The 444,915-nt window shown below is 66.6% G+C and carries 443 protein-coding genes, 1 tRNA gene, 6 pseudogenes and 1 riboswitch; of the genes and pseudogenes, 179 read left to right on the top strand and 271 right to left on the bottom strand.

From position 1 onward, the window contains the following. Positions 1–68: 68 nt before the first annotated feature. Genes AC5Y2L_RS09980 through AC5Y2L_RS09960 form a run of 5 tightly spaced genes read right to left on the bottom strand, consistent with a single transcriptional unit; the run spans position 69 to position 4,262 of the window. Complete coding sequence (locus tag AC5Y2L_RS09980) at positions 69–518, bottom strand: hypothetical protein (protein WP_499940070.1); 450 nt, start codon at positions 516–518, stop codon at positions 69–71. A 5-nt stretch (positions 519–523) separates the two neighbouring features. Next, complete coding sequence (locus AC5Y2L_RS09975; RefSeq protein WP_499940071.1) at positions 524–1,807, bottom strand: DUF58 domain-containing protein; 1,284 nt, start codon at positions 1,805–1,807, stop codon at positions 524–526. Positions 1,808–1,826: 19 nt separating this feature from the next. Further along, positions 1,827–2,795 (bottom strand): AAA family ATPase, encoded by a 969-nt coding sequence (locus AC5Y2L_RS09970; protein WP_499940073.1) that lies wholly within the window; start codon positions 2,793–2,795, stop codon positions 1,827–1,829. A 19-nt stretch (positions 2,796–2,814) separates the two neighbouring features. Beyond that, the gene (locus AC5Y2L_RS09965; RefSeq protein ID WP_499940074.1) at positions 2,815–3,297 is read right to left on the bottom strand and encodes a hypothetical protein; all 483 of its coding nucleotides are present in this window, start codon (positions 3,295–3,297) and stop codon (positions 2,815–2,817) included. Beyond that, positions 3,294–4,262: a DUF4129 domain-containing protein gene (locus AC5Y2L_RS09960; protein ID WP_499940075.1), complete on the bottom strand. Its 969-nt coding sequence runs from the start codon at positions 4,260–4,262 to the stop codon at positions 3,294–3,296. The genes AC5Y2L_RS09965 and AC5Y2L_RS09960 overlap by 4 nt, the downstream gene beginning before the upstream one ends. 193 nt (positions 4,263–4,455) lie before the next feature. On the opposite strand from AC5Y2L_RS09960, the pseudogene AC5Y2L_RS09955 reads away from it, so the two are divergent. Continuing rightward, positions 4,456–5,737 (top strand): annotated as a pseudogene (locus AC5Y2L_RS09955) (HNH endonuclease). Positions 5,738–5,739: 2 nt separating this feature from the next. On the opposite strand, the gene AC5Y2L_RS09950 reads toward AC5Y2L_RS09955, so the two are convergent. Further along, positions 5,740–6,612 carry an SDR family NAD(P)-dependent oxidoreductase gene (locus AC5Y2L_RS09950; protein ID WP_499933233.1) on the bottom strand — a complete coding sequence of 291 codons (873 nt, stop codon included), beginning with the start codon at positions 6,610–6,612 and terminating at the stop codon, positions 5,740–5,742. Continuing rightward, positions 6,609–7,211, bottom strand: a complete 603-nt coding sequence (locus AC5Y2L_RS09945; RefSeq protein WP_499933234.1) for a TetR/AcrR family transcriptional regulator — start codon at positions 7,209–7,211, stop codon at positions 6,609–6,611. The genes AC5Y2L_RS09950 and AC5Y2L_RS09945 overlap by 4 nt, the downstream gene beginning before the upstream one ends. A gap of 44 nt (positions 7,212–7,255) precedes the next feature. On the opposite strand from AC5Y2L_RS09945, the gene AC5Y2L_RS09940 reads away from it, so the two are divergent. The 3 genes from AC5Y2L_RS09940 to AC5Y2L_RS09930 all read left to right on the top strand — a co-directional run bounded on the left by AC5Y2L_RS09940 (position 7,256) and on the right by AC5Y2L_RS09930 (position 10,944). Beyond that, positions 7,256–8,392 carry a phosphotransferase family protein gene (locus AC5Y2L_RS09940; RefSeq protein ID WP_499933235.1) on the top strand — a complete coding sequence of 379 codons (1,137 nt, stop codon included), beginning with the start codon at positions 7,256–7,258 and terminating at the stop codon, positions 8,390–8,392. Further along, entirely contained in the window at positions 8,392–9,507 is a 1,116-nt protein-coding gene (locus AC5Y2L_RS09935) for an Rv3169 family protein (protein ID WP_499933237.1), read from the top strand. Before AC5Y2L_RS09940 ends, AC5Y2L_RS09935 begins: the two co-directional genes overlap by 1 nt. A gap of 90 nt (positions 9,508–9,597) precedes the next feature. After that, a complete protein-coding gene (locus AC5Y2L_RS09930; RefSeq protein ID WP_499933238.1) occupies positions 9,598–10,944 on the top strand; it encodes a flavin monoamine oxidase family protein in 1,347 nt (448 codons plus the stop codon). Positions 10,945–10,950: 6 nt separating this feature from the next. Here the strand turns inward: AC5Y2L_RS09930 and AC5Y2L_RS09925 are convergent, their stop codons facing one another. Then, positions 10,951–11,934: an alpha/beta fold hydrolase gene (locus AC5Y2L_RS09925; RefSeq protein ID WP_499933239.1), complete on the bottom strand. Its 984-nt coding sequence runs from the start codon at positions 11,932–11,934 to the stop codon at positions 10,951–10,953. Positions 11,935–12,071: 137 nt separating this feature from the next. Between AC5Y2L_RS09925 and AC5Y2L_RS09920 the strand changes: the two genes are divergently transcribed. Further along, on the top strand, positions 12,072–13,436 hold the full coding sequence (locus AC5Y2L_RS09920; RefSeq protein WP_499933241.1) for a flavin monoamine oxidase family protein: 1,365 nt from the start codon (positions 12,072–12,074) through the stop codon (positions 13,434–13,436). On the opposite strand, the gene AC5Y2L_RS09915 is transcribed toward AC5Y2L_RS09920, so the two are convergent. Further along, positions 13,428–14,300, bottom strand: coding sequence for a helix-turn-helix domain-containing protein (locus tag AC5Y2L_RS09915; RefSeq protein WP_499933243.1), 873 nt, complete (start codon positions 14,298–14,300; stop codon positions 13,428–13,430). The genes AC5Y2L_RS09920 and AC5Y2L_RS09915 overlap by 9 nt on opposite strands. Before the next feature lie 146 nt (positions 14,301–14,446). Here AC5Y2L_RS09915 and AC5Y2L_RS09910 point away from each other — a divergent pair, with 146 nt between their 5' ends. Continuing rightward, the gene (locus AC5Y2L_RS09910; protein WP_499933244.1) at positions 14,447–15,367 is read left to right on the top strand and encodes an alpha/beta hydrolase family protein; all 921 of its coding nucleotides are present in this window, start codon (positions 14,447–14,449) and stop codon (positions 15,365–15,367) included. A gap of 34 nt (positions 15,368–15,401) precedes the next feature. Here AC5Y2L_RS09910 and AC5Y2L_RS09905 read toward each other — a convergent pair whose 3' ends face one another. Further along, positions 15,402–15,836 (bottom strand): SRPBCC family protein, encoded by a 435-nt coding sequence (locus AC5Y2L_RS09905; protein ID WP_499933245.1) that lies wholly within the window; start codon positions 15,834–15,836, stop codon positions 15,402–15,404. A 75-nt stretch (positions 15,837–15,911) separates the two neighbouring features. Further along, positions 15,912–16,256: a MerR family transcriptional regulator gene (locus AC5Y2L_RS09900; protein WP_499933246.1), complete on the bottom strand. Its 345-nt coding sequence runs from the start codon at positions 16,254–16,256 to the stop codon at positions 15,912–15,914. 140 nt (positions 16,257–16,396) lie between these two features. Between AC5Y2L_RS09900 and AC5Y2L_RS09895 the strand changes: the two genes are divergently transcribed. After that, complete coding sequence (locus tag AC5Y2L_RS09895; protein ID WP_499933248.1) at positions 16,397–16,846, top strand: Hsp20/alpha crystallin family protein; 450 nt, start codon at positions 16,397–16,399, stop codon at positions 16,844–16,846. A gap of 79 nt (positions 16,847–16,925) precedes the next feature. Beyond that, positions 16,926–17,633 (top strand): PAS and ANTAR domain-containing protein, encoded by a 708-nt coding sequence (locus tag AC5Y2L_RS09890; protein WP_499933249.1) that lies wholly within the window; start codon positions 16,926–16,928, stop codon positions 17,631–17,633. Here AC5Y2L_RS09890 and AC5Y2L_RS09885 read toward each other — a convergent pair. The 3 genes from AC5Y2L_RS09885 to AC5Y2L_RS09875 all read right to left on the bottom strand — a co-directional run bounded on the left by AC5Y2L_RS09885 (position 17,594) and on the right by AC5Y2L_RS09875 (position 20,826). Beyond that, the gene (locus tag AC5Y2L_RS09885) at positions 17,594–17,929 is read right to left on the bottom strand and encodes an STAS domain-containing protein (protein WP_499933251.1); all 336 of its coding nucleotides are present in this window, start codon (positions 17,927–17,929) and stop codon (positions 17,594–17,596) included. The two genes, AC5Y2L_RS09890 and AC5Y2L_RS09885, sit on opposite strands and share 40 nt — an antisense overlap. A gap of 612 nt (positions 17,930–18,541) precedes the next feature. After that, positions 18,542–19,609, bottom strand: coding sequence for a helix-turn-helix transcriptional regulator (locus AC5Y2L_RS09880; protein WP_499933252.1), 1,068 nt, complete (start codon positions 19,607–19,609; stop codon positions 18,542–18,544). Positions 19,610–19,644: 35 nt separating this feature from the next. Beyond that, the gene (locus AC5Y2L_RS09875) at positions 19,645–20,826 is read right to left on the bottom strand and encodes a glycosyltransferase (protein ID WP_499933254.1); all 1,182 of its coding nucleotides are present in this window, start codon (positions 20,824–20,826) and stop codon (positions 19,645–19,647) included. 208 nt (positions 20,827–21,034) lie between these two features. Between AC5Y2L_RS09875 and AC5Y2L_RS09870 the strand changes: the two genes are divergently transcribed. Then, a complete protein-coding gene (locus tag AC5Y2L_RS09870) occupies positions 21,035–21,994 on the top strand; it encodes a chemotaxis protein CheB (protein WP_499933255.1) in 960 nt (319 codons plus the stop codon). Positions 21,995–21,998: 4 nt separating this feature from the next. Here AC5Y2L_RS09870 and AC5Y2L_RS09865 read toward each other — a convergent pair whose 3' ends face one another. From AC5Y2L_RS09865 to AC5Y2L_RS09855, 3 genes are read right to left on the bottom strand one after another with little or no spacing between them, the layout of a single operon-like run. Next, entirely contained in the window at positions 21,999–23,846 is a 1,848-nt protein-coding gene (locus AC5Y2L_RS09865; RefSeq protein WP_499933257.1) for a CheR family methyltransferase, read from the bottom strand. Between the two features lie 54 nt (positions 23,847–23,900). After that, positions 23,901–24,659 (bottom strand): STAS domain-containing protein, encoded by a 759-nt coding sequence (locus tag AC5Y2L_RS09860; protein ID WP_499933258.1) that lies wholly within the window; start codon positions 24,657–24,659, stop codon positions 23,901–23,903. Beyond that, entirely contained in the window at positions 24,652–25,668 is a 1,017-nt protein-coding gene (locus tag AC5Y2L_RS09855; RefSeq protein WP_499933260.1) for a chemotaxis protein CheB, read from the bottom strand. Before AC5Y2L_RS09855 ends, AC5Y2L_RS09860 begins: the two co-directional genes overlap by 8 nt. A 165-nt stretch (positions 25,669–25,833) precedes the next feature. Here AC5Y2L_RS09855 and AC5Y2L_RS09850 point away from each other — a divergent pair, with 165 nt between their 5' ends. Then, positions 25,834–27,939: a catalase gene (locus AC5Y2L_RS09850; RefSeq protein ID WP_499933261.1), complete on the top strand. Its 2,106-nt coding sequence runs from the start codon at positions 25,834–25,836 to the stop codon at positions 27,937–27,939. 71 nt (positions 27,940–28,010) lie between these two features. Further along, the gene (locus tag AC5Y2L_RS09845; RefSeq protein WP_499933263.1) at positions 28,011–28,268 is read left to right on the top strand and encodes a DUF7218 family protein; all 258 of its coding nucleotides are present in this window, start codon (positions 28,011–28,013) and stop codon (positions 28,266–28,268) included. On the opposite strand, the gene AC5Y2L_RS09840 is transcribed toward AC5Y2L_RS09845, so the two are convergent. Then, a complete protein-coding gene (locus AC5Y2L_RS09840) occupies positions 28,262–28,840 on the bottom strand; it encodes a nucleotidyltransferase (RefSeq protein WP_499933264.1) in 579 nt (192 codons plus the stop codon). The genes AC5Y2L_RS09845 and AC5Y2L_RS09840 overlap by 7 nt on opposite strands. 284 nt (positions 28,841–29,124) lie before the next feature. Here AC5Y2L_RS09840 and AC5Y2L_RS09835 point away from each other — a divergent pair, with 284 nt between their 5' ends. From AC5Y2L_RS09835 to AC5Y2L_RS09825, 3 genes are all read left to right on the top strand, one after another. Further along, the gene (locus AC5Y2L_RS09835; protein ID WP_499933266.1) at positions 29,125–30,069 is read left to right on the top strand and encodes an acyl-CoA dehydrogenase family protein; all 945 of its coding nucleotides are present in this window, start codon (positions 29,125–29,127) and stop codon (positions 30,067–30,069) included. Between the two features lie 106 nt (positions 30,070–30,175). Then, on the top strand, positions 30,176–30,811 hold the full coding sequence (locus tag AC5Y2L_RS09830; RefSeq protein WP_499933268.1) for a class I SAM-dependent methyltransferase: 636 nt from the start codon (positions 30,176–30,178) through the stop codon (positions 30,809–30,811). 2 nt (positions 30,812–30,813) lie between these two features. Beyond that, positions 30,814–31,578: an endonuclease/exonuclease/phosphatase family protein gene (locus AC5Y2L_RS09825; protein WP_499933270.1), complete on the top strand. Its 765-nt coding sequence runs from the start codon at positions 30,814–30,816 to the stop codon at positions 31,576–31,578. A gap of 12 nt (positions 31,579–31,590) precedes the next feature. Here AC5Y2L_RS09825 and AC5Y2L_RS09820 read toward each other — a convergent pair whose 3' ends face one another. From AC5Y2L_RS09820 to mbp1 (AC5Y2L_RS09810), 3 genes are all read right to left on the bottom strand, one after another. After that, positions 31,591–32,310 (bottom strand): HAD family hydrolase, encoded by a 720-nt coding sequence (locus AC5Y2L_RS09820; protein WP_499933272.1) that lies wholly within the window; start codon positions 32,308–32,310, stop codon positions 31,591–31,593. A gap of 48 nt (positions 32,311–32,358) precedes the next feature. Continuing rightward, the gene (locus tag AC5Y2L_RS09815; RefSeq protein WP_499933274.1) at positions 32,359–32,496 is read right to left on the bottom strand and encodes a hypothetical protein; all 138 of its coding nucleotides are present in this window, start codon (positions 32,494–32,496) and stop codon (positions 32,359–32,361) included. Between the two features lie 112 nt (positions 32,497–32,608). Further along, a complete protein-coding gene (mbp1, locus tag AC5Y2L_RS09810; protein WP_499933276.1) occupies positions 32,609–32,845 on the bottom strand; it encodes a microaggregate-binding protein 1 in 237 nt (78 codons plus the stop codon). Between the two features lie 245 nt (positions 32,846–33,090). Here mbp1 (AC5Y2L_RS09810) and AC5Y2L_RS09805 point away from each other — a divergent pair, with 245 nt between their 5' ends. The 3 genes from AC5Y2L_RS09805 to AC5Y2L_RS09795 all read left to right on the top strand — a co-directional run bounded on the left by AC5Y2L_RS09805 (position 33,091) and on the right by AC5Y2L_RS09795 (position 36,878). After that, positions 33,091–33,906 (top strand): SDR family oxidoreductase, encoded by an 816-nt coding sequence (locus tag AC5Y2L_RS09805; RefSeq protein WP_499933277.1) that lies wholly within the window; start codon positions 33,091–33,093, stop codon positions 33,904–33,906. A gap of 82 nt (positions 33,907–33,988) precedes the next feature. After that, positions 33,989–35,035 carry an SDR family oxidoreductase gene (locus AC5Y2L_RS09800; RefSeq protein WP_499933279.1) on the top strand — a complete coding sequence of 349 codons (1,047 nt, stop codon included), beginning with the start codon at positions 33,989–33,991 and terminating at the stop codon, positions 35,033–35,035. A 49-nt stretch (positions 35,036–35,084) separates the two neighbouring features. Further along, on the top strand, positions 35,085–36,878 hold the full coding sequence (locus AC5Y2L_RS09795; RefSeq protein ID WP_499933280.1) for a thiamine pyrophosphate-requiring protein: 1,794 nt from the start codon (positions 35,085–35,087) through the stop codon (positions 36,876–36,878). Positions 36,879–36,881: 3 nt separating this feature from the next. Here AC5Y2L_RS09795 and AC5Y2L_RS09790 read toward each other — a convergent pair whose 3' ends face one another. After that, positions 36,882–37,538 (bottom strand): UdgX family uracil-DNA binding protein, encoded by a 657-nt coding sequence (locus AC5Y2L_RS09790; protein WP_499933281.1) that lies wholly within the window; start codon positions 37,536–37,538, stop codon positions 36,882–36,884. Between the two features lie 92 nt (positions 37,539–37,630). After that, positions 37,631–38,185 (bottom strand): hemerythrin domain-containing protein, encoded by a 555-nt coding sequence (locus AC5Y2L_RS09785; RefSeq protein ID WP_499933283.1) that lies wholly within the window; start codon positions 38,183–38,185, stop codon positions 37,631–37,633. Positions 38,186–38,408: 223 nt separating this feature from the next. On the opposite strand from AC5Y2L_RS09785, the gene AC5Y2L_RS09780 reads away from it, so the two are divergent. Both AC5Y2L_RS09780 and AC5Y2L_RS09775 read left to right on the top strand, forming a co-directional pair. After that, the gene (locus AC5Y2L_RS09780; RefSeq protein ID WP_499933285.1) at positions 38,409–39,404 is read left to right on the top strand and encodes a hypothetical protein; all 996 of its coding nucleotides are present in this window, start codon (positions 38,409–38,411) and stop codon (positions 39,402–39,404) included. A gap of 37 nt (positions 39,405–39,441) precedes the next feature. Continuing rightward, on the top strand, positions 39,442–39,867 hold the full coding sequence (locus tag AC5Y2L_RS09775) for a hypothetical protein (RefSeq protein ID WP_499933286.1): 426 nt from the start codon (positions 39,442–39,444) through the stop codon (positions 39,865–39,867). Here the strand turns inward: AC5Y2L_RS09775 and AC5Y2L_RS09770 are convergent. Then, entirely contained in the window at positions 39,782–40,105 is a 324-nt protein-coding gene (locus tag AC5Y2L_RS09770) for a hypothetical protein (RefSeq protein WP_499943796.1), read from the bottom strand. The genes AC5Y2L_RS09775 and AC5Y2L_RS09770 overlap by 86 nt on opposite strands. A 1-nt stretch (position 40,106) precedes the next feature. Further along, entirely contained in the window at positions 40,107–41,597 is a 1,491-nt protein-coding gene (locus AC5Y2L_RS09765; RefSeq protein ID WP_499933287.1) for a molybdopterin-dependent oxidoreductase, read from the bottom strand. Positions 41,598–41,758: 161 nt separating this feature from the next. Here AC5Y2L_RS09765 and AC5Y2L_RS09760 point away from each other — a divergent pair, with 161 nt between their 5' ends. Continuing rightward, the gene (locus AC5Y2L_RS09760; RefSeq protein ID WP_499933289.1) at positions 41,759–43,219 is read left to right on the top strand and encodes an aminotransferase class I/II-fold pyridoxal phosphate-dependent enzyme; all 1,461 of its coding nucleotides are present in this window, start codon (positions 41,759–41,761) and stop codon (positions 43,217–43,219) included. A gap of 97 nt (positions 43,220–43,316) precedes the next feature. On the opposite strand, the gene AC5Y2L_RS09755 is transcribed toward AC5Y2L_RS09760, so the two are convergent. Together AC5Y2L_RS09755 and AC5Y2L_RS09750 are read right to left on the bottom strand one after the other, a co-directional pair. After that, the gene (locus tag AC5Y2L_RS09755; protein WP_499933290.1) at positions 43,317–43,814 is read right to left on the bottom strand and encodes an oxidoreductase; all 498 of its coding nucleotides are present in this window, start codon (positions 43,812–43,814) and stop codon (positions 43,317–43,319) included. A 49-nt stretch (positions 43,815–43,863) separates the two neighbouring features. Next, on the bottom strand, positions 43,864–44,592 hold the full coding sequence (locus AC5Y2L_RS09750) for a SigB/SigF/SigG family RNA polymerase sigma factor (RefSeq protein WP_499933876.1): 729 nt from the start codon (positions 44,590–44,592) through the stop codon (positions 43,864–43,866). Between the two features lie 476 nt (positions 44,593–45,068). Here AC5Y2L_RS09750 and AC5Y2L_RS09745 point away from each other — a divergent pair, with 476 nt between their 5' ends. Then, complete coding sequence (locus AC5Y2L_RS09745) at positions 45,069–46,043, top strand: sensor domain-containing protein (RefSeq protein ID WP_499933292.1); 975 nt, start codon at positions 45,069–45,071, stop codon at positions 46,041–46,043. Positions 46,044–46,047: 4 nt separating this feature from the next. On the opposite strand, the gene glgX is transcribed toward AC5Y2L_RS09745, so the two are convergent. Then, complete coding sequence (glgX, locus tag AC5Y2L_RS09740; RefSeq protein ID WP_499933293.1) at positions 46,048–48,207, bottom strand: glycogen debranching protein GlgX; 2,160 nt, start codon at positions 48,205–48,207, stop codon at positions 46,048–46,050. Positions 48,208–48,327: 120 nt separating this feature from the next. After that, a complete protein-coding gene (locus AC5Y2L_RS09735) occupies positions 48,328–49,509 on the bottom strand; it encodes a zinc-dependent alcohol dehydrogenase (RefSeq protein ID WP_499933295.1) in 1,182 nt (393 codons plus the stop codon). A 136-nt stretch (positions 49,510–49,645) separates the two neighbouring features. On the opposite strand from AC5Y2L_RS09735, the gene AC5Y2L_RS09730 reads away from it, so the two are divergent. Both AC5Y2L_RS09730 and AC5Y2L_RS09725 read left to right on the top strand, forming a co-directional pair. Then, positions 49,646–49,963, top strand: coding sequence for a hypothetical protein (locus AC5Y2L_RS09730; RefSeq protein ID WP_499933878.1), 318 nt, complete (start codon positions 49,646–49,648; stop codon positions 49,961–49,963). A gap of 188 nt (positions 49,964–50,151) precedes the next feature. Next, complete coding sequence (locus AC5Y2L_RS09725) at positions 50,152–51,147, top strand: alpha/beta hydrolase (protein ID WP_499933297.1); 996 nt, start codon at positions 50,152–50,154, stop codon at positions 51,145–51,147. A 1-nt stretch (position 51,148) separates the two neighbouring features. Here the strand turns inward: AC5Y2L_RS09725 and AC5Y2L_RS09720 are convergent, their stop codons facing one another. After that, positions 51,149–52,204, bottom strand: coding sequence for a DNA topoisomerase IB (locus AC5Y2L_RS09720; protein WP_499933298.1), 1,056 nt, complete (start codon positions 52,202–52,204; stop codon positions 51,149–51,151). Between the two features lie 101 nt (positions 52,205–52,305). After that, the gene (locus tag AC5Y2L_RS09715) at positions 52,306–52,704 is read right to left on the bottom strand and encodes a heme-binding protein (protein WP_499933300.1); all 399 of its coding nucleotides are present in this window, start codon (positions 52,702–52,704) and stop codon (positions 52,306–52,308) included. Between the two features lie 476 nt (positions 52,705–53,180). On the opposite strand from AC5Y2L_RS09715, the gene mbp1 (AC5Y2L_RS09710) reads away from it, so the two are divergent. Continuing rightward, a complete protein-coding gene (gene mbp1, locus AC5Y2L_RS09710) occupies positions 53,181–53,414 on the top strand; it encodes a microaggregate-binding protein 1 (RefSeq protein WP_067233708.1) in 234 nt (77 codons plus the stop codon). Between the two features lie 72 nt (positions 53,415–53,486). Here mbp1 (AC5Y2L_RS09710) and AC5Y2L_RS09705 read toward each other — a convergent pair whose 3' ends face one another. From AC5Y2L_RS09705 to AC5Y2L_RS09665, 9 genes are all read right to left on the bottom strand, one after another. Continuing rightward, positions 53,487–53,873, bottom strand: coding sequence for a hypothetical protein (locus tag AC5Y2L_RS09705; RefSeq protein ID WP_499933302.1), 387 nt, complete (start codon positions 53,871–53,873; stop codon positions 53,487–53,489). Between the two features lie 78 nt (positions 53,874–53,951). Next, a complete protein-coding gene (locus AC5Y2L_RS09700) occupies positions 53,952–54,488 on the bottom strand; it encodes a DUF1360 domain-containing protein (RefSeq protein WP_499933304.1) in 537 nt (178 codons plus the stop codon). Next, positions 54,488–54,904, bottom strand: coding sequence for a flavodoxin family protein (locus tag AC5Y2L_RS09695; RefSeq protein WP_499933305.1), 417 nt, complete (start codon positions 54,902–54,904; stop codon positions 54,488–54,490). Before AC5Y2L_RS09695 ends, AC5Y2L_RS09700 begins: the two co-directional genes overlap by 1 nt. A gap of 96 nt (positions 54,905–55,000) precedes the next feature. Next, positions 55,001–55,615 carry a TetR/AcrR family transcriptional regulator gene (locus AC5Y2L_RS09690; protein WP_499933306.1) on the bottom strand — a complete coding sequence of 205 codons (615 nt, stop codon included), beginning with the start codon at positions 55,613–55,615 and terminating at the stop codon, positions 55,001–55,003. 36 nt (positions 55,616–55,651) lie between these two features. Next, the gene (locus tag AC5Y2L_RS09685; RefSeq protein WP_499933308.1) at positions 55,652–56,464 is read right to left on the bottom strand and encodes a lysophospholipid acyltransferase family protein; all 813 of its coding nucleotides are present in this window, start codon (positions 56,462–56,464) and stop codon (positions 55,652–55,654) included. A 17-nt stretch (positions 56,465–56,481) separates the two neighbouring features. Beyond that, positions 56,482–57,867 carry a WS/DGAT/MGAT family O-acyltransferase gene (locus AC5Y2L_RS09680; protein WP_499933309.1) on the bottom strand — a complete coding sequence of 462 codons (1,386 nt, stop codon included), beginning with the start codon at positions 57,865–57,867 and terminating at the stop codon, positions 56,482–56,484. Between the two features lie 217 nt (positions 57,868–58,084). Beyond that, positions 58,085–58,747, bottom strand: a complete 663-nt coding sequence (locus AC5Y2L_RS09675; RefSeq protein WP_499933311.1) for a DUF1345 domain-containing protein — start codon at positions 58,745–58,747, stop codon at positions 58,085–58,087. Between the two features lie 120 nt (positions 58,748–58,867). Next, the gene (locus AC5Y2L_RS09670; RefSeq protein WP_499933312.1) at positions 58,868–59,287 is read right to left on the bottom strand and encodes a PIN domain nuclease; all 420 of its coding nucleotides are present in this window, start codon (positions 59,285–59,287) and stop codon (positions 58,868–58,870) included. Further along, positions 59,287–59,541, bottom strand: coding sequence for a hypothetical protein (locus tag AC5Y2L_RS09665; protein ID WP_499933314.1), 255 nt, complete (start codon positions 59,539–59,541; stop codon positions 59,287–59,289). The genes AC5Y2L_RS09670 and AC5Y2L_RS09665 overlap by 1 nt, the downstream gene beginning before the upstream one ends. A 338-nt stretch (positions 59,542–59,879) precedes the next feature. Here AC5Y2L_RS09665 and AC5Y2L_RS09660 point away from each other — a divergent pair, with 338 nt between their 5' ends. Further along, positions 59,880–60,839 (top strand): TOTE conflict system archaeo-eukaryotic primase domain-containing protein, encoded by a 960-nt coding sequence (locus tag AC5Y2L_RS09660; protein WP_499933315.1) that lies wholly within the window; start codon positions 59,880–59,882, stop codon positions 60,837–60,839. 35 nt (positions 60,840–60,874) lie between these two features. Continuing rightward, positions 60,875–62,236, top strand: coding sequence for a DEAD/DEAH box helicase (locus tag AC5Y2L_RS09655; protein WP_499933317.1), 1,362 nt, complete (start codon positions 60,875–60,877; stop codon positions 62,234–62,236). 147 nt (positions 62,237–62,383) lie between these two features. Here the strand turns inward: AC5Y2L_RS09655 and AC5Y2L_RS09650 are convergent. The 5 genes from AC5Y2L_RS09650 to AC5Y2L_RS09630 form a co-directional block, all read right to left on the bottom strand. Beyond that, positions 62,384–62,460, bottom strand: a tRNA-Met gene (locus tag AC5Y2L_RS09650). Positions 62,461–62,537: 77 nt separating this feature from the next. Beyond that, entirely contained in the window at positions 62,538–63,074 is a 537-nt protein-coding gene (locus AC5Y2L_RS09645) for a cupin domain-containing protein (RefSeq protein WP_499933318.1), read from the bottom strand. Between the two features lie 35 nt (positions 63,075–63,109). After that, positions 63,110–63,814: a nitroreductase family protein gene (locus tag AC5Y2L_RS09640; RefSeq protein ID WP_499933320.1), complete on the bottom strand. Its 705-nt coding sequence runs from the start codon at positions 63,812–63,814 to the stop codon at positions 63,110–63,112. Between the two features lie 16 nt (positions 63,815–63,830). Beyond that, positions 63,831–64,481: an HD domain-containing protein gene (locus tag AC5Y2L_RS09635; protein ID WP_499933322.1), complete on the bottom strand. Its 651-nt coding sequence runs from the start codon at positions 64,479–64,481 to the stop codon at positions 63,831–63,833. Between the two features lie 44 nt (positions 64,482–64,525). Next, positions 64,526–65,176, bottom strand: a complete 651-nt coding sequence (locus AC5Y2L_RS09630) for an HD domain-containing protein (protein ID WP_499933323.1) — start codon at positions 65,174–65,176, stop codon at positions 64,526–64,528. A 212-nt stretch (positions 65,177–65,388) separates the two neighbouring features. On the opposite strand from AC5Y2L_RS09630, the gene AC5Y2L_RS09625 reads away from it, so the two are divergent. Then, on the top strand, positions 65,389–66,333 hold the full coding sequence (locus tag AC5Y2L_RS09625) for a GlxA family transcriptional regulator (RefSeq protein WP_499933879.1): 945 nt from the start codon (positions 65,389–65,391) through the stop codon (positions 66,331–66,333). Between the two features lie 91 nt (positions 66,334–66,424). Then, positions 66,425–67,438, top strand: a complete 1,014-nt coding sequence (locus AC5Y2L_RS09620) for a TIGR03617 family F420-dependent LLM class oxidoreductase (RefSeq protein WP_499933324.1) — start codon at positions 66,425–66,427, stop codon at positions 67,436–67,438. 73 nt (positions 67,439–67,511) lie between these two features. Here AC5Y2L_RS09620 and AC5Y2L_RS09615 read toward each other — a convergent pair whose 3' ends face one another. Together AC5Y2L_RS09615 and AC5Y2L_RS09610 are read right to left on the bottom strand one after the other, a co-directional pair. After that, positions 67,512–70,508, bottom strand: a complete 2,997-nt coding sequence (locus AC5Y2L_RS09615) for a UPF0182 family protein (protein ID WP_499933326.1) — start codon at positions 70,506–70,508, stop codon at positions 67,512–67,514. Between the two features lie 102 nt (positions 70,509–70,610). Continuing rightward, entirely contained in the window at positions 70,611–71,633 is a 1,023-nt protein-coding gene (locus AC5Y2L_RS09610; RefSeq protein WP_499933328.1) for a YlbL family protein, read from the bottom strand. Positions 71,634–71,729: 96 nt separating this feature from the next. Here AC5Y2L_RS09610 and AC5Y2L_RS09605 point away from each other — a divergent pair, with 96 nt between their 5' ends. Beyond that, a complete protein-coding gene (locus AC5Y2L_RS09605) occupies positions 71,730–73,115 on the top strand; it encodes a zinc-dependent metalloprotease (RefSeq protein ID WP_499933330.1) in 1,386 nt (461 codons plus the stop codon). Between the two features lie 37 nt (positions 73,116–73,152). After that, complete coding sequence (locus AC5Y2L_RS09600) at positions 73,153–74,019, top strand: cyclodehydratase (protein WP_499933332.1); 867 nt, start codon at positions 73,153–73,155, stop codon at positions 74,017–74,019. Between the two features lie 21 nt (positions 74,020–74,040). Here the strand turns inward: AC5Y2L_RS09600 and AC5Y2L_RS09595 are convergent, their stop codons facing one another. Further along, the gene (locus AC5Y2L_RS09595) at positions 74,041–74,214 is read right to left on the bottom strand and encodes a hypothetical protein (protein WP_499933334.1); all 174 of its coding nucleotides are present in this window, start codon (positions 74,212–74,214) and stop codon (positions 74,041–74,043) included. A gap of 137 nt (positions 74,215–74,351) precedes the next feature. Between AC5Y2L_RS09595 and AC5Y2L_RS09590 the strand changes: the two genes are divergently transcribed. Beyond that, on the top strand, positions 74,352–75,695 hold the full coding sequence (locus AC5Y2L_RS09590) for a macrolide-binding ATPase MABP-1 (protein WP_499933336.1): 1,344 nt from the start codon (positions 74,352–74,354) through the stop codon (positions 75,693–75,695). Positions 75,696–75,781: 86 nt separating this feature from the next. On the opposite strand, the gene AC5Y2L_RS09585 is transcribed toward AC5Y2L_RS09590, so the two are convergent. Both AC5Y2L_RS09585 and AC5Y2L_RS09580 read right to left on the bottom strand, forming a co-directional pair. Beyond that, complete coding sequence (locus AC5Y2L_RS09585) at positions 75,782–76,051, bottom strand: WhiB family transcriptional regulator (protein ID WP_499933880.1); 270 nt, start codon at positions 76,049–76,051, stop codon at positions 75,782–75,784. A 390-nt stretch (positions 76,052–76,441) separates the two neighbouring features. Beyond that, positions 76,442–78,538 carry an ATP-dependent DNA helicase UvrD2 gene (locus AC5Y2L_RS09580; protein WP_499933338.1) on the bottom strand — a complete coding sequence of 699 codons (2,097 nt, stop codon included), beginning with the start codon at positions 78,536–78,538 and terminating at the stop codon, positions 76,442–76,444. A 94-nt stretch (positions 78,539–78,632) separates the two neighbouring features. Between AC5Y2L_RS09580 and mrx1 the strand changes: the two genes are divergently transcribed. After that, positions 78,633–78,884 (top strand): mycoredoxin Mrx1, encoded by a 252-nt coding sequence (gene mrx1, locus AC5Y2L_RS09575; protein ID WP_499933340.1) that lies wholly within the window; start codon positions 78,633–78,635, stop codon positions 78,882–78,884. On the opposite strand, the gene nudC is transcribed toward mrx1, so the two are convergent. The 5 genes from nudC to AC5Y2L_RS09550 are packed head-to-tail and all read right to left on the bottom strand — an operon-like array spanning position 78,881 to position 88,197. After that, a complete protein-coding gene (gene nudC / locus AC5Y2L_RS09570) occupies positions 78,881–79,804 on the bottom strand; it encodes an NAD(+) diphosphatase (RefSeq protein ID WP_499933342.1) in 924 nt (307 codons plus the stop codon). The two genes, mrx1 and nudC, sit on opposite strands and share 4 nt — an antisense overlap. A 5-nt stretch (positions 79,805–79,809) precedes the next feature. Further along, positions 79,810–80,880, bottom strand: a complete 1,071-nt coding sequence (locus AC5Y2L_RS09565) for a potassium channel family protein (RefSeq protein ID WP_499933344.1) — start codon at positions 80,878–80,880, stop codon at positions 79,810–79,812. A gap of 50 nt (positions 80,881–80,930) precedes the next feature. Then, positions 80,931–84,215: an ATP-dependent helicase gene (locus AC5Y2L_RS09560; protein ID WP_499933881.1), complete on the bottom strand. Its 3,285-nt coding sequence runs from the start codon at positions 84,213–84,215 to the stop codon at positions 80,931–80,933. Next, the gene (locus tag AC5Y2L_RS09555) at positions 84,215–87,334 is read right to left on the bottom strand and encodes an ATP-dependent helicase (protein ID WP_499933346.1); all 3,120 of its coding nucleotides are present in this window, start codon (positions 87,332–87,334) and stop codon (positions 84,215–84,217) included. The genes AC5Y2L_RS09560 and AC5Y2L_RS09555 overlap by 1 nt, the downstream gene beginning before the upstream one ends. Before the next feature lie 44 nt (positions 87,335–87,378). Next, entirely contained in the window at positions 87,379–88,197 is an 819-nt protein-coding gene (locus AC5Y2L_RS09550) for a DUF6159 family protein (protein ID WP_499933348.1), read from the bottom strand. A 359-nt stretch (positions 88,198–88,556) separates the two neighbouring features. Between AC5Y2L_RS09550 and AC5Y2L_RS09545 the strand changes: the two genes are divergently transcribed. The 3 genes from AC5Y2L_RS09545 to AC5Y2L_RS09535 are packed head-to-tail and all read left to right on the top strand — an operon-like array spanning position 88,557 to position 89,894. Then, positions 88,557–88,742, top strand: a complete 186-nt coding sequence (locus tag AC5Y2L_RS09545) for an Rv3202a family protein (RefSeq protein WP_499933350.1) — start codon at positions 88,557–88,559, stop codon at positions 88,740–88,742. Positions 88,743–88,797: 55 nt separating this feature from the next. Beyond that, the gene (locus tag AC5Y2L_RS09540) at positions 88,798–89,583 is read left to right on the top strand and encodes an alpha/beta fold hydrolase (RefSeq protein ID WP_499933352.1); all 786 of its coding nucleotides are present in this window, start codon (positions 88,798–88,800) and stop codon (positions 89,581–89,583) included. A gap of 2 nt (positions 89,584–89,585) precedes the next feature. Then, positions 89,586–89,894: an MGMT family protein gene (locus AC5Y2L_RS09535; protein ID WP_499933354.1), complete on the top strand. Its 309-nt coding sequence runs from the start codon at positions 89,586–89,588 to the stop codon at positions 89,892–89,894. On the opposite strand, the gene AC5Y2L_RS09530 is transcribed toward AC5Y2L_RS09535, so the two are convergent. From AC5Y2L_RS09530 to AC5Y2L_RS09520, 3 genes are all read right to left on the bottom strand, one after another. Further along, a complete protein-coding gene (locus AC5Y2L_RS09530; protein WP_499933356.1) occupies positions 89,891–90,745 on the bottom strand; it encodes a TIGR02569 family protein in 855 nt (284 codons plus the stop codon). The genes AC5Y2L_RS09535 and AC5Y2L_RS09530 overlap by 4 nt on opposite strands. A gap of 93 nt (positions 90,746–90,838) precedes the next feature. Continuing rightward, positions 90,839–92,029 carry an adenylyltransferase/sulfurtransferase MoeZ gene (moeZ, locus tag AC5Y2L_RS09525; protein ID WP_499933883.1) on the bottom strand — a complete coding sequence of 397 codons (1,191 nt, stop codon included), beginning with the start codon at positions 92,027–92,029 and terminating at the stop codon, positions 90,839–90,841. A 109-nt stretch (positions 92,030–92,138) separates the two neighbouring features. After that, complete coding sequence (locus AC5Y2L_RS09520) at positions 92,139–93,161, bottom strand: DUF3152 domain-containing protein (RefSeq protein ID WP_499933358.1); 1,023 nt, start codon at positions 93,159–93,161, stop codon at positions 92,139–92,141. A 205-nt stretch (positions 93,162–93,366) separates the two neighbouring features. On the opposite strand from AC5Y2L_RS09520, the gene fasR reads away from it, so the two are divergent. Continuing rightward, positions 93,367–94,053, top strand: coding sequence for an HTH-type transcriptional activator FasR (fasR, locus tag AC5Y2L_RS09515; RefSeq protein ID WP_499933360.1), 687 nt, complete (start codon positions 93,367–93,369; stop codon positions 94,051–94,053). Here fasR and AC5Y2L_RS09510 read toward each other — a convergent pair. Further along, positions 94,050–94,301, bottom strand: a complete 252-nt coding sequence (locus AC5Y2L_RS09510) for a DUF3107 domain-containing protein (protein ID WP_499933361.1) — start codon at positions 94,299–94,301, stop codon at positions 94,050–94,052. The genes fasR and AC5Y2L_RS09510 overlap by 4 nt on opposite strands. 203 nt (positions 94,302–94,504) lie before the next feature. On the opposite strand from AC5Y2L_RS09510, the gene AC5Y2L_RS09505 reads away from it, so the two are divergent. Then, positions 94,505–95,218 carry an MmpS family transport accessory protein gene (locus AC5Y2L_RS09505; RefSeq protein WP_499933884.1) on the top strand — a complete coding sequence of 238 codons (714 nt, stop codon included), beginning with the start codon at positions 94,505–94,507 and terminating at the stop codon, positions 95,216–95,218. Here AC5Y2L_RS09505 and AC5Y2L_RS09500 read toward each other — a convergent pair. Beyond that, the gene (locus AC5Y2L_RS09500) at positions 95,215–95,910 is read right to left on the bottom strand and encodes a ferritin-like fold-containing protein (protein ID WP_499933362.1); all 696 of its coding nucleotides are present in this window, start codon (positions 95,908–95,910) and stop codon (positions 95,215–95,217) included. The two genes, AC5Y2L_RS09505 and AC5Y2L_RS09500, sit on opposite strands and share 4 nt — an antisense overlap. Positions 95,911–96,180: 270 nt before the next feature. Between AC5Y2L_RS09500 and AC5Y2L_RS09495 the strand changes: the two genes are divergently transcribed. Then, a complete protein-coding gene (locus AC5Y2L_RS09495; protein WP_499933364.1) occupies positions 96,181–97,719 on the top strand; it encodes a DEAD/DEAH box helicase in 1,539 nt (512 codons plus the stop codon). A 15-nt stretch (positions 97,720–97,734) separates the two neighbouring features. Then, positions 97,735–98,949, top strand: coding sequence for an Rv3212 family protein (locus tag AC5Y2L_RS09490; RefSeq protein WP_499933365.1), 1,215 nt, complete (start codon positions 97,735–97,737; stop codon positions 98,947–98,949). A 10-nt stretch (positions 98,950–98,959) separates the two neighbouring features. Here AC5Y2L_RS09490 and AC5Y2L_RS09485 read toward each other — a convergent pair whose 3' ends face one another. After that, positions 98,960–99,757, bottom strand: a complete 798-nt coding sequence (locus AC5Y2L_RS09485) for a ParA family protein (RefSeq protein ID WP_499933367.1) — start codon at positions 99,755–99,757, stop codon at positions 98,960–98,962. Between the two features lie 121 nt (positions 99,758–99,878). Between AC5Y2L_RS09485 and AC5Y2L_RS09480 the strand changes: the two genes are divergently transcribed. The 3 genes from AC5Y2L_RS09480 to AC5Y2L_RS09470 are packed head-to-tail and all read left to right on the top strand — an operon-like array spanning position 99,879 to position 102,056. Further along, complete coding sequence (locus tag AC5Y2L_RS09480) at positions 99,879–100,481, top strand: acid phosphatase (protein ID WP_499933369.1); 603 nt, start codon at positions 99,879–99,881, stop codon at positions 100,479–100,481. Next, a complete protein-coding gene (locus AC5Y2L_RS09475; protein ID WP_499933886.1) occupies positions 100,466–101,581 on the top strand; it encodes an isochorismate synthase in 1,116 nt (371 codons plus the stop codon). The genes AC5Y2L_RS09480 and AC5Y2L_RS09475 overlap by 16 nt, the downstream gene beginning before the upstream one ends. After that, entirely contained in the window at positions 101,574–102,056 is a 483-nt protein-coding gene (locus tag AC5Y2L_RS09470; RefSeq protein WP_499933371.1) for a GNAT family N-acetyltransferase, read from the top strand. Before AC5Y2L_RS09475 ends, AC5Y2L_RS09470 begins: the two co-directional genes overlap by 8 nt. On the opposite strand, the gene AC5Y2L_RS09465 is transcribed toward AC5Y2L_RS09470, so the two are convergent. After that, complete coding sequence (locus tag AC5Y2L_RS09465) at positions 102,008–102,451, bottom strand: hypothetical protein (protein WP_499933373.1); 444 nt, start codon at positions 102,449–102,451, stop codon at positions 102,008–102,010. The genes AC5Y2L_RS09470 and AC5Y2L_RS09465 overlap by 49 nt on opposite strands. A 70-nt stretch (positions 102,452–102,521) precedes the next feature. Between AC5Y2L_RS09465 and AC5Y2L_RS09460 the strand changes: the two genes are divergently transcribed. Together AC5Y2L_RS09460 and whiB1 are read left to right on the top strand one after the other, a co-directional pair. Next, entirely contained in the window at positions 102,522–103,487 is a 966-nt protein-coding gene (locus tag AC5Y2L_RS09460; protein WP_499933374.1) for a diacylglycerol/lipid kinase family protein, read from the top strand. 280 nt (positions 103,488–103,767) lie between these two features. Beyond that, positions 103,768–104,022: a transcriptional regulator WhiB1 gene (gene whiB1 / locus AC5Y2L_RS09455; protein WP_067237369.1), complete on the top strand. Its 255-nt coding sequence runs from the start codon at positions 103,768–103,770 to the stop codon at positions 104,020–104,022. Positions 104,023–104,081: 59 nt separating this feature from the next. Here whiB1 and AC5Y2L_RS09450 read toward each other — a convergent pair whose 3' ends face one another. Both AC5Y2L_RS09450 and AC5Y2L_RS09445 read right to left on the bottom strand, forming a co-directional pair. After that, entirely contained in the window at positions 104,082–105,584 is a 1,503-nt protein-coding gene (locus AC5Y2L_RS09450; protein ID WP_499933376.1) for a sensor histidine kinase, read from the bottom strand. Positions 105,585–105,642: 58 nt separating this feature from the next. Beyond that, positions 105,643–105,858, bottom strand: coding sequence for a biotin/lipoyl-binding carrier protein (locus AC5Y2L_RS09445; protein WP_067237694.1), 216 nt, complete (start codon positions 105,856–105,858; stop codon positions 105,643–105,645). Positions 105,859–106,042: 184 nt separating this feature from the next. On the opposite strand from AC5Y2L_RS09445, the gene AC5Y2L_RS09440 reads away from it, so the two are divergent. Then, on the top strand, positions 106,043–106,117 hold the full coding sequence (locus AC5Y2L_RS09440) for a 50S ribosomal protein bL37 (RefSeq protein WP_003416889.1): 75 nt from the start codon (positions 106,043–106,045) through the stop codon (positions 106,115–106,117). A gap of 54 nt (positions 106,118–106,171) precedes the next feature. Here AC5Y2L_RS09440 and rsrA read toward each other — a convergent pair whose 3' ends face one another. Both rsrA and AC5Y2L_RS09430 read right to left on the bottom strand, forming a co-directional pair. Further along, positions 106,172–106,486, bottom strand: a complete 315-nt coding sequence (gene rsrA, locus AC5Y2L_RS09435; RefSeq protein ID WP_499933378.1) for a mycothiol system anti-sigma-R factor — start codon at positions 106,484–106,486, stop codon at positions 106,172–106,174. Continuing rightward, positions 106,483–107,145 (bottom strand): sigma-70 family RNA polymerase sigma factor, encoded by a 663-nt coding sequence (locus AC5Y2L_RS09430; protein WP_499933887.1) that lies wholly within the window; start codon positions 107,143–107,145, stop codon positions 106,483–106,485. Before AC5Y2L_RS09430 ends, rsrA begins: the two co-directional genes overlap by 4 nt. 251 nt (positions 107,146–107,396) lie before the next feature. Between AC5Y2L_RS09430 and AC5Y2L_RS09425 the strand changes: the two genes are divergently transcribed. After that, the gene (locus AC5Y2L_RS09425; RefSeq protein ID WP_499933379.1) at positions 107,397–108,245 is read left to right on the top strand and encodes an SDR family oxidoreductase; all 849 of its coding nucleotides are present in this window, start codon (positions 107,397–107,399) and stop codon (positions 108,243–108,245) included. Between the two features lie 94 nt (positions 108,246–108,339). Here the strand turns inward: AC5Y2L_RS09425 and AC5Y2L_RS09420 are convergent, their stop codons facing one another. From AC5Y2L_RS09420 to AC5Y2L_RS09395, 6 genes are all read right to left on the bottom strand, one after another. Continuing rightward, positions 108,340–108,756, bottom strand: a complete 417-nt coding sequence (locus AC5Y2L_RS09420; protein ID WP_499933381.1) for a type II toxin-antitoxin system VapC family toxin — start codon at positions 108,754–108,756, stop codon at positions 108,340–108,342. Next, positions 108,753–109,001, bottom strand: a complete 249-nt coding sequence (locus tag AC5Y2L_RS09415; protein WP_499933383.1) for an AbrB/MazE/SpoVT family DNA-binding domain-containing protein — start codon at positions 108,999–109,001, stop codon at positions 108,753–108,755. Before AC5Y2L_RS09415 ends, AC5Y2L_RS09420 begins: the two co-directional genes overlap by 4 nt. Before the next feature lie 164 nt (positions 109,002–109,165). Beyond that, on the bottom strand, positions 109,166–110,428 hold the full coding sequence (locus AC5Y2L_RS09410; protein WP_499933385.1) for an acyl-CoA dehydrogenase family protein: 1,263 nt from the start codon (positions 110,426–110,428) through the stop codon (positions 109,166–109,168). Beyond that, positions 110,425–111,261, bottom strand: a complete 837-nt coding sequence (gene phaZ, locus AC5Y2L_RS09405) for a poly(3-hydroxyalkanoate) depolymerase (RefSeq protein ID WP_499933387.1) — start codon at positions 111,259–111,261, stop codon at positions 110,425–110,427. The genes AC5Y2L_RS09410 and phaZ overlap by 4 nt, the downstream gene beginning before the upstream one ends. Before the next feature lie 2 nt (positions 111,262–111,263). Next, a complete protein-coding gene (locus AC5Y2L_RS09400; RefSeq protein ID WP_499933388.1) occupies positions 111,264–112,952 on the bottom strand; it encodes a PHA/PHB synthase family protein in 1,689 nt (562 codons plus the stop codon). Between the two features lie 2 nt (positions 112,953–112,954). Further along, entirely contained in the window at positions 112,955–114,466 is a 1,512-nt protein-coding gene (locus tag AC5Y2L_RS09395) for a long-chain-fatty-acid--CoA ligase (protein WP_499933390.1), read from the bottom strand. 145 nt (positions 114,467–114,611) lie between these two features. Between AC5Y2L_RS09395 and AC5Y2L_RS09390 the strand changes: the two genes are divergently transcribed. Together AC5Y2L_RS09390 and AC5Y2L_RS09385 are read left to right on the top strand one after the other, a co-directional pair. Then, a complete protein-coding gene (locus AC5Y2L_RS09390; RefSeq protein ID WP_499933391.1) occupies positions 114,612–115,820 on the top strand; it encodes a PucR family transcriptional regulator in 1,209 nt (402 codons plus the stop codon). 203 nt (positions 115,821–116,023) lie between these two features. Then, positions 116,024–116,206 (top strand): hypothetical protein, encoded by a 183-nt coding sequence (locus AC5Y2L_RS09385; RefSeq protein WP_499933392.1) that lies wholly within the window; start codon positions 116,024–116,026, stop codon positions 116,204–116,206. A 49-nt stretch (positions 116,207–116,255) separates the two neighbouring features. Here AC5Y2L_RS09385 and AC5Y2L_RS09380 read toward each other — a convergent pair whose 3' ends face one another. Further along, positions 116,256–117,608 (bottom strand): RsbRD N-terminal domain-containing protein, encoded by a 1,353-nt coding sequence (locus AC5Y2L_RS09380; protein WP_499933393.1) that lies wholly within the window; start codon positions 117,606–117,608, stop codon positions 116,256–116,258. Between the two features lie 74 nt (positions 117,609–117,682). Between AC5Y2L_RS09380 and AC5Y2L_RS09375 the strand changes: the two genes are divergently transcribed. Both AC5Y2L_RS09375 and AC5Y2L_RS09370 read left to right on the top strand, forming a co-directional pair. Next, positions 117,683–119,485 (top strand): DUF3556 domain-containing protein, encoded by a 1,803-nt coding sequence (locus AC5Y2L_RS09375; protein WP_499933394.1) that lies wholly within the window; start codon positions 117,683–117,685, stop codon positions 119,483–119,485. Next, the gene (locus AC5Y2L_RS09370) at positions 119,482–120,897 is read left to right on the top strand and encodes a phytoene desaturase family protein (RefSeq protein ID WP_499933396.1); all 1,416 of its coding nucleotides are present in this window, start codon (positions 119,482–119,484) and stop codon (positions 120,895–120,897) included. The genes AC5Y2L_RS09375 and AC5Y2L_RS09370 overlap by 4 nt, the downstream gene beginning before the upstream one ends. A gap of 237 nt (positions 120,898–121,134) precedes the next feature. Here AC5Y2L_RS09370 and AC5Y2L_RS09365 read toward each other — a convergent pair whose 3' ends face one another. Next, entirely contained in the window at positions 121,135–121,896 is a 762-nt protein-coding gene (locus tag AC5Y2L_RS09365; RefSeq protein ID WP_499933398.1) for an SDR family NAD(P)-dependent oxidoreductase, read from the bottom strand. 580 nt (positions 121,897–122,476) lie between these two features. After that, positions 122,477–123,343 (bottom strand): 3-hydroxyacyl-CoA dehydrogenase family protein, encoded by an 867-nt coding sequence (locus AC5Y2L_RS09360; RefSeq protein WP_499933400.1) that lies wholly within the window; start codon positions 123,341–123,343, stop codon positions 122,477–122,479. A 156-nt stretch (positions 123,344–123,499) separates the two neighbouring features. On the opposite strand from AC5Y2L_RS09360, the gene AC5Y2L_RS09355 reads away from it, so the two are divergent. Further along, positions 123,500–123,931: a hypothetical protein gene (locus AC5Y2L_RS09355; RefSeq protein WP_499933401.1), complete on the top strand. Its 432-nt coding sequence runs from the start codon at positions 123,500–123,502 to the stop codon at positions 123,929–123,931. A gap of 99 nt (positions 123,932–124,030) precedes the next feature. Here AC5Y2L_RS09355 and AC5Y2L_RS09350 read toward each other — a convergent pair whose 3' ends face one another. Continuing rightward, positions 124,031–124,801 (bottom strand): SOS response-associated peptidase, encoded by a 771-nt coding sequence (locus tag AC5Y2L_RS09350; RefSeq protein WP_499933403.1) that lies wholly within the window; start codon positions 124,799–124,801, stop codon positions 124,031–124,033. A gap of 55 nt (positions 124,802–124,856) precedes the next feature. Here AC5Y2L_RS09350 and aroA point away from each other — a divergent pair, with 55 nt between their 5' ends. Both aroA and rsgA read left to right on the top strand, forming a co-directional pair. Next, positions 124,857–126,143: a 3-phosphoshikimate 1-carboxyvinyltransferase gene (gene aroA, locus AC5Y2L_RS09345; RefSeq protein ID WP_499933404.1), complete on the top strand. Its 1,287-nt coding sequence runs from the start codon at positions 124,857–124,859 to the stop codon at positions 126,141–126,143. Then, on the top strand, positions 126,140–127,120 hold the full coding sequence (rsgA, locus tag AC5Y2L_RS09340; RefSeq protein ID WP_499933406.1) for a ribosome small subunit-dependent GTPase A: 981 nt from the start codon (positions 126,140–126,142) through the stop codon (positions 127,118–127,120). The genes aroA and rsgA overlap by 4 nt, the downstream gene beginning before the upstream one ends. A gap of 5 nt (positions 127,121–127,125) precedes the next feature. On the opposite strand, the gene AC5Y2L_RS09335 is transcribed toward rsgA, so the two are convergent. Further along, a complete protein-coding gene (locus AC5Y2L_RS09335) occupies positions 127,126–127,593 on the bottom strand; it encodes a winged helix-turn-helix transcriptional regulator (RefSeq protein WP_499933408.1) in 468 nt (155 codons plus the stop codon). Positions 127,594–127,681: 88 nt separating this feature from the next. Here AC5Y2L_RS09335 and AC5Y2L_RS09330 point away from each other — a divergent pair, with 88 nt between their 5' ends. Genes AC5Y2L_RS09330 through AC5Y2L_RS09320 form a run of 3 tightly spaced genes read left to right on the top strand, consistent with a single transcriptional unit; the run spans position 127,682 to position 130,464 of the window. Further along, complete coding sequence (locus tag AC5Y2L_RS09330; protein ID WP_499933410.1) at positions 127,682–128,854, top strand: thiolase family protein; 1,173 nt, start codon at positions 127,682–127,684, stop codon at positions 128,852–128,854. Positions 128,855–128,862: 8 nt separating this feature from the next. Further along, on the top strand, positions 128,863–129,951 hold the full coding sequence (locus tag AC5Y2L_RS09325) for an NmrA family NAD(P)-binding protein (protein WP_499933411.1): 1,089 nt from the start codon (positions 128,863–128,865) through the stop codon (positions 129,949–129,951). A gap of 6 nt (positions 129,952–129,957) precedes the next feature. Next, positions 129,958–130,464, top strand: a complete 507-nt coding sequence (locus tag AC5Y2L_RS09320) for a DUF302 domain-containing protein (protein WP_499933413.1) — start codon at positions 129,958–129,960, stop codon at positions 130,462–130,464. 94 nt (positions 130,465–130,558) lie between these two features. Here AC5Y2L_RS09320 and AC5Y2L_RS09315 read toward each other — a convergent pair whose 3' ends face one another. The 5 genes from AC5Y2L_RS09315 to AC5Y2L_RS09295 form a co-directional block, all read right to left on the bottom strand. Next, positions 130,559–131,845: a fatty acid desaturase family protein gene (locus AC5Y2L_RS09315; protein ID WP_499933414.1), complete on the bottom strand. Its 1,287-nt coding sequence runs from the start codon at positions 131,843–131,845 to the stop codon at positions 130,559–130,561. Positions 131,846–131,923: 78 nt separating this feature from the next. Continuing rightward, positions 131,924–133,066: a ferredoxin reductase gene (locus tag AC5Y2L_RS09310; protein WP_499933416.1), complete on the bottom strand. Its 1,143-nt coding sequence runs from the start codon at positions 133,064–133,066 to the stop codon at positions 131,924–131,926. A gap of 232 nt (positions 133,067–133,298) precedes the next feature. After that, complete coding sequence (locus tag AC5Y2L_RS09305) at positions 133,299–133,799, bottom strand: DUF6912 family protein (protein ID WP_499933888.1); 501 nt, start codon at positions 133,797–133,799, stop codon at positions 133,299–133,301. Further along, positions 133,796–134,656: a polyphosphate kinase 2 gene (gene ppk2, locus AC5Y2L_RS09300; protein ID WP_499933417.1), complete on the bottom strand. Its 861-nt coding sequence runs from the start codon at positions 134,654–134,656 to the stop codon at positions 133,796–133,798. The genes AC5Y2L_RS09305 and ppk2 overlap by 4 nt, the downstream gene beginning before the upstream one ends. Before the next feature lie 44 nt (positions 134,657–134,700). Further along, the gene (locus AC5Y2L_RS09295; RefSeq protein ID WP_499933419.1) at positions 134,701–136,119 is read right to left on the bottom strand and encodes a WS/DGAT/MGAT family O-acyltransferase; all 1,419 of its coding nucleotides are present in this window, start codon (positions 136,117–136,119) and stop codon (positions 134,701–134,703) included. Between the two features lie 229 nt (positions 136,120–136,348). On the opposite strand from AC5Y2L_RS09295, the gene AC5Y2L_RS09290 reads away from it, so the two are divergent. After that, positions 136,349–136,882, top strand: coding sequence for an Rv3235 family protein (locus AC5Y2L_RS09290; protein WP_499933420.1), 534 nt, complete (start codon positions 136,349–136,351; stop codon positions 136,880–136,882). A gap of 178 nt (positions 136,883–137,060) precedes the next feature. On the opposite strand, the gene AC5Y2L_RS09285 is transcribed toward AC5Y2L_RS09290, so the two are convergent. From AC5Y2L_RS09285 to mddA, 4 genes are all read right to left on the bottom strand, one after another. Beyond that, entirely contained in the window at positions 137,061–138,218 is a 1,158-nt protein-coding gene (locus AC5Y2L_RS09285; RefSeq protein WP_499933421.1) for a cation:proton antiporter, read from the bottom strand. Between the two features lie 3 nt (positions 138,219–138,221). Beyond that, on the bottom strand, positions 138,222–138,704 hold the full coding sequence (locus AC5Y2L_RS09280; RefSeq protein ID WP_499933423.1) for a cation:proton antiporter regulatory subunit: 483 nt from the start codon (positions 138,702–138,704) through the stop codon (positions 138,222–138,224). Between the two features lie 75 nt (positions 138,705–138,779). Continuing rightward, complete coding sequence (locus AC5Y2L_RS09275; RefSeq protein ID WP_499933424.1) at positions 138,780–139,289, bottom strand: DUF3887 domain-containing protein; 510 nt, start codon at positions 139,287–139,289, stop codon at positions 138,780–138,782. 81 nt (positions 139,290–139,370) lie between these two features. Further along, on the bottom strand, positions 139,371–140,162 hold the full coding sequence (mddA, locus tag AC5Y2L_RS09270; RefSeq protein ID WP_499933425.1) for a methanethiol S-methyltransferase: 792 nt from the start codon (positions 140,160–140,162) through the stop codon (positions 139,371–139,373). Between the two features lie 172 nt (positions 140,163–140,334). On the opposite strand from mddA, the gene AC5Y2L_RS09265 reads away from it, so the two are divergent. Continuing rightward, positions 140,335–140,622, top strand: a complete 288-nt coding sequence (locus AC5Y2L_RS09265) for a hypothetical protein (protein ID WP_499933427.1) — start codon at positions 140,335–140,337, stop codon at positions 140,620–140,622. Between the two features lie 677 nt (positions 140,623–141,299). Here the strand turns inward: AC5Y2L_RS09265 and secA are convergent. The 14 genes from secA to AC5Y2L_RS09195 all read right to left on the bottom strand — a co-directional run bounded on the left by secA (position 141,300) and on the right by AC5Y2L_RS09195 (position 157,367). Further along, positions 141,300–144,146, bottom strand: coding sequence for a preprotein translocase subunit SecA (gene secA, locus AC5Y2L_RS09260; RefSeq protein WP_499933429.1), 2,847 nt, complete (start codon positions 144,144–144,146; stop codon positions 141,300–141,302). A gap of 152 nt (positions 144,147–144,298) precedes the next feature. Beyond that, positions 144,299–145,009 (bottom strand): ribosome hibernation-promoting factor, HPF/YfiA family, encoded by a 711-nt coding sequence (hpf, locus tag AC5Y2L_RS09255; RefSeq protein ID WP_499933431.1) that lies wholly within the window; start codon positions 145,007–145,009, stop codon positions 144,299–144,301. Positions 145,010–145,303: 294 nt separating this feature from the next. After that, on the bottom strand, positions 145,304–145,936 hold the full coding sequence (locus tag AC5Y2L_RS09250) for a ComF family protein (protein ID WP_499933433.1): 633 nt from the start codon (positions 145,934–145,936) through the stop codon (positions 145,304–145,306). 32 nt (positions 145,937–145,968) lie between these two features. Then, on the bottom strand, positions 145,969–146,808 hold the full coding sequence (locus AC5Y2L_RS09245) for a hypothetical protein (protein ID WP_499933435.1): 840 nt from the start codon (positions 146,806–146,808) through the stop codon (positions 145,969–145,971). Positions 146,809–146,863: 55 nt separating this feature from the next. Then, the gene (gene lpqB, locus AC5Y2L_RS09240) at positions 146,864–148,642 is read right to left on the bottom strand and encodes an MtrAB system accessory lipoprotein LpqB (RefSeq protein WP_499933437.1); all 1,779 of its coding nucleotides are present in this window, start codon (positions 148,640–148,642) and stop codon (positions 146,864–146,866) included. Next, on the bottom strand, positions 148,642–150,330 hold the full coding sequence (mtrB, locus tag AC5Y2L_RS09235; RefSeq protein ID WP_499933439.1) for an MtrAB system histidine kinase MtrB: 1,689 nt from the start codon (positions 150,328–150,330) through the stop codon (positions 148,642–148,644). Before mtrB ends, lpqB begins: the two co-directional genes overlap by 1 nt. Positions 150,331–150,382: 52 nt before the next feature. Then, positions 150,383–151,069, bottom strand: coding sequence for a two-component system response regulator MtrA (gene mtrA, locus AC5Y2L_RS09230; RefSeq protein WP_067237492.1), 687 nt, complete (start codon positions 151,067–151,069; stop codon positions 150,383–150,385). A 93-nt stretch (positions 151,070–151,162) separates the two neighbouring features. Next, positions 151,163–151,804 carry a dTMP kinase gene (locus AC5Y2L_RS09225; RefSeq protein WP_499933441.1) on the bottom strand — a complete coding sequence of 214 codons (642 nt, stop codon included), beginning with the start codon at positions 151,802–151,804 and terminating at the stop codon, positions 151,163–151,165. Positions 151,805–151,816: 12 nt separating this feature from the next. Then, complete coding sequence (gene ahcY, locus AC5Y2L_RS09220; protein WP_499933443.1) at positions 151,817–153,295, bottom strand: adenosylhomocysteinase; 1,479 nt, start codon at positions 153,293–153,295, stop codon at positions 151,817–151,819. 92 nt (positions 153,296–153,387) lie between these two features. Then, on the bottom strand, positions 153,388–153,993 hold the full coding sequence (alkX, locus tag AC5Y2L_RS09215; RefSeq protein WP_499933445.1) for a TetR family transcriptional regulator AlkX: 606 nt from the start codon (positions 153,991–153,993) through the stop codon (positions 153,388–153,390). A 41-nt stretch (positions 153,994–154,034) separates the two neighbouring features. Beyond that, on the bottom strand, positions 154,035–154,217 hold the full coding sequence (locus tag AC5Y2L_RS09210) for a rubredoxin (protein WP_499933446.1): 183 nt from the start codon (positions 154,215–154,217) through the stop codon (positions 154,035–154,037). Positions 154,218–154,231: 14 nt separating this feature from the next. Continuing rightward, a complete protein-coding gene (locus tag AC5Y2L_RS09205; RefSeq protein WP_499933890.1) occupies positions 154,232–154,393 on the bottom strand; it encodes a rubredoxin in 162 nt (53 codons plus the stop codon). Beyond that, positions 154,393–155,646 carry an alkane 1-monooxygenase gene (locus AC5Y2L_RS09200; RefSeq protein WP_499933447.1) on the bottom strand — a complete coding sequence of 418 codons (1,254 nt, stop codon included), beginning with the start codon at positions 155,644–155,646 and terminating at the stop codon, positions 154,393–154,395. Before AC5Y2L_RS09200 ends, AC5Y2L_RS09205 begins: the two co-directional genes overlap by 1 nt. Positions 155,647–155,855: 209 nt before the next feature. Then, complete coding sequence (locus tag AC5Y2L_RS09195; RefSeq protein ID WP_499933449.1) at positions 155,856–157,367, bottom strand: amino acid permease; 1,512 nt, start codon at positions 157,365–157,367, stop codon at positions 155,856–155,858. A gap of 78 nt (positions 157,368–157,445) precedes the next feature. On the opposite strand from AC5Y2L_RS09195, the gene AC5Y2L_RS09190 reads away from it, so the two are divergent. Next, positions 157,446–158,849, top strand: a complete 1,404-nt coding sequence (locus tag AC5Y2L_RS09190; RefSeq protein ID WP_499933891.1) for an FAD-dependent oxidoreductase — start codon at positions 157,446–157,448, stop codon at positions 158,847–158,849. A 9-nt stretch (positions 158,850–158,858) separates the two neighbouring features. Here AC5Y2L_RS09190 and manA read toward each other — a convergent pair whose 3' ends face one another. The 4 genes from manA to AC5Y2L_RS09170 form a co-directional block, all read right to left on the bottom strand. Then, the gene (gene manA, locus AC5Y2L_RS09185; protein WP_499933450.1) at positions 158,859–160,085 is read right to left on the bottom strand and encodes a mannose-6-phosphate isomerase, class I; all 1,227 of its coding nucleotides are present in this window, start codon (positions 160,083–160,085) and stop codon (positions 158,859–158,861) included. An 8-nt stretch (positions 160,086–160,093) separates the two neighbouring features. Then, positions 160,094–161,176: a TobH protein gene (locus AC5Y2L_RS09180; protein WP_499933451.1), complete on the bottom strand. Its 1,083-nt coding sequence runs from the start codon at positions 161,174–161,176 to the stop codon at positions 160,094–160,096. Beyond that, the gene (locus tag AC5Y2L_RS09175) at positions 161,173–162,570 is read right to left on the bottom strand and encodes a phosphomannomutase/phosphoglucomutase (protein ID WP_499933453.1); all 1,398 of its coding nucleotides are present in this window, start codon (positions 162,568–162,570) and stop codon (positions 161,173–161,175) included. Before AC5Y2L_RS09175 ends, AC5Y2L_RS09180 begins: the two co-directional genes overlap by 4 nt. Positions 162,571–162,707: 137 nt before the next feature. Further along, a complete protein-coding gene (locus tag AC5Y2L_RS09170; RefSeq protein WP_499933454.1) occupies positions 162,708–163,166 on the bottom strand; it encodes a DUF3499 domain-containing protein in 459 nt (152 codons plus the stop codon). A gap of 160 nt (positions 163,167–163,326) precedes the next feature. Here AC5Y2L_RS09170 and AC5Y2L_RS09165 point away from each other — a divergent pair, with 160 nt between their 5' ends. Further along, positions 163,327–163,749 (top strand): metallopeptidase family protein, encoded by a 423-nt coding sequence (locus AC5Y2L_RS09165; protein WP_499933455.1) that lies wholly within the window; start codon positions 163,327–163,329, stop codon positions 163,747–163,749. Between the two features lie 12 nt (positions 163,750–163,761). On the opposite strand, the gene AC5Y2L_RS09160 is transcribed toward AC5Y2L_RS09165, so the two are convergent. Beyond that, a complete protein-coding gene (locus AC5Y2L_RS09160; RefSeq protein WP_499933457.1) occupies positions 163,762–164,124 on the bottom strand; it encodes a WhiB family transcriptional regulator in 363 nt (120 codons plus the stop codon). Between the two features lie 469 nt (positions 164,125–164,593). On the opposite strand from AC5Y2L_RS09160, the gene cofD reads away from it, so the two are divergent. From cofD to AC5Y2L_RS09140, 4 genes are read left to right on the top strand one after another with little or no spacing between them, the layout of a single operon-like run. Next, positions 164,594–165,607: a 2-phospho-L-lactate transferase gene (cofD, locus tag AC5Y2L_RS09155; RefSeq protein ID WP_499933458.1), complete on the top strand. Its 1,014-nt coding sequence runs from the start codon at positions 164,594–164,596 to the stop codon at positions 165,605–165,607. Next, a complete protein-coding gene (locus AC5Y2L_RS09150; RefSeq protein ID WP_499933460.1) occupies positions 165,604–166,953 on the top strand; it encodes a coenzyme F420-0:L-glutamate ligase in 1,350 nt (449 codons plus the stop codon). The genes cofD and AC5Y2L_RS09150 overlap by 4 nt, the downstream gene beginning before the upstream one ends. Further along, positions 166,950–168,518: an Eco57I restriction-modification methylase domain-containing protein gene (locus AC5Y2L_RS09145; RefSeq protein ID WP_499933461.1), complete on the top strand. Its 1,569-nt coding sequence runs from the start codon at positions 166,950–166,952 to the stop codon at positions 168,516–168,518. Before AC5Y2L_RS09150 ends, AC5Y2L_RS09145 begins: the two co-directional genes overlap by 4 nt. Further along, positions 168,515–169,051: an NUDIX hydrolase gene (locus AC5Y2L_RS09140; RefSeq protein WP_499933463.1), complete on the top strand. Its 537-nt coding sequence runs from the start codon at positions 168,515–168,517 to the stop codon at positions 169,049–169,051. The genes AC5Y2L_RS09145 and AC5Y2L_RS09140 overlap by 4 nt, the downstream gene beginning before the upstream one ends. Before the next feature lie 235 nt (positions 169,052–169,286). On the opposite strand, the gene manB is transcribed toward AC5Y2L_RS09140, so the two are convergent. From manB to rfbD, 3 genes are read right to left on the bottom strand one after another with little or no spacing between them, the layout of a single operon-like run. Next, positions 169,287–170,360: a mannose-1-phosphate guanylyltransferase gene (gene manB, locus AC5Y2L_RS09135; RefSeq protein ID WP_499933464.1), complete on the bottom strand. Its 1,074-nt coding sequence runs from the start codon at positions 170,358–170,360 to the stop codon at positions 169,287–169,289. 1 nt (position 170,361) lies between these two features. Continuing rightward, positions 170,362–171,255, bottom strand: a complete 894-nt coding sequence (locus AC5Y2L_RS09130) for a glycosyltransferase family 2 protein (protein WP_499933466.1) — start codon at positions 171,253–171,255, stop codon at positions 170,362–170,364. Then, positions 171,248–172,150 carry a dTDP-4-dehydrorhamnose reductase gene (rfbD, locus tag AC5Y2L_RS09125; protein ID WP_499933467.1) on the bottom strand — a complete coding sequence of 301 codons (903 nt, stop codon included), beginning with the start codon at positions 172,148–172,150 and terminating at the stop codon, positions 171,248–171,250. Before rfbD ends, AC5Y2L_RS09130 begins: the two co-directional genes overlap by 8 nt. Positions 172,151–172,236: 86 nt before the next feature. Between rfbD and AC5Y2L_RS09120 the strand changes: the two genes are divergently transcribed. Both AC5Y2L_RS09120 and AC5Y2L_RS09115 read left to right on the top strand, forming a co-directional pair. Next, positions 172,237–173,700, top strand: coding sequence for an LCP family protein (locus AC5Y2L_RS09120; protein WP_499933469.1), 1,464 nt, complete (start codon positions 172,237–172,239; stop codon positions 173,698–173,700). Then, positions 173,688–174,413, top strand: a complete 726-nt coding sequence (locus tag AC5Y2L_RS09115) for a TIGR03089 family protein (protein WP_499933470.1) — start codon at positions 173,688–173,690, stop codon at positions 174,411–174,413. The genes AC5Y2L_RS09120 and AC5Y2L_RS09115 overlap by 13 nt, the downstream gene beginning before the upstream one ends. Before the next feature lie 69 nt (positions 174,414–174,482). Here the strand turns inward: AC5Y2L_RS09115 and AC5Y2L_RS09110 are convergent, their stop codons facing one another. Next, entirely contained in the window at positions 174,483–176,315 is a 1,833-nt protein-coding gene (locus AC5Y2L_RS09110) for a serine/threonine-protein kinase PknD (RefSeq protein ID WP_499933893.1), read from the bottom strand. Positions 176,316–176,486: 171 nt separating this feature from the next. Beyond that, positions 176,487–178,316, bottom strand: coding sequence for a serine/threonine-protein kinase PknD (locus AC5Y2L_RS09105; protein ID WP_499933895.1), 1,830 nt, complete (start codon positions 178,314–178,316; stop codon positions 176,487–176,489). A gap of 246 nt (positions 178,317–178,562) precedes the next feature. Between AC5Y2L_RS09105 and AC5Y2L_RS09100 the strand changes: the two genes are divergently transcribed. Together AC5Y2L_RS09100 and ctpC are read left to right on the top strand one after the other, a co-directional pair. Next, positions 178,563–178,844 (top strand): DUF1490 family protein, encoded by a 282-nt coding sequence (locus tag AC5Y2L_RS09100; protein WP_067237558.1) that lies wholly within the window; start codon positions 178,563–178,565, stop codon positions 178,842–178,844. A gap of 1 nt (position 178,845) precedes the next feature. Continuing rightward, positions 178,846–181,020, top strand: a complete 2,175-nt coding sequence (gene ctpC / locus AC5Y2L_RS09095; protein WP_499933472.1) for a manganese-exporting P-type ATPase CtpC — start codon at positions 178,846–178,848, stop codon at positions 181,018–181,020. A gap of 18 nt (positions 181,021–181,038) precedes the next feature. On the opposite strand, the gene AC5Y2L_RS09090 is transcribed toward ctpC, so the two are convergent. Next, the gene (locus AC5Y2L_RS09090) at positions 181,039–181,659 is read right to left on the bottom strand and encodes a cation efflux transmembrane domain-containing protein (RefSeq protein WP_499933897.1); all 621 of its coding nucleotides are present in this window, start codon (positions 181,657–181,659) and stop codon (positions 181,039–181,041) included. A 234-nt stretch (positions 181,660–181,893) separates the two neighbouring features. Here AC5Y2L_RS09090 and AC5Y2L_RS09085 point away from each other — a divergent pair, with 234 nt between their 5' ends. The 3 genes from AC5Y2L_RS09085 to AC5Y2L_RS09075 all read left to right on the top strand — a co-directional run bounded on the left by AC5Y2L_RS09085 (position 181,894) and on the right by AC5Y2L_RS09075 (position 186,515). Beyond that, the gene (locus tag AC5Y2L_RS09085) at positions 181,894–182,811 is read left to right on the top strand and encodes a class I SAM-dependent methyltransferase (protein ID WP_499933473.1); all 918 of its coding nucleotides are present in this window, start codon (positions 181,894–181,896) and stop codon (positions 182,809–182,811) included. A gap of 9 nt (positions 182,812–182,820) precedes the next feature. Continuing rightward, positions 182,821–184,011 (top strand): CoA transferase, encoded by a 1,191-nt coding sequence (locus AC5Y2L_RS09080; protein WP_499933475.1) that lies wholly within the window; start codon positions 182,821–182,823, stop codon positions 184,009–184,011. A 224-nt stretch (positions 184,012–184,235) separates the two neighbouring features. Then, entirely contained in the window at positions 184,236–186,515 is a 2,280-nt protein-coding gene (locus AC5Y2L_RS09075) for a SulP family inorganic anion transporter (protein WP_499933476.1), read from the top strand. 2 nt (positions 186,516–186,517) lie between these two features. Here AC5Y2L_RS09075 and AC5Y2L_RS09070 read toward each other — a convergent pair whose 3' ends face one another. The 3 genes from AC5Y2L_RS09070 to AC5Y2L_RS09060 all read right to left on the bottom strand — a co-directional run bounded on the left by AC5Y2L_RS09070 (position 186,518) and on the right by AC5Y2L_RS09060 (position 189,770). Next, a complete protein-coding gene (locus AC5Y2L_RS09070; protein ID WP_499933478.1) occupies positions 186,518–186,958 on the bottom strand; it encodes a response regulator in 441 nt (146 codons plus the stop codon). Continuing rightward, positions 186,955–188,484: a sensor histidine kinase gene (locus tag AC5Y2L_RS09065; protein WP_499933898.1), complete on the bottom strand. Its 1,530-nt coding sequence runs from the start codon at positions 188,482–188,484 to the stop codon at positions 186,955–186,957. Before AC5Y2L_RS09065 ends, AC5Y2L_RS09070 begins: the two co-directional genes overlap by 4 nt. A gap of 71 nt (positions 188,485–188,555) precedes the next feature. Further along, complete coding sequence (locus AC5Y2L_RS09060) at positions 188,556–189,770, bottom strand: PP2C family protein-serine/threonine phosphatase (RefSeq protein ID WP_499933480.1); 1,215 nt, start codon at positions 189,768–189,770, stop codon at positions 188,556–188,558. Between the two features lie 220 nt (positions 189,771–189,990). On the opposite strand from AC5Y2L_RS09060, the gene AC5Y2L_RS09055 reads away from it, so the two are divergent. Continuing rightward, on the top strand, positions 189,991–190,356 hold the full coding sequence (locus tag AC5Y2L_RS09055) for a hypothetical protein (protein WP_499933481.1): 366 nt from the start codon (positions 189,991–189,993) through the stop codon (positions 190,354–190,356). Between the two features lie 54 nt (positions 190,357–190,410). Here AC5Y2L_RS09055 and AC5Y2L_RS09050 read toward each other — a convergent pair whose 3' ends face one another. Genes AC5Y2L_RS09050 through AC5Y2L_RS09040 form a run of 3 tightly spaced genes read right to left on the bottom strand, consistent with a single transcriptional unit; the run spans position 190,411 to position 193,311 of the window. Further along, the gene (locus tag AC5Y2L_RS09050) at positions 190,411–191,580 is read right to left on the bottom strand and encodes an acyl-CoA dehydrogenase (RefSeq protein WP_499933482.1); all 1,170 of its coding nucleotides are present in this window, start codon (positions 191,578–191,580) and stop codon (positions 190,411–190,413) included. Between the two features lie 10 nt (positions 191,581–191,590). Next, positions 191,591–192,109 (bottom strand): 5-(carboxyamino)imidazole ribonucleotide mutase, encoded by a 519-nt coding sequence (purE, locus tag AC5Y2L_RS09045; protein ID WP_499933483.1) that lies wholly within the window; start codon positions 192,107–192,109, stop codon positions 191,591–191,593. A gap of 26 nt (positions 192,110–192,135) precedes the next feature. Beyond that, on the bottom strand, positions 192,136–193,311 hold the full coding sequence (locus AC5Y2L_RS09040; RefSeq protein ID WP_499933485.1) for a 5-(carboxyamino)imidazole ribonucleotide synthase: 1,176 nt from the start codon (positions 193,309–193,311) through the stop codon (positions 192,136–192,138). A gap of 98 nt (positions 193,312–193,409) precedes the next feature. On the opposite strand from AC5Y2L_RS09040, the gene AC5Y2L_RS09035 reads away from it, so the two are divergent. Continuing rightward, positions 193,410–194,069 carry a GtrA family protein gene (locus AC5Y2L_RS09035; protein WP_499933486.1) on the top strand — a complete coding sequence of 220 codons (660 nt, stop codon included), beginning with the start codon at positions 193,410–193,412 and terminating at the stop codon, positions 194,067–194,069. Here the strand turns inward: AC5Y2L_RS09035 and AC5Y2L_RS09030 are convergent. Both AC5Y2L_RS09030 and AC5Y2L_RS09025 read right to left on the bottom strand, forming a co-directional pair. Continuing rightward, a complete protein-coding gene (locus AC5Y2L_RS09030) occupies positions 194,027–194,542 on the bottom strand; it encodes a PH domain-containing protein (protein ID WP_499933487.1) in 516 nt (171 codons plus the stop codon). The two genes, AC5Y2L_RS09035 and AC5Y2L_RS09030, sit on opposite strands and share 43 nt — an antisense overlap. Before the next feature lie 9 nt (positions 194,543–194,551). After that, a complete protein-coding gene (locus AC5Y2L_RS09025; protein ID WP_499933488.1) occupies positions 194,552–195,358 on the bottom strand; it encodes a biotin--[acetyl-CoA-carboxylase] ligase in 807 nt (268 codons plus the stop codon). Positions 195,359–195,407: 49 nt separating this feature from the next. Here AC5Y2L_RS09025 and AC5Y2L_RS09020 point away from each other — a divergent pair, with 49 nt between their 5' ends. From AC5Y2L_RS09020 to AC5Y2L_RS08990, 7 genes are all read left to right on the top strand, one after another. Next, complete coding sequence (locus AC5Y2L_RS09020) at positions 195,408–197,057, top strand: acyl-CoA carboxylase subunit beta (protein WP_499933489.1); 1,650 nt, start codon at positions 195,408–195,410, stop codon at positions 197,055–197,057. A gap of 23 nt (positions 197,058–197,080) precedes the next feature. After that, positions 197,081–197,344, top strand: coding sequence for an acyl-CoA carboxylase subunit epsilon (locus AC5Y2L_RS09015; RefSeq protein WP_499933490.1), 264 nt, complete (start codon positions 197,081–197,083; stop codon positions 197,342–197,344). Beyond that, positions 197,341–197,979 (top strand): Maf family protein, encoded by a 639-nt coding sequence (locus AC5Y2L_RS09010; RefSeq protein ID WP_499933491.1) that lies wholly within the window; start codon positions 197,341–197,343, stop codon positions 197,977–197,979. The genes AC5Y2L_RS09015 and AC5Y2L_RS09010 overlap by 4 nt, the downstream gene beginning before the upstream one ends. A gap of 212 nt (positions 197,980–198,191) precedes the next feature. Further along, complete coding sequence (locus AC5Y2L_RS09005) at positions 198,192–199,097, top strand: sulfurtransferase (RefSeq protein ID WP_499933493.1); 906 nt, start codon at positions 198,192–198,194, stop codon at positions 199,095–199,097. Next, on the top strand, positions 199,094–199,522 hold the full coding sequence (locus AC5Y2L_RS09000) for a SufE family protein (protein ID WP_499933495.1): 429 nt from the start codon (positions 199,094–199,096) through the stop codon (positions 199,520–199,522). The genes AC5Y2L_RS09005 and AC5Y2L_RS09000 overlap by 4 nt, the downstream gene beginning before the upstream one ends. Before the next feature lie 107 nt (positions 199,523–199,629). Then, positions 199,630–201,423, top strand: a complete 1,794-nt coding sequence (locus AC5Y2L_RS08995) for an acetyl/propionyl/methylcrotonyl-CoA carboxylase subunit alpha (protein WP_499933496.1) — start codon at positions 199,630–199,632, stop codon at positions 201,421–201,423. 198 nt (positions 201,424–201,621) lie between these two features. Continuing rightward, positions 201,622–202,035 (top strand): STAS domain-containing protein, encoded by a 414-nt coding sequence (locus AC5Y2L_RS08990; RefSeq protein ID WP_499933498.1) that lies wholly within the window; start codon positions 201,622–201,624, stop codon positions 202,033–202,035. Here AC5Y2L_RS08990 and AC5Y2L_RS08985 read toward each other — a convergent pair. The 7 genes from AC5Y2L_RS08985 to AC5Y2L_RS08955 all read right to left on the bottom strand — a co-directional run bounded on the left by AC5Y2L_RS08985 (position 202,006) and on the right by AC5Y2L_RS08955 (position 206,884). Further along, a complete protein-coding gene (locus AC5Y2L_RS08985; protein WP_499933499.1) occupies positions 202,006–202,794 on the bottom strand; it encodes an RNA polymerase sigma factor SigF in 789 nt (262 codons plus the stop codon). The two genes, AC5Y2L_RS08990 and AC5Y2L_RS08985, sit on opposite strands and share 30 nt — an antisense overlap. A 7-nt stretch (positions 202,795–202,801) precedes the next feature. Beyond that, positions 202,802–203,239, bottom strand: coding sequence for an ATP-binding protein (locus tag AC5Y2L_RS08980; RefSeq protein ID WP_499933501.1), 438 nt, complete (start codon positions 203,237–203,239; stop codon positions 202,802–202,804). Positions 203,240–203,615: 376 nt separating this feature from the next. Further along, on the bottom strand, positions 203,616–203,954 hold the full coding sequence (gene usfY / locus AC5Y2L_RS08975) for a protein UsfY (RefSeq protein ID WP_499933502.1): 339 nt from the start codon (positions 203,952–203,954) through the stop codon (positions 203,616–203,618). Positions 203,955–204,132: 178 nt separating this feature from the next. After that, the gene (locus tag AC5Y2L_RS08970; RefSeq protein WP_499933503.1) at positions 204,133–204,513 is read right to left on the bottom strand and encodes a hypothetical protein; all 381 of its coding nucleotides are present in this window, start codon (positions 204,511–204,513) and stop codon (positions 204,133–204,135) included. Between the two features lie 16 nt (positions 204,514–204,529). After that, on the bottom strand, positions 204,530–204,913 hold the full coding sequence (locus tag AC5Y2L_RS08965; protein WP_499933505.1) for a hypothetical protein: 384 nt from the start codon (positions 204,911–204,913) through the stop codon (positions 204,530–204,532). Positions 204,914–205,040: 127 nt separating this feature from the next. After that, complete coding sequence (gene lat / locus AC5Y2L_RS08960) at positions 205,041–206,390, bottom strand: L-lysine 6-transaminase (protein ID WP_499933506.1); 1,350 nt, start codon at positions 206,388–206,390, stop codon at positions 205,041–205,043. Between the two features lie 44 nt (positions 206,391–206,434). Then, positions 206,435–206,884 (bottom strand): Lrp/AsnC family transcriptional regulator, encoded by a 450-nt coding sequence (locus AC5Y2L_RS08955; protein WP_499933507.1) that lies wholly within the window; start codon positions 206,882–206,884, stop codon positions 206,435–206,437. 63 nt (positions 206,885–206,947) lie between these two features. On the opposite strand from AC5Y2L_RS08955, the gene amaB reads away from it, so the two are divergent. Genes amaB through nei2 form a run of 4 tightly spaced genes read left to right on the top strand, consistent with a single transcriptional unit; the run spans position 206,948 to position 214,621 of the window. Then, positions 206,948–208,480: an L-piperidine-6-carboxylate dehydrogenase gene (gene amaB / locus AC5Y2L_RS08950; protein ID WP_499933509.1), complete on the top strand. Its 1,533-nt coding sequence runs from the start codon at positions 206,948–206,950 to the stop codon at positions 208,478–208,480. A 47-nt stretch (positions 208,481–208,527) separates the two neighbouring features. Then, on the top strand, positions 208,528–209,202 hold the full coding sequence (locus AC5Y2L_RS08945; protein ID WP_499933510.1) for a TetR/AcrR family transcriptional regulator: 675 nt from the start codon (positions 208,528–208,530) through the stop codon (positions 209,200–209,202). Between the two features lie 51 nt (positions 209,203–209,253). Then, positions 209,254–213,861, top strand: a complete 4,608-nt coding sequence (locus AC5Y2L_RS08940; protein ID WP_499933511.1) for an ATP-dependent helicase — start codon at positions 209,254–209,256, stop codon at positions 213,859–213,861. A gap of 4 nt (positions 213,862–213,865) precedes the next feature. Further along, positions 213,866–214,621 (top strand): endonuclease VIII Nei2, encoded by a 756-nt coding sequence (nei2, locus tag AC5Y2L_RS08935; protein ID WP_499933513.1) that lies wholly within the window; start codon positions 213,866–213,868, stop codon positions 214,619–214,621. Between the two features lie 8 nt (positions 214,622–214,629). Here nei2 and AC5Y2L_RS08930 read toward each other — a convergent pair whose 3' ends face one another. The 3 genes from AC5Y2L_RS08930 to pstS (AC5Y2L_RS08920) form a co-directional block, all read right to left on the bottom strand. Further along, positions 214,630–215,556: an extracellular catalytic domain type 1 short-chain-length polyhydroxyalkanoate depolymerase gene (locus AC5Y2L_RS08930; protein ID WP_499933515.1), complete on the bottom strand. Its 927-nt coding sequence runs from the start codon at positions 215,554–215,556 to the stop codon at positions 214,630–214,632. A 57-nt stretch (positions 215,557–215,613) separates the two neighbouring features. Beyond that, the gene (locus tag AC5Y2L_RS08925; RefSeq protein WP_499933516.1) at positions 215,614–216,720 is read right to left on the bottom strand and encodes a PPE family protein; all 1,107 of its coding nucleotides are present in this window, start codon (positions 216,718–216,720) and stop codon (positions 215,614–215,616) included. 100 nt (positions 216,721–216,820) lie between these two features. After that, positions 216,821–217,906: a phosphate ABC transporter substrate-binding protein PstS gene (pstS, locus tag AC5Y2L_RS08920; protein ID WP_499933517.1), complete on the bottom strand. Its 1,086-nt coding sequence runs from the start codon at positions 217,904–217,906 to the stop codon at positions 216,821–216,823. A gap of 165 nt (positions 217,907–218,071) precedes the next feature. Here pstS (AC5Y2L_RS08920) and AC5Y2L_RS08915 point away from each other — a divergent pair, with 165 nt between their 5' ends. Next, positions 218,072–218,410 carry a DUF732 domain-containing protein gene (locus tag AC5Y2L_RS08915; protein WP_499933519.1) on the top strand — a complete coding sequence of 113 codons (339 nt, stop codon included), beginning with the start codon at positions 218,072–218,074 and terminating at the stop codon, positions 218,408–218,410. Here the strand turns inward: AC5Y2L_RS08915 and AC5Y2L_RS08910 are convergent. From AC5Y2L_RS08910 to AC5Y2L_RS08900, 3 genes are read right to left on the bottom strand one after another with little or no spacing between them, the layout of a single operon-like run. Continuing rightward, positions 218,407–219,264: a pseudouridine synthase gene (locus AC5Y2L_RS08910; RefSeq protein WP_499933520.1), complete on the bottom strand. Its 858-nt coding sequence runs from the start codon at positions 219,262–219,264 to the stop codon at positions 218,407–218,409. The two genes, AC5Y2L_RS08915 and AC5Y2L_RS08910, sit on opposite strands and share 4 nt — an antisense overlap. A gap of 7 nt (positions 219,265–219,271) precedes the next feature. After that, on the bottom strand, positions 219,272–220,996 hold the full coding sequence (locus tag AC5Y2L_RS08905; protein WP_499933521.1) for a glycerol-3-phosphate dehydrogenase/oxidase: 1,725 nt from the start codon (positions 220,994–220,996) through the stop codon (positions 219,272–219,274). Positions 220,997–221,052: 56 nt separating this feature from the next. Then, positions 221,053–222,468: an NAD(P)H-quinone dehydrogenase gene (locus tag AC5Y2L_RS08900; protein WP_499933523.1), complete on the bottom strand. Its 1,416-nt coding sequence runs from the start codon at positions 222,466–222,468 to the stop codon at positions 221,053–221,055. Between the two features lie 60 nt (positions 222,469–222,528). Here AC5Y2L_RS08900 and AC5Y2L_RS08895 point away from each other — a divergent pair, with 60 nt between their 5' ends. After that, on the top strand, positions 222,529–223,008 hold the full coding sequence (locus AC5Y2L_RS08895; RefSeq protein WP_499933524.1) for a gamma-glutamylcyclotransferase family protein: 480 nt from the start codon (positions 222,529–222,531) through the stop codon (positions 223,006–223,008). Between the two features lie 74 nt (positions 223,009–223,082). On the opposite strand, the gene AC5Y2L_RS08890 is transcribed toward AC5Y2L_RS08895, so the two are convergent. The 3 genes from AC5Y2L_RS08890 to AC5Y2L_RS08880 form a co-directional block, all read right to left on the bottom strand. Then, positions 223,083–223,964, bottom strand: coding sequence for an endonuclease domain-containing protein (locus AC5Y2L_RS08890; RefSeq protein ID WP_499933526.1), 882 nt, complete (start codon positions 223,962–223,964; stop codon positions 223,083–223,085). Between the two features lie 117 nt (positions 223,965–224,081). Continuing rightward, positions 224,082–225,251 (bottom strand): M20 family metallopeptidase, encoded by a 1,170-nt coding sequence (locus AC5Y2L_RS08885; RefSeq protein ID WP_499933527.1) that lies wholly within the window; start codon positions 225,249–225,251, stop codon positions 224,082–224,084. Next, a complete protein-coding gene (locus tag AC5Y2L_RS08880; RefSeq protein ID WP_499933528.1) occupies positions 225,248–226,432 on the bottom strand; it encodes a M20 family metallopeptidase in 1,185 nt (394 codons plus the stop codon). The genes AC5Y2L_RS08885 and AC5Y2L_RS08880 overlap by 4 nt, the downstream gene beginning before the upstream one ends. Positions 226,433–226,547: 115 nt before the next feature. Here AC5Y2L_RS08880 and AC5Y2L_RS08875 point away from each other — a divergent pair, with 115 nt between their 5' ends. Together AC5Y2L_RS08875 and AC5Y2L_RS08870 are read left to right on the top strand one after the other, a co-directional pair. Next, positions 226,548–227,354 (top strand): purine-nucleoside phosphorylase, encoded by an 807-nt coding sequence (locus tag AC5Y2L_RS08875; RefSeq protein ID WP_499933530.1) that lies wholly within the window; start codon positions 226,548–226,550, stop codon positions 227,352–227,354. Continuing rightward, complete coding sequence (locus AC5Y2L_RS08870) at positions 227,351–228,919, top strand: phospho-sugar mutase (protein WP_499933531.1); 1,569 nt, start codon at positions 227,351–227,353, stop codon at positions 228,917–228,919. Before AC5Y2L_RS08875 ends, AC5Y2L_RS08870 begins: the two co-directional genes overlap by 4 nt. On the opposite strand, the gene upp is transcribed toward AC5Y2L_RS08870, so the two are convergent. Continuing rightward, on the bottom strand, positions 228,916–229,539 hold the full coding sequence (gene upp, locus AC5Y2L_RS08865; protein WP_499933533.1) for a uracil phosphoribosyltransferase: 624 nt from the start codon (positions 229,537–229,539) through the stop codon (positions 228,916–228,918). The two genes, AC5Y2L_RS08870 and upp, sit on opposite strands and share 4 nt — an antisense overlap. A gap of 101 nt (positions 229,540–229,640) precedes the next feature. Here upp and AC5Y2L_RS08860 point away from each other — a divergent pair, with 101 nt between their 5' ends. The 3 genes from AC5Y2L_RS08860 to AC5Y2L_RS08850 all read left to right on the top strand — a co-directional run bounded on the left by AC5Y2L_RS08860 (position 229,641) and on the right by AC5Y2L_RS08850 (position 233,013). Beyond that, the gene (locus tag AC5Y2L_RS08860) at positions 229,641–230,501 is read left to right on the top strand and encodes an alkaline phosphatase family protein (protein WP_499933534.1); all 861 of its coding nucleotides are present in this window, start codon (positions 229,641–229,643) and stop codon (positions 230,499–230,501) included. Positions 230,502–230,549: 48 nt separating this feature from the next. After that, positions 230,550–231,866 carry a protein export chaperone SatS gene (satS, locus tag AC5Y2L_RS08855; protein ID WP_499933535.1) on the top strand — a complete coding sequence of 439 codons (1,317 nt, stop codon included), beginning with the start codon at positions 230,550–230,552 and terminating at the stop codon, positions 231,864–231,866. A gap of 163 nt (positions 231,867–232,029) precedes the next feature. Beyond that, on the top strand, positions 232,030–233,013 hold the full coding sequence (locus AC5Y2L_RS08850) for a VWA domain-containing protein (RefSeq protein WP_499933537.1): 984 nt from the start codon (positions 232,030–232,032) through the stop codon (positions 233,011–233,013). Here AC5Y2L_RS08850 and AC5Y2L_RS08845 read toward each other — a convergent pair whose 3' ends face one another. Beyond that, positions 233,014–234,021, bottom strand: coding sequence for a VWA domain-containing protein (locus AC5Y2L_RS08845; protein ID WP_499933538.1), 1,008 nt, complete (start codon positions 234,019–234,021; stop codon positions 233,014–233,016). Positions 234,022–234,135: 114 nt separating this feature from the next. On the opposite strand from AC5Y2L_RS08845, the gene AC5Y2L_RS08840 reads away from it, so the two are divergent. Further along, positions 234,136–234,471, top strand: coding sequence for a DUF4190 domain-containing protein (locus tag AC5Y2L_RS08840; RefSeq protein ID WP_499933539.1), 336 nt, complete (start codon positions 234,136–234,138; stop codon positions 234,469–234,471). 52 nt (positions 234,472–234,523) lie between these two features. After that, entirely contained in the window at positions 234,524–236,056 is a 1,533-nt protein-coding gene (locus tag AC5Y2L_RS08835; protein ID WP_499933541.1) for an HNH endonuclease signature motif containing protein, read from the top strand. Here AC5Y2L_RS08835 and AC5Y2L_RS08830 read toward each other — a convergent pair. Further along, a complete protein-coding gene (locus AC5Y2L_RS08830) occupies positions 236,053–237,075 on the bottom strand; it encodes an alpha/beta fold hydrolase (RefSeq protein ID WP_499933542.1) in 1,023 nt (340 codons plus the stop codon). The two genes, AC5Y2L_RS08835 and AC5Y2L_RS08830, sit on opposite strands and share 4 nt — an antisense overlap. Before the next feature lie 131 nt (positions 237,076–237,206). Between AC5Y2L_RS08830 and AC5Y2L_RS08825 the strand changes: the two genes are divergently transcribed. Continuing rightward, on the top strand, positions 237,207–238,397 hold the full coding sequence (locus tag AC5Y2L_RS08825) for a cytochrome P450 (protein WP_499933543.1): 1,191 nt from the start codon (positions 237,207–237,209) through the stop codon (positions 238,395–238,397). Here the strand turns inward: AC5Y2L_RS08825 and AC5Y2L_RS08820 are convergent, their stop codons facing one another. Genes AC5Y2L_RS08820 through AC5Y2L_RS08810 form a run of 3 tightly spaced genes read right to left on the bottom strand, consistent with a single transcriptional unit; the run spans position 238,398 to position 241,155 of the window. Next, complete coding sequence (locus AC5Y2L_RS08820) at positions 238,398–239,483, bottom strand: adenosine deaminase (RefSeq protein WP_499933545.1); 1,086 nt, start codon at positions 239,481–239,483, stop codon at positions 238,398–238,400. Continuing rightward, positions 239,480–240,760, bottom strand: coding sequence for a thymidine phosphorylase (locus tag AC5Y2L_RS08815; protein ID WP_499933547.1), 1,281 nt, complete (start codon positions 240,758–240,760; stop codon positions 239,480–239,482). The genes AC5Y2L_RS08820 and AC5Y2L_RS08815 overlap by 4 nt, the downstream gene beginning before the upstream one ends. Then, the gene (locus AC5Y2L_RS08810) at positions 240,757–241,155 is read right to left on the bottom strand and encodes a cytidine deaminase (protein WP_499933548.1); all 399 of its coding nucleotides are present in this window, start codon (positions 241,153–241,155) and stop codon (positions 240,757–240,759) included. The genes AC5Y2L_RS08815 and AC5Y2L_RS08810 overlap by 4 nt, the downstream gene beginning before the upstream one ends. A gap of 233 nt (positions 241,156–241,388) precedes the next feature. On the opposite strand from AC5Y2L_RS08810, the gene sdhC reads away from it, so the two are divergent. Genes sdhC through AC5Y2L_RS08790 form a run of 4 tightly spaced genes read left to right on the top strand, consistent with a single transcriptional unit; the run spans position 241,389 to position 244,756 of the window. Next, positions 241,389–241,727 (top strand): succinate dehydrogenase, cytochrome b556 subunit, encoded by a 339-nt coding sequence (sdhC, locus tag AC5Y2L_RS08805; protein ID WP_499933550.1) that lies wholly within the window; start codon positions 241,389–241,391, stop codon positions 241,725–241,727. After that, positions 241,724–242,191: a succinate dehydrogenase hydrophobic membrane anchor subunit gene (locus AC5Y2L_RS08800; RefSeq protein ID WP_499933551.1), complete on the top strand. Its 468-nt coding sequence runs from the start codon at positions 241,724–241,726 to the stop codon at positions 242,189–242,191. The genes sdhC and AC5Y2L_RS08800 overlap by 4 nt, the downstream gene beginning before the upstream one ends. Positions 242,192–242,201: 10 nt before the next feature. Then, positions 242,202–243,956 carry a succinate dehydrogenase flavoprotein subunit gene (sdhA, locus tag AC5Y2L_RS08795; RefSeq protein ID WP_499933553.1) on the top strand — a complete coding sequence of 585 codons (1,755 nt, stop codon included), beginning with the start codon at positions 242,202–242,204 and terminating at the stop codon, positions 243,954–243,956. Then, on the top strand, positions 243,956–244,756 hold the full coding sequence (locus tag AC5Y2L_RS08790) for a succinate dehydrogenase iron-sulfur subunit (RefSeq protein WP_499933554.1): 801 nt from the start codon (positions 243,956–243,958) through the stop codon (positions 244,754–244,756). The genes sdhA and AC5Y2L_RS08790 overlap by 1 nt, the downstream gene beginning before the upstream one ends. A gap of 4 nt (positions 244,757–244,760) precedes the next feature. Here the strand turns inward: AC5Y2L_RS08790 and AC5Y2L_RS08785 are convergent, their stop codons facing one another. Next, positions 244,761–245,186, bottom strand: coding sequence for a condensation domain-containing protein (locus tag AC5Y2L_RS08785; RefSeq protein ID WP_499933556.1), 426 nt, complete (start codon positions 245,184–245,186; stop codon positions 244,761–244,763). A gap of 82 nt (positions 245,187–245,268) precedes the next feature. On the opposite strand from AC5Y2L_RS08785, the pseudogene AC5Y2L_RS08780 reads away from it, so the two are divergent. The 3 genes and pseudogenes from AC5Y2L_RS08780 to AC5Y2L_RS08770 form a co-directional block, all read left to right on the top strand. Continuing rightward, positions 245,269–245,874: pseudogene (locus AC5Y2L_RS08780) on the top strand (carboxymuconolactone decarboxylase family protein); the annotation flags it as partial. 18 nt (positions 245,875–245,892) lie between these two features. Further along, positions 245,893–246,651 carry a helix-turn-helix transcriptional regulator gene (locus AC5Y2L_RS08775; protein ID WP_499933558.1) on the top strand — a complete coding sequence of 253 codons (759 nt, stop codon included), beginning with the start codon at positions 245,893–245,895 and terminating at the stop codon, positions 246,649–246,651. Positions 246,652–246,725: 74 nt separating this feature from the next. After that, a complete protein-coding gene (locus AC5Y2L_RS08770; protein ID WP_499933559.1) occupies positions 246,726–247,811 on the top strand; it encodes an alpha/beta hydrolase in 1,086 nt (361 codons plus the stop codon). On the opposite strand, the gene AC5Y2L_RS08765 is transcribed toward AC5Y2L_RS08770, so the two are convergent. Continuing rightward, the gene (locus AC5Y2L_RS08765) at positions 247,783–248,685 is read right to left on the bottom strand and encodes a sigma-70 family RNA polymerase sigma factor (protein WP_499933561.1); all 903 of its coding nucleotides are present in this window, start codon (positions 248,683–248,685) and stop codon (positions 247,783–247,785) included. The genes AC5Y2L_RS08770 and AC5Y2L_RS08765 overlap by 29 nt on opposite strands. Positions 248,686–249,289: 604 nt before the next feature. Between AC5Y2L_RS08765 and AC5Y2L_RS08760 the strand changes: the two genes are divergently transcribed. The 4 genes and pseudogenes from AC5Y2L_RS08760 to AC5Y2L_RS08745 all read left to right on the top strand — a co-directional run bounded on the left by AC5Y2L_RS08760 (position 249,290) and on the right by AC5Y2L_RS08745 (position 253,164). Continuing rightward, positions 249,290–250,357, top strand: coding sequence for a hypothetical protein (locus AC5Y2L_RS08760; protein WP_499933562.1), 1,068 nt, complete (start codon positions 249,290–249,292; stop codon positions 250,355–250,357). After that, positions 250,341–250,832, top strand: a complete 492-nt coding sequence (locus tag AC5Y2L_RS08755) for a hypothetical protein (RefSeq protein ID WP_499933564.1) — start codon at positions 250,341–250,343, stop codon at positions 250,830–250,832. The genes AC5Y2L_RS08760 and AC5Y2L_RS08755 overlap by 17 nt, the downstream gene beginning before the upstream one ends. Before the next feature lie 43 nt (positions 250,833–250,875). Next, positions 250,876–252,195, top strand: a complete 1,320-nt coding sequence (locus AC5Y2L_RS08750; protein ID WP_499933565.1) for an aspartate aminotransferase family protein — start codon at positions 250,876–250,878, stop codon at positions 252,193–252,195. Positions 252,196–252,205: 10 nt separating this feature from the next. Then, positions 252,206–253,164, top strand: a pseudogene (locus AC5Y2L_RS08745) (SMP-30/gluconolactonase/LRE family protein). Between the two features lie 3 nt (positions 253,165–253,167). Here AC5Y2L_RS08745 and AC5Y2L_RS08740 read toward each other — a convergent pair. Both AC5Y2L_RS08740 and AC5Y2L_RS08735 read right to left on the bottom strand, forming a co-directional pair. Next, complete coding sequence (locus AC5Y2L_RS08740; RefSeq protein WP_499933567.1) at positions 253,168–255,429, bottom strand: VIT domain-containing protein; 2,262 nt, start codon at positions 255,427–255,429, stop codon at positions 253,168–253,170. Next, entirely contained in the window at positions 255,419–255,997 is a 579-nt protein-coding gene (locus tag AC5Y2L_RS08735) for a helix-turn-helix domain-containing protein (RefSeq protein WP_499933568.1), read from the bottom strand. Before AC5Y2L_RS08735 ends, AC5Y2L_RS08740 begins: the two co-directional genes overlap by 11 nt. Before the next feature lie 324 nt (positions 255,998–256,321). On the opposite strand from AC5Y2L_RS08735, the gene dacB1 reads away from it, so the two are divergent. From dacB1 to AC5Y2L_RS08705, 6 genes are read left to right on the top strand one after another with little or no spacing between them, the layout of a single operon-like run. Beyond that, the gene (dacB1, locus tag AC5Y2L_RS08730) at positions 256,322–257,560 is read left to right on the top strand and encodes a D-alanyl-D-alanine carboxypeptidase DacB1 (RefSeq protein ID WP_499933570.1); all 1,239 of its coding nucleotides are present in this window, start codon (positions 256,322–256,324) and stop codon (positions 257,558–257,560) included. A gap of 10 nt (positions 257,561–257,570) precedes the next feature. Next, positions 257,571–257,894 carry a hypothetical protein gene (locus AC5Y2L_RS08725; RefSeq protein WP_499933571.1) on the top strand — a complete coding sequence of 108 codons (324 nt, stop codon included), beginning with the start codon at positions 257,571–257,573 and terminating at the stop codon, positions 257,892–257,894. Positions 257,895–257,901: 7 nt separating this feature from the next. Next, complete coding sequence (locus tag AC5Y2L_RS08720; protein WP_499933573.1) at positions 257,902–259,245, top strand: sugar porter family MFS transporter; 1,344 nt, start codon at positions 257,902–257,904, stop codon at positions 259,243–259,245. Beyond that, positions 259,242–260,408: an N-acetylglucosamine-6-phosphate deacetylase gene (gene nagA, locus AC5Y2L_RS08715; RefSeq protein ID WP_499933900.1), complete on the top strand. Its 1,167-nt coding sequence runs from the start codon at positions 259,242–259,244 to the stop codon at positions 260,406–260,408. Before AC5Y2L_RS08720 ends, nagA begins: the two co-directional genes overlap by 4 nt. 27 nt (positions 260,409–260,435) lie before the next feature. Next, complete coding sequence (locus tag AC5Y2L_RS08710; RefSeq protein ID WP_499933574.1) at positions 260,436–260,780, top strand: helix-turn-helix transcriptional regulator; 345 nt, start codon at positions 260,436–260,438, stop codon at positions 260,778–260,780. Beyond that, complete coding sequence (locus AC5Y2L_RS08705) at positions 260,773–261,294, top strand: DUF6036 family nucleotidyltransferase (RefSeq protein ID WP_499933576.1); 522 nt, start codon at positions 260,773–260,775, stop codon at positions 261,292–261,294. Before AC5Y2L_RS08710 ends, AC5Y2L_RS08705 begins: the two co-directional genes overlap by 8 nt. 11 nt (positions 261,295–261,305) lie before the next feature. Here the strand turns inward: AC5Y2L_RS08705 and AC5Y2L_RS08700 are convergent. Together AC5Y2L_RS08700 and AC5Y2L_RS08695 are read right to left on the bottom strand one after the other, a co-directional pair. Then, positions 261,306–261,398 (bottom strand): annotated as a pseudogene (locus AC5Y2L_RS08700) (hypothetical protein); the annotation flags it as partial. A 21-nt stretch (positions 261,399–261,419) separates the two neighbouring features. Next, positions 261,420–262,580 (bottom strand): acyl-CoA dehydrogenase family protein, encoded by a 1,161-nt coding sequence (locus AC5Y2L_RS08695; RefSeq protein ID WP_499933577.1) that lies wholly within the window; start codon positions 262,578–262,580, stop codon positions 261,420–261,422. Between the two features lie 90 nt (positions 262,581–262,670). Between AC5Y2L_RS08695 and AC5Y2L_RS08690 the strand changes: the two genes are divergently transcribed. Beyond that, complete coding sequence (locus AC5Y2L_RS08690; protein ID WP_499933579.1) at positions 262,671–263,252, top strand: TetR/AcrR family transcriptional regulator; 582 nt, start codon at positions 262,671–262,673, stop codon at positions 263,250–263,252. A gap of 4 nt (positions 263,253–263,256) precedes the next feature. On the opposite strand, the gene yhjD is transcribed toward AC5Y2L_RS08690, so the two are convergent. Both yhjD and trpS read right to left on the bottom strand, forming a co-directional pair. After that, a complete protein-coding gene (yhjD, locus tag AC5Y2L_RS08685; RefSeq protein ID WP_499933581.1) occupies positions 263,257–264,297 on the bottom strand; it encodes an inner membrane protein YhjD in 1,041 nt (346 codons plus the stop codon). 7 nt (positions 264,298–264,304) lie between these two features. After that, the gene (gene trpS / locus AC5Y2L_RS08680; RefSeq protein ID WP_499933901.1) at positions 264,305–265,324 is read right to left on the bottom strand and encodes a tryptophan--tRNA ligase; all 1,020 of its coding nucleotides are present in this window, start codon (positions 265,322–265,324) and stop codon (positions 264,305–264,307) included. A 148-nt stretch (positions 265,325–265,472) separates the two neighbouring features. Between trpS and ephH the strand changes: the two genes are divergently transcribed. After that, the gene (ephH, locus tag AC5Y2L_RS08675) at positions 265,473–266,270 is read left to right on the top strand and encodes an epoxide hydrolase EphH (RefSeq protein WP_499933902.1); all 798 of its coding nucleotides are present in this window, start codon (positions 265,473–265,475) and stop codon (positions 266,268–266,270) included. Positions 266,271–266,303: 33 nt separating this feature from the next. Here the strand turns inward: ephH and AC5Y2L_RS08670 are convergent, their stop codons facing one another. Both AC5Y2L_RS08670 and AC5Y2L_RS08665 read right to left on the bottom strand, forming a co-directional pair. Beyond that, the gene (locus tag AC5Y2L_RS08670; RefSeq protein WP_499933582.1) at positions 266,304–267,278 is read right to left on the bottom strand and encodes a GGDEF domain-containing protein; all 975 of its coding nucleotides are present in this window, start codon (positions 267,276–267,278) and stop codon (positions 266,304–266,306) included. A 193-nt stretch (positions 267,279–267,471) separates the two neighbouring features. Continuing rightward, complete coding sequence (locus tag AC5Y2L_RS08665) at positions 267,472–268,704, bottom strand: NADP-dependent isocitrate dehydrogenase (protein WP_499933584.1); 1,233 nt, start codon at positions 268,702–268,704, stop codon at positions 267,472–267,474. Between the two features lie 153 nt (positions 268,705–268,857). Beyond that, positions 268,858–268,976, top strand: a riboswitch (SAM riboswitch). Positions 268,977–269,076: 100 nt separating this feature from the next. On the opposite strand from AC5Y2L_RS08665, the gene AC5Y2L_RS08660 reads away from it, so the two are divergent. The 4 genes from AC5Y2L_RS08660 (at position 269,077) to AC5Y2L_RS08645 (ending at position 273,012) form a co-directional block, all read left to right on the top strand. After that, positions 269,077–270,426 carry a bifunctional o-acetylhomoserine/o-acetylserine sulfhydrylase gene (locus tag AC5Y2L_RS08660; RefSeq protein ID WP_499933585.1) on the top strand — a complete coding sequence of 450 codons (1,350 nt, stop codon included), beginning with the start codon at positions 269,077–269,079 and terminating at the stop codon, positions 270,424–270,426. 11 nt (positions 270,427–270,437) lie between these two features. Beyond that, positions 270,438–271,568, top strand: a complete 1,131-nt coding sequence (metX, locus tag AC5Y2L_RS08655) for a homoserine O-acetyltransferase MetX (protein WP_499933586.1) — start codon at positions 270,438–270,440, stop codon at positions 271,566–271,568. After that, the gene (locus AC5Y2L_RS08650) at positions 271,565–272,302 is read left to right on the top strand and encodes a class I SAM-dependent methyltransferase (protein WP_499933587.1); all 738 of its coding nucleotides are present in this window, start codon (positions 271,565–271,567) and stop codon (positions 272,300–272,302) included. Before metX ends, AC5Y2L_RS08650 begins: the two co-directional genes overlap by 4 nt. A gap of 293 nt (positions 272,303–272,595) precedes the next feature. Further along, the gene (locus AC5Y2L_RS08645; protein ID WP_499933589.1) at positions 272,596–273,012 is read left to right on the top strand and encodes a DUF732 domain-containing protein; all 417 of its coding nucleotides are present in this window, start codon (positions 272,596–272,598) and stop codon (positions 273,010–273,012) included. A 4-nt stretch (positions 273,013–273,016) separates the two neighbouring features. On the opposite strand, the gene AC5Y2L_RS08640 is transcribed toward AC5Y2L_RS08645, so the two are convergent. Both AC5Y2L_RS08640 and AC5Y2L_RS08635 read right to left on the bottom strand, forming a co-directional pair. Beyond that, the gene (locus tag AC5Y2L_RS08640; protein ID WP_499933590.1) at positions 273,017–273,298 is read right to left on the bottom strand and encodes a DUF3017 domain-containing protein; all 282 of its coding nucleotides are present in this window, start codon (positions 273,296–273,298) and stop codon (positions 273,017–273,019) included. After that, complete coding sequence (locus tag AC5Y2L_RS08635) at positions 273,295–274,140, bottom strand: bifunctional methylenetetrahydrofolate dehydrogenase/methenyltetrahydrofolate cyclohydrolase (RefSeq protein ID WP_499933592.1); 846 nt, start codon at positions 274,138–274,140, stop codon at positions 273,295–273,297. The genes AC5Y2L_RS08640 and AC5Y2L_RS08635 overlap by 4 nt, the downstream gene beginning before the upstream one ends. A gap of 202 nt (positions 274,141–274,342) precedes the next feature. Here AC5Y2L_RS08635 and AC5Y2L_RS08630 point away from each other — a divergent pair, with 202 nt between their 5' ends. Genes AC5Y2L_RS08630 through AC5Y2L_RS08620 form a run of 3 tightly spaced genes read left to right on the top strand, consistent with a single transcriptional unit; the run spans position 274,343 to position 280,840 of the window. Beyond that, entirely contained in the window at positions 274,343–275,536 is a 1,194-nt protein-coding gene (locus tag AC5Y2L_RS08630; RefSeq protein ID WP_499933593.1) for an NADH:flavin oxidoreductase, read from the top strand. 55 nt (positions 275,537–275,591) lie between these two features. Then, complete coding sequence (locus AC5Y2L_RS08625) at positions 275,592–278,177, top strand: FHA domain-containing protein (protein ID WP_499933594.1); 2,586 nt, start codon at positions 275,592–275,594, stop codon at positions 278,175–278,177. Positions 278,178–278,236: 59 nt separating this feature from the next. After that, positions 278,237–280,840, top strand: coding sequence for an ATP-binding cassette domain-containing protein (locus AC5Y2L_RS08620; protein ID WP_499933596.1), 2,604 nt, complete (start codon positions 278,237–278,239; stop codon positions 280,838–280,840). Positions 280,841–281,010: 170 nt separating this feature from the next. On the opposite strand, the gene AC5Y2L_RS08615 is transcribed toward AC5Y2L_RS08620, so the two are convergent. From AC5Y2L_RS08615 to AC5Y2L_RS08595, 5 genes are read right to left on the bottom strand one after another with little or no spacing between them, the layout of a single operon-like run. Next, entirely contained in the window at positions 281,011–281,571 is a 561-nt protein-coding gene (locus AC5Y2L_RS08615; RefSeq protein WP_499933597.1) for a pentapeptide repeat-containing protein, read from the bottom strand. Beyond that, positions 281,571–282,155, bottom strand: coding sequence for a GTP-binding protein (locus AC5Y2L_RS08610; RefSeq protein ID WP_499933598.1), 585 nt, complete (start codon positions 282,153–282,155; stop codon positions 281,571–281,573). Before AC5Y2L_RS08610 ends, AC5Y2L_RS08615 begins: the two co-directional genes overlap by 1 nt. Continuing rightward, positions 282,136–282,513, bottom strand: a complete 378-nt coding sequence (locus AC5Y2L_RS08605; protein ID WP_499933600.1) for a DUF742 domain-containing protein — start codon at positions 282,511–282,513, stop codon at positions 282,136–282,138. Before AC5Y2L_RS08605 ends, AC5Y2L_RS08610 begins: the two co-directional genes overlap by 20 nt. 6 nt (positions 282,514–282,519) lie before the next feature. Then, positions 282,520–282,936: a serine protease inhibitor gene (locus tag AC5Y2L_RS08600; protein ID WP_499933602.1), complete on the bottom strand. Its 417-nt coding sequence runs from the start codon at positions 282,934–282,936 to the stop codon at positions 282,520–282,522. Further along, positions 282,933–285,707 carry a sensor histidine kinase gene (locus tag AC5Y2L_RS08595; protein ID WP_499933603.1) on the bottom strand — a complete coding sequence of 925 codons (2,775 nt, stop codon included), beginning with the start codon at positions 285,705–285,707 and terminating at the stop codon, positions 282,933–282,935. Before AC5Y2L_RS08595 ends, AC5Y2L_RS08600 begins: the two co-directional genes overlap by 4 nt. 296 nt (positions 285,708–286,003) lie before the next feature. Here AC5Y2L_RS08595 and AC5Y2L_RS08590 point away from each other — a divergent pair, with 296 nt between their 5' ends. Then, positions 286,004–286,468, top strand: a complete 465-nt coding sequence (locus AC5Y2L_RS08590; protein WP_499933605.1) for a tRNA (cytidine(34)-2'-O)-methyltransferase — start codon at positions 286,004–286,006, stop codon at positions 286,466–286,468. On the opposite strand, the gene AC5Y2L_RS08585 is transcribed toward AC5Y2L_RS08590, so the two are convergent. Further along, positions 286,469–287,113: a nitroreductase family protein gene (locus AC5Y2L_RS08585; protein ID WP_499933607.1), complete on the bottom strand. Its 645-nt coding sequence runs from the start codon at positions 287,111–287,113 to the stop codon at positions 286,469–286,471. Positions 287,114–287,136: 23 nt separating this feature from the next. Between AC5Y2L_RS08585 and AC5Y2L_RS08580 the strand changes: the two genes are divergently transcribed. Next, a complete protein-coding gene (locus AC5Y2L_RS08580; protein ID WP_499933609.1) occupies positions 287,137–287,547 on the top strand; it encodes a TIGR03667 family PPOX class F420-dependent oxidoreductase in 411 nt (136 codons plus the stop codon). Positions 287,548–287,738: 191 nt separating this feature from the next. Here the strand turns inward: AC5Y2L_RS08580 and AC5Y2L_RS08575 are convergent, their stop codons facing one another. After that, a complete protein-coding gene (locus AC5Y2L_RS08575) occupies positions 287,739–291,026 on the bottom strand; it encodes an error-prone DNA polymerase (protein ID WP_499933610.1) in 3,288 nt (1,095 codons plus the stop codon). A 77-nt stretch (positions 291,027–291,103) separates the two neighbouring features. Between AC5Y2L_RS08575 and otsB the strand changes: the two genes are divergently transcribed. Continuing rightward, positions 291,104–292,261, top strand: a complete 1,158-nt coding sequence (otsB, locus tag AC5Y2L_RS08570; RefSeq protein WP_499933612.1) for a trehalose-phosphatase — start codon at positions 291,104–291,106, stop codon at positions 292,259–292,261. Between the two features lie 100 nt (positions 292,262–292,361). On the opposite strand, the gene AC5Y2L_RS08565 is transcribed toward otsB, so the two are convergent. Further along, positions 292,362–293,225, bottom strand: a complete 864-nt coding sequence (locus tag AC5Y2L_RS08565) for a MaoC/PaaZ C-terminal domain-containing protein (RefSeq protein ID WP_499933613.1) — start codon at positions 293,223–293,225, stop codon at positions 292,362–292,364. A 95-nt stretch (positions 293,226–293,320) separates the two neighbouring features. Between AC5Y2L_RS08565 and AC5Y2L_RS08560 the strand changes: the two genes are divergently transcribed. From AC5Y2L_RS08560 to AC5Y2L_RS08540, 5 genes are all read left to right on the top strand, one after another. Beyond that, positions 293,321–294,028 (top strand): histidine phosphatase family protein, encoded by a 708-nt coding sequence (locus tag AC5Y2L_RS08560; RefSeq protein WP_499933615.1) that lies wholly within the window; start codon positions 293,321–293,323, stop codon positions 294,026–294,028. Positions 294,029–294,079: 51 nt separating this feature from the next. After that, entirely contained in the window at positions 294,080–296,086 is a 2,007-nt protein-coding gene (locus AC5Y2L_RS08555; protein WP_499933616.1) for an SDR family oxidoreductase, read from the top strand. 121 nt (positions 296,087–296,207) lie between these two features. Then, positions 296,208–296,858 carry a 2OG-Fe dioxygenase family protein gene (locus AC5Y2L_RS08550; protein ID WP_499933903.1) on the top strand — a complete coding sequence of 217 codons (651 nt, stop codon included), beginning with the start codon at positions 296,208–296,210 and terminating at the stop codon, positions 296,856–296,858. Between the two features lie 62 nt (positions 296,859–296,920). Next, a complete protein-coding gene (locus tag AC5Y2L_RS08545) occupies positions 296,921–297,172 on the top strand; it encodes a type II toxin-antitoxin system ParD family antitoxin (protein ID WP_499933618.1) in 252 nt (83 codons plus the stop codon). Continuing rightward, entirely contained in the window at positions 297,173–297,463 is a 291-nt protein-coding gene (locus tag AC5Y2L_RS08540) for a type II toxin-antitoxin system RelE/ParE family toxin (RefSeq protein ID WP_499933619.1), read from the top strand. Positions 297,464–297,604: 141 nt separating this feature from the next. Here AC5Y2L_RS08540 and AC5Y2L_RS08535 read toward each other — a convergent pair whose 3' ends face one another. The 3 genes from AC5Y2L_RS08535 to AC5Y2L_RS08525 all read right to left on the bottom strand — a co-directional run bounded on the left by AC5Y2L_RS08535 (position 297,605) and on the right by AC5Y2L_RS08525 (position 298,623). Then, positions 297,605–297,883: a CBU_0592 family membrane protein gene (locus tag AC5Y2L_RS08535; RefSeq protein ID WP_499933620.1), complete on the bottom strand. Its 279-nt coding sequence runs from the start codon at positions 297,881–297,883 to the stop codon at positions 297,605–297,607. Then, complete coding sequence (locus tag AC5Y2L_RS08530; RefSeq protein WP_499933622.1) at positions 297,883–298,134, bottom strand: CBU_0592 family membrane protein; 252 nt, start codon at positions 298,132–298,134, stop codon at positions 297,883–297,885. Before AC5Y2L_RS08530 ends, AC5Y2L_RS08535 begins: the two co-directional genes overlap by 1 nt. Positions 298,135–298,266: 132 nt before the next feature. Next, positions 298,267–298,623, bottom strand: coding sequence for a DUF308 domain-containing protein (locus AC5Y2L_RS08525; RefSeq protein WP_499933623.1), 357 nt, complete (start codon positions 298,621–298,623; stop codon positions 298,267–298,269). A 114-nt stretch (positions 298,624–298,737) separates the two neighbouring features. On the opposite strand from AC5Y2L_RS08525, the gene AC5Y2L_RS08520 reads away from it, so the two are divergent. Further along, positions 298,738–299,676: a nucleoside hydrolase gene (locus AC5Y2L_RS08520; protein WP_499933624.1), complete on the top strand. Its 939-nt coding sequence runs from the start codon at positions 298,738–298,740 to the stop codon at positions 299,674–299,676. Between the two features lie 74 nt (positions 299,677–299,750). On the opposite strand, the pseudogene AC5Y2L_RS08515 reads toward AC5Y2L_RS08520, so the two are convergent. Next, a pseudogene (locus AC5Y2L_RS08515) lies at positions 299,751–300,005 on the bottom strand (hypothetical protein); the annotation flags it as partial. Here AC5Y2L_RS08515 and AC5Y2L_RS08510 point away from each other — a divergent pair. Further along, the gene (locus AC5Y2L_RS08510; protein WP_499933626.1) at positions 299,910–300,362 is read left to right on the top strand and encodes a hypothetical protein; all 453 of its coding nucleotides are present in this window, start codon (positions 299,910–299,912) and stop codon (positions 300,360–300,362) included. The pseudogene AC5Y2L_RS08515 and the gene AC5Y2L_RS08510 overlap by 96 nt on opposite strands. Here AC5Y2L_RS08510 and AC5Y2L_RS08505 read toward each other — a convergent pair. Beyond that, positions 300,349–301,461, bottom strand: a complete 1,113-nt coding sequence (locus AC5Y2L_RS08505; protein ID WP_499933627.1) for an enolase C-terminal domain-like protein — start codon at positions 301,459–301,461, stop codon at positions 300,349–300,351. The genes AC5Y2L_RS08510 and AC5Y2L_RS08505 overlap by 14 nt on opposite strands. 45 nt (positions 301,462–301,506) lie before the next feature. Between AC5Y2L_RS08505 and AC5Y2L_RS08500 the strand changes: the two genes are divergently transcribed. From AC5Y2L_RS08500 to AC5Y2L_RS08480, 5 genes are all read left to right on the top strand, one after another. Further along, on the top strand, positions 301,507–303,291 hold the full coding sequence (locus AC5Y2L_RS08500; protein WP_499933629.1) for a glycoside hydrolase family 15 protein: 1,785 nt from the start codon (positions 301,507–301,509) through the stop codon (positions 303,289–303,291). 164 nt (positions 303,292–303,455) lie between these two features. After that, positions 303,456–306,614, top strand: a complete 3,159-nt coding sequence (locus AC5Y2L_RS08495; RefSeq protein WP_499943756.1) for an FAD-binding and (Fe-S)-binding domain-containing protein — start codon at positions 303,456–303,458, stop codon at positions 306,612–306,614. Between the two features lie 458 nt (positions 306,615–307,072). Beyond that, positions 307,073–307,366 carry a hypothetical protein gene (locus AC5Y2L_RS08490; RefSeq protein WP_499933631.1) on the top strand — a complete coding sequence of 98 codons (294 nt, stop codon included), beginning with the start codon at positions 307,073–307,075 and terminating at the stop codon, positions 307,364–307,366. Positions 307,367–307,593: 227 nt separating this feature from the next. Further along, complete coding sequence (locus AC5Y2L_RS08485) at positions 307,594–308,337, top strand: cutinase family protein (RefSeq protein WP_499933633.1); 744 nt, start codon at positions 307,594–307,596, stop codon at positions 308,335–308,337. Between the two features lie 78 nt (positions 308,338–308,415). After that, positions 308,416–309,582, top strand: coding sequence for an alpha-hydroxy-acid oxidizing protein (locus AC5Y2L_RS08480; RefSeq protein ID WP_499933634.1), 1,167 nt, complete (start codon positions 308,416–308,418; stop codon positions 309,580–309,582). A 2-nt stretch (positions 309,583–309,584) separates the two neighbouring features. Here AC5Y2L_RS08480 and AC5Y2L_RS08475 read toward each other — a convergent pair whose 3' ends face one another. From AC5Y2L_RS08475 to AC5Y2L_RS08460, 4 genes are all read right to left on the bottom strand, one after another. Next, positions 309,585–311,120, bottom strand: a complete 1,536-nt coding sequence (locus AC5Y2L_RS08475; RefSeq protein WP_499933905.1) for a DNA polymerase Y family protein — start codon at positions 311,118–311,120, stop codon at positions 309,585–309,587. A gap of 34 nt (positions 311,121–311,154) precedes the next feature. Next, complete coding sequence (gene imuA' / locus AC5Y2L_RS08470) at positions 311,155–311,778, bottom strand: DnaE2-dependent mutagenesis accessory factor ImuA' (protein WP_499933636.1); 624 nt, start codon at positions 311,776–311,778, stop codon at positions 311,155–311,157. A gap of 344 nt (positions 311,779–312,122) precedes the next feature. Continuing rightward, a complete protein-coding gene (gene guaA, locus AC5Y2L_RS08465; protein WP_499933638.1) occupies positions 312,123–313,712 on the bottom strand; it encodes a glutamine-hydrolyzing GMP synthase in 1,590 nt (529 codons plus the stop codon). Between the two features lie 46 nt (positions 313,713–313,758). Beyond that, positions 313,759–314,952 carry an acyl-CoA dehydrogenase family protein gene (locus AC5Y2L_RS08460; RefSeq protein WP_499933640.1) on the bottom strand — a complete coding sequence of 398 codons (1,194 nt, stop codon included), beginning with the start codon at positions 314,950–314,952 and terminating at the stop codon, positions 313,759–313,761. Positions 314,953–315,013: 61 nt separating this feature from the next. On the opposite strand from AC5Y2L_RS08460, the gene AC5Y2L_RS08455 reads away from it, so the two are divergent. After that, positions 315,014–315,667, top strand: coding sequence for a TetR/AcrR family transcriptional regulator (locus AC5Y2L_RS08455; RefSeq protein WP_499933642.1), 654 nt, complete (start codon positions 315,014–315,016; stop codon positions 315,665–315,667). Positions 315,668–315,677: 10 nt separating this feature from the next. On the opposite strand, the gene AC5Y2L_RS08450 is transcribed toward AC5Y2L_RS08455, so the two are convergent. Next, positions 315,678–316,313 carry a winged helix-turn-helix transcriptional regulator gene (locus tag AC5Y2L_RS08450; protein WP_499933644.1) on the bottom strand — a complete coding sequence of 212 codons (636 nt, stop codon included), beginning with the start codon at positions 316,311–316,313 and terminating at the stop codon, positions 315,678–315,680. A 79-nt stretch (positions 316,314–316,392) separates the two neighbouring features. Between AC5Y2L_RS08450 and AC5Y2L_RS08445 the strand changes: the two genes are divergently transcribed. From AC5Y2L_RS08445 to AC5Y2L_RS08430, 4 genes are read left to right on the top strand one after another with little or no spacing between them, the layout of a single operon-like run. Continuing rightward, entirely contained in the window at positions 316,393–317,919 is a 1,527-nt protein-coding gene (locus AC5Y2L_RS08445) for an MFS transporter (protein ID WP_499933646.1), read from the top strand. Further along, the gene (locus tag AC5Y2L_RS08440; protein ID WP_499933647.1) at positions 317,916–318,734 is read left to right on the top strand and encodes a class I SAM-dependent methyltransferase; all 819 of its coding nucleotides are present in this window, start codon (positions 317,916–317,918) and stop codon (positions 318,732–318,734) included. The genes AC5Y2L_RS08445 and AC5Y2L_RS08440 overlap by 4 nt, the downstream gene beginning before the upstream one ends. Positions 318,735–318,792: 58 nt before the next feature. Beyond that, on the top strand, positions 318,793–319,575 hold the full coding sequence (locus tag AC5Y2L_RS08435; protein ID WP_499933649.1) for a beta-phosphoglucomutase family hydrolase: 783 nt from the start codon (positions 318,793–318,795) through the stop codon (positions 319,573–319,575). A 13-nt stretch (positions 319,576–319,588) separates the two neighbouring features. After that, complete coding sequence (locus AC5Y2L_RS08430) at positions 319,589–321,949, top strand: glycoside hydrolase family 65 protein (protein WP_499933651.1); 2,361 nt, start codon at positions 319,589–319,591, stop codon at positions 321,947–321,949. A 1-nt stretch (position 321,950) separates the two neighbouring features. On the opposite strand, the gene AC5Y2L_RS08425 is transcribed toward AC5Y2L_RS08430, so the two are convergent. After that, on the bottom strand, positions 321,951–322,517 hold the full coding sequence (locus tag AC5Y2L_RS08425; RefSeq protein ID WP_499933653.1) for a TetR/AcrR family transcriptional regulator: 567 nt from the start codon (positions 322,515–322,517) through the stop codon (positions 321,951–321,953). 55 nt (positions 322,518–322,572) lie between these two features. Here AC5Y2L_RS08425 and AC5Y2L_RS08420 point away from each other — a divergent pair, with 55 nt between their 5' ends. Next, a complete protein-coding gene (locus tag AC5Y2L_RS08420; protein WP_499933654.1) occupies positions 322,573–323,475 on the top strand; it encodes a TauD/TfdA dioxygenase family protein in 903 nt (300 codons plus the stop codon). 3 nt (positions 323,476–323,478) lie between these two features. Here AC5Y2L_RS08420 and AC5Y2L_RS08415 read toward each other — a convergent pair whose 3' ends face one another. The 3 genes from AC5Y2L_RS08415 to guaB all read right to left on the bottom strand — a co-directional run bounded on the left by AC5Y2L_RS08415 (position 323,479) and on the right by guaB (position 328,033). Continuing rightward, on the bottom strand, positions 323,479–325,215 hold the full coding sequence (locus AC5Y2L_RS08415; RefSeq protein ID WP_499933655.1) for a GMC oxidoreductase: 1,737 nt from the start codon (positions 325,213–325,215) through the stop codon (positions 323,479–323,481). 88 nt (positions 325,216–325,303) lie between these two features. Continuing rightward, positions 325,304–326,431: a GuaB3 family IMP dehydrogenase-related protein gene (locus tag AC5Y2L_RS08410; RefSeq protein WP_499933657.1), complete on the bottom strand. Its 1,128-nt coding sequence runs from the start codon at positions 326,429–326,431 to the stop codon at positions 325,304–325,306. Between the two features lie 3 nt (positions 326,432–326,434). Then, the gene (gene guaB / locus AC5Y2L_RS08405) at positions 326,435–328,033 is read right to left on the bottom strand and encodes an IMP dehydrogenase (protein WP_499933906.1); all 1,599 of its coding nucleotides are present in this window, start codon (positions 328,031–328,033) and stop codon (positions 326,435–326,437) included. A 155-nt stretch (positions 328,034–328,188) separates the two neighbouring features. Here guaB and AC5Y2L_RS08400 point away from each other — a divergent pair, with 155 nt between their 5' ends. After that, a complete protein-coding gene (locus AC5Y2L_RS08400) occupies positions 328,189–328,599 on the top strand; it encodes a DUF5319 domain-containing protein (RefSeq protein WP_067241274.1) in 411 nt (136 codons plus the stop codon). Positions 328,600–328,608: 9 nt separating this feature from the next. On the opposite strand, the gene AC5Y2L_RS08395 is transcribed toward AC5Y2L_RS08400, so the two are convergent. From AC5Y2L_RS08395 to AC5Y2L_RS08385, 3 genes are all read right to left on the bottom strand, one after another. Further along, entirely contained in the window at positions 328,609–329,487 is an 879-nt protein-coding gene (locus AC5Y2L_RS08395; RefSeq protein ID WP_499933658.1) for an anti-sigma-D factor RsdA, read from the bottom strand. Continuing rightward, a complete protein-coding gene (gene sigD, locus AC5Y2L_RS08390) occupies positions 329,456–330,031 on the bottom strand; it encodes an ECF RNA polymerase sigma factor SigD (RefSeq protein WP_499933660.1) in 576 nt (191 codons plus the stop codon). The genes AC5Y2L_RS08395 and sigD overlap by 32 nt, the downstream gene beginning before the upstream one ends. An 82-nt stretch (positions 330,032–330,113) precedes the next feature. Then, entirely contained in the window at positions 330,114–330,905 is a 792-nt protein-coding gene (locus AC5Y2L_RS08385; protein WP_499933661.1) for a hypothetical protein, read from the bottom strand. 393 nt (positions 330,906–331,298) lie between these two features. Between AC5Y2L_RS08385 and AC5Y2L_RS08380 the strand changes: the two genes are divergently transcribed. Next, the gene (locus AC5Y2L_RS08380; RefSeq protein ID WP_499933663.1) at positions 331,299–331,595 is read left to right on the top strand and encodes a WhiB family transcriptional regulator; all 297 of its coding nucleotides are present in this window, start codon (positions 331,299–331,301) and stop codon (positions 331,593–331,595) included. Positions 331,596–331,707: 112 nt separating this feature from the next. Here AC5Y2L_RS08380 and AC5Y2L_RS08375 read toward each other — a convergent pair whose 3' ends face one another. Then, positions 331,708–332,331: a TetR/AcrR family transcriptional regulator gene (locus AC5Y2L_RS08375; RefSeq protein ID WP_499933664.1), complete on the bottom strand. Its 624-nt coding sequence runs from the start codon at positions 332,329–332,331 to the stop codon at positions 331,708–331,710. Between the two features lie 85 nt (positions 332,332–332,416). Here AC5Y2L_RS08375 and AC5Y2L_RS08370 point away from each other — a divergent pair, with 85 nt between their 5' ends. From AC5Y2L_RS08370 to AC5Y2L_RS08355, 4 genes are all read left to right on the top strand, one after another. Next, entirely contained in the window at positions 332,417–333,100 is a 684-nt protein-coding gene (locus AC5Y2L_RS08370; RefSeq protein ID WP_499933666.1) for a hypothetical protein, read from the top strand. Beyond that, on the top strand, positions 333,097–333,918 hold the full coding sequence (locus tag AC5Y2L_RS08365; RefSeq protein WP_499933668.1) for an SDR family oxidoreductase: 822 nt from the start codon (positions 333,097–333,099) through the stop codon (positions 333,916–333,918). Before AC5Y2L_RS08370 ends, AC5Y2L_RS08365 begins: the two co-directional genes overlap by 4 nt. Before the next feature lie 63 nt (positions 333,919–333,981). Next, the gene (locus tag AC5Y2L_RS08360) at positions 333,982–334,209 is read left to right on the top strand and encodes a ribbon-helix-helix domain-containing protein (RefSeq protein WP_499933670.1); all 228 of its coding nucleotides are present in this window, start codon (positions 333,982–333,984) and stop codon (positions 334,207–334,209) included. Next, positions 334,206–334,508, top strand: a complete 303-nt coding sequence (locus AC5Y2L_RS08355) for a toxin (RefSeq protein ID WP_499933672.1) — start codon at positions 334,206–334,208, stop codon at positions 334,506–334,508. Before AC5Y2L_RS08360 ends, AC5Y2L_RS08355 begins: the two co-directional genes overlap by 4 nt. 170 nt (positions 334,509–334,678) lie before the next feature. On the opposite strand, the gene AC5Y2L_RS08350 is transcribed toward AC5Y2L_RS08355, so the two are convergent. After that, positions 334,679–335,077 carry a nitroreductase family deazaflavin-dependent oxidoreductase gene (locus AC5Y2L_RS08350; RefSeq protein WP_499933674.1) on the bottom strand — a complete coding sequence of 133 codons (399 nt, stop codon included), beginning with the start codon at positions 335,075–335,077 and terminating at the stop codon, positions 334,679–334,681. An 88-nt stretch (positions 335,078–335,165) separates the two neighbouring features. On the opposite strand from AC5Y2L_RS08350, the gene AC5Y2L_RS08345 reads away from it, so the two are divergent. The 4 genes from AC5Y2L_RS08345 to AC5Y2L_RS08330 all read left to right on the top strand — a co-directional run bounded on the left by AC5Y2L_RS08345 (position 335,166) and on the right by AC5Y2L_RS08330 (position 338,557). Beyond that, on the top strand, positions 335,166–335,756 hold the full coding sequence (locus AC5Y2L_RS08345; RefSeq protein WP_499933676.1) for a TetR/AcrR family transcriptional regulator: 591 nt from the start codon (positions 335,166–335,168) through the stop codon (positions 335,754–335,756). A gap of 9 nt (positions 335,757–335,765) precedes the next feature. Continuing rightward, positions 335,766–336,761 carry an LLM class flavin-dependent oxidoreductase gene (locus tag AC5Y2L_RS08340; protein WP_499933678.1) on the top strand — a complete coding sequence of 332 codons (996 nt, stop codon included), beginning with the start codon at positions 335,766–335,768 and terminating at the stop codon, positions 336,759–336,761. Between the two features lie 157 nt (positions 336,762–336,918). Next, positions 336,919–337,752 (top strand): mycofactocin-coupled SDR family oxidoreductase, encoded by an 834-nt coding sequence (locus AC5Y2L_RS08335; RefSeq protein ID WP_499933680.1) that lies wholly within the window; start codon positions 336,919–336,921, stop codon positions 337,750–337,752. 37 nt (positions 337,753–337,789) lie between these two features. Next, entirely contained in the window at positions 337,790–338,557 is a 768-nt protein-coding gene (locus AC5Y2L_RS08330; RefSeq protein WP_499933681.1) for a superoxide dismutase family protein, read from the top strand. A 42-nt stretch (positions 338,558–338,599) separates the two neighbouring features. On the opposite strand, the gene AC5Y2L_RS08325 is transcribed toward AC5Y2L_RS08330, so the two are convergent. Then, a complete protein-coding gene (locus AC5Y2L_RS08325; RefSeq protein ID WP_499933683.1) occupies positions 338,600–339,316 on the bottom strand; it encodes a hypothetical protein in 717 nt (238 codons plus the stop codon). Then, positions 339,313–339,789: a PNPOx family protein gene (locus tag AC5Y2L_RS08320; RefSeq protein WP_499933685.1), complete on the bottom strand. Its 477-nt coding sequence runs from the start codon at positions 339,787–339,789 to the stop codon at positions 339,313–339,315. The genes AC5Y2L_RS08325 and AC5Y2L_RS08320 overlap by 4 nt, the downstream gene beginning before the upstream one ends. A gap of 287 nt (positions 339,790–340,076) precedes the next feature. On the opposite strand from AC5Y2L_RS08320, the gene AC5Y2L_RS08315 reads away from it, so the two are divergent. Beyond that, entirely contained in the window at positions 340,077–340,592 is a 516-nt protein-coding gene (locus AC5Y2L_RS08315) for an alpha/beta fold hydrolase (RefSeq protein ID WP_499933687.1), read from the top strand. Here the strand turns inward: AC5Y2L_RS08315 and groL are convergent, their stop codons facing one another. The 12 genes from groL to glmS form a co-directional block, all read right to left on the bottom strand. Then, entirely contained in the window at positions 340,593–342,209 is a 1,617-nt protein-coding gene (gene groL, locus AC5Y2L_RS08310; protein ID WP_499933689.1) for a chaperonin GroEL, read from the bottom strand. It lies immediately after the preceding gene. 244 nt (positions 342,210–342,453) lie between these two features. After that, positions 342,454–342,756: a co-chaperone GroES gene (gene groES, locus AC5Y2L_RS08305; protein WP_065156784.1), complete on the bottom strand. Its 303-nt coding sequence runs from the start codon at positions 342,754–342,756 to the stop codon at positions 342,454–342,456. A gap of 256 nt (positions 342,757–343,012) precedes the next feature. Further along, complete coding sequence (tsaD, locus tag AC5Y2L_RS08300; protein WP_499933691.1) at positions 343,013–344,047, bottom strand: tRNA (adenosine(37)-N6)-threonylcarbamoyltransferase complex transferase subunit TsaD; 1,035 nt, start codon at positions 344,045–344,047, stop codon at positions 343,013–343,015. Then, entirely contained in the window at positions 344,044–344,514 is a 471-nt protein-coding gene (gene rimI / locus AC5Y2L_RS08295) for a ribosomal protein S18-alanine N-acetyltransferase (RefSeq protein ID WP_499933692.1), read from the bottom strand. The genes tsaD and rimI overlap by 4 nt, the downstream gene beginning before the upstream one ends. Next, positions 344,511–345,134, bottom strand: a complete 624-nt coding sequence (tsaB, locus tag AC5Y2L_RS08290) for a tRNA (adenosine(37)-N6)-threonylcarbamoyltransferase complex dimerization subunit type 1 TsaB (RefSeq protein WP_499933694.1) — start codon at positions 345,132–345,134, stop codon at positions 344,511–344,513. The genes rimI and tsaB overlap by 4 nt, the downstream gene beginning before the upstream one ends. After that, positions 345,131–345,598, bottom strand: coding sequence for a tRNA (adenosine(37)-N6)-threonylcarbamoyltransferase complex ATPase subunit type 1 TsaE (tsaE, locus tag AC5Y2L_RS08285; protein ID WP_499933907.1), 468 nt, complete (start codon positions 345,596–345,598; stop codon positions 345,131–345,133). Before tsaE ends, tsaB begins: the two co-directional genes overlap by 4 nt. Before the next feature lie 80 nt (positions 345,599–345,678). Next, positions 345,679–346,848 carry an alanine racemase gene (gene alr / locus AC5Y2L_RS08280; RefSeq protein ID WP_499933696.1) on the bottom strand — a complete coding sequence of 390 codons (1,170 nt, stop codon included), beginning with the start codon at positions 346,846–346,848 and terminating at the stop codon, positions 345,679–345,681. 105 nt (positions 346,849–346,953) lie between these two features. Continuing rightward, positions 346,954–348,339, bottom strand: coding sequence for a glutamate decarboxylase (gad, locus tag AC5Y2L_RS08275; RefSeq protein WP_499933697.1), 1,386 nt, complete (start codon positions 348,337–348,339; stop codon positions 346,954–346,956). A 32-nt stretch (positions 348,340–348,371) separates the two neighbouring features. Continuing rightward, positions 348,372–349,793 carry an NAD(P)H-hydrate dehydratase gene (locus AC5Y2L_RS08270; protein WP_499933699.1) on the bottom strand — a complete coding sequence of 474 codons (1,422 nt, stop codon included), beginning with the start codon at positions 349,791–349,793 and terminating at the stop codon, positions 348,372–348,374. Positions 349,794–349,827: 34 nt separating this feature from the next. Then, positions 349,828–350,514 carry a rhomboid-like protein gene (locus AC5Y2L_RS08265; protein ID WP_499933909.1) on the bottom strand — a complete coding sequence of 229 codons (687 nt, stop codon included), beginning with the start codon at positions 350,512–350,514 and terminating at the stop codon, positions 349,828–349,830. A gap of 42 nt (positions 350,515–350,556) precedes the next feature. Continuing rightward, a complete protein-coding gene (locus AC5Y2L_RS08260) occupies positions 350,557–351,414 on the bottom strand; it encodes a DUF4436 domain-containing protein (protein WP_499933700.1) in 858 nt (285 codons plus the stop codon). A gap of 146 nt (positions 351,415–351,560) precedes the next feature. Beyond that, a complete protein-coding gene (glmS, locus tag AC5Y2L_RS08255; protein WP_499933702.1) occupies positions 351,561–353,429 on the bottom strand; it encodes a glutamine--fructose-6-phosphate transaminase (isomerizing) in 1,869 nt (622 codons plus the stop codon). A gap of 595 nt (positions 353,430–354,024) precedes the next feature. Between glmS and AC5Y2L_RS08250 the strand changes: the two genes are divergently transcribed. From AC5Y2L_RS08250 to AC5Y2L_RS08230, 5 genes are all read left to right on the top strand, one after another. Further along, a complete protein-coding gene (locus AC5Y2L_RS08250) occupies positions 354,025–354,231 on the top strand; it encodes an Rv1535 family protein (RefSeq protein WP_499933704.1) in 207 nt (68 codons plus the stop codon). A gap of 84 nt (positions 354,232–354,315) precedes the next feature. Continuing rightward, positions 354,316–354,765, top strand: a complete 450-nt coding sequence (locus AC5Y2L_RS08245) for a DUF2510 domain-containing protein (RefSeq protein WP_499933706.1) — start codon at positions 354,316–354,318, stop codon at positions 354,763–354,765. A 9-nt stretch (positions 354,766–354,774) separates the two neighbouring features. Continuing rightward, positions 354,775–355,626, top strand: a complete 852-nt coding sequence (locus tag AC5Y2L_RS08240) for a dienelactone hydrolase family protein (protein ID WP_499933707.1) — start codon at positions 354,775–354,777, stop codon at positions 355,624–355,626. A gap of 38 nt (positions 355,627–355,664) precedes the next feature. Then, positions 355,665–356,015, top strand: a complete 351-nt coding sequence (locus tag AC5Y2L_RS08235; protein WP_499933709.1) for a nuclear transport factor 2 family protein — start codon at positions 355,665–355,667, stop codon at positions 356,013–356,015. Between the two features lie 59 nt (positions 356,016–356,074). After that, complete coding sequence (locus AC5Y2L_RS08230; protein ID WP_499933711.1) at positions 356,075–357,118, top strand: LLM class F420-dependent oxidoreductase; 1,044 nt, start codon at positions 356,075–356,077, stop codon at positions 357,116–357,118. Between the two features lie 4 nt (positions 357,119–357,122). Here AC5Y2L_RS08230 and AC5Y2L_RS08225 read toward each other — a convergent pair whose 3' ends face one another. The 9 genes from AC5Y2L_RS08225 to eccCa form a co-directional block, all read right to left on the bottom strand. Further along, complete coding sequence (locus AC5Y2L_RS08225; protein WP_499933713.1) at positions 357,123–358,508, bottom strand: hypothetical protein; 1,386 nt, start codon at positions 358,506–358,508, stop codon at positions 357,123–357,125. A gap of 2 nt (positions 358,509–358,510) precedes the next feature. Beyond that, a complete protein-coding gene (locus AC5Y2L_RS08220; protein WP_499933715.1) occupies positions 358,511–358,828 on the bottom strand; it encodes a type VII secretion target in 318 nt (105 codons plus the stop codon). Positions 358,829–358,870: 42 nt separating this feature from the next. Beyond that, positions 358,871–360,208 carry a phosphoglucosamine mutase gene (gene glmM / locus AC5Y2L_RS08215; protein ID WP_499933716.1) on the bottom strand — a complete coding sequence of 446 codons (1,338 nt, stop codon included), beginning with the start codon at positions 360,206–360,208 and terminating at the stop codon, positions 358,871–358,873. A 135-nt stretch (positions 360,209–360,343) separates the two neighbouring features. Next, the gene (rpsI, locus tag AC5Y2L_RS08210) at positions 360,344–360,808 is read right to left on the bottom strand and encodes a 30S ribosomal protein S9 (protein WP_499933910.1); all 465 of its coding nucleotides are present in this window, start codon (positions 360,806–360,808) and stop codon (positions 360,344–360,346) included. Between the two features lie 11 nt (positions 360,809–360,819). Then, on the bottom strand, positions 360,820–361,263 hold the full coding sequence (gene rplM, locus AC5Y2L_RS08205; RefSeq protein WP_499933717.1) for a 50S ribosomal protein L13: 444 nt from the start codon (positions 361,261–361,263) through the stop codon (positions 360,820–360,822). Between the two features lie 247 nt (positions 361,264–361,510). Then, complete coding sequence (locus tag AC5Y2L_RS08200) at positions 361,511–361,807, bottom strand: WXG100 family type VII secretion target (RefSeq protein WP_499933719.1); 297 nt, start codon at positions 361,805–361,807, stop codon at positions 361,511–361,513. A gap of 15 nt (positions 361,808–361,822) precedes the next feature. Further along, positions 361,823–362,149, bottom strand: a complete 327-nt coding sequence (locus tag AC5Y2L_RS08195) for a WXG100 family type VII secretion target (RefSeq protein WP_499933721.1) — start codon at positions 362,147–362,149, stop codon at positions 361,823–361,825. A gap of 62 nt (positions 362,150–362,211) precedes the next feature. Further along, positions 362,212–363,456, bottom strand: a complete 1,245-nt coding sequence (locus AC5Y2L_RS08190; RefSeq protein WP_499933723.1) for a type VII secretion-associated protein — start codon at positions 363,454–363,456, stop codon at positions 362,212–362,214. Beyond that, entirely contained in the window at positions 363,453–367,127 is a 3,675-nt protein-coding gene (gene eccCa, locus AC5Y2L_RS08185) for a type VII secretion protein EccCa (RefSeq protein ID WP_499933725.1), read from the bottom strand. The genes AC5Y2L_RS08190 and eccCa overlap by 4 nt, the downstream gene beginning before the upstream one ends. A 144-nt stretch (positions 367,128–367,271) precedes the next feature. Here eccCa and eccD point away from each other — a divergent pair, with 144 nt between their 5' ends. Both eccD and mycP read left to right on the top strand, forming a co-directional pair. Next, the gene (eccD, locus tag AC5Y2L_RS08180; RefSeq protein WP_499933726.1) at positions 367,272–368,642 is read left to right on the top strand and encodes a type VII secretion integral membrane protein EccD; all 1,371 of its coding nucleotides are present in this window, start codon (positions 367,272–367,274) and stop codon (positions 368,640–368,642) included. Further along, complete coding sequence (gene mycP, locus AC5Y2L_RS08175; protein WP_499933727.1) at positions 368,642–369,964, top strand: type VII secretion-associated serine protease mycosin; 1,323 nt, start codon at positions 368,642–368,644, stop codon at positions 369,962–369,964. Before eccD ends, mycP begins: the two co-directional genes overlap by 1 nt. Here mycP and eccB read toward each other — a convergent pair. Further along, the gene (gene eccB, locus AC5Y2L_RS08170) at positions 369,926–371,305 is read right to left on the bottom strand and encodes a type VII secretion protein EccB (RefSeq protein ID WP_499933729.1); all 1,380 of its coding nucleotides are present in this window, start codon (positions 371,303–371,305) and stop codon (positions 369,926–369,928) included. The genes mycP and eccB overlap by 39 nt on opposite strands. Before the next feature lie 153 nt (positions 371,306–371,458). Between eccB and AC5Y2L_RS08165 the strand changes: the two genes are divergently transcribed. Then, complete coding sequence (locus AC5Y2L_RS08165) at positions 371,459–372,313, top strand: cutinase family protein (protein ID WP_499933911.1); 855 nt, start codon at positions 371,459–371,461, stop codon at positions 372,311–372,313. Positions 372,314–372,377: 64 nt separating this feature from the next. After that, positions 372,378–372,953, top strand: a complete 576-nt coding sequence (locus tag AC5Y2L_RS08160) for a cutinase family protein (RefSeq protein ID WP_499933730.1) — start codon at positions 372,378–372,380, stop codon at positions 372,951–372,953. Between the two features lie 225 nt (positions 372,954–373,178). On the opposite strand, the gene truA is transcribed toward AC5Y2L_RS08160, so the two are convergent. From truA to AC5Y2L_RS08115, 9 genes are all read right to left on the bottom strand, one after another. Beyond that, positions 373,179–374,057: a tRNA pseudouridine(38-40) synthase TruA gene (truA, locus tag AC5Y2L_RS08155; protein WP_499933731.1), complete on the bottom strand. Its 879-nt coding sequence runs from the start codon at positions 374,055–374,057 to the stop codon at positions 373,179–373,181. Further along, complete coding sequence (gene rplQ, locus AC5Y2L_RS08150; RefSeq protein WP_499933733.1) at positions 374,023–374,610, bottom strand: 50S ribosomal protein L17; 588 nt, start codon at positions 374,608–374,610, stop codon at positions 374,023–374,025. Before rplQ ends, truA begins: the two co-directional genes overlap by 35 nt. A 33-nt stretch (positions 374,611–374,643) precedes the next feature. Then, positions 374,644–375,687 (bottom strand): DNA-directed RNA polymerase subunit alpha, encoded by a 1,044-nt coding sequence (locus tag AC5Y2L_RS08145; protein WP_293315400.1) that lies wholly within the window; start codon positions 375,685–375,687, stop codon positions 374,644–374,646. A gap of 79 nt (positions 375,688–375,766) precedes the next feature. After that, positions 375,767–376,372: a 30S ribosomal protein S4 gene (rpsD, locus tag AC5Y2L_RS08140; RefSeq protein ID WP_499933734.1), complete on the bottom strand. Its 606-nt coding sequence runs from the start codon at positions 376,370–376,372 to the stop codon at positions 375,767–375,769. Between the two features lie 2 nt (positions 376,373–376,374). Then, the gene (gene rpsK, locus AC5Y2L_RS08135) at positions 376,375–376,791 is read right to left on the bottom strand and encodes a 30S ribosomal protein S11 (RefSeq protein ID WP_499933735.1); all 417 of its coding nucleotides are present in this window, start codon (positions 376,789–376,791) and stop codon (positions 376,375–376,377) included. Between the two features lie 6 nt (positions 376,792–376,797). After that, positions 376,798–377,172, bottom strand: coding sequence for a 30S ribosomal protein S13 (gene rpsM, locus AC5Y2L_RS08130; RefSeq protein WP_085079294.1), 375 nt, complete (start codon positions 377,170–377,172; stop codon positions 376,798–376,800). A 153-nt stretch (positions 377,173–377,325) separates the two neighbouring features. Further along, a complete protein-coding gene (gene rpmJ / locus AC5Y2L_RS08125) occupies positions 377,326–377,439 on the bottom strand; it encodes a 50S ribosomal protein L36 (RefSeq protein WP_003879483.1) in 114 nt (37 codons plus the stop codon). Between the two features lie 33 nt (positions 377,440–377,472). Then, positions 377,473–377,694, bottom strand: a complete 222-nt coding sequence (infA, locus tag AC5Y2L_RS08120) for a translation initiation factor IF-1 (protein WP_003418601.1) — start codon at positions 377,692–377,694, stop codon at positions 377,473–377,475. Between the two features lie 218 nt (positions 377,695–377,912). Further along, entirely contained in the window at positions 377,913–379,877 is a 1,965-nt protein-coding gene (locus AC5Y2L_RS08115) for a serine/threonine-protein kinase PknD (RefSeq protein ID WP_499933737.1), read from the bottom strand. Positions 379,878–380,284: 407 nt separating this feature from the next. Between AC5Y2L_RS08115 and AC5Y2L_RS08110 the strand changes: the two genes are divergently transcribed. From AC5Y2L_RS08110 to rfbC, 3 genes are read left to right on the top strand one after another with little or no spacing between them, the layout of a single operon-like run. Beyond that, the gene (locus tag AC5Y2L_RS08110; protein WP_499933738.1) at positions 380,285–381,163 is read left to right on the top strand and encodes an LLM class F420-dependent oxidoreductase; all 879 of its coding nucleotides are present in this window, start codon (positions 380,285–380,287) and stop codon (positions 381,161–381,163) included. Between the two features lie 49 nt (positions 381,164–381,212). Next, entirely contained in the window at positions 381,213–382,208 is a 996-nt protein-coding gene (gene rfbB, locus AC5Y2L_RS08105) for a dTDP-glucose 4,6-dehydratase (RefSeq protein WP_499933739.1), read from the top strand. Further along, positions 382,209–382,817, top strand: coding sequence for a dTDP-4-dehydrorhamnose 3,5-epimerase (gene rfbC, locus AC5Y2L_RS08100; RefSeq protein WP_499933741.1), 609 nt, complete (start codon positions 382,209–382,211; stop codon positions 382,815–382,817). A gap of 116 nt (positions 382,818–382,933) precedes the next feature. Here the strand turns inward: rfbC and AC5Y2L_RS08095 are convergent, their stop codons facing one another. From AC5Y2L_RS08095 to AC5Y2L_RS08065, 7 genes are all read right to left on the bottom strand, one after another. Then, positions 382,934–383,323: a type II toxin-antitoxin system VapC family toxin gene (locus AC5Y2L_RS08095; RefSeq protein ID WP_499933743.1), complete on the bottom strand. Its 390-nt coding sequence runs from the start codon at positions 383,321–383,323 to the stop codon at positions 382,934–382,936. Next, entirely contained in the window at positions 383,320–383,577 is a 258-nt protein-coding gene (locus AC5Y2L_RS08090; RefSeq protein WP_499933745.1) for a ribbon-helix-helix domain-containing protein, read from the bottom strand. Before AC5Y2L_RS08090 ends, AC5Y2L_RS08095 begins: the two co-directional genes overlap by 4 nt. 62 nt (positions 383,578–383,639) lie before the next feature. After that, positions 383,640–384,038, bottom strand: coding sequence for a hypothetical protein (locus tag AC5Y2L_RS08085; protein WP_499933747.1), 399 nt, complete (start codon positions 384,036–384,038; stop codon positions 383,640–383,642). Beyond that, positions 384,035–384,952, bottom strand: a complete 918-nt coding sequence (locus tag AC5Y2L_RS08080) for a metallophosphoesterase family protein (protein WP_499933749.1) — start codon at positions 384,950–384,952, stop codon at positions 384,035–384,037. Before AC5Y2L_RS08080 ends, AC5Y2L_RS08085 begins: the two co-directional genes overlap by 4 nt. Further along, a complete protein-coding gene (locus tag AC5Y2L_RS08075) occupies positions 384,949–385,332 on the bottom strand; it encodes a cupredoxin domain-containing protein (RefSeq protein WP_499933750.1) in 384 nt (127 codons plus the stop codon). The genes AC5Y2L_RS08080 and AC5Y2L_RS08075 overlap by 4 nt, the downstream gene beginning before the upstream one ends. Before the next feature lie 145 nt (positions 385,333–385,477). Continuing rightward, positions 385,478–386,167, bottom strand: coding sequence for a Rieske (2Fe-2S) protein (locus AC5Y2L_RS08070; protein ID WP_499933752.1), 690 nt, complete (start codon positions 386,165–386,167; stop codon positions 385,478–385,480). Beyond that, a complete protein-coding gene (locus tag AC5Y2L_RS08065) occupies positions 386,164–386,715 on the bottom strand; it encodes an RNA polymerase sigma factor (protein WP_499933753.1) in 552 nt (183 codons plus the stop codon). The genes AC5Y2L_RS08070 and AC5Y2L_RS08065 overlap by 4 nt, the downstream gene beginning before the upstream one ends. A 129-nt stretch (positions 386,716–386,844) precedes the next feature. Between AC5Y2L_RS08065 and AC5Y2L_RS08060 the strand changes: the two genes are divergently transcribed. Genes AC5Y2L_RS08060 through mmsB form a run of 3 tightly spaced genes read left to right on the top strand, consistent with a single transcriptional unit; the run spans position 386,845 to position 390,440 of the window. Beyond that, complete coding sequence (locus AC5Y2L_RS08060; RefSeq protein ID WP_499933754.1) at positions 386,845–388,365, top strand: CoA-acylating methylmalonate-semialdehyde dehydrogenase; 1,521 nt, start codon at positions 386,845–386,847, stop codon at positions 388,363–388,365. A gap of 4 nt (positions 388,366–388,369) precedes the next feature. Further along, entirely contained in the window at positions 388,370–389,536 is a 1,167-nt protein-coding gene (locus AC5Y2L_RS08055; RefSeq protein WP_499933756.1) for an isobutyryl-CoA dehydrogenase, read from the top strand. A gap of 10 nt (positions 389,537–389,546) precedes the next feature. Beyond that, the gene (mmsB, locus tag AC5Y2L_RS08050) at positions 389,547–390,440 is read left to right on the top strand and encodes a 3-hydroxyisobutyrate dehydrogenase (RefSeq protein ID WP_499933757.1); all 894 of its coding nucleotides are present in this window, start codon (positions 389,547–389,549) and stop codon (positions 390,438–390,440) included. 78 nt (positions 390,441–390,518) lie between these two features. On the opposite strand, the gene AC5Y2L_RS08045 is transcribed toward mmsB, so the two are convergent. The 11 genes from AC5Y2L_RS08045 to secY all read right to left on the bottom strand — a co-directional run bounded on the left by AC5Y2L_RS08045 (position 390,519) and on the right by secY (position 400,291). Then, positions 390,519–391,067: a TIGR03086 family metal-binding protein gene (locus AC5Y2L_RS08045; protein ID WP_499933759.1), complete on the bottom strand. Its 549-nt coding sequence runs from the start codon at positions 391,065–391,067 to the stop codon at positions 390,519–390,521. Between the two features lie 23 nt (positions 391,068–391,090). Next, positions 391,091–391,591 (bottom strand): MarR family transcriptional regulator, encoded by a 501-nt coding sequence (locus AC5Y2L_RS08040; protein ID WP_499933760.1) that lies wholly within the window; start codon positions 391,589–391,591, stop codon positions 391,091–391,093. A 71-nt stretch (positions 391,592–391,662) separates the two neighbouring features. Next, positions 391,663–392,718, bottom strand: coding sequence for a pyridoxal phosphate-dependent aminotransferase (locus tag AC5Y2L_RS08035; protein ID WP_499933762.1), 1,056 nt, complete (start codon positions 392,716–392,718; stop codon positions 391,663–391,665). Continuing rightward, positions 392,718–393,731: a 3-oxoacyl-ACP synthase III family protein gene (locus AC5Y2L_RS08030; RefSeq protein ID WP_499933763.1), complete on the bottom strand. Its 1,014-nt coding sequence runs from the start codon at positions 393,729–393,731 to the stop codon at positions 392,718–392,720. The genes AC5Y2L_RS08035 and AC5Y2L_RS08030 overlap by 1 nt, the downstream gene beginning before the upstream one ends. Before the next feature lie 8 nt (positions 393,732–393,739). Further along, the gene (locus tag AC5Y2L_RS08025; RefSeq protein ID WP_499933765.1) at positions 393,740–394,387 is read right to left on the bottom strand and encodes an SRPBCC family protein; all 648 of its coding nucleotides are present in this window, start codon (positions 394,385–394,387) and stop codon (positions 393,740–393,742) included. Then, positions 394,368–396,104 carry a thiamine pyrophosphate-binding protein gene (locus AC5Y2L_RS08020; RefSeq protein ID WP_499933766.1) on the bottom strand — a complete coding sequence of 579 codons (1,737 nt, stop codon included), beginning with the start codon at positions 396,102–396,104 and terminating at the stop codon, positions 394,368–394,370. The genes AC5Y2L_RS08025 and AC5Y2L_RS08020 overlap by 20 nt, the downstream gene beginning before the upstream one ends. Positions 396,105–396,152: 48 nt before the next feature. Beyond that, positions 396,153–396,929 carry an anti-sigma factor family protein gene (locus tag AC5Y2L_RS08015; RefSeq protein WP_499933767.1) on the bottom strand — a complete coding sequence of 259 codons (777 nt, stop codon included), beginning with the start codon at positions 396,927–396,929 and terminating at the stop codon, positions 396,153–396,155. Positions 396,930–397,008: 79 nt separating this feature from the next. Next, positions 397,009–397,554: a sigma-70 family RNA polymerase sigma factor gene (locus AC5Y2L_RS08010; RefSeq protein ID WP_499933769.1), complete on the bottom strand. Its 546-nt coding sequence runs from the start codon at positions 397,552–397,554 to the stop codon at positions 397,009–397,011. A 40-nt stretch (positions 397,555–397,594) separates the two neighbouring features. Then, the gene (gene map / locus AC5Y2L_RS08005) at positions 397,595–398,401 is read right to left on the bottom strand and encodes a type I methionyl aminopeptidase (RefSeq protein WP_499933770.1); all 807 of its coding nucleotides are present in this window, start codon (positions 398,399–398,401) and stop codon (positions 397,595–397,597) included. Positions 398,402–398,420: 19 nt separating this feature from the next. After that, the gene (locus AC5Y2L_RS08000; RefSeq protein WP_499933772.1) at positions 398,421–398,966 is read right to left on the bottom strand and encodes an adenylate kinase; all 546 of its coding nucleotides are present in this window, start codon (positions 398,964–398,966) and stop codon (positions 398,421–398,423) included. Then, a complete protein-coding gene (gene secY, locus AC5Y2L_RS07995; protein ID WP_499933773.1) occupies positions 398,963–400,291 on the bottom strand; it encodes a preprotein translocase subunit SecY in 1,329 nt (442 codons plus the stop codon). Before secY ends, AC5Y2L_RS08000 begins: the two co-directional genes overlap by 4 nt. Before the next feature lie 204 nt (positions 400,292–400,495). On the opposite strand from secY, the gene AC5Y2L_RS07990 reads away from it, so the two are divergent. Further along, positions 400,496–401,422 carry an SAM-dependent methyltransferase gene (locus AC5Y2L_RS07990; protein ID WP_499933774.1) on the top strand — a complete coding sequence of 309 codons (927 nt, stop codon included), beginning with the start codon at positions 400,496–400,498 and terminating at the stop codon, positions 401,420–401,422. Here AC5Y2L_RS07990 and AC5Y2L_RS07985 read toward each other — a convergent pair. The 4 genes from AC5Y2L_RS07985 to AC5Y2L_RS07970 are packed head-to-tail and all read right to left on the bottom strand — an operon-like array spanning position 401,419 to position 406,650. Further along, a complete protein-coding gene (locus AC5Y2L_RS07985; RefSeq protein ID WP_499933775.1) occupies positions 401,419–402,741 on the bottom strand; it encodes a cytochrome P450 in 1,323 nt (440 codons plus the stop codon). The genes AC5Y2L_RS07990 and AC5Y2L_RS07985 overlap by 4 nt on opposite strands. 4 nt (positions 402,742–402,745) lie before the next feature. Continuing rightward, positions 402,746–404,551: a peroxidase family protein gene (locus tag AC5Y2L_RS07980; protein WP_499933776.1), complete on the bottom strand. Its 1,806-nt coding sequence runs from the start codon at positions 404,549–404,551 to the stop codon at positions 402,746–402,748. A gap of 46 nt (positions 404,552–404,597) precedes the next feature. Then, positions 404,598–405,263 (bottom strand): GNAT family N-acetyltransferase, encoded by a 666-nt coding sequence (locus AC5Y2L_RS07975; protein ID WP_499933777.1) that lies wholly within the window; start codon positions 405,261–405,263, stop codon positions 404,598–404,600. Between the two features lie 34 nt (positions 405,264–405,297). Next, positions 405,298–406,650, bottom strand: coding sequence for a xylulokinase (locus tag AC5Y2L_RS07970; protein ID WP_499933778.1), 1,353 nt, complete (start codon positions 406,648–406,650; stop codon positions 405,298–405,300). Between the two features lie 30 nt (positions 406,651–406,680). Between AC5Y2L_RS07970 and AC5Y2L_RS07965 the strand changes: the two genes are divergently transcribed. Beyond that, positions 406,681–407,661: an NAD(P)-dependent oxidoreductase gene (locus AC5Y2L_RS07965; RefSeq protein ID WP_499933779.1), complete on the top strand. Its 981-nt coding sequence runs from the start codon at positions 406,681–406,683 to the stop codon at positions 407,659–407,661. Continuing rightward, positions 407,658–408,308, top strand: coding sequence for an L-fuculose-phosphate aldolase (locus AC5Y2L_RS07960; RefSeq protein WP_499933780.1), 651 nt, complete (start codon positions 407,658–407,660; stop codon positions 408,306–408,308). Before AC5Y2L_RS07965 ends, AC5Y2L_RS07960 begins: the two co-directional genes overlap by 4 nt. A 115-nt stretch (positions 408,309–408,423) precedes the next feature. On the opposite strand, the gene AC5Y2L_RS07955 is transcribed toward AC5Y2L_RS07960, so the two are convergent. Continuing rightward, positions 408,424–409,170 carry an NYN domain-containing protein gene (locus tag AC5Y2L_RS07955; RefSeq protein WP_499933781.1) on the bottom strand — a complete coding sequence of 249 codons (747 nt, stop codon included), beginning with the start codon at positions 409,168–409,170 and terminating at the stop codon, positions 408,424–408,426. A 70-nt stretch (positions 409,171–409,240) separates the two neighbouring features. Between AC5Y2L_RS07955 and AC5Y2L_RS07950 the strand changes: the two genes are divergently transcribed. After that, positions 409,241–409,585: an MBL fold metallo-hydrolase gene (locus AC5Y2L_RS07950; RefSeq protein WP_499933783.1), complete on the top strand. Its 345-nt coding sequence runs from the start codon at positions 409,241–409,243 to the stop codon at positions 409,583–409,585. Here the strand turns inward: AC5Y2L_RS07950 and AC5Y2L_RS07945 are convergent. Continuing rightward, entirely contained in the window at positions 409,565–410,806 is a 1,242-nt protein-coding gene (locus AC5Y2L_RS07945; RefSeq protein ID WP_499933784.1) for a cytochrome P450, read from the bottom strand. The genes AC5Y2L_RS07950 and AC5Y2L_RS07945 overlap by 21 nt on opposite strands. Beyond that, on the bottom strand, positions 410,803–411,366 hold the full coding sequence (locus tag AC5Y2L_RS07940) for a TetR/AcrR family transcriptional regulator (RefSeq protein WP_499933785.1): 564 nt from the start codon (positions 411,364–411,366) through the stop codon (positions 410,803–410,805). The genes AC5Y2L_RS07945 and AC5Y2L_RS07940 overlap by 4 nt, the downstream gene beginning before the upstream one ends. Positions 411,367–411,456: 90 nt before the next feature. Here AC5Y2L_RS07940 and AC5Y2L_RS07935 point away from each other — a divergent pair, with 90 nt between their 5' ends. Next, entirely contained in the window at positions 411,457–412,497 is a 1,041-nt protein-coding gene (locus tag AC5Y2L_RS07935) for an NAD(P)H-dependent amine dehydrogenase family protein (RefSeq protein WP_499933787.1), read from the top strand. Here AC5Y2L_RS07935 and AC5Y2L_RS07930 read toward each other — a convergent pair. Continuing rightward, positions 412,494–413,354 (bottom strand): helix-turn-helix transcriptional regulator, encoded by an 861-nt coding sequence (locus tag AC5Y2L_RS07930; RefSeq protein ID WP_499933789.1) that lies wholly within the window; start codon positions 413,352–413,354, stop codon positions 412,494–412,496. The genes AC5Y2L_RS07935 and AC5Y2L_RS07930 overlap by 4 nt on opposite strands. 79 nt (positions 413,355–413,433) lie before the next feature. Here AC5Y2L_RS07930 and AC5Y2L_RS07925 point away from each other — a divergent pair, with 79 nt between their 5' ends. Beyond that, complete coding sequence (locus AC5Y2L_RS07925) at positions 413,434–414,081, top strand: class I SAM-dependent methyltransferase (RefSeq protein ID WP_499933790.1); 648 nt, start codon at positions 413,434–413,436, stop codon at positions 414,079–414,081. On the opposite strand, the gene AC5Y2L_RS07920 is transcribed toward AC5Y2L_RS07925, so the two are convergent. The 3 genes from AC5Y2L_RS07920 to AC5Y2L_RS07910 are packed head-to-tail and all read right to left on the bottom strand — an operon-like array spanning position 414,078 to position 416,361. Then, positions 414,078–414,332: a ribbon-helix-helix protein, CopG family gene (locus AC5Y2L_RS07920; RefSeq protein WP_499933792.1), complete on the bottom strand. Its 255-nt coding sequence runs from the start codon at positions 414,330–414,332 to the stop codon at positions 414,078–414,080. The two genes, AC5Y2L_RS07925 and AC5Y2L_RS07920, sit on opposite strands and share 4 nt — an antisense overlap. A 23-nt stretch (positions 414,333–414,355) precedes the next feature. Continuing rightward, positions 414,356–415,588: a zinc-dependent alcohol dehydrogenase gene (locus AC5Y2L_RS07915; protein WP_499933793.1), complete on the bottom strand. Its 1,233-nt coding sequence runs from the start codon at positions 415,586–415,588 to the stop codon at positions 414,356–414,358. Beyond that, the gene (locus AC5Y2L_RS07910) at positions 415,585–416,361 is read right to left on the bottom strand and encodes an SDR family NAD(P)-dependent oxidoreductase (protein WP_499933795.1); all 777 of its coding nucleotides are present in this window, start codon (positions 416,359–416,361) and stop codon (positions 415,585–415,587) included. The genes AC5Y2L_RS07915 and AC5Y2L_RS07910 overlap by 4 nt, the downstream gene beginning before the upstream one ends. 99 nt (positions 416,362–416,460) lie before the next feature. On the opposite strand from AC5Y2L_RS07910, the pseudogene AC5Y2L_RS07905 reads away from it, so the two are divergent. The 3 genes and pseudogenes from AC5Y2L_RS07905 to AC5Y2L_RS07895 all read left to right on the top strand — a co-directional run. After that, a pseudogene (locus AC5Y2L_RS07905) lies at positions 416,461–417,402 on the top strand (class I SAM-dependent methyltransferase); the annotation flags it as partial. Next, complete coding sequence (locus tag AC5Y2L_RS07900) at positions 417,403–418,311, top strand: class I SAM-dependent methyltransferase (protein ID WP_499933913.1); 909 nt, start codon at positions 417,403–417,405, stop codon at positions 418,309–418,311. It abuts the pseudogene before it with no gap. A 9-nt stretch (positions 418,312–418,320) separates the two neighbouring features. Then, positions 418,321–419,232, top strand: coding sequence for a class I SAM-dependent methyltransferase (locus AC5Y2L_RS07895; RefSeq protein WP_499933796.1), 912 nt, complete (start codon positions 418,321–418,323; stop codon positions 419,230–419,232). Here AC5Y2L_RS07895 and sppA read toward each other — a convergent pair. Further along, entirely contained in the window at positions 419,229–420,950 is a 1,722-nt protein-coding gene (sppA, locus tag AC5Y2L_RS07890) for a signal peptide peptidase SppA (RefSeq protein ID WP_499933914.1), read from the bottom strand. The genes AC5Y2L_RS07895 and sppA overlap by 4 nt on opposite strands. A 93-nt stretch (positions 420,951–421,043) precedes the next feature. On the opposite strand from sppA, the gene AC5Y2L_RS07885 reads away from it, so the two are divergent. Then, positions 421,044–421,970, top strand: a complete 927-nt coding sequence (locus AC5Y2L_RS07885) for an LLM class flavin-dependent oxidoreductase (RefSeq protein WP_499933797.1) — start codon at positions 421,044–421,046, stop codon at positions 421,968–421,970. A gap of 4 nt (positions 421,971–421,974) precedes the next feature. Here AC5Y2L_RS07885 and rplO read toward each other — a convergent pair whose 3' ends face one another. The 10 genes from rplO to rplN are packed head-to-tail and all read right to left on the bottom strand — an operon-like array spanning position 421,975 to position 426,094. After that, positions 421,975–422,415: a 50S ribosomal protein L15 gene (gene rplO, locus AC5Y2L_RS07880; protein ID WP_499933799.1), complete on the bottom strand. Its 441-nt coding sequence runs from the start codon at positions 422,413–422,415 to the stop codon at positions 421,975–421,977. Continuing rightward, a complete protein-coding gene (gene rpmD, locus AC5Y2L_RS07875) occupies positions 422,412–422,606 on the bottom strand; it encodes a 50S ribosomal protein L30 (protein WP_499933800.1) in 195 nt (64 codons plus the stop codon). Before rpmD ends, rplO begins: the two co-directional genes overlap by 4 nt. Beyond that, positions 422,603–423,277 (bottom strand): 30S ribosomal protein S5, encoded by a 675-nt coding sequence (rpsE, locus tag AC5Y2L_RS07870; protein ID WP_499933802.1) that lies wholly within the window; start codon positions 423,275–423,277, stop codon positions 422,603–422,605. The genes rpmD and rpsE overlap by 4 nt, the downstream gene beginning before the upstream one ends. 37 nt (positions 423,278–423,314) lie before the next feature. Continuing rightward, positions 423,315–423,683, bottom strand: a complete 369-nt coding sequence (rplR, locus tag AC5Y2L_RS07865) for a 50S ribosomal protein L18 (protein WP_499933803.1) — start codon at positions 423,681–423,683, stop codon at positions 423,315–423,317. A gap of 2 nt (positions 423,684–423,685) precedes the next feature. Continuing rightward, the gene (gene rplF / locus AC5Y2L_RS07860; RefSeq protein WP_499933805.1) at positions 423,686–424,225 is read right to left on the bottom strand and encodes a 50S ribosomal protein L6; all 540 of its coding nucleotides are present in this window, start codon (positions 424,223–424,225) and stop codon (positions 423,686–423,688) included. 10 nt (positions 424,226–424,235) lie between these two features. Beyond that, positions 424,236–424,634: a 30S ribosomal protein S8 gene (gene rpsH / locus AC5Y2L_RS07855; RefSeq protein WP_085198153.1), complete on the bottom strand. Its 399-nt coding sequence runs from the start codon at positions 424,632–424,634 to the stop codon at positions 424,236–424,238. 21 nt (positions 424,635–424,655) lie between these two features. Beyond that, positions 424,656–424,841 carry a type Z 30S ribosomal protein S14 gene (locus AC5Y2L_RS07850; protein ID WP_067235436.1) on the bottom strand — a complete coding sequence of 62 codons (186 nt, stop codon included), beginning with the start codon at positions 424,839–424,841 and terminating at the stop codon, positions 424,656–424,658. A 3-nt stretch (positions 424,842–424,844) separates the two neighbouring features. Further along, positions 424,845–425,408: a 50S ribosomal protein L5 gene (gene rplE / locus AC5Y2L_RS07845; protein WP_499933807.1), complete on the bottom strand. Its 564-nt coding sequence runs from the start codon at positions 425,406–425,408 to the stop codon at positions 424,845–424,847. Next, positions 425,408–425,725: a 50S ribosomal protein L24 gene (gene rplX / locus AC5Y2L_RS07840; protein ID WP_325614890.1), complete on the bottom strand. Its 318-nt coding sequence runs from the start codon at positions 425,723–425,725 to the stop codon at positions 425,408–425,410. The genes rplE and rplX overlap by 1 nt, the downstream gene beginning before the upstream one ends. Continuing rightward, positions 425,726–426,094 carry a 50S ribosomal protein L14 gene (gene rplN / locus AC5Y2L_RS07835; RefSeq protein ID WP_003403649.1) on the bottom strand — a complete coding sequence of 123 codons (369 nt, stop codon included), beginning with the start codon at positions 426,092–426,094 and terminating at the stop codon, positions 425,726–425,728. It abuts the gene before it with no gap. 196 nt (positions 426,095–426,290) lie between these two features. On the opposite strand from rplN, the gene AC5Y2L_RS07830 reads away from it, so the two are divergent. Then, positions 426,291–427,598 (top strand): adenylate/guanylate cyclase domain-containing protein, encoded by a 1,308-nt coding sequence (locus tag AC5Y2L_RS07830; protein WP_499933809.1) that lies wholly within the window; start codon positions 426,291–426,293, stop codon positions 427,596–427,598. 16 nt (positions 427,599–427,614) lie between these two features. On the opposite strand, the gene AC5Y2L_RS07825 is transcribed toward AC5Y2L_RS07830, so the two are convergent. The 4 genes from AC5Y2L_RS07825 to AC5Y2L_RS07810 form a co-directional block, all read right to left on the bottom strand. Then, entirely contained in the window at positions 427,615–429,123 is a 1,509-nt protein-coding gene (locus AC5Y2L_RS07825; protein ID WP_499933810.1) for an HNH endonuclease signature motif containing protein, read from the bottom strand. A 45-nt stretch (positions 429,124–429,168) separates the two neighbouring features. Beyond that, complete coding sequence (locus tag AC5Y2L_RS07820; protein ID WP_499933812.1) at positions 429,169–430,071, bottom strand: DUF4436 domain-containing protein; 903 nt, start codon at positions 430,069–430,071, stop codon at positions 429,169–429,171. 230 nt (positions 430,072–430,301) lie between these two features. Next, a complete protein-coding gene (locus tag AC5Y2L_RS07815; RefSeq protein WP_499933813.1) occupies positions 430,302–431,189 on the bottom strand; it encodes a formylglycine-generating enzyme family protein in 888 nt (295 codons plus the stop codon). A 21-nt stretch (positions 431,190–431,210) separates the two neighbouring features. Next, entirely contained in the window at positions 431,211–432,155 is a 945-nt protein-coding gene (locus AC5Y2L_RS07810) for a DUF4436 domain-containing protein (protein ID WP_499933815.1), read from the bottom strand. Positions 432,156–432,393: 238 nt separating this feature from the next. On the opposite strand from AC5Y2L_RS07810, the gene pstS (AC5Y2L_RS07805) reads away from it, so the two are divergent. Continuing rightward, complete coding sequence (pstS, locus tag AC5Y2L_RS07805) at positions 432,394–433,524, top strand: phosphate ABC transporter substrate-binding protein PstS (RefSeq protein WP_499933816.1); 1,131 nt, start codon at positions 432,394–432,396, stop codon at positions 433,522–433,524. Positions 433,525–433,533: 9 nt separating this feature from the next. Here the strand turns inward: pstS (AC5Y2L_RS07805) and AC5Y2L_RS07800 are convergent, their stop codons facing one another. The 14 genes from AC5Y2L_RS07800 to mftG form a co-directional block, all read right to left on the bottom strand. Next, positions 433,534–434,454 carry a DUF4436 domain-containing protein gene (locus AC5Y2L_RS07800; RefSeq protein WP_499933817.1) on the bottom strand — a complete coding sequence of 307 codons (921 nt, stop codon included), beginning with the start codon at positions 434,452–434,454 and terminating at the stop codon, positions 433,534–433,536. Between the two features lie 90 nt (positions 434,455–434,544). Then, a complete protein-coding gene (locus AC5Y2L_RS07795; protein WP_499933819.1) occupies positions 434,545–436,902 on the bottom strand; it encodes an arylsulfatase in 2,358 nt (785 codons plus the stop codon). A gap of 241 nt (positions 436,903–437,143) precedes the next feature. After that, entirely contained in the window at positions 437,144–437,569 is a 426-nt protein-coding gene (gene rpsQ / locus AC5Y2L_RS07790) for a 30S ribosomal protein S17 (protein ID WP_499933820.1), read from the bottom strand. Continuing rightward, positions 437,566–437,817, bottom strand: coding sequence for a 50S ribosomal protein L29 (gene rpmC / locus AC5Y2L_RS07785; protein ID WP_499933821.1), 252 nt, complete (start codon positions 437,815–437,817; stop codon positions 437,566–437,568). Before rpmC ends, rpsQ begins: the two co-directional genes overlap by 4 nt. Continuing rightward, on the bottom strand, positions 437,817–438,233 hold the full coding sequence (gene rplP, locus AC5Y2L_RS07780; protein WP_067241947.1) for a 50S ribosomal protein L16: 417 nt from the start codon (positions 438,231–438,233) through the stop codon (positions 437,817–437,819). The genes rpmC and rplP overlap by 1 nt, the downstream gene beginning before the upstream one ends. Before the next feature lie 3 nt (positions 438,234–438,236). After that, on the bottom strand, positions 438,237–439,064 hold the full coding sequence (gene rpsC / locus AC5Y2L_RS07775; RefSeq protein WP_499933824.1) for a 30S ribosomal protein S3: 828 nt from the start codon (positions 439,062–439,064) through the stop codon (positions 438,237–438,239). Then, positions 439,064–439,633 carry a 50S ribosomal protein L22 gene (rplV, locus tag AC5Y2L_RS07770; RefSeq protein WP_499933826.1) on the bottom strand — a complete coding sequence of 190 codons (570 nt, stop codon included), beginning with the start codon at positions 439,631–439,633 and terminating at the stop codon, positions 439,064–439,066. The genes rpsC and rplV overlap by 1 nt, the downstream gene beginning before the upstream one ends. Further along, on the bottom strand, positions 439,630–439,911 hold the full coding sequence (gene rpsS, locus AC5Y2L_RS07765; protein WP_003925848.1) for a 30S ribosomal protein S19: 282 nt from the start codon (positions 439,909–439,911) through the stop codon (positions 439,630–439,632). The genes rplV and rpsS overlap by 4 nt, the downstream gene beginning before the upstream one ends. Positions 439,912–439,920: 9 nt before the next feature. After that, positions 439,921–440,763 (bottom strand): 50S ribosomal protein L2, encoded by an 843-nt coding sequence (gene rplB / locus AC5Y2L_RS07760; protein WP_499933827.1) that lies wholly within the window; start codon positions 440,761–440,763, stop codon positions 439,921–439,923. A gap of 25 nt (positions 440,764–440,788) precedes the next feature. Next, the gene (gene rplW, locus AC5Y2L_RS07755; protein ID WP_499933828.1) at positions 440,789–441,091 is read right to left on the bottom strand and encodes a 50S ribosomal protein L23; all 303 of its coding nucleotides are present in this window, start codon (positions 441,089–441,091) and stop codon (positions 440,789–440,791) included. Continuing rightward, positions 441,091–441,756 carry a 50S ribosomal protein L4 gene (rplD, locus tag AC5Y2L_RS07750; protein WP_499933830.1) on the bottom strand — a complete coding sequence of 222 codons (666 nt, stop codon included), beginning with the start codon at positions 441,754–441,756 and terminating at the stop codon, positions 441,091–441,093. The genes rplW and rplD overlap by 1 nt, the downstream gene beginning before the upstream one ends. Next, positions 441,756–442,406, bottom strand: a complete 651-nt coding sequence (gene rplC, locus AC5Y2L_RS07745) for a 50S ribosomal protein L3 (protein ID WP_499933831.1) — start codon at positions 442,404–442,406, stop codon at positions 441,756–441,758. The genes rplD and rplC overlap by 1 nt, the downstream gene beginning before the upstream one ends. A 15-nt stretch (positions 442,407–442,421) precedes the next feature. Next, positions 442,422–442,727 (bottom strand): 30S ribosomal protein S10, encoded by a 306-nt coding sequence (gene rpsJ, locus AC5Y2L_RS07740; protein WP_003873519.1) that lies wholly within the window; start codon positions 442,725–442,727, stop codon positions 442,422–442,424. A 760-nt stretch (positions 442,728–443,487) separates the two neighbouring features. After that, positions 443,488–444,915 (bottom strand): mycofactocin dehydrogenase MftG (mftG, locus tag AC5Y2L_RS07735; protein ID WP_499943738.1); only part of this gene is annotated, 1,428 nt, incomplete at its 5' end.

The following is a 444,915-nucleotide window of genomic DNA, read 5'->3' as shown; positions in this document are numbered from 1 at the left end:
CCACTTCGCCCGGCTGCGCCGCGCTCGTGATCGCCACTGAACCTGATGGTGGCGACCCACTTCCGCGATCAGCCCAGAAACGGGCGGGTGGCCAACGCGTAGATCGCCACCACCGCCAATGGCGCCACCAACGGCAACCACGGCAACTGCAACGGGAACGCCGTCGCCACTAACCCGGCGAACGTAAAGCCCACGGCCGCAACGGCTGTCGGCGCGCTGCCCAGGACAGTGCCGACGGGTGTGCCGATGGCGTACCGGCACACCAGGTAGGCTGCGGCGCAAAGTCCGGACATCGCGGCAAACAGCGCGGGTGGACCGGACAGCGCGACAGTGCACACCGTCAGCAGCACGGCAAGCGTTGCGGCCGGACGGTATGCCAGCCCGACACCCGCCGCAATCAGCGCTGCAATTCCCATGCCGAATGCCGCTCCGTGGGATGCGACCGCTGCCGAACTCACCATGAGCAGCCCGAATGCCGCTGCCAGAGCACGAGCTCCGGGTTGGGTCGGGGATGCCATGAGCGCTATCTCCGGATCCGGCGACGGCGGTCGGGTATGGCGCCCATCGACTGCTCCAAAGTGTCGTCGCCATGCCAGGCGATCACATCGACACCGATGGTGGCCATGTCGCGATACATCGCGGAGCGCTGCAGTCCCCACATCCGGATCACCAGGGGGTCATGCTCGTCCTCGAACGGCGAACTGTCCAGCACGTCGACGGCCACCACCACATGGCCTCGCTTGCGAAGGTCGATCAAGGCCAACGCGAATTCGGTGTCGAGCAGCGTGGAGAACGCGATGACGATCGCGCCCGCGGGAATCGCCGCACGCGGCGCCAGTGTCCCCGTTGTGCTTTCGAAGCGGTTCCCGGCGTCGAGCACGGTATCGAGGATCCGATAAAACTGGCGCTGCCCGATATCGGCGCCCAGCCATCTCGGCCGGTTGCCGCCGAGCGCCACGATGCCGGCCCGGTCGCCGTTACGCAACGCGGTCTGCACCACCTGGGCGGCGCCCCGCACTATTCGTTCGGTGGCCTCAGTCGCCGGGCCGGGCGGCTGCTGGTAGGTGTCGATCAGCACCACCACATCGGCGGCGCGGTCGGTCAACCGCTGCGTGACATGCAGGCGGCCACGGCGCGCGCTCACCGGCCAGTTCACCGCGCGCAGTTGGTCACCGGGGACGTAGGGACGGATGTCGGCGTATTCCACTCCCGGGCCGATGTAGCGGGTGAGATGGGTGCCCAGGCGGTCCAGTAACTCGGTCCGGGGGATCGCCGTCGACTGGGGCGGCGTCAAGGGAAACACCACGACCTGCGCGGCATCAACGGCCCCGGTGCCCGTCAGCAACCCACCGCGGGCGACCACGTCCACCCGCGCCCGGATCGGATACCGGCCCCAGCGTTGCGCCACTGCCACAACAGATTTCGCAAGCGAGCCGGGGGCCGGAGCGGCCATGTCGGCCAGCTCGAGCTGCATTCCCTCCACGGCAGCAATGGAGAGTTGGACACCCGGTACTGTCCGGGTTTGCGCCGAGGAGCCCTCGATTTCTGGGGCGGCCCAGACGGTCAGCCGCGCTGGCTCGGTTTCGAAGAGCCGCTGTGAGTCCGGCTCCCCATACACACGAACCTTCGGCACCGGGCGCTGCCAAGTGATCGAGCACAACACGCCGAGCAGTGGCGCAGCGAACGCAATCAGCTGCCAGCGGCCACCGATCACCGCTGCGGCCAAGGCGAATCCGGCGCAAGTGGCGATCGCCTGAGTCAGTTTCGATGCCCGCCAACGTAACTCGACTTCTTGGCTTTCGATCACGGCGTCACCGCCACGTGTCTCACTTCGTGCGCGGCACAGGCAGGCGCCGCAATAGTTCCCCGACCACGTCGGCGCCCTGGATCTTGCGCACCCACATCTCAGGCCGCAAGGTGATTCGGTGCGCCACCGCCGCCGTCGCGAGGGCCTTCACGTCTTCGGGGATCACATAGTCGCGGCCCAGCAGCAGGGCACGGGCACGCGCGAGTTGAACGAGGTCGAGTTCGGCTCTGGGACTGGCGCCTACGGCCACCTGCGGATGGTGCCGGGTCGCGTTAGCCAGCGAGACCACATAGTGCAACACGTCCTCGTGCACGCTCACCTGTTCGACCGATTCGCGCATCGCCATGAGATCGTGGGCGTCCACCACCTGGTTTACCGTCGCCTCGACCGAACCGCGTTCGAGGCGGCGGCGCAGCATCGCGGTTTCGTCGCTCTCCGAGAGGTAGCGCAATTCCAGCCGGATCGCGAAGCGGTCCAACTGTGCCTCCGGCAGCGGATAGGTGCCTTCGTACTCGATCGGGTTGTCGGTCGCTAGAACGATGAATGGCATTGGCAGCTTATGGGTTTGGCCGTCGATGCTCACTTGGCCTTCGGCCATCGCCTCCAGCAGCGCCGCCTGCGTCTTGGGCGGCGTGCGGTTGATTTCGTCGGCGAGCAGCAGGTTGGTGAAAATCGGGCCCGCGCGGAATTCGAAATGACCCGACTGCATGTCGTAGATGGTCGACCCGAGCAGATCCGCGGGCAGCAGATCGGGGGTGAACTGAACCCGGGTGAATTGCAGCCCCAACGCGGAAGCGAAGGATCGGGCAATCAAGGTCTTGCCGAGGCCGGGCAGATCTTCGATGAGGACGTGGCCGCGCGCGAGCACCGCGATAAGGATGAGGGTGAGGGCGGAACGCTTTCCCACCACGACACGTTCGATTTCGTCGAGCACCGCCTCGCAATGGGAGGTGGTTTTGCTTGGCGCCCAAGCAGCCGGCATCGTCATATCGTGGTGGCGCCTCTCATCACACTTGCTCCAACCTATGCAGAATTTCCTCTAGTGTCCCCCGGCCGGGGCCCGGCGCGCGGTCACCGGTACGCGAGACGTTGTTCGGGTTGACCCATTCCCACAATTCGGCGCCGAACAGCATTCGGCCGGTGGCGTGAAAAGCCGTGGGGTCCTTGGCCTGTCCGTGGCCGGTGGCGATTTCGAAGCGTCGGGCCAGCATGGGACGCAGGTGCCGGTCCCAGTCCGCCCGGGTGGACTCCGACCACCGAATCGTCGTCTCGGTGGTGGACAGCCAGCGGCGCAACCCCTCGCCGAGATCGTCGGGAGTCCGGTCGATCTCGGCCGCGGCCTGGTGACCCACCAGCCGGCGGATGTTCAGTAGCACCAGAGCTACCGCGGCACCGGCCCCGGCCAGCACGAACCGGCGGTCGTGCAGTATCAGCGCCAGCAGCTCGATACCGACAATCAGGCAAACCCCAAGCGCGATAAGTTTTTTCATGCGCCACCCCGGATACCGGTGCGCGGAGCCAGTTCATCGAGAACCAGCCTGAGCACCCGCACCGCCACCTCGCGGTGGTCCTCGTTCATCACATGTGAGCTGAACCGGGCCTCGGCAAACAGGTTTACCAACCGCGCTGCGTTATCGGCATGCAGGGCATGGTGTTCGACGGCTCGGGCCAACACTTCGGTGGGGGTGTCGAAGTCCTGAGGAACGGCATCGGGAACATTCGCGAGCTCACGTTCCATCGCGGCATAGCAGGCGATGATCGCCTCTCGCGGTTCGCGGCTGAGGTCGGCGATTTCGGCAAGGCCGATTTCGGCAGCTCGCACCAGCGATTCCGATTGCGGTGGGGCGGCCGCTGATTCTTGCGCGTCTTGATTGTCCATGGTCGTGGTCGGCGTGACCGTGCGCCAACGTCGTCGTGACATCAGGATCGCTCCGGCGACGATGATCACCAGCATCGGAATAGCGCCGGCAAGCAGGACCTTGAACATGTCACCCGAGCCCTGGGGCGGGTTTTGCGCCGGCGGCGGCGGAGGTGGTGCGGTACGGGCGCCCGTCGCCGTCGCTGTCGGATTCGTGCTTGCCACCTGCGAACTGCTGTCGTGCGGCACGGATAACCGGGCCAGCAGCCATGCAATCAACAACCAGGCGACGATCACCGCGAGTCCGATCAACAGCACGCGCCAATTGGCTCGTCTTCGGCCGGCGCCGAGCATTTCGGACAGATCGCGCGTGTGTGGCGCCACCGCCCGTGGATCTCGCAACCGCCCAATGACCGCTATAGCCAGCAGCGCCAGCGTCACGCTCAATATGGCCACGATGATCATCAGCGCCGCGCGGTTGCCGATCAGCTCGCGGGTCGAACGATTCTGGGCCGGAAGGTATCCACGCAAGGCAGCAGCAACAAGCAGCAACAGCACTATCAGGACGACGACGCGCCGCGTCGGCTTCTCAGTCACGAGGCGGCCAATACCGGCTTGCGCGCGACGACCACGCGCAGGGCCACGGTGGCTTGCAGCCGCGCCAGCGACGCATCGAGGCAGGCGATCGCCCCATAGCCGAAGGCTAGCGGCGCTGGCCTATTGCGGTCCAGTTCGCGTGGCGTCCGCCGGCCTCGGCGACTTGTCGTCGCCCTCGGGTATAGTCGAACACATGTGCGATTCCTTGGCGGTGGTGGATCCGGCGTCTGATGAAGCGGCGTTGATCGCGCGCATCGGTGAACTCGAGCGGATCAAGGCCGCCGCCGCCGCCGGGCAAGCCCGTGCGGCCGCGGCGCTGGACGCATCGCGCCGCGCCGCCGAGGCCGGCGCCGGGGTGCCGGCCGCGCGGCGCGGGCGGGGGGTGGCCAGTGAGATCGCCTTGGCCCGCCGCGACTCCCCGGCGCGGGGCAATCGGCACCTAGGCTTCGCCAAGGCGTTGGTGCACGAGATGCCGCACACCTTGGCCGCGCTGGAATCCGGGGCGCTCTCGGAATGGCGGGCCACCTTGATCGTGCGCGAATCAGCCTGCCTGGACGTCGATGACCGCCGGGCGCTGGATGCCGAGTTGTGCGCCGATGTGGCCAATCTGGACGGGATGGGCGATGCCCGCATCGCCGCGGCGGCCCAGGCGATTGCCTACCGGCTGGACCCGCACGCCGTGGTGGAACGGGCCGCCAAGGCCGACGCCGAGCGCACGGTCAGCATCCGGCCCGCCCCCGACACCATGACCTATTTGACCGCCCTGCTACCGGTCGCCCAGGGGGTGGCCGCCTACGCCGCGCTGCGCCGCGCCGCCGACACCACCTTCGACGGGCGCACCCGCGGGCAGGTGATGGCTGACACCCTGATCGAACGCCTCACCGGGCGCGCCGCAGCGATACCCACCCCGATCGCGGTGAACCTGGTGCTCTCCGATGCCACCTTGCTCGCCGGCGACACCACGCCGGCCCAGCTCAGTGGCTATGGGCCCATCCCCGCCGCGGTGGCACGGGCCATGGTGGCCGGCGCGGCCACCGACCGGCGCACCCGCGCCACCCTGCGCCGGCTCTATGTCCACCCGCGCAGCGGAGCACTGGTGGCCATGGAAAGCCGGGCCCGGCGCTTCCCGCGCGGCCTGGCCCACTTCATCGCCCTACGCGATCAACGCTGCCGCACCCCCCACTGCGATGCGCCCATCCGCCACACCGACCACGCCGACCCCTGGGCCCAAGGTGGACCCACCAGCGCCGGCAACGGGCTCGGGTTGTGCGAACGTTGCAACTACGCCAAAGAAGCCCCCGGGCTGGCAGGTCAACACGAGCATCGACGAAAACCATACGCACACCGCCGAATTCATCACCCCCACCGGCGCACACTACCGGTCCACCGCCCCACCACCACCCAGCCCACGAATCGACCTCAGCGAAGTCGAAACCGCCATCACCATCACCCTCATCGACCTACACGCCGCATGAAACTAATCCAGGGTGAAGGGGCGGAAGGTGCCGTCGAGAACTTGGTGATGGCCAATGGTGCGTCCGGTGACCTGGGCGGGGTCGACGAGCACCAGTGCCACGGCCGCCTGCGCGAACTCCTCTGCCGGAGCGGTGTCGACGAATTCGCGCGCATAGTAGGACAGGCCCGGCGTCATGATCGGTTTCGACGGCGAGAGCGCATTCACCGCGATGTTGTAGTCGGCGAGATCGAGTGCCGCGCATTGGGTGAGGTGCTCGAGTGCCGCCTTGGAGCCGCCATAACCCGGCAGCACACCGGCGCTGCGGTCCGGATAGGGCCCATTACCGGGCATGCGGGATGCCACCGAGGTGATGTTGACGATCGACCCGCCCCCCGCTGCGATCATGTCGGGACAGACGAGCTGCATCAGCTCGTAGGCCGCGAACACCCCAATGTCGAAATGCCGGCGGTAGGCGGCCAGCGGCGTGCTGACGAACCCCGGCCAGCCGGGTTTTTCGCTCTTGGGGTTTGTCGGCTTGGCGCGTGGCTGTGTGCCACGAGCCGGGCGGCCGGGCGCGGTGAATGCGGCGTTGTTGACCAGAATCGTGATGGGCCCCAATGCATCTCGAGCCGCCGCGACCAGACCGGCGACGTCGTCGCGGTCGGTCAGATCGGCTCGCACCGCCACCGCGCGCCCGCCCGTCGCCTCGATGTCCGCGACCGTCTCGCCAATGGTGCCGGGCAGTCGGTCGTCCCAGACCTGCTCGGTACGGCCGGCCACCGCCACCGCGGCGCCGTCGGCCGCCAGCGCCAGCGCGATCGCCCGGCCCAATCCGCGGCTGCCACCGGTGACGATCGCGGTCCGGCCCGCAAGCCGCGGGCGCGCGGCCGTCACCGGGTCACCCCGTGCACCAGGATGGCGGCGGTCTGCTCCACCCACGCCTCGTCCAGCTTTTCGTCGGGGCGCAACAGCATCCGCAGCATCGTCGTTCCCCCAATCAACTCGATCAACCGGTCCGGGTCCACATCGGGATGGGCTTCGCCGCGGTCGACGGCCTCGCGCAGCCGTACCCGCACCGCGGTGAACAGGTCCGCGAACCGCGCCATGACCCGGGCGTTGAGCTCGGCATCGGCCGTCATGTCGGCCACCAGGCCCGGTAGCGCGGCCCGCACCACCGGGGTGGTGAACACGTCACGCGTCGCCTCGATCATCATCCGGATGTCCGCGGCGATATCGCCCGCCGGAGCCTCCAGTGCGGTGGGCGCGACCGGGAACGCCGCCTCGTGCACCAACTCGGCCTTGCTCGACCAGCGCCGGTATAGCGCCGATTTCGTGGTACCGGCACGCTGGGCGACGGCCGCCAGACTCAGGTTCGAATATCCGATTTCCACAAGCAGTTCCGCGGTCGCAGCCAAGATGGCCGAGTCGATGCGCGGATCGCGCGGCCGCCCGGCGCCGGGGGCCTTGTCAAGGGAGGACGGGTCTGCTTTCATAACGCTACCTACCGTATCGTAATTACCCCGCGAAGGGACCACCCGTGGCCAACGAACCCGCGGTCGAAGATGTGGGCCGCTTGCAGCGCTCGAGCCGGGATACCACCGCGGTCCCGAGCCTGATGTCGCGATGGTTGTCGACGCTGTTGCCCGGCGGCGTGACACCCGAGCTGACCGTGGAAAGCGGTGTGGACTCCACCGGCATGTCGTCGGAGACGATCATCCTGACCGCTCGCTGGCCGGAGAACGGCCGGCCCGTCGAGCAGAAACTCGTCGCCCGCGTGGCGCCCACCAATGAAGACGTGCCGGTTTTCCCGACCTATCGCCTCGACCACCAATTCGAGGTCATCCGCAAGGTCAGCGAACTGACCGACGTGCCCGTGCCCCGGGTGCGCTGGATCGAGACCACCGGCGAGGTGCTGGGCACACCCTTTTTCCTGATGGACTACGTCGACGGGGTGGTGCCGCCGGACGTCATGCCGTACACGTTCGGCGGCAACTGGTTCGCCGACGCACCCGTCGAGCAACAGCGTAAGCTGCAGGACGCCTCGGTCGGAATACTGGCCGCATTGCATTCAATCCCCAACGCAGAGAATACATTTGGCTTCTTGACCGAACGACTGACCGGTGACACCGCGCTGCGCCGGCACTTCGGCTGGGTGCAGTCCTGGTACGACTTCGCAGTACCCGACATCGGCCGATCACCGTTGGTGGAGCGCAGTTTGCAGTGGCTACAAGACAATTGGCCCGACGAGGCCGCCGCCCGCGAACCAGTACTGCTGTGGGGTGACGCCAGAGTGGGCAACGTCTTGTATCGCGACTTCGAGCCGGTCGCCGTACTGGACTGGGAGATGGTCACGCTGGGCCCGCGCGAGCTGGACGTTGCCTGGATGATCTACGCGCACAAGGTCTTTCAAGAGCTCGCCGGATTGGCGGGACTACCCGGCCTACCCGATGTGATGCGCGAGGAGGACGTCCGTGCCACCTATCGGCGCCTTGCCGGCGTGGAAGTCGGTGACCTGCAGTGGTTTTACGTGTATGCCGGTGTCATGTGGGCGTGCGTGTTCATGCGGACCAGTGCGCGCCGCATTCACTTCGGCGAATTAGAGCAGCCTGAGGATGTCGAATCACTGTTCTATCACGCGACTTTGATGAAACGTCTTATCGGAGAGGAAAACTGATGCTAGGCCCACTTGACGAGTACCCGGTACATCAGCTTCCCCAGCCCATAGCCTGGCCCGGCTCGTCGGACCGCAACTTCTACGACCGCTCCTACTTCAACGCCCACGACCGCACCGGCGACATCTTCGTCATCAGCGGCATCGGCTACTACCCCAACCTCGGCGTGAAGGACGCGTTCTTTCTGATCCGGCGCGGCGATACTCAGACCTCGGTGCACCTTTCCGACGCCATCGACCAGGACCGGCTGAACCAAAACGTCAACGGCTACCGCGTCGAGGTCATCGAGCCACTGCACAAGGTACGGATAGTGCTCGACGAAACCGAGGGCATCGCGGCCGATCTCACCTGGGACGGGCTGTTCGACGTGGTCCGCGAGCAGCCGCACATCCTGCGCTCGGGCAACCGGGTGACGCTCGACGCGCAGCGGTTCGCCCAGCTCGGCAGTTGGAGCGGCCGGCTGGTAATCGACGGCGAGGAGATCGCCGTCGATCCCGCGACCTGGATCGGCAGCCGTGACCGGTCCTGGGGCATCCGGCCCATCGGCGAGCCGGAACCGGCGGGCCGGCCCGCCGACCCGCCGTTCGAGGGCATGTGGTGGCTGTATGTGCCGATCGCCTTCGACGAGTTCGCCATCGTGCTCATCATCCAGGAGGAGCCCGACGGGTTCCGTTCACTCAACGACTGCACCCGGGTATGGCGCGACGGCCGCGTCGAACAGCTGGGCTGGCCGCGGGTCAAGATCCACTACCGCTCCGGCACGCGCATCCCGACCGGGGCCACCATCGACGCGACCACTCCCGACGGCACACCCGTGCACTTCGACGTGGAGTCCAAGCTGCCCGTCCCGATCCACGTCGGCGGCGGCTACGGCGGCGACTCGGACTGGTTGCACGGGATGTGGAAGGGCGAGAAGTTCGTCGAGCGGCTGACCTACGACATGACCGACCCGGCGATCATCGCCCGATCCGGCTTCGGCGTCATCGACCACGTCGGCCGCGCGGTCTGCCGTGACGGCGACCAAGACCCGGTGGAGGGCTGGGGCCTGTACGAGCATGGCGCGCTGGGCCGGCACGACCCATCCGGTTTCACCGACTGGTTGACGGTCGCCCCCTGACCGCGCCCAACGTGCGGTTGATGCACGCGTATGTCGAAAAGGCGTGACATTCCGCCACACTCGGCGCGGATGTGCGGTTCACTATAGGGCGTGACGGACCCGCCACGGATTGTCGACGTTGTGGTAGTGGGCGCCGGGTTCGCCGGGTTAGCCGCGGCACGCGACCTGAAACAGCAAGGTTACGACGTGCTGGTCTTCGAGGGTCGTGACCGGGTGGGCGGACGCTCGTTCACCGGCAGCGTCGCCGGCCTGCCGGTCGATATGGGTGCCGCCTTCGTCGGGCCGACCCAGGACGCCGTCCTGGCGCTGGCGGCCGACCTGCAGGTTGACACCGCCCCGACCTACCACAACGGCAAGAACCTGATCCATTGGCGGGGCTGGGCCCGCCCGTACCGCGGCACCATCCCGAATCTGTCGCTGACCGGACTGCTCGATATCGCCCGGTTACGTTGGCAATTCGAAAGAATCGCCCGGGCCGTCCCCAGCGCCGCGCCCTGGGCTGCCCGACGCGCCCGCGTACTAGACGAGCTCTCGTTTGCCGAGTGGCTGCGCTCGGTACGGGCCACCGAGTCGTCGCGAGTCCTGATGGCCATCATGGCCCGGGTGACGTGGGGCTGCGAACCCGAAGAAGTGTCGATGCTGCACGCCGCCCGCTACGTGCACGCCGCCGGCGGCCTGGACCGGTTACTCGACGTGGAGAACGGTGCCCAGCAGGACCGCTTTCCGGGCGGCACGCAACAAATCGCCGAGGCGGCGGCGGCCGAACTCGGCGACGCTGTGCTGCTCAATGCCCCGGTCCGGCGCATCGACCGGCATGGTGCCGGTGTCACCGTCACCTCCGACCGCGGCCAGGCGGAAGCCGGGTTTGTCATCGTGGCGATTCCGCCGGCGCACCGAATGTCCATCGAGTTCACTCCCCCTTTGCCCCGCGAGTACGAGCAGCTCGCCACGCACTGGCCGCAGGGCAGGCTCAGCAAGGCCTACGCGGCCTACCCGACGCCGTTCTGGCGGGCCAACGGCTTCTCCGGCATGGCGCTGTCCGACGAAGGCCCGGTGTTCATCACTTTCGACGTCAGCCCGGATGACGACGGACCGGGCATCCTGATGGGCTTCGCCGATGCCCGCGCCTTCGACTCGCTTCCCGGCGAGCAGCGCCGCCGCGACTCGCTGCGCTGCTTCGCGTCGCTGTTCGGCGACGACGCGCTCAAACCCCTCGACTACGTCGATTACCGTTGGGGCGCAGAGGAATTCGCGCCGGGCGGCCCGACGGCCGCGGTGCCGCCGGGATCCTGGACCCGCTATGGGCAGTGGTTGCGGGAGCCCGTCGGGCCGATCCATTGGGCCGGCACCGAGACCGCCGAGGAATGGACCGGGTATCTGGACGGGGCCGTCAGGTCCGGCCACCGGGCGGCCGCCGAGGTCGCCGAACTGTTGTGAGGACTGCTACGAGCTGATCCGCCGCATGCGCGGGTGACCGCTCACCGATTCGGCCAGTGCCCGCAGCTGGTGGTTCACCTCGTCGTGTTGCTCCAGCATCGAGCAGTGGCCGCCGGGCAACTCGACCAGGCCGACGACGTTGGGTGCGGTGCGCGCGATCCGGCGGGACTGGCTGATCGGGGTCAACCGGTCGCATTCGCTGCCGATCACCAGCGTGGGGACGGTCAGCCCGTCCAGGCTGAGATACCGCCCGCCCAGGGACTCGACGAGCATCCTGGCGCAGCCGCCCCGTCCCGCCGGCGGCGTCTGCGCGAAAAGCTCGTAGATCAGCCGCGCCGCACTGGGATCCGCGTCGGCCGCGACGGCCAGCATGGCCACCACATAACGGCTGGGCAGCTGCGCCACGCCCGGAATCGGAAAGCCCGCGAACACGCTGACCAAACCACGTCCGGCCAGCGCCCGGGCCAGCGACAGCTCCCGGGGGACCGACAAGAATCGCACCTTGCGCAACAGATCACCGGTGGTGGTGTTGATCAGCGCGACGGCGTCGGCGCGCGCGCGTACCTTGTCGCGGAAGTGCTGCGACCAGGCGGCGATGGTGATGCCGCCCATCGAATGACCGGCCAGCACCGCCCGCTCACCCGGGGCCAGCGTCGCCTCCAGCACCGAATCCAGATCGGACGCAAGGAGTTCCAGGCTGTAGCCGCCCCGCTTCGGGATACCACTTCGACCGTGGCCGCGATGGTCGAAGGCGATCACACGGTAGTCGGGCGAAAGGTCGGCGATCTGATAGGCCCAGGCCCGGATCGCGCAGGTGATGCCGTGCGTGAGCACAATCGGGTAGCCATCCGGCGGTCCGTACACCTCGGTATGCAGGGAGGTGCCGTCCGTGGCTCGCACGGTCAGCGTTTCGGTGGGAATCAGGGGGTCTGGGAGCCGGACTCTGGGGCGGATAGCTACGTCACCCTGGACTGATTGTCGTGCACCCATCGTCGCTTCCCCCTTGAACACGGCCCCGTTGCCCGTTCTCCGGATGTCCGCGAGTTTAACCCCAAATCAACGAGAAACTCTGAGAATCGCCCCAGAGCGTGGTGCGGATTTTTGCACGCCCGTGCAACATGACATACGTGTCCCCGATTTCCCGTCGGGCGGTTTTGACGGCCATGGCAGGCGTGCTGGGCGGGGGCCTTGCGGCGGGCTGCGCGGCTGAAGATCGCACCTCGCCGGACACCAAATCGGTGCTCATCGTCGGGGCCGGGATGGCTGGCCTGGCCGCCGCTCGCAAGCTTTCCGACGCCGGCTGGCCGGTACGGCTGATCGAAGCGCGCGGCCGCATCGGAGGCAGGGTGCACACCGTCCGCGACTGGGGCGCGCCGATGGAAATGGGCGCGTCCTGGATTCACGGCGCGACAGACAATCCGCTGACCGAGTTGGCCCACCAAGCACGGGTCCAGACCGTGCCAACCGCCTACACCGATTCGGCAAGGCTGGTGGTCGATCCGGGCCTGCGGCCGATGGACTACGACGAAACCGGCTGGCGTCAGTTCGTGGCACGCGCCCGCGACCGGGTCGACGGCGGCAGCCTGGGCGCCGCCGTCGGCGCCGCGACGGAAACCGAACAGCTCTCCGACAACGAGCGCGCTCAGTTGGCCTTCTACCTCGCCACCGAAATCGCCGACGAGTACGCCGCCGACGCCGACCAGCTCTCGGCCACGACGTTCGACGACGGCACGTACACCCGCGGCGACCACGTCATCATCCCCAGCGGCTACGACGCCCTGGCCAAGCTGCTCGCCGACGGCCTGCGCATCACGCTCAACACGCCCGTGACCGCGATCGCGCAACGAGACGACGCGGTCGTGGTGCGGTCCGCCCACCAATCGTTCGAGGGCCCCGCCGCGATCGTCACGGTGCCCCTGGGCGTGCTGAAATCCGGTGCGATCGGCTTTGATCCGCCGCTTCCCGACCCACACGCCCGCGCGGTGCGGGCGCTCGGGTTCGGGGTGCTGTCCAAGACCTACTTCCGCTTCGAGCGTCAAACCTGGAACCTGACAAACAGCGCGAACAGCTTTTACCAATTCATCGGCCGCGAACCGGGATTGTGGGCGCAGTGGTTCACCATGCCGGCCGCTGCCGGGCCGATCGTGATGGCATTCCACGCCGGTGAACGGGGCCGCTCGGTGGAGTCGTCGTCGGCCAAGGATTTGATGGCCGGCGCGCTGCCTGTGGCTCGCCAGCTGTTCGGCGCCGACGTCGCCATGGTCGCGGTGTCCACGTCGAGTTGGACCGCGGACCCCTATGCGCGCGGTGCGTATTCGTTCCACGCAACCGGTTCGGGGCTCGGCGATCGGCGACGACTGCAGGAACCGATCAGCGACCGGCGGTATCTGGCCGGTGAGGCCGTGGGCGCCGACAATCCCGCCACGGTGCACGGCGCCGTGCTCAGCGGACGACACGCCGCAGAACAACTGATGCAGCGACTGTCATTGTGAAACATGCTGCGCTGCACCACTACTGGTGATCCAGCTGGCGAGCAGGCGCAGCGCTTCGTCGGATCGTGAATTCGGTTCGGCCGTATAGCCGATCAACGACAACCCACCCACACCGGTGATGTCGAAGACGTTGTAGATCAGGGCAAGTTCGCCCACCTCCGGATGGCGGAATCGCTTGATGCCGTGCCGATGCGCCTTGACGTTGTGGGCTGCCCAACGGGTGCGGAATTGCTCGCTGCGAGTGGCGAGTTCCCCGACGAGCCGAGTCACAGCGGGCGAATCGGGAGTCCGTGCCGCTTCCGAGCGCAGTAGCGCGACGGCATCGTCGGCGGCAGTGGCCCATTCGGGAAAGAGCTGATCGGCGGCGGCGTCGAAGAAGATGAACCGGGCCAGGTTCGGCGTCGTGTTCGCGCGGGCGAACACCGGTGCATACAGCTCGCGGCCCAGCGCGTTGGTCGCGACAACGTCGAGGTGGCCATTCAAGACCACCGCCGGCGCGGTGACCATGCTGTCGAGCAAGACTTGCACGCCGGTCGGCAGCGCCGGACCTGCGCGGCGCGGTGACCGGGTCCGGTCGGCCTTGGCGGTGGCCGCACGCACCAGGTCGAACAAGTGCGTCGACTCCGCCTCGGTGAACCGCAACGCCCGCGCGATTGCGTGCAGCACTTCGTCGGAAACGCCTGTGACATTCCCCCGTTCGATTTGCGTGTAGTACTCGATGCTCACCCCGGCCAATTGAGCGACTTCCTCACGGCGCAACCCGGGCACCCGCCGGCGCCGGCCCGGCGGCAGGCCCACCAGTTCGGGGGTGATCTTGGCGCGGCGGGTCATCAAGAACTCTTTGATGTCCTTCGCGACGTCCATATTCGTCAACTCTAGGGAGAGCTCTGTGCCTGCAGGGAGGGGTTGGCGGTACCTCCTATAACCGACACCTGCCTTGGGGCGGCGAACAAACCTAACCTCGGAAGGACAGGGCGTGTTCATTTCGATAGCCGAGGAGGTCACCGGTCATGGCGACGAACGACGAGCAGGGCCAAGCAGCCCTGGACAACTTCCTGGACATGTGGGTGACGGGTACGACGGGCGGTCTGCGGGCGCCGGTGTTGCGCCGGCCCGGAGAGGTCGGCTTGGAGTATGAAGATGTGTTTTTCCCGTCGATGGACGGGGTTGCGCTCGAAGGATGGTTCATCCCGGCCGATTCGGACAAGCTGATCATTCACAATCACTTCCTGCCCGGGAACAGGTACGGCTACCCGGGCCATTTGCCACAGTTCGGTGGTCTGGGCGGATTCGAGGTGAATCTCCTGCCCGAGTACCGAGCGCTCCATGACGCGGGCTTCAACATCTTGTGCTACGACATACGCAACCACGGGCTCAGCGGTTCAGGAAACGGCGGCACGGTCGGCATCGGCCTGCTCGAGTACCGCGACGTGATCGGTTCGGTCCGCTATGCCAAGTCGCGATCCGACACCGCGTCGATGACGACGTTCCTGCTCAGCGTCTGCCTGGGCGGCGACTCGACCTGTGTGGCCATGGCCAAGCACCCAGAAGAGTTCGAGCACATCAAGTCGTTGGTGCTGCTGCAGCCGGTGTCGGCTAACTACATCATCGAGGAATTCGTCAAAGCCAACGAGATCCCCGACGGCTACCGGCGTTTCGACACCGCGCTGGCCGAGCGGACCGGCTTCCACCTGCACGAGCAATCACCGCTGGAGTACGCCAAGTCGATCCACATTCCGACGCTGGTCGCTCAGGTGCACGACGACACCATGACCCGTCCCGAGGATGTGCAGTCGATTTATGACGCCATCCCGGCTGCGGAGAAAAAGCTCGTGTGGATCGAAGGCACGACCCGCCGCTTCGACGGCTACAACTATTTCGGCGAGCACCCCGAGATCCCGATCGGCTGGTTCAACTCGCACGCCTCCTAGCATCATATCGCCTGCGGCACAAGCTATTCAGTGCCTAGCGCTCCAGCGCCTTGGCGCAGGCATCGAGGATCGCAAGGAAGCTGGAGCGCAGCACCGGACGGCTCACGGCCTCCAGCAACTTGCCGCCCGCGAGCGCCGGATGGGTGTAGTTGGTCAGCCAGTCGACGTGCGTGCGGTCGCCCGACGCGGTGAAAGTCAGGGTGCCGCCCTCATGATTGAACGGGGGAAACGAGCGCACGATGAGGTATGAGTAGCTGTGCGGCCGGTCGTAGGCGGTGATGTTTTCCCGGAACCAGGTGCCGAACCCGGTCACTTCGCGCACCGCGCCCGCGCCGGGCCCCGGCGAGCCCTTCGCATAGCCGGCCTTCAGTACCAGGGGCGCGGCGGTCAGATTGGCCGGGTCGGCCAGCCAATCGAAGACCTGTTCCACGGGTGCGGCAATCGTGCGCTCCAAGTGAATCTCGACCATGCGTCTCCTGCCCGGGAACGGCGCGTACCACGCACATGCTAGCCGCCCGGCCGGATCGACAAACTGGCGCAAAGGCTAGCGTTCCGTCCGCCGCTGGGACCGAGCCGCCTTTGCCGCCGCGCGCAAACTGCGGTTGGTGGACCGCAAGTCGGCGTTGTCGTCTTCGAGGTCGAGGATGCGGGCGATGCCGGCCAGGTTGACTCCGGCGTCGACCAGCGCACTGATGCGTTGCAGGCGGGCCAGATCGTCCGCGCTGTAGCGGCGGGTGCCGCCGTCGCTTCGGGCCGGCGTGAGCAGTCCGTAACGTTCGTACAAGCGCAGCGATTGCACGGGGATTCCGGACAACTCGGCGGCCACCGAGATGCCGTACACCCCGCGGTCGGGCGCTGGCCCGCCGCTGGCGTCCATACGATCGGTCATCGGGTTTCTCCTGGAATGCCTACAGAAAACCTGTTTACCACACTTGCGTCGTTATGTCGATAGTGCTATAAAAAATCTATGTCATTAGACATAGGTAATGGCACCCACGAGACAGCAGATTGGAGTGAAAGGTGACCGCCATGTTGATGCGTACTGACCCGTTCCGTGAGCTGGACCGTTTCGCCCAACAGGTGCTGGGCACGGCCGCCCGCCCGGCCGGGATGCCGATGGACGCCTGGCGCGAAGGTGAAAAGTTCGTTGTCGAGTTCGACCTGCCCGGCATCAACGCCGACTCGCTGGACATCGACATCGAGCGCAACGTGGTGACCGTGCGGGCCGAGCGGCCCGGGCTCGACCCGAACCGCGAAATGCTGGCCACCGAACGGCCACGCGGAGTGTTCAGCCGCCAGCTGGTGCTCGGCGAAAACCTGGACACCGAGAAGATCCAGGCCGCCTACCACGAGGGCGTCCTGCGACTGACCATTCCGGTAGCCGAAAAGGCCAAGCCGCGCAAGATTTCCGTCGACCGCGGCAACGGGCACCAGGCGATCGGCGAACACGCCCAGAAGCGGGAGGTCATAGACGCCTGATCGCGGGGATGAGCAAGGCGGCGGCCGCGATCGGCAGGACAGTCGCGGCCGCCGCCGCATTCCGAGGAGGAACGCCGCGATGAGCTACGAATTCAACGGCCAATCGGCCACCACCGAGCAAGCCCTGGCCGGCGGTTCCGCACAGCGGGTCGGCTGGTTCCGCTTCTACTTCGCCGACCAGCGCTGGGAATGGTCCGAGCAGGTGCACCGAATGCACGGCTACGAGCCGGGCAGCGTAACCCCGACCACCGAGCTGGTACTGGCTCACAAGCACCCGCACGACCGAGCCCGAGTCGCCGCCGCCATCGACGAAATTCTGCACACCAAGCAAGCATTCAGCACGCGCCATCGCATCATCGACACCCGCGGCAATGTGCACCACGTCGTCGTGGTCGGTGACCAGCTCTATGAAGATCGCGGCCGTTCGGAAAACGACGACGGCAACCGCGGCGGATACCGGGAAGTCGCCGGGACGCAAGGCTTTTACATCGATATCTCCTCGTTCACCGAACAGGTGGACGAAGACCTGGTCACCGCACGACTGACCGATATCGCTGCCAACCGGGCGGGCATCGAACAGGCAAAGGGCATGCTGATGCTGATCTACGGCATCGACGAGGAATCAGCGTTCAATCTGCTGAGGCGGTTGTCCCAGGAGACGAACGTCAGATTGCGGCCGCTGGCCGAGCAGATCGCTGAAGACTTCCGCGCGGTCGGTGCGGACCATATCTCGCAGTCCGCTTTCGATCAACTACTGCTGACCGCCCATTTGCGCGCCAGACGGTGAAAGTCGTTGTCTTTAACCATTTCTTCGACGCGCTGGATGGCTTCGGGAACCGAATCGGCGACCGGTAAGCCGGTATCGGCGAAGATCCGCATCAGCCGACGCAGCGCGGTGCCGGTCACCGCGCAGACGGGCTGGGACTCCCGGGCAAGCGCAATCAGCGCTCGGAAACCGGCAACGCCCAAAAAATCTACGTGGCTGAGGTCGACGATCAGTGGCGCACTCAGCCGCGAGAAGTGGCCGATCGCCTGAGCGACGAGCTTCGCATTGGAGGCGTCGATTTCGCCGTCGACGCGCACTACGCTGATCGGACCGCATGCGTGGGCAGTCAATTCCGCTCCCCCGCAGTCGGCTACGCAGCGCCCACCCTGCCAGCGCTGCGGCGGATCCATCTCGGCACGAGCGATCATGTCATTACCAGTCCTGGGTAAAAGCCTAGCGCCACAACAGCGACGAGACACCGCCCGCAAATGTGGCCCGAGCACCGCAAAACCAGTCCTGTCTCTGCGCTGCAGCCGTTTTCGGCCACGACGTTCACATGTTTGGCCCGCACAGCTCTTCGTTTGGTGGACGTTGGCGGGCTGCCGATTTCGCTTATCGTCCCGCCGGGGAGCCGGGCTCGCGCAAACCGGCGGCTCAACACCTTCGCATCCAAAGCACTGTTGTCCGAATTGCGAAGTATCGCGCGCGGCGAGATCCGGCTTACCTTGGGTCGGTGCGCGATAAACCGCGGTCTCGGCCGCAGGAATGGTATCGGGTCGGGACCTTCCGCTATGTCGCCTGCGACGACCGCTGGGAATGGCCCGACGAGGTCGCACAACTGCACGGCTAGGAACCGGGCACGGTGGTTCCCACATAAGATGGCGCTGCAACGCATCTCAGCCTCATCGTGGCTGAACGTCGCGACTAGGTCACTGCTTGAGCGTGGTGTGTGGGCTCTGACCATAGGTCTGCCGGTAGAGGACGGCGAACCGGCCGGTGTGCACAAAGCCCCATCGCTGTGCGATCTCGGTGACGGTGACCTGAGACCGGTTGCCCGCCAACAAATCTTGATGGGCGCAGTGCAATCGGACGCGACGCACATATTCGGTAGGGGTGGTGTCGAGTTGCTGGCGAAAGAGGTACTGCACCGACCGTGGCGTGAGATGCACCGCTGCCGCGATGTCATTGACGCCCACCTCGTCGGCGGCATGGTCGTGGATGTATGCCACAGCGTCTTTCAACGTTTCCGGCACGGCCGGGTCGCTCAGCAGATCCCGCTCTGCGGTCACGGTGGACGGGTAACACTCGAGCAGCGCGGTGGCCAGCAACGGGGCCGCTGCCGCCGCGAGCAGCGGCTGCCCGACGGTGTCCGGGGACGCGAAAGTGGCGGTCACGTAATCGAGCGCCCGATGCCACCCACGCACGGCGGCGCGCGAGCGGGGGCGCCAGTCGCTGAACCGGATCTGCTGCGGCAACGGCGTGCGTCCCTCCGCGGCAACCCTGTGCAGCACCTCCCTCGCGACGGTCACCACTTCGAAACGCGCGCTGTTGATGTGCAGCCCGCAGGGCATCCCATGTGCGACGAGAACCGGACAGTCCGATGTCTGCGGTTTCTCGCCCGCCACGGTCAGCGACCCGGCACGGGGCTGGATCACCACGACCGAGTCCTCGGCGGAAACCTCACACTCGATTCGGCCCTGGATCAGTACCTCGTCGAGAGTCATCGAACGCGTTTCACAGCGCCGGTGCGTGACCGAAGCACCTTTGGCGGCGCCGGTGATTCGCCAGCCCGGCGTGTAGGCGCCGGCAAAGAAGCGACGCATGGCGCCGGGGTGGCCGGTACGGAATTGGGTGTATCCCACTGCGGCGGGAGCAGGCCGTTCCTCGGGCCGGCTGCGAGGGCGACGAGCAGCCGTGACCTCACCGTCCGGCGCGGCCAGCCAGTCGGCTCCCCCGATGAGCATGTCGGGCGCTGCGTTCACGGTGAGGCGTGTCATGGTCTTCGCGGTCGGTAACGGGGGTTACCACGAGATTACACAGCGGTCGCCGCACCCACATGGCCGCTGGAGCGCACGTACGGCGAACTGAGCCGCCGATAAATCGTCTGCGATTCCAGCGCCATCCGGTCCCAGGTGAATCGGGACGACGCGCGATTGCGGCCCGCCGCGCCCATGCTCTGACACTGAAACTGTTGTGCCGGAAGGCTTCGCAGGGCCCCGACGAGTTCGGCGGGACGCTGTGGGGATAGCACCACCCCGGTGACGGCCTGCACGACGATGTCGCTGAGCGCACCGACGGGCACCGTGACCACTGCCAGTCCGCTGGCCATGGCCTGCAACACCGGGGTCGCGCGCATGGGCACCCGCGGTGTGCACGCCAGCAGATCGACGGATCGCAACAGCTTGGGCATCTGGTCGCTGGTGACCGACCCGGCAAATTGCACCCGGTCGGACACGCCCAGGCTTGCGGCGAGCTGTTCTAGACCGCTTCTGGCCCGATCGTGACCGGGATCGGTGTCTTCGGTTTCGGCGACCACCAGCTCGGTGCCGGGGATCCGCGGCAATGCGCGAATCGTGATGTCGAATCCGTAGCGGGGCAACGGGTTTGGCGCGACGCACAGGATGCGGTGCAGATCGCTGCGGGCAAGCGAAGGCCCGACCGGAGAATACCGGTCGACGTCGACGCCCTCCACCAGCACGGACAACCGTGCCCGGCTGTGGCGCAACTTCGCCAGTGCGGCGACGTCGGCGCTGCTCTCCCCGGTGACCCACGCCGCGTTGCGCGCCAGGAGGGGCTCGATGCGTTCGCGCTCGGTGTCGTCCGGGCAATCGACGGCTGGATGCGATGTCGCGGCTAGTCCCCGGAAGCTCTGGACCACCGCAATACGTCGCCGTCGCGCAGCCAGTTGAGCCGCCAAGCCGCCCAGCCAGCCGAAGGCGTGCACGACGTCGGGTTGGTTTGCCGACCACGATCGCTCGAGGGTCGCTGCCCAGTCGGCGACGACGGGCAACAACTCGCGCTCTGCCCGCACTACCTCCGGCCCGGCGGACAACGGGATCACCCGGTAGTCGTGCTTGGCGCTCCTGCGGGTGCGGCGTCGGCCCGGCTGCCGGAGGTAGGCAGTGACATCTTGCCCTTGTGCGGCAAGCGCGGCGAACAGCTGCCCGAAGTCCTCGCCCAGCAGATCGTCGCCGCTGACGATGGAGATCCTCACCTACCACTCCCTTCATCCGCCACTGGCAACTGCTGGCCGCCGCGCGCGATATTGCGAGGGTGTTCAGGGTTTCGTCTACCCGGGCGGGCGCTCCGGCGAAACAGCCGCCACTTGGCTCTTCGCATGCCGTACGGGGGGCTTCGCATGCTGGATAACGTGCCCGCGCAGGCGTGCGCCCCAAAGCTGTAAATGGGTGGAAAATGGGGCAATGACCACCGCCGCGTCTGGTCCGCCAATCGAGCTGGTAGCACTGTTGGCGTCGGCGGGGGGATTGGCGTCGTTGTCCACGGTGCTCAGTGATCTGCCTACCGGGTTTCCCGCTGCCCTGGTCGTGCAACAACACCTCGGTGGTCACAGCAGTAGCGTGCTACCGAACATCCTGAGCCGCCGAACCGCTCATCAGGTGGTGTGGGCGCGCGACGGGCAGACGGTCGTCGCCGGACAAGTATTGGTCTGTCCACCGGGAACAAACATGGAACTGAACCCGGACGGATCGTGTTGCCTGAGCACGCTCAACGAGCGCGGAGAGCGACGTTTCGACGTGTTGTTGACCTCCCTGGCCCGCTCGTACGGGGCACGCGGTATCGCCGTGGTGTTGTCCGGGTCCGGCAGCGATGGTTTCGATGGCACCGTGGCGATGAAGGGCGCCGGCGCAGTCGTCATTGCAGAGAGCCCAGATACGGCCCAGTACCCGGCCATGCCCAGGGCGGCAGCGCAGGCAGGCGCGGACCTGGTATTGCCGGTATGCGATATCGGTCGGGTCTTGACCGACCTCGTCGGGGGTGCACGGTTATCCGCGCAACGTGGCGGATTGCACGGAATCGACACGGCGGCAACGCAACTGGACTCAGCAATGACACGGCAGGCCCGGGAAACCGGCCAAGAAACGAGTGCGGCACCAGAAGAACAGAGGCAGACAGGTCCCGCGACCACCGACCATGCCACCCGGTTATCGTCCTACGGCGCCGACTTCAGTCCGGCCGCTCGTGCGGAAGCCGCCCGGCTGCGTGTGGCCGAACTCCGGCGCAGACGCCACGATCTGGCCGCCGGACGCAACGCCACCCCACAGACGGTGGCCATGGCGCGCCGCCGAGCCGAAGAATCGCTGAATCGTGCGATCCGAGCCCAGCAGGCCGCAGAGCGTGCGGCCCGACGATCAACGGTCTGATCGGTCAAGCCCGGTCCACGACCTCCATCAACAGCAGCGCCCCGCCGACGGTCCCATCGTTGGCCCGGAACGGGGTGCAGGTGACCCGCACCCGCGCCGCCCGGCCGCGCCGGTTGATCGCGTCCACCACCGTCTCACCGGCGCCGTCCGCATCCACCAGCGCGTTGCCGATCAGGGGCCGCACGCCGTCCAGCGGCAGCCCGATGTCCAGTGAGGTGAAGCTCTGTCCCGTCGTCTCCTCCGAGCGCAGGCCCCAAAGTTCCTCGCTGCCTCGGTTCCACACCGCCACCGTCATCTCCCGATCCACCACCACCATGCCCAGCTGGACCGAGTTGACCAACGAGTCCAGGAAAGTTCTGGCGTTGTCCAATTCGAGGCTGCGTTCGCGCAGCGCGTCGTTGATGGTGTGCAATTCGTCGTTGGTGGACTGCAGCTCCTCGTTCATCGTCTCGAGTTCTTCGTTGGTGGACTGCAGCTCCTCGTTGGTGGTCTCCAGCTCTTCCACCGTGGACTGCAATTCTTCGTTGGTGGTTTCGAGTTCCTCGTTGGTGGATTGCAATTCCTCGTAGGCCGCCTCGAGCTGACTGTTGGTCTGGACCACCTTGTCGAGCAATGCGCGCGTCGCGGTGACGTCGAAGAACACGATCGACACTCCGACGAGGCCGTTTTCGGCGTCGATGAGCGGATTGATGTGGATCTCGAACCACACCGTCTCGGCGCCCGGCCGCAGCCACTTGACGTCCTGAATCCGGGCCGACCGCCGATCCACCTTGGCCTGCTCGAGATATGCCCGCAGCTCCACGGGCCGGTAGGAGACTTCGAGGTCGCGCAGCAGCCGGCCGATGTCGCGGGCCGACAAACCGAAGGTGGTCTCCGCCTGCTGGTTGATCATTGCCACCGTGTCCTCGCCAGTGACCACGATCTGGGCCACCGGACTGGCGCGAAAGGCCAACTCGCGCAGCGTGGTCAAGCCAGGCAGGTCGCCGTGGCGCTCGTAGAACGCCGCAGCCGGGTCGTAGCGTTCCGGGCCAGTGTGCGATCCGACAGCCTTGCGGAATATTCGGTTCTTCAGGTTCAGCGGGGTGAACCGGTCACTGTGACTGAGCAGCATCTCGGCATGCCCGAGAAACAGCGTGCCCTGCGGCCCAAGCGCAAAATGCAAGCGACCCAAGACATTTCGTTGGGTTTCGGCGTTGAGATACATCAAGGTGTTGCGGCACACCAGTAGGTCGACGCGCGAGATCGGCGCGTCCTTGACGAGGTCGTTGCGACCGAAAATGACTGCGCGGCGCAAGTCTTTGTGAAATACGTAGCGGCCGTTGACCTTTTCGAAATAGCGCGCCAAGAGATCCGCCGGTACCGATTCCACCGCCTTGGCCTCGTAGGACGCCATCCGCGCCTCGGTGAGGGCGTCCTCGTCGATGTCGGTGGCGTAGATCTTCACCCGCTGCCGGAAGGCGTCTGGCCCCAGCGCCTCGGCCAGCAGCATGGCCAGCGTGTAGGCCTCCTGGCCGGACGCGCATCCGGCGCTCCAAACCCGGATCGGATCGTTGGGAGCCCGCTCGGCCAGCAACCGTGGAATCACCTCGCTGCTGATGAATTCCCATGCCTCCGGATCCCTGAAGAACGCCGTGACGTTGATGAGGATGGTGTTGAACAGCGCGGCGAACTCATCCGAGCTGGCCTGCAGAACGTCGAGGTATTCCTCGAACGAGGTATAGCCGGCCTGGTCCATCCGGTGACGGACACGTCGCATCAGCGACGTGCGCTTGTAGCCGGTGAAGTCGAAGCCGCGAGAGTCCCGCATATAGCGCAATAAAGCCTCGAAGGACTCGTCGGTGGTGCCATCCATTGGAGGTCCTATTCGAATACCGTTTGCGGAAGGACTTGAACACTACTCGCGACGCTAAAGCTGGTTTTCGCGCCCGATCACCGCCCACACCGTCTTACCCGACAACGTCGGGGTGCTGCCCCACGCACGACACAGTGCGGCAACAATCGCCAGGCCGGACACCACATCGGCGCCGCGGACTGCATCTTCGTGCCGGGCGGCCGGCTGCTGACTGCCATCCTCGACCGCGACGGTGATCGCTCCGCGATAGCTCTCCACGATCAACACCGGCGCGCTCTCGGTGTGGACCAGCACATTCTCGACGAAAACCGTAGCCACGGTGGCGGCGACCGGAATCAACCGGGGCTGATCCCAAACGGTGAGCCAAGCGTCGATCAGGTCGCGGGCCTGATGGGCACTCGTCGAGAGCGCCGGCAGCCGGGCGCTGGCTCGCCGCCGTACATGCACGGACATGTCGCCGATCGCTGCGAGCGCCGTCTCGCGGGACGGATGTACCGAAACATACCGGGCCACACCGGCGCTGGCGATATCACGACGCGCCTGTGGGTGTTCGGAAACCAGCAATATCGGCACGTCCGGCCAGACGCTGACGTGCCAGCGGGCGCTGGTGAACACCGACCATGACGCCGTGGATGGCACTGCAAGCTCGGTGACGTCGACGACGACCGCGCGCGGCTCGTCCAACGCGGCCTTGATCACCGTGTCCCGCAGCCCGCGATAAGTCGAACTGTCCAGGATCCCGCTGGCTATCAGGATCGAGGCGTCATGCTGGCGCCGAGCATCGACCTGGATCGGCGCAGTCGGTTCAATCACCGGAGTCAGCGGCGGGCGGGCCGTGCGCGCCGAGCCGTTCGCTGAGCACGGCCAGCGCGTGTTCGGTTTCCTCGGCCATCGAGCTGTAACGCCGGCGCAACAGGCCAGGGCCGACGGTATCAGCCAACTGCCGGGCAAGTTTCGCCTTTTCTTGCAGGCTGCGCAGGGCTACCCACAGGGCGCCCTCGACTTCGTGATCGCGGGCCGCGAGCAGGGACTCGGCAGTCCAGGCGTGACCGACGTGGCAGCGAAAGTGGCCCTCTGCGACCGAAACAAGCGACCCGTTGCAATCCGGGCAGGTATAGCCCGACACCGGACCGAGTGACTGGGTATCGAAATCGGTGGAGAAGCGGGCAGTCATGGCAATGCGGTTCTCGAATTCCATCGCGGCGTCAGGCTCCATGTCCACCTCCTCTACTTCTCGTTGCGAGAGCTCTTTGAGCACTGCGCCGACATCGGTCGCGGGGACCAGGCGATCCAATACGCCCGCGTTTTGGGCGTTGACCGGCATTGCCGGGAACAACGCGTCGTCGGGCGACTGACCGACGGTGAAACCGCCGCGCGAGCGGATGGCCTGCAGACCCCGTACTCCGTCGTCGAGCACGCCGGACAGCAGCACCCCGATGGCGCGCGGCCCGAAATCCACTGCCGCGGAACGAAACAATGCATTGATAGCCGGCCGATGCCCGTTCTCGGTGGGGCCCTGCGACAACACCACGCGATGACCGGCGACCAGCAGATGATAATCCGGCCTGGCGACGTAGATGCGCGCCGGTTCCAGCTTTTCATCGTGGTCGGCGGTGGTCGCGCGCAGCGGCCCCTGACGATCGAGGATGTGCGCCAAGATGCTGGGGGCACCGGCGGGAATGTGCAGTGTCACCAAGTAGGCGAACGGCAAATCGGGCGAAAGTCCTGCGGCCACTTTCGACAACGCTTCTACACCGCCCGCCGAGGCGCCGATGGCCACCACGCCGCGAAGTTCGTTTTGTCCGTCGGTCCCCTTGTTCACCACACCCTCGGTTACCCCGTACCAGCTTAGGCAACCGCACGGTCAGTGGATAGCGCACGACGTGATCCGGTTTGGCTCGCGCGGATGGCGGCTACCCGAAGTGGTCGGACAACCGGCCCGGCCAGAAATCAGCGCAGACAAGACCGAAACAGAAGGGGACGAGCCATGGACGCCGACCGAGATGACCCGAAGCAGAGGAGCCTAGAGCCCAACCGGGTGCGCCGCGACACCGGATACCTGACCACCCAGCAGGGGGTGCGCGTCGACCACACCGACGATGCGTTGACGGTCGGCGAACGCGGACCAACGCTGCTCGAGGACTTCCACGCTCGCGAAAAGATCACCCACTTCGACCACGAACGGATTCCGGAGCGCGTGGTCCATGCCCGCGGCGCCGGCGCGTACGGATTCTTCGAGCCATACGACGATTGGCTGGCCGAGTACACCGCCGCCCGATTCCTGACCACGCCAGGCACCCGGACGCCGGTGTTCGTGCGGTTCTCCACCGTCGCGGGATCGCGCGGCTCGGCCGACACCGTGCGCGACGTCCGCGGATTTGCCACCAAGTTCTACACCGAGCAAGGCAATTACGACTTGGTGGGCAACAACTTTCCGGTCTTCTTCATCCAGGACGGCATCAAGTTTCCCGACTTCGTGCACGCGGTGAAACCCGAGCCGCACAACGAGATTCCGCAAGCACAATCCGCGCACGACACGTTGTGGGACTTCGTCTCGCTGCAACCGGAGACCTTGCACGCCATCATGTGGCTGATGTCGGACCGCTCATTGCCGCGCAGCTACCGGATGATGCAGGGCTTCGGCGTGCACACCTTCCGGCTGGTCAACGACCGCGGTGAAGGCACTTTCGTGAAGTTCCACTGGAAGCCGCGGCTGGGCACGCATTCGCTGATTTGGGATGAGGTGCAAAAGATCGCCGGCAAGGACCCCGACTACAACCGGCGCGACCTGTGGGAGGCCATCGAAGCCGGCCAGTATCCAGAATGGGAGCTCGGGGTGCAACTGGTGGCCGAGGCCGACGAGTTCAACTTCGACTTCGACCTGCTCGACGCAACGAAAATCATTCCCGAAGAACAGGTTCCGGTGCGGCCCGTCGGCAAGATGGTGCTGAACCGCAATCCGGACAACTTCTTCGCCGAGACCGAGCAGGTGGCGTTCCACACCGCCAATGTCGTCCCGGGCATCGACTTCACCAACGACCCGCTGCTGCAGTTCCGCAATTTCTCCTACCTCGACACTCAGCTGATCCGGTTGGGCGGCCCCAACTTTGCCCAGTTGCCGGTCAACCGGCCGGTGGCCGAGGTGCGCAACAACCAGCAGGACGGGTACGGGCAGCACGTCATCCCGCAGGGGCGGTCCAGCTACTTCAAGAACACGATCGGCAGCGGATGTCCGGCGCTGGCCAACGAGAACGTTTTCCGTCACTACACGCAGCGGCTCGACGGCGAAACCATGCGTAAGCGGGCCAAGTCTTTTGAGAATCACTACAGCCAGGCGCGCATGTTCTGGAAGAGCATGTCGGCGGTGGAAGCCGAACATATCGTCGCCGCCTTTGCGTTCGAGCTCGGCAAGGTCGAGGTGCCCGACATCCGGTCGGCGGTGGTGGCGCAACTCGTTCGCGTCGACCACGGGCTGGCGAGCCAGGTGGCCGCGAAGCTCGGGCTGCCCGAGCCGGCCGAGGAACCGGTCGACGACAGCGTGCCCGCCTCGCCGGCCTTGTCGCAGATCGGCGTCAGCGACACCATCGAGTCGCGCAAAATCGCCGTCCTGGCCGCCGATGGCGTGGATGTCGTTGGGGTGCAACGGTTCAAGGAAGCAATGGATCGGCGCGGCGCCATGGTCGAAGTGCTGGCGCCGGTGGCCGGTGGCAACCTGACCGGCGGCTCGGGCGGCGAGCTGCCGGTGGACCGCGCATTCACGACGATGGCCTCGGTGCTCTACGACGCGGTCGTGGTGGCCTGCGGGCCGCAATCGGTGTCCACGTTGGCCGCCGACGGCTACGCGGTGCACTTCGTGACCGAGGCCTACAAGCATCTCAAGCCGATCGGCGCGTTCGGCGCCGGCATCGACCTGCTGCGCGAGGCGCGCGTCGGCGCCCGCCTCGCGGATGGCACCGAGGTGGTCAGCGACCAATCCGTGGTCACCACCGGCGCCGCGGCGGACACCTTGCCGGACGAGTTCGTCGACAAGTTCACCGCCGCCCTGGCCGAGCACCGGTGCTGGGCGCGGCGCACGGATCCGGTACCGGCCTGACGATTGCAGTGGGTTTGGCACCCGTCGGGCCCGGGCATCCAGGCAGCGTTGTCCAGGCACAGGAGGTGACGATGCCGAACTCGTCGATCAAGAACGAGAAGATGTATCAGGATCTGCGCAAGAAGGGTGATTCGAAAGAGAAGGCCGCGCGGATTTCCAACGCGGCCGCGTCCCGGGGCAAGTCCTCGGTTGGCCGCAAGGGCGGCAAGGCCGGATCGTACGCGGACTGGACCGTGCCGCAACTCAAGAAGCGGGCCAAAGAGCTTGGTATTTCGGGTTATTCGTCGCTGACGAAAGACAAGCTGATCACCAAATTGCGCAATCACTGAGCCGTGATGCCGAGCCGTTGCGCCAGCACCAGGAAGGCGACGGCGTAGTCGTTGTCGGCGGTCTGGGCGCTGACCACATCCCAGTCCACCCGTTCGCGGATCGCCCGCACCGCCGGCAACAGCTGGGCGAAGTCGCAATGGTGTTCGCCCAGCGAACGCAGCTTCTGAATCAGGACCGTGGTCGGCGGCAGCACCGGCATGCCGATCGCGAGCACGTCGCGCTGTTCTGCGCTGTCCAGCACGGCCTGATCGACGGGCACGCCGTTGACCCGGTGCAGCACGTCGACAACGGTGTCACCGGTGCGGGCCTTGAAAAGCCAGTCCTCCGGCGGATGTTCGACGGCAAAGCCGGCGTCTCGCAGCGTCGCCTCGGCCTTCGCCACGTCGGACTCTGCGACCACCACATCGACGTCGTGGCAAGGTTCGGGTGCGCCGTAAGCCCATAGGGCGTAGCTGCCGGCCAGCGCGAAGCGCGGTCCGTGCTCTTTCAATGCCGACGCGGCACCTCGTAATGCCTCGCGCAACGGGGCGCAGTACGTCGGCGACTCGGTGGGCGTCTCGATCGTTGCCATTGTGGATTAGGTCATACCCCCGCGCAGCGCTGGGCAACCTGGCCGCCCCGATGCCGTTTTCTCGCTGTTCACGTCGTTTGCCCGCTGTTTAACTGGTTGCGGAACGGGCAATCCGCAGCTATGTCGGCCCCAGCCATCCGGATCTGCGAGCAGGTTGCCGTCGTGATTCGCACGCTGTCCTTTGGCGAGGGCTCTGACTTGTCGATCATCACCCAGGCGCGCCGCCCGGGTCGGTTCGCGCACCGCCTGGGCGCACTGCGGAGAATGGCGACGGGAGGGAGCGCGTGACGGCCGGTCTGGTACGGCACTGGCTGGAGTCGGGGCGACTGGAGTTGCCGCTGCCCGCGTCGGGACGCACCGCCGAACGCTGGCAACGCCTGGCGCTGCTGGCCGAGGAGGACATCGTGGCCGCCCGCATCGCCGAGGCCCACGTTGATGCCGTCGCGATCCTGGACGAACTGGGCGGTAAGCCGCCGGAGCCGGGTCAACTGTGGGCCGTCTGGGCTACCGAGTCTCCCGACGCGATCCTCAACGCCACCGAGATCGGCGGGGGCACTGTCGCGCTCAACGGCACCAAGGTCTGGTGCGCGGGGGCCGGCTTCTGCACCCATGCGCTGGTGACCGCCCGCATCGACGACGGGCGGCGCGGCCTGTTCGCTGTCACGGTCACCGATCCCGCCGTCAAGCCGTTGCCGAGCACCTGGTGGAACGCCGGCATGGCCGGCAGCGACACCCGGCCGGTCCAGTTCACCAATGCTCAGGCGGTTGCCGTCGGGGAACCCGGCGATTACCTGAACCGGCCCGGCTACTGGCACGGCGCCATCGGCGTGGCCGCCTGCTGGCTGGGCGGCGCGCGCCGGGTTGCCAACCCGCTCTACCGTTGCGCCGGCAGTGAATCGGCCGACGCGTACTCGCTCGCACACCTGGGCGCCGTGGACGCCGCGCTTGCCGCCGGCGAGGCGATCCTGGGCTCGGCGGCAGCGCAGATCGACTCCGATCCCTTCGACCGGGCCGGCATCGCCCAACTGGTGGCCCGCCGCGCGCGCACCGTCGTGGAACACGCGGTCGACGAAGCCATCACCCGCACCGGCCGGGCGCTGGGGCCGGGACCGCTGTGTCAGGACGGCCGGCACGCTCAGCGGGTGGCCGACCTCACCATCTACGTACGCCAAAGCCACGCGGAGCGGGATTTGGCCGAGCTGGGGCGGCTGGCCGGGCGCCCGTGCTGAGGTCGCAGTCCGTCCCAGTGGCGCGACATCCGGCCGACCCGCGCAATCCCGCATAGACACGTGCTTGCGCAGCCCGGTAACGACTGCTCGTGAGGAGAGGAGTGAGATGTCAAGAAGCAGCCGACTACCCGACACGTACTTCGACCGGATATATGCCGGCGACGCCGATCCATGGCACTCGACATCCCGCTGGTACGAAAAGCGCAAATACGCGATCACCATGGCCCTGCTGCCGAATCGCCGGTATCGGCACGCGTTCGAGCCCGGCTGCTCGATCGGGACACTGACCGCCATGCTGGCGTTGCGCTGCGATCACATCACAGCGGTGGATGTAGCCGGTGCTGCGGTGAGCGTCGCCAATGAGCGGCTGCGCGCGGCCAGGTTGCGCGGGCAAGTGACCCTGGCGCGCGCGTCGCTGGACGCCCCATGGCCGCCCGGGCCGTTCGACCTGGTGGTGCTCAGCGAAGTCGCCTACTACCTGGAGGCCGACACCTTGGCCGCGGTGTTGCGCCGGGAGTGCCCCCGGCTGCTGCCCGGCGCCACCGTCATCGCCGCGCACTGGCGGCATCCCGTGCCCGACTATCCACTTACCGGAGACAAGGCCCACACCATCATCGCGGCCACGCCCGGTCTGACGCCGCTGGGCAGCTACCGCGACAGCGACGTCCTCATCGATGTCTTCGACACCGGTGACGGGCTATCGGTGGCCGCCCGCGACGGGGTGCCGGGGGCCGCCGGTTAGCGATGCGGGTGGCCACCTTCAACATCCTGCACGGCCGCACCGTCGGCGACGGGGTCGACCCGGCGCGACTACGCGACTGTGTGCGCCGCCTCGATCCCGACATTCTCGCCCTGCAAGAGGTGGACCGTGAGCAACCGCGCTCGGACCGGGCCGATCTGACCGCGCTCGCGGCCGACGCCATGGGTGCGGTGGCTCACCGGTTCGTGGCCGCGATCTCCGGGACGCCCGGGGCCACCTGGATGGCCGCCACCGGCGACGAGCAGCCGGGCACGGCGGCCTACGGCATCGCGCTGCTGTCCCGGTATCCGGTGGACAGTTGGCAGGTGCTGCGCCTGCCGCGGATCCCGCTCCGCTTTCCCATGTACTTGCCCGGGCCAAGCCGGGTGATGATCGTCGACGAGGAGCCGCGGGCGGCGGTCATCGCGCGGCTGCAGACCCCGCTGGGCGCGATGACGGTGGCGAACACCCATTTGTCGTTCGTGCCCGGTTGGAATCGCCGCCAGCTGCGACGGTTGGTCCACGACCTCCGCGGCTTCCCCGGACCGCGACTGCTCACCGGGGATCTGAACCTCACCCTTCCGGCGGTGCGCCGCTGGTCGGGCATGCGACCGCTGGCCGTCGCAGCGACCTTTCCCGCGGCCAATCCCGACCGGCAGCTCGACCACATCCTGACCGACGACCGTCGCCTGCGTGGCAGTGCCGCCGAGTCCGAGCCGATGTCGATCTCCGACCACCGACCGCTCGCGGTCGACCTAGACCGGGTGTGAGCCGATCAGCGCTCACTTCCCCGACGCCAACCCGACCACAGGCGTGCAGTCCAGGTTGTCGAGCAGATCCTGCGGGTCGGCGAAAATCGCTGCGGCACCGGCTGTTTGCAATTCCGCGCCGGAAATGCCGCCGCTCAACAAGCCGATGCACCGCAGGTCCGCGGCCAGCGCTGCCCGCACATCCCAGACGGCGTCGCCGACGAACACCGCTTGCGCTGCGGTCACGCCGGCCCGGTCCAATGCGACGTTCAGGATGCCGGGTTGGGGCTTGGCGGTGTCGACGTCATGCGACGACGTCGTCACCGAGACGACCTCCTCGCAGTCGAGCACCTTGCGCAGCACCTCCAACTCGTCTTCGGGAGCCGAGCTGGCCAGCACCACCTGCAAGCCGAGATCGGCGACGGCGCCCAGCAATTCGCGCGCCCCCGGCAGGGGCGCCAACAGTGGGATCAGCTCGCGGTAATACCGGCTGTGCGCCTCGCTGAGCCGGTCCTGCACGTCGTCGGGCGCGTCGTTGGACAGGCTGCGAACCAGCTTCGAACCGTCCATGCCGATGCTGCGGTGGATGCGCCAAGCCGCGACGGGTATGCCTTCGTCGTCGAAGGCTCGCTGCCAGGCATGGACGTGCAGGTAGTTGGAATCCACCAGCGTTCCGTCCACGTCGAACAGGACGGCCGGCACACCGTGGCGAGGGTTCTGCGTCGGCGCAGCGTCCGCGGCGGGATTATTCATCGAATTGCTCGTTTCTGGGTCTGCCACGCCGGGTGGACGCACCGGCCACTAGCCCGAACCGGCGAGGCGCCGGCGGATGCGCTCGACGTCGCCCGGCGCGGGCATCTCCTGGGTGATGCGGGTGATCTCCACACCGACACCGGCGATGCCGATACGCCGGCGTCCGGTGGCGATGAGTTGCCACACGACCGATCGACCAGGCTCATCGCACACCCCCGATATCGGTTGCGGCGCAGTCAGTTTCGCTAACGGGTCCGGTCCTCGGCCCCGAAGGGCGAGGACCGGACCCGTCGGTGAACTACTGGTTTTCTTTCTGGCGCTGTTCGGCGGCCTCCGCGCCCCCGCGGGCAGACGCCGCTTCGGCCTCTTTCTTGGCCGCATCGCGCTGCGCGTCCGCCTTGTCCTGCTGCGCCTGTCCTTCCTTGCGGAGGTCGTCGCTGCCCGTCACGGCTCCGCCGACCTCCTTGACCTTGCCCTTGACGCCCTCGACGACTCCCGAGACGCCCTCGGCCGGTCCGCTCTTTTCATCCCCCATGGGGTTTGTCCTTCCTCGTGTATCGAGCTTGTACTCATTGGCCGCGAACTGGGTTGCGGCACGACGCGTCCGATGCTGATCCGGACGCAGATACGGACTTCCCGCGCCGGGGTGCGTCAAACACTTTCCGCCCAACGAGACACGTTCGGCCAGGTCAGTGGGCTGGCCTGAGCGCATTGCGATTGATCGGCAGTTCCTCGTTTGGACGGTGTTTCCCCGGGTATCTGCACTTTTCGGCGGGCTTGGTGGCCAGAGAAGGGGGCACTCTCACGATCACGATCGCTGTCATCGGAGCCAGCGGCACAGCCGGAACACGCGTCGTTGCCAGGCTGAAGGGCCGCGATGTGGCCATCGTCGAGATTGCCCGCGCCTATGGCGTGGACCTGGTCAGCGGCGACGGCTTGAACGAGGCCCTGGCGGGTGTCGACGTCGCCATCGATGTCTCCGACCCGCGGCCGCCCGACGGCCATTGCGACCTCGTCGAGACCGTCACCACGGCCGCCCGCAACCTGGTCGGAGCCTGCGCGGCGCAGGGCATCCAGCGGGTGGTCGCGCTGACCATCGCCGGTATCGACGATCCGGCCTTCGACGCGTTCCCCTACTACGTGGCCAAACGCGCAGCCAAGGAGATAGCGCTGACCAGCCCGGTGCCGGCGACCATGGTGTCGTCCACCCAGTGGTTCGAATTCGCCACCAACCCGGCCGCGGTGACGTTCAACGGACGCGACGTTCTGGTCGAGGACTGGCTGATTCAGCCGATTGCCGCCGATACCGTGGCCGATGTTTTGGTCGAGACGGCGCTGGGCCAGACCCCCACCCCGATTACCATCACCGGTCCGCGCGACATCCGGTTACCGGAGCTGACGTCGAAACTGCTGAGCCACAACGGCGATGACCGTCGCGTGCGTGCTGTGCCGCCCGCGCTCCCCGCGCTCGGCACCGGGGCGCTGCGGGCTCCCGAGCACGCGGTAGTCCTCGGTCCTGATGTCGACGGGTGGCTCGGCGCTTCGCCTCCTGACGGCAACGCGAGTCGCACCGCCCGGGAGGGGGGTGAGCACTGAAATCACGTGATTTCACAATCGTGCCGTAGGAAATTGTTGCCGGCGCGAATAACGACCGAATATTGGGGGTATCACGACCTTCGTGACTGGGAAAGATCTGCGTTCGGGCCAAACTGTTGTCGTCACCGGTGCCAGCGGCGGAATCGGGCGGGCAACTGCCCGAGCGTTCGGCGCGCGCGGCGCGCAAGTCGGCTTGGTCGCCCGCGGCGAGAAAGGACTGGCCGCGGCGGCCCGCGAGATCGAGGCGGCGGGCGGCAAAGCGGTGGTCATACCGACCGACGTGGCCGACCCGGAGCAGTGCGAAGCGGCCGCCGAGGAAACCGAACGGGCCTTCGGTCCCATCGACGTGTGGGTCAATGTTGCTTTTACTTCGGTCTTTTCGCCGTTCAGCGAGATCACTCCGGCGGAATTCCGGCGCGTCACCGAGGTGAGCTACCTCGGCTACGTGTACTCGACGATGGCGGCCTTGCGCCGCATGAAGTCCCGAAACGCGGGCACCATTGTGCAGGTCGGCTCCGCGCTGGCCTACCGGGGAATTCCGTTGCAAAGCGCCTACTGCGGCGCCAAGCATGCGATTCAGGGATTCAACGAAGCTCTCCGCTGCGAACTGCTGCATGAGGGCAGCAAGGTTCGCGTCACGATGGTTCAGATGCCGGCGGTCAACACACCGCAGTTCTCCTGGGTACTGTCCCGGCTGCCGCGCCAAGCCCAACCGGTTCCCCCCATCTACCAGCCCGAGATCGCTGCCCGCGCAGTGCTGTATGCAGCGGACCACCCGCGGCGGCGTGAGTATTGGGTGGGCGGCAGCACAGTAGGGACGTTGGCCGCCAATGCCATTGCGCCGGGCCTGCTCGACCGCTACCTCGCCCGGACCGGCTTCGACTCGCAGCAGACCGAAGATCCTCGCCCACCCGATCAGCCGGCCAACCTGTGGGAGCCCGCCGACGGCAGCGAGGGCCGCGATTTCGGTGCGCACGGCATCTTCGACGACCAGTCCACCAGCCGCAGTGTCCAGCTGTGGGCCTCCCAACACCACGGCCTGCTCGGCGGCGCGGCTGTCCCGGTGGTGGCGGCCGTTGCCGGTGCGGCCGGAATGACCGCGCGCCAGTTGCGCCGCTGGCGCCGATGACTGCGCGCACTCGCCGCCGCGTGAACTGCTCTGCCTAGGAGGGAAATCAATGTCCAAACAAGAAGTCAGCGACTACCTGCTGGAGCGGTTGCGCGCCTGGGATGTCCAGCACGTCTTCGCCTATCCCGGTGACGGAATCAACGGCATCCTCGCCGCCTGGGGGCGGGCCGACAATCAGCCGATGTTCATCCAGTCGCGGCACGAGGAGATGAGCGCGTTCGAAGCGGTCGGCTACGCGAAGTTCACCAACCGGGTCGGCGTGTGCATGGCTACGTCGGGACCCGGCGCGGTGCACCTGCTCAACGGTCTGTACGACGCCAAACTCGACCACGTGCCGGTAGTCGCCATCGTCGGGCAGACTAACCGCAGCGCCATGGGCGGGTCCTACCAGCAAGAGATCGACCTGATGAGCCTGTACAAGGACGTCGCCAGCGACTACGTCCAAATGGTCACCGTCCCAGAGCAATTGCCCAACGTCTTGGACCGCGCCATTCGGGTGGCGCTGACCCAGCGCGCCCCGACCGCGCTGATCATTCCCGCCGACGTTCAGGAGCTGCCGTACTCGGCTCCCACCCACGCCTTCAAGATGGTGCCGTCCAGTTTGGGCGTGGAATGGCCGGCCATCGCGCCCGACGACGCCGCGATCGCGCGCGCGGCCGAGGTTCTCAACGAAGGCAAAAAGGTCGCGATGCTGGTGGGCACCGGCGGGCGCGAAGCACGCGACGAACTCGTCGAGGTCGCCGAGCTGCTGGGCGCCGGCGCCGCCAAGGCGCTGTTGGGCAAGGACGTGTTGTCCGACGAATTGCCTTGGGTCACCGGCTCAATCGGCTTGCTGGGGACCAGGCCGAGCTATGAGATGATGCGCGACTGCGACACCCTGCTGACGGTGGGATCCAGCTTCCCCTACACCCAGTTCCTCCCCGAGTTCGGGCAGTGCAAAGCGGTGCAGATCGACATCGACGCCCGGATGATCGGAATGCGCTACCCGTACGCGATCAACGTGGTGGCCGATGCGAAGGCGGCACTGCGTGCCCTGATCCCGCATCTGCGCCGCAAAGAAGACCGGTCGTGGCGCGAGACCATCGAGGCCAATGTGGCGCGCTGGTGGGAAACCATGGAGATGGAGGCGGGTGTCAGCGCCCACCCGGTCAACCCGCTGCGGCTGTTCTCCGAGTTGTCCCCCCAGCTGCCCGACAACGCGATCATCACCGCAGACTCCGGGTCGGCAGCCAACTGGTACGCGCGAATCTTGCGGTTCCGCGGCAATATTCGCGGTTCGCTGTCGGGGAACCTGGCGACGATGGGGCCCGGTGTACCGTACGCGATCGGTGCGAAATTCGCTCACCCGCAACGGCCTGTCATCGCGTTCGCCGGCGATGGCGCCATGCAGATGAACGGCATGGCCGAGCTGATCACGATCAAACGCTATTGGCAGCAGTGGGACGATCCACGCCTCATTGTGGCCATCCTGCACAACAACGACCTCAACCAGGTCACCTGGGAGATGCGAGCCATGGCGGGCGCGCCGAAATTCGTGGAATCCCAAGCACTTCCGGACGTCGACTTCGCCGGGTTCGCCGCAGGCCTTGGGCTCAATGCGTTGTCCGTCAAGGATCCCGAGGAACTCGGCAATGCCTGGCGCGAGGCGCTGTCGGCGGACCGGCCGACCGTGCTGGACGTCTACACCGACCCCGACATGCCGCCGATCCCCCCGCACGCCACCTGGGAACAGTTCAAGGCGGCCACCGCCGCGGTGCTCGCCGGCGATGAGAACACGGCAGGCTTCGTCAAGGTGGGCCTGAAGACCAAGGCGCAGGAGTTCCTGCCGCACAAGAAGAAATAATCGTCAGCGGCGCTGGAGGTCTGCGCTGCGCAGGTCCTCGACGAAGGACTTGTACACTTCGTCGCGATTATCGCTGCGATCGCGCAGCACCGCGGACGGGTGCACGGTGGTCACCACAACCGGTTCCGACGGGACTTGCACGCCGATGTCCGGGGGCAGCCGCGTGGCCTCGCCGCGGTGGGCGGACACCCGAAACGCCGTCCCCAACAGCGACTGCGCGGCGGTGGCGCCCAGGCACAGGATCACCTGCGGCTGCACCGCCTCGATCTCGGCGAGCAGCCACGGCTGACACGCAACGACTTCGATACGGCCGGGTTTTTCGTGTATCCGCCGTTTACCGCCCTTACGGGTGAACTTGAAGTGCTTGACCGCGTTGGTTTGGTACGTCGAGGCGGGATCGATTCCCGCGTCTTCGAGGGCGCGAGCCAGCAGCCGACCCGCAGGCCCGACGAACGGCATGCCCGCGCGGTCCTCCTGATCGCCCGGCTGCTCGCCGACCAACATGATGTCCGCCCCGGGCTTTCCGTGCCCGAAGACAGTTTGGGTGGCGTTCTCGAAAAGTGCGCAGCCCCGGCATGATTGAGCTGCCGCCTGCAACGCGTCCAGCGAGTGTTCTTCGGGTAGGTAGCTTCGCGCACCGGTGGGCTTGGTCGTGCTCATGGGAGTCAGGCAGCGAGCTCGGGCGCAATCTCTTCGCACGACAGTGACGTCATGGCCCCTGGGCATACCCCTGCCCGTCGACCCGAAACCGGTCAGCCCTTTCCGACGATCGCGTCGCGGGCGCGGTCCAGCATCGCGGCGAACGGGCCCGCGACCAGGTTGGCTAGTTGCGATTCCACCCCCGGATGCGGCCTGGTGGGCGCGATCGCTTCGGCAAGCTTGGCCGCGCGGCCCATCTTTTCCAGCTCGTCCCTGCTCAATTCGCCTGCCAGCCGGGAGAACTCGTCGGTTTCCTCATGCTCGGCGTGGTCCAGGACGGCGTCGCGCAGCTCAGTGAGCACGCGGGTGAACTCCGGACTGTCGACGTCGAGCTTCTCCAGCTGCTGCAGCTTTGTCTTGGCTTCGTGCTCTTCTCCGAGCCGCTTGTCCACCACCACTTCGCCGTTGGCGATCTTGCGCTTGGCGCGCGGGTGGACGATCTCTTCCTCGACGGTTTCGTGTACCGCGAGCAGTCGCCGCAGTTGGACGAAAGCACGCTCCCGATCTTTGCCGTTGGCCGACAGTGTCTCGGCGAACAGCGTCTTGATTTGCTCATGTTGGCTGACCAAGAAGTCGACCACATCGGTGGGCGATGAAGCTGCGGCCATGGTGTCCTCCTCAATAGTGCTCTCGATAGTGCTCAGCGGTCGGATTCCGGCGCGCGGGCGCTGTGGCGCACCGCGGGGTCGGCTACCCGACCAACCGGACGCCCAAACGTTGTGTAGCAGCCCCCGGCCCCGGGTACTGCATCCAAATACGGCATCGCGGAAGGACGGTGAGATCGTGGGCCGTTGGCCATGGCTGCTGCGCGTGGGAGCGTGCGGCGCAGTCATGGTTGCTAGTGCGTGTTCTGCCCCGGGGACGTCGCTGGAAGCCGCCCCGGCAGTCGTCACGTGGTCGGTCGGCACTCCCCTGCACAACCCGGTGTGGTCCTACCGCCTGCACTCCCTCGTCGCGCTCACCGACGACCACCGGCTGGCCGAGATCACCCCGGGTGACAGTCCTCAAGCCGCCAAAACCCGGGTGTCGGGCCCGCTGGCGGCCGGACGCAACCTGCAGATCAGCCAGAAGGACGACCGAATCGTTTATGTGCCGCAGCCGGATCGGGGCAGGGTGGCCGGGGTGGACCTGGAAAACCTGCGGCAGGTGGACGATTTCGACGCCGGCCCGGCCCCCGACTATCTGTCCGAAGATGCCGGAATGCGCATACTGCTCGCATTGTCCGCGGACGGCATGTCGGTGACGCCGGTGGAGCAGTATGGCCTGCGGAAGCTGCCGACCGCCAAAGTCGGCGATGATCCTGCCGATACCATCGACGGCGCCAACCGGGGTCGCGACATCGATTACCACCTCTTCGGACCGTCGGGCATCCGGCACTACAAAGGTCCCTCGTCGCCGCCGGAGGAACGAGGTTCACTGGGCATCGATGTCGCGGTGGCCGCCGGTGACGGCACCGCGGTGGGCCGCAGCTACGTTGCCGGACACGACGACAACGTGCTTTATGCGGTCGACGCCGGTCGCGGCGGTCACGGCCTGACGGTGCTCGCCAGCACCCGGCTGCCGGCGCCGATTCGCGCGCTGGGAACCGATGACACCCGGATCTACGCCGCCACCGACCGCGAGTTGGTGGTGCTCGAAACCGCCAGTTTCACCGGCTTTCCGCAGCAGACGATTCCGGTCATCCGTGTCATCGACTACCGGGCAGCGCTGCCCGCTGGGGCGGTCAAATCCGCGCGTGTGTCCGGCATGGCCATCGGCCCGCACCGGGTCTATCTCACGCTGGCCGAAACCGGGAATGTGGTCGGCGTCGCCAAACCACAGCTATGACCCGACCAGACCTACGACGAGGCGCGAGGAGAAACCGATGAGTGTGACGCAACACCGCAGTGGCGCAGAGCACGCCAACGCGACGGTCGACATCGACGCCGACGTCGAATTGCTCACCGAACAGATCAATGCGCTCAAAGAGCTTGGCGGCCAAGGCCAGGTCAGCGAAGGGCAGCGCTACGACTTCAGCATCAGATGGGGAACGATACAGGCGGGGCGGCTACGCCGGCTGGTGCATTACAGCGCGTTGGGCATGCTCACCGACGCCGACGAACGCAGATTTCAGGAGCTGTGCGCCGAGTTGCGCTCGCTGTCCGGGTTGATCGACCGGTTCCGGCTCGCTCAGCCGGTTTTCACCGAGGGCAAGCCCGCCAGGGCTAAGCGCCACCGGGCGCCGAAGCAGTCCAAGTCTTCGCCCGGCACTCCTGCCCGTCGTCCAGAAATTCGCTCTCCGGCAGTCTGATTGCAGTTCTCGGCTTGGCGCAGTCCGGGTTGCGGCAGCTGAGCGCGACCAGGTAGGCGTCGACATCCTCGTCGAGAAACAGGAAGCCCAGGTACAACGCCGATCCGACGTCGAATTCCTTTCCGCCACAGGATTCGCAGTAGCCGCCCTGCGCTGAAACACGGCTGAGCACGCGTTCGCGCGCGGCATGATCGAGAGCGACCAGCTCGGGACGCAACATCACATCGTCGGCGTTCATCTCAGATCTCTACGTCTTTGTCGTAGTGGACATTGTCCTCACGCCAGCCGCCCAGCCCGTAGCCGATGCCCCGGTAGTCGTCGATGAACTCGATCTGGTTGATCCACTTGACCATCTTGAAACCGACCTGAGTCTCCACCCGTAACCGCAACGGCGCACCGTGCTTGATAGGCAACGGCTTTCCGTTCATCTCGTACGCCAGAATGGTTTGCGGCTTATAGGCCAGCTGGAGATCCATCACCTCGTAGAACTGTCCCTCCCCCTCTGCACTCGGTTCGTCACGTCCACTATCCTGCATGCTCAGACAGCACACGTACCGTGCCTGGGGCAGCGGTCCCACCAGCTCGGCGAGCCGCGCCAGCGGCAATCCCGTCCACTCCCCGATGCTCGACCAGCCCTGCACGCAGTTATGCAGCACCCGTTGGGTTTCCGGTTGCGCGAGCGCCCGCAGCGCGGCCAGATCCAGGGTCACCGGCCGTTCGACCAGCCCGCCGACCCGCAACCGCCAGTCGACGAAATTGTGTACCGCCATCACCTTGTACTCGTTCGAACACGGCGGCTTACCGTTGACCCGATGTTCCTCGGACAGCATCTCTTTCGGATAGTTCTGTCGCGAGTTCAGCGGCCGCAGCACGATCAGCCGGGCCCGCGTCACCACCGCGCCCAGCAGCCGGCGCACCTGGACCGGCCGGCGAAGGCTCCACACCGTGGCCGCGACGTGGATGGCGACAATCACGCCGATGATCACGAACGACAATGCCGTGGCCCAATTGATGTTTCGGACCGAGCCGAAGATCATCGTCGCGTTGAGTTGCCCCCAGCTCCAGAAGAACACCATCGACAGGTGGATGACGATGAAGACCACGAACGCCAGCAGCCCCAGGAAATGCAGGCTGCGTGCACCCTGCCGACCACCGAATAACCGCACAAACCAAGGGAATCGGGCCTCGAACGCCGGTGCTTGCGCCGCGCCGGTGAGAATCTGAAACGGAGCGAGCAGGAAGATGACGGCGGCGTAGGTGAGCTTCTGGATCGCGTCCAGCGGTTCGCCGGGCAGCAACGGCGGTAGGTTGAACGACATGTAGGTGACGATGTCGTTGTAGGCCTCGCCGAAGATCGACCACGAATACGGCCAGTAGCGGTGCCATTGGCCGGTGGCGAACAGCAGCACGTAGTACGAGAGGCCGACCGCAATCCAGCCGATCACCGAAATGAAGTGCCAGTGCCGGCCCATGCCGAGCTTCTTGTGACCCGGCAGTGCCACCAGTGAGCTGTAATCCTCCTCTTCGTCGAGGGTGTCGAAGAGCTTGTCGGTCGGCATTTGCTTGGTGGTGAAGCGTGCCCACTCGGTGCCGGGCTTGCTGTCCTCACGCCAATACAACTTGGGGTGGGTGGAGAGGATCTCAATTCCGCTGCGCAGCAACAAAGTCAGGAACAGCACGTTGAGCCAGTGGTCGACGCGCAGCCATGCCGGGTAGTCGAGCACAGTCATATCTTGGGCAACCTGAGCCGAAAGATCATCGGCCATAACCCCGCTAGGCCCATTTCTGATGCTTACCCGCAGGTGTTCGGTTCAAACCGGATACCGGGCACCACGCTAAGGGTGTCAGCCGGCCCGGATTGACGCCTTGGGCACGGGGTACCCGCCTGGTCATGGATCAGTCACAGACACCCCTGTTGGACGCGCTGGCCGACTATCACCGCAGTAACCGCTACGGCTTCACCCCGCCGGGGCATCGGCAGGGTGTCGGCGTGGACGAGCGTGTCCTTGCCGTATTGGGCAAGGAGCCGTTCCGCAACGACATTCTGGCCACCAGCGGGCTCGACGATCGGCTGTCTCGCGGGAAGTTTCTGGCGCGCGCCGAGGAACTCATGGCGGACGCCGTCGGCGCGGATACGGCCTTCTTTTCCACATGCGGCAGCTCGCTGTCGGTGAAGGCCGCAATGATGGCCGTGGCCGGTGGCGCCGAAGGGGGATTGTTGGTCGCCCGCGACAGCCACAAGTCGGTCGTGGCAGGCCTGGTCTTCTCCGGCGTGCAGCCGAAGTGGATTGCGCCGCGCTGGGACTCCGAACGGCATTTCTCTCATCCGCCCTCGCCCGAACAGGTGGAGGCCGCGTGGGACCAGAATCCTGACGCCGCCGGAGCTCTCATCGTCAGCCCGAGCCCCTACGGCACCTGCGCCGACATCGAGGGCATCGCGGAGGTCTGCCACGATCGCAACAAACCGTTGATCGTCGACGAGGCGTGGGGCGCACACCTTCCGTTCCACGAGGACCTGCCGACGTGGGCGATGGACGCCGACGCCGACGTATGCGTCGTCAGCGTCCACAAGATGGGCGCGGGATTCGAACAGGGTTCGGTGTTTCATCTCCAGGGTGAGCTGGTTGACCCGGACCGGCTGTCGGCATGCGCGGACCTGCTGATGACGACCAGCCCGAACGTCATGGTGTATGCGGCCCTTGACGGTTGGCGACGTCAGATGGTCGAGCACGGGCACGACCTGCTGGCGGCCGAGCTCGACCTGGCCGGGGAGTTGCGTTCCCGTCTTGGCGAGATCCCGGATCTGCACGTGCTCGAAGACGAGCTGCTCGGCGAGGAGGCGTCCTGCGACCTGGATGTGACGCAGGTGCTGATGGACGTCTCGGACACGGGAACATCTGGATACCAGGCCTCAGACTGGCTACGCGAACACTGCCAGCTCGACCTCGGCCTGAGCGATCACCGCCGCATCCTGGCCACCATGTCATTCGCCGACGACAAGCGCACCGCAGACCGGCTCGTCACCGCGATGACCCAGTGGCGCAGCGCGGCAAAGGAATTCGACAAGCCGCCGCAAATAGCGCTGCTCTCCCCCGAAGAGTTGCAACTGGAGACCGCCCTGCTGCCCCGCGACGCGTTCTTCGGGCCGACCGAGATGGTGCCCGCGGAGAAGGCCGCCGGTCGCATTGCCGCAGAACAGATCACGCCGTATCCGCCGGGCATCCCCGCCGTCGTGCCCGGCGAGCGCCTGAACGACGCCGTCATCGACTATCTGCGTTCCGGTGTCGAGGCCGGCATGGCCCTGCCGGACCCGGCGGATCAAAGCGCGCGGCACTTCCGCGTGGTCGCCTGACGGCCCGCGCCTGCTATCGCGAAAGTGCAACTGCCGACCCATTTCCCGAGAGCGAACGTCGGTAGTCGTACTTTCGCGGCGGCTAGTTGTCCCGGGCTCAGTCGTTCCACTGCTGCCGCTGCGGATAGGCCACGTTGATGCCCAGCAACACCGACCCGTGCACCCCGATGAAGGCCGCCGCGAACGCCAGCGCAAACGTGACGGGCACGAAGTCCCATCGTCCGGTCAGCGTGGCCAGACCGGGCAGACTCACGATCCGGGTGCCCACGGCGACCGCGAGGAAGACCAGCGCCAGCAGGTCACCGAAATACCAACCGGCCTGTGCCACACGGGGATTCCTGCCATAGCCGATACTTGCGGCGACCGCGAGGCATCCGGCGATCATCGCGATGGCATACACGACGAAGTAGGCGGGCAGTGCCGGTTCGCCGGCCACCATGTACCCGTGGGCCGTCGCGATGCCCAACAGCAGCGCCGCGCCCAACCCGGTTACCAGCCGGGGCAGGTCGAACGCAACGTAGCCACCCAGACTGAGGATGCGAAACAGGCGACTGCGATGCCAGCTCTCTGGCCACGTCTCGACGAGAAGGCCCACGGTGGCTAGGTACCCGACGACGCGGGGCTCAAACCAGAGCGCCCGGCGCCTACTCGAGCTGGTCGCGCAGGCGTTGCAAGGTGTTGGCCAGGATGCGCGAGATTTGCATCTGCGAGCAGCCGATTCGCTGGGCGATTTGGCTTTGGGTCATCGACTCGAAGAAGCGCATCTGCAGGATCTCCCGCTCGCGCTGCGGCAGAACGGCGACAAAGGCGCGCACCGCCTCACGGTTGGTGATGTGGTCGATCTGCGGGTCGAGCTCGCCGACCGACTCGGCGACCATCCGGCTGCTGCCCGAATTGACGGCACCGACGGGTGCGTCCAGCGACTCGAGCCGATAGCTCTCCCCCGCGACCAGGCATTCCACCACCTCCTCGCGCGAGATGCCGAGCATCTCCGATATCTCGGTGGCGGTGGGCGCGCGTCCCAGATTCTGGACCAAAGCCGGGGTGGCCTTGCCGATCTGGACGTGCAGCTCACGCAGCCGCCGGGGCACTCGCATGCTCCAGGTATGGTCGCGGAAATGCCGCCTGACCTCGCCCATCATGGTGGGGACCGCGAACCCGATGAAGCTGGGCCCCTTGTCCGGGTCGAATCGGTTGATGGCGTTCATCAGGCCTACCCGCGCGACCTGCACCAAGTCATCCAGGTTTTCCCCACGACGCGCGTAGCGACGGGCTACGTGGTCCGCCAACGGTAGGCACCGCACGACGATGCATTCGCGCTGCCGCGCGTATTCGCGCGATTCGGGCGGCATCGTGCGAAGCGCCAAGAACATGTCGACGACATCGTCATAGGAATCCCCGGACGATGCTGCGTCGGCCCGCCGCCGGGGCCGGTCGGCGGCGATCACGTCGCTGATCGGGTTGATCGCCGTAAGGGCCAGGTCTTGCGTCACCGGCACACTTCCTGTCAGTCCTACGCGGCAGCCATCCCCGCACATGAACCGTGGGCGTTGTCCTCCCACGGTCCTCCCACTGCACTGGGATCCGTCGGTACGGATCGACTACCTGCGGCGCACGGCCTACTGGGTCCGGGGTGACCGGGAATGTTGCTGCCGCAGCCACGCAGCCCGGCAACCGTGCGGATACCGACCGCTTTGGGCTAAACGGCGAAGAGAGTCCGAACGGACTTAATCGGTAAGTGTACGCCACGACAACAAACCGGCGCCCGCGATCGCGACCGGACCGATCACGTCGCGACTATTGTCGAGGCCATGCTCCCCACGATGCGGGGTCATGAAGGACCGCTCGCGTGAGCAACCCTCAGGATCCCTTCGGGCGCAACCCGTTTAACTACGATCCGTTCGGCAGCCTGCCATACGGACCGCCGGTAGAACCGCTGGAGGACTACCCCGAGCCGGTCGAACCGCCGGTGAACGCATTGGCGACGTTGTCGGTGGTGTTCGCGTTCGTGTTCGCGCCGGCCGGAGCGATCCTGGGGCATCTGGGGCTTGCTCAAATCCGTCGCACCGGCGAAGGCGGCCGTCAGCGGGCCCTGGTGGGGGTGGCGGTGTCGTACGCATTCATCACCCTTGCCGTCATCGCACTGGTCTGCTGGGCCGCCGTGGCCACCATCAGGTCGAACCAACACCCAGCACCCAGCGTCGCGGGCGCCCGTCCGCCCGCGCCGACGGTGGCGCCGGTCGACCTGGGCGGGTTGCTGCCCGGCCTGCCCGACGTCAGAAGGATCACCGGTGACCAGAGCCTGACGCCCGGCAAGACCTGGGACCGGATCGCCGCCAACAGCCGGGAGGGACGCATCGACCGCCCCGAGTGTTGGGGCAGCATCGGCCCGGCCAGTTCGGACGCCTATCAGGTCGAAGCCGTATTCGGTTATCGCGCAGCAGAATTCACCGACACCAGCAACGCGGGAAATGCCCAGCAGGTGGTTGCGGCGGTGGCCGCTTTCCGCGAGCCCGCTGCGGCCGCAAAGCAGCTGACGCAGTTGCTGGCCGGATGGCGTCAATGCGGCGGGGACGTGCAGGTGACCCTTCCGTCTGGGCAGATCCTGACGTTCGCCGTGGGCGTTCCCACCGAGGCCGGCAACGGCATCACCACGCTCGAAGTGGAGACCAAGGGCCTGCGGCGCTCCGTCCGGGCCATCGCGGCCAAGGCCAACGTGGTCGTCGACGTGAACGTGTCCTACGCCGCCACCGGCACTGGCACGGATCGCGCGAAACCGGCGGTGGGCATCGCCAACTACGTCCTGGGCAAAATACCGGGCTGAAGCACTAAGGTGTGGCCGAGTCGTCGCGGGCCTGCAACACCACCGCGGTGTGCGCGTCGACGGTGAATGTCTCCGCCGCGCTCAGTTCCTCAGGGGGCGCCGCTTGCTCGCTACCGGTGAACACCACGGTCCTCCAGCCGGTGCCGAACTCCTTCGGCGGAACGGCGAACTCGATCGGCTCGTAGTGGGCGTTGAAGCACAGCAGGAACGAGTCGTCGATGACTCGTTGACCGCGCTGATCGCGGTCGAGAATGCCGTGGCCGTTGAGGAACACCGCGACCGATTTCGCGAAGCCGGTCCCCCAATCGTCTTCGGTCATCTCGGTGCCGTCCGGGGCGAACCACGCGATGTCGGGCAGACCGTCCTGGCCGCGCCGGCCCACCGGTTTGCCGCTGAAGAAGCGGCGGCGGCGGAACACCGGGTGGTTGCCGCGCAGTGCGGACACCGCGGCGGTGAACTCGAGCAGTCCGGTGTCCGCTTTGTCCCAGTCGATCCAGGTGAGCTCGTTGTCCTGGCAGTAGCCGTTGTTGTTGCCGTTCTGGGTGCGGCCGAGCTCGTCGCCGTGACTGATCATCGGCACGCCCTGCGACAACAGCAGCGTGGTGATGAAGTTTCGCTGTTGGCGCGCGCGCAGCTCGTTGACACCGGCGTCGTCGGTAGGCCCTTCGACCCCGCAGTTCCAGGACCGGTTGTGGCTCTCGCCGTCGTTGTTGTCCTCGCCGTTGGCCTCGTTGTGCTTCTCGTTGTAGGACACCAGGTCGCGCAGCGTGAAGCCGTCGTGGGCGGTGACGAAGTTGATCGAGGCCACCGGCCGGCGACCGGTGTGCTCGTAGAGATCGGACGATCCGGTCAGCCGGTAGGCGAACTCGTCGAGCATGGCCGGCTCACCGCGCCAGAAGTCGCGCACGGTGTCGCGGTACTTGCCGTTCCACTCCGTCCACTGCGGCGGGAAGTTGCCCACTTGGTAACCACCCGGCCCGACGTCCCACGGCTCGGCGATCAACTTGACCTGGCTGACCGTCGGATCCTGTTGCACCAGTTCGAAAAACGTCGCCAGCCGATCCACGTCGTAGAACTCCCGGGCCAGGGTGGACGCCAGGTCGAACCGGAAGCCGTCGACATGCATCTCGGTCACCCAATAGCGCAGCGAGTCCATGATCAGCTGCAGCGCATGCGGGTGCCCGACATTGAGGCTGTTGCCGGTTCCCGTGTAGTCCATGTAGTAGCGCTTGTCGTCGTCGACCAGTCGGTAGTAGGCGGCGTTGTCGATACCGCGCATCGACAGCGTCGGGCCCAGGTGATTGCCCTCGGCGGTGTGGTTGTAGACCACGTCGAGGATCACCTCCATGCCCGCCTCGTGCAGGGTGCGCACCATCGCCTTGAACTCCTGGACCTGACCTCCCGGTGAAGTGGCGCTGGAATATTTGGGGTCCGGCGCGAAGAACGAAATGGTATTGTATCCCCAGTAATTCGTCAGGTTCTTTTCCACCAGCGTCGAGTCGTTGGCAAAGTGGTGCACCGGCATCAGCTCGATCGCGGTGATGCCGAGGCTCTTGAGGTGCTCGACGATCACCGGGTGACCGACGGCGGCGTAGGTGCCCCGAATCGGTTCCGGGATGTCGGGATGTGTCATGGTCAGGCCCTTGACGTGGGCCTCGTAGACGACGGTGTCGGCGTACTCGTGGTTCGGTGGCCGGTCGATCGCCCAGTCGAAGTAGGGGTTGATCACCACCGACTTGGGCATGCTGGCCGCCGAATCGTCGTCGTTGCGGCTGTCCGGGTCGCCGAAGTTGTAGCTGAACAGCGACTGATTCCAGTCGAACGTCCCGTCGATGGCCTTCGAGTACGGGTCGAGCAACAGCTTGTTGGGGTTGCACCGCAGCCCGGCCTCGGGCTCGTAGGGGCCGTAGACCCGGTAGCCGTAGCGCTGACCGGGCTCGATGGCCGGCACGAAACCGTGCCAGACGAAGCTGTCCACCTCGGGCAGCGTTATCCGGCTTTCGGCGCCGTCGGCGTCGAACAGGCACAGCTCGACGCGCTCGGCCACCTCGCTGAACACTGCGAAGTTGGTACCTGCTCCGTCGTATGTCGCGCCCAGTGGGTATGCCTTGCCCGGCCACGCTTCATCGCTGGGTGTGGGGGCGGGGCCGGCTGCGCTGGTCATGGCGCACTTCATACCCGAGCAGCGGGGTTGTCAAACCGCGCACTATCCTTCCCGGCGACCAGTCGATGCGCTAAATACCATGTCGCCCATTACTTTTGACGTGCCTGCCGGGTTCAGATTTCAGGGCTTCAGCATCACCTTCACGGCGCCGTCCTGCTTTTTCTGGAAGATCTCGTAGGCGTGCGGGGCCTGGTCCAGGGGCAGCACGTGGCTGGCGAAGGAGTCCACGCCCAGCGGATCGCCGTCGATGAGCAGCGGCATAATGTCGTCCACCCACTTCTTGACGTTGGCCTGCCCCATCCGCAGGGTGATCTGCTTGTCGAAGAGGGTGAGCATCGGCAGCGGATCGGCCATGCCCCCGTAGACGCCGGCCAGCGAGATGGTCCCGCCGCGCCGCACCACGTCGATAGCGGAGTACAGCGCGCTGAGCCGGTCCACGCCGGCGGTCTGCATCATCCGCTTGGCCAGCGCATCCGGCAGCAGGGCGGTGGCCTGCTGGGCCAGCCGCGCGGCGGGAGACCCGTGCGCCTCCATCCCGACCGCGTCGATCACCGAATCCGTGCCGCGCCCGTCGGTCAGATCCCGGATCTGCTCGCCCAGGGCGACGTCGAGCCGGCTCAGGTCGATGGTGTGGATGCCGCGCTGCGCGGCACGGGCCAACCGCTCGGGCACTAGGTCGACGGCGAACACCCGGTAGCCGAGATGATCGGCGATGCGGGCGGCCATGTCGCCGATGGGGCCCAGGCCGAGTACGGCGACCGTACCGCCGGGTGGGATGTCGGCGTACGCTACCGCCTGCCAGGCGGTCGGTAGCACGTCCGACAAGTAGACGAATCGCGAATCCGGCTGTCCCACCGGAACTTTGATGTGCGTGAATTGGGCTTGGGGCACGCGCAGCAGTTCGGCCTGGCCGCCGGGAACTTCGCCGTAGAGCTCCGAATAGCCGAACAGTGCGGCCCCCATCCCCTGGTCGCGGACCTGGGTGGTTTCACATTGGGTGTAGAGCTGCTTGCCGCACATGTGACAGCTGCCGCACGAGATCTGGAACGGGATCACGACCCGGTCACCGACCCGCAGGTTATCCACCTCTTTACCGACCTCCCGCACGATGCCCATGGCTTCGTGGCCGAGGATGTCGCCCGGGTTCATGAAGGCGCCGAGGACCTCGTACAGATGAAGGTCTGAGCCGCAGATGTTCGTCGAGGTGACCTCGATGACGGCGTCGTTGGGTTGCTCGATCGCAGCGTCGGGAACCGTCTCGACGCGCACATCACGCTTACCCTGCCAGGTAACGGCTTTCATAGAAACTCCTGCTCTGACGCTGTGGCGGATACCCTCCTGGCGGCGGTCAAAACGCGGGCGCCGATCCAGCGGTAGCGGTTTAACATCTGCCGATGACGGGCAACCGGGCGTCGTGGAAACCGACAACTCCGATGACATGTTGGAGCAGTCAGAGAGCCTGGACTCCGACGAGGTGCGCAACGACGACGGCGACGAGGTCGTCGATCCGCCCGACGAGTGGATCAAGGCCGAGGAGAACGAGACGCTCGACGAAAAGCTGGCCGCTGAGACGCCCGACGACTCAGATGTCAGCACCCCCTCGAGTGAGGCTCACGACGCGCGGGCCGGTGGCGCATTCAACGTAGTCGGCGACGACGACCTGGACCGGATCGATCCAGATCGGCACGGCCGCGAGCGCGGCCAGATCGACGGAACGCCGGAGGACGGCGAATCCTTCTACAACATCGAACGTTAGCGCGACTGCCTGGCGAAATTTGCCGCCTCCCAGCCTCACTCAATGCTGTAGGCGATTCCTTATGAAGCCGGAAGTTGGTCAAACCGTGACGTTTGCGGCGTATTCGGCCGGGTATACGCCTTAACAACGTTAAGAAAGTTGACCTAATGTACCGAAAAGCCGCAGCGCATACGGGATTGAGAGGCTCAATGCGTCGGACCATCCATAGGCGTCGCAGCGTGCAGTCCACTGCGGTAGCCGTAGCTTGCCGGGCTTTTGTGAAGAACAGTATCCGGATTTGGGCACTGAGCCCAAACCTCAACTGGCCGTTCGCCGCAATCGACTATTTGGCCGGTCTGGCGCCGCGGCGCGGGCACGCGACGATCCGGCCCGTCCAACTCCCGAATTGCAAAGCCGAGTTGGTCACTGGCCGAGGCGTTTCCGGGTCGCGAGCGGTGCTGTACCTGCACGGCGGTGCGTTCATGGTTTGTGGACTCAATACCCACCGATCGCTGGTGGCGCGTCTGTCCAAGGCGGCCGACGCCGTCGTTCTCAATGTCGGCTATCGAATGCTGCCCAGGCATGCTGTCACAGACGCGCTTTCGGACAGTGTCGACGCCTGGCGATGGCTACGGCGCCAGGGGTATCCACCAAGCAGCATCGTGGTCGCGGGCGACTCCGCGGGAGGCATGTTGGCATTCATGCTCACGCTGAACATGATTGAGTGCGGCCCTGATCACGACGAGGCCCTGCCGGCAGGCATCGCGACCATATCGCCCCTGACTGATTTGGGCTCGTCGCGTAGGTTGACTCATCGCAACGCCCGCCGCTGCGCGATGTTCAGCGGCCGGGTCTTGCCGGCATTCGCCAAATACGTTGAGCGCTGCCACAAGCGGCTTTCCGCGGACGGCTCACCTCTGGTACCCCCGGTGGATGCCGACTTGTCCCAGCTGCCCCCGGTGGCAATTCACGCCGGCGGCGACGAATTGCTGCTGCATGATGCGGAATTGATGGCGCGTCGGCTGGCGCAAGCCGGGGTCCGGTGCGACTTGCACGTGTGGCGCGGACAGATCCACGACTTCCCTTTGGCCGCCGACATTTTGCCGGAAGGCCGCCGCGCGATAACTTACCTCGGCAACTTCATCAATGAAGTGACCGTCCCGGCAGAGACTCTCGCGGTCTCGACCAACACGCCGGCGGCCTGACTCACGCCGTCTTGGCCAGTGCCGACGCGCCAGACATGTTCCCGCCCTTGGCTATTCGGCGAATCATCGACGCGGTCGCCTTTTCCAGCATCTCCTGCGCCGCGCCGGGGCGACGGATCCGCGCCGCGCGTTGCGTTGCCGCGGCGATCGTTATCCCCTGTTCGTAGCCGGTGACAACGCGCGGATCGACGTAGGAGCCGCGCGCAACTGCCGGAGTATTCCCCAGTTCCTCGGCGACCTCACGCATCACAGCCGCTTCGACGCGTTTGGCGACCCGCCGCGACACGGCGGGATCGGCCTCGGCGAACGCCGCGGCGGCCAGCACCGTGCCATGCCAAGTGCGGAGGTCTTTGACGGAGTATTCGTCGCCGACAAGTTCTTTGAACCGCGTATTGAGGTCTTCGGCCCGGACTTCCACCAACTCAGATCCCGTCCGGCACACCAGTAGTCGTCGCGAGCGCTCGGCTTGGCGCTGCAGTGACCGCACCGCACGTACGACCTGGACGTCCTCGATCTCGAGCGTGCGCCGCACCCCGCTTTTGGCGGGATAGTCGAATCGCACTGCGCCGCCGCGGACGGTCACATGCTGACACTGCAGCGTGGCAATGCCGTAGGACTCGTTCTCCTCTGCGTATCGGTCACCGCCCGCCCGAAAGTAGCCTCGGTCAAGCAAATACAGCGCCAACGCCAGCACCCGGTCGCGGGACAACCCGCGGCCCGCCAGATCTCGGGCGATGTGCTGTCGCCACGCGGGCAATTCCTTGGACAACTCCAGCACGCGATCGAACTTCTCTTCCGAACGCTCTTGCTGCCACGCGACGTGGTAGAGGTACTGACGCCGTCCGGCCGCATCCGTGCCGACGGCCTGGATGTGGCCGTTGGGGTAAGGGCTGATCCACACCTTTTTCCAGGCCGGCGGGATGACCAGATCCTTTATCCGCTGCAGAGTCTGCGGATCGGAGATCTGATCACCGTCGGGGTCGTAGTAGGCGAAACCCTTTCCCCGGCGCTTCCGGGCGATTCCTGGCTTGCTCACCACGCTACGACGCAGGCGCATGAGGATACTCCACTTCCGTTGGCTGATCAGAAGTTACCCACGCGACCGGCAGTTCATGCCTGCGCGCCACATCCGGCGCGCAGACATGAACCCTGCCCCAATCAGCCGGCCATGAATTCGTGGTAGGCCGACTCCAGATTCGGTGACAGCGCCGTCACGTTGCACTGGCGCTCGGTCTCCCCGATCGGCGCCAGAATGCCGCGCAGGTCGTAGTACTCCTGCGGGTGCGCGGTGAAGTAGCTGCGCAAGTTCGCAGCCGCCTCCGAACGCGGCTGCCCGTAAGCGGCCATCACTACCTGGTTGGCTCCCGGGTGGCTGCCCAGGTACTGCTCCGCGGCGCCGGTGACCGACGACACGGTGGCGTTGACCCCCTCCGGGCTGCAGTCGGGCGCTGCGGCCGCCGAGGGGGCGCCGACGATGCCGACGGCAAATCCCCCGAGCAGACACCCAGCGCTGATGCCGGCCAGCCGCCGGCGTGCGGGCACACTGCTGAATTTCATGATTTGTTCCTTCAGATGATGCGACTTGATCGTTGAGGTTCCCGATGTCCCGAAATTCAAAGTAGCCGAAGCGAAACCGCGTCGATCGGGCATTGATACCCGACGAACGGCGCCGCACCGGGGCGAGCGCGCAACTGGGTGGCCTCGACCACAAAAACGACGCGAATTCACTAAGCGGGCAACCAGACTGAGCGTCCAAAGTTGAGAACTCTCAGAGTTGTGGCCTCATTCTTAGGGAATCGTGACTTCTTATCGTGATCAAACCGTTATTCGCCAGGCCTTTAGGGAGGTCGACGTGGACCCGGTGAGCCACGCCACATGTTTCAGATTGCGGCCATCCGGAAACACTGCGCCAAGCGGGAAATCCTGGACACCACGACGCGGTTGGTCAGCGTCCTGGCCAGGCCCGCCGGATGCGCAAAGTCGAAACCGGGCAGCGCGCAGCCACCGAACGAAGCGATGACAGGGAGGAATGCATGGGCGAGAAGAGTGGCCCCCAGGAAGCTGTCGAGGGTGTCGTCGAAGGCGTCAAGGGCAAGGCGAAGGAAGTCATCGGTGCCGTGACGGGCCGCGATGACGTCAAGCGCGAGGGCCAGGCTCAGCAGGACAAGGCCGACGCCCAGCGCAACGCGGCCAAGAAAGAGGCCGAGGCGGAAGCTGCCCGCGGTGCGGCCAGCGCGGCCGAAGAGCGTGAGCGGGCCAACCAGTAGCTCATAGCGAGAATGGCCCCAGCCCGATCCCGGGCTGGGGCCATTTGCTTTGCACCGCAGACGAACTGCTCGTCAGGTGCGGAACAAGCTGACCATGACGGCGACGTCGGCGAGCAGCAGAGCCAGCCCGCACAGCGGAACGATGACGCCCCAACGACGTGTCGCGGTCACAAAGGAGATTGCGATGGTCAATGCGGCCACGGCGGGAGCCCCGTACAGCAATATGCCGTAGAGCAGGCCGCTGGGCCCGAGCTTTGGGCATTGGCCGCTACTGCAGGCAGCCACGCTCATCGCTGCACCGATGCCGAAGATCATCACCAGCGCCGCCGAAGGCACCGTCAGCAACGCCAGCACCCAGTTGACCCAGCCACGCCGCCGACGGCTGCGATCGTCACCTTCGGGCGGGTGGGCATGCTCGTCGGTCACCAGCTGCCCGGTCTGGTTGTCCTGCAGGCTCATGAGTTTCCCTCTCGATACAGACTTGCCATCCAGGACGGCTACCCGCACCGGGTCGGGGAAAACCTCAGCCAGAGCTTGTCAACCTTCGGTTGACTGCTGGGCCATCGCATAGCCGAGCTGCAGGAAGTCCGCCCCGGCCAAGGCGGTGAAGGTGCCGGCGACCAGGCGCGTGAGCCTTGGCGCGAAAATCAGGCCGATGGCGAATCCGGTGGCAACCCACATATCGAGACAGAAGGGGCAGGTCAACAGCTCACCCAAGCTGTGCCGCAGTTGACCTGATTCCCTGGCCTCTTCGTTCACCTCGGCCGGGCCGCCGGTACCGGCATATTGGGTGAACGCGGCTCGCAGCGGACTCGTCACGGCGTCCTTGGTCAACGTTCGGGAAAGCTTGTGGGTGCCCAGCGTGACGGTGACCAGGTCTTGGATGGTCCAGCGATCCGGCAGCCTACGGCCGGTGAGCGCCGCGATCACCGTCGTTGCGGTTACCAAGAGCCCATAGACAGCCAACACCACCAGATAGCCGACCAGCGGACGCGGATTGTCGCCGCGATACACCTGTGCTTCCTGCCGTGCGCCGTCGACCATTTGAGTGCCGGTGTCTGTGACTTCTCCCATCACAACTCCTTCGTGGGATGAAATAGCTTGGTGCGCAATGGCTTACGCGCCATACGGAGGATATTGTCGTTGCCGCAGAAGCCGCGCCAAGTGCGCCGCGTTGCGCGCCGCAGTCGCGGTGGTGGACGCAATCTGCTCCGGCACTTCGTCCAGATCGGGGTGCTGATCAGCAGGATGTCGGCGCTCAGCACCTTCTCCCGGATCTGCGGCCAGGCATCCCCTTGACCCATGTCGTTTTCCACACCCGGGGCAATGGCATGGTCGACGCAACGAATCAGCTCGCATTCGACGTCGTTGCTTTTCAGCTCGCTTGCCACCTGCTCGGCCATCAGGACGCTGCTGGACGGCGCCGAACTGGGTTTCAGGCTGCACACCAGTCCGACCGCATGCAGGGACTGCTTTGTCTCATCGGCCATTTCGGATTCATACCCGCCGGTCGGGCAACGAAAACCACAGCTCAGCGATGGCCTGGGAGCCGTTGGGGCCCAAGGCGATTCGAGCGAGCGCGCCGCCTAGCGGTTGCGGCGAGCCTTATTTGGCCGACTCGAATTCGGGGCAGTGGAAAGGATGCGCCGCACGGCGCTGTCCAGCTGATCGGCGACCTCGCGATAGGACATCGTCCCACTGGCAGCGCGGACCATCACGCCGATGTAGATCAGCTCGAGCAGCACCACGGCTTCTGGATCCCCGTCGTCGCCGACGGCCGAGATGAGTAGGTCGTGGACGAAGCGGCCCATCTGCAGGCGAAGCAGTTCCACGTCCGGATCACCACTGTTCATGGTGACCGCGACGGCGTGGGCCAACGCCGGCTCGTCACCGACGATGAACGCCAGTTCGCGCAGCACGCCCGCCACCCGCTCCACCACGTCGGCTTCGTCCCCGGCCGGCTCGATGCTCGACATCCGCCGCCAGAAGACCTCGGCGATCAGGTGCTCTTTGGAGGAGAAATACGTGTAGGCGGTCGCGCGCGCCAGTCCGGCCTGAGCCGCCACCGCCTGCAGGGTGAGCTCCTGGTAGCCGACGTCGCGCAGTACCTCGAGGGTGGCCCGCCCGAGTTTCAAGACGGTGTCAGCGCGTTTACCGGTGAACCGGCGTCGCGCCGACTCGACCGACATACCGTTGGACATGTGTCTAGACGCTACTACATCGGCGTCGTACCGGCGTCAGCCCAGTATCGGGAATCGGCGGGCGGCGGCGAGCTCGTCGAGTCCGGCCTGCATGACCTCACGCACGTGGGCGTCGACGTCAGCGACGTCGGGGTTTTTGCCGAATTTCTTGCGGATGTTGATCGGTTCGAGCACGCGGGTGACGATTTTGGCGGGCAGCGGGAGGTTCGGCGGAAATACGAAAAGGCTGACGCCGAACGGGAAGCCCACCGTGATTGGCGCGATCTTGGCGCGCGCCCACCGCGCGAGCGGGCCCAAGCGCTGAGCCAACGAGGTGCCGCGGGTGAGGAAGAACTGGGTCTCCTGTCCGCCGATAGAAACCATCGGGACGATGGGTACCCCGGCCTCGATCGCGGCCCGAACGTATCCGGTGCGGCCGTCGAAGTCGATGACGTTCTGGGCGGTCGTCGGCCGGTAGGCGTCGTAGTCGCCACCCGGGAAGACCACGACGATGCCGTCGCTGCGGAGCGCGCGGGCGGCGTTGTCGTGATTGGCCCGGATGAACCCGATCTTTTGCAGGAAGTTTCCCACCGGCCCGACCATGATCATGTCATGGCTGAGCGTGTAGATCGGGCGGTCGTAGCCGTGCTCGGTATACCAGTCGATCGCGAAGATCGGCACGTCGAACGCCAGCTGGCCGCCGGAGTGGTTGGACACCACCAGCGCTCCGCCGGCGGGGATGTTGTCGAGTCCGTACACCTCGGATCGGAAGTAGCGCTTGAGAATTGGCCGGATGGCGCCGATGACGCGCGCGGTGAGAAGCGGGTCCCATTTCGCGATCTCGGGTTCGGCGATATCGGTGGTAGTCACGGTGTCCTTTCGGTTGTTCAGGCCACGACGGCCTGGTACTCGTGCTGGCCGGCTTCGGTGTAACAGCCTGCGGCAGAGGCGATCTGGGTGAATTCGCGAATCATCGCGTCGGTGACCTCGTGTGCGTCGTCGAGCGTCGCGGCGTCGGCCAGAACCGAGATGTTGAGCTGATTCGCATAGCTCCACACGGTGATGTTCAGACCGCTTCCTGCCACAAGCGGTCCTACCGAATAGAACTCGGCGACCGTCGCGCCGGCGACCGTGACGAGTTCGCGCGGACCGGGCACATTGGAAACCACGAGATTCTGCATGGCGTTGTGGGCATCCCTGCGTGCCATCCAGCCGCTGAGCATCCGCGCCAACCCGGGCGGCATGTAGTCGAACCACCGCGTCCAAAGCTCCGGCCCTTGTAGAACATGCCGCTGCTTGGCGGCAATGGCCGCATCGTGGCTGTGTTTGATCCGATGCAGCGGGTCGGCAACGTGCGCCGGTAGTGCGACCGCGATCTGGGTGAAGTTGTTGCCGGCCACTCTCCCCGGCGACGAGTCGAGGCATACCGGCACCATGGCTACCAGCGGGGTGTCCGAGCGGCCGTCGTAACGCAGCCGCAGCTCCCGGGCCGCGCCCGCGCTCATGGCGAGGATCAGATCGTTTATCGTGCAATCCAATTGACGGGTCACTCGCTTGGCATCGGCGAACGGCACACTAGCCGTGGCGAACTGGCGTCGGGTGCCGAGCCGGTGATTCAGGAAGCACTTCGGGGCTTTGAGGCGTTCTTCGCGTTTGCTGCGCCGGACTCGACGGGCGCCGGCCGCGGTGTAGCGCAAAAGGCTTGGCAATTGGGCGATTTGCCGCACATGGTCGCGGGTGGCATCCCATAGCAACCGGGTCCTGCTCGGAACCAGGTCGAGCTCAGCGGAGTCGACGGCTTCCGGTCGGTCTAGCGCACCGGCAAGGAGATTGGCCGATGCGACACCATCGGCAAGCGCGTGATGAATCTTGGTGACGACGGCGACCCGTCCGTCGGCCAGGCCGTCGACGACGTAAATCTCCCACAGCGGCCGGGTGCGGTCCAACGGCTCCTCGATCAATCGGGCAATGGCCGCATCGAGTTCCCGCCGTCCACCGGGGGCCGGTAGCCGCAGTGGCCGAACGTGATATGCGAGGTCGACCGGACAATGCTCCCGCCACACCGGGCGGTGAAACGCATAGGGCGTCTCGACGAGGATGCGCCGCATGGGTTCGAATCGGTGTAGTCGCCGTTGCAGAACTTTGCGGACGGTGTCCACCGAAAAGCTGCCGGTGTTGGGCGCATCGACGATCGCGACCTTGACCGTGTGCATCGGCACGTTGGGCGCTTCGCTGTAGAGCATCATCGCGTCCGCACCGCTAAGTCGTTTCACTGCTTGCCCTTCGTACCAAGGATTTTCGATTTCGCCACCGCTGCCGCGCTTCGTCGATGCCGACGCTTACGTCTTGTCACCGCGTGCACAGCGGAATATCCGGCAGGGTGAAGGGAACGTTACCGGGGAAAATGGACTGCTGTCTAGACGTGGCAGCAGACAGAGGTGTGGAATATGTCACAGCCCGGCGGGCCGGCCGAGAGGGAGTGCTGCGTTGTCAACTTGCCGAATTATTAAGCCCGACAACCAAATTGATCGTTACCGCGAGGATGACCGCCCCGAAGAGGTAAGACAGCAGCGCCTGGCACAGTACGAGCGCACGGAACTGTCCGGTCTCCAGACTGGTATCGGAGACCTGGTACGTCATGCCGACGGTGAACGCGAGGTAGAAGAAATCCACGAATCGTGGCTTCTCTTTGCCGTTGAAATTGATGCCGGTGCCCTCGCTCGAGTAGTAGACGTCGGCATAGCGGACGCTGAAGACGGTGTGGACCACGCACCACGCCGCGATGATGCTGACCACTCCGACCGCCGCGGCGACCTGTCGCTCGACTCCCGACTTCGACCCGGCGGTGAGCAGATGCGCCACACCCGCCAGGCTGGCCACGCTCGCCGCGAGAATGATGCCGTCGGTGATCCAGCCCCTTGGCGGATCCTCAGGACGAACATGTGCGCGCGTCTGTTCGGCGTCCATCGGCAAGACGACGATCCAGGTCCAGGCAAGGTAGACACCTGCCGCGGCGATCCACCCGACGGCGGGTGCGTACCGCCATGCCGTCGTGAAGCCGAGCGCCAGCGCAACGACCAGGCCGACCAATAGGGCCACGATCAGGCGGATCACCACGCGCTTTTGCCAGTGCGACCGAGCTTGGTATTCCATAACGCAAGCTAAACACCGAAATCTTCGTCCTGTGCGGCACAATGCGGCGAGTCGCCGGGTGACTGCGTACGGAACGGCGCAGCAAAATCGTCGGTGAACCCGACGTGATCGCAACCCCGGTTACAGCGAGCCCTTGGCGGCCACCCACTCTGTGGCCTGGCCGGTCACGGCGGCGATGCGGTCGTAATCGGCGTCGTAATGTAGGACGGTCGCTCCGTTGAGTTCGGCTGTGGCAGCGATGATCAAGTCGGGTAGACGGAAGTGTCGGTGCTGGCTGGTCTTGGCGAGTTCTCGGTGCACGGCCAGTGCTCGGTTCATGGCCTCCGAGGTCACGTCCATCCAGCGGTGTCCATGCAAGGCGCCCCAGACAATCTCGTAGCCTTTCGGATCCGGGGCACCGTTGAGGTACTCCAGAGCCGACATCTGGCATCCTGCGAGTCGCCCCTCTGCCAAGAGCGTTTCGAATCGGCGGCGCACGACGTCGTGGCGACCCTGTAAGACGTAGACGGTTGTGTCTGCCAAGTACACGATGCTGGCCATTAAGGGGCTTTGGGCTCTCGCGCCTCTTGTTCGAGTCGAGTGAGGTCGCGGCCAGCACCGTAGCGCCACGAGGCATCGGAATCGGTGAAATCCATCGGGACACTGCCCAGCGCGGCGACGATCTTGCCGGCTTGTGTGCGCAGCGCGAAAGACCGCAACGCTGCGTTGATGGTCGCGACCTTGGTGTCGGTTCCAAGGGCCTCTTTGGCGGCGTCAAGCCATTCGTCATTCACGTCGACCGTGATGCGTGTCATGGGCGCAAATATACACCAAACCAGGCGGTTTATATGCACCAAAAATCTAGCAGAGTCATACACCATTCTGATTCTGAAGTCAGCATATCGACGACAGGCTCTAACGCTGTGCAGGCTCTAACGCTGTACGTAAGGTGCTGCAGGGGCTGATGCGTCGTGCCTTGAAGCAGTAATTAATTCGCGGTACTGCGCGTCGGAACGATCTAGGTGTCGAGCGTTTGGCTTGGCCCGGTTGGCCGGCTCCCCTCACGCCGAGCAGTTCCTGCAACGGCGCGGGATCCTCTTGCTGGTCGATCGGCATTCCCAGCGCAGTGCAGCAAGCGAGGCAGACTGTGGTTGTGGAGGAGCGTTTTCCGGGTGAGCTCGAGACGTTGCGCGCTGACAATCTCCGCCTGCGTCGCCTACTGAAATTGAGTGAAGAGCAGGCCCGAGCGGCGGATCCGGATCAAGCTACTCTCTCCGGTGCACCGGAATTGCCAATCAGCATGAGATCGGCGCCCGAAGACAAGGTCCGTTTCTTCCTCGATCTGTTTCGTTGTCGCTCAGATGTTTACGCGGTGCGTTGGGAGAACCGGCGCGACGGGCGATCCGGTTGGATGCCGGCCATTCGCGGCTACTGGCGCAAGGGCATGAACCGTGCCGAGATCCCCTATCTTGCTTTGACTCCCGACATCATCGGACAACACCTACGCGGCGAGGTTCATATCGGCCTCTATCCGCTTGGCGACGATGACACATGTTGGTGGGTCGCGGCCGACTTCGACAAAGAGGCCGCGATGCTTGACGCACTGGCCTATTTGAAAGCAGCCCGGGCCCATAAGGTTCCGGCTGCTTTGGAAGTATCGCAGTCGGGGCGAGGTGCGCACGTTTGGATCTTCTTCGCACAGGCGATGTTGGCCGCAACAGCCCGCAGTATCGCGACCAGCCTACTCGGCGAGGCCTTCCAACTCCGCGGCAGCATGCACCTCAGTAGCTACGACAGACTATTTCCGTCCCAGGACATCCACACCGGCCGCGGCATGGGCAACCTCATCGCCGCACCCCTCAACGGCAAGCGCCGCCAGCACGGCACAACCCTGTTCCTCGACCCCGCCACGCTGGAACCCTTCGACGACCAATGGGCGTACCTGTCCAGCATCGCACGCCTCTCGCATAAGGACGTGGCCGCGCTCGCTCGCACGCTGCCCGATCCGCAATTCGGTCATCGCGTGCGCCGGCTGCAATTACCACCTCATCGAAAATCGTGCCGAGGCCAGCAGCGATCATCCGGGCAACCTTTACTGCTCGAATCACGCTGACCGCCAACGATCTTGGTCCAGCCATGATCGCGGCCGTGAAACACGCAGCCTCTATCCGAAATCCGGAATTCGATGCCCGCCAACGTGCTCGACGCAGCACCTGGAACATACCGCGCTTCCTATACAGCTACGACGAGACAGTCGAAGGCGATCTCGTGCTGCCCCGCGGACTTTACGAGCTCCTAACAGATTTGGCCGACTCAGCGGGGAGTACTTTAGGCATCGACGACAAACGCTCGGCCGGTGACCGTCACGAATTCAGTTGCTCAACCACACTTCGGCCCGAACAAGCCGAGGCCGCCCGACAACTCGTTGAGGAAGACACCAGTGTCCTGATCGCGCCTCCTGGCTTGGGCAAAACCGTGATTGCCTGCGCCTCCATCGCCTCTCGCGCCACCTCGACCCTGATACTGGTCGACCGCAAAGCGCTGGCGGACCAGTGGCGTGACCGGTTGCAGAAACACCTCGGATTCAAGTGCGGACAGATCGGCGGCGGGCGATCCAAGACCACCGGCATCGTCGACATTGCGCTGCTACCCACACTCACCCGCCGCGGCAACATCGAAGATCTCACGGCCAGTTACGGTTTCGTCATAGTCGACGAATGCCATCACATCGCGGCCAGCGCGTTCTTTCACGTCCTAAATCGGATCGCCGCCAAATACTGGCTCGGGCTCACCGCCACACCCGAACGCCGCGACGGGCTCGAAGACCTCATCTACCACCAACTCGGATCACATCACGTCCTCCTCGAAGCCCCTACCGCGGGCCAACTCCCTTCGGCGAGCACCGACCTGCTCGCACCGCACCCAGTCCTACACGTCCATCCCACCCAGTTCCGCTATACCGGACAAGCCGATCCCAGTGCGCCAGGCGGAATGGCCGAGATCTACCGAGCCCTCATCGCCGACGAAGCACGCCTCGAGCAGATCATCGCTGACGTCCTCTCGGCTCACGCCGACGGCGCCAACATCCTCGTCCTCACCACATGGATTGATCACCTCAATGCCATCGCCGAAAGACTCCGGAATGACGAGAAGGATGTCGTCGTGCTGAGCGGCCGGATGAAGGCGCGCCAACGCCGCGAGATCTCTCAACAACTCGCCAACCACACCGCCGACGACGGACCGTTGCTGATCGTCGGCACCAGCTCATTCATCGGCGAGGGATTCGACTGCCCCGCCCTGGACACCCTGTTCCTCGCCGCCCCGATCACCTTCAAGAACCGGCTCGTCCAATACGTCGGGCGCATCACCCGACCCCACGCCACCAAGACCACCGCGACGGTGCACGACTACCACGACGAACTCACCCCTGTAATCGCCTCTTCACTACGGAAACGCGCGCCCGGCTACACCAAACTGGGCTTCCCCGATCCCCGAAAACTGGTCCGTTGAGCGCTCGGTGTCCATAACGACATTGCCGGCTCACCCCCGGTCGGCCGGGCCCACCGCGCCAGGGCAGCGAGGACTCCTTCAGCTCGCTTGAATCCACCGCATGCATGAAAACGGCCCCCGGAGTCTCCTTCCGAGGGCCATTTCCGCTGGTAGCGGGGACAGGATTCGAACCTGCGACCTCTGGGTTATGAGCCCAGCGAGCTACCGAGCTGCTCCACCCCGCGTCGGTAAACGCAAGGTTACCCAACGCTTGGCGGGGCTACCAAATCGCGCACGCCGCGCTCCCAGCTCTCCGCCCGCTTCAGTGCGACGGCGGGTTGAGCCGATAGCGGCGGACAATGTCGCCCATCCATTCCGGGTCGCCGTAGGTCAGCCCGTACTTGTCGGCAAGTTCGCCGAACTCGGGCAGCTCATGCAGTGGCGTGCCGACCGGGCTGTTGATGTGGTCACCGAGCAATTCGCTGAGTTCCCGGAAGTAGTTCTCGAATCCTCCCGGGGTGATGATCTCGACGATGCGACCGGGTTCGTTGCCCGCGTTCCACATTGCGTGCATTTGCCCGCGGGGCTTGGTGATGTAGCCGCCCGGGCCGAGGACCACTTCGCTGTCGTCGGAGCGAAACCCGATCTCACCGGCCAGCACGAAGGAATGTTCGTCTTCGCGGGTATGCCGATGCGCCGCGGTGATGAAGCCCACTTCGAATGGGTGCTCGACGATGGACACCTCGCCCCCGTTGGTCTTACTGGACAACTTGAAGAATGCGCCGAAGCCGGGAAGGGCGGCATAGTCGCCCTCGCCGGGCGGAACGACGGTGACTCCGATGCCTGTCGGATCTGCCATGTCACATACCTCCTGTACCGGTTACCTGCGACAGATCAACCCGCCGCGGGCAGGCCAATGGTCATGTTGTCGTGAGGCGGCCACAGCGGTTCCGATACCTCGACCCCGAATGGCGAGTCCCAGTGGTTTCGGGATGAAACCTCATGCACTGGGCGGCGATTGGCGGCGACACCCCACTTCCCCCGCGGGTAGCCGAGCGTCAGCATGGCCGACATCCGCCAGCCTTCCTCGACCGGCACACCCAGCAACTCGTTCACCCGGTCCCGGAAATTATTGAGCACCAGCGTCATGACGCCGCCGACGCCCTCGGCACGGGCGGCCAACAACGCGCTCCAGATCGCCGGGTAGATGTTGGCGCCGCCGAGATCGTCGATGGCGAAGACGAAGAGCAGCAGGGGAACTTCTTCGAAATGCTCGGCCAGGTAGTCCCCCGACCCTTTGATCCGGCGCATGGTCTCGGCGTGAGCGGCCGGGTCCGCACCGGGCGCGGGCGCCACCATGGGCCCCTGACCGGTGCTGAATTTCTCGTATTCGAGGGCGCGTGCCCGCCGGAACAGCTGAGCGAACTCACGTATGAGTTCTGGATCGTCAACGGCCACAAAGTGCCAGCGTTGGGTGTTGCCCCCGTTGGGCGCGCGAACGGCCGCGTCGAGGATGCGCGCCTGCACGTCCAGCGGAACCGGATCCGGCCGCAACCGCCGCATCATCCTGGTGGTGTAGAGCGCCTCATGGATGTCCATTTTCTGCTCCTCTTCGCTACTCGGGCCAATTGCTGCTGAGAATGGCGTCGACCATGTCGCCCTTCTGAAATGTGGGGTCGAAGTGCGCCAGCACATCGGCGTTCATGGTGCCGTAGGTGGTCCACGGACGGTGCTTCATACCGTCGTTGAAGGCCGCCAGGATGCGGTTCTTGAAATCGGGACGCGGATGCGCTGACGTCACCGCGCCGATGGCTTCCGGGTTGAGATCCTCCCGGCCCAACCCGACCACGTCCGTCTTGACTCCCGCTGCGAGCAAAGCGATTTCGGGGTCAAGGCGACCGGGGACCTCGGGTGTCGTGTGCAACGCGATGCCCAGCCATACCTTGTCGGCGTCGGATCGGTCGACGCCGTGCTCGAGCAGGAAGTCGCGCGCCGCGTCGGCACCATCGGTCTCGAAACGCTGCGTCGACGCGCCGTAACGGGCGGTGAGTCCGAGATCGTGAAACATGGCTGCCACATAGAGCAGGTCCAGATCCGCCTGAAGGCCGAGGCGGCGGCCATGCAACGCGCCGAAGAAGAATACCCGTCGGGAATGATGAAAGAGCACATCGTCTTCGGCGTCCCGGATGAACTCGGTTGCCTCGCGGATCAGCGCGGTGTCCGGTACGACGATACCGGCCACGGTTTCCATTGATTGAGTGGGCATTACCGCTTCTCCTGCAATAGCTTTCACTTACCTTGCGACGGTGCCTATTCAGGCCAGGTGTTGGTCAGGATGATGTCGACGAAGTCGTCGCGGCGGAAATCGGGGTCGAAGTACGCCAGCACATCGGCATTGACCGTGCCGAAGGTGCTGTGCGGGCGGTGCTTCATGCCGTCGTTGAACGCATCCAGGATGCGCCGCTTGAAATCCGGTCGTGGATGGGCGGCGGTGACCGCGGCGAGTGCCTCCGGTGAAAGGTCGTCTCGGCCGATACCGAGCACATCGGTCTCGACACCCGCTGTGACCAAAGCGATTTCGGGTCCGCAGTACTCGGGTATACCAGGCGTGGTGTGCATCGCGATGCTCAGCCATACTTTGTCGGCGTCGGCTTTGTCCACGCCACGCTGCAACAGGAAGTCGCGTGCGGCATTCGCGCCGTCCACCTCGAAGCGTAGGGCGGAGGTGCGATACCGCTGGGTGAGGCCGAGGTCGTGGAACATCGCCCCGGTGTAGAGCAGCTCCAGGTCCGGTTGCAGGCCCCGCCGACGGCCCTGCAGCACCCCGAACAGAAAGACCCGCCGGGAATGGTCGAAGAGCAAGTCGTCTTCGGCGTCGCGGATGAACTCGGTGACCTCGCGCACCAGCGGGGTGTCCGGTATCGCGATGTCAGCGATGGTTTCGATCGGCGCAGCGACCATGATTCCTCTCCTGGCTCGGGCTAACACAAATCAGTGTGCGAGCACCGAAGTCCGTCCACCCACGACGATTGAGCCGTCTTCGCCACAGAATGCGACGTGATTGGCAGCCGACCGGCTGGTGCTCGCAAGGACGGAACCGGCTGACGCGACAGCTTTCCCACGATTTGCGACACAATGAGTCCGTGACGCAAGCCGGTGAGCGATCGCGCGTGATGGTCATCGTCGTCTTCGACGACGTGACGATGCTGGACGTCGCAGGAGCGGGCGAGGTGTTCGCCGAGGCCAACCGGTTCGGCGCCGACTACCGACTCAGGATCGCATCCGTGGATGGGCGCGATGTCACCACCTCGCTCGGCACCAGGTTGGGTGTCACCGATGCCATCTCGGCGATCCAGTGTGCCGACACGGTCATGGTCGCCGGCAGCGACAACCTGCCGCGCCGAGCGATTGATCCCGAGCTCGTCGATGCAGTCAAGTCGATTGCCCAACGGACCAAACGCCTGGCCTCGATCTGCACGGGATCGTTCATCCTGGCCCAAGCGGGCCTGCTCAACGGCCGGCGCGCCACCACGCACTGGCATGATGCCCGGTTATTCGCCCGGGCCTTCCCGGACATCACCGTCGAGCCCGACGCGATCTTCGTGCGCGACGGAGATGTATTCACCTCGGCCGGGGTCTCCTCGGGGATAGACCTGGCGCTGGCGTTGGTCGAAATGGACCACGGCACCGATCTCACCCGAGAGGTGGCTCGATGGCTTGTGGTCTACCTCAAGCGCGCCGGTGGTCAATCCCAATTCTCGGTGCTGGTCGAAGCCGACCCGCCGCCGCAGTCTGCGCTGCGCAAGGTCACGGATGCAATCTCGGCCGATCCGGCAGCCAACCACAGCGTCAAGGCCCTTGCCGCGCGGGCGTCGTTGAGCACACGGCAGCTGACCCGGCTTTTCCAGGCCGAACTCGGGACGACACCGGCCCGGTATGTCGAGATGGTGCGCATTGATGCCGCCCGCGCCGCGCTCGATGCCGGCCGCACCGTCGCCGACACCGCGCGCGTCGCTGGGTTCGGCAGCCCCGAAAGCCTCCGCCGGGTTTTCGTCGACCACCTCGGTGTCTCACCCAAGGCCTACCGGCAGAGGTTTCGCACCGCATCAGGCGGATAGACCGACGTAACCTAGTGCCGCCCAAGGTCTTTCGTTTCCGATTCAGGATCTCCGCGTCGGCCCGGAACCGCATCAGGCATACTGTTCCCCCGTGCACATCGACGTGATGACCGTTCCGCAGCCGCTGAGCAAGATCGGCGACCTGGCCCGTCGGACACAGGCGGCCGGTTTCTCCGGCCTGCTGTTCACCGAGACCGGTCGCACGGCGTATCTGAATGCCGCCGTCGCATCGCAAGCCGCGCCGGGCCTCGAGCTGTCCACCGGGGTTGCGGTTGCATTTCCGCGCAGCCCGTTCGTCACCGCGGCCGCGGCGTGGGAGCTGCAGGAAGCCACGGGCGGAAAGTTCCGGCTCGGTCTCGGCACCCAGGTGCGCACCCACGTGGTGCGCCGCTACGGCATGCCCTTCGAGCCCCCCGGTCCGCGATTGCGCGACTACGTCCGTGCCGTGAAGGCATGTTTCGCCGCTTTCCGAACCGGGACGCTCGATCACCACGGCGAGTTCTACGAGCTCGACTTCATCACTCCGCAATGGAGCGCGGGCCCCATCGACGCGCCAGACCCCAAAGTCGATGTTGCAGCGGTGAATTCGTGGATGCTGCGGATGGCGGGCGCGGTAGCCGACGGCGTGCACGTCCACCCGCTTGGCGAGCCCGGCTATCTCACCCGGCATGTCGTGCCCGAGGTCGCCGAGGGGGCGGCCAAGGCGGGGCGCTCGCCGTCGGACATCGCGGTGATCGTTCCGGTGATGACAATCGTCGGCGACAGCGACGAAGAGCGCGCCAACCAACGAGAGTTGGTGCGGGCCAGCATGAGCTTCTACGGCAGCACCCCCAACTACGCGTTCATTTGGGACGAAGCGGGTTTCGAGGGCACTACCGCCCGGATTCGGGAAAAGCAGAAGGCCGGTGACTTCGCCGGCATGGCCGCGCAGATTACCGACGAACACATCGCCGTCTTCGCCACCGAGTCGACCTGGGACGGCTTGGCCGACGCGCTCACCGACAAATACGCCGGGATCGCAACCCGTCTGGTGCTGTACAACGCGGTGGGCGACCCCGAGCGCTTCGAGCGCTACGGCGAGGTCGCCCGTCGGCTGCAGCGCTAGCACCCGCGAGCGGGCGCAAATTGCCGGGATTTATGGCATATCGGTGTACATTTGCGCGCGCTCGCGACGGCAGCTACTTGGTGTTGTTGTACTTGTTGATCGCGTCATCGAGGCGCTGCAGCGCGGCCCCGTAGGCACCGAAGTCGCCCTTCTTCTGGGCCTCCCGCGCCGCACCGAGCGCGGCCTCAATCTCTTGTAGCGCAGCGGCTTTGGCCGCCGACAGAGTCACCGTTCCCTCGGGCGGCGGCGGCACTGCCGTCGGAGGCGCGGGTGGTGCCGGCCCGACCGCCGGCGCCGGGGCATTCGGCGGCGGCTTCGGCGGTCCGCCGCCCTCGGTGGGTTCGATGCCGGTTGCGGCAGCGCCGGCCCCCGGCCCGAACAATCTGTCCAGGGCCTCGCCGACCGTCGGGCCGTATCCGATCTTGTCGTTGTACATCATCGCCACCCGGATCAGCCGCGGGTACGACGAGGCGGCGTCGCTGCTGCCCGGGGAGGCATAGACCGGTTCCACATACAACAGGCCGCCCTGGGCCACCGGCAGTGTGAGCAGATTGCCCCACTTGATCCGGTTCTGGTTGTCCCGCCCGATCACACCGAGATCCTGCGACACCGCCGTATCGGTGGTGATCGCGTTGTTCGCCAACTTCGGGCCGTTGACATTACCCGGGATCGTGAGCACCGTGATCTTGCCGTACGTCGCGGGATCGCAGCTGGCGCTGATGTAGGCGGACAGGAATTCCGCCCTTAACTTGTTCATCGCACTGGTCAGCTGATAGGACGGCGAATTGTCGTTCTTCAGAATGTTTTTCGCGACGATGTAATAGGGCGGCTGAAAACTGCTGGCGGTCGGATTCGGGTCCAGCGGCACGTCCCAGAAATCCGACGAGTTGAAGAAGGTCCCCGGGCGGTCCGGCGGCACGTGGTACTTGGCCAGGATCTTGCGCTGCACCTTGAACAGGTCTTCGGGATAACGCAGGTGATCTCGAAGCTCGGGCGTGATCTCGCTCTTCGGCTTGACCGTTCCTGGGAAGACCCGCATCCAGGCTTTGAGGACCGGGTCTTGTTCGTCTTGTTGGTAGAGCGTGACCGTCCCGTCGTAGGCGTCCACCGTGGCCTTGACCGAATTGCGGATGTAGGACACCTGCTTGTCGGGGGCCAGCCGGTTAAACGCCACCTCGGTGGAATCCGCGGTCGCCGTCGACAGTGAGGTGAGTTCGGAATACGGGTAGTTGTCCAGCGTGGTGTACCCGTCGATGATCCACACCAGCCGCTTGTTGACGATCGCCGGGTACACCGCACTGTCAGCCGTCAGCCATGGCGCCACAGCCTCCACCCGCTGCGCGGGGTCGCGGTTGAACAATATCCTGCTGTTGGAGCCAATCACGCTGGAAAACAAGAAGTTTCGTTCGGCGAACTTGGCGGCGAACACACTGCGGGATATCCAGCTGCCGATAGGGACCCCACCGGCGCCGCTGTAGGTGTTCCGCTTGGTGTCGGTATTGGTCTCGTAGTCGTATTCGCGGTCGTCACCGTTCTTGCCGACGATCGCGTAGTCGGCGGCGGTGTTGGATATCACCGGGCCGAAGTAGATCCGCGGCTGATCCAGCGGCGCAGGGCCGGTCGGCGCCGCATTCGGCCCGACCACGTTGACGAGGAACTGAGGGTAGCCGCCGTTCTGATTCGGGTCGCTGGCGATACCGCGCACCGTGTTGGCCGGCGACGCCACGAATCCGTTGCCGTGCGTGTACACGGTGTGCCGGTTGATCCAGTCCCGCTGATTGTCGATCAACCGGTCCGGGTTGAGTTCCCGTGCCGCCACGACGTAGTCGCGCAGGGCGCCGTTGCGGTCCAGGTAGCGGTCGATGGACAACTGCTCGGGGAAGTAATAGAAGTTCTTGCCCCGCTGGAATTGGGTGAATGCCGGGCTGATGATCGTCGGGTCGAGCAGCCGGATGTTCGAGGTGGTAGCCCGGTCGGCGGCCACCTGCTGCGCCGTTGCCGGAGCGTCGCCGCTGTAGTTCCGGTAACTGACGATGTCGTCGGTCAGTCCGTAGGCCTGCCGGGTGGCGGTGATGCTTCGGCTGATGTACTCGCTTTCCTTGCGCACCGCGTCGGGTCTGGCGATGAGCTGCTCGACCACCACTGGCCAGCCGACACCCACAATCAACGACGACAGCAGCAACAACACCAGCCCGATCGCGGGGATTCGCAAGTCCCGCAACGTAATCGCGGAGAAAACCGCGGCCGCGCAGATCAGCGCGATCGTCATCAGGATCAGCTTGGCCGGCAACACGGCGTTGATGTCGGTGTACCCGGCGATCTTGGTGTATCCGCTACCACCGGTGGACCGCTCGCGGACGTGCCACAGCAGCTCATAGCGGTCCAGCCAATAGGCGACCGCCTTGAGCAGCACCAGCACGCCGACCAGGCTGACCAGCTGGATACGCGCAGAGCGGCTCAGTGCGCCGGTGCGCCCGGCCAACCGGATACCGCCGAAGATGTAGTGCGCCAGCAGGTTCGCCAGGAAGGCCAGGAAAACGGCGACGAACAGATAGGTCAGCACCAGTCGATAGAACGGCAATTCGAAGGCGTAGAAGCCGAGGTCCTTGCCGAACTGCGGATCCCGGATGCCGAAGTCGCCGCCATGCAGGAACAGCTGGACGCGAACCCAGTAGCTTTGCGCGATGATTCCGGCGACCAGGCCGATCGCCGCCGGGATCCCGATGCCCACCAGGCGCAGCCGGGACAGCACGAAGGTGCGGTAGCGCGCCACCGGATCGTTCTCGTTGCTCGGGACGAAGACCGGACGGGTGCGGTACGCCAGCATCAGACCGGCCGAGACGATGCCGCCCACCAACAGACCCGCCACCAGAAACACCACCAGGCGAGTCACCAGCACGGTGGTGAACACCGAGCGGTAGCCGAGTTCACCGAACCAGAGCCAGTCCACGTAGGCGTCGATCAATCGTGGCCCCGCGAGCAGCAGCACGATCACACCGAGCGCGATCACGATCAGGATCCGGCTACGCCGGGTCAGTTTCGGCATCCGTGCGGCGGGCCGCATTCCCACTAGCTACGCTCCCTGCTCTTCCCCGGCCGGTTGCTAGAGACCGGTTGCTAGAGATTTGTCAGACCGTCACAACTCTACGCACCGCCGCGCCACCCTGATCGGCTAGCAACTCGGGGGCTGATGGCCCGAGGTCATCGCGTGCAACGCGTCCACCGCCTGAGTCAGGGTTTCCACCTTGACCAGGCGTAGGCCGGTCCGGTTGTCGGAGGCGGCTTCGTAGCAGTTTTTGGCGGGCACCAGAAAAACCGTGGCACCGGCGGCACGGGCCGCGACCATCTTGTGGGTGATGCCGCCGATTTGGCCGACCTTGCCGTCGACGGAGATGGTGCCGGTCCCCGCGACGAACATGGAGCCGGCCAGGTCACCGTTGGTGAGCTTGTCGACGACGGCCAGGCTGAACATCAGTCCGGCCGAGGGACCGCCGATGTTGGCGAGGTTGAAGTCCACCACGAACGGCGCCCATGGCGCGTCGAGCACCGAGACACCCAAAAAGCCATAGTCGCGATCTTTGTTGGAGCCCAGCTTGATCTGGACGACACCGGCCGGTTCGTTCTTGCGCCGGTAGTCGATCGTCACCGTCTGCCCGGGCTTGGTGTTCTTCAGCAACGCGGTGAACTGTTCGACGTTGGCGACCGGGGTGCCGTCGACCATGTCGATGGCATCACCGGTTTTCAGCTTGCCCGCCGACGGACTGGAATCGGTGATCTTGGCGACGGTGACCGCGGGCGGGTACTTCAGATACCCCAGGGCGGCGTAGGCGGCGCTGTCCTCGGACTGCTTGAAATCGGCGTTGTTCGCCTTGTCGACCTCGTCACGCGACTTGCCCGGAGGGTAGATCAGATCGCGCGGCACCAGCTGTTCGTCCCCCGAGAGCCATAAGGTCAGGGCTTCCCCGAGGGTCAGATCGTCACGCTGGGACACCGTCGTCATGTTGAGGTGCCCCGAGGTGGGGTGGGTTTGGGTGCCTTCGATGTGGACTATCTGCTTGCCGTCGTACTCGCCGAGCGTGTCGAAGGTGGGGCCGGGACCCAGCGATACGAAGGGCACCGTCACCGCCGCGAGCAAGACGCCGAAGACCACAATCGGCACCAGCGCGACGATCAAGGTCAAAATCCGCCTGTTCACGCCGCCAAGACTAGACGCCGGCCCAGCACGCCCGTTCAGCTACGAGCGTGACCTGTGACCGCGCTTTCCGGGCGGCCCTTGAGTACCGTTGACGGTATGGCTGACCCGCCTTTCGGCTTCTCCTCGGGAGACGACTCGTCAAAGGACGATTCGGGAGAACACCGGAAGAAAAATCCCGATTCCGGTTCTGCAGGTCAGGACCCGCTGGCCGCGTTCGGCATCAGTGGCGACTTCGGCATCGGCGACCTCGGCCAAATCTTCACCCAGCTGGGCCAGATGTTCAGCAACGCCGGCACCGTAATGGCCGGGGGCCAGGCGTCGGGACCGGTCAACTACGACCTTGCGCGACGAGTCGCCACCAGCTCGATCGGGTTCGTCGCCCCCATTCCGGCCACCACGAACTCGGCGATCGCCGACGCGGTACACCTCGCCGAAACCTGGTTGGACGGGGCCACTGCCCTGCCCGCAGGCACCACGACGGCGGTGGGATGGAGCCCGAGCGACTGGGTGGACAACACCCTGGAGACCTGGAAACGGCTGTGCGATCCGATGGCCGAACAGATCTCCACCGTGTGGGCGTCGTCGTTGCCCGAGGAAGCCAAGAGCATGGCCGGGCCGCTGCTGTCGATGATGTCGCAGATGGGCGGCATGGCCTTCGGCTCGCAACTGGGCCAAGCGCTGGCCCGGTTGTCGCGCGAGGTGTTGACCTCGACCGAAATCGGTTTACCTCTGGGCCCCAAAGGTGTGGCGGGCATACTGCCGGACGCCGTCGAATCGTTCGCCTCGGGTCTGGAGCGGCCGCGCAGCGAGGTGCTGACCTTCCTGGCCGCCCGCGAGGCGGCGCATCACCGGTTGTTCAGCCACGTGCCCTGGCTATCAAGCCAGTTGCTGGGAGCGGTAGAGGCCTATGCCAAGGGCATGCAGATCGACATGAGCGGGATCGAAGAGCTGGCCCGCGACTTCGATCCGTCGTCGCTGACCGATCCCGCGGCAATAGAGCAGCTGCTCGGTGAGGGAGTGTTCGAGCCCAAAGCCACGCCGGCGCAGACGCAGGCCCTGGAACGACTCGAGACGCTGCTCGCGCTGATCGAGGGGTGGGTCCAGGTGGTGGTGACGGCAGCACTGGGCGACCGGATCCCGGGGGCCGCCGCGCTCAGCGAGACGCTGCGCCGGCGCCGGGCCAGCGGCGGCCCGGCCGAGCAGACGTTCGCGACGCTGGTGGGGCTGGAGCTGCGGCCACGCAAGCTGCGCGAGGCCGCCGAGTTGTGGGATCGGCTGACGCAGGCCGTCGGCGCGGACGCCCGCGACGCCGTCTGGCAACACCCGGATCTGCTGCCCACCGCGGCGGACCTCGACGAACCGGCCGGGTTCATCGACCACATCATCGGCGGGGACACCAGCGGTATCGACGAGGCGATAGCAGAACTGGAACGAGAAGGCGACCGGGACAACCCCGAGGCCGGCGGTCCTGTGGATAGCTGAGGCGGCGTAAGCCCCCGTCCTGGCACAGTCTCAATTCATGCCGCCATCGGTGCCCTCGCTGTATGCGCTGGACCCCGCGATGCCGGTGCTGCTGCGGCCGGACGGCGCCGTACAGGTCGGCTGGGATCCCCGCCGCGCCGTGCTGGTTCGTCCGCCCTGCGGCCTGACAGCGCCGGAGTTGGCCACGCTGCTGAGGTCGATGCGTTCCCCGACAGCGATCTCCGAGTTGCGGCGGCGGATCGGGGGCCGCAGCCCGGTGGACACCGCCGGCCTGGCGAACCTGGTCGCGCAGCTGGTCGGCGCCGGCGTCGCCACCCGGGGACACCCCAGCCGGCAGGCCCGGGGCCGGGCCGCGTCGATCCGGGTGCACGGCCGCGGCCCGTTGTCGGACCTGTTAGTGGAGGCGCTGCGCTGCTCCGGGGCCCGGATCAGGCACACCCGTCAGCCTCATGCCGCCGTGACGCCCGCCGAAGCGGATCTGGTGGTGTTGACGGACAACCTCGTCGCCGACCCGCGCATGATCCGTGATTTGCACAGCCACGGCGTCGCGCATCTGCCCGTCCGGGTACGTGACGGCACCGGACTGGTGGGGCCGCTGGTCATCCCCGGCGAAACCAGCTGCCTGGGCTGCGCGGATCTGCATCGCAGCGATCGCGACGCCGCGTGGCCGGCCATCGCCGCCCAATTGCGCGACACCGTAGGGGTGGCGGATCGCGCCACGCTGCTGGCCACCGCGGCGCTGGCCCTCAGCCAGGTGAACCGCGTGATCGCCGCGGTGCGTGGACAGCGCGAGGTGCCCGATCCCGGGCCGCCGGCGGCTCTCAACGCCACCTTGGAGTTCGACCTCAACGCCGGCTCGATCGTCGCGCGACGCTGGACCAAACATCCGTTGTGCTCGTGCTGACGCGGGCTTGCGTCCGCCCGGTCAACCCTGGCGTCCCTGCTCCGGGACATTGCTGGAAATCGAGGCATACGCCCTGGCCAGGTCGTCCAGAACGGTCTCGGTCAGGGTGTGCTCGTTGCGGTGTCTGTCTAGCGTCTCGATGATCGCCCTGAACAGCGCGTCGGCGGCGTCGTGCTGAGTTTGCTTGGCTGACATGGTTTTCTGCCGTACCACCCTTTCGATTGAGTCGCAGAATTGTATGCCGGGCAGAACCGGAAGCGCCCGACGAAGCCGGGCCTGCAGGTGCTTTTGCGTCTGCCGGCCGTACTTGCGGTCATTCCGAGCCAGCCGTCATGGATGATGGGTGTGTGTCAGACATCAAACGTGGCGGCGCTGCCCGCAATGCGAAGCTGGCCAGCATCCCGGTCGGCATGGCCGGCCGGGCGGCCCTGGGATTCGGAAAGCGGCTGACCGGCAAGTCGAAAGACGAGGTCAACGCCGAGCTGATGGAGAAGGCCGCCAACCAGCTGTTCACCGTGCTGGGTGAGCTCAAGGGCGGGGCCATGAAGGTCGGCCAGGCGCTGTCGGTGATGGAAGCCGCCATTCCCGAGCAGTTCGGCGAGCCCTACCGCGAAGCGCTGACCAAGCTGCAGAAGGATGCCCCGCCGCTGCCGGCCCACAAGGTGCATCGGGTGCTCGACGGACAGTTGGGCACCAAGTGGCGGGACCGGTTCAGCTCGTTCGACGACACCCCGGTGGCTTCGGCCAGCATCGGACAGGTGCACAAGGCGGTGTGGTCAGATGGCCGCCAAGTGGCCGTCAAAATTCAATACCCGGGTGCCGACGAGGCGCTGCGTGCCGACCTGAAAACGATGCAGCGGTTGGTCGGGGTGTTCAAGCAGCTCGCCCCGGGCGCCGACGTGCAAGGCGTGGTCGACGAGCTGATCGAGCGCACCGAGATGGAACTCGATTACCGGCTCGAGGCCGACAACCAGCGTGCTTTCGCCAAGGCCTACGAAGGCCATCCCCACTTCCTGGTGCCGCACATCGTGGCGAGCGCGCCCAAGGTGGTGATCCAGGAATGGATCGACGGCATACCGATGGCGCACATCATCCGCGACGGGACACCCGAGCAGCGCGACCGCGTCGGCACCCTGCTGCTCGAGCTCACCTTCGACGCGCCGCGCCGGCTGGAGATGCTGCACGGCGATGCCCACCCCGGAAACTTCATGCTGCTGCCCGACGGCCGGATGGGCGTCATCGACTTCGGCGCCGTGGCGCCGTTGCCCGGCGGCTACCCCATCGAGCTGGGGATGACCATTCGGTTGGCCCGGGACAAGAATTACGACCTGCTGTTGCCGACCATGGAGAAGGTCGGGTTCATCCAGCGCGGCCAGCAGGTGTCGGTTCGCGACATCGACGAGATGCTGCGCCAGTACGTCGAACCCATCGAAGTCGAGGTGTTCCACTACACCCGCAAGTGGCTGCAGAGGATGACGGTGAGCCAGCTGGACCGCTCGGTGAGTCAGATCAAGACGGCCCGGCAGATGGACCTGCCGCCCAAGCTGGCGATACCGATGCGGGTGATCGCCTCGGTGGCCGCCATCCTGTGCCAGCTGGACGCGCATGTCCCGATCAAGCGGCTGTCCGAGGAGCTGATTCCGGGTTTCGTCGAGCCCGACACCGCCGTCGTTTAGCTTTCGGTCGCCCGCTCGGGTTTCGCGAGACTGCAACTACCGACGTCCGCTCTCGGAGAATGCGTCGGTAGTTGCATTTTCGCGGGTCAGGCGGCGACAGAGTGCTTACGGGGTCGGCCGCGCGGACGCTTGCGGCTCACGATCGCGCCTCGCTCGAAGATCTCACCGCCCCACACACCCCAGGGCTCCGCACGGTCCAGCGCTGCCGCCAGACATTGGCGGCGGATCGGGCAGCTGGCGCAGAGCGCCTTGGCACGCTCCAGGTCGGACGGGGTCTCGGCGAACCACAGGTCGGGATCGCCGGCGTGACATGGCAACTCTGGCAGTGTCCTTCTGGGGACTGTCGGTGCCGACATGTCCTCTTCACCTGCTTCCTGGTCTGATTCGGTGATCCGGACCAGGTCGGGAAGTTTCCCGGAAACTGTGGCCACGGATCCTGGTGACTTCGGGTCCGTGGCCATCTGGCGAAAATCGGGTTCTTACATAACGCCTAGGTATGGCCCCGATTCACGGACGCGTCGGTCGCGGCTGCGGCGCGGTGCTTGCCCGCGGCCGCGGCGCTGGCGGCATGGGAGGCTTTCGCGGCCCAGGGAGCATAGGCCGGGGCAGCCACGGCTACGCCGAACGCGTTCATGGTGATCATCGGGGCCGCCCTCCTCTCCAGCTCGGCCGGAAAAATCCGGTTTCGAGGCTAACCGGTACCGGACGCTGGTGACAACCGATTTTCTGACCAGCGTGTTCGGCCTTCACCGGGCTTGGCGAACCAGCTCTAGTACATGCGGTCCGTACTGTTCGAGCTTGCGGGCGCCGATGCCGGGGATGGCAATCAGGGCGGCGTCGTCGTCGGGCAGCATTTCGGCTATCGCGATCAGAGTGTTGTCGGTGAAGACGACGTAGGGCGGCACCTTCTGCTCCTTGGCGATGTCCAGCCGCCAGGCCTTGAGTCGCAGCAACAAGTCCTCGTTGACGTTGCCGGCGCAGGATTCGCAGCGTCGCAGCAGGACGGCGGCGGGCGTGCTCAGAACGTTGTTGCAGATTCGGCACCGCGAAGGGCTGCCGCGGGCGCGCCGGGATTTGGTCGGCGCCGGATCGGACCTGGTCTGCGGCGCAATCCCATTCAGGAACCGCGACGGCTTGCGGCTCTGGCGCGCGCCCGGCGTCCTCGCCAGTGCCCAGCTGAGCGCCAAATGAATTCGGGCCCTGGTGATTCCGACGTAGAGGAGTCGGCGCTCCTCTTCGACAGGTTCGCTGTCGGCGCCGTGCGCCAAGGCGTGCGAAATGGGCAGTGTGCCGTCGGCCAGCCCGACCAGGAACACCGCATCCCACTCGAGGCCCTTCGCGGCGTGCAGTGACGCCAACGTGACGCCTTGCACAACGGGGGCATGCCGCGCGTCGGCCCGCATTCGCAGCTCGGCAAGCAGGCCCGGGAGGTCCAGCTGCGGACGCTGCGCCACCTCGCCGTCGACCAATTCGGCCAGGGCGCTCAACGCTTCCCAGCGATCCCGGGCACGGGTGCCGACGGGCTGCTCGGCGGTCAGCCCCAGTGGCTCGAGGATCATGCGGACCGCCTCCGGCAACGGGCCCGCCGTCCCGCGTTCGGCGGCGCGTTGCAGCGCCAGCAGTGCCTGCTTGATCTCCTGACGGTTGAAAAAGCCCTCGCCGCCGCGGACTTGATAGGCGATACCCGCCTCGGTCAGGGCCTCCTCGTAGACCTCGGATTGCGCGTTGACGCGGTAAAGGATGGCGATCTCGGACGGCGCAGTCCCGGATTCGATCAGCCGGGCGACCGACTTCGCCACGGCGGCGGCTTCGGCCGGTTCGTCCGGGTGCTCGTGAAACGACGGGCGGGGCCCGGCTTCGCGCTGGCCGGACAGCTGAAGCTTGCTCCCGGAAACTCGGCCCCGGGCGGCGGCGATCACCTGGTTGGCCAGCGACACCACCTGCGGTGTGGAGCGGTAGTCGCGCTCGAGCCGCACCACCGTGGCGTCTGGGAATCGCCGCGAGAAGTCGAGCAGGAACCGTGGTGATGCCCCGGTGAACGAGTAGATGGTCTGGTTGGCGTCGCCGACGACGGTCAGGTCATCGCGATCGCCCAGCCACGCCGAAAGCACCCGCTGCTGCAGCGGCGTGACGTCTTGATACTCGTCGACGACGAAGCAGCGGTAGCGGTCCCGGAACTCCTCGGCGACCGCGGCGTCGTTCTCGATGGCTGCCGCGGTGTGCAGCAGCAGGTCGTCGAAATCGAGCAGGCTGACCGTTTCGTCGCGGACTTTGAGAGCCTCGTACGCGGAGTAGACGGCGGCGATCTTCTCGGCGTCCATCGGGGTGTCGCGGCCGGCGGAGGCCACGGCCGTGACGTACTGCTCCGGGCCGATGAGCGACGCCTTGGCCCACTCGATCTCGCCGGCGAGATCCCGGACGTCGTCTGTGCTGGTGTTCAGCCTGGCGCGACTGGCCGCCCGGGCGACCACGGCGAACTTGGTGTCCAGCAGCTCCCACCGGGTGTCGCCGACCACCCGTGGCCAGAAGTAGCGCAGCTGGCGTCGGGCCGCCGCGTGGAACGTCAGCGCCTGCACCGCGCCGATATCGGTCTGCGCGGCCGAATCGAGCGCGCGCAGCCGAGAGCGCATCTCCCCCGCCGCGCGCTGGGTGAACGTCACCGCAAGAACCTGGCCGGCGGCGACGTGACCACTGGCGACGAGCTGGGCAATGCGGTGGGTGATCGTGCGGGTCTTGCCGGTTCCGGCGCCGGCAAGTACGCAGACCGGTCCGCGCGGAGCCAGCACTGCTTCGCGCTGCTCGTCGTCCAGCCCGGCGGTCAAGCGTTCGGCGACCATAGGCATGGGGTCCATCTTGGCAGTGGCAACCGACAAGGTGCGTGCACCGCCACGCCTTCGTACCCGGAATGCGTCGTCGCCGCGGTATGTTTAACCGGCCATGACCAATGCTGCGCTCACCATCTACACGACATCGTGGTGTGGCTTCTGCCATCGGCTCAAGACCGTCCTCAAGGCTGACGGGATCGCCTACAACGAGGTCGACATCGAAGACGACGCGGCGGCGGCCGAGTTCGTCGGTTCCGTCAACGGCGGCAACCGGACGGTTCCCACGGTGAAGTTTGCCGACGGCTCCACGCTGACCAACCCCAGCGCCGCCGAGGTCAAAGCGAGGCTGGCTGAGGTCGGCTAGTCCAGCGCCGCCCAGGATTCGATGATCACCCGGGCAATCGAAATCGACCCGGGCAGAAGGAGTTTCGACTCCGACGCGGTGGTCCAGTCGCCGGCGTCAAGGGCGGCCCGGACCTCGTCGCGGGTGAACCATGCCGCCTCGACGATCTCGCCGTCGTTGAACGAAAACGCCTGGTCCGGGTCTGCCACCGCGTGGAAGCCAACCATGAGCGAGCGCGGGAACGGCCAGGGCTGACTGCCCAGGTATCGCACGTCGCGAACGATGAGGCCGATTTCCTCGCGGATCTCCCGGGCGACACAGACCTCGAACGACTCGCCGGCCTCGACGAAACCGGCCAGCAGCGAGAACATCCGCTCCGGCCACATCGCCTGGCGCGCCAGCACGGCGCGGTCGGCGCCGTCATGGACCAGGCAGATGACCGCCGGGTCGATCCGCGGGAACTCCTCGTGCCCGGTGATCGGATTGATGCGCGACCAGCCCGCCCTCGCCGGCTTGGTCGGAGAACCGTCCACCGAGCTGAACCGTGCGCTGTCATGCCAATTCAGCAGCGCGGTGGCCGACGACACGAGTTGGCTACTGGTGTCGTCGAAGATCTTGCCGAGGCTGCGAAGGTTCACCACCTCGGTTCGAACTTCGGGATCCCTTGGCGCTTCCAGCGCACCCCGGATGGCCCAAACGTGCCGGCCGCCCTCGATGCGGCCCAGGAACACCGCTTCCGGCGGCGGCTTGTCGCCCAGCGCAGCGGCCTCGCCGAGGACCACCCGGCCGTTGGCGACGAGCACCTGGCTGCGCGAATCCACCCGCAACAGCGCCGCGTCCGGCCACCCCGCGGCGGCCGCCTCGACATCGGTGCGCAGTTGATCGGCGCGGTCGGCGCCGACGCGAGAGAGTAAAGGAATGCTGCTCAGCTGAAAGTCCACGATCACTAGTGCCCGACGTTTCGGATGTAGAGCAACCGGTCACTGGCCTCGATGGCATCCACCTCGGGCGCACCGATGCGGAGCAGATGGCCGTCGCGAACCACACCGAGCACGATGTCGCTCAGATGCCGCGGGGAGCCGCCGACCTCACTCTGCTCCACTTCCCGTTCGGCGATGGCCAAACCCTCGTCCGGGGTCAGCAGATCCTCGATCATGTCCACCACACTGGGCGTGGTGGTAGCCAGGCCGAGCAACCGGCCCGCCGTCTCGGAGGAGACGACTACCGAGTTCGCGCCCGATTGCCGTAGCAGGTGCTGATTCTCGGCCTCCCGGATCGCCGCCACGATCTTGGCGTTGGGCGCAATCTCCCGCGCGGTCAAGGTGACTAGCACCGCGGTGTCGTCACGACTGGTCGCGACGATGATCGCGGCCGCATGCTGGACGCCGGCCAGGCGCAACACGTCGGACTTGGTGGCGTCACCGTGCACGGTCACCAGACCTGCGGCCGCCGCGCGGTCCAGCGCAGCCCGATCGGTGTCGACGACGACTATTTCGCCTGGGACCATCTCGTCCCCGAGCATCGCGCCGATCGCCGTTTTGCCCTTGGTGCCGTACCCGATGACGACGGTGTGGTTGCGCACTCTGCTCCTCCAACGCTGGATCTTGAATGCCTGCCGGGACGTTTCGGTGACGACCTCCAGCGTCGTGCCGACCAACAAGATCAGGAAGGCGATCCGCAGCGGCGTGATGATCAAAACGTTCGTCAGGCGAGCGAACTCGGAAATGGGCGTTATGTCGCCGTAGCCGGTCGTCGACAGCGTCACCGCGGAGTAGTACAGGCAATCCAGGAACGTGAGTGGATCGCCCTGCGCGTCGTGGTAGCCAGCTCGATCGAGATAGACGGTGATGGCGCCGATCAGCAACGCCCCGAGGGCGATGGCTATCCGGCGGGAGATGATGCGAGCAGGGCCGACCTGCCCCTGAGGAATGCGCAGCACGCCGACAAGCGCGTAGCTGGGCTGGACGGTCAAACTCTCGTCGAGACGTCTCAGCCGCCGCCAGCTACCCTTCGGCACGGAAATCCGTCATCGCCTGGCTCCAGCGCACGACAAACATGTAACCACGATCAGGCGGTGGAAGGGCGACCGGAGTCGGCCAGCAGCCTGGCGAGCTCATCGACATCGGGCAGCTCATCGGGCACGACGGTGGTTCCGCTACGCACGTAGTGAAACGCGGTGCGCACCGACGCTTCCGGGCACCCAGTCAAGGCAGCCCACGCCAACCGGTAGACGGCCAGTTGGACGGCGGCCTGCCGCGTGGCCTCGCCGCCGCGCGGCGGCTCTCCGGTCTTCCAGTCGACCACGGTGGTCCCGCCGTCGGGGTCGGAAAACACCGCGTCGATGCGGCCACGCACGAGGGTGTCGCCGACAGTTATCTCGAACGGCACCTCGACGGCCACCGGGGTGCGCGCCGCCCACTGCGATGCGGCGAATGCCGCCTGCAATGCGGCGAGCTCCGCGTTGTCGCCGATGTCGGAATCCACCGCTCCGGGCAGGTCGCCCAGGTCGAACAGCAACTCGCCACCGTAGAACTGTTGGACCCAGGAGTGAAAGGAGTTGCCCAGCAACGCATGTGGGTCCGGCCGGGCCGGCAGCCGATAGATGAGGCGCTGTGCGGCGCCCGCGGGGTCGCGGGCCAGGTCCACCAGAGCACTGACCGACACCTGGCTGGGCAGCAGTTGGGTGTCCGGCGGTGTGGTGCTTGCGCGCTCGGCCAGTAGCGCATCGACGTCGGCGGCCCACCCTTCGAGGTCGGCACCGATCGAGTCGCCCTCGTCGACCGACGGCTCCGACATGGCCCGGGTGACCAGCGCGGCTCCTCGTTCGATATCGGCACGGCGCCCGGCCAGCGGATCGGCGGGCCAAATCGCCTCGACGACGCTGTCGCGCAGCGGATTTCGTTCCCCGTCCGCGGGCGCCGGCGTCCACTGCTCGACGACTCCGCAGGGCTCGCCGGCCGCAGCCGACCGGTCGATGATTTCCTTGATTTCGCACAGGAAATCCGACGGGCCGCGAGGCTTGATCCCGGTGGCACCCCAGTGATGCCCCGAGAGCAGCAAGGTGTCCTCGGCCCGGGTGACGCCGACGTACAGGAGGCGACGCTCTTCGTCGAGACGCCGTTGGTCGAGCTGGCGGCGATGCGCGAATATCTTGTCGGACAGTTGCTTTCGATTGGTGACATCGGAGGTGTCCAGCACCGGAATGCCAAGCGCACCGTGCTGGGCTCGATCGCCACGCAACAGAGGTGGGAGCTCCGCGGCATCGGTGAGCCAGGTGCTCCTGGACGCGGTCGACGGGAACGTTCCACCGGAAAGGTGCGCCAAGGCCACCACCTGCCACTCCAGACCTTTTGCGGCGTGCACGGTGAGAACCTGGACCCGGTCGGTGGCGACCACCGGCTGGGCGGGCGGCAACCCGTTTTCGACCGCTTCGGCCGCATCCAGATAGCCCAGCAGACCCGCGACCGAGGGGCTGCCCACCCGCTCCGCGTAGCTGGCGACCACATCGGCGAAGGCATCGAGATGAGCTGTGCCGCAATGATTTTCGGCGGAAGCCAGCGCCAAGACTTCGCAGTCGACACCCAGCACTCGGCGCACCTCGGTAACCAGATCGGGCAGGGAGCGGCCGAGGTGAGCGCGCAGGGCGCTCAACTCGCCGGCCAGTGCCCGGATGCGCCGGTATCCCGCGGGCGAATAATCGGCGGGCGGCCCGGGGTCGCTGATGGCGTCGGCCAGACACGCGGTATCCAGGTCGGAACCGGCCGCCAGCGCAATGGTCTCGGGCGAGAAGGCCACATCGGACGGTTCGTCGCCGAGCTTCCGCGCGCGCCGCCACAGTGCGGCGATGTCGCGCGCGGCCAGCCGCCAGCGTGGGCCGGCCAGCACCCGCATCGCCGCCGCGCCGGCGGTGGGATCGGCAACCAGGCGCAACATGGCGACCAGGTCGGCAACCTCGGGGACCGCCAGCAGGCCGGCCAGTCCGACCACCTCGACCGGTATTCCGCGGGCACGCAGGGCTTCGGCGATGGGCGCGGCGTCGGCGTTGCGCCGCACCAACACTGCGGCGGTCGGCGGGCTGACGCCGTCGGCCCGGGCTTGCCGGTATCGCTGGTCCAGATGTTCGGCGATCCATTCCCGTTCGGCTTGCACATCGGGCAGCAACGCACAGCGGACGCTGCCTGGTGGGGCGTCGGGGCGCGAGCGTAATGCCCGCACCGCCACCGATCGTCGCCGCGCCTCCGCCGATATGGCGTTGGCCAAATGCAGGGCCCGCGGCGGATTGCGCCAGCTGGTGCGCAGTTCCAGGACCGGGGCGGGAGTGCCGTCGGGCAAGGGGAAGTCGGTGGTGAACCGCGGCAGGTTGGTGGCCGATGCGCCTCGCCATCCGTAAATGGACTGGATCGGGTCGCCGACGGCGGTCAGCGCCAACCCATCGGCGTCAGCGTTCGAGCCGGCTCCGAACAGCGACGACAACGCGACGCGCTGGGCATGCCCGGTGTCTTGGTACTCGTCGAGCAGTACCACCCGGTACCGCTTCCGCAGGTCGGCGCCAACCTGGGGAAATGCCGCCGCCAGCCGTGCGGCACAGGCCATTTGCGCACCGAAGTCCATCACCTTCGCGGCGCGCATCCGGTCCTGCAGCGCGTCCAGCAGCGGCACCAACTCGGCGCGCTCCGTCTGGGCCGACAGCAATCGAAGCAGCCATTGGTTGGGGCCGCGGTCGCGCTGATACCGTCCGGCCGGCAGATGATGCACGAGCCGTTGCAGCTCCAGGTGGGTATCGCGCAACTGACGGGTGTCCACCAGGTGCTCGGCAAGCTGATTCCATAGCCGCAAGACGATCGAGGTCACGGCGGCCGGGCTTTTGTCGGTGCGCAGTTCGCCGCGGTAGCCGGTGACCACGTCGAATGCCAGCTGCCACAACTCTGTCTCGCCCAGCAGGCGGGTGTCGGGCTCGACGGGCAGCAGCAGCCCGTAGTCACGCAGCAGCGACCCGGCGAACGCGTGGTAGGTGCAGACCGTCGGCGATCCGCTGAAACTTGGCCCGGCGCCGGCTGCCGCAGGGCCCAGGCCGATGCCGGCCAACCGGTCCAGCCGGGACCGCACCCGGCGCTGCAGCTGACCGGCTGCCTTGCGGGTGAACGTCAAGCCCAACACTTGGCCCGGTTCGGCGTAGCCGTTGGCGACCAGCCACACCACCCGCGCGGCCATCGTCTCGGTTTTGCCGGCCCCGGCCCCCGCGATGACGACGAGCGGGCCGGGCGGCGCCGCGATGACTGCGGCCTGCTCGGCCGTGGGCGCGAAAAGCCCTAAGGCATGGGCTAATTCATCGGGGCTGTAGCGGGGCGTCATCATGGCGCTGACCCTTCGTGGGCCGGGCAAGAAGGTCGTATCGGGCAGTGCGTGCAACCGTCGTTGCGGCGGGCCACGAAATGCGGCCCGGCCGTCGCAGCCGCGGCCATTTCGATGAGGCTGCGCCAATGCTCGAGCGCCGCCGGCGTGAGCGGATCCTGTTCGCGTTCGACGACGCCATTGGCGCCGGTTTTGCCGAGATAGACCAAACGGGCACCGCCGGGCTCCGCACCGGCGGGCTGGGGGCACCTCCCGCTTGCGGGGGACATGCCCTCGGCCACCGCGAGCTGATACATGGCCATCTGCGCGTGTTGTTGCGCGTCGTCCTTGCTGACCGGCGCTTTTCCGGTCTTGAGGTCGACGACCACCAGCCGGCCGGCGCCGTCGCGCTCGAGCCGGTCGACCCGGCCCCGCAATCGCAAGTTCGTCAGGGCTCCATCGAGGTCCACCTCGACGCCGACCTCGGTCAAGTCGCGGCGGGTCTGGGCGCGCCACTCGACGAATGCGTGGATCATGGCCCGGTGCCGGGCCAGCTCGTTGGCCGAATACCACTGGGCGTCGAAGGGCAAATGCGGCCAGATCCGGTCAAGCTCGTCCAGCAGTTGTGCTTCCGTCTTGCCCGGTTCGGCGATCAGCGCGTGCACCAGCGACCCGACGGCGGAGCGCAGCTCGCGCGGATTGGTGCCGCCGTGGCGTTCGGCAAGCCAGCGCAGCGGGCAGTCGATGAGGGTCTGCAATGTCGACGGCGTCAGGGTTACCGACCCGTCGTCGCGGCGCAACGGTTCGCCGGTGCTGAGTGGGATCAGGCCATGCCAGCCGGCCGGGTCGGCGCCCGGCACACCGGCTTTGGCCAGCCGGCCCAATTGCCTTGCCGCACAACGACGCACCGCTACGTCCACCGCCCCGTCCGGAGCGCACACCACCCCGCGCAACCGGCCGACCAGCGCTGTCGCCGACAATATGCGCGGCGCTGCGATCGGTTGCGCCGCAACGGGATCACTACCTTCGGCCAGTTGCGCGAGCTCGGAGAAGAACACCGACGGCAGCGCGGCCTCTGACCCGGGTCCGTCCGCGTCGCTGACTACGGCCGTCACCAGCAACCGCCGCCGCGCCCGGCCCATCGCCGCCACCAGCAGCCGGCGCTCCTCAGCGATCAGCGGCGCCCACATCGAGGCGTCCGCGGTGACACCGTCGAGTTCGTCGACCAGCCGCTGGGTCCCCAGCACACCGCCACGCGGAGTCGTGTTGGGCCACAGGCCATCTTGTAGCCCGGCGATCACCACCAGATCCCATTCCTGCCCCAGCGCCGCGTGCGCGCTGAGCACTCGGACCTGCTCGCCGCGCGACTCCCGGTCGGGATCGACGCCGGGCAGCTGCAGCGCCGCTACGTGGTCGACGAGCCCACGCAAGGTGGCACCGGACGTGCGCGAGACGTAGTGATCGGTGATGTCGAACAGCGCAGTCACGGCGCTGAGGTCCCTGATGGCCTGCGCGCCCGCCGGGCCGCCGCGCTCGGCGGCCGCCAGCCAACGTCGCTGCAGACCCGACCGGTGCCACGCCGCCCACAGCGTGTAACGCGGGTCTTGCCCGTCCCGGTGGCAACGCGCGGCCGCGTCCAGCACCGCACGCACCCGCCGCAACGGGGCCGGCAGCGGCTCTTCTCCGGTGAGGGATTCGACCAGCAGATCACCGAGTTTTTCCGGCGGTCGGTCGGCCCTGCCGCGCCGAAGCGTGCGGCGTATCCGGCGAAGCGAGACCGGATCGACGCGGCCGATGGGCCCGGTCACCAATGCCAGTGCACCGTCACCGTCGAGGCCGTCTGCGGTCGCTGCCAAGACGGTGATCAGCGCTTGTGCCGCGGGTTGCGACGAAACCGGCCCGCCGTCCGCGGGGATTGCCACCGGCACCCCGGCAGCGGCCAACGCGCGCGGCAACCGTGCGGCGGCTCGCGGCACCGACCTGACGATTACCGCCATCTGCGACCAGGGCACCCCGTCGATCAGGTGCGCTCTGCGCAGCGCATCCGCGATTATCGCCGCCTCGGCCTGCGCGGAGGCCGCGAGGCGCACGATGACCGATCCGTCCTCGCTGCCAGTCCCGTCAATCTGCCGGCCGGCACTGGCGCCGGGCAGTCTGCGCGCTATGCCGCTGACGGCTCGCGCGACCGCCGGCGTGCAGCGATGCGACACCGTCAGCGTGATCGCGGGACTGTCGATGGCGAGTAAGCCCGCGGGTTCGCCGCCCCGGAACCCGAACACCGCCTGATTGGGATCGCCTGCCGCCAAAGACAATTCGGCGCCCGAGGCCAACACCCGAATCAGGCGCGCGGCCTGCGGGTCGAGTTGCTGCGCGTCATCGACCAACAGAACCCGCACCCTGGCGCGCTCGGCGGCCAGCAGCTCCGGGTCGAGCGCGAACGCCTCGAGCGCCGCGCCCACAAGTTCGGCGGCGCTCAGTGCCGGCGCCGTTGCCTGCGGCGCCGCCGTACCGACCGCTGCCCGCAGCAACATCACCTGCTCGTACTGGCGGGCGAACTGGCCGGCGGCGGTCCATTCTGGACGAGCACAACGTCGACCCAGCCGCTGCAACTCCAGCGGGTCCACGCCGCGTTCGGCGCAGCGCGCCATCAGGTTTCGCAGTTCGGTGGCGAAGCCCGCGGTGCTCAGGGCAGGCCGCAGATGCACCGGCCAGGCGGTCGCGGCGGCTGATCCGTCGGCGATGTCTCCGGCCAGCAGCTCCCGGATGATCGCGTCTTGTTCGGCGCTGGTGATCAGCCGCGGGGGCGCCCCGCCGGCGCGCTCGGCGGCACGCCGCAACACGGCGTAGGCGTAGCTGTGCACGGTACGGACCAACGGCTCGCGGACCGCAGCACGACCGGGGCGCCCGTCGCGTGCTTGCAGCAGGGCCGCCGTCAGGGTGCTGCGGGCACGTGTCCCGATGCGGCCCGAACCGGTAAGCAGCAGAACCGATTCCGGGTCGACGCCGGCGTTGACTCGAGCAACCGCAACGTCAACCAGCAGGCTGGTTTTACCGGTCCCGGGTCCGCCGAGCACCCGGATCAGACCGCGCGCCCCCGGTTCCAGGGCGGCGGCCGCCTCGGCATCCCACGTGTATGGCATGGCGCCATGACATCACGGGGGTCCGACAGGTATCGTTCGCCCGCTTAGAGCGGTCGTCCGGTTACCGCATCGTTCCAGCGGTTGGGCGGGGCGTCGCCTCGCTTGAATGCGGCCTGCAAGAGCTGGCCGTCGAACCCCTGCGGAGCGGTGCCGGTAACGGCGTACTGGTACACCGCGACGCGGAAAATCTGGCTGAGTGCACTCGAGACGAACGACACGATCAGAACGGCAACGACCGTCGCAGCCAAGATGGCCGCACCGACGGGCCACAATCCGCTAGCCAGCAGCGCGGCACCACCGGCGCCGCCGACGAGCACGATGAACAGGGTGACCAGAAAGCTCACCACGCCTATCGTGGCCGCTCCCGTCGCGCCCTCGCCCCATCTCGCCTTGACGACGGCCACCGAGCGTTTCAGCGAGTCAATCGGGCCGGTACCTTCCAGAGCCAGCACCGGGATCACAAAAAACGTTGCGATCGCCCATGCGGCGCCGACGATATCGGCCACAATCCTGCCGACGAACCCGAAGCGCTCCTCGACCGCGCGCAGGATCAGCCCCACCGTGGTCGTCACCAGTGTCCAGCCCAGAATCGGGCCGACCCGCTGCCAGGCTGCGCTGAACCCCTCACTGATCTTGGTGTCCTCCCCGCGCATCGAGCGCATCGCGCAGGCAGCCAGCGCGACGTTGAAAAAGATCACAATGAACGTCGACACGTATGCCGTCGCAACCCCGGCGGCGTAAAGGACGGGATCGTGCCTATTCAGGTGATTGCCCTCGAACAGGCCCCGCGCTGCCGCAGCAGGCAGACATATCGCGGCCATGGCGACCAACGCGAAAATGGTTGACAGAATTGGAAATATCACCAGCGAACGGTCATTCTTCAGAACGACCCAGCTTTGGACTGTCAGCTCCCAACCACGCTGGATCCTGCCCATCTCACGCTCCCGATGCGTCGTCGCCGCTGTGCACGAAATTCGCCGGCGCGGCGTTGTGAGCGGATATCCTAGCCCGCGGCGTCGGCTACGGATAGTTCTCGGCGCGAGCGGCGGAAAATGGCGAGAGCAGGCTCTTTGGGGCGTGCACTCGGGCGTCGCCGTCCGGATACTAAAAGCTCGGGTGTCGAAACGGCCGAATGGAGGTACACCACCCTGTGCCGAGCCCTGTGCTAACGCACGCCGACGAACAAGGGAGGGTTTCCAACGTGAACAACGTGGGAGGTTTCATGCCGTCTGACGAAGTGCCCGAAGCCGATGCGGTCGAACAGCAGCGGCCGGCAGAGTTCGCCGACGATACGGACCTCGACACCTCCTACCTGACGACGACGAATCGCGAAGCCAACGAAGCCGACCTGATCGAGCAGGCTTTAGAGGTTCCCGTTGCGGACGACGAAAGGGATATCGACTACTGATAATGGCGCCAGACCTCCTTTTCGCACGCGGGGCTGAAGCTGGCACCATCGACGCGTGACCGCCGACCTTCATGTGCATCGCTTCGGTCCGCCCGGCCCGGCGCGGATGTTGGCCCTACACGGACTGACCGGCCACGGGGGGCGATGGCGGCACCTGGCCGGTTATGTGCCCGAAATCGCCGTTGCCGCACCGGATCTGCTCGGCCACGGCAGATCGTCGTGGGCGGCGCCGTGGAGTATCGACGCTAATATCGCCGCGCTGTCTGCCCTGCTCGACGAGGAAGCCGGCAGCCCGGTGCTGGTGGTTGGGCACTCGTTCGGCGGGGCTCTCGCCATGCATCTGGCCGCGGTCCGTCCGGAGCGAGTGGCCGCGCTGTTGCTCCTTGACCCGGCCGTCGGCCTGGACGGTAAGTGGATGAGCGAGATCGCCACCGCAATGTTCTCGTCGCCCGACTACGCCGACCCGGCCGAGGCCCGTCGGGAGAAGGCGGCCGGATCCTGGGCGGACGTGGACCCCGCGGTGCTCGATGCCGACCTCGACGAACACCTGGTCGCTCTGCCGAACGGACGGCACAGCTGGCGCATCAGCCTGCCGGCGATGATGTCCTATTGGAGTGAGCTGGCCCGGGACGTGGTGCTACCCCCCGCGGGAACGCCGACGGTCCTGGTCCGCGCCGCGTGGACGTCGCCGCCCTATGTCAGCAACGAACTCATCGCAAGCCTGCGGGAACGGTTGGACGGCGACTTCGAGCTGCTGGATTTCGAGTGCGACCACATGGTGCCGCATGCCAAGCCCCTGGACGTCGCCGCGCTGATCCGCAAGCAGTTGGCAGAGCGCTAGCCATGGCGCCGGTCACCGACGAGCAGGTCGAGCGGGTGCGTTTCCTGGTCGCTGCCATACCGCCCGGCCGGGTCGCCACATACGGCGATATTGCCGCCGTCGCAGGGCTTTCCAGTCCGCGCATCGTGGGCTGGATCATGCGGACCGACTCCTCGGACCTACCTTGGCACCGGGTGATCACTGCTTCGGGCCGTCCGGCGCGGCATCTGTCCACCCGGCAGCTGGAGCTGCTGCGCGCCGAGGGAGTGCTCAGCGTCGACGGCAGAGTCGCGCTGAGCGAAGTCCGCCACGACTTCCCGCGCGGGATCTAGAGCACCAGCCGGACCAGGGCTGCGGTGCGGGCGAGACCGGGAAACGCCTCGGCGGTGGACCGTGGGTGCAACGCATGGACGGCGAGCCGAAACATTAACGCCCGCAACAACATCTGTGGCCACTCCGGCAGCGCGTTCCAGCGCTCGATGAGTCCGTCGTCGGCTTCGCCCCAGGACAACGCGTCGATGACGACGACGGCCGCCGCCCATGACGCGGGCCGCCAGTATGGCGTGATATCGGTGATACCCGGCGCCGCGCTGCCGATGAAAAGCACTGTGCCGTAAAGATCTCCGTGCACCAGCTGGTTGGGACTCTTGGTCGGCTTGCGCAGGCCGGCGAGCTGCTTGATCATGTCGATCGATTGCTCGGCGTCGGCGGTTGCGGGTGCGGTAATTGCCCCCGGCGGCACCGACTGCAACGGCCGCTCTTCCCACGCCGCCCGGTCCGCGGCGATGAAGACGTCGACCTCACCCCATGGCACCGAGGGTCCTTGAGTCAGGAATCGAGGGCGTTCCAGTTTGCCTGTCGCCTCGTGCAGGCGCACCGCCGCGGAGACGACCTCATCGTGCCTAGGTTCCGGCTTGCCGGCGACGAATGTGTCTGCCCGCCAGCCGGAAACGACGTATCGCCCGTCGGTCGAACGGACCGGCCGGGCTAACCGCACGCCGTCGACGAACAACGTCTCGCGCACCCGGGCCGACCACGCCGCACGGGCGTTGTCGGCCACCAGCGACAGGACGACTTCCCCGCATCGCCAGCCGTCTTCCCATCCAGCACCCAAGCGAATCGGCTGAACGCCGCTCAAACCGAATGCCACCAGCACGTGTTCGGGCGGTGGCTCGACATTCACACCGGCCAGCCTAGTAGAGGGCGCCTGTGGCGATCGCGAGCGCGGCGAAGCCGGGCGCGGCGGGTCGCCACCATGCAGCCGGGCCGGCCTGGCTCAGTACATCGCCATGTCGGGCTGTATCTGTTTGGCCCACGCGACGATCCCGCCCTGCAAATGGACCGCGTCGGAGAAACCGGCCTTCTTCACCGCGGCGAGCGCCTCGGCCGAGCGCACTCCCGTCTTGCAGTAGAGCACCGGCATGCGGTCGTGGGGCAGCTTGGCCAGGCCTTCTCCCGAGTTGAGCGACGACTTCGGGATCAGCTGGGCTCCTTCGATGTGGTTGATTTCCCATTCGGCGGGCTCGCGGACGTCGATCAGGGCCAGCTTTTTGCCGGAGTCCAGCAAATCCCGCAACTCCTGCGGTGTGATGGTGGATTCGGCGGCGGCAGCAGCGCCTTCCGAGGACACCGCGCCGCAGAAGTTCTCGTAGTCGATGAGGTCGGTGATCTTGGGTCTCGAGGTCTCGGACGGATCCTTGCGGATCTTGACGGTGCGGTAGCTCATCTCGAGCGCGTCGTAGATCATCAAGCGGCCCAGCAGTGACTCGCCGATCCCGGTGATCAGCTTGATCGCCTCGGTGCCCATGACCGATGCGATCGAGGCGCAGATGATGCCCAGCACGCCGCCTTCGGCACAGGACGGCACCATCCCGGGTGGCGGCGGCGCCGGATACAGGTCGCGGTAGTTGAGGCCGCGCCCGTCGGGAGCGTCCTCCCAGAACACCGAGACCTGGCCTTCGAAGCGGTAGATCGACCCCCACACGTATGGCTTGTGCGCCAGCACCGCCGCGTCGTTGACCAGGTAGCGGGTGGCGAAATTGTCGGTGCCGTCCATGATCAGGTCGTATTGCCGGAACAGGTCCACGGCGTTGCTGCGGTCCAACTTGAATTCGTGCAACCGCACCTCGACCAGTGGGTTGATGGCGTGGATCGAGTCGCGCGCCGACTGAGCCTTGGGGCGTCCGACATCGGCCACCCCGTGGATGATCTGACGCTGCAGGTTCGACTCGTCGACGACGTCGAAATCCACGATGCCGATGGTGCCGACGCCGGCCGCGGCCAAGTAGAGCAACGCCGGAGCGCCGAGTCCGCCGGCGCCGATGACCAGGACCCGCGCGTTCTTGAGCCGCTTCTGCCCGTCGACGCCCAAGTCAGGGATGATCAGGTGACGGCTATAGCGGGCCACCTCTTCGCGACTCAGCTCGTCCGCCGGCTCCACCAGTGGCGGCAGTGACCTCTGGGACATCTGCGATGTCGACACCGAAAATCTCCTCGGCTTGCGATTCAAATTCCATCACAGCAGTTGCCCCGATCGACGGCAAACAACGTCGTCCCCGAGCAGCCGCTCGCCACGGTTAAGCGATCGGATACGGCCAGGGATTGAACCGGCAGGTCTTACCGTCCGGCTTGACGAACTCCGGGTCGAACTTGGCACCGTCGTCGTTGGACGTGGAGAACGTCTGCTGCATCATCACCGGGGCCAGGCCGCCCTGTTTGTCACACGGCTCGTGTCGGACGTAGCCGATGGCGTGGCCGACCTCGTGGTTGACCACATACTGCCGATAGGAACCGATGTCGCCTTCGAAGGGAACGGCTCCGCGCACCCAGCGTGCCTCGTTGATGAACACCCGCGATTGGCGGTCTGCCCCATATGCAGGGTTGTAACAGGACGTCTCCAACCGGAATTCGTAGCCGCATCCCTCTCGCACGGTCACCGGCGACGCCAGCGAGATCCGGAAGTCGGGTTTTCCGTTATCGATCCGGACGAAAGCGAACTGCGGGTTGTGCGTCCAGCCCTTCGGATTGGCCAGGGTCTGATCGACCATCTGGGCAAAGGCGTTGTCCCCGCCGTACATCGCGGGGTCCAGGCCGTTCTCGATCTCGACGGTATATCTGAACACCTTCGCGGTGCCCTGACCGACCTGCGGCGACATGCCCGGAACGACATGCCACGCCTTTTCGCCCGCTTCGGTGAACGGACCGCCGTCCGGCAGCGTGCCGGCAGGCAGGTTGTCGTCGAAGGCGGCCAGGCCGCGAGGCGGCGCGTCCAGAATCGCCGTGCCCACCGCTCCGATGGCGGGCGGCCCCTGCAAAGACTCGCTGGCCGCGGGCCTGGGCGCGCTGGTACCGGTGACCGTTTGGTACACCACCAGCACGGTCAGCGCCGTCAGCACCGGCAGCGCGTACGCGCGCCAGCCATAGGTCGACACGAACCGCCCCAGCCAGGTTTGCTTACGCCATTGCCGTGGTCGCTGGCGTTCCGCGCGAACACGTCCGGCCTCGGCGAGCGGGTCGCGCTGCGCGCGCAGCGGTTCGCGCCATTCGTCACGCAGCACCGGCGCCCGACCGGTGCTGCGCACAGGCCGCGGTGAAGTCATTTCCCCAGGATGGCACAGCCTGAGCGGACTGCGACCGCTGGCGCGCCCGAGAGGCCTCCAACACTCCCAGCGGCCAGCGCCAACGTCGCCATGCGGTCGATGGGCCGTCCTGAAGCAACCATGGGTAGTAATGTCGTTCCGACGAGCCAGGAGGCTGGGCCGCCCGCGCGATACCGGGACGGCGAAGGAATCAGATGAGGACCCGATGAGCGATCTCGCCAAGACAGCGCAACATCGTGCCGTCAAGGCGGCCGACCGGGGGCGGTCCGCAAACAGCATGACCGCGTCCAACCGGCGGGGCAACCGGTTGCCCCGCGACGAGCGCCGCGGTCAACTGCTGGTCGTCGCCAGCGACGTCTTTGTCGACCACGGCTTCCACGCGACCGGGATGGACGAGATCGCCGACCGCGCAGGGGTCAGCAAACCCGTTCTGTATCAACATTTTTCGAGCAAACTCGAGCTGTATCTGGCGGTGCTCCAGCGACACGTGGAGAACCTGGTCTCCGGGGTGCAAGAGGCGTTGCGCACCACCACCGACAACCGGCAGCGGCTGCACGCGGCGGTCCAGGCTTTTTTCGACTTCATCGAGCACGACAGCCAGGGCTACCGACTGATCTTCGAGAACGACTACGTCACCGAACCCGAGGTGGCGGCGCAGGTACGAGCGGCCACCGAATCATGCATCGACGCGGTGTTCGCGCTGATCGCCGAGGATTCCGGACTGGAGCCGCATCGCGCGCGGATGATCGCGGTGGGCCTGGTCGGCATGAGTGTCGACGCCGCCCGGTATTGGCTGGACGCAGACCGCCCGATCTCCAAGTCGGACGCCGTGGAGGGCACCGTGCAGTTCGCCTGGGGCGGACTGTCGCACGTGCCGCTCACCCGCTCTTAGTGCCCTTTCTGAACAGAGTCCAGCCCAATTCCGAAGCCGACCCGGCGGGCGTCGGCGACGCCGATTTCGACGTACGCGATCTTGGCGGTGTGGATCAGGAAACGACGCCCCTTCTCGTCGCTCAGGCTGAGCAGGCCAGAGCCTTCACGCAACGCCGCGTTGACGAGCTCTTCGACCTCGTCGGGAGTCTGCGCACTGGAAAAGACCAGCTCCCGCGGGCTGTCTGTGATCCCGACTTTGACCTCCACGTTCGCCCCTTCCAGCCGTTCGCTCGCTAACGTCTCAGCAGCAGGCTAGTTGACGCCGCGGGTCGATTTCGCGCCCTGGTCCGCGGCCCGGGTTCGCGGTGAGCGAAACGAAGCTCGCGAGGCGGTAACGAATTCGCCTGCAACCGGTCACAACCGGCCTCGGCGGCGGCCACCTGCGCTTTCACATCGATAACATCGGCACCATCAGTACCACCCTGCACCATCTCGACGACGAGGTAGAGGACTACCCGGACGACGAGTACGACGAGACCGGAGCCGACTACGACGGCTACGGCGGATCACGCTGGCCGCGTCGTCGCCGGTGGCACCCGGCCACGGCGGTCGTCGGCGCGGTGATAGCCATCGGCGCCATTGCCACCGCGGTCATCATCAACAGCGGCGACAGCGCGTCGACCAAGGCGACCATCGGGCCGCCCACCCCACGCACCCCGGTGCTTTCCACCACCCCGCGGGCAAGCGCTCCACCCAGCGAAACGACCACGGCCAGCCCGTCTTTGCGGCCGGCGCTACCGCCGGAGACGGTCACCAGGGTGCCGCCGTCCGCACGAGTGCCCAGCACGACGCTGCCGAGGACACCGACCGCCGCCCCGGTGCCCACCGCGCTGCCGCCGTCGCCGGCGCTCAATCCGCGCACCGTGGTCTACACCGTCACCGGCACCAAGCAGGCGTTCGACCTGGTGAACATCGTCTACACCGATGCCCACGGCTATCCGAGGACCGAGTTCAACGTGGCGCTGCCATGGACCAAGATCGTGGTGCTGAATCCCGGTGTGCAGACCGAATCGGTGATCGCGACCAGTATCTACAGCCAGCTGAACTGCGCGGTGGTCAACGCCGCGGGTCAAACCGTGGTGGCGTCGGCGAAAAATGGGAACCTGGCGACCTGCACCCGTTAGCTCAGCCCGAGATCACGCATGCGCTGGTCGTGCGTTTCCTGTAAGCGGTCGAAGAACGCACCCAGCTGACTGAGGCCCTGAGTCCCGGAAACCACCAGGTCGACCAGTTCGTCGTGGTCGGCCAGCAGGTACTGAGCCTGGGTGATCGTCTCGCCGAAAAGCCGGCGAGACCACAGGGCCAGCCGGCTGCGCTGTTTGCTACTGGCGGTCACCGCCTTGCGCACCTCCGCGACGACGAACTGGGAGTGCGCGGTCTCTGCCAGGGTTTCCCGCACCACCTCGGCAATTTCCTCGGGCAAACCGCCGGCGATCTCGAGATACAAGGTGGACGCCAACGCGTCCGCGACGTACGTCTTCACCAGGGCTTCCAGCCACGTACTGGGGGTGGTCAGCCGGTGGTAGTTATCCAGCGCGGAGACGTATTTCGACATGGCCGACACCACGTCGACGCCACGCCTCTCCAGGGCGTCGCGCAGCAGCTCATAGTGGCCCATCTCAGCGGCCGCGATGCTGGCCATCGAGATCCGGCCGCGCAGGTCCGGTGCCATCCGGGCTTCCTCGGTCAGCCGGTAAAACGCGGCGACCTCGGCGTATGCCAGCAGCGCAAAGAATTCGTTGACGGCCGGATGATCCGCTGGGATCCGTGGGGTCGCTGAATCTGCCAGCTGGTCCGCGGACGAGGGCGAGGTCATGGCAACACTCTAGTCGGCAATCTCGCCGGCAAAGATAGGCGCAAGTCGGCGCCCGCCAGGCCACCGGCTATGATGCTGATAGGTAATGGCTGTATCCGTTACCGGCGCAATGTGCGCGCACAGCCGCCGCTTTCGGTCCGAAAATCCCGGAATCGAGCATCCGGCGGCGACCCGGAGACGTCTTTCGGAGTCGGAACTCAGTGCGCGCGTGACCGCAGAGACAAACCGACAACACCGAATACCGTTCCCCGGAAGGCTTATCCATCTCGTATGACCGCGCTTAAGAGCACAACTGAACCAACCTTTGCCAAACTCGGAGTCCGCGACGAAATCGTGCGCGCACTGTCGGAAAAGGGCATCGACCATCCCTTTGCTATCCAAGAACTGACGCTGCCGCTCGCGCTGGCCGGTGAGGACGTGATCGGCCAGGCCCGCACCGGCATGGGGAAGACCTTCGCCTTCGGCGTACCGCTGCTGCAGCGGATCACAGCCGGTGACGCCGCCCGTCCGCTCACCGGAGCGCCGCGTGCGCTGGTCGTGGTGCCCACCCGCGAGCTCTGCCTGCAGGTGACCGGCGACTTGGCCACCGCGGCGAAATACCTGACCGCCGGCGACAGCGCGCCCAGACCCCTGTCGGTGGTGTCCATCTACGGCGGACGGGCCTACGAACCGCAGATCGAGGCGTTACAGAGCGGCGCCGACGTCGTGGTGGGCACACCTGGCCGGCTGCTCGACCTCTGCCAGCAGGGTCACCTGCAGCTGGGCGGGCTGTCGATGCTGGTGCTCGACGAGGCCGACGAGATGCTCGACCTGGGCTTTCTGCCCGACATCGAGCGCATCCTGCGTCAGATCCCCGCCGACCGCCAGTCGATGCTGTTCTCGGCAACCATGCCAGACCCGATCATCACGCTGGCCCGCACCTTCATGGACCAGCCCACCCACATCCGGGCCGAGTCGCCGCACTCGCTGGCCGTGCACGACACCACCGAGCAGTTCGTCTACCGCGCCCACGCGCTTGACAAGGTGGAGCTGGTCAGCCGGATCCTGCAGGCCCGCGACCGGGGCGCCAGCATGGTGTTCACCCGCACCAAGCGCACCGCCCAGAAGGTCGCCGACGAGCTGGCCGAACGCGGCTTCGCTGTCGGCGCCGTGCACGGTGATCTCGGGCAGATCGCGCGCGAGAAGGCTCTCAAGGCGTTTCGTGCCGGGGACATCGACGTGCTGGTGGCCACCGACGTGGCCGCACGTGGCATCGACATCGACGACATCACCCACGTCATCAACTACCAGTGCCCCGAGGACGACAAGATGTACGTCCACCGCATCGGGCGCACCGGCCGGGCCGGACGCACCGGCATCGCGGTCACCCTGGTGGATTGGGACGAGCTGGAACGCTGGGCGATGATCGACAAGGCGCTGGGCCTGGGCTCCCCGGATCCGGCCGAGACCTATTCGAGTTCGCCACACCTTTATGCCGAACTGGCCATTCCGGCCGAGGCTGGTGGCACCGTGGGCGCGGCACGCAAGTCGCCGGTCAAGCGCCGGGACACCGGCCCCGCCAAAACCGGCCCCAAGCCGCGTACCCGCGGAGGCAATGCCCGGCGCCGGCGCACGCGGGGCGGGCAACCGGTCACCGGACATCCCGCTGCCGCGAACAAGGGCGCCAACGTCGAGGCGCCTACCGACACCGCGACCAACTCGGGTGAGGCCGGGACCGCCCGGCGCCGTCGCCGCCGCCGGCGCAGTGAGGTCGTTGACGTCAAGGACGCCCAAGACCGCGGAGCAAAGCTCGCCGCGCACACCAACTGACGCCGCGGTGGCGTGATGGTGCGACCCGAACGCCGAACCAAAGGCGACATGGCGGCCGCCGCGGCGATTGCGCTCGTCGTCGCCGCGGTCGCGGCGCTGATCTGGTGGACCAGCGACGCCCGGGCGACCGTCAGCCGGCCGGCGGCTTCACCCGCGCCCAATCCCACCCCGGCCAAACACGTGCCGACCGAGCTGAAGCAGCTGTGGAGCGCGGCCAGCCCTGCCACCACGGTTCCGATCGTGGTCGGCGGATCGGTGACCACCGGCGACGGGCGAGGGGTGCAAGGACGCGACCCCGCCACGGGCGAAACCCGCTGGAGCTACTCGCGCGACACCGGCCTGTGTGGGGTGTCCTGGGTCTACCACTACGCCGTCGCTGTCTATCGAGACGACCGTGGCTGCGGACAGGTCAGCACCATCGATGGGTCCACCGGTCGTCGCGGGCCCGCGCGCAGCAGTTACGCCGATCCGCGCGTGCGGCTGTCCGCCGACGGCACCACCGTGTTGTCAGCCGGCGAAACTCGCCTGGAGCTGTGGCGCTCGGACATGGTTCGGATGCTGGTCTACGGCGAGACCGACGCACGGGTGAAGCCGTCGGCGCGGGGCCTGCACTCCGGCTGCAGGCTGGAGTCGGCGGCTGCCAGTTCGTCTGCGGTATCGGTTTTGGAAGCCTGCACAAACCAGGCCGATCTGCGGCTGGTGCTGTTGCGGCCCGGCAAAGACGACGACGAACCTCAACAACACCTGGTTTCCGAACCCGGTATCCGGCCGGGCTCGGGTGCTCGGGTGGTGGCCGTCTCGGATACCAGCACCGCCGTGTATGTGCCGCTGCCGCAACCCCGGGTCGACGTCATCGACGAGACGGGCGCGACGGTCGCGAGCACGATGCTGCCCAAGCCGCCGTCGAGTTCAGCCGTCGCGTCCCCGGCGGGAAATCTGGTGACCTGGTGGACCGGCGATTCGTTGATGGTCTTCGATACGGGCAAGCTGATGCTTCGCTACACGATCGCCCCCGGCGAGACGGCAACTCCGCTGGGCCCCGGCGTGATGATGGCGGGCCAGTTGCTGGTGCCCATCACCGGCGGCATCGGGGTGTACGACCCGCTCAGCGGCGAGAACACCGGATTCATCCCGGTGAGCCGGCAGCCGAGCACGTCAGCGGTGGTCCCGGCCGTTCTGGGTTCCAGGGTCTTCGAGCAGCGCGGCGACACGGTGGTGGCGCTGGGCTGACGGCCGAGCGCTACACCTCGACGGTGAAACTGGGCAGCGGTTTGCCCGACTTCCAGTGCTTGACCAGCGCCTCGGCCAGCTCGCGGTAGGCCACCGCTCCCTTGTTCTTCCGCCCGGCCATTACCGACGAGCCCGACGCGCTGGCCTCGGCGAAGCGGACCGTGCGCGGGATCGGTGGCGCCAGCACCGGCAGGTCGTAGCGGTCGGCGACGTCGACCAGCACGTCGCGGGTGTGCGTGGTTCGCGAATCGTACAGCGTCGGCAACGCGCCCAGCAGGCGCAGCTCAGGATTGGTGATCTGCTGCACGTCGGCGACGGTGCGCAGGAACTGGCCGACACCGCGATGCGCCAGCGTCTCGCACTGCAGCGGCACGATCACCTCGTCGGCGGCCGTCAACCCGTTGAGCGTGAGCACTCCCAACGAGGGCGGACAGTCCACGACCACCACGTCGAAGTCGGAGAGTTTCGCCAGCGCCCGCTTGAGCGCGTACTCACGGCCGGCCCGCATCAGCAGCATCGCCTCGGCCCCGGCCAGGTCGATGTTGGCCGGTAGCAAAGTCATTCCCTCGTTGGTGGTGACCAGCGCGGCATTAGGTTCGACCTCACCGAGCAGCACCTCGTGCACGGACACCGGCAGCTTGTCCGGGTCTTGGCCGAGCGAGAAGGTCAAACAGCCCTGCGGGTCCAGATCGACAAGCAGCACGCGCTTTCCGATGTCCGCCATTGCCGCACCCAGCGAGGCGACCGTGGTCGTCTTGGCCACGCCCCCTTTCTGGTTGGCTACTGCCAATACCCGAGCTTTAGTCAAAGCGCCGCTCCTCCTCATCGCCGCGCGGACACTGTGCCCATCCTGGCATGTTCCCCGGCCGAAGGTTCGGACGGTGGCTCCGGCAGGGCTCTGGCATGTCGGTCCGGCAGAATCGGTCGTCATGGGCTTCACAAAAGGAGTGGAAAACCACCGGTTGCTGCTGCTCCGCCACGGCGAGACCGAGTGGTCGAAATCGGGCCAGCACACCGGCAGTACGGAGCTCGAACTGACCGAGGCCGGACGAGCCCAGGCCAAATCGGCCGGCCGGGCGCTGGATGAGCTGGACCTGACCAACCCGCTGGTGATCAGCAGCCCACGGCAACGCGCCCTGGTCACCGCCCAATTGGCGGGCCTTTCCGTCGACGAGGTTTCGCCGCTGCTTGCCGAATGGGATTACGGCGCCTACGAGGGGCTGACCACGGCGCAAATCCGGGAATCCGAACCTGATTGGCTGGTGTGGACCCATGGCTGCCCCGGCGGTGAAAGCGTCGCACAGGTCAGCGATCGCGCCGACCGGGCGGTGGCGATGGCGCTGGACCACATGGCGACGCGTGACGTGGTGTTCGTCGGCCATAGCCACTTCTCCCGGTCGGTGATCACCCGCTGGGTCGAGTTGCCCCTGATCGAGGGCAGCCGCTTCGGGATGCCCACCGCGTCGGTTGCGGTGTGCGGGTTCGAGCACGGGGTGCGCCAGCTCGTCGCACTCGGATTGACGGGGCCGTGACGGCCGCCGAACCGCCGTTTGCGCTATGCGGGCCGACCGGGATCCTGATAGCCGACGGAGTGCGCGAGCACTATCGCGAGGTGACCACCGCCCAAGCGGCGCTCCGCTCGGGAGCGGTGCCAATTGTGTTGGGCGCGTTACCTTTCGACGTGAGCAGGCCGGCCGCATTGCTGGCGCCGGAGGCGGTGTGGCGTCCCGACACGCTGCCCGACTGGCCGACGGGACCGCTGCCCCCGGTGCGCGTCACGGCCACGTTGCCGCCCCTCGCAGACCACCGCGATCGGATCGCGCGGGCCGGGGCTCAGCTCACCGCACCCGACAACCCCCTGCGCAAAGTGGTGCTCGCCCGTGCCCTGCAACTGGCCGCCGACGAGGCGTTGGACGCCCGCATCATCCTGCGCCGCCTGATCGACGCCGACCCGACCGCATACGGCTACCTGGTCGATCTCACCGCCGCCGGCGACGACTACGTGGGTGCGGCCCTGGTGGGCGCCAGCCCGGAACTTCTGGTCGCTCGCTTCGGGAATCGCGTGGTGTGCCAACCATTTGCCGGTTCGGCACCCCGCGCTGCCGACCCCGACGTCGACGCCGCCCGTGGCGCCGCGCTGGCCGCCTCCGCCAAGGACCGACACGAGCATCGACTCGTCATCGACACCATGCGTGCGGTGCTGGAACCGCTGTGCGATGACTTGACCATCGCATCGGAGCCCCAATTGAGCCGCACTGCGGCGGTCTGGCACCTGTGCACGCCGATCAACGGCCGGCTGCGCGATTCCTCAACCACCGCAATCGATTTGGCGCTGGCACTGCACCCCACCCCTGCGGTCGGAGGAGTACCGACCAAGCTCGCCTGCGAGCTCATCCGCGAGCTGGAAGGCGACCGCGGTTTCTACGCCGGCGCCGTGGGGTGGTGCGACGCCCGGGGCGACGGTCGCTGGGTGGTGTCCATCCGGTGCGCTCAACTTTCGCCCGACCGACGCACCGCGCTGGCACGCGCCGGCGGAGGCATCGTCGCCGAATCCGACCCAGACGACGAAGTCGAGGAGACCACAACGAAATTCGGCACAATACTGAACGCATTGGGGATTGCGCATGGCTGAGATCATTCGCCGCGCCATCCCGCAAGACGTCACTGACATCACCGACATGATTCACGGCCTGGCCGAGTTCGAGCGCGCCCCCGATCAATGCACGGTGACCGAAACACAAGTCTTGTCAGCACTATTCGGCGATTCCCCAACGGTGCACGGCCATGTCGCGGTGGTGGACGGCGAAGTCGCCGCGATGGCGCTGTGGTTCCTCAGCTTCTCCACCTGGGACGGGGTCGCGGGGATCTATCTGGAGGATCTGTTCGTACGGGCCAGGTTTCGCCGCCGCGGGCTGGCTCGTGGACTGCTCTCCGAGCTGGCGCGCGAGTGCCAAGCCAATGGCTACACGCGGTTGTCGTGGGCGGTGCTGAACTGGAACTCCGATGCCATCGCCCTGTACGACCAGATCGGTGCCCAGCCACAGCGCGAATGGACCACCTACCGGCTGTCCGGCTCCGGCTTGGCCGAGCTGGCACGATCACGCTGATAGCCGCTCGCGGCCCAGCGCACCGCCGACGGACTGAAAAGCAACACCAGCGCGGTAAGCGCCACCAGCCCCAGCGGGGCCCCGAATGCCGGCCGATGTGAGCCGACCGCGACGTACCACGCGATCGGCAGCAGCAGCAACTGCGTGAACACCCCCAGGCCACGGCCCCAGCGCTTGCCGGCCACCAGGGCCCATCCGGCGCCCGCTACGCCAGCGCCGACCAGCGCGAACCACAGTGCGGTGCCCAGCCCGTTGACCACATGCTGATCGGCTCCGGCAAGCCCGCGGACCACCAGCACCGCGGCCACCACCAATGCGGCCGCGCCCTGCAACCCGACGATGACACCGGCGCCGCGCACGGCACGCGGCGCTAGGTCACGGGGTGGATTCGCCACAGCGCCAGCGTAGTCACGCTCGGCGGTCGGTCAGTGGGACCGGCATCGACAAGCCTTAAGCTCGTGCATCATGCGCGCCGTGCTGATCGTCAACCCCGCTGCCACTTCCACCACACCGGCCGCACGTGACCTGCTGGCAAGCGCACTCAAGAGCCGCCTCGAACTCACCGTTGAGCACACCACACACGCAGGCCACGGGGCCGAACTCGCGCACATCGCCGCCGAGGATGAAGTCGACCTGATCGTCGTGCACGGCGGAGACGGAACGATCAGCAGAGTGGTCAACGGCCTGCTGGGTCGCCCCGGTACCGCACCGAAACGATCCCTGCCGGCGGTAGCGGTGGTACCAGGCGGCTCGGCGAATGTGCTGACCAGGTCGCTGGGCCTGTCGCGGGATCCGGTGGCCGCCACCAACCAGCTCATCCAACTGCTCGACGACTACCGGCGGCACCGGACCTGGCGCCGAATCAGCCTGATCGACTGTGGTGAGACCTGGGCCGTCATCAACGCGGGGATGGGCGTCGACGCGGAAGTGGTGGCCGGAGTGGAAGCCCAACGCCGCAAGGGCGCCAAGGTGACCCCAATGCGCTATTGGCGAGTGGCGGTGCCCGTCGCCATCGGCTTTAGCCGCCGCGAACCGACCATGACGCTGGAACTGCCGGAGCGCGAGGCCATCTCGGGCGTGCACTTCGCGTGGGTGTCGAACACCACGCCCTGGACCTACAGCAACGAGCGGCCGATGGTGACAAACCCGGACTGCAGCTTTGAGACGGGCCTCGGCGTGTTCGCGCTCACCAGCATGAAGGTTTTCCCCACTTTGCGACTGGTGCGCCAGATGCTCTCAAAACGGCCTAACCCGCAGGCGAAGCAACTCATCCGCGATGACGACGCCGCGTGGCTGCGAGTCACCACCAACGGCGAACCGGCGGCCACTCAATTCGACGGTGAATACCTCGGACTGCGCGAGAGCATGACGTTCCGAACCGTCCCCGACGCACTGGCAGTGGTCGCTCCGCCGGCCAAAAGACAGTCCTGACCTGGGCGGGCGAGCTGTCAGACCCGGCGGTGAGACGAAAATCTCTAGGGAAGTGGAGCGGAGTGTAGTACAACGGTGTAAGGGCTTTGGTAAGAGTTCGTCAAAGTGAGATAGCCCACGAGCTAACTGACGCTATTGACATCTCTTGAGCCTGTGAAACGATCAAAAGGTTGCATGCAGAAATTTTGTAGGGGTACGGATACCTTTCTTGTGCACGCGCTAACTGCGGAAGAAAAATGCCCGTGCGCCTTGCTGCGCACTCAGTGAGGAGTAACTACTTATGGATTGGCGCCACAAGGCGGTCTGTCGCGACGAAGATCCCGAGCTGTTTTTCCCGGTAGGGAACAGCGGCCCGGCGCTCGCGCAGATCGCTGACGCGAAACTGGTCTGCAATCGGTGCCCGGTGACCACGGAATGCCTCGCCTGGGCCCTGAACACCGGCCAGGACTCGGGCGTATGGGGCGGCATGAGCGAAGACGAGCGGCGAGCACTCAAGCGTCGCAGCGCCCGGACGAAGGCCCGTAGCGGAGTCTGACGCGGTTTGAAAACGGTGCGGCCTCGACAATCGTCGGGGCCGCACTGTTGCGTGCCCGTTTACAGCAGCAACCGGGCCCGGCGGCCGATCGGCACCCGGAGCACCACGTCGGTGCCCTTGCCGCCGCCCTCGTGCATGCTCAGCGTGCCGTCCAGCTCGGCGGAGACCAAAGTCCGCACAATCTGCAGACCGAGGCTGTCCGACTTCTCCAGGCTGAATCCCTCCGGCAGGCCGCGCCCGTCGTCGTGCACCACGACATCCAGCCAGCGTGCCGAGCGCTCGGCCCGAATCGTCACCGAGCCCTCGGGAGCCGCCGGGTCGAAGGCATGCTCGATAGCGTTCTGCACGAGTTCGGTGATAACCATGATCAGCGCCGTGGCCCGGTCGGAGTCCAGCACACCGAGATCGCCGACGCGGTTGATGCGGATCGGCCGGTCCACCGACGCCACGTCGTTCATGATCGGCAGGATCCGGTCGATGACCTCGTCCAGGTTCACCTGCTCGTCCACTGACATCGACAACGCGTCATGGACCAGGGCGATCGACGACACCCGGCGCACCGATTCGATCAGCGCTTCGCGCCCTTCGGCGTTGACCGTCCGGCGCGCCTGCAGACGCAGCAGCGCCGCGACCGTCTGCAGATTGTTTTTCACCCGGTGGTGAATTTCGCGGATGGTGGCGTCCTTGGATATCAGGGCGCGGTCGCGCCGTTTCACCTCGGTGACGTCACGGATCAGGATCGCCGCGCCGGCGCTGGCGCGGTTGACCACCAGCGGCAGTGTGCGCAGCAGGACGGTGGCACCGCCGGCGTCGACTTCCATCCGCATGCTGGCCCCGCCCGCCAGCAGGTCGAGCACGTGCTCGGCCACCTCTTGCGCCTCGAATGGGTCGGAGATGAGCGGGCGCGTCACCTCGATGAAGTTGTGCCCTTCCAATTCGCTGACCAGGCCCATCCGGTGATAAGCCGATAGCGCGTTGGGGCTGGCGTAGGCCACAACACCGTCGACGTCCAGGCGAATGAAGCCGTCACCGGCACGGGGGGTGGATCGCGACATGGCCACGTCGCCCACGTCGGGAAAGGTGCCTTCGGCCAACATGTGCAGCAGGTCGGTGGCGCACTCCTGATAGGCCGTCTCCAGGTGGCCCGACGAGCGCTCGACCGCCACTTCGGTTTGGTGCCTGGTCAGCACCGCCACCACCTGGTCGCCATACCGCACCGGGGATGCCACGACGTTCGGCCCGGGAAGTTGCCACGAATGCTGTTGCACCACATCGCTTTCCCGCTCCGGGGTACCAGAAGCGAAGGTAGCGGCGACGAGCGGCAACCGATCCGCGGCGACGACGCTACCCACCGCGTCGGTCTGCAGGACCGTGGGCGCGGTGTTGGGCCGGCACTGCGCCACACATACCAGCACGCCGTCGTCGCGGCGGACCCACATCAGGTAGTCGGCGAACGACAGGTCGGCCAGCAGCTGCCATTCGCCGACCACCGCATGCAGGTGGTCGACCGCGTTGCCCGGCAGCACCGTGTGTTCGGCAAGCAGATCACCGAGAGTGGACATGACGCTCCCCCGAGTGCTTCCGGATGACCCCGGATCGCCTAGATATTGGGTCCAACGGCTAGCTGATCACGGCGATGAGGTCGCCGGCCTGGATGACGTCCCCCACCGACACACTGACCTTGCTGACCGTGCCGCCGACTTCGGCCAGCACCGGGATCTCCATCTTCATCGACTCCAGCAGCACGACGGTGTCGCCCTTGCCGATCTGGTCGCCTTCCCGGACAACAACTTCGAGCACGCTGGCCACGATCTCGGCACGAACATCCTCGGCCATCTTCACCCCACTTTTTCGGCCATTGGCGCATGCTGACTGCTGATCTCTCAGGCTCATGTATATCGAACCATAACGGCGCCCGGGACAGCGGCGCACGGGCCGTGCAAGCGGCAGGGCGAACGCATGGGACACTGTTGGATAACCAGGCGCACCAGCCGCCCGCATTCCAAATGGAGGTTTACCCATGGCCAAGCGTGGCCGTAAAAAGCGCGACCGCAAGTACAGCAAAGCCAACCACGGCAAGCGCCCGAACTCGTAGCGGCACGGCAAAGCCCCTGATTCGTGCCGAATCAGGGGCTTTTTGCGTCGCCTCTCAGGATCCGCCCCGGATGATGGTGGTCCGGCGGATCTCCAGCCGCAGGCGTTCCCGCAACCCCTCGGGAGCCTTGTCACCTCGGCACTTGGTCGCGATCAGCGCCTTGATCCGCTCCTCGAGCCCGTAATGCTTGAAGCATCCTGGGCATGCCTCGAGATGCCTGCGTAGCTTCTCTCGAGACTCGGGGGTGCATTCCCCGTCGAGCAGCGTCCATACCTCGGCGATCACTTCCGCACATCCGAGGCCACCATGCGAATCGTCGACCGCGCTGACGTCGGCGCAAGGGTCGACAGGGCCGGGAAGATCACTCATGACGACACCTCCTCGTGCGCCTCTTGACCGCGAATGAAGCCCCGCTCGCGTGCCACGTCGGCCAGCAGCGCCCGCAGCTGACGCCTGCCCCGATGAAGCCGCGACATCACAGTCCCGATCGGCGTATCCATGATCTCGGCGATCTCCTTGTAAGGAAACCCCTCGACGTCGGCGTAATAGACCGCCATCCGGAATTCTTCGGGAAGAGCCTGCACCGCTGCTTTGATCTCCGTGTCCGGCAGTGCCTCCAGCGCTTCGACTTCGGCCGAACGCAGGCCGGTCGAGGAATGCTCGGCATTGGACGCCAACTGCCAATCGGTGATTGCCTCGGTCGGATACTCCGCTGGCTGGCGCTGCTTCTTGCGGTAGCTGTTGATGTAGGTGTTGGTCAGGATCCGATACAACCAGGCCTTGAGATTGGTGCCTTCCCGGAACGAGCGGAAGCCGGCGTAGGCCTTCACCATGGTTTCTTGCAGCAGGTCCTCGGCGTCGGCCGGATTGCGCGTCATCCGCAGCGCACCGCCGTAGAGCTGATCCAGTAATGGAATCGCATCACGCTCGAAGCGTGCGGTCAGTTCCTCGTCGGTCTCCACAGCCGGCCCGGACTCTGGAACGTCCAAGTCGGTGGCGCCGTCCCCCACGTTTTCCAGGTCGGCCATGTCGATTAGCACGTTCCCTTCTGCAGACAAGGGCGCCAACACCGCGTCACCCAACAGGCTCGTCGCCGTTGACACCAGACTCCTCCAATCTAAGGGCTGTGACCGACAGCGTCTGCCTGACTCTTGTCGCGTCACCTAGCTGCGGAAACCTCATCGATCAACAGCGCCGGTTCGCGGGCTATTTCCGCCGGCCCGGCCGATCGGCTGATCCCGCGATCCCGAACTGCCGCGCCGGACGTTACTGTGACGCCATGTCCCTACAAGGCAAGACCATGTTCATTTCCGGCGCCAGTCGCGGCATCGGCTTGGCGATCGCCAAACGGGCCGCTCAGGACGGCGCGAACATCGCGCTGATCGCCAAGACCGCCGAGCCGCATCCGAAGTTGCCCGGCACGGTATACACCGCGGCCAAGGAGCTCGAAGAAGCCGGCGGTCAGGCCTTGCCGATCGTCGGGGATGTGCGGGACCCGGATTCCGTCGCCGCCGCGGTGGCCCAGACCGTCGAGCAGTTCGGCGGCATCGACATCTGCGTCAACAACGCGTCCGCGATCAACCTGGGCTCCATCACCGAGGTGCCGATGAAGCGCTTCGATTTGATGAACGGCATCCAGGTGCGCGGCACGTACGCCGTGTCGCAGGCCTGCATCCAGCACATGAAAGGCCGGGAGAACCCGCACATCCTGACGCTGTCGCCGCCGGTGCTGCTGGAGCCCAAGTGGCTCAAGCCGACCGCCTACATGATGGCCAAGTTCGGGATGACGTTGTGCGCGTTGGGAATTGCCGAGGAGATGCGCGACGAGGGCATCGCCTCGAACACGTTGTGGCCGCGCACGCTGGTGGCCACCGCCGCGGTGCAGAACCTGCTCGGCGGCGACGAAGCAATGGGACGCGCCCGCAAGCCCGAGGTGTACGCCGACGCGGCCTACGTCATCCTCAACAAGCCCGCCCGCGAGTACACCGGCAACACCTTGCTCTGTGAGGACGTCCTGGTGGAGTCCGGCGTGACGGACTTGTCGGTCTACAACTGCGTGCCCGGCGGGAACCTGGGTGTCGACTTCTGGGTGGACGGGGTGAACCCGCCCGGGTACAGCGGACCGTAGCTGACCTGAAATCGCTTGTGTCACTGCGGTTTAGTGGCTGAACGCCGGTCAAACTCTTGCCGAGATGAGAGGTGGCGCCGGCAGTGCAGAACCATTATTCCGATCGCCGCTTGACCGGCGGTGGCTCGACCTGCTGGATCGTCTTGACCCGATCGATGGACCGGTCGAACGACGCGACCCGACCGACGCCTGTGCTCTCGGCGCAGGCGACCAAATAGGCTTCCGCGAAGTCAATCCGGTCGGTTTCGTAAACCTCTATCGCTCGCAGAAGTAATGCCGAATCCACACTGACGATCGAGTCGAATGCGACGAGCGACCGCATTGCCTGGGCTATTTGGTTGCGGGGCGCTTCGTAGAACGATTCCAACACATAAACCGTTTCTGCCAGGACGAGATCGGTCAGCAGCAGTTCTCGTTCGGCTGCAAGGTACGACGTCGCGCGGGCAGCCAACTCGGGTGGGTCACCGGTCAGGTGACGGACTAGGACGTTTGTGTCGACGAAGGCGGTCACCGTCGAGTCGCAGCGCGATCTGACCTGGTGCGGCGGATGACGTTGTCCCAAATGGCATTGCGCTTCGCTGCGGGCACCCGAATTGTGCCGGCCAAAGCGAGCAAGTCGGGCGTTCGCGCGAGCAGTGCACGATCGCCTTCGACGCGGAAAATCAGTTCATCGCCCGCGCGAATGCCCAGCGCATCCCGCACCGCCTTGGGGATGGTGACCTGCCCCTTCGACGTCACCGTAGCGGCAATATCCACCCTTCCTCCTTACTTTCTAGTTCAAGTAAGGATAGCGCGTAGGCGGGGCGACGCGCCGAGCAGACGCAAAATCCCCCGGCACGCCGTGGTTTTCGGGGATTTTGCGTTCCCCCGCAAGCGGGTGGGCCCACACCGAAGGTAGGGGAGTGCCCCCAGCTCGCGCGCTATACGAATGCGCTTTGACCGGTGATGTGCCGGCCGACGATGAGGGACTGAATCTCGGCGGTTCCCTCGTAGGTCACCAGGGCTTCCATGTCGCACAGATGACGCATCACGTGGAAGTCGAGCGTGATGCCGTTGCCGCCCAGTACGTCTCGGGCCAGTCGACACACATTGCGGCCCTTGACCGTGCAGTAGTACTTGGCGAGCGCGGCCATGGTCTCTTCGATCTTGCCCTCATCGATGAGCCGGCCCAGCCGGATGCTGTACAGCTGCATCGCGGTGAGGTCGCCGAGCATCTCCACCAGCATCGACTGGATGATCTGGGTCCTGGCGATCGGCCGGCCGAACTGCTTCCGCCGCAACGCGTAGTTCAGCGCGATCTCGTAGGCTGCGACGGCGTTCCCGGTTCCGCCCCACGCGACGAAATTGCGCGTGCCGGCGAGCACCTTGCCAACGTCCTTGAAACTGTTGCAATTCTGCAGCCGGGCAGCTTCGGACACGCGGCAATTGGTAAGCGTGATGTCCGCGTTCTGCACGATCCGCAGCGACATCTTGCCGCCGATCTTGGTGGCCGAATAGCCCGGGTTGTCCTTCTCCACGACGAACGCCTTGACTTGGTTGTCCGCGGTGTCGCGCGCGTATACGACGATCAGGTCGCACCACACTGCGTTGCCCGGCCAGCGCTTGCGGCCGTTCAGCACCCATTCGTCTCCGTGACGCTCAGCGGTGGCCTCGAGGACGACGGCGTCGGAGCCGTGCTCGGGCTCGGTCAGAGCGAAGGCGCCGATCTTTTCCAGGCGCGCCATCGCCGGTAGGTAGTGCCGCCGCTGCTCCTCGGAACCGAGGATGTTGATCGACTGCATCGCCAAGCCAACATGCACGCCGAAGAAGGTGCAGATGCTGCCGTCCACGCGGGATAGCTCGTAGGTGATGAGTCCGTTTGCGACCGCACTCATCCGCGTGCAGCCATAGTCGCCGAGGTTGTGGTCGCCCACGATGTTCAGCGCGGCGATTTTGGGGATCAGCTCGAACGGGAACTCACCGCGTTCCCAGTAGTCGTTGACGATCGGCAGGATCTCGGCCTCGCCGAACGCGCGGACCTTGGCGAAGATCTCCTTTTCCTCGTCGGTCAGCTGGTCCTTCATCAGGAAGTAGTCCGTGCCGCGGGCGCAGGCGATGTCCTCGACCAGCGCGGCGGTGGCCGGGTCGGCGTCCTTGGCCCCTCGCGTCTCGAACGGGCTGAACGGTTTTGGCAAGGTTGTCATGGTCTTTCTCCGGGTTCGGTAAGGAACTTCTCGATGACGGGGGCAAGTTCGGTGGCGTTGTGCACCAGATCGATGTGGCCGCCGTCGTGCAGGTGCAGGCGGGAATGCGGCAGCAGGGCATGCATGATGTGTGCGTTGACCACCGGGATGATCGGATCGTCGGTGCCGGCCACGATCAGCGTCTGCTGTCGCACCGCAGGCAGCGCGAACAGGCTGGTCCACACCGACCCGGCAAGTAGTTGGTGCAGATAGCCGATCCGCGATCCGGCATGCAATTGCCGGACGAACAGCCGTGCCACGTCCTCACCGTGGGCGCGGACGGTGCCGCCGTAGAGGTCACCGGCAATGGAGGCGGCGTAGTCCGGATCCGAGAATCTGCGCGGGGTAAGCATTTTCGCGAGAATGCGGGGCCGGGCCGGCACCATCAGCGCGCCGGTGCCCGTCGCCACCAGTACCAGGCGCCGGCATCGGCGCGGATTCTGAAACGCGAACTGCTGCGCGAGGGCCCCGCCCCAGGACAGCCCCAGCACGTCCACAACGCCGATGTCCAGCTTGGACAGCACTCGGCCGAGCACCCAGGCCAGGTAGGGAAACCCGTACGGCAGCACGGATGTGGGTGAACCTCCCGCACCCGGCACGTCGAATCGGACGACTGTGCAATCCAACTGCTCCACCAGCGGGTCGAGGACCTCGAGGCTGGCGCCGATGCCGTTGCACAGCACCAGCGGCACGCCGTCACCGTGTCGCACGTTGACCCGGATTCGTTGACCGCCGGCGGTGACGTAACGTTCCTGGCCGATCACGGATGCGGTCGCGGCGCGGCCGCGCGGCATCGTCACTTCTCCATGACGTAGCCGCCGGGCGCCGGCCCCAGTGGCGGGAAGCCGTCCCCGCCAAGCATTTTGGGGGCATCGACCTCCGGGCCGCTGCGTTCGGCGAGCCAGCCGACGTAGTCCGGCCACCAGGAGTCGGCGAATTTCTGCGCGGAGTCCAGCCACTGCTGGGGATCCTCGGCATCGACCGGGCCCGTTCGGAACGACGCCTTCGGGTTGCCGGGCGGGTTGACCAATGCGGCGATGTGACCGCTGGTGGACAGCACGTAGCGGTTGTCCTTGCTGCCGAGCAGCCGCGCGCTGCGGTACGTCGCCTGCCACGGGGAGATGTGGTCGGCGACGCCGCCGATGACATAGGCGTCCGACGTGACCTTCGACAGATCGACCGGACTGCCCAGCATGCTCACCTCGCCCGGACTGACCAGCGAGTTCCGCAGTCCCATCAGCACCATGTCGCGGTGCAACGCGGCCGTCATGCGAGTGGTATCGGCGTTCCAGAACAACACGTCGAACGCCGCGGGCTTGCGGCCCTGCACGTAGTTGTTCACGACGTAGCGCCACACGAGGTCGGTGGGTCGCAGCCAGGCGAACATCTCGGCCATGTCGCGTCCGTCGAGGAAACCTTTCTTCGCCGACGTTCGAATCGCGGCCTGCGCGGCGCGGTCGCTCATCGCCGCGGCGGCGAAACCGGCCCGGGTCTCGTCCAGCACGGTGACCGCCAACGTGAGGCCGGCGACCCGATCGCCCTCGCGGATGTCGGCCAGGTGGGCCGCCGTCATCGCCGCCAGGATGCCGCCCGAGCAGGTGGCCAGCAGATGAGCACTGTCGGTTCCGGCGATCTTCTGCACCGCATCCATCGCCTCGATGATCGCCGCGCCATAGGCATCGAAACCCCAATCCCGGTGCCGCGCTTGTGGATTGCGCCATGAGATCACGAACACCTGCTGGCCCTGCTGGACGAAGTACTCGATCATGCTGCGGCCCGGCGCGATGTCCAAGATGTAGTACTTGTTGATCACCGGCGGCACCATCAGCAACGGAATAGTGCGTACTTTCGCGGTCTGCGGGGCATACTGAATCAATTCGAACATCGAGGTCTGCGCGACCACCGCCCCCTTGGTGATCGCCACCGTCTCGCCCACCGCGAAGGCGTCGGGTTCCACCATCGCCGGCACCCGTGGCTTCGAAACCATGTCGCGGGCAAAGGCTTTGGCGCCGCGCACGGCGCTCAAACCACCGGTGTCGATCAGCGCCTTCCAGCCCAACGGGCTGATCAGCGGGTTGTTGGTGGGCGCCAGCCCCTCGACGAAGTTGTCGACCACGAACTGCATCTTCTCGTTGTCGCGCCAGTCCAGCTGGGCGTCGGCGAGCAGACCTTCCGCCGTCTCGGCACCGGCCAGGTAGGCCTGCATGATGCGGTGCAGTAGCGGATTCTGTTGCCACGCAGGGTCGCTGAACCGCTTGTCGGCGCGGGCCGGAGCACGATGCGACTTGCCCGCGGCGATGCTGCCGAGTTCACGGGTGAGCGTGGCGGCCCGGCCGGCCACCGCACCGGGGTGCTGTGCGAGGTGGACGGCGACGCGGGCCCAGGTGGCGTTGGGCATCATCCTGCTGACGAACGGCCGGGTGGCGCTGGTGAGCAACAGGTCGAGCGGGGCAGCTAGCTCGTCTGGCCTTGTTTGAGTTGCCATCGTTATCGTGTGCTTTCGGTTGTCGGGATGGTGATGTCGCGCTTCTGGACCTTTCCGGTGGGCCCCTTGGGCAGCTCGTCGACGAGCCAGACCTTGCGCGGGTACTTGTAAGCGGCCACCCGCCCCTTGACGTAATCGCGCAACTCGTCAGGAGACACCTCGGCGCCTTTCTTCAGGGCAACGGCGGCGCCGACTTCCTCGCCGAGGGAGTCATGCGGGATACCGACGACGGCGGCCTCGGCCACCGCCGGATGCTCGTAGAGCACTTCCTCGATCTCGCGGGGATACACGTTGTAGCCGCCGCGGATGATCATGTCCTTGGTACGGTCGACGATGTAGAAGTAGCCGTCCTCGTCGACGCGTCCGACGTCACCTGTGTTCAGCCAGCCGTCGGCGGTGATCGTCGCTTTGGTCGCCTCGGGTAGGTTCCAGTAACCCTTCATCACGTTGTGGCCGCGGATCTGGATCTCGCCGGTTTCGCCCTGCGGGACCTCGACACCGTCCAGGTCGACCACTCGCATTTCGACGCCCTCAATCGGGGTACCGATCGAGCCCGGCTTGCGCGGCCGGTCCGGATGGTTGAAGGCGGCCGCAGGTGAGCTCTCCGAGAGGCCATAGCCCTCGAGAACGGTGCACCCGAACGCCTTTTCGAAGTCGGTCAGCACCTGGACGGGGAGCGCCGCGCCACCGGAGACGCAGGTGCGCAGGCTGCGCGTCGTCTCCGGTGTGGCCTCCCCCGCCACGCTCAGTAGCGCCGAATACATCGTCGGCACGCCCTCGAAAACCGTTACGCCATCCCGCTCGATCACCGCCAAAGCCGTGCGTGGATCGAATCGGGGAATGAGCGTCAACATCGCGCCGGCGAGGACGGAACTGTTGAGCCCACACGTCAGTCCGAAGACGTGGAACAGCGGCAGGCAACCCATAACCACGTCATCCGGCCCAATTCCGACCAGGGTACGAAGGGCGACCTCGGCGTTACGGCCCAGGTTACCGTGAGTGAGCATGGCGCCCTTGGGTTTTCCGGTGGTGCCCGACGTGTGCAGGATGACCGCGACGTCGTCGTCGTCGCGTTGCACCGGTGTCTCCTGAGCGGGCAGGTCGGCGATCAAATCGGCCAATCCGGCATCGTCGACAATCCAACACTTCGCCCGGACCTCGGCGGCGCCGCCGGTGGCTTCCGCTGCAAAGGCGGGTGTGCCGAACAACGCCTTCGCGCCCGTATTGGACAGGTAGAAGGACACCTCGCGGGATTTCAACAGCGGGTTCATCGGGACCGCGACCGCGCCACGGTACATGATCCCGTAGAACACAATGGCGAATGCCGGCGTGTTGGGCAGCATCACGCCGACCCGATCGCCCGGCTCGACTCCGGCCCGCTGCAGCAGCGTCGCCACCCGGGCGGCCGCGGCGTCGAACTCGGCGTACGTGATCTGTAAGTCGTTGCAGCGCAGCGCAACACGTCCAGGGTGACGGTCCTTCGATGCAACTAGGAAGGTGCTCAGCGCGGTCATGAGTTGCCTCCAGGGAAGTGCTTGTCGGGTGTACTTCCAGGGTTATCTCCGCAGCCGCGAACCACAATGTCCGCGGCGACAACAGCGAGCCCTGTTCGGTGTTACCGCGCACATCCGGCCGTTTCCGGGCATAGGGTTTGGCGGTATGGGCGTGGTATCCGAGCCCCGCAGCGGGCCGCGTGGCGCGGCGGTGGATCCGCACGTCATCGAGCTCGGCAAGCTCATGCTGGCCCGTGCACCAGCGCTCGGCATGGCCATGGCCGACGTGCTCTGCCGCGAGATCGACGCATACCGGGACGGCAGCGTCGTCACCCGGGATCAGGTCGCCGAAAGTTGCGTGGCGAATGTGACGTTCATTTTCCACTCGCTCGCCGGGGACGCCGATGTCTCGCCGGCCAGGCAGACCGGCACCGAGCGCGCGCTGGCCGGGGTGCCGCTGCCGGCGGTGATGACCGCCTATCGGATGGGCTTCCGATTCATGTGGGAGGAGACCCTGGCCACCGCCCGGGCTGCGGCAATACCCACGGACTCGATCTTGGATGCCACCGCTCGGGTCTTCTTCGCGCAGGAGACTTTCACCCAGGCCATGAGCGACGCCTACCGCCAACAACTGACCGCACAGCTACTCGAGCGGGAGGAAGAACGATCGGCGCTGGTGGAAGCGCTGCTGCTGGGCCGGATGACCGACCGGCAGAGCCTGTGGGAGGCGGCTGACCTGTTGCGGCTGCCGACTTCCGGACCTTACGTCGTGGTGGCGGCGACGCTGCCCGCGATCGGGAAGTTGGGGTTGCCGGCGATCGAAAACAAGCTGTCCGCCCGTGACATCCGCTCGGCGTGGCGGCTGCTGCCGGATTTGCAGGTCGGGATCGTGCATCTGCGACCGTCCGACGGCCTCGGCGCGCTTCTCGAGGTACTGCGGCAGGCGGCTACCGTCCGTGTCGGCATCAGTCCACCGTTTCACGAGCTGTCCGAGACCGGCGACGCGCTGCGATACGCCCGGCTGGCGGTCAGCGGGAAAGCATCGGCAGAGTCGCTGGTCACCGTCTTTGACGACACCCCCCTCGCGGTCGCAGCGGTCAGCGCACCCGAGGTCATGGCGAAGATCAGGTCAACGCTGCTGGGGCGGGTGGACGCACTGCCGGCCGACGAACGCACGCTGTTGCTAGACACCTTTCAGGCTTGGCTGCAGGCGGGCGGCTCTGCCAACGACACCGCAACGCTGATCTACTGCCATCCCAATACCGTGCGGCACCGGCTGCGCCGCATCGAAGAGTTGACCGGCCGATCATTGTCTCGACCCAGAGACCTCGCCGAGCTGTGTCTGGCTTTCGAGGTCGAGCGGCATGTGCCTTAGTGGGCCTTTAGCGGCTTTTGTTTCCGGAAGACAACAGCCCGTCGCAAGTTGGTCGGTTCGAGACATTACCGAGCTGAGGGCGGCTGGGTAAATTCTCTACTCGAAGCCAGTGATTCGATCACCGCCAGCTCGAATCCTCAAGTGCTGCAACATATCCCGATCATCCCAACACCGCCGCAGGGCGGAGAAATGAAGGCGAAGCCATGTTCGAAGCGATCGCGCAAATCACCATCTACCTCGCGATGGTTCTGCTTCCGGTGCTCATCCCGGCAGTGTTCCACGTCGTCTACGTTGCCCGCGAGCGTCAGCGCAGCTTCCGACCGGGCCTCGCCATCCGACTCCCCCGGGTCACGGCACCTCGTGTGGCCGTTCCTGCCGCAGCCTGATCGCTGCCCCACCCAACCCGACCGGGCCCGCCAACGTAGCCGGGCCCGGTCATTTCGTGTGCAGGACCGCGCTGCCATACCAGTGACAGGCCAGCAACGCCAGTTCGACGTCGAGCCGGTCACTGCCGATCTCGCTGGCGCGCCGGGCAACCGCTCGCCCCACTCGGTACTTCACCGAGTTGAAGTGCATGTTGAGTTCCTCGGCGGCCAGCTTGTAGCTGGCGCCGCAACCGAGATACACCCGCAGCGTCTCGCGTAGCCGTGCGTCGTTCTCGGTGTCGCACCCTAGATTCCCGAGCACGTCTGCCACCCATTCGCGGATGCCTGGCACGTCACTGCCAAGACGCGCCACCACGGACAACCCCGGATCGGTGGAGGCGATCACCGTCGGTTCGCGCCACTCTCTGACGACGGCAACGGCGCGGGCCTCGGCGGCCTCTCGGTGCGAGCGGCGAAAACCGTCGACGCCGCCGGCCATCGCCCCGACGGCCAAGCTCGGCGAGTCCGAGCGGCTCCGCGCGAAATGGCGGACGGCCTGCACGACATTGTCGGATCCCGCGCGGTAGGGCAACCAGCCCCACCCGCAGCTGCGGTCGGCAGCAACGAACAGTGGGCCGGCGTCCGTGTGGGCGGCCTCGCCCAATTCGCGCAGATACTTTTGCAGTCGGGGAAGTTCGTCGCCTTCCGAGTCGGGAAACCACATGACCAGCCCTACGTGGTGCCACCGCAACGGATAGCGGATCGAGGTGGACGCCGCATCGACGTCGATGGTCTTGGTCGCGGCAAGGATCTCGCGCACCCGCACACCACGCAGGACGTTCTGGTTCTCTAGCCATCGTTCGCGCTCGTCTTCATAGACGGCGACAACTTGCTGGGACATCCAGTCGATGTACTCGAATATGGCGACGCTCATCGCCTCGATCACCGCCACCCGCATTGGTTCCGGGACATCGGTGGCGCGCAGCTCGGCAAAAATCAACTCGGTCATCCGGCGCTGACCGAGCCGATAGGCCCGCACCAGCGCGTTGACCGGAACACCGTGCTGGGCCAACCGACGCGCGTACTCCAATGCTGCTGTGGGAGCCTCGACCCGCTCGACCGCGATGTCGTGACGCAAGGCGCGCAGCATCGTGTCCACGTTGCCCTCGATGCTGGGCCCGAGCATCTCGAGAATTCGCGCGTCGCGGCGCAGATCGGGGATCTGTTCCTCGAGGTATCGATCGACGTCCGCCGACACTTCGGTCACCCGATCCTGCAATCGGGTCGCGACCTCGGCGACATAACGGCTCACCCCGACGTCGCTGGCACGGCGGGAATTCTCCACGTCAACGACGTTAGCCGCCCGCGTTGTCTTCTGGCGATAACGCCGACGCACGGCTTTGTCGATCGACGACTGTGTCATGCCGCACCGAATTCCTACCGTTAGCGGCACTCTGTCGTCGCAAACCAAGTCATCTCAACCAAGGAGCCACCGCCATGGCACTCACCCAACCGCATCTTCCCGCGTTCGATCCGGACGAGTTCCTGCGCAAGCCGCTGTTGGAGCGAATGCGCATCCTCGCCATCGACTGGGCCGAAAACGGTTTCGGCTCACCACGAATGGTCCACCTGATCTACATCGTCAAGCTGGTCGTCTTCTTCGCCATCGGCGGCATCACGGTCGCCACCGCAACATCGGGCCTGCCGGCCTTCTGGCATGTCACGCAATGGTGGAACCAGCCGATCGTCTATCAAAAGGTCATCCTGTGGACCGTGCTGCTCGAGGCCATCGGCGTCGCCGGATCCTGGGGTCCGCTGGCCGGCAAGATCAAGCCGATGACCGGCGGCATCTATTTCTGGGCCCGGCCGGGCACCATCCGGCTGCGACCGTGGAAGTGGGTGCCGTTCACCAACGGCCACCGGCGCACCTGGTTCGACATCGGGCTGTACCTCGCGCTGCTGGTCAGCCTGGCCGTTGCCCTGGTCCTGCCGGGTGTGCACAGCGACTCGCTGTCGAAGATGTTGCCGGACAACGTATCCGGGCTCGTAGACCCGGCCCTGCTGGTGGCCCCGATCGCGCTGCTGGTGCTGATCGGGCTGCGGGACAAGACCATATTCTTGGCCGCCCGCGGCGAGCAGTACTTCCCGGCGCTGGTGTTCTTCGCCGTGCTGCCATTCACCAACATGATCGTCGCGCTGAAGATGTTGATCGTCGTGGTCTGGGTTGGCGCCGGTTTCTCGAAGTTCGGCAAGCACTTCTCCAACGTGATTCCGCCGATGGTCAGCAACAGCCCCTTCATCCCGTTCAAGTGGCTCAAGCGGGCGCACTACCGCGATTTCCCGCGCGACATGCGGCCGTCGCGGGTGGCGGGTTTCATGGCACACGTCAACGGCACCTTCGTCGAGATCGTCGCTCCGCTGGCCCTGTTCTTCTCCACCAACAAATGGCTGACGCTGGGCGCTGCGCTGCTGATGGTGGGGTTCCACCTGTTCATCATCTCGACCTTCCCGCTGGCCGTTCCGCTGGAATGGAACGCCGTATTCGCCTATGCCACAGTGTTTTTGTTCCTCGGGTTCCCGAATTGGGCCGGATACGCCCCGTGGGACATGACTCCGCCCTGGCTGGCCGCCGTCATCGCTGCGGGTCTGCTGTGCTACCCGATCCTGGGGAACCTGCGGCCGGACAAGGTCTCGTTCCTGCCGTCGCTGCGCCAATATGCGGGCAACTGGGCCTCGGCGGTGTGGGCGTTCGCACCCGGCGCGGAGGACAAGCTGAACCGGGTCACCCGCTCGGCCGGAAACCAGGTCGACCAGTTCGTCGCGTTCGGTTACGAGCCGCAGTGGGCCGAGATCACCGCGCAGAAGACGATCGCCTGGCGCTCCATGCACAGTCAGGGCCGCGGCCTGTTCTCATTGCTGGTCAGCCGACTTCCGGATGTCGATACCCGGACCGTGCGCGAGGGCGAGTTCTTGTGCAATTCCCTGATCGGGTTCAACTTCGGCGACGGCCACCTGCACAATGAAGACTTGATCCAAGCCGTGCAGCAGCAAGCCGAATTCGAGCCGGGCGAGTGCGTCATCGCCTGGGTGGAGTCGGAGGCCGTGGGCAGCGGCGTTCAGCACTACAAGCTGATCGACGCCGCCTTGGGAGTCGTCGAGCGCGGGACCTGGGAGGTGGCCGACGTCGTCGCCGAACAGCCGTGGCTGCCCAACGGTCCGGTACCGACCCACGTGACGTGGTCGCTGCGCGACGGGACCGGTTCGTTGCAGCGTGAACGTGAGCGAGGAGCTCTGACATGACCACAGCAGTGGTGGTGGGCGGCGGGCCTAATGGGCTCGCCGCCGCCATTTGCCTGGCCGCCGAAGGCGTGGAAGTCACTGTGTTGGAGGCCGCCGACGAGGTCGGTGGTGGCGTCCGCAGCAGCGAGGCGATTATCCCTGGCTTGTTGCACGACCACTGCTCGGCCATCCACCCGATGGCCGTCGGCTCGCCGTTTCATGCCCGATTCGACCTGCAGCGGTACGGGCTGTCGTGGCGGTGGCCGGAGATCGATTGCGTCCATCCGCTCGACGGCGGCGGAGCGGGCGTGCTGTACCGCTCGGTGTCGGAGACCGCTGCCGGCCTCGGGAGCGACGGGTCGCGGTGGCGGTTGGCGTTCGGCTACCCAGCGGAACGGTTCGACACGTTGAGCGACGACATCATGCGGCCGTTGCTGCGGTTGCCGCGGCATCCGTTGGCGTTGGCGCGCTTCGGCGCACCGACCGTGTTGCCGGCGTCGACCTTCGCTCGGCTGTTCCGCACCGACGAGGGACGCGCGTTGTTCGGAGGCGTTGCGGCTCATGCCTTTCGGCCGTTGCACTATCCGATGACCACGGCGATCGGGATGGGCATCATCGCCGCCGGGCACCGGCATGGCTGGGCAGTGGCCGAAGGCGGCTCGCAGTCGATCACGCAGGCGATGGTGGCGCTGGTGGGTGAGCTGGGCGGCAAGATCGAGACCGGCGTTCGGGTCGAGGCTTTGTCGCAGCTGCCGTCGGCGGACGTCACGATGTTCGACCTGGCGCCCGGCGCGGTCGCCGGGATTCTCGGCGATCGGTTGCCCCGCCGAATTTCGCGCGCGTTCAACAGCTTCCGGCGCGGTCCCGGTGCCTTCAAGGTGGACTTCGCCGTCGAAGGTGGCGTGCCGTGGACGAATCCGGACGCCCACCGGGCCGGCACCGTCCATCTGGCCGGGACCTACGCCGAACTCGCCGCGACCGAGCGGGACATCCACGCCGGGCGGATGCCCGAGCGGCCGTTCGTACTGGTTGGGCAGCAGTATCTGGCCGACCCGCAACGCTCGGTGGGCAACGTCCATCCGGTGTGGAGCTACGCGCACGTCCCCAACGGCTACACCGGCGACGCCACGGAGGCGATCGTCGCCCAGATCGAGCGGTTCGCGCCCGGCTTCCGGGATCGCATTGTGGGCCAAGCGGTTCGGAGCACCACGGAGATGTCCGCCTACAACCTGAATTATGTCGGCGGCGATATCATGACGGGATCCAAGGACATTCGCCAGCTGACGTTCGGACCGCGGATCACATTGTCGCCCTACACTATTGGCGTGCCGGGCAAGTATATCTGCTCAGCGGCCACCCCGCCGGGGCCGGGCGCGCATGGCATGTGCGGCGCCAACGCCGCCCAACTCGCGCTGGCCTATCTGGGCAGGTAGCGCTCATTGGCCGCCGCGCTGGCTTGGCATCGAGATACCGGGGGGGCTTTCGGTGTGAATGTAGGGCTTTGGCGGTGCACGTAGGGCTTTCGGTGTGCACGTAGGGCGGGGATTGGCGCGATTTTCCACCCAGGCGGCACAATCAACGCCAAGGCTTCACAACCAAAGCCCAGTGCTCACAAACAATGCCGAAATCGCTGTGCCTGTCGTCGCGGCTGTAGCCGCCGCGCCTACGCCTCAGACCGTCAAGTATCCGCCGTCGACAGCGATCGTCGTGCCAGTGATATAGCAGGCCGCGTCGGTGCAAAGGAACAACACCGCCGGTGCGACCTCGTCGGGCCGGCCCATCCTGCCCATCGGGGTGTGACGTATTTCCGGTTCGAGCAATTGGGGGATGTCGAGCATGGGTCGGGTCATCCGGGTATCGATCAATCCGGGCGCGACGGCGTTGACCCGGATGCCGTCGTCGACCCAGCGCCGGGCAAGGTTCTTGGTGAACGCCACCATCCCCGCTTTCGACGAACTGTAGGCCGGCACATTGACGGCGGACACGAACGCCGACATCGACGCGATGCTGACCACGCTGGCGCCGCCGGCGGCCTGGCTTGCCTTGAGCCGGTCATGGCAGGCCATCGTCAGGCGCATGTGGGCGAGCAGGTTAACCGCCACCGACCCGGCGTAGCCGTCGGGATCCCATTCGTCCTGGTGACCCGCGTATGGGCCACCGGCGTTGTTGACCAGAATGTCGAGGGCGCCCAACGACTCCGCCAATGCATCTATGGCGGCGACGTCCGACATCTGACACTGACGGAATTGCATTGCGGTCAAGTCTGTTTCGGGATACTCCTGTGCCGATGCGCGGGTACCGGTGACCGTGACGGCAGCGCCTGCCTTGGCAAAATCGGCGGCGATCGCGTAGCCGATGCCGTGAGTGCCGCCCGTCACCAGCACGTTGGCACCGGTGAAGTCGAAGCTGACGGTGTTGTGTTGGACGGTCATTGGCCCTCTCGATTCACTTGGTCTCAGTTCCCCTGCATTGTGCAACCTGGGCCATGTAGCAACTGGCGCGAGCAGACGCAAAATCACCCCACGCGCCGCTGTTTTAGGGGATTTTGCGTTCCCCCGCAAGCGGGAGGTGCCCCCTGCTCGCGCCATCACCGTCTCGGCGAAAAGGGCCTTTTATACGTTCGAATGGACCTAGCATGAGTGCCATACCTCCACGCAGGAGCACCACACGAGGATTGGACGGAAATGAAGCGATCGATTTTCAAATTGGGCGCGGCGGGTTTGCTGGCTGTTGCGGCGTCGGTGACGACCGGCGTGGGCGTCAGCAACGCCGACACACTCCAGACCGAAGGTAGCTACCCGACTCACCAGGCTTGTCAGGACGCCGGCCCCGGCGTGAAAGCCACAACGCCACCGTTTAATTGGAACAACTTCTGGTGTGTTCCGGATCCTCGGGCCGCCGGTCACTGGCGCTTGGTTTTGAGCAACGGTTAAGAGCCCGCTCGAGGCGGCGCGAGCAGACGCAAAATTCCCCGAAACGCCGAGGTTTTAGGGAATTTTGCGTCTGCTCGCGCTAGTACCGGTAGAAGCCCTCGCCGGTCTTGAGACCGAGCTTGCCCGCATCCACATACTGCTGCAACAAGTCCCGCACGCTCTTGGGCAGGTACGGAAACTCTTCGGCGTAGTGGTTCTCGATGTCGAGCACAACGTCCAGGCCGACGATGTCCATCATTTGGAATGGCCCGGCGGGCACACCCCAATTGACCTTGAACATCCCGTCGACATCCTCCGGCCGCGCCACACCTTCGGCGACCACCGCGATGCACTCGCGCTTGATGGCGGCCCAGACCCGATTGAAGATGAAGCCGGTGCACTCCTTGCGGGCTTCGAAGGGGTGGACACCGAATTCGGGCAGGACGGTCAGCAGGGTGTCCAGCAGGCCGCGGTCGGTCTGGCCGTCCGACATCAGGTCGAGCGCATTGAACTGCGGCGGCATGTAGAAGTGTGTGTTGCACAAACGTGTTTTGTCGCGGACGTTTTCGGCCATCAGCCGCGACGGGAACGACGACGAGTTGGTGGCGAAGATGGTGTCCGGAGGCGCGGCCCGGTCGATCTCGCCCCATAGCGGGATCTTGATGTCGAGCCGTTCGGGAACGGATTCGACGGCAAGCCAGGCACCGTCCAGCGCCTCCTCGAGCGACGCTGCCCCGACCGCCGTGCCTATCTCACCAAAGCCTCTGTCCTGCAAGAGTTTAGGGAGATTTTCGGTCACGTATTGGGTGGCTTCGGCGCGCTGCTCGGGCCGGCGGGCATAGATCCGCACGGTTCCTCCGCGACTCGCGAGCATCAGCGCGATGCGCCGGCCCAGCGTTCCCGCCCCGATCACCGCGGCGGGGCGGTTGCGAATGTCTTCGAAGGTGTAGGTGTACTTGCCGGTCACACCAGCATGCTAGATCGTGGCTGAGCGTCTGGTTCCGTCGCGAAGCGACAAAGATGGGCAGACTGTTGTCTCATGCAAACTACGCTGCGACGTGATTTGTTGAAGCATCGCCGTCTTATGCAGCATTGCTAGGCGATGATATCTACTACTGCGGAGATGATCGCTGAGGATTTGCGGCGATACGGTGAGGACACCGTCGCCGACTGGGTTCTGGTGTGCAGCGACGACGAGTTGACCAGGACATGCTCGGTGGGACATTGGATATACCTGTCCGGAACTAACCTCGCTTCGGCGACCGCCTTGGCCGCGGTTTACGTCCGCGAAGGTCACCCCCGGGAGCTGGTCCGCAAGCGTCGCAAGCACTCCACCACCGCCGAAGGGCCACTGCTGGAAAACGGCCGGCGTTGTTCGCGGGCAGGCAGAGACCGCGCATCGGCCTACTACCCGTTCTACGGCGTCGACGACGATGCCATCGAGTACTGGCGGCCGGCCGCAGAACACGATGATTGGAAACAGAAACGTCGGCAAGCCATTGCCAGAGGCAAAGCGCAGGGATACGGCTACCCAGACGAGCCCGATGCGGAATGACGGCCACCCGCGAGGGTGCGCAAATGTACACGAATTGCAGCGTTTAGACGTACATTTACGGACGCTCGCCGGAGGTGGGGGGTCTCGCGGGAGGTGTTGCTAGAGCAGCGTAATCTGTTCGGGCTCGGGCTCGGTCTCGGCCGGCTCGAGCAACTCGGGGCCGTTGTTGCGCACGTTGTTGACTAGCGTCGACACCTGGCGCACCTCGATGTCGCGCACATCCGGCGGGCGGGCCAGCAGCTCGGGATCCAGCGGCGCATCCGGATTCAGCCAGGCATCCCAGTCGGGTTCGGCCAGCATCAGCGGCATCCGGTCGTGGATCTCGGCGAGCTCGCCCACCGCGTCGGTGGTGATGATCGTGCAACTCAACAGCGGTTCAGCATCTTTGGCGGGCTTCCACACCGACCACAAGCCCGCCGCGAACAACGGCTCACCGTCACCGCGATACATGTAGAACGGCGTCTTGGGTGACTTCTTGCCCCCGGCCGTCTCGGCGTTGACCCGCCATTCGTAGTAGCCGTCCATGGGGACCAGGCAGCGTTTGGATTTCGCGCTCGAGCGAAACGCCGGCGAGGTGGTCACCTTGTCCGCGCGCGCGTTGATCAGCAGCGGGCCCTTGCCCTCGGGTGCTCCGTCGGCACCGGCCTTGGCCCACGGCGGAATCAACCCCCACCGCATGAGTCGCACGCGGCGCGTCGCCTCATCGTCGGGCTCGGCATGGCGCGTGACCACGGTCGCGACGGTGGCCGTCGGCGCCACGTTGTAGTTGGGTTCAGCGGCACGTTCCGAGGCGCCGGTGGCCTCGTCGATCGCCTTGATCTTCTGGGCCAACAGGGCCGGGTCCGTCGTCACCGCAAAGCGTCCACACATACGACCCATGGTGCCTGCTATCCACGACACCCGCCGAGACGGCAGGATGGTGCAGGTGAGCACCACGCCCTGGCCGGCCCCCTGCGCGCGGACACCGGTGCACGCGACGGTGACCGTCCCGGGCTCGAAGTCCCAGACAAACCGGGCACTGATCCTGGCGGGGCTGGCGGCCGCGCAAGGCCTGGGCACGTCGACGATCTCGGGTGCCCTGCGCAGCCGGGACACCGACCTGATGATCGGCGCGCTGCGGACGCTGGGCCTGCAAGTGGACGGGGACGGCTCCGAGCTCACGGTCAGCGGCGAAATCGACCCCGACCCGGACGCGCGCGTGGACTGCGGCCTGGCCGGCACGGTGTTGCGTTTCGTCCCGCCACTGGCCGCGTTGAGCGCATCATCGGTCATCTTCGACGGCGACGAACAGGCGCGGGCCCGGCCGATCGCACCGCTGCTGGACGCACTGCGCGGTCTCGGCGTCCCCGTGGACGGGACGGGGCTGCCGTTTCGGGTGCAGGGCAGCGGATCGGTCACCGGAGGGACGGTGGCCATCGATGCCTCGGCGTCCTCGCAGTTCGTGTCCGGCCTGCTGTTGTGCGGGGCGTCGTTCACCGAGGGCCTGACCGTGCAGCACACGGGCGCCACATTGCCGTCCGCGCCGCACATCGCGATGACCGTGGCAATGCTGCGTCAGGCCGGCGTCGACGTCGACGACTTGGCCGAAAACCGATGGCAGGTCCGGCCGGGCGCGGTCAAGGCCCGACATTGGGACGTCGAACCCGATCTGACCAACGCTGTCGCATTCCTCGCGGCGGCCGTGGCCACCGGCGGAACCGTGCGCATCACCGGCTGGCCGGCGGCCAGCGTCCAACCCGCCGACCACATCCTGGACATCCTGCGCAAGCTGAATGCCGTTGTCACCCAAACCGATTCATACCTCGAGGTGCAGGGACCAACCGGGTACCCCGGATTCGACGTCGACCTGCGCGCCGTCGGCGAGCTCACCCCATCGGTGGCCGCACTGGCGGCATTGGCCGACCCGGGGTCGGTGTCGCGGCTGGCCGGCATCGCTCACCTGCGCGGTCACGAAACCGACCGGCTTGCCGCGCTGAGCGCCGAAATCAACCGCCTGGGCGGCGACTGCCGGGAAACGACCGACGGCCTGGTGATCACCGCGACAGCGCTGCGGCCCGGTGTCTGGCGCGCATATGCCGATCACCGAATGGCGATGGCCGGGGCCATCGTCGGGTTGCGGGTCGACGGCGTAGACGTCGACGACATTGCCGCCACCACCAAGACGCTGCCGGAATTCCCGCGACTTTGGGCCGAAATGGTCGAAGGATCTTGAGGCCCGGCGACTACGACGAGTCCGACGTCAAGATCCGCTCCGGCAGAGGCTCGCGACCCCGGACCAAGACCCGGCCCGAACACGCCGACGCCGAATCGGCCATGGTGGTCAGCGTCGATCGCGGCCGGTGGGGGTGTGTGCTCGGCGGCGATCCCGATCGGCGGGTGACCGCCATGCGTGCCCGCGAGCTGGGGCGCACGCCGATCGTCGTCGGCGACGACGTCGACGTGGTCGGCGATCTGTCCGGACGTCCGGACACCTTGGCCCGTATCGTGCGGCGGGGTCCGCGACGAACGGTGTTGCGCCGCACCGCCGATGACACCGACCCCACCGAGCGGGTAGTGGTCGCCAATGCCGACCAGCTGCTGATGGTGGTGGCGCTGGCCGACCCGCCGCCGCGCACCGGGCTGGTCGACCGGGCGCTGATCGCCGCTTACGCGGGCGGGCTCACGCCGATCCTGTGCCTGACAAAGACGGATTTGGCCCCACCGGAGCCGTTCGCCGAGCAGTTCGTCGACCTGGACTTGACGGTGGTAACGGCGGGCGTCGACGACCCACTGCTCGCGGTGGCGGACCTGCTTGCCGGCAAGATCACCGTGCTGCTCGGACACTCCGGGGTCGGCAAGTCGACCTTAGTGAATCGCCTTGTCCCCCAGGCTGATCGGGCCGTCGGCGCGGTGACCGAGATCGGCCGCGGACGGCACACCTCGACCCAGTCGGTGGCGTTACCGCTGGATCCCGATGGCTGGGTGATCGACACGCCGGGCATCCGCTCGTTCGGGTTGGCCCATATCCAGCCCGATGATGTGTTGTTGGCGTTCGCGGATCTGGCCGAGGCGATCCAGGATTGCCCTCGCGGCTGCGGACACATGGGGCCGCCGGCCGATCCCGAGTGCGCGCTGGACACGCTGTCCGGACCCGCCGCGCGCCGGGTGGTCGCGGCCCGGCGGCTGCTGTCGGTGCTCAGGGAGGGCTGACTTCCTTAGCGCGCCAGCCGCATGCCGAGCTCGTCTGGTGGCACCAAATGCCCTTCCGCGCAGCGGATTTCCACCTCCGCGTCGGCGCCACAGCCGAGATGGGTCAGCCGCAACCGATGACGGCCCGGGAGGTGACGCTGGCCCCACTGGAACATCGCCCACACCACCGGCATGAACTCGATGCCGGCTTCGGTGAGCACATACTCGTCGCGGCTGCGCTGGCCGGGCTCTCGGTAAGGCCGGCGCCGCAGCAGTCCGATGTCGACCAGTTCGGCCAGCCGCGCCGACGCGGCGGCCTTGGTGATGCCGACCCGTCGTGCGAAGTCGTCGAACCGGGTGGTGCCGTAGTACGCCTCGCGCATGATGAGCATCGCGGATTTGGTGCCGACGACCGTCATGGTCTTCTCGATCGCGCACTCGCCGACCGCCGACCACGCGTCGCGGTCGGCCAGTCGCCCTTGCAGCATTGTCACGGAGATCACCCTCCCATCTGGGTTGCGTCAAGTATACCCAGGTGCTATAGCTGGGTATAGCAGTCGATACTCAGCTCAAGGAGGAGCCATGACTCGTGACGCCGTGATCGTCGGCGCTGTCCGTACCCCCGTCGGCAAGGGCAAGGCCAGCGGCGCCCTGCATGACGTGCTGCCGGCCGACCTGCTGGCGCACAGCCTGCGCGAACTCGTGGCCCGCACCGGTGTGGACGCCGCCCACATCGACGACGTCATCGCCGGCGCCGTCACCCAGGCCGGCGATCAGGCCGTCAACATCGCACGTAATGCCTTGCTGGGAGCCGGATTTCCGGAATCAGTGCCCGGGACAACGGTAGATCGGCAGTGCGGCAGCAGCCAGCAGGCCATCAGCTTCGCCGCCCACGGCGTGATCGCCGGCGCCTACGACCTGGTCATCGCATCGGGTGTGGAATCGATGAGCCGCGTACCGATGGGCACCTCGGTGCTGCCCGGGAGCAATCCGTTCGGCGCGGACATGACCCGGCGCTACCCCGACGGCCTGGTACCGCAGGGCATCAGCGCCGAGCTGATCGCCGCGAAGTGGGGGTTTTCGCGCAGCCAGATCGACGAATTCTCCGCGGCCAGCCATGAGAAGGCCGCCGCGGCCACCAAGGACGGGCTGTTCGACAACGAGCTGATCCCGGTCGCCGGGCTTACCACCGACGAGATCATCCGGCCCGGCACGACGGTCGAATCACTGGCCGGGCTGCAGCCGGCCTTCTACAGCGAGGCGATGAAAGAGCGCTTCCCGCAGATCAATTGGTTGATCACCCCCGGGAACTCCTCGCCGCTATCCGACGGCAGCGCCGCAGTCCTCATCACCACCAGCGAGCACGCCAAGAAGCTGGGCCTGCGCCCGCTGGCCCGCATCCACACCACCACGGCGGTCGGCTCAGACCCGCTGTACATGCTGACCGGCGTCATCCCCGCGACCGAGCGGGTGTTGCAGCGAGCCGGTTTGACGCTGGCCGATATCGATCTGTTCGAGGTCAACGAGGCATTCGCTCCCGTCGTGCTGGCCTGGGCGCATGACACGGGCGCCGACCTGGCCAAGACCAACGTCAACGGCGGGGCGATCGCAATCGGGCACCCGCTGGGCGCCAGCGGCGCCCGCATCATGACCACCCTGGTCAACGCGCTGCATCAGCGGGGCGGGCGCTACGGTCTGCAGACGATGTGCGAGGGCGGCGGCATGGCCAACGCCACGATCATCGAGCGTCTGTGAGCCGGCCGATGTCTGCTCACACCACATCGAAAATCTTTGTCATCGGCGGCACCGGAGCCCAGGGCATTCCCGTCATTCGTGCCCTAGTCGCCGACCAGAAGTACTCGGTTCGATTCCTCAGCCGCGACCCGTCGTCCCGGCGAGCCAAGGAACTGCTCGCACTCGACAACGTCTCGGTCCTGGAAGGCTCATTCGCCGACGAAGCCGTCCTGCGCGAAGGATTCCGCGGTTGTGACGGCGCCTTCGTCAACATCGACGGGTTCAACACCGGCGAGAAAACCGAGATGTACTGGGCGATCCGCAGTTACGAAATAGCCATCGAAGAAGGAATCAAGTTCTTCGTGTACGGAAACCTCGACTACGGGCTCAAGAAATCGGGATATGACTCCCGGTTCCGCACTGGCCACTACGACGGCAAGGGACGGGTGGGCGAGTGGATCTTGTATCAGAATCAGGCCAACGGTGACCGGATGGGAGCAGCGGTCTTCACGACGGGTCCCTACATCGAGATGGTGATTTCGCCGGCGACGCCCATGACACCTAGCGTGCAGGACGGCGTCTTGACCTGGCGAGTTCCACTCGGCGAGGGAGCCGTTCCGCACGTGTCGCTGGAGGATTGCGGATACTACGTGCGCTGGCTCTTCGACCATCCCGAGCGTTCGAACGGCATGGACCTCGAAGTCGCCATTGAAGATGTCGCCTACGCGGATCTTGCTGCGGCGTTTGAGAAGGTCACCGGGCATCCCGCCCAATACATCGACACCGATCTGGAAACGTATTGGCGCACTGGTCCGCTGAGTGCTGCCGCAGATATGCCCGCCGGCTACAACGCTGACCCAAATGACAAGAGCACCATGAACATCCGCGACAACTTCACGGGCTTTTGGAATCTGTGGAAGTACCGCGTCGTCAAGCGAGATTACGCGTTGCTCGACGAGATTCACCCGAACCGGATCAGGAGCGTGCAGGAGTGGTTCACAAGACAAGACCGGCTGGGGCGAGAGCTGGGCAAGGGCGGCCTTTGGGAACGGGTGCAACCCGACAACTGGCGTCCGATTCTCAAGGTGGGTGAGGATATGAGGACCGGGAGGTTGTAGACGCTCGTGCCATCAAAACCGCTCGAAACTTCCTTCACCGGCGTGCGACTGCGGTACGCGAGCACGAAAAGCTACGACCAGCTGGTCGCCGCCTTGCTGTCCGACATCGGTGAACGGCCGGTTCCGATCAGCGAATTCGCGGTGCAGTCCGACAGTTGGCCGGCATATCAGGAGCGGGTGCAATCCCACGTCGGGCCAAGCGGTTTCATGCTTTTCGGCTTGCTGGACCATGGCGCGTGGATTTCGAAGGCTGGTGTCGACCGCAAGGTGCTCCGTGTCATCCTGGGCAACCCCTTGATCGCCATCACCATGTTGCGGCACGACGTCAGCGCGGGCTTGTTCGCACCGGTCGAATTGCTGCTGACCGACGACGGCGAGGGTGGAAGCAGCCTGACTTACGTCCAGCCGTCATCGCTGATGGTGGTCGAGCCCGACCCGGAATTACTCAGCGCCGCAGAGGAACTCGACGCCAAGTTGGCCGCTCTCGCCGCGAAGGTGACCAGCGGTCCCTGACCCTGCGGGCACGGGCGCGGCGCGCGCCGAACGTGTTCTGACGGCGAAAAAACGCTCGAAATCTCGCCATGAGAGCACGCTCGCCGAGGGATCCTCAGGCAGCCAGATCGTCGGCGTGGCCGAGTTTTCCGGCTGCGATGCGCCGGCCCCGGCGCCAGCTCCGCACTGTGGCGATCGCGGACTTCAGCCCGCGCCGCCGTCCGGTCACCGGGTCGGTGGCCGCGAAACCCGGCCCCAGCTCGGCGAACATCCGCTCGCTGCGGGTCTCGGGCGCATCGTCGGTGTCGTCGCGCAGATACTTGTTCGGCAACGACAACTTGGCCAACGTGCGCCAGGTCTTGCCGTACTGCACCAGGAAAGAGCCTGTGGTGTAAGGCAAGTCGTACTTGTCGCAGACCTCGCGGACCCGTACCGAGATCTCGGCCAGCCGGTTGCTGGGCAGATCGGGATACAAGTGATGCTCGATCTGGTGGCACAGGTTGCCGCTCATGAAGCGCAGCGCGGGGCCGGCGTCGAAGTTGGCGCTGCCCAGCATCTGCCGCAGATACCACTGCCCCTTGGTTTCGCCGATCATGTCCGTCTTGGTGAATTTCTCTGCGCCGTCAGGGAAATGGCCGCAGAAGATGACGGCGTTGGCCCACACATTGCGGATCACGTTGGCCGTCGCGTTGGCCGTCAGGGTGGATCGGTACGTGGCGCCCGGTGACAGCGCGGTCAGCGCCGGGAACGCGACGTAGTCCTTGACCACCTGACGACCGGCCTTGACCAAGAACTCGTCGATGCGCTGCCTGGCCTCCGTGTGATCCATCCGGCGCTTGAGTATCTTGCCGATCTCGACGTGCTGCATCCCGACACCCCACTCAAAGAGCAGTGCCAGCAACGTGTTCCACACCAGGTTGAAGATGTTGAACCGCTTCCACCGCTGATCGCGGGTGACGCGCAGCATGCCGTAGCCGACGTCGTCGTCCATGCCCAGGATGTTGGTGTACTTGTGGTGCACGAAGTTGTGCGTGTACCGCCAGTGCTTGGCCGACCCGGTCATGTCCCACTCCCACGTCGTGGAGTGGATCTCGGGATCGTTCATCCAGTCCCACTGGCCGTGCATGACGTTGTGGCCGATCTCCATGTTCTCGATGATCTTGGCCACGGCCAACGTCACGGTGCCTGCCCACCAGGCCGAGCGGCGTGAGCTGGCGGCCAACAACAGCCGCCCGGAAACTTCCAGTGCGCGCTGCGCGGCGATGGTACGGCGGATGTAGCGGGAATCCCGCTCGCCGAGCGAATCTTCAACGTCCTGGCGGATAGCATCCAGCTCAACGGCCAGGTTCTCGATGTCGGCGTCCGTCAGGTGCGCGAACACGTCGACGTCGGTAATCGCCATCGTCTTCTCCCCTGCCTCGTACGGTCCAGACCTACGCTATCGTAACCTACGAATCCGTAGGTTACCAGCCGGTAGCCATCAGATGTCGACAACGCAATCGCCGGAAGCGGCCGATACGCAGGTCTGAATGCGATTGCCGGGCTCGTGCTCCTGCCCGGTGCGCAGGTCACGGACGTGCCCGTCGAGCAGGTCGACCACACATGACTGGCAGATACCCATCCGGCACCCGAACGGCATCTGCACGCCTGCGCCTTCACCCGCGTCCATCACCGACGTGGCGGCATCGGCGATCGCGGATCTGCCGCTGCGCGCGAAGGTCACCGTCCCGCCCGCTCCTGCAGGTGCGGCACGCGATACCGCGAACCGCTCCAGGTGCAGCCGGTCTCTGACCCCGGAAGACGACCACAGCTTCTCGGCCTGGTTGAGCATGCCCTCCGGCCCGCAGGCCCAGGTTTGCCGTGCCCGCCAGTCCGGCACCTCCGTGTCCAGCTTGGACAGCTCGAGTCGGCCGGCGGTGCGCGTCTCGCGCACATGCAACCGATAACCGGAATGGTCGTCACTCAATGCGGCGAGTTCGCCGGCAAACATCATGTCGGCCGCCGCGGGTGTCGAGTGCAGGTGGACGATGTCGCCAATCTGGTTGCGTCGCACCAGTGTTCGCAACATCGACATCACCGGCGTGATCCCCGATCCGGCGGTCAGAAAAAGAATCGACGGCGGTGCGGGGTCGGGCAGCACGAAATTTCCCTGCGGCGCGGCCAACCGGACGATGGTCCCGGGCTCGACGCCGGCCACCAGGTGGGTAGACAGGAAGCCTTCGGGCATCGCTTTGACGGTGATGGTCACCGTCCGCGCCGACCGGGAACTGGCCGGGCTGGAGGTCAGCGAATAGGAGCGCCAGCGCCAGCGCCCGTCGACCAACAACCCGATCCCGATGTACTGGCCGGGCTGGTAGTCGAAGCTGAAACCCCAGCCCGGTTTGATGACCAGCGTGGCGGAGTCGTGCGTCTCGCGGCGGACCTCGATGATGCGGCCGCGCAATTCCCGCGCGGACCACAGCGGGTTGGCCAGGTGCAGATAGTCGTCCGGCAATAGCGGCGTGGTGATGCGCGCAGCGATCTTGCGCAGCGCATGCCAGCCCGGGTGCTGGTCGGCACCGGCAACGGTGGCGCGCTTGGTGTCGACGACGTTCGCGGTGATCGGGGCGTATTTCTTGCTCATTGGGATAGCTCCTGCTCACGGCGCGGCCGTTGACTTTCGGGTCGTCGCATCAAAAGCTACGGTAGCGTAACCTACGGTAGCGTATCCAGCCCATTCGGCTCAGATTGCGTCACACCGGGCGCGGTCCAGCATTAATCGAGACTGCGTTGAGGGCGCGGCTGGAGAGCAAAATCGCGCCTTGTCTGCAGGCTGGGTGCCAGGAGCGCAGATTCGACGGACCCGGGTCCACCACTCACAAAAGGTCGAGCAGGAACGGCAGCTCCTGGTTGGCATACCAAGCCAGATCATGGTCCTGGGCATCGCCGACAATCAGCTCGGCGTCCTCATCACCGAGGTCGGCGGCGTCGATGACGGCGATCGCCGCGGTGATGGCCGCCTCGGCGTCGGCATTGTCCACGTAGGCGGCAATGACCTGCTCGATCGCTACCGGCCCGGCCAGCCGCACCACGGCGTCATCCAGGTCGGGCCGGTACTGGGCGTCCTCGACCTCGGCCGAAAGCACCGCACGCCGCGGCAGCCCGTCATCGGCGTCGTCAGCGGCCAGCAGGCGCAGCGACGCCAGCGCCGCCTCTTGCAATGCGACCTCGGCGAGTTCGTCGTCGTCACCCTCGGCGTACGACTCACGCAACATCGGCGTGACGGCGAACGCAGTGCCGCTCACCGGTGACAGCGAGCCGTCGGCGACCAGCTGCCGCAACATGGCCACGGTGGCCGGGATGTAGACCTGCATCAGCCGATCAAGGTGGCCGCGTAATCGTCGACGTACTTGGAGAGCTCGCGCGGCGGGCGCTGATAGTTACCGCTGACCACGGGACGCTTCGGCAGTTTGACCTTCGGCTTCTCCACGTCGTGATAGGGAATGGTGGACAACAGATGATGCATCATGTTCAGCCGCGCATGCTTTTTGATATCGGACTCCACGACATACCACGGACTTGACGGGATGTCGGTGTGCACCATCATCTCGTCCTTGGCCCGCGAATAGTCCTCCCACCGATAGATCGATTCCAGGTCCATGGGGCTCAATTTCCATTGCCGCACTGGATCATTGCGCCGCGATTTGAACCGGCGCAGCTGTTCGTCGTCAGACACCGAAAACCAATACTTGCGCAACAGAATCCCGTCCTCGATGAGCATCTGCTCGAAGATCGGCGTCTGCCGCAAGAACAACGTATGCTCCTGCGGCGTACAGAACCCCATCACTTTTTCGACGCCGGCACGGTTGTACCACGACCGGTCGAATAGCACGATCTCCCCTTTCGCGGGCAGATGTGCGACGTATCGCTGGTAGTACCACTGGCCGCGCTCCCGGTCGGTCGGTGCGGGCAGGGCTGCAATACGAGCGACCCGCGGGCTGAGATATTCGGTGATCCGTTTGATCGTGCCACCCTTGCCCGCGGCGTCGCGGCCCTCGAAAACGACCACGATGCGCGCGCCGCAATGCCGCACCCACTCCTGCAGCTTCACGAATTCTGTTTGTAGCCGGAATAATTCGGCCTCGTAGACCTCATCGGAGATCTTCGGTTTGGCCGCCGGGCTCGATTTCTTCTTCGCCTTCGCCGGCACGCCGTCGCTTGTCACGGTGCTCACAACAACGAATGGTAGCCCCGGGCAGCAATTTTGACCCCCGACAACTATCGGGAAGCCACCAACAGCTCGTCCAGCGATTGGCTCAGCAGGCCCGGCAGCATGTCGACGTCGGCCATCGCATCGCGGTCGGCGTTGATCCCGAAATACAGCATGCCGTTGTACGACGTCACGCTGATCGCCAGCGCCTGATTGTGCAGCAGCGGGGGCACGGCATAGCTCTCCAGCAGCTTGGTGCCGGCGATGTACATCTGCGACTGCGCGCCGGGGGCGTTGGTGATCAACAAGTTGAACGGCTTCTTGGACAGGCTGGGAAAAGTGGTCGCCACCCGAATACCCATGGCGTGCAAGGTAGGTGGTGCAAAACCCGACAGGGTAACGATGGTCTGGGCGTCGACCAGGCTGGCGGCCGTCGGGTTGGATTCGGTGGCGTGCGCGATCTGCGAGAGCCGCACCACCGCGTTGCCCTCCCCCACCGGCAGGTCCACCAGAAACGGGATCACCTGGCTTATCGCCTGGCCCGGGCCGGTGGAATCCAGTTGGTCTTCCGGATAAACCGATAGTGGCGCCATCGCCCGGATCGTCGCCGTGGGTGACACCGTTTCGCCGCGCGACATCAGCCAGTTGCTCAGCGCGCCGGCTATCACGGCCAGCACCACGTCGTTGACGTCGCAGTCGTAGCGCGCCCGTACCGTCCGGTAGTCCTCGAGGCTGCCGCGGGCCACGGTGAACCGCCGGTTGCGCGAAACCGTCGCGTTGAGCGGACTGCTAGGCGCGGTGCCGCGCGCCAGCGTGCGAGCGACGTCGAAAACCCGGCGACCGGCATCGAGCAACTGCCCGGAGTTTGTGGCCAGTCCGGCGACCGCGGAGCCGACGGCCTGCATCTGCGTGCCGGGGCCAACTATCCAGTCACCGATGGCGCCCAGCAGTAGCCGGGTGTTGCCGGGGTCGCGCTCTGGGATCCAGATGTCCTCGGGGAACGGTGGCGGCCGACGGGTGCGATCGGCGATGACATGGCCGATTTCCAGCGCACTCATGCCGTTGATCAGCGCCTGGTGTGACTTGGTGTAAAGGGCGATGCGGTTCTTGGTCAGGCCCTCGACGAGGTACATCTCCCACAGCGGGCGCGACTTGTCCAGCGGCCGCGCGGCCAGTCGTGCGACCAGTTCGTGCAGTTGCTCGTCGCTGCCCGGCGACGGCAACGCCGAGCGCCTGATGTGATAGGTGATGTCGAAGTCGGGGTCGTCGATCCAGACCGGCCGGGCCATCCCGATCTTCACTTCCCGGACCTTTTGCCGGTATCTGGGTATCTGCGCGAGCCGCTGTTCGACGGTGGCCAGGAGCTTTTCGTAACTCAGTCCGGCGCGCGGGCGCCGCAGGATGGCCACCGATCCGACATACATCGGGGTGGCCGTGTTCTCCAGCCGGTAGAAAGACGCGTCCGCCGGGGACAAGCGGGTCACCATCTGCGGCCCTCGCCTCCTTGTCAGTTCGTCGCGTCAATCCGTCGCTTCTAACGGAGTTCCCGCCCACGGTAACCGCCTTCTCAGGCGCATTTCGGCGCGGGTACGCGCCGGCCGCGGTTATGCGATGATGGCCGGCGACGGGCTACCCGAAAGCAGCCCGGAAACTCGAAATCGCTGTCTGCAACTCTCCAGCAGACTCCCCGTACAGAGGTGAGTTGGAGAGTGCGCCGTGACCGCCATTCCTGATGTGACCGCGCCCCGCCGCGACGGTTTCGCCGTCGTGCCCGTGGTGGAGTACGAGCCGGAAAGCCAGAGCCTGCCGGGTAGCGCCCGGCGATCATCCCATGTAGTGCTGCGGCGGCGCATCTCGACGGCGCCTCGCCCAGGGCCCGGTAGCCAACCCGAGGCCGTCGGCGACGTGCTGGCCCCGCCGATGCGCGAGGTGGCCGTCTTCGCCGACGCCGCGCTGCGCCGCGTGCTGGAAGTCATCGATCGCCGTCGTCCGCCGGCCCAGCTGCGGCCCTTGCTGGCGCCCAGCCTCGTCGACTCCGTGCTATCGGTCGGCCGGACCGCGCGAGAAAGCGCTGCGGTATTGCGCCGGCTGCGGGTGCAACCGGCAGGACATCCCGATCCGACGAGCGCTGCTGAGGTTTTCGGTTCCTACAGTCGTGGGAACCGGGTGCACGCCATCGCCTGCCGGGTCGAACGGGTGCGCGATGCCAAGACAAACCGATGGCTGCTGGTCGCCCTGCACATCGGCTGACGCGATGCTGGGGCTTGGGCGTCGCGCGTGAATCCTCGGCTTCGCGGGTGAATCCTGGGCGGGAAAATCGCCGATTTTTAACCGTGCTCTCACCGCCAAAGCCATACGTTCACAATCCAGTCCGTGAGTTCACACCGGCGCCGTCAGGGAGTTGACCGACGTCATTTGGTAGCGCCGATCACCGCGGCGGTTCGGCCCGCGCGGACAGTGGATTCCCGGTGTAGCGAGCCACCACCGGACCGGCGATCGCCATGATGAAGACATACGACGTCGCCAGCGCCGCGACCCCCGCGATCGACGTGCCGACCAAGCCGATGATGATCAAGGAGAACTCGCCCCTGGCTACCAGCGCCATGCCGGCACGCAGCTGCCCACGGCGCGCCACCTCGTCGCGGCGGGCCGCGAACATCCCGGTCAGCACCTTTGTCGCCGTCGTCACCACCGCCAACGCCAGCGCCACCGGAAGCATCGGAAGTAGCTCTTTGGGATCGACCGACAGTCCGATCGCGAGGAAGAAGATCGCGGCGAACAAGTCCCGCAGCGGCCCCAACACCTTGCGGGCGCGGGCGGCGGTCTCGCCGGTGAGGGTAAGGCCGACCAGAAACGCCCCGACGGCCGCCGACGCGTGCAGGACCTCGGCAATCGCGGCCACCATCAAGGTGATGCCCAGTACTCGGAGCAGCAGCTGCTCGGAGTCGGGGTGGGCCACCAGCCGGCCGACGTGATGGCCCCAGTGAAAGGATGCGGCGAACGCGGCGAGCAGCGCGCCCACCGCGGCCAGCATCCCGCCGACGGCCTCCAGCCAGCTGCCGCCCGACGCCAGCACAGCAAACAACGGCAGGTAGCCCGCCATCGCGAAGTCCTCGAGCACCAGCACCGACAGGATCGCCGGTGTTTCGCGGTTACCGAGCCGGCGCAGGTCCACCAGCAGCCGCGCGATGACGCCCGACGAGGAGATATAGGTGACCCCGGCCAGGGCGAGGATCGCAACACCGTCCAAACCGAGCAGCCAGCCCGCGACCGCACCGGGTGTGGCGTTAAGGACGATGTCGACGCCGGCCGATGGCAGGTGATGCCGAAGACTACTGGCGAACTCGGTGGCAGAGAACTCCAGACCCAACGTGAGCAGCAGCAGCACGATGCCGATGGGCGCGCCGGTGGTGACGAACTCGCCGGCCGCGGCCACCGGCAGCACCCCGCCCTTGCCCAGCGAAAGACCTGCCAACAGGTACACAGGTATCGGGGAAAGCGCGAATCTTCTTGCCAGAGCGCCCAATACGGCAAGTGTGGTCAGGAGGGCGCCGAGTTGGAACAGCAGCGCTCCCGAGACCTGCACGATTCAGCCCTGATCGACGATCTGTTCGACCCCGGCGATGCCCTTCTCGGTGCCGATGACTATCAGGACATCGCGGGCACGCAGGATCTCGGCCGGGCTGGGCGAGGCGAGCACCTGTTCCTCGCGCACGATGGCCACGATCGACGAGCCGGTGCGGGTACGCGCGTGCGTGTCGCCCAATGGGCGGTCCACGAAGGGGCTGCCCGGCAGGATATGGACCTGACCCGCTTCCAGTCCCGGCACTTCGCGGGTCAGCTCGGTGAACCGCTCGGCGATTCGCGGTGCGCCCAGGATCTGAGCGACGGTGTCGGCCTCTTCGTCGGTGAGCTGAAAGACAGGTCGCGCCTGATCCGGGTCATCGCGGGAATACAGGACGATGTCGAATTCGCCTCCGCGACGGGCGATGATGCCGATCCGCTCACCTTTGTGACTGGTGAATTCGTACCGGAGGCCGACGCCGGGCAGCAACACCTCCTTGACATCCATAGCGTCAATCCTTGACGAAAAGACGGCGGGATAGAAGTGATACTGGCCAAACTCTTGGATTGCCAGCGATTGTCGCTAAGAAATTGGCGCCCCTGGCTTCAGGAACCACAGGCCCGCGACTTTTCCGTCCTGGTGGAAGGTGGCCCGGAACAAACCTGGCCCGTTCTGCATCTGCAGCGGCACGTCCACGACGGTGAGATCACCTTTTTGTACGTGCTGCGGATCCCCGTGTGACTGGTAGCTGCCGTATAGCTGTTGATATTGCGTCCAGGCCTGCGAGAGTGCCTGCGCGGACAGCTTGCGCTGCATCTCAGCGTCGAAATTCGCTGTCGCCGAAACAAAATCACCTCGGGTGATCGCGTCGAGCAGCTGCAGCGCGGCTTGGTCGTGGTTGGCATTGGCGGGCGCGGATGTGGACGGCGTCGTTGCGGACGCGCTGGTCGATGTTGAGGTCTGGCCGCTGGTGCTTGATTTTCCGCATGCGGTGACCGCCAGAGACAGCGACACGCTCACGACAACGCCGGCAACGACGATCAATGGTGCTCGCCCATAGCGGACCACTGTCTGGCTGATAGGACGCACCACGCCCGTCTCCGTTCGTAGACTTTGCGGGAACCATGAGAATACGAAATTCTGAAACGACAAACAATATTCAAGTCGGAGGCGTCAGCCAGAAGCCTCGGCTGGCTCAACTGCTTCGGTACCAATGGCTTCGGTACCAATCGCGTTGCGCCGGTGCGGAATCGGCAGGAACGCCGGCACCCGGCGGCGGTAATCGCGGTATTGGTCGCCGAGCGCCGCCACAAGGTCGCGCTCTTCCAGCTGAACCGCAATCAGAATGTAGCCCGTGGTGGCGATCGCGAAAAGGAGATGCCCCGCCGTCATCGTGGGCGCCGCCCAGAAGCCAATGAGGAACCCGAGCATGAGCGGATGGCGCACCAACCGGTAAAGGAATTTAATCCGAAAACCTATGTCGCTGTAGGGCTTTCCCCGCCACACCAGATACACCTGGCGAAGGCCGAACAGGTCGAAATGATTGACCATGAACGACGACGCGAATACCGTCGCCCAGCCCAGCCCAAATAGCGTCCACACCGCGAAGCGGGCAGCGGGCGACCGCACATCCCAGATGACCGCCGGAATTGTGCGCCATTGCCAGTACAGCAACAGCAGTGCGGCGCTCGCGAGCAACACATAAGTGCTGCGCTCGATCGAGTGCGGCACGATCCGCGTCCACCACCGCTTGAACCCCGGCCGCGCCATCACACTGTGCTGGACCGCGAACAAGCCGAGCAACAGCAGATCGACAGCCAGCGCTTGGGGTGCCGGCGCGGCGATGCCGCGGTCGACGCTGCGGGGCACGACGATCGCACCGACGAAACCGACGGCGTACAGAAAAGCAACCAGGAAAGCCACGTAGCACACGGCTCCGTAACCCAATGTCAGGAAACGCTTCATGGCCTGATTGTCTGCCGCGCAGCGGTTTTGCCCATGGGGCTTTTGCCCCATGTTTGCACCCGGAAACGCGGGAGTCCGCCGGAATATGTTAGCTGCGACATAGGTTATCTGTGGCGTAAACCACAGAACTTGAAGCTGGCACCGGACAGCACTGCTTGCTGAGGAGGGACGCGTGACTGCACGTCGTCCGGCGCCGCCCCGCCGAAGCGGCGACCGGATTCTCGACACAGCCGAAGGCGTGCTGATAGGCCTGCGCCGCTGCACGCTCAACCAGGCCTTCTTCGAGCTGGCGCAGACAGCCAAGCAGTATGGGGTGTCGCCGGTGAGTCTTGCGGATGCGCTCGTGACAATCGCGCAGCAGCAGCGCGCCGACGAATGCGATCAAAAGGCGCTGCACATCGCACGCGAGCGCTGGGGAGCGTTGTTCAACGGCGCGTCGATCGGGCGAGCGCACGGCTAAGCCAGAAACACCAGGGCAGCTCTACGAGCGGGCGGGCCGCACCAAGACTTTGGTGCGGCCCGCCTTCGTTCAGCGGCGACATTCATGCGGTCCACGTAGATGGCCACGACAAGTGGCGGTGCGCTGATGACTATGCCTCAGGCGCTGACAATGCGTCGCAATATTCGTGGACGGCATGACAGCCGACGCTTTGCGTGTCCTATAGCTTCGCTGGTTCTCGCAGACCACCCCCTTCGTTACGGTCGGAATGAGTACTGGCAGTTCGCAATTCACCTCGAACCGGAGGTGAACGCTGCCGCGGCCACACCGCCCCACTCGGCCCCCGAACCGCCAGTTCATTGACGGGAGTCGCGCTTGCCGACGGTCGAGGGGCCGTCGTCACGCTGGTGCGTGCTCGGCGACCGCAGCGGCGGGGCGCCAGGAGCTCACGAGTGACATGGTGAGCCGGTCGGCTCGGGCGCCTCAGGCGGATCCACTCGGCCTCCACGATCGCCGTCGCCTCGATGACCGCCGGGCAATCCGGCTCAACCACACCCGGAGAGTCAAGACCAATCAACATCACACCCACCTCAGCTTGCGAGATGACCTGTTCCTGTCGATATATATTTCTGATACCAGAAGACCTAGATCATTTCAAGCGATCCACGGCATCGATTTCAGACGAATACGCTTGCGCGCTAACGCTTCTTCGCCGATTTCGGCGGCTTGGGGCCGCGACCCTGCTGACGGGCCGCCGCGCGCCGCTCACGTCGACTCGCCCCGGCCGGTACCCCGGCCGGCGTCTTGGCTGTGCCGCCGTTGCGCTGCACCGCCGCCGACCCGTCCTCAGCCGGTCCGGAGTAGGTCAGGGCGGGCGACTCGTTCTCAATGCCCTTGGCGCGCAACGTGGCCGGGACCTCTTCGCGGGCCGCGGGGGGCGCAGCGCTCCCGCCATCCTGCCGCGCGGAACCACCGGCGGCCGCGGTTGCGAACTCCTTGAGCTCCTCCGGCTGTTCGACCGGGCCCACCTGGGGGGCCGGCACGGTCTCGACGGTGACGTTGAACAAGAAGCCGACCGATTCCTCTTTCATGCCGTCGAGCATGGCCATGAACATGTCGTAGCCCTCGCGCTGGTACTCGACCAACGGATCGCGCTGCGCCATCGCGCGCAGGCCGATGCCCTCCTTGAGGTAGTCCATCTCGTAGAGGTGCTCGCGCCATTTGCGGTCGATGACGTTGAGCAACACGTTGCGTTCCAGTTGCCGCATGGCGCCCTCACCGGCCATTTCCTCGAGCTCGGCTTCCCTTGCGGCATAAGCACGCTCGGCGTCTTCGAGCAGCGCGTCCAGCAACTCTTCGCGGGTGAGGTCGTCGCGCTCGGAGTCGTCGTCACGACGCGTCAGGCTCTCGTGCTCGATCCCGACGGGGTAGAGCGTCTTGAGCGCCTCCCAAAGCTTCGACAGGTCCCAGTCCTCGGCGTAGCCCTCGGCGGTCGCGCCGTCGACGTAGGCGGTGACGACGTCGCGGACCATGCCCAGCGCCTGCTCTTTCAGGTTCTCGCCCTCGAGGATGCGGCGTCGCTCGGCGTAGATCACCTTGCGCTGCTGGTTCATCACCTCGTCGTATTTCAGGACGTTCTTGCGGACCTCGAAGTTCTGCTGCTCGACCTGGGTCTGCGCGCTCTTGATCGCCCGGGTGACCATCTTGGCTTCGATCGGCACGTCGTCGGGCAGGTTCAGCCGCGTCAGCAGGCTCTCGAGCGCGGCACCGTTGAACCGGCGCATGAGCTCGTCGCCCAGCGACAGGTAGAACCGCGACTCACCCGGGTCGCCCTGGCGGCCGGAGCGGCCGCGCAGCTGGTTGTCGATGCGCCGCGACTCGTGTCGCTCGGTGCCCAACACGTACAACCCGCCGGCCTCGATCACTTCCTTGGCCTCTTTGCCGGCCTCCTCCTTGACCTTCGGCAGCTCCTCGTGCCAGGCCGCGTCGTACTCCTCGGGTGTCTCCACCGGATCGAGTCCCCGCTCACGCAGCCGCTGGTCGGTCAGGAAGTCGACGTTGCCGCCCAACACGATGTCGGTACCGCGGCCGGCCATGTTGGTGGCCACGGTGATGCCGCCGCGACGGCCCGCGACGGCGATGATGCCCGCCTCCTGCTCGTGGTATTTGGCGTTGAGCACGTTGTGCGGGATGCGCCGCTTCTGGAACTGGCGCGACAGGTACTCCGAGCGCTCGACACTGGTCGTGCCGATGAGCACCGGCTGGCCCTTTTCGTAGCGCTCGGCGACGTCGTCGACGACGGCGATGTACTTGGCTTCCTCGGTCTTGTAGATGAGGTCGGACTGGTCGGTGCGGATCATCGGCTTGTTGGTCGGGATGCTGGCCACCCCGAGCTTGTAGATCTCGTGCAGCTCGGCGGCCTCGGTCTGGGCGGTGCCCGTCATGCCGGCGAGCTTGTCGTAAAGCCGGAAGTAGTTCTGCAGGGTGATGGTGGCCAGCGTCTGGTTCTCGGCCTTGATCTCGACGTGCTCCTTGGCCTCGATGGCCTGGTGCATGCCTTCGTTGTAGCGCCGGCCATAGAGCACGCGACCGGTGAACTCGTCGACGATCAGTACCTCGCCGTCGCGCACGATGTAGTCCTTGTCGCGGTGGAACAGCTCCTTGGCCTTCAGCGCGTTGTTGAGGTAGCTGACCAGCGGAGAGTTGGCCGCCTCGTAGAGGTTGTCGATGCCGAGCTGGTCCTCGACGAACTCGACCCCTTTTTCGTGCACACCCACGGTGCGCTTGCGCAGGTCAACCTCGTAATGGAGGTCCTTCTCCATCAGCGGCGCCAACCGGGCGAACTCGGTGTACCAATTGGAGCCGCCGTCGGCGGGACCGGAGATGATCAGCGGGGTACGGGCCTCGTCGATCAGAATCGAGTCGACCTCGTCGACAATCGCGTAGGTGTGCCCGCGCTGCACCAGGTCCTCGAGTGAGTGCGCCATGTTGTCGCGCAGGTAGTCGAAGCCGAACTCGTTGTTGGTGCCGTAGGTGATGTCGGCGTTGTAGGCCACCCGGCGTTCGTCCGGGTTCATGTTGGCCAGGATCACCCCGACCTGCAGGCCCAGGAAGCGGTGCACCCGGCCCATCCACTCGCTGTCGCGTTTGGCCAGGTAGTCGTTCACGGTGACGATGTGCACGCCCTTGCCGGCCAGCGCGTTGAGGTAGGCGGGCAACACGCACGTCAAGGTCTTGCCTTCACCGGTCTTCATCTCGGCGACGTAGCCCATGTGCAGGGCGACCGCCCCCATCACCTGCACGTCGAACGGTCGCTGGTCGAGCACCCGCCAGGCGGCTTCGCGGGCCACCGCAAATGCTTCGGGCAGCAGATCGTCGAGGTCCTCGCCTTCTTCCAGGCGCTTTTTGAACTCGTCGGTCTTGGCCCTCAGCTCGGCGTCGGCGAGCTTTTCGACGTCGTCGGACAACGTGTTGACGTAGTCCGCCACCTTCTTGAGGCGCTTGACTGTGCGACCTTCACCAAGGCGCAGCAACTTCGACAGCACAGTGTTGTCCCCTCTTCGGGATGGTCCCCTAGTGGTAGGAGTCTTCTTCGATCAGGCGACTCCCATCGTAGGTGACGAGCCGGTTTCGACCGCCGCACGGCGATCGCAAGCGCGGAACGGCCGGACGCAGCCGGACTCGGCCGCTCGACGAGTCAGGCGAGCCTGATCAGGCCGTAATCGTAAGCGTGCCGACGGTAGACCACCGAAGGTCGTTCGGTTTCCTTGTCATAGAACAAGAAGAAGTCGTGCCCGACGAGCTCCATCTCGTAGAGCGCGTCGTCCACCGACATGGGCTTGGCCGGGTGTTCCTTGACCCGGACGATGCGGCCGGGCTCATGATCGATGCCGGCTTTTACCTCTTCACCGTCGTGTTGCGGCGGCTCGGCGGCTCGCTTTTTGGGTGCTTTGCGGGCCTGGTCGGTCGCAGGCACCACCGCGGTGGCAGCGGCCAGTGAAACCGGGGTCTTGTCGCCATAGTGGACTTTGCGCCGATCCTTGACTCGGCGCAGCCGGTTCTCCAGTTTGGCGACCGCGGCCTCGAATGCGGCATAGAAGCTGTCGGCGCACGCCTCCCCCCGCACGACCGGGCCACGGCCACGGGCGGTGATCTCCACGTGCTGACAGGATTTGCGTTGACGGCGGTTGCGTTCGTGATCGAGTTCGACGTCGAACAGGTAGATGGTCCGGTCGAACCGTTCCAAGCGAGCGAGTTTCTGCGAGACGTAAATGCGGTAGTGATCGGGGATCTCGACGTTGCGGCCCTTGACGACGACTTCGGCGTGCGGCGTCGGTTCGGCCTGTTCGTCGGTGTCGGCTGGTGGTTGGTCCAGGGCCCGACTGGAATCCGCGGTAAGCCTTGACATACGTGACAACTCGTTTCTCTTTTGCGTCACACGCGCCCTGCGTGCCGGCATTTCTCAACGCGCCGACGAGGTTGGAGCGGTTTCGCAGAATTTGTCTGGTCTTCTGCCGCAAGGCTGCCCGCCGGCGCAAGGTGTCGAATACTCACCCCCTTCCCGCGGTGGGATTTCACCCTGGGAAATCTCGACCATAGGTCTTCCGGTAAGCCAAGAACGTTGTTCTCGACGTTAGCTCGTGTTTGCCCCGACGTGCCACCAATTTGGTGGAGCTGTTGCGAGTTCTTCACACCATGCGGCTCAAGCCGAGGCGAGGGTCAGCACGGCAGTCACGTGGACATCGGCCCCGCGCAGCACCCGGACGGATTCGCGAGCCGTCGCGCCGGTGGTGACGACGTCGTCGACGACGATCACTTCGGTGCGCGGCGGTCGGCGCCGCAACCGCACCCGGCCGGCGATGTTGCGCTCGCGGTCGGCCGTGCCGAGGCCAACCGAGTCGTGCGCCATCGCCTTCATCCGCAGTGCCCCGACGACCGCGATGTCTGGATGCCCGGCGACGGCAGCCGCAGCCGCCCGGGCGACCGGGTCCCCCCCGCGCCGGCGAGCCGCCGAGCGCCGCGTCGGCGCGGGCACCACGGTCAGGGGTGTGTCAACGATGCCCCACGACAGCAGCCGGTGGATACCGACGGCCAGTGTGCAGGCCAGCGGTGTGAGCAGGTCGACGCGTCCGTGCTCCTTCAGCGCCAAGATCGCCTGGCGCCGCGCGCCCGCATAGCGCCCGAGCGCAAACACCGGCACCTGCGGATCGATCCGGGGGCTGACCACGTGCGGTTGGTCGGCTTTGACGACGAGCTCTGCCGCGCAGGCGGTACACCAACGGGTGGACGGTGCCCCGCAGCCGCCGCATTCCAGCGGCAGGATCAGGTCAAGCACACGCACAGTGTCGTGGCCAGGGGTGACAAAAGTCAGTCGGAGCTGTTGAACAGCGACGGCCAGGCGAAGCTGAAAACTCCCTGACTCAAGCGGCTGATGAGGTCTTCGAGGTACTTCAGCGGCAGCTCCATCCGCCACTCCGGAAGCAGGCCCGACAGCTGCAGGGAATCCACCCCGACGCTGACACCGGTCAACAGCAGCCCGTGCGGCAGCTCGGGCAGGGACACCCGGTAGGCCGGCATCCGGACCGGCAGCATCCAACGCCGCTGCCCCGTCACCAACGCGCGTGGACGCAGCCACAACGTCTTGCCCACCACGTCGACGTCGACGTCCAGACCGCCCCAGCCGGGCCGACGGGCCCAGCGCAGCCGGGCATTCCCGTCCTCGCGGAGCTCACCGCGCAGCCTCGGCGCCGCCCGGCGCAGCACGTCGTCGAAAATGCGCGACGACACCGCCGTCGTCAGCTCCGCAGGGGCGGCCACCACCAACGGCGGCATGCCCGGACGGATGTGCAGATTGTGCAGGACCGCATCGGCGGTCCTCAGGTGGTTGCGGTCCCACCTGACGTCGCGCGCCGCCAGCCGCACGTCGCCGAGCTGGCCGACCGCCAAGCCCTGTGGCTCCAGTGCGGAATTCAACTCGGTGACGGTCAGCACCACATCCTGGTCCCCGATTCGCACCGTCACTTCCTTGCCGACGAGCAATTGCTGCAGCGTGATGAACAAGGTCCGGTACGGCATGGCGGCGGCCTGGGCGGCTCCCGCGGTGACCGACGGCAGTCCGGGCAGGCCGCTTGACGACCACAACGAGCCCAGCATCTCCAGCGCGCCGAAGGGATCCTCCCAACGCAGGCGGGGAACTCTGGGCGACATCGGAAGCGCCTCCTCTGCTGAGAGGGTAATCGCTTGGTCGCCTGCTGGCAGTGGCTCAGCCAGGCAATACCGGCGCCGCGCCGGGAATCATCAGGCCGGGCACCTCCAGCCAGCCCTGCTGGCTTTCGGCAACCGACGCCGAATACTGCAGCACGCCTTGTGGGGCCCCGACGTAGACCGTCGACGGGTTGGCCGCGATCGAGAAAAGCGGAATCGCCAAGCCGCGGGCCGGCGCATCGGAGTTCACCCCGTCGAGGTTCACATACGACACCGGGTGCGTGGCATCGTTGCGGGTCACCACGATGTCGTCGCCGGTCCGCCAATACAGCGACACCACCGAGGTGCCCAACCCAAAGCCCAGCCGCCGCGGGTAGGTCAACGCGAACTGCCCCGCCTGGGTCTGCTCGACGCCCGCCAGGATCACCTGCCCGCCGATCACCATCGCGGCGCGGGTTCCGTCACGGGACAGTTGCAGGTCGGTGATCGGCCCCGGGAAGCGGCTGGCCACCGCGGCGGAATCGACCGGTATGCGCGCGGGCTGACCCGAGGCGGGCTCGGGGATCGCCCTCAGCACATTGCTGGAGTCGACGACCACCCACACCGCGTCGTCCAGCGCCCAGCTGGGCCGCGACAGGCTGTGTCCGTCCGCGGACTGGACCGCCTCGCCACCGAGATCCCCGATCCACAGCGAGGCCGCCATGTCGGGGGCGCCGCGTCGCAGCGTCACCACGGACGCCACCTGGCGCCCGTTACGCGACAGCGCGGCGCCGGTCTGGTCGCCCATCCGTCCGAAGGCCCCGGGCAGCGGCGTGATGCGCTGTGCGTCCAGCCCGACCAGGGATCCGTTCACCAGCGCGTGCAATCCCGCGCCGGCGCCGTCGGCCACGCCTGGGTCGGTGGCGGCGACGTCGGACGTGTTCCAACCTTCGGCGAACCTGTCGTCCAACGGTGCTCCGTCGGCGTTGATCACGTACGGCCCGCGGATGTCGGCCCTGGCCAGCGTCCAGATGATCTGTGCGGCAAGCAATTGCCTGCTGTGCGGATCGGTGGTGGTCAGCTTCTCCAGATCGATGCGCGCCCCGCCATAGCCGCTGCCGATGCCGTTCTTGCCGCCGTCGGCCCTGGTCACCGGTCCCCGCAGGCGCAGCGGAGGGGCGAGCAGGTTGCGCACGGCGTGCGCCATCTCCGGCCGCGGCCCCGCCAACAGCTTGGAGACCAGCTCGGTGGCGAGCTGGTCATGGTCGGAGACGGCGACGTAGCGCGGGTCGGGCACCACGGTCTTACCGGTGGGATCGGCGAAGTACAGGGTGTTGCGTTTGTAGGTGGCCTGGAACTGTTGCCAGTCCAGGAAGACCCCGTTCGGCAGCCGGTCGATTCGCCAGCCGCCCGACGTCTTGACCAACTCGATCGGACCCGGGTCGGGCAGCACCCCCTCCGCGGTCTCGAAGACGCCGACGTCCGACAGCGAGCCCAGGATGTCGGCCCGCATGTTCGCCGAAACACGTTCGGCCGCACGGGTTTCGACGAACACGACATGGTCGATCAGCAATGCGCTACCGGCGTCGTCCCAGGCGTTGGACGCGGACTGGGTGAGGAACTGCCGAGCCGCCAAGTGCCGGTTGGCGGGATCGGCGGTGGCCTTGAGGAATTCGCGCAGCAGCACGTCGGGGTCCATGCCCGGGGTGGGCTTGGGCAGGTTCGACGGCGCCGGCCGCTCGATGGTGCCGATGGCTTGCGGGGCCGACGAGGTGGGTACTCCCGCGCAACCGGCGAGCAGACCCGCCGCGCAGACCAGCCCCCAAATCAGCCGAAGCATGGTCGTCAACCGCCGCATCACCCGCTCCGTTCGGCATGCTCACGCTGGCGCTCTTTACGCGGCGCCCCGGCAGTCGGCGGCGGTGGCGTGGGCGGCGACGGCTGGGGGATCGGTTTCATGGGCAGCGGGCTGGTGGTGACCTTGTGACCGCGCACCAGCGGCAGCGTCAACCGGAAGCAGGCGCCCTGACCGGGTTCGCCCCACGCCTCCAGCCGGCCCTGGTGCAGCCGGGCGTCTTCGATGCTGATCGCCAGGCCCAGCCCGGTGCCGCCGGAGCGCCGCACCCGCGACGGGTCGGATCGCCAGAACCGGCTGAACACCAGCTTCTCCTCGCCGGGCCGCAGGCCGACGCCGTAGTCGCGGACGGTGACCGCGACCGTGTCTTCGTCGGCGGCCATCCGGATGTCCACCGGCTGGTGCTCGGCGTGGTCGATGGCGTTGGCGATCAGATTGCGCAGGATGCGTTCCACGCGGCGGGCGTCGACCTCGGCGATCACCTCTTCTGCCGGCAGGTCCACTCGCAGCGTGATGCCGGCATCCTCGGCCAGGTGACCGACGTTGCCCAGCGCGCTGTTGACGGTGGTGCGCAGATCCACCGCCTCGACGGACAACTCGGCCACGCCGGCGTCGTGGCGGGATATTTCCAGCAGATCGTTGAGCAGGGTCTCGAACCGGTCCAGCTCGTTGACCATCAGCTCGGTGGAACGCCGCAGCGTGGGATCGAGGTCGGAGCTGTGGTCGTAGATCAAGTCGGCGGCCATCCGCACAGTGGTCAGCGGGGTGCGCAGCTCGTGGCTGACGTCGGAGGTGAAGCGCCGCTGCAGGTTGCCGAACTCCTCCAGCTGGGCGATCTGCCGCGACAGGCTCTCGGCCATGTCGTTGAACGACACCGCCAGCCGCGCCATATCGTCCTCGCCGCGCACCGGCATCCGTTCGGACAGATGCCCTTCGGCGAACCGCTCGGCGATTCGCGACGCCGAGCGCACCGGCACCACCACCTGGCGGGAGACCAGGATCGCGATGCCGGCAAAAAGCACCAGCAGCACCGCACCCCCGGTGAGCATCGTGCCGCGCACCAGCGCGACCGTGGCCTGCTCGTTCTTGAGCGGAAAGATCAGGTAGAGCTCCAGGTTGGCCACCCGCGACGACGTCGGGGTGCCGATGATCAGCGCCGGCCCGCTGTAGCCCTCGGTATGCACGGTGGCGTACTGGTAGGCCGCCTGCCCGGCCTTGACGAAGCCGCGCAGCGAGCCGGGCACCTGCTCGACGGGGCCGGCGGTGGTCGCCGCGCGCGGGCCGTCGCCGGGCACCATCAGCACCGCGTCGAACGCGCCGGCCAGGCCGACGGCCGAACCCGGGTCGGTTTTCGAGGTCAGGGTGTTACGGGCCAGCTGCAGGCTGCTGTCCAGTGAGCGGGTCTCCTCGCCGTTGACGATGCCGCTGACCGTGCTGCGGGCCCGCTCGATCTGCTCGATGGCGGCTTTGACCTTGACGTCGAGCACGCGGTTGGTGAGCTGGCTGGTCAGCACGAAGCCCAGCGCCAAGATGACCGCCAGCGACAGCCCCAGGGTGAGCGCAACGACTCGCAGCTGCAGGGACCGTCGCCAGGCAACGCTCACGGCCCGGCTCAGCGCACTCATCCCGCGGGTCATGGGACCCGAGCGCCCCCAACGACTGCGTGTGCGCCGTCGCGAGCCCCACGTCACCGGTGCCGTCCCTCCTCAGCATGGCGACACCCTGCGTCGACGGCAGGGCAGGTCACGGAGGTCCGGCCTTGTATCCCACTCCTCGAACGGTGAGAACCACGGTCGGGTTCTCCGGGTCTTTCTCGACCTTGGCGCGCAGACGCTGGACATGCACGTTCACCAGGCGGGTGTCCGCCGGGTGCCGGTAGCCCCATACCTGTTCGAGCAGCACATCACGAGTAAACACCTGGCGCGGTTTGCGCGCCAATGCCACCAACAGGTCGAACTCGAGCGGTGTCAGCGAGATCTGCTCGCCGTTGCGGGTCACCTTGTGGGCCGGCACGTCGATCTCGACGTCGGCGATGGACAGCATCTCGGCGGGCTCGTCGTCGTTGCGGCGCAGCCGCGCGCGCACCCGGGCGACCAGTTCCTTGGGCTTGAACGGCTTCATGATGTAGTCGTCGGCGCCCGACTCCAGGCCCAGCACCACGTCCACGGTGTCGGTCTTGGCGGTCAGCATCACAATCGGGACGCCGGAGTCGGCACGCAACACCCGGCAGACATCGATGCCGTTCATGCCCGGCAGCATCAAGTCCAGCAGCACCAGATCGGGGCGCAGCTCACGGACCGCGGTCAGGGCCTGAGTGCCGTCGCCGACGACCGCGGTGTCGAAGCCCTCCCCACGTAGCACGATGGTCAGCATCTCCGCCAGCGAAGCGTCGTCATCGACGACGAGAATCCTTTGCCTCATGCTGTCCATGGTGTCACCAGATCGGGACAAAACTGGGGTAACCACACGGGCGTTTCGTGGCCGATAAGGGCAAATATCGGTGAATTCGGGTTTCGGACGGGTTCACAGCAGCCCGCCACGGGTCAAAGTGGTCGCCAGACGGCCCGGGTCGACGTCCGCGTCGACCAGCAACCACGGTCCGCCCCAGCCCGCCGCGGCCAGTCCCCGGTAGACCGCGCCGGTGCGCTGCTGAAGCCCGTCGTCGCGCTCGTAGCTGTCCCGGACCCGGGCGGGGTCGGTTGCGGCGCGGCTAACGGCGCGCTGCCCGGCGAGCTCAGCAGACACCGCGAGCAGCACCTGGCAGTCGGGCGTGGGCACCCCGAAGCGCTGGTATTCGATGCGGTGTATCCAGGCCACCGACTCTCCCGCCGCGTCCTCGTGCAGGCGCGCCGCGGTGTATGCGGCGTTGGAGGCGACATAGCGATCCAGGATCACGACGTCGTGATCGCGCCGCATCTGCTCGATCTGGCCGACGGCGCCGGCGCGGTCGAGCGCGAACAGCATCGCCATCGCATACGCCGACGAGGCCAGGTCGCCATGCTCGCCGTGCAGCGCCTCCGCAGCGATGTCGGCCGGAATCGACTGCCCGTACCGCGGAAAGGCCAGCGTGGCAACGGATTTCCCGTCGGCTTCGAATGCGGTGCGCAGCCCTCCGGTCAACGTCCGCTTGCCCGAGCCGTCGACGCCTTCGATCGCGATCAGCACCGCGCGAGCAGCTCAGTAGCGGTAGTGGTCCGGCTTGTAGGGACCTTCGACGTCGACGCCGAGGTATTCGGCCTGCTCCTTGGTCAGCTTGGTGAGGTGACCACCCAGCGCCTCGACATGGATGCGGGCCACCTTCTCGTCCAGATGCTTGGGCAGCCGGTACACCTCGTTGTCGTATTCGTCGTTCTTGGTCCACAGCTCGATCTGGGCGATCACCTGGTTGGCGAAGCTGTTGCTCATCACGAACGACGGGTGGCCGGTGGCGTTGCCCAGGTTCAGCAGTCGACCCTCGGAGAGCACGATGATCGACTTGCCGGTGTCGCCAAAAGTCCACAGGTCGACCTGCGGCTTGATGTTGAGCTTGGTCGCCCCGGACCGCTCCAGCGCGGCCATCTGGATCTCGTTGTCGAAGTGGCCGATGTTGCCCAGGATGGCGTGGTCCTTCATGGCCCGCATGTGCTCCAAAGAGATGATGTCTTTGTTGCCGGTCGCGGTCACCACGATGTCGGCCTCGCCGATGGCCTCCTCGACGGTCACCACCGGGAAGCCCTCCATCAACGCCTGCAGCGCGTTGATCGGGTCGATCTCGGTGACGCTGACCCGCGCCCCCTGGCCCTTGGCCGCCTCCGCACAACCCTTGCCCACATCGCCGTAGCCGCAGATCAACACGTTCTTGCCGCCGATCAGCGCGTCGGTGCCGCGATTGATGCCGTCGATCAGGGAGTGCCGAGTGCCGTATTTGTTGTCGAACTTCGACTTGGTCACCGAGTCGTTGACGTTGATCGCCGGGAACGCCAGGTCACCGGCCGCGGCGAACTGGTACAGCCGCAGCACCCCGGTGGTGGTTTCCTCGGTGACGCCCTTGACCGACTCGGCGATCTTGGTCCACTTGGTCTTGTCGGACTCGAAGCGCTGGCGCAGCACGTTCAGGAAGACCTTCCACTCCGCCGGGTCGTCTTCCTCGGCGGGCGGCACCACGCCGGCCGTCTCGTACTGCATGCCGCGCAGCACCATCATGGTGGCGTCGCCGCCGTCGTCCAGGATCATGTTGGCCGGCTTGTCGGGGTCCGGCCAGGTCAGCATCTGCTCGGCGCACCACCAGTACTCCTCGAGCGTCTCGCCCTTCCAGGCGAACACCGGGACCCCTTTGGGCTCCTCGGGGGTGCCATGCGGGCCGACCACGACGGCGGCCGCCGCGTGATCCTGAGTGGAGAAGATGTTGCAGGATGCCCAGCGCACCTCGGCGCCCAGCGCCGTAAGGGTTTCGATCAGCACCGCGGTCTGCACGGTCATGTGCAGCGACCCCGAAATCCGGGCCCCCTTCAGCGGCTGCACCTCGGCGTATTCCCGGCGCAGCGACATCAGACCGGGCATCTCGTATTCGGCCAGGTCGAGTTCCTTGCGGCCGAAATCTGCCAGCGACAGGTCGGCGATCTTGAAGTCGATCCCGTTGAGAACGTCGGGGGTCAGCGCGTTTTCGGTCGTCGTCATTACGGTGTTCGTCCTTCTTTGGGGCGTTTGCGGGCTCGGGGCCGGAGTTCGTTAGCGTCAGCCACTCTAGTCGTGGCGCCCGCACGCGCCGGTCACGGGACGTTGATGACCCCGTGGCGCTCCGCGAACGGCGTCATCAGCCGGGCCAGGTCGGCGGCGACGTCGTGGTCGGACTCCGGCGGCATCGAGACGTAGCTCAGGCACAGCCGCACGAGTGTGCGCGCCAGCATGTTGGCGTCCTCGTCGCTGGTGGTCAGCCAGGTCTGAGTGAAGGCCGTGGCCAGCCGGGCCGACGATCGGGTGATGATGGGCCCGCTGTCGGTGGTGATCAGCTGCAGCAGGTCGGGCTTGGCGACGCCGGTCAGCAGGGAGACGACCAACGGGTCCGCCGCCATCTCGGTGAAGAAGGCGCGAAACCCCTCCAGGAACGATTGGTAGATGTTGCCGACGTTGGCCTCTAGGCCGCTTTTGACGGTGTCGACCAAGCGGTCGGCCAGGCGCAGGGCGTAACCCTGCGCCAGGCCCTGCCGCGAGCCGAACTCGTTGTAGATGGTCTGGCGGCTGATGCCCGCCGCGCGCGCCACGTCCGTCAGCGTGATGGCAGACCAGTCCCGAGTCAGCAGTAGGTCCCGCATCGCATCCAGCACCGAGTCCCGCAACAGCGCCCGCGACGCCTCGGCGTAGGTAATACGCTTCACAGCCGCGACACTAGCGGTCTTGGACTCGGTGCCGGTGCTGATCACGGGCGCGCCACCTCGACCATCACGAAGTCCGACTTGGCCGCTCCGCAGTCCGGGCAGCTCCAGTCGTCGGGGATGTCATCCCAGCGGGTGCCGGGCGCGATGCCGTCTTCTGGCCAGCCCAGCTCCTCGTCGTACTCGAAGCCGCATTGCACACATTGGTACAGCTTGTAGTCGTTCATCGGTTTGCTCCTCTTCAGACGGGTTCGAAATCGGGCTTCTCGCGGACCGCGCAGTCCGGGCAGCACCACTCGTCGGGAATCTTCTCCCACGGCGTCCCGGCCGGAAAGCCTTCCCTGGCATCGCCTTTGGACTCGTCGTAGACGTAGTCGCAGACGGGGCACTTGTAGGCGGCCATCATGCTGCAGCACCGTAGCGGGCCAGCAGCTTGTCCCGCAGCCGCGGTTGCAGGTTCACCCGGGTGATGTCGCCGTCGTAGTGCGCCAGCACCCGGTGGTCCATCACCTTGCGCCACAGCGGCGGGAAGTAGGTCAGCGAGATCATCGACGCATACCCGCTCGGCAGGTTGGGCGAGCCTTCCATGCTGCGCAGTGTCTGGTAGCGCCGGGTCGGGTTGGCGTGGTGGTCGCTGTGCCGCTGCAGGTGGTACAGGAACAGGTTGGTGACGATGTGGTCGGAGTTCCAGCTGTGCACCGGCGCGCAACGCTCGTAGCGGCCGTTGGCGTTCTTCTGCCGCAGCAGCCCGTAGTGCTCGAGGTAGTTGACCGCCTCCAGCAGGCTGAAACCCATGACGGCCTGGATGATGATGAACGGAATGAGCGCCGGGCCGAACACCGCGATCAGCGCGCCGAAGAGCACCACCGACATCGCCCACGCGTTGAGCACATCGTTGGAGGCATAGGTCGTGGGGTTCCACGGGTTCTTGCCGAGCCGGCGAATCCGCTGGGCCTCAAGGTGGACCGCCGACCGCAGGCTGCCGAACACGCTGCGCGGCAAGAACTCCCAGAACGTCTCGCCGAAGCGGGCCGATGCCGGGTCTTCGGGGGTGGAGACGCGCACGTGGTGGCCGCGGTTGTGCTCGATGTAGAAGTGACCGTAGGCGGTCTGGGCCAGGGTGATTTTGGACAGCCAACGCTCCAGTGAGTCCTTCTTGTGCCCCATCTCGTGGGCGGTGTTGATGCCGACGCCGCCGAGCACACCGACCGATAGCGCCAGGCCGATCTTGCCCAGCCAGCCCAGGCCGCCCTCGAACCCGAGCCAGCTCAGGTCGGATGCGGTGAACAGGTAGGCGCCCAGCACCACGCTCAGGTACTGGAATGGAATGTAAACGTAGGTGCAGTACCGGTAGTACTTGTCGTTCTCCAGCCGCTCCATCACCTCGTCGGGCGGGTTCTGCCCGTCAGGACCGAAGAACACGTCGAGTATCGGCAACAAGACGTACAGCAGGATCGGCCCGATCCACAGCGGAACCTGGGCGGCGGTGTGCCAGCCGAGCTGGTTCAGTCCCCAGATGATCGGCAGCATCACGAACAGTGCCGTCGGGGCGATGAGCCCCATGAGCCACAAGTAGCGCTTCTTGTCACGCCACTCGGTTGCGGGCACTTCGGGTAAGTCAAGCGCTTTCGCTTGCGGGCTGATGTGTGTGGTCATATGCCAAACCTCCTTGTGAGTCACACCACGTCGAGTTTGGACAATACCGAGGTTCGCGTCTCTTGTCTAGACACAGATGGCATTTTTGTAAAGCATTACGAGCGCGCTGACCGTTGAGTGTGAGCTGACGGCGTTGATTCTGCGGCTACGGCGCGCTCCACTCGCACTTTGTCTGCATAGCCGCAGAGTCAGTGCGACGTTGGCGACCCTTAGGCGGCGGCTGGATTGGTATCCGGGTCGGGTTCCTGGTTGGCCTCTTCGGTCTGCCGCTTGCCTTGCACCGAGTGCCGCATGCCATAGCCGAGGTAGATCAGCGTGCCGACCACCAGCCAGATCGCGAACCGAACCCAGGTCAGCGCGGTCAGGTTCACCATCAGCCAGACACACGCGACGATCGAGGCGATCGGAAGTGCCGGAACCAACGGTGCCCGGAAGCCGCGCGGCAGGTCGGGGCGGGTCCTGCGCAGCACGACGACGCCGGCGGAGACGAGCACGAACGCGAACAGCGTTCCGACGTTGACCATCTCCTCGAGCTTGTTGATCGGAAACACCGATGCCGTCAGGGCCACCACCACGGCGACCAGCACGGTGATCCGCACCGGAGTGCCGTGCGAACCGGTTTTGGCCAAGGGACGCGGCAACAGGCCGTCGCGGGCCATGGCGAACAGCACCCGGCACTGGCCGAGCATCAGCACCATGACCACGGTGGTCAGCCCGGCCAACGCGCCGATGGCGATGATCTTGCTGGCCCAGTGCACCCCATTGGCAGTGAAGGCCGTGGAGAGATTCGCGTGACCACCGCCCGGGACGGTCTTCAGCTGGGTGTAGGAAACCATCCCAGACAGCACGACGGAGACCGCGACGTAGAGCACGGTCACGATCGCCAGCGATGCCAGGATTCCCTTCGGGACGTCGCGCTGAGGATGCTTGGTCTCCTCGGCCATGGTGGCCACGATGTCGAAACCGATGAACGCGAAGAACACGATCGAGGCCCCGGCCAGCACGCCGTACCAGCCGTAGTGGCTGCCGTGCGCCCCGGTCAGCAGCGACAGCACGGACTGGTCGACACCTCGGGCGTTTGCTCCGGGCTCCGGTTTGGGGATGAACGGCGAGTAGTTCGCGGTCTTGATGTAGAAGGCGCCGACGACGATGACCAACAGCACGACGCCCACCTTGATACCGGTGACCACCGCGGAGAACCGCGACGACAACTTGGTGCCCAGGGCAATCAGCGTCGCCACTATCCCGACGATCAGCAGCGCCCCCCAGTCCACGCTCACCGATCCGATCGTCGCCGTCCCACCGGCGAATCCGAACACCGTACCCAGATAGCTCGACCAGCCCTTGGATACCACGGCCGCGCCGATCGCCAACTCCAGCAACAGGTTCCAGCCGATGATCCAGGCGAGAAACTCACCGAAGGTCGCGTAGGAGAAGGTGTACGCGCTGCCTGCCACCGGCAGCGTCGAGGCGAATTCGGCGTAACACAGCGCCGCCAGCGCACATGTGATCGCCGCGATCACGAACGAGATCCAGATGGCCGGGCCGGTGATGTCTCCGGTGGTGGAAGCGGTGACGGTGAAGATCCCGGCGCCGATCACCACCGCGACCCCGAACACCACCAGGTCCCACCAGGTGAGGTCCTTGCGTAGCCGGGTGCCCGGCTCGTCGGTGTCAGCGATTGACTGTTCTACCGACTTCGTGCGCCAGCGACCGGCCATCAGGGGTGTCCTTTCATTACTGCTTGTGACGGCACAGTACCGAGTAACCTCGCGTTGGTGCGCGATCAAGGGGAAATCGTGCGGGACCACGCGGTCGTCATCGGGGGCAGCATCGCAGGGTTGTGCGCGGCACGGGTGCTCTCGGACCGCTATGCCAGGGTGACGGTTTTCGAGCGCGACGACCTGCCAAGCTCGGCGGCGAACCGCGCCGCGGTACCCCAGGACCGGCACCTGCACATGCTGATGGCCCGCGGCGCAATGGAGTTCGAGAATCTGTTTCCCGGGTTGCTGGCCGACATGGTGTCCGCGGGCGTGCCGATGCTGGAGAATCGGCCGGATTGCATCTATCTCGGCGCCGCGGGCCATGTGCTGGGCACCGGCCACACCCTGCGCAAGGAGTTCACCGCCTACGTGCCCAGCCGTCCGCACCTGGAATGGCAGCTGCGGCGGCGGGTCCTCGACATCGAGAACGTCGAAATCATCCAGCGTCACGTCTTGGAGCCGAGGTTCGACGCGGCCCGCGGACGAGTGACCGGCGTGTCGCTGGATCCCGACAGCGACGGTGTCGCGGAGTTCGTCCCCGCCGACCTGGTGGCGGACGCCGCCGGACGGGGCACCCGGCTGCCGGTGTGGCTGACGCAGTGGGGATACCAGCGCCCTGCCGAGGAGACGGTGGACATCGGCATCAGCTATGCCACGCACCAGTTCCGCATTCCCGACGGCCTGATCCGGGAGAAGGTGGTGGTGGCCGGCGCCTCACACGACGAATCGCTGGGGCTGGGCATGCTGTATTACGAGGACGGCACCTGGGTGCTGACCACCTTCGGCGTGGCCCACGCGAAACCGCCGAAGACCTTCCCGGGAATGCTCGCGCTGGCCGACCAGCTGCTGCCGCCGCGCTTCAGCGCAGCACTGGCCCACGCAGAACCGTTGGGAGAACCGGCGTTTCACGCGTTTCCCGCCAGCAAGTGGCGCCGCTACGACAAACTGGAGCGCTTCCCGGTCGGGATCGTCCCATTCGGTGACGCGGTGGCCAGCTTCAACCCCACGTTCGGCCAAGGGATGACGATGACGTCACTGCAGGGTGGCCATCTGCGACGGGCGCTGGCATTCCCCGACGAACGGCTGGCCGCCGAACTCAACCGCGCCACGGCCAAGACGACCTATCCGGTCTGGATGATGAACGCCATCGGCGACATCACCTTCCACCATGCCGAGGTCGGGAGGGTGCCGTGGTGGTGGCGTCCGTCCGGTGCCCTGTTCGACCAGTTTCTCGGCGCCGCCGAGACGGAACCCGTTCTCGCCGAATGGTTTTTGCGCCGGTTCTCGCTGCTGGACAGTCTGTACATGATTCCGCCGCCACGCATCATCGGTCGTGCCATGCGGCACAACATGCGGTTGTGGCTCCGCGAACGCCGGGAAGCGCGCGCCGTGGCGATCGCGAGCGCGGCGCAGCCGGGCGAAGCGGGTCGCCACCATTAGGTCTAGCCGCTACAGCCCTACGGTCGCCCTGAACAGCTTGGCGGGCTCACGTGCGAGCAGGCGGATGGGCCCGTCGTCGGCAGCCACCCAGGCGGCCATGCCCCGGCCGAGGTCGAGCGACCCGGATTTGCCGTACACCGTCGCGAAACCCTCAGTGCACAACAGGATTTGAGGGCCCTCATGACGCGAGGACGCGTCGACTTCATGACCAAGATGCTCACCCTCGAGCACCAGCAGCGAAACCGCGAACTCGTCGGTCGGGGTGTCGTAGACCAGCGAGAGCCCGTCGCGGTGGATCGGCGGGCGCAGCTCGGCCTCGGCGGTCGGCGTGAAGTCGAGCACCCGCAACAGTTCCGGCACATCGACGTGCTTGGGGGTGAGGCCGCCGCGTAATACGTTGTCGGAGTTGGCCATTACTTCCAATGCGAAGCCACGCAGATAGGTATGCAAATTGCCGGCCGACAAGAAGATCGCTTCTCCGGGAGCCAAGTCGATGCGGTTGAGCAGCAACGCCGCCAGCACGCCGGCGTCACCGGGATAGCGTTCGCCGAGCTCCAGCACGGTCTTGACCTCTGGCTCGAATTCCGTTGCGCCAGAGCTGATGTAGTGGATGGCCCCATCGAGGACGGCGGGCACCAGCACGTCGATGTCGGGTTGCGGTGCGGTGATCCAGGTGGTGAACAGCGCGCGCAGACCGTCGGCGTCGGACTGGTCGTTCAGCAGTTCGATGTAGGGGTCGAGGTCGGAAACGGCGAGCGCTCGCAGCAAGTCGGTGGTACGCGAGGCCTGCCGAAATCCCGCCAGCGCCTCGAACGGCTGCAGCGCCACCAACAACTCCGGCTTGTGGCTGGTATCGCGGTAGTTACGGGTGGGCGCGGTCACCGGAATGCCCAACCGCTCCTCGCGCAGGTAACCCTCGACGGCTTGCTCGGCACTGGGATGAGCCTGCAGCGACAGCGGCTCGTCGGCCGCCAGCACCTTCACCAAGAACGGCAGCACATCGCCGAACCGGGCCCGCGACGCGCTGCCCAGCTGACCTTCCGGATCGGCGGTCAGCGCCTGCAGCAGCGACACCTCGCCGTCCGCCGTCTCCAGCCACGCCGGATCGCCCGGGTGGGCACCGAACCAGAGCTCCGCCTCGGGGTGAGCAGCGGGAACGGGACGCCCGGTGAACTCGGCGATATCGGTGCGCGATCCCCACGCGTATGTCCGTAACGCTCCGCGTAGCAGTTCCACTTTGGTATCTATCCCCGCGCCAGTCGCAGATAAACGGCGGCCATCTCCAGCCGAACGGCCAATATAGCCAGTTGCTGCTCGGGACGAGTGGGCGCGGGCAACGTGCCGGGGGCGTCCGGCAGATCCGGTACGTCATCGGCCGCAATGAGGTCGACGTCGTGCAGACCGGCGACGCGGGCGGCCACGACCGTCCGCTCGGCGGCCAAGGTCAGCGCCAGCACCCTCAGCCGCTGCGGCAGCGGACCATCGATCTCTTCGTCATGGAAGAGGGCATCGGCGGGATCCTTGAATCTGTCGGCCGCTCCGATGCTCAGTGCCGCCGCGGCTTCGGCCAGCCCGGCGGCGGCAACGACCTGATCAGCGATGCGCAACAACACCGAACTGGCGTGCCGGGCCAGCGCCAGCGTGGCGGCACAGTCGCCGGCCAGCGCCACCCGCCGGCCGGACATGCGGGCGGCGAGCGTCTTGGCCGGGTTGGTGAACAGCTCGCGCCCGGCGCTGTTGTGCAGCGCCTCGGCGTCCAGCTCGTCGGCCAGCAGCGCCAGGTCCACGGTGAGCCTGGGATCCACGGCCTGCAAGGTGGCCAGACCGACGGCCAGGTACCGGCACAGCCCGAACTCGTCGGAAACCCACAGCCGTGGTGACAGTTCGGCGACGCGCCCCGCCGTGGTATCCCGCAGCGGGCCCTCATACGGCGTGGCCACCACCACCCGCGCGCCCCGGCGGACACCGGTCGCGGCGGCGCCGATCAGGGCCGGGTCGCCGGCGTCGTCGCCCGCGACGACCAGCACGTCAAGCGGACCGATCCAGGGCGGCGCCTCCGTGGCGATCACGATGGGGGCGGCCGCGGTACCACCCATCGTCGCGGCCAGCATGGCGCCGGCCGTCTCGGCGGTACCGCGACCGGCCACCCAGATCACCGTCCGGGGCCGATCGTCGATTCCCAGCGATTCCAGCGCACCTTCGTCGCGGGCTGCGGCCACCGCACGCACCTGAGCGCCGGACGACGACGCCGCCCGCAGCAGGCCTTGCCGGTCGGCGGCAAGCAGGCCGGCGGAATCTTCGAGATCGATTGCGCTGGTGGTGTTCACGGCAAGGCCCCTTCGGGCGCCGCGTGGGCGGCGATTTGGGCCCTGACGTGTGCGACGACCGCGTCGACGTCCTCGGTGGTGCGACCCTCCACATTCAGCCGCAGCAACGGCTCGGTGTTGGAGCTGCGCAGGTTGAACCAGCTGCCGTCGCCCAGGTCCACCGTCACCCCGTCGAGGTGGTCGATGGAATGAATCCGGGTGCTCAATGACTTGAGCACGGCGTCCACACACCGCGGGGCGTCGGTGACGGTGAAGTTGATCTCGCCAGACGATTCATACCGTTGGTAGTCGGCGGCCAGCTCCGACAGTGGCCGGTGCTGTTCGCCGAGGGCGGCCAGCACATTCAGTGCGGCCAGCATCCCCGAGTCGGCACCCCAGAAGTCGCGGAAGTAGTAGTGCGCCGAGTGCTCACCGCCGAATATCGCGCCGGTGTCGGCCATGAGCGCCTTTATATAGGAGTGGCCGACGCGTGAGCGCAGCGGTGTGCCGCCCCGCTCGGTGACCAGTTCGGCTACCGCGCGCGAGGTGATCACGTTGTGGATGATGGTGGCGCCGATCTCCCGGGTGAGCTCACGAGCGGCGACCAGGCTGGTCACCGTCGAGGGTGACACCGGCTCGCCGCGTTCGTCGACCACGAAGCAGCGGTCGGCGTCGCCGTCGAAGGCCAGCCCGATGTCGGCTCCGGTGTCGCGGACGTAGGCCTGCAGGTCCACCAGGTTCGCCGGGTCGAGCGGGTTGGCTTCGTGGTTCGGAAACGACCCGTCGAGCTCGAAGTACAGCGGCAACAAGGTGATCGAGTCGATCGCGCCGAGCACGGCCGGGGTGGTGTGGCCCGCCATGCCGTTGCCGGCGTCCACGGCCACCCGCAACGGTCGCAGTCCGGACGTGTCCACCAGCGAACGCAGGAATGCGCCGTAATCGGCCAGCACATCGCGGTCTGAGCTGGTGCCGGGTACTCCGTCATACCCGGGGACGCCGGCGATGATCTCGTCGCGGATCACGGCCAGACCGGTATCGGCGCCGACCGGTTTGGCGCCCGCGCGGCACAACTTGATGCCGTTGTACGCCGCGGGGTTGTGGCTGGCGGTGAACATCGCACCGGGGCAATCCAGCCGGCCCGAGGCGAAGTACAGCTGGTCGGTGGACGCCAGCCCGATTCGCACCACGTCGAGGCCCTGACGGGTCACCCCGGCCGCGAATGCTGCGGCCAGCGACGGTGAGCTGTCCCGCATGTCGTGGCCGATCACCACCTGCCGCGCATCCTCGGCACGCATCAGTCTGGCGAATGCCTCGCCCAGCTCGCCGGCCAGCGACTCGTCGATCTCCTCACCGACCAGACCGCGCACGTCGTAAGCCTTGATGACACGGTGGACAGCCGCGGCGGTCCGAGACATGCGGTGGCTCCTGAGAACTTGGACTGATTGCGCCTCTGGCCGCCAGCCTATCGGGCCGGTGGCGATCGCAAGCGCGGCGTAGCCGGGCGAATCGGGTCGCCACCATCGGGCTACCGCGTCGGGGTGAGATTGCGACGTCAGTCGGCGGGGTCGGGCAGAACCCGGAGATGTCCGCGGCGGCGCCCGGAGCGATGCTCCGGGGGCGCCAACAAACCGCTGCTGGGTGCGGTCGCCTGGGCACCCGCATGCTGTAGTGACGGGTCCGGAAAGCCATTCAGCGGGGCACGGGCCCCGTCGAATCCGGACTGCGCGCCACCGCCGGATCTGCCTTCGCGCACGGCATCCGCCAGTGCCACCAAATCGTCCTCGTCGGGGTGGGTGGGCAGGGTGGGCAAGGGTCCGGCGTGGCGGACCAGTTCCCAACCGCGCGGTGCGGTGATACGGCTGGCATGGCCGACGCACAAATCCCACGAATGCGGCTCCCGCACGGCGGCGAGCGGACCTACCACCGCGGTGGAGTCCGAGTAGACGAACGTCAACGTCGCCACTGCATAGTGCGGACACCCGGGCCGGCAACAGCGACGGGGAACGTTCACGACCGAAAGGCTATCGTGCGGAAACGCCGGGCAGCGCCGGACACGCGCAACCGGTCGAGGCGGGATGTGCAACCGTTACCATCGGCGCGTGGGCGATTCGCGCAGCTACCCGCGGAGCGGCCGATCGGCTGCGCAGCGAAGTTCCCGACGGGGTCGCGATATGCGCGGACCGCTGCTACCACCGACCGTGCCGGGCTGGCGCAGCCGGGCCGAGCGGTTCGACATGGCGGTGCTGGAAGCCTACGAGCCCATCGAGCAGCGCTGGCGCGATCGCGTGTCCGAGCTTGACGTCGCTGTCGACGAGATTCCGCGCATCGCGGCGAAGGACCCGGAGAGCGTGCAGTGGCCGCCGGAGGTCATCGCCGACGGGCCGATCGCGCTCGCCCGATTGATCCCCGCCGGCGTCGATGTCCGGGGCAACGCCACTAGGGCGCGAATTGTCTTGTTTCGCAAGCCGATCGAGCGACGGGCGAAGGACACCATCGAACTCGCCGAGCTGTTACATGAAATCCTGGTGGCTCAAGTCGCCGTCTATCTGGACGTCGAGCCCTCGGTCATCGACCCGACGATCGACGACGACTGACCGGGCTGGTGCTCAGCCGATACCGCGCTTGAGGCGGCGGCGCTCGCGCTCGGACAGCCCGCCCCAGATGCCGAAGCGCTCGTCGTGCGCAAGTGCGTACTCCAGGCACTCATGGCGCACCTCGCAGCCCAGGCAGATTTTCTTGGCCTCGCGGGTCGAGCCGCCCTTTTCGGGGAAGAAGGCTTCCGGATCCGTCTGCGCGCACAAGGCCCGGTCCTGCCATTGATCTGGGGTGGTGGGCAGGGGTTCGGGCTCGAAGGCGGCGGGCGCTTCGGGAACCACGGTCAAGTGCGGTCGAGAGACCGCCGCCGGCGCCGAGCCGACAGTGGTGTGCGGTGTGCTTGCCAATACGCCCCGAAGGTGCTCGTAGGACATGCTTCCTCCGCCTCCTCAGATGCTTTGGGAGAGTGAATATTTCGCGCTGTTGTGATGTACAGACAATTCGAACAAGTGATCGAATCTCGGTCTGCGACACCGGAACCGGCCGGCCAACCGGGAAATGACACTGATGTGATTAGACACGGGTTGGCCTGTCCGGTCAAGCATTTTGGCGCATTTCCATACCATCTCGTGATCAAATTTCTGCGTTTCTGTCACGGTTGGCCGTCGGCGTGTCTAGTGCAACTGCTCACAATTGCCTTCAGCCGCAGTAACAATCGTCCCTTTAGTCACTGCATTACCACTAATATCAGCCCTTTACAGAGTTCGCATCACGATGGACCGATTCGGCCGACACGAGCGGCATTTTCGGTGTGTTGAAGCTGAATTGTCTGACTCGGCCACCCAAGCCGACGGAACGGTCAGCCGCCGCCCGCATTGTCGGTGGGCAGTACTGTCAAGCGATGTGAAGGTCACCGTTCTGGTCGGTGGGGTCGGCGGGGCCCGCTTCCTACTCGGGGTGCAGCAGCTGCTCGGCTTGGGTCAGTTCGCCCCGGGTCAGTTCGGCCCGTCGGACCACCCGGGCACCGGCCACGAGCTGACCGCCGTCGTCAACATCGGCGACGATGCCTGGATCCACGGGCTGCGCATCTGTCCGGACCTGGACACCTGCATGTACACCCTCGGCGGCGGCGTCGACCCACAGCGCGGCTGGGGTCACCGTGACGAAACTTGGCACGCTAAGCAGGAACTGGCGCGCTACGGCGTTCAGCCCGATTGGTTCGAACTGGGTGACCGCGACTTGGCCACCCACCTGGTACGCACGCAGATGCTGAACGCCGGCTATCCGCTGTCGCAGGTCACCGCGGCTCTGTGTGACCGCTGGCAGCCCGACGCACGGTTGCTGCCCGCCAGCGACGACCGGTGTGAGACACATGTGGTGATCACCGACCCGGCGGACGGCAACCGTCGGGCCATCCACTTCCAGGAGTGGTGGGTGCGCTACCGCGCCCAGGTGCCCACCCACAGCTTCGCTTTCATCGGCGCCGAAAAGGCAAGCGCCGCAACCGAAGCCATCGCGGCGATCGCCGAGGCCGACGTCGTGATGCTGGCGCCGTCCAACCCGGTGGTCAGCATCGGAGCCATCCTGGCCATCCCCGGCATCCGCGCGGCATTGCGGACGACCGCCGCCCCGGTCGTCGGCTACTCCCCGATCATCGGGGGAAAGCCGTTGCGGGGCATGGCCGATACCTGCCTGAGCGTAATCGGGGTGGAGTCCACCGCACAGGCCGTGGGGCGGCATTACGGTGCGCGCGCCGCCACCGGGATACTGGACTGCTGGCTGGTGCACAACGACCCAGCCGACTCCGCCGCCGAAATCGAGGGGGTCGCGGTGCGCTCGGTACCGCTGCTGATGAGCGACCCGAAGGCAACCGCGCAAATGGTGAGCGCCGGACTTGAACTCGCGGGTGTGGCGTGACCGAACACGGCACCGGCTCGCCCGTCGAGATCCTGCCCGTCACCGGGCTTCCCGAATTCCGCCCCGGCGACGACCTGGCGGCCGCCATCGCGCAGGCCGCCCCCTGGCTGCACGACGGCGACGTCGTCGTGGTCACCAGCAAGGTGGTGTCCAAGTGCGAGGGCCGGCTGGTCCCGGCGCCCGAAGACCCCGACAGCCGAGACGAACTGCGCCGCAAGCTGATCGACGACGAAGCGGTGCGGGTGCTGGCGCGCAAAGGCCGAACCCTGATCACCGAGAACCGGCTCGGGCTGGTTCAGGCCGCGGCCGGGGTGGACGGATCCAACGTCGGCCGCGACGAACTGGCGCTGCTGCCGGTCGACCCGGACGCCAGCGCCGCGGGCCTGCGCACCGCGCTGCGTGAGCGGCTTGACGTCAACGTCGCGGTGGTCATCACCGACACCATGGGCCGTGCCTGGCGCAACGGCCAGATCGACGCCGCCGTCGGCTCGGCGGGTCTGGCTGTGCTGCACAACTATTCGGGCAGCGTCGACCGATACGGCAACGAGTTGGTGGTCACCGAGATCGCGGTCGCCGACGAGGTCGCCGCGGCCGCCGATCTGGTGAAGGGGAAGTTGACCGCCTTGCCCGTGGCCGTGGTGCGCGGACTGCCGGGGCATGTGGTGACCGACGACGGCTCGACGGCTCGGCAATTGCTGCGGCCCGGCCCCGAAGACCTGTTCTGGCTCGGCACCGCCGAAGCCCTGGAGCTGGGCCGGCGGCAGGCTCAGCTGCTGCGCCGGTCGGTACGCCGGTTCAGTGACCAGCCGGTGCCCGGCGAGCTGGTCGAAGCCGCCGTCGCCGAGGCACTCACCGCTCCGGCGCCACATCACACCCGCCCGGTGCGATTCGTGTGGCTGCGCACCCCGGCCGCCCGGACCCGGCTGCTGGACCGGATGAAGGACAAGTGGCGTTCCGACCTCGCCGGCGATGGCAGGCCCGCCGACTCGGTGGAACGCCGGGTGGCGCGGGGCCAGATCCTCTATGACGCGCCCGAAGTCGTCATCCCCTTCCTGGTTCCCGACGGCGCACACGCCTATCCCGACGCCGCCCGCACCGACGCCGAGCACACCATGTTCACCGTCGCGGTCGGCGCTGCCGTGCAAGCCCTATTGGTGGCGCTCGCCGTACGCGGCGTGGGCAGCTGCTGGATCGGCTCGACGATCTTCGCGGCAGACCTGGTCCGCGCCGAGCTACAGCTGCCTGCCGACTGGGAGCCGCTGGGCGCCGTGGCGATCGGTTACGCCGAAGAGCCACCTGGACTGCGCGACCCGGTGCCGGTTACCGATCTGCTGGTTGTCAAGTGAGCATCTTCGCCGGCAAGGCGGCGGCGTCCGCCGACAAGATCCGCGGCGGCTACTACACCCCAGCGCCGGTGGCCCGGTTCCTGGCCGGCTGGGTACGGCAGGCCGGCCCGCGGATCCTCGAGCCGTCCTGCGGCGACGGCGCAATCCTGCGCGAGCTCGCCGCCGTGAGCAACGACGTGCGCGGCGTGGAACTGGTAGCCGGCGAGGCCGCGAAGGCGCGGGCGTTCGCGCCGGTCGACGGGGCGAACCTGTTTACCTGGCTGCGCGACTGCACGTCGGATTGGGACGGCGTCGCGGGCAATCCGCCGTACATCCGGTTCGGCAACTGGCCGTCACACCAGCGTGAGCCGGCCCTGGAATTGCTGCGCGGCGTCGGGCTGAAGCCCACTCGGCTGACCAATGCCTGGGTCCCGTTCGTCGTCGCGAGCAGCATGCTGGTGCGCGACGGCGGGCGGGTGGGTCTGGTGCTGCCCGCCGAGTTGCTGCAGGTCGGCTACGCCGCGCAATTACGCGACTTCCTGCTCGGCCGCTTCTCCGAGATCACGCTGATCACCTTCCGGCGGTTGCTGTTCGACGGCATCCTGCAAGAAGTCGTGCTGTTCTGCGGTGTCGCCGGCCCGGGTCCGGCGCGGATCCGCACGGTCAACCTGGATGACGCCGACGCTCTCGTTGACGCGGACCTGAACGTCGCCCCGGCTCCCGCGCTGTTGCACGAGAAGGAGAAGTGGACGAAGTACTTCCTGCGCCCGGGTCATATCGAGGTGTTGCGCACCCTCAAGGGTTCCGGTGTGATGGCGCGGCTGGGCGATGCGGCCGAGGTGGACGTGGGCATCGTGACGGGCCGCAACAGCTTTTTCACCTTCACCGACGCGCAGGCCCGAAGCCTCGGGCTCACGCGATATTGCGTGCCCCTGGTCTCGCGCAGCGCCCAACTGAGCGGCCTCGTCTACGACGCCGATTGCCGTACCAGCGATGTCGCCGACAACCACCGGACCTGGCTGCTGGACGCCCCGCCCCAGCCGACCGACCCGGCGCTGCTCGCGCATATCCGTGCCGGCGAAGCTGACGGCGTCCACTGCGGCTACAAGTGCTCGATCCGCCGGCCGTGGTGGAGGACGCCGTCGCCGTGGGTCCCGGACCTGTTCCTGCTGCGGCAGATCCACCTGGCGCCGCGCCTGACCGTCAACGCCGCCGCGGCAACCTGCACCGACACCGTCCACCGGGTCAGGGTCAGGGTCGAGCCGGCCGCGCTGGCCGCCGTTTTTCACAACAGCGCCACGTTCGCCTTCGCCGAGATCATGGGCCGCAGCTACGGCGGCGGCATCTTGGAGCTGGAACCCGCCGAAGCCGAGCAGCTGCCCATTCCCCCGCCGCAGTTTGCGGATGCCGAACTGGCCCAGGACGTGGATCTGCTGCTGAAGGCCAACGAAACGGAGAAAGCGCTCGATTTGGTGGATGCTCGGGTGCTGGTCGACGGACTGGGCTTGTCGCGTGACGTGGTGGCGCAGTGCCGATCGGCGTGGGCGGCGTTGCGGGATCGCCGCGGAAGGCGAGGCTCCCGGTGAGCCTCCGCGAGTCGACGATCGCGACCTTGACGCAGTGGCAGGCGCCCGACCCGGCCCAGGACTCGTTGCGGCAGGCGGTGCTGGCCTTCGTGCTGGCCCGCGACGACGCCTGCCGTCGCGAATGCGTGCCCGGACACATCACCGCGTCGGCGCTGGTGCTCGATGACAGCGGCGCTCGGGTATTGCTCACCCTGCACCCGCGCCTGGGTCGCTGGGTACAGCTGGGCGGTCATTGCGAGGACGACGACGGCGACATCGTCGCGGCGGCGCTTTGCGAGGCTACCGAGGAATCCGGGGTGGACGGCCTGCGCATCGCGCCGGAATTGGCCGCCATTCATGTCCACCCGGTCACGTGTTCACTGGGCGTACCGACCCGGCATCTCGACTTACAGTTCGTGGCGTTCGCGCCGGCCGGCGCCCAGATCACGCTCAGCGACGAGTCCGACGACCTGCGGTGGTGGCCGGCCGACGCGCTGCCGTCGGGAACCGATCACGCCTTGCGGTATCTGGTGGGCCGGGCGCTCGATTTGTGACGCGCTGGGCCGACGAGGTTCGCGCCGAAGTCACTTCAGGGTTTTCGAGTGTGACGCCTGGGCTTTGAGCGTGAGCCCAGGGCGTTCAGTGTGAAGCCACGCATTCGAATGTGAAGACTGGGCTTTGAACGTGAGCCTAGGGCGACGATCGCGCCGAATCTGCGCCCTGGATACACCCCTGACGCCCAGGTTTCACACTCAACGCCCTACACGCAAGCCGACAACGGTGAACAGCTCACACGTCGGAGGAATACCGGATGCCGCCGTCGGGAATCGCGACACCGGGCCACACCCGGGCGCCCCGTAGCAGTTCACAACGGGCCCCGATGTCCGCGCCGTCACCGATCACTCCGTCGCGGATCAGCGCCCGCGGGCCGATGCGAACACCGAAGCCGATGATCGACCGCTCGATCACGCTGCCCGCCTCGACCTTTACCCCGTCGAAGATCACCGCGCCGTCCAGCCGGACGCCGGGACCGATCTCGGCGCCCCGCCCGACGACGGTCCCGCCGATCAGCACCGCTCCGGGAGCCACGGCCGCACCGTCGTGCACCCACTGCTCGCCTCGGTGGCCGCTCATCGCCGGTGACGGTGCTATCCCGCGCACCAGATCCGCCGACCCGCGGACAAAGTCTTCCGGGGTGCCCATGTCACGCCAGTAGGTGGCGTCGACGTACCCGCAGATCGTGACGTGCGCGTCGGACAGCAGCGCCGGGAACACCTCGCGTTCCACCGATACCTCGCGCCCCCGCGGAATCCGGTCGATGATGTGGCGCTTGAAGACGTAGCAGCCGGCATTGATCTGATCGGTGGGTGGGTCCTGCGTCTTTTCCAAGAACGCGGTGACCCGTCCGTCGGCGGTGGGCACGCAGCCAAACGCCCGCGGGTCACCCACCCGCACCAGATGCAGGGTGACGTCGGCCTGCTCGGCACGGTGGAACTCCAGCAGCTGGCCCAGGTCGGCGCCGGAGAGCACGTCGCCGTTGAACACCATCACGGTGTCGTGCCGCAGCCTGTCCGCGACGTTGGCGATGCCGCCGCCGGTCCCCAGCGGATGCTCCTCGGTCACGTACTCGATCTGCAGGCCCAGCTTCGAGCCGTCGCCGAACTCGGCCTCGAACACCGCGGCCTTATAGGAGGTGCTGAGGATCACGTGCTCGATGCCGGCCGCCGCGATCCGCGACAGCAGATGGGTGAGAAACGGCAGCCCGGCGGTGGGCAGCATCGGCTTGGGCGCCGACAACGTCAAGGGCCGCAGCCGGGTGCCCTTGCCGCCGACCAGCACCACCGCGTCGACCTGCTTAACCAAGTCAGTGCCGCCCTTCCGCGAGCTTGAGCAATCGGCGACGTGAACTGCGCACCATCAACCGTGAGCGCACCGCCAGCGATCCCCGCAACACCCACCGCAGCGGCGCCCGCCACCAGCCCGGATGCCGATCGGCGAGGAAAATATAGGTGCTCTTGTGATGCGCCGTCAGGTGGCTCGCCGGGTCGCGGCCGGTGGAGTGGCCCTTGTGGTGCAGGACCTCCGCCGACGGCACGTAGACGCTCTGCCAGCCGGCTTTGGCGAGGCGGTCACCCAGGTCGACGTCCTCCATGTACATGAAGTAGCGCTCGTCGAAACCGCCGACCGCCCGGAACGCGGACCGGCGCACCAGCAGGCATGATCCGGACAGCCAGCCCACCACCCGTTCGCTGGGCTCCAGGCGCTCCTGGCGGTAGGCCGCGGTCCACGGGTTGCCCGGCCAGACGGGCCCGAGCAGCGCATGCATGCCGCCGCGGATCAGGCTGGGCAGGTGCCGCGCGGACGGGTACACCGACCCGTCGGGGTCGCGGATGAGCGGGCCGAGCGCGCCGGCGCCGGGCCACCGGGCGGCGGCGTCCAGCAGGGCGTCGATGCTGCCCGGCCCCCACTGCACGTCCGGGTTGGCCACGATCACCCACTCGTGGGCGTCTTGGTCGCTGTCGAGCTGCGCGATCGCGCGATTCGCGGCGGTTCCATAGCCGAGGTTGCCCCCGGTATCGAACATCCGGACGTTGTCGTAGCGCTCGATCGCGGCCTGCGGTGCGCCGTCGGTGGAGCCGTTATCGGCCATCACGACGCTGACGGGCCGGTCGGTGGCCAGCGACAGCGACGCCAGGAACCGCTCCAGATGGGGGCCCGGCGAGTAGGTCACCGTCACGACCGGCAGTACGTCAGTCACGCGTAGAGGGTAACGGTCGTTCGGCACAGGCGCGGCTGTGACTTGCTTGCAGCGCGGCGACAAGTGCACTGCGCCAGGGTCTTAACGGGGTCAGGCCCGCCTGGGCGGACTGCCGGCTGCCCAGCGCGGAGTAATGCGGGCGCGGCGCCGGTCGCGGAAATTGCGCGGTGCTGACCGGCCGCACCCGCTGCGGGTCGGCGCCACATTCTTCGAACACCGCGCGGGCCAGCCCGAATCGGGAGACCGCACCCTGGTTGGCTGCGTGCAGGACGGGCGCCCGCACGCCACCGTCGGCCACCTCGAGTAGCGCGTCGGCCAGGTCGGCGACATACGTCGGCGAGCCGACCTGGTCGTCGACCACATCGACGGGGCCCTCACCGGCGGCCAGCCGGCGCATGACGGCGACGAAGTCGTTGCCGGTGCCGCCGGTGTAGAGCCACGCGGTCCGCACCACAATCCCTTCCGGCAGCACTGCCAGCACGGCCTTTTCGCCGGCCAGCTTGCTGCACGCGTATACGCCCAGCGGCGCGGTCTCGTCGCCGGGTTCGTACGGGTTCGCTCCGTCGAGCGGCGGACCACAGAAGACATAGTCGGTGGAGATGTGGATCAGCCGGGCCCCGGCCCGTGCGCAGGCACGGGCGACGTGTTCGGGGCCTTCGGCATTGACCGCGAATGCAGCGGCTTCGTCGCTCTCGGCGGCGTCGACGTTGGTGTAGGCGGCGCAGTTCACCACGACATCGCCGCGCTGGACGAACCGCTCGGCGGCCTGCGCGTCGGTGACGTCCCACTGCGACGACGTCAGCGCCAGCACGTCGCGACCCTGCCGGTCGGCCCGCGCCGCCAGACAGCTGCCCAGCTGCCCGTTGGCGCCGGTGATCACCAGCCGTTCTGACATGCGTTCGAGTCTGGCACGCCGGACGGGCGCCTCGGGCACGCCGGGGTCAGCTTCCCGAGAAGCAGGTGTGGCACAAGTAACCTATTGTGATGCCTGTGCAACGTGTGGTTCGTGTGGTTGCCACTGTGCTGACAGTTCTCGTGGTCCTCGGCACCGGCGTCGCGTGGAGCAATGTTCAATCGTTCCAGGACGGCATCTTCCACATGTCGGCGCCATCGTTGGGCAAGGGCGGCGACGACGGCGCGATCGATATCCTGCTGGTCGGATTGGACAGCCGCACCGACGCACACGGCAACGCGCTATCCGCCGAGGAATTGGCGACATTGCGGGCCGGCGACGAGGAAGCCACCAACACCGACACCATCATCCTGATCCGGATACCGAACAACGGCAGGTCGGCCACCGCGATCTCGATACCGCGGGACTCCTACGTCTCAGCGCCCGGCTTGGGCAAGACCAAGATCAACGGCGTCTACGGGCAGACCAGGGAGATCAAGCGAACCCGCCTGGTCCAAGCCGGAGCGTCGGCCAGCGAGGCCGCGGCGCAGGGCACCGAGGCGGGCCGCGAAGCCTTGATCAAGACCGTCGCCGACCTGACCGGCGTCACCGTCGACCACTATGCCGAAATCGGGCTGCTCGGTTTCGCGTTGATCACCGACGCGCTCGGTGGCGTCGAGGTGTGCCTCAAAGAGGCTGTGTACGAACCACTTTCAGGTGCCGACTTTCCGGCCGGCCGGCAGAAGCTGAACGGGCCGCAGGCGCTCAGCTTCGTCCGCCAGCGCCATGAGCTGCCGCGCGGAGACCTGGACCGGGTGGTGCGCCAGCAGGCGGTGATGGCCTCGCTGGCGCACCGGGTGATCTCCGGCAAGACGTTGTCCAGCCCGTCCACGCTGAAACGGCTGGAGGCCGCCGTGCAGCGTTCGGTGGTGTTGTCGTCGGGCTGGGACATCATGGACTTCGTGCAACAACTGCAGAAGCTGGCCGGCGGCAACGTCGCCTTCGCCACCATCCCGGTGCTCGACGGCTCCGGCTGGAGCGACGACGGGATGCAGAGCGTGGTGCGGATCGACCCGCGCCAGGTTCAGCAGTGGGTCGACGGCCTGCTGCATGAGCAATCGCAGGGCAAGACCGAGCAGCTGGCCTACACACCCGCCAAGACCACCGCGCATGTGTTCAACGACACCGACATCAACGGTTTGGCCGCCGCGGTGTCAGATGTGTTGAGCGCCAAGGGATTCGCCGCCGGATCGGTCGGTAACAACGACGGCAACCACGTGAAGAACAGCCAGGTGCGCGCCGCCAAGCCGGACGACCTGGGCGCCCAGGAGGTCGCCAAGGAACTGGGCGGGTTGCCGGTGGTCGCCGACGCGTCGGTACCGGCCGGATCGGTCCGGGTGGTACTGGCCAACGACTACACCGGCCCGGGCTCGGGGCTTTCCGGCGCGGTCACACCGCGGCGCGCCCCGGGCGGCAGCCCTGCCGAGGGCACCGCTCCCCCGCCCTCGCCGATTCTGACCGCCGGCTCCGACAAGCCGGAATGCATCAACTGAGCACGCTGAGCGGGGCGATCCTGGACCCGCTGCTGCGGGCCGACCCGGTCGGCCCGCGTATCACCTACTACGACGACGCGACCGGTGAACGTATCGAGCTGTCCGCGGTGACGTTGGCGAACTGGGCCGCCAAGACCGGCAACCTGCTGCGCGACGAGCTGGGCGCCGGTCCGGCCAGCAGGGTCGCGGTGTTGCTGCCGGCACACTGGCAAACGGCGGCGGTGCTATTCGGGGTGTGGTGGATCGGTGCCGAGGTGGTGCTGGACGGCCCGGGAGACCTGGCCTTGTGCACGTCCGAGCGGTTGGACGAGGCGGACGCCGCGGTGGCCGGCGGCTCAGCAGGTGAGGTGGCGGTGTTGTCGCTGGACGCCTTCGGCCGGCCGGCGCCCGACCTGCCCGTCGGGGTCATCGACTACGCGACCGCCGTGCGGGTGCACGGCGACCAGATCGTCCCCGAGCGCCATCCCGGCCCCGCACTTGCCGGCCGATCGGTGGACCAGACCCTGGCCGATTGCGAAAACTCCGCGGCCGCAAGGGGTTTGACGTCCGCCGATCGGGTGTTGTCCAGCGCATCGTGGGACACGCCCGACGAGCTGGTGGACGGTCTGCTGGCGGTCCTGGCGGTCGGCGCGTCCCTGGTGCAGGTGGCCAACCCCGATCCGTCGGCGCTGCAGCGTCGGGTGGAGACCGAGAAGGTCACGCGGGTTTTCTGAAGCGGTGTGGGTGGCCGTTGGCGGGCATGGGGGTTGGCGAGGTTGACGTGGTCGCCGCGTTAGGCGCGCCTACTGCACCGGCAGTTTCAGCACCCGGTTATTGCCAACGTCGGTGACGTAGACGGCGCCGGAGCGGTCCACCGCCACACCGTGGGGACGACTCAGGCCGGTGAAAGGCAGCACGACCTGGGCAGACGAACCTGCCGCCAACGTCACCACCCGGTCATCGACATCTTCGGTGACGTAGACGGTGCCGACGCCGTCCACCGCCACACCCCCGGCAGTGAAGAGGCCGAAGGGCAACACGTTCTGGGCAGACGAGCCCGCCAGCAATCTCGCCACCCGGGTGTTGCCGGAGTCGGCGACGTAGACGGTGCCCGCGCCGTCCACTGCCACATCCACGGGAGTGATGAGGCCGATGAAGGGCAGCACATCCAGGGCGGACGAGCCCGCCGCCAACCTCACCACCCGGTTGTTGCCGAAGTCGGCGACGTAGACGGCGCCCGCGCCGTCCACCGCCACACCGTAGGGACGGTCCAGGCCGGTGAACGGCAGCACGACTTGTGCAGACGAGTCCGCCGCCAACCTCACCACCCGGTTGTTGCCGGAGTCGGCGACGTAGACCGTACCGGCGCCGTCCACCGCCACACCCACGGGACCGATCAGGCCGGTGAACGGCAGAACATCAGGGGCAGACGAACCCGCCGCCAACCTCACCACCCGACTGCTGCGGTTGTCGGCGACATAGACGGCGCCAGCGCCGTCCACCGCCACACCCGCGGGATGGTCCAGGCCGATGAATGGCAGCACAATCTGAGCGCCATAGGACCGCGCCGCTGATGCCGCGGATGACCGCGCCGCCGATGTCGGCGATGACCGCGACGACCCCTGCTTGTGGAGGGCGATAACGCCGATGACCGCGGCGATCACGGCGACCAGTGCAACCGCACCAGCGGTGAGCGCGATGCTGCGCCGACTGATCCCGCCGCCTCGTGTCACGGTACGCGGGGCGGGCTGCCATGACGGTGGCTGATGGGCGGGGGCCGGTGCTGCGGCGGTCACGGCCGCCGACGGGGCGGCCACCCCATGGTGTGCTGGCCGGGTCTGGTCGATTCGCGCCGGATCCGGCCCCGGCCGGCCAACAGGTTGGGTGATCGCGTCACGGGCGGCCTCGACCAACTCGACGGTGCTGGCATACCGCTGGTCGGGGTCTTTGGCCATCCCCCGGGCAATGACCTCATCGACGGCGGCGGGCACCTCGGGCCGGGTCACCGACGGGCGCGGCGGCGGTGCTTGCAGGTGGGCCATCATCAGCCGCGGCATGGTGTCGGCGTTAAACGGCGGCTGGCCGGTCAGGCACTCATAGAGCACACACGCCAGCGCGTAGACGTCCACCCGGGCGTCCTCCTGCCCGTCGAGGCTCAGCCGCTCCGGCGCAATGTAGGCGAACGTCCCAATCGTATTGCCGGTCTTGGTCATCCGGGTGTCATCGGCCACCCGAGCGATCCCGAAATCGATCAGATAGGCGAAATCGCGGTCATCAAGCAAAACATTGGAGGGTTTGACGTCGCGGTGGACCAACCCGATCCCATGGGCGGCATGCAAAGCTTCGCCGACCTGGCCCACAATGCGCACCGCCCGCGCCGCATCCAGCGGACCCTCGGCCAGCACAGCGGCCAAGTCACGCCCGCTGATCAGCCGCATGCACACAAAAAGCCGGCCATCGATCTCGCCGTAGTCATATATCGGAACCACGTGCGGGGTTTCCAAGCGCGCCGCCGCATGCGCCTCCCGGCGGAAACGCCGCTGAAACTCCTCATCCTTGGACAATTTCGCGGGCAACACCTTGATGGCCACCACCCGGTCGGTGACGGTGTCGTGGGCCCGCCACACCTCACCCATACCGCCCTCACCGAGCAACTCCACCAAGCGGTAACGCCCGAACGGTGTGCCCTCCACCGGCCCACCATACGTTGGGCGCCTTATCGACGTCCGGACTACAAGGTCAGCGGCACATACCGCTGCCGCGCCACCTACGCCAGGGCATCAAAGCGGGGCCAGCACCCCCGGGGTCTACTGCACCGGCAGTTTCAACACCTCATTGTTGCGGAAGTCGGTGGCGTAGACTGTGCCGGCGCCATCCACCGCAACACCCCAGGGATCCTTCAGACCGGTGAAGGGCAGTACGTCCTGGGCAGACGAGCCCGCCGCCAACCTCAGCACCCGGGCGTTGCCGTAGTCGGCGACGTAGACGGCGTCGGCGCCGTCCACTACTACACCTTTGGGCTCCTTCAGGCCGGTGAAGGGAAGCACGTCCCGGGCAGACGAGCCCGCCGCCAGCCTCAGCACCCGGTTGCCGTCGGTGACGTAGACGGCGCCCGCGCCGTCCACCGCCACACCGTAGGGAAAGCTCAGGCCCGCGAAGGGCAACACATCCTGGGCAGACGAGCCCGCCGCCAACCTCACCACACGTTCGTTACCGCCGTCGACGACGTAGACGGCGCCGGTGCGGTCCACTGCCACACCCTCGGGAGTGATGAGGCCGGTTAACGGCAGCACATCTGGGGCAGACGAGCCCGCCGCCAACCTCACCACCCGGTTGTTGCCGGAGTCGGCGACGTAGACCGTACCGGCGCCGTCCACCGCCACACCCACGGGACCGATCAGGCCGGTGAACGGCAGAACATCAGGGGCAGACGAACCCGCCGCCAACCTCACCACCCGACTGCTGCGGTTGTCGGCGACATAGACGGCGCCAGCGCCGTCCACCGCCACACCCGCGGGATGGTCCAGGCCGATGAATGGCAGCACAATCTGAGCGCCATAGGACCGCGCCGCTGATGCCGCGGATGACCGCGCCGCCGATGTCGGCGATGACCGCGACGACCCCTGCTTGTGGAGGGCGATAACGCCGATGACCGCGGCGATCACGGCGACCAGTGCAACCGCACCAGCGGTGAGCGCGATGCTGCGCCGACTGATCCCGCCGCCTCGTGTCACGGTACGCGGGGCGGGCTGCCATGACGGTGGCTGATGGGCGGGGGCCGGTGCTGCGGCGGTCACGGCCGCCGACGGGGCGGCCACCCCATGGTGTGCTGGCCGGGTCTGGTCGATTCGCGCCGGATCCGGCCCCGGCCGGCCAACAGGTTGGGTGATCGCGTCACGGGCGGCCTCGACCAACTCGACGGTGCTGGCATACCGCTGGTCGGGGTCTTTGGCCATCCCCCGGGCAATGACCTCATCGACGGCGGCGGGCACCTCGGGCCGGGTCACCGACGGGCGCGGCGGCGGTGCTTGCAGGTGGGCCATCATCAGCCGCGGCATGGTGTCGGCGTTAAACGGCGGCTGGCCGGTCAGGCACTCATAGAGCACACACGCCAGCGCGTAGACGTCCACCCGGGCGTCCTCCTGCCCGTCGAGGCTCAGCCGCTCCGGCGCAATGTAGGCGAACGTCCCAATCGTATTGCCGGTCTTGGTCATCCGGGTGTCATCGGCCACCCGAGCGATCCCGAAATCGATCAGATAGGCGAAATCGCGGTCATCAAGCAAAACATTGGAGGGTTTGACGTCGCGGTGGACCAACCCGATCCCATGGGCGGCATGCAAAGCTTCGCCGACCTGGCCCACAATGCGCACCGCCCGCGCCGCATCCAGCGGACCCTCGGCCAGCACAGCGGCCAAGTCACGCCCGCTGATCAGCCGCATGCACACAAAAAGCCGGCCATCGATCTCGCCGTAGTCATATATCGGAACCACGTGCGGGGTTTCCAAGCGCGCCGCCGCATGCGCCTCCCGGCGGAAACGCCGCTGAAACTCCTCATCCTTGGACAATTTCGCGGGCAACACCTTGATGGCCACCACCCGGTCGGTGACGGTGTCGTGGGCCCGCCACACCTCACCCATACCGCCCTCACCGAGCAACTCCACCAAGCGGTAACGCCCGAACGGTGTGCCCTCCACCGGCCCACCATACGTTGGGCGCCTTATCGACGGGCCCGCCCCCGCTTGGCGAGCGAGACGCAGAATCGCACGCTTCAGTGCCCTGCGCGTGCGATTTTGCGTCTGCTCGGCATTCATATTGATATCGCAATATTTCGATGTTAGCGTCGTCCGGAAAGGTCGACAGCACACGTGAGGAAGGTTCGGGCAATGGCGGTGTACGGGCTCTTGGGCAAGGCGGCATCGACGGTGGTCACCGGGCTGGCCGGGGTGACCGCCTACGAGCTGTTGCGCAAGGGCCTGGCCAAGGCGCCGCTGCACGAGACCGCGGTATCGGCCGCGGCGCTGGGGCTGCGCGGGACCCGCCGGGCCGAGGAAGCCGCCGAGTCGGCGCGGCTCAAGATCGCCGACGTGATGGCCGAGGCCCGCGAGCGCATCGGCGAAGAGGCGCCCACCCCCGCCGTCGGCGACGTCCACCAGCACGAGCACTAGCATGGCCCTGGCGATTGTCGACGAGCTCGCCCCAGCCGAAGACCCTGCGCTACAAGTGATTTCGGATGCGGCCGGGCGGATGCGGGTGCGGGTGGCCTGGGTCCACTCCGATCACCGCCGCGCCGTCGCGGTCGAGGAGGCGGTCGCCAAACAGAACGGTGTCCGGGTGGTACACGCCTACCCGCGCACCGGGTCGGTCGTCGTCTGGTACTCGCCCAAGCGCTGCGACCGCGCGGCGGTGCTGGCGGCCATCAGCGAGGCCGCGCACGTCGCACCGGAGCTCATCCCCGCCCGTGCGCCGCATTCGTCGGAGATCCGCAACGCCGACGTGCTGCGCATGGTGATCGGCGGCGCCGCGCTGACCCTGCTGGGTGTGCGCCGCTACGTCTTCGCTCGGCCGCCATTGCTGGGCCCCAGCGGCCGGGTGGTCGCCACCGGGGTCACCATCTTCACCGGCTACCCGTTCCTGCGCGGTGCGCTGCGCTCACTGCGCTCGGGTAGGGCCGGCACCGACGCGCTGGTCTCGGCAGCCACCGTGGCCAGCCTCATCCTGCGCGAGAACGTCGTCGCCCTCACCGTGCTGTGGCTGCTCAACATCGGCGAGTATCTGCAGGACCTGACCCTGCGGCGGACCCGGCGGGCCATCTCCGAGCTGCTGCGCGGCAACCAGGACACCGCCTGGATCCGCCTGCTCGACCGCACCGAGATCCAGGTGCCGATGGACACCGTTCAGATTGGCGACGAGGTGGTGGTACACGATCATGTCGCCATCCCGGTCGACGGCGAGGTGCTCGACGGCGACGCGATTGTCAACCAGTCCGCCATCACCGGGGAGAACCTGCCGGTGTCGGTGACGGTCGGAAGTCGCGTGCACGCCGGTTCGGTCGTCGAGCGCGGCCGGCTGGTGGTGCGCGCCCGCGCCGTCGGCAAGCAAACCACCATCGGTCGCATCATCACCAGAGTCGAAGAGGCGCAACATGATCGGGCGCCGATCCAGACGGTCGGCGAAACCTTCTCCCGCCGTTTCGTGCCGACGTCTTTCATCGTCTCGGCCGTCACCCTGCTGATCACCGGGGACGTGCGGCGGGCGATGACGATGCTGCTGATCGCCTGCCCCTGCGCGGTGGGCTTGTCGACCCCGACCGCGATCAGCGCCGCTATCGGCAACGGCGCACGCCGCGGCATCCTGATCAAGGGCGGATCGCACCTCGAGCAGGCGGGCCGGGTGGACGCGATCGTTTTCGACAAGACCGGAACGCTCACCGTGGGTCGGCCGGTTGTCACCAATATTGTTGCCATGCATAAGGATTGGGAACCCGAGCAGGTGCTGGCCTACGCCGCGAGCTCGGAGATCCATTCTCGCCACCCGCTGGCCGAGGCGGTGATCCGCTCGACGGAAGAACGCCACATCCTCATCCCGCCGCACGAGGAGTGCGAGGTGCTGGTCGGCCTGGGCATGCGGACCTGGGCCGACGGCCGGACCCTGCTGCTGGGCAGCCCGGGCCTGCTGCGCTCGGAAAAGGTGCGGGTGTCCAAGAAGGCGTCGGAGTGGGTGGACAAGCTGCGACGCCAGGCCGAGACACCGCTGCTGCTCGCGGTGGACGGCAAGCTGGTGGGCCTGATCAGCCTGCGCGACGAGGTGCGGCCCGAAGCCACCACTGTGTTGAAGCAGTTGCGCGACAGCGGCGTTCGCCGGATCGTCATGCTCACCGGGGACCATCCGGAGATCGCCAGGGTGGTCGCGCAGGAGTTGGGCATCGACGAATGGCGCGCCGAGGTGATGCCCGAGGACAAGCTCGAGGTGGTGCGCGAGCTGCAGGACGCGGGCTACGTCGTCGGAATGGTCGGTGACGGCATCAACGACGCCCCGGCCCTGGCGGCGGCCGACATCGGGATCGCCATGGGCCTGGCCGGAACCGACGTTGCCGTCGAAACCGCCGACGTGGCGCTGGCCAACGACGATCTGCACCGCCTGCTGGATGTGCGGGACCTGGGTGCGCGGGCGGTCGACGTCATCCGGGAGAACTACGGCATGTCCATCGCGGTGAACGCCGCGGGACTGCTCATCGGCGCCGCCGGGGTGCTCTCACCGGTGCTCGCCGCGATCCTGCACAACGCGTCATCGGTGGCGGTCGTGGTCAACAGCTCCCGGCTGATCCGTTACCGGCTGGACTGACGTGTCGCGAGCACCCCGTCAGCAGCCGCAGTCCAGGCCGCGCCAGGCCCGCACACCGGACCACATCGCGATCGCGGCGATAGCGAGCCCGATCACCGGGTCGACCCACCAAGCACCCGACCAGGTGGCGGTGACCGCCAGACCGACCAGCACGCCGGCGGCCTGAGCAGCACACAGATAGTTCTGGGTGCCTTCGCCCTTCGTCGCCCCAGAGCCGAGCCGGGCGCCCAGTTTGTGTTTCACCCAGCCCAACGTCGGCATCAACACCAAAGCCAGCGCCGTCAGCGCGATACCGATCACCGAGGTCTCGGCGTGCTTACCCTCGGCCAAATGGTGCACCGATTCGGCGGCGATATACGGCGCGGTCAGCCAGAACGACACCGCGACCCCACGTTGGGCCCGTCGCTCGGACTTGTCGCAATGGGTGCGTGCGCCGCTGAACCGCCAGATCACCATCGCGCTGGCCAGCCCCTCGGGCGCACTGCCCAGCACCCACCCGGTCAACGCGATCGACCCGACGGCCAAACCCTGCCACAGCCCGATGGCGCCTTCGGACAACATCACCACCAGGCTCAACCAGGCCAATCGCCGCGCCCACCGGGCACTGCGCTGCCATCCGGCGTCACGGGTGGCAGACACCGGCACGGCGGATCGGTCGCAGCAGGCATCGTCGATTCGGGCCCGGGACTGGCCGAGCGAACCGGAAGTAGTCGCCGACTGCATCTCACGATGCTAAGGGCAGCACGGGCCAAACGCCGGAAAGCGTGGCCAGCCGAGGCAAAGGCCGGCTTTCCCGTCTGCTCGCCACCGGCCCGCGGTGTGTCGTTAATCTGTCTAACCAGTAGGACGGGACGGACGGAGAATCTTCGAGCGATGGCGCGCACCGACAACGACACCTGGGACCTGGCTACCAGCGTGGGAGCCACCGCCACCATGGTGGCCGCCGGACGCGCCCGGTCCACCCGGGCCGGCCTGATCGACGACCCGTTCGCCGAGCCGCTGGTGCGTGCGGTGGGCATCGACTTCTTCACCCGATGGGCCAGCGGCGACCTCGACCCGGAAACGGTCGACGATCCGGCAGCGCCGTGGGGTCTGCAACGCATGACCGACCTGCTCGCCGCCCGCACCCGCCACATCGACGCCTTCTTCGTCGAGGCGGCTGCGGCAGGGATCCGCCAGGTGGTGATCTTGGCCTCCGGCCTGGACGCGCGTGGATATCGACTGAAGTGGCCGGCGGGCACGACGGTATTCGAGATCGACCAACCGCAAGTCATCGAGTTCAAGTCCGCGACCATCGCCGGCCTGGGCGCAGAGCCGACCGCCGACATCCGCGCCGTCCCCATCGACCTGCGCCACGACTGGCCGTCGGCGCTCCGCCAGGCCGGGTTCGATGCCGAGCGGCCCGCCGCGTGGGCCGCCGAGGGCCTGCTCGGGTTCTTGCCGCCCGACGCCCAGGATCGGTTGCTGGACAACGTGACCGCGCTCAGCGCCGACGGCAGCCGGCTGGTGGCCGAGATCTTCCTGGGTTCGGACGCCAACCAGCAGGCCCTGAACGCCGCCGCGGTGAAGTGGCAGGAGCACGGTCTCGACGTCGCACTGGAAAACCTGGGCTTCCCCGGTGCGCGTCACGACGTCGCCAGCTATCTAAACCAGCGTGGGTGGCAGACGGAGCGGACGTCGCTGCATCGGTTGTTGGTCGACAACGGCTTTACGCCGTTCACCGACCCGAACGACCTCGAAGCACCCTTCGCCCAGAACTACTACTGCGCCGCGGTGTTGCACCGGGATTGAGGAACTGCGATGTCGAACAGCGACGCGCCCAAGCCACTCGACGGGTTCCGGGTGCTGGATTTCACCCAGAACGTCGCCGGCCCGCTGGCCGGACAGGTGCTGGCCGACCTGGGCGCCGAGGTCGTCAAGATCGAGGCCCCCGGCGGTGAGGCAGCCCGCCACATCACCGCCGTCCTGCCCGGGCGCCCCCCGCTGGCCACGTATTTCTTGCCCAACAACCGGGGCAAGAAGTCGGTGGCGGTGGACCTGACCGACGAGGAAGCCAAGCAGCAGATATTGCGCCTGGCCGACACCGCCGACGTGGTGCTGGAAGGGTTTCGGCCCGGCGTCATGGAGAAGATGGGCCTGGGCCCCGACGATCTGCGGTCCCGCAATCCCAAGCTGATCTACGCCCGGCTGTCGGCCTTCGGCGGCAACGGCCCGCACAGCAGCAGGCCGGGAGTCGACCTGATGGTCGCCGCCGAGTCCGGCATGACCACGGGAATGCCAACCCCGGACGGCAAGCCGCAAATCATCCCGTTCCAGCTGGTCGACAACGCCAGCGGTCACGTACTGGCGCAGGCGGTGCTGGCCGCGCTGCTCAACCGGGAGCGGCACGGCGTGGCCGACACCGTGCGGGTCGCTATGTACGACGTCGCGGTGGGGCTGCAGGCCAACCAGCTGACCATCCACCTGAACCGCCCGGCGGACACACCCGCCGCTTCGGGGCCGGACCAGCCCGCGAAAGCCAAGCGGCGCAAGGGCGTCGGATTCGCCACCCAGCCCTCCGACGCCTTCCGGGCCGCCGACGGGTACCTCGTCCTGTCCGCGTACGTGCCCAAGCACTGGGCGAAGCTGTGCGAGATCATCGGCCGCCCCGACCTGCTCGAGGACGAGCGGTTCATCGACCAGCGCGCACGGGCGATCAACTATCCCGAGTTGACCGAGGAATTGGAGTCCGCCCTGGCCGCCAAGACCGCCGCCGAGTGGGTCGAGCTGCTGCATGAAGGCGGACTCATGGCCTGTCTGCCCTACACCTGGAAGCAGGTCGTCGACACCCCGCTGTTCGCCGAGAACGACCTCGCGCTGGAAGTCGGCAGCGGAGACAGAGCGATCACGGTGATCCGCACGCCGGCGCGCTACTCCAGCTTCAGCGCCGTGGCCGCTGATCCCCCGCCGGTGCTCGGCGAGCACAACGACACATTTCTGGTCGAACCTTGAGTTAAGGACAAATGTGCATTATTTGAATTCTTGGAATTCTTTGAATTGTTGATGAATCCGCTTCGCATTCATCGCATTTGCGAAGTGATGGATAAGGATCTCTCCAGGATGCTGTAGGGGGGAGCAACATATTTGCTGCCCTTAAATTTGGTCGATTCATGTCCAACGGCGAGCGCTCTCGACTGCCGCCGGCCACCTGACTGACCGGTTCGAGGAGTCATACCATGACCGCCGACGTCACGAGTCAACCCGCGACCACCGGCGCCGCCAAATTTGTCGGTGCCTTCAAGTCGCGCGCCTGGCGGCCCGACCTGCGGCACGATATTCCGTCCTCGATCGTCGTGTTCCTGGTGGCGCTGCCGCTTTCGCTGGGTATCGCGATCGCCTCCGGGGCTCCGTTGATGGCGGGCTTGATCGCTGCGGTGGTCGGCGGCATCGTCGCCGGAAGCCTCGGTGGCTCACAGCTGCAGGTCAGCGGCCCGGCCGCGGGCCTCACCGTGGTGGTGGCCGGCCTGATCAGCGACTTCGGCTGGCAGATGACGTGCATCATCACCATGTGCGCCGGTGCGATTCAGATCCTGTTCGGCGTGGTCAAGGTGGCGCGCGCCGCGCTCGGCGTCGCCCCGGTGGTGGTGCACGCCATGCTGGCGGGTATCGGCGTCACCATCGTCTTGCAGCAGGTGCACGTCCTGATGGGCGGCTCGTCACGCAGCTCGGCGTGGCGGAACATCGAGGCATTGCCCGCCGGCATCCTGCACCACGAGCTGCACGAGGTGATCGTGGGCGGAATCGTCATCGGCATCCTGCTGTTGTGGCCCAAGCTGCCCGCCAAGATCCGCTTCGTTCCCGGCGCCCTGGTGGCCATCGTCGTCGCGACCGCGGTCGCCGAACTGGCGGGGCTGGAAGGTGTGGACCGAATCAACCTCTCCGGCAACTTCTTCCATGCCATCGGCTTGCCGCATCTGCCCCCCACCGCCCCCGGCGGAGTGCCGTGGACGCACGAGATCGGTGCCATCGCCCTGGGTGTCGTCACCGTTGCCCTGATCGCCAGCGTCGAATCGCTGTTGTCGGCAGTTGCCGTCGACAAGCTGCACAACGGCCCGCGCGCGAACTTCAACCGGGAGATGATCGGCCAGGGCAGCGCCAACATGGTGTCGGGATTGCTGGGTGGGTTGCCGATCACCGGGGTCATCGTGCGCAGCTCCACCAACGTGGCCGCCGGTGCTCGCACCCGGGCCTCGGCGGTACTTCACGGCGTATGGATCCTGCTGTTCGCGTCGCTGCTGACCGATCTGGTGGAGCTCATTCCCAAGGCGGCGCTGGCCGGGCTGCTCATCGTGATCGGCATCCAGCTGGTCAAGCTGGCTCACATCAAACTTGCCTGGCGCACAGGCAATTTCGCGGTGTACAGCATCACCATCGGATGCGTGATATTCCTGAACCTGCTCGAGGGTGTGGCCATTGGCCTCGGCGTGGCGATCTTCATACTGTTGACGCGGTTGGTACGGGCCCCCATCGAGGCCCGGCCGTATGGCGACGCCGAGTCGAAAAACTGGCGCATCGACATCGACGGCACGCTCAGCTTCCTGCTGTTGCCGCGACTGACCACGGTGCTGTCCACCATGCCGCCGGGGTCTCAGGTGCGGCTCACCCTCAACGCCGACTACATCGACGAGGCGGTCTCCGAGGCCATTTCCGATTGGCGGTTGGCTCACGAGGCGACGGGCGGGGCCGTGGTCATCGTCGAGACGTCGCCGGCGACGCTGCACCACGCGCACACCAGCCGGCCCAAACGCCACTACCGGCGCCCGCCGGCCGAGGCTGTGTCGCGCAACGGCGACCACGGCGGCCATGGGGACGCCGGGGTTTCGATTCTCGACGGAGTCGACGCCTACCACCGCAACGGCCGCGGCGAGCTGTACCCGCGGCTTGCCGAGCTGACCGAAGCGACGACACCGAGTGCGGTGTTTCTCACCTGCGCCGATTCCCGGGTCCTGCCCGACGTGATCACCGCCAGCGGGCCCGGCGACCTGTATATCGTCCGCAACGTCGGCAACCTGGTTCCCGCCGATGCGACCGACCGATCGGTCGACGCCGTGCTGGACATCGCGTTCAACCAGCTTGGTGTGACTTCCGTTGTGGTGTGCGGACATTCGTCGTGCCGAGCGATGCAGGCCTTGCTTTCCGGGCCTGGTGGCGCCGGCGATCACACGGCCATCGGCCAGTGGCTGGAACATGGACGCGACACCCTCGCCGCGTTCCGGGACCATCACCCGGCGCGTGCGAGTGCGGAGTCCGACGGCCGCAGCGAAGCCGACCAGTTGAGCATCGTGAACGTGGTGGTGCAGATGGAAAAGCTGGCCAATCACCCGATCTTGGCCTCCGCCAAGGCCGCCGGCGCTTTGAAGGTCTACGGCATGTTCTTCGACATCTCGACGGCCCGCGTCTACGAGGTGAATCGGCACGGCATCGTGCGCCCCGTCGAGCCGGCCGGCACGCTTTAACCTCAGCTTTGCGGCAGCCGCACGACCTGAAGGAAGAACTCGTCGATTTGCCGTACCGCGCTGATGAATTGGTCGAGGTCGACCGGTTTGGTGACGTAGGCGTTGGCGTGCAGTTGGTAGCTGCGCAGAATGTCCTCCTCGGCCGAGGAGGTGGTGAGCACGACGACCGGGATGCGGGACAGGTCGGGGTCGGACTTGATCTTCTCCAGCAGTTGCCGGCCGTCGTATTTCGGCAGGTTCAAGTCGAGCAGGATCAGGTCGGGCCGCGGCGCGTGCTGGAACTCGCCACGCCGGTAAAGGTAGTTCAGTCCCTCCTCGCCGTCGTGCGCGACGTGCAGTCGGTTGCTGAGCTTGTTGTGCTCGAACGCTTCCCGCGTGATGAGCTCGTCGCCCGGGTCGTCTTCGACGAGCAGAATCTCGATCGGCCGGCCGTTCGGAATCATTCGCGTCCTCCTTCGTCAGGGTCCCCCGCGCCGGCCACCACCGGCTCGGCACCGGGCGCAGCTTCAGGCACCGTGAATTCGAACCGTGTTCCGTCGCGGTAGGACGTGTCGATCCCGATGGTGCCGCCGTGGTGCTCGACGATCTTCTTGCACAGCGCCAGGCCCACGCCGGTCCCGCCGTACGCGTCGCGGCCGTGCAGGCGCTGGAAGATCAGAAAGACTTTGTCGGTGAACTCTTCCGCGATGCCGATACCGTTGTCGGTGACGGTGAAGACCAGGTCGTCGGCCCGCTGGTGGCAGTCGATGACGACGCGGGGTGGGCGATCTTCCCGGCGGAACTTGACCGCGTTGCCAATCAGGTTCTGCCACAACATGGTCAGCAGCATCGGGTCTCCGGTGATGTGCGGCAGCCCGTGTTCGGGGCGCACGATCCGGGCGTCGGATTCCTCGATCGCGGTGGCCAGATTCGCCAGTGCGGCATCCAGCGCGGCGTCGAGGTCCACGTCGGTGCTCATGGTGCCCAGCCTGCCGACCCGGGAGAAGCTGAGGAGGTCGTTGATCAGCACCTGCATGCGCTTGGCTCCGTCGACCGCGTAGCCGATGTATTCGGCGGCTCGGTCGTCGAGCTGGTCGCCGTACCGCTTCTCCAGCAGCTGGCAGAACGAGGTGACCTTGCGCAGCGGTTCCTGCAGATCGTGCGACGCCACATACGCGAACTGCTCGAGCTCGGCGTTGGATCGCCGCAACTCGGCCGTCTGCTCGTCCAATTGCGCTGTCGCGGAACGTGATACGTCTAACGCCTGCACGATGCGCTGACGCATGTTCTCCACGTCGATCGCCATATCCCGAATGTCCTTCGGGCGCCGCGGCGCTGCAATGCGCTCACCGAAGTTGCCCTCGGTGATCCGTCGGCACGCCGAAGCCAGGGCGGCCAGCGGCCGGGTGACTGCCCGGCGAGTCAGCACACCCAGCAGGACCGCGGTGATGCAGAACAGCAGCACCATCGCGGCCAGCACGGTGTCGCGCCACTCGGCGATATTCCGGGCCTGGCCGACGGCCTGCTGCTGCGCCTCGGCCAGATGCGCGTTCTGGGTGTTGAAAAGCTCACGCAGATGGTCGAATTCGGCCTTGCCGCGCTCCGCCATCGCGCGAGTTATCAGATTGGGCGTCGTTGGCGTCACGTTCGCGATGACGGGCTCGGCGTAGTTCGCCCGCCACACGTGCGCGGCCGCCTCGATCGCATCCAGGTCGGCGATCAGATCGGAACGCTGGCCGATGCGGTGCCGAATGTCCTGGGCCGCAATCTGTTCGGCATGCTGCCCGTCGTAATACGGGGTGAGAAACTGGCGATCGGCGGAGATCAGGTAACCGCGGGTGCCGGTTTCCTGGTCGCGCAATGCCGACTGCAGCTGGCCCGCGGCTATCCGGGCCGGCGAGATGCCGTCGGTCAGCCCGTGCGACACGGCGTCGGCGCGATGCAGCAACACCGCCCCCACCGCCGCACCCGCGAGCACCAGCGCACCCATGCTGACGAGCACCAGCAATTGCCATTCCCGCACGGTGAGCTGCAATTCCCGCAACGGATCGAACTTGCGGCTCACCTCGCGGTCCGCTCCACCCGCAGCACGGCAACGTCGTCGGTGAGGCCGCCGAGCGGCTGCGCCAGTCGCTGTGCCCCGTCGATGAGCGCGTCGACGAACGCCGGCCCGGGCAAGTGGGCGTGCCTTCGGGCCAACGCGAGCAGGCCGTCTTCGCCGAGCCGTTCATTGCCGCGGCCCGAATAGCCCTCGAAGAGCCCGTCGGTGAGCAGCACCAGCCCGTGACTGGCCGGCAGCACCAGCTCGTGCTCCGGCCAGTCGGCGGCCCGCAGGCCCAGCGCCGGCCCGCCCGGCGGGACGATCCATTCCACGCCGCCGGGCGCGTCGGGGCCGTGCAGCAACAGGCCGGGATGACCGGCGCGGGTGGCGGTGATCGGTTGGCCATCGACGCCACCGGTGGCAACCGGAACGGCGAGGCTGAGCACCGTCGCGAAGATTCCTCGGCCCGCCCGCTCGGCATGCAGGACCCGCTCGAGGTGCGACATCAGCTCACCGCCGTGCACGCCGGCAAGCGTGAGCGCACGCCAGGCGATCCGCAGGGCCGCGCCCAGTGCGGCCTCGTTGGGTCCGTGCCCGGCGACGTCACCGATCACGACGTGGACCGTGCGGTCGGAGGTCTGCACGACGTCGTAGAAATCCCCGCCCAGCAACGCGTCCTCGCGGCTGGGCCGGTATCGGGCGACGATCTCGACACCGGGGTTCTCGAGCAGCAGCGGAGAAGGCAGCAGGCCGCGTTCCAGCAACGCGTTTTCGCGGGCCCGGAGTTGGCTTGCGCGCAGGTCGGCGGCGATCAGCTCGGCGCGTTTGCGCTCGATCGCATAAAACAGCGCACGCCGCAGCACATCGGGTTCGACGCGGCCCTTGACCAGGTAGTCCTGCGCGCCGGCGGCAACAGCCGACGCCCCGAAGTTCTCGTCGTTCAGCCCGGTCAGCACGACGATGGGGACCGTGGCGTCATGTTTGGCGATCCGGTCCAGCGCCTCGATGCCATGGGCATCCGGCAGGTGCAGGTCCAGCAGTACACAGTCAGGCCGGGCCGAAGAGAGCTCGCGCTCTGCGTGTGCCATCGATTGCGCCCACACCACGCGGATATCGGCGACCGTATCGGCGATCAACTCTTCCACCAGCACCGCGTCGGCCCGGTCGTCCTCGACCAACAGCAACGACAGCGACTGCACATGCGCCGCCTGGGCGACCGGAGCTCGCACGGGCATCAGTGCCCTGCCGCGCACGGGTGGTTCACGTCATACTTTCCGCAGGTTGGAGGCCATCGGGAAGGCCGAGAACGCGGGTACCTGTGGCCGTACGCATGGTCTCGCCAGCCCGACTGGTGGTTGCCAATTACGCGGCCTTGGTCCTAAAGCCTCAGTGGATGGTATGCGGTGGCGCTGAGCTTTTCGCGACCTCCCCCAGAGTGTCGCGTAAGGATCAGCCTTGGTCGTGCCGTCGTTCGGTTTCGGCCATCGCGCGCGCGACGTCGGCCTCCTCCCGCCGGTCAGCCGCTCTCCCGCGCTCCGTCTCTGCGTCTATGCGTTGCAGCCGCTCGCGCTCACGCTCGGCAGACGTGCCCTCGCGGTCGTCCGCATCGCGCTCTCGTTGATCTGCCACCTGTTCGCGGTCGTTGGCGATTCGGTCTCGCTCATCAGCGATCCGATCTCGCTCGTCAGCCTGCCACTCGCGGCTTGCCAGGTCGGCTTCACGAGCCGCGATGGCTTTCTCGCGCTCGTCGAGTTCGGCCGGTCGGCGATCGGGTTCACCGGGCGTGTCGGTGGAGTCTTCAGCGACCACGACTCAGGTTAACGCGCCAGGCCAGGATCGTCGCGTAACCGTCGACTTCCCCTCGACGGCGCCGAATCAGCGCAGCAGCGCCCGCGACATCACCACCCGCTGAATCTGGTTGGTGCCTTCGTAGATCTGGGTGATCTTGGCGTCGCGCATCATTCGCTCGACCGGGAAGTCGGTGGTGTAGCCGGCGCCGCCGAACAGTTGCACGGCCGATTCGGTGACGTCCATGGCGGTGTCGGAGGCGAAGCACTTGGCCGCCGCGGAGATGAACCCGAGATTGGGCTCACCGCGTTCGGCGCGGGCTGCGGCGGTATAGACCATCAAGCGGGCCGCCTCGACTTTCATCGCCATGTCGGCCAGCTCGAATTGCACACCCTGGAATTCCGAGATCGACTTGCCGAACTGCTTGCGCTCCTTGGTGTAGGCAACGGTGGCGTCCAGCGCACCCTGCGCGAGCCCGACGGCCTGCGCCCCCACCGTGGGGCGGGTGTGGTCGAGGGTCTGCAGCGCGGTCTTGAACCCGGTACCAGGCTCGCCGATGATCCGATCGCCGGGGATGCGGCAGTTCTCGAAGTACAACTCGGTGGTCGGCGAGCCCTTGATGCCGAGTTTCTTCTCCTTCGGGCCGATGCTGAACCCCTCATCGTCTATGTGCACCATGAACGCCGAAATGCCGTTGGCGCCGCGGTCCGGGTCGGTCACCGCCATCACGGTGTACCAGGTCGACTTGCCGCCGTTGGTGATCCAGCACTTGGTGCCGTTGAGAATCCAATCGTCGCCGTCGGCCTTGGCGCGGGTGCGCATCGAGGCCGCATCACTGCCGGCTTCACGCTCGCTCAGCGCATAGGACGCCATCGCCCCGTCCTGGGCGATCGACGGCAACACCTGCTTCTTCAGCTCTTCGGAGCCCTGCAGAATCAGGCCCATGGTGCCCAGCTTGTTCACCGCCGGGATCAACGAGGCCGATGCGTCCACGCGCGCCACCTCTTCGATCACGATGCAGGCGGCTACCGAGTCCGCGCCCTGACCGCCGTACTGCTCGGGGATGTGCACGGCGTTGAAACCCGACGCGTTCAGCGCCGCCAGCGCCTCCTCCGGGAACCGGGAATTCTCGTCCACCTCGGCCGCGTAGGGAGCGATTTCCCGCTCGGCCAAAGCGCGGATCGCCGCCCGCAGTTCCTCGTGCTCCTCCGGCAGTTTGTACACATCGAACGACGGATCTCCGGCCCACGCAGCCATGTCAGCCTCCTTATGACTCGTCGGTGACCTTATCGTGCAGCTGCTGCAGAGCAGCATCCTTGGCCCGGACGGTCTCGGCCAGGCGGTCCTGGAAGGCGATGACTCGGGCGCGCAGCTGCGCGTCGTCGGATGCCAGGATGCGCACCGCCAGCAAGCCGGCGTTGCGGGCTCCACCGATCGACACCGTGGCCACCGGAACCCCGGCCGGCATCTGCACGATCGACAGCAGCGAGTCCAGGCCGTCCAGCCTTGCCAGCGGCACCGGCACCCCGATCACCGGCAGCGGCGTCGCGGCGGCGACCATCCCCGGCAGGTGGGCGGCACCGCCGGCGCCGGCGATGATCACCTCGATACCGCGGTCGGCCGCGCCGCGGGCATAGTCGAACATCGCCGCGGGCGTGCGGTGCGCCGAGACCACCCGAACCTCGGTGGGAATGTCGAACTCGGCCAGCGCGTTGGCGGCCTCTTCCATCACCGACCAGTCGCTGTCGCTGCCCATGATCACCCCGACCCGCGGTGCTTCAGTCATCTGCGCCGCTCCTCTTCATCGCTTCGCTATCGCCACTGCGCATGTGACAACCAGTGTGCGGCCAGTTCGGCGCGTTCTCGCAGCTCGTCGAGGTCGGCACCGACGAAGTTGACGTGCCCGACCTTGCGGCCGGGGCGCTCTTCCTTGCCATACAGATGAACCCGCGCATCCGGCATGCGGGCGAACAGGTGGTGCAACCGCTCGTCGACGGTCATCGCCGGCTGCTGCCGCGCGCCGAGCACATTGGCCATCACCGTGATCGGAGCAAGGGCGGCGGTGTCTCCCAGCGGGTAGTCGAGCACCGCACGCAGATGCTGCTCGAACTGGCTGGTCCGCGACCCGTCCATGGTCCAGTGCCCGGAGTTGTGCGGTCGCATCGCCAGCTCGTTCACCAGCAGCGTGCCGTCGACGGTTTCGAACAGCTCGACGGCGAGGACCCCGACCACGCCGAGTTCGTCCGCCAACCGCAACGCCAGCTGCTGTGCGTCGGTGGCCAGGTCGTCGGGCAGGTCCGGCGCTGGCGCGATCACCTGAACGCAGATGCCGTCGCGCTGCACCGTCTCGACTACCGGCCAGGCTGCGCCCTGGCCGAAGGATGAGCGCGCTACCAGCGCCGACAGTTCGCGCTGCAGTTGCACGTGCTCCTCGGCCATCACCGGCACCCCATCGGCCAGGAAGTCGGCCGCGATCTCGCGGGCGTGCAACGGGTCGCGAGCCATCCGCACACCGCGCCCGTCGTACCCGCCGCGGACCGCTTTCACGACCACCGGGCCGGCGATGCGCTGCGCGAAGGCATCGAGTTCGTCGACGCTCTGGATTCCTGCGAACCGCGGCACCGGCGCACCCAGCGCCTCCAGCCGCTGCCGCATCACGAGCTTGTCCTGGGCATGCACCAGCGCCTCCGGCGGCGGTGCCACGGCGACGCCCTCGGCCACCAGCTTCTCCAGCAGCTCGCCCGGCACCAGCTCATGGTCGAAGGTCAGCACGTCGGCTCCGGTCGCAACCCGGCGCAGGTCGGCAAGATCGGTGTGCGAGCCGATCACCACATTGGGGCTGACCTGTGCGGCGGGTTCATCCGGGCTGGTGGCCAGCACCCGTAGCGTCTGTCCCAACGCAATCGCGGCCTGGTGCGTCATCCGGGCAAGCTGGCCGCCGCCCACCATCGCGACCAACGGCGTTCGTGTACTCGGCACGGCCATCATCGTGTCACGGGGCCTGACCGGCGTGTTAGCGGCTGCGCGACCGAATCGTTATGTACGATTTTGCGCCCCTTTTGCATTACTCCGTAGACTGGCGTGCTGTGTCCTTTGCCGATGCCACGATCGCGCGTCTTCCCCAGGTGCTTCAACCTTTTGCGCTGCGCCATCACGAGCTGATCAAATTCGCCATTGTCGGCGGCACCACTTTCATCATTGACTCGGCGATTTTCTACACGCTGAAACTGACGATTCTCGAGCCCAAGCCGGTGACCGCCAAAGTGATAGCCGGCATTGTCGCGGTCATCGCGTCCTACATCCTGAACCGGGAGTGGAGCTTCCGCGACCGCGGTGGCCGCGAGCGCCACCACGAGGCGCTGTTGTTCTTTGCGTTCAGCGGCGTCGGAGTGTTGCTGAGCATGGCGCCGCTGTGGATCTCCAGCTACATCCTGCAGCTGCGGGTCCCGACGGTGTCGCTGACTGTGGAGAACATCGCCGACTTCATCTCGGCCTACATCGTCGGCAACCTGCTGCAGATGGCGTTCCGCTTCTGGGCGTTCCGGCGCTGGGTGTTCCCCGACCAGTTCGCCCGCAACCCGGAGAAGGCGCTGGAATCGGCGCTCACCGCGGGCGGCATCGCCGAGGTCTTCGAGGACAACTTGGAGGACGGCAACGTCACGCTGCTGCGGGCCTGGCGCAACCGCAGAGCCAACCGGTTCGCTCAGTTCGGCGAGCCCGACGGGCCGGTGTCGAAGACTTCGTGATACAGCAGCCTGTGCACCTCGCGCAGCCGCGGAATGTCAGGAAACTCCAGCGGATCCTGTGCGGCTGACTCGATGATCAGGGTCCCGGTACGAAACATCCGCTCCAAAATCTTGTCCCGGAACTCCACGCTGTTGATCCGTGCCACCGGGATGTCGATCCCGCTTCGGGTCAGCACGCCGTGCCGATACATCACCCGCCGGTTGGTGACGACGAAGTTGGTTGTCAGCCAGCTCAGAAACGGCCACAGCGTCAGCCACCCGATCAGCACCAGCCAGATTGCCCCGACGACTCCGTAGATGATGTTCTTGGTCAGCTGCGGCCAATGCGTCGAGTTGACGACGGCGACGCCGAACACCGCCAGTCCCGTCCCGAAGATCAGCACCAGCGCCGGCCCGATCAGTCGCTTCCAGTGTGGATGGTGGTGCAGCACCACCTGCTCGCCTTTGGCCAGGACATTCTCCGGATAGCCCACCTGGGAAGGCTAACGCAAATGGACGATGTCGCCGGCCGAGACGGTTACGGTGTCGGTCTCGGTTTGGATGCACAACCGGCCCTGGTCATCGATATCGCGGGCGGTCCCGGCAACCTCGCCGCCGCCCGGAAGCTCGGCCCGCACCGGGGTGCCCAGCGTCAGGCTGCGCGCCCGATAGTCGGCGGCCAACTGCGCGTCGGCACCGTGCGCGGCCCGCCACGCGGCGATCCGTTTTGCCAACTCTTGGGCCAGGGTGACCACCAGCGCGGCCCGGTCGGGTGCCGCCACGCCCAGGTCCAGCAGCGACGTCGCCCCGGGACCGTCCACCTCGGCCGGCGCCTGGGTGACATTGAGACCCAGCCCGATGACCACGTAGGGCCGCGCCACTTCGGCCAGGATCCCGGCCAACTTGCCGCCACCGGCGAGCACGTCGTTGGGCCACTTCAGGCCTGCCTCGACCCCGTTCGCCGCGAGCAAGGGCGCCACCGTGTCCAGTACCGCGACGCCGGTGGCCAGGGTCAGCCAGCCCCACCGCGCGACGGGGATGTCAACGACGGTCACACCCACCGACATGGTGATCTGCGCCCGCGGCGTGGCCGACCAGCCCCGGCCCTGACGGCCCCGCCCGGCGGTCTGGTGCTCGGCGATCAGCACCGCCCCGTCGACGTCGGCGCCGGACGCCACACGCGCCAGCAGGTCGGCGTTGGTGGAGCCGGTCTGCGCGACGACGTCGAGTTGCCGCCAACCGGCAGCGATCACCTCGGCGCGCAGCGCTTCGACATCGAGCGGCTGTCGGAGCCGGTCGCGCTCGTTCACAGGGCCAGCCTACGGCCGGCCACAGCGACTGCCGATAACATCGACTCCCATGACAAGCGTTACCGACCATTCGGCGCATACCGCCGAGCCCGCCGCAGAGCACAAGATCGACATCCACACCACCGCGGGCAAGCTGGCCGAGCTACACCGGCGGCGCGAGGAGTCGCTGCATCCCGTCGGTGAGGCCGCCGTCGAGAAGGTGCACGCCAAAGGCAAGCTGACCGCGCGTGAGCGCATCTACGCCCTGTTGGACGAGGACTCGTTCGTCGAACTCGACGCGCTGGCCAGGCATCGCAGCACCAACTTCGGCCTGGAGGCCAACCGTCCGCTGGGCGACGGGGTGGTCACCGGCTACGGCACCATCGACGGGCGCGACGTGTGCATCTTCAGCCAGGACGCCACGGTGTTCGGCGGCAGCCTCGGCGAGGTGTACGGCGAAAAGATCGTCAAGGTGCAGGAATTGGCGATCAAGACCGGCCGTCCGCTCATCGGCATCAACGACGGCGCGGGCGCGCGCATCCAGGAAGGCGTGGTCTCGCTGGGGCTCTACAGCCGCATCTTCCGCAACAACATCCTGGCTTCCGGCGTCATCCCGCAGATCTCGCTGATCATGGGCGCCGCCGCCGGCGGGCACGTGTACTCCCCCGCCCTGACCGACTTCGTCGTCATGGTCGACCAGACCAGCCAGATGTTCATCACCGGGCCCGACGTCATCAAGACCGTCACCGGCGAGGACGTCACCATGGAGGAACTCGGCGGCGCCCACACCCACATGGCCAAGTCCGGCACGCTGCACTACGTCGCATCCGGTGAGCAGGACGCCTTCGACTGGGTTCGCGACCTGCTCAGCTACCTGCCACCCAACAACTTCACCGACGCCCCGCGCTACGCCGAGCCGGTTCCCGAGGGCGCGATCGAGGACAACCTGACCGAGGAAGACATCGAGCTCGACACGTTGATCCCGGACTCGCCGAACCAGCCCTACGACATGCACGAGGTGATCACCCGCATCCTCGACGAGGACGAATTTCTGGAGATCCAGGCCGGTTACGCGCAGAACATCGTCGTGGGGTTCGGCCGCATCGACGGCCGCCCCGTCGGAATCGTGGCCAACCAGCCCACCCACTTCGCCGGCTGCCTGGACATCAACGCCTCGGAGAAGGCGGCCCGGTTCGTGCGGACCTGCGACTGCTTCAACATCCCGATCGTCATGCTGGTCGACGTCCCGGGCTTTCTGCCGGGCACCGGCCAGGAATACAACGGCATCATCCGTCGTGGCGCCAAGCTGCTGTTCGCCTACGGTGAGGCGACGGTCCCGAAGATCACCGTCATCACCCGCAAGGCCTACGGCGGCGCTTACTGCGTGATGGGGTCCAAGGACATGGGCTGCGACGTCAACCTGGCCTGGCCGACGGCGCAGATCGCGGTGATGGGCGCCTCCGGCGCCGTCGGCTTCGTCTACCGCAAGCAGCTGAAGGAAGCGGCCGACGCCGGCCAGGATGTCGACGCGCTGCGTTTACAGCTGCAGCAGGAGTACGAGGACACGCTGGTCAACCCGTACGTCGCCGCCGAACGGGGCTACGTCGACGCGGTGATCCCGCCGTCGCACACCCGCGGCTACATCGGCACGGCGCTGCGCCTGCTGGAGCGCAAGATCTCTCACCTGCCGCCGAAGAAGCACGGGAACATTCCGCTATGAGTCGAGTGAGCGGAACGAACGCAGTGAGTGACGGGAACGAGACGAACCATCAGGCCCTGACCGAGGACACGCATCACGCGCACGAGCCGCACATCCACATCGAGAAGGGCAATCCCACCGACGCGGAGCTGGCGGCCGTGATCGCCGTGCTGGGCTGCGTCGGCGGTGCGCCCGAGCCGGAACAGCCTCCGCAGACCCGCTGGGGATTACCGGTCGACAAGCTGCGGTTTGCCATCACCAACCACCAACGAGTCACCCTGCAGGAACGCATCCACATGCAGCGATGACCCGACTTGTGCTCGGGTCCGCCTCTGCCGGGCGGCTCAAGGTGCTGCGCCAGGCCGGGGTGGATCCGCTGGTCGTGGTCTCCGGCGTCGACGAGGAGTTCGTCACCGCGGGCCTGGGTTCGGCGTCGTCGCCCGGTGAGGTGGTGTGTGCGCTTGCCCGCGCGAAGGCCGAACGGGTCGCGGAAGGCTTGGATGAATCCGTCGCGGCGGATTGCGTTGTCGTCGGCTGTGATTCGATGCTGTATCTCGACGACCGGCTGTGCGGCAAGCCGCGATCGGTGACCGATGCAAACGAGCAGTGGCAGTCGATGGCGGGCCGAGCCGGCCGGCTCTGCACCGGCCATTGCGTCATCCGCGTTCTCGACCACCGGGTGGTTCACCAGGAGGTTGAAACATCAATCACCACAGTGCATTTCGGCACACCGTCGGCCGACGACCTGCGGGCATACCTGGCCAGCGGCGAGCCGCTGCGAGTCGCCGGGGGCTTCACCCTGGACGGACTGGGTGGCTGGTTCATCGACGGGGTGGACGGCGACCCGTCGAACGTGATCGGGCTGAGCCTGCCGCTGCTTCGGTCGCTGCTGCAGCGGGTCGGGCTGTCGATCGCCGCGCTCTGGGCGGCCAATCCGGTGTGAAACCAAGGCGTTCGGAGTGAAGCCAGGGCTTTCGGTGTGAATCCAGGGCTTTCGGTGTGAGCCTGCGGCGTCGATTCGGCCCGTTTTGCACCATGGATGCACAGCCAACGCCCTAGATGCACAGCGAACGCTGTAGACGCACACTCAACGCCGCAACTGCACAGCCAGCACTGACACCCGACGGTCCGCCGGTCAGCGGTAGGCTCGAATGCGTGCCGCTACCCCCAGATCCGAGCCCCACGCTGTCGGCCTACGCCCACCCCGAACGACTGGTCACCGCCGACTGGCTGTCCGCAAACCTCGGCGCGCCCGGCCTGGTGATCGTCGAATCCGACGAGGACGTCCTGCTCTACGACGTCGGTCATATTCCGGGCGCGGTGAAGGTGGACTGGCACACCGACCTCAACGACCCGCGGGTCCGGGACTACATCAACGGCGAGCAGTTCGCCGACCTGATGAACCGCAAGGGCATCTCCCGCGACGACACTGTGGTCATCTACGGCGACAAGAGCAATTGGTGGGCGGCCTACGCACTGTGGGTCTTCACTTTGTTCGGTCACCCGGACGTGCGTCTGCTCAACGGCGGTCGCGACCTGTGGCTCGCCGAGCGCCGGGACACCACCCTGGAGGTTCCGACCAGGACGTCGACGGGCTATCCCGTGGTCGAGCGCAACGACGCACCCATCCGCGCGTTCAAAGACGACGTGCTGGCCATCATCGGCAGGCAGCCGCTGATCGACGTTCGCTCGCCGGAGGAATACACCGGCCAGCGCACCCACATGCCCGACTACCCCGAGGAAGGCGCGCTGCGTGCCGGCCACATCCCCACCGCCAGATCGATCCCGTGGGGCAAGGCGGTGGACGAGAGCGGTCGCTTCCGCAGCCGCGAGGAGCTGGAAGAGCTCTATAACTTCGTCACCCCCGACGACAAGACCGTCGTGTATTGCCGCATCGGCGAGCGGTCCAGCCACACCTGGTTCGTCCTCACCCATTTGCTGGGCAAGCCCGGAGTGCGCAATTACGACGGCTCCTGGACCGAGTGGGGAAACACCGTGCGCGTACCGATCGTCGCGGGCTCGGAACCGGGCCAGGCCCCGGGAGCCGTATCGGCGCCATGACTCTGCCCGCCCCGCTCGCAGAGGTGGTGTCCGACTTCGCCGAAGTCCAGGGCCAGGACAAGCTGCAGCTGCTGCTGGAGTTCGCCAACGATCTGCCGGCGCTGCCGTCCGACCTGGAGGAGGCGGCAATGGAGCCGGTGCCAGAATGCCAGTCTCCGCTGTTTCTGCATGTCGACGCCGACGATCCGAACCGGGTCCGGCTGTACTTCAGCGCGCCGCCTGAAGCGCCGACCACCCGGGGGTTTGCCTCCATCCTGGCCGCCGGCCTGGACGAACAGCCCGCCGCTGACATCCTCGCGGTGCCCGAAGATTTCTATACCGACCTGGGTTTGGCGGCCTTGATCAGCCCGCTTCGGTTGCGCGGGATGTCGGCGATGCTGGCCAGGATCAAGCGGCGATTGCGCGAAACCTCGCCGGAACCCTGATTTCCCGGCACCGCCTGGCCGGTCCTTCGGCGCGGCGCTTAGACTTCCCCCGAGTTGTAAGAAACTCTCTTAGACATCGTTTGCAGATCTGCCAAACAGGAGGCGCAGTGGCCAGTCACGCCAGCTCGAGGATCGCCAAGGTTCTGGTCGCCAACCGCGGCGAGATCGCTGTCCGGGTGATCCGCGCGGCCCGCGATGCCGGTCTGCCCAGCGTCGCGGTCTACGCCGAACCCGACGCCGAGGCCCCGCACGTGCGGCTGGCCGACGAGGCGTACGCGCTGGGGGGCCAAACCTCGGCCGAGTCATACCTGGATTTCGCGAAGCTCCTCGACGCGGCGGCCAAGTCCGGCGCCAACGCGATTCATCCCGGCTACGGCTTTCTGTCGGAGAACGCCGACTTCGCCCAGGCGGTCATCGACGCGGGCCTGATCTGGATCGGGCCCAGCCCACAGTCGATCCGCGACCTCGGCGACAAGGTCACCGCCCGTCACATCGCCGCCCGCGCGCAGGCCCCGCTGGTGCCCGGCACCCCGGATCCGGTCAAGGATGCCGACGAGGTCGTGGCGTTCGCCAAGGAGTACGGCGTGCCGATCGCGATCAAGGCCGCTTTCGGCGGCGGCGGCAAGGGCATGAAGGTGGCCCGCACCCTCGAGGAAATCCCCGAGCTGTACGAATCGGCGGTCCGCGAGGCGGTTGCCGCGTTCGGGCGTGGCGAGTGCTTCGTCGAGCGGTATCTGGACAAGCCCCGCCACGTCGAGGCGCAGGTGATCGCCGACCAGCACGGCAATGTCGTCGTCGCAGGCACCCGAGACTGCTCGCTGCAGCGCCGCTTCCAGAAGCTGGTCGAGGAGGCGCCGGCGCCGTTCCTGACCGACGCACAGCGCAAGGAGATCCACGAGTCGGCGAAGCGGATCTGCAAAGAGGCTCACTACTACGGCGCGGGCACGGTCGAGTACCTGGTCGGCCAGGACGGACTGATTTCCTTCCTGGAGGTCAACACCCGCCTTCAGGTCGAGCACCCGGTCACCGAGGAGACCGCCGGCATCGACCTGGTGCTGCAGCAGTTCAAAATCGCCAACGGCGACAAGCTCGATATCACCGAAGACCCGACCCCGCGCGGGCATGCCATCGAGTTCCGGATTAACGGCGAAGACGCCGGACGCGGCTTCCTGCCGGCACCCGGCCCGGTCACCCGGTACGACATCCCGACCGGACCCGGCGTCCGGCTGGACTCCGGCGTCGAGGCCGGCTCGGTGATCGGCGGCCAGTTCGACTCGATGCTGTCCAAGCTGATCGTCTACGGCGCCGACCGTCAGCAGGCGCTGGCCCGCGCCCGCCGCGCCCTGGACGAGTTCCACGTCGAAGGCCTTGCCACCGTCATCCCGTTTCACCGCGCCGTGGTGTCCGACCCGGCGTTCATCGGCGACGAGAACGGGTTCTCGGTGCACACCCGCTGGATCGAGACCGAGTGGAACAACACCGTCGAGCCGTTCACCGGCGGCGAACCGCTCGACGAGGAGGAGACCCGTCCGCGGCAGAAGGTGGTGGTCGAGGTCAACGGCCGGCGCCTCGAGGTGTCGCTGCCCGGCGACCTGGCGCTGAGCAACGGATCGGGCGACCCGGCCGGCGTCATCCGCAAAAAGCCCAAGCCGCGCAAGCGCGGAGCCCATTCCGGCGCGGCGGCTTCCGGTGACGCGGTGACCGCACCCATGCAGGGCACCGTCGTCAAGGTCGCGGTCACTGAGGGCCAAGAGGTCGCCGCAGGCGACCTGGTCGTGGTGCTCGAGGCGATGAAGATGGAAAACCCGGTCACCGCGCACAAGGACGGCACCATCACCGGCCTGGCGGTCGAGGCCGGCGCGGCCATCACCCAGGGCACGGTGCTCGCCGAGATCAAGTAACGATCGAGGCCGACCTGGCCAGCATCGTTGTCGGCCCGGCGCACCTTGGGTAGGGTGCGAGAAGGTTGAGTTCACAGCCGCCCGGAATCGCGTCCCCAGCACAATGAGACCGACGCTCGGGAGGCGCACCCCTTGCCCGCGAGCGTTACCAGGTCCGCTGGCGCGATCCACAGCACAAGCAGCTGATCGGAGTCAGCAATGTCTGTGATCCAATCGTGGCAAGAACACCGCCCAGCGGAGTTCACCACTTGCCGCGACCATTCGGCCACCGTGGTCACCGCACACGGTGAGATCGACGCCGCGAACGCCAACCAGTTCACCGAACATGTACAACATGCTCTGCGTGGGTCCAAGCGATTGATCCTGGATCTGCGGAGCCTGGATTTCATTGGTACTGCCGGTTTTTCGGCGCTGCACCGGATCAACGTGGTGTGTTCGTCGGTAGGCGCGGAGTGGGTGCTGGTACCCGGCAGAGCGGTCCGCCACCTGTTGCGCATCTGCGACCCGGACGGGGCACTACCGACCGCGGGTTCGCTGGCCGAGGCGGTGACCGACGGTCAGCACACCGCCGCCAAATCGGGCCTATTGCAACTGATCCCGCAGCCGCGCTAACGACTTGGCCAGCAGCCGCGACACATGCATCTGCGAGATACCGATCCGTTCGGCGATCTGCGTTTGCGTCATCGATTCGAAAAACCTCAGCACCAACACCATTCGCTCGCGCTCGGGCAACGCCTCGAGCAGCGGGCGTAGCGCCTCCTGGTCCTCGATCCGGTCCAGACTGTTGTCGACCTCGCCCAGCGTGTCCGCGATGGCGCGGGCGTCGTCCTCGTCGCTGCCGCCGGCACTGTCGATGGACAAGGTGTTGTAGGAACTACCCGCCACCAGGCCCTCGACCACCTCGTCGCGGTCCATCCCCAATTCGTCGGCCAGTTCCGTTGCGGTCGGCGCGCGGCCCAGGCGTTGCGAAAGATCGGCAGTCGCGGTGCCCAGCCGCAGGTGCAGTTCCTTCAGCCGCCGCGGAACCTTGACCGACCAGCTGTTGTCGCGGAAGTGCCGTCGTACCTCGCCCATGATCGTGGGCACCGCGAACGAGACGAAGTCCGAACCCGTCTCGACGTCGAACCGCACCACCGCGTTGACCAGGCCGACGCGGGCGACCTGGACCAGGTCGTCGCGCGGTTCGCCGCGGCCCTCGAACCGGCGGGCAATGTGATCAGCCAACGGCAGGCACCGCTCGACTATCTCGTCGCGCCGACGTTGAAATTCCGACGGGTCTTCGGTCAGCGTGGCCAACTCGCGGAACATCTCCGGGACATCGGCGTATTCGTTAGGGCGCGACACAGAACCGCCGGCAGTTCGCGCTGTCACCTGGCTCTCACCTGCTGGAGGCCGCCCGTGGCGCCGTCAGCGTGATGCCGAAAACACTGCCGGACTCATCGGGTTCACGTCCGTCATGGAAGGTCTGGACGTCGTCGGCCAGTGAGGTCAGCACGTGCCAGCTGAAGCTGCCCGGTGCGACGACGTCGTGTGTGTCGCAGGCCGCGGAAGCCTCCACCACCAGTTCGTCGTCGCGGGGGTCGACAACCACGGTCAGCACGGCGTTCGGAGTAGCCGAGCGGATCAATCGGGTACACACTTCGTCCACCGCGAGTCGCAGGTCGGCAACGGCGTCGAAATCCAGGTCCTCGAAGGTGCCGATCGCGCCCACCAAGGTGCGCAGCATCGCCAAGTTCTCCAGGCGTGCGGCAACTTGCAGTTCGACGGCGCGCTCCCCGCGTTGGCGCTTGTTGCCACGCGATTCCGCATCGGTCATACAGTCTCCCGGCAATATGTGATCGACACTGGTCCCGCTTTCGGTTCCGCCTTCGAGTTGGTTAGCCATGTTTGCCCCCGGATATCCGGCCCGGACCGGGCGAAGCTGAGCGAACCAGCACCGCCCGGACGCGCCGTGCAACCGGCCGGTCAGGGCCCTGTCCGGCACGCGGCATCATGCTGGTCATATAGATCTTGCTTGCGGTAAGGATGTTTGGTGGTGTCACTGATTCTGCGCCCCATCGCGGGCCCCATGACGGGTTGACCCCGCTATCGCAATACCGCAGGCACTCATCATGGTCTACACCTGATACCCGCTCGGAGCGGCCGGTAACCGCCCCGAACTCACCGATGCGCCGGGGGACGCAGCTTTCGCACTATGTCTTGACTTCGCCGGTCTTGGCTTCGGCCGTGTGTTGGCGCCGCAGACTGTCCGCGTGCTCCGCGTACCACCGCTCCTCGATGCGGCGCACTCGGCGATTCTCCACGACGAACCAGATCGCCCCGGCGACCAATCCCAGGACGGCGATCAGGATCGTCGTGGTAAGCCACTCGTAATGTCGGTAGCTGGCAGCCGCCGCCGTGCTGATCATCCCGGCCACCGCCACAGCAATCAGGATCAACCCGGGCCAGAAAAAGTTGTCCTTCATAACGATGCCGGCGTGCGGTTGCGTGGTCCGGGAGTAATCCGTTGGATCGTGATGCGTATCTCCCATCACGCCTCCTCCCTCGTCGGACAAGATACTGAAATGCTACCCATTCGGCTGACCTGGCGAAACGCCGAATTTCCTGGTCGGGCGAGTTATCCCGCATGACGAAAGTCGCGGAATACCGCAAAGGGCCATCAATTTGCCCGGCACCGCGAATTCACCGCTCTGCGGTGCGTCGATTTGGTCAGATCGAGTCGGCGTCCTCGCGGGCGAACAGGTCGGGCAGTGGAACTGCGCCGATGGTCGTCACGAGCCACGCCACCACCGTGGTGGCCACCCAGGATGCGCCTCCACGAATGGTGAGCCCGTGCGTCAAATGCGCGGCAAGACCCAATGCGACGACGGTCAATACCAGCCCGGCGCCACCGAGGAGCAACGACGCATAACCATGGGGCAGCTTCAGGATGAACCACGCCAGAATCGCCTGCGCTACCGCGAACACCACCACCGCGACGATGAACCCCGACATCGACAACGACACTTGGGGAACGACCCACGCTGCCACCAAAAGTCCGATCGCCCAGCATGCCAGCAGCACCACTGGCCGTAGCACGATTTGCTTCATGGCAATAAGCGTAGGCTCAAAATGCCATTACCGGCCCCACTATCGGGGGCATGACCATTGACAGTGTCAACGCCATCAACGTGAACAAAAACCAGCCCGCGCCATGCCATCCCCACCAGGTGCCTTCTCTGCGCCACACGCGATAAGTCCGTACGAAGGCCCACACTCCACCGACGAACAGGATCGCGGGCCCACCGAGCCCCAGCAGCGTCCGCTCCGGCGGGCCGCAGGCCGCCGTGTCCACGCTGACTCCCGGGCAGGTACTGACCCACAATGCGGCCAGAACGACGAAGCCGACGCCGGCACCCGCGGCAAGAAGTGCAAAGCGGATAGCGGCGTGGACCTCGCTGTCCTCATGGCCCAAACGATCACCGGGTGACCGCTCACGCGCTCTCTGCATTATGAACCTCATATTTCAGCGATCGGCTCTGGCGTCTTAAGGTCTTTCGTTCGCTATGCCGGATTCGTTTCAATGGCTGATTTGTCGGGTGAATACCCGTTTACCGCCGACGTAATCGCTGTTCGCCCTATTCGACCGACGTCAATACGCTGCGTAACCCGGCGATCGCCGCATCGATGTCGGCGTCCGAAACAGTCAATGCGGGACGGAACCGCACGCCGCGCACGCCGGTGGGCAGCACGATCACCGCGTGCTGCCACAACTTGCGGATCAATTCGTCGCGCTCGGCGGCCCCGGGCAGGTCGAACGCACACATCAGGCCCCGGCCGCGCGGGTCCAGCACCAGGCCCGGAAAGTCGTGGGCGAGTTCCTCCAGCCGGTCCCGCAAGTAGCTGCCTCGTTCGGCGGCACACCGGATCAAGTCGTCGCGCTCGATCACCTCGAAGATGCGACGCGCGCGGACCATGTCGGCCAGACTGCCGCCCCACGTCGAATTGAGCCGGGACGCCACCGTGAACACGTTGTCGGCGATCTCGTCAATGCGGCGACCCGCCATCACGCCGCAGACCTGCGTTTTCTTGCCGAATGCCACCACGTCGGGCTGGACCCCCAATTGCTGGTAGGCCCAGGCGGTTCCGGTCAACCCGCACCCGGTTTGCACCTCGTCGAAGATGAACAGTGCGTCGTATTCGTCGCAGAGCCGGCGCATCTTCGCGAAGAACTCTGGCCGGAAGTGGCGGTCCCCGCCCTCGCCCTGGATCGGTTCGGCGATGAAGCACGCGATGTCGTGCGGGTAGGCCGCGAAAGCCGCGCGAGCCTGCCTCAGCGACTCTGCTTCCCGGGCATCCATTGCGCGCTCGTCCAGGCCCGGCCGGAGGTAGGGCGCGTCGATGCGTGGCCAGTCGAACTTTGGGAAGCGGTCCACGGCGACCGGCTTGGTGTTGGTGAGCGACAACGTGTAGCCGCTGCGGCCGTGAAACGCCCCGCGCAGGTGCAGCACCCGGGTGCCGAGCCCGGGGTCGATGCCGCGTTGCTCGTTGTGCCGGCTCTTCCAGTCGAAGGCCGCCTTGAGCGCGTTCTCGACGGCCAGCGTCCCACCTTCGACGAAGAACAGATGCGGCAGCGCCGGGTCGCCCAACACCCGGGCGAAGGTTTCGACGAACCGCGCCATCGGCACCGAGCAGACGTCGGAATTGCTTGGCTTGTTCAGCGCCGCCTGCAGCAGTTCGGCGCGGAATTCCTCGTCGTCGGCCAGCGCCGGATGGTTCATGCCCAGCGCCGAGGACGCGACGAAGGTGAACATGTCCAGGTAACGCCGCCCGTCGCGGGCGTCGACCAAATAGGAACCGGCCGACCGCTGCAGATCGAGGACCAGATCGAAGCCGTCAACCAGGATGTGCCGCGCCAGCACCTCGGGGACCCGGTCGGGTGCGGTCGCCGCCTCGGCGAGGTTGAGGGCACACGTCATGCCGCTCATAATAGCTGCGTATTTACGGGATATCCGCGCTCACGCCGGAAAGTTTATGGTATGTACTGCCTGTCACTGTAAAAAGTATTCAAGATGATGGTGCTTCGAGTCTGTACGTTCGCGGTTGTCCGGATCCGTCGCAACAGGTCTTCGAGCACCCGTGCGGACTCGACGCGGACCAGCAAGATGTAGCTTTCTTCGCCGGCCACCGAGTGACACGACTCGATCTCCTCGATGTGTTCCAGCCTGGCCGGCGCATCATCGGGTTGAGACGGATCAAGCGGGGTGATGGCGACGAACGCGGACAGCAGGTGCCCGACGGCCTCGGGGTTGATCCGCGCCGAGTACCCGCAGACCACTCCGCGGGATTCCAGCCGGCGCACCCGCGACTGGACCGCCGACACCGACAAGCCGGCGCTGGCCGCCAGCTCCGAAAGGGTGGCGCGTCCGTTGGCGACCAGCTCACGCATCAGGATCCGGTCGATGTCGTCGAGCTCAGCCATGGCCGGAGAGTATCGCAGCGCGCGTCGATCACGAGGCGCTCGCCTTTGTCAGGAGGCCTCGGCATGACCACGCACGATTTGTCCGCCCGGGTACACGAAGCGCTCGGCGCGATCGGCGTCACCGCCGAATTGGGCGAGCCGGGAGACCCCGGCGGTTCAAGCGGCGCTGCCGGCCTGCCCGCGGGTACGCCGATCACCGGCGAGGTGCTGGGCACGGTCGCGCAGACCACACCCGAGCAGGCCGATCGGGTGATCGCCGACGCGGTCGAGGCATTTTCGACGTGGCGGGCCACGCCGGCCCCGGTGCGCGGCCGGCTGGTGGCCCGGCTCGGCGAGCTGCTGACCGCGCACCGCGACGAGCTCGCGGCGCTGGTGACGCTCGAGGTCGGCAAGATCACCTCGGAGGCGCTGGGCGAGGTCCAGGAGATGATCGACATCTGCGATTTCGCGGTCGGCCTGTCTCGTCAGCTCTACGGCCGAACCATCGCCTCGGAGCGTCCCGGGCACCGGCTACTGGAAACCTGGCATCCGCTCGGTGTAGTCGGGTTGATCACCGCGTTCAACTTCCCAGTGGCGGTGTGGGCCTGGAACGCGGCGGTGGCGTTGGTGTGCGGCGACCCGGTGGTGTGGAAGCCCTCGGAGCTGACGCCGCTGACCGCGCTGGCCTGCCAGGCGCTCATCGCACGGGCTGCCGCCGACGTCGGTGCGCCGTCCGCGCTGAGCGGGCTCGTGCTGGGTGGGCGCGAGCTCGGTGAGCGACTGGTCGACGACCCGCGGATCGCGCTGGTGTCCGCCACGGGTTCGGTGCGGATGGGACAGCGGGTCGCCCCCCGGGTGGCAGCTCGCTTCGGCCGGGTGCTGCTCGAGCTGGGCGGCAACAACGCGGCGATCGTGACACCGGCGGCCGACCTGGACCTGGCGGTGCGCGGCATCGTGTTCGCCGCGGCCGGCACCGCGGGGCAGCGCTGCACCACCTTGCGCCGGCTGATCGTGCACCGCTCGGTGGCCGACTCGGTGGTGCAGCGGGTGGCAGACGCTTTCGCGCAGCTGCCCGTCGGCGACCCGTCGGCGCCGGGCACACTCGTCGGCCCGCTCATTCACGAGACCGCCTACCGCGACATGGTGGGGGCGCTTCAGCAGGCCCGCGCCGACGGCGGCGAGGTCATCGGCGGAGAACGCCTCCAGATAGGTGCACCGGGCGCGTACTACGTCACCCCTGCCGTCGTCCGGATGCCCGCCCAAACCGCCATCGTGATGACCGAAACGTTCGCCCCGATCCTCTACGTGCTGACCTACGACGACCTCGACGACGCGATAGCGCTCAACAACGCGGTGCCACAGGGCCTTTCGTCGGCGATCTTCACCACCGACCTGCGCGAGGCGGAGCATTTCCTGGACGGGTCCGACTGCGGCATCGCCAACGTCAACATCGGCACGTCCGGCGCCGAGATCGGCGGCGCGTTCGGCGGCGAGAAGCAGACCGGTGGCGGTCGGGAGTCCGGTTCGGACGCGTGGCAGGCGTATATGCGACGCGCCACCAACACCGTCAACTACTCGAGCGAGTTGCCGCTGGCTCAGGGCGTGCAGTTCGGCTGAATAAATACTGGTTAGGCGTACGACCGTCCTGGGTAGTATCTAGAGCCATGGCAGAACCCCGGAGGCGGTTATCGCCTGAGGACCGCCGAGCCGAGTTGCTCGCCCTGGGTGCCGAGGTTTTCGGTAAGCGGCCCTACGACGAGGTCCGCATCGACGAGATCGCGGAGCGCGCGGGAGTGTCGCGCGCCCTGATGTATCACTACTTTCCGGACAAGCGCGCGTTCTTCGCCGCGGTCGTCAAGGACGAGGCGGACCGGCTGCACGAGGCCACGCTGAACCTGCCGCCCACCGGCCTGACCATGTTCGAGGAAATCCGGATCGGGGTGTTGGGGTACATGGCGTACCACGAGCAGCATCCGGAGGCCGCCTGGGCCGCCTACGTCGGCCTCGGCCGATCCGACCCGGTGCTGCTGGGTATCGACGACGAAGCCAAGAACCGTCAGCTCGAGCACATCATGGAGCGCATCGGGGTGGTGGTTGGCGGCATTCCGGGCGCGAAACTGGGACCCGACGTCGAGCGGGACCTGCGGGTGATCCTCAACGGATGGCTGGCGTTCACCTTCGAGATCTGCCGGCAGCGGATCATCGACCCGTCCGCCAACGCCGAACACCTCGCCGACGCCTGCGCACACGCTCTGCTGGACGCGATCGCCCGGGTACCGGACATTCCGCCCGAGCTCGCCAACGCGATGGCGACGGCCCGGCAGGTACCGCAGGATTAACCGCCGCCGTCGCGGTGGTTATTTGTCGGTCCCCGTTGGCACGATGGCGGAGTGAGCTCGTTAGGCCGATTCAGCGCGATCACCCGCGACTGGTTCACCAGCACCTTCGCCGCGCCGACCGCGGCGCAGGACGGCGCGTGGGAAGCCATCGCTGACGGCAAGAACACCCTGGTCATCGCGCCGACCGGGTCGGGGAAGACGTTGGCGGCCTTCCTGTGGGCGTTGGATGACCTGGCTCGTTCGTCAGACCGAGAACCGGGCACCCGCGTGCTGTACGTGTCGCCGCTCAAGGCGCTGGCCGTCGACGTGGAGCGCAACCTGCGCACGCCGCTGGCCGGGCTGACCCGGCTGGCCGAGCGACGCGGCCTGCGGCCACCCGAGATCAGCGTCGGGGTGCGCTCGGGCGACACGCCGCCAGCCCGCCGCCGTGAGCTCATCGCCCGCCCGCCCGACGTGTTGATCACCACGCCGGAGTCGCTGTTTTTGATGCTGACCTCGGCGGCCCGCGAAACCCTGGCCGGCGTGCGGACGGTCATCGTCGACGAGATCCACGCGATCGCCGCCGGCAAACGCGGCGCACACCTGGCGCTGTCGCTGGAGCGGCTCGACGACTTGGCCCACGGCCGGGCGGCACAACGCATCGGGCTCTCGGCGACCGTGCGTCCGCCCGAGGAGCTTGCCCGGTTTTTGTCGGGTGGGTCCCCCACGACCGTGGTGGCTCCCCCGTCGGCCAAGACCGTCGAGCTGTCCGTGCAGGTGCCGGTGCCCGACATGGCCAACCTGGCCAACAACAGCATCTGGCCCGACGTCGAGGCTCGCCTGGTGGACCTGATCGAGTCGCACAATTCGACCATCGTGTTCGCCAATTCGCGACGGCTGGCCGAGCGACTTACCGCGCGGCTCAACGAAATCCACGCCGAACGGTCCGGGATCACGCTTTCCGACGACGGTAACGCGCAGGTTGCCGGCGGCGCGCCGGCGTATGTCATGGCCAGCGGCCAGACGTTCGGGGCACCGCCGCTGCTGGCTCGCGCCCACCACGGATCGGTCAGCAAGGAGCAGCGCGCGGTGGTCGAGGAAGACCTCAAACGCGGGCAGCTCAAGGCCGTGGTGGCGACGTCGAGCCTGGAATTGGGCATCGACATGGGCGCGGTGGACCTGGTGATCCAGGTGGAGGCACCCCCGTCGGTGGCCAGCGGGCTGCAACGCATCGGGCGGGCCGGACACCAGGTCGGCGAAATCTCCCGCGGGGTGCTGTTTCCCAAGCACCGCACCGACCTGATCGGCTGCGCGGTCAGCGTGCAGCGCATGCTCACCGGCGAGATCGAAACCATGCGGGTGCCCGCCAATCCGCTGGACATCCTCGCCCAGCACACCGTGGCGGCAGCCGCGCTGGAGCCGCTGGACGCCGACCGCTGGTTCGACACCGTGCGCCGCAGCGCGCCCTTTGCGACGTTGCCGCGCAGCGTCTTCGAGGCCACCCTGGACCTGTTGTCCGGGAAGTACCCGTCCACCGAGTTCGCCGAGCTGCGCCCGCGGCTGGTCTACGACCGCGATAGCGGCACCCTGACCGCGCGCCCCGGCGCGCAGCGGCTGGCCGTCACCTCCGGCGGCGCCATCCCCGACCGCGGGCTGTTCACCGTCTACCTCGCGAGCGATGCCGAAAAGCCTTCCCGGGTGGGTGAACTCGACGAGGAGATGGTGTACGAGTCGCGGCCCGGCGACGTCATCTCGCTGGGCGCCACCAGCTGGCGGATCACCGAGATCACCCACGACCGGGTGCTGGTGATCCCCGCGCCCGGCCAGCCGGCCCGGCTGCCGTTCTGGCGCGGCGACGATGTCGGCCGACCGGCCGAGCTCGGCGCTGCGCTCGGCGCGTTCACCGGCGAGCTGGCCGCCCTGGACCGCGACGCGTTCGCAAAGCGCTGTGCGGCACTGGGTTTCGACGACCACGCGACCGACAACCTGTGGGCGCTGCTGGACGACCAACGGACCGCCGCCGGGGCGATCCCCACCGACACCACACTGCTGGTCGAGCGGTTCCGCGACGAGCTGGGCGACTGGCGGGTGATCCTGCACTCGCCGTACGGCCTGCGGGTGCACGGACCGCTGGCGCTGGCGGTGAGCCGACGGCTGCGGGAACGATACGACATCGACGAGAAGCCGACCGCCACCGACGACGGCATCGTCGTGCGGTTGCCGGACCTCGGGTTGCCTTCCGGGGAGGACGGCCCGCCCGGCGCGGTGGGGGTACCACCCGATTTCGGGGGACTGTTCGTGTTCGACCCCGACGAGATCGAGCCCATCGTCACCGCCGAAGTGGGCGGCTCGGCGCTGTTCGCGTCGCGGTTCCGGGAATGCGCGGCACGTGCCCTGCTGCTGCCCCGCCGGCACCCGGGGCGCCGCTCGCCGCTATGGCATCAACGTCAGCGCGCCGCCCAGTTGCTGGAGGTGGCCCGCAAATACCCCGACTTCCCGATCGTGCTGGAAACCGTCCGCGAATGCCTGCAGGACGTTTACGACGTCCCCACCCTGGTCGAGCTGATGTCCCGCATCGCCCAGCGCCGGGTGCGGCTGGTCGAGGTGGAAACGGCCAGACCGTCTCCGTTCGCGGCGTCGCTGTTGTTCGGGTACGTCGGCGCGTTCATGTACGAGGGCGACGTCCCGCTGGCCGAGCGGCGCGCCGCGGCCCTCTCGCTGGACAGCACGCTGCTGGCCGAGCTGCTCGGCCGCGTCGAACTGCGCGAGCTGCTCGACCCCGAGGTGGTCGCCGCGACCGGCCGCCAGTTGCAGCATCTTGCGCCCGACCGGGCCGCCCGCGATGCCGAAGGCGTCGCCGATCTGCTGCGGCTACTCGGCCCACTGACCACCGACGAGATCACCGCCCGCACCGCGGTCGCAGACGGCACCGACATCACCGGCTGGCTGGAAGGCCTGCGCGCCGCGCGGCGCGCGCTGACCGTGTCGTTCGCCGGCCGCAGCTGGTGGGTGGCCGTCGAAGACATCGGCCGGCTGCGCGACGGCGTCGGCGTGGCGGTTCCGGTCGGCGTGCCGGCCAGCTTCACCGGCGCGGTGGCCGATCCACTCGGCGAGCTGCTCGGCCGCTACGCCCGCACCCGCACGCCGTTCACCACGGCCGAGGCCGCGGCCCGGTTCGGCCTGGGACTGCGGGTGACGGCCGACGTGCTGGGCCGGCTCGCCAGCGACGGCCGGGTGGTGCGCGGCGATTTCGTCAGCCCCGAATCATCGGAGACGTCCGGCGGCGCGGGGGCCGAGCAGTGGTGCGACACCGATGTGTTGCGCATTCTGCGGCGACGCTCGCTGGCCGCGCTGCGAGCCCAGGTCGAGCCGGTGAGCACCGCCGCCTACGCCCGATTCCTGACGGGTTGGCACCAGCTCGGCACCCGGGATTCCGGGCCTGCCGACGTGGACCGGCTGCCATCGGTCATCGATCAGCTCGCCGGTGTGCGGATACCGGCCTCGGCGCTGGAACCGCTGGTGCTGGCCCCCCGAGTTCGCGACTACTCGCCGGCGATGCTCGACGAGCTGCTGGCGAGCGGGGAGGTCACCTGGTCGGGCGCCGGGGCGATCTCGGGCGGTGACGGCTGGATCGCGCTGCATCCCGCGGATTCCGCGCCGTTGACGCTGGCATTGCCGGCGAACCGGCCCGCCGATCTGGAGTTCACCGACGCCCACCGGGCGATCCTGGACACCCTGGCCGGCGGCGGCGCGTATTTCTTCCGCCAGCTGGCATCCGAGGGACTGACCGAGGCGCAGCTCAAAGCGGCGCTGTGGGAACTGATCTGGGCCGGCTGGGTCACCGGCGACACGTTCGCACCGGTGCGCGCGGTGCTGGGCGGCGGCGTGGGCACCCGCAGGCGTTCCGCCCCGGCCCATCGGGCGCGCCGCCCGCCGCGGCTCAGCAGCTACAGCGTCGCGCATGCCCAGGCCCGGGCCGCCGACCCCACCGTCGCGGGCCGATGGTCGGCGCTGCCGACTCCGGAGCCGGACTCCACCCTGCAGGCCCACTTCCACGCCGAGCTGCTGTTGAACCGCCATGGCGTGCTGACCAAGGGGGCGGTGGCCGTCGAGGGCGTGCCCGGCGGGTTCGCCACCCTATACAAGGTGCTAAGCACGTTCGAGGACGCCGGCAGGTGCCAGCGCGGCTACTTCGTCGAGTCGCTGGGCGGCGCTCAGTTCGCCCTCGCGTCGACGGTCGACCGGCTGCGCGGCTACAGCGACGACCCGGGCAGTTTCACCGACCCGGACCGGCCGGAGTACCGGGCGGTCGTGCTGGCCGCCGCCGACCCGGCCAATCCGTACGGCGCGGCACTGCCTTGGCCCACCTCGGGCGCCCAGAGCCCCGGCGCCCGGCCGGGTCGCAAGGCCGGGGCACTGGTCGTGCTGGTGGACGGGCAGCTGGCCTGGTTCCTCGAGCGTGGCGGGCGGTCGCTGCTGACCTTCACCGACGACCCCGCCGCCGACCGGGCGGCGGCGACGGCACTGGCCGACCTGGTGGCGGCCGGACGCGTCGCGTCGATCCTGGTCGAGCGGGTCGACGGGGTGCCGGTTCTGCACCCGGGCGGTCCCGGACCGGTGGCCGCCGCCCTGGCCGAGGCGGGCTTCGTGCGCACACCGCGCGGGCTGCGACTGCGGTAGCCCGATGCCCGAGGGTGACACCGTCTGGCACACGGCGGCCGAGTTGCGTAAGCACCTGGCCGGTCGCACGCTCACCCGCTGCGACATCCGGGTGCCGCGGTTCGCCACCGTCGACCTCACCGGACATGTGGTCGACGAGGTGCGCAGCCGGGGCAAGCATCTGTTCATCCGGGCCGGGCCGGCCAGCATTCACTCGCATCTGAAGATGGATGGCAGCTGGCGGGTCGGCCGCCGGCCCGCACGCGTCGACCACCGGGTCCGAATCGTCTTGGAAGCCGGCGATATTCGGGCCCTCGGCATCGACCTTGGCGTGCTGCAGATCCTGGAGCGCGACCGCGACGGCGAGGTGGTCGCACACCTGGGACCCGACCTGCTCGGTGCAGACTGGGACCCCGCCGTTGGCGTCGCCAACCTGACCGCGCAACCGGACCGGCCGATCGCCGAGGCGCTGCTGGATCAGCGGGTGCTGGCCGGGATCGGCAACGTCTATTGCAACGAGCTGTGTTTCGTCAGCGGACGCCTACCCACCGCGCCGGTCGGCGACCTGCCCGATCCGCGACGGTTGGTGACGCGGGCCCGGGACATGTTGTGGGCCAACCGCTTCCGCTGGAATCGCTGCACCACCGGGGACACTCGGGCGGGCCGTCAACTGTGGGTCTACGGCCGAAGTGGTCAGCCCTGCCGTCGGTGCGGCACGCTCGTCGCGTACGACGACACCGGCGATCGGGTGACGTACTGGTGCCCAACCTGCCAGCGCTGAAGCATCCGTTAATCCCGGGCGTGCGCCAGGAAAAACTGGGCGATGACCTCTGAGGCGTCCAACGCCCGCGTGGTAGGTCCGATGACCACCTTGGGCAGATATTGCTTGCCGCCGGGCCAGGTGTGTCCCCCGTTGTCGATCTTGTAGAACACCACCTCGGTGCCGGCCGCGCAGATGGTCGACGCGAAGCGCCGAACCGTCGTCCCGTCACCGACGTCGGGCAGCGCCTGGACCGTGGGTTCGCCCTGGCAGCCGTCGGCCACCCGCCATTTGTCCACCAGGCTGGACGCGGAGATGGCGTGGCTGATGCCGCCGCGGCCGCGGACGTCGCCGCCGTTGAACGGCACCACCGGATCGGCGGTGCCGTGCGCATCCAGAACCGACACCGGCCGGGACGGTTGGCAGCCCACGCTCACACCCAGCGTCCCGGACACCGGCGCGATCGCGGCGAAGACGTCGGCTCGATCGCACGCCAGCCGGTTGGACATGAATCCGCCGTTGGACATGCCGGTGGCGAACACATGCCCCGCCGGGATGGCGAACTGGTCGCGCAGCTTGGTCACCAGCGTGGTGAGAAACCCGACGTCGTCGAGATGGCGACGGTCGGCCGGCGACGCGCCTCTGCCGTCGGCCCAGCTCTTGTCGTAGCCGTCCGGGTAGACCACCAGCAGGTTGCTGGCGTCGGCAACGGCGTCGAAGTCGGTGAGGCCCTGCTGTCCGCTTCCGGTGCCCCCGCCGCCGTGCAGGCTGAGCACCAGACCGACGGGAGTGCCGGGCGGCAGGTGCACCATATAGGTGCGCTTCAGGCCGCCGAATGCCAGCGTCCCGAACTGATCCCGGGTCACCGCCTGGACTTGCCGCGAGTCGCAGCCGATCAGACAGGACGCGATGGCGCTCAGCGAGACGGCCAGCGACAGCAATCGCGCCCAGGGCATGGGGTCAAATTACCGATCACCGTAACGGCCGGACGAAAGTGGGCCGAGTTTGCGGGCTCATCCCGCCGACGGCGGCCGGGGCATCACCGTGCCCTTGACCTCCATTCCGAGGGCGAGATCGTCGTACTTCTGCGGCTTGCGCTTGCGCCAGCCGCTTCCGGCCGAGACCGGCGGCGGCATCAGCGGCGGCAGCATGGAAAAGCCCGACTCCCCCGGCGGCAGCGGGGAGGCGGCCGACGCAAGTTGCACCGGCGCTTGCGCAGGAGCCAATAGCCCCGTCGCGGCGGGCGGCGCGGTGAGGTGGCCCAGCGACACCCCGACGCCGACGGCGGCCGCCGGTGCTTCCGCGCTGCCCAGGGCGCGCACCGCGCTGGACAAACTGGCGGCCCCCGCACCCAGCGCCGACTCCCCTTCCGAGAGGCCCTGGCCGATTTCGGGGGCCACCGCCTGCAACGCCTGAGCCGAGGTGTTCTGCGCCAGGTAGCTCAGCAGGTTGATCGGGAAGCCGGACGAGATGAATTGGTTCGCATAGGTATTGGCCAGCTGGAACCAGCCGTTGTTCACCAGATCGTCGGACGCCGACGCGGCGCTCGACGCCGCCGGGGCGGCGCCCGAGGACACCGCGGCCAGCTGCGCGGTCGGCTTGGAAACCGAAGGCGGAGAGGTGAATTGGGGCAGCACGAGTGCTTGCGCCGAGGTTGCCTGGTAGCGATACATGGCGGCCGAGTTGTCGATCCACATGTTCTGGTACTGGGCTTCGGTTTCGGCGATAGCGGCGAGGTTCTTGCCGAAGCCGTTGGTGGCGAGCAACTGTGCCAATCGAATCCTGTTGGCGCTGACCACCGCCGGATGCGCGACGGCGGACAGCGTGGCGGCGAAGGCCGTCGCCGCCGCCTGGGCCGAGGAGGCCAGCTGTTGGCATTGCTGCGCGGTGGCACGCATCCAGGTGAGGTATGGCCCCACGGCCTGGGTCATCGCCGACGCGGACGGACCGCGCCACGCTTCGGCCAAGGCAGACAACACGGGCGCATAGGAGCGCAGCGAGTCCTCCAGGTCGGTGCCGAGCCGCTGCCATGCGCCGGCGGCCTCGATCAGCGATTCGGCACCCGGCCCCGCATGGATCAGTGCCGAGGTCACCTCGGGCGGCAACGATATGAACTCCACGAAATGTTCATGGATTACCAAAGAGAATATTTCGCAACATGACGTCGACGATCGCGGGAAGAACCCTGGAACATTGCGCGCCGAAGATGGACCGTGCGGATCACGAGATCGCGTTGACCGCGGTGGTCAACCGCGACCTGAGCTCGTCTGGAACGGGGACGTAACCGTTGTCCGCCAGGCCGTTCTGGCCGGCCCCGATCGCGGTTTGCAAGAACGCCTTTACGGCCGCACCGACCTGCGCATCGGGATACTTCGAGCAGACGATCTCATACGTCGCCAGCACGATCGGGTAGGAGCCGGACCGGTTCGGCCGGTAGAACGAGATCGTATCGAGGGCAAGGTCATTGCCCGTCTTGGTGAACCAGGCCGCCGAGATGGTCTTGCCCACCGACTCGGCGCCGATTGCTACCGGGTCAGGGCCGGCCGAGGTGACGAACTTCGCCGTGCTCAGCTGTTGTGCCTTGGCGAACGACCATTCGACATAGCCGATCGACCCGTCCGCCCGTTTGACGGCCGCGGCGGCGCCCTCGCTGCCGACGGCGCCCTCGCCGACACCGCCGTTGAACGTCTTGCCGGCGCCCTTGCCCCATGCCCCGTTGGACGCGGTGTCGAGATAGCGCTGGAAGTTGTCCGAGGTGCCGGATTGGTCGCTGCGGAACACCACCCGAATTGGCATGGCGGGCAAGGTAATACCCGGGTTGAGGGCCTCGATGGCGGGATCGTTCCAGCTGGCGATGCCGCCGTTGAAGATTTTGGCGGCAGTCGGTCCGTCGAGGTTCAACGAGGTCAGGCCGTTGACGTTGAAGACGACGGCGATGGGGCCGAACACCACCGGCAGGTTCCACGCCGGCGAGCCGCACCGCTGCTCGGCCCGGGTGTACTCGTCCTTGCTCAGCGGTGAATCCGAGCCGCCGAAATCTGTTCGGCTGCTGAGGAATTCGCTGACACCGGCACCCGAACCGTTGCCGGTGTAATCCAATGACCGGCCCGGGCAGGCCTCACGGAAAGCCCTGGCGAAGCCGGCGATCGCGTTTTCCTGCGCGGTGGAGCCGCTGGCCTTCAGCGTCGACTTGCCGGCGCAGCTCACCTGGTGCGGCGTGGCGGTGTCGTGGCCGCCGCATGCCGACGACACCAGGGCACCCGTGGTAAGGATGCTCAGCGCGATACCAAATCGGTTGATTGCCAACGACAACAAGACCTACCCTCGGCGGCCCGCATCCGGCAAACGCTGCGCAAACCCGAACTCTGGATTTCCGCAATAGTTTGTCGCCGATACACCGTCCCGACACGTCCCCGTCAATCTCGCCACGTCCCGTATAAGCAACCGCAGCAGAGGAGGTTCCGGCCCGCAATGGCGACCCGCCGGGTGCGCTCGATCAGAGGTGTACTGGCCGGCGTGGCCCTGGGAATCGCGCTGCCGCTCGGCCTTGCGACGGTGGTGATGCCGCCGGCGTATGCCGACACGGTCGATGACGCGTTCCTCAACGCGGTGAAGTCCAGGGGCATCAACTTCACCTCGCCGCAGGCCGCGATCATCGCCGGTCACGAGGTCTGCGACGAGCTCGACTTGGGCAGGCAGAAGTCCGACGTCGCGACCGACGTGACGAATAGCAGCAACCTGGACGGCTATCGCGCCGGTTTCTTCGTCGGCGTGAGCGTGGCCGCGTACTGCCCGAGGCATCACTCCTAGAGTTGGCGCTCGCTGACGAACTCGCGGCGAACCCCGCTGTGCGGGTCGTCGAAATCGATACGTTGCGCCAGTAGCCGCAGCGGCGTGCTGAAGTCGTCCGCGGGCACGTCAATCACCTTGGGATACCAAGGATCACCGGTGATCGGTATCCCCAGCGAAGCCATCTGCAGGCGCATCTGGTGGGTACGTCCGGTGCGTGGCGTCAGCCGGTAGAGCCCGTCGGGGGAGATCAGCTCGACCAGAGTCTCGGCGTTGGGCGGGCCCGGTTCGCAGACCGCCTGCAACTGTCCGCGGCGCTTGACGATGCGACTGTGCAGCACCCGCGGAAACACCAGGGCCGGGTCGACGGCCGCCCGGGCCAGGTAGGTCTTGCGCACCAGCCCGCGGGCGAACAACGTCTGGTAGGGCCCGCGCAGCTCGCGCCGAGTGGTGAACAACAGCACCCCGGCGGTCAGCCGGTCGAGCCGGTGGGCCGGGCTCAGCTCCGGCAATCGCAGTTCGCGGCGCAGTCGCACCAGCGCGGTCTGCGCGACGTGGCGCCCGCGGGGCATCGTCGCCAGAAAGTGCGGTTTGTCGACGACCACGATGTCCCCGTCGTGATAGAGCACCGGCATCTCAAACGGCACCGGCACTTCAACGGATAGATCGCGGTAGAGGTAGACGCTGGCGCCGCGCGGCAGCGTCGTCGTCGCGTCGACCACCGCGCCGTCGGCGTCGACGACCTCCCCGGCAAGCACCTTCGCCCGGGCCCGGGCGCCGAACCGGGCGGTCAGCTCGGTGAGCACCGGCCCGCCGTGCAGCCGCACCCGGGCGGGCCCCAATCCGTCGCGCACCGGAAGCGGCGCGGGCCTCACGCGCGCCTCAATTCAGGGGCACCGGCTCGAGGATCTCGGCGCGTGCCTCGGGTGCGCTGGCCCGCAGCTCGTCGGCGGACGCGTCGTCCGGCTGCGCCTGCGACAGGATCTCGGCCTCCACCCGCGCGGTGTAGTTGGCCACCTCACGGTTGACGTCCTCGGCCGTCCACCCCAGCACGGGAGCGACCAGGTCGGCCACCTCGCGGGCACAGTCGACGCCGCGGTGTGAGTACTCGATGGAGATGCGCATCCGGCGCGCCAGAATGTCCTCGAGGTGCAGTGCGCCCTCGGCTGCGGCGGCGTACACGGCTTCCACCTTGAGGTATCCGGGCGCCTGGGTGATCGGGCCGAGCAGCTCGGGGCGGTCGGCCGCCATGCCCAGCACGTCGTCTATCAGGGAGCCGTAGCGGTCCAGCAGGTGACGCACCCGGTAGGGATGCAGCCCCACCTGCTCACCGACGTGCTCCACCTGGTTGATCAGCGCAAAGTAGCCGTCGGCGCCCAGCAGGCTGACCTTCTCGGTGATCGACGGCGCCACCCGGGCGGGGATGAACTGCACCGCCGTGTCGATCGCGTCGACGGCCATCACCCGGTAGGTGGTGTACTTGCCGCCCGCGATGGCGATCAGGCCCGCCGCCGGCACCGCCACCGCGTGCTCCCGGGACAGCTTGGAGGTCTCGTCGCTCTCCCCGGCCAGCAGGGGGCGCAGCCCGGCGTACACGCCGTCGATGTCGGCGTGGGTCAACGGCGTGGCCAGCACGGTGTTGACGGTGCTCAGGATGTAGTCGATATCGGCCTTGGTGGCCGCCGGGTGGGCCAGGTCGAGGTTCCAGTCGGTGTCGGTGGTCCCGATGATCCAGTGACTGCCCCACGGGATGATGAACATCACCGACTTCTCGGTGCGCAGGATCATGGCCACGTCACTGACGATGCGATCCCGCGGCACCACCACATGCACGCCCTTGGACGCGCGCACCTGGAACCGGCCGCGCTGCTTGGACAACGCCTGGATTTCGTCGGTCCACACCCCGGTGGCGTTGACCACGACGTGGCCCCGGACCTCGGTGACTGAGCCGTCCTCGGAGTCGCGCACCCGCACGCCGGTGACCCGGTCACCCTCCCGCAGCAACGCCACCACCTGGGTGGAGCATCGCACCACCGCGCCGTAGTGGGCGGCGGTCCGCGCGACGGTCATGGTGTGCCGGGCGTCGTCGACCACGGTGTCGTAGTAGCGAATGCCGCCGATCAGGGCGCTGCGCTTCAGGCCAGGGCTCAGCCGCAGCGCCCCGGCCCGGGTCAAATGCTTCTGCGCCGGAACCGATTTCGCGCCGCCGAGGGTGTCGTAGAGGAAGATGCCGGCGGCGATGTAGGGGCGTTCCCAGATCCGCTTGGTGAGCGGGAACAGGAATGGCAACGGCTTGACCAGGTGTGGCGCCAGCTTGGTCAGCGACAGCTCACGCTCGTAGAGCGCCTCGCGCACCAGCCCGAACTCGAGTTGCTCGAGGTAGCGCAGCCCGCCGTGGAACATCTTCGACGAGCGGCTCGACGTGCCGGAGGCCAGATCACGCGCCTCGACCAGGGCCACCTTGAGCCCGCGGGTGGCCGCGTCCAGCGCGCACCCGGAACCCACCACGCCGCCGCCGATGACCACCACGTCGAACTGCTCGGCGCCGAGTCGCTCCCAGGCCACCGCGCGTTGTTGCGGTCCCAGTTCATGGATCGGGCTGGTCATGCGCCGAAACTCCCGTCAGTTACTCGTCGGTAGGGCTGTAGCCAGAGTACGGGGAGTCAGTCGAGGTCGTCGTGGGCCATCAGCCGGCGGGCGGCCTCGGTGATCGAACCCGACAGCGACGGGTAAACGGCCAGCGTCTGCGCCAACTCGTTGACGGTGATGCGGTTGGTGACGGCCACCGCGATCGGCAGGATCAGCTCCGAGGCGATCGGGGCCACCACCACGCCGCCGATCACCACGCCGGTCGACTTGCGGCAGAAGATCTTGACGAAACCCTGCCGGATCCCCGACATCTTGGCCCGCGCGTTGGTCCGCAACGGCAACATGATGGTCCGGGCGCTGAACGTGCCGTCGTCGATGGCCGATTGAGGTATGCCCACCGCGGCGATCTCGGGTCTGGTGAACACCGTCGCGGCCACGGTGCGCAGCCGGATCGGGCTGACGCCTTCACCCAGCGCGTGGTACATCGCGATGCGGCCCTGCATGGCGGCGACGGACGCCAACAGCAGCAGCCCGGTGCAGTCGCCGGCGGCGTAGATGCCCGGGACCGAGGTGCGCGAAACCCGGTCCACGGTCAGGTAATCGCCTCTGCCGAGTTCGATGCCGACCCGCCCCAGGCCCAGCCCGCTGGTGTTGGGCACCGAGCCGATGGTCATCAGGGCATGGCTGCCCTCGACCGTGCGGCCGTCGGTCATGGTGACCAGCACGCCGGCGTCGGTTCGGGTGACCGACTCGGCGCGGGCGTTCTTGAACAGCTGGACGCCGCGCTCGGCGAACGACTCCTCGAGGACCGCCGCGGCGTCGGCATCCTCGTAGGGCAGCACGCGGTCGCGGCTGGCGGCCACCGACACCTGTACGCCGAGCTCGGTGTAGGCGTGGACGAACTCGGCTCCGGTGACCCCGGAGCCCACCACGATGAGGTGCTCGGGCAAGGACTGCAGGTCGTAGAGCTGGCGCCAGGTCAGGATCCGCTCGCCGTCCGGTTGGGCCGACGGCAGAATCCGGGGGCTGGCGCCGGTGGCGATCAGCACCACGTCGGCGTCGTGGTCGGTCGTGGAGCCGTCCGGGGCAGTGGCCCTGATGCGGTGGCGGGCCAGGCCCGGGCTGGGGTCGATCAGCTCGCCGCGGCCGGCGATCACCTCGACGCCCACGCTGCGCAGTTGCGCGGCGATGTCCGACGACTGCTCGGCGGCCAGCCGCTTGACCCGGGAGTGGATTTGCGGCAACGAGATCTTGGCGTCTTCGTAGTCGATCTCGAATCCCAGCCGCGGCGCGCGGCGCAGCTCGGTGCGCAGGCCGGTGGAGGCGATGAACGTCTTGGACGGCACGCAGTCGTCGAGGACGGCCGCCCCGCCGATGCCTTCGCTGTCGATGACGGTGACCTGGGCCGTGTCCGGATGGGAGGTGGCGGCGACCAATGCCGCTTCGTAGCCGGCCGGCCCTCCGCCGATGATCACGATGCGGGTCACCACAGGCCATAACCTAATCGCGACGATGCAGCCACGCGAGCCCGTCGCGTCTAAGCTTTCCCCGTGCCGCTCTACGCCGCGTACGGGTCGAACATGCATCCCGAGCAGATGCAAAAGCGTGCGCCCCACTCGCCGATGGCCGGAACCGGCTGGTTGCCGGGATGGCGGCTGACCTTCGGCGGCGAGGACATCGGCTGGGAAGGGGCGCTGGCGACCGTCGTCCAAGACCCCAATTCGCGGGTCTTCGTCGTGCTCTACGACATGACCCCCGCCGACGAGAAGAACCTTGACCGGTGGGAGGGCTCCGAGTTCGGCGTGCACAAGAAGATTCGCTGCAGGGTGGAACGCGAGTCGTCGGACACCACCATCGATCCCGTACTCGCCTGGCTCTATGTGCTGGACGCCTGGGAGGGTGGGCTGCCGTCGGCGCGCTACCTCGGCGTGATGGCGGATGCGGCCGAGATTGCCGGCGCGCCAGCCGATTACGTGCACGACCTACGTACCCGCCCGGCCCGCAACATCGGCCCCGGCACCAGCGCCTGATCAGCGCGCGAACGTGCATGGTCGTACGCGAAAAGCCCGAAATACTGGCATTCTCTGCACCCTCGCGGCGGAAGTTAGGCTGCCCGCTCCAGCCGTGACCAGAGGCGTCTGACGAGTTCGTCCGGCCAACGCCGCACGTCCTCGGCAATGATTGGCACCACCACCCAGCCAAGATCCTGCAGCGCCGCAGCCCGGTTGCGGTCGCGTCGGAATGCCTCCGGGCCGCTGTGCCAGTCGAGGCCGTCGTATTCCGCGGCAACAAGATGGTCTGGCCAGGCGTAATCGAGTCGCCACAGCCGCCCCTGGAGGTCCACCACCTCGTATTGCAGCACGGGTAGCGGCAACCCGCCATCGATCATCACCAGGCGGGCTTCGCTCTCCATCGGCGACTCGGCCAGCGGGTTTGCCAGCGGCAGCAAGTCACGTACCTTGACGATGCCGCGGCGGCCGGATTGCCGTTCGACCGCCAGCTCCAGCTCGGCGCGGGTACACGTTTCGCTGCGTAGCGCAGCGTCCAGGGTGGCCAGCGCCCGAGGCCGGCGCAGCGCTCTAGCCACCTCGATGGCCGTCCACGCCGGAGCGGTCGCCGGCCGGCCGCCGACCACGGTAAGCGGGGCGCCTTCACGCCGATGCACGACGAGGCCATCGGTCGATCGCAATTGCCGGTCCCCTGGATTGAGCACATGCAGCTCTGGTCGTCCTTCGGTGTCGAAGCCATAGGCCGCGGCGGCGGTAGCCATACAGGTCGAAACCCTGGTGCCGGTTGCCAAGTCCAGCCCACACAGTCGCACCTCCGCAGTCAACTCGCCACGGCCGTAGATTCCGTACCAAACCTTATGCAGCGCACCGTGTTTCACGTCGGCTTCCAACCCGCGACGGGTGAGAAACTTCAACGCCTGGGCGGCCGTGACCACCCCGCCTTGCTGGGCAAGCAGCCGGCTCAGCTCCGGGTGCATGCGGGGTATCGTGCGGACACCCCACCCTGACCACAAGTCACCCCACGAAAGTGCGTGGAATGCCGGTCCGACGGCGTTTTGGCGTACAACTATGCACGCTCGCGGGCGGGCTGAACCCTAGAACGCCGCCGCCTGCTCGACGATGTTGACCAGCACCCGCAGGCCAACCCCCAGCGCCCGCTCGTCGAGGTCGAACGTCGGCTGGTGCAAATCCAGCTGCGGCCCTTCGCCGGACCACACGCCCAATCTGGCCATCGCGCCGGGGATTTCCTCCAAATACCAGGAGAAGTCCTCGCCGCCACCGGATTGGCGGGTGTCGGCCAGCACATCGGGTCCGACGGCCTCGATCGCGTGGGTGAGGATGCGCGTCGAGATTTCCTCGTTGACAACCGGCGGCACCCCGCGGCGATATTCCAGGGTGTGTTCGATCTCCAGCGGCGAAAGCAAGCCTGTGACGGCCTGGCCGATCATCTCCTCGAGAGCGACCCAGGTCTGGCGGCTGGCGGTGCGCACGGTCCCGGCCAGCACGCCGGTCTGCGGAATGGCATTCGGTGCCACGCCCGCGTTGACCGCGCCCCACACCAACACGGTGCTGTTGCGCGGGTCGATGCGCCGCGACAGCACTCCCGGCAGCCCGGTGATCAGCGTGCCCAGCGCGTAGACCAAATCGGCGGTCAGATGTGGGCGCGAGGTATGCCCGCCGGGTGAGTACAGCTTGATCTCGATCTGGTCGGCCGCCGAGGTGATGGGACCCTGCCGGACGGCGACCTTGCCCACCTCGAGCCGGGGATCGCAATGCAGCGCGAAGATCCGCGACACCCCGCTGATGGCGCCGGCCGCGATCGCGTCGATGGCGCCGCCGGGCATTAGCTCCTCGGCGGCCTGGAAGATCAGCCGCACCCCCACCGGCAGCTCCGGCACGGACGACAACGCCAGCGCGGTGCCCAGCAGGATCGCGGTGTGGGCGTCATGACCGCAGGCGTGCGCGACGTTGGGCATGGTCGAGGCGTAGGACGCACCCGTCCGCTCCGCCATCGGCAGGGCATCCATGTCCGCACGCATGGCGATCCGCGGCTGATGCTCGGGGCCGAAGTCGCAGGTCAGTCCGGTGCCGCCGGGCATCACCTTGGGGTTGAGCCCAGCGTCGGCCAGCCGTTCGGCGACGAACTGCGTGGTCGCGAACTCCTGGCGGCCCAGCTCTGGATAGCGGTGGATGTGCCGGCGCCAGGCGATCAGGTTGTCGTAGTTGGCCGCCAGCCACGACTCGGCGGTATCGACCAGGCTCATAGCGCCGCCCGGCGCTGCTGGGCGGCCAGGACCCGGTCTCGTTCGGCGGGGGTCTCGGCGAGGTGCACGATGGTGCGCGCCAACATGATCGCTCCCTCGACCACCGCCCGGTCGGCGCTGGGACCGGCGGCCGCGTCGGCGAATGCGCGCTGATGAACAGTGGCACCACCGGCGTCGACTCCGATCACCGGATGGATCCCCGGCAGCACGTGCGTGACGTTGCCCATGTCAGTGCTGCCCATCGGGAGCCCAGCCTCGATGTCGGCTGCCAGCGGTTCGCGCCCGAGTCGGCGCATCTCCTCCCGGAACACGTCGGCGAGCCAATGGTCTGGCTTGAGCTCCGCGTATGCCGGTGCGGGAGTGTCGATTTCGTACTCGCAGGCCGCCGCCAGTGCACCGGCAGCAAAGCAGGCGAACATCCTGCCCTCCAGCTCGCGCAGCGAATCCGATTCGAGCGCCCGCATTGCGTACTTCAGGCTGGCGCGGCCGGGGATGACGTTGACTGCCTGGCCGCCCTCGGTGACGATGCCGTGCACCAGCTGTCCGGGCGCCAGCTGCTGACGCAGCAGCCCGATGGCCACCTGCGCGATCGTGATGGCGTCGGCGGCGTTGACGCCCAGATGCGGCGCCACCGCGGCATGGGATTCTTTGCCCCGATATTCGACGGTGACCTCGGACAACGCCAGCGAGCGAGCCCCGGCGATGTCGGCCGGCCCGGGATGCACCATCACCGCCACCGCGACGTCGTCGAAAGCGCCGGCCTGCAGCATCAGGGCTTTGCCACCACCGGACTCCTCGGCGGGCGTGCCCAGCAACGCCACTCGCAGGCCCAGGTCGTCGGCCACCTCGGCGAGCGCCAGCGCCGTGCCGACGGCCGAGGCCGCGATGATGTTGTGGCCGCAGGCATGTCCTATTCCCGGCAGCGCGTCGTACTCGGCACACACCCCCACCACCAACGCTCCGCTGCCGAAGTCGGCGCGAAATGCGGTGTCCAATCCCGCTGCCGGAGAGGTGATTTCGAAACCACGCTCGGCAACCAGCGCCTGCGCCTTGGCGCAACTACGGTGCTCGTCGAACGCCAGTTCCGGCTCCGCGTGAATGGAGTGGGACAACTCGACCAGATCGGCACCCCGACGCCGCACGACCTCCTCGACGCTGTCTAGGGCGCTGGCTGCGGGCATGCTGGCAGTATCTCACTGACGAGCAGCAACGCGGACCGCACCGGCTAGGTCCGATTGCCCGGCTCCTCACTCGCGCAGTACTGCGCTCGCCGTCGCCGGGCTAGGCTCCCGCAGTGTGACCGATCCGACGCCCGACGAATTGGCGCGACGGGGGGCGCACGCCATCGCGGAGCGGACCGGAACCGCAGCGCACGATGTCGCGATCGTGCTCGGGTCGGGCTGGGCGCCGGCCGTCGACGCGCTGGGCTCGCCGACCGCGGTGGTGCCGATGGCCGAGCTGCCGGGGTTCACCCCGCCGACCGCGGTAGGCCATCGCGGCGAGGCGATATCGATGCGCATCGGCGAACACCGAGTCCTGGTGCTGGCCGGTCGCCTGCACGCCTACGAAGGCCACGACCTACGCCACGTCGTACACCCGGTACGCACGGCGTGTGCGGCGGGCGCCCGCATCGTGGTGCTCACCAACGCGGCCGGCGGTCTGCGCCCCGATCTGCAGGTCGGTCAGCCGGTGCTGATCAGCGACCACCTGAACCTGACCGCGCGTTCGCCGCTGACCGGAGCGCAATTCGTCGACCTGACCGATGCCTATTCCCCGCGGCTGCGCCACCTTGCCCGCGCCGCCGACCCGAACCTGTCCGAAGGCGTCTACGCCGGGCTGCCCGGGCCGCACTATGAGACGCCCGCCGAAATCCGCATGCTGCGAATGCTGGGCGCCGACCTGGTGGGCATGTCGACGGTGCACGAGACCATCGCGGCCCGAGCGGCGGGCGCCGAGGTACTGGGTGTGTCCCTGGTGACCAACCTGGCCGCCGGTATCACCGATGAGCCGATCAGTCACGCCGAGGTGCTCGCGGCCGGCGCTGCGTCGGCGACCCGGATCGGCTCCCTGCTGGCCGATGTCGTGTCCCGAGTTCCCTTGTGACACCCGAGGATTGGATCGCGCACGACCCCGACCCGACGACGGCCGCCGAACTCGCCGCCCTGGGTCCCGACGAACTCGCGGCGCGGTTCGCCCGGCCACTGACGTTCGGCACCGCGGGATTGCGCGGACCCGTGCGCGGCGGGCCGGACGCGATGAACCTGGCGGTGGTGCTGCGCGCCACCTGGGCGGTGGCCCAGGTGCTCACCGGCCGCGGCTCGAAAGGTGCGCCAGTGATCGTCGGCCGCGACGCCCGCCACGGGTCCGCGGCCTTCGGCTTTACGGCAGCGGAAGTCCTTGCCGCTGAGGGGTTTTCGGTTCAGATCCTACCCGACCCGGTGCCCACGCCGGTGGTGGCTTTCGCGGTCCGCCACACCGGGGCCGCCGCCGGGATACAGATCACGGCGTCGCACAACCCGCCGGCCGACAACGGCTACAAGGTGTACTTCGACGGCGGCATCCAGATCATCCCGCCGACCGACCGTCAGATCGAAGACGCCATGCGTGCCGCTCCCCCGGCCGACCAGATCCGCCGCAGCCCGGTCCGGCCAGCAGACCACGACCTGGTTGAGCGCTACGTCGAGCGAGCCGCTACCGTGCGGCGCGGCACCGGTAGCGTTCGCGTGGCACTGACCCCGCTGCACGGAGTGGGCGGTGCGGTGGCCGTCGAGACCCTGCGCCGGGCCGGTTTCGACGACGTGCACACCGTAGCGTCGCAGTTCGCGCCGGACCCCGACTTCCCCACCGTCGCGTTCCCCAATCCCGAGGAGCCCGGAGCGACCGACGCACTACTGCGCCTGGCCGCCGACGTCGGCGCCGACGTCGCGATCGCCCTGGATCCCGACGCCGACCGCTGCGCGGCCGGGATACCCACCGCAGTGGGCTGGCGGATGCTCTCGGGCGACGAAACCGGTTGGCTCCTTGGCGATTACCTCCTGCGTCATCCGCATGACGAAACGCCCGTCGTGGCCAGCACCGTGGTCTCATCGCGAATGCTGGCCGCGATCGCCCGTCACTACGGCGCTGTGCACGTCGAGACCCCCACGGGCTTCAAGTGGTTGGCACGCGCGGACGCGAACCAACCCGGCACGCTGGTGTACGCGTACGAAGAAGCGATCGGACACTGCGTCGATCCGGCGGCGGTGCGCGACAAGGACGGCATCAGCGCCGCGGTGCTGGTATGCGATCTGGTGGCCGCGCTACGGGGCCAGGGCCTTTCGGTATCCGATCGACTCGACGAGTTGGCCCGCCGCCACGGCGTGCATGAAGGCGCGGCGCTCTCGCGCCCGGTCGCAGACACCGACGACACCGCCGCGCTGATGCGGCGGCTGCGGACGGCCCCGCCGGTCCGGCTGGCCGGGTTCACCGCAACCGATATGCACCATGCACTGGTCTTCACCGGCGGTGACGACGAAATGTCGGTCAGGGTGGTGGTACGGCCGTCGGGAACCGAGCCAAAGCTGAAGTACTACCTGGAAGTTCGCACTGCGGCGACGGACGACCTGAGTCTCGCGCGGCAGCGGGCGCGCGCCGTGCTCGACGAGCTGGCCCGCACGGTGCAGGGCTAGCGCGGCCCGAACTGGCGATCTCCCGCATCGCCGAGACCTGGCACTATATAGGCGATCTCGTTGAGACCGTCGTCTACGGCCGCGGTGAACACCCGCACGTTAGGGGCGATTTTCTCAAGTGCCGCAAGGCCTTCCGGCGCGGCGACCACACAGAGTACGGTGATGTCCGTCGCGCCGCGGCGCTGCAGCAGGCCGATGGTGTGTGTCATCGAACCGCCGGTGGCCAGCATCGGGTCCAGGACCATCACCGGCAGATCAGACAAGTCATCGGGCAGCGACTCCAAATACGGTAGGGGCTGGTGGGTTTCCTCATCGCGGACGACGCCGACGAATCCGACCCTGGCCTCGGGCAACGCGGCGTGCGCCTCGGAGACCATGCCCAGCCCGGCCCGCAGCACCGGAACCAGCAGCGGCGGATTCGCCAGCCGCGAGCCCACCGTTTCGGTCAGCGGTGTGCGGATCGGAACCGGCAGGCTTGGCGCGTCGCGGGTGGCCTCGTAGACCAGCATGAGCGTCAGCTCCCGCAATGCGGCCCGAAACGCCGCGTTGTCGGTGCGTTCGTCGCGCAGCGCGGTCAACCGCGCGGCGACCAACGGGTGCTTCACGACGGTCACATCCACGGCTCTCGACCCTAATGGCCCAGGTAACGATCTGGCAGAGCCGCGCTGAAACGCCCGCGTTGCTCGGCTGAACTGCCCGAATTCGTCCATATACTCCGCGAATGCGAGCCTTCCGGCTGTTCTGCGCCGTGGCGACGGTAGCGGTGCTGACCGTCGCCGGGGAAGCCAAACCTTCTCGGGTGGACCTGGCAGCGGCCGCTCTTCCGAGGCCCGCGCATGTGGTGATCGTGGTGGAGGAGAACCGCTCACACGCCGGCATCATCGGCAACAAGTCGGCGCCGTTCATCAACGCGCTGGCCGCCGGCGGCGCGACGATGGCCCAGTCGTACGCCGAAACACATCCGAGCCAACCCAACTACTTGGCGCTGTTCGCGGGCGACACGTTCGGTCTTACCAAGAACACCTGCCCGGTCAACGGCGGGGCCCTGCCCAACCTCGGCTCCGAATTGCTCGCCGCCGGTTACACATTCGCCGGGTTCGCCGAAGATCTGCCCGCGCCCGGGTCCACCGTGTGCAGTGCGGGCAAGTACGCCCGCAAGCACGTGCCCTGGGCCAACTTCAGCAACATACCGCCGGCCACCTCGGTGCCGTTCTCGGCATTTCCGGCGTCGGGAAACTACTCGAGCCTGCCCACCGTGTCGTTCGTCATTCCCAACAACGACAACAACATGCACGACGGCTCGGTCGCCCAGGGCGACGCCTGGCTGAGCCGCCAACTGTCCGGATACGCCAACTGGGCACCGGCCAACAACAGTCTGCTGATCCTGACCTGGGATGAGGACGACGGCGGCAGTCGCAACCAGATCCCGACGGTGATATACGGCGCGCACGTGCAGCCGGGCACCTACACCGAGCAGATCAGCCACTACAACGTGCTTTCCACGCTGGAGCAGATGTACGGGCTGCCCAAGACGGGCAAGGCCGCGAATGCGCCCGTCATCGCCAGCATCTGGGCCGGGTAAGCGCTACCGGGACCGGCGCCCAACCACGCCGTCGCTATTCTGTGCCGCATGGTTGCTGCCCTCGTGCCCATCCGCCTGAGCCTGTCCGACGGAGACCGCTACACCGTGTGGGCACCCCGCTGGCGCGATGCCGGCGACGAGTGGGAGGCGTTTCTGGGCAAGGACGAGGACCTGTACGGCTTCGAGACCGTCGCGGACCTGGTCGCGTTCGTGCGCTCCGATTCCGACAACGACCTTGTCGACCACCCGGCCTGGAAAGACCTGACGGCCGCGCACGCGCGCAAGTTCGAACCGTCCGAAGACCGCAAGTTCGACCTCGTCGCCGTGGAGGAGCTGGTCGCCGAAAAGCCCACCGAGGAGTCGGTGAACTCGTTGGCCGCGACGTTGGCGATCGTGTCGTCCATCGGGTCGGTGTGTGAGCTGCCGGCGGTGTCGAAGTTCTTCAACGGCAATCCCAGCCTGGGTACGGTCTCCGGCGGGGTCGGCCAGTTCACCGGGAAGGCCGGCCAGAAGCGCTGGAATGCGATCGCCGAGATCATCGGCCGCAGCTGGGACGATGTGCTCAGCGCCATCGACGGGATAGTCAGCACGCCCGAGGTGGACGCCAAGGCGTCAGAGCGGGCCGCCGACGAGCTGGCCGAGGAGCCCGAAGAGCCAGAGGAGCCCGAAGAGCAAGCCGACGAGCAGGCCACCGTCGAGACCGACGAGACCGTCGAGACCGTCGAGGCCGAAGCCGTCGCCGACGACGCCGCCGACGAGGACTCCGAAGAAGTCGACGAGGCCCGCGCGGCCGGCGATACCGTCGTGCTGGGCAGCGACGAGGATTTCTGGTTGCAGGTGGGGATCGATCCGATCCGGATCATGACGGGTGCCGGCACCTTCTACACGCTGCGCTGCTACTTGGACGAGCAGCCGATATTCCTGGGCCGCAACGGCCGGATCAGCGTGTTCACCTCCGAGCGCGCCCTGGCCCGCTACCTCGCCGACGAGCACGACCACGATTTGTCGGATCTGAGCACCTACGACGACATTCGCACCGCCGCGACCGACGGTTCGCTGGCCGTCGACGTCACCGACGACAACGTCTACGTGCTGAGCGGGCTGGCCGACGACCTCGCCGACGGGCCGGACGCCGTTGATCGCGAACAGCTGAACTTGGCGGTGGAGTTGCTCCGCGACATCGGCGACTACTCCGAGGAGAGCACGGTCGAGAAGGCGCTGGAAACCAGCCGTCCGCTGGGCAAGCTGGTGGCCCACGTGCTCGAGCCCGGCTCGGTCGCCAAGCCCGCGGCTCCGTATGCCGCGGCGGTGCGGGAATGGGAGAAGCTAGAACAATTCGTGGAGTCACGGCTAAGGCGCGAGTAGCGCCGCGAGCCGGGACGACATCCAGCGCGAGCGTCACGGCTAAGGCGCGAGTAGCGCCGCGCGGCCGGCCAGGCGCGTTTGACGGACAATCGAGACTCCTCTTTACTGGCGGCAAGTGCCCGCCGGCATACCAAAGGGGCGGCCGAGCGGGAGGTGAAGCACAGTGACGCTTCCCGGCATCGGGCCTCTGCCGCTGTCCCAGTTCCAGCGCCCAGGCATGCTGCTGTTCGCGTTGATCCCACTGGCGCTGCTCGCCGCCTACATCATGGTCCAGGCGCAACGCAGGAAGCGGTTACACCGATACACCGAAGAGCATGTGCCGCAATCGGTGTGGCGACATCTGCCGATTGCTCTGGCACTGTTCTGCCTCTTTCTGCTGACCATTGCGCTGGCTACGCCCACCCACGACATGCGGATACCGCGCAACCGCGCCGTCGTCATGCTGGTGATCGACAACTCCAATTCGATGCGGGCAAACGACGTCGAGCCCAGCCGGCTCAAGGCCGCGGAGGAGGCGGCGAAAAGATTCTCCGAGCAGCTGACGCCGGGCATCAACCTGGGCCTCGTCGGTTTCTCGCGGACGCCGTACCTGCTGGTCCCGCCGACCCCGCACCACCAGGCGACCATCGATGCGCTGCCGAAACTGCAGTTCGGTGATGGGACCGCCACCGGTGAGGCGATCTTCACCGCGCTGCATGCGATCGAAGCCTCGGCGGTGACCGGTGGCGACAAGCCGCCGCCGGCCCGCATCGTGCTGCTTTCCGACGGTGGCGCGAACAAGCCGCAAAACCCGAATGACCCGCATGACGGCGTGTACACCGCGGCGCGGCTGGCCAGGGATCACGGGGTGCCCATCTCGACGATCACCTTCGGCACCAAGGCGGGCACCGTCGAGCTCGACCATCAGCGCGTGAACGTGCCGGTCAACGCAGACCAGATGAGAACCGTTGCGCGGCTGTCCGGAGGGCAGTCCTATACCGCCACCAACCTCAACGAGCTCAATCGCGTTTACGACAACATCGAGCAGGAGATCGGCTACCGCACGGTCGCCGGGCCAGGCAGCGCCGGTTGGCTGCGCCTCGGTGTGGTCGTGGCGTTCGTCGCCGCGGGGTTGGCGTTGCTGATCAACCGCCGGTTGCCCGTCTGATCAGGCTGGCAGCCTGCGGTTCAGGTACAGCCCGGCGAGAACAGCGGTGGCCAGCGTCACCGTGCCGAGCAGCACCCAGGCGCTGCTGGCGTCGCCGCGCACGGTTTCGTAGCCGATCTGCTGCTGCAGCGTCGCGTACACGTCCTTCAACGACTCCAGGCTGTCGGCATGGAACGCCTGACCGTCGGTGATTTCGCAAATCTTCTTCAGCGTTTGGTCGTCGACGGGGACCGGAATGGTGGTCCCGTTGAATTCCACCGTTCCGTACGGCGTACCGAACGAGATCGTCGAAATCTGCACTCCCTGGGACTTGGCGGCACGGGCCGCGGTAAAGGCTCCCTGCGGGGCGTTCGGGTCCAATGGCACGTTTTCGGCGCCGTCGGACTCCAGCACGATCCGCGCCGGCGGCGGACCGTCGCCGCCGCCCATTACCGCGCCCACCGTAGCGATGGCCTGCAGCGCGGTGAAAATGCCTTCCCCGGTAGCGGTTTTGGGGGCCGGCTGCAGATTGTCGATCGCGGTCTTGACGGCAGCGCGGTTAGTGGTGGGCGAAACGAGCAGCGTGGCGGTGGCGGCGAACGCCACCAGGCCCAGGTTGATCGCCGGCGTCAGCTCATCGGCGAACTGTTTGCCAGCCACCTTCGCGGCGGCCAGCCGGCTCGGGGCGACATCGGTGGAGGCCATGGATTCCGAAACATCGATGACCAGCACCACCACCGCGCGGTTGAGCGGAATCCGGACATTGGAAGTCGGTCCGGCCATCGCCGTCGTCAATAACACCAGCGCGGTGACGAGCAGGATGGTCGGCACGTGCCGCCAGCGTCCGCGACGAGCCGGTGCCACGGCGTCCAGCACGTCCATATTCGCGAACCGGAGAACCCGCCGGCGGCGAGCCAATAGCACCGCGACATAGATGCCCACCAACAGCAGCACGAGCAGAAGGAACAAGAAGAACCACGCGTGCTCGAAGCCGGTAAGCGATATCGGGCCCAACAGAGGCAACTTCACCTCACCAACTTGGTGCGCCCGCCGCCAGTCGTCAAGTTCGGGCGCGGCTCGGGCATCAGTCCGAGATATGCAGATTCGGTCCGTCGGGTGGCACCGACCGCATACTCTGGGCCAATGAGCTATCCGCCGCAACCGCCCTATGGCGCACCACCGCAATATGGTTACGGCTACGTCGCGCCCAACCATCCCCAGGCGACGACCATCATGGTGCTGGGCATTCTCAGCCTGACGTGTTGCTCGTTATGCGGGCCGTTCGCGTGGGTGATGGGTCACCGCGCCCTCAGAGACATCAGAGCCTCCGGCGGCACCATCGGCGGGCACGGCCAGGTGATGGCGGGGTATGTCTGCGGCATCATCGGCACCGTGCTCATGGTGCTGAGTCTGGTGCTCTTGGTGCTCGAGTTTGTCGTGTTCGGAGCGGTTGCGCTGCACCACCCGTCCAGCTCTTAGGCGGGAGTCGACGGGCCCATCCTTGTCGGTGGACTCGTGTACTATCGAACACATGTTCGAAGGAGCGTTTGTTCGTCCGCAGGCGAAGATCATCGCCGGCTTCGATGAGATGTTTCAGGCGGCGGTGGTGCGCACCCCGACCCGAGACTCTCGGGCGTGGTTGGAGCGGGTGGCGGCGGCCGCCCGGGTGGAGAATCGGGCTGCTGCGGCGCAGTTGGTGGCGATCGGGGAGTTGTTCGCCTACCGGTTGGCGCAGTCTTCGGAGACCGACGATTGGGCGATCGACACCATGGAGGCCGTCGCCGCCGAGGTGGGGGCGGGGTTGCGGATCAGCCAGGGCTTGGCGGCCAGCCGGCTGCGTTATGCGCGGGCGATGCGTGAGCAACTGCCGAAGGTGGCCGAGGTGTTCATCGCCGGGGATATTGGTTTTCGGGCGTTTCAGACCATTGTGTATCGCACCGATTTGATCACCGACCCCGACGTGCTGGCCCGGGTGGATGCGCTGGTGGCCGCCAACGTCACGAAGTGGCCGTCGATGACGAATGCGCGGTTGTCGGGCAAGGTGGATGCCATCGTGGCCGCCGTGGATGCCGATGCGGTGCGCCGCCGCAAAGACGAGCGGGCCGATCGGCAGGTGTGGATCGGGGGAGACCACGACGGCATCGCCGAGATCGGCGGCAGCCTGTACAGCACCGATGCCCACGCCCTCGACCAACGGCTCTCGGCGTTGGCGGCCACGGTGTGTGCCCATGATCCGCGCAGCCATGCCCAGCGCCGCGCTGATGCGTTGGGGGCGTTGGCGGCCGGGTCGGATCGGTTGGGCTGTCGCTGCCGGCGCCCGGACTGCGCCGCCGGTGCGCGTCGCCCGGCTTCCCCGGTGACCATCCACCTGATCGCCCCACCCGCCCCCGACGGCGGCACCACCGCGGGGTGGGAGGTCGGTGCCGACGGGCTGATCACCCCCGAACTCCTCCAGGAATTGGCCGCCACCGCCAAAATGGTGCCGCTGATCCATCCCGGGGACGCCCCACCCGAACCCGGCTATGTGCCCTCGCCGGGGTTGGCCGATTTTGTGCGGTGCCGGGATTTGACGTGTCGCTGGCCCGGTTGTGATGTGCCGGCCGTGCGCTGCGACATTGACCACACCATTCCGCACGCTGAAGGTGGGCCCACCCACGCGGGAAACCTCAAATGTTATTGCCGCACCCACCATTTGGTGAAAACTTTTTGGGGCTGGACGGAAAAACAACTGCCCGACGGCACCCTCATCCTGACCTCACCGGCCGGGCAGACCCATGTCACCACCCCGGGTAGCGCGCTGCTGTTCCCCAGCCTGGGCGGTGCCGTGGGTGGGATGCCCGCCGCCGAAACCGACGCCCCACCACCGCCACCGTGCCCCGACCGCTCGGCGATGATGCCCAAACGCCGCCGCACCCGCGCCAAGGAGCGCGCCTACCGCATCGCCACCGAACGCGCCCACAACCACGCCGCCCGGCAAGCCGAAGCTGAAGCCGAAGCCGAAGCCCTGCGCGCCAATCCACCCCCCGGCTACAACCCCGACCCGGACGCGCCGCCGCCCTTCTAACTGATCACCAACTGGCTGAATTCCACAGCGCCCCCAAGGCGACGTATCCGGGCGTTCGGCGGCATCAGCGCGCGCTCCCAGGCGTCGGTGTCACGCCAGTCCGGTATGCCCAGCGGCTCCGCGGCCTGACGTAGGGCGTAGCCCAACTCCGCACCGATGAGGTGTCGCAGTGCGTCGCCGCCCTGTCGGGGGTCGGCGATCATCCAGGAATGGCCCGATCCATACAAGGGGTACAGCGCGCCGCCGGAGTCTTCGGCGACGTGGTATGCGGTCTCGAAGGGCACGATGAAGTCGTTGTCGCCGTGTAGCACCACGGTCGGGATGCCTTGGTCGCGCATGGTGCGCAGCTGCGCCGTCGAATCAGTCGACTGCAACAGGGCCCGCACCGCCCGAACCAACGCCATCGGGTGCCGGAAATTGCCCGTCACCGCACTAGAGAGGCACCGCGCCCAATGGGTGGCGCGGGCAACGCCGAAGCCGCCCAGATCGTGGCTGCCGCCCCGCAGCAACGCCAGCAGCGCAGCAACGTTCCGCGGAGCGGGCCCGGCGATGTCGGACAGCAGCTGATCGAACCAGGCGCCGGCAGCCGGGTTGAACAACACCGCGGCCAGCACCCGCTCGGGTGCGCTCGCAGCCAGCTCGATCGCCATGCGCCCGCCGAAAGAGTGCCCAACGAACACCGCCTGCTGGACACCGAGGAAATCGATTACCCGAAGCGTCAAGTCGGCAAAGTCGGCCACCCGTGCTTTGCGGGTGCGCAACACGTCGGTGTCGCCATGGCCCGCGGTATCGATCGCGATCACCATAAAGCCCAGGCCGGCTATGTGCTGCAGCATGTCCAGGTATGCCCGGTGGTTGAGCGCCAGGCCATGCAGGAACACCAGCGGCACTCCGCGGCCACCTACCGTCAAGCCGACCTGGTGTCCGTCGTGCAGTTCGAGCACGTGGTGCGACAGATGGATCGGTCCCTCGATCTCATGAGCCCCCGAAGCGCTGGTGGCGAAGGACTGAAGCAACATTGCGGATTCCTGATGACGGTGGACCCCCGGCCTCTCCGGGTGGCATCACGTTGTCATCGGATGCTCAAAGGATTCTAAAAACGCCGCAGCACGCTTCTCTTCCGCGGCACAGTAGGCCAGCATTTGTGATCATGAGTGTGATGTCCGGGCGCGTTGCGGACAACGCAGTCCCCACGCTGCCGATCAACCTCTACAGCCGAGACACGTTGCTACGGCCGGTAGAGACCTACCGCCGGATCCGCGAGGCCGGAGGCGCCGTCTGGCTGTCGAAGCACAAGATGTGGGCCATCGGCCGCTATCGCGATGTCCGGCAAGCACTTAGCGACGACACCACATACTCCAGTGGTAAAGGGGTCGCCGCGAATCCGATCAGCAACAGGCTGATGGCGGGCGTCACCTTGGCCAGCGACGGCGACGAGCATGTCAAACGGCGCAGGCTGCTGTGGCAATCCCTGTCGGCCAAGGCGTTGAGCACAGTTGACCCGGTGCTCAACGCGGAGGCCGCTAAGCTCATCGAAAAGCTGTGTCAGCAACCGTCTTTCGACGGAGTCGCCGCGTTCGCCGCGCATCTTCCGATTCGGGTCGTTGCGGATCTGGTCGGTGTCCACATGGACCACAACCGGATGCTCCGCTACGGCCGGGGCGGGTTCGAAGTGTTGGGCCCCGTCAACCCGCGCACGCTGGCCGGGTTCCCGACCGGATTGAGTTTCGTGCGGTACGCGCGAACGCTGTGCCCCGAACGGGTCAAACCCGGCGGATGGGCGGAGTCGATCCTGGCGGCCGGCCAGGACGGGACGCTAGCACCCGAGGAAGCCAAGGCCATGGTGATGGACTTCATCGGCCCCAGCCTGGACACCACGATTCTGGCCTCCGCGCAATTGTTGTGGAGCCTGGGCACCAACCCCGACGTATGGCAGGAACTGCGAGACAACCCCGACCTGGTTCCGGCCGCGGCGATCGAGGCCGTCCGGCTCGCTTCGCCGGTGCGCGGATTCACCCGAATGTTGAAGCGGGACAGTCAGATCGACGGCACCACGCTGCGCAAGGGCCAACGCGCAGTGTTACTTTTCGCGTCGGCCAACATGGACGAAACCCAGTTCGAGCAACCCGAGGTCTTCTCGTTGCACCGCAAGGGAACACATCTGGGCTGGGGTTTCGGCGCTCATGCCTGCGTCGGCATGCACCTGTCCAAATTGGAGATGCACGCGTTGCTGCGCGCCATGATCCCCGAGGTGGCGCACATCAGCGTCGACCGACCAGTCCGGATGATCAACAACACGCTGCAGGGCTTCGATTCGCTGCGTGCCACATTCCAGGGCTGACTAGCCGATCAGCACCGCGAACCGCGGCTTGATCACCTCGTCGATGATGGCCAGCCGCTCGTCGAACGGAATGAACGCCGACTTCATCGCATTGATGGTGAAGCGCTCCAGGTCGCTCCAGCCGTAGCCGAAAGCCTGGACCAGACGCAGCATCTCGAGGCTCATCGAGGTATCGCTCATCAGCCGGTTGTCGGTATTCACGGTCACCCGGAACCGCGTCCGGGCCAGCAGATCGAACGGATGCTCGGCGATGCTCTTGACCGCCCCGGTCTGGACATTCGAGCTGGGGCACAGCTCCAGCGGAATTCGCTTGTCCCGCAATATCGATGCCAGCCGGCCCAGCCGCACGCCGCCCTCGACAACTTCGATGTCGTCGACGATGCGCACGCCGTGGCCCAACCGGTCCGCGCCACAGAAGGCGATCGCCTCATGAATGGACGGCAGCCCGAATGCTTCACCGGCGTGAATCGTGAAGCGCGCGTTGTGATCTCGCATGTACTCGAAAGCGTCCAGGTGCCTGGTCGGCGGATGGCCGGCCTCGGCCCCGGCGATGTCGAAGCCCACCACTCCTTTGTCGCGAAACCGGATCGCCAGCTCGGCGATCTCCCGTGACATCGCCGCGTGACGCATCGCGGTCACCAAGAGGCGCACCGTGATTCCGCGGCCTGCGCTGTTGCAGGCCTTCTCGCCGGCGGCAAAACCTTCCAGGACGCTCTCGACGACCTCGTCGAACGACAGCCCCTGGTTGATGTGCAGCTCCGGGGCGAACCGAACCTCGGCGTACACCACCGAATCGGCCGCCAGGTCTTCCACGCATTCGTAGGCGACGCGGTACAGCGCATCCGGTGTCTGCATCACCGCCACGGTGTGCGAGAACGGCTCCAGGTAGCGCTCCAGCGACCCGCTGTGCGACTGGGTGCGAAACCATTTCGCCAGCTCGTCGACGTCGTTGGCGGGCAAGCCGTCGTAGCCGATCTGCGCGGCGATGTCCACCACCGTCGCCGGGCGCAGGCCGCCGTCGAGGTGGTCGTGCAGCAAAGCTTTCGGTGCCTGCCGAATCATCTCCAGGGTCAGCGGCGACGTCATGGGGCGATCCGATCGATGACCAGCGGCCGGGAAACCGGCGACTGGTCGCCCACCCGGAAGCCGCCCTCCAGCTCGGCCAGCGCGGCGGCGAAGCGCTCCGGGGTGTCGGCATACAAGGTGAACAGCCGCTCCCCGGCGGTGACCGGCTCCCCGGGCCGGCGGTGGATCCTGACGCCGGCACCGGCCGACACCCGATCGCCCGGCCGGGACCTGCCCGCGCCGAGCCGCCAAGCCGCCAGCCCCACCGCCATCGCGTCGATGTCGCCCATTGTGCCGCCCCGAGTGGCGGTCACGGTTTCCGAATACCTACCAATTGGCAACGGTTGTGCCAAATCGCCACCTTGCGCGGCGATCAACCGGCGAAATCGGTCCATCGCGCTGCCGTCGCGCAGCGCCTGCGTGGGATCCCGGCCGTCGATTCCGGCCAGCTCCAGCATCTCGGCCGCCAGCCGCAGCGTCAGCTCCACCACGTCGGGCGGTCCCCCACCGGCCAGTACCTCGAGCGCCTCGGCAACCTCGAGCGCATTGCCCACCGTTCTGCCCAGCGGGGTGTTCATGTCGGTCAGCAGCGCCCGCGTCGGAACCCCGTGTGCGGCGCCCAGCTCGACCATGGTGTGCGCCAGCTCCCGGGACTGCGTTTCGGAGTCCATGAACGCCCCGGCGCCGACCTTCACGTCGAGCACCAGGGCGCGGGCGCCCTCGGCCAGCTTCTTGCTCATGATCGAGCTGGCGATCAGCGGCAGCGACTCCACGGTGGCGGTGATGTCGCGCAGCGCGTACAGCTTGGCGTCGGCCGGCGCCAGCTCCCCGGCGGCGAAGATCGCCGCGCCGACATCGCGCAGCTGTGCACGCACCCGGGTAATGGGGATGTCCGCGGTGAACCCGGCGATGGCCTCCAGCTTGTCCAGCGTGCCGCCGGTATGCCCGAGTCCGCGGCCGGCGGCTTGTGGAACCGCAGCACCACACGCCATGACGACGGGCACCAGCGGAATGGTGATCTTGTCGCCGACCCCGCCGGTGGAGTGCTTGTCGACGGTCGTCAGGCCGCGGAAGTCCAGCCGCTCGCCGGAGGCCAGCATCGCCGCCGTCCACCGGGCGGTCTCGCCGCGGTCCATGCCGCGCCAGACGATCGCCATCAACAGTGCCGACATCTGCTCGTCGGCGACCCGACCGTCGGTGTAGGCCTCGATGACCCAGTCGATAGCCTCGTCGGACAGCCGGCCGCCGTCGCGCTTGGTTTTGATTACCGTGGGCGCGTCGAATACCAAGCCGCTCAAGGCTTTCGGGCTAGATCGTCGGGGCCGAAGGCATCCGGCAACATGTCGCCGAGTTCGCGCGGGCCGGTCGGATGGTCGATCAGCAGCCCGGGGCCGCCGTGCTCCAGCAACACCTGCCGGCACCGCCCGCACGGCATCAGCAAAACCCCGTTCCCGTCGACGCACACCAGCGCGACCAGACGACCGCCGCCGGACGCGTGCAGGGCGCAGACCACGCCGCATTCGGCGCAGAGACCAAGGCCATATGAGACATTCTCCACATTGCAACCGGTGACCACGCGACCGTCGTCAACCAGCGCCGCCGCGCCCACCCGAAATTGCGAATACGGCGCATAGGCAGTGGCCGCAGTCTGAATCGCCCTGGCGCGCAACATGTTCCAATCAATGTCAGGCATTACGCAAACCCCGCTCGAAGGATGGGCCGTCCCAAGTAAGCCACCCTAACCCGCAGACAACACGCGCGAGTGGATCAAACAGATCGGTACCACCGGCCACCTGGCCACGTTAAGCTCGATTGCCCGGCCAGAGCTGTCAAGAGGGGGTGAGGATAACGGCGACAACCGCAGATGCACCGGCATCAACGCGCAGGCGACGGCCACCGCGAACGCTGTACCGGGGGGATCCCGGTATGTGGTCGTGGGTGCTGCACCGGATCAGCGGCGCGACCATCTTCTTCTTCCTGTTCGTCCACGTCCTGGACGCCGCGATGCTGCGGGTGAGCCCGCAGACCTACAACGCGGTGCTGGCGACCTACAAAACCCCGATCGTCGGGCTGATGGAGTACGGCCTGGTGGCCGCGGTGCTGTTCCACGGGCTCAACGGCATCCGGATCATCCTGATCGACTTCTGGTCCGAGGGCCCGCGCTACCAGCGGCTGATGCTGTGGGTGATCGCCATCGTCTTCCTGCTGCTCATGGTCCCGGCTGGGGTGGTCGTGGGCATTCACATCACGGAGCACTTCCGATGAGCAGTCCTGACCTTCAGCTCGGTCGTGGCCAATTGGCGCCGGTGCGGCAGCGCAGCTATGACCGGCCCGCCAGCCTGGACAATCCCCGTTCGCCCCGGCGTCGCGCCGGCATCCCCAACTTCGAGAAGTTCGCCTGGCTGTTCATGCGATTTTCCGGCGTCGCACTGGTGTTCCTGGCCGTCGGGCACCTGTTCATCATGCTGATGTGGGACGACGGCGTTTACCGGCTGAACTTCAGCTTCGTGGCCCAGCGCTGGGCTTCGCCGTTCTGGCAATTCTGGGATCTGGCGCTGCTGTGGCTGGCGCAGTTGCACGGCGGCAACGGCCTGCGCACCATCATCGACGACTACAGCCGCAAAGACGTCACCCGGTTCTGGCTCAACAGCCTGCTGCTGCTGTCGATGGGCTTCACGTTGGTGCTGGGGACCTACGTGATCGTCACCTTCGACCCGAACATCTCCTAAAGGGGCGGCCGTGATCCAGCAACACCGATACGACGTGGTGATCGTCGGCGCGGGCGGTGCCGGGATGCGCGCCGCGGTAGAAGCGGGTCCGCGGGTGCGAACCGCGGTGCTGACCAAGTTGTATCCCACCCGCAGTCACACCGGCGCCGCCCAGGGCGGCATGTGCGCCGCGCTGGCCAACGTCGAAGACGACAACTGGGAGTGGCACACCTTCGACACCGTCAAGGGCGGCGACTACCTCGCCGACCAGGACGCCGTGGAGATCATGTGCAAGGAAGCCATCGACGCGGTGCTCGACCTGGAGAAGATGGGGATGCCGTTCAACCGCACCCCCGAAGGCCGCATCGACCAGCGCCGCTTCGGCGGCCATACCCGCGACCACGGCAAGGCCCCGGTCCGTCGGGCGTGCTATGCCGCCGACCGCACCGGACACATGATCCTGCAGACGCTCTACCAGAACTGCGTCAAGCACGACGTGCAGTTCTTCAACGAGTTCTACGCGCTCGACCTGGTGCTCACCCAGACCCCGACCGGCCCGGTGGCCACCGGCGTGGTCGCCTATGAGCTGGCCACCGGCGAGATCCACGTCTTCCACGCCAAGGCCGTGGTGCTGGCCACCGGCGGCTCGGGCCGGATGTACAAGACCACGTCCAACGCGCACACGTTGACCGGCGACGGCATCGGCATCGTCTTCCGCAAGGGACTTCCCTTGGAGGACATGGAGTTTCATCAATTCCACCCCACCGGCCTGGCCGGGCTGGGCATCTTGATCTCCGAGGCGGTGCGCGGTGAGGGTGGGCGGTTGCTCAACGCCGACGGCGAGCGCTTCATGGAGCGCTACGCCCCGACCATCGTCGACCTGGCACCCCGCGACATCGTCGCCCGCTCGATGGTTCTCGAGGTGCTGGAGGGTCGCGGCGCGGGCCCGAACAAGGACTACGTCTACATCGACGTCCGCCACCTCGGGGAGGACGTGCTGGAGGCCAAGCTGCCCGACATCACCGAGTTCGCCCGCACCTACCTGGGCGTGGACCCGGTGCACGAGCTGGTACCGGTCTACCCGACGTGCCACTACGTGATGGGTGGCATCCCGACCACCGTCACCGGACAAGTGTTGCGGGACAACACTTCTACCGTCCCGGGCCTGTACGCGGGCGGCGAGTGCGCGTGCGTCTCGGTGCACGGCGCCAACCGGTTGGGCACCAACTCGCTGCTGGACATCAACGTGTTCGGCCGCCGCGCAGGAATTTCCGCGGCCAACTACGCACGGGGCCACGACTTCACCGACATGCCGCCGGAGCCGGCGGCGATGGTGGTCGGCTGGGTGAGCGACATTCTCTCCGAGCACGGCAACGAACGCGTCGCCGACATCCGTGGTGCCCTGCAGCAGTCGATGGACAACAACGCCGCGGTGTTCCGCACCGAGGAGACGCTGAAGCAGGCACTCACCGACATCCACGCCCTGAAGGAGCGGTACTCCCGAATCTCCGTGCACGACAAGGGAAAGCGCTTCAACAGCGATCTGCTGGAAGCCATCGAGCTGGGCTTTCTGCTGGAGCTGGCCGAGGTGACGGTGGTCGGCGCCTTGAACCGCAAGGAGTCCCGCGGCGGCCACGCCCGCGAGGACTACCCGAACCGCGACGACGTCAACTACATGCGACACACGATGGCGTACAAGCAGGGCACCGATCTGCTGAGCGACATTGCGTTGGACTTCAAACCCGTCGTGCAGACCCGCTACGAGCCCAAGGAACGGAAGTACTAGTGAGCACCGAGCCTGTCGAGCCCGAGGTCCAGACTTTGGAGCCGCCGCTGCCGCCAGTTCCCGACGGCGCGGTCATGGTGACGGTCAAGATCGCCCGGTTCAACCCCGACGACCCCGAAGCTTTCGCGGAAACCGGTGGCTGGCAAAGCTTTCGGGTGCCTTGCCTGCCCAGCGACCGGCTGCTCAACCTGCTGATCTACATCAAGGGCTACCTCGACGGCACCCTGACCTTCCGGCGCTCCTGCGCGCACGGCGTGTGCGGGTCGGATGCCATGCGCATCAACGGCGTGAACCGGCTGGCGTGCAAGGTACTGATGCGCGACCTGTTGCCCAAGAAGCCGGGGAAACAGCTCACGGTGACGGTCGAGCCGATCCGCGGGCTGCCGGTGGAGAAGGACCTGGTGGTCGACATGGAGCCGTTCTTCGACGCCTATCGCAAGATCAAGCCCTACCTGGTCACCAGCGGCAACCCGCCGACTCGTGAGCGAATCCAAAGCCCGACCGACCGCGCCCGCTACGACGACACCACCAAGTGCATCCTGTGCGCGTGCTGCACCACCAGCTGCCCGGTGTTCTGGAGCGAGGGCACTTACTACGGCCCGGCGGCGATCGTCAACGCGCACCGGTTCATCTTCGACAGCCGCGACGAGGGCGCCGGCGAACGGCTCGACATCCTCAACGAGGTCGACGGGGTATGGCGCTGCCGCACCACGTTCAACTGCACCGAAGGCTGCCCACGCGGCATCGAGGTGACCAAGGCGATCCAAGAGGTCAAGCGCGCGCTGATGTTCTCGCGCTAGGGCTTCAGCTCAGCCTGCTCCGGTAGTTGACCATAAAGTCGTTGAGAACCGTGTTCCAGGACGAGCTGTCCAGGCAGAGGCGGCTGGCGGTGAACACCAGCCGGTCCGGTGTTCCAGGGATCAACGACACCGCGAACAACCTGCCGATACGCATGTCGAACAGGGCGCGTTGACGGTTGCGGGCTTCGCTGACGCTGATGCCGGGGGGTTCCACGGCCCAGACCCACCAACCACCAGGGCGAAACGTCCAGCTGCCCAAGAACGGCTCGTAGACCGTGCCAAGTCCCGGGTGAGCTGCGAAAACCGCATCGACCGCGGCGCGAACACGGCCTTGGTCCCACCGCGGATCGGCGATCAGCACCTCAGAGTGAGCAGCGCTTTCCAGCTTCTCCAGCGGTGGAAGCTGAGCAACACCTGAGTAAGACGACATGAGCAGAGACTTCACCGGGCAGCTTGGGAAATCCTTGACGGATTCTTGGAGTCCCTAAAAGCCGCCGTCACACTTCCGCGGCCCGTCTCGTCAGACCAGTATGACCCAGACAAATGCCAAAAAAACACGCATCGAACCCCTGTCCCCGAAGCGCACCGGCCTGCTGACCCGGGCCATGTACCGGATCGCCAAGCGGCGCTTCGGCGAGGTTCCCGAACCGTTCACCGTCACCGCGCACCATCGCGGGCTGCTGGTTGCCAGCGCTGTGCACGAGACGCTGGTCGAACGGGCGTCGAAAACACTGCCGGCCAGCGTGCGCGAGCTGGCCGTGTTCTGGACCGCCCGGACCGTCGGCTGCTCGTGGTGCGTCGACTTCGGATCCATGCTGCAGCGCCTGGACGGCCTGGACGTGCAGCGACTCCAAGAGATCGACGATTACGCCACTTCTGCCCGCTTCACCGACGACGAACGGGCAGCCATCGCCTACGCCGACGCGATGACCACCGACCCGCACACCGTCACCGACGAACAGGTAGCCGATTTGCGGGCCCGCTTCGGCGACGCCGGAGTGATCGAGCTGACCTATCAGATCGGCTTGGAGAACATGCGGGCGCGGATGAACTCCGCCTTGGGGATCACCGAGCAGGGGTTCAGTTCCGGAGACGCCTGCCGCGTGCCCTGGGCTTAGCGGCGCTACAGTTGCCGAATGCGGGTCTGGGACCTGGGGCCGGGCCGGCTTATGGTTGCCGGCGCGTTCTCTGACCTCGCCGTCCACCACCACGCGGCGGTACAGGTCACGGTTGGTGGACGAGGTTCGTTATCCGTCACCGCGGACAGCGGCGAGACCGAGGCGTGCCGGCTGGTCGTGGTCGCCAGCGGAGCACGCCATGCGGTGCGGTCGGACGCCGAGACCGAGGCCTTGACGCTGTACCTGGGGATGCAGACGTGGCAGGGCGCTGCGCTGAACGCCTTGAGCCTCGACAACGGTAAACACCGAGGTGTCTGGATTGTCGACGACGGAGAGGGGTTGGCGGAAGCGACGGCCGAATGCCTGACGACGAACGGCGCCGGGGCGGCGGCAGCGTTCCTCGTCGAAGCGCTCTGTGGGATAGCAAGCCCTGACCGGCCACGGTCGGTTCACCCGCAGCTACGGCATGCCTTCGAAGTGGTGACGAGCCGGGTACCGGACCACGTCGATGTGGCCTCGGTCGCCGACGCGGTGGCGTTGTCACCCGACTACCTCGGGCGACTGTGCAGACAGCAGACCGGCGTGTCGTTCTCGGCCACGATCCGCTGGATGCGGCTGGTCAACGCGATGCGCCAGCTGGTCGACGGCCGGTCGGTCACCGACGCCGCCCACATGGCCGGGTTTGCCGACGGTTCGCATGCCAACAGGGTGTGCCGGGAGATGACTGGCGCAACACCGCGTGACCTCGCTGCCGCGGTTCGGCGATCTCGGACCTGACGGATCCGTACAAGCGCACTCGTCGTCACCAACCGAGGCTTGGGATATCCCTCGGCTTAGGAATGGAGACTCTCATGGCAGCACCGTTGGGTGTGCGCGCAAAAGCGGCGGTAATCCGCTCCCTGTTCGCCTTGCCCGAACCGGCGAGGCGGTTTCTGGCCGGCCCGCCGGTGCGGATCGACGGGCAGGAATTGACCCTCGACGCGCAGCTGATGATCCGCCTCAAAAACCTCTCCGGCTCCGACGTTTTCGCCGATCCCATCGAGAAGGCGCGGATGAGATACGACGGCCTCCCCCTGATCATCGGGTACGCAGCGCCCGTAGCCGTCGCGGCACGGGACGTAACCATCCCCGCTCGCCACGGCGACGTCCAGGCCACGCTGTACTCCCCCGCGGACGTTCCGGAGCCGTGCGGGCTGCTGGTGTATTACCACGGCGGCGGCTTCTCGGTGGGCTCGCGAACCAGCCACGAGCCGATCGCCCGATTCTTGGCCCACCACGCCGGGGTGCGGGTGCTGTCGATCGAGTACCGACGGGCTCCCGAGCACCCGTTCCCCGCCGCGGTGGACGACGCAGTCGCGGCGTTCGAATATGCGCACCGCCAGGCTGACGAGCTGGGTGCAGACCCCGACCGCATCGCAGTCGGCGGCGACAGCGCCGGCGGAAACCTCGCCGCCGTCACCGCGCAGCAGGCGGTGCAGTCAGGTGGTCCGGTCCCGGCTTTTCAGCTCCTGATGTATCCCCCGACCGACCTCGCCGCACGTCGGCCTTCGCACGATCTGTTCGCACAGTGCTCCACCTTCACGGTCCAGAATTTCAATTGGGCGCTGGCCAACTACGTACCGCCGGGCATTGATTTGGCAGATCCTCGTCTGTCGCCGCTGCGCGGCGACGTCACCGGCCTACCGCCGGCGTATATCGCCAGCGCCGGTTTCGATCCGCTCCGCGACGACGCCGTGGCCTACGCGGCCAAACTGCGATCCCACCGAATCCAGGCCACTTTGAGCCGGCAAAGCGATCTCCCCCACGCATATCTCAACTTCGTCGGCCTCGGGGGCCGGTTCGCCGAGGCCGGTGCCGAAGCCGCGGCGGCACTGCGACTCGGCCTGGCCGTTGCGCAGCCGCGGCCGGTCAGCGAGACCGCAGCGGAGAGCCGGTGAACTTGTCCGGGTTGGCCACATCCCAGATGGCGCAGACCTTCCCGTCGCGCACCGTCATCGCCGTCACCCGCGGGGCCATCTCCCAATATCCGTCGGTGCCGGGGCTTCCTTCGGTGTAGGCGCCCAGCTCGCCGTTGACCAGCGCCAGCTGTGTCGCCGTGACAAACGCCGGGCCGTAGCGGCGGGCCAGGCCCAGCATGAAGCGGGCGACCTTGTCCGGGCCGTGGATGACGTTCACGGCGGTGGACACCTTGCCGTTGGCGTCGCCGGTGAGCGTCACATCCGGGTGCAACAACTCGACGACGGCGGTCAGGTCGCCGGAGGCAATGGCGGCCATCAGCTTGCCCACCACCTCGTTGTGGCTGGGATCGGGTTCGGGCGGGGGCGCGGCCGCTACGGCCTTGCGGGCCCGCGACGCGAGCTGGCGGGCGGTGGCTTCGCTGACGCCGAGGACGTCGGCCACTTCGGCGAACGGGATCGCGAACCCGTCGTGCAGCACAAAGGCGACCCGCTGGTCGGGAGTCAGGCGCTCCAAAACCACCATGGCGGCGAATCGGGCATCCTCGCGGGCTACCACCTCGGACAGCGGGTCATCGGTATCGAACCGGGTGACCACGGGTTCGGGCAGCCAGTGGCCGGTATAGGTCTCCCGTCGGTGCGCCGCCGACCGCAACTTGTCCAGGCCGAGCCGGCTCACCACCGTGGTCAGCCAGGCCCGCAGATCGTTGATCGGGTGGTTCTGCGCCCGCCACCGCAGCCAGGCTTCCTGGACGATGTCTTCGGCATCGGCGACCGTTCCGGTGAGCCGGTAGGCGACCGACATGAGGTGGGGCCGCAGCGCCTCGAATTCCGAAACCTGTTGGACGACGGCCATGTCCCCGAGCGTAACGCCAGGGTGACTTTGGCCGAGATCCGGAAATGCGCATGGCTGGTACGCCGGCGAACCTTAACGTGTACGAGGGTGTCTGCCACGGCAGGCGGAATCAGCCGCAAGCGGATATCCTCCAACCCGAGAGTGCGGGTTTCGGATGGATCCGGCCTCTCGAAGGCGGCGAGTTGATTACCGTTCGACACCGTGAGTGCACCGTCTCTGCAGTTAGATGTCTAGGGGGTTTCAATGCGGCCGCATGTCCTCGAGCTTGAGCTAGGGGCACTTCGTCGATTGAGCCCGGCGCTGCGAGGTTTGGCGACGAAGTTGAACCGGCCAACGCCGCTGGGCGATGACTTGAACGACCCCGCGAGCGAAACTCCAACCCTTGTGGCGGCAAGGTCGGTGAGCGCGCAGGCGCTTTCTGCGGTGCGGATCCGGATCGCGCACCACTTCACCACGGTGGGTGATCGGGTGGATCGGGCACGAATCGAGTTCGCAGACGTCGAGGTTGACCGAGCTGCCGTTATCACAGGTGCGAGTGGCCATCCGCGCCTCGCGCCACAGCTCCTACTCGCGTGATCAACCATAGGCTTTGGGCTGACCGCCGGTGGTGACACGCGGCCAGATTGATGCGGCGAAGCCGGAGGCGGTGCTGGCGTTGATCCAGTCGTGGCGAGACACCGCAACGGATTTGGAGAGCCATGCTGACGCCTATGTGCGGCTCATGGAAAGACCCGGTGGGGAGCCATGGTCTGGGCGCACCGCAGAGGCGGCGGTAACAATGTCGTGTTCCGACCGCAAGGTAATCGTTCGCGTGTCGGATGCGATTGGCGCGATGTCGGATACGGCATATCGAGGCATGACTGAAGCGGTGATGCCAAAGCTCAGCAACGTGCGGGCGATGATCGACAACGCTGAACGGTTGGGCTTTGTCGTTAACGATGATCTTTCGGTGTCGTGGTCGCGAACGGCCGGGATGAGCGATGCGACCGCCGACAAGTACGTAGCGGCTACCCGCAGGTTCTCCCAGCAAATCAGAGAGGCGGCCAAGGACTGGTGGGATGCTGAGCAGCAAGTGTCCGACCAGATGATTCGGGACCGCAACGCGCTTACGATGCCGTTCGGCGACTCGCCCGACCGCAGACACCCGGGGGTGCGACTCGTCGATCATGATGTCCCGCTATCTCCGGATGGGCCGTTCCCACAAGATCCACAGCCGTACCCGATAAATGAGGTTATCGCCGAAGCCACCGACCTAGACGGCAACCATGTCTTGCTCCGTCGCGGCTACTACGACGCACGGACGAAAGCGGGGTTTGGGTGGGATAAGGCCTACTGGAAACATGGCGTGGTGAACCTAAACGTGTTCAAAGATTTGATTTCACACAGCCGCCCAGTGCATAAGCCGGACGGTACCTTTATCTATGACGTGCCGATCAACCGGACCCATTGCACAAGAGGTCCACTCGGAATTGCCGACTGCCAGGATACTGGCGAAAGTTTGACGATGAGGATCGTAGTCGATCCCCGGGTGGGGCGTGTCGGCGTGCCTGACGGGGGAGCGAAAGGGGTGATTACGATATATCCCCTCGAGGGAGGCAGTGGAGTGCTCAAGTTGGGTCCGAAATGGACGTGGACTCCACCATGGGTGAATAACAATGTGCCCATCAATTGACGCCACCGACGAGCAGCGTAATTTCGCAGCAGAAGTGCTGCGAAATCTATTGCTCCACATCGAAATTGAGAATCAGGCGGGAAGCGATCCTTTTCTGGTCTCACATGCGTGGACCGAAGGACCACTCATGTACCTGGTGTACAAGGCGCCGCCTTCCGACCTCACCTGGGGGTTGGTACGCGATACCAGGGAGTCGCTGATCGACCCGGGTCCCTGGCCGGACGTGGACGAAGCGGTGCGCTACTACTACCTGCTCGATCTCCAAGAGCCGCAGCCGTCCGGTTCTTTCCGGGAACCAGGTGAATCAGACCATATTTTGTGGGACGGCTTTCCGCTCGAAGATGACCTTCCAAGGCACCCGACATCGATACCAGACGAATACCGGTATACGCCAACACTCGAAGCATCACCCTTGCAGCGCCACCGAACGGATCACCGCATCGTCAACGAGCCTCGTCGTTACGCTGATCCGTGATGAGCGACATGCCGCTGTGAGCGTTGTCCCTAACATCTCTGGAATGAGCAAGCTGTGGCTTCATTTCGCCAAGCACGGCCCGGAGATCCGGCCGCCGGTGATCACTCGCGGCGACGGCGTGACGATCTTCGACGACCGCGGCAAGAGCTACCTCGATGCGCTGTCCGGGCTGTTCGTGGTGCAGGTCGGCCACGGCCGTGCCGAGCTGGCCGAAGCCGCCGCCCGGCAAGCCGGCACGCTCGGGTTCTTTCCGATTTGGGGGTATGCCACCCCGACCGCGATCGAACTCGCCGAGCGTCTTGCGGGCTACGCGCCCGGCGACCTCAACCGGGTCTTTTTCACCACCGGCGGCACCGAGGCCGTCGAAACCGCGTGGAAGGTGGCCAAGCAATACTTCAAGCTCACCGGCAAACCCACCAAACACAAGGTGATTTCGCGCTCCATCGCCTACCACGGCGCCACCCAGGGCGCGCTGGCGATCACCGGGTTGCCAACCTACAAGGCACCGTTCGAACCGGTCACGCCGGGCGGGTTCCGGGTGCCCAACACGAACTTCTACCGCGCGCCCGAGCCGTTCAACACAGACGCGAAAGCCTTCGGGTTATGGGCGGCCGACCGGATCGCCGAGGCCATCGAGTTCGAGGGAGCCGATACCGTCGCCGCGGTGTTCTTGGAGCCGGTGCAAAACGCCGGCGGCTCGATTCCGCCGCCACCCGGCTATTTCGAGCGGGTTCGCGAGATCTGCGACGAGTACGACGTGCTGCTGGTTTCCGACGAGGTGATCTGCGCTTTCGGCCGGATCGGGTCGATGTTCGCCTGTGACGACTTCGGCTATGTGCCGGACATGATCACCTGCGCCAAAGGGATGACGTCGGGCTACTCGCCGCTGGGCGCGATGATCGCCAGCGACCGGGTGTTCGAGCCGTTCAACGACGGCAGCACGGTCTTCCGGCACGGCTACACCTTCGGCGGCCACCCGGTGTCGGCGGCCGTCGGGCTGGCCAACCTCGACATCTTCGAACGCGAAGGCCTCAACGACCGCGTCAAAGCCCAAGCGCCACAGTTGCGCGCCACTTTGGAGAAGCTTTACGACCTGCCCATCGTCGGCGACATCCGCGGCGAGGGCTACTTCTACGGCGTCGAACTGGTCAAGAACAAAGCGACCAAACAGACCTTCACCGGCGAAGAGCGGGAAAAGCTGATCGCCGACGTCTCCGCGGCGCTCTTCGACGCCGGGCTGTACTGCCGCCTCGACGACCGCGGCGAGCCCGTCATCCAACTCGCGCCGCCGCTGATCAGCGGACAGGCCGAGTTCGACACCATCGAATCCATCCTGCGCAGCGTGCTGACCGACCAGCTCTAAAGTCCTTGGCATGGCGCGCAAACCACGTATCGACCCGGTGCGGTGGCAGCCGCCACCGGTGGAGGCGTTGCCGGACATGCCGGCGCCGAATATCACCGTCGTCGCGCTGCCCGGGAACGGGCCCGAGGATGTCGTGGTCGACGCGGCCGGCCAGGTGTGGACTGGCCTGGAGGACGGGCGCATTGTGCGCATTCCCACCGGCGGCGGCGAGCCCGCAGTGGTCGCCGACACCGGCGGGCGGCCGCTCGGTCTGCACGTCGCCCGCGACGGCCGAGTCCTGATCTGCGACAGCCATCGTGGATTGCTCGCCCTCGACCCGACCAGCGGCGCGTTGGACGTGCTGGTCGAGTCGGTAGCCGGCCGACGGCTCAAGTTCTGCTCGAACGTCACCGAAACACCCGACGGCACAATCTATTTCACCGAGTCGACGTGCGACTTCACTTTCGAGCACTATACCGCCGCGGTGGTGGAAGGCCGGGGCCGCGGCGCCCTGTTCCGGCTCGAGGCGGACGGCACCGCCACCATGCTGGTCGACGGACTGTACTTCGCCAACGGAGTTACGCCGACGGCCGACGGGTCGGCGCTGGTGTTCGCCGAGAGCCAGGCGCGCCGGCTGTCGAAGTACTGGCTGACCGGCCCGCAAGCCGGATCGGTGACGCCGTTGGCAGTGCACCTGCCCGGCATGCCGTCGCGGAGGCGAATGGCGCGCTGGAATGGCTGTTGCCGCGCGCCCCGATCATCCGCAAGCTGCTGTGGCGCCTGCCCGATCGGCTGCAACCGCAGATCAAGCCGGAAGTCTGGGCGGTCGCGTTCGATCCGGATACCGGTGCGCCCGTCGCCGGCCTGCGCACCACGCATCCGGACTTCGGTGTCGTCACCGGTGTGGTGGAGGCGGCCGGTCAGCTGTGGATGGGCACCATCAGCTACCCGGCCGTCGCCCATGTGGAGCTGGCGGCCACCCGGCTGTAGTCCTCAGGTCCAGAACCGCAGTTTCGCCGTGCGCCGCCCGCGGTCGCCCTCGCCGAGCAGCCGCTTCACCGCGTCGACGGCGATCAGCACCTCGCGCGCCTGGGCCTGGGTCGAGCCCTTCAAGAACCGCGTCAGCGCATTGCACAGCCGGACCAGTGCCGCGTGCAATTCAGGCTCCGACGTCGCATCGCGATGCTGCTGCAGCTCGTCGAGCACCCGGTCGAGCCCGGAACGGCGCACCTGGGTTGCCTTCTCCACCTGCTTGAGCAGGTGTTTGAGAGACCGCGGGGCCGGCGGGCCCGGCATGGGCATGATGCCGGCCGGCGGCGGGCCGCTCGGCGCATAGCTGACTCTGGCCATTACCGGCGCCGCGGCGAAGCCGACGGGGCCCCACCCGTCAGGAGTCTCGACCGGCTGAACCACCTCGTCGAGCGGGCCCGCATCGGTGCGTTCGGGGTCGATGGCGACGAACGCGGTGAACCTCGACAGCACCCCGAATCGGATGGAGTGCGCCACCAGGCGCTTGGTCAAGTCGTCGTCACCGCGCCCGGAGGCGTATTCGTCCTCCAGGTCGCGGACCACCGCGCGGGCCCAAATCTTTTGCACCGCAACGGCATCCGGTGCCAGACGTGCCGCCAGCGCCGTCGTAAAGGGGCCGTCCGGCGTGCTGGCTTCGACGTGCAGCGTGGCTGCGGGCCGGGATTTCGTGCACCGATAGCGCCCGGAGATCACGCACGGCACGCCGGCGAACGCGTCGGGTGCCCGATTCGGGGTGACGCTACCGTCGACGATCTCGACGCCGTCGGCACTCACCCGCAGCTCGGTCAGCGACGGGCGCCCGATGGTGCGGGCCAATCTGGTCATGACCTCGTCGAGGCGGTCCTCCGACTCGACCAGCTCGGCGCGCGCATTGCCCAGCGCGGCAAGGCGTTCCAGAAAACCGGCGTTGACGGCCCGGTCGATGCCCACGCAGTGCACCCGAGTCCGCCCGATCAGCGGCGCCAGCGACCGCAGCAGGTGGTCCTCGCCGGCGATCTGGCCGTCGGTCACCACGACCACGCTGGGTAGCCGGCCGGCATCAGAGGCAGCCAGCAGGGTGACCGCCTCGCGCAGGGGTTCGGCCATCTCGGTGCCACCCCGCGCCGTCAGCGTGCCCAGCCAGGAGGCGGCCGTGAACCGGTTGCGGTCCGAGGCCGACGATAGGCCGGCGGGCAGGTCGGACGGCCTCTCGACGACGTTGTCGAAAGCCAGCACGTAAAACCGGTCTGCCGCATCGAGCATGTCCACGATCCGGCCCGCCGCCCGCCGCGCGGCGACCATCTTCCAACCGTCCATCGACCCGGACCGGTCCAGCACGACGACCACATCACGCGGCGTGCTGGTGGTTTCGGCGGGCGGGACGACGGTGACCGACCAGGTGCCCTCGTCGCCGTCGGGGTCAGGCACCAGCAGCGCCGATGACGACAGCTCACGGCGGTCGACGCGGAAGCGCAGCACGAAGTCACGGTCGGCACGCGCCCCGGGCTCGACGTGCAGGCGAGTCGGGCCGTCGGTTTTCACAAGGGCGGTCGGCAGCGACGCCCTCAGGTCCGAGACGGCCAGCCCGCCGTCGTCGAGGGTCAGCTCGATGTGCAGGTCGGGCCGCTGATCCTGGTCCGACAGGCGCGGCGGAGTCACCCTTGATGCGTCGGGAACGGCGTCGGTGTCGACCGCCAGACCGCCGCCGGTCTGATCGCCCGCTACCGGCGTGCCGGTGGTGTACCGAGGGGCGACGACGAGCGGGAAACGGAACGTCGCCTCGCCGTCCTCGAACGCCAACGGTCCGGTCAGCACCAGCTCGATGGTGGCTTCCTCGCCGGGACCGAGGTTGCCCACCCGCACCGAGAACACGTCGGAGCGGTCCTCCTCCACGATGGCGGCGCGCTGGCCGGACACCAGGGCGTGCTCGTAGTCCGCGCGAGCCTGGCCGCGCTCCTTCAGCACGCCAACCACCCGTCGTCCGGCCAGCGAGGCGACGAAGTCGGTGACACCCGCCCGCGCCGGCAACGGGAACACGTAGGTGGCCTCGATGGTGGTATCGCCGGTGTTGACGAAGCGCTGACGCACGGTCGATGTGGCGGTCATGCCCACGATGGCGGCGTCGACGCTCAGCGCCTTCAGGGGTAGCCGCTCACCGGTTGCCGAGCTGAGCTCGCCGCAGGTTGGCCGTGAGCCGGCAGGGGAGCTCGGTTCGGCGGTGAGAAGCGGAAGTAGCTCAGGGCTCATCGGGGGTCCTTTCGTGGTTGGCGAGGAGTTCGAGCAGCGGCGCGGCGGCGCGGCGCAGTTTGTCGGGCGGGGGCAGTGGGCCGTCGATCAGCAACGTGACGGTGTCGGAAAGGCGGACTGCCCGCAGTTCGGTTACCGCGGGGGGTTCCGCCGTGGTCAGCTGGGGGGCCGTCTGGGGGGCCGTCTGCCAGAAACGGGCGGCCGCGCGTGACGGGGCCGGGGCGGGTTCCGGGTCGCCCAGGTCGGCCGGCATGACGCTGGGCGGGATAGCAGCCAGCGACTCCAGCTCAGCCTGCGACATCCCGTCGAGCCGCTGAGCGATCTCGTCCAGCGACAAACCCTCGCCCTGCAGCCGTTTGACGGCCACCAAGTGGACGAGATGGGTTCGCCCGTAAGTGAGCGCCCGGCCCCGCGTCCCGGGTCGGGGCAGCAGGCCGCGAGCGGTGTAGTAGCGGACCATGCGCTCGGCGGGGATCGGCTTGGCCTGGCGGTTTTCCGGCACTGCTCCGGACGCCTGCACCGCAGTGGCGGCGACGGCGGCGAATTCGGGCAGGGTGAGCAGCTTCATGGTTAATTGACAGTGTTATACATGTTTCTGACACTGTCAAGTAGCGGGCGGCGTTGCGCGTGAACCCCGGGCGTTCGGTGTGAAATCTGGGCTTTCCGGGTGAAACCAGGGCGAGCTTTCGCCGATTTTCCCGCCCTCTTTTCACCCGCGACGCCAACCCTTCACACTCGACGCCCACCCTTCACCCGCGACGGCGGGCACGGCACACCCGACGGCGGCCACGGCACCAGCAGCGCCACTCGTGCACTCTTTGCAACTTCCGTCTCAGCAGTCACAGCGCGGCTCCCTGCACTGCCGCCGCCTTTCGCTTACGCTGCTCAGACGATGCTTCGGTTACCGTCCTCGTCGCGCGGCGCCGCATGCCTGGCCGCACTTTTTCTGGCAGCTGCGCCCGCCGGTCCGGGTCTGCCCTTCGCCCTGGCCGAGCCCGACGCCGGCCCCAACGCCGCTCCGGCGACTTGCCCCTACAAGGTGTCCACGCCACCGGCGGTCGACTCGTCGGAGGTGCCGCAGGCGGGTGAGGCGCCGGCGCCGCTCGCAGTGCCGCCCAAGCCGGTCGGCGGCGACGCGCTGGGCGGTTGCGGGATCGTCACCGCACCCAACACGCCGCCGACGCCGGGCGACGTCTCCGCCGAGGCTTGGCTGGTGGCGGATCTGGACAGCGGCGCGGTGATCGCCGCCCGCGACCCACACGGCCGGCACCGCCCGGCCAGCATCATCAAGGTGCTGGTGGCGATGGCCGCCATCAACGCGCTCAGCCTGAACAAGTCGGTTCCTGGCACCGCCGACGACGCCGCGGCCGAGGGCACCAAGGTCGGCGTCGACGCCGACGGCATGTACACCGTCAACCAGCTCCTGCACGGGCTGCTGATGCATTCCGGCAACGACGCCGCGCACGCGCTGGCCGCGCAGCTCGGCGGCATGCAGGCCGCGCTGGAGAAGATCAATCTGCTGGCCGCCAAGCTCGGCGGCCGCGACACCCGCGTCGCCACGCCATCGGGACTGGACGGGCCCGGCATGAGCACGTCGGCCTACGACATCGGCCTGTTCTACCGGTACGCCTGGCAGAACCCGACGTTCAGCAACATCGTCGCGACCCGCACTTTCGACTTCCCCGGCCACGGCGACCATCCCGGCTACCAGCTGGAGAACGACAACCAGCTGCTCTATCACTACCCGGGTGCGATGGGCGGCAAGACCGGTTACACCGACGACGCCGGCCAGACCTTCGTCGGAGCGGCCAACCGCAACGGTCGACGGCTGGTGGCGGTGCTGCTGCATGGAACCCGGCAGCCGATCGCCCCGTGGGAACAGGCCGCGCATTTGCTCGACTACGGGTTCAGCACCCCGGCGGGCACCCAGGTCGGCACCCTGGTCGAACCCGACCCTTCGTTGGCGAGCGCCGGGCGTCCCACCGACCGGCCGGCCGACGCGCAGGCCGCCGGTCCGACGTCGTCGGCCGACGCGCTGCCGATACGCGTCGGCGTGGCCGTCGTCGGTGCGCTCGTCGTGTTCGGGTTGATCATGGTCGCACGCTCCATGAACAGCCGGCCCGAGAACTAGACTCTGCGGGATGACTGCCCTTTACCAGGACGCCGGCCTGACCCTCGACGAGGATGGAATCACCATTCGTCGCTACTACTTTCCCTTTGCTACGCCAAAGCGGGTCGCCTACAGCAAAATCAAGGGCATCAAGGCCAAGCCGATGGGCTGGGCATCCGGCAAGGGACGCTTCTGGGGCGCCGGCGACCCTCGCCACTGGTTTCCGCTGGACATGCAGCGGGGCCATAAGCAGACGCTGCTGATTCTCGACGTCGGCCGTCGGGTGCGGCCGTGCATCACGCCCGACGACCCCGATACGGTGATCGGTCTGCTGAAGACCCGGGTCCAGGCCTGACGAGTCCGTGCGGCGGGGGGTATTGGTCGGGCTGACCGCGGCCAGCGTCGGCGTCATCTACGGCTACGACCTGTCCATCATCGCCGCCGCGCAGCTGTTCGTCGATTTTGCTCGCACGACCCTGCAACGGGAAGTCCTGACGACCATGGTGGTGATCGGCCAGATCGTCGGGGTGCTGGGCGCGGGCCTGCTGACCAACGCCATTGGACGCAAAAGGGCGATCGTGCTGGTGTTGGTCGCCTACACGATGTGCGCTCTGCTGGGAGCGTTTTCGGTGTCATTGGCGATGCTGTTGACGGCACGGTTCCTGATTGGTTTGGCCATCGGGGTGTCGATGGTGGTCGTCCCGGTCTATGTGGCGGAGTCGGCTCCGGCGGCGGTGCGAGGATCGCTGGTGACGGCCTACCAGCTGGCCATTGTCAGCGGACTCATCGTGGGCTACCTGACCGGCTACCTGCTCGCCGGTGTCCACGGCTGGCGGTGGATGCTGGCGCTGGCCGTCTTGCCGGCAATTGTGCTGCTGCTCTTGGTGATTCGCCTACCCGACAGCCCCCGCTGGTACATGCTGAAGGGCCGGGTGGACGAGGCGCGGGCGGCGCTGCTACTGGTGGAGCCCAGCGCGAACGCCGATGAGGAACTTGCTGAAATCATGCGAGCCCTGAGCGAAGGCAGCGGCGGCATCTCCGAGATGTTGCGCCGGCCGTATTCGCGGGCCACTGCCTTCGTGATCGCGCTGGGCTTTCTGATCCAGATCACCGGCATCAACGCGTTCGTCTATTACAGCCCCGAGATATTCAAGGGCATGGGCTTCGCCGGCTATTTCGGACAGCTCGCTCTGCCGGCCCTGGTACAGGTGGCGGGTTTGGCGGCAGTGGGAATTTCGGTGCTCCTCGTCGACAGACTGGGCAGGCGGCCAATCCTGTTGTGCGGCATAGCAATGATGATCGCCGCCGACCTTGCGCTGATGGTTGTGTTCTCCTCGCAGAGTCTCGGCGGCGCTGGACTGATCTTCGGGTTCGCCGGCGTGCTGCTCTTCATCATCGGCTACACACTGGGTTTGGGGTCCCTGGGCTGGGTGTACGCGAGCGAAAGCTTCCCTACCCGCCTGCGCTCGCTCGGGTCCAGCACCATGTTGACCGCTAACCTGGTGAGCAACGCGATAGTTGCGGCCGGTTTCCTGACGATAAAGGATTCTCTCGGCGACGCAGGAGCTTTCGCCGTGTTCGGGGCCTTCGCGCTGATCGCTTTCGTTTTCGTCTTCCGGTATGCGCCGGAAACCAAGGGTCGTCAACTCGAGGACATCAGGCACTTCTGGGAAAACGGTGGACGGTGGGAAAAGACCCACGCATGATCCAGGCCGGTGCTGTCGCCTTGGACGGGCAGGTGTGCCGACCCGGGTGGCTGGAGATTTCGGGTGGCCAGATCCTGGCCTGCGGGGCCGGCCCACCGCCTCGGCCCGCCGACGTAGACTTCCCGGATTCCGTTGTGGTGCCGGGCTTTGTCGATATGCACGTGCACGGCGGCGGCGGGGCTTCTTACGTCGATGCACATGACGTGGCCCGCGCCGCGGAGTTTCACCTGCGGCACGGCACCACGACGACGCTGGCCAGCCTGGTCACCGCGCGGCCCGCGGAACTGCTCGCCGGAGTGCAGGCACTGGCCGCGGCCACCCGGCAAGGTGTCGTCGCGGGCATTCATCTGGAGGGTCCGTGGCTGAGCAGGTCACGGTGCGGCGCGCACGATCCCGACCTGATGCGTGACCCGGACCCCGCCGAGATCGACGCCGTGCTGGCCGCCGGCGGCGACGCGATCCGGATGGTCACCCTGGCTCCCGAGTTAGCCGGATGCGACACGGCGATTCGGCGCTTTCTCGACGCGGGAGTCGTTGTGGCCGTGGGACATACGAATGCCACCTACGAGCAGACCCAACATGCTGTGGAATTGGGCGCGACGGTCGGCACCCATCTGTTCAACGCGATGCCGCCGCTGCACCACCGCAGCCCGGGACCCGCAGTGGCCCTGCTCGAAGACCCGCGGGTGACCGTCGAGCTGATCGCCGACGGCGTGCACGTGCACCCCGCCGTGCTGCGTGCGGTGATCGAGTCGGCCGGCCCGGACCGGGTGGCCGCGGTGACCGATGCGATCGCAGCTGCGGGCTGCCCCGACGGCGAATTCCGGCTCGGCGCGGTGCCGATCGACGTGGTGTCCGGTGTGGCCCGGGTGCGGGGAACGTCGACGATCGCAGGAAGCACGGCGACCATGGATCAGCTCTTCCGCAATGTCGTCGCACTCGGCGAGGACGCCGATACTGCGCTGACTGCCGCGGTTCGGATGACCGCGACGACGCCGGCGCGCGTCCTCGGGCTCGAGGGCGTCGGCAGCCTGCGACCCGGGTATGACGCCAATCTTGTTGTGCTGGACCGTGATCTGCAGGTTAGCGCCGTCATGGCAGGCGGCGACTGGCGGGTTAGGCCTGACGGTGGTGATGGGCAGCACCAGCAGGGCCCAGAATGATGCGACCTTATAAGGTAGCATGCTGGTATGGCAGTTGTTAGTCCTCGTACACAGCGCAGCATCGACGCATGGGCGGGAAACGTCCTGAGGGTCGCACGTGCAAAGACGGGTTTGACGCAGCGTCAGTTGGCCGCCAAAGCGGGAATGCCATACAGCACAATCGCCAAGATCGAGTCCGGGACGCGCCAACCGACCCACCCTACAATCGCGAAAATCCTTGCTGCCGTTGACTTGTCATTGTCGACACAGATCGTGCCATACGACGATCATGACGATGTGCTGTGGGAACACGAGCAGCGGCGCAGCTCGGCGGACCGAGATAAGGTGCAGACCGAACAGGCACGCCTCGCTCGTGAGGCAACTCGTGCCTGAATTCGACCCCGCGGCCATACTTGACACGCTCGCTCGCCATGACGTCGAGTACGTATTGATCGGTGGCTATGCTGCCTTACTGCACGGATCGGGAACAGCGACCATCGACATCGACATCGTTCCGGCGCGGCCGAAGTCCAACCTGGCCAATCTCGCCGCCGCCCTTACCGAGCTTGAAGCCAAGGTGCGGGCCGCCGGATCTGAAGGTTTACAATTCAGCGCCTCGGCGGAGTCTCTTCAGGGCATGAGTGTGCTGAATTTGACGACACGTTACGGAGATCTCGATCTCACGTTTGCCCCTTCCGGATTTGCCGACGGTTTCGAAGATCTCCGAAATGGCGCGACGGCAATGAAGATCGACGGCGTACTCGTTCTGGTCGCCAGTCTTGACGATGTCATCGCATCGAAGGAAGCGGCAGGGCGGGATAAGGATTTCGAGGCACTCCCCCAACTCATCCGCCTGCAGCAGGAGCGAGCAAGAGCTACAGGTGGCGAGACTACCGCGCCGAGCTAAAAATGCGGTCTCTCGGACACGTCCGGAAAGCATTGCCGCAGTTCGTCGATCAGCCCGACGACCAGTGAGATCGGCTTGACGTCGTGCAGTGCGCCGGTGTGTATGCCTCAGTCATTTTCGTGTCCTTATAGCGAGCGGCTGATGATTTCCTTCATGATCTCGCTGGTGCCGCCGTAGATCCGGTTCACCCGGGACCCGGTATACATGTTCGCGATCGGGTATTCGGCCATGTAGCCGTAGCCGCCGAAGATCTGCAGGCACTTGTCCACGATCTGATCGCATTTCTCGGCGGCGAACAGCTTGGCCATCGACGCCGTCATCGGATCGTTGCTTCCGTCGACGTAACGTTGTATGGCGTAATCGACGAGCGTCTTGATCGCCAGCGCCTCAGTCTTGCATTCGGCCAGCGTGAATTTGGTGTTCTGGAAATTACCGATCGGACGGCCGAACGCCTCTCGCTCCTTGGAGTAGTTGATCGCCTCCAGCACGGCAGCCTCGGCCAGCGCCGAACACAGCGTGGCAATGATCAGCCGTTCCCGCGCGAGTTGCTGCATCAACTGATAGAAGCCCTGCCCTTCCGTTTCGCCAAGCAAGTTGGTCACCGGCACCCGCACGTCGGAGAAGAACAACTCGCGGGTGTCCTGGCCGTGCTGGCCGATCTTCTGCAACACCCTGCCGCGCTCGAAACCCTCCAGGCCGTCGGTCTCCGCCACGATCAACGACACGCCGGCGGCACCCTTGGACGAATCGGTCTTGGCCACAATCACCAACAGGTTGCAGTGAGTCCCGTTGGAAATGAACGTCTTCGAGCCGTTGATGACGTACACGTCCCCGTCACGCCGGGCAGTAGTCCGCACCGACTGCAGGTCCGACCCGGTTCCCGGTTCGGTCATCGCGATGGCCAGCACCGCCTCGCCGCTGATGACCTTTGGCAGCCAGCGCCGGCGCTGTTCCTCGTTGCCGTAGGTGTATATGTAGTGGGCGACGATCGGCGAGTGGACCGCGAACCCGAAAGCCTGGTCGTGGGCATACACCAGTTCTTCCTGCACGACGGCCTGCATCGCGAAGTCACCGCCCATACCGCCGAGCTCTTCCGGCAAGTCCAGGCCGAGCAGCCCGGCAGCGCCGGCTTTGTTCCAGAATTCGCGGTCGACGGCATGCTGGGTGGCCCAGCGTTCCTGATTGGGCGCGGCTTCCTTGCGAAAGAACTCCGCGGCATGAATTCGCAAGTCGCGGTGCTGGTCGGTTTCCCAGCTGGGACGGTAATCGGGAAACAATGCTGACACGTCAACCTCATATCGGTGGGATTCGCGACTGTACAACAGTATCGTAATTATGACACTTGTAAAGTAACGAGATCGCGGCGGAGGAAGACAATGCTCAATCCGCGGGCCACCAACGAGGACCTGACGGCCAAAGCGCGAATCCGGAACACGGCGCTAGACCTGTATGCGCAATACGGTGCAGATCGAATCTCGCTGCGCGACATCGCATCCGCCGCCGGCGTCACTTTGGGGCTGGTGCAGCATCATTTCAAGACCAAGGCCGGACTACGCGACGCAGTCGACCAGTTGGTGGTGGACTATTTCGCGCATGCCATCGCCGAAGTACCGGTGAAGGGCAGCGCCCAGCACGTCGCGGCGGCGCGCGACAGAGCGGTGGCCCAGATGCTGCGTGACAACCCGCCCGTCGTCAACTATGTGCGTCGTACGTTCCTGGAGCCTGCCGACAACCACCTGCTCGACGTGCTGGTCGACCTCACTCGACGCGAAGTCGCCGCACTACGCGGGTCCGGACTGGCTTCCACCGAACGCTCCGAATCTGCACAAGTCCTCGGGGCCATGGTGCGCCAGATGGGCGAGCTGCTGTTGGCGCCGATGGTCGATGCGGTGTGGGACCGGGTTGCCACCACCAAAGACGGTCGCAAGCCCCGGCTGCGCATCACGGTAGCGAATTGACCAGCTAACGGCGCCAACGCATCAGCCGCGAAAGCGTAAGCGCGCCAACGGCTCCCGCGGCAACAGCGGCCACCGTCTGACGCGCGGACAGGCCCTCGTCGAGTTGCACCTGCGGAGCGATGATAGCCGGCGGCGGAGGGTCGACCGGCTTGGCGCGCGGATCTTCGGGTGTTGCCGTCGCGCCCCACGCCGTGGCGAACAGGACGAGATACCCCGTGATATAGGCGAACACCATCAGGCCCAGCACCGGTCCGAACACCCGGCCCGTCGGGCTGCCGGTGACCGCCCCGAGGTAGATCGACCCCAACTGCTTGAACACTTCAAACCCCACCGCTGCCAGCGCCCCGGCTCGCATCGAGGCGACGAGGCTGACCTTCTCGCGCGGCAATCGGGCGATCATCCAGGTGAACAGCAGCCAGGAGACCAGCATCGATACCAGGAACGAGACCAGTCGAAAGATCGAGTCGAACACCGAAAACTCAGGTATGCCAACCCATCCCAAGAGAGCGGCCATCGGCTGGGCGTGGCTCAGCGCGGAAAGCCCGACGGTCGCCAACATCACCACGAACGTTCCCACCATCGCCAACAGGTCGGATAGCTTGTTGCGCAGGTATCCCGGTGAATCGATGCGGTGCGCAAACCACATCTCGGTCAGCGCAGCCCGCAACCGCGACATCCACCCAAGCCCGGCCCACGCTGCGGTGGCCAGGCCGATCACCCCGACCGACGCACTCGCCCGAATCGCCGAATTCATCCCTCTGACGAGCTGCTGCCCCAGCTGGCCGGAAACCGACGACCAGATGTGGTGCTCGATCGAGCTCCGCAGATCCGGCCGGCTCGCCAACACGAACCCAACGCCGGCGAAACTGACCATGAGCAGCGGAAGTAAGGCGAAGATCGAGTAGTACGCGAGGGCCGCCGCGAAGAAGCTGCCGTTGCGTTCGTCGAAGCGCTGGTAGGCGCGCACGACGTGGTCCAACCATCCGTAGCGGGCCCGTAGCCGATCGAAGATGCCTGGCTTGGCGGGGTCGGCCCGCTCGTTCATGGTTCACCTATTCCCGTCGCGGAAGGAAACCTAACCGATCGTAGACCCGCTGAACGGTTTTGCTGGCTACCTCGTCGGCGCGCTGTGCCCCGGCCGCGAGGATGGCCTCCAGCTCGGCGGGATCGGCGATCAATTCGTCGACACGGGACCGCAGCGGGCGCACGAACTCGACGACGACTTCGGCGGTGTCCTTCTTCAAATCGCCGTAGCCGTGCCCGGCATAGCGCTCGACCAGGGTGTCGATGTCTACCCCGGACAGCGCCGACTGAATGCCCAACAGGTTGGACACGCCCGGCTTGGCGACCGGGTCGTACCGGATCTCACGTTCGCTGTCGGTCACCGCCGAACGAATCTTCTTGGCAGACAACGCCGGATCGTCGAGCAGGTTGATCAGCCCGGCGTCGCTGCTGGCCGACTTGCTCATCTTCGACGTCGGGTCGGCCAGGTCATAGATCTTGGCCGTGACCTTCCCGACGAGCACGTCGGGAACGACGAACGTATCCGGAAAGCGACTGTTGAACCGTTGCGCGATATCCCGTGACAGTTCGAGGTGCTGGCGCTGGTCCTCGCCTACCGGGACCAGATCGGTGTCGTAGGCCAGCACGTCGGCGGCCTGCAGCACCGGGTAGGTGAATAGCCCGACGGTGGTGGTCTCGCCACCCTGGCGGGTCGACTTGTCCTTGAACTGCGTCATCCGCGATGCCTGGCCGAAGCCGGTGAAGCAGCCCAGCACCCAGGCCAGCTCGCAGTGTGCGGGCACATGACTCTGCACGAACACGGTGCTGCGACTCGGGTCGATGCCAAGCGCCAGGTATTGGGCGGCCGTAATCAGGGTGCGGCGGCGCAGCCCTTCGGGATCCTGCGGGATGGTGATGGCGTGCAGGTCGGCCACGAAGAAAAATGCGTCATAGTCGTCCTGCAGCGGTACCCACTGCATGACCGCGCCCAGAGCGTTGCCAAGGTGCAGCGAATCGGAGGTGGGCTGGATACCGGAGAAAATCCGGCGGAGCCCCGGTGCGGTGCTCATGATGCCCTTGATCTTCGCACGCCGTCGTGCAGGGGCGGCCAGTGCCGCTTGCGGTACCGGCGGTACCGCATTTAGTGTCGGCAGCATGAGCGCCACCCGTCGCGAGCCGATCCATCTGGGACCCACAGACGGATCTGCGGAACCGGTCCTGCTGCTGCATCCGTTCCTGCTATCCCAGCGGGTCTGGGACGTGGTGGCCCAGCAGTTGGCCGACACCGGCCGCTATGAAGTGTTCGCGCCCACGATGGCAGGCCACAACGGTGGCCCGCGGGCCGGCACCTGGTTTTTGTCCTCGGAGGTGCTGGCCGACCACGTCGAGCGCCAAATGGATGAACTGGGCTGGAAGACCGCCCACATCGTCGGCAACTCGCTGGGCGGCTGGGTCGCCTTCGAGCTGGCATGTCGCGGGCGGGCACGCACGGTCACCGGAATTGCCCCGGCCGGCGGTTGGACGCGATGGACTCCGGCCAAGTTCGAGGTGATCGCGAAGTTCATCCTGGGCGTGCCGGTGTTGGCGCTCGCCTGGTTGTTCGGCGAGCGTGCCTTGAGCTTGCCGTTCAGCCGTCGGTTGGCCACCTATGCGCTCAGCGCATCGCCGGACGTGGTCAGTCACGCCGATCTGGTCGGCTGTATCGAGGACGTCGCACACTGCCCCGCCTACCTGCAACTACTGGTCAAGGCAACACTGCTGCCGGGGCTCCGAGAGCTCGCGCGAATCTCCGTTCCCACGCAACTGGTGATGTGCGAAAAGGACCGCGTCGTCCCATCTCCCAGGTTCACCCGGCATTTCACCACCAACTTGCCCGAGGGCTATCGGGTCATCGAGCTCGACAACGTCGGGCACGTACCGATGTTCGAGGCGCCCGGACGCGTCACCGAGGTCATTACCGAGTTCCTCGAGGAATGCACGAAGCCGGCCCGGGTGATCGAGCCACCCGCCAGCTAGGACAAACATGCCCGCTCGCGCCGTCCTAGCGTACTAACGGCGGCCAGCCACCGGGCCGTAGATCGCGCACTCGGCGCCGCCAGCCCGTTTCACCTGGTACATGGCGGCATCGGCGTGCCGTATTGCGTCATCGAGAGAGAAGTGCGGATCCGCGGTCCGGTGCAAGGCGATACCCACACTCGCCGTCAAGTGCATCCCGTCCACCTCACCACGCGTCAACGGGTCGAGTCGGCTCAGCACAACCGACAAGTCGTCTCGAACATCGGTAAATGCGACGAGCACGAGTTCGTCGCCGCCGATACGAGCGGTGATCTCATCCTTGCCGGCCAATGACTGCAGCTTGCGCGCCATCGCGACCAGCGCAGCGTCACCGGCGGCATGCCCGTACCCATCGTTGAAGGCTTTGAATCGGTCTATGTCGCACACCGCAAGCACCACCGCGGCGGGCGACAAGCGCCGCATGGCGGCAGTGACGGCAGCGTACAGCCCGCGCCGGTTGCGCAGCCCGGTCAACTCGTCATAGTGCGCCGAACGTGCGGTCCTGCGAATTGCCCTCCGACCGATTTCGATCAGGACCAGACCACCCAGCGGGATGGCAACCGTCCAGACCAGCGCAGGCATGTAATAGCTGAACAGTCCCAACAGCGGTTGGTGCTCGTGCAGCACCACCCAAACGGTGATCGCAGCGATAGTCGCGGCGCAAAACCAACAGTGCGCCAGAACGCTTCGCCTCCCAAGAAGGAATGCTGCGTATACCCCGGTCAGCCCCATGTACACCGTCGTGCACAATCGCGAAGCCGGTGTCGGCATCGTCGCGGCGACAATTGCCACACCGACGTCGGCCCAGACGACGAAAGCGAGCGCATATCGATAACGCGGCCAGGGTCGCAACAGCCAACACAGACCGACGATCAGGGCGGATAGCGATACGGCCACCTGCAGAGAGCGAGCGACGAGACCGCTGGGACCGAACGGATTGAACTGCTCGACGACTCCGAGACCGGCCAACGCAAAACAGGAAATCGCAACCACCCTGGTGAACGCTGGCAACATTCGACTGTCGCGTAACGCGGCTGTCGCAAACCGGAACTCGTGCCAGCTCAACCCAACCCCCAGAATCTCGGCAGTCTGGGCGCAGCACGCACTGCCGCAAATTTGGCAGAGAATACCGCAGGCGTCCAAATGCGGCCGCCTCGTCTGGCTAGGAATCCGCCAACGCCTTCTGCAGGTTGTCGGCGAGCGATTCGAGAAAGTCCTCGCTGTTCTGCCACTCTTGATCGCCGCCGATCAGCAGGGCGAGGTCTTTGGTCATCTTCCCGCTCTCGACGGTGCCGACGACCACGTCTTCCAGTGTTTTGGCGAATTCGGCGACCTCAGGAGTCTGGTCCAGCTTGCCGCGGTGCTGCAGTCCCCGCGTCCAGGCGAAGATCGAAGCGATCGGGTTGGTGGAGGTCGGTTTGCCGGCCTGGTACTGCCGGAAGTGACGGGTGACGGTGCCGTGGGCGGCTTCGGCTTCGACGGTGCGACCGTCGGCGGTCATCAGCACCGACGTCATCAAGCCCAGGCTGCCGTAGCCCTGCGCGACGGTGTCGGACTGGACGTCACCGTCGTAGTTCTTGCAGGCCCACACATACCCGCCCTCCCACTTGAGGCAGGCGGCCACCATGTCGTCGATCAGCCGGTGCTCGTAGGTCAGCCCTTCGGCCTCGAACCGCTCTTTGAATTCCTCTTCGTAGATGCGCTCGAACTCGTCCTTGAACATGCCGTCGTAGGCCTTGAGGATGGTGTTCTTGGTCGACAGGTATACCGGCCATTTGGCGTGCAGGCCATAAGAGAAGGTCGCTCGCGCGAAGTCGCGGATGGATTCGGTGAAGTTGTACATGCCCATCACCACCCCGCCGTCGTCGGGGATGGACACCATTTCGTGCACGATCGGTTCGCTGCCGTCGGCGGGGGTGAAGGTGATCGAGACGGTGCCGGGCTGGTCGACCTTGAAGTTCGTCGCGCGGTACTGATCGCCGAAGGCGTGCCGGCCGATGACGATCGGCTTGGTCCAGCCCGGAACCAGCCGCGGCACATTGGAGATCAGGATCGGCTCACGGAAAATGGTGCCGCCCAAGATGTTTCGGATAGTGCCGTTGGGCGACGACCACATCTTCTTCAGGTTGAATTCCTGCACCCGGGCCTCGTCGGGCGTGATCGTCGCGCATTTGACGCCCACGCCGTGTTTTTTGATGGCATACGCCGCATCGATGGTCACCTGGTCATTGGTGTGGTCGCGGTGCTCGATACCTAGGTCGTAGTAGTCCAAATCGATGTCGAGATGCGGAAGAATAAGCAACTCTTTGATGAGCTTCCAGATGACGCGAGTCATCTCGTCACCGTCGAGCTCGACCACCGCGCCTTTGACTTTGATTTTGGGTTCCTTGGACATCTGTGTTCGAGTCCTCCGGTGTCAGCTGGGCGAGCGGTCGCTCTTGACGCCAAGGGTACAAAAGCACCGCGCGTCGATATGCGGGCGCAGCGCAGCGGTGCTGGTTAGCTGGGAATTGGCGTCGACTCGTTGCCATGCGTTAGGCTGCATCTCGGTCATGAGCGCCAGCGTCAAGCCCCGGCTTGCTGGCCGGCAACCCTCCAACCGCGGTGGGGTGCCCCGGGTGATGACCAGGTTGAGTAGCCCAACCGGCTACGCGGCAAGCGCGGGTCCGCCATAACGGGCCCCTTGAGCTGACAGGGAAACGGTTATGTGCATCCACTCACTTCCATCGGTCCTGCCTGCCGAATGCCCGAGCAGAAAGCACCTCTCATGAGCACCGACGCCAACAGCATCGAGACCGATCCGAGCGCGCATTGGTCGTTCGAAACCAAGCAGGTTCACGTCGGTCAGCAACCCGACCCGGCGACCAATGCGCGTGCCCTGCCGATCTACCAGACCACGTCGTACACCTTCGATAACGTCGCGCACGCCGCCGCGCTCTTCGGGCTCGAGGTGCCGGGGAACATCTACACCCGGATCGGCAACCCGACCACCGATGTCGTCGAGCAACGCATCGCCGCTCTGGAGGGTGGTGTGGCCGCGCTGTTCCTCAGCTCCGGGCAGGCCGCCGAGACCTTCGCCATCCTGAACCTCGCGGGCGCCGGCGACCACATCGTCTCCAGCCCGCGCCTGTACGGCGGCACCTATAACCTCTTCCACTATTCGCTGGCCAAATTGGGCATCGAGGTCAGCTTCGTGGACAACCCGGACGACCTGGACTCGTGGCAGGCGGCGGTCCGGCCGAACACCAAGGCCTTCTTCGGCGAGACCATCTCCAACCCCCAGATCGACGTGCTGGACACCCCGGGCGTGTCGGAGGTGGCGCACCGCAACGGCGTACCGCTGATCGTCGACAACACCATCGCCACGCCCTACCTGATCCAGCCATTCACGCAGGGCGCCGACATCGTCCTGCACTCGGCCACCAAGTACCTGGGCGGCCACGGCTCTGCCATCGCCGGGGTGATCGTCGACGGTGGCACATTCGACTGGACGCAGGGCCGCTTTCCCGGTTTCACCACACCAGACCCGAGTTACCACGGCGTGGTGTTTGCCGAGCTGGGGCCGCCGGCCTTCGCGCTCAAGGCTCGCGTGCAACTGCTGCGCGACCTGGGCTCGGCCGCGTCGCCGTTCAACGCCTTTCTGGTAGCCCAAGGTCTGGAGACGCTGAGCCTGCGCATGGAGCGGCATGTCGCCAACGCACAGCGCGTCGCGGAGTATCTCGACGCGCACGACAGGGTGCTGTCGGTCAACTATGCGGGCTTGCCCAGCTCGCCGTGGTATGAGCTGGGAAAGAAGCTGGCGCCCAAGGGAACCGGCGCTGTGCTGGCTTTCGAGCTGGCTGGTGGCGCGGACGCGGGCAAGGCATTTGTGAACGCGCTACGGCTGCACAGTCACGTCGCGAACATCGGCGACGTGCGTTCGCTGGTGATTCACCCGGCGTCGACAACCCACGCCCAGCTGAGCCCCGAGGAGCAGCTGAGCACCGGGGTCAGCCCGGGGCTGGTGCGCTTGGCGGTGGGCATCGAAGGAATCGACGATATCCTCGCCGACCTGGACATCGGATTTGCCGCAGCCCGCAAATTCAGCGGCGAATCGCGTTCGGTGGCGGCCGTCTGAGGACTGTTGACATGACGATTTCCGAAGTGCCCCAGCAGACATTGCCCGCCGAGAGCGAGGTCGGCGTAGTAGATATCGGCTCGCTGACCCTCGAGAGCGGCGCGGTCATCGACGACGTCAGTATCGCCGTGCAGCGCTGGGGCGAATTGTCGCCCGCGCGCGACAACGTGGTGGTGGTCCTGCACGCCCTCACCGGCGATTCGCACATCACCGGACCCGCCGGGCCCGGACATCCGACGCCTGGGTGGTGGGACGGGGTGGCCGGCCCGGGCGCGCCGATCGACACCAACCGCTGGTGTGCCATAGCCACCAACGTGCTCGGCGGCTGTCGTGGCTCCACCGGCCCCAGTTCGCTTGCCAGCGACGGAAAGCCCTGGGGCTCAAGGTTTCCGCAGATAACCATGCGAGACCAGGTGAACGCCGACATTGCCGCGCTAGAGGCGCTGGGCATCAGCCAGGTCGCCGCCGTCGTCGGCGGATCGATGGGCGGCGCAAGGGCTTTGGAGTGGATCGTCGGTCACCCGGACCGGGTTGGGGCCGGGCTGCTGCTCGCGGTCAGCGCACGCTCCACCGCCGATTTGATCGGCACCCAGACGACTCAGATCGCGGTCATCAAGGCGGACCCGAACTGGCAGGGCGGCGACTACTACGGCACCGGCCGAGCGCCCGACACCGGCCTGAAGCTGGCCCGTCGTTTCGCGCACCTGACCTACCGCGGCGAGGCCGAGCTCGACGCCCGGTTCGCCAACATGAGCCAGGGCGACGAGGATCCCGCAGCGGGCGGCCGCTATGCGGTCGAGAGCTACCTGGACTACCAGGGCGAGAAGCTGTTGACTCGCTTCGACGCGGGCAGCTATGTGACCCTGACCGATGCGGTGAACAGCCACGACGTGGGCCGCGGGCGCGGCGGGGTGGCCGCGGCGCTGGGCGGCTGCCCGGTACCTGTGGTGGTCGGCGGAATCACCTCCGACCGGCTTTACCCGCTGCGTCTGCAGGAGGAGCTGGCCGATTTGCTGCCCGGCTGCCAGGGGCTCTGTGTGGTGGAATCCGATTACGGGCACGACGGTTTCCTGCTGGAAACCGAGGCGGTGGGTGAATTGATCCGGCAGACACTGAAATTGGCCGAAGGCGCGTGTTCATGACATCCGCGCACTGTCGGTCGGACCGCTCGCTGTCCTTCGGCTCGGCCGCGGCTGCCTACGAGCGCGGCCGCCCGTCGTATCCGCCGCAGGCGATCGACTGGCTGTTGCCGGCGGGCGCGCGCAAGGTGCTCGACCTGGGTGCGGGCACCGGGAAATTGACCACCCGGCTGGTCGAACGGGGCCTCGACGTGGTCGCCGTCGACCCGATTCCCGAAATGCTGGAAGTGCTGCGCGCTTCGCTTCCGCGGACCGTGGCGTTGCTGGGCACCGCGGAAGAGATTCCGTTGCAAGACAATAGCGTCGACGCGGTGCTGGTGGCCCAGGCTTGGCACTGGGTCGATCCGGAGCGAGCGATTCCCGAGGTGGCCCGCGTGCTGCGGCCCGGCGGTCGGCTGGGCCTGGTGTGGAACATCCGCGACGAACGACTCGGCTGGGTCCGCGAGCTGGGCCGGATCATCGGCAGCGACGGCGACTCGAGTCGCACCGAGCTGACCCTGCCCGCGCCGTTCAGCGCGGTGGAGCGGTATCAAGTCGAGTGGACGAATTACCTTACGCCACAAGCACTTATCGACTTGGTAGCGTCGCGCAGCTACTGCATTACCTCACCGACCGAGGTGCGCGCGCGCACACTCGACCAGGTGCGCGAGTTGCTGGCCACCCATCCGGCATTGGCGAACACGAACGGCCTTGCGCTGCCCTATGTCACGGTGTGCGTGCGGGCGACGTTGACCTAATTGGGCGTTGGGCGTGAATCGTTGGCTCTCGGTGTGAATCGTTGGCCTTCGGTGTGAATCCTTGGCTTCGTAAGTGCAGGCAGGGCGAAGATTCGCGTTGTATCCCGCCGTACGCTCACACCGAAAGCCGTCGGTTCACACCAAAACTTGGGCGAAACGCCGCCGCGAAACGCATAAGAGCGCAAACCTTTATCCGACTGTGTTGTAAATGTGACGTTTGTCCATCAAGGTTCCTAGAGTGATTAGAGTGCCTGCAGTGCACTCCGAGACGGATGGGGGCCGGCATGAAGGCAATGGCGAAGACGCGGGGCTGGATCTGGATGTTCCGCGCTCAGCCGCTGGCCATTCGTTTGTTCGCGGGAGCGGCCGGAATCCTCGGAGCCGCTGCTATATTCGCGACTCCGGCTGACGCCAGCCCGATCGACGACTCGTTCCTCGGCGCCCTGAGCAATGCGGGCGTCAACTACGGCGAGCCGGGCAGTGCGGTGGCGATGGGCCAGCAGGTGTGCCCCATGCTCGCCGAGCCGGGCGGAAACTTCGCCGCAGCCGCGGCACGCGTCAGGGGCAACGGCATGTCGCCGGGGATGGCCGACATGTTCACCAGGATCGCCATCTCCATGTACTGCCCGAGCATGATGGCCGACGTGGCCAACGGCCGCATGCCCAACCTGCCGCAAATTCCCGGCATGCCCGGGGTGCCGGGGCTGTAGCGGTCTATCCGGTACCCAGCGGGTCGATGGTCCACGCGATGTAGACCATCGCCGCTGCGACCGTCGCGGTGGTGAGGAAGTCGGTTCCCTTACTGCGCACCACCAACAAGCCGGCCCCGCCATCGGTCAACACCAACCGCAGCACGGCTGCCACTCCGACGCCGATGCCGATCAGCAGCGCGCCGCGCCGCCAGAAGTTGGCTCCCACCAGCGCCAGAGCTGTCACGAAGATCAGCCCGACCAGCAGAATCGGCCACTGCGATTTGGCCGTAGAGCGAACGCTCACCGCCGCTCCGCCAACTCGACGACGTTAGTCAGCAGAAACGCCCGCGTCAGCGGGCCCACACCGCCTGGGTTCGGCGACACGTGACCGGCTACATCCCACACGCCGGGGTGCACATCACCGGCGAGCTTGCCGTCCACCCGGCTCACACCCACGTCGACGACCGCCGCACCCGGACGCACCATGTCCGCGGTGAGCAGGTGCGGCACGCCGACGGCGGCCACAATGACATCGGCCTGTCTGGTCAGCGCGGGCAGGTCACGAGTTTTGGTGTGGCACAACGTCACAGTGGCATTCTCGGAGCGACGGGTGAGCAGCAGACCCAGTGGCCGGCCCACCGTCACGCCGCGCCCGATGACGACCACGTGCGCCCCGGCAATCTCGATGTCGTAACGCCGCAGCAGGTGCACGATTCCGCGCGGGGTGCACGGCAACGGCGCCGGCGTGTTGAGGACAAGCCGGCCCAGGTTGGTCGGGTGCAGGCCGTCGGCGTCCTTACCGGGGTCGACGCGCTCCAACGCGGCGTTCTCGTCCAGGTGCTTGGGCAGCGGCAACTGCACGATGTAGCCGGTGCATTCGGGGTTGGCGTTGAGTTCGTCGATGGTGTCGTTGAGCGTGGCCGTCGAGATGTCGGCCGGCAGGTCGCGGCGAATCGACGTGATGCCGACTTTCGCGCAGTCGGCGTGCTTACCGCGAACGTAGGCCTGTGAGCCCGGGTCATCGCCGACCAGGATGGTGCCCAGTCCCGGCGTGCGCCCCGATGCGGTCAACTCCGATACCCGTTGCTTCAGGTCGACGAAGATCTCGTCGCGGGTAGCCTTGCCGTCCAGCGTGATTGCGCCCACGCCGAACAGTCTGGCACGGCGGTGCTCGATGACGGCGACCCGCTGCGCCCGGGCTTCGCCGCGCTTGCGATCGGCGGTGCTCGAAGACGGCGACCCGCTGCGCCCAGCTTCGCCGCGCTTGCGATCGCCGGTGCTCGATGACGGCGACCCGCTGCGCCCGGCTTCGCCGCGCTTGCGATCGCCGTGGCGCTAGGCTGCCGATATGCCCGAGGCCCCGGATGTGTTCAGCCCGGCCAAGCTCGGTCCGATCACGTTGCGCAACCGGATCATCAAGGCCGCGACATTCGAAGCCCGCACGCCCGACGCGCTGGTCACCGACGACCTGATCGAGTACCACCGGTTGCCCGCCGCCGGCGGCGTGGGCATGACCACCGTCGCGTACTGCGCGGTATCGCAAGGCGGCCGCACCGGCGGTAACGGGATCTGGATGCGCCCGGAAGCGGTGCCGGGCTTGCGCCGACTCACCGAAACGATCCACGCCGAAGGTGCGGCGGTGAGCGCGCAGATCGGCCACGCGGGCCCGGTGGCCGACGCCCGCTCGAACAAGGCCACCGCGCTGGCGCCGGTGCGGTTTTTCAACCCGATCGGCATGCGGTTCGCCAAGAAGGCCAGCCGTGACGACATCGAAGACGTCATGGCCGCACACGCCAATGCCGCCCGGCTGGCCGTCGACGCGGGCTTCGATGCCGTCGAAATCCATTTGGGCCACAACTATCTGGCCAGTTCCTTTCTGTCGCCGCTGATCAACCGGCGCGACGACGAATTCGGTGGATCACTGGAGAACCGCGCCAAGGTGGCTCGCGGATTGGTGCTCGCGGTGCGCCGGGCGGTAGATCAGCAGATCGCGGTGACCGCCAAACTCAACATGGCCGACGGCGTCCGCGGCGGCATTTCCACCGAAGAGTCGCTCATCACCGCCAAGTGGCTGGAAGAAGACGGCGGTCTGGACGCGATCGAACTCACCGCGGGCAGTTCGCTGGTCAACCCGATGTATCTATTCCGGGGAAATGCACCCGTCAAAGAGTTCGCCGGAGCCTTCAAGCCGCCGGTCCGTTGGGGCATGCGAATGATGGGCAAGAAGTTCCTGCGCGAATACCCGTACCGGGAGGCGTACTTGCTGCGCGACGCCAAGCTGTTCCGCGCCGAGCTGAAGATGCCGCTGATCCTGCTGGGCGGCATCACCAACCGCGAAACGATGGACCTGGCGATGGCCGAGGGTTTCCAATTCGTGGCGATGGCCAGGGCTCTGCTCGCCGAGCCGGACCTGATCAACCGGATCAAGGCCGACGCCGAATCCGACGGCGTGCGGACCCATTCGGCCTGTACACACTGCAATCTGTGCATGCCCACCATCTACAGCCGCACCCGCTGCGTGGTGACCGGAGCGCCGGGCTGAGCGTTATCTAAACGTTGCCGTTCCTGGGCTGGCCTTTACCGCTAAAGTTGGTTCGATGACTCCACCAGCGCCGCCTGCCCTGACCGTCAGGCACGACGGGTCGGAGCGGACATTCGCGGCAGGCCATGACGTTGTGGTCGGCCGCGACCTCCGGGCCGACATGCGGATCACGCATCCGCTTATCTCACGCGCCCATCTGCTGCTTCGTTTCGATCAGGGCAGGTGGCTGGCGATCGACAACGGTTCGCTGAACGGGACTTACGTCAACGGCCGGCGGGTACCGGTGGTCGACATCCATGACGGCCAAACCGTCAACATCGGCAACCCGGACGGGCCGGCGCTGACCTTCGAGGTCGGGCGCCATCACGGAATGGCCGGACGCCCACCCCAGACCTCGGGCATGCGCATACCGTCCATGGCCGGCCAGGCGTCCGCTCCGGTGAGTCCCGCCGTCGGCGGCCCGCCCGGACCTGGCCGGCAGCCACCCCGCGGCGCACCGCCACCGCCACGGCCGGGTAGTCCGCCGGGTCACCCGCCTGGCGGGCGGCCACCGGTGCACCCACCGTCGCCGCCCAGCTATGCCCCCTCCCCTAGCGCGGCCTACGACGCGGCGCCGCGGACCGAGCTGGAGCCCGCCGTCCGGCCGCCCGAGGCCGGAAATCTGGCGACGAAGATGTTCAACGCATTGCTGCCGTCCCGGGCCGGGGCGCAGAGTGCGCCGCCGGGAGCGGCCAGCATCGGCCGCGCGACGGACAACGACATCGTCATCCAGGATGTTTTGGCCTCGCGCCATCACGCGTTCTTGACACGCACTCCGGTGGGCACCGAGATTCGCGACGCGAACAGCGTCAACGGCACGTTCGTCAACGGCGTCAGGGTAGGGTCGGCGATCCTGTCCGAGGGCGACGTGGTCACCATCGGCAACGTCGACTTGGTCTTCACCGGCGACACCCTGGTCCGCCGCACCGAAGCGGCGACGCGAACCGGTGGACTCGAGGTGAACTCGGTCTGCTTCGTCGTCGACAAGGGCAAGCAGCTGCTGGACCACATCTCGCTGACCGCCCGGCCCGGCACACTGACCGCCATCGTCGGCGGGTCCGGTGCCGGCAAGAGCACGTTGTCCCGGTTGATCGCCGGATATACCAGTCCCAACGAAGGCAGCGTGCTTTTCGAGGGCCACAACATCCACACCGAATACGCGTCGATGCGCAGCAGGATCGGGATGGTCCCGCAGGACGACGTCGTGCACCGCCAGCTGACCGTCAACCAGGCCCTGGGCTATGCCGCCGAGCTGCGCCTGCCGCCGGACACCAGCAAACAGGAGCGTAAACAAGTCGTCGCCCAGGTGCTCGAGGAACTCGAGATGACCAAGCACGCGGACACCCGGGTGGACAAGCTGTCCGGTGGCCAGCGCAAACGTGCCTCGGTGGCGCTGGAGCTGCTGACCCAACCGTCGCTGCTGCTGCTCGACGAGCCGACCTCCGGGCTGGACCCGGCGCTGGACCGTCAGGTGATGCTGATGCTGCGCCAGCTCGCCGACGCGGGCCGCGTGGTTCTGGTGGTGACCCACTCGATCTCCTACCTGGATGTCTGCGACCAGATCCTGCTGCTGGCGCCTGGTGGCAAGACCGCGTTCTTAGGGCCGCCCGACCAGGTCGAGGCCGCCATGGGAACCCGCAACTGGGCCGACATCTTCGCCAAGGTGGGCGCGGACCCGGATGAGGCCAACCGCCGCTTCAAGGAACGCAGTCAGCAGGCGTCGCACGCCCCGGTTGCTTCCTCGATTCCGGGCGACCTCGGCGAGCCACCGAAAACCAGTGTGGCGCGCCAACTCTCCACGATCGCCCGCCGCCAAGTTCGGCTCGTGGTATCCGACCGGGGATACACCATCTTCCTGCTGCTCCTGCCATTCCTCATGGGCGGGCTGGCATTGACGGTGAAAGGCCCCAAACCCGGCTTCGCGCCTGTGAAGATGACGGATTCCGCGCCGACGCAGCCGCAGCAAATCATGATGGTGCTGATCATCGCCGCCGTCTTCATGGGCACCGCCCTGACCATCCGCGACCTCATCGGCGAGCGCCCCATATTCAAGCGCGAACAAGCCGTCGGCCTGTCTACCACCGCGTATCTGTTGGCCAAGGTGGCGATTTTCTCTACCTTCGCGACGGCTCAGGCAGCGATTGCCGTGGCTATCGTGGTACTCGGCAAAGGCGCGCCGCCGCAGGAGCCTCCGTTTTTCGGCAGCTCCACCTTTTCGTTGTTCCTAGCCATCGCGGCCACCTGTGTCGCGTCGGCGATGTTTGGAATGATGCTGTCGGCAATCGCAAATTCCAACGAGCAGATCATGCCGATGCTGGTGGTGTCGATCATGTCCCAGTTCGTGCTCTGCGGCGCACTGATACCGGTGTACGACCGCGCCCTGGAGTATCTGTCCTGGGTCACCCCGGGGCGCTGGGGTTTCGCCGCGGCCTCCTCGTCGATCGACTTTCCGCACGCGGTGCAGATGAATCAGTTGCCCTTGGACGATCCGATCTGGCAGCACTCCAAACATATCTATGTTTTCGACATGGTTATGCTCGCGGCCTTGTCGGTCGCGTACACCATCTATATCCGATGGCACATCCGACTCAAGCGGCATTAATGAGGTTGGGCCCCACCTAAACAAGCCCGGGAAACGCGCGGGAAATCTAATCTGAACGGATGAGTCGACCCTCTGCACCCGTGTTGACTGTTCGTTCCGGCCGGTCGGAAGGCAGCTTCGCGGCCGGCCGAGATGTCTTTGTCGGCAGCGACCTTCGCGCCGACCTGCGCATTGCGCACCCACTGATCGCTCGCGCCCACTTGCTGCTGCGCTTCGACAAGGGCCGGTGGATAGCGATCGACAACAACTCGCTCAACGGAATGTTCGTCAACGGCCAGCGGGTTCCGGCGGTCGACATCCGCGACGGGCAGGCTATCAACGTCGGCAAGCCCGATGGGCCGCAGCTGACGTTTAAAGTCGGTCACCACAGCGGCGCCGTCGGCCTGCTGCCACCCACCGAAAAGCAACCGGTGATCGCACCCTCTACCGCCGCCCCCTCGAACACCGGACCGCGCTCCCGGCCCAGTGGACCGCCGCCCCGATCGAGCGGACCCATGTCGCGGCCGCAAACCAACCCGTCCCGGCAGTCGTCGGTGTCCCGGCCGCAAACCAACCCGCCTCGGCAGTCTGCGCCAACTGCCCAGCCGCCGACCGAGCTGAGCCAGCGGGTGTCGCCGCCTGTCGAAGCGCCGCCCACCCGGGGCCCACGCATCATGCGGCCCAAGTCACCGGCCCGGACGGGATCGGAGGAGGAAGGCACTACCAGACGGTTGAGGGCACTGGGACGTAGCTCAAAGCCATCCACGACCGGAGGCGCCACCATCGGCCGCGCAATCGACAACGACATCGTCATCCACGACGTGCTGGCCTCGCGCTACCACGCGTATCTGGTGCCGACCCAGATGGGCACCGAGATCCGCGACGCCAACAGCGCCAACGGCACCTTCGTCAACGGTCTGCGGGTCGGATCGGCCGTGCTGAGCGAGGGCGACGTGGTCACCATCGGCAACGTCGACCTGGTATTCACCGACGGCCAGCTGGCACGCCGCACCGAAGTCGCTACCCGGACCGGCGGCCTGGAGGTGCGTGACATCGTCTTCACCATCGGCGAAAAGGCGCTGCTGCAAAACGTTTCGATGGTCGCCAGGCCCGGCACCCTGACCGCCATCATCGGCGGGTCCGGCGCCGGCAAGAGCACACTGTCGCGGCTGATCGCCGGCTACACCACACCGAGCTCGGGGGCGGTCACCTTCGAGGGCCACAACATCCACACCGAATACGCGTCGTTGCGCAGCAGGATCGGCATGGTGCCGCAGGACGACGTGGTGCACCGCCAACTCACCGTCAACCAGGCGCTTGGCTATGCCGCCGAATTGCGCCTGCCACCCGACACCACCAAGGCCGATCGGGATCAGGTGGTTGCCCAGGTACTCGAAGAGCTGAGCCTTACCGAGCATGCGGACAAGCGGGTGGACAACCTGTCCGGCGGCCAGCGCAAACGCGCGTCGGTGGCGCTGGAACTGCTCACCGGACCGTCGCTGCTGATCCTCGACGAGCCGACCTCGGGTCTGGACCCGGCGCTGGACCTGCAGGTGATGAACATGCTGCGGCAGCTTGCCGATGCCGGTCGCGTGGTGCTTGTCGTGACCCACTCGCTGACCTATCTCGAAGTCTGCGATCAGGTGCTGCTGATGGCGCCCGGCGGCAAGACGGCGTACCTGGGCCCGCCGGACCAGATCGGCGAGGTCATGGGGACCACCAACTGGGCCCACATTTTCGCGAAGGTGGGCGCCGATCCCGAGGAGGCCAATCGCCGCTTCCTCGCCCAGCGCGAGCCGCCCCCGGCTGCCGTGCCAGAAGTCGCGGGCGATCTGGGTGAACCGGCGCACACCAGCATGCGCCGCCAGTTCTCCACGATTGCCCGCCGCCAGATTCGTCTGGTCGTCGCCGACCGTGCCTACTTCGTGTTCCTGGCCTTGTTGCCGTTCGCGATGGGCGTGCTGGCGCTGACGGTCCCCGGTACTACGGGTTTCGGCCAGGCCCAGGCGACCGACGAGTCGGCTGGCGAAGCCAGCACGATATTGACACTGCTCACCATGGCCGCGGCGTTCATGGGTACCGCACTGACGCTGCGCGACCTCATCGGCGAGCGCCCGATCTTCCGGCGCGAGCAAGCTGTCGGCCTGTCTACCACGGCTTATCTGCTGGCCAAGATCACTGTGTTCTCCGTTTTCGCCACCGTCCAAGCGGTAATCGCCACCGCCATCGTGGTAGTGGGCAAGGGCACGCCAAAGAAGCCAGGCCTGGTGCTCGGCCACTCCACTTTGGCGGCCACCCTCGAGCTGTTCGTCGGGGTCGCGGCGACGTGCGTGGCCGCCGCGATGCTCGGGTTGTTGCTGTCGGCGCTGGCGCGCTCCAACGAACAGATCATGCCGCTGCTGGTGGTGTCACTGATGATGCAGATGGTGCTATCGGGCGGCATCGTGCCGGTCACCAGCCGTCCTCCGCTGGAACAGATGTCGTGGGTGGTGCCGGCGCGGTGGGGTTATGCGGCGCAGGCTTCGACAGTCGACTTGTTGTGGGCTTCGCCTCCTCCGCAAACTAAGGACGACCACCTCTTCAAGCACGAGGCCGGAGCTTGGCTGTTCGACATGGCCATGCTCGCGGCGTTGTCGGTTGTCTATGCCGTCGCCGTGCGATGGATCATTCGGCTCAAGCGCTGAGCGGCGGCGCGCAGTCGCGACTTACGGTGTGAATCCTGGGCTTTGGGAGTGAATCCTCGGCTTTGCGTGTGCATCCAGGGCGTAAATTCGGCGCGGATCGCGCCCTAGACTCACCGCCAACGCCGTAGCTTCACAGCGAACGCCGTCAGTACACACCGTCTTACTTCGCGTCACCCGTCCAAGCGGAGGCCGTGCGCCAGCGCAAAGGCCAACGCTTGCGGGACATCGATCCGGGCACCCACCAGCGACGCTGTTGTCCAAACCGAAGGATCGACGGTCGCGCCGCGCAGGTCCGCGTCGTCCAGCAGTGTCCCGCTGGTGCGCGCGCCGCTGAGGTCCGCGCCGCGCAACACGGCCTTGCGCAGATCGGTCTCCACCAGCCCGGCCTCGCGCAGCCGGCAGCCACTCAAGTCGACGCCGCGAAGGTCGTTGCCGCCGAGCATCGTGAGGGTGAAGTCCACTTCGTCGAACGACACCGGCCGCAGCCGACACTGCTCAAAGACCGACCCCAGCATGCTGCATTGCGCAAATGTGCTGTGCCACACCAATGTTCGCCGGAACATGCAGTTGCGAAAGGCCGACCCGCGATGGTGCGACTCGGCCAGGTTGGCGCCGCTGAAATCACAGTCGGTGAACACGACCCGCTCGGTACGCAACCGGCTGAGGTCTGCGTCGACGAAATCGTGACCGGAGAATGCGCAATCAGTCCACTGGCCATCGCGAGCGGCCACTAGCCGGCCAGGGTGGCCAGCGCGTATTCGCTCACCGCGATCAGCGCGTCGGTCGCCGACCGGCGATCCCGGGCGTCGACGGTGATCACCGGGATGTCAGCCGGCAGCGTGAGCGCTTCGCGCACCGCATTGAGCGGATACGTCGGCGCGCCGTCGAACTCGTTGACCGCGACCAAGAACGGCAGATTGCGGTGTTCGAAGAAGTCGACGGCGGCGAAGCTGTCCTGCAGGCGCCGGACGTCGACCAGGACGATCGCGCCGATGGCACCGCGGACCAGGTCGTCCCACATGAACCAGAACCGGCGCTGCCCCGGCGTCCCGAACAGATACAGCACCAGGTCCTCTTCCAAGGTGATCCGGCCGAAGTCCATGGCAACCGTCGTGGTGCGCTTGTCCGGAGTCGACTCGAGCATGTCGACGCCGGACGAGGCGTCGGTCACCATCGCCTCGGTGCGCAACGGCATGATCTCCGAAACCGCGCCCACGAACGTGGTCTTGCCGACGCCGAAACCCCCCGCGATGACGATCTTCGTCGACGTCGTGGCATGCCCGTCGGAATGCGCCTCAGAGTGCCTTAAGGCCACGCAGCGTCCTTCCTATGAGTTCCTGGCGCTCGTCGCGGGTCGAACGGTCGGTCAACGTCTTGTGCACCCGAAGGTAACCGGCGACGACCAGATCGCCGACCAAGACGCGCGCGACACCCACCGGCAAATCCAGCCGGGCCGAGATTTCCGCGACCGAGGGACTCTTGACGCCGAGCCGGATGATGCCGGCTCGCACGTCGTCGGCCGGCCAGGGATGCGAAAGCCCCAGCGTCTGTATGGGTGCTTCCAGTGGTAGGTCGATATCGGTGCCGGTTCGTCCGGCGGTCAGCGTATACGGGCGGACCAGGTTGGCCTCACGCGCCGGTGACCGGGATTTGCGCGGCTCGCGTCTGTCCATCGCGGCTCAGGAATACGCCGGGCCCGACGCCGCGCGACGGGAGGACTGCACGACCCCGCCCACCCGTTCGACCAGCATCGCCATCTCGTAGCCGATCTGGCCGATATCGCACGAGGTGACCGCCAGGGCCGCCAGATGTGAGCCGTCACCGACACGCATCAACAACAGATAGCCCTTCTGCATCTCCACCACCGACTGCAGCACCTGGCCGCCGTCGAACAGCTGGGCGGCACCGGTGGCCAGGCTGGCAAGCCCGGACGCCACCGCGGCCAGCTGGTCGGCGCGCTCACGCGGAAGCCGGTCACTGGCGGCCATCGGCAAGCCGTCCACGGACACCAGCAAGGCGTGTGCCACACCGGGAACATCTCGCGCGAACTTCGACACCAGCCAGTCCAGCGTGTCGCCCGACGCTTGGGTCCTCATTCCTCACCCGGCCCTTGAGTCTCTTCCCGGGCGTGCGACCGTGCGCTGCGCACGCCGCCGAAATGGCTGCTCATCGAGGCGCGAATGGCCTCGGGATCACGGCCCGCCGCGGCGTGCTCGACGTCCCGGCCGGGTTCTGAAGTGGCATCCGAAACCAGCCAGGTGCTCGCCTCGCCCGTTTCGGTCCCGTTGGCGGCCCCGGGCACCAGCCGCGCCCCGGGTTTGCGCACCGGGAGGCCGGTGTCGGTCTGGGACTCGACGGGCGTCTCCTCGGCATGCGCGGCCAGCACCCAGCCGCGGTCCCATACCGACTTCCAGTCCAGGTCGGGATGTTGCGCGAGTTCGTGCGGGTCGCCGACGATCTCGGCGAGCATCCGCTGGTAGATCACGTCGTCGGCGGCCGGGTCGGGTGGAGCCGGTGGGATGACGGCCCGCCGTGCCGGCTCTTGCGGCGGGGCCGGCTCTGGCGGCGGCTCGGAGGAGCGGCCCGCGGACTGAACTGCCGAGCGCGCGGCGAAGAACCCCGACGTGTCCGACGCCGACTGCGCCGAAGCTGGGGCGGACGGTTGGTGCTCCGCTGGGTTGTCGTGTTCCCACCACGGGGTGGGCAGCTCACGTCGTTGCCGTCGGGGTTGGTCCTCGACCGGCGGAACGTCGGTGATACCGCTGGATCCCGGGCTGCGGCGCGGCAACAGCGTGACCGGCGGGACACCGTTGGGCTCCGACGTCTCGAGCACCACCGTGTCCTGCGTCGTCGGTGCGGCGGCCGGAGCCGCTGGCGGGGGCGGGCCCTCGGCGCGGTCGGGCTTGACGCTCGGCGCCGCGGCCGCTGGTGCACTTGCCCGCGATCGGGCTCCCCGAACCACGACGGAGGCCTCACTGAACACCGAAAGGGGCAGGTACACCTCGGCCGTCGTGCCCTGGCCGCCCTCCGACATCGCCGGTCCGCGCAGCCGCACCCGGATGCCGTGCGGGGCCGCCAGCCGGCTGACCACGAACAAGCCCATGTGGCGGGCGTTGTCGGGAGTCACCTCGCCGCCGGACCGCAACCGCATGTTGGCAATGCGCCGATCGGAGTCGTTCATGCCCAGACCGGCGTCCGAGATGCGCAGCAGTACCCCCCCGTCCCGGGCCGGCGCCGCGGAAACCGAAACCGGTGACGTCGGGGGCGAGTAGCGCAGCGCGTTGTCGATCAACTCGGCCAGCAGATGGATGAGCCCACCCGCCGCCGCACCGATCACGGTGCATTCCGGCATGGCGGCGGTTGCCACCCGGCGATAGTCCTCGACCTCGGACACGGCGGCCTGCACCACCGTCGACAGCTGCACCGGGTCGCGCCGGTCCCGCGAAAGCCGGGCGCCGGCGAGCACTAGCAGGTTGGCGCTGTTGCGGCGCAGCCGGGCCGCCAGGTGATCGAGGCGGAAAAGGTTGTCGAGCCGCTCGGGGTCCTCCTCGTCGCGCTCCAGCGCGTCGATCAGCGACAGCTGCTGGTCGACCAGCGAACGGCTGCGCCGGGACATGGTCTCGAACATGTCGTTGACCAGCAAGCGCAGCCGCGCCTCGTCGCCGGCCAACAGCAATGCCTGGGTGTGCAGTTCGTCGACCGCGTGCGCGACCTGGCCGATCTCCTCGGTGGTGTACACCGGCAGCGGATGCGGCGTCGGCTCCCCGTCACCGGCGCGCACCCGGGTGATCTCTTCCTCGAGGTCGCTGTGGGCGACCTTGAGAGCGCCGTCGCGCAGCACGCGCAGGGGCACCACGAGCGCTCGGGCCACCAGCAACACGACGACCACCGCAATCGCGATGGCGGCCAGCACCAGCACGGCGTCGCGGATGGCGGCATCGCGCCGCGCATTGGCTTGGCTTTGCACCGACTTGGTCACCGCCGTCGTCGCCTTGGCGATGACCTGCTCGGCGATCCCGTCGGTGATCTGGATGGAGTGCAACAGCGCGGGGTTGTTGACGAGCGCACTGGCCGGGTCGGACATGATCGCCATCCGGGTCACCATCTGCTGCTGCAGTGTCTTGGCGTCCGGCGAGCCGGCACCGAGCACCTCGGCCATCCCGAACAACGTCGACGGCTCGGTCCCGGCCAGGGTGGTCATCGAGGTGCGCAGCTGCGGCTCGGGCAGATCGGCGCCGCGCGTCACCAGAAGCTGCTGCATGGTCATCTGCCCGCGGGCGCCGACGGCCCGGCTCAGACCCTGCGCCTGGGCCCGGATCGCCTCGCTGTTCACCTGCACCGAAGCGTTGATCACGTTCTCGGCCGTCAAGAGCAGCGGCGCATAGGTGGTCACCCGGTCGCGCAGACCGATGCTGTTGGTCAGCACCTTGTCCAGGAGCGCCTGGCCTCCGTTCAACAAACTGTTCACACCGGAGCGGACGTCGGGGTTGACGTCGGTGGCGGCCAGCCGGGTCTGCAGTTCGTCCTTGCGGGCTTCGAAGTTGTTCTTCGCCCCTGCCACGTCGTTTCCGGCGGAGCTCGCCTTCAGCGCGACGTCGAGGGCGGACATGTACTTGGTGATCGACGGGATCACGTCGGCGCGGGCGGCCGCCAGCCGTAACTCTTTGGAGCTGGCCATCGCGTCCGACACCCGCAAACCGCCGAAAACGGTGGCAAGCGCGAGCGGCACCAACACAATGGCCAGCACCTTCCACCGGACCGGCCAGTTGCTCAGCGACCACGCCAAGGGCCGCTTCACCGGTTGCACGGCAGGGGCTTCTGGTTTGTCCGCCGGGGCCAAGTGGGCCGGGCGGGTGAACAGGGTCATGGGGCTGCCGCCTGCGGTTGTTTGGCGGCAACGGCCGCGGCGCGGACACTCGGCGCTCCGACAAATACGAGGCTCATAAAACTTCCTGCTTTGTTTCGCCCGCCCAGATCGGCGCGAGCGGTAAACGCCTAGCAATTCTGCGAGTATGACAGCCTGAGGCTTACGTCACCACATTCCTCCCTCCTTTCACTCCGGACGCGGAATATCACCCCGGCCCCAGCGTCTATTCGTCATGGCTGTCGAGATATTTTTCTTGGCCGTATTGCAGGCCGCGGATTCGAACCCGGGAGGAAGCCGTGTTCAAGCTGATGTTCGTTTCCCCGCGCATCGCGCCGAACACCGGGAATGCCATCCGGACCGCGGCCGCCACCGGCTGTGAACTGCATCTGGTCGAGCCGCTGGGCTTTGACCTGTCCGAACCCAAGCTCCGCCGGGCCGGGCTGGACTATCACGACCTGACGTCGGTCACCGTCCACCCTTCCCTGGACGCGGCGTGGGAGGCGTTGAGGCCCGCCCGGGTGGTCGCTTTCACCGCTGGGGCGACGACGTCGTTCGCCGAGATCGGCTACCGGGCGGGCGACGTGCTCATGTTCGGGCCCGAGCCCACCGGGCTGGATGCGGCGACCCTGGCCGACGCGCACATCACCCACCGGGTGCGCATCCCCATGCTGGCCGGGCGGCGGTCGCTCAACCTGTCCAATGCCGCGGCGGTCGCCGTCTACGAGGCGTGGCGGCAACATGGTTACGCCGGAGCGAGCTAGCTACCACGCGTTCCAGTGCGTCAGGCGCTCGGCGGGCAGCCGCTTGGCCGGCCGGAAGTCGGTGCCCTTGGTGTAGGCGATCGGGAACAGCCCACCCTGGCTCACTTTGTGGTAAGGGATGCCGAGCAGGTCAGCCACCTTGCGCTCGCCGTCGTGCAGCAGGTGCAGCGTGGTCCAGCAGGAGCCGAGCCCCCGGGAGCGCAGCGCCAGGCAGAAACTCCACACCGCCGGGAACAGGGACGCCCAGAACGACACGCCACCCAACGGCTGCTTGTCTTCCCGGCCATAGATGCACGGGATCAGCAGTACCGGCGCCTCGTGCATGTGCTCGGCGAGATAGGTCGCCGAGTCGCGGACCCGCCCCATCCGCTCGCCGCGCGTGTCGCCCTCGGCGTACTCGGCGGCCGGCGAGCTGAGGTAGCCGCGCGCGTTGTCCAGGTAGACCTCGCCGATCGCCTTCTTCTTTTCCGCGTCCTCGACGAACACCCACTGCCAGCCCTGTGAATTGGAACCGGTGGGCGCCTGCAACGCCAGCTCGAGGCATTCCATCAGCACTTCGCGGGGCACGGGCTTGTCGAAGTCCAGCCGTTTGCGCACCGAGCGGGTGGTGGTGAGGACTTCGTCGACGGAAAGGTTGAGGGTCATGACGTGGAGGCTACCGTTACGTCATGAGCGTCGAACTGACACAAGAAGTTTCCAGCAGACTCAGCTCTGACCACTACGGATGGCTGACCACCGTCGCGAAATCGGGACAACCGGTGCCGCGGCTCATCTGGTTCTACTTCGACGGGACCAAGCTGCGGGTGTACTCGATGCCGCAGGCCGCCAAAGTCGCGCATATCAAGGCCCGCCCGCAGGTGAGCCTGAACCTGGATTCCGACGGCAATGGCGGGGGCATCATCGTCGTCGGCGGAACCGCGGAGATAGACGCCACCGACGTCGACTGCCGGGACGACGAGGAGTACTGGGCCAAGTACCGCGACGACGCCGCGAATTTCGGGCTGACCGAGGCGATCGCCTCTTATAGCACCCGGATGATCATCACCCCGACCAGGGTGTGGACCACACCAACGGGCTAGCGCGTGTCGCGCGCACTCCCCCGCGAGGGACCGCATATGTACGGCGCAGAGCAAATTTTTCTGGCAATTTGCGGTCCCTCGGCGACAAGTTCGGCTAATGCGAGCTGCTTCCCGCGGCGAGGGACCCCAAATACGCACCACACGCCGCAATTCCCGGCAATTTGCGGTCCCTCGGCGCTCGGCGAGGCAGGTCAGCGGAAGTCGCGGGACTTGGAGCCGACGGCCAGTTTGATACTGCCCAACCGCTCGGCTACGACGGTGATCGCGCCGCTGGCGTTCTGCAGCTGGCCGCGGATCAGCAGGGCCGCCGCAGAGTTCGCCAGCTTGCGGTGCCGCGCCCACACCCCGGGCGTGCAGAGCACGTTGACCATCCCGGTCTCGTCCTCGAGGTTGAGAAAGGTCACTCCCTGGGCGGTGCCGGGCCGCTGCCGGTGTGTCACCGCGCCGGCGATCAGCACCCGGTCACCGTCGGGCACCGATCCCAATGCGCCCGCGGGGACCACCCCCATCGCGTCCAGGTCCGCCCGCAGGAACTGCGTCGGATAGCTGTCCGGGGAGATGCCGGTGGACCACACGTCGGCGGCGGCCAACTCCAACTCGCTCATCCCCGGCAGTTCCGGGATGTGCGACGACGAGCCCACCCCGGGCAGCCGGTCCGGCCGCTGGGTGGCCGCGGCACCGGCCGCCCACAGCGCCTCGCGCCGGGACATCCCGAAGCAGCCCAGCGCGCCGGCCGTCGCCAGCGCTTCGGTCTGCGGCACGCTCAATTGCAGGCGCGAGGTCAGGTCCAGCAGTGAGGCGAACGGGCCGTTGGCTTTTCGCTCGTCGACCAGCTTCTCCGCCAGGTCGTCGCCGATGTGGCGAACGGCGCCCAGGCCGAGCCGGACCTCCATACCCGAGTTCTCCAACGTGGCGTGCGCCAGGCTGACATTGACGCATGGGCCGTGCACCAGCACACCGTGCCGGCGGGCGTCGGCCACCAGCGACTGCGGCGAATAGAAGCCCATCGGCTGGGCGCGCAGCAGCGCCGCGCAGAACGCCGCGGGGTGATGCAGCTTGAACCACGACGAATAGAACACCAGCGACGCGAAGGACAGCGCGTGGCTCTCCGGGAAGCCGAAATTAGCGAACGCTTCCAGCTTTTCGTAAATGCGGTCGATCACCTCGTCGGGGGCACCGTGCAGCGCACGCATGCCGTCGTAGAACCGGCCGCGCAGCCGGTGCATGCGTTCGGCCGAACGCTTGGACCCCATGGCGCGGCGCAGCTGGTCGGCTTCGGCAGCGGAGAACCCGGCGCAGTCGACCGCGAGTTGCATCAACTGCTCCTGAAAAAGCGGGACACCCAATGTTTTTCGCAACGCCGGCTCCATCGACGGGTGGTCGTAGACGACCGGGTCGAGACCATTGCGCCGACGGATGTACGGGTGCACCGAGCCGCCCTGGATGGGTCCGGGACGGATCAGCGCGACCTCGACCACCAGGTCGTAGAACACCCGCGGCCGCAGCCTCGGCAAGGTGGCCATCTGTGCGCGCGACTCCACCTGGAACACTCCGACGGAATCGGCGCGGGACAGCATCTCGTACACCGCCGGCTCGGAGAGGTCGAGCTTGGCCAGGTCCACCTCGATGCCCTTGTGCTCTGCCACCAAGTCCTTCGCATAGTGCAGCGCCGAGAGCATACCCAGGCCGAGCAGGTCGAATTTCACCAAACCTATTGCGGCGCAGTCGTCTTTGTCCCACTGCAGGACACTGCGATTCTCCATGCGCGCCCACTCCACCGGGCACACGTCGGCGATCGGACGGTCGCAGATCACCATGCCTCCGGAATGGATGCCCGTATGCCGCGGCAGATTTCGGATCTGGGTGGCCAGGTCGATCACCTGCGGCGGGATGTCCTCGATATCGGCAGAGTCGGCGAGCCCGTTCCAGTGGCTGATCTGCTTGCTCCACGCGTCCTGTTGGCCCTGTGAGAAGCCCAGGGCACGGGCCATGTCGCGCACCGCGATCCGGCCCCGATAGGTGATGACGTTGGCGACCTGGGCGGCATAGTCGCGGCCGTATTTGTCGTAGACGTACTGGATCACCTTTTCCCGCTGGTCCGACTCGATGTCGATGTCGATGTCGGGCGGCCCGTCGCGGGCGGGCGAGAGGAAGCGCTCGAACAACAGCTCGTTGGCTATCGGGTCGACGGCGGTGACGCCGAGGGCATAACAGACCGCGGAATTGGCCGCCGACCCCCTGCCCTGGCACAGGATGTTTTTCTCCCGGCAGAACCGGGTGATGTCGTGCACCACCAGGAAGTAGCCCGGAAACTGTAGCTGGGCAATGATTTTCAGCTCGTGCTCGATTTGGGCATAAGCGCGCGTCGCTGTCCCGGGCGGCCCGTAGCGCTCGCGCGCACCCGCCATGACCAACCACCGCAACCAGCTGTCCTCGGTGTGGCCGTCGGGTACGTCGAACGGCGGCAGCTGTGGTGCGATGAGCGCCAGCCCGAACGCACACTGCTCGCCGAGCTCGGCGGCGGCCGTGACCGCCTCGGGACACCAAGCGAACAGCCGGGCCATCTCCTCGCCGGACCGCAGGTGCGATCCGCCCAGCGGGGCCAGCCATCCGGCGGCCGAATCCAGCGACTGCCGGGCCCGGATGGCACCCATGGCCATGGCCAGCCGTCGGCGCGACGGATGCGCGAAATGCGCTGCGGTGGTGGCGACGACGCCGACCCCGAAGCGCGGCGCCAGACCGGCCAGCGTCGCGTTGCGTTCGTCGTCGAGCGGCTGACCGTGCTGCGTCAACTCGATGCTGACCCGGTGCGCCCCGAACCGGTCCACCAGGTCGGCCAGCGCCCGCTCCGCCGCTTCCGGGCCGCCCTCGCAAAGAGCTTGGCGCACAGCGCCTTTACGGCATCCGGTCAGAATGTGCCATTGTCCGCCGGCCGCTTCGGTCAGCGCGTCCAAGTCGTAACGCGGCTTGCCCTTCTCACCCCCGGCCAGATGCGCCGCGGCAAGCTGTCGCGACAACCGCCGGTAGCCTTCCGGGCCGCGAGCCAGCACCAGCAGGTGCGGGCCGGGCGGGTCCGGTTGCTCGGTGCGAGCACCGGAGCCCACGGACAGCTCCGCGCCGAACACGGTACGCACGTCGAGTTCCGCGGCGGCCTCGGCGAACCGCACCGCCCCGTACAGGCCGTCGTGATCGGTCAGCGCGAGGGCGCGCAGATCCAGCCGGGTGGCCTCTTCGACCAGCTCTTCCGGCGTACTGGCCCCGTCCAGGAAGCTGAACGCCGAATGCGCATGCAATTCGGCATACGCGACGGACGATCGGACCGCCCGGCCGGCGGTGGGAGGCTGGTAGGCCGGGCGCCTACGCGATAACGGACCGTCTTCCGGGGGCTCGGCGGCCACCGGCGCGCCGGCATGACGCGGCTTGCTGTCCAGCACCCGCTCCATCTCCGACCAGCTCGGCGGTCCGTTGAACCAACCCACGTCGCACAGTCTATCGAAACTCTGTTCGAATTGGTGCCTCGGCAGGCTGCGCTCAGCCGACGTGAGAAGGTTGGTCAATGCCGGTCACCATCGACCCGCGCCGCCACGATGCGGTGCTGTTCGAGACTTCGTTGAACTCCACGCAGCCGCTGGTCCGGCAATTGCGCGAAGTCGGCATCGGCAGCGGCGTCGTCGAGCCGCATCGTGGCGCTCTGCTCGAGGCGGCGCACCAGCTTTCGGTGCGGCCGGGCCGTTGTGTCGTCCTCGCCGGTGACGAGCGGGGCGTGGCGGCCGCGCGCGACAGCGGATTTGCGCTCGTGATCGGCGTCGACCGGACCGGTCACCGCGACGCATTGCGCAGTCACGGCGCGGACACGGTGGTCGCCGACTTGGCGGAGGTCGAGGTACGGACCGGAGATCGCCGAATGTCCGAGCTTCCCGACGCGCTGCAGGCCCTCGGCCTGGCCGAGGGCCTGATCGCCCGCCAGCCCGCGGTGTTCTTCGATTTCGACGGCACGCTGTCCGACATCGTCGACGATCCCGACTCGGCCAGGCCAGCCGCCGGCGCGGCCGAGGCCCTCCAGCACCTGGCCGCGCATTGTCCGGTGGCCGTGCTGTCCGGCCGTGACCTTGCCGACGTCACCGACCGGGTCGGACTGCCCGGCATCTGGTATGCCGGCAGCCATGGCTTCGAGCTGACCGCACCGGACGGGGCGCACCACCAAAATGACGCCGCCGCGGAGGCCATACCGGTGTTGGCCGAAGCGGCCGCCCAGCTTCGCGACCAGCTGGCACCGATTGACGGTGTTGTGGTGGAACACAAACGCTTTGGTGTGGCCGTCCATTACCGCAATGCGGCGCGTGACCGGGTGGGCGAGGTTGCCGCAGCGGTGCGGGCCGCAGGTCAGCGCGACGCGCTGCGGGTGACCACCGGCCGCGAAGTCATCGAGCTGCGACCGGACATCGACTGGAACAAGGGCAACACGCTGCGCTGGGTGATCGACCACCTGCACCATGCCGGCTCCGGGCCGCTGCTGCCGATCTATCTCGGCGACGACATCACCGACGAGGACGCCTTCGACGCGGTCCGCGACGACGGTGTCCCAATTGTGGTGCGGCACAACGAGGATGGCGACCGCGCCACCGCAGCGCTGTTCGCCCTGGACAGTCCCGCGCGAGTCAGCGAGTTCACCGAGCGGCTGGCCCGTCAGCTCGGCAGCCGCGAACGCGCGTAGCCATCGCGGACTGCCGAGTCTGCGTCCATGGCGCCGAGCCTGCAGCCACGGCGGGGGTTTGCTTCATTCGCCCGCCCTCACCGCAGGCTCGCCGAGTCCTTTAGTCCACGTATTCGACCGCGCCGTCGTCCAGCACCACACGAGGCCCGTCACCGCCGTCGACCACCGTGCGATATACCGCCTTGCCGGGTTCGGTGCGCCAGATCAGCGTGGTCAGCGTCTCCCCGGGAAACACCGGCGAGGTGAACCGCGCGGCGATCGAGGTGAGCTTGGTCGCGTCACCCTTGCCGAGTTCGGCGACCAGCGCCCGGCCCGACACCCCATAGGTGCACAGCCCGTGCAGGATCGGCTTGGGGAAACCGGCCATCTCCCTGGCGAACCAGGGGTCGCTGTGCAGCGGGTTGCGGTCGCCGGACAACCGGTAGATCAGCGCCTGGTCTTCGCGGGTGGGCAGCGGGATGCGGGCGTCGGGCTCGCGGTCGGGAAATTGCGGTGCGGCCGGCCGCTCACCCGGCTGCCCGCCGAACCCACCCGCCTGCCGGATGACCAGGGTGGTCAGTGTTTCCGCGACGAGCTCACCGGAATCCGGATCACTGCCCTTGCCGCGCAGCACGATGATCGCGTTCTTACCCTCGCCCTTGTCCTGGATGTCGGCGACTTCGCTGACGACCGAGAGTTTGCCGGCAGGCGGCAAGGGTGCGTGCAAGCGAATGGTCTGCGATCCGTGTAACAGCAAGGCCCAGTTGAACGTTCCGATCTTGGCGGCGGCCCCGAACGCCGGGCAGCAGATCACCGCATAAGTCGGCAGCACCTGCTGGGTGATGCCGTGGCTGTTCTCAGTAGTGAACTGCAAATCCTCGGTGCCGGCCCCGACCCCGAGTGCGTAGAGAATCGTGTCCCGGTCGGTCCATTCGAACTGCATCGGCTCGGTCACCGCACCGACGGCATTGGGGTCAATCGCCACACCAGTCTCCTCTCGATCACGAAATTCGAGCCATTTCTGCACCCAACCATCGCAAACCCTTCACATCGACCCCATCGGCAGGGCAGGCTATCGCCATGCGTAACCGCACCTTGGTCTGGAAAGCGGCGGCCGTGCTCGCCGCCACGCTCGTCGTCGGTGCCTGTGGCGGAGAACCGCAGGCGCGCAGCATCACGGTGACCTTCGTCCGAAACGCGCAGTCCCAGGCCGACGCCGACGGGATCATCGACACCAACATGCCCGGCCCCGGCCTCAGCCAGGAGGGCCAGGAGCAGGCCCAGCAGCTGGTGCACAAGATCGTGCACAAAGATGTCGACAGCATCTACTCCTCCGGCATGTCGGACGCGCAGCAGACCGCCGCGCCGCTGGCCAGCGCAGTTGGCAAGCAAGTCGAGATCCTCGAGGGTCTGCAGCCGATCAATGCCGGCTGGTTCAACGGCAAGCCCCAATCGATGGCGAGTACGACGTACATGCTGGCGCCGCTGGACTGGGTGAACCACGGCGACATGAAGAACAGCATCCCCGGATCGATCAACGGGAAAGACTTCAACGAGCAGTTCACCAAGGCCGTCAAGAAGATCTACGACAGCAACCACAGCAAGCCGATGGTGTTCTCCCAGGGCACGGCGATCATGGTGTGGACGCTGATGAACGTGAAGAACCCGAAGAACACCCTGCTGGACAGCCATCCCCTGCCCAACGGCGGCCGCGTGGTGATCACCGGCAACCCAAGCAACGGCTGGGAGCTCAAGGAATGGGACGGCATCCGCGACTTCAGCGGTTGATCTGATCACACGATGTTGACGTGGGCGGCGGCCAGCCGCCACCATTGCTGAATGCGTTATGTCGTTACCGGCGGTACCGGGTTTATCGGGCGCCGTGTCGTGTCTCGCCTGTTGGCCACCCAGCCGGACGCCGAGGTGTGGGTGCTGGTCCGCCGCCAATCGCTGGGCCGCTTCGAACGCCTGGCGGCGGACTGGGGTGACCGGGCAAAACCGCTGGTGGGAGAACTGCCGGAGCTTGAACTGACCGATCAGACCATCGCCGAGCTGGGCCAGGTGGACCATTTGGTGCACTGCGCGGCGATTTACGACATCACCGCCGGGGAGGCCGAGCAGCGCGCGGCCAACGTCGAGGGCACCCGCGCGGTCCTGCAGCTGGCGCGCCGGCTTGACGCGGTGTTTCACCACGTCTCGTCGATCGCGGTGGCCGGCAACTTCCGCGGCGAGTACACCGAGGACGACTTCGACGTGGGCCAACAGCTGCCCACCCCGTACCACCAGACCAAGTTCGAGGCCGAGTCGCTAGTCCGCTCCACGACCGGACTGCGCTACCGCATCTACCGCCCGGCCGTGGTGGTGGGCGATTCACGCACCGGCGAAATGGACAAGATCGACGGGCCCTACTACTTCTTCGGCGTGCTCGCGAAGTTGGCCGTGTTGCCGTCGTTCACGCCGATGCTGCTGCCCGATACCGGGCGCACCAACATCGTCCCGGTCGACTATGTGGTCGACGCGCTTGTCGCCCTGATGCACGCCCCCGGTCGCGACGGGCAGACGTTCCACCTGACCGCGCCGAAAACCGTTGGGCTGCGCGGCATCTACCGCGGTGTCGCCCGTGCCGCCGGTCTGCCACCGGTGCGTGGCGCTTTACCCCGGTCGGTGGCCACGTCGGTACTCAAGGTCGGCGGCCGCGCGAAGGTGCTGCGCAACATGGCGGCCACGCAGCTGGGAATTCCCGCCGAGATTCTCGACGTCGTCGACCTCGCGCCCACGTTCATCAGCGACGAGACCCAGAAAGCGCTGCAGGGCACCGGGATTGAAGTGCCCGAGTTCGCCGATTACGCGCCGAAGCTGTGGCGCTACTGGGCCGAGCACCTCGATCCCGACCGCGCGCGTCGCACGGATCCCAAGGGCCCGCTGCAGGGCCGGCACGTCATCATCACCGGCGCCTCGAGCGGGATCGGCCGGGCTTCGGCGATCGCGGTCGCCGAGCGGGGCGCGACGGTGTTCGCGCTGGCTCGTAACGCCGAGGCGCTGGACACGCTGGTCGCCGAGATCCGTGCGAACGGCGGGCAGGCCTATGCCTTTACCTGCGACGTCACCGATTCCACGTCGGTGGAGCACACGGTCAAAGACATCCTGGGCCGCTTCGACCATGTCGACTACCTGGTGAACAATGCCGGGCGGTCGATACGGCGCTCGGTGGTCAACTCCACCGAGCGGCTGCACGATTACGAGCGGGTGATGGCGGTCAACTACTTCGGCGCGGTGCGGATGGTGCTGGCGCTGCTGCCGCACTGGCGGGAACGCCGGTTCGGCCACGTCGTCAACGTCTCCAGCGCCGGCGTGCAGGCCCGTAACCCCAAGTACAGCTCGTACCTGCCCAGCAAGGCGGCGCTGGACGCGTTCTCCGATGTCGTTGCCTCCGAGACGCTGTCCGACCACATCACCTTCACCAACATCCACATGCCGCTGGTGCGCACGCCGATGATCGCGCCGTCGAAGCGGCTCAATGTGGTGCCGGCGATCAGCGCGGAGCGGGCGGCGGCCATGGTGGTGCGCGGGCTGGTGGAGAAGCCGGTGCGAATCGACACCCCGATGGGCACCCTCGCCGAGGCCGGCAACTACTTCACGCCGCGGATTTCGCGGCGGATTCTGCACCAGCTCTATCTCGGCTATCCCGATTCGCCCGCGGCGCGCGGAGTGGCCGAACCGGCTAAATCGGTTGTCAGCCAACAGGTTCCGCGTCGACCCAAGCGTCCAGTGCGGGCAGTCACCCGGGTGGCGGTGCCTCGACCGGTAAGGCGGCTGGTGCGGTCGGTGCCTGGACTGCACTGGTAACCGATGGTTTAACGGCACGGGTTTGCGGTATTCCCGCGCTGTGGTTGTTTGCGATAGGGCAACAGGCGCCGACCCGGTGACGCTGGCAGTACAGCAGCTCGTGACGACGGGCGCGTCGGTGATGGGCTCGTACGGTGTGACGCGAAGCCTTGGGGTGGATCGGGATGAGTGGACGCGATTCGCCCGGCATTGGGACGATTTGCCGCCGGACCCCTACGCGGCGGAACTCGGGATCCAGCGGCTGCGCCGGTACGGCCGATATCTGATACGGGGCGGGGTGCCACAGCCGATGCCACCCGAGGTCTTCGTCCAGCCCGAGAACAGCAACCCGCTCTACATCGGCCGGGACCGCCACTTCGACCCGCTGACCGACGCGTTCGCCGACGATCCATTGCTGCACGGGCTGCTTTCACTTCTGTGTCGGGCGGCCGATGCGCTGGACGACGTGGACGAATGGAACGTCAAGGTGCATCCATTCCGCCTCGAAGCTCCCGCCCATGGCGACGGCCGGCCCACTCCCGAGGGCCTGCACCGCGATGGGGTCACGCTCGTGTCGTCGCTCTTGGTCGGGCGGCGCAATGCCCTTGGCGGCGAAAGCACAGTCTGCGACCTCAGCGGGCGCAGGTTGCTGACGACGACGCTGGAAGAGCCCGGCACGCTGATGTTGGGCGATGACCGACGCACGCAGCATGGCGTCTCGCCCATCCGGCCGATCGACGGCTCCGGGCCGGCCGTGCGTGACGTCCTGGTGATTACCTTCGCGTCGCGCTGAGATGTGTCTGGGGCCAGGCTGCCCGCAGGTCCTTAATACCAAGAGTTGGTACCATGGCTGTCGTGGTCAAGAACACGTCTTTCAGTCTCGACGAGCATTTCAGCGCTTTCATCGAAGCTGAAGTGTCCTCGGGCCGTTACCGCTCGGCCAGCGATGTCGTGCGATCGGCGCTACGCCTGCTCGAAGACCGCGAAATCCGGCTTGCCGCATTGCGTCAGGCACTGGTTGAAGGTGAACGCAGCGGACTTTCCGCGCCATTCGATTTTGACTCCTTCCTCGCCGGCAAACGCGGCACCGAGCCGGATCAGCAGTGAGTGGATTACCTACTCTCTCCAGCCGCTCGCGCTGACATCGAAGACATTTGGGAACACACCGCAGAACACTGGGGCGTCGACCAGGCGGAGGACTACCTGCGCGAACTTCAGCACACCATCGAACGTGCCGTCGCGAATCCGAGAATCGGTCGCGTGTGCGATGAGATCCGGGCGGGCTACCGCAAACTCACCAGCGGGTCCCATGTGCTGTTCTACCGGCTCACCACTGACGACGTCATCGATGTCGTACGGATCCTCCACCAACGAATGGACGTGGATCGCCACCTTTGATGGCTCGGCAACCGCAACCTGCGAAGTACTAACGACTTCTACCAGGCTCAAATGTCTCTGCCGGGTTGCACCAATTTTCAATACTATTCGGGGCTGAACCGAGAATCGGTTGGCTGATGGCAGTGCCATGGCCGCCGTCGGCTAGGTGCCTTCGACATTCTCGTTGTGGGCTGCGCTTCTGGAACGCTGCCCGGGCGTCACGAGATACGCCAGGCCCGTAAGGGCGGAAAGCGCCCAAACGCCTTGCAATATGACGAAACCCCACTGGACTTCGATGATGGCGAGCCAGGTGAGGACGGCAGCGCCGACGAAGTTGAGTGACTGATACAGCCACGAGTCGGTGGCCAGTCGGCGAAACTGCAGCAGCGCGTACGCCGCCAGGATTCCCAGCGCGCCGACGAACTGCAGCGTGATCTGCATCAGTGTCCCGGCATCGGGCCGGCTCGGCGCAGTCGTTGTACGAGCCCGACCGCGGATACCAGCGCCCAAACGCTCTCCAAGAAGACGAACCCCCATTCGCGACTGATCACCGCAGTGACGGCGAGCACCGCAGAACCGACCAGGTTAGGAAGAAGGTAGTGGTAGGCACTGGGATTGACTCGGTGGGCCTGGCTGAGCAGAAAGCAGCCGACCACCAACAGGGCCCCGGCGATTTGCACGGCGTCGAACACCTTTCCGAGCTTAGAGCTGCCGCAGTACGGCTCGAAAACGCGTACCCTCACCAGCCTGGGCGCCGAATCGGTGTGCGCGAACAACCTCAGCCGCTCGAAATATGCTGTGCCGCAAGCATACTTGCTCCAAAGCTACCGATCGACCGTCGGATCAGAGGTAGCCGGTGGTGTTGGCGACGAGTTGAGTATGCGGCGGCACCACAGCATGACGGCCCCCAGAATCAGGAAACTCACGCCAGCTAAAACGTGCCACCACCGTTCCGACCTGTGGGGGTTGAACCCCTCCGCAACGCCAAAGGCGCCGATCAGCAAATACAACCACGGCGCGATCTTGAACTGACGTCGGTATCTCGCGGCGTACTCCGCGTGCGTTCCGTTGAACCTCTCCGGTTTCCAGCCGTCGCGGACTCTTCGAGTTTGGATCGGCTGCCACACGGCGGCTACCAGCGCAAGTCCCGCCACAATCAGTGCGAACACTTGATAGAACATGACACCCCTCCGCCGGCCCATCGAGCGACAGCAAACAGTGTAGTCAGCGGGCTGCGTCTCGGTTAGCGAATCGGCAAGCCCGCGACTCCGACCGAGTCGGCGTACCCTTGCGCGGTGAACGTTATCTTCGCCGACGTCGACACCGGTATCGACGACGCGATGGCATTGATATTCCTGCTGGCCAGCCCGGACGCCGAATTGGTGGGCATCGCGTCGACGGGCGGAAATATCTCGGTGGACCAGGTGTGCGCGAATAACCTCGGTTTGCTCGAATTGTGCCGGGCCGCAGACATACCCGTGTCAAAAGGCGCGGACGATCCGCTATGCGGCGAGTGGCCGGATCACGAAAATTTCCACGGCCCCAAGGGAATTGGGTATGCCGAGCTGCCGCCGACCGGCCGACGAATCGCCCGCCATGACGCTGTCACCGCCTGGGTGGAGGCCGCTCACGCCCATTCCGGAGAGTTGATCGGTGTGGTTACGGGTCCGCTGACCAACCTGGGGCTGGCGGTACGCGCCGAACCGGCGCTGCCGATGATGTTGCGCCGCCTGGTGATCATGGGCGGCGATTTCGGGGCGAGCAGCACCGCCGAGTGGAACATCAGAGTCGATCCCGAGGCGGCCGTCGAAGTTTTCGCGGCGTGGGCAGGCCGACAGCAACTTCCAATCGTGTGCGGGCTGAACGTGACTCGCAAACTGGCGATGACGCACGAAAAGCTCGCCATGCTGGTGTCGGCGGCGGGCCCGTCCCCGTTAACCCGGGTGATCGAGGACGCGATACGCTTCTACTTCGAGTCGCACGAAGCCCGCGGCCACGGGTATCTGGCGTACATGCACGATCCGTTGGCCGCCGCCGTCGCACTGGACCCCGAGCTGATGGCGGTCGAGCCGGCGACGGTGGACGTCGAACTCGAGGACCCGCGCGGCGCTACGGTGGCCGACCGGTCCGGAACGCGAAAACCCAACGCGCAGATCGGCACTGACGTTGACGCCGACCTGTTCTTCGATCGGTACACCGAGCGGGTGGCAAGGTTCGCCCAGCGGTTGGGCTGAAGCAGGCGCACAGCACGGTGTCGGGTCGTCGACTTGGTTTCGAGTTGGCTCAGGCCGACGCCCTCGGTACATATCTGAATGCCTTGCTGGATTGCGGCATCATTGCTCGCGAAAGCGACGCCGTGGGTACGCAGGTAAGCCAGATAGGCCGCCGAGTCAGCATGCGCGGTAATCGGATAAATGGTCCCACTCCGCTCGATTGGACGCGGCGGGATTCGGGCACATAAGAGGCCATGAACGTTCGCGGTGTCGAGCTGCTGCGCGCGGCGTGGGGCGCCGTGCTGCTGACCGTCCCGGGGCTGGTGCTCGCTTCTATACGCGGGGTCCAAGTCGACCGCAAGGCGATTGTCGTCGTGCGCATCCTCGGAGCGCGCCACCTCGTCCAGGCGCTGTCGTCGGGCATCAATCCCAGCCCGGAAGTGCTTGCGGCGGGTGTGTGGGTCGATGCCGTGCACTCGATGACGGCCTTGGGTCTGGCGGTCGTCGACCGTAACCGAATCCAGGGTGGCGTGGCCGACAGCCTGGTGGCCGCATCGTGGGCCGTACTGGGTTGGCGCCACCTACACGCCGGCAAATTCGCCGCAACGCCCCTTCGCACGCGTGATCGGTTGGCCTACCTGGTGATCGGGAATCTGCCCGGCGGTCGTGCGCTGATGTCGCAGGCCCGGCAGCTCAGGCAATCCTGAACTGCTCGAGGTCGGCCTGCTTGACGGTCAACCCGTGCCCGGGTGCTGTCCGGTCTGGCCGCAGCAGCCCGCCCGGCTCGGGTTTGATCACCCCGTCGAACGCCAGCCCCTCGATGCGCACATGGTCGTGGAAGTACTCCAGATGGCGTAGGTGCCACACGGCGGTCCCGACCTGCCCGCTGATCTGCGGGGCGCAATGCAACGAAAGATCAATGCCGCGCGCGTCGCACAGGGCGGCCACCTTCAACACACCGGTGATGCCGAGGGCGCGGGTCACGTCGGCCTGCAAGCAGTCGACCGCCCCCGCCGCCAGCATCTGGTGGAAGTACGGCAGGTGATATCCGTATTCGCCGGCGGCGATGTCCATTCCGGGCGGTCCGTGCTCGCTCAGTTGGCGCAGGCCGTCGAGATCGTCAGAGCTCACCGGCTCTTCGAACCACCGCACGTCGTACTCGGCGAAGCGCCCGGCCCACAGCAGCGCCTGTTTGCGGTGATACGCGCCGTTGGCGTCGACGAACAATTCGACGTCGTCTCCGATCGCCGACCGCGCGGCCGCGACGCGCCCGATGTCGGCGTCGGGCTCACGGCCGACCTTCATCTTGACCCGGGGAATGCCGGCCCCGACCCAGCCCTCTAATTGCGAACGCAGCGTGTCGTTGTCATACGAGGTGAACCCGCCACTGCCGTAGATCGGCGTGGCGTCGTGCACCGCGCCCAGCGCGACGACGAGCGGTTCATCGAAGAGCCGGGCACGCAAGTCCCACAACGCGATGTCGACGGCCGAGATCGCCAAGGCCACCACTCCCGGCTTGCCCAGGTTGCGGACCGCGTGCTGCATCTGCGCCCACCGGGCCGGCGGTTGCAGGGCGTCGGCGCCGCCGAGCACGTCGGCCAGCTTGGACTCCACCACTGTCACAACCGAAGTGCCGCCGTAGGTGTAGCCGACACCTACTTGATCCCCGGCCCGCACACTCACCAAGACGAAGGTGGTCGAATCCCAGGCCAGCGTGCCGTCTGACTCCGGCGCGTCAGTGGGAATCGAGTACGCCGCGGCCTCGACCGATTCGATGGGGACGGGTTCGCCCGCGTGCAAGGTCATGCCGGGGTGACTACCCGTCAGATAAACGGGGTATGCGCCCATCCAGTGAAACAGCGCAACGACAAACCCCAACTGGCTCCGCCGCATGTCCTTCGGGAATACGCGTTGCTCGCCGACGGGGAACGCGGCATCATCGTCGGGCCGCGCGGGGACTGTTGCTGGATGTGCTTGCCGCGCTGGGACAGTCCCGCGGTCTTCGGCTCCCTGCTCGGTGGTCGCGGTGTGTACGCCGTCGCCCCGGATCACCCCCGGTTCGTGTGGGGCGGCCGATACGAGCAGCGTTCGCTGATTTGGCGATCGCGGTGGGTGACCACCGACGGGATTGTGGAATGCCGCGAGGCTCTGGCGTTTCCGGGTGACCCGCACACCGCGGTGGTGCTGCGCCGCATTCGCGCCATCGACCAACCGGTCAAGATGCGCGTCGCCCTCGAGGTGGGCGCCGGCTACGGCGCCAAGCGCATGCGCGGCCTCTCCTGCGACGACGGGGTGTGGACCGGACGGTCGGGAGCGGTCCGCTTCAGGTGGATCGGCGCCGGTGACGCCACCCCCCGCGACGACGGCTCGTTGCAGATGGTTATCGAGGTCGATCCGGGAGCGGACCACGACTTGGTGCTGGAGCTCTCCGATCAGGAGTTGGCGGCCGACGCCCCCCGACCCAACGACGCCTGGCGAGACACCGAAAGCGCTTGGACGCAAGCGGTGCCGGCATTCAGCGGCACGCTGGCCGACGCCGACACGCAGACTGCCTACACGGTGCTGCGCGGACTGACCAGCAGCGGCGGCGGAATGGTGGCCGCGGCCACCATGTCGCTGCCGGAACGAGCCGAGCAGGGCCGCAACTACGACTACCGCTATTGCTGGATCCGTGACCAGTGTTATGCGGGCCAAGCCGTCGCCGCCGCCGGCGCCTACCCCTTGCTCGACGACGCCGTCCGCTTCGTCAGCGAGCGCGTGCTCGCCGACGGTCCGGGCCTCAAGCCGGCCTACTGCGTCACCGGAGACCCGCCACCGGAAGAAGAACCCCTCGACCTGCCGGGGTATCCGGGTGCCGCAGTCAAGAGCGGCAATTGGGTGACCGACCAATTCCAGCTGGACGCGTTCGGCGAAGCGCTGCTGCTGCTGGCCAGCGCCGCCCGGCTGGACCGCCTCGACACCGCGCATTGGCGAGCGGTGGACGCACTGGTGCAGGCGATCGAGAAACGGTGGCGCGAACCCGACGCCGGAATCTGGGAACTCGACGACGTGCGTTGGGCCCATTCGCGGCTGATCTGTGCGGCCGGACTGCGACGCATCGGGGAGGTGGCGCCGGCGCGGCAGGGCGCCGAATGGCAGCGGCTGGCCGATCGGCTCGTCGCCGACACCGATTCGGACTGCCTGCATCCCAGCGGGAGATGGCAACGCGCGCCCAAGGATTCGCGGATCGACGCGGCATTGCTGATGCCGTCGATTCGCGGCGCCATCCCGGTCACCGATCCGCGAACCGTCGCGACTCTGCAGGCGGTGCGCACCGAGCTCGGGCGGGACGGCTTCGTCTACCGCTTCCGCCCGGACGACCGACCGCTCGGCGAAGCCGAAGGCGCGTTCCTGCTGTGCGGATTTTTGATGGCGCTGGCCGACCATCAGCAGGGCAACGAACTGGCGGCGGTGCGCTGGTTTGAGCGCAATCGCACCGCTTGCGGCCCGCCGGGTCTGTTCACCGAAGAATTCGACATCGAGCAGCGCCAACTGCGCGGCAACTTGCCCCAGGCGTTCGTGCATGCGCTGCTGTTCGAAGCGTCGCACCGGCTCGCCGACGCGAGCGGGCCGCCCGTCGGCACCGGAACCGCGTAACTGCGTCGTTTCCGCCGTTTGACCGGCCCACCGGCGGGTAGACCACCGATCGTGGCCATCGGCAACAGTTACTGAAGGAGCATTATGCCCAAAACGCAGGCGCTGTCGAAAATGCACGAGTTCACCGAGTCGATCAAGAGCGTAGGCGGCAGAGGCGACAGCGGATGAATTTGCTTCGGGCAGATCAGGTGCGGACCATCCCGGCCCCGCCGGACACCCGTTACGTTGCCGGGATGGCCACCGTCGGCAAAGTCAACGTGACGGGCCTGGAAAATCAACTGCGCCGCCACGTCAGCGGCGAAGTGCGGTTCGACACCGCCACTTTGGCGATGTACGCCAACGACGCGTCGAACTTCCGGCAGGTTCCCATCGGCGTGGTGGTCCCGAAGACGCTCGACGACGTGGTGCAGACCGTCCGCGCCTGCCATGCGTACCACGCGCCGGTCCTGTGCCGTGGCGGGGGAACCAGCCTGTCCGGTGAAACGGTGAATGTCGCTGTGGTGATCGACTTCTCGAAGTACCTCACCGACATCATCGACATCGACCCCGGCCGTCGGCTGGCCACCGTGCAGACCGGGGTGATCAACGAACAACTCAACAAGGCCACCGGCGAGTTCGGGCTGGTGTTCGGCCCGGACCCGTCGTCGCACTCACGGTGCACCCTGGGCGGCAACATCGGCAACAACTCCTGTGGCGTGCACTCGATCCAGTCGCATCTGTACGGACCGGGACCGCGCACCTCGGACAACACCCACCAACTCGATGTCGTCACCTATGACGGCGCTCGGTTCACGGTGGGCGTCAACGAGGAGGCCGATCTCGACGCGATCATCGCCGCCGGCGGCCATAAGGGCGAAATCTACGCGGCGCTAAGGGATTTGCGCGACGAGTACGCCGAGGACATCCGCAGGGGATACCCCTCGGTGGACGAGCTGCCGCGCCGGGTGTCCGGATACAACCTCGACGAGCTGCTGCCGGAGAAGGGCTTCAACGTGGCCCGCGCGCTGGTGGGAACCGAAAGCACCTGCGCGGTGGCGCTGACCGCGACGGTCATGCTGACACCGGCGATGATCCACCGGACTCTGGTGGTGATTCAATACGACTCGCTCGGCGAGGCCGGCGACGCGGTGCCAGACCTGATGGCGTGGAAACCGATCGGCCTCGAGGCGGTGGACCACATGCTGGTGCACGATCAGGAGCTGACCGGCATCAACGCCGCGGGACGGGCCGCGCTGCCCCGACCCAAATCCAGCGGCGCGTGGCTGTTCATGCAGTTCGGATCCGACGAACCGGGCGAATCGCTGCGCCGCGCCGAGGAATTCGCCGCCTGGCTGCGCAAGAAGAAGGACTACGACGACGATCGCATCGTGGTGGCCCGCAGCAAGCAGGACGGCGGCAACAGCGACGAGCTGTGGTCGATCCGCGAGGCCGGACTGGGCTCGACCGCGTTCCCGAAGGACAGCGGCGACCACTGGCCGGGCTGGGAGGACTCGGCGGTTCCGCCCAACCGCGTCGGCGACTACCTGCGCGATCTGCAAAAGCTCTACGCGGACCACGATCTGCGCGGTGCCATGTACGGTCACCTCGGCGAGGGCTGCATCCATTCCCGGATCAGTTTCGACCTGCGCCACAAGGACGGCCTGGCCACCTACCGGCACTTCATGGAAGCCGCCGGCGACCTGGTGGCCTCCTACGGCGGGTCGATGTCCGGCGAGCACGGTGACGGCCAGCAGCGCGCCGAGCTGCTGGGCAAGCAGTACGGTCCGCGGCTGATGGAGGCGATGCGCAAGTTCAAGCTGATCTGGGATCCCGAGTGGAAGATGAACCCGGGCAAGGTGATCGACCCGTATCGCTTCGACGAGAACCTCAAGCTGGGCACCGACTACAACCCGGCGCGGCCCAAGGTCAAGTTTGCCTACGAAGAAGACGGCGGCGATTTCTCGCATGCGGCGCTGCGCTGCGTCGGCGTCGGCAAATGCCGGGTGCCCGAGGCGACGATGACCATGTGCCCGAGTTACCAAGTGACGCGGGAGGAAAAGCACTCCACCCGCGGGCGCGCCCGGCTGCTGTTCGAGATGCTGCGCGGTGAGGTGATCACCGACGGCTGGCAGTCGAACGAGGTTGCCGACGCGCTGGATCTCTGCCTGGCCTGTAAGGGTTGCACCAGCGACTGCCCGGTGGACGTCGACATCCCCACCTACAAAGCCGAGTTCCTCTATCACCACTTCCGGTCGCTGCGACGCTGGCGTCCGCGCTATGCCTATGCGTTCGGGTTCATCGACCAGGCCGCGCGGTTGGCCAGCGCGATGCCGGAGCTCGCCAATTTCGCGACCCAGACGCCGGTCCTGTCCCGAATCGCCAAGGCGGTCGGCGGAATCGACCCGCGCCGGCCGCTACCCACTTTTGCGCCGATGACGCTGCAGCGCTGGTTTGCCCAGCGTCCGGTGGTCAATTCCGCAGGCCCCCGGGTGATCCTGTTCCCCGACACCTTCAACAACCGGCTGCATACCGACGTCGGGGTGGCCTGCGTCGAGGCGATCGAGGCGGCGGGCTGGCGGGTCGTCATGCCGATGGGTCACATCTGCTGTGGCAGACCGCTCTACGACTACGGTTTCCTCGACGTCGCAGAGCACTACCTGCGCGACGTGCTCGGCCAGCTGCGCAGCGAAATACGCGCCGGCACACCGATTGTCGGCATGGAGCCCAGCTGCATGGCCGTCTTCAAGGACGAGCTCCCCAAGCTCATGCCCCATGACGACGACGCAGACCGGTTGGTGCGCAACAGCTATCACTTCGCCCAGTTCCTGACGGAGTTCGACGTGCCATTGCCCAAGGCGTCCGAGGCACGGGCACTGTTGTGGGGTCACTGCCATCAGCGAGCCACCGGCGGCGTCGATGCCGACCAGCAGGTGCTGCAGCAGATGGGCATCGACGTACAACCTGTTTCCGGCGGATGCTGCGGCCTGGCCGGCTCCTGGGGATTCGAGCAGGGCAAATACCAGCTCTCGCTGGACTGCGGCGAGCAGGCGCTGTTGCCCGCGATACGGAAGAACCCGGACGCTTTGGTGGTGGCCAACGGATTCTCCTGTCAGACACAGATCAGCGATTCGGGTGCGGCCAATGCCCTGCACCTCGGTCAGGTCATCGCGATGGCCAACGCGTCGGCTGACATCGGCTCTGCCACTCCCCCCGGCCGCCCCGAACCGCAGACGCGCACCCGCGCGACGCGGGTGGCCGTTCCGACGGCGGCCCTGGGAGCCGCCGCGGTGACGAGTGCGGTCGTGGCCGGAAAGCTGTGGGCGGCCAGACGACCGCAGCCCTAGCGAGCCACTCGCTAGGGCGCCATACCGACACCTGCCCGGAATAGCCGCGCAATTCCAGAATGTACGTAATTCGCGAGGTTGCTACCGGGTTGGCAAACTTGTGGGCAACAGCTGCTTATTGAACCGATCCGGCGACCCAGATAATGGCTTTGCGCCGGGCTGCCCAGAATGCCCCAACAGCCGCGGTGCGGCGCCCGAAGATGACTGTTGGGAAGGTGTTTCGCTTTCCGACGCTGTGGCGCCGTTTTCTTCGCCAAAAGGCCTGTAACGGCGTGAGCTCATTGGATATGCTTGCAAGAAGAAGTCGGCCTAGCATTTCCCATTCTGAATATCGGCGCGGCTCGCTTGTTTGCCCCCGTCGGAAACCGTCAGCCGCGCGGAACGGACAGCTTATGCGGCGTGAGAGGTCTTCCCACAGCGGACGCGCGAATGTGGCTGTCGATTTGGAAAGGAGTGACGTGACCGTGCAGACCCATCCAAGCCAGCCCAAGACCGTGCCGGCGTTGTTGCGGCTGCTGGGTATACCGGACGTTCCCGTCCTCCGGCACCATGACGCTTTTGCCGAATGGCTCAAGCACAACACCCCCAGTATCGAGTTGCGAATAAGCCTGCGCGCCAATGGGTACGGCTTGTTGCTGCCGTCCCCGCGCCGGGAGACGCGTCCGCCACTGTCGGCAGTGAAAAGCGTCACTCCGGGTGACACTTCCGCGGTGCAGCGTCTCCCCCGGACGTCCGCCAGGCGTTCGGCGTGAGCATTGCGGTTGGCGGCCAAGGGAACACCGGCTGTGAGACCTCGCAACGATACTTAAAATTTTGTATAGATTAGTAAGAAATCACTTAGGGTTTCCGGAACATAAGCCCTGGTCAGCGCGCAGATTGGAACGTTCATTGCTGCCGTCGGTGGCAGCCGTTGCACCCCCGCGGCACCCATCGACAATTTGCCGGTTTAAGCCCGCGTCCCACGGGCAAGTATTGCGGCATGATCGCACGTGACATCCTTCGCTTTCTTGGCTCAGCAGTCCTCACCACTTCGGGCGTCGGCGCGGCCGTCCTCGGGGCTCCCGCTGTCCCAGACGCGTCGGCCCAGTCATGTCCTGACGTCGACGTGGTGTTCGCCCGCGGCACCGGTGAGCCTCCCGGTGTCGGCCCGACCGGTCAGGCGTTCGTCGACAACCTGCGCTCACGCATTGGCGGACAGTCGATGGACGTGTATGCGGTCAACTACCCCGCCAGCGACCAATGGGACACCGGCCTCGACGGTATCCGAGACGCGGGCAACCACGTCCTCCACATGGCCAACAGCTGCCCGCAAACCAAGATGGTGCTCAGCGGCTACTCCCAGGGCGCGGCCGTCATGGGCTTCGTCACCTCGAACGCCGTGCCCGACGGGGTCGACCCGGCGACGGTGCCCAAGCCGTTGGACCCCAGTGTGGCGCAACACGTCGCAGCCGTCGTCCTGTTCGGCATGCCGAACGTCCGGGCCATGAACTTCCTGGGCGAGCCCCCGGTGGCCATCGGCCCGGCTTATGCGTCCAAGACCATCAAGGTATGCGCGGTCGAGGACCCGGTGTGCTCGGACGGAATGAATTTCTCGGCGCACAACACGTATGCGAACGACGCGTCGGTGATCGACCAGGGCGCGGCCTTCGCCGCGAGCCGTCTCGGTGGCCGCGCCAACGCACCCCAGCCGGCCGCGCCCCCACAGCCGGGCTTCGGAGAATGATCGGTTCCTGAACCGACCGGTGTCGACGAGCGTCCGGGCCAGGCGTTTAGGTGACCGGACGCCGGGTATCAGCGAGCCATGGCGTTCGCCGAGTATCAAAACGAGCTATACGAACAAGGACAGGCCGGCAGGCAACCGCCATACCCGATCGCCTTCGCGGAGCTGGAAGCCAAGGCAGCCGCGGCGATGCCGCCGAAAGTGCTGGGGTATGTCGCGGGCGGCGCCGGAGACGAACTGACCCAGCGGGCGAATGTCGAAGCCTTCAAGCGCTGGGGTCTGTTCCCGCGCATGGGAATTGCTCCCGCCGAACGCGACATGTCCGTCGAGCTGTTCGGCGTGAGGTTGCCAGCACCGGTGTTCATGGCGCCGATCGGGGTCATCGGCGTGTGTGCGCAGGACGGCCACGGCGACCTGGCAGCGGCACGCGCGTCCGCTCGCACGGGCGTGCCGTTCTTCGTGGGGACGCTGACCTCCGATCCCATGGAAGACGTCGCCGCCGCGCTTGGCGAAACCCCGGGGTTTTTCCAGCTGTACACACCCCCGGACCGCGAGATGGCCGCCAGCCTGGTGCAGCGCGCCGAAGCATGTGGGTTCAAGGGCATCGCGGTCACTCTCGACACCTGGGTCACCGGCTGGCGCCCACGTGACCTCAGCGCCGGCAACTATCCGCAGGTACCCAGCGGATGCCTGGCCACCTACACCAGCGACCCGGTGTTTCGCGCCGGCCTGGACCCCGGCGAAGACGCCACCGAGGCGGCGGTGCGCAAGTTGCCGATCTTCGGTGGCCCGTTCAGGTGGGACGACCTGGAGTGGTTGCGGTCGCAGACCAGCTTGCCGCTGATGGTCAAGGGCGTGTGTCACCCCGACGATGCGCGCCGCGCCAAAGACATTGGCGTCGACGGCATTTACTGTTCCAACCACGGCGGCCGGCAGGCCAACGGCGGCCTGCCCGCGTTGGACTGCCTGCCTGGGGTGCTCGAGGCCGCCGACGGGCTGCCGGTGCTGTTCGACTCGGGCATCCGCAGCGGCGCCGACATCATCAAGGCCCTCGCGATGGGGGCGACAGCGGTGGGCATCGGCCGTCCGTATGCCTACGGTCTGGCGCTCGGCGGGGTCGACGGCATTGTGCACGTACTGCGCTCGCTGCTGGCCGAAGCGGACCTGATCATGGCCGTCGACGGGTATCCATCGCTGAAGGACCTGACCCCCGATGCCCTGCGCCGTGTCGAATACCTTGGCGTATAGCCTTATTCGTAGATTCCTTCGAGATACCACCTCCTTTGGCAATAGCACAGCAGCAGCGCCCGCTCGCTTTCCAGCAGCACCTGGGCCCGCGCGGTGCGCCCGGCGGCCACGGATCGCTCCGGATCCCACCACCGCTCGTCGACCGGCCAAGGTCCGGACCACCAGCGCAGCCGATCGTCTTTGTCACGGAAGGACAATCGTGCGGGGTCGGCGGAGAACATTCCCCGGCTGGTCACCCGTATCGGATTACCTTGGGAGTCAAGCAATTCCACCGGGTCGTCGAGCAGCACCGCCGGCGACGGCCCGGGCAGTTGGCCGGGCCAGGGCTGATTCGGGTCGGACTGTGGTACCGGCTCGTCACCCAGCGGAGTAAGGGTGATGCGTTCGGCCGGTCCGCGGCCGCCGGACAGCACCGGCACCTGCACCGCTTCCGGGCCGAGCAAGCCCTGCACCCGCACCAGTGCCCGACGGGCCCGCAGCCTGTCCTCCTCCCCGAGACCGCCCCAGAGCGGCAACTGCAGCGCCTCGGCGGACACCACCTCTATCGCCTGCAGCCGTAGCAGCGTCACCGGCGACGTCGGCCGGTCCTGCGCCTTTCGGTTGCTCAGCCATCCGTCCAGTTGCCAGCGCACCCGGTCCGCGGTGGCTTCCTCGGTCAACGGCTCGGCGCATCGCCATACTCGTTCCAGCTCTTCGCCGTTGGCGGTGACGGCGTGTATGGCCAGCCGGGTACATCCCACCCCGGCGGCCATCAGCATCTGATGCAAGCGGCCGGCCAGCGAGCGCCCGGCGAATGCCGCGGCGTCAACCCGGTCGATCGGCGGATCGCAGTCCAGCACGGCTTCGAGCTCTTGCGGTGGCTCACGGCCGGCGGGCCCACGTTCGGATTGGCCGCGGGCGAACCGGTGGGCGGCCACCCCGTCGGCGCCGAATCTGGAAGCCACGTCGGTGCGAGACAGTGCGGCGAACTGACCAATCGTGCGAATCCCCATCCGCCACAACAGATCCGTCAATTCTTCCCGGCCCGGGCCGGACAGGCTGGGCTCGGTGGCAAGCTGCCGGATCGACAGCACCGACAGAAACCGCGCGTCGCCTCCCGGCTCCACGACCCGGCCGGCGCGCGCGGCGAAGACCGCGGTGGACAGCTGGTCCGCGATCCCCACCTGGCACTCGGCGCCGGAGGCAGCCACGGCGTCGATCAACCGTTCGGCCGCCTGCTGTTCGGACCCGAAATAGCGGGCCGCCCCGCGTACCGGCAACACCAAGAGCCCAGGGCGCAGCACCTCGGCGCGGGGCACCAGTTCGTCCACCGCCGCGATAACGCCCTCGAAGAAGCGGGCGTCGCGGTCGGCGTCGGCGGTCACGACGTGCAGTTGCGGGCAGCGGGCCGCCGCCTCGCGGCGGCGCAGGCCACGTCGCACTCCCGCTGCACGGGCCGCAGACGAGCACGCGATCACCCGGTTGGCCAGAGTGACCGCGACCGGAGCCGTCGTGGGCTGGCCCACGGCTGCCGCCGCCGCGATCGCGGGCCAGTCCATGCACCAGATCGCCAAAACGCGGGAAGCCACGAGATCACCCCGTACGAACTCGGCCGATCACCTGTCCGCCCGTGCAACCGCGAATCTGCAGCCGGACGCCACTGATCCGTCCGAAACCGGGGCGGCCGTCGGCCGTGATCTCGTAGCCGCAGACCCGGGCTTCCAGCCGGGCCGGCGCCCCTTGCCAATCACCATCGGTGACCAGCAAGGTGCAGCCTTTATGACGGGCACGGGCCGCCACTACCCGCGTCCGCGACCACGGCACCCGGCGTCCACCCAGGCCGAGCACCACCAGGTCCATGCCATCGATGAGCACCGAGGCCACCTCCACCGGATCGGTCCCCGGATCCGGAATCATCGCGAGCCGGCTCAGGTCCGCTCCCATCTCCGCAGCGGCCAGCAGGCCGATATCCGGCTGCCCGACGATCGCCGCGTTACCGCCGTCCGCCGTCACCGTCGCCACCATGCTCAACATCAGCGACCGGGCTCCCGACAGCACCGCCACCGTCCCCCTGGGCACCAGCGCCTGGTCGACGGATTCGGGCAGCAAGTCGTCTGAGTGCTGGCCGCCGGATATCGCCGCAATCTTCCGACGGAGTAGTTTCAGCTGCTCAGCGCGGGTTTCCTGGCGCAGGTCGGAGGCAAGAGCCGCAGTCATGCCAAGCCTCCTCGATGCGAGTGTTCGAAAATATGTTCGATATGTCTGGAGTAAACACCCGCCCTCCGACAACCGTCAAGGAGCGGGAGAGGCTGCTTATGAGTGGTGTGGAACAGCATGCTCATCAGCCACCTCAGTCGCATCAACCTCAGTTGTTACCCGTCGGTGGTGGCTCAGACGGCTTGGGTGTGAACTGACGGCTTTGGGTGTGAATCTATGGCGTTGTCAGTGAATCCTGGGTGCGAAAATCGCCCGGATCGACATGTAGATTCACTCCGAACGCCATAGCTTCACGCTCAACGCCAAGACTTCACGCGGTGGCCCCAAAGCGACGGCCGACCGGGCTATTCCCACTCGATGGTGCCGGGCGGCTTGCTGGTGATGTCCAGCACCACACGGTTGACCTCGGCGACCTCGTTGGTGATCCGGGTCGAGATGCGCTCCAGCACCTCGTAGGGCACCCGAGTCCAATCGGCGGTCATGGCATCCTCACTGGACACCGGCCGCAGCACGATCGGGTGCCCGTAGGTCCGGTTGTCGCCCTGCACTCCAACCGAGCGCACATCGGCCAGCAGCACCACCGGGCACTGCCAGATCTGGTTGTCCAACCCCGCCGCCGTCAGCTCCTCACGCACGATCGAGTCGGCATGCCGCAGCGTCGCCAACCGCCCAGCGGTGACCTCGCCGACGATCCGGATGCCCAGCCCCGGCCCCGGAAACGGCTGGCGCGCAACGATTTCCTCCGGCAGGCCCAGCTCCCGCCCGACCGCGCGCACCTCGTCCTTGAACAGCAGCCGCAATGGCTCAACGAGTTTGAACTTCAAATCGCCGGGCAAGCCGCCGACATTGTGGTGACTCTTGATGTTCGCGGTGCCGCTGCCGCCGCCGGACTCCACCACGTCGGGATACAACGTGCCTTGCACCAGGAACTCAATCGGATTGTCGCCCAAGACATCCCGCACGGCACCTTCGAAGGCGCGGATGAATTGCCTGCCGATGATCTTGCGCTTGCCCTCGGGGTTGGTCACACCCGACAACGCCTGCAGAAAGGTCTGCGCGGCATCGACGGTCACCAGATTGGCACCCGTCGCCGCGACGAAATCGCGCTCCACCTGCGCCCGCTCACCGGCGCGCAGCAGGCCGTGGTCGACGAAGACACAGGTCAGACGGTCGCCGATGGCGCGTTGCACCAGCGCGGCGGCCACCGCGGAATCCACCCCACCGGACAGCCCACAGATCGCGTGGCCGTCGCCGATCTGCTCACGCACCTGCTCGACCAACGCGTTGGCGATATTGGCCGGTGTCCAATGGGCGCCCAGCCCGGCGAAGTCGTGCAAAAACCGGCTGAGCACCTGTTGTCCGTGCGGGGTGTGCATCACCTCGGGGTGGTATTGCACTCCTGCGAGCCGCCGGTCGCGGGCCTCGAAGGCGGCCACCGGCGCTCCCGCACTGCTGGCCACCACCGCAAAGCCGTCCGGCGCGGCGGTAACCGCATCGCCGTGGCTCATCCAGACCGGCTGGACCTGTGGCAAGTCCGAATGTAGCTCGCCGCCAAGCACTTTCAGCTCGGTCCTGCCGTACTCACTGGTGCCGGTGCGGGCGACGGTCCCGCCGAGCGCCTGCGCCATCGCCTGAAACCCGTAGCAGATGCCGAACACCGGCACATCGAGTTCGAACAACGCCGGATCGAGTTGCGGAGCGCCCTCGGCGTAGACGCTGGCCGGTCCACCGGACAGCACGACGGCCAGCGGATCGCGGGCCTTGATCTCCTCGACGGACGCGGTGTGCGGAATCACCTCCGAGAAAACTCGCGCTTCGCGCACCCGACGGGCGATCAACTGCGCGTATTGCGCGCCGAAGTCGACCACCAGCACCGGTCGAGCCGGTGTCGAAGGCACGGCGACCTCGTCGGAGACGTCAGCGGGTTCGGCCACCCAGTCAGCTTAAAGGCTGGCCGAAACTGGGTATTGTGCGCAGCCGTCACATCAGGTGGGTGGGCTGCGTGATGCCGAAACGGGTGCTGGCGTAGCGCTTGAGGGCGGATGGGCTGAAGTAGACGTGCTGGCCGACGGTATGCACATCCCGAAAGCACCGCTGCAGCGGGTGACTCGCGTGTACCGCGCCCGCACCGGTCAACGCGAACGTGGTATCGACGGCCTTACGCGCCGCACGCATGGCCTGCTGGGCGGCTAGCTGGAAACCGGCGCGCTGGTCCAGCGATGGCGGATCGCCGGCACAGGCGGTGTCCCACAGGGCACCGGCCTCGTCGAGGACGAAGGCGCGCGCCGACCTCAAATCGGCTTCGGCACGGGCGAACTCGACCTGGGCGGCGGGGTCCGCGGCGAGCGGTTCGAAGGTGCCGGCACGGGTCTTCGTGGCCGCCAGTGCGGTGAATTCGTCGAGCGCGCGTCGCGCGATCCCGAGCGGGACACCGACCAAAGCCACTCCGACGAGCGTGAAGAACGCCAGTCGCCACAGTGCGCCGTCGTGGCGGGCCGGCCGGAAGAACGGACTGATGGTGTGTTCTTCGGCGACGTGCAGGCCTGCGGCGACGACGTCGTTGCTGCCGGTGGCGCGCAGGCCCAGGACGTCCCAGTTGTCGACGATCTCGGCGTGCGCGCGCGGGAAGAACGCAAGACGCCAGTCGGGGCCCTGCTCGGGGATCATCCGCGGGGTCTCGTCGTCGACGACGAAGACTCCGCCCAGCATCCATTCGGCATGGCGACAACCGCTCGCGAACGGCCAACGGCCGTCTACGGCGAAGCGGCTGCCATGCGAGACGGCCCGACCGGTAGGGGCGAACACCGTGGCCGCCAAGAAATCGGCGTTCGAGCCGAACAGCTCTGCGGCGACGGCGGGTTCGAGCCAGGCGGTGAAAGCCGGTGCGCCGGCACCGATCGCGGCGATCCAGCCCGTCGACCCGTCGGCACGCGCCAATTCCTCGACCAGATTGATGAATTCGACTGGGGCCACTTCGAATCCGCCCAGCGAGCGTGGTTGCAAGGCGCGGAAGACGCCGGCCGCGCGCAAAGCGGTGACCAGATGGGCCGGCAAACTCCCCAGCGCCTCGGCATCGTCGGCGCACCGGCTGATTTCGGGCGCCAGCGCACGCGCTGCCGTCATGAAATGGTCACCGTCCGGCAGGTCGACGACGGGACATGTTGCGGTTGTCATGGACTGCTCCCAGTATTTTGATACAGTGATTAGTAATCGATACAGGAGCATGTACTGAATTATGGGATCTGTCAAGAGTCAACCTCCACGCCGCTATGACTCCACCCGTCGTCGCCAACAGGCCCAGCACAACCGAGATGCGGTGCTCGCGGCTGCCCGAAAGCGCTTCCTGGCACAGGGATATGCGGCGACGACCATCGCCGACATCGCACGGGACGCCGGCGTGTCGGTCGAAACGGTGTACAAGGCCTTCACGACGAAAGCGGGCGTGCTCAAAGCGCTGTTCGATGTCTCCGTCGCCGGCGACGACGAGCCGATCCCGATGGTTCAACGAGACGTGATCCAGCGGGTGATCACGGCGACCGAGGCCAAGCGCAAGCTGGAAATCTACGCACGGCATCTGGCCGCCACCATGCCGCGCAGCGCTCCGATCCAGTTACTCGCGCGTGATGGCGCCGCGTCGTCGCCCGACGCCGCGGACGTGTGGAAGCAGATCCGCGACGAAACCCTCACTGCAATGGGAATGTTCGCAGCCGACCTGGCGCGCACCGGGCAGCTGCGGGTCAACACCAGGCAAGCGCGTGACGTCCTATGGACGTATCACGCACCCGAGCTCTACGAGCTTCTCGTTATCGAACGCGGCTGGTCGGCAGGACGTTACGGCAAATTCATCGCCCAAGCCCTCGTCGATGCCCTGCTTGCGGCGCGGGCGTGATCTCCTGGACCTATAGCGAAAACGCCTTGCGCACTGCGGCGACGGCACCGGGGTCGCCCTGGAATTGGACGCGTCGCAGCGCCGCCTTGCGTTTGCCGTCGCTGGCCCCGACGCGTGCCGTGACCAGGTCCGCGGCGCTGGCGTTGATGGTGACCGCGGGTTCGCCGGACGGCGCCGCAAGATGTCCGTCATGCACTGCGAAATCAAAACGCCGGCCGTCGATCTCGACGCGGCAGGTGACGTTCAACCCGGGCGCACCCGCCGGGTCGAAGGGCAGCAGGATTCCGGCGAGAAAGCCGTTGAGGGGCGAGACAGGGCCGTTGGTTGGATCAAACCGGTCCAAACCCAACCAGGCGATGCTGCGCAGGACGGGCAAAGCCTTCTGCCAACCCAGATCGCTGAGCAGGTAGACCGTGCGCCCGATCGGTGCCGGCAGCTCGGCCCGGTCTACCAGGCCAGCGTCTTGTAGCTCCTTGAGCCGCTCGGCGAGCAGATTTGTCGCGATACCTGGCAGTGCCGCGCGCAGGTCGCTGTAGCGACGCGGTCCGCCCACCAGTTCCCGCAGGACTAGCAATGTCCAGCGCTCGCCGAGGATGTCAAGGCCGAGAGCGATGGGGCAGTTCTGGTTGTACTTGCGGGCACGCACCTCGCAAGGCTAACAACGGTAGATACTTTTTTCAACTTGTTACTTGATTTGTTTGCCCATCAGATTTACTGTCATGTCCATGCGTACCGACCCGGTGTTCCGCAACCATCCGTTTTCCGCGCTCGTGGTCATCTGCGTCGGCGTCTTCGTCATCAGCGTCGACGCCACCATCGTCAACGTCGCGCTGCCCACCCTGTCGCGCGAACTCGGCGCCGACACCGCCCAGCTGCAATGGATCGTCGACGCCTACACCCTGGTCATGTCGGGTCTGCTGCTGTCGGTCGGCAGCCTGTCCGACCGTTACGGCAGGCGGGGCTGGCTCAACTCCGGGCTGGCGCTGTTCGCGCTCACCTCTGCCGTTGCCGCACAGGCGGATTCGGCCGGCGCGCTGATCGCGGCCCGCGCCGCCATGGGCGTCGGCGCGGCGGTGATCTTTCCGACCACCCTGGGCCTGATCACAAACATCTTTACCGAGCGGGTCGCCCGGGCCAAGGCGATCGGATTGTGGGCGGCCATGGTGGGAGTCGGCGTGGCCGTGGGGCCGATCAGCGGTGGCTGGCTGCTCGAGCATTTCTGGTGGGGCTCGATCTTCATGGTCAACATCCCGATCGCCGCGCTGGCCATCACCGGCGGCATCCTGTTCGTTCCGACCTCACGCGACCCGGCGGCGCCGCGCGTCGACCTGCCCGGTCTGATCATGTCCGCCGCCGGAATCACCACACTTGTCTATACGGTGATCGAAGCGCCGACGTGGGGATGGACCAATCCGCGTACCGGGACCGGATTCGCTGTTGCGGCATTCATTCTCACCGGGTTTGCACTCTGGGAGCGGCGCAGCACCCACCCCATGCTGGACGTCACGGTGTTCTTCAACCGCCGGTTCTCCGGTGGCAGCCTGGCCGTGACCGCCGGGTTCCTGACACTGTTCGGCTTCATCTTCGTCATCACCCAGTATTTCCAATTCATCAAGGGTTACACCGCCTTTCAGACCGGCGTGCGACTGCTGCCGGTCGCGGCTTCGATCGCGCTGGCCAGCATCCTGGGACCCCGGCTGGTGCAACGACTAGGTACCACAGCCGTCGTCGCCGCGGGACTCGCCGTGTTCGCCGCCGGGCTGGCGTGGGCGTCCACCGCCGACGCGGCCACGCCGTACACCGAAATCGCCACGCAGATGCTCTTGCTCGGTGGCGGACTCGGCCTGACGACCGCGCCCGCCACCGAGGCCATCATGGGATCGCTGTCCGCCGACAAGGCCGGCGTCGGCTCAGCCGTCAACGACACCACCCGCGAACTCGGCGGCACCCTCGGCGTTGCCATCGCGGGCAGCATCTTCGCGTCGGTGTACTCCGGACATCTCGGCGCGGCCGCGTTGACGGGCTTGCCCGCCGAGGCCATGCGGCACTCGATGGCATTGGCGCACAAAGTGATCGAGCAGTTGCCCGCAAGGCAGGCGGCCAATGTCCGCGACGCCGTCGATCACGCGTTCTTGGACGGCCTGCAGGTCAGCTCGCTGGTCTGCGCGGGCATCGCGCTGGGCGCAGCGATCGTTGTCGGCTGGCTGTTGCCGGCCTGGGAGCCGGCACCTCAAGAAAGGGAAATTCGATGAGCGGCAGCACGTATGTCCTGGGCCATGACGAAGTGGAGGTGCAGCGGTTGCTCCTGCAGGGAAGGCTGTACGACGACTACACCGAGCATGCGCTGCGGCTCGCCGGCCTGCGACCGGGTATGCGGGTGCTCGATATCGGCTGCGGGCCGGGGAACGTCTCATTCATCGCCGCCCGGCTGGTCGGGCCGACGGGAACGGTCCTGGGCGTCGACGCCGCACCCGAGATGGTCGAGCTGGCCCGTATCCGCGTGGCCGAACGAGGCCTGTCCGCAGTGCAATTCACTCAAGCCACGATCGATGCGATCGCCTTGGCCGAACCCGTCGACGCCGTGATCGGGCGGTTGATTCTGATGCACCTGCCCGACCCTGCCGCCACGTTGCGCCAGCTCAGCTCCTTCGTGCGACCCGGCGGCGTAATCGCGTTCTCGGAGAACGACATCGCCGGGGGGCGCACCCTCCCGGACCTGCCGCTGTTCGAACAAGTGACGACCGGCATCGCCAGGGCATTCGAGGCCATGGGGCTCAGCGCGCGGTTCGGCACGACGCTGCACAAGGTCTTCGCCGATGCCGGACTCGGTGCGCCCCGGCTGACCATCGGCGCGCCGATCGGCACCGCCGCCGACACCGACATCCTCGCCTACGCCGCGGAAGTCTGGCGGTTGGTCTCTCCCGTCGCGCGGCAGCACGGCTTCGGCATCGACGGGCTCGATGATTCCGACGAGTTCGTGTCGCGATTCCGTGCCGAGGCCCTTGCGGCCAACGCCCTCATCACCATGCCTCCCCTGATCACCGCCTGGGCGCAGGTGCAGAACTGACCGAGCGGGCGGTCGGCTGAAATCAACTCACCAAGTTGGTGGCGGCACAGGCACAAGCATGGTGGAGTGGATACCGCTCAACCCCATACCCGAGAGTGAGGTACCCGTGCTGGGGCTGCCTGAGAAGGTACGTGCTTGCTTGTTCGACCTCGACGGTGTGCTCACCGATACCGCGAGTGTGCATACCAAGGCCTGGAAGGCGATGTTCGACGCCTACCTGAAGCAACGCGCCGAGGACACCGGAGAACAGTTCGTTCCCTTCGACCCCGCCGCCGACTACCGCAAGTACGTCGACGGCAAGAAACGCGAAGACGGCGTCCGGTCGTTTTTGCAGAGCCGCGGCATCGACCTGCCCGACGGCAGCCCGGACGACCCCGCTGACGCCGAGACCATCTCCGGGCTCGGCAACCGCAAGAACGACATGTTCCAGAAAGTCCTGCACGACGACGGCGTCAAGGTTTTCGACGGGTCACGACGCTATCTGGAGGCGGTGTCGGAGGCGGGCCTTGGTGTGGCCGTGGTGTCGTCCAGCGCCAATACCCGCGACGTGCTGGAAATCACCGGTCTCGATCGGTTTGTCCAGCAACGAGTGGACGGCGTGACGTTACGCGAAGAAAACATCGCCGGAAAGCCGGCACCGGACTCGTTTCTGCGCGCGGCCGAGCTGCTCGGTGTTCCCGCCGAGGCGGCGGCGGTGTTCGAAGACGCGATATCGGGCGTCCAGGCCGGTCGGGACGGTAACTTCGGCGTGGTGATAGGCGTCGACCGAGTGGGCCAGGCAGAAGACTTGCGCCGCAACGGCGCCGACATCGTGGTAACCGACCTCGCCGAGCTGCTGTGAGGCATGGTTCCCGATGATCACTGAAGAAGCCTTCCCCGTCGAACCTTGGCAGGTCCGCGAGACCAGGCTGAACCTGAACTTGCTGGCGCAATCGGAGTCGTTGTTCGCCTTGTCCAACGGACACATCGGGCTGCGCGGCAACCTCGACGAGGGCGAACCGTACGGCTTGCCGGGCACCTATTTGAACTCCTTCTACGAAATTCGGCCGCTGCCGTACGCGGAGGCCGGGTACGGATATCCGGAAGCCGGCCAGACCGTTGTCGACGTCACCAACGGCAAGATCATCCGCCTGATGGTCGACGACGAGCCGTTCGACGTCCGCTATGGCGAGCTGGTCGAGCACGAGCGGTGCCTCGACCTGCGCGCCGGGACGTTGGTCCGTCGCGCGCACTGGCGCTCGCCCACCGGCAAGGAAGTCAAGGTGGTGTCCACCAGGCTGGTCTCGCTGGTACACCGCAGCGTGGCGGCCATCGAGTACGTGGTCGAGGCGGTCGACCAGTTCATCCGTGCCACAGTGCAATCCGAACTGGTCACCAACGAGGACCAGCCGGAGACCTCGGATGACCCGCGGGTGTCGGCGATCCTGGAAAACCCGCTGGAGGCCGTCGCCCACGAAAGCACCGAGCGGGGTGCCTGCCTGATGCACCGCACCCGCGCCAGCGCGCTGATGATGGCCGCGACGATGGACCACGAAGTCGAGGTTCCCGGGCGGGTCGAGATCTCCACCGACGCCCGGCCCGACCTGGCCCGGACCACCATCATCTGCGGGCTGCGTCCCGGCCAGAAGCTGCGCATCGTCAAATACCTGGCGTACGGCTGGTCCAGCCTGCGTTCCCGCCCGGCTCTGCGCGACCAGGCCGCCGCGGCACAGCACAGCGCCCGCTACAGCGGGTGGAAAGGGCTCGTGGAATCGCAACGGGCGTTCCTGGACTTGTTCTGGGACAGCGCCGACGTCGAGGTCGAGGGCGACCCCGAATCGCAGCAGGCCGTCCGGTTCGGGCTGTTCCACCTGGTGCAGTGCAGCGCCCGCGCCGAGCGCCGAGCCATCCCCAGCAAGGGGCTCACCGGAACCGGCTACGACGGTCATGCCTTCTGGGACACCGAGGGTTTCGTGCTGCCGGTGCTGACCTACACGCTGCCGCATGCCGTGGCCGACGCCTTGCGCTGGCGGGCCTCGACGATGGACCTGGCCAAGGAGCGGGCGGCCGAACTCGGACTGGACGGTGCCGCGTTTCCGTGGCGAACCATCCGCGGACAGGAGTGTTCGGCCTACTGGCCGGCCGGCACCGCGGCCTGGCACATCAACGCCGATATCGCGATGGCCTTCGAGCGCTACCGCGTCGTCACCGGCGACCAAACACTGGAGAAAGAGTGCGGCTTGGCCGTGCTGATCGAAACCGCCCGGCTATGGATGTCGATCGGGCATCACGACCGCCACGGTGTCTGGCATCTGGACGGCGTCACCGGTCCCGACGAATACACGGCAATAGTCCGCGACAACGTGTTCACCAACCTGATGGCGGCACACAACCTGCTCACCGCCGCCGACGCCTGCGCCCGCCATCCCGAAGCGGCGGGAGCAGTGGGTGTCACCACCGAAGAGATGGCCGCCTGGCGCGATGCGGCCAACGCCATCAACATCCCCTACGACGAGGAGCTGGGCGTCCATCAGCAATGTGAAGGCTTCACCACCCTGGCGGAGTGGAATTTCGAAGCCAACACCACCTACCCGTTGCTGTTGCACGAGGCTTACGTGCGGCTCTACCCCGCACAGGTGATCAAGCAGGCCGACCTGGTGCTGGCGATGCAGTGGCAGAGCCACGCGTTCACCTACGAACAGAAGGCGCGCAACGTCGACTACTACGAACGACGCATGGTGCGCGACTCGTCGCTGTCGGCGTGCACCCAGGCAGTCATGTGCGCCGAGGTCGGCCATCTGGAGCTGGCCCACGACTACGCGTATGAGGCCGCTTTGATCGACCTGCGCGATCTGCACCAGAACACCCGCGATGGCCTGCACATGGCCTCGCTGGCCGGGGCCTGGACGGCGCTGGTGGCGGGCTTCGGCGGACTGCGCGACGACGAGGGCATCCTGTCCATCGATCCGCATCTGCCCGACGGCATCTCTCGGCTCTGCTTCCGGCTGCGCTGGCGTGAATTCCGGCTGACCGTCGACGTCGACCACACCGAGGTGACCTACACCCTGCGCGACGGGCCGGGCACCACGCTGACCATTCGTCACGCCGGCGAAGATCTCGAGCTGGATAGCGAAGCGCCGACGACCATCGCGGTGCGCAAACGCAAGCCGCTGCTCCCGCCGCCCCCGCAGCCGCCCGGGCGCGAGCCCGTGCACCGCCGGGGCCTGATCGGGTGACTCAGCGCGGTTGGACCAGGCGCGCCGCCTCGTCGCGCACGGCCTGCCGCAGCTCGGCATCCGTGAGTTCGTCGAGACCCGTCGCCGAGCGCAGGATCGGCGCGAACAACCGCCAACCGAATTGCAGCGCAAGGGCGTTGGCGACCGCCAGCCGCGCGCTGGCGTCGTCGTCGTGGCTGGGCCGGATCCGCTCCAGCAGCTCTGCGACGTTGGGGAAGCGCTTCTGCAGCTGGCCGGCCGGGTAGCCGTCGAGCACCGTGCGGGCCATCACCCGCATCTGACGATCCAAAGCCCGCTCGACCACGTCGGGAGCCGCCTGGGACTCCAACAGATCGGTCAGGTCGGCGCCCAGGTGATCCAGCACGGCACCGACCAATTGCTCCTTGGTGCCGAAGTGACGAAACACCAGTCCATGGTTGACCTGTGATCGGGCGGCGATGTCGCGGATCGACGTCGCGGCCGGACCCCGTTCGGCGAACAGGTCGGTGGCAGCGTCCAGGATCGCCGCGGCCACCTCTTCGCGCCCGGTGGGAATCTTGCGCCGGGCACTTGCCGCACGGGTAGTCATATGACTACACTAGCCGATGTAGTCAACTGACTACATCGGCTTAGAGGAAGCAGCGATGACAGATTCCATGACCATCACCAAGCTGGGTAGCCGTATCGGAGCGCGGATCGACGGAGTCCGGCTCAGCGGTGACCTCGACGACGCCGCGGTCGAACGGATCCACCAGGCACTGTTGACCCACAAGGTGGTGTTCTTCCGCGGCCAGCACCACCTCGACGACGCGCAGCAGCTCGCATTCGCCGGGCTGCTCGGCACGCCCATCGGCCACCCGGCCGCGGCGGTGCTGTCGGCCAAGGACGCGCCGATCATCACGCCGATCAACTCCGAATACGGCAAGGCCAATCGCTGGCACACCGACGTCACGTTCGCCGCGAACTACCCGGCGGCCTCGATCCTGCGCGCGGTCACACTGCCCAGCTATGGCGGTTCCACGTTGTGGGCCTCCACCGCGGCGGCCTATCAACACCTGCCAGAGCCGCTCAAGTGCCTGGTCGAGAATCTGTGGGCGCTGCACACCAACCGCTACGACTACGTCACCACCGAAGCCGCCGCGGCGATGACGGATGCGCAACGGTCGTTCCGGGTGGCCTTCGAGAAGGCGGATTTCCGGACCGAACACCCGGTGGTGCGGGTACACCCGGAGACCGGCGAACGCACGCTGCTGGCCGGCGACTTCGTCCGCCATTTCGTCGGATTGGACAGCCACGAGTCGAACGTGCTGCTGGAATTACTGCAACGGCGAATCACCTTGCCGGAGAACACTATTCGCTGGGAGTGGGCGCCCGGCGATGTGGCCATGTGGGACAACCGGGCCACCCAGCACCGGGCAATCGACGACTACGACAACCAGCCGCGGCTGATGCACCGGGTCACGTTGATGGGCGATGTGCCGGTCAACGTGCACGGGGAGCGCAGCCGGGTGATCAGCGGCGCACCGCTCGAGGCGATCGCCAGCTAACGCTCAGCCGGCGTTGCTCACCGGTTCGATCGGCAGCCACCGCAGTGCACCGGGCGCTTCGGCGGGCACCACCGGGTGCGTCGGCGGAATCGGGTCCAGTCGCTGGTACGCGTCACCCTGCAATGGCCGCTGGTCGTTCTCGCCCTTATTCGGCCATAGCGAGGCGGCCCGCTCGGCCTGCGCGGTGATGGACAGCGACGGGTTGACCCCCAGGTTCGCCGAGATCGCGGCGCCGTCGACCACGTACAGCGTCGGGTAGCCGTAGACCCGGTGATACGGGTCGATCACCCCGTTTTCGGGGCTGTCGCCGATCACCGCGCCGCCGAGGAAGTGCGCCGTCAACGGAATGTTGAACAGCTCGCCCCAGGTGCCGCCGGCCACCCCGTCGATCTTGGCGGCGATGCGCCGGGTGACCTCGTTGCCGACCGGGATCCAGCTGGGATTCGGCTCGCCGTGGCCCTGTTTGCTGGAATACCAGCGGATGCCCAGCTTGCCGCGCTTGGTGAACGTCGTGATCGAGTTGTCCAGATGCTGCATCACCAGCGCGATCAGCGTTCGCTCGCTCCACTGGCGGACGTTGAGCATCCGGATCATCATGCGCGGGTCCGCGCGGGCCTGGTCCAGCAGCTGCTTCCAGCGCGGCACGTCGGTGCCCTCCGGGCCGGCGCCGTCGGTCATCAGGGTCTGCAGCAAACCCATCGCGTTGGAACCCTTGCCGTAGCGGACCGGTTCGATGTGGGTGTCCGAGGTGGGGTGAATAGAGGACGTGATCGCCACTCCGTGGGTCAAGTCCAGGTCCGGCGACACCTCCAACTTGCCCGCGCCGACGATCGATTCGGAGTTGGTCCGCGTGAGCACACCCAGTCGCTTCGACAAGCGCGGCAACTTGCCCTTGTCGCGCATGTTGAACAGCAGGTGCTGGGTGCCCCAGGTGCCGGCGGCCAGAATCAGGTAGTTGGCGGTGAAGGTGCGGCGGTCGCGGCGCAGCCAGCTGCCGGTGCGGACCGTGCGGACCTCCCACAGCCCGTCGGTCCGCTGCTCGAAGCCCTTCACGGTCGTCATCGGAATCACTTGTGCGCCAGCGGATTCCGCCAGCCCGAGGTAGTTCTTCACCAAGGTGTTCTTGGCGCCGTAGCGACAGCCCGTCATGCAGCAGCCGCACTCCAGGCAACCGGTACGCTCCGGCCCCGCGCCACCGAAATACGGGTCGGCGACGGTCTTGCCTGGCGCCTTGGTGCCGTCTGGGCCGAAGAACACGCCGACCGGGGTGGGGACGAACGTGTCACCGCAGCCCATCTCGTCGGCGACCTCTTTGACGATGCGGTCGGCATCGGTGAACGTCGGGTTGAACACGACGCCGAGCATCCGCTGCGCCTGGTCGTAATGCGGCCCGAGTTCGCTGCCCCAGTCGGTGATGTGCTTCCACTGCGGGTCGTTGAAGAACGGTTCCGGCGGCACGTACAACGTGTTGGCGTAGTTGAGCGAGCCGCCGCCCACTCCGGCACCCGCCAGGATCATCACGTTCTTCAGTGGGTGAATCCGCTGGATGCCGTAGCAGCCCAGCTTGGGCGCCCACAGGAACTTCCGCAGGTCCCAGGACGTCTTGGCGAACTCGTCATCGGAGAACCGGCGGCCGGCTTCCAACACCCCTACCCGATAGCCCTTTTCGGTGAGCCGCAGCGCGCTGACGCTACCCCCGAAACCCGAACCGATGATCAGTACGTCGTAATCCGGCTTCATCGGACCAGTATTTACCTCTGGCGAGCAGACGCAAAATCCCCCGACACGCCGAGGATTTAGGTGCTTTTGTGTCTGCTCGCCCAACAAACTAACTGCCGACGGTCAGGCCGACCTTCTGGAACTCCTTGAGGTCGCAGTAACCGGCCTTGGCCATCGACCGGCGCAGACCGCCGACCAGGTTCAGGGTGCCGAACGGATCGTCGGACGGGCCGTTGAGCACCTGATCCAGCGGCGGCCGTTCGCCGACGGCGATCTGCAGCAGCGCACCGCGCGGCAACGACGGGTGCGCGGCGGCGGCCGGCCAGAACCAGCCCTGTCCGAGCGCCTCGGCGCATTCGGCCAGCGGCGTGCCGAGCACCACCGCGTCGGCGCCACAGGCGATGGCCTTAGCCAACTCACCGGAGGTGTGGATGTCGCCGTCGGCCAGCACGTGCACGTAGCGGCCGCCGGTCTCGTCGAGGTATTCGCGCCGGGCGGCCGCGGCGTCGGCGATCGCGGTGGCCATCGGCACGCTGATGCCCAGCACCTCGTCGGTGGTGGTGACGCCTCTCGTGGACCCGTAGCCCACGATGACCCCCGCGGCGCCGGTGCGCATCAGATGCAGGGCGGTGCGATGGTCTTGCACCCCACCGGCGACCACCGGGACGTCGAGCTCGGCGATGAAGGTCTTCAAGTTGAGCGGCTCGCCGTTACTGGCCACCCGCTCGGCCGAAACGATGGTGCCCTGAATGACCAGCAGGTCGATACCGGCCGACACCAGCACCGGCGTCAAAGCCTGGGCGTTTTGCGGGCTGACCCGCACGGCGGTGGTGACGCCGGCCTCACGGATACGGGCCACCGCCGCGCCCAGCAGGTCGGGGTTCAGCGGGGCGGCATGCAGCTCCTGCAGCAGCCGGATCGCCGCCGACGGCTCGGGTTCCTTGCAGGCGGCCTCGACCAACTGCGCGATCTTGGCTTCGACGTCGGCGTGCCGGCCGATCAGCCCCTCGCCGTTGAGCACCGCCAGCCCGCCCAGCCGGCCGAGCTCGATGGCGAACTCCGGCGACACCAGGGCATCGGTCGGGTGTGCGATCACCGGGATTTCGAACCGGTAGGCATCAAGCTGCCAGGCCGTCGATACGTCCTGCGACGACCGGGTGCGCCGCGACGGCACGATGCCGATCTCGCTGAGCTCGTAGGTGCGACGGGCGACTCTGCCCATCCCGATCTCGACCATGGACTATCGGACGTAGTAGTTGGGCGCTTCGACGGTCATCGCGACGTCGTGCGGATGGCTCTCTTTGAGGCCCGCCGGGGTGATCCGGACGAACTGCGCCTGCTGCAACACCTCGATGGTGGGCGAGCCGGTGTAGCCCATCGCGGCGCGCAGCCCACCGGTGAGCTGATGGATCACCGACGACAGCGGACCGCGGAACGGCACCCGGCCCTCGATACCCTCGGGCACCAGCTTGTCCTCGGAGAGCGCGTCGTCGGCGAAGTAGCGGTCCTTCGAGTACGACTTGCCCCCGGCCCGGCCCTGCATGGCGCCCAGCGATCCCATGCCGCGGTAGCTCTTGTACTGCTTTCCGTTGACGAAGATCAGGTCGCCGGGCGCCTCGGCAGTGCCGGCCAGCAACGAGCCCAGCATGGCCGTCGATGCGCCGGCGGCCAGCGCCTTGGCGATGTCGCCGGAATACTGCAGTCCCCCGTCCGCAATCACCGGCACGCCTGCCGGCGAGCACGCCGCGACGGCTTCCAGGATCGCCGTGATCTGTGGCGCGCCGACGCCGGCCACCACCCGGGTGGTGCAGATGGATCCGGGGCCCACGCCGACCTTCACCGCGTCGGCGCCGGCCTCGACCAGCGCGGCGGCGGCCGATCTTGTCGCCACGTTGCCGCCGATCACCTGAACGCGGTCGCCCACTTCGGCTTTGAGCTGAGCGACCATGTCGAGCACCAACCGGTTGTGGGCGTGCGCGGTATCCACCACCAGCACGTCGGCGCCGGCGTCGACCAGCATCATCGCGCGTACCCACGCATCCCCGCCGACACCGACGGCAGCGCCCACCAGCAGCCGGCCGTCACTGTCTTTGGTGGCCAGCGGGTGCTGCTCGGTCTTGACGAAGTCCTTGACGGTGATCAGGCCGGTCAGCCTGCCGTGCCCGTCGACGACCGGCAGCTTCTCGATCTTGTTGCGCCGCAGCAGACCCAGCGCCGCGTCGGCGCTCACACCTTCCTGCGCGGTGATCAGCGGCGCCTTGGTCATCACCTCGGCGACCTGCCTGGACTGGTCGACCTCGAACCGCATGTCGCGGTTGGTGATGATGCCGACCAGCGCGCCGGAGTCGTCGACCACCGGCAGCCCGGAGATGCGGAATCGCGCACACAGCGCGTCGACCTGGGCCAGCGTGTTGTCCGGACGGCAGGTGACCGGATCGGTGACCATGCCGGCTTCGGACCGCTTCACCATCTCGACCTGGCCGGCCTGTTCGGCGACGGGCAAATTGCGGTGCAACACACCCATGCCGCCCGCGCGGGCCATCGCGATGGCCATCCGCGCCTCGGTGACGGTGTCCATCGCCGAGCTGACCAACGGCACCTTGAGCCGGATCTTCTTGGTGAGCTGGCTGGACGTGTCGGCGGTGGCCGGCACCACGTCGGACGCCGCGGGCAGCAACAAGACGTCGTCGAACGTCAGGCCCAGCATCGCGATCTTGTTCGGGTTGTCGCCACCGGTCGGCACCGGCTCGGGCGCCAGGCCACCGAGGGAAGTGTCGCGTACGTACGGACTGGCAACCAAGTCAGAGCTGTCTTCGAGGCCGGACATGCCACGGGACATCGGCGGGCCTTCCTTACGCATGCTGTGCAGTGAGAAATCCATCCTATCGGCTCGTCTGCCTCCCCACTCGCAGCTGTTGGGCGCGCCGACGCAAAGGTTCGGTGCTGCACCAGGCCGCTAGCGTTATGGCGGCCCGCCTGCGTACGCTAGGAGGCGTGCGCGACCACCTCCCCCCGGGTTTGCCGCCCGACCCGTTTGCCGACGACCCCTATGATCCGTCGGCTGCCCTGGACGCCGTCGAGCCGGGTCAGCCCCTGGATCAGCAGGAGCGGATGGCGGTCGAGGCAGACTTGGCCGATCTCGCCGTATACGAAGCCCTCTTGGCGCACAAGGGCATTCGCGGGCTGGTGGTGTGTTGCGACGAATGCCAGCAGGACCACTACCACGACTGGGACATGTTGCGCGCCAACCTGTTGCAGCTGCTGATCGACGGCACCGTCCGCCCGCACGAGCCGGCCTACGATCCCGAGCCGGATTCCTATGTCACGTGGGACTACTGCCGCGGATACGCGGACGCCTCACTCAACGAAGCGACGTCTGACGCCGACGGGTATCACCGGCACTGAGCCCTGATTCTAAGGTGTCGGCTCCACCGAAGTAGTGGTTGTCGAGCCGTGATGATGCTTGTGCTTGGTTGACGACGGGGTTGCCGACGGGGTTGACGACGGAGTCGGTGCATCACTCGCGGATGGATTCGGTGGCGAGGTCGTGCTTGGCGTTGTCGACGGAGAAGGAGTGGTGCCCACCGGCGCAGTCCTCGATTGCGGAGCCGGAGTCACCGTCGGCGGCGCGGCCGGCGGCAGCGTCGCATTGGCGTCGCGGCTTTCCACCTTCGTGTTGAGCAGATTCAGCTGGTTGATCAAGTCCTGCCGGCGGCCGGGGTCGTTCATGGCCTGCACGGTGCTGCTGACCTCGGCCAACTGGTTCTGGGCTTGAGCCCATTGGCCCTGCGCGATCAGCTGCTGAGCCTTCGCCAGGTCGGCCTTGGCCGACAGCACGACCTGATCGTCGTCGACCCGCCGCTCGTCGAAGAACATCGAGTGCAGGCCGTATAGCGCGTCTCCGGGACGGGCGTCGGCCACCACAGCCCCGAAGCCGCTCAACACCAGTAGAGAGGCAGCCACCGACCCGACCGCCGCAAGGCCATGACGTGCACGCCGGCGCTCCTCGATTCCGGTGTTCAGGGCCTGTACCGCCTCGTCCGGGGAGACCAGTGCGCTGGCCGGAGGCCAGCGCAGATCGTCGCGCCACTGCCCCAGCAGTGCTGCCAGCGCTTTGTCTTCTAGGCCGTCAGGGTCGTCGAGATCGATATCCGAACGCTCGGCGAGCGCGTCGAGCAGCAAATCAGTGCGGGCCAGCTCGTTCAGGCCTGCGTCGAAGGCCGACGGGTCATCACCGGTAAAGCCCAGATCGGGCGCCGAATCACGCATAATCACCTGCCGCGACAATCTCATCTTTCAACCGTTGAAGCGCGCGATGCTGAGCCACCCGGACCGCACCCGTGGTACTGCCGACGGCGGCGGCGGTTTCCTCGGCGGACAGGCCGACGACGACGCGCAAGATCAGGATCTCGCGTTGCTTGGCGGGCAAGATCTCGAGCAATTCGTTCATCCGGGTGACCGAATCGGCTTCGATGGCCAACTGCTCCGGACCCGCGTCGGCCGACCAGCGCTCGGGCACCGATTCGGCGGGGTAGGCCAGATCGCGCCCGGCCGCCCGGTGAGCGTCGGCCACTTTGTGGGCCGCGATGCCGTACAGGAACGCCAGAAACGGCCGTCCCCGGTCCCGGTATCGCGGCAGGGCCGTGATGGTGGCCAAGCACACCTCCTGAGCCACGTCGTCCGCTGAGAGGCCGCCGCGCTCGATCGTCCCGACCCGCGCGCGGCAGTATCGAACCACGATCGGGCGGATGGTCTCCAGCACCTCCCGAAGCGCATTTCGGTCTCCTGCTACGGCCTCTGCAACCACAGCGTCGAGACTTTCCCCTCGAATTGTCATCGACGGCGGTATCTCCAACGTTACGAACTGGACACATCCCGGGGCTAACTCGTCAGAATGACAATAACGGTCGAATGCAATATCACCCGGTACGCCACGTTCCCCCGGCGCGTCGCACCTGACCTGCGCAAATATCGCGAAATTCGTGTAGTTCGCGTGCCGAAAATGTGACGCTTCCGATATCGATTAGCAAGCAAGACAATGCCCAGCGAAGTGGTATCAGTGCAAATTCGGCGGTCGCTTCCATTGCTGATTCGGCAACGTCGCGGGCCCGCTCGGTGGCCCCGGCGCTGCAGTGCGCGGCGGCCAATACCACCTCGCTCTTGACCCGATGCCGGGCCGACGGGATGCCCATCGCCTCGGCCAACTCGACTCCTTCGGAGGCATGGCGTACCGCGGCCGGCCCGTCACCGGAAGCCATCGCCAACTCCGCGGCCACCCAGCACCGGCGCACGGCCAGCCGGTCGACTGGTGCGGGCAACTCCGTGCGGTCCGCCCGCCCCAACAACTCCGCCGCGGCGGCCAGGCGGCCGACTCCCAGCGCGTCGGCCGCGAGCCCGACAAGTGCGTCGGCCCGGGCCTCCGCATCGCCGCGGGCCAGCAGCAAGGCACGGCCGTCCCAGCCGCGGGCCAGCGTGTGCCAGCCCAGCTGGCGCAGGAAAGATGCCTGCGTGCTGTGCGCCAGGGAGGCCAGCGGGCCGGCCGGTGCGTCGCGGCGCAGCGCCGCCAGGTCGCGGTAGGCGCTGCCATAGCGGCCTTGGCCCCCGGAAGCGACCGCCCGTAACCACAATTCGTAGGGCGTCGTCGCGGTTGGCAGCGGCCAAGTTTGCGGCCGATTTCCAAAGGCCGCAGCGGCCAGCGCGCGTTCAATCATCTTCAGGCTGCTTAGTTTCGCTCACGGTGATAGCGGAGTATCATCCGGTAAACAGTTTGTGGTATCTGCGTTACCGAGATATTACTCACGGCCGATCTTGTGTTAATGGCATCGGATCGACCGCAACGCCCTGAGCTGGGACATTCCGGCGTGGTCCGGTCTGCTGTTAGCACACCTAGGGTTCTAGGAATGCATAACGCATGAACGCAAAGTTAATTCTCTTGCAACGCATAGGAATTTGATCACTCACCGCGGCCATTGACGGAAATTTGATGACGCGCTTAGCGTCTACCCTAAGCGGCAGGTAGTCATCGGTGACACCACTCTTAGTCGCATAACTCGCTTCGCAAACCTGAACTTCACCTGGGCGTGCTGTGTAGAGAGGGACAAGCTATGCCACAACCGGAGCAGCTACCTGGACCCAACGCCGATATCTGGAACTGGCAATTACAGGGCCTGTGCCGCGGCGTCGACTCATCGATGTTCTTCCATCCCGACGGCGAACGCGGCCGGGCCCGGATGCAACGCGAACAACGAGCCAAGGAGATGTGCCGGCGTTGCCCGGTGATCCAGCAGTGCCGTTCGCATGCCCTCGAGGTGGGTGAGCCCTATGGGGTGTGGGGCGGGCTTTCCGAAGCCGAGCGCGACATGCTTCTGAAGGGGGCCCTCGGCCGTCGACGCACGGCCTAACTGACCGTTGGGCCGGTTGGCCCGTTGATTCTGCGGTGAGGGCGTGACTTACTCGCAAAAGTTCTACCTGAGCGCAGAGTCAAAGCTGTGAGTGCACACTCGAGCGTCGGCGCTAGGCGTGATTCGCGATGCCGTCGATCATCACCCGGATGGCCGCCTGGATGGTCTTTGCTCTTTCGGCCTCGTCAAAGGCGGGGTTAAGGCTCATGATCGCCAGACCGAAGATCATGCCGACCACCGCGCGCGAGGTCGCGGTGGTGTCCAGGTCGGCGCGCAGATAGCCGTGTTCACGGCCATGTTCGTAAAAGGCCGCGTTCATTTCGACGGCTAGGTCAAACATGTCGTCGATGCGTCGGCGCAGGTCGGCGTCGACGCTGGCGGCCTCGATGAGCAGCAGCCGCATCACACGAATGTCGTCGCTGATCTCTGCGAGGGCCGCGCCGATCCGGACGGCCTGAGCTCGGTATTCCTCGAGCGTGCTGGCTGCTTCGGGCGCGTTCTCGGCGGCGATCGCCGCCATCGCCCGCTCGATGACGGTGTTGACGACCTCGTCGAGGATCGCGCGTTTGTTCTCGAAGTGCCGGTAGAAGGTGGAATGCCCGATGCCGACGCGTTTGGCGATATCGGCCACGCCGGCATCGTGATAGCCCGATTCAGCGAAGACATCGATGGCCGCGTCGATGATCTCCTCGCGCAGCTGCAGCTTGCGGCGTTCGGCATACGAAGGGCGAGTCACCCGCACAGGATATTTGATTTCGAGACGGAATCATGATTCCGTTATGGGTATAGATATCCCATCCACTCGGCTAAGGACGCTACGGATGACAGCATCAACACGCACGAATTCCCTGGTCGACGACCGGATCTCCCGGTTGCAGCAGATCTCGCAAATCGACCCGCAGGCTGCCCGCGACGCGGCCTGGGCATGGATCGAACGTCTGGGTGCCGGGCTACCCGGCGAGGCTGCGGAGATCGAACTGGCCCAGCTATTCGCGGCCGGCACCCCCGCGGTAGTGGACGGCCAGACCGACGGGATGTTTGTCGGCTGGACAACCCCTGATCCCGACCTGGACCTGACCGGCCGGGTCATCCAGACGGCCGCGCATGCCTTGATCAGTCGGCTGGGGCTGATGCCGTGGCTGGGCAAGAAATTCGACCGCCCGGCCCAACGCGGAACCAACTCGGTCACCATCACAGCCGTAGTACTCGCAACACTGCTGGCCCCGGGCTACCGAATGCGTCGCGTCGGCGACCATTGGGAAGCCTTCGACATGCTCAACCGGGTCGAGTACAGCGTCGTCGCACCAGATACGCGTGTGTTGGTACTGGATTACGAGAGCATCGGCACCAATCCGTGGCCGATCAACCGGGTTCGCGACGAGGCCGTGCAGATCGTGCCGGGCATCTTCCTGGGCGCCAAGCTATGGCATCAGGGCCACGGACAAAGGGGGTATCGCCAGCTGGCGTACTGGGCAGCCAAGTCGCCGATCGACGTCTGCCCGTGACTTCCATCCAGCTCGCCGGCGCTGCGGTGGCGATCACAGGTGGCGCCCGCGGCATCGGGCTGGCGACGGCAAAAGCCTTCGCCGCCAAGGGATCCCGAGTATTCATCGGCGACCTGGATGCCGAGTTGGCGGCTGAGGAGGCCGCCAAGCTCGGTGGCCGCGGGTGCGTCTTGGATGTGCGCTCGCGGAGATCATTTGCCGAATTTCTCGACGCGGTCGACGGCCCGCTGACGGTGTTGGTGAACAACGCCGGCATCATGCCCGCGGGTGCGTTTGAAACCGAGGACGACGCGATTACCGATGCGATTGTCGACATCAATATCAGCGGCGTGCTGAACGGTACGAAGCTGGCACTTCCCGGCATGCTGGACCGCGGCACGGGCCACATCGTCAACATCGGTTCGTATCTGGGAAAGATGCCCGCCGCGGGATTGGCCACCTACTGCGCCAGCAAATACGCCGTCGTCGGGCTCACCGAAGCACTTCGCGACGAACTGGCCGGCACGGGTGTCACGATCACCGCCGTGCTCCCGTCGGCAGTGCGCACCGAGCTCACCGCCGGCGTCAAACTCGGTGGTCTACTGCCGACCGTCGACCCGAGTCGAATCGCCGACGAAGTCGTCGCGTCATGCCGGCACCGGGACGCCATTGTCGCCGTACCTCGATGGATGCGCAGCTACGAAACCGCCGCCGCGATGTTGCCCGACCGGCTACTGGGCGCCATCCGCGGTCCGCTGACTCGCGACCGGGTCCTGCGCACGCTCGACTCCGCGGCGCGGTCGAGTTACGACGAGCGGGTCCGGGCCCACACGGGCTAGCCAGTGCGAAACGCATTCGTAAGGCTCCCTACCGAAAGTAGTATGATTGGTAGGATATCCGGTATGGCAAAAGAGAAAGTTTCCGTGACGATCGATGCCGGCGTGCTGGCCACCGCCGACCTGGACGCCAAGGCCGCTGGTTTGAATCGGTCGGAACTCATCGAGCAGGCCCTGCGCAATGAGCATCTGCGCATCGCGTTGCACGACTACACAACGCGAACCGTTCCCGCACTCGACATCGACGCCTATGCCGAGAAGGTGTATCGAGCCAACCGGGCCGCGGATTTGTGATCAACCCCGGCGACATCGCGCCACGCCGCGACAGCGACCACGAGCTGTACGTTGCGGTGCTGTCCAACGCCTTCCATCTCGCCGCCGATACCGGGCGTGTCATCACCTGCCCGTTTGTCCCTGGCCGATTGCCGGACAGCGCGATGGCGATGGTGGTCGCCGTCGAACAGCCTCAGGGCACACTTCTGCCGGAGCTCGTGCAATGGCTTCCCAGAGCCGCGCTCGACGACCCGATCGGCAGCATCGGGGCGCCCGCGCTTCGCGAAACAGCAGGGATAATCGCTTCGCTCATCTCGTAACCAGACCGCGCTAGCGAGCCGACAGTCCCGCACGTCAGCGCCCAGCGCATCGCCGAGCCATTCCGCCGTCACGGACGAGGGATCAACCGGGAAGCCTGCCATCGGTCCGCCCTCCGTCGCGATGACGCAACTTTACGAAATCCTGCGGATATGGCGGGTTTTTCGGCTTATTAGGCAGCCTGTCGTTCGCCTATCACGTCGACGCGCAGAAAGTCCGGCGCATTGATCACCCAGCGCAGCATGAACCGGATGAACAGCGGCATATCGCTGGCCTTTTCGTCGCGGTAGACGGTGGGATTGCCAACCTGGTAATGCCGCCCCCGGGCGTCGATCTCACAGCCGCCGGCGGCAAGGACATTGCGTACCCAATCCGCGCCGGGCCCGTAGGTCAGCGCGATCACGAAGCCGTCGCCGCGGCGGAACGCCCAGAGCGGGGTGCGGAAGGTCTTGCCCGACTTGCGGCCGCGATGGACCACCACCGCCCAGCCCGGGGCCCACGGTGCGATGAATTTGGTCAGCTGATTCAGCCCGATCTTGTTGAGGTGGGCAACCCATCGCGGCGTCGGCATCTGCAGAACTCCTCACTTGTAGAATTATTTGCCTTCAGGTTAATCCTGGTTCGCGAAAGAAGTCAACAGTTGTAGAATTCTTGACACTATGCCGCGCACAGGACGACGACCGGGCAAAACCGACACCCGCCGCATGCTGCTGGAAACCGCGGCTCACCGGTTCGCCGAAGCGGGCTACGACAAGACTTCGGTGCGCGATATAGCGGGTGCGGCTGGGGTCGATCCGGCGCTGATCAGGCACTATTTCGGCAGCAAAGCGGGGTTGTTTCGGGCGACCATGGGTTGGCCGTTCGATCCGGCGCAGATCGCCGCACAAATTACCGAGGGTGAGCGCAGCGGTCTTGCGCAGCGCCTGACCGGGGTCTTCTTCGAGGCCTGGGAGCAGCCCCAGTCGCGGGCGGCACTGATGGCCATCTTGCGCGGCGCGGCGACCCATGACGAGTCCGCCGCGTTGGTCCGCCAATTCATCAACGGGCAGCTCTATCCGCTGATCGCCGAGGCGGTGCAAGGTCCAGACGGGGAATTACGGGTCGATCTGGCGATGGCGCAACTACTGGGCGTCGCCCTGCTGCGCTACATCATCAAGGTAGAGCCGATCGCGTCGCGACCCGTCGACGAGCTAGTTGCCCGAGTGGCCCCGGTGATCGGCGTTCACCTGAACACCTCGCCGGTCTCGTAGGGTCCGAACATGGACATCTCATGTGCGTTCGCCACGTCGTCGAACACCCCGGCCCACGTGCAGTTAGCCGAAACGCTCGGCTACCGGCGGGCATGGCTGTACGACTCGCCGGCGCTTTATCCCGACGTGTGGATGGTTCTCACCCGGTGCGCCGAGCGCACGTCGCGAATTGGGATCGGGCCAGGGGTGCTGGTTCCCAGCCTGCGGCATCCGATGGTCAACGCGGCCGCGATCGCCGAGCTGGTGGACCGGGCGCCTGGCCGCGTCGTCGTGGCGATCGGCTCGGGTTTCACCGGCCGGATGGCGTTGGGCCGGCGCGCGATGCCCTGGCGGCAGGTCGCCGAATACGTGCGGTGCCTGCGTGCTCTTCTCGCCGGGGAACCTGCCGAGTGGGACGGGGCGAAGATCCGCATGCTGCACCTGCCGGGCTTCGGGGCGCCGCGACCGATCGAGGTGCCGATACTGATCGGCGCCGACGGCCCCAAAGGGTTGGCCGTCGCGGCCGAGCTCGGCGACGGTGTTTTCTCCGCCGCCGTACCCCAGCCCGACGCCGCGAACATCTCCGACTGGCGGGCCTTACTCTGCTTCGGCACCGTGCTCGACGACGGCGAGGACTTGACCTCGCCGCGCGCCATCGACGCAGCGGCGCCCGGCACGGTAGTGCTCTATCACGCCATGTACGAGCGCGGTGGCGCCGCCGCGGTGGACGCGCTGCCGGGCGGACAACGTTGGCGGGAGGCGATCGAGGCCTACCCGCCGGACGAGCGGCATCTCGCCATCCACGCGGGGCATTTGGTCAAGGCCAATCCAAACGACGAGCCGCACGTTGCTGACCTCCTCCCCTTGGCCAGCTCGACGGCGCTGACCGGCCCTGCAAGGCACGTCGCAGAAAAGATCGCGGGATTCGACGCGCTCGGCGTGACCGAGATCGTCTATCAGCCAGCAGGTTCCGACATCGAACGAGAACTCAACGCATTCGCGTCCGCCGCTGGGCTCGCAGCCTGATCGGCCGACAACCCAACGCGACACTAGCTGCGGCGACGCACTGAGAATGCCTGCAGCCGTTTAAGTCTCGGCGCACGAAAAGTTGAGTACTCGATTACTCGATCATGGCGAGGTCCGCAGGCGGATACTCGAATCCGATAGCCCGAAGGAGACGATCGTGGCAGGTCAATTCGACGGCAAAGTCGCGTTCATCACGGGCGCCGCGCGGGGCCAAGGCCGGTCACACGCTGTTCGGTTCGCCGAGGAGGGCGCCGACATCATCGCCGTGGATCTCTGCGATCAGATGGCTTGCGTCGCCTATCCGATGTCGACCAGAGAGGATCTGGACGAGACCGTCAACCTCGTCGAAAAGACCGGCCGTCGCATCGTCGCCGAGCAGGGCGATGTCCGAGACTTCGAGAGGCTGAAAGCCGTTGTGGCCCAAGGCGTGGCCGAATTAGGGCGACTCGACTTCGTGCTCGCGAACGCGGGAATCTTGCCGGCGGTCGGCGAACAGCGACACGACCTGGCGGCCTACATCGATTCGGTCGACGTGCTGCTCAACGGTGTCTACCACACGATCGAGGCCGCATTGCCCGCGCTCTTGGACCACGACGAGGGCGGGGCCATCGTGATCACCAGCTCGACGGCCGGGCTCAACAGTCTCTGTCCAGCCTTCAGTAGTCGAAGCCACGGGTTGGCCGGCTACCACGCCGCCAAGCATGGCGTCGTCGGCTTGATGAGATACTATGCAACCTCGTTGGCGGAGAAGAACATTCGAGTCAATACTGTGCACCCTACCGGTGTCAACACGCCCATGATCGTCAACGAGCCGTTCGCGCAATTGATGGCCGAGCATCCCGAAGGTGCGTCCGCGTTACAAGCGCCGTTGCCGGTAGAGCTCGTCGAAGCCGCTGACGTGAGCGAAGCCATGGTGTATCTCTGCGGGCAGTCGGGCCGTTACATCACCGGCATCACATTGCCCGTAGACGGCGGCATCACGGTCAAATAGTCGTTTCGACCTCGACAAATCCGGGTAGGCACCGCCCATGAACAAGGGCATTTCCTTCGCCGTCGCGGCGCTTACCGCCGCCATCGCACCGTTAGGTGCATGCTCAAACCAGGGCGGTAACCAGGCCACAACGTCCTCTGGCGCGCCGCCCGGCACGGAGCGGATGACCACGCAGTTGAAAGGCGCCGACGGCAGTCAAGTCGGCACTGCCACAATCGATTTCACCAACGGCTACGCCACCGTGACCGTGGAAGCCGGGCCGAACCACGTCTTGAGCCCCGGCTTCCATGGCCTTCGGATCCACTCGATCGGCAGATGCGAGCCCAGTTCGGCTGCGCCGTCGGAGGGAGTGAGCGGAGACTTCATTTCCGCCGGAGGCGTCTACCAGGCGTCAGGTCACACAGGCTATCCCGCCAGCGGCGATCTGACTGCATTGCAGGTGCGGCCCGATGGCTCGGCGAAATTGGTCACGACCACCAGCGCCTTCACCGCCGCGGACCTGAGAAGCAGCTCGGGTAGCGCCCTCGTCATTCAGCAGGACGTGGATTACCTCAGCAATGGCACCGCGGCTGATTTGGGTAAGCGGTTGGCCTGCGGCGTGATTGCAGCGGCGGCCGCGACGACGACCTCGTCGACCACGCCGACAACTACTGTCACGACGGTCATCACTACGACGGCAATGCCGCCGGCGTCCACGAGCACGAGTACCAGCACGAGCACCGTCACGGTCACCAGCGGCCCGACCACCACGTACTCGACGACGTTCCCGCCCACCACGACCGTAACGACTCGTCCCGGCGGCTGACGCCGCGGACGCGATCCGGTTCTCTCGGGTCCCGCTAAGCAGTCACTTGCGCGCGAAGGCAGCGAGCTCCGCATTGACGGCCGCAGGATCTGGTTCCGCGTACATCTTCGGATCCCGCTTCGCGACCCAGACGAGAAACGGGCAGCTGGTCGCGGGACCGTCCACCGCTCCCAGTTGTTCGATGTGCTTGCCTGTTCTGGCTTCGCGTAGCTCGATGTCGTACTGAACGGAGTAGTAGTCAACGGTCACGTGTTCGCCCGCGTCAGTCTCGAAGTTGCAGGTGAGTGACTTCACCTCGGTCCCAGCTTTATGGGAAAGGCAGGCAACGACATTCGCCGACTGGAAGTCGTCGGGACTCACCCGGTAGTCGGCACGCGAGTCAAGTGTCAGTTCCCGCCAATGGTCGGCCGAAGTCGCGAAGTTCGGCATATTCGGCGGCTCGTTCGGAGCGAACGCGGCGATCTTGTAGGGCTTCCCGTACGTGGCGGCATTACTGATTGATCCGCGATCGCAAACAACATCGAAGTCCGAGAGCGAGTTGGCTTTCTTGACTCCGCCGCGCCCGTCGAGACCTTCGCGGGCGATGCCCTGGATTACGAAAAACCCGACCAAAGCCGCCGGTATTAGAACGATGATCGCCGCAAGCGCGAGCACGACTATCAGCACGACCTTGGTCTTGCGCGGCGCAGGCGGGTACGGCGGAGGCCAATGCTGTTGGTACTGCGGCGGTTTCGGCGGCCACTGCTGGGGATAGCTCACGCTTGTGACTCACACGTCGCGGTGCGGAAGCGAACGAGCGTTGTCTTTGCTGCAGCAGCGAGCAACTCTCGCCGATCCGGTTGGCGATCTCCCGGTAACCCGAGCATGAGACCTTTCGCTGCTTTCGGTCCGTTCCGCCGTGCGAATTCACCTAGTATGTCGGCCTTCTCGTCGTCGCGTCTGACCGCTGTCGGTGCAGCACTGAACCACTGGCGCTTGATCAGGAGCCGCACATTTCGGGCATTGCCGAGAATCTTCGGCCAGTTCGCCGTGCTGGACACCAGGACATCGCCGTCGTCCCAAGGGAAGTAGCCGACGACGAAAGTGTATTCATTGCCAGTCTTTCCGCCGATGTAGCTGAGCAGCATCAGACGTCCACTCAGCAGCCAGTGCAGCGGGGACTTGAGGAGCGGCCGTACTACTGCGTTCGCCCTCGCGAAGAACGAGGCTAGACGTGCAGGATCATCCATCACTCGATCGACTATGCCACCGAGGGGCTGCCCCCTGCGCCCGCCGATACCCCCCTGCTTATGCACCTTGACGATCCTTTGTTCGCCCCGTGGATACGCCAGCGCACGCAAAGTCATTTCGTACTAGGTCGCCGTACCATTCAGGTACAGAAAGCCCATACAAGAGGTGGCAACTTCATGGCGAAGGCTGCCTCTCTCCAGCCATTCGCCACGCCGACATGAAGCGAGCCCAGGTCGAGACATACACCTGATGACCCGTGTTCTTGATGACGGCGCCCTAGACTGACGCAATGTTCGCCGTCCCGGAAATCCGGTACGCGAGGTCGGGCGACGTGAACATCGCCTATCAGGTCATCGGCAACGGGCCGTTCGACCTCATTCACGTGCCAATGTTTGTCTCAAATCTCGAGTTGCAGTGGGAGGATCCAGCCGAGCGCAGATATTTCGAGCGTCTCGCGTCGTTCTCTCGTCTGATTATGTTCGACAAACGCGGCACCGGCCTGTCGGATCGCGTCCCCGTGGCGACACTCGAGGAACGGATGGACGATCTCCGCGCCGTGATGGATGACGCTGGCTCAGAGCGGGCCGCCGTATTCGGAAGCTCCGAAGGCGGGGCGATGTCGATCCTCTTCGCCGCCACCTACCCGCAACGGGTGTCGGCACTCGTGTTGTACGGCGCATATTCGCGCATGACGTGGGCGCCCGACTACCCGGATGGTTTTCCCGAAGAACTCTGGGCTGAAGGGCAGTCGCGTCGAGCAAGCCCCCGGCCCCTGAGGACCGGGGGGCTCCGTCACACCGAATGACTAATGCGCGTGACCGTGGTGGTGGTCGTGCTCGTCCGCCTTTTCAGGTTTGTCCACCACCGCCGTCTCCGTGGTGAGCACCATTCGGGCCACCGAGGCCGCGTTGAGCACCGCCGACCTGGTGACCTTGACCGGGTCGATGACGCCGTCGGCGGCCAAGTCGCCGTAGCTCAACGTGTCCGCGTTCAGGCCCTGACCGGCGGGCAGTTCGCTCACCTTGTTGACGACGACCGAGCCGTCCAATCCGGCGTTGGTGGCGATCCAGTACAGCGGTGCGCGCAGCGCGTCGGAGAACACGTCGACACCCAGCGCCTCGTCACCGGACAGCGACGCACGCAGCTCCTGCAGCCGCTTGCCCGCCTGAATGAGCGCCGACCCACCACCGGCGACGATGCCCTCCTCGACGGCGGCCTTGGCCGCGGCGACCGCATCCTCGACGCTTTCCTTGCGCTCCTTGAGCGCGGTCTCCGTGGCCGCACCCACCTTGATGACGGCCACCCCGCCCGCCAGCTTGGCCAGCCGCTCGCTGAGCTTCTCGCGATCCCAGTCCGAGTCAGTGGTCTCGATCTCGGCACGCAGCTGCTTGACGCGGTTGGCGATCGCATCCGCCGAGCCGCCGCCGTCGACGATGATGGTGTCGTCCTTGGTGACAACGACGCGCCGTGCCGAGCCCAGTACCTCGAGGCCGACCTCGCGCAGCAACAGCCCGGTGTCCGGGTTGACCACCTCGGCGCCGGTCACCACCGCGAGATCCTGCATGAACGCCTTGCGCCGGTCACCGAAGTACGGCGATTTGACGGCGACGGCTTTCAGCGTCTTGCGAATGGAGTTCACCACCAAGGTCGCAAGCGCCTCGCCCTCGACGTCCTCGGCGATAATCAGCAACGGCTTGCCCGATTCCGCGACCTTCTCCAGCAGCGGCAGCAGGTCCGGCAGCGAGCTGATCTTGTCCTGATGCAACAGGATCAGCGGGTCTTCGAGCACGGCCTCCTGCGAGTCGAAGTCGGTGACGAAGTACGCCGACAGGAACCCCTTGTCGAAGCCGACGCCTTCGGTGAACTCCAGCTCGGTGCCCAGCGTCGAGGATTCTTCGACGCTGACCACACCGTCGTGACCGACCTTGCTCATCGCCTCTCCGACCAGCTCACCGATCTGCGGGTCGCGCGACGAGACCGTCGCCACCTGGGCGATCGCGTTCTTGTCGGACACCGGAGTGGCCGACGAGAGCAGCGCCTCGCTCACGGCATCGGCAGCCTTACCGATGCCCGAGCCGAGGGCGATGGGATTGGCCCCGGCCGCCACCAGCCGCAGGCCGGCCTTGACCAGCGCCTGGGCTAACACCGTCGCGGTGGTGGTGCCGTCACCGGCGACGTCGTTGGTCTTGGTCGCGACCGACTTCACCAGCTGAGCGCCGAGGTTTTCGAATGGGTCTTCCAGGTCGATCTCACGCGCGACGGTCACCCCGTCATTGGTCACGGTCGGCCCGCCGAAGGACTTGGCCAGCACCACATGCCGTCCGCGCGGCCCCAGCGTCACCCGTACCGCGTCGGCGAGCTTGTCCACGCCGGCCTCCATGGCACGACGCGCGGTTTCGTCGAACTCAATGATCTTGCTCATAAGGCTCCCTGCTGCTCAATGGTGGCGACCCGCTTCGCCCGGCTCCGCCGCGCTCGCGATCGCCACCGGTCTTAATGGCGGCGACCCGCCTCGCCCGGCTCCGCCGCGCTCGCGATCGCCACGGGTTCAATGGTGGCGACCCGCCTCGCCCGGCTCCGCCGCGCTCGCGATCGCCACGAACGCATGCCGCCCCGGAAATCGCCCGCGCTGCAACGCGGGGATCGCCGGGGCGGAACACGGTCTTTTACTTGTTGACGACAGCCAGCACGTCGCGCGCCGACAGAATCAGGTACTCCTCGCCGCCGTACTTGATCTCGGTGCCGCCGTACTTGCTGTAGATGACGGTGTCGCCCTCGGCGACGTCCAGCGGAATCCGCTTCTCGCCGTCCTCGTCCCACCGGCCGGGGCCGACTGCGACGACGGTGCCCTCCTGGGGCTTCTCCTTGGCTGTGTCAGGAATGACCAGACCGGACGCGGTCGTGGTCTCGGCCTCGTTGGCCTGTACGAGGATCTTGTCCTCGAGTGGCTTGATGTTCACCTTCGCCACGATTAGAGCCCTCCACTTGTTGGTTCGGGTCGGTGCCTTCGGGCCCCGACTGTTTTGTTTCGGGTCTGGGCATGCACCCCGACCAGAGTTGGCGGTCGGCCGGGGGCTTGCCCCCGGAACCGTCCGAATTACCAGGTGATTCGGCATCCGTCCGGGTCCAGGCGCCGTCGTCGCGGGTGCCGGCCCAGGGCTCGTCCGATTGCCAACTAGCACTCTATACACGAGAGTGCTAGCACTCAAGGGCACCCCGTGAAAGTCAGCCGATGCGGCTTTTCACTACGGGCATACCGGGGTCGCTCGGGACGTCCAGCGACGACGGCGGTGCTCCCGCGGCGACGAGTTGCGCGGCGAAAGCGGCGATCATTGCGCCGTTGTCGGTGCAAAGCCGCGGCCTGGGTATCCGGAGTGTCAAGCCCGCGCGGGCGCAACGCTCTTCGGCCAGCTCCCGCAGCCGGGAATTCGCGGCCACTCCCCCAGCGATCAGCAGGGTCGACACCCCCAAATCCGTTGCGGCGCGAACCGCCTTCTTGGTCAGCACATCGGCGACGGACTCCTGGAATCCGGCCGCCACATCGGCGGTCCGGAAATCCGGATGGCTCTCCACATAACGCGCGACGGCGGTCTTGAGCCCGGAGAAGCTGAACGCGTATCGATCGTCGGCGGGGCCCGTCATGCCGCGCGGGAAGACGGGGATCTCCGCGGCCTCGCGATCGCAGGTGCGCGCCAGGTCGTCGAGCACCTTGCCGCCCGGGTAGCCCAGCCCCAGCAGCCGCGCCACCTTGTCGTACGCCTCGCCGGCGGCGTCGTCTACCGTGCTGCCCAGCTCGACGATCGGCTCGCCAAGCGACCGCACATGCAATAGGTGGGTATGGCCTCCCGACACCAACAAGGCCACGCATTCGGGCAACGGCCCGTGGTCGTAGACATCGGCGGCCAGGTGCCCGCCGAGATGGTTCACCGCGTAGAACGGCACTCCCCAAGCGGCCGAATACGCTTTGGCCGCAGCCACTCCCACCAACAGGGCGCCGGCAAGCCCGGGCCCGATCGTGGCGGCGACGATGTCGGGCCGGCTCAGGCCGGCCGCGTGTAGCGCGCGACGCATCGCGGGGCCCAGAGCTTCCAGATGCGCCCGGGAGGCGATCTCGGGCACCACGCCGCCGAACCGGACATGTTCGTCGACGCTGGAGGCCACCTCGTCGGCGAGCAACGTCACGGTGCCGTCGGAGTCCAGCCGTGCGATTCCCACGCCGGTTTCGTCGCACGAGGTCTCGATGGCCAGGATCGTCTTCACTGTGCCTCCCGCCGCATGGTGTAGGCGTCGGCGCCGCTGACCCGGTAGTAGCGCCGGCGCAGGCCGACCTGGTCGAATCCCACACTGTGATACAGGGCGATGGCCGCCGCGTTGTCGGTGCGGACCTCCAGGTAGACGATCCCGCCTTCGGCGAACTCCAGCAGTTCGTCAAGCAGCCGTCGGCCGATGCCCTGTCCTTGGTAGGCCGGGTCCACGCCGATGGTGTGCACTTCGTACTCGAACGGCGGTTTGCGACCTAGCCGCGAGATGCCGGCGTAACCGACCACCCGGCCGTCGGCATTGCGGGCGCAGACGTAGTGGTTGTGGGAGCTGGCCAGCTCGCGGTTGAATGCCGCCGCGGGCCAGGGATCGTCGCCGTCGAACAGCTGGGCTTCGAGCTCGGCGCAGCGGTCTGCGTCGGCGGGCGTGAGTGCGCCGACGGTGACGGGTCCGAGGTGGGCCGTCATGCGCGAGCCGCCAACGGCTTGGCATCCGGTCGGCGCAGATACAACGGCACCAACGGCGCCGGCTCGGCGGCCCAGTCGGCCACCGCGGCCACCAACCCCGCAGGCGTCGGGGCGGTCGGGCCGCACATCGGCAGGTCGAACAGCGCCGCATGCTCGGGCGAGCCGGCCACCGCGCGTGCCGGTCCGGGGTCGACGTCGGCGGGTGCGGCGACCGCGGGTCCGTGGGTCCGGATGCCGTCGCGGTATCGCGCCCAATACACCTCGCGCCGACGCGCGTCGGTGACCACCAACGTGTCCCCGGTGGTTTGCCCGCCGATGGCGTCTAGGCTGCAGACGCCGTGGACCGGGATGTTCAGCGCGTGGCCATAGGCCGCGGCCGTTGCCATGCCGACCCGTAGACCGGTGAACGGGCCGGGACCGCAGCCCACCACCACCGCGTCCAGATCCGCCATCGTGAGCGCCGCATCGGCGAGCGCGGCCAGCACGTTCGGCGTTAGCCGCTCGGCGTGTGCTCGCGGATCGAGCGTGACCCGCTCGGCCAGCACGGCGAGATCTTCGAGCCGTACCAGGCCCGCAGTCACCGCCGCGGTGGCGGTGTCGAGAGCCAGAATCACCGTCACGCGCGGCTCCATTCCCAGGTCGCGATCCGCACGTCGGAATGGCTGACCCGTTCCAGGCGGACGTCGAGGTGCCGATCGGATAGCCGCTCGGCCAGGCCCTCGCCCCACTCCACCACAACGACGGCATCGTCCAGTTCGGTGTCCAGGTCAAGCGAGTCCAGCTCCGCCAGCAGGTCGGCGCCTCCATGATCCAACAGCCGGTAGACGTCGACGTGGATCATCGCCGGATCGCCCGCCCGTCGCGCCGGGTGGACGCGCGCCAGCACGAACGTCGGCGACGTGACCGGCCCGTCGACATCCATGGCGGCGGCAATGCCCTTGGCCAGCACCGTCTTTCCGGCTCCGAGCGGCCCCGAGAGCACCACCACGTCGCCGGCGCGCAGCTGCTCACCCAGCCGGGCACCCAGTGCCATCGTGTCCTCTACACGCTCCAAAGTCGCTGTGCCCGAAAGCCCCTCACGCATGGCGGCGCAAGCATTTCGCGTCGGCTGCACGTCCGCCCCTCCCGCAAGCCAGCCGTCACGCTTACGAGTTTGCTTACTGCTCAACGGGTTTCGGCCTCGCGATAGGTTCTGGTGATGCGCCCGCGAGGACTGGTGACCACTTCGTAGTGGATGGTACCGATCAGATCCGCCCAGTCCTGCGCGGTTTGCTCGCCGGAACTGCCGGGTCCGAACAGGATGGCCTCGTCACCCTCGGCGACATCGACGCGGCCGGGGCCCAGGTCGACGACGAACTGGTCCATGCAGATCCGCCCGACGCCCGGATACCGCCTGCCGTTGATCAGTACCTCCAGTCGCCCGCCCAACGAGCGGAAGACGCCGTCGGCGTAGCCGACGGGCAGCAGCGCCAACGTGGTATCCCGCTGCGCGATCCAGGTGTGCCCATACGACACGCCTTCACCGGCGCTGATCGATTTAAGCAGCGACACAGCGCATTTCACCGTCATCGCCGGAACCAGGCCCATATCGCCGAGCTGCGGCACCGGGCTCAGGCCGTACACCGCAATGCCTGGCCGCACCAGGTCGAAGGCCAGGTCGGGCCGCGACATGGTTGCCGACGAGTTCGACAGATGCGCCACCTCGAACCGCACACCCAGTTCGCGCGCCTGCTCCAGCATCGCGGTAAACCGTTGGGCCTGAACGTCATTGATCGGATTGTCCGGTTGGTCGGCGTAGACCATGTGCGACATCAGCCCGCGCAGCCGGATGGCGTCCTCGGCGACGGCCTGGCGCAACGCGGTCAGCACCGCCGGAAACTGCGCCGGAGTCACGCCGTTGCGGTTCAGTCCGGTGTCGACCTTGACCGTTACCGTCGCGGTCCGGCCGGTCCGGCGCACCGCGTCCAGCAGCTCGTCAAGCTGGCGCACCGACGACACCGCGATCTCCACGTCACCCAGCAGGGCCGGGCCGAAGTCCATGCCCGGCGGATGCAGCCAGGCCAGCACCGGCGCGGTAATGCCGTCGGCCCGTAGCGCCAGCGCCTCGTCGACGGTGGCGACACCGAGCTCGGCCGCACCGGCCGCCAGCGCGGCATGGGCGACCCGGGTCGCGCCATGGCCGTAGCCGTCGGCTTTGACGACCGCCATCAGCCCCGCGCGGCCCGCGTGCTCGGCCAGCACCCGCACGTTGTGCTCGATGGCACCCAGGTCGACGACGGCCTCGGCCAGCAGGCCCGGCGTCAGGGAGATCGGCGTCACGGCGGGCCCCTTCATGGCCGTTATTGTCCCAGAACCGCACAGGTGCCGCGAAAGTGCAGCTACCGACGCAGCTACTCGCAGAATGCGTTGCCGGTGGCACTCTCGCGGCGCAAAACCGAACTAGTGCGCGAAGTGCTGCGCGTCGAAGTGCCCACCGGGCTTCAGCTTGTCCAGGGTGGCCAGCGACTTGACGGCGTCGTCGTGCAGCGCCCGGGCCAGATCGGCGGACAGCCCCTCGCGCACCACGATGCGCAGCACGGATACGTTCGTGGCGTTGTCCGGCATGGTGTACGCGGGCACCTGCCAGCCGAAGGTCCGCAGCTCATGGGAGACGTCGAACTCGGTATAGCCGCGGTCGCCGGCCAGCCGGAACGCGACCACCGGGATCGCCGAGCCGTCGGAGATCAGCTCGCAGTGCTCCCCGGTGCGCAGTTGATCGCCCAGCCACCGCGCGGTCGACGACAGGGTCTGCATCACGTTCGTGTAGCCCTCGCGGCCCAGCCGCAAGAAGTTGTAGTACTGGCCGACGACCTGATTGCCGGGTCGGGAGAAGTTCAGCGTGAAGGTCGGCATGTCGCCGCCCAGATAGTTGACCCGAAAGACCAGCTCGTCGGGCAGGTAGGCGTTGCTGCGCCAGACCACGAACCCGATACCGGGGTAGGTCAGCCCGTACTTGTGGCCGCTGACGTTGATCGACACCACCCGGGGCAGCCGGAAGTCCCACTCCAGATCCGGGTGCAGAAACGGCACCACGAAGCCGCCGCTGGCGGCGTCGACGTGCACGGGAACGTCCACACCGCCGCCGGCGGCCAGCTTGTCCAGCGCGGCGCAGATCTGCGCGATCGGCTCGAGCTCACCGGTGTAGGTGGTGCCCAGGATGGCCACCACGCCGATGGTGTCCTCGTCGACGGCATCGACGACCTGTTCGGGCGTGATGACATAGCGCCCTTCTTCCATCGGCAGATAGCGGGGTTCGACGTCGAAATAGCGGCAGAACTTCTCCCAGACCACCTGCACGTTGGAGCCCATCACCAGGTTGGGCGTGCGGCCTTTCCAGTCTTTCCCGACCTTTTGCCGCCAGCGCCATTTCATCGCCAGGCCGCCCAGCATCACCGCCTCGCTGGAGCCGATGGTGGATACCCCGCAGGCGCTGGACGGGTCCTGGTCGCTGAGGTTTTCGGCGTGGAACAGGTCCGCGACCATGCAGACGCAGCGCTGTTCGATGGCCGCGGTGGCCGGGTATTCGTCCTTGTCGATCATGTTCTTGTCGAAGGTCTCGGCCATCAGTTTCCCGGCCTCGGGATCCATCCAGGTGGTGACGAAGGTGGCCAGGTTCAACCGCGAACTGCCGTCCAGCATCAACTCGTCATGAATAAAGCGGTAGGCCGCCTCCGGATCCATCGACTCGTCGGGCATCCGCAGCGCCGGCACCGGCGCGGTGAACAGCCGACCGGTGTAGGCCGGAGCGATCGAATGCAGGGCCATCGACGGGTGAGTGCGGGACACGGCGGAATCCTTTCGTTGCTGGTGCAGAGCGGCTACAAGGCGGCCAGGGCGGCGCGGATGTGATGCAGGATGCGCGACGCCGACGTGGGCGCGTCGCCGGGTCCCGGGTCGGCGGCAGAGGCCGCCGCGGCTCGGGCGTGCACGAAGGCCGCGGCAGCGGCGGCCTCACCGGCCGGCAGACCCGAGGCCAGCAGGGCGCCGATCATCCCGGACAGCACGTCGCCGGACCCGGCGGTGGCCGCCCAGGATTGGCCCGCCGGATTCAGGTAGACCGGTCCGCCCGGGTCGGCGATGACGGTGACGTTGCCTTTAAGAAGCACCGTCGCGCCGAACGCGTCGGCCAGCTTGCGGCATGCGCCGACGCGATCGTCGCCCGGCGCTGCCCCGGCCAGCCGGGCGAACTCGCCGGCGTGCGGAGTGAGCACCGTCGGGGCGGTGCGGTTTACCACCAGGTCGGGGTGGGCAGAAAGGACGGTCAGCCCGTCGGCGTCGACAATCACCGGCAGGTCGGACTCCAGCGCGAACCACAGCGCGGCCGCCCCGGCGTCGTCGGTGCCCAGCCCCGGCCCGACCACCCAGGCCTGCACCCGCCCCGCCGCCGCCGGCGTGGGCGACGCGATGACCTCGGGCCACTGGGCGAGGACTTCACGGTGCGCGCTGCCCGCGTAGCGGACCATGCCGGAGGTGGCCGCGACCGCAGCACCGGTGCACAGCACCGCAGCGCCCGGATATGTCGACGAGCCGGCCATCACCCCGGTCACGCCCTGGGTGTACTTGTCGTCGTGGGGACCGGGGACCGGCCAGCGCGCGACCACGTCGGCCGCCTGGAAACCCAGCATGTCGGTGTCCGGCAGATCCAGCCCGATATCGATCAGCGTGACGCGGCCGCAGTCGGCCAGCGCGTGTACGGGTTTGAGCCCGCCGAAGGTCACGGTCAGCGCGGCACGCACGGCGGGGCCGGTGATGGCTCCGGTCGACACGTCGACCCCGCTGGGGATGTCGACGGCCACCACCGGGATGCCTTTGGCGGCGACATCGGCGAACACCTCCGCTGCGGCCGGCCTTAACGGACCGGAGCCGGATATTCCTACCACTCCGTCGATGACGAGATCGGTTGTGGCCGAAACACTTTGCACGACGCGACCGCCGGCCTTGGTGAACGCCGCCAGCGCCTTGCGGTGGGTTCGCTCGGGCTTCAGCAACACCGCCTCGGCGGCCGCGCCCCGGCGCCGCAGGAAGGTCGCCGCCCACAGCGCGTCACCCCCGTTGTCGCCCGAGCCCACCACCGCGCACACCCGGCGGCCGCTGACCCCGCCGGTGCGAGCCGTCAACTCGCGGATGATGGCGGTCGCTAGCCCGTAAGCCGCGCGCCGCATCAGCGCCCCGTCGGGCAGGCTGGCCAGCAACGGCGCCTCGGCCTCGCGGATCTGGTCTGCAGAGTAGTAATGCCGCATCAGACCCAGGATTCCATGCTCGCACCGACGCCGGTCATGCCGACTGCTCGCGGGGCTTGGGCCGCCGGAACAGCGATTTCAGGTTCGCCGGGTTCAGCGCTGGGCGTTTGCGTTCGCGGGCCATCGGGTAGAACGCCAGGCCGACGAGGATCGCGGCGAAGTGGCCGATCACGGTGAAGTCCAGCCCGAGGCGGTCCATGGTGATCAGCGGGAAACCAAAGATGATGAACAGCACCGCGAGATAGCCCCAGCGCCAGGGTCGCGCAATGTGATAGGCGAGGACAGTGATCACCCCCACGAGGAAGTAGCTCACGCCGATATCGTGCGCGTGCACATAGCGTTCGGACGCGTCGTGCTTTTCGATCGCCCAGTAGAGCATGCCTTCGCTGATATAGGTGGCCAGGATGTGGGCGCTCAATCCCACAGCCAGCCAACGCACCTGGCCCAGCCAGTGCTCTGCGGGCGCGAGGAACAGCGTGAACAGCAGCAGGTACGGCTCCAAGCTTTTGCCGTCGATCCAGAACAGGCTGGAGAACAGCACGCCAAGCGGATCCGTGGCCAATCCATGGAGATTGGTCGAACGGTGCAGCAGCAACCAGTGCAGCTGCTGGCCGGTAACCAGGTGCTGCCAGACGGTGGTGACCACCAACGCGAGCAGCCAGGTGTATGTGAGCGGGGCGTGGCTGACGAAGCGCCACACTGCCAGGCCGACGTTGCGCAGTCGTGCCGTCAGGGATTCCGCCACGCGTTAACTTTGGCAAACCTACGCATTGCTTGGGGGCGGTTCAGCTCTCGACGGCGCCGCGGCAGGTTCTTCGGGCTGCTCGACCTTGTGCGGCTTCAGGTGTCGCCACCAGCAGGCGACGTACAACAGCATGGAGACCACCAACACCACGAGCACCCAGACGACGAGGGTGATGTCGACCCAGCCGCCGAACGGCGGGGAGCCGGGCAACGCATTTCGCAGCGGTACCACCGCGAACAGCATCGCCGCGTACCACGTCGTCATCGGCGGCTGAAATGGTCGTCGGTCGCGCAGCGTCTGCACCGCGACGAACAGGCCCAGACCGGCAATGGCGACCAGCACCCCGAGGATGACCAGGCCGAACGCCGCCGCACTGAGCGATCGTTGCAAACTCACGCGGTACGGGCCGACCCCGCTGTCTTCGTTGACGAGTACGTGCCAGCCAGGAAGGTCGGCGACGAACGTGACCGGGACGCGCTCGACCACGGCGTCACCGGCGCCATGGTGCAATTCGACCTCGATGGGCCCGGAGCGGTAGCGATCGAAGGGCCAGTCCTCGATCTCACCCGCGATGGTGAGCTGAACGGCGATGACGCCGGGCAGCATGCCCCTCGTCCAGGTGATGCGGGTAGGCATCGCCGCGGATCTGACTCTGAGCGTGACGTCCTGGTTGAGGTGCTGGGTTTGGGGATCCAGCAGGGCGGGTCCGGGCGAGATGGTCAGGTTGGCCGAGACGACCCGGTAGTTGGACTGGATTTCTTCCACCGACAGCCTGGCCGTGCTCCGGTCGCCCGCCGCCGGAGCTTCCGGCGGCTGCCGGAGGGTTCCTCCTTGCGCATATAACACGACAGCCGCGATGTATGCGCCGACGAGCATCGCGATGAGGCTTATGACGCCGAATCTCAAACAGCACCCCCGATACGGCTTCCGCGGCATGTATTCACCGGCCGAATGCGCTTACTGCCCACGAGATTTAGCACAACGAGTGCATGCCCGTCGGCGATATGGCCAAAGCGGCCAAGCTATTCGACGGTGACCGACTTGGCCAGATTCCGCGGCTTGTCCACGTCGTAACCACGGGCCTGGGCCACCGACGCGGCGAACACCTGCAGCGGGATGGTGGACAGTAGCGGCTGCAGAAGTGTTGACACTGAGGGGATTTCGATCAGGTGATCGGCGTAGGGGCGCACGGTGTCGTCGCCCTCCTCGGCGATCACGATAGTTATCGCGCCGCGACTCTGGATTTCGCGGATATTGGACAGCAGCTTGGCGTGCAGGGTGGCCGATCCCTTGGGCGACGGCATGACCACGATGACCGGCAGATCGTCCTCGATCAGCGCGATCGGACCGTGCTTGAGTTCGCCGGCGGCAAACCCCTCGGCATGCATATAGGCCAATTCCTTGAGTTTCAACGCGCCTTCCAGCGCCACCGGGTAGCCGACATGCCGCCCCAGAAACAGCACGGCCGACGAGCGGGCGAACCGGTAGGCCAGGTCGGCCACCGGTTGGACGGACGCGATCACTTGGGCCACCAGGTCGGGCATCGCTTCCAGCTCGCGGTATTCGCGCTCGACCTCGTCGGGGTATTTGGTGCCGCGCGCCTGCGCCAAGGCCAGCCCGAGCAGGTAGTTGGCGGCTATCTGGGCCAGGAAGGTCTTCGTCGAGGCCACCCCGATCTCCGGGCCGGCGCGGGTGTAGAGCACTGCGTCGCACTCGCGGGGGATCTGGCTGCCGTTGGTGTTGCAGATCGCCAGCACCTTGGCTTTTTGCTCCTTGGCGTGCCGGACGGCCTCCAGGGTGTCGGCGGTTTCACCGGACTGCGAAATGGCCACCACCAGCGTGCTGCGGTCCAGCACCGGGTCCCGGTAGCGGAATTCGCTGGCCAGCTCCACTTCGACGGGCAGCCGCGTCCAGTGCTCGATGGCGTATTTCGCGAGCAGGCCGGAATGGTAAGCGGTGCCACAGGCGACCACGAACACCTTGTCGATCTCACGCAGCTCCTGGTCGGACAGCCGCTGTTCGTCCAGCACGATCCGACCCTTGACGAAATGGCCGAGCAGGGTGTCGGCCACGGCGGTGGGTTGTTCGGCGATCTCCTTGAGCATGAAGTACTCGTAGCCGCCCTTCTCGGCGGCGGCCAGGTCCCAGTCGATGTGAAACTCGCGGTACTCGACATCGGGATTGCCGTCGAAGTCGCTGATCCGGTAACCGTCCGCAGTGATCACGACGGCCTGGTCCTGCCCGAGTTCGACGGCGTCGCGGGTGTGTTCGATGAATGCGGCCACGTCGGAGCCGACGAACATCTCGCCGTCGCCGATCCCGATCACCAGCGGGGTCGAGCGGCGGGCGGCGACGATGGTGCCCGGATCGTCGGCGTTGGCGAACACCAGGGTGAAGTGGCCCTCCAGCCGGCGCAACACGGCCAGCACGGAGCCGACGAAGTCCCCGGCCGTCGCGCCGTGGTGGTACTCATGCGCCACCATGTGCACCGCCACCTCGGTATCGGTGTCACTGGCGAACTCCACACCGGCGGCCTCCAGCTCCTGGCGCAGCGCCGCGAAGTTCTCGATGATGCCGTTGTGGACGACGGCGATCTTGCCCGCCGCATCCCGGTGTGGATGAGCGTTGCGGTCGGTCGGGCGGCCGTGGGTGGCCCACCGGGTGTGGCCTAGGCCGGTGGTCTCGGCCGGCTCCGACTGGCTCAAGTGGCCGTCGGCCAGCGCAGCCTCGAGATTGGCCAACCGGCCGGCGCGACGCCGCACGGTGAGTTTGCCGTTTCCGACCAGGGCGATGCCCGACGAGTCGTAGCCGCGGTACTCCATCCGGGCCAGTGCGTCCATCACGACCTGGCAGGCAGGGCGCTGCCCGACATAGCCGACGATTCCGCACATAGCAGACCAGGGTAGCGGCGGTTGCAAGCTCGGCGAAGCCGGGCGCGGCAGACCGCCGCCATCTGGCCGGCGGCGGTTGCAAGCTCGGCGAAGCCGGGCGCGGCAGACCGCCGCCATCTGGCCGGCGGCGGTTGCAAGCTCGGCGAAGCCGGGCGCGGCGCACCATCCCACAGCTAAACACGCCATGCGCCTGCCACGGCGTCGCTGGATTTCAACTCATACGAAATTCCTAAGCAATAAAAGGGCTTCACCTAATGTATCTCCGGCGTTTTCAATGGCGTCATGGGAAGGGCGAAATTCCTATTTAGAATTGAGTCCGTAGTCAAGGCTGGCAACTACCGAGGAAGCATTTGGATATCGAGATCAGTTAACCGCTCACCGCAACGTCACCTGACCTCCTGGCTGGAAGACCACGCCGATGCGCTAGGACGGATTCCTATCGCCGACTCTGTGCGAAGAATTTGGATTCATAATTTCGCAAATGCATACAGCGGGTAACCAGGCAATGTCTGCCGTGGAAATAAACGGTCGCTGTTGCGGATTCAAAATTGTTGATCTAATACGCCATCCGCGCACAATCTTGTAAAGGGAAATCATGACTGCTGTTCTGTACGACGACGCGGTAACCACTGTGCCCATGACCAAGCTCGCCTTGGCGTCGGCGCCGAAGCGGATGCCGCAGCCGCCGTTCGGCGTCGGGGGCGACCCGATGGTGGACGCGGCGGCTCGTCTGCTGAGCATTCCGCTGCGTCACATGTACGCGGTGCTGTGGCGCGTCGGGGTAATCGAGATCACCGGCTAGCCCGGATGCGGGGCCTTCAGCTAACTGGCGCGATTTCGTGTGGGCGGTCGGTATCGTTCTAGGCAACCTCCCGAAAGGCCCGCCGTGTCATACCCGCAGCATCAAGGCGATCTCGGCCCTGGCTACTCCACTCCCCAGCAAACGGACCGGTACTACATCAGGCTGATCAAGCACACCGGCGCGCTGATTCTCTGGCACCAGCACAGCTTTGCCGTCTCCGGCACGCTGCAGGAATGCGAAGCGGCATACCGTTCGGCGCAGATCTACAATCTGACGCTCGGCTGGTGGAGCATGTTCTCCCTGCTGCTGATGAACTGGATCGCGCTGTTTTCCAATATGAGCGCGATCCGGAAGGTGCGGGCGATGGCCAGAGCGGGCGGCCATGTCCAACCACCCGTCACAGCGCCGCCCAGTCAGTTCGGCCCGCCGTCGCCCATGCCTCCGGGCTGGTATGCCAACCCATCTGGCCCGGGGCAGCGCTATTGGGATGGGGCCGGGTGGACCCAGTGGACCAATCCCCCTGGTCACAGCTAACGTCGACGGGTGCCTCGCATCCGCAAGCTTTTCGCCACCATGCGTCGCCGCGGCCCGCATCGGGTTCTGCGCGGTGACCTGGCCTTTGCCGGTCTGCCCGGTGTGGTCTACACCCCCGAAGCCGGGCTGAACCTCCCCGCCATCGCGTTCGGCCATGACTGGCTCACCGGCACCGCCTCCTATGCCGGCTTGCTGGAGCATCTGGCGTCGTGGGGCATCGTGGCGGCCGCGCCCGAGACTCAGCGCGGCCTGGCGCCGTCGGTGCTCAACCTGGCGTTCGATCTGGGCACCGCACTCGACATCGCGGCCGGTGTCCGCTTGGGGCCCGGCAAGATCAGCGTGCATCCGGCCAAGCTCGGCCTGGTGGGTCATGGCTTCGGCGGTTCGGCCGCGGTGTTCGCGGCCGCCGGCATGGCCGGTCAATCCGGGTTGCCGTTAGGCGCAGTAGTGCCGATCTTTCCGACCGTGACCAGTCCCCCGGCGGAGCAGCCGGCCGCCTCCCTGAAGGTTCCCGGTTTGATCTTGACCGCGCCGGGCGATCCGAAATCGTTGAACGCCAATGCCCTTGGCCTTTCCCGGGTGTGGGAGTCGGCCACGCTGCGCATCGTCAGCAAAGCCGAACCGGGTGGGCTGGTCGAGGGCCGCCGGCTGGCATCGGTGCTGGGGCTGCCCGGGTCACACCGCGCCACCCAAAGGTCGGTGCGGGCGCTGCTGACCGGCTACCTGCTGTACACGCTGGGCGGCGACAAGACGTATCGCGACTTCGCCGATCCCGACGTGCAACTGCCCAAGACCACCCCGGTCGACCCGGAGGCCCCGCCCGTCGCCGCTGAAGAGAAGATCGTCGCACTGCTCAAGTGAGCCGTGTAAAGCGCGGCGGGGCGGGGTAACTCGCCACCATGGCGACTGCGCAGAGTCTGTATGGACGTTGGATCGGAGAGCTGTGGGCCGGTCGGCCGATCGCCGGTGAGATCGTCACCGACGATTTCGTAGGCCATTGGCCCGCGCGGGACGTGCACGGACCGGAAGAACTTCAGCAGATCGTCGAAGAGACGCGAAACATGATGGCGGATTTGAACTTTGCCATCGAAATCGGTCCGCTGCGCGACGGGGATTTCGTTGCCGCTCGCTGGGTCGGCAGCGGCCGCGGCCCGGATGGCCCCGTCTCGTTCACCGGCAACGACATCCTGCGGCTGGCCCGGGATGGTCAGCGGTTCGCGGAGTACTGGACGGGTACGTCGACCGGCTGAGAACCGACCGGCGGGGGACGGGTGCGCCGGCTGCACAACCGCAGTGGTAAGCATCGGTGATGCGAATCGGAATCGCCCTGGACTATTCCGGCGGCTTTCACGAAGCGGTAGACAGGGTCGTCGAACTCGAGAAGTCCGGCATCGACATGGCGGTGGTGGCCGAGGCGTATTCCTACGACGCGATCAGCCAGCTCGGGTATCTGGCCGCCAAGACCAGCCGCGTCGAATTGGCGTCGGGGGTTCTTCCGATCTATATCCGCACACCGTCGCTGCTGGCGATGACCGCCGCCGGGTTGGACTACGTGTCCGGTGGTCGGTTCAACCTCGGAATCGGCACATCCGGGCCTCAGGTGATCGAGGGGTTCCACGGGGTGGAGTTCGACGCGCCGTTGGGGCGCACCCGCGAAATTGTCGAGATCTGCCGTCAAGTGTGGCGCCGGGAACGGGTCCAATATGCGGGGAAGCATTATCAGCTGCCATTGCCCGCGGACCGCGGGACGGGTTTGGGCAAGCCGCTTCAGCTGATCAATCACCCTGTGCGCGAACGCATCCCGATATCCATAGCGGCGCTGGGCCCGAAGAATGTCGAGCTCACCGCCGAGATCGCGGAGGGCTGGCAGCCGGCCTTCTTCTATCCGGACAAGGCGCACTTGGTGTGGGGTGCGGCGCTGTCCGCCGGTGCCGCCAAGCGCGATTCCGCGCTGGGGCCGCTCGATGTGATGGTGGGGACGTCATTGGCCATTGGCGACGCCGTCGAGGATCGGCTGGCCGCGATCAAGCCGACGCTGGGCCTCTACATCGGCGGAATGGGCGCCAAGGACCGCAACTTCTACCACAACCTGGCGACTCGCTACGGCTTCGGCGGGGTCGCGGACCGGATCCAGGAGCTATACCTTTCCGGCCGAAAACGGGAGGCGATCGACGCGGTACCCGACGAGTTGGCGCGCGGAATCTCGCTGATCGGTCCGCGCGGCTACATCGCGGAACGGTTGGAAGCCTTCGCGAAGGCGGGTGTCACCACCCTGTTGGTGCGGCCAGTAAGCACCGACCCAGCCGAAGCCGTGGGCTATGTAGAGGAACTGCTGCAGATGCGGTCCGCCTGACGCGTCACCCTGCCTGCGGAAGTTCGTCGGCGGCTATCTCGCAGGGTGTGGACGAGCCGGACGGGCCGGGCGGTGGTCCCTTCGCCTCTGGCCGCGCCCCAGGCGGCGGTGGAACACCGGGTGCCGATGCCGGCGGCGCCGCGGATGGCGCCTCGCCGGCCGGCAGCTGACCGGCCTGCGGCGGTTGGTCCACGGCCAACGGCTCGGCCACCGGCTGGTCTACTGGCGGAGTCCCTTCGGCGGCTGGCGTTTTGGGCTGCGCGGCGTCGTCGGCACCGTCCGGTTGTTCGGCGTCATCGCGCGGGTCTTCCTCGAAGGGATCCTCCTGGTGCAGCGAATCGTCCAGCGCCGACGCGTCGGGGGACTGATCGACCGCCGAACCCAGTAATCCGCCCACCGCCTCGATGATCCGGTCGGCCAGTCCGGCGAGTCCGCCGACCCCACCAAGCCCACCAGATCCGTCAAGGCCGCCAAGCCCGTCAAGGCCGGCGCCGCCAGGCGGGAGCGTGGCCATCCCCTCACGCGGCACGGCTCCCGCCGCCGGCGCTGGTTGCGGGAACTGCGGTGGCGTGGCCACTGGCGTCGCCGGCGCCGCCGGATCCGGCGCTCGGGACGCCAAGGCAGCGACGGGCGCGACCGCCGCGGCGGGCATTGCCGCGGCTTTCAGTTCGGCTGGCGGGAACGCTTGGCCAGCCGGACCGAGGTCGCCGGGAATTTCGAAAGACGCCGCCGGCGCGGCAGCGAACCGATCGGTGACCATGTCGTAGGCCGCCGCCATCCCGGCCTGCGTCGACCGCATCGCGGTCAACGATTCGACGCGAATGTCGCTGTCGACATACGGGATTACCTGCCGGCGAATCACCTCATCGGCCGCCGCGCGATCGCCTGCCCCGGTGCTGACCGCCTCGGCGGCGGCCAACCATTGCGGCCGCTGCGCCTGAGTGCGGTCGTCGATGTCGATAACCGTCGCGACCTTTGCGTCAAGCAGCTGCCATAGGTTGTCGCGCAGCGACTCGCACCGTTGCGCGGCAGCGCGCAGTTCGGCGGCCACCACATTCGCCGCGTCGCAGTGACGCTGCAGAAACCAAATGGCGGAATCGGCTCCCGGTCCCCTCCACGCCGCATCCAATGCGGCGACCTGGGCACGCTGTATCCGCAGCGCTTCGGTGGCCGCGGCCGCGGCCGCGCGCAGTTCGGCGCAGTCGTTGTCCAGCGCGCGAAGGTCTAGTCCGTCCGCGCTGTCGTACCAGTCACTCACCTGATTCGGGTGCGCGGTCAGGTCCGGATGTTGGTAGCCCAGTGATTGGGAGGCCCGCACGTACGCCTGGGTGTGCTCGACGGCAGGCCGGCCCTCGGCCTGGCGGTCGGCGACGTTCAATCGGTCGGCCATGGTCACGCAATCCGCGCCGCTGCATACAGTTCGGCATCGGCGTAGCGCCCGGCACCGGCACGTAGCGCGGCGGCGATTTCGCCGGCCGCCCGCGACCATTGCGCCAGCTCCGCTGCCAGGTGTTGCAGCACGACTCGCAACGCGTCACCGCGGGCGGCATACGCCCGCCCTGCACTATGTCCGCCGAAGGTCAGTCTCGCCAAATGGTCGCCGGCGGCACGGTCGAGCAGCTCCGCGGCCGCCTCGAACTGGTCAGCCACCGCACGTACCGCCGCCACGTCGATACCGGCGTGCCCATAGCTTCTGCTGTCGGATCTCATACCTAATCCGACGCCGGGCACCACGCCCCGGTTCCACGGTTTTCAGCGTTGAGCGCTCACCGCGTCGGCGACCCGCGTGGCCACGCGCCGTGCCACGTCTTCCTCAGCCGCTTCCACCATCACCCGGATCATCGGTTCAGTTCCGGAGGGGCGCAACAGGATTCGCCCGGAGTCGCCCAGTTCGGCCTCGGCTTCCGCGACGGCGGCCCGCACCGGTGGCGCCGCGGCTGCCGAGGCTTTGTCGGCGACCCCCACATTGATCAGCACCTGCGGCAGCGTCTTCATCGCCGACGCGAGTTGGGCCAGCGACGAACCGGTCTGCGCCATGCGCGTCATCAACCGCAGCCCGGTGACGATGCCGTCGCCGGTGGAGCCCAGAGCGGGCATGACGATGTGGCCGGATTGTTCGCCGCCGAGGTTGTAGGCCCCGGCACGCAACTCTTCCAGAACGTAACGGTCGCCCACGGCGGTCGTGCGCACGGTAATGCCGGCCGAACGCATGGCCAGGTGCAGCCCCAGATTGCTCATGACAGTGGTGACGAGGGTGTCGGAAGCCAATTCGCCGGCCTCCCGCATCGCCAGCGCGAGCACCACCATGATGGCGTCGCCGTCGACCAGCTCACCGTTGGCGTCGACGGCCAGGCACCGGTCAGCATCGCCGTCGTGCGCCAGGCCGAGGTCAGCGCGGTGGGCGAGCACCGCTGACCGCAACGAATCCAGGTGCGTGGAGCCACAGGCGTCGTTGATGTTCAGCCCATTGGGGTCGGCGTGAATGGCGATGACCCGGGCACCGGCCGCACGGTAGGCGCGCGGGGCCGCGGACGACGCCGCCCCATGGGCGCAGTCGACCACCACCGTCAGGCCGTCGAGCCGAGCACTCGCCGCCTTGCCCACTTGGCACAGGTAGCGGTCCATCGCGTCGTCGGCATCGATAACACGGCCGATCCCCGCGCCGACCGGACGCAAGCCCGGTCCCGCTGCGACCAGCTCCTCGATCTCGTCTTCGGTGTCGTCGTCCAACTTGTGACCGCCGGGACCGAAAATCTTGATGCCGTTGTCCGGCATCGGATTGTGCGACGCCGAGATCATCACCCCGAAATCGGCGTCATAGGCGCCGGTCAAATAGGCCACCGCGGGAGTGGGAAGCACCCCGACCCGCAGCGCGTCGACCCCCTGGCTGGTGAGGCCCGCGATCACGGCGGCTTCCAGCATCTCGCCGCTGGCCCGCGGATCGCGGCCGATCACAGCCACGCGCCGGCCCGGTTCGCCCGAGCTCGCCAAGCGCCCAGCCGCCGCGGCACCCAGGGCCAGCGCCAGCTCCGCGGTCAACTCGCGATTGGCGACCCCGCGAACACCGTCGGTGCCGAATAGTCGACCCATGCGGACAAACCTCTCACAGTTAGCGGTCGTGCATATACCCACTTTTTGCCGCGAGCCGGCCCGGAAGTACCCGGACACGCCGTCGACGGCGTACAAAATCCCCCTAAAGATGCACGCCCGCAGCCAAAAAGTGACTCAGCGCTTGCTGTACTGCGGTGCCTTACGAGCCTTCTTCAGACCGTATTTCTTGCGCTCGGTGGCGCGCGGATCACGGGTGAGGAAGCCGGCCTTCTTCAGCGCGGGCCGGTCTTCCGGCGACGCCAGGATCAGCGCCCTCGCGATGCCCAGCCGCAGTGCGCCGGCCTGACCCGACGGACCGCCGCCGTGCAGGTGGGCGAAGATGTCGAAGCTTTCCACCCGGTCGACCGTGACCAGTGGTGCCTTGATGAGCTGCTGGTGCACCTTGTTCGGAAAGTAATCTTCCAGGCTGCGCCCGTTGAGGTTGAACTGGCCGGTCCCGGGCACCAACCGCACCCGCACGACTGCTTCCTTGCGCCGGCCGACGGTCTGAATGGGCCGCTCGAACACGAACGATTGGCGGGTCCTGGCCGAAGTCTCGGCCGAAGGTTCCGGCGCTTCCGGCGCGCGGGAAGTTTCCAGACCTGTCTCTGTCACTGCGCCACCTGCTTGATCTCGTACGGAACCGGCTGCTGAGCCGTGTGGGGGTGCTCCGGGCCGGCATAGACGCGAAGCTTGCGCTGGATCTGACGGCTGAGCTTGTTCTTGGGCAACATGCCGACGATCGCCTTCTCCACCACCCGGTCGGGGTGCTTTTCCATTAGGTCGCCGATCGTGCGTTTGTGCAGGCCGCCGGGATAACCCGAGTGGCGGTAAGCCATCTTGTGCTGCAGTTTGTCGCCGCTAATGGCGACCTTTTCGGCGTTGATGACGATGACGAAGTCACCGCCGTCGACGTTGGGCGCGAACGTCGGCTTGTGCTTGCCGCGCAACAGATTGGCTGCCGCGACGGCAAGGCGGCCAAGCACCACGTCCGTGGCGTCGATGACGTACCACGACCTCGTGGTGTCACCCGCCTTGGGCGCGTATGTAGGCACAGCGCTCACCTTTACTTTCTCTCGAGTGGATCCCGGTGCTAGCCGGGTGCCGGTCAGGCGCCAACGCCGGGGTTGGTCTCGGCGACCGACATTGACCCGAGCCCCGCGTACCCGCACGCCAACCGAGCAGCTTACCGAGGCGCATCCCCGCAGGTCAAAATGACTGTGTGGTCCCGGCGGCTCTCCTCCGCCGGGACCACACAGGGCTGTTGGGCACGGCTACGGCCGCGCGATGCGTGGTCGGCCGCTACCGCGCCCAGCTGCTTGCCGCCCGGCGGTCCGCGTCCGCCACGTCCGCGGCGCCGCCGCGTACCGCATTGCCGAGATCGACCAGGATCTCGTTGAGCGCGGTCGCTGCCTGGTGCCACTTGAGCTGCTCGACCTGGTATGCGGCCGCGGCTTCCCTGGTCCACTGCTGCTGCAGCGGCGCTATCTGTGACCGCAACTCGTGCAGCGCGGCATCAAGGCGGGCCGAGGTCTGATGGATTTCCTGGCGAACGGCGTACTCGATTTCGCCGAAGTTATACGACAACACCGGTTCCATAGGTCATCCCTTCGGTCATAGCTTTCCGCCGGATGCGGCGATGTGGTGGGCATGGTGCTGGCCGGCGCCGCGCAGCACGGCTTCGTTGTGCCGAATGGTTTCGGCGATGGTGTGCAGTACGTGATAGAGCCGCGTGGACTCGGCGTTCCACCGATTCACGACATCCTTGAAGCGGGTGGCCGCCGGCCCGCCCCACACCGAGGCCGGTACTGAGCTCATCCTGCCGATGAACGCCTGCAGCATCGCCCTGATTTCCTCGTTGCGGGCGTCGGTCATGGCCGCGACCGACCTCATCAAGTCGAAATCGGCGCTCAGTGTGTTCGCGCCCGCCGGTGTGCTCACGCGGCCCCCTTCCGTTCCGATAACAACTACGACTGCGCCGGCGCCGATCTGGTTCCGTCGACTTACCCGACCGCGTGGGCGGAGCGCACGGCCCGATCGCATACCTCGCGAACGCTGTCGTCGTCACCCGGTCGGCTTTGGCACCCGACACCGATCCGGACGGGGCCGTCCAGCAGCACCGTCCATCGCACGTGGTGTCCGGCACGCACCTCGCGATAGGTGACCGCGGGCCGGCCCGCACTGGAACCCGCCGGGTTGAAGTCGACGAACATGCCGGCGGGTTCGGCATCGATGGCCTCCTTCAGCTGCTCGGCGGCGCGAGTCAGCGTTTCAGCAACGACCGGAGACTGGGTCACGTGCAACGCCACTTCCGGATCCGACGGCGACGTCAGCTGCACCCGCGCCGAACCGGGGCCGCCGAGCACACGCTGAGTGGGCCAGTTCGCCGGAACGGTCAGCGCCACCCGGCCTTCCACCAGATAGGTGGTGGCAGACTGCACCGCGGATACCACGTCATGGCGGCGCGGTGGTTCCGGCGCCACAGCCAGCACCAGCGCGGCGAGGACGGCAGCCGCAGCTCCGACACTCGCCAGAGTTCGTCCGCGTGAGGCTGCCGCCTTGCGCTGCGTCGACGTCGACGTCGGCGTCGGCTCCGGCGAAGGGTTCTCCTCGGCCCGCCGGGACAGTCGAGCCAGCCGAAAGTCGGTAATTTGCAACACGTTTCGGCTGGTATCGCGCACCGCGTCGGCGATCGACACGGCGAGCGCCGCCGCCCCGGTGACGCCGCTGGGCGTATCGATCAACACCACCGGCGACGTGCCTCGCGTCATACCAGCAATCACATCGACGACTGCCGTCGCGACCAGTCGCGGGTCGGACCGCCGTACCGCCTGGATTCCCGCACCGACCACTGCCACCAACCGCTCGCCGATTTCGACGACGACGTTGTCCGCGGCCGGATCCGGCGACGCCCGCCCCAGCAACCACGAGCGTGGTTGCAGCACAACGTCACCGGGGTCTTCGACCGCGGCTCGCGCCGCCGCGCTGACCAGCTCCACCCGCGTCGCCGGCCACCACGACGGGTGCACCACGATCACACCGGCCGAGCTCCCGCAATGCAGCGACCGCAACAGGGACCGCCAGAGCGATTCGACGGCAACGGGACGACCGTCTACCAGCGCCACCGGATCGTCTAGCGCACTCAACGCAGCCGCCGTCATCGCCTTGTCGGCCAGTACCTCTGTGCCACAACATAATCGGCGCACCACCCCAGGCCCCGCTTCGATCACCGCGCGGTGCGGGCTCATGGTGGCGGACTCCACGCCACCTGCACCAACCGTTCGTCACCGGCGCCGACCATCAGGACACCACGGCCCGGCGGCAGCGGTTCCGGACGGCTGGACCCCAACAGGGGGCCGTCGTCCGGGTTTCCGCTCATCACCAATCCCATGCAGCCCAGGTCCCGCAATCCTGCCAGCAGCGGCTCGAACATGGCGCGCGCCGCTCCGCCACTGCGCCGGGCGACGATCAGATGCAAACCGAGATCGGCTGCGAACGGCAAGTATTCGAGCAGCGTCAGCAACGGGTTGCCCGCCGTCGCGACCAGATCGTAGTCGTCGGCGATGAGGTAGATGTCCGGGCCGGACCACCAAGACCTGGCCAGCAGTTGAGCATGGCTCAGGTCCGGCGGCGGCATCCGCGCCCTCAGCGATTCGACCAGACCGGGCATTAGCGCCTGCAGGGCCGCCGGCGACATGGCATGTCCGCCAACATGTTCCGAGCCGGTGGCGCCGAGCAGGGTGCGCCGGTAATCGACGATCAGCAGTTGCGCCTCTGCGGCGGGCTTGGTGCGAACGATCTCGCGGCACAGCATCCGCAGCGTGGCGGTCTTCCCACAATCGTTGTCCCCGAGGATCAACAGATGCGGACTTCGTTCGAAATCCAATGCGACCGGCTGCAAGCGGGTCTCCTCGATGCCGAGCAGGATGCCTGGGCTGAGGCCGTCGCTGGTCACCAGGTCCTCGTACTCCACCAGTGCCGGCAGTAGCGGTATTGGGGGCGCCACCAATCCGTCGGCGCGTCGCACTTCGACCTTGTCGCCGGGCAGCGCGATCAGCATGTGCAGGCCGCCGTGGGAAAGGCCGCGGCCGGGACGGCCCAACGGCACCTGCTGCGCTCGCTTGCGGTCCACGTCGGAGTCGGCGGGATCGCCCAGCCGCAGCTCGATACGGGTCCCGAGCTGATCCTTCAACGACGGCCTGATCTCGGCCCACCGCGACGCCGACACCACCACATGCACACCGAACGAAAGGCCTTGAGCGGCAAGGGCGGTGATTGACTCTTCGAGTTCCTCGAACTCACGGCACAGGGCGGCCCACCCGTCGACAACCAAGAACACGTGACCCCATCGGTCCGCGCCGTGCTCGCGCAAACGCAGCTCCCGCGAGCGAAGCACCGAGTGCAGCTCGGCGACCATCCGCAGGGCCAGCCGGGGTTCGGCTCTACCGGCGACATCGCCCACCTGCGGCAAGGTGCGCAATGAGGCCAGCGTCCCGCCGCCGAAGTCCAGGCAATAGAACTGCACCTGACTCGCCTCGTGAGTGGCGGCGAGCGCCGTGATCATCGTACGAAACGCTGTCGACTTGCCCGACCGGGGTGCGCCGACGACCGCGACATTGCCTGCGGCGCCGGACAAATCGATCATCAGCGGGGTCCGGCGTTGCTCGAATGGACGGTCGACGACACCGATCGGGACCCGAAGTACGTCCAACTGGGTGCCTGCGTCGGATAGCACGGCGTCCAGGTCCACGGCCGTATCCAACGGCGGCAGCCACACCCGGTGCGCCGGCGGCCCGTGTCCGGACATCCGGTTCACCACGCTCTGCAACACGGTCGGTGCCGGCCCGAGGTGCGACACCACCCCACCGGCCACACCGACCGGCCCGCTGGCGGCTGCGGTGAACAACTGCACCGATGACGATTCCGCGGGCACCGGCGCGCTCTGCGTCTGAAGGGCCCCCGAGACGAACGCGGTTTGGAAGCGGATCAGCTCGCCGCTAGACCGCCGCAGCAGGCCCGCGCCAGGGGTATTGGGCAGCTGATGCGCATCCAGGGTTCCCAGCACGGCCCGTGATTCGCCGGCGGAGAGTGTCTTGAGGCACAGCCGATACGACAGGTGCGCCTCCAGCCCGCGCAACCGGCCCTCGTCGAGACGCTGGCTCGCCAGCAGCAGATGCATGCCGAGCGAGCGGCCTAGTCGGCCGATGGCCACGAACATATCGGCGAAATCGGGATGCTGGCTGAGCAGTTCGGAAAACTCGTCGACCACGATGAACAGCGCAGGCAGTGGCGTCAGCCGAGCCCCGGCGTGGCGCGCCTCCTCGTACGCCGCCACGCTGACGAAGTTGCCCGCCGCGCGGAGCAGCTGCTGGCGCCGGTTCATCTCGCCGGCCAGTGCGTCGCGCATCCGCGCCACGAGGTGAGCTTCGTCGGCTAGGTTGGTGATCACCGCGGCAACGTGTGGCGCCGCGGCGAAGTCGAGAAACGTTGCGCCACCTTTGAAGTCGATCAGCAGCAAGTTGAGTACCGCCGGTGAGTTGCGCGCCATCATGCCCAGGGCGACGGTGCGCAGTAGCTCAGACTTGCCCGACCCGGTGGCACCTATGCAGAGTCCGTGCGGGCCCATCCCGTTCTCGGCGGGCTCCTTGATGTCCAGCTCTACCGGCAACCCGTCCGCACTGGTTCCGATCGGGACGCACAGTCGATCACGACGATTCTGGTTGCGCCACAACAGCGTCGGGTCGAATGAGTCGACATCGCCGATGCCCACCACGTCGAGCCATCCAAAGCTCCCGTCACGGCAGGATGAATCTCCTGCTCGGTAGGCCGCGAGCCGACGGGCGCATATCACCGCGTCAATCGGCGTCATCTGGTCGGGACGGGTCAACGCTTCGGACTGGCCGCCGTGCCGGATCGTCAACGGCACCCCGGCATCGGCGGCGCCCGTCGCGATGATTCTCATGCCCTGGCGCTGAGCACCGAGCTCCGGCTCATCGAAGTCGCAGACCACCAGCACATGTCGCGGTTCCGCATTTCCGTTGAGCGCTGCCTGGGCCTCCGCCAACGTGAAGTACACCATCCGCGCTGACCCGAGGGCGTCGCCGGCGAGCGGATGTTGATTGTGCGGCAACCACTTCAGCCACTCCCAATCGTCATGTCCACGTTCGCCAATGACCCCGACGATCCGCAATTGGTCCGGTCCATGCAGCACCGCCAGTTGGCACACCATGGCACGTATCAGCGCCCTTACCGCCGTCGGCTCGCCGTCGATGACCACAGGTTCATCGACCGGCAATGCGATCGCGATGGGTAGGTCAGGCACGGTGGAATGTGCGCGCAGGAACCGGTGCAACGCGGCGGCAGTTGCCGGATCAGACCGCTGCCCAGCCCTTAGCTCCGGGGCAACCAATCGGCTGGCGAGTGGCCGCTCTCCCACCCCCACCCGGACCAGACAGAAGTCGGAGTCGCCGGCTCGCCGCTCCCACATCCGCGGTCCCCCGACCAGCGTCCACAACGCATCTGGATCTGGATGATCCCGATATTGCGAAGACCGTTGCGCTGCAGCGGTTTCAGTCACGCTACGATGTAAGCCGCTCAGGTAACCGAGGTAGTCGACGCGGTCGGCCTCGATTTGCGCTCCTCGCCCGCGGCCACGTCCGGTCACCGCCGTTAGCACCACCGAGATCAGCATCATCACCGGCAGGGCCACGAATGTGGGGTTGCGGGTGACGGCCGACCCTGAGAAGAAGGCTGTCGCCATCACACCAAGGCTCGCCACGGACATCAGCGCCGGCAGCAGGCGCACCAGCAGGCCCGACGATGCCGTGCGCGCGACCTCAGGCGGCGCGGCAACCGGAATCTCGACTGCGTCGGCCGTAGCGGGCAGGCGCCGCGCCGCAGGCGCGAAACTCTGTGTCATAGCGGCCCTTTCCTGACAGCGTGGTGACGCTAGGTGGCACCGCGACCGGGCGCAAGTCACCTGTGGATGGACGGACACCGCACGAACGCATTCCACGTAGCGTGCCCAGGCGGCACCATCACGCCGATCTTCGAGGGACCAACAATGTCTGCATCCGATCCCGGTCTGCGCCGTGTCAGCGTTCATGCCGGCGACCTCGCGGTCGATTTGGCGCTGCCCGCCGCCGTACCCGTCGCGACCCTGATCCCGTCGATAATCGACATCCTGGACAGCCGGCATAACGCCCCTTCCTCGACCGCCGCTGCCGAGCGGTATCAACTGTGCCGGCCCGGATCCGCGGCATTTCCGGCGTCGACGACGTTGGCACAGAACGAAGTTCACGATGGCGCCGTGCTGGTGTTGTACCGGTCTGCGGACGACATTCCCGCCCCGGCTCACCACGACCCGGCAGAAGCGGTGTCGGAGGCGCTGGATACCGCCGCTGCGACCCGGAACCGGCGGACGACCCGACTGGCCGGCGCCGCAGCGGCTGGTGGCATCACCGGCATCGGATGCCTCATGCATATTCGAACTGCTTTGAGCGCCAATGATACTGGTACCTCGACTGCCGCGGCAGCGGTCGGCTTGCTGGCGCTCTTGGCCGCCGCGCTGGCGTATCGGGCCTACCGGGAACCGATCGCCGGTCTGACACTCAGCCTGATCGCCGTCGCTTTCGGGGCGGTTGCCGGCCTGTCGGCGATCCCCGGCCCCCCGGGTGCCGCCCATGTGCTGTTGGCCGCGATGGCCACGGTGGTCGTGTCGGTGTTGGCGATGCGACTGACCGGTGGCGGGGTGGTCACCTTGACGGCGCTGTGTTGTTTCGCGGTGGTCGTCGCCGCGGCGGCGTTAGGGGCCTTGCTGACTGGCGCCCCCTGGCACGTCATCGGAGCGGTGTCCGCGCTGGCGTCGCTGGCCCTGCTGGAAGCATCCGCACGGCTGTCCATGGTGTTATCGGGATTGTCCCGGCATCGATCGCTGGGCGTCGACCAGATCGAACCGGTCGGCGACCTGGCCGCGGACGCGATACGCGCGGACGCCTGGCTGACCAGCCTGACGGCGGCATTCTCGACATCGGCCGCCACCGGCGCCGTGGTCACCACACTCGCCGGCCGCGGAGCGTCGAATCTCGGTTGTGTCGCACTGTCTGCTCTCGCCGGCGCAGTGCTCTTGCTGCGCGCCCTCGACGAAAGGAGCAGGACAGTGGTGTTCATCGTGAACGGAATCGGCACGGCTGGAACGACATTCGCGGTCGTAGCGGCTACCATGCCGGAGCGCGGAGTTTGGATTGCCGCGGCGACCGCGTTGGCCGCGGCCGCCGCGATCTACCTCGGTTTCGTAGCGCCGGTCAGACCGCTGGCTCCCGTCGCGCGCCGAGGCGTCGAGGTGCTGGAATGTCTGGTGCTGGTGGCAATGGTGCCGTTGACCTGTTGGATAAGTGGGCTCTATAGCGCGGTTCGCGGCATGGACCTGAGGTGATGCGTGCCGGGCGGATGCTGGCGATAACCGCGCTGACGGCCCTTACCCAGTGCACGGCGCCTGCGGCACAAGCGGTTTCACCGCCGCCGGTGGACGACAAGTGGCTGCCTCAACCCGGATCGCCGTCGCCGTCTCAGCCGACGGTGCAGCTCGAGGTGTGCGCCGTGCTGGCGACCGAGGGTCCCGGCCGACCGACGCGCCACGGCGGCACCCCGCCCCAGTTCGCCGACCTCGACCTGCCGGCGGTCTGGCAACTCACTCGTGGTGCAGGGCAGCGGGTCGCGGTCATCGACACCGGCGTGTCAAGAAACCAGCGGTTACCCAAAGTGGTCCCCGGGGGTGATTACGTCTCCACCGGTGACGGCACTCAGGATTGCGACGCTCACGGTACTCTGGTGGCCGGGATTATCGCTGCCACAGGCGATTCCAAGTCAGACGACTTCAGCGGCGTGGCACCCGATGCCACGCTGATCAGCATTCGCCAATCCAGTGCCAAGTTCGCTCCGGTGGCCAACCGGTCGAGTCGCGGAATCGGTGACGTCGACACCATGGCGAAGGCCGTCCGGACGGCAGCCGACCTCGGCGCCTCGGTGATCAACATCTCGTCCGTCGCCTGCGTTCCCGCCGCGTCGGCCCTGGACGACCGCGCGCTCGGCGCCGCACTCGCCTACGCCGTCGATGTCAAGAACGCGGTCGTCGTCGCCGCGGCGGGCAACACCGGCGGCGCCGCGCAGTGTCCACCTCAGCGGCCCGGCGCAACCTGGGAGACGGTCACGGTTACGGTCAGCCCGGCCTGGTACGACGACTACGTGTTGACCGTCGGCTCGGTGAACGCCGACGGCGTGCCCTCGGCGTTCAGTCTGGCCGGACCGTGGGTGGATGTGGCCGCGATCGGCGCGGAGGTGACCTCGCTGGGTTCGGCGCCACTGTCGGGCACCAGTTATGCGGCGCCGGTGGTCAGTGGGTTGGCGGCGTTGATCCGGGCCCGGTTTCCGGCGCTGACGGCACGCCAGGTGATGCAGCGCATCGAGGCCACGGCCCACCATCCGCCCGGCGGATGGGATCCACTTGTCGGCAACGGCACCGTCGATGCCCTGGCCGCGGTCAGTAGCGACCCGGTTCCCCCGCCCAAGGCCGCCGAGGCCCCGCCCGTGCGCGTCCCGGTCGTCGCGCCGCCCACTCCTCGGCCGCCGGATGACGCCCGGGACACCGCCTTGCGCGGCACGGCGATCTGCCTGGGTGTGCTGGCGGCAGCCCTGGCGGCCGGCGCCATGTCCCGCCGGCTACGGCGGTCCCGCGGCCACCGTGTCCCGGGCGACTGACGCGTTCTGCCGGCTCAATTCCGGTCCCGACGGCAACGCCGCCAGCATCGGCCACGGCGCCGGTGTCGGCGGCGTCGCCAGGCCCAAGTCACGCACTACGTCGTCGTCGCTGATGGCGAACCGCACCCCGGTGTCGGTGACGAGGTACCGCCTGCCGGCCCGCACGTAGGCGGTGCGGCCGGGCGGCAGGTAAACCGCATCGAGCGCCGGGCCGTTGCCGTCGGCTTGCGCGAGTCGCACCGGCGACTGCCCCGGTGGAACCGGCAAGCCAGTGCCCGTCAGGAACCCGACCTCGGCCCCACCGGCCGGTCCGGGCGCCCAGGTCACGCACAAGGAAGTCCCGGCAGCCAGCAGTGCCGGTGCCCGGTCGGGAAAGCTGGTGACGGCCAGCGGGTGCGCCACCGGGGCGGCGCGAATCACGTCGGGTGCCACCGCGATGACCTGCGCAGCGCCCTGCGAGTCGCTGAACCGCAGCAAATCCGCGGCAACCGCGCCGATGCGCTGCGCACCAGTGACCAAGACCACGTAATACTCGTCACCGTCGCCGCGCGTGATGCGAAGCACGCTGCCGATCCGAAATCCAGCCAGAACCCCCGTGCCGGGGTCGCCCGCGCCGCGGATTCGCGGGGCTGTGATCGGCGGTGCCTCGGGGACCGCAGCCAGCAACGACGGTGTGACCGCGACGGGCACCCGGCCCTCCAACCGCAGGGCATGCACCACCGCGGGGTCGGCGAGATCCACCAACGCCCGTCGACCGTCGTAGAACAGGTAGGCCGGCGAACCCGGGCCCAGCGCGACCAGGAGGGCCTGCCCGGACACCAGACGACGAAGTGAGGGTTGCGCGGTCGGCCCGACGGCTACGGTCGTCTCCGCGCCGCCGTTGGTGTCGCAGATCGCCCAGCTCGACTGGTCTGCCGGCAGCGGCCGGCCGAGGAATTGCGGTGCGCCCGGAATGCCCAGCAGCGGACCACGTTTGGTGCGGCTCAACTCGGACTCGCGCACCGGCTGCGGGTCGGTGTCGGTCGCTGCGATCAGCCGCGCCGACGCCAGGTTCAGCACCGGATGCCAGGTGTCGCCCACCCGCACGTACAACGCCCCGGATTCCTGGCCCATGACGATCTGCGCCCGATCCAGCGCCGGTTGCGGCTGCAGCAAAGCTAGGAAACCGCATCCGGCCACCACGACAAGCGTCAGCGCACACCCGAGTGCCAACGACGTCGCGCGCATGCGCAGCGGTTCGCTGACCGCACCGAGGTCTCTGCGGAGCAATGCGCGCTCGACGCGACGCAGCTGAAACCGGTGGCCGCTGATATGCAGCCTTGTCGTCGCTGGACGCGGCACTGATCCCCCAGGGACTCGCGTTGGGTGGAATTGTTTGGGCTCAAAATAGGCTCGAATCTCGCCGCAAGCAGACCATTCTGCACAGCCGATACCCGGCCGCGGGCGTTTCCTGTCGCAGTTTGCGGTTAAAATTTCGGCGTGCAAATTCACCGCATGCGTGATCGCTGGGCCCGCGCGGGAGCTGGTGCCCTGGCCGCTAGTGTCCTGCTGGTCACTGCGAGTGGCTTTACCGGAGCCGTTCCCCGGGCATCGGCCGCCGACTGCACGGACGCCGAGGTCGTTTTTGCGCGCGGCACCAGCGAGCCACCTGGCGTCGGGCGGGTGGGCCAAGCCTTCATCGACTCCCTGCGCCAGCAGACCCCCGGCATGACCATCGGGGCATATGGGGTCAACTACTCCGCCAGCCGCCTGCAGCTGCATGGCGGTGACGGTGCCAACGACGTGATCTCGCACGTCAAGTCCATGGCCGCGTCGTGCCCGACGACCAAGATCGTGCTGGGTGGCTACTCGCAGGGCGCCGATGTGATCGACATCGTCAGCGGCGTGCCGATCGGCGGCCTCAATTTCGGCAGCGCGCTGCCGCCCGAGTACGCCGACAATGTCGCCGCCGTTGCAGTCTTCGGCAACGTGGCCAACCGCGCGGGCGGGTCATTGACCAGCCAGAGTGCGATGTTTGGATCCAAGGCAGTCGATTTGTGCAACCCCAGCGACCCGATCTGCCATGCCGGTCCAGGCAACGAGTGGAGCGGTCACACCGAGGGCTATGTCCCCGTCTACACCACCCAGGCAGCGACCTTCGTGGCATCCAAGCTGTTGGCCGGGCGGGGCCAGCAGGCGCCGGGGTTCGGTCCGCAGCTCCCGGGCCCTTATCCGCAAGCCCCCGGACCGGTTCCGGCGCAGGCTCCCGGCCCCGTTGCACCTGGGCCCGTCGCACCTGGGCCGGTCGCGCCTGACGCGGCACACGGTTCCGTCACCGGCGTCCCAGGAACCGGTGTCCAGGTCCACTGACCTGTCGCCAAAAGGCATAGCCAATACAAATCTTTCTTACCTTCCTACCTCGTACTATCGGATCATGAGGCTCCGCCGCCTCACGGCCGTCGCCCTACTCGTCCCGACGCTGGGAATCGTTCCGCCATCCGCGGTCGCGGCGGACTGCCCGGGTGCCGAGGTCGTCTTCGCGCGCGGCCGAGAGGAACCACCCGGCGTCGGCGCAGTCGGCGACGCGTTCGTCAATTCGCTGCGCGGCAAGACGCGCATGTCGGTCGGCGTCTACGGGGTCAACTACCCGGCGAACATAACCACCCTCACGGGTGCCGGCGATATGGTTGCGCACGCCAATTTCATGGCCGGAAGTTGCCCGAACACCCGCCTGGTGCTCGGCGGCTATTCCTTGGGCGCCGAGGTTGTCGACCGTGTGACGTGGGGCGGACTGCCGCCGGCTACAGATCAGCACGTTGCGGCGGTCGTGTTGTTCGGTAATGGCAGTCGGCGCCTCGCCCCGGCTTTCGCCGGCCGGACGATCGACCAGTGCGCCCAAGGCGACCCTATTTGCGGAAGAGGCACGAGCTGGCCGGCCCATCTGCAGCCCTCATACATCGGCTCCGGATTGGTGGATCAGGCCGCGAGCTTCGCCGCTGGACGACTCTAGGCCAGCGACGCCGCGAGCTGCTTCGGGCCGGGAGCGCTCAGCACTCTGATAACAAAAAGCAAGCCATGTTGCGGTCCGCAAAGCGATAGCGCGGGTGATATCGCATCGCAGAAGCACTGGCCGAACTTCCTAGGGGCTGATGGGGCTGCTGTGACTGCCGTGCTCTCAATTACCACGGAGCCCACCGGTGGTGACCCGCTGCGCCCGGCTCCGCCGCGCTTGCGATCACCACGACCGAGAACGCAAATCCCGGGTGATCAGGTTACGTGACTCGAGCTCGTCATCGGGCGGATAATCCACTCCGACGAGCGTCAGACCGTGCGGCGGCGCCGCCGCAAAATCGCTGGATCGGCTTGTCGCGCTGAGCAATTCACGACACCAACCCGCGCTGCGCCGATGCTCGCCGACCGCCAGCAGCGCGCCGACCAGCGATCGCACCATCGACCAACAGAATGCGTCTGCGGTGACATGTGCGGTGACCAAATCCCCATCCCGCGACCAGTCCAGCCGCTGCAGATCGCGAATCGTGGTCGCGCCCAGACGATGCCGGCAAAAAGCCGCAAAGTCATGCAATCCCAACAGCTCTCGCGATGCGACGTTCATCGCGTCCACATCCAGGGCCCGCGGCCAGGCGGTGACATAACGTGCCTGCAGCGGCAGCACGCCGTAGCAGGCCGTCGACAGTCGGTAGCTGTAGTGCCGCCGCAGCGCCGAGAATCGGGCGTCGAAAGCCGCTGGGGCGCGGGCTATTCCGAGGATGCGGACGTCGGGCGGCAAGAACCTGCCCAGACGGCGCAGCAACGCGGAGAACTCTGGATCGTCCCCGCCTGGCGAGCGGGAGTACACGTTGACCAAAGCGTCCGTCGGCACATCCACATGTGCCACCTGCCCGGTGGCATGGACACCCGTGTCCGTACGCCCCGCGGCGCGCAGCCGCACCGGTGTGCGGAAGACGGTCGTCAGCGCCTCGTCCAAGACGCCGGCGACCGTCCGCTGCCGCGGCTGCGCTGCCCAGCCCGCGAAATCGGTTCCGTCGTAGGCAATGTCGAGCCGCAGACGGACGTCGTCGCTAATTCTCAGTGGCCTCTTCGGGTTGGTCGACACTGGCCTGCGGAGCCGCGGCCGCTGCTTCGGCAGATGCCTCGTCAGCCGTCGCGGCCTCATCGACAACCTCGTCGGCCGCCGGACCCTCCGCGGCGTCCGGCTCAACAGCCGCTTGGGGTGCCGCCGCGGCGGCTACCGGTGCGGCCTTCTTGGAGGCGGCCACCCGGCGCGCCCGATCGGCCTCCGACGTCACCGTCGTCTCCCGCACCAGCTCGATCACGGCCATGGGAGCGTTGTCGCCCTTGCGCGGCTCGACCTTGATGATGCGGGTGTAGCCGCCGTCGCGGTCGGAGAAAAACGGCCCGATCTCGGCGAACAAGGTGTGCACAACATCCTTGTCGCGGATCTTCTTGAGTACCTCGCGGCGATTGTGCAAGGTGCCCTTCTTGGCGTGCGTGATCAACTTCTCGGCGTACGGGCGCAGCGCACGTGCCTTGGGCTCGGTGGTCTTGATCCGGCCGTGCTCGAACAACGACGTAGCCAGGTTGGCCAGAATCGCCTTCTGATGTGCAGACGACCCGCCGAGGCGAGGCCCCTTGGTGGGCTTGGGCATTGCTGACGCTCCTGTCTGGATCCGCGAAAAGCGCTATAGCTGTTCGGTTTCGGCGTAGTCCTGGTCGTCGTAGGCACCCTCGGTGGACCAAGTGCCGGTGGCGACGTCGTAGCCCGCCACCTCGGACGGGTCGAAGCTCGGCGGGCTGTCCTTCAGCGACAGGCCGAGCTGGTGCAGCTTGACCTTCACCTCGTCGATGGACTTCTGCCCGAAGTTGCGGATGTCGAGCAGGTCGGACTCGGTCCGCGACACTAGCTCGCCGACGGTGTGCACACCCTCACGCTTGAGGCAGTTGTAGGAGCGCACGGTCAGGTCCAGGTCGTCGATCGGCAGCGCGAACGACGCGATGTGGTCGGCCTCGGCCGGCGACGGGCCGATCTCGATGCCCTCGGCTTCGACGTTGAGTTCGCGTGCCAGGCCGAACAATTCGACCAGCGTCTTGCCCGCCGATGCCAGCGCGTCACGTGGGGTGATCGAGCTCTTGGTTTCCACGTCGAGGATCAGCTTGTCGAAGTCAGTGCGCTGCTCGACTCGGGTGGCATCGACCTTGTACGTCACCTTGAGCACCGGCGAGTAGATGGAATCGACTGGGATACGGCCGATTTCGGCACCCGAAGCCCGATTCTGCACCGCCGGGACGTAGCCGCGGCCGCGCTCGACGACGAGCTCGACCTCCAGCTTGCCCTTGTCGTTCAGCGTCGCGATGTGCATGTCGGGGTTGTGCACGGTGACACCGGCCGGCGGGACGATGTCGCCCGCGGTGACCTCGCCGGGACCCTGCTTGCGCAGGTACATGGTGACCGGTTCGTCCTCTTCGGAGGACACGACCAGGCCTTTGAGGTTCAAGATGATGTCGGTGACGTCTTCTTTGACGCCGGGCACCGTGGTGAACTCGTGCAGCACACCGTCGATGCGAATGCTGGTGACCGCCGCACCGGGAATCGACGACAACAGGGTGCGACGCAGTGAATTGCCCAGGGTGTAACCGAATCCGGGCTCCAGCGGTTCGATGACGAACTGGGACCGGTTGTCGGTGAGGATCTCCTCGGACAGGGTGGGACGCTGTGAGATCAGCATTGTTTTGTTTCTTCTCCTTCTCGGCACCCGCTATTTGATGCCGTTGGGTTCCGGTCCGGCGAATGCCGGTCCGGAAGTCTTACTTCGAGTAGTACTCGACGATCAGCTGTTCGGTCAGCGGGACGTCGATCTGTGCACGCTCGGGCAGCTGGTGGATCAGGATGCGCTGGCGCTCCCCGACCACCTGCAGCCAGCTTGGGATCGGGCGGTCACCGGCCGTCTCCCGCGCGATCTGGAACGGCACGGTGTTCAGCGACTTGTCCCGGATGTCGATGATGTCGTACTGGGACACCCGGTAGCTGGGCACGTCGACGCGCACGCCGTTGACGCTGAAGTGGCCGTGGGTCACCAGCTGACGGGCCATCCGCCGGGTCCGGGCCAGCCCGGCACGGTAGACGACGTTGTCGAGCCGGCTTTCCAAGATCCGCAGCAGTTCCTCACCGGTCTTGCCGGGCTGCCGAACGGCCTCTTCGTAGTAGCGACGGAACTGCTTTTCCATCACGCCGTAGGTGAAGCGAGCCTTCTGCTTCTCCTGTAGCTGCAGCAGGTATTCGCTTTCCTTGATCCGCGCCCGACCGTGCTGACCGGGCGGGTAGGGACGCTTCTCGAACGCCTGGTCGCCGCCGACGAGGTCGGTGCGCAGCCGGCGCGACTTGCGAGTGACGGGTCCGGTGTAACGAGCCATTACTAAACCCTCCGACGCTTGGGTGGACGGACACCGTTGTGCGGCTGCGGGGTGACATCGGAGATCGCGCCGACCTCGAGACCCGCGGCCTGCAGTGACCGGATCGCGGTCTCCCGGCCAGAGCCCGGGCCCTTGACGAACACGTCGACCTTGCGCACCCCGTGCTCCTGGGCCTTGCGGGCCGCGTTCTCGGCCGCCAGCTGAGCGGCGAAGGGTGTCGATTTCCGCGACCCCTTGAAGCCGACGTGACCCGACGACGCCCAGGCGATGACATTGCCCTGCGGATCAGTGATCGTCACGATCGTGTTGTTGAAGGTGCTCTTGATGTGGGCAGCTCCGTGCGGGACGTTCTTCTTTTCCCGACGCCGGGTCTTTTGTCCCTTTTTTGCTGCTTGCGCGGCCTTTTTCGCTGGGGGCATGTCTGGTTACCTGGCCTTCTTCTTGCCTGCGATGGTGCGCTTGGGGCCTTTGCGGGTCCGCGCGTTGGTCTTGGTCCGCTGGCCGCGCACCGGCAGACCACGGCGGTGCCGCAGACCCTGGTAGCAGCCGATCTCGATCTTGCGCCGGATGTCGGCCTGCACCTCGCGGCGCAGGTCACCCTCGACCTTGAGGTTCGCCTCGATGTAGTCACGCAGGTGAGTCAGCTGGTCATCGGTGAGGTCCCTGGTGCGCAGGTCCTTGTCGATGCCGGTGGCAGCCAGGATTTCGTTGGAGCGGGTGCGGCCGATGCCGAAGATGTAGGTCAGGGCGACCTCCATCCGCTTGTCGCGCGGCAGGTCGACGCCGACTAGTCGAGCCATAGGTGGCGTTCCTCTTTCTTGGCGGAGGTGTGGTCCCAGTCCGTTCCCCGACCCAAATGACATTTGGGCAGGGGCCCGGCCTCCGTCCGGGCGTGCTAAGCGGCCTATCCGCTTACTGGTACTGGGAGGTCTGCATTCAGTTATGTGGGCTGATTAGCCCTGCCGTTGCTTGTGGCGCGGATCGGAGCAGATCACCATGACCCGCCCGTGCCGACGGATCACCCTGCACTTATCGCAAATCGGCTTCACGCTGGGGTTGACCTTCACGGCTTTTCGATCCTGTTCTCGTCTCTTGCTTGATTACTTGTACCGGTACACGATGCGGCCCCGGGACAGGTCGTAGGGCGACAATTCCACCACGACGCGGTCCTCGGGCAGGATGCGGATGTAGTGCTGCCGCATCTTGCCGCTGATGTGGGCGAGCACCTTGTGGCCGTTCTCCAGCTCAATGCGAAACATCGCATTGGGCAGAGGCTCGACCACGCGACCCTCGACCTCGATGGCACCGTCCTTCTTGGCCATTACTTTTCGGCGATCCTTTGCTATCCCTCGTCACTGCACCTGATTCGGCGCAGCATGTGTCCGGACTACTAAAACGTGAACCTGTGGTGGAAATTCCGCGAACTGCTCCGAGAATTTCAGAACTGGGCACGCCAAGAGCCGGCACAGGCGCCGTACCGTTGATCCACCTTACCCGCATCGCCATGGTCGGCGCAAAACTGCGCTCATGCAGCGCGGGCTCATTTTTGCGGCAACGAGTAAACCTTGTTGTTGTTGCCCGCGACGTAGACCACGCCGTTGTTGTCGACCGCCAGGCCCCACGGATAGTCGAGGTCGCAGAACGGCAGCACGGCTTGGTGGTCCGAACCCACGCCAAGCTTGAGCACCTGTTTGCCTTTTCTATCGGTGACGTACACGGCGCCGTCTTTGTCCACAGTCACACCGCCGGGTTCGGCAAGGCCGGCGAAAGGCACTGGAGTTTGCGGTTGGCCAGGCGCCATTTTCAGTACCTGATTGTTACCGCCGTCGGCGACATAGATCGTTCCGTCTCTGCCCACCACCAAACCGGTTGGAGACTTGAGGCCGGTGAAGGGTATCTCCCGTTGCGCGCTGGCCCCGACGTCCAGGGCAAACACCTTGTTCTTGCCCTTGTCGCTGATGTAGACCGTGCCGGCCAAGTCCACGGACAGACCGGTCGGCTGGTCCAGGCCGGTGAACGAAACGACCGTCTGCTTGCCGGCGCGAAGCATGATCACCCGCTTGTTGCCGGTGTCGTTGACGTACACCGTGCCGCTGCTGTCGGCCGTCACACCGGTCGGGAAATTGAGGCCCTGAAAACCCATCGGGTGCGCTGTCTTGTCGCCGGCAGGTAGCGCATATATGTCGTTGCTCCGGGTATCGGCGACATACACCGTGCCGCCGCTATCCACCGACAACCCTTGCAAACTCAGGCCGGTGAACGGCAGGGTCGACTGCCGGCAATTCGTCGGCGCCGGGCCGGGATTGCCTAGGACAACGTACGCGCCGACCACCGCAGCCACGGTAAGCAAGGCCGCGCCGGCCATGAGGCCGGCCTTGCGCTGCCACCACGGCCGCTTGGGTGGCGGGGGAGTATGCGGCGGAGCCGTCGGCCGCGGAGTCTGCGGCGGCGACGGCGGGGTCCCGGGTGGGATAATCACCTGTTCGCGCCGGACGGGTGTGTTCGCATCGATCGCCGGCTTGCGCAGGGTTTCCTCGCCCGAGGGGGTCTGCGGGAGCGGGACCGGCCTGCGGCCGTAGTCGGCGCGGGGCGGCGGCATGGGCGGCTGCGGCCCGGTCGGCCGCCGAACCGGGGGCCGCGGGTCGGGGGGACGTGGCGCGGGCACTGGCGCGGTGATGGCGCCGCGGGCGGCTCGCGCAAGCTCCACGGCGGTGCTGTACCGATCGGCGGGGTTTTTCGCCATGCCCTTGGCGATTACGCCGTCCAGACCTCGCGGCAGCCGCGGGTTGGCGTTCGACGGCCGAGGAGGCGGGGTGACCAGGTGGTTGCCGATCTGCTGCTCCATGCTGTCGCCCCGGAATGGATGCTCCGCGGTCAAGCACTCATAAAGCACGCAGGTCAAAGCGTAGATATCCGAGCGGGCGTCGATCGGAGGGGCGCCGGGATCTTGGGATTTGAACCGTTCGGGAGCCATGTAGTGGAAGGTCCCGATCACGTCGCCGACAGTGGTCAACCCCCGCTCACCGACCGCCAGCGCGATTCCGAAATCGATCAGGTACGCGTCCCCGTCGTCGTCGATCAAGATGTTGGACGGTTTGACATCCCTATGCAGCAATCCGACTTTGTGCGCTGCGTTCAACGCCTTGGCGACCTGCTCGATGATGCTCACCGCCCGGGCCGGCGGCAGCGGCCCCCTATCGAGGATGGACTGCAGGTCTCGCCCCTCGATCAGCTGCATGTCCACGAACAGTCGTCCGTCGATTTCCCCGTGGGTGTGAATCGGCACCAGATGCGGACTTCTCAACCGCGCGGCCGCGTGCGCCTCGCGACGGAACCGCGTCTGAAACACCTCGTCTTTGGAGATCTCGGCGGGCAAGATCTTGATCGCGACGACCCGGTCAATGACGGTGTCGTGAGCCCGCCACACCTCGCCCATGCCGCCGCGGCCCAGCAACTCGATCAGCTGGTAATGTCCGAACGAAGTTCCCTGCAACGAGCCTCCCACCGCAACTGCTCAGCACCATAACGCGCCACGAACAACGGTGGCAGGTCTTTCAGCGCGCTGCGGTGCGGCGAGCAGCCCGGCTCGATACCGCATGGGTGGACCCATCACCCGAACATACGCCCCGCCCAGGAGGCGAGCTTCCCGCAGCAGGGACATAGGTAGACAATACCAATTCGGGTTTGCACACCGTGATTTCACAAGCTTATTCGCCATATTTGCTGATCGTTTTCTACAAAACTGGGTCACTGACCGGTTAGAGCGTTCCAGCGCGCAAATTTCCTTTAACCCGACAGACATTTTGAAGTCGAGTAACTCCTAGGACGATTCGACCACCGTGCCGCGGGAGGCCGGCCAGGTGTTGGGCACGGACCGGAATAGGACGGGTCGGGTTGCAAGTTGGAGCAACCATGACCGACGCGCATGCCACTTCTTCTTCTGTCTCTTCTGTTGCAGCCAGCAAGCCCGATCTCGGCCGGTTCGGCTCGTTCGGACGCGGCGTCACGCCACAGCAAGCCAAAGAAATCGAGGCCCTCGGTTACGGGGCCGTCTGGGTAGGCGGTTCCCCACCGGCCGAGCTGGCCTGGGTGGAACCGATCCTCGAGGCGACGAGCACATTGCAGGTCGCCACCGGAATCGTCAACATCTGGACGGCTGCCGCCAAGCCGGTCGCCGAATCCTTCCACCGGATCGACAAGGCCTACCCGGGCCGCTTCCTGCTCGGCATCGGGGTCGGACACCGCGAGGCGATCAGCGAATACCGCAAGCCTTACGACGCGCTGAGCGAATACCTGGACCGGCTCGACGACTATGGGGTGCCCGCCCACCGTCGCGTGGTGGCGGCGCTGGGCCCGCGAGTCCTCAAGCTCTCCGCGCAGCGCAGCGCCGGCGCGCACCCGTACCTGACCACTCCGGAGCACACCGCCCAGGCCCGCCAACTGATCGGCCCGTCGGCGTTCCTGGCGCCGGAACACAAAGTCGTGCTGACCACCGACGCCGAGCAGGCGCGTGCCGTCGGCCGCAAGGCGCTGGACATCTATCTCAACCTGAGCAACTACCTGAACAGCTGGAAGCGGCTGGGGTTCACCGACGACGACGTCGCCCGACCGGGCAGCGACCGCCTGGTGGACGCGGTGGTCGCCTACGGCACGACGGACGCGATCGCGGGGCGGTTGAAAGAGCACCTGGATGCCGGTGCGGACCATGTGCCCATCCAGGTCCTCACCAAGAGTGAGAACTTGGTCCCCGCACTGGCCGAACTGGCCGGGCCACTGGGTCTGAATTCCTGAGGCGTCTGAACGCCTGAGGCGTTATCCCGGTTCGGTTAGGGTCGTGAGCATGCGGCTGCTGGTCACCGGCGGCGCCGGCTTCATCGGCGCGAATTTCGTGCACAGCACCGTCCGCCAGCGTCCCGACGTCGAGGTGACGGTCCTGGACGCGATGACCTACGCCGGCAGACGGGAGTCGCTGGCCGACGTCGACGATGTCATCAAGTTGGTAGAGGGCGACATCACCGACGCCGAGCTGGTTTCCCGGCTGATCGCCGAGTCTGACGCTGTCGTACATTTCGCCGCCGAAACCCACGTCGACAACGCGCTGGATGATCCAGAACCGTTCCTGCGCACCAACGTGATCGGGACGTTCGCGATCCTGGAAGCGGTGCGACGGCACGGCGTTCGGCTACACCACGTCTCGACCGACGAGGTCTACGGAGACTTGGAGCTTGACGACCCGCGGCGGTTCACCGAGGCCACCCCCTATAACCCGTCGAGTCCGTACTCGGCCACCAAGGCGGCCGCCGACATGCTGGTGCGGGCTTGGGTGCGGTCGTACGGGGTGCGCGCGACCATCTCCAACTGCTCCAACAATTACGGCCCCTACCAGCACGTCGAGAAGTTCATCCCGCGCCAGATCACCAATGTGCTCACCGGCCGTCGGCCCAAGCTCTACGGCACCGGTGCCAATATCCGCGACTGGATCCACGTCGACGACCACAACGACGCGGTCTGGCGAATCCTGGAAAACGGCCAGCTCGGCCGGACTTACCTGATCAGCGCCGAGGGCGAGCGCGACAACCTGACCGTGCTGCGCACGCTGTTGCAGTTGATGGGCCGGGATCCCGACGACTTCGACCACGTCACCGACCGGGTCGGTCATGATCTGCGCTACACCATCGACCCGTCGGCGCTGTATGACGAATTGTGTTGGGCGCCAAAGCATACCGACTTCGAGGAGGGTTTGCGGGCAACCATCGACTGGTATCGCACCAACGAGTCCTGGTGGCGTCCGTTGAAGGACGCGGCGGAATCCCGCTACGAAGAACGCGGTCAGTAAATGGACGCCCGCGAACTCGACATCCCGGGCGCGTGGGAGATCACCCCGGCCATGCATGGCGATTCCCGCGGACTGTTCTTCGAGTGGCTCACCGACCGTGAGTTCCGCGCCTTCGCCGGTCACCGCTTGGACGTCCGGCAGGCGAACTGCTCGGTGTCGTCGGCCGGCGTGCTGCGGGGGCTGCACTTCGCCCAGCTGCCACCCAGCCAGGCTAAATACGTGACCTGCGTGTCCGGCTCGGTGTTCGATGTCGTCGTCGATATCCGTTTGGGCTCACCGACATTCGGGCAGTGGGCCTCGGTCGTGCTCGACGACTCCGATCGCAAGACGATCTACATCTCCGAAGGTCTGGCGCATGGGTTCCTTGCCCTGCAAGACAATTCGACGGTGATGTACCTGTGTTCGGCGGAATACAACCCGCAGCGCGAGCACACCATCTGCGCCACCGATCCAGCGCTGGGAATCGACTGGCCGCTGGTCGACGGGGTGGCTGCGGCCATGTCGGACCGCGATGCCGCGGCGCCCAGCCTCGACGAAGTACGCGCAGCCGGTCTTCTGCCCAGCTGGGAGGAGACACAGAGGTTTATCGACAGTCTGCGCGGTCAATAGCGACGTGCGTGGTCCAGGTTACCGCCAAGAATTGCAGAGCCGCCGATGACCTAACGATCGCGGAGGTCCATGCGCCTGCCATAGCACGACACATACGCGGGGCTTCTTCCGTGTGCCTACTCGGCCGGCAACGCAAACGGTGGTCGCAGACCCTTGAACATCGGGAAGTGTCGTACGTTGAGGGTTGCCAGCTTCAGGCCCTTGACATCCGCGGTTGCCGCGATGAGGTAATCACCCAGTCCAATGCCGTTGTGACTACGGCGATATCGGCGAATCATTTCGCCGGCACGGCGGCCGATGATTTCTGTGGCCGGCTCTGCGCGGAAGGATGAAAGCAGTTGCCACACTTCGCGACGCTCGACTGACCGCATGCCGCCGACCAGCTCGGCGATCGACACCACGCTGATCGCCAGAGGCCCGTCCTTTCGGGCGCGGAGGAGCCAGTCTCGAGCAGTGCCGAGCCCGCGTAGATGTGCGATCAGCACATCCGAGTCGACCAGCATCACGAGGAGCGCCCCCAAGTTCGCGCCAGATGCTCTTCGCGGGCACCCCGGCCGCGCGCCGGCGCATCAACGCCGCGCAGAACACCAAATGAATTTTCGATCGCGCGAAGGTCCGAAGCCAGACTGTCGTCCGAACTCGCCAAAACGCGGCCCAAGAGTTGGCGGATCACTTCAGCGCGCGACACGCCCTCTTGTGCTGCCAGCCGGTCGAGTACCTCCGTCTGCGCCTCGTCGAGGTAGATGTTCGTGCGTTTCATACACCGCATCATACACCGCGACGGCGGGCGGCCCCGGCATCAGAACGCCGCCGGAATCCAGATCAGAATATGTCTGCGCCCGGTCGCCTCACGCCCGCAATCACTCGACGGCCGACTACACATAACAGCACCGTCACCAGTTCAGCGCCCAGGCTCAGCGCCGCATAGGGCGACGGATCCCATCCTTGTTCGACGAAGCCCAGCAGGCCAACGGTCCTCGACATGGCGAACGCCACCACCGATCCGCCGGCCACCGCGCCCGCCGCCCACCGCAGCCAGGAAGGGCCGCCCAGCAGGATCAGCAAGGCCAGCGCGAACGAGACACTCGCCTGCGCCAGAAACCCGTCGCCGATATGCGGGATGTGTTGGTAGCCATGACGATAAAGGTGCGCATGGCTGACGGCACTGACGACCAGGGAAACGGCGATACCCAGACGAAGTAGCAGATCCCTCAACCTCATTGCAGCGTCGATTCTTTCAGCGCCAATGCGGCCTGCCCTCTGGTGTATCCGACTTCGCGGATACCCAGTGCGTCGCGCAGCTTCCCGGCCGGCAGGGTGACCGGCTTGGGCGTCGGCCCGTCTCCGGGATGAGGCAACGGATAGGCGGTCGTCGTGCCGCTGTAAAAGTTGACGTTGCCCTCTGCCTTGGAAAAGATTTGGTGCACATGGCCGTTGAGGCAGGTTACCGACGAAAAACGGCGGAGATAGCTCAGGGCCTGGACGGCGTCGTCGGTGCCCCAGCCCCAGTCCGGGTACATCGCGAACAACGGGATGTGGCTGATCACCACGATGGGGGTATCGCTGGACAGCGGCGCAACGTCTTTCTCGACGAACTCCAGCTGCTCGACACCCAAATGACCCAGCTTCTTCAGATTCAATGTGTTGACCAACGCGATCACGTGCACGCCGGCGACGTCGAAGCTGTACCAACCGTCGCCTCGGCTGTTCGCGCCGAAGACGCTTCGATACTTCTGTCCCGCATCGTCGACCGAGTCGTGTTCGCCGGGCACGGTGAACACGTGCGGCGTCTTCAGGCCACTAATCATTTGCTTGGCCTGGTCGAACTGCTCCGGGCTGGATAGGTGCGTGATATCACCGGTGTGAATCACGAAATCCGGTGTGTAGCCGAGGTTGTTGATCCGCTCGATGGCGTGACCGAAGGTGTCCGTGACGTTGGAATTGGCCGGCCCGGTGAATCCAAGATGGCTGTCGCTGACCTGGACGAAGCGCAGGGTCGGGCGAGTCGCCGCGTGACCTACCGCGCCGGCATGCGAGATGACCTCCCCGCCGACGACGGCGAACCCGACCGCCGCACCGAACCATGCCGTGTGTCTAATGAGCTGGCGGCGACTCATGGTGGGATCGTGCGTCATGGGGTCACCACCACGGTGCCGTGCATCATCGGATGAATCGAGCAGATGTAGTCGAATTTCCCAGGCGTGGAAAAGGTATGCGAGAAGGTAGCACCCGTTCCCATGCCCGGCGAGCGGAACGAACCGTCACCGGCCGCCACCGTGTGTGGTTCCTCGTCGTGATTGGTCCAGGTGACCGTGGTACCTGCGGCGACTGTCAGCGTGAGCGGTACGAACGCGAAATCATTGATATTGACTTGATTACCGCTCACCGGCCCCGCCGGGGCGCTGGCCGGCATGCTGACCGACGGCGCGCCGGTCCCGGCGCTGGGCCGCGACGTCGAGCACCCGGCCAGCACCACCACGCCCAACGCCAACCACACCAAGTGTTTTCGAATCATGCCAACAGATAGCGCGGCGGGTTACATTCGACGGCCCGCGGGGCCTCGAATCTGCATTGGTGGCATCGGGCCTGCACTCAGGGCGGCGGATTCCGCCGATGGCACGCCCTGGACGCAGTCTCGGCGCGAATGCGAATACGGCCACTCACGCCGGTTCGGTCGGCGCGAACACCTCGATGACACCTTCCACCTCGCGAACCATCAAGGTGGGCAACGGCTTTGGCGCAATCGGCAACTGGTGGCTGAGCACCTGGCCGCTGGGCGCGAACGACGTAGTGTGGCATGGGCAGCGCAGCCGGTCATCGGGTGCGTCGAACCAGAGCCGGCATCCCTGGTGGGTGCACACTCCCGATACGGCCTCGACCTTGCCGCCGACCCGGCGGACGAACCCGCTGACCGTGCCGAGATCGAACGGATGCATCCGCGCGTCGGGCACCTCCGAGCTGGCCGCGACGCGCACCCAGCGGCCGTTATTCGGGGTGAGTTTGCCATCGGCGGCGGGGCTTTCGGCCGCAGGGTTCACCCTGACGAGCCGGTCCACCGAAACCGCGCCCACCGCGGCGGCCGCGGCAGCCGATGTACCCACAATCACTTGGCGACGTGTCGAGCTCTGCTTCGGCGCGGGTGCCGATGGTGCGCCGGTCATCTGCTCCGCAAGGCGGCGGTGCAGATCGGCGAGGAACTCCTCACTCGGAGCGTCGCCGTCCGGCCGGGCCGCCCGCAGGTCGATCGCCGTTCGGATCTGCGCCGCCTCGAAATCGTCGGGCACAAACGGCCTTGGTCGGCGTCCCCGCAGCAGATCGTCGACATACCTGCGTAAACCTCGTGCGTTCATGGCCGGCCCTCGTCGGTGACTTGTGCCGCCAGGCGCAGCGCGCGGTGTTGCAGCACTTTGGCGTTGGCAACGCTGATCCCGAGTTCGACTGCGGTCTCCTTGATCGAACTGCCTTCCAAAAAGCGCAACTCCAAGATGCGCCGATAGCGGTCCGGCAGGGTGTCCAGGACATGCGCGACACGCTGTGGTGCGGTGCTGATCGCTTCCTCGCATTCGGGTGCTAATTGGCCGATGTCCTCGATGGAGGTTATCTCGCGTCCCAAGGTCTCCCGCCAATGCGCGGCCAGCACCGTTCGGGCCGTGGCCCGCAGGTACGCGCGAACCTCGGCGACGCTCGCGGTCAGCCGCAGCGGTCGCAGCGCGGCAAGGAAAACCTCGGCGGTCAGATCCTCGGCATCAGCCCGGTTGCCGACTCGGGCGAACAGCGTGCGATACACCCACGTCGCATTGTCCGCGTACACCGCTTCCCAGTCGGCATACCCCTGGGCAGCCTGATCCGGCACCGCGCGCAGGGGTCGCGGCCCGACGGGTTCGTTGCGTGCCGTCACGTCTCTCCTTCACCGAATCAATATCCGCTCGGGTTACACGTGACGGAAGTGGCCACCTTGCCAAGGCCGCACAGCATTACTAGGATATGCAAGTATCCCCCTGATTCCCCTATCGCTTCTTGGATGGCCATGACCACACACATTCCGCATTTCATCGATGGGCAGCGCACGGGCGGCCAGTCCACCCGCACCGCTGATGTCTTCAACCCCAGCACCGGCGAGGTCCAGGCCACGGTGCCGATGGCCGGCCAGGCGGACGTCGACGCCGCGGTGGCATCGGCCGTCAAGGCACAAAAGGACTGGGCGGCGTGGAATCCGCAGCGCCGCGCACGGGTGCTGATGCGGTTCATCGAGCTGGTCAACGAGCACAACGACGAGCTGGCCGAGCTGTTGTCCCTCGAGCACGGCAAGACGCTGGCCGATGCCCGCGGCGACATCCAGCGCGGGATCGAGGTGATCGAGTTCTGCATCGGGATCCCGCATTTGCTCAAAGGCGAGTACAGCGAAGGCGCCGGCCCGGGCATCGACGTGTATTCGCTGCGCCAGCCGCTGGGCGTGGTAGCGGGCATCACCCCGTTCAACTTCCCGGCAATGATTCCGCTGTGGAAGGCCGGCCCGGCGCTGGCTTGTGGAAATGCGTTCGTGCTCAAGCCCAGTGAGCGCGACCCGTCGGTTCCGGTGCGCCTGGCCGAGCTGTTTCTCGAGGCCGGTCTGCCCCCAGGCGTCTTCCAGGTGGTGCACGGCGACAAGGAAGCCGTCGACGCGATCCTGAACCACCCCGGCATCCAGGCGGTCGGCTTCGTCGGCAGCTCGGACATCGCCCAGTACATCTATGCGACCGCCGCAGCCAACGGCAAGCGTGCGCAATGTTTCGGCGGCGCCAAGAACCACATGATCGTCATGCCCGACGCCGACCTGGATCAGGCCGTCGACGCGCTGATCGGCGCGGGGTATGGCAGCGCTGGCGAGCGTTGCATGGCGATCAGTGTCGCGGTGCCGGTGGGCGAGAAGACGGCCGAACGGTTGCGCGCCAGGCTGGTCGAGCGAATCAACGGCCTGCGGGTGGGACACAGCCTGGATCCCAAGGCCGACTACGGGCCGCTGGTCACCGAAGCCGCGCTGAAACGGGTGCGCGACTACATCGCCCAGGGTGTGGATGCCGGCGCGGAGCTGGTGGTCGACGGGCGCGAACGAGCCAGCGACGACCTGACTTTCGCCGACGCGAACCTGCAGAGCGGTTTCTTCATCGGACCGACTTTGTTCGATCACGTCACCCCGGACATGTCGATCTACACCGACGAAATCTTCGGGCCGGTGCTGTGCATGGTGCGCGCGCACGACTATGAAGAGGCGTTGCGACTGCCGTCGGAGCACGAGTACGGCAACGGCGTGGCGGTCTTCACCCGCGACGGCGACGCCGCCCGCGACTTCGTGTCCCGGGTGCAGGTCGGCATGGTCGGGGTCAACGTGCCGATCCCGGTTCCGGTGGCCTACCACACGTTCGGCGGCTGGAAGCGCTCCGGCTTCGGTGACCTCAACCAGCACGGCCCGGCGTCGGTCCAGTTCTACACCAAGGTCAAGACGGTGACGTCGCGCTGGCCGTCGGGCATCAAGGATGGCGCCGAATTCGTCATCCCGACGATGAATTAACCCCATGCAGTTTCAAGCGCTCAACGACGACGAGCGGGTGATCACCGAGACCGCGGCCGCCTTCGCCGCCAAGCGGATCGCCCCGCACACCCTGGAATGGGATGCCGCCGAACACTTTCCGACCGACGTGCTGCGCGAAGCCGCCGAACTCGGGATGGCTGCCATCTACTGCCGCGACGATGTGGGTGGTAGTGGGCTGCGCCGACTGGACGGAGTGCGCATCTTCGAGCAGTTGGCCATCGCCGACCCGGTGACCGCCGCTTTTCTGTCCATCCACAACATGTGCGCCTGGATGATCGACAGCTACGGCACCGAGGAACAACGCAAGACGTGGATTCCGCGGCTGGCGTCCATGGACGTCATCGCCAGCTACTGCCTGACCGAGCCCGGCGCCGGGTCCGATGCCAGCGCGTTGAGCACCCGTGCGGTCAAGCAAGGCGGCGACTATGTGCTCGACGGTGTCAAGCAGTTCATCTCCGGGGCCGGGGCGTCGGACGTGTACGTGGTGATGGCGAGAACCGGCCGTGAGGGTCCGCGCGGCATCTCGGCGTTCGTCATCGAAAAGGACACTCCCGGTGTTAGTTTCGGCGCGCACGAAGAGAAGATGGGCTGGCGCGCTCAACCCACCGCCCAGGTGATCTTGGAGGGGGTGCGAGTTCCGGCTGAGGCGATGCTGGGTGGCGCGGACGGGGAGGGCGCCGGCTTCGGCATCGCGATGAACGGACTCAACGGGGGTCGGCTGAACATCGCCGCGTGCTCACTCGGCGGCGCACAGGCCGCATACGACAAGGCCGGCGCCTACGTGCGTGACCGGCAGGCGTTCGGCGGCTCCCTGCTGGACGAGCCCACCATCCGGTTCACCTTGGCCGACATGGCCACCGGATTGGAGACGTCGCGAATGTTGTTGTGGCGGGCGGCAAGTGCGCTCGACGCCGACGACCCCGACAAGGTCGAGCTGTGCGCAATGGCCAAACGCTATGTCACCGACACCTGCTTCGAGGTCGGCGACAAGGCGCTGCAACTGCACGGCGGCTACGGCTATCTGCGCGAGTACGGCCTGGAAAAGATCGTCCGCGACCTGCGGGTGCACCGGATCCTGGAGGGGACCAACGAAATCATGCGGGTGGTCATCGGCAGGGCCGAGGCTGCGCGCTTCCGGGCTATCCCTTAGAAAAGGAACCATGACGGAGCATCTCGCCATCGCCTTCCTGGGGCTGGGCCATATGGGCGCGCCGATGTCGGCCAATCTGGTCGCCGCGAAACACGCGGTGCTCGGTTACGATCCGGTACCCGCCGCGAGGTCAGCGGCCGCATCCCACGGTGCCACGGTGTTCGACAGCGCCACCGCCGCCGTCGCCGAAGCCGATGTGGTCATCACCATGCTGCCCAACGGCGACGTGGTCAAGCGCTGTTACGCCGAGATCCTGCCTGCCGCGCGAGACGGCGCGCTGTTCATCGACAGTTCGACGATCTCGGTCAACGACGCGCGCGAGGTGCATGCCCTGGCCGGCTCACACGGCATGCCGCAGCTCGACGCGCCGGTGTCCGGCGGCGTCAAGGGGGCCGTCGCCGGAACGCTCGCGTTCATGGTCGGCGGCGAGGAAGCGGCGTTGCAGCGAGCGCGCCCGGTGCTAGAGCCCATGGCGGGCAAGATCATTCACTGCGGCTCGGCCGGTGCCGGTCAAGCCGCCAAGATATGCAACAACATGGTGCTGGCGGTGCAGCAGATCGCTATCGGCGAGGCGTTCGTGCTGGCGGAGAAGCTCGGGCTTTCCGCGCAGTCGCTGTTCGACGTCATCACCGGCGCTACCGGCAACTGCTGGGCGGTGCATACCAATTGCCCGGTGCCCGGGCCGGTGCCGACATCGCCGGCCAACAACGACTTTCGGCCGGGCTTCGCTACGGCGCTGATGAACAAGGACCTGGGCTTGGCCATGGATGCGGTGGCCTCGACCGGGTCCAGCGCGCCACTGGGAACCCACGCCGCCGAGATCTACGCTCAGTTCCTCGCGTCCGATGCCTCCCACGCCGATTTGGACTTCAGCGCGGTGATCCAACTGCTTCGCGACGGCTGAGCGGCGCGATTCAGCGTGAACTGATGGCTTGCGGCGTGAACTGATGCGACAACAACGCTAGAGCCGAAAGGCCTAGCCTCACTGCACTTTACGGCCCAGGAACGCGGCCAGCTGATCGGCGGGCGGACGCCCGGACGGGCACGGCTGCTCGGCGCCGAACGGCTTGCCCGGCCCGCGGAACCCCGGGCCTACAAACGAATGCACGAAAGTGAGCTGCTCGGCCGCCAATTCGGGTTCTATGTCGGTGGATTGCCCGCTCGCGGCCGCCAGATCCCAAGCGTGAGTAAGCACATCGGTGGTGCGAATCCCGATGAACACCTGCCCCGGTAGTTCCCCGAACGGCAGTTTGAACGTGCCGGCCAACCCGTTCGGCGCTGCGAAGACGGCCTGTGCGGCCGCGGCCGCCGTCCGGTGGGCCGCAGCGATGTCGTCGGGCCGGGGCGGTGGCTGGACGGGATCGCTCGCCCAGAGCCCGACGTGCTCGTTGCCGCCGACGACGTGCTCGACCAGGTCCTGGATCGTCCACTCCGAGCACGGTGTGCGGGCGCCGAACTGATCCGGGCTCACATTGGCGAGGACACCGGCGAACGCGTCCTGAGCGCGCTGGTGCGCTACCAGTGGATCCATATTGCTACCTCTCTCGCTTCAATCTAGAAGTCACCCGCATTGCGCCGCAGCGTTTCGATCGAGGACACCAACGCCTGCGATTCGTCGGCGGCCATCCCGATATCGGCGAACACCTGCTCGTTCAGCGTGACGGTGGCGTCTTCGACGGTGGAGCGGCCGAGGTCGGTGATCTGCACCAGCGTCGTTCGCCCGTCGGTGGGATGCGGAACTCGCTGCACCAACCCGTCGGCCTCCAGCCGCCGGATCGCGTGGGTGACGCTGGTGACATGGACCTGCAGCCGGTCGGAGGCTTTGGTGATCGGCAATGCGCCGGTCCGGCTGAAGGCCAGCAGCCGCAGCAGTTCGAATCGCGAGAAGCTCAGGTCGTAGGGCCGCAGCGCCGTCTCGACGCGGGCCAGCAATATCTGGTGCGCACGCATCACCGACGTCACCGCCACCATGCCGTCGGCCACGTCACCCCATCCGGCGCGCTCCCAATTTGCCCGTGCCGCAGCGATGGGATCCCGTTTCTGCGAGGCGGCCACGCCTTTTCTTACCGCAGATCCGAAGCCCGGCTTCCCCCGCCCCCTCGGCGGGGGAAGCCGGGTCGCCGGGCTCAGCTGGCGGTCGCCTTCGAGCTGGCCACCGCGTCCAGGACCGCCACGGTGGACTCGCGGCTGCCCACGGTGATCCGCGCGGCGCCGTCGGCGTAGCACCGAACGTGCAGTCCGCCGTCGGCGAATACCTGACTCCACGGCCGCTGTCGCCCACCGCGGCAAGGCAGGTACAGGAAGTTCGCGTGCGCGTCGGGCGTGTATATCCCCATCGCGCTCAACCGCCGCCGCAGATAGCGGCGTTCGGCGGTGATGGCCCGAACCCGTTGCAGCAGCTGATCTTCGGCATCATAGGAGGCCGCGACGGCGAGCAAGCTGGTGATCGCGATGCCGAACGGCAACTGCTGTGCCCACAGAGTTTTGGCCAGCCCCGCGGACGCCAGGCCGTATCCGATTCGCAGGCCGGCCAATCCGTATGCCTTGGAAAACGTCCGCACCACCACCACGTTGGGGAAGTAGGCGGTGAGCCCCGATACGTCGATCCGGTGCTGCGGGGCGGCGAATTCGATATATGCCTCGTCGAGCAGGACGACGGTGTCGTCAGGTACCCGGCGCAGAAACCGGACAATCTCGGCCGTCGGCTCCAGCGTGCCGGTCGGGTTATGCGGCCGGCACACCACCACCACGCGAGCGTGCGCGGCGGCTTCGGCCAGGCCGTCGAGATCGTTGTGGCCGTACTTGTCCAGCGGTACCGTCACCGGGTTCAGGCGCGCCATGTTCGCGATGATCGGGTATCCGTCGAACGTCGGCGAGGCCATGGCGATCGCGTCGCCCGGGGTGGTCAGCGCCTGCAGCGCTTGCAGCACCACGCCGGTCGCACCGGCGCCGAGCACCACCTGGCCCGACGGCAGGCCGACCCGCCCGGCGATCAAGCGGCGCAGGCGATCGGGCAGAAACTCCGGATACCGATTGGCCGCATCGATCGAGCGATACAGCGCCGAGCGCACAGCGGGAAGCGGCGGGTAAGGATTCTCGTTGAGCGACAACGCAAACGGATCGATTGCGTCGGGAAGCGCGTCACCCACCTCGGCGGCGACGGGACTGGCAAAGGCCGCCATCACTCGCGTCCGCCCCAGCGCACCGCCGCCGCGCCGGCGAAGTCACCGGCGTGCGCGAAGGCCGCCATCAGGACCAGGTCGCCGTTTTTGACCTGCCCGTCGGATATCGCGTGGTCCAGGTTGACCGGGATGCCGGCACCGAAGAGGTTGCCGCACTGATCAAAGGTGTCGAAGTGTCTCGATTTGGGCAGCTCCAGCGCTTCGCGCCAGTTGCGCAGAAACACCCGGTTCGGCTGGTTGGTGACCAGCAGGTCGACGTCCTTGGCCGCCACGCCGATTCGGTCGCAGACCGCCAGCGCCACCTCGGGGACCTGCCGGTTGCCGCGAGCCAGCACCTTGGTGATCTTGCTTTCCGTGAAGCCGATGCTGCCCTCGCCGAGTCCGGCCGCCCACCACTTGCGTGGCGGGTCGTACGAGAGCGTCATCTCACCGGCGTACTCGCCATAGGTGCGGCACTCGACGTCCAGAATGGGCGACTGATCGGACAACGTGACCAGGCCCACCGCGGCCCCGTCACCGGGCACTGCGGACTGCGCCTTGCGGCGAACGGTCGGCTGATCGAAGAACTGCCCGGCCGCATTCTGGGCGATGGCGATCAGCGCGGTGCGCCCTTCGCCCGACGACAGCAGCTTACGAGCCACGTTGAGCGCCAACACGAATGCCGCGCATCCGCCGTTGTTCAGGTCGAGCACCCACGAGGGCCGCAGACCCAGCCGGTGGGCGATGCCGCCACCCTCGCCGTAGAAGGCCATGTCCGGCACCTGGGTGTGGGTGATCAGCACGTCGACGGCCTCGATGAAGTCGTGGCCATGCCGTTCGATCAAGCCCTGTGCTGCCCGCTCGACCATGTCGATCGCGGTCTCGTCCGGCGCGACGTGATGGCGGAACTTCGGTGCGCGGAACATGAGATTGTCACGCAGATCATCGGTTTCGGCGAATTGCGCGTAATACTCCGCGCCGATCGGTTCGCCCGGCAGATACGTGGAAACGTCGATCAGACTGACGTTGCTCATGTCGTTCCTCAGCTCATCCACTTCGGCGTCACCGGCAGCCCGTTGCGGTGGCGGTACTCGGCGATGGCCTTGAGATTCTTCAGCTCCAGCAGGTGACCGGCGCCGAACATGTCCCAGAAGTCGCCGACCCAAACCGGTCGCCCGGGCGGGGCGGTCTCGGGATACGGGTTTTCGTCGTAGAACGGGTGATGGCAATTGGTCCACAGCACAACCGAACCCGGCTTGTCGAGGACCACCTGGGCGTCGACGACGCGCATCAGATAGATCATCCACAAGTGCTTGCCCTGATCCCATGCGCAGTGGTAGTCGACGGTCCGGGCCTGCTCGTTGGCGATGGTGCGGGTGTAGATCTTGGTTTCCGTACCGAGCCGGTCGTAGGCCAGCCACAAACCGGGTTCGTCGGTGGTGGTGAATCCGCGCAGGCTGTAGGTCCACTCCTCGAGGCTGCGGGTGTCGGCCATGTACTGGTACAGCTCGTCGGGCGGACACTCGATGTAATCGTTGACGGTGCAGTACTTTCCGAATACCTCGTCGTGCGGATACACCGACCGCATCATCTCCATGATGATCGGGGTGGCCTTTTGCCTGGGGCTGGTCTCGATGCGGACCACGCCGTCGATGGGGGTTGGAATGTCCTCAAGCGCTGGCAGTGACATCGGTTCGGTTCTCCTTAACGGTGGTAATCGTTTCCTTGACTTTGAGAAATGGTGCGAAAGGCGGGATTTCGTCGGCCGCACATTCGACGCTGATCACCGCCGGGCCGTCGATGTCCAGTACCGCACGCAGCGCGGCGGCGAAGCCGTCGACGTCGCCGACGTCGACGGCGGCCAGGCCCGGAAACATCGCCGCCAGACCGGCACCCAGGCGGCTGGGCCGAAATCGGTTGTAACTGTAGAGATCGTCGTAAAAAAGTTGCTCACGGGTGACGCACATGGCGTGGGCGTTGTTGTTCAGCAAGACGAAGGTCACCGGAAGCCGGTAGTGGACCGCGGTGTGCACCTCCATGCCGTGCATGAAAAACGCGCCGTCGCCGGCGATCACGACGGTGCGCCCGGGCCCGCGCCCAGTGCTGGGGCGTCCGAACGCCATCCCGATTCCGGCGCCGAAGCTGTAGCCCATGCCCCCCATGCCAAGCGCGACCGCAAACCTGCCGCCGCGCCGCGCCGGCAGGTAGTGGATTGCCGCCGCGCCGGTGTTGCCCGCATCGACCACCACGTCTGTCCCGTCGGGCAGGGCGCCGTCGAGCACCGCCATGATGTCGCGGTACCGCACCCCGGGCCCGGAGTACGGCGGCGGCGCCAGCTCGGTGCGCCGCACCGCGTCGGGCACCCGCACACCGGTTGGCCGTCCACGGCCGGACAACGCCTGGATCAACATCCGCAGCGACCCGCGCAAGTCGTCGGTGTGCACATGGGTGCACGAAACGTATGGCGACGCTGAGCCGATCGAGACGGTTCGCACTTTCGACAGCGCGTCGTCGAGGCCGGTGCGCGCGGTCACCGGCAACCGCGTGCCCACCACGAGGCACACCGCGCTGCCGGCCACCGCGTCGATCACACCGGGGTGGCCCATGACACCGGTAACGCCCAGCGCCGACGACGACCCCAGACCAGGGGTGCCCGCGGTGTCCTTGGCGTCGGGGACGGTGGCCACCCGCGCCCGCAACACCGCGCGCAGCTCCTCGAGCTCGGCGCGGGCGTCGTCGCGGGCCACCTGCTCACCCACGATGACGGTCACCGGACCGTTGGCATCACGCAGCGCTCCGACAATCGGATGCGGATTGCCGATGGGTCGCGGCTGCTGGGTGGCGTACCCATTGCGGTCCCCGATTTCGACCTGCCCCTGCTGAATGTCTTTGGGCAGCAACAACACTGCGGGCCCACCAGCGCGGGCTGCCGCGATGCCCCGGGCTAGCGCCGAAAAGATGCCGTCCGGCGTCAGCACTCGTTCACACGACACCGAAACCGCAGAAAACAGCTGCTCGGCATTCAGGGATCCGTTGCGCCCGCTGGTGTCCTGGAAGCTGCCCAGGCCGTCCATCGCAGCGGGGGCTTGGCCGACCAATGCCAGCACCGGAACCCGGCTTGCCAGCGACTCGCCCAGTCCTGCAACCAGATTCAGGGCGCCACCACCGGAGGTGGCCGCCACTACTCCTAGCCCGGAACCTGGTCCGGCGCCGCTGCGGCTGTATCCGTCGGCCATCGTGGCGGCGGAGAACTCGTGCTTGGCCAGCACCGCGGTGATGCCGGGCCGGAAATGCGCCGCGTCGTACAGATCCTCGATGTTGGCGCCGTCCACACCGAAGATGTGGTCGACGCCGAGTGCGGCGAGCCGGTCGACGATGTAGTCGACCACCCGGTACTGCCCTGGCATGTCATGGTCACGACATGCGCGGGCGTTGAGTTCACCTCACTTCAGGAATTACAGCGAACGCTGCAGCAGGACGTGACCGTCGTCCGCGGAAACAATTTGGACCGCGGCGATCTGGTCCACCGGCATGGAAATGCTGCCCGCGGGCGTCGCGGTGTGCCCGGGGTCGGCCACCCAAGTGGCCAGCCGGGTCTGGCTGCCGTCGCGCCCGACCACGACCATCGCCAGCGTGTCGTGGTGAGCGGTCAGCGGTGCCAGGCACACGCAGCGCAGGTTGATGAATGTGCCCCAATGCTCCGGGGTAACGGAGACCGTGGACGCCAGCAGTTTGGTGCCGACCTGCGCCATCGGCTGGGCGGACGCGGTCACCTGCGGGGCAGGGGCCGTCGAATGACCCTGGATCCCGACGAACACGCCGATTGCCAGCACCGCGGCGGCCGCGGCCGAGGCCACCCAGGTCGTGATGCGGGCGCGCCGGCGCCGCCAGCGGACCTTTTCCAGCAACGTCGGCAACAACTGCGGCGACATCTCGGGTGTCGCGAACGCAGTCCCCGCGGTGCCGCCGGATTCGGATATGGCGGCCACGTCGGCGCGGTCGAGCTGCGACAGCAGGGCAGGTACGCCACTGAGCTCGGCGACGGCCTCGCGGCACGTCGGGCACTGAGTCAGGTGCGACTCGAATTCACGGCGTTCAGCGGCGGAAAGTGACCCCAGCACATAAGCGGCGTCCCACGTCGCGTACCGGTCCTCGTCCATGGCCAGATCGCGTATGTCTTTGTCACCGGGCGTGTCACCCGGCGGGCCGATTCCCCGTAGCGGCATCCTCATGTCGTTTCTCCCGTCACCCTCAAGTATTCGGAACCGATGGCCAGCCGGATGGGCCCGAAATCCCGGAGAAATTCGGCCGTCATCGGGTTACTCCAAGTTCTTGCAGAGTGAGCCGCAATGCCCGTACCGCATAGTGTAATCGCGACTTCACTGTTCCTTCCGCGATTCCGAGGTCGGTAGCTATCTGTGCGGTGGTCCAGCCGCGGTAGTAGGACCGCTCGATAACGGCCCGATGGTCGGCCGACAACTGGGCCATCGCGTCGCCGATCAGCATCCGGTCCAGCGCGGCGTTCACCTCGTCCGGCGTGGACCGTTCGGGCGCGCCGTCCTCGTCGGTCGAACCGACGACGTTGCGGAACCGGGCGCTGCGCCGGTCGTCGATGATCATGTTGCGCGCCACGGTGAACAGCCACGCGCGTGCCGGGCGTTCGGAGTCGCCGATGACTTCCGGATGCTGCCACGCCCGCAACAGCGTCTCCTGGACCACATCTTCCGCTTGGCTCGCATCGCCGGTCAGCCGTAGCGCGTAACGCCACAACACCGCTGCATGCTCGTCGTAGAGCGCCTTCATGAGAGCGGCCTCTGCAGCCCCGGACGCGCCCCGAGCACCGGCCACCCGAGCCACTCGATCACCTCCCACCTCGGGATACGAGCCCAGTGGGTGTTTAGTTCACGGGAAGGGTCAGGATGCGCGGGCCGCTTTCGGTCGCCGCCACCGTGTGCTCCCAATGTGCCGCGCGCGATCCGTCGGCGGTGGTGACCGTCCACTCGTCGTCGAGCACCACGGTCTTGCCGGTTCCCAAGGTCAGCATCGGCTCGATGGCCAGCACCGAACCGGCGGCCAACAGCGGACCGCGCCCGGGCTGGCCCTCGTTCGGCAGGAACGGGTCCATGTGCATCTGCCTGCCGATGCCGTGGCCGCCGTACCCTTCTACGATCCCGAACGCGCGTCCGTAGCGAGTCTCGGCCGCTCGCGTGCCCAGCTCGATGGCGTGCGCGACGTCGGTCAGCCGATTCCCGATCACCATCGCCGCGATTCCGGCTTCCAAGGACTCTCTGGTCGCCTGCGAGAGTGCTTCGCCGGCCGGGTCGACGACCCCGATGCCGAACGTGACCGCGGCGTCGCCATGCCAGCCGTCCAGTACCGCGCCGCAGTCGATGGAGACCAGGTCACCGGCGGCCAGGATTTCGGCGGCCGATGGGATGCCGTGGACCACGCGGTCGTTCACCGATGCACAGATCGACGCCGGGTAGCCGTGGTAGCCCAGGAACGACGGGGTGGCGCCGGCTTCGCGGATCACCGACTCCGCGATTTCGTCGAGGTGCAGCGTCGAGACCCCGACGGCAGCGGCGGCTTGGACGGCGTTTAGGGCGACGGCGACGACGGCGCCGGCCGCGGCCATCGCGTCGAGTTCGCCGGCACTGCGCTGCGGCACGACCCTGCGACTTCGCAGTCGTGCCAACGCGCTCATCGTTACTTCCCCGATGCGGTTATTTCCCAAGCGCGTGCAACGCGCGGGCGAAGACCTCGTCGAGACTTCCGACGGCATCGACGGTCTTCAGCTGGCTGCGGTAGTACTCCAGCAGCGGCGCGGTTTCGTCGCGGTAGACCTTCATCCGGTTGTGGATGACCTCTTCGGTGTCGTCGGCGCGGCCGCGCCCTTTGAGGCGCTGCAACAGCTCTTCCTCCGACACCCGGAACTCCACTACCGCATCGATGTCGGTGCCGCGTCGTTCGAGCATTTCGTGCAGCGCCTTGGCTTGCTCGACCGAGCGCGGATACCCGTCCAGGATGAACCCCTTGGCCGTGTCGGGATTGTTCAGCCGGTCGTCGACGAGCTGGTTGGTCAGGTCGGAGGGCACTAGGTCACCGGCGTCCAGGTAGCGCTTGGCCTCGAGGCCCAGCTTGGTGCCGTTCTCGATGTTTTGCCGGAACAGTTCGCCAGTGGAGATCTGCGGGATCCCGAGCTTCTCGGCGAGCTTCTGGGCTTGCGTTCCCTTGCCCGCTCCCGGCGGTCCCAGCAAAACAACTCTCACTTGAGGAACCCTTCGTAGTTGCGCTGCATGAGCTGACTCTCTATCTGTTTGACCGTATCCAATCCGACACCGATCATGATCAGAACGGCCGTTCCACCGAAGGGTAGGTTCTGGACCCCTCCGCTGGCGCCGATCTGAAGGAACAGATTAGGCAGCACGGCAATCACGCCGAGGTAGATCGAACCCGGCAGGGTAATCCGGCTCAGTACATAGCGCAGGTAGTCGGCGGTCGGCCGGCCCGGCCGGATGCCCGGGATGAAGCCGCCGAACTTCTTCATTTCGTCGGCTCGTTCGTCGGGATTGAAGGTGACCGACACGTAGAAGTAGGTGAAGAAGATGATGAGCCCGAAGTAGATGGTGATGTAGACCGGGTCGCTCGGGTCGGACAGGTAGGTGCTGACGAATTTGTCCCACCAGCTGTTGGCCGCCCGGGGGTTGCCGCCGCTGCGCACCAGCTGGGTGATCAGATGCGGGATATAGATCAGTGAGGACGCGAAGATCACCGGGATCACACCGGCCTGGTTGACCTTGAGGGGCAGATACGTGGAGGTGCCGCCGTACATGCGCCGGCCCACCATGCGCTTGGCGTACTGCACCGGGATGCGGCGCTGGCCCTGCTCGACGAACACCACCCCGACGATGATGATCAGCGCGGCCACGCAGACGGCCGAGAAGATGACACCGCCGCGGCTGTCCAGGATCTGCTGGCCTTCGGGGTAAATGCGGGCCGCGATGCCGACGAAGATCAGCAGCGACATGCCGTTGCCGATGCCTCGCTCGGTGACCAGCTCGCCCATCCACATCACCAGTCCAGCGCCGGCCGTCATCACCAGCACAATGACGACCAGGGTGAAGATGCTCTGGTCGGAGATGATGTCACCCTGACAGCCCTGCAGCAGCCCGCCGTTGGCGGCCAGCGCCACGATGCTGGTGGCCTGCAAGATGGCCAGCGCGATCGCCAGGTAGCGGGTGTACTGCGTCATCTTGGCCTGGCCGGCCTGTCCTTCTTTTTTCAGTTCTTCGAATCGCGGGATCACCACGGTCAGCAGCTGCACGATGATGCTGGCCGTGATGTAGGGCATTACTCCCACCGCGAACACCGTGAGCTTCAGTAGCGCGCCGCCGGAGAACAGGTTGATCAGTGAGTACATCTGGCCGGCCTGGCCGCCCTCGGCCTGCTTGACGCATTCGTTCACGACCTTGAAGTCGACGCCTGGCGACGGGAGCGACGCGCCGACCCGATATAGCAGCACTATGCCCAGCGTGAACAGGATCTTCCGTCTCAAGTCGACTGTCCGCAGCGACGAGATGAAAGCCGAAAGCACTCTTCCTCCTGCGCAGCCGGGGGTCATCCTGAGTTACGCGCCCAACACCCGCAGGTCAGGACGTACGGCGTAAACCGTGTACGAGACTAACAGCTGGTCCGGACTGACCGGTTCAGGGCCGCCGGGAGCCGGCGGAAACGGGTAGGGTTTCGGCTAGCTCATTACATTTGCTAAATAAGCGTGGCTCGTCGAGAAGGAACTCACATGACACGCGCCGAATCCCCGCGATCCCCTGGAGACAGCTGGGACCTGGCCTCCAGTGTCGGTGCCACGGCAACCATGGTTGCCGCCGCTCGAGCGCTGGCCAGCGCGGAGCCCGACGCGATCATCGACGACCCGTTCGCCGCGCCACTGGTACGTGCGGTCGGCCTCGACTTCTTCACCCGCATGGTCGACGGCCGGCTCAGCCCGCCCGAGGACTATCCCGACGCCGAACGCGACTTGCAGTTCGAGACCGACTCGATGGCGGTGCGGACCCGTTTCTTCGACGAGTTCTTCCTGGACGCCGCGGGTGCGGGTGTTCGCCAGTTCGTGATTCTGGCCGCCGGCCTCGACGCCCGGGCCTACCGGCTCTCGTGGCCCCGGGGCAGTGTGGTTTATGAGGTGGACCAGCCCAAGGTCGTGGAGTTCAAAACCGCAACCATGTCCGCCCTGGGTGCCATCCCCATGGCACATCGGAAGACGGTCGCCATCGACCTGCGTGACGATTGGCCGACGGCCTTGCGCCGCAACGGGTTCGAGGAGAAAATGCCCACCGCCTGGAGTGCCGAGGGACTGCTGATGTACCTTCCGCCGCAAGCCCAGGACCAATTGTTCGACCACATCACCGAGCTCAGCGCCCCTGGCAGCAGACTGGCCACCGAATATCACCCCGACGGCAGCGCCACGGTCTCGCAACGTGCGCAGGAATTCAACCAGCGATGGGTCAACCTGGGCTGCGACATCGACCTGTCTGGGCTGTTCTATGACGGCGAACGCAGCAACGTCCTTGACTACCTGAGCAATCAGGGCTGGCAAGTCGCCACCCGGCCACGGCGAGAGATGTTCGCCGACTACGGCCGCGCTTACCCGGACGACGAAGCAGCGGCGGCGCAGTTCCGCAACATCACCACCGTCGTCGCAGACCGCTAGTCCTCTTCGGTCGCGCTGCAGGCCAGGCTGAAGGCGTAGAGATCGAAGCTGTGCGGTAGCGGCCTACCCGGGTTCAAGCGGGTTCCGGAGCAATTGGTCGCGCCCGCGTCGATCAGGTGGGCCAGCACGGCCTGCCCGAGCAACACCGACAGATTGGCGCCCGGGCAGCCCTGCGGGCCGTGGCTGAAGAAGTTGTACGACCAGTCATCACCGGCGTCTCCGCTCACCCATTCGCCAGGCGAGAACTTGTCCGCGTACGGGATGCGGTCGCGGTTGCGGTGATTGAACACGTTGTAGATCAGCACCTGCTGGCCTTCCGGCAGCACGGCGCCGTTGGGAAACTCGACGTCCCGGGTGGTCACCCGGCCGAACAGCTGGGTGGTCGGCCACAGCCGCATCGTCTCGAACAGACAACCGGCCAGGTAGTCGAGCTTGGCGATGCCGGCCGCCGAGCCGATGTCGGCGCCGGCCATCTCGTGCTTCACCTCATGCAGCTGCTCACCGTGGGACGACAGCACACCCAAGGTGCGAAACGTGTTGGCGGCCAGCGTATCTCCCATCGCGAACAACCAGTGCACCAGCTGGCTAGCGGGCGGCACCCCGGGATCTGGAGCCTGCGGGATCAGCGCGGCGAGGCTGTCCGCTTCCGGTTCAGCCAAGTAGGTTTCGATGCGGGAGATGAACTCGTCGTAACGCGGTGCGGGTTCACCGGGCATGCGATTGCCGGCCGACATCAGTTCGCCCAAAAGATCTGTCAGCTCGGTGTCGTCGGCGGCGGCCGCACCGAACACCACGCGCCGGGTCATGCGCTGTACGGCTGCGTTGAAGTTCGGCCAGCGGATGGTTTCGGTGACGAGCTCGGCAGCGGTGTCCGCCGCGATGTCGACGAATGGCTGGGCGAGCCGATGCACGGGCTTGTCAGTGTCGAGTACCGCCTCGGCGAACTTGCGCCGCTCGTGCCACTGCTGACCACGCGAAATCGTCAGCGCCTCAGGCTGAAACGCCGCCATCCCCTTGCGCTTGGCGTCCGGATCCGACGCGAACGGGTCCGGCGAGCCGCCGAGCACGAAGCGGAGGTCGTCGGGATCGTGGACCAACAGCGCCTCGTCGCGCGCGACGCGGACGTAGAACGGTCCCGGCCCGTAGCTGCGCACCATCCCCTCCACCAGTCGGTAGCCGAGATAGTCAGCGGCCACCATCGAGGCGATCCGGGTGGGCACTTCCCGTTTGCTGAACAGCCCGAGGATGATGTTGGGAGCGCCGATCTGGGCCGTGAATCGCAGGCCCTCCAGGACGGACGCGTGCGGAAAGTCAGCCACCGCCTTACCCCCAGGGCAGGTAGGCACGGACGGAGTCGGCGACACGCAGCACGGGATGCTTCTTGCCCTCCACGGCTGCACCCAGCTTCGGCCACGGCGCAAAGATCCGCTCCACATCGCCGATCACCGGCTCCAGCTCCGGATAATGGCGCAACAGCACATCTTTCATGGTCGTATGGTTCACCCAGTCGTATCCGGTCTGGGTGTAAACCTCGGGGCGGAAGTCGTTGGTGAAGAACCGGTCGCTCTTCAGCCGCCGCGACGCCATCAGGATAAAGATGCGAAATGCGGTGTCGGAGAAGCCGAATCCCTTCGGTGGCTGCTCGGCCTGCATGCCGATCTGCAGATCGACGGAATCCACGTCGCCGTGGTAGATCTCGTTGATTTCCGCGGCCCATACCTTGTTGGGGGTGATCTCGTCGATGGTCTTGCGACGCGGCATCCGCAGAGCTTCGCGGAAGTCGTTGTAACGCGGCACGCCCCGTTCCCGGTCGCGCACGATGTCCAGCGTGGCCAGGTCCGTGATCTGCCCGTCGACGCGGGTCAGCCGGCGCAGCGCGTTCGGGTAGTTGTGCAGGCAAACCGCGCCCGCACTGGCCAGCCCGAACGAATACCACATGTCGCCCATCTCCATGCGGTCCATGAAGTCGCGCGTGAAACGCCCTTGCAGCTCGGTGAAGTCGCGCTTTTCCAGGTGCTCCCCGGTCTCGAGCGAGAAGAAGTTCCAGTCGTCGGGAATCAGCGGGTGCATGCGGTAGACCGAGACGAACTCCTCGGTCAGCGAGAACGGTGCACTGTGGTGATCGGTCGACGATCCGATGATGCCGGACAACGCCTCACTGTCGCCGATCCGGCCGATCCGGTCTTTGAACGTCTCGCCGAGAGCCCCGAACCAGTTGGCGTTCATCCCGATTTGCAGCGCGGGGTGACGCAGCACGCAGGTCGTCCACTCGATGGTGTGGATCTTGGCGATCAGCGCCGAGACCACCAGCACACCCAACTCGAACAGGCGCTGATCGTCGAAGCTGGGATACGCCTTTTTCAAGGCGTCACACACGGCGTTGTGCTCGCGGGCGAACAGGGTGTGCAGGATGCCCACACCGACCCACCAGTTCTCCCGCATGCCGGTCAGGTCGATACCGGGGATATCGCTCTTCGGCAGCCTGCCGTCGTCGCCGACCTTGATCTTGCCGTCGACGAAGGTGCGCACTTCCGCTTGGCGTTCCTTGCCACTGCCGTAGATCTGCGACCCGTCCCACCAATGGGTTTCGACGTTGCCGAACACCGGCGCCGGACAGCCGTCCAGGATTTCCCCGTGAGTCGGGATGGTGCAACGGATTCGCATCGGGTTCTCGGGGAAGTCGTCACCTTTGCGGAGCGGGATGTCGATCGTCTTGTCCGGCACCCCGTCACCGTGGAAGAACCAGTTGTGGTTTTCGAACTGCAGCCAAGCCGCGGCCAGGGCGTTGATGATGCCGGCGGGCTTGAACTCGTCGCGCGCCATCAGGCGCCGGCTGATCAGCCGCGGGTCGGGATCGAGGATCCGCTTGGTGTCGGTGACGGTCTTGGCCAGCGGGACATTGCGTCCGAAGCCCGATCCCTTGGAGCCCATCCACGGATCGGACAAATCGTTGAATGTGCCGTCCGGAGTGCGCGCCCGCTTGACTTCTTCGGTCGGTTCGCCGAGGTCGTCTTTGGGCCGAATGCCCTCGCCTTCGAACAGGTTGTGGTTGCGCAAGTCGTCGCGCAGGCCGGCCAGCGCTCGCAGTTGCAGAACCAGCGACGGATGCTCATACCATTGACGACTCAATTTGACCACCGTTTCCTAGAAGTTGCCCTGCACAAGGGATTTCGCGCTAGCCGGGGCTAGCCGCCGGCGCGCGGACCACCAGCGGCACAGCGGGGAAGAACCAGGCCATCTCCGAGCGCGACTTGCGTAGCGCGGCGGTGCCGTAGCCCCGCTTGCGATGCTCGGGGTGAATCCAGATCCGCACGTTCACCTCGCCGTGGTCGAGCTCGCCGAACACCATCCCAACCTTCTGGCCGGAGTCGACGGCCACGAACCACGCCGCTTCTTCGGCTTCCACCCGACGCAGCGCCGCACGGATCTCTTCGTCGAGATCACCGGCGGGCCTGCCGGAACCGTCGCCGGCAGTGTGCATCTCCTCGGTGCGCGCGGCAAAGATGTCGCGGTCCTCGTCCGCGGAGAACGGCCGTAACTCCAGGCTTTCTCCCGAGCTTGCCGGACGGTCGGTGATCGCAAAGCTCAGCTGCTTGTTCAGGTCTTCGAGTTCGCTGAGAATCTTGCGGCGCGCATCCTGCGTGAGCTGGTCGAATCGCATGCTCATCACCGCTTCGGCGGCCTGGTGGGAGGTGTCGAGCAATTTGACGATCGCCTCGACGGCGGCCGCCTTGGTCGGTGACTCCACCACCACGTCGGCTATCTCATGGCGACGCTCAAGGGCTTTGAGCAGGGCATCTGCGATCTCGCGACGGACGGCGGTGCGGTCGTGATCGGTCATCGCCCAAGCCTAGAACGAGACGGCGGCTCTCGCGTCAGACTTTGGGAGATGCTTGGTCGCTCAGTTCGAGAAACCGCCGATAGCGGTCCTCGACCGCGGCTGCCCACGACGGCTGCGGGTCGACGACACGCTCGACTCGCGCCCAGCGCGCGGCGTCGGCGATCGTCGTTTCCAGGCCGACGGCCATGCGGGCCAGAAAAGCGGCGCCCAGTGCTCCTCCCTCGGCCACCCCGGACACCTCCACCGGCCGACCGGTGGCGTCGGCGATGGCCTGCATCCAGGGCAGTGCCCGGCTACCGCCGCCCGCGGCCACGATGCGAGCCACTGATGCCCCGCTGAGCTCGATGAGGTGCCGGACCACGAAACCGGAAGCCTCATAGGCGGCCCGCCGCACGGAGGCTGCGTCGTGGGTGAGGTCCAACCCGTCCAGCATCGCCCGGCGGTTCGGGTCATGGAACGGTGTGCGCTCACCGCGGATATACGGCGACCAGACCGGCACCCGCCGCGGATCCGAAGGCTGCGAATCACCCGGCGCGACAAGGCGATTCACCCACTCCAGAAACAGGCCGCCGGCGTTACTGGCTCCCCCGATCTTGCTGAGTCCGGCAACGGTGTGCGGGATCGTCCACAGTCCGGGGACCCGCCTGGTCCCCGAGGTCGTCGCCCACACGATCAGCGTGGTGCCGCACAGCACCAGCACGTCGCCGTCTCGGTCGGCGCCGGCAACGAACTGTTCGCACAGGGCATCGACCGCGCCGGTGGCCAGCACCGCGTCGGTGCCATGCACCTGCCCAGCGGCCACTCCGAACGACTCCACCCGGGGCATCTGGTCCACCGTCGCGCCGCAATCGGCGCACGCCTCGGGGCTCCAGCCCGTCCCGTCGAACAGCGGAAGGCTGGTAATCGCGGTGGCGGAGTCGATCACCGCCTCACCGGACAAGGCGTAGTTGGCCACCGCCGCCGCCGGCCAATACCCGGCCGCGTCGGACACGTGAGCGGCCGTCCAGCGCAGGAACTCGGCGGCCTCCCCCACCGCCGGCAGCGGCAAGGCCCGCTGTTCCTCGGTGCTGGCAACCCGTCCCCTGGCGTCGCCGTACAGCAGGCCGGGTGAGATGGGCCTGCCGGTGGAGTCGACGGCGGTCATCGACGGCACCATTGCCGCGACGGCCACCGCTTGCGCGTTGCGACCGGCCAGCTGATCGAGGGCGGCCAAAGGTCCTCGCCGCCAGGCCTCGTCGGCGTCGTGCTCCAGTAGGTCGGGCGCTGGCACCCGCAGCTGGTGTGGGATGCGCACCCGCGCCCTGATGTGGCCGTCCTCGTCGGCGGCAACCGCTTTGACCCCGGTGGTGCCGATGTCGATGCCGATTGTGACGTCTTCGCGTGACACGGGCGCCACCGTACGCCAGCATTGGCATTCATGACGTCTCGACCACGCGCTCTGGTGACAGCTCCGCTGCGGGGGCCTGGTTTCGACAAGCTCCGGCAATTGGCCGACGTCGTGTACGACCCGTGGATCGATCAGACACCGCTGCGGATCTACGGCGCCGAGCAGCTCGCCCAGCGAATTGTTGACGAAGGCGCCGAAATCGTTGTGGTGGAAAGCGACTCGGTTTCCGGGCCGGTGTTCGAACTTCGCTTGCGCGCAATCGCCTCGACCCGGGGCGATCCCAACAACGTCGACATCGCCGGAGCCACCGCCGCAAAGATTCCGGTGCTCAACACCCCGGCCCGCAACGCCGACGCCGTGGCCGAGATGACGCTGGCGCTGTTGTTGGCGGCCACCCGTCACGTGCTGACCGCGGATGCAGACGTGCGGTCCGGCAACATCTTTCGGGACGGCATTCTTCCCTATCAGCGCTTCCGCGGTTGGGAGATCGCCGGGCGCACGGCCGGCCTGGTCGGACTGGGCGCCGTCGGCCGGGCCTTAAGGTGGCGGCTGACCGGGCTGGGCATGCGCGTCATCGCCTACGACCCCTACAACGACGAAGCCCAGCACAGCCTCGAGGAGCTGCTGAGTGAGGCCGACGTGATTTCATTGCACGCACCGGTCACCGACGACACGGTCGGGATGATCGGCGCCGAACAGTTTGGGGCCATGCGCGACGGCGTGGTCTTCCTCAACACCGCGCGGGCACAACTGCACGACACCGACGCACTCGTCGCGGCCCTGCGCGGTGGCAAGGTCGCCGCGGCCGGCCTGGACCACTTCGTCGGCGAATGGTTGCCGACCGATCACCCGCTGGTGGGGATGCCGAACGTCGTCCTGACGCCACACATCGGCGGAGCCACATGGAACACTGAGGCCCGGCAAGCGCAGATGGTCGCCGACGACCTGGAAGCGTTGCTGTCCGGCGGTAGGCCGGCCCACATCGTCAACCCGGAGGTGCTGGGGTTATGAAATTCGTGGACGACCCTGAATCGGCGGTGCTGGCGGCGGCCAAAGACATGCTGCGCCGTGGGCTGGTCGAGGGAACCGCCGGCAACATCTCGGCCCGACGCTCCGACGGCAACCTGGTCATCACGCCGTCGTCGGTCGACTATGCCGACATGGAACTCGACGACCTCGTCGTCGTCGATCCCGAAGGCGCTGTGCTGCAAGCCAAGGACGGCCGGATGCCGTCGACGGAGATGAAGCTGCACCTGGCCTGCTACCAGGCGTTCGACGACATCGGCAGCGTCATCCACAGCCACCCCGTGTGGGCGACCATGTTCGCCATCGCGCACGAGCCGATCCCGGCATGCATCGACGAGTTCGCGGTGTACTGCGGAGGGGACGTGCGCTGCACCGAATACGCCGCCTCGGGCACCCCCGACGTCGGCGTCAACGCGGTCAAGGCGCTGGAAGGCCGGGGTGCGGCGCTGATCGCCAACCACGGCCTGGTGGCCGTCGGCCCCCGGCCGGACAAGGTCCTGCACATCACCGCGCTGGTGGAGCGGACAGCCCAAATCGTATGGGGCGCACGGGCTCTCGGCGGTCCAAGGCCCATACCCGAGGACGTGAACCGCAACTTCGCCGGTGTATACAGCTATCTACGCGCGAATTGATGTCGGGCGGCCGAGTGAAACGGAATTGCATCGCGGCGATAAATGTTGCACACTGTGTGCATACCGCCCGTCCCCTCTGGGGGCGGGTTTTCATATTCGCCCGCAGCCGCTGCCGTCACCATGGCGGTGGTTTCGTGAAGCCCGCAATAGGGTCGGCGAGCTGATGGGCATAGAAGTCGGCGGCGGTCATTTGGTACCACCAATGGTTACCAGCACCTGCACTGGCCGGTGCGCTAAGTGTAGCGGCTGTGTACCCGCGGGTTGGATTGACCAGCCCGAGTGGAATTAGCTGGCGCACTTGAGCGATGGGGAATTTCAAATCGGTGTCGTTACTAACGACCACTGCACCCTCGATCGGTTGACGTCCTGGCAGTCTCCTGAGAGCATCGAGTAACAAGTGAGCGGCGACGTTGACGTCCGAGCCCTTTTCCTCGCGCCGCGCTACCGACACGATGAACCTGGCATCCGGATCATCTTGGCCAGCACCGTTTTTGATCATGACCGGCCCGCCCGGGGCGGTGAGGACTGGCCGGTTGCGCTTGCCAGGTGTGGCCAAGGGGGCCCGCGCAGTGCGGGTCACGTAGTTGCCGTATTCGACATGGTCAACGATTCTCGCCGCAGCCAGGGCACGTAGGTAGACATCTTGCTCCTGAGCCCCCACTGGATTGTCGATGCCGGAGATCCGGGCGGTGCAGTAAACGACGCGGTCGACTGTGAAGTTGGTCCAGGGTGAATGCTTGGCGATTAAATCGTTAGCGAGCTTTCGTAAGTCGAGCCATCTCCACCCTGGCGTGCTAGCGCCACAAATGAACTTGCCACCGTAGTAAAGGTTGAACCCGTCGATATACACGCCTACCCGCACACGAGAAAACCTAACGACAACCACCGACAACCGGTTTATGGCGGGCTTCCTGTCGCCACTGTCGGTCCTTGTGCAATGGCCGGACGACTGTCAGGTCAGCCCGTCGCTGCGGCTACGGCCCGCTCCCGGGCAAACAACGGGCTCGTCGGCGCTGTGGCTGGAGGGTGGTGAGCCGGCAGCCTTCGTCGGCGACCTCACCCACAGCCCGCTGCAGGTGCGGGAGCCCGACCAGCCCTGCGCCTTCGATGTGGATGCCACCGCTGCTGCAATCACCCGCCGGCGGATCTTCACCGAGGCCGCGCAGGCCCGGGCCGCGGTGATACCGGCCCACTATCCGGGTCGCGGGGGTGGCAAGATCCGCGCCGTCGCGGACCGATTCGACATCGACAAGTGGCTACATATCGATCCGCTTTGAAAGACTAATCGGAAGTGAGTCGTACACCGTCATGTTGTTCATCAGGCTGGGCAACGTCATCGTCGGCTCTCCGACTTCAATGTCGGTGGAGTTCAACAATATTTCGTCGAGCGCTGCTCTGACTTCCGCACGAGCGAGCATCGCGCCCAGACAATGGTGGGCCCCGCCACCGCCGAAGGACTGGTGCGGATTGGGCTCACGGCGAATGTCGAAGCGGTACGGATCGTCGAAGACGTCTTCATCGCGATTGGCCGAACGCAACATGGTGACGACCCGTGCACCTTCCGGGATGAGCGTGTCACCGAGCGTCACCGCTCTGGTAGCCCCGCGCACCCAGAACATGATCGGTGTGGAATAACGGATCACCTCCTCGACCGCAGTGGGCCGCGCGTCTGGGTCGGAACGGTAGACGGCAATCTGGTCAGGATTGGCGACGAAAGCCCTGATGCCGTCACACAACGCGTTTCGCGTGGTATCGGCACCGGCCAACCCTAGAACAAAGAAGAAGATCTCAAGTTCGTTGGAGGGCAATAGGAAATCGTCCCCCGATTCGGCGCTGATGTGCGAGTTGCACAGCGCACTCCAGATGTCGTCCTCGGGACGTTCTCGTTTGCGCGCGGTCAGTGCGCTGGCGTACTGAAACAATTCGATGAAGGGCAGCACCTCATCGCCGTCGGGCACAGCCAGCTGTGCACCCGCGGTCTTCAACACATTTTCGATCAAGCCGAACACGTGTGCCCGGTCCACCTCGGGAATGCCGACAATGTCGCCGATCACCGAAATCGGCAGTCCCGCAGCCAGATCGACGAACTCGCCACCACCGGACTCCAGCAGAGCGCCGGCCATCGCCTTGGCCCGATCGCGAATTCCTTTCTCCAGCTTGGCCACCGCGCGCGGGGTGAAAGCGCGCGAGATGACTTTGCGCCGAACGGTATGTTCCGGCGGGTCTAGGCTCACAATGGCCGGATAGGCGTCGAACAGCGGTGTCTCCTGGATCAGCGGCCCACCCGTCGCGGTGAACGTCTCATGATCGCGGTGAACCCGCGCGACGTCGGCATGCTTGGTGCACACCCAGAACTCGCGGCCCACGGCCAACTTCACGTCGTCGGTGAGTTGCTGATGGAATACCGGCGTGCGCGCGCGCAGTTCAGCGAACAGCTCCTCGGGAAAGCGCGATGCCCAAAGCGCTGGCTCTGCGAGGTCGACCGCGGTGTATGTCATAGCGAACCCTCGATGTCGTGGCGCAGACCGCTGATGATCAGGCGCAAGCCGTACAGGAACGACGGGTAGTTCGGCTTGTCAGCGTGCCGTAGGTGTGAGAGCTGCACCGAGCCGAGCAGATGTATGTACAGCGCGGCATGTGCTGCTTCGAAATGCGCTTTGCGCAAGCCGGAGTCGCGCAGGATCGCGCGGGAGGCGCGATCCATTTCGGTGGCCGCAGTGGTATGCGGGTGTTCCTGAAGCAGCACCGCGATTCCGGGCACTTCCAGGAGCACCTTCCAGGCGTTGGTGTAGAGCGCGATCAACCGTGACTCCCAATCGCCCTCGTGCGGCACCTCGATTTCAGCAAGCACGGATTCGATGAGTAAATCGAGCAGTTCGCGTTTGTCGCGGATGTGGTAATAGGCCGAGGACGGCGACGTTCCCGCTTCCGCCGCCAGCTCGCGCATTGTGACTCGATTGACGCCCACTCGTTTCGCCAGCTGCAGTAGGTGCTTGGTCAGATGGACTCGGTCCAGTGCGCCATACCGCAGCACCGGCGCGCCAGCCACGGTCTCCACACGCGCACCCGCTTCCGAACAGCAATCGAATTCGAACAGTATTCAGATTAGAACAGCGTTCAAGTCGGTTGTCAACGGTTACGGTGAGTCATGGCCGACGCACGGTATCGAGTTGTCCAGTGGTCGACCGGCAACATCGGCAGCCGTGCGCTCGGCATCTTGCTGGACCGCGAGGACTTCGAGGTAGTCGGCGTGCATGCGTTCGGCTCGGACAAGGTGGGATGTGACGCGGGCGTCCTCGCCGGCCGCTCCCCGATGGGCGTTCACGCGACTAACGACGTCGACGCACTGCTCGGGCTTGCGCCGGACTGCGTGAATTACATGCCGCGTCTCATCGACTTCGATCTGGTGGCCAGAATGTTGAGTCGTGGGATCAACGTGGTCACCACCGGCGACTTCCTGACTGGCACCCATCACCCCGCCGAAAGCGCGGCGCTCGCGGAGGCGGCGCAACACGGACGCGCGACATTTCTGGGAACCGGGTTCGAGCCAGGCTTCATCAACGTCGTCGCCGGCTTCCTCACCGGTGCGTGCCGACGGGTTCAGCACGTAAAACTCGTAGAGACCTTGGACTGCAGCACCTATCGCGTACCGGAAGTCTGGAGGGTGCTCGGCTTCGGCAAGCAACCGCGGCAACGCTTGATACGCCTGGAACCGAAAACCCTCCGCTACGGTCTCGGCTACTTCGAGACGCTGGACATGGTCGCCCGCATGCTTGGCGCCGAACTCGACTCGAAGGAAGCATTCGTCGAAATTGCGCTGCTGACTCGGGATCTGAAGCTGGATTGGGTGGAATACGCGGCCGGAACCGTCGGAGGTCAACGCCGCACGTATCGCGGTCTGCGAAACGGTCGCACAATTGTCGAGCTGGCCATCTGCTGGACCATGAGCGGCGACGCGCTCGATCCCCAGTGGCGCGATCCTGAGGGTTTTAGTGTGGTGATCGAAGGCGTGCCCCAGGTAGACGCGATGATCCGGTTCGGCCATCCGGGGCAGGACGTCATGACCGTGTTGATGGACAGCACCGCGGTGGCCGCGGTCAACGCCATTCCGTTCGTGTGCGACGCGCAACCCGGCGTCATGACGCCAATCGAACTGCCAGTGACCGGATCCCGGGGCGCGCTGGACTAATGCGGGTCCGGTCGTTCGCGCCAATTGCGCGGTGAGACACCATGCGTTCTGGTGAAGAGCCGACTGAAATAGCCGGGGTCGGATATCCCTACCCGACGGGCGACCTGTGCGATTGGCAGGTCTGTCCCGCTTAGCAATTCGCGCGCTTCGGCCATGCGGCGTTCGATGATCCACTCCTGCACGGTGCGTCCGGTGCGGCGACGAACGACGGTAGTGAGATGTCCCGGCGTCATGCCCAGTTCACTGGCCACGTCGCGCAGCGACAGCGGTTCGGCGTGACGGGCGTCTATCACCGCGAACACGTCGGCCAACAACGGTTCGCCGCTGCGCCGCAAATCGGCCACCACGTCGCGGGCCAGGCGCGCCAGGTCGATGAGCAACAGCGTCAAGTACGCCAGCGCTGCCTGCCGATAGCCCTCCTGCCTCGCGGTCAGCTCCATCTCAATCGACTCAATCGCAGTGTCCCAGAACGCTTGTCGGTCAGCAGGGACTTCCAGCCGCAGCAGCCCGCCCGACTGGCCGTGCAGGAAGGGGAACAGCAACGGGTGGGACCGCCAGGCCGGCCACGGAGATCGCCCGTCCTCGCCGAGCGCGGCGGGATCGAACAACACCGCCACTCCGTCATCCGGGCGCTGTACCTGTCGCGGATCGATAACCTCGCCGGCGGCCGCCACGAACACCGTGCCATCCGAGGGTAAGTACCACAGGGCCGGGAAATCGTGGATGTGCGGTCCAATCTCGCTCACATCGTCGCGGACGCGCCGTTGCACCGATACCGGAGAGGTGTCTGGACCGGTCCGGTATCGGTAGACGGGGAAACCATCGCGGTGGCTGCTGAGCCGAGTTGCCTGCGTCATGCCTCTTCACCAAAAATAGTCCTACTTTAAGCAAAGATCGGCCAATTACCGTCCTGTACAACAATGCAGTATAGATCTCATGCTCAAACATCGTCCACATGACTATATCCCCGCTGCCGGTAACGACGCGCTGCTACCGGCCTACGACCTGATGGCCCGCCTGTATGGCATGGGCCGGGTTTACCACACGCTGATCGAGCAGGCCGAGCTCGGTGGCTGCGAGCGCGTGCTCGAGATCGGCTGCGGCACTGGCAACCTCAGCGTCCGGGCCAAGCGCGCTCACCCCGCGGTCGAAGTGGTCGGCTGCGATCCCGACCCGAAGGCACTACAACGCGCACAGCGAAAGACACGCGGACTCAACGGCGTTCGCTTCGAGCACGCTTACGCGCAACGGCTCCCCTACGCCGACGGCGAGTTCGATCGGGTGCTGTCGTCCATGATGTTGCACCACCTGGACGACGACGCGAAAACCGCCGCAGCGGCGGAAGTGTTTCGAGTCCTACGCCCCGGCGGTCGGCTGCACCTGGTCGATGTCGGCGGCGAGATGACCGACCATGACGGCCTGCTGGCCCGGCGCATGATGCGCAGCCACTACGTGGCCGGCAACCTGGGCGACGCGATTCCGCGGCTACTGCAGGCCGCAGGGTTTGACTGCAGCGAGGTCGCGACGCACCGGCAACGCCTGGTGGGCCGCCTCACCTACTACCGCGCGACGCGCCCGGCCTAGTGGCGTGGACGACTACGAGACCGCCACGTCGCTTTTACATCGTCGATGCGAGAACGCATCTCGTGCGCATCCGAGTCGGTAAGCATGCCCTCGAGTGCTAGCAGCAAGTCGACGTCGTCGACGTTCACGTTCGCCAGATACCCATCCAATGCCTCCTGGATGAGTGCAGAGTAGCCACGTAATCCCCGACGCCGGGCAATCGCAGTCAATGCACGATACTGTTCGTCGGTAATCTCCACCGTCGTGCGCATGGATGCATGATAGGTCCATCCGCTCAGCGCTGATCGAAGGCCACCTTGACGGCCCCGCTCTCACCCTGATTGGCAATCGCCAAGAACGCGTCGCGCCACTGCTCCAGCCGAAAGATGTGAGTCAGCATGGGCCGCAATTCGATTCGGCCCGCGACCACCAGATCCAGGTAGTGCGCGATGGCGTGCTTGTGCTCACCCTCGACCTCTTCATACCCGAAGGCGTTCGAGCCGACCCAGCTGATCTCCTTGAAGTACAACGGGCTCCACTCCCACCGGCCGGGTGCGTGGACACCAGCCTTCACCAGCGTCCCCCGCGAAACCAGCACCCGCACACCGACCTCGAACGTCTCCGGCTTGCCGACCGTGTCGTAGACGACGTCCACCGCGCCGGGATAGGCCATCGGCAGACCCTGCAGCGGCTGGCGCAGCCGGCCCCCGCCCCAGGCGACGAGTTCCTCGATGACGCCCAGCCGCGGCTCATGCGCCAGTACCTTCTCGGCGCCGAACCGGCGGGCCAGCTCGGCCTGGGCGGCGAACCGCGCCACCACCGCCACCGCCACATCGGGAAAGAGCGCCCGCAGGATCGCCACCGCGCACAGCCCGAGCGAGCCCGCCCCGTACACCAGGACCCGCCCGGAGCGAGGCGGCGGGTGGCGGGTGATCGCGTGCAGCGACACCGAGAACGGGTCGGCGAACACGGCCAGTTCGTCGGACACCGAATCCGGCACGGGGAACAGCATGCTGTCGTGCGCGGGCATCAACTCGGCGTAGCCACCGGTCACGTCCGCCGACACGCCGGTGTGGATGCCCGGCTTGATGTCGCCGTCGGTAAAGCTCCAGCACAGGCTGTAGTCGCCGGTTTGGCATGCGGGACAAAGAGGTTCGATGCCACGCGGCCCACACGACAGCCACGGGTTGAGCACCACCCGCTGCCCAACCTGCAACCCACGCGCCGCCGGCCCCACCGCCACCACGTCGGCGACCACCTCGTGACCCATGACTTGCGGAAAGGAACAGAATGCAGCCAACGCGTTGTCGACGTCGGCCTCGCCGAAATCCATCAGGATCTGCTTAGAGTCCGAACCGCAGATACCGGTGAGCCGCGGCCGGGTGATCACCCAATCCCGGTGCAGCAGCTTGGGTTCCGGTACCTCGCGCAGCGCCGTCGGGGTGCGGGCGAGGTTCTGGGTCAGCAGGTTGGCGTTTGCGGGCACCTCGAACGGCTCCGGGGGTACGCCGTAAACCAGCGCCTTCATCGCGGCGCCATCAGGGCAGCACCGGCGATGAACGCATCGAGGTCCGCATTCTTGGCGTCGACCACCGCTTTCATATCCGGGACGTAGTGCTCGAACCCGTCATTGCCCAGGGCGGCGATAATGCCTTCGGCCACTTCGCCGGCCGCCACCTTGGGTCCCTGGTAAAGGGGTTCCTCGTTGCCCCGTTGGTCCCAGATTTCGGTGTCGACCGGCCCTGGCTCGATCAGTTTCACCACCACCCCGGTGCCGTGCAAGTCGACGGCCATCGCCTCACTCCATCCGCACAGCGCGAATTTGCTTGCACAGTAGGCGGATTCATGGATGATGCCCAACCGGCCGCCGACACTCGACACGTTGACGATCATGCCCGACCCGCGCTCCAGCATCCGCGGCAGTAAAGCGAGAGTCAGCCGCATCGGGGCGAAGAAATTCACCCGCATCACCGCCTCCACCTCGGCGGGCGTCAACTGGCTCACCGGGCGACGCTTGGGTATTGCCGCGTTGTTGATCAGAACATCGATACCGCCGAGCACATCCCAAGCGCCCAGCGCCAACTCGTTCAATGCATCGGTGTCGGCCAGATCGGCCACCCACATCTCCGAAGCGTGCGAAGCCTGCCGGCAGTCGGCCAGCACCTCGCCCAACCGATCGCGCCGACGGGCGACCAACCCCACCACCGCACCCTGCGCGGCCAGCTGCCTCGCCAGCGCCGCACCTAAGCCCGACGAGGCACCGGTGATGAGCACCCGCTTGCCGGCGGCCGAGTATGCCATCGCTCCAGGTTGCCTCCTGCGTCAAGTTCGCGGGAACCTTTTGGCCCGCCTGTTTGTTATATTGGCTAAGTATCAACCGTGCTTATTTGGGGGCAACTTATGACGTCCACCGGCCACACCAGGTACGACGGAGACACCTGGGACCTGGCATCCAGCGTCGGGGTGACGGCGACGATGGTCGCCGCCGCTCGCGCGATGGCGACTCGCGCCGAGAACCCGCTGATCAACGATCCATTCGCCGAGCCGCTGGTCCGGGCCGTCGGAGTGGACCTGCTGAGTCGCCTGGCCACCGGCGAAGTGGACCCGGCCGAGCTGGACGACAAGGACCACCCGGGCCGCTCTGCCGGCGCGATGGCCCGGATGGCCGACAACATGGCCGTGCGTACCAAGTTCTTCGACGACTTCTTCGTCGACGCCACCAATGCCGGGATCAGGCAAGTGGTCATCCTGGCCTCCGGTCTGGATTCGCGCGCCTACCGGTTGCCCTGGCCGGCCGGGACGGTGGTGTACGAGATCGACCAGCCACAGGTCATCGAGTTCAAATCCCGCACCCTCGCAGAACTGGGCGCAGCGCCGACCGCCGACCGGCGGGCGGTGGCCGTCGACCTGCGCGACGACTGGGCCGCCGCCTTGCGCGCGGCCGGTTTCGACGCGTCGCAACCGACCGCATGGAGCGCCGAAGGGCTGCTGGGCTACCTGCCGCCCGAGGCGCAGGACCGGCTGCTGGACACCGTCACCGAGCTCAGTGCGCCGGGCAGCCGATTCGCCACCGAGAGCCTCAGCAACGTCGACCCGGCCGATCAGGAGAAGATGAAAGAGCGTATGCGGACCATCTCCGAGCGGTGGCGGGCGCATGGCTTCGACATCGACATGACCGGGCTCGTCTACTTCGGCGACCGCAACGAGGCGGCCCCGTATCTTGCCGACCATGGTTGGCAGCTGACCACCGTCAATGCCCGGGACCTGTTGGTAGCCAATGGACTTCCACCCGTCGAGGACGACGACATGCCCCGGGCCGACCTGTTCTACGTCAGCGCCACGCTGAACAGGGGACGCACCGACGGCGACAGCTGGGGTCCGGAGTCCAGCGTGGGAGCCACCGCGACCATGGTCGCCGTCTCGCGCGCCCTGGCCTCCCAAGGACCCGACGCGTTGCTCGACGACCCGCTGGCCGACCCGCTCGTGCGGGCGGTCGGCGTGGACCCGTTCATCCGGATGATCGACGGCGAGCTGACCATCGACGACGACCCGCTGTTCACCCGCCAGGCGATGAACGAGCAGATCACGGTCCGCACCAGGTTCTTCGACGACTTCTTCACCTCGGCCGCCGCAGCGGGCATCCGCCAGGCCGTGATCCTGGCCTCCGGGCTCGACACCCGGGCTTACCGGCTGCACTGGCCAGACGGCATGGTGGTCTACGAGATCGATCAGCCCCAGGTCATCGACTTCAAGACCCGCACCCTGGCCGATCTCGGAGCCGATCCGACGGCCGAACGCCGGCCGATCGGCGTGGACCTGCGTGACGACTGGCCGACGGCGTTGCGGGAGCACGGTTTTGACGTCACCCAACCGACCGCGTGGTCGGCCGAGGGCCTGTTGGTGTACCTGCCGCCGGAAGCTCAGGATCGGCTGTTCGACAACATCACCGCCCTCAGCGCACCCGGCAGCCAAGTCGCCACCGAGCACCTCCCCGACCCCCAGCGGTTCTTCAGTGAGCGCGCGCAGCAGCTCTCCGACCGCTGGAAGCGCCTGGGCGTCGGGATCGACATGTCCGAGCTGATGTACGACGGCGAACGCAACACCGTCATCGATTACCTCAGCACGCACGGCTGGGACGTCAACGCCCGTCCCGTCCCGGAAATGTACGAGGACAATGGTTTTGAGTTCCCGGATCACGAAATGGCGGCGGCCTTCAGGAACGGCAGCTACGTCGTCGCCACCCTTAGGTAGGGTTTGGCCATGCCACGCGCTCACGACGACAACTGGGATTTGGCGTCCAGCGTCGGCGCGACCGCAACCCTGGTTGCGGCCGCCCGCGCCATGGCGACCAAGGATCCGCGGGGTCTGATCAACGACCCGTTCGCCGAACCGCTGGTGCGAGCCGTCGGCCTGGACTTCTTTACCAAGATGATGGACGGCGAACTCGACCTCACGGCGGTCGAGAACTTTTCGCCCGCGCGCGCCCAGGCCATGGTGGACGGGATGGCGTTGCGCACCAAGTACTTCGACGACTACTTCATCGACGCCACCAGCGCTGGGGTACGGCAAGTGGTGATCCTCGCGTCCGGGCTCGATTCCCGCGCCTATCGGCTGCCTTGGCCAACCGGGACAGTGGTCTACGAAATCGACCAGCCCCAGGTGATCGACTTCAAGACAACCGCTTTGAGCGAAATCGGTGCCGAACCCACGGCCACCCGGCGCACCGTCCCGATCGACTTGCGCGCCGACTGGCCCGCGGCGCTGAAGGCCGCCGGGCTGGATCCGTCAGCGCCGACAGCGTGGCTGGCCGAAGGCCTGTTGATCTACCTGCCGCCGGAGGCCCAAGACCGGTTGTTCGACAACATCACCGCGCTCAGCGTTCCCGGCAGCACCATCGCCACCGAATTCGTGCCCGGCATAGTGGATTTGGATGTCAGGGCGCAGGACATGCCGAATCCGCTGCGGGACCACGGCATCGACATCGACATGGCGTCGCTGGTCTACACCGGCGAACGCAACCACGTCCTGGACTACCTGACGGCCAACGGGTGGCGGGTCGACGGGGTGACGCGGTCAGAGCTGTTCGTACGCAACGGTTTAGACGTGCCCGCCCCCGAGGATGACGACCCACTGGGCGAAATCATCTTCATCAGCGGCGCCCTGGGCGGCTAGAACCGCGAGTCTCCCAGCCACAGCGCGGCAACCGATCGGCTCGACAGCAAGCCGAGCGCCTCATACAGCGCCGCCGCCGGTTGCGACGAGGAACGAGGCCGGACCAAGTCGAGCCACGACGAGCCAGGGTAGCTGACGATGCGAGCCTCGGCGTCCTCATCCAGATCGATCAGCGCCTTGGCGCGGCGCACCGCGGTCCTCAGCCCGCCGAGTTCGTCGACGAGACCGCGCTCATGGGCGTCGGCGCCGGTCCAGATCCGTCCTCGCGCAACGGCTTCCACGTCTTCGACACTCATATTGCGGCCCTCGGCGACCCGTTGCACGAAGTCGGCGTAACACAGGTCCGCCTCGGCGACCAGTTGAGCTTGCTGTTCGGGCGTGAACGGCGCGTCGTTCGACCAGGCATCGGCATTGGCGTTGGTACGCACGGTATCTGACCCGATTCCGAGTCGGTCCTTGAGGTCTCGTACCACCAGCTTGCCGGCGATCACCCCGATCGAACCGGTGATCGTCCCTGGATTGGCCACAATCGCATCGGCGGGCATCGAGATGTAGTAGCCGCCGGAGGCCGCCACGGAGCCCATCGACACCACCACTGGTTTGCCGCGCTCGCGCACCCTGACCACCTCGCGCCAGATGGTCTCCGCCGCGGTGACCGAACCTCCGGGACTGTCGACCCGTAACACAACGGCGGACACCGCATCGTCGGCGGCCACCTCGCGCAGTGCCGCGGATATCGTGTCCGCGCCGGCGGAAACATTGCCGAACGGCGAGAACGGGGACCCACCGCGGCCGTCGACAATCTGCCCCGCGACGGTGACGACGGCGATCGTGGGCTGGGGCCGTCGGCCGGGGATCGGCAGCCCGATCGGGGCCAGCCGTAGCTGGGCCGCACCCGCGTAGCGCGAAAGATACAGCCGCGGCAGGGTATCCACATCACCTTCGAACTCAACCAGGTCCGCTATCCGCGCATAGGCTTGGTCGCGGAACCCGATCCGATCGACCAGACCGGATGCGAGCGCGTCGTCCCGCAACAGCGGTGCCCGGTCGGCCAGCGCGTCAAGCGCGTCGGTATTGATGTTGCGTGATTCGGCGATCGCCTGCCACACCTGGCTGCGCAGGCTCTCCAGCATCCTCGTGACGGCCTCACGGTGCGCATCGGTGAAGCCGCTCTCGGTGAAAAGACTTGCCCGCGACTTGTATTCACCGCGAGCGACGATTTGGGCCTTGATACCGGCTTTGTCCAACGCGTCGCGCAAGAACATCGCGTTGGTGGCGAAGCCGACCAGTGCGAGATTGCCCGAAGGCTGCATCCACACCTCGCCGAATGCCGAAGCCAGATAATAGGACAGCGTGCCCGGGTAAGTCTCGGCCCACGCCACTGACGGCTTGATGGCGCTGAAGGCGGCGATTGCCTCACGCAACTCCTGAACCGCTGCCGGTGGCGACGCCGCAAGCTGCACGCGGGCAATCAGCCCGGCAACCCGTGGATCCTTGGCCGCGCGGTGAATCGCGGCGACTGCGTCGCGCAACGCCATCGGCCGGCCGCTGCCGGTGATGAGGGCCAGCGGGTCGAAGCCCGTCGTCTCCGGCGGCGCGGAGCGCAAATCGAACTCGAGCACGCAGCCGTTGGGCACGCCGTGGTGGCGGGCGGTATCGACGCGGTGGGCCAGCGCACGCACCTCGTCGACACCGGGGAAAGGCAGGAAGGCGAACATGTTCAGCAGCCTACCGACGTGGCGATCGCAAGCGCGGCGCAGCCGGGCGCTGCGGGTCGCCACCATGTGCGTGGCCGGCCGTACGGTGGTCACGTGAGGTTTTCCATCGCGATCCCCCAGTTCGACTACGACGAGTTCGACGCCGCGGGGCTACGAGCGTATCTGGCGCGCGCCGAAGAGCTCGGGTTCGAAGGCGGCTGGGTGCTCGAGCAGGTTATCGGGCCGGCGCCGTTGCTGGCGCCGATGGAGCTGCTGGCCTACTGTGCGGCCTGCACCGAGCGACTGCGGCTGGGCGTCGCCGTCCTGGTGACGTCGCTGCATGACCCGCTGCAGTTGGCGTCGGCCGCGACCGCCGTCGACCGGCTCAGCCACGGACGGCTGGACATCGGCGTCGGCTCCGGTGGCGGTACACGCAAATTCGCCGCCTTCGGTGTCGAGAAGTCCAGCTACATAAGCTATTTCACCGAGGGCCTGGAGTTGATGAAGGCGGCTTGGTCAGACCAGCCCAAGGTGACTTTTCATGGCCGGTTCAGGGACGTCGACGATCTACCCGTCCAGCCGAAACCGGCGCAACGACCACACCCGCCGATCTGGTTCGGCGGCAACGCGCCAAAGGCGTTGGCCCGCGCGGTGCGTCATGGCGATGCATTCCTGGGCGCCGGTTCGTCGACCACCGACGCCTTTGCCGACGCCGTCGCCATAGTGCGACGGGAGCTTGCCGAACAGGGAAAGGACCCAGCCCGGTTCACCATTGGCAAACGGGTGTATCTGACGGTCGATGACAATGCCGACCGGGCCCGCGAGCAGGTGCTGGCCGGCCTGCGCCGCATCTACGGCCCGATGTCCGGCATCGATGCGGTGCCCGTGTCCGGCACGCCCGAGGACGTGGTTCGGGGGCTCGCGCAGGTGATCGACGCCGGCGCCCAGATGCTGCTGCTCAATCCCGTCGGCCCCGACGTCGCGGAGAACCGTGAACAAATGGAACGCCTTGCCGCCGAGGTGATTCCGCGGCTAGGTTAGCCGGCTAGAGCTCGGTGACCGAGCCGCCGGCTGCGGTGACCTTCTCCCGCGCGCTGGCGCTGAACTTGTGCGCCGACAGGTCCACCTTCACCGTGAGCTTCCCGTCGCCCAGGACCTTCACCAAAGAGTTCTTCCGCACGGCACCCTTGGCCACCAGGTCGTCGACCCCGACGCTGCCGCCGTCCGGGAATAGCCGGTTGATGTCGCCGACGTTGACGATCTCGTACTCGGTGCGGAACCGGTTGCGGAATCCCTTCAGCTTGGGCAGCCGCATGTGAATCGGCATCTGGCCACCCTCGAAGGTCACCGGCACGTTCTTGCGGGCCTTGGTGCCCTTGGTGCCGCGACCCGCGGTCTTGCCTTTCGAGCCGTCGCCGCGGCCGACGCGGGTACGGGCGGTCTTCGCGCCCCGGGCGGGCTTCAGGTCGTGCAGCTTGAGTGTCATGTGGCGTCACCTCCGGCCGGCTCCACCTCGACGAGGTGTCGCACCACCGCGATCAGTCCGCGGGTCTGTGGGTTGTCCTCGCGGATCACCGAATGCCGAATCCGTCGCAGGCCCAGCGTGCGCAGGCTCTCACGCTGCTTCCAGCGCGCGCCGATGGTGCTGCGCACCTGGGTGATTTTCAGTTGGCTCATGGCTGTGTCTCTCGAGTTGCAGTGGCGGCCAGCGCTTCGCTTTCCCTGCGCGCCTTGAGCATCCCGGCCGGAGCGACGTCTTCGATCGGCAGTCCGCGACGAGCGGCCACCTCCTCGGGACGCTGCAGCAGCTTGAGCGCGGCCACGGTGGCGTGCACCACGTTGATCGCGTTGTCGCTGCCCAACGACTTGGCCAGAATGTCATGCACCCCAGCGCATTCCAGCACCGCACGCGCTGCGCCGCCGGCGATCACACCGGTACCGGGGCTGGCCGGACGCAGCAGCACCACACCCGCGGCCGCCTCACCCTGCACCGGGTGAGTGATGGTGCCGCCGATCAGCGGCACCCGGAAGAAGCCCTTGCGGGCCTCCTCGACGCCCTTGGCGATCGCGGCCGGAACTTCCTTGGCCTTGCCGTAGCCGACGCCCACCATGCCGTTGCCGTCACCCACGATGACCAATGCGGTGAAGCTGAACCGACGACCACCCTTGACCACCTTGGAGACGCGGTTGATGGCGACGACTCGCTCGAGATAGTTGCTCTTGTCGCCGTCCCGATCGCGGCCCCCGCGGCCCCCGCCGCCGTCGCGCCGGCCGCGCGAATCACGGCCGTCGCGCGAATCCCGGCTGTCGGCGCGGGTGTCTCCGGCGCCTGCCGACTGCTCCGCCATTATGCGGTCCTTTCGTTCATCAAGCCTGTGTCGTTCATCAGAATCGCAATCCGTTCTCGCGCGCGGCATCGGCCAGCGCCGCGATCCGTCCGCCGTAGGTGTAGCCGCCACGGTCGAACACCACCGCTTCGATGCCGGCAGCCTTGGCGCGCTCGGCGATCAATTGACCGACCCGCACGCTGTGTGCCTTCTTGTCGCCTTCCACGCCGCGCACGTCAGCCTCGATCGACGACGCCGCGGCCAACGTGGTGCCGTTGAGGTCGTTCACCAATTGCACGTGGATGTGGCGCGCCGACCGGTGCACCACCAGCCGCGGACGCTCTGCGGTACCCGAGACTTTCTTGCGCAGCCGTGCGTGCCTACGCAGCCGCGAAGCCCGCCGGGTTGCCGAAACCGATTGCGCCATGATCACTTACCTGTCTTTCCGACCTTGCGGCGGATCTGCTCGCCCTCGTAGCGCACGCCCTTGCCCTTGTACGGGTCGGGGCGGCGCAGTCGGCGGATGTTCGCCGAGATCTGGCCGACCTTCTGCTTGTCGATGCCGGAGACCGAAAACTTCGTCGGCGTCTGCACCGCGAAGGTGATGCCCTCGGGGGCCTCGATCACGACGGGATGGCTGTAGCCCAAAGCGAACTCGAGGTTGTTGCCCTTGAGCTGGACGCGGTATCCGACGCCGAAGATCTCCATCTTGGTGGTGTAGCCCTCCGTCACACCGGTGACCAGATTGGACACCAGGGTGCGCGACAGCCCGTGCAATGACCGGCTGCGCCGTTCGTCGTTGGGCCGGGAAACCACGATCGCGCCATCGTCGTTGCGCGCCACCGTGATTGGCTCGGCGACAGTCAGATCCAGGCTGCCCTTGGGCCCCTTCACCGACACCTTCTGGCCGTCGATCGTGACGTCGACTCCGCTCGGGACCGGAATCGGCTGCTTACCAATGCGCGACATGCTTACTCCCTCACCACACGTATGCGAGGACTTCGCCGCCCACGCCCTGTCTGGCTGCCTGACGGTCGGTCAGCAGGCCCGAGGAGGTCGAGATGATGGCCACACCCAGGCCGCCAAGCACCCGCGGCAGGTTCGTGGATTTCGCGTACACCCGCAAACCCGGCTTGGACACCCGGCGCAGACCGGCGATGCTGCGCTCACGGCTCGGCCCGTACTTGAGCTGGATGACCAGCGACTTGCCCACCCGAGCGTCCTCGGTGCGGTAATCGCTGATGTATCCCTCTCGCTTGAGGATCTCGGCGATGTTGGCCTTGATCTTCGAGTGCGGCAACGTCACCTCGTCGTGGTACGCCGAGTTGGCGTTGCGCAGACGGGTCAAGAAGTCTGCGATCGGATCCGTCATCGTCATTTGTCTAGCCCCTGTGTCCTGTCACCAGCTGCTCTTCTGCACGCCGGGCAGCTCGCCCGCATGCGCCATCTCGCGCAGGCAAATCCTGCACAGCCCGAACTTGCGGTATACCGCGCGTGGGCGGCCGCACTTGCTGCAGCGGGAGTAGGCGCGCACCGCGAACCGGGGCTTCTTCGCGGCCTTGTTGACCAGTGCCTTTTTAGCCATTGCTCAGTTCTCCTTGAACGGAAAGCCGAGTGCCCGCAACAGCGCTCGCCCTTCGTCGTCGTTGGTCGCCGAGGTGACGACGTTGATGTCCATGCCGCGAACCCGGTCGATCTTGTCCACGTCGATCTCGTGGAACACCGACTGCTCGTTGAGGCCGAAGGTGTAGTTGCCCACACCGTCGAACTGCTTGGGCGAGAGCCCGCGGAAGTCACGAATACGCGGGAGTGCGATCGACGTGAGGCGGTCGAGGAACTCCCACATCCGGTCGCCGCGCAGCGTAACTCGGACGCCAATCGGCATGCCTTCACGTAACTTGAACTGCGCGATGGACTTTCGCGCCCGACGGATTTCCGGCCGCTGCCCGGTGATCAGCGCCAGGTCGTTGACGGCGCCGTTGATCAGCTTGGCGTCCCGGGCCGCTTCGCCGACTCCCATGTTGACGACGACCTTGGTCACCGTCGGGATCTGCATGACGTTGGCGTAGCCGAACTGCTTGTGCAGGGCATCGCGAATCTCGTTGCGGTAGCGCGCTTTAAGGCGCGGCTGAACTTTCTCTGCAGTGCTCATCAGATGTCCTTGCCATTGCGCTTGGAGATACGGACGCGCTTGCCGGTCTCCTCGTCCACGCGGTAACCGACTCGGGTGGGCTTGCCGTCCGAGTCGACGACCATCACGTTGGAGACGTGGATCGGGGCTTCCTGCGTAACGATTCCACCGGACCGGGCGCCGCGCTGAGTGGTCGAGACCGCGGTGTGCTTCTTGATTCGGTTGACGCCCTCGACCAGTACCCGGTTGCGGTCCGGGTAGGCCTGCAGCACCTTGCCCTTGGCGCCCTTGTCCTTGCCGGCGATGACCAGCACGGTGTCGCCCTTATGGACCTTCATCTACAGCACCTCCGGGGCCAGCGAGATGATCTTCATGAATCGCTTCTCCCGCAGCTCGCGGCCGACCGGCCCGAAGATGCGGGTTCCGCGCGGGTCGTTGTCCGGCTTGATGATCACCGCGGCGTTCTCGTCGAACTTGATGTAGCTGCCGTCGGGACGCCTGCGCTCCTTGACGGTGCGCACCACGACGGCCTTGACGACGTCCCCACGCTTGACGTTCCCGCCGGGGATGGCGTCCTTGACCGTGGCGACGATGACGTCACCGATGCCCGCGTACCGCCGCGACGAGCCACCCAGCACACGGATGCACAAGATCTCCTTGGCGCCGGTGTTGTCGGCGACCTTCAGCCGCGATTCCTGCTGAATCACTAGATCTCCTGACCTGGTTGACGTGAGCACGGCAGCCCACCAGAACCTGACGTGCGCGGTCTTTCTTTGCCGAAGGGCACGCGGGGCCGATAACGCTTGCACGCAACCAGCCGAGGTCTGCCCAAGGCAACCCCTAGAGTCTAGGTGAAGGCCAGCTCAGAGCCAAATCTGCGTCCTCGGGACTTAGACTTCCGCAATGTTCGCCGAGACGCGCTACGCGATGAACGGGGACGTGCGCGTCGCCTATCGCGCGTCCCGTGAAGGCGAGCGGGACATCGTGTTCGTCTCCAACCCCTTCACGAACTGTGAGTTCTTTACCGAGCTGCCCTCAATCCAAGGCTGGCTCGAGGCGATGACCTCGCTTGGTCGATTCATCTTCTTCGACCATCCGGGCACGGGAGTGTCCGATCCCGGGGAGCCGAACCTGGAACTATGGGCGGACAGCATTGCCGCCGTGCTGGATGACCTCGGCAGCAGCGAAGCGGTCCTCATCGCGATGAACGGCTCATTCGCCGAATCGGCGCTGTTCGCCGCCACATACCCATCCCGCACAACGGCGCTAATTGTGCTCGAGGGTTATGCGGATCCGCTTGTCGAACGCACCGATCGATCCACACCCGACGAGCTCACCGCGGCCGCGCTCGCTATGTGGGGCACTGGCAAGCTTGCGCATCTCGCGAATCTGGACATGCCCTGGAACGAGGAAATTCGGGCGACATGGGCACGCCACGAACGCCTGGCGGCAAGCCCAGCAGCCTTCGCTTGCATGCGGCCACTGGTGCAGGAAATGGACGTGCGGGCGTTGCTTCCCACGATCCGGGTCCCGACACTGGTCCTTCATCACGCCGACGACGCTTTTATCCCGCCCGAGTTGGGCAAGTACATCGCCGATCGGATATCGGGCGCGAAATACGTTGAGCTGCCGGGCCGCAACGTTTTTCACTTCGTCGAACCCTGGCGTCAGTCGTTCCAGGAGATCGCCGAGTTTCTCACCGGTGAGCAGCCCGAGGTGGTCGATGATCGGGTGCTGGCGACGGTGTTGTTCACCGACATCGTGGATTCGACGCGGCGGGCGGCGGAGTTGGGGGATCGGGATTGGCGCGCGTTGCTGGATGCGCACGACGCGGTGGTGCGCTCACAGTTGACTCGGTTTCGCGGCCGTGAGGTGAACACCTCCGGTGATGGGTTTTTGGCGATGTTCGACGGCCCGCAGCGGGCGATCCGCTGCGCGGTGGCGGTCCGTGATGCGGTGCAGGCGTTGGGTATCCAGGTGCGTGCGGGGTTGCATACCGGGGAGTGCGAAGTCCGCGGGGAGGATATCGGCGGCATCGCGGTGCATATCGGCGCGCGGGTGAGCGCGCTGGCCGGGCCCAACGAGGTGTTGGTGTCTGGCACGCTGCGTGATCTGGTGATCGGCTCGGGACTGGGGTTCGAAGACCGCGGCGCGCATGAGCTCAAGGGTGTGCCCGGGCAGTGGCGGCTGTTCGCCGTGGCCTCGGCGTGAATCGTTTGCCCGCCCGTTAGAAGGGTGGGGGTTCCTCGGGTGGGGCGGGTCCGGCGGCGGCGGCTTCGGCGTGGCGGGCGGCGCGGTTGTGGGCGCGTTCGGTGGCCACCCGGTAGGCGCGCTCCTTGGCGCGGGTGCGGCGGCGTTTGGGCATCATCGCCGAGCGGTCGGGACACGGTGGCGGTGGTGGGGCGTCGGTCTCGACGGCGGGCATCCCACCCACCGCGGCGCACAGGCTGGGGAACAGCAACGCACTACCCGGGGTGGTGACATGGGTCTGCCCGGCCGGTGAGGTCAGGATGAGCGTGCCGTCGGGCAGTTGTTTTTCCGTCCAGCCCCAAAAGGACTTGACCAAATGGTGGGTGCGGCAGTAGCACTTGAGGTTGCCCGCGTGGGTAGGCCCACCTTGAGCGTGCGGAATGGTGTGGTCGATGTCGCAGCGCATCGCCGGCACATCACAGCCCGGCCAGCGACAGGTCAGATCCCGACACCGCACAAAATCGGCCAACGCCTTCGACGGCACATAGCCGGGTTCGGGTGGGGCATCCCCGGGATGGATCAGCGGCACCATTTTGGCCGTGGCGGCCAACTCGGCGAGCAGTTCGGGGGTGATCAGCCCGTCGGCACCGACCTCCCACCCCGCGGTGCCGCCGTTGCTATCGGTGGCGGGTGGTGGGGCGATCAGGTGGATGGCCACCGGGGAAGCCGGGCGGCGCCCTCCGGCGGCGCAATCCGGGCGCCGGCAGCGACACCCCAACCGATCCGCCCCGGCCGCCAACGCGCCCAACGCATCAGCGCGGCGCTGGGCGTGGGTGCGCGGATCATGGGCACACACCGTGGCCGCCAACGCCGACAAGCGTTGATCCACCGCGTGGGCATCGGTGCTGAACAAGCTGCCGCCGATCTCAGCGATGCCGTCGTGGTCTCCCCCGATCCAGATTTCCCGGTCGCCCTGCTGCTGGGTGCGCTGGCGCACCGCATCAACATCCAGGCGCGCCACAATGGCATCCACCTTGCCTGACAACCGCGCGGTGGTCATCGACGGCCACCGTGTCACATTGGCCGCCACCAGCTCATCCACCCGGGCCAAGATCTGCGGGTCGGTGATCAAATCGGTGCGATACACAATCGTCTGAAACGCCCGAAAATCAATGTCCCCGGCGATAAATACCTCGGCCACCTTCGGCAGTTGCTCGCGCATGGCCCGCGCGTAGCGCACCCGGCTGGCCGCGAGCCCTTGGCTGATCCGCAACCCCGCACCCACCTCCGCGGCCACCGCCGACTCGGTGTCGATCGCCCACTCCTCGGTCTCCGAGGACTGCGCCAACCGGTAAGCGAACAACTCCCCGATCGCCACCAACTGCGCCGCAGCGGCCCGGTTCTCCGCGCGCACCGCCGCGTGGGCCCGCTGCACCCACGCCGTCGATTCCGGCGTCGGCGTGCGCAACACCGCGCCCTCAAAGATCTCATCAAAGACCGCGAACAGCTCCGCCTGCGACCGATCAGAACCCGGTTCATCGAACATGTGTTCGACTATATCAGCTTCTACTGACAAGATGCGGACACCTCGTCAGTCGCCTTGGCGCACCCAGGCGAAGATGTACAGGCTCATCGCCGTTACCAGCGCGATCAGGACCCACTGCACGATGGCCTGGTCGATCCACGAGCCGGGCGGTGGCGCGCCGGGAAGGATGTTGCGCAGCGGGACGATGGCGAACAGGTTCGCGGCGTACCACGTGGCAAAGGGCGGCAAGAACTTTCGTCTGCCCAAGGCCATCGGAACGGCGACCAGCAGCGCCAACGTGGGCAGGGTGACCAATACCAGGCAGATCCCCAAATCGAAGACCAGCGGACCCTTGGCCCTGCGCAAGGTGATGACCACGTCTCCGTTATCGGTGGCACGCGATGTCGGGAGCGCGCTCGCGTCGTGAAGCCTGTTGACGCTGATCTCCCACCCATCCAGCGATCCGGTGACCTCGACACGGGCGGGGACCTTCTTGCGGTTGTCGCCGGTCCCGACGAACGCATCGGCGGAAATCGGTTCGGTGCGGTAGGAGTCGAAGGGCCAGTTACCCGGATCGCCATGCGCTTCGACGGTAGTGCTGAGTTGAACCGGCGCTTTGCCTTTCGGGTAGTGCAGGTCGCCGAGATCGCTTGTCGGATAGAGCCGCACGGCAACGTCGTTGGCCAGCACGTCGAATCGGTTGTCGTACTCCGAAACCCCGGGATAGACAAGCACATTCACCGCGAGGCGATTCGCGACCGGTTTCAGCTCCTCGACGCGCAGTTGCACGATGGTGGCGTCGCCGCCGCCCTGACTCAGGTCAAGGGGCGGTAGCGGAGCCCCCGATCTCTGCAGCATGTGAACGCCGACCAGTGACAGCGCGTAGGCGATGCCAATCGTCACCAGAATGCCGATACCAATCACGATGCGCGGCTTCCGCGACGTCTTGCCAGCCGTCTCGGTGGTCATCGGCAGCCTTGCTGGAACCGGACTCGGGCCAGCCGGTGAGGGCGACCATGTCGAGGCGACACGTCGTCAGATGCTAACGAACGCCGACGTCGGCCGCGCGCTGAAATCCGCTCGTACACCGGCTCAGAGGTGATCGTCACCCGCTGTGCACCCGGCGTTCACTTGCGGGGCTGAGCCACCACGCCACGAGGCCGCTCAAGACGCGCTGAGGAGTTTGCTGAGCCGCCCGGCTAGCCCGCCACGCAGCGAAACCCGATGTGGGTGGTAGCGGTGTCCTGCGATTGCGGCGAGCGGGCTGCCGGGCGGTACCGATGGCAGTACTCCGGCGCGCACAAATGCGAACCGCCCTTCAACGTTTGGTTGACGCTCGGATCCGCGGGCCCCGACGGTGAGCAACAGGCTTTGGGCGCCTGATCGAGCCGATGGCGTGGCGAGTACTCGGTGGCGGTCCACTCCCACACGTTGCCGATCATGTCGACCAGACCGAATCGGTTGGGCGGAAACGCCCCCACCGGCGAGGTCCCGATCCAGCCGAGCGCGCCGTCGTTGCGGTACGGAAACCTGCCCTGCCAGGTGTTGGCCATCAGCCGGCCATCAGGGCGGGCCTCGGCGCCCCAGGGGTAGGGCCAGGAATTCCCGGCCGATCCACCCCAGGCCGCGTACTCCCACTCGGCCTCGGTCGGCAGCCGTCGTCCGGCCCAGCGCGCGTAGGCCGCGGCGTCGGGGTACGCCACCTGCACGACCGGATGATCGGGCTTGTCATCGACGTCGGTGTCCGGGCCGAAAGGATGGCGCCAACTGGCGCCGGGCGCCCAGTCCCACCACTGGCGCCAGTTGCGCAAGTCGACCGGCCCGGCCGTCGGGCGAAACACCATGGCACCCGGACATAGGTCATCGGGGTTGGCGCCCGGATAGTGCGCTGGATCCAAGGGTTGTTCGGCAACCGTGACATAGCCTGTGGCGCCGACGAATTCGGCGAACTGCGCGTTGGTCACCGGATGCTGCTCCACCGCAAAAGGACCCACGGTCACGGTGTGAACCGGTGCCTCCTCCGGATAAAAATCCGTCGAGCCCATGCGGAATGTTCCGCCTGGCAACTCGATCAGCTCAGTGAGCACCCCTTCAGGGTAAGACGCCCGCTAGTCGGATTGCCGATACCAGGTGACCATGTACAGGCCCATCGCCGCGACCAGCCCGATCAGTACCCACAGGACCAGAGCCTGGTCGATCCACGCTCCCGGCGGCGGGGCACCGGGCAGGAAGTTGCGGATGGGAATGACGGCGAACAGCATCGCGGCGAACCACGTCACGAATGGCGGGACGAATTTCCTTCGGCCCAGGGCGATCTGAATGGCTACCGCGAATGCCAACGCCGGCAGACTGAACAGCACCAGACAGATGCCCAGATCGAAGACCAGCGGACCCTTGGCCCGGTGCAACGTGACGACGACGTTGTCGAGGCTGTTCGGGTCTTCCTTGTCCTCGGGGTCATGCAGACGACGAACGCTGACGTCCCAGCCCTCCAAATGCCCGGTCACTTCCACCCGGGCGGGTTTGTATTGACGGTTGTCGCCCTGCCCGACGAGAACGTCCGCCGAGAAGGTATCGGTGGTGTACGAGTCGAACGGCCAGTTGCCGGGATCACCATGCGCTTCAAACGTCGTGGACACCACTGCCGGCGCTTTTCCTGCCGGATAGACCAGGTCGCCCTGCTCGTTGTCCGGGTAAAAGCGAACCGAGGTATCGGCGTTCAACACCCGCAAGTCTTTGTTGTATATCGACTTCTGCGGGATCACCAGCACCTTCACCGTGAGGCGATTGGCCACAGTGTCCAGCTTGTCCAGACGCACCAACACGACGGTTTCGTCGGAGGGTTCCTCATCCACCGGTGGCAGCGAACCGGCCGGTTTGGCAAGCATGTGCACGCCGAACAGCGACAGCCCATAGACGACTAGGAAAGCCACCAGGATGCCCGCAACGATCAGTGCGCGACGTCCTCGCGAACTGGACGCCTCCGGCGGCGGTGACGTTTCCGGCGTCGGTGGCGGCGCCGGCTCGGATGCGGGCGGAGCGTGATGGGTCATCGGTCACCTACTCCGTGCCGCAGTCCTAGGTCTGAAACCCCGCTCTGCGGGAGGCGGCACGAGGTCAGATGGTAGCGAAGGCAGGCCCCTGGCGTCGCAATTCGCGGTATCTAGGGCATAGCGCCAGGCTTATGGACATGCCAGTTCCGTGTGCCGTTCACCTGACGTTTGTCCGGCCGTCAGTTTCATGGCTGTAAATGTCGGCATCGGAGGCGCGTCGGCCAAAGGGGCAATCAGCATGCAGCGCAAACGATTGGGACAGGTCACGAGCTTGTTGGCGGCGGGCGCCATGGTGCTCTCGGGATGCAGCGCCTCGCACGCCACCCTGGCCTACACCGCTGGCGCCAAGGTCAACTGTGGCGGCAAACAGGTCTTGGCGGCCAGCGGCTCCACCGCACAGGCCAACGCGATGACCCGATTCATCAACGCCTACACGAAAGCCTGCCCTGGGCAGAAACTCAACTACACCGCAAACGGCTCGGGCAACGGAATAAGCGAATTCCTCTCCGGCAAAACCGATTTCGCTGGCTCCGACACCCCGCTCAACGGTGACCAGTACGCCGCGGCCAAGCAGCGTTGTGGCGGCGCGGACGCGTGGAACCTGCCCGTTGTGTTCGGCCCACTTGCCATCACCTACAACCTCAGCGCCGTCGACACTTTGGTTCTGGACGCGACCACCCTGGCCAAGATCTTCAACGGCACCATCACACGTTGGGACGACCCCGCCCTCACCGCACTCAATGCGTCCATGCCGGCCGAGGACATCCGCGTCATTTACCGCAGCGACGCCTCCGGCACCACCTACAACTTTCAGTCCTACCTGCAGGCCGCATCCGGCGGGGTATGGAACAAGGGCGCCGGCAAGACGTTCGACGGGAGCGTCGGCATCGGAGCCGAAGGCAACGCCGGAACCTCGGCGCTGGTGAAATCCACCGAGGGCGCGATCAGCTACAACGAATTGTCTTACGCGTTGCAGCAAGGCCTTTTCGCCGCCGAGATCAAGACCCCGGCCAGCCGCAGATCCTTGCGCCCGGTACGGATCGGCACCGACACCGTCGGGAAAACCATCGTCGGCGCCAAGATCGTCGGCCCCGGCAACGACCTCGTCCTTGACATCTCGTCGTTCTACAACCCCAGCCAGCCCGATGTCTACCCGATCGTCCTGGCTACCTACGAAATTGTCTGTTCGAAATATCCCAAGGCCGACGAGGCACAAGCCGTCAAGGCTTTCCTGCAGGCCGCCATCGGCCCCGGCCAGATCGACCTCAACAGAAGCGGTTACATCCCGCTATCGCCCGGCTTCCAGGCAAGGGTGTCCAGCGCCGTCGACGCCATCGGTGCTGTCGGCGGCCCGATCCTGGCGGAATGACCCCCGACGCTAGGTGTTCCGCTTTCGATCCCGTTGTCGCCACCAGGCGTAGATGAAGATCGTCATTGCCACGGTCAGCGCTATCAACACCCACAACACGACGGCTTGGTCGATCCAGGAGCCAGGTGGGGGCGAACCCGGCAAGAGGTTCCGTAGCGGAACGATGGCGAACAGCATTGCGGCGTACCAGGTTATGAACGGCGGCAAGAACGTCGTCCTGCCCAGTGCCATCGGCACGGCCACCCATAACGCCAACGTCGGCAGGGCGACGAGCACCAGGCAGATGCCTAGGTCGAAGATCAGCGGCCCCTTGGATCGGTGCAGGGAGATGACGACGTCACTCATTTCGTCCGGTGCGTCTTCCGGGTCGTGCACACGCCTGACACTGACGTCCCAGCCGTCCAGCTTCCCGAAGACTTCGATGCGTGCGGGGACTCTTTCGCGGTGATCGACCGGCCCGGTGAATACGTCGGCCGAGATCGTCTGCGTGGTGTACGAATCGAATGGCCAGTTACCGGGCTCGCCATTGGCTTCGATGGTGGTGCTTACTTGTGCAGGCGCTTTTCCCTTCGGGTACTGCAGATCGCCCAGATCGTTGTCCGGATACAGCCGGACGGCCGCATCGACGTTCAGCACCCTGAGGTTTTGATCAATCAGCGATTCCTTCGGCAGCACCTGCACGTTCACCGTGAGGCGATTCGCCACGGGTTTCAGTTCCTCGAGGTGCACCTTCACCACCGTGTCCTCCGCCTCCAGCTTGTTCAGGTCCACGGGAGGAAGCCCAGGCGCCGACTGGGCCAGCAGATGTACCGCAATCAGCGTCAGGACGTACACCACGACCATGGCCAGCAGGATCCCCAACGCGGTCAGCACCCGCGCCCCGCGCGACTTTGGTTGCGGCGCAGGCGTAGCGGATGGGCTATGCGACATCGATGGTCACCTTTCCGGTTGCGGCCGAGTGGGTTCGGGGGTCAGGTTAGCAACCGGTGAGCGTTTTCGGGCAAAAACGAGACGGGCTGATCAATCTCGCGAAAAGGCAAGGGCTAGTTGTGATTCGACGTCCTGATAGGGTCGCCCGGACAGGTCGATGGTGACCTGGGCGATGGTGCCGCCGGTAAAGGCGAACGGCGCCTTGAAGCGGCTGGACACTCCCGAACCGCCGTTACGCCCCACGGTGATGCCGGCGCCGGCCAATCCGAACGTTCCCGGGTGCGTCATCACACCGGCCAGCGTGCCGACCTCGTTGTGATCGAAGTACAGCGCCAGGTCGCCCAGAGGTGTGTGGCTGTTGGGCACGGTGCCCGTCCGCGAATACCGGACGCCGAACAAGTGTCGGCCCAGCGGGATCGGCCCATTCGATGAAATCAGCTGTTGGCGTTCGCCGAAGAAGTTGTAGACATAGTGCAGGCGGCCGTCCTGGATGAAGAGCACGTGCCCGCCGTGCGCGCCACCCTGTTTGAACAGCACGCCTTCGGCGCCGGTGGTGTCCACGGTCACGTCCGCCAGGACGGCGAACGAACGGCCGCGGATCTCAGCGCCGGCACCGATCCCGACGTCCGCGCAGTCGGGATAGTAGACGTAGCTTTCCCGTTCGCCGGCCAGGTAGGGCCGCGACCGCATCAGGGTTTCCATGATGTTGAGGTCGGCCAGCGGCAGCCCGTTGTACTTGGCGGCCTCGGAGAACCACAGGGCCTTGAGCTCGTCGAGTTTGTCGGGGTGCTTCGCGGCCAGGTCATGGCATTGGCTGCGGTCCCCGGCGATGTGGTAGAGCTCCCAGCGGTCCTGGTCGAAGTGCGACCAACCCGCGGGGGTGGCGGCGTGCACGGTGTTGGCGAACCAGCCGTCATGCCAGATCCCGCGGGTGCCCAGCATGGTGTAGAACTGGGTCTTCTTGCCCGTGTCGGCAGCGGGATCCGCAAGGGCCGCTTTGAAACTCACGCCGTCGAGTGGCTTCTGCGCGATACCTTTGACGGTTTCCGGTGGCGTCATGTTCAGTAGGTCGTAGATGGTGGGGGTGATGTCGCTGACGTTGACGTAGTTGTCCCGCACCGCTCCGTGGGCCGCAATACCGTTGGGCCAGGAGATGATTGCCGTGTCGGCGATGCCTCCTTCGTGCGAGGCGTAGCGCTTGTAGAGCTTGTAGGGCGTGTTGAAGGCCATCGCCCATCCGATTGGGTAGTGGTTGTAGGTTTCCGGCCCGCCCAAATGGTCGAAGAGCTTCATGCTCTCTTCGACGGTGTCGATGTAACCGTTGAAGAACTTGCCCTCGTTGACCGACCCGTTCGGGCCGCCTTCACCGCTGGCACCGTTGTCGGAGATCACCACGATGATGGTGTTGTCCAGTTGGCCGGACTCCTCGAGATAGTCCAAAATGCGGCCGATCTGGGCGTCGGTGTAGCTCAGGAAGCCGGCGAAGACCTCGGCCATCCGGTTGAAGAGTTTTTTCTCCTCGTCGTTGAGGGAGTCCCACGGCCGTACCGTGTCCTGCAGCGGCCACGGCTCGCCGGTGGGTCCGGTCACGTCGAGATACGGGTTGATCGGCGACAATTCGGTGTCCGGCGGCACGATGCCCATCGACTTCTGCTTTTCCAGCACGATCTCGCGGTAGCGTTCGTAGCCCATGTCGAACTTGCCGGCGTATTTGTCGGCCCACTCTTTGAAGACGTGATGCGGAGCGTGCCCGGCGCCGGGACACACGTAGCTGAACCAGGGCTTGTCGGGGGCAATCACCTTGGCGTCACGAATGAATTCGATTGTCTTGTCGGCGATGTCCTTCGACAGGTGATAGCCGTCTTCCGGTGTGCCGGGCGGGTTTACCGGGTGGTTGTCGTACACCAGGTCGGGATACCACTGGTCGGTCTCGCCGCCCATGAAGCCGTAGAAACGTTCGAAGCCGCGGGAGGTCGGCCAATGCCGTTTCGTCGACGCCATGCTGGATTCTTCGAGCGGCGTCAGGTGCCACTTGCCGACGCAGTAGGTGTTGTAGCCGCGTTCGGCGAGCACCTCCGAAAGCAGCGCGGTGTCGGCCGGAATCCGGCCATTGCAGTTGGGGAAGCCGTCGGTGAACTCTTCGATGGTGGCCATGCCGACGGTCGTCGCATTGCGACCCGTGAGCAGCGACGCCCGGGTCGGTGAACACAGCGCGGTGGTGTGGAACTGCGTCAGGCGCACACCGCGCTCGGCGATCCGCGTCATCGCGGGCATCTGGACCAGCCCGCCGAAGCAGTCCCAGGTGGCGATGCCGGTGTCGTCCCACACCAGATAAAGGATGTTGGGCGAATTCTCCGGGGCGGTTGGTGCCGCGTATGGGCCCCAATCGGCAACCGAGTCGCGAATATCCAGCTCGATTTTGCCTTGAAACTCGGTCGACCCAGTCATGACTTACTCCCTTGACGCGCTTACCGAATGTCCGTGGACAATACACGCGTCAAGTAGCAATTACGTGAGAATCTGCCGCGGCGGCCGCATCCGCCCACGGACGTCGCGGGTGAAGCCACGGCGTTGGGTGTGAAGCCACGGCTTTGGGCGTGAACGTAGGGTCGAGAAATCGCGATTTCTCCGCCCAGGCCGCACACTCAAAGCCACGGCTTCACAATGAAATCCAGCCGCGGGCGGGAGCTTACTTGGCCTTCTCCAGAATCTCGACCAGTCGCCAGCGCTTGGTCGCCGACAGCGGACGGGTCTCCATCAGCGAGACGCGGTCGCCGATACCGGCGGAGCTGTTCTCGTCGTGCGCCTTGACCTTCTTGGTGGTTCGGATGATCTTGCCGTACAGCGGGTGACGCATGCGGTCTTCCAGCTCGACGACGATGGTCTTCTGCATCTTGTCGCTCACCACGTAGCCGATGCGAGTCTTACGGCGGCCGCGTGGCTTCGGCGTGGCCGGAGTGTGCCTGGGGCCCTTGCCTTTCGGCGCGACGTCGTGCGCAGCGTCCTTGACGGCGGCGTCCTTGGGCGCAGCCTTCTTCGCTGCGGCCTTCGCCGGCGCGGCCTTGGCCGCTGCGGATGAGCTCCGCTTGGCGGGGGTCTTAGCTTCTGCCATCACGATTCCTTACCATCGGGCCCGTCGGGACCATCGGGTCCAGATGCCAGACCCAGTTCTCGTTCACGCAGCACGGTGTAGACACGCGCGATTTCCTGACGCACGACGCGAAGCCGGCGGTTGTTGTTGAGCTGGCCGGTCGCCAACTGGAAGCGCAGGTTGAACAGCTCCGCCTTGGATTCCCGCAGGCGCTCAGTCAGCTCCTCGTCGGTGAGCTCACGCAGTTCGCCAGGGGAAACTCCCACTGCCATCAGAACTGCTCCTCTCGGGTCACGATGCGTGCCTTGATCGGCAACTTGTGGATCGCCCGGGTCAGCGCCGCGCGAGCGGTCTGCTCGTTGGGGTAGCTGAGCTCGAACAGCACTCGGCCGGGCTTGACGTTGACCACCCACCACTCCGGCGAGCCCTTACCCGAGCCCATCCGGGTCTCGGCGGGCTTCTTGGTCAACGGGCGGTCCGGGAAGATGTTGATCCACACCTTTCCGCCACGCTTGATGTGCCGGTTGATCGCGATACGGGCGGACTCGATCTGCCGGTTGGTGACGTAGGCGTGCTCGAGGGCCTGGATGCCGTAGTCACCGAAGTTGACCGACGTGCCACCGCTGGCGATGCCGCGCTGGCGGGGATGGTGTTGCTTTCGGTGTTTAACCTTGCGGGGAATCAACATGATTCAGCTCTCCGTGCTCTGCGGTTCGAGGGCAGGCGCACCATCCGACGGTGCGGACTCTTCGCCACCCGCTGCCCGTCCGGCCTCGGTACTGGTCGCGGTGGTGCCCGAGGCGCCACTGCGGCGCGGACGCGTGCCCGATGGGCGTTCGCGGCGCGGACGGTCGGCACCGGCCGGCGGAGCCGCGGCCAATTCCCGCTTGCCGCCGACGATGTCGCCCTTGTAGATCCACACCTTCACGCCGATCCGGCCGAAGGTGGTCTTGGCCTCGTAGAGGCCGTAGTCGATGTCGGCGCGCAGCGTGTGCAGCGGCACCCGCCCCTCACGGTAGAACTCCGAGCGGCTCATCTCCGCGCCGCCGAGGCGACCGGAGCACTGCACCCTGATGCCCTTGACGTTGGGCTGACGCATGGCCGACTGGATGGCCTTACGCATCGCGCGGCGGAACGCCACCCGGTTGCTCAGCTGCTCGGCGACGCCCTGGGCCACCAATTGTGCTTGCGACTCCGGGTTTTTCACTTCCAGGATGTTGAGCTGGACCTGCTTGCCGGTCAGCTTCTCCAGGTCCGCGCGGATCCGGTCGGCCTCGGTGCCCCGACGGCCGATGACGATCCCGGGACGCGCGGTGTGGATGTCCACCCGGACTCGGTCGCGGGTGCGCTCGATCTCCACGTCGGCGATACCCGCGCGCTCCAGGCCAGTGGACAACAGCCGGCGGATCGCGACGTCTTCCTTGACGTACTCGGCGTACTGCTTGTCGGCGTACCACCGCGACTTCCAGTCGGTGGTGATGCCCAGCCGGAAGCCGTGCGGATTGATCTTCTGGCCCACTAGTCTGAGCCTCCCTTCGGTTCCGAAGCCTCAGCAGCCTTTTCGGGTGCCTTCTTCGCAGGCGCCTTCTTTGCGGGCTCCTTGGTAGCCGCCTTTTTCGCGGGTGCCTTGTTGGCCGGGGATTTCGTCGCCTTCTTCGCGGGTGCTTTCGCGGCGGCCTTGCTGCCCTCGGCGCGCCGGGCGCGCGACGACTTCGAGGACCGCTGGTCCTTACTCGGACGGCTCTCCACGATCACCGTGATGTGGCTGGTGCGCCTGCGAATCCGGAACGCGCGCCCCTGGGCCCGCGGACGGATGCGCTTGGCGGTAGGACCCTCGTCGGCGTACACCGTGGCCACCACCAAGGTGCTGGGATCCAGTCCGTTGTTGTTCTGGGCGTTGGCGGCGGCGCTGGCGATCACCTTGGCGACCGGCTCACTGGCGGCCTGCGGCGCCCAGCGGAGGATGTCGAGCGCGTCCTCCACCGACCTGCCCCGCACCAGGTCGATCACCCGGCGCGCCTTTCTCGGCGACACCCGGACGAACCGCGCTTTGGCGGTCGCCGAGGGGTATTCGGTAGTCGTCGTCATCGCCGCTTGCTCTTTCGGTCGTCCTTGATGTGTCCCTTGAAGGTGCGCGTGGGGGCGAATTCACCGAGTTTGTGACCCACCATGGCCTCGGTGACGAACACCGGCACATGCTTGCGCCCGTCGTGCACCGCAAAGGTGTGGCCGATGAAGTCCGGAATGATGGTGGACCGCCGCGACCAGGTCTTGATCACCTGCTTGGTGTTCTTCTCGTTCTGCGCGTCGACCTTCTTGAGCAGATGGTCGTCGACGAACGGGCCCTTCTTCAGGCTGCGTGGCATGGTTGATCCTTAACGCGAGTGCTTCTTGCCGGTGCGCCGGCGTCGGACGATGAGCTTGTTGCTCTGCTTGTTCGGATGGCGGGTACGGCCCTCGGGCTTGCCCCACGGGCTGACCGGGTGACGACCACCGGAGGTCTTGCCCTCGCCACCGCCGTGCGGGTGGTCGACCGGGTTCATCACGACACCGCGGACCGACGGGCGCTTGCCCTTCCACCGCATCCGACCGGCCTTGCCCCAGTTGATGTTCGCCTGCTCGGCGTTGCCCACGGTTCCGACCGTGGCGCGGCAGCGCACGTCCACTCGGCGGATCTCGCCGCTGGGCATCCGCAGCGAGGCGTAGCTGCCCTCCTTGCCGAGCAGCTGGATGCTCGAGCCGGCCGAACGGGCGAGCTTGGCGCCACCGCCCGGCCGCAGCTCCACCGCGTGGATCAGCGTGCCGGCCGGAATGTTGCGCATCGGCAGGTTGTTGCCCGGCTTGATGTCCGCGTTGGGGCCCGACTCGACCACATCGCCCTGCGAAAGCCCCTGCGGCGCAATGATGTAGCGCTTCTCACCGTCCAGGTAGTGCAGCAGCGCAATATTGGCGGTGCGGTTCGGGTCGTACTCGATGTGCGCGACCTTGGCGTTGACGCCGTCTTTGTCGTTGCGGCGGAAGTCGATGACCCGGTACGCCCGCTTGTGACCACCGCCCTGGTGACGGGTGGTGATGCGGCCGTGCGCATTTCGCCCACCCTTGCTGTGCAGCGGGCGCACCAATGACTTCTCCGGGTGTGACCGGGTGATCTCGGCGAAGTCGGACACGCTGGCGCCGCGACGACCGGGAGTGGTCGGCTTGTACTTCCGAATTGCCATGTCTAATCAGGTCTTTCTCTCTCGGCTAGGCCGGTGCTCCGAACAGGTCGATCGGCTTGCTGCCCGGCGCCAGGGTGACGATGGCACGCTTGGTGCTCTTGCGCTTGCCGTATCCGGTCCTGGTGCGCTTGCGCTTGCCCTGGCGGTTGGCGGTGTTCACCGACGCGACCTTGACGGAGAAGATCTTCTCGACGGCGATCTTGATCTGTGTCTTGTTCGAGTCGGGGTGAACCATAAAGGTGTAGACGTTGTCGTCGAGCAGGCCGTAAGACTTCTCCGAGATAACCGGGGCCAGGATGATGTCGCGGGGGTCAGCGATGGTCGCCATCAGGCCGAAACCTCCTCGGTGGTAGCCGTTTTGGCCGTGTTTGCCGCGATGTAGGCGTTCAAGGCCTCGACGCTGAAGATCACGTCGTCGGCGTGCAACACGTCGTAGGTGTTGAGCTGGTCGGGCGCCAGGATGTGCACGCCGGGCAGGTTGCGCACGCTCTTGGCGCCGGTCTCGTCGCTGCGTCCGATGACCACCAGGACCTGCTTGCGCTCGGTCAGCGTGCTCAGAAAAGCCTTGGCGCTCTTGGTGGACGGGGTCTGGCCCGCCACCAGCTCGGTGACCGCGTGGATGCGCCCGTTGCGCGCCCGGTCGGACAACGCACCGCGCAACGCGGCGGCGATCATCTTCTTCGGCGTGCGCTGGCTGTAGTCGCGCGGCTTGGGACCGTGCACGGTGCCACCGCCGGTGAACTGCGGCGCCCGCGTGGAGCCTTGCCGCGCGCGGCCGGTCCCCTTCTGCCGATAGGGCTTACGGCCACCGCCGCTGACCTCGCCGCGGGTCTTGGTCGAGTGCGTGCCTTGCCGAGCTGCGGCCCGCTGGGCGACGACGACCTGGTGCATCAGCGCGATGTTCGCCGGGGCGTCGAACAGCTCGGCCGGCAATTCCACGGAACCGCTCTTCTTGCCATCCGGAGTCTTGACGTCAATCTTGATGGCAGCCATTACTTCTCACCTCGCTTGATCGCGGAGCGGACCATGACCAGTCCACCGGTGCGGCCGGGGACCGCGCCCTTGATCAACAGCACGCCGTTCTCCGGATCGACCTTGTGCACCAACAGGTTCTGCACGGTCACCCGGTCGTTACCCATCCGGCCCGACATCCGGGTGCCCTTGAACACCCGTGCGGGGGTGGCGCAGCCGCCAATGGAGCCCGGGCGGCGATGCACCGCCTGGGCGCCGTGGCTGGCGCCCTGGCCGCGGAAGCCGTGCCGCTTCATGGTTCCGGCGTAGCCCTTGCCCTTGGAGGTGCCGGTCACGTCGACGTAGGTGCCGTCGGCGAAGATCTCGGCCGTCAGCTCCTGGCCGACCTCGTATTCGGCCGCGTCCGAGTTGTCCAATCGCAGCTCGGCCAGGTACCGGCGCGGGTTGACCCCGGCGGCGGCGTACTGACCGGTCACCGGCTTGTTGACCTTGCGCGGGCTGATCTCGCCGTAAGCCAATTGAACCGCGCTGTATCCGTCGCGCTCCGGAGTGCGGATGCGGGTTACCACGTTGGGCCCGGCCTTGACCACGGTCACCGGGACGACCCGGTTGTTCTCGTCGAACACCTGCGTCATGCCCAGCTTGGTTCCCAAAATGCCTTTTCTCGCCATAAGTCTGCCGAGCTCCTACTGGATGTTGACGTCGACACTGGCCGGAAGATCGATGCGCATGAGGGCGTCAACGGTCTTCGGCGTGGGATCAAGGATGTCGATCAACCGCTTGTGTGTCCGCATTTCGAAGTGCTCGCGCGAGTCCTTGTACTTATGCGGAGAGCGGATGACGCAGTACACGTTTTTCTCGGTCGGCAACGGCACCGGCCCTACGACGCTGGCACCAGTGCGGACGACAGTTTCGACGATCTTGCGCGCCGACGCGTCAATAGCCTCATGGTCGTAGGCCTTGAGCCTGATGCGGATCTTCTGTCCCGCCACGCTTCTCCTACCCTCACTCCAACTTGAGGCCCGTGTCCGGACCTGGTGCTTCCCAGCGCGCCGAATCGGCCGGGGCCGGTCCAGCGTCGCGCCGGTTACTGCGCCGCTGTTTACCTGTCGTGGTCCACCGGCCCCCGCGCTCGGGCGTGTCACCCGCACGCAGCCTCGTTCGCGGCCAAATTTGGTCGCGCTCCAAGGTGGGGACCGGACGCGCCCGTTGTGGGCGCTGGTCGTATGCCCGACCAGGCGCAAACCTGGCGCAGGGCAACCTGAACAGTATGCCTCAGATCGCGGTCGCGGCCAAATTTCCGGCTGCCTCGGCAGCGGGGGCGGCACCCCGGCGTGCCGTCGAGGTTACCCGACCCTGAAAAGTGCTGGTCAGCGGCCCTGGTTGCCGGCATCGGCCCGGCATCTGGCAGCGGGTGCTGATTGGCCTTCACGTCGTCCCGCGACGCTGCGGCGACACGCCAGGTGGGCCCGCAGTGCGTAAAGTCTCGGCGAACGGACACGGCTGAGCTCCGGTTGACGGTGCATCGAAGTCCCCGCGCCAGGTCGCGATGTGGGATGGTGCGTGCGAAGGCACCTTGCCGCGGCGCTGAGGCCTTCCGGGTGTGAACCGACGGCTTTCATTGTGAACCGACGGCGTTCGGTGTGGACCGACGGATGGACTCGCGCCATTTTTCCGCCCTACGTGCACCCCCAAAGCCACAGCTTCACAACGAAAGCCATACCCTCACACCAAACGCCCCGACACGCGATCTCAACGGACGAATTCGGCCGCGCGGTGCGCCAACATCACGATCGTCGCGTGCGGACCGCGGCTGGGAACCACCGGCAGCACGGAACCGTCTATCACCCAGAGGTTTTCGATGCCGCGGACCCGGCACCGATGATCGACGACGGCGTGCTCGTCAGCATCGCCACCCATGGGGGCACTGCCGCACAGATGTTGCGACGTCGACCATACCGCGGGACCGATATGCGTTGCAGCGCTGCATAGTTCGCGGGCCAATTCGCTGCCCTGACGAAGCAACGCGACATCGGCGGGCTCGCTATCGTAGCGGTGCTCGATCCGCGGCGGCACGCCGGGATCCGCCGAGACCAGGATGATGCGCCCGCGTGAGCGCGGCTGCATCAGCGCCACCCCGATGTGCGGCCAGTCCCGGTGTCCCGCGGTGCCGTCGCCGGTCATCGCGACGAAACCGCCAGTATAGGGCCGGATTTCGATGCCGTCCGTAGTGGTGAGCACGACCTCCAGCACCGGCCGATCCACAGCCACCGCCCAGTTGGTGGGCATCACCCACTCCGGGTGGTCACTGCAGTGCACCCCGACGGGCAACGCGGCGACCACCTCGACACCCGCCGCCCGCAGCATCGCCTCTGGCCCGACGCCCGAGAGCATGAGCAGCTGCGCCGATTGAATCGCACCGGCGCACAGCACAATTCGATCGGCGGTCAAGGTGATGGGACCATTAGGGGCGAGGGCGTCGACCCCCACAGCCGTGGCCCCGGAAAACCGCAGCCGCACAGCCCGTGTTCGCGCGAGCAGGGTCAGGTTGGGCCGGCTGAGCGCGGGAATCAAGTAGCCCGCCGCCGAGCTGGTCCGCACGCCGTCGACGATGTTGAGCGGGACTGCCCCCACACCCGAAGGCAGCTCTGGGCCGACATCGTTGAGGTCGGTGATCCACGGAAACCCCGCGCGCTGAGTGGCGGCTACGAAAGCCTCAGTGGCACCAGTCATCTCGCGGGTTCGGCGAACCCGGATGGGGCCGCAGCGGCCATGAGCGGGGGTATCGAAATCGAGGTCCGTCTCGATAGCCCGGAAGTGCTCGAGGACGTCGGACCACGCCCAGCCGGGAATCTCGGTGCGGTCGAAGTCGCGGGTCAGCGCACGGCAAAAGTACCCGCCGTTGACCGCGCCGGAACCGCCGACCGTCGCTCCGCGCACGATGGGCAGCCGGTGATCGGGTCTATCGGTGAGCTTGGTCAGGTAGCGCTGGACCAGCGGGCTGCGGACTCCGATCGGAAGCTGCAGCCCGTTTGCGGCCTGAGCCAACAACCCGGGATCGTCCAGTCCCGGTCCGGCCTCCAGCACGGTCACGTCGCACCGGCGGTCGGCGGAAAGCCGCTCGGCGACAACGGATCCAGCACTCCCCGCGCCGATGATCAATACATTGCTGTGCGGGAT

This window comes from Mycobacterium sp. NGS66 (assembly GCF_059812225.1).
Note: the sequence above shows the minus strand (reverse complement) of the source record. Positions and strands in the feature narration are given on the sequence as shown.

What these genes read in the sequence shown, in the direction of transcription:
- AC5Y2L_RS09560 (WP_499933881.1), bottom strand. Translation starts at nt 84,215, where the DNA reads ATGACGCCCCGCTACAGCCCCGATGAATTAGCCCATGCCTTAGGGCTT.
- AC5Y2L_RS07975 (WP_499933777.1), bottom strand. Translation starts at nt 405,263, where the DNA reads ATGACCGATCACGACCGCACCGCCGTCCGTCGCGAGATCGCAGATGCC.
- AC5Y2L_RS07930 (WP_499933789.1), bottom strand. Translation starts at nt 413,354, where the DNA reads ATGACGCAGGCAACTCGGCTCAGCAGCCACCGCGATGGTTTCCCCGTC.
- AC5Y2L_RS09945 (WP_499933234.1), bottom strand. Translation starts at nt 7,211, where the DNA reads ATGAAAGCAGACCCGTCCTCCCTTGACAAGGCCCCCGGCGCCGGGCGG.
- AC5Y2L_RS08380 (WP_499933663.1), top strand. Translation starts at nt 331,299, where the DNA reads ATGCCACAACCGGAGCAGCTACCTGGACCCAACGCCGATATCTGGAAC.
- AC5Y2L_RS08445 (WP_499933646.1), top strand. Translation starts at nt 316,393, where the DNA reads ATGCGTACCGACCCGGTGTTCCGCAACCATCCGTTTTCCGCGCTCGTG.
- AC5Y2L_RS09900 (WP_499933246.1), bottom strand. Translation starts at nt 16,256, where the DNA reads ATGACCGATCGTATGGACGCCAGCGGCGGGCCAGCGCCCGACCGCGGG.
- rfbD (WP_499933467.1), bottom strand. Translation starts at nt 172,150, where the DNA reads ATGTCAGAACGGCTGGTGATCACCGGCGCCAACGGGCAGCTGGGCAGC.
- AC5Y2L_RS08030 (WP_499933763.1), bottom strand. Translation starts at nt 393,731, where the DNA reads ATGAGCAACGTCAGTCTGATCGACGTTTCCACGTATCTGCCGGGCGAA.
- AC5Y2L_RS07800 (WP_499933817.1), bottom strand. Translation starts at nt 434,454, where the DNA reads ATGTCGCATAGCCCATCCGCTACGCCTGCGCCGCAACCAAAGTCGCGC.
- rplV (WP_499933826.1), bottom strand. Translation starts at nt 439,633, where the DNA reads ATGACGACGACTACCGAATACCCCTCGGCGACCGCCAAAGCGCGGTTC.
- AC5Y2L_RS08620 (WP_499933596.1), top strand. Translation starts at nt 278,237, where the DNA reads ATGAGTCGACCCTCTGCACCCGTGTTGACTGTTCGTTCCGGCCGGTCG.
- AC5Y2L_RS09330 (WP_499933410.1), top strand. Translation starts at nt 127,682, where the DNA reads ATGACTCGTGACGCCGTGATCGTCGGCGCTGTCCGTACCCCCGTCGGC.
- AC5Y2L_RS08415 (WP_499933655.1), bottom strand. Translation starts at nt 325,215, where the DNA reads ATGAAGCCGGATTACGACGTACTGATCATCGGTTCGGGTTTCGGGGGT.
- whiB1 (WP_067237369.1), top strand. Translation starts at nt 103,768, where the DNA reads ATGGATTGGCGCCACAAGGCGGTCTGTCGCGACGAAGATCCCGAGCTG.
- AC5Y2L_RS08885 (WP_499933527.1), bottom strand. Translation starts at nt 225,251, where the DNA reads ATGAGCCTGGTCGATACCGCCGAGTCGTGGCTGGCGGCCAACTACGAC.
- AC5Y2L_RS09060 (WP_499933480.1), bottom strand. Translation starts at nt 189,770, where the DNA reads ATGCCCGTGCGAGCTCCGGTCGCCCAGGCGGCGCATGTGCAGTCGCTG.
- AC5Y2L_RS08630 (WP_499933593.1), top strand. Translation starts at nt 274,343, where the DNA reads ATGCCCGAGGCCCCGGATGTGTTCAGCCCGGCCAAGCTCGGTCCGATC.
- AC5Y2L_RS09065 (WP_499933898.1), bottom strand. Translation starts at nt 188,484, where the DNA reads ATGGGTGCGCTGGTGCTCGCGGGTGCGGCGGTGGGGGCGGTGTTGCTG.
- sdhC (WP_499933550.1), top strand. Translation starts at nt 241,389, where the DNA reads ATGTGGTCGTGGGTGCTGCACCGGATCAGCGGCGCGACCATCTTCTTC.
- rpsS (WP_003925848.1), bottom strand. Translation starts at nt 439,911, where the DNA reads ATGCCACGCAGCCTGAAGAAGGGCCCGTTCGTCGACGACCATCTGCTC.
- AC5Y2L_RS07825 (WP_499933810.1), bottom strand. Translation starts at nt 429,123, where the DNA reads ATGTTCGATGAACCGGGTTCTGATCGGTCGCAGGCGGAGCTGTTCGCG.
- rplF (WP_499933805.1), bottom strand. Translation starts at nt 424,225, where the DNA reads ATGTCGCGCATTGGTAAGCAGCCGATTCCGGTCCCGAGCGGAGTCGAC.
- AC5Y2L_RS08710 (WP_499933574.1), top strand. Translation starts at nt 260,436, where the DNA reads ATGGCAGTTGTTAGTCCTCGTACACAGCGCAGCATCGACGCATGGGCG.
- rimI (WP_499933692.1), bottom strand. Translation starts at nt 344,514, where the DNA reads ATGACGGCCCACCTCGGACCCGTCACCGTCGGCGCACTCACGCCCGCC.
- AC5Y2L_RS08965 (WP_499933505.1), bottom strand. Translation starts at nt 204,913, where the DNA reads ATGCAGAGAGCGCGTGAGCGGTCACCCGGTGATCGTTTGGGCCATGAG.
- AC5Y2L_RS08775 (WP_499933558.1), top strand. Translation starts at nt 245,893, where the DNA reads ATGCGGGTCTGGGACCTGGGGCCGGGCCGGCTTATGGTTGCCGGCGCG.
- AC5Y2L_RS09050 (WP_499933482.1), bottom strand. Translation starts at nt 191,580, where the DNA reads ATGGCTGCGTGGGCCGGAGATCCGTCGTTCGATGTGTACAAACTGCCG.
- AC5Y2L_RS09370 (WP_499933396.1), top strand. Translation starts at nt 119,482, where the DNA reads ATGACCACAGCAGTGGTGGTGGGCGGCGGGCCTAATGGGCTCGCCGCC.
- AC5Y2L_RS09635 (WP_499933322.1), bottom strand. Translation starts at nt 64,481, where the DNA reads ATGCCCACTCAATCAATGGAAACCGTGGCCGGTATCGTCGTACCGGAC.
- hpf (WP_499933431.1), bottom strand. Translation starts at nt 145,009, where the DNA reads ATGTCAAGGCTTACCGCGGATTCCAGTCGGGCCCTGGACCAACCACCA.
- AC5Y2L_RS09905 (WP_499933245.1), bottom strand. Translation starts at nt 15,836, where the DNA reads ATGGTCGAGATTCACTTGGAGCGCACGATTGCCGCACCCGTGGAACAG.
- AC5Y2L_RS09580 (WP_499933338.1), bottom strand. Translation starts at nt 78,538, where the DNA reads ATGCCTATGGTCGCCGAACGCTTGACCGCCGGGCTGGACGACGAGCAG.
- AC5Y2L_RS08835 (WP_499933541.1), top strand. Translation starts at nt 234,524, where the DNA reads ATGTTCGAAGGAGCGTTTGTTCGTCCGCAGGCGAAGATCATCGCCGGC.
- AC5Y2L_RS09825 (WP_499933270.1), top strand. Translation starts at nt 30,814, where the DNA reads ATGCGGGTGGCCACCTTCAACATCCTGCACGGCCGCACCGTCGGCGAC.
- nei2 (WP_499933513.1), top strand. Translation starts at nt 213,866, where the DNA reads ATGCCCGAGGGTGACACCGTCTGGCACACGGCGGCCGAGTTGCGTAAG.
- AC5Y2L_RS08840 (WP_499933539.1), top strand. Translation starts at nt 234,136, where the DNA reads ATGAGCTATCCGCCGCAACCGCCCTATGGCGCACCACCGCAATATGGT.
- AC5Y2L_RS09865 (WP_499933257.1), bottom strand. Translation starts at nt 23,846, where the DNA reads ATGGATGGCACCACCGACGAGTCCTTCGAGGCTTTATTGCGCTATATG.
- AC5Y2L_RS08800 (WP_499933551.1), top strand. Translation starts at nt 241,724, where the DNA reads ATGAGCAGTCCTGACCTTCAGCTCGGTCGTGGCCAATTGGCGCCGGTG.
- AC5Y2L_RS09590 (WP_499933336.1), top strand. Translation starts at nt 74,352, where the DNA reads ATGGATGATGGGTGTGTGTCAGACATCAAACGTGGCGGCGCTGCCCGC.
- rpsK (WP_499933735.1), bottom strand. Translation starts at nt 376,791, where the DNA reads ATGCCCCCAGCGAAAAAGGCCGCGCAAGCAGCAAAAAAGGGACAAAAG.
- AC5Y2L_RS08260 (WP_499933700.1), bottom strand. Translation starts at nt 351,414, where the DNA reads ATGCTCGTCGGCGCATACATCGCGGCTGTCGTGTTATATGCGCAAGGA.
- AC5Y2L_RS08905 (WP_499933521.1), bottom strand. Translation starts at nt 220,996, where the DNA reads ATGACCAGCCCGATCCATGAACTGGGACCGCAACAACGCGCGGTGGCC.
- AC5Y2L_RS08765 (WP_499933561.1), bottom strand. Translation starts at nt 248,685, where the DNA reads ATGGCCGTCGTCCAACAGGTTTCGGAATTCGAGGCGCTGCGGCCCCAC.
- AC5Y2L_RS09790 (WP_499933281.1), bottom strand. Translation starts at nt 37,538, where the DNA reads ATGAGCACGACCAAGCCCACCGGTGCGCGAAGCTACCTACCCGAAGAA.
- AC5Y2L_RS09785 (WP_499933283.1), bottom strand. Translation starts at nt 38,185, where the DNA reads ATGGCCGCAGCTTCATCGCCCACCGATGTGGTCGACTTCTTGGTCAGC.
- eccD (WP_499933726.1), top strand. Translation starts at nt 367,272, where the DNA reads ATGTCTGCATCCGATCCCGGTCTGCGCCGTGTCAGCGTTCATGCCGGC.
- AC5Y2L_RS09490 (WP_499933365.1), top strand. Translation starts at nt 97,735, where the DNA reads ATGGTGCGACCCGAACGCCGAACCAAAGGCGACATGGCGGCCGCCGCG.
- AC5Y2L_RS08625 (WP_499933594.1), top strand. Translation starts at nt 275,592, where the DNA reads ATGACTCCACCAGCGCCGCCTGCCCTGACCGTCAGGCACGACGGGTCG.
- rpsM (WP_085079294.1), bottom strand. Translation starts at nt 377,172, where the DNA reads ATGGCTCGACTAGTCGGCGTCGACCTGCCGCGCGACAAGCGGATGGAG.
- AC5Y2L_RS09390 (WP_499933391.1), top strand. Translation starts at nt 114,612, where the DNA reads ATGGGCGTGGTATCCGAGCCCCGCAGCGGGCCGCGTGGCGCGGCGGTG.
- AC5Y2L_RS09110 (WP_499933893.1), bottom strand. Translation starts at nt 176,315, where the DNA reads ATGGGTGAGGTGTGGCGGGCCCACGACACCGTCACCGACCGGGTGGTG.
- AC5Y2L_RS09380 (WP_499933393.1), bottom strand. Translation starts at nt 117,608, where the DNA reads ATGACACAGTCGTCGATCGACAAAGCCGTGCGTCGGCGTTATCGCCAG.
- AC5Y2L_RS09100 (WP_067237558.1), top strand. Translation starts at nt 178,563, where the DNA reads ATGGCGGTGTACGGGCTCTTGGGCAAGGCGGCATCGACGGTGGTCACC.
- AC5Y2L_RS09375 (WP_499933394.1), top strand. Translation starts at nt 117,683, where the DNA reads ATGGCACTCACCCAACCGCATCTTCCCGCGTTCGATCCGGACGAGTTC.
- AC5Y2L_RS07915 (WP_499933793.1), bottom strand. Translation starts at nt 415,588, where the DNA reads ATGAAGGCGCTGGTTTACGGCGTACCCCCGGAGCCGTTCGAGGTGCCC.
- AC5Y2L_RS09000 (WP_499933495.1), top strand. Translation starts at nt 199,094, where the DNA reads ATGACTCTGCCCGCCCCGCTCGCAGAGGTGGTGTCCGACTTCGCCGAA.
- AC5Y2L_RS09295 (WP_499933419.1), bottom strand. Translation starts at nt 136,119, where the DNA reads ATGGTGACCCGCTTGTCCCCGGCGGACGCGTCTTTCTACCGGCTGGAG.
- ctpC (WP_499933472.1), top strand. Translation starts at nt 178,846, where the DNA reads ATGGCCCTGGCGATTGTCGACGAGCTCGCCCCAGCCGAAGACCCTGCG.
- AC5Y2L_RS08645 (WP_499933589.1), top strand. Translation starts at nt 272,596, where the DNA reads ATGGCGAAGACGCGGGGCTGGATCTGGATGTTCCGCGCTCAGCCGCTG.
- AC5Y2L_RS08350 (WP_499933674.1), bottom strand. Translation starts at nt 335,077, where the DNA reads ATGCCGACGCCGCGATGGGTTGCCCACCTCAACAAGATCGGGCTGAAT.
- AC5Y2L_RS09850 (WP_499933261.1), top strand. Translation starts at nt 25,834, where the DNA reads ATGGACGCCGACCGAGATGACCCGAAGCAGAGGAGCCTAGAGCCCAAC.
- AC5Y2L_RS08830 (WP_499933542.1), bottom strand. Translation starts at nt 237,075, where the DNA reads ATGTTGCTTCAGTCCTTCGCCACCAGCGCTTCGGGGGCTCATGAGATC.
- sigD (WP_499933660.1), bottom strand. Translation starts at nt 330,031, where the DNA reads ATGACAATTCGAGGGGAAAGTCTCGACGCTGTGGTTGCAGAGGCCGTA.
- AC5Y2L_RS09760 (WP_499933289.1), top strand. Translation starts at nt 41,759, where the DNA reads ATGGATCAGTCACAGACACCCCTGTTGGACGCGCTGGCCGACTATCAC.
- AC5Y2L_RS08025 (WP_499933765.1), bottom strand. Translation starts at nt 394,387, where the DNA reads ATGTCACTGCCAGCGCTTGAGGACATTCCAACCCCCATCGACGGCGTG.
- mrx1 (WP_499933340.1), top strand. Translation starts at nt 78,633, where the DNA reads ATGACCAATGCTGCGCTCACCATCTACACGACATCGTGGTGTGGCTTC.
- AC5Y2L_RS08755 (WP_499933564.1), top strand. Translation starts at nt 250,341, where the DNA reads ATGTGCCCATCAATTGACGCCACCGACGAGCAGCGTAATTTCGCAGCA.
- yhjD (WP_499933581.1), bottom strand. Translation starts at nt 264,297, where the DNA reads ATGAACGAGCGGGCCGACCCCGCCAAGCCAGGCATCTTCGATCGGCTA.
- AC5Y2L_RS09705 (WP_499933302.1), bottom strand. Translation starts at nt 53,873, where the DNA reads ATGAGCCTGCAGGACAACCAGACCGGGCAGCTGGTGACCGACGAGCAT.
- AC5Y2L_RS08080 (WP_499933749.1), bottom strand. Translation starts at nt 384,952, where the DNA reads ATGACGCACGATCCCACCATGAGTCGCCGCCAGCTCATTAGACACACG.
- AC5Y2L_RS09350 (WP_499933403.1), bottom strand. Translation starts at nt 124,801, where the DNA reads ATGTGTGGACGCTTTGCGGTGACGACGGACCCGGCCCTGTTGGCCCAG.
- fasR (WP_499933360.1), top strand. Translation starts at nt 93,367, where the DNA reads ATGAGCGATCTCGCCAAGACAGCGCAACATCGTGCCGTCAAGGCGGCC.
- AC5Y2L_RS09385 (WP_499933392.1), top strand. Translation starts at nt 116,024, where the DNA reads ATGTTCGAAGCGATCGCGCAAATCACCATCTACCTCGCGATGGTTCTG.
- AC5Y2L_RS08055 (WP_499933756.1), top strand. Translation starts at nt 388,370, where the DNA reads ATGCAGTTTCAAGCGCTCAACGACGACGAGCGGGTGATCACCGAGACC.
- AC5Y2L_RS08770 (WP_499933559.1), top strand. Translation starts at nt 246,726, where the DNA reads ATGGCAGCACCGTTGGGTGTGCGCGCAAAAGCGGCGGTAATCCGCTCC.
- AC5Y2L_RS08560 (WP_499933615.1), top strand. Translation starts at nt 293,321, where the DNA reads ATGCGTAACCGCACCTTGGTCTGGAAAGCGGCGGCCGTGCTCGCCGCC.
- AC5Y2L_RS09315 (WP_499933414.1), bottom strand. Translation starts at nt 131,845, where the DNA reads ATGGCGATTACCGACGTCGACGTGTTCGCGCACCTGACGGACGCCGAC.
- AC5Y2L_RS09555 (WP_499933346.1), bottom strand. Translation starts at nt 87,334, where the DNA reads ATGCCATACACGTGGGATGCCGAGGCGGCCGCCGCCCTGGAACCGGGG.
- AC5Y2L_RS09280 (WP_499933423.1), bottom strand. Translation starts at nt 138,704, where the DNA reads ATGGATGTCAAGGAGGTGTTGCTGCCCGGCGTCGGCCTCCGGTACGAA.
- AC5Y2L_RS08595 (WP_499933603.1), bottom strand. Translation starts at nt 285,707, where the DNA reads ATGACCCTGTTCACCCGCCCGGCCCACTTGGCCCCGGCGGACAAACCA.
- AC5Y2L_RS09935 (WP_499933237.1), top strand. Translation starts at nt 8,392, where the DNA reads ATGCTAGGCCCACTTGACGAGTACCCGGTACATCAGCTTCCCCAGCCC.
- AC5Y2L_RS08475 (WP_499933905.1), bottom strand. Translation starts at nt 311,120, where the DNA reads ATGGACTGGCCCGCGATCGCGGCGGCGGCAGCCGTGGGCCAGCCCACG.
- AC5Y2L_RS08535 (WP_499933620.1), bottom strand. Translation starts at nt 297,883, where the DNA reads ATGCAGATCACGCTGCAGTTCGTCGGCGCGCTGGGAATCCTGGCGGCG.
- AC5Y2L_RS09495 (WP_499933364.1), top strand. Translation starts at nt 96,181, where the DNA reads ATGACCGCGCTTAAGAGCACAACTGAACCAACCTTTGCCAAACTCGGA.
- rplD (WP_499933830.1), bottom strand. Translation starts at nt 441,756, where the DNA reads ATGGCTGCCATCAAGATTGACGTCAAGACTCCGGATGGCAAGAAGAGC.
- AC5Y2L_RS08385 (WP_499933661.1), bottom strand. Translation starts at nt 330,905, where the DNA reads ATGATTGAACGCGCGCTGGCCGCTGCGGCCTTTGGAAATCGGCCGCAA.
- AC5Y2L_RS08580 (WP_499933609.1), top strand. Translation starts at nt 287,137, where the DNA reads ATGAGCGTCGAACTGACACAAGAAGTTTCCAGCAGACTCAGCTCTGAC.
- AC5Y2L_RS08505 (WP_499933627.1), bottom strand. Translation starts at nt 301,461, where the DNA reads ATGACCTTGCACGCGGGCGAACCCGTCCCCATCGAATCGGTCGAGGCC.
- AC5Y2L_RS09200 (WP_499933447.1), bottom strand. Translation starts at nt 155,646, where the DNA reads ATGACCACACACATCAGCCCGCAAGCGAAAGCGCTTGACTTACCCGAA.
- AC5Y2L_RS09910 (WP_499933244.1), top strand. Translation starts at nt 14,447, where the DNA reads ATGGCGACGAACGACGAGCAGGGCCAAGCAGCCCTGGACAACTTCCTG.
- AC5Y2L_RS08075 (WP_499933750.1), bottom strand. Translation starts at nt 385,332, where the DNA reads ATGATTCGAAAACACTTGGTGTGGTTGGCGTTGGGCGTGGTGGTGCTG.
- rpmD (WP_499933800.1), bottom strand. Translation starts at nt 422,606, where the DNA reads ATGAGCCAACTGAAAATCACCCAGGTGCGCAGCACCATCGGCGCGCGC.
- AC5Y2L_RS09210 (WP_499933446.1), bottom strand. Translation starts at nt 154,217, where the DNA reads ATGAACGACTACAAGCTGTACCAATGTGTGCAATGCGGCTTCGAGTAC.
- rplE (WP_499933807.1), bottom strand. Translation starts at nt 425,408, where the DNA reads ATGAGCACTGCAGAGAAAGTTCAGCCGCGCCTTAAAGCGCGCTACCGC.
- tsaE (WP_499933907.1), bottom strand. Translation starts at nt 345,598, where the DNA reads ATGCGTGAGGGGCTTTCGGGCACAGCGACTTTGGAGCGTGTAGAGGAC.
- rpsH (WP_085198153.1), bottom strand. Translation starts at nt 424,634, where the DNA reads ATGACGATGACGGATCCGATCGCAGACTTCTTGACCCGTCTGCGCAAC.
- AC5Y2L_RS09325 (WP_499933411.1), top strand. Translation starts at nt 128,863, where the DNA reads ATGTCTGCTCACACCACATCGAAAATCTTTGTCATCGGCGGCACCGGA.
- AC5Y2L_RS09020 (WP_499933489.1), top strand. Translation starts at nt 195,408, where the DNA reads ATGACAAGCGTTACCGACCATTCGGCGCATACCGCCGAGCCCGCCGCA.
- AC5Y2L_RS09425 (WP_499933379.1), top strand. Translation starts at nt 107,397, where the DNA reads ATGTCCCTACAAGGCAAGACCATGTTCATTTCCGGCGCCAGTCGCGGC.
- AC5Y2L_RS09470 (WP_499933371.1), top strand. Translation starts at nt 101,574, where the DNA reads ATGGCTGAGATCATTCGCCGCGCCATCCCGCAAGACGTCACTGACATC.
- AC5Y2L_RS08980 (WP_499933501.1), bottom strand. Translation starts at nt 203,239, where the DNA reads ATGACCGATGCGGAATCGCGTGGCAACAAGCGCCAACGCGGGGAGCGC.
- AC5Y2L_RS08020 (WP_499933766.1), bottom strand. Translation starts at nt 396,104, where the DNA reads ATGCCAGGGCAGTACCGGGTGGTCGACTACATCGTCGACCGGCTCGCC.
- AC5Y2L_RS08090 (WP_499933745.1), bottom strand. Translation starts at nt 383,577, where the DNA reads ATGAAACGCACGAACATCTACCTCGACGAGGCGCAGACGGAGGTACTC.
- AC5Y2L_RS09870 (WP_499933255.1), top strand. Translation starts at nt 21,035, where the DNA reads ATGACCACCGCCGCGTCTGGTCCGCCAATCGAGCTGGTAGCACTGTTG.
- AC5Y2L_RS09845 (WP_499933263.1), top strand. Translation starts at nt 28,011, where the DNA reads ATGCCGAACTCGTCGATCAAGAACGAGAAGATGTATCAGGATCTGCGC.
- AC5Y2L_RS09410 (WP_499933385.1), bottom strand. Translation starts at nt 110,428, where the DNA reads ATGACAACCTTGCCAAAACCGTTCAGCCCGTTCGAGACGCGAGGGGCC.
- AC5Y2L_RS08880 (WP_499933528.1), bottom strand. Translation starts at nt 226,432, where the DNA reads ATGCCCGCAGCCAGCGCCCTAGACAGCGTCGAGGAGGTCGTGCGGCGT.
- glmM (WP_499933716.1), bottom strand. Translation starts at nt 360,208, where the DNA reads ATGGGTCGACTATTCGGCACCGACGGTGTTCGCGGGGTCGCCAATCGC.
- AC5Y2L_RS09600 (WP_499933332.1), top strand. Translation starts at nt 73,153, where the DNA reads ATGCCGCCATCGGTGCCCTCGCTGTATGCGCTGGACCCCGCGATGCCG.
- AC5Y2L_RS08330 (WP_499933681.1), top strand. Translation starts at nt 337,790, where the DNA reads ATGAACAAGGGCATTTCCTTCGCCGTCGCGGCGCTTACCGCCGCCATC.
- nagA (WP_499933900.1), top strand. Translation starts at nt 259,242, where the DNA reads ATGATCCAGGCCGGTGCTGTCGCCTTGGACGGGCAGGTGTGCCGACCC.
- rpsD (WP_499933734.1), bottom strand. Translation starts at nt 376,372, where the DNA reads ATGGCTCGTTACACCGGACCCGTCACTCGCAAGTCGCGCCGGCTGCGC.
- rsrA (WP_499933378.1), bottom strand. Translation starts at nt 106,486, where the DNA reads ATGAGTGATCTTCCCGGCCCTGTCGACCCTTGCGCCGACGTCAGCGCG.
- AC5Y2L_RS08750 (WP_499933565.1), top strand. Translation starts at nt 250,876, where the DNA reads ATGAGCAAGCTGTGGCTTCATTTCGCCAAGCACGGCCCGGAGATCCGG.
- AC5Y2L_RS08480 (WP_499933634.1), top strand. Translation starts at nt 308,416, where the DNA reads ATGGCGTTCGCCGAGTATCAAAACGAGCTATACGAACAAGGACAGGCC.
- AC5Y2L_RS09665 (WP_499933314.1), bottom strand. Translation starts at nt 59,541, where the DNA reads ATGACACGCATCACGGTCGACGTGAATGACGAATGGCTTGACGCCGCC.
- AC5Y2L_RS09585 (WP_499933880.1), bottom strand. Translation starts at nt 76,051, where the DNA reads ATGTCGGCACCGACAGTCCCCAGAAGGACACTGCCAGAGTTGCCATGT.
- AC5Y2L_RS09040 (WP_499933485.1), bottom strand. Translation starts at nt 193,311, where the DNA reads ATGATGGCCGTGCCGAGTACACGAACGCCGTTGGTCGCGATGGTGGGC.
- AC5Y2L_RS09880 (WP_499933252.1), bottom strand. Translation starts at nt 19,609, where the DNA reads ATGACACGCCTCACCGTGAACGCAGCGCCCGACATGCTCATCGGGGGA.
- AC5Y2L_RS09780 (WP_499933285.1), top strand. Translation starts at nt 38,409, where the DNA reads ATGGTTGCTAGTGCGTGTTCTGCCCCGGGGACGTCGCTGGAAGCCGCC.
- moeZ (WP_499933883.1), bottom strand. Translation starts at nt 92,029, where the DNA reads ATGTCCCAGAGGTCACTGCCGCCACTGGTGGAGCCGGCGGACGAGCTG.
- AC5Y2L_RS09775 (WP_499933286.1), top strand. Translation starts at nt 39,442, where the DNA reads ATGAGTGTGACGCAACACCGCAGTGGCGCAGAGCACGCCAACGCGACG.
- AC5Y2L_RS08690 (WP_499933579.1), top strand. Translation starts at nt 262,671, where the DNA reads ATGCTCAATCCGCGGGCCACCAACGAGGACCTGACGGCCAAAGCGCGA.
- metX (WP_499933586.1), top strand. Translation starts at nt 270,438, where the DNA reads ATGACGATTTCCGAAGTGCCCCAGCAGACATTGCCCGCCGAGAGCGAG.
- guaB (WP_499933906.1), bottom strand. Translation starts at nt 328,033, where the DNA reads ATGTCCCGTGGCATGTCCGGCCTCGAAGACAGCTCTGACTTGGTTGCC.
- AC5Y2L_RS09630 (WP_499933323.1), bottom strand. Translation starts at nt 65,176, where the DNA reads ATGGTCGCTGCGCCGATCGAAACCATCGCTGACATCGCGATACCGGAC.
- rplR (WP_499933803.1), bottom strand. Translation starts at nt 423,683, where the DNA reads ATGGCGCAATCGGTTTCGGCAACCCGGCGGGCTTCGCGGCTGCGTAGG.
- alr (WP_499933696.1), bottom strand. Translation starts at nt 346,848, where the DNA reads ATGAAGGGGCCCGCCGTGACGCCGATCTCCCTGACGCCGGGCCTGCTG.
- AC5Y2L_RS08435 (WP_499933649.1), top strand. Translation starts at nt 318,793, where the DNA reads ATGGTGGAGTGGATACCGCTCAACCCCATACCCGAGAGTGAGGTACCC.
- AC5Y2L_RS07965 (WP_499933779.1), top strand. Translation starts at nt 406,681, where the DNA reads ATGACGTCTCGACCACGCGCTCTGGTGACAGCTCCGCTGCGGGGGCCT.
- AC5Y2L_RS09730 (WP_499933878.1), top strand. Translation starts at nt 49,646, where the DNA reads ATGTTGGAGCAGTCAGAGAGCCTGGACTCCGACGAGGTGCGCAACGAC.
- AC5Y2L_RS09690 (WP_499933306.1), bottom strand. Translation starts at nt 55,615, where the DNA reads ATGTCCAACGGTATGTCGGTCGAGTCGGCGCGACGCCGGTTCACCGGT.
- AC5Y2L_RS08650 (WP_499933587.1), top strand. Translation starts at nt 271,565, where the DNA reads ATGACATCCGCGCACTGTCGGTCGGACCGCTCGCTGTCCTTCGGCTCG.
- AC5Y2L_RS08725 (WP_499933571.1), top strand. Translation starts at nt 257,571, where the DNA reads ATGACTGCCCTTTACCAGGACGCCGGCCTGACCCTCGACGAGGATGGA.
- AC5Y2L_RS08525 (WP_499933623.1), bottom strand. Translation starts at nt 298,623, where the DNA reads ATGTTCTATCAAGTGTTCGCACTGATTGTGGCGGGACTTGCGCTGGTA.
- glmS (WP_499933702.1), bottom strand. Translation starts at nt 353,429, where the DNA reads ATGTGCGGAATCGTCGGCTATGTCGGGCAGCGCCCTGCCTGCCAGGTC.
- AC5Y2L_RS07795 (WP_499933819.1), bottom strand. Translation starts at nt 436,902, where the DNA reads ATGACTGGGTCGACCGAGTTTCAAGGCAAAATCGAGCTGGATATTCGC.
- AC5Y2L_RS08785 (WP_499933556.1), bottom strand. Translation starts at nt 245,186, where the DNA reads ATGTCGTCTTACTCAGGTGTTGCTCAGCTTCCACCGCTGGAGAAGCTG.
- AC5Y2L_RS09670 (WP_499933312.1), bottom strand. Translation starts at nt 59,287, where the DNA reads ATGGCCAGCATCGTGTACTTGGCAGACACAACCGTCTACGTCTTACAG.
- AC5Y2L_RS08395 (WP_499933658.1), bottom strand. Translation starts at nt 329,487, where the DNA reads ATGAGATTGTCGCGGCAGGTGATTATGCGTGATTCGGCGCCCGATCTG.
- AC5Y2L_RS09160 (WP_499933457.1), bottom strand. Translation starts at nt 164,124, where the DNA reads ATGTCCTACGAGCACCTTCGGGGCGTATTGGCAAGCACACCGCACACC.
- mmsB (WP_499933757.1), top strand. Translation starts at nt 389,547, where the DNA reads ATGACGGAGCATCTCGCCATCGCCTTCCTGGGGCTGGGCCATATGGGC.
- AC5Y2L_RS09765 (WP_499933287.1), bottom strand. Translation starts at nt 41,597, where the DNA reads ATGACTGTGCTCGACTACCCGGCATGGCTGCGCGTCGACCACTGGCTC.
- AC5Y2L_RS08585 (WP_499933607.1), bottom strand. Translation starts at nt 287,113, where the DNA reads ATGACCCTCAACCTTTCCGTCGACGAAGTCCTCACCACCACCCGCTCG.
- AC5Y2L_RS08015 (WP_499933767.1), bottom strand. Translation starts at nt 396,929, where the DNA reads ATGAGGATGCCGCTACGGGGAATCGGCCCGCCGGGTGACACGCCCGGT.
- AC5Y2L_RS09645 (WP_499933318.1), bottom strand. Translation starts at nt 63,074, where the DNA reads ATGGCAGATCCGACAGGCATCGGAGTCACCGTCGTTCCGCCCGGCGAG.
- AC5Y2L_RS09115 (WP_499933470.1), top strand. Translation starts at nt 173,688, where the DNA reads ATGCATCAACTGAGCACGCTGAGCGGGGCGATCCTGGACCCGCTGCTG.
- AC5Y2L_RS09640 (WP_499933320.1), bottom strand. Translation starts at nt 63,814, where the DNA reads ATGGACATCCATGAGGCGCTCTACACCACCAGGATGATGCGGCGGTTG.
- AC5Y2L_RS07990 (WP_499933774.1), top strand. Translation starts at nt 400,496, where the DNA reads ATGACACGCGCCGAATCCCCGCGATCCCCTGGAGACAGCTGGGACCTG.
- rplC (WP_499933831.1), bottom strand. Translation starts at nt 442,406, where the DNA reads ATGGCGAGAAAAGGCATTTTGGGAACCAAGCTGGGCATGACGCAGGTG.
- AC5Y2L_RS09075 (WP_499933476.1), top strand. Translation starts at nt 184,236, where the DNA reads ATGACCGCCGACGTCACGAGTCAACCCGCGACCACCGGCGCCGCCAAA.
- AC5Y2L_RS09450 (WP_499933376.1), bottom strand. Translation starts at nt 105,584, where the DNA reads ATGTCCACTCTCGGTGATCTGCTTGCCGAACACACGGTGCTGCCGGGC.
- glgX (WP_499933293.1), bottom strand. Translation starts at nt 48,207, where the DNA reads ATGACCAGCGCAGCCGGCCCCGCCCCCACACCCAGCGATGAAGCGTGG.
- AC5Y2L_RS08345 (WP_499933676.1), top strand. Translation starts at nt 335,166, where the DNA reads ATGCCGCGCACAGGACGACGACCGGGCAAAACCGACACCCGCCGCATG.
- AC5Y2L_RS08425 (WP_499933653.1), bottom strand. Translation starts at nt 322,517, where the DNA reads ATGACTACCCGTGCGGCAAGTGCCCGGCGCAAGATTCCCACCGGGCGC.
- AC5Y2L_RS07810 (WP_499933815.1), bottom strand. Translation starts at nt 432,155, where the DNA reads ATGACCCATCACGCTCCGCCCGCATCCGAGCCGGCGCCGCCACCGACG.
- lpqB (WP_499933437.1), bottom strand. Translation starts at nt 148,642, where the DNA reads ATGCGGCGGTTGACGACCATGCTTCGGCTGATTTGGGGGCTGGTCTGC.
- mtrA (WP_067237492.1), bottom strand. Translation starts at nt 151,069, where the DNA reads ATGGACAGCATGAGGCAAAGGATTCTCGTCGTCGATGACGACGCTTCG.
- AC5Y2L_RS08200 (WP_499933719.1), bottom strand. Translation starts at nt 361,807, where the DNA reads ATGGAACCGGTGTTGTCGTATAACTTCGGCGAAATCGAGTACGCCGTT.
- AC5Y2L_RS09890 (WP_499933249.1), top strand. Translation starts at nt 16,926, where the DNA reads ATGAGCTACGAATTCAACGGCCAATCGGCCACCACCGAGCAAGCCCTG.
- AC5Y2L_RS08165 (WP_499933911.1), top strand. Translation starts at nt 371,459, where the DNA reads ATGCGTGATCGCTGGGCCCGCGCGGGAGCTGGTGCCCTGGCCGCTAGT.
- AC5Y2L_RS09175 (WP_499933453.1), bottom strand. Translation starts at nt 162,570, where the DNA reads ATGTCTCGGACCGCCGCGGCTGTCCACCGTGTCATCAAGGCTTACGAC.
- AC5Y2L_RS09770 (WP_499943796.1), bottom strand. Translation starts at nt 40,105, where the DNA reads ATGAACGCCGACGATGTGATGTTGCGTCCCGAGCTGGTCGCTCTCGAT.
- rfbB (WP_499933739.1), top strand. Translation starts at nt 381,213, where the DNA reads ATGCGGCTGCTGGTCACCGGCGGCGCCGGCTTCATCGGCGCGAATTTC.
- AC5Y2L_RS08035 (WP_499933762.1), bottom strand. Translation starts at nt 392,718, where the DNA reads ATGGCGGCCTTTGCCAGTCCCGTCGCCGCCGAGGTGGGTGACGCGCTT.
- mycP (WP_499933727.1), top strand. Translation starts at nt 368,642, where the DNA reads ATGCGTGCCGGGCGGATGCTGGCGATAACCGCGCTGACGGCCCTTACC.
- AC5Y2L_RS09820 (WP_499933272.1), bottom strand. Translation starts at nt 32,310, where the DNA reads ATGAATAATCCCGCCGCGGACGCTGCGCCGACGCAGAACCCTCGCCAC.
- AC5Y2L_RS08440 (WP_499933647.1), top strand. Translation starts at nt 317,916, where the DNA reads ATGAGCGGCAGCACGTATGTCCTGGGCCATGACGAAGTGGAGGTGCAG.
- amaB (WP_499933509.1), top strand. Translation starts at nt 206,948, where the DNA reads ATGACCACGCACGATTTGTCCGCCCGGGTACACGAAGCGCTCGGCGCG.
- imuA' (WP_499933636.1), bottom strand. Translation starts at nt 311,778, where the DNA reads ATGACTGCGGCTCTTGCCTCCGACCTGCGCCAGGAAACCCGCGCTGAG.
- mddA (WP_499933425.1), bottom strand. Translation starts at nt 140,162, where the DNA reads ATGAAGCGTTTCCTGACATTGGGTTACGGAGCCGTGTGCTACGTGGCT.
- AC5Y2L_RS08145 (WP_293315400.1), bottom strand. Translation starts at nt 375,687, where the DNA reads ATGCTGATCTCACAGCGTCCCACCCTGTCCGAGGAGATCCTCACCGAC.
- AC5Y2L_RS09700 (WP_499933304.1), bottom strand. Translation starts at nt 54,488, where the DNA reads ATGGGAGAAGTCACAGACACCGGCACTCAAATGGTCGACGGCGCACGG.
- AC5Y2L_RS08605 (WP_499933600.1), bottom strand. Translation starts at nt 282,513, where the DNA reads ATGGACAGACGCGAGCCGCGCAAATCCCGGTCACCGGCGCGTGAGGCC.
- AC5Y2L_RS08600 (WP_499933602.1), bottom strand. Translation starts at nt 282,936, where the DNA reads ATGAGGACCCAAGCGTCGGGCGACACGCTGGACTGGCTGGTGTCGAAG.
- AC5Y2L_RS09625 (WP_499933879.1), top strand. Translation starts at nt 65,389, where the DNA reads ATGGTCATCGTCGTCTTCGACGACGTGACGATGCTGGACGTCGCAGGA.
- AC5Y2L_RS09915 (WP_499933243.1), bottom strand. Translation starts at nt 14,300, where the DNA reads ATGGACGTCGCGAAGGACATCAAAGAGTTCTTGATGACCCGCCGCGCC.
- AC5Y2L_RS08360 (WP_499933670.1), top strand. Translation starts at nt 333,982, where the DNA reads ATGGCAAAAGAGAAAGTTTCCGTGACGATCGATGCCGGCGTGCTGGCC.
- AC5Y2L_RS07820 (WP_499933812.1), bottom strand. Translation starts at nt 430,071, where the DNA reads ATGACCACCGAGACGGCTGGCAAGACGTCGCGGAAGCCGCGCATCGTG.
- AC5Y2L_RS07895 (WP_499933796.1), top strand. Translation starts at nt 418,321, where the DNA reads ATGCCACGCGCTCACGACGACAACTGGGATTTGGCGTCCAGCGTCGGC.
- AC5Y2L_RS08070 (WP_499933752.1), bottom strand. Translation starts at nt 386,167, where the DNA reads ATGAACGCACGAGGTTTACGCAGGTATGTCGACGATCTGCTGCGGGGA.
- AC5Y2L_RS09010 (WP_499933491.1), top strand. Translation starts at nt 197,341, where the DNA reads ATGACCCGACTTGTGCTCGGGTCCGCCTCTGCCGGGCGGCTCAAGGTG.
- AC5Y2L_RS08735 (WP_499933568.1), bottom strand. Translation starts at nt 255,997, where the DNA reads ATGAAGCTGCTCACCCTGCCCGAATTCGCCGCCGTCGCCGCCACTGCG.
- AC5Y2L_RS09535 (WP_499933354.1), top strand. Translation starts at nt 89,586, where the DNA reads ATGGCGCCGGTCACCGACGAGCAGGTCGAGCGGGTGCGTTTCCTGGTC.
- AC5Y2L_RS09725 (WP_499933297.1), top strand. Translation starts at nt 50,152, where the DNA reads ATGCGTCGGACCATCCATAGGCGTCGCAGCGTGCAGTCCACTGCGGTA.
- AC5Y2L_RS09715 (WP_499933300.1), bottom strand. Translation starts at nt 52,704, where the DNA reads ATGAAATTCAGCAGTGTGCCCGCACGCCGGCGGCTGGCCGGCATCAGC.
- AC5Y2L_RS09195 (WP_499933449.1), bottom strand. Translation starts at nt 157,367, where the DNA reads ATGGCCGGTCGCTGGCGCACGAAGTCGGTAGAACAGTCAATCGCTGAC.
- rfbC (WP_499933741.1), top strand. Translation starts at nt 382,209, where the DNA reads ATGGACGCCCGCGAACTCGACATCCCGGGCGCGTGGGAGATCACCCCG.
- AC5Y2L_RS07960 (WP_499933780.1), top strand. Translation starts at nt 407,658, where the DNA reads ATGAAATTCGTGGACGACCCTGAATCGGCGGTGCTGGCGGCGGCCAAA.
- AC5Y2L_RS08340 (WP_499933678.1), top strand. Translation starts at nt 335,766, where the DNA reads ATGGACATCTCATGTGCGTTCGCCACGTCGTCGAACACCCCGGCCCAC.
- AC5Y2L_RS08085 (WP_499933747.1), bottom strand. Translation starts at nt 384,038, where the DNA reads ATGAGGTTGAGGGATCTGCTACTTCGTCTGGGTATCGCCGTTTCCCTG.
- AC5Y2L_RS08915 (WP_499933519.1), top strand. Translation starts at nt 218,072, where the DNA reads ATGGCGACCCGCCGGGTGCGCTCGATCAGAGGTGTACTGGCCGGCGTG.
- AC5Y2L_RS09605 (WP_499933330.1), top strand. Translation starts at nt 71,730, where the DNA reads ATGGCTGACCCGCCTTTCGGCTTCTCCTCGGGAGACGACTCGTCAAAG.
- lat (WP_499933506.1), bottom strand. Translation starts at nt 206,390, where the DNA reads ATGAGCGGCATGACGTGTGCCCTCAACCTCGCCGAGGCGGCGACCGCA.
- AC5Y2L_RS07920 (WP_499933792.1), bottom strand. Translation starts at nt 414,332, where the DNA reads ATGCGCACGACGGTGGAGATTACCGACGAACAGTATCGTGCATTGACT.
- infA (WP_003418601.1), bottom strand. Translation starts at nt 377,694, where the DNA reads ATGGCCAAGAAGGACGGTGCCATCGAGGTCGAGGGTCGCGTGGTCGAG.
- rplP (WP_067241947.1), bottom strand. Translation starts at nt 438,233, where the DNA reads ATGTTGATTCCCCGCAAGGTTAAACACCGAAAGCAACACCATCCCCGC.
- AC5Y2L_RS09165 (WP_499933455.1), top strand. Translation starts at nt 163,327, where the DNA reads ATGCGCGGACCGCTGCTACCACCGACCGTGCCGGGCTGGCGCAGCCGG.
- AC5Y2L_RS09695 (WP_499933305.1), bottom strand. Translation starts at nt 54,904, where the DNA reads ATGGCCGATGAGACAAAGCAGTCCCTGCATGCGGTCGGACTGGTGTGC.
- AC5Y2L_RS09070 (WP_499933478.1), bottom strand. Translation starts at nt 186,958, where the DNA reads ATGATTCCGAACGGCCGGCCGATCGAGATTCTGCTCGTCGAAGACGAC.
- AC5Y2L_RS09400 (WP_499933388.1), bottom strand. Translation starts at nt 112,952, where the DNA reads ATGGCAACTCAAACAAGGCCAGACGAGCTAGCTGCCCCGCTCGACCTG.
- rplW (WP_499933828.1), bottom strand. Translation starts at nt 441,091, where the DNA reads ATGGCGACCATCGCTGACCCCCGCGACATCATCCTGGCCCCGGTTATC.
- AC5Y2L_RS08370 (WP_499933666.1), top strand. Translation starts at nt 332,417, where the DNA reads ATGACAGCATCAACACGCACGAATTCCCTGGTCGACGACCGGATCTCC.
- pstS (WP_499933816.1), top strand. Translation starts at nt 432,394, where the DNA reads ATGCAGCGCAAACGATTGGGACAGGTCACGAGCTTGTTGGCGGCGGGC.
- AC5Y2L_RS07830 (WP_499933809.1), top strand. Translation starts at nt 426,291, where the DNA reads ATGTTCGCCGAGACGCGCTACGCGATGAACGGGGACGTGCGCGTCGCC.
- AC5Y2L_RS07910 (WP_499933795.1), bottom strand. Translation starts at nt 416,361, where the DNA reads ATGGCATACTCGGCCGCCGGCAAGCGGGTGCTCATCACCGGTGCCTCG.
- AC5Y2L_RS08955 (WP_499933507.1), bottom strand. Translation starts at nt 206,884, where the DNA reads ATGGCTGAGCTCGACGACATCGACCGGATCCTGATGCGTGAGCTGGTC.
- AC5Y2L_RS08410 (WP_499933657.1), bottom strand. Translation starts at nt 326,431, where the DNA reads ATGGTCGAGATCGGGATGGGCAGAGTCGCCCGTCGCACCTACGAGCTC.
- AC5Y2L_RS08455 (WP_499933642.1), top strand. Translation starts at nt 315,014, where the DNA reads ATGGGATCTGTCAAGAGTCAACCTCCACGCCGCTATGACTCCACCCGT.
- trpS (WP_499933901.1), bottom strand. Translation starts at nt 265,324, where the DNA reads ATGAGCACCGCACCGGGGCTCCGCCGGATTTTCTCCGGTATCCAGCCC.
- AC5Y2L_RS09205 (WP_499933890.1), bottom strand. Translation starts at nt 154,393, where the DNA reads ATGGCCGCCTACAAGTGCCCCGTCTGCGACTACGTCTACGACGAGTCC.
- AC5Y2L_RS08825 (WP_499933543.1), top strand. Translation starts at nt 237,207, where the DNA reads ATGAGTGTGATGTCCGGGCGCGTTGCGGACAACGCAGTCCCCACGCTG.
- AC5Y2L_RS08235 (WP_499933709.1), top strand. Translation starts at nt 355,665, where the DNA reads ATGGCGACTGCGCAGAGTCTGTATGGACGTTGGATCGGAGAGCTGTGG.
- AC5Y2L_RS08190 (WP_499933723.1), bottom strand. Translation starts at nt 363,456, where the DNA reads ATGAGCCCGCACCGCGCGGTGATCGAAGCGGGGCCTGGGGTGGTGCGC.
- AC5Y2L_RS08460 (WP_499933640.1), bottom strand. Translation starts at nt 314,952, where the DNA reads ATGACAACCGCAACATGTCCCGTCGTCGACCTGCCGGACGGTGACCAT.
- AC5Y2L_RS08110 (WP_499933738.1), top strand. Translation starts at nt 380,285, where the DNA reads ATGACCGACGCGCATGCCACTTCTTCTTCTGTCTCTTCTGTTGCAGCC.
- AC5Y2L_RS09480 (WP_499933369.1), top strand. Translation starts at nt 99,879, where the DNA reads ATGGGCTTCACAAAAGGAGTGGAAAACCACCGGTTGCTGCTGCTCCGC.
- otsB (WP_499933612.1), top strand. Translation starts at nt 291,104, where the DNA reads ATGCCGGTCACCATCGACCCGCGCCGCCACGATGCGGTGCTGTTCGAG.
- AC5Y2L_RS09080 (WP_499933475.1), top strand. Translation starts at nt 182,821, where the DNA reads ATGTCGAACAGCGACGCGCCCAAGCCACTCGACGGGTTCCGGGTGCTG.
- AC5Y2L_RS08510 (WP_499933626.1), top strand. Translation starts at nt 299,910, where the DNA reads ATGAACGTTCGCGGTGTCGAGCTGCTGCGCGCGGCGTGGGGCGCCGTG.
- AC5Y2L_RS09735 (WP_499933295.1), bottom strand. Translation starts at nt 49,509, where the DNA reads ATGAAAGCCGTTACCTGGCAGGGTAAGCGTGATGTGCGCGTCGAGACG.
- AC5Y2L_RS09675 (WP_499933311.1), bottom strand. Translation starts at nt 58,747, where the DNA reads ATGGAATACCAAGCTCGGTCGCACTGGCAAAAGCGCGTGGTGATCCGC.
- rplO (WP_499933799.1), bottom strand. Translation starts at nt 422,415, where the DNA reads ATGACACTCAAGCTGCACGACCTGAAGCCCGCCCGGGGCGCGAAGACC.
- AC5Y2L_RS09310 (WP_499933416.1), bottom strand. Translation starts at nt 133,066, where the DNA reads ATGAGCAAGAAATACGCCCCGATCACCGCGAACGTCGTCGACACCAAG.
- rpsE (WP_499933802.1), bottom strand. Translation starts at nt 423,277, where the DNA reads ATGGCGGAGCAGTCGGCAGGCGCCGGAGACACCCGCGCCGACAGCCGG.
- AC5Y2L_RS08945 (WP_499933510.1), top strand. Translation starts at nt 208,528, where the DNA reads ATGGCAGAACCCCGGAGGCGGTTATCGCCTGAGGACCGCCGAGCCGAG.
- AC5Y2L_RS08930 (WP_499933515.1), bottom strand. Translation starts at nt 215,556, where the DNA reads ATGCCCTGGGCGCGATTGCTGTCGCTGGCCGTCTCGCTGAGCGCCATC.
- AC5Y2L_RS08420 (WP_499933654.1), top strand. Translation starts at nt 322,573, where the DNA reads ATGACAGATTCCATGACCATCACCAAGCTGGGTAGCCGTATCGGAGCG.
- AC5Y2L_RS09085 (WP_499933473.1), top strand. Translation starts at nt 181,894, where the DNA reads ATGGCGCGCACCGACAACGACACCTGGGACCTGGCTACCAGCGTGGGA.
- eccCa (WP_499933725.1), bottom strand. Translation starts at nt 367,127, where the DNA reads ATGACACAGAGTTTCGCGCCTGCGGCGCGGCGCCTGCCCGCTACGGCC.
- AC5Y2L_RS09595 (WP_499933334.1), bottom strand. Translation starts at nt 74,214, where the DNA reads ATGTCAGCCAAGCAAACTCAGCACGACGCCGCCGACGCGCTGTTCAGG.
- AC5Y2L_RS08045 (WP_499933759.1), bottom strand. Translation starts at nt 391,067, where the DNA reads ATGGATCCACTGGTAGCGCACCAGCGCGCTCAGGACGCGTTCGCCGGT.
- mbp1 (WP_499933276.1), bottom strand. Translation starts at nt 32,845, where the DNA reads ATGGGGGATGAAAAGAGCGGACCGGCCGAGGGCGTCTCGGGAGTCGTC.
- AC5Y2L_RS08230 (WP_499933711.1), top strand. Translation starts at nt 356,075, where the DNA reads ATGCGAATCGGAATCGCCCTGGACTATTCCGGCGGCTTTCACGAAGCG.
- AC5Y2L_RS08430 (WP_499933651.1), top strand. Translation starts at nt 319,589, where the DNA reads ATGATCACTGAAGAAGCCTTCCCCGTCGAACCTTGGCAGGTCCGCGAG.
- AC5Y2L_RS08270 (WP_499933699.1), bottom strand. Translation starts at nt 349,793, where the DNA reads ATGCGGCATTACTACTCTGCAGACCAGATCCGCGAGGCCGAGGCGCCG.
- mbp1 (WP_067233708.1), top strand. Translation starts at nt 53,181, where the DNA reads ATGGGCGAGAAGAGTGGCCCCCAGGAAGCTGTCGAGGGTGTCGTCGAA.
- phaZ (WP_499933387.1), bottom strand. Translation starts at nt 111,261, where the DNA reads ATGCCGCGCGGCCGCGCCGCGACCGCATCCGTGATCGGCCAGGAACGT.
- AC5Y2L_RS09460 (WP_499933374.1), top strand. Translation starts at nt 102,522, where the DNA reads ATGCGCGCCGTGCTGATCGTCAACCCCGCTGCCACTTCCACCACACCG.
- AC5Y2L_RS07945 (WP_499933784.1), bottom strand. Translation starts at nt 410,806, where the DNA reads ATGACATACACCGCGGTCGACCTCGCAGAGCCAGCGCTTTGGGCATCG.
- AC5Y2L_RS09245 (WP_499933435.1), bottom strand. Translation starts at nt 146,808, where the DNA reads ATGTCGCCCAGAGTTCCCCGCCTGCGTTGGGAGGATCCCTTCGGCGCG.
- AC5Y2L_RS08060 (WP_499933754.1), top strand. Translation starts at nt 386,845, where the DNA reads ATGACCACACACATTCCGCATTTCATCGATGGGCAGCGCACGGGCGGC.
- AC5Y2L_RS08220 (WP_499933715.1), bottom strand. Translation starts at nt 358,828, where the DNA reads ATGAGATCCGACAGCAGAAGCTATGGGCACGCCGGTATCGACGTGGCG.
- AC5Y2L_RS07935 (WP_499933787.1), top strand. Translation starts at nt 411,457, where the DNA reads ATGGCCGACGCACGGTATCGAGTTGTCCAGTGGTCGACCGGCAACATC.
- AC5Y2L_RS08495 (WP_499943756.1), top strand. Translation starts at nt 303,456, where the DNA reads ATGAATTTGCTTCGGGCAGATCAGGTGCGGACCATCCCGGCCCCGCCG.
- AC5Y2L_RS08250 (WP_499933704.1), top strand. Translation starts at nt 354,025, where the DNA reads ATGACTGCTGTTCTGTACGACGACGCGGTAACCACTGTGCCCATGACC.
- rplX (WP_325614890.1), bottom strand. Translation starts at nt 425,725, where the DNA reads ATGAAGGTCCATAAGGGCGACACCGTGCTGGTCATCGCCGGCAAGGAC.
- AC5Y2L_RS09970 (WP_499940073.1), bottom strand. Translation starts at nt 2,795, where the DNA reads ATGACGATGCCGGCTGCTTGGGCGCCAAGCAAAACCACCTCCCATTGC.
- AC5Y2L_RS08485 (WP_499933633.1), top strand. Translation starts at nt 307,594, where the DNA reads ATGATCGCACGTGACATCCTTCGCTTTCTTGGCTCAGCAGTCCTCACC.
- AC5Y2L_RS08660 (WP_499933585.1), top strand. Translation starts at nt 269,077, where the DNA reads ATGAGCACCGACGCCAACAGCATCGAGACCGATCCGAGCGCGCATTGG.
- AC5Y2L_RS09980 (WP_499940070.1), bottom strand. Translation starts at nt 518, where the DNA reads ATGGCATCCCCGACCCAACCCGGAGCTCGTGCTCTGGCAGCGGCATTC.
- sppA (WP_499933914.1), bottom strand. Translation starts at nt 420,950, where the DNA reads ATGTTCGCCTTCCTGCCTTTCCCCGGTGTCGACGAGGTGCGTGCGCTG.
- AC5Y2L_RS08740 (WP_499933567.1), bottom strand. Translation starts at nt 255,429, where the DNA reads ATGAGCCCTGAGCTACTTCCGCTTCTCACCGCCGAACCGAGCTCCCCT.
- AC5Y2L_RS08810 (WP_499933548.1), bottom strand. Translation starts at nt 241,155, where the DNA reads ATGCCTGACATTGATTGGAACATGTTGCGCGCCAGGGCGATTCAGACT.
- AC5Y2L_RS09355 (WP_499933401.1), top strand. Translation starts at nt 123,500, where the DNA reads ATGATCGCTGAGGATTTGCGGCGATACGGTGAGGACACCGTCGCCGAC.
- AC5Y2L_RS08160 (WP_499933730.1), top strand. Translation starts at nt 372,378, where the DNA reads ATGAGGCTCCGCCGCCTCACGGCCGTCGCCCTACTCGTCCCGACGCTG.
- map (WP_499933770.1), bottom strand. Translation starts at nt 398,401, where the DNA reads ATGAGCGCGTTGGCACGACTGCGAAGTCGCAGGGTCGTGCCGCAGCGC.
- AC5Y2L_RS08990 (WP_499933498.1), top strand. Translation starts at nt 201,622, where the DNA reads ATGTCTGTGATCCAATCGTGGCAAGAACACCGCCCAGCGGAGTTCACC.
- AC5Y2L_RS08665 (WP_499933584.1), bottom strand. Translation starts at nt 268,704, where the DNA reads ATGTCCAAGGAACCCAAAATCAAAGTCAAAGGCGCGGTGGTCGAGCTC.
- purE (WP_499933483.1), bottom strand. Translation starts at nt 192,109, where the DNA reads ATGACTGAAGCACCGCGGGTCGGGGTGATCATGGGCAGCGACAGCGAC.
- AC5Y2L_RS08970 (WP_499933503.1), bottom strand. Translation starts at nt 204,513, where the DNA reads ATGAAGCAAATCGTGCTACGGCCAGTGGTGCTGCTGGCATGCTGGGCG.
- dacB1 (WP_499933570.1), top strand. Translation starts at nt 256,322, where the DNA reads ATGCTTCGGTTACCGTCCTCGTCGCGCGGCGCCGCATGCCTGGCCGCA.
- AC5Y2L_RS09750 (WP_499933876.1), bottom strand. Translation starts at nt 44,592, where the DNA reads ATGTTCTTGGCGCTTCGCACGATGCCGCCCGAATCGCGCGAATACGCG.
- usfY (WP_499933502.1), bottom strand. Translation starts at nt 203,954, where the DNA reads ATGGGAGATACGCATCACGATCCAACGGATTACTCCCGGACCACGCAA.
- AC5Y2L_RS07925 (WP_499933790.1), top strand. Translation starts at nt 413,434, where the DNA reads ATGCTCAAACATCGTCCACATGACTATATCCCCGCTGCCGGTAACGAC.
- AC5Y2L_RS09895 (WP_499933248.1), top strand. Translation starts at nt 16,397, where the DNA reads ATGTTGATGCGTACTGACCCGTTCCGTGAGCTGGACCGTTTCGCCCAA.
- AC5Y2L_RS09500 (WP_499933362.1), bottom strand. Translation starts at nt 95,910, where the DNA reads ATGACCTCGCCCTCGTCCGCGGACCAGCTGGCAGATTCAGCGACCCCA.
- AC5Y2L_RS09430 (WP_499933887.1), bottom strand. Translation starts at nt 107,145, where the DNA reads ATGGCCGACCTGGAAAACGTGGGGGACGGCGCCACCGACTTGGACGTT.
- satS (WP_499933535.1), top strand. Translation starts at nt 230,550, where the DNA reads ATGGTTGCTGCCCTCGTGCCCATCCGCCTGAGCCTGTCCGACGGAGAC.
- AC5Y2L_RS08555 (WP_499933616.1), top strand. Translation starts at nt 294,080, where the DNA reads ATGCGTTATGTCGTTACCGGCGGTACCGGGTTTATCGGGCGCCGTGTC.
- rplQ (WP_499933733.1), bottom strand. Translation starts at nt 374,610, where the DNA reads ATGCCCAAGCCCACCAAGGGGCCTCGCCTCGGCGGGTCGTCTGCACAT.
- AC5Y2L_RS09520 (WP_499933358.1), bottom strand. Translation starts at nt 93,161, where the DNA reads ATGACTTCACCGCGGCCTGTGCGCAGCACCGGTCGGGCGCCGGTGCTG.
- AC5Y2L_RS09445 (WP_067237694.1), bottom strand. Translation starts at nt 105,858, where the DNA reads ATGGCCGAGGATGTTCGTGCCGAGATCGTGGCCAGCGTGCTCGAAGTT.
- AC5Y2L_RS09925 (WP_499933239.1), bottom strand. Translation starts at nt 11,934, where the DNA reads ATGGGTGCACGACAATCAGTCCAGGGTGACGTAGCTATCCGCCCCAGA.
- AC5Y2L_RS09395 (WP_499933390.1), bottom strand. Translation starts at nt 114,466, where the DNA reads ATGACCGCGCTGAGCACCTTCCTAGTTGCATCGAAGGACCGTCACCCT.
- AC5Y2L_RS09965 (WP_499940074.1), bottom strand. Translation starts at nt 3,297, where the DNA reads ATGAAAAAACTTATCGCGCTTGGGGTTTGCCTGATTGTCGGTATCGAG.
- AC5Y2L_RS09830 (WP_499933268.1), top strand. Translation starts at nt 30,176, where the DNA reads ATGTCAAGAAGCAGCCGACTACCCGACACGTACTTCGACCGGATATAT.
- AC5Y2L_RS09720 (WP_499933298.1), bottom strand. Translation starts at nt 52,204, where the DNA reads ATGCGCCTGCGTCGTAGCGTGGTGAGCAAGCCAGGAATCGCCCGGAAG.
- ahcY (WP_499933443.1), bottom strand. Translation starts at nt 153,295, where the DNA reads ATGACGACGACCGAAAACGCGCTGACCCCCGACGTTCTCAACGGGATC.
- rpmC (WP_499933821.1), bottom strand. Translation starts at nt 437,817, where the DNA reads ATGGCAGTGGGAGTTTCCCCTGGCGAACTGCGTGAGCTCACCGACGAG.
- AC5Y2L_RS08550 (WP_499933903.1), top strand. Translation starts at nt 296,208, where the DNA reads ATGGGCTCGTACGGTGTGACGCGAAGCCTTGGGGTGGATCGGGATGAG.
- AC5Y2L_RS09365 (WP_499933398.1), bottom strand. Translation starts at nt 121,896, where the DNA reads ATGACCGTCCAACACAACACCGTCAGCTTCGACTTCACCGGTGCCAAC.
- AC5Y2L_RS08315 (WP_499933687.1), top strand. Translation starts at nt 340,077, where the DNA reads ATGTTCGCCGTCCCGGAAATCCGGTACGCGAGGTCGGGCGACGTGAAC.
- AC5Y2L_RS09105 (WP_499933895.1), bottom strand. Translation starts at nt 178,316, where the DNA reads ATGGGTGAGGTGTGGCGGGCCCACGACACCGTCACCGACCGGGTGGTG.
- AC5Y2L_RS09795 (WP_499933280.1), top strand. Translation starts at nt 35,085, where the DNA reads ATGTCCAAACAAGAAGTCAGCGACTACCTGCTGGAGCGGTTGCGCGCC.
- AC5Y2L_RS09545 (WP_499933350.1), top strand. Translation starts at nt 88,557, where the DNA reads ATGCCGTCTGACGAAGTGCCCGAAGCCGATGCGGTCGAACAGCAGCGG.
- groL (WP_499933689.1), bottom strand. Translation starts at nt 342,209, where the DNA reads ATGAGCAAGATCATTGAGTTCGACGAAACCGCGCGTCGTGCCATGGAG.
- rplB (WP_499933827.1), bottom strand. Translation starts at nt 440,763, where the DNA reads ATGGCAATTCGGAAGTACAAGCCGACCACTCCCGGTCGTCGCGGCGCC.
- AC5Y2L_RS09840 (WP_499933264.1), bottom strand. Translation starts at nt 28,840, where the DNA reads ATGGCAACGATCGAGACGCCCACCGAGTCGCCGACGTACTGCGCCCCG.
- AC5Y2L_RS08890 (WP_499933526.1), bottom strand. Translation starts at nt 223,964, where the DNA reads ATGCACCCGGAGCTGAGCCGGCTGCTTGCCCAGCAAGGCGGGGTGGTC.
- AC5Y2L_RS08225 (WP_499933713.1), bottom strand. Translation starts at nt 358,508, where the DNA reads ATGGCCGACCGATTGAACGTCGCCGACCGCCAGGCCGAGGGCCGGCCT.
- AC5Y2L_RS08860 (WP_499933534.1), top strand. Translation starts at nt 229,641, where the DNA reads ATGCGAGCCTTCCGGCTGTTCTGCGCCGTGGCGACGGTAGCGGTGCTG.
- AC5Y2L_RS08820 (WP_499933545.1), bottom strand. Translation starts at nt 239,483, where the DNA reads ATGACGTCGCCGCTGACCCTGGAGATGATTCGGCAGGCACCGAAAGCT.
- AC5Y2L_RS07850 (WP_067235436.1), bottom strand. Translation starts at nt 424,841, where the DNA reads ATGGCTAAAAAGGCACTGGTCAACAAGGCCGCGAAGAAGCCCCGGTTC.